The sequence below is a fragment of the Vibrio maerlii genome, from assembly GCF_003415655.1.
Lineage (GTDB): Bacteria > Pseudomonadota > Gammaproteobacteria > Enterobacterales > Vibrionaceae > Vibrio > Vibrio maerlii.
In genome coordinates, this window is record NZ_QRHC01000002.1 from 1 (window position 1) to 461,373 (window position 461,373).

The 461,373-nt window shown below is 44.3% G+C and carries 430 protein-coding genes, 1 tRNA gene, 3 pseudogenes and 1 riboswitch (1 of these 435 only partly in view); of the genes and pseudogenes, 169 read left to right on the plus strand and 265 right to left on the minus strand.

What is annotated here, in order from left to right:
• The 7 genes from DPF91_RS00890 to DPF91_RS00915 form a co-directional block, all read right to left on the minus strand.
• On the minus strand, positions 1 to 713 hold a 713-nt coding region (locus DPF91_RS00890), incomplete at its 3' end, for an efflux RND transporter permease subunit (protein ID WP_164683976.1).
• Between the two features lies 1 nt (position 714).
• Positions 715 to 1,944 (minus strand): efflux RND transporter periplasmic adaptor subunit, encoded by a 1,230-nt coding sequence (locus tag DPF91_RS00895; protein WP_117232562.1) that lies wholly within the window; start codon positions 1,942 to 1,944, stop codon positions 715 to 717.
• A 31-nt stretch (positions 1,945 to 1,975) separates the two neighbouring features.
• Complete coding sequence (locus tag DPF91_RS00900; protein WP_117232563.1) at positions 1,976 to 3,400, minus strand: TolC family protein; 1,425 nt, start codon at positions 3,398 to 3,400, stop codon at positions 1,976 to 1,978.
• 181 nt (positions 3,401 to 3,581) lie between these two features.
• Positions 3,582 to 3,920, minus strand: coding sequence for a hypothetical protein (locus DPF91_RS22195; protein ID WP_241033730.1), 339 nt, complete (start codon positions 3,918 to 3,920; stop codon positions 3,582 to 3,584).
• A gap of 135 nt (positions 3,921 to 4,055) precedes the next feature.
• Positions 4,056 to 4,217: a hypothetical protein gene (locus DPF91_RS22200; protein ID WP_241033731.1), complete on the minus strand. Its 162-nt coding sequence runs from the start codon at positions 4,215 to 4,217 to the stop codon at positions 4,056 to 4,058.
• Positions 4,218 to 4,428: 211 nt separating this feature from the next.
• Positions 4,429 to 4,842 (minus strand): nuclear transport factor 2 family protein, encoded by a 414-nt coding sequence (locus DPF91_RS00910; protein ID WP_117232564.1) that lies wholly within the window; start codon positions 4,840 to 4,842, stop codon positions 4,429 to 4,431.
• 222 nt (positions 4,843 to 5,064) lie between these two features.
• Complete coding sequence (locus DPF91_RS00915) at positions 5,065 to 5,739, minus strand: fructose-6-phosphate aldolase (protein ID WP_117232565.1); 675 nt, start codon at positions 5,737 to 5,739, stop codon at positions 5,065 to 5,067.
• Between the two features lie 240 nt (positions 5,740 to 5,979).
• Between DPF91_RS00915 and DPF91_RS00920 the strand changes: the two genes are divergently transcribed.
• The 3 genes from DPF91_RS00920 (at position 5,980) to DPF91_RS00930 (ending at position 11,394) form a co-directional block, all read left to right on the plus strand.
• The gene (locus DPF91_RS00920; RefSeq protein ID WP_117232566.1) at positions 5,980 to 6,885 is read left to right on the plus strand and encodes a glycyl-radical enzyme activating protein; all 906 of its coding nucleotides are present in this window, start codon (positions 5,980 to 5,982) and stop codon (positions 6,883 to 6,885) included.
• Between the two features lie 2 nt (positions 6,886 to 6,887).
• Complete coding sequence (locus DPF91_RS00925) at positions 6,888 to 9,311, plus strand: formate C-acetyltransferase/glycerol dehydratase family glycyl radical enzyme (protein ID WP_117232567.1); 2,424 nt, start codon at positions 6,888 to 6,890, stop codon at positions 9,309 to 9,311.
• Positions 9,312 to 9,471: 160 nt separating this feature from the next.
• Positions 9,472 to 11,394 (plus strand): methyl-accepting chemotaxis protein, encoded by a 1,923-nt coding sequence (locus DPF91_RS00930; protein WP_117232568.1) that lies wholly within the window; start codon positions 9,472 to 9,474, stop codon positions 11,392 to 11,394.
• An 83-nt stretch (positions 11,395 to 11,477) separates the two neighbouring features.
• Here the strand turns inward: DPF91_RS00930 and DPF91_RS00935 are convergent, their stop codons facing one another.
• Positions 11,478 to 14,069, minus strand: a complete 2,592-nt coding sequence (locus DPF91_RS00935; protein ID WP_117232569.1) for a glycoside hydrolase family 3 protein — start codon at positions 14,067 to 14,069, stop codon at positions 11,478 to 11,480.
• Positions 14,070 to 14,366: 297 nt separating this feature from the next.
• Here DPF91_RS00935 and DPF91_RS00940 point away from each other — a divergent pair, with 297 nt between their 5' ends.
• Positions 14,367 to 15,545, plus strand: a complete 1,179-nt coding sequence (locus DPF91_RS00940; RefSeq protein ID WP_117232570.1) for a MerR family transcriptional regulator — start codon at positions 14,367 to 14,369, stop codon at positions 15,543 to 15,545.
• Positions 15,546 to 15,585: 40 nt separating this feature from the next.
• Here DPF91_RS00940 and DPF91_RS00945 read toward each other — a convergent pair whose 3' ends face one another.
• On the minus strand, positions 15,586 to 16,677 hold the full coding sequence (locus DPF91_RS00945; RefSeq protein WP_117232571.1) for an acyltransferase family protein: 1,092 nt from the start codon (positions 16,675 to 16,677) through the stop codon (positions 15,586 to 15,588).
• 106 nt (positions 16,678 to 16,783) lie between these two features.
• Here DPF91_RS00945 and DPF91_RS00950 point away from each other — a divergent pair, with 106 nt between their 5' ends.
• Positions 16,784 to 18,748, plus strand: a complete 1,965-nt coding sequence (locus DPF91_RS00950; RefSeq protein WP_241033732.1) for an MFS transporter — start codon at positions 16,784 to 16,786, stop codon at positions 18,746 to 18,748.
• 116 nt (positions 18,749 to 18,864) lie between these two features.
• A complete protein-coding gene (locus DPF91_RS00955) occupies positions 18,865 to 19,605 on the plus strand; it encodes a DeoR/GlpR family DNA-binding transcription regulator (RefSeq protein WP_117232572.1) in 741 nt (246 codons plus the stop codon).
• Between the two features lie 99 nt (positions 19,606 to 19,704).
• Here the strand turns inward: DPF91_RS00955 and DPF91_RS00960 are convergent, their stop codons facing one another.
• The 8 genes from DPF91_RS00960 to DPF91_RS00995 form a co-directional block, all read right to left on the minus strand.
• Complete coding sequence (locus DPF91_RS00960; RefSeq protein ID WP_117232573.1) at positions 19,705 to 20,358, minus strand: LuxR C-terminal-related transcriptional regulator; 654 nt, start codon at positions 20,356 to 20,358, stop codon at positions 19,705 to 19,707.
• Positions 20,359 to 20,649: 291 nt separating this feature from the next.
• Positions 20,650 to 21,345 carry a LuxR C-terminal-related transcriptional regulator gene (locus tag DPF91_RS00965; RefSeq protein WP_164683978.1) on the minus strand — a complete coding sequence of 232 codons (696 nt, stop codon included), beginning with the start codon at positions 21,343 to 21,345 and terminating at the stop codon, positions 20,650 to 20,652.
• Positions 21,346 to 21,568: 223 nt separating this feature from the next.
• Positions 21,569 to 21,769 (minus strand): restriction endonuclease subunit S, encoded by a 201-nt coding sequence (locus DPF91_RS00970; protein ID WP_117232574.1) that lies wholly within the window; start codon positions 21,767 to 21,769, stop codon positions 21,569 to 21,571.
• A gap of 80 nt (positions 21,770 to 21,849) precedes the next feature.
• Positions 21,850 to 23,766: a methyl-accepting chemotaxis protein gene (locus tag DPF91_RS00975; protein ID WP_117232575.1), complete on the minus strand. Its 1,917-nt coding sequence runs from the start codon at positions 23,764 to 23,766 to the stop codon at positions 21,850 to 21,852.
• Positions 23,767 to 24,169: 403 nt separating this feature from the next.
• Entirely contained in the window at positions 24,170 to 24,919 is a 750-nt protein-coding gene (pstB, locus tag DPF91_RS00980) for a phosphate ABC transporter ATP-binding protein PstB (protein ID WP_117232576.1), read from the minus strand.
• Positions 24,920 to 24,987: 68 nt separating this feature from the next.
• Positions 24,988 to 25,851, minus strand: coding sequence for a phosphate ABC transporter permease PstA (pstA, locus tag DPF91_RS00985; RefSeq protein ID WP_117233172.1), 864 nt, complete (start codon positions 25,849 to 25,851; stop codon positions 24,988 to 24,990).
• Between the two features lie 33 nt (positions 25,852 to 25,884).
• Positions 25,885 to 26,814 (minus strand): phosphate ABC transporter permease subunit PstC, encoded by a 930-nt coding sequence (pstC, locus tag DPF91_RS00990; RefSeq protein WP_117232577.1) that lies wholly within the window; start codon positions 26,812 to 26,814, stop codon positions 25,885 to 25,887.
• A 106-nt stretch (positions 26,815 to 26,920) separates the two neighbouring features.
• Positions 26,921 to 27,742, minus strand: a complete 822-nt coding sequence (locus DPF91_RS00995) for a phosphate ABC transporter substrate-binding protein (RefSeq protein ID WP_117232578.1) — start codon at positions 27,740 to 27,742, stop codon at positions 26,921 to 26,923.
• A gap of 352 nt (positions 27,743 to 28,094) precedes the next feature.
• Here DPF91_RS00995 and DPF91_RS01000 point away from each other — a divergent pair, with 352 nt between their 5' ends.
• Positions 28,095 to 29,738 (plus strand): methyl-accepting chemotaxis protein, encoded by a 1,644-nt coding sequence (locus DPF91_RS01000; protein WP_117233173.1) that lies wholly within the window; start codon positions 28,095 to 28,097, stop codon positions 29,736 to 29,738.
• 493 nt (positions 29,739 to 30,231) lie between these two features.
• Here the strand turns inward: DPF91_RS01000 and DPF91_RS01010 are convergent, their stop codons facing one another.
• On the minus strand, positions 30,232 to 31,566 hold the full coding sequence (locus tag DPF91_RS01010) for a DEAD/DEAH box helicase (protein WP_117232579.1): 1,335 nt from the start codon (positions 31,564 to 31,566) through the stop codon (positions 30,232 to 30,234).
• Positions 31,567 to 31,826: 260 nt separating this feature from the next.
• On the opposite strand from DPF91_RS01010, the gene DPF91_RS01015 reads away from it, so the two are divergent.
• Entirely contained in the window at positions 31,827 to 32,096 is a 270-nt protein-coding gene (locus tag DPF91_RS01015) for an Lpp/OprI family alanine-zipper lipoprotein (RefSeq protein WP_117232580.1), read from the plus strand.
• A 127-nt stretch (positions 32,097 to 32,223) separates the two neighbouring features.
• Here DPF91_RS01015 and DPF91_RS01020 read toward each other — a convergent pair whose 3' ends face one another.
• The 5 genes from DPF91_RS01020 to DPF91_RS01040 form a co-directional block, all read right to left on the minus strand.
• Positions 32,224 to 33,564: an HlyD family type I secretion periplasmic adaptor subunit gene (locus DPF91_RS01020; RefSeq protein ID WP_117232581.1), complete on the minus strand. Its 1,341-nt coding sequence runs from the start codon at positions 33,562 to 33,564 to the stop codon at positions 32,224 to 32,226.
• Positions 33,557 to 35,257, minus strand: coding sequence for a type I secretion system permease/ATPase (locus tag DPF91_RS01025; protein WP_117232582.1), 1,701 nt, complete (start codon positions 35,255 to 35,257; stop codon positions 33,557 to 33,559). The genes DPF91_RS01020 and DPF91_RS01025 overlap by 8 nt, the downstream gene beginning before the upstream one ends.
• A 59-nt stretch (positions 35,258 to 35,316) precedes the next feature.
• Positions 35,317 to 35,850, minus strand: a complete 534-nt coding sequence (locus tag DPF91_RS01030; RefSeq protein ID WP_117232583.1) for a calcium-binding protein — start codon at positions 35,848 to 35,850, stop codon at positions 35,317 to 35,319.
• A 332-nt stretch (positions 35,851 to 36,182) separates the two neighbouring features.
• Positions 36,183 to 36,758 carry an RNA polymerase sigma factor SigZ gene (gene sigZ / locus DPF91_RS01035; protein WP_117232584.1) on the minus strand — a complete coding sequence of 192 codons (576 nt, stop codon included), beginning with the start codon at positions 36,756 to 36,758 and terminating at the stop codon, positions 36,183 to 36,185.
• Positions 36,742 to 37,038, minus strand: coding sequence for an ArsR/SmtB family transcription factor (locus DPF91_RS01040; RefSeq protein ID WP_117232585.1), 297 nt, complete (start codon positions 37,036 to 37,038; stop codon positions 36,742 to 36,744). The genes sigZ and DPF91_RS01040 overlap by 17 nt, the downstream gene beginning before the upstream one ends.
• A 201-nt stretch (positions 37,039 to 37,239) precedes the next feature.
• Here DPF91_RS01040 and DPF91_RS01045 point away from each other — a divergent pair, with 201 nt between their 5' ends.
• Positions 37,240 to 37,818 carry a hypothetical protein gene (locus DPF91_RS01045; RefSeq protein WP_117232586.1) on the plus strand — a complete coding sequence of 193 codons (579 nt, stop codon included), beginning with the start codon at positions 37,240 to 37,242 and terminating at the stop codon, positions 37,816 to 37,818.
• Positions 37,819 to 37,902: 84 nt separating this feature from the next.
• On the opposite strand, the gene DPF91_RS01050 is transcribed toward DPF91_RS01045, so the two are convergent.
• On the minus strand, positions 37,903 to 38,793 hold the full coding sequence (locus DPF91_RS01050) for a LysR family transcriptional regulator (protein WP_117232587.1): 891 nt from the start codon (positions 38,791 to 38,793) through the stop codon (positions 37,903 to 37,905).
• A 239-nt stretch (positions 38,794 to 39,032) separates the two neighbouring features.
• Here DPF91_RS01050 and DPF91_RS01055 point away from each other — a divergent pair, with 239 nt between their 5' ends.
• The 3 genes from DPF91_RS01055 to DPF91_RS01065 all read left to right on the plus strand — a co-directional run bounded on the left by DPF91_RS01055 (position 39,033) and on the right by DPF91_RS01065 (position 42,459).
• Entirely contained in the window at positions 39,033 to 39,218 is a 186-nt protein-coding gene (locus DPF91_RS01055; RefSeq protein ID WP_117232588.1) for a hypothetical protein, read from the plus strand.
• A gap of 171 nt (positions 39,219 to 39,389) precedes the next feature.
• Entirely contained in the window at positions 39,390 to 40,418 is a 1,029-nt protein-coding gene (locus tag DPF91_RS01060) for a radical SAM protein (RefSeq protein WP_206355526.1), read from the plus strand.
• A gap of 307 nt (positions 40,419 to 40,725) precedes the next feature.
• Positions 40,726 to 42,459 carry an SgrR family transcriptional regulator gene (locus tag DPF91_RS01065; RefSeq protein ID WP_117232589.1) on the plus strand — a complete coding sequence of 578 codons (1,734 nt, stop codon included), beginning with the start codon at positions 40,726 to 40,728 and terminating at the stop codon, positions 42,457 to 42,459.
• A gap of 92 nt (positions 42,460 to 42,551) precedes the next feature.
• On the opposite strand, the gene DPF91_RS01070 is transcribed toward DPF91_RS01065, so the two are convergent.
• The 3 genes from DPF91_RS01070 to DPF91_RS01080 form a co-directional block, all read right to left on the minus strand.
• Positions 42,552 to 43,154, minus strand: a complete 603-nt coding sequence (locus tag DPF91_RS01070; RefSeq protein WP_117232590.1) for a YitT family protein — start codon at positions 43,152 to 43,154, stop codon at positions 42,552 to 42,554.
• A 179-nt stretch (positions 43,155 to 43,333) separates the two neighbouring features.
• Positions 43,334 to 44,125: a MipA/OmpV family protein gene (locus tag DPF91_RS01075; RefSeq protein WP_117232591.1), complete on the minus strand. Its 792-nt coding sequence runs from the start codon at positions 44,123 to 44,125 to the stop codon at positions 43,334 to 43,336.
• Between the two features lie 200 nt (positions 44,126 to 44,325).
• Positions 44,326 to 45,510 (minus strand): MFS transporter, encoded by a 1,185-nt coding sequence (locus DPF91_RS01080; protein WP_117232592.1) that lies wholly within the window; start codon positions 45,508 to 45,510, stop codon positions 44,326 to 44,328.
• 227 nt (positions 45,511 to 45,737) lie between these two features.
• On the opposite strand from DPF91_RS01080, the gene DPF91_RS01085 reads away from it, so the two are divergent.
• Positions 45,738 to 46,619 (plus strand): LysR family transcriptional regulator, encoded by an 882-nt coding sequence (locus tag DPF91_RS01085; RefSeq protein WP_117232593.1) that lies wholly within the window; start codon positions 45,738 to 45,740, stop codon positions 46,617 to 46,619.
• A 32-nt stretch (positions 46,620 to 46,651) separates the two neighbouring features.
• Here DPF91_RS01085 and DPF91_RS01090 read toward each other — a convergent pair whose 3' ends face one another.
• Together DPF91_RS01090 and DPF91_RS01095 are read right to left on the minus strand one after the other, a co-directional pair.
• Entirely contained in the window at positions 46,652 to 47,545 is an 894-nt protein-coding gene (locus DPF91_RS01090) for a cation diffusion facilitator family transporter (protein ID WP_117232594.1), read from the minus strand.
• A 181-nt stretch (positions 47,546 to 47,726) separates the two neighbouring features.
• Positions 47,727 to 48,605, minus strand: coding sequence for a LysR family transcriptional regulator (locus DPF91_RS01095; RefSeq protein ID WP_117232595.1), 879 nt, complete (start codon positions 48,603 to 48,605; stop codon positions 47,727 to 47,729).
• A 137-nt stretch (positions 48,606 to 48,742) separates the two neighbouring features.
• Here DPF91_RS01095 and DPF91_RS01100 point away from each other — a divergent pair, with 137 nt between their 5' ends.
• The 4 genes from DPF91_RS01100 (at position 48,743) to DPF91_RS01115 (ending at position 52,197) form a co-directional block, all read left to right on the plus strand.
• On the plus strand, positions 48,743 to 49,372 hold the full coding sequence (locus DPF91_RS01100; RefSeq protein ID WP_117232596.1) for a DUF1349 domain-containing protein: 630 nt from the start codon (positions 48,743 to 48,745) through the stop codon (positions 49,370 to 49,372).
• 82 nt (positions 49,373 to 49,454) lie between these two features.
• Positions 49,455 to 49,793: a HopJ type III effector protein gene (locus DPF91_RS01105; protein ID WP_117232597.1), complete on the plus strand. Its 339-nt coding sequence runs from the start codon at positions 49,455 to 49,457 to the stop codon at positions 49,791 to 49,793.
• Between the two features lie 204 nt (positions 49,794 to 49,997).
• Positions 49,998 to 50,489, plus strand: coding sequence for a VOC family protein (locus DPF91_RS01110; RefSeq protein ID WP_117232598.1), 492 nt, complete (start codon positions 49,998 to 50,000; stop codon positions 50,487 to 50,489).
• A gap of 319 nt (positions 50,490 to 50,808) precedes the next feature.
• The gene (locus tag DPF91_RS01115; protein ID WP_117232599.1) at positions 50,809 to 52,197 is read left to right on the plus strand and encodes an SLC13 family permease; all 1,389 of its coding nucleotides are present in this window, start codon (positions 50,809 to 50,811) and stop codon (positions 52,195 to 52,197) included.
• Positions 52,198 to 52,280: 83 nt separating this feature from the next.
• On the opposite strand, the gene DPF91_RS01120 is transcribed toward DPF91_RS01115, so the two are convergent.
• From DPF91_RS01120 to DPF91_RS01135, 4 genes are all read right to left on the minus strand, one after another.
• Positions 52,281 to 52,742 carry a hypothetical protein gene (locus tag DPF91_RS01120; RefSeq protein WP_117232600.1) on the minus strand — a complete coding sequence of 154 codons (462 nt, stop codon included), beginning with the start codon at positions 52,740 to 52,742 and terminating at the stop codon, positions 52,281 to 52,283.
• Between the two features lie 160 nt (positions 52,743 to 52,902).
• Positions 52,903 to 54,093, minus strand: a complete 1,191-nt coding sequence (locus tag DPF91_RS01125) for an MFS transporter (protein WP_241033733.1) — start codon at positions 54,091 to 54,093, stop codon at positions 52,903 to 52,905.
• 102 nt (positions 54,094 to 54,195) lie between these two features.
• Positions 54,196 to 56,010, minus strand: coding sequence for an ABC transporter ATP-binding protein/permease (locus DPF91_RS01130; protein WP_117232602.1), 1,815 nt, complete (start codon positions 56,008 to 56,010; stop codon positions 54,196 to 54,198).
• Positions 56,011 to 56,045: 35 nt separating this feature from the next.
• Complete coding sequence (locus tag DPF91_RS01135) at positions 56,046 to 56,318, minus strand: hypothetical protein (protein ID WP_117232603.1); 273 nt, start codon at positions 56,316 to 56,318, stop codon at positions 56,046 to 56,048.
• 239 nt (positions 56,319 to 56,557) lie between these two features.
• Here DPF91_RS01135 and DPF91_RS01140 point away from each other — a divergent pair, with 239 nt between their 5' ends.
• From DPF91_RS01140 to DPF91_RS01150, 3 genes are all read left to right on the plus strand, one after another.
• The gene (locus DPF91_RS01140) at positions 56,558 to 57,541 is read left to right on the plus strand and encodes an ABC transporter substrate-binding protein (protein ID WP_117232604.1); all 984 of its coding nucleotides are present in this window, start codon (positions 56,558 to 56,560) and stop codon (positions 57,539 to 57,541) included.
• A gap of 91 nt (positions 57,542 to 57,632) precedes the next feature.
• The gene (locus DPF91_RS01145) at positions 57,633 to 58,532 is read left to right on the plus strand and encodes an ABC transporter permease (RefSeq protein WP_117232605.1); all 900 of its coding nucleotides are present in this window, start codon (positions 57,633 to 57,635) and stop codon (positions 58,530 to 58,532) included.
• The gene (locus tag DPF91_RS01150; RefSeq protein ID WP_117232606.1) at positions 58,525 to 59,721 is read left to right on the plus strand and encodes a quaternary amine ABC transporter ATP-binding protein; all 1,197 of its coding nucleotides are present in this window, start codon (positions 58,525 to 58,527) and stop codon (positions 59,719 to 59,721) included. Before DPF91_RS01145 ends, DPF91_RS01150 begins: the two co-directional genes overlap by 8 nt.
• A gap of 396 nt (positions 59,722 to 60,117) precedes the next feature.
• Here the strand turns inward: DPF91_RS01150 and DPF91_RS01155 are convergent, their stop codons facing one another.
• Entirely contained in the window at positions 60,118 to 61,008 is an 891-nt protein-coding gene (locus tag DPF91_RS01155) for a LysR family transcriptional regulator (RefSeq protein WP_117232607.1), read from the minus strand.
• A 326-nt stretch (positions 61,009 to 61,334) separates the two neighbouring features.
• On the opposite strand from DPF91_RS01155, the gene DPF91_RS01160 reads away from it, so the two are divergent.
• The gene (locus tag DPF91_RS01160) at positions 61,335 to 63,248 is read left to right on the plus strand and encodes an amidohydrolase (protein WP_117232608.1); all 1,914 of its coding nucleotides are present in this window, start codon (positions 61,335 to 61,337) and stop codon (positions 63,246 to 63,248) included.
• A gap of 214 nt (positions 63,249 to 63,462) precedes the next feature.
• A complete protein-coding gene (locus DPF91_RS01165; protein WP_117232609.1) occupies positions 63,463 to 63,954 on the plus strand; it encodes a hypothetical protein in 492 nt (163 codons plus the stop codon).
• 177 nt (positions 63,955 to 64,131) lie between these two features.
• On the opposite strand, the gene phnE is transcribed toward DPF91_RS01165, so the two are convergent.
• Genes phnE through DPF91_RS01180 form a run of 3 tightly spaced genes read right to left on the minus strand, consistent with a single transcriptional unit; the run spans position 64,132 to position 66,540 of the window.
• Positions 64,132 to 64,935 carry a phosphonate ABC transporter, permease protein PhnE gene (gene phnE, locus DPF91_RS01170; protein WP_117232610.1) on the minus strand — a complete coding sequence of 268 codons (804 nt, stop codon included), beginning with the start codon at positions 64,933 to 64,935 and terminating at the stop codon, positions 64,132 to 64,134.
• Positions 64,895 to 65,695: a phosphonate ABC transporter ATP-binding protein gene (gene phnC, locus DPF91_RS01175; RefSeq protein WP_117232611.1), complete on the minus strand. Its 801-nt coding sequence runs from the start codon at positions 65,693 to 65,695 to the stop codon at positions 64,895 to 64,897. Before phnC ends, phnE begins: the two co-directional genes overlap by 41 nt.
• Positions 65,696 to 65,703: 8 nt before the next feature.
• Positions 65,704 to 66,540: a phosphate/phosphite/phosphonate ABC transporter substrate-binding protein gene (locus DPF91_RS01180; protein ID WP_117232612.1), complete on the minus strand. Its 837-nt coding sequence runs from the start codon at positions 66,538 to 66,540 to the stop codon at positions 65,704 to 65,706.
• 753 nt (positions 66,541 to 67,293) lie between these two features.
• Between DPF91_RS01180 and DPF91_RS01185 the strand changes: the two genes are divergently transcribed.
• Both DPF91_RS01185 and DPF91_RS01190 read left to right on the plus strand, forming a co-directional pair.
• Entirely contained in the window at positions 67,294 to 68,352 is a 1,059-nt protein-coding gene (locus DPF91_RS01185) for an efflux RND transporter periplasmic adaptor subunit (RefSeq protein WP_164683981.1), read from the plus strand.
• Positions 68,353 to 68,362: 10 nt separating this feature from the next.
• The gene (locus DPF91_RS01190; RefSeq protein WP_117232614.1) at positions 68,363 to 71,464 is read left to right on the plus strand and encodes an efflux RND transporter permease subunit; all 3,102 of its coding nucleotides are present in this window, start codon (positions 68,363 to 68,365) and stop codon (positions 71,462 to 71,464) included.
• A 41-nt stretch (positions 71,465 to 71,505) separates the two neighbouring features.
• On the opposite strand, the gene DPF91_RS01195 is transcribed toward DPF91_RS01190, so the two are convergent.
• The 8 genes from DPF91_RS01195 to DPF91_RS01230 all read right to left on the minus strand — a co-directional run bounded on the left by DPF91_RS01195 (position 71,506) and on the right by DPF91_RS01230 (position 77,099).
• The gene (locus DPF91_RS01195) at positions 71,506 to 71,925 is read right to left on the minus strand and encodes a GNAT family N-acetyltransferase (RefSeq protein WP_117232615.1); all 420 of its coding nucleotides are present in this window, start codon (positions 71,923 to 71,925) and stop codon (positions 71,506 to 71,508) included.
• A 114-nt stretch (positions 71,926 to 72,039) separates the two neighbouring features.
• On the minus strand, positions 72,040 to 72,255 hold the full coding sequence (locus DPF91_RS01200) for a hypothetical protein (RefSeq protein WP_117232616.1): 216 nt from the start codon (positions 72,253 to 72,255) through the stop codon (positions 72,040 to 72,042).
• Between the two features lie 62 nt (positions 72,256 to 72,317).
• A complete protein-coding gene (locus tag DPF91_RS01205) occupies positions 72,318 to 73,046 on the minus strand; it encodes a glutathione S-transferase family protein (RefSeq protein WP_117233175.1) in 729 nt (242 codons plus the stop codon).
• 217 nt (positions 73,047 to 73,263) lie between these two features.
• On the minus strand, positions 73,264 to 74,103 hold the full coding sequence (locus DPF91_RS01210; RefSeq protein WP_117232617.1) for a class III extradiol dioxygenase family protein: 840 nt from the start codon (positions 74,101 to 74,103) through the stop codon (positions 73,264 to 73,266).
• Between the two features lie 2 nt (positions 74,104 to 74,105).
• Positions 74,106 to 74,456 carry a protocatechuate 4,5-dioxygenase subunit alpha gene (locus DPF91_RS01215; protein WP_117232618.1) on the minus strand — a complete coding sequence of 117 codons (351 nt, stop codon included), beginning with the start codon at positions 74,454 to 74,456 and terminating at the stop codon, positions 74,106 to 74,108.
• Positions 74,457 to 75,335, minus strand: a complete 879-nt coding sequence (locus DPF91_RS01220; protein WP_117232619.1) for an amidohydrolase family protein — start codon at positions 75,333 to 75,335, stop codon at positions 74,457 to 74,459.
• A 26-nt stretch (positions 75,336 to 75,361) separates the two neighbouring features.
• Complete coding sequence (locus DPF91_RS01225) at positions 75,362 to 76,429, minus strand: 4-oxalomesaconate tautomerase (protein ID WP_117232620.1); 1,068 nt, start codon at positions 76,427 to 76,429, stop codon at positions 75,362 to 75,364.
• Positions 76,422 to 77,099 (minus strand): 4-carboxy-4-hydroxy-2-oxoadipate aldolase/oxaloacetate decarboxylase, encoded by a 678-nt coding sequence (locus DPF91_RS01230; RefSeq protein WP_117232621.1) that lies wholly within the window; start codon positions 77,097 to 77,099, stop codon positions 76,422 to 76,424. The genes DPF91_RS01225 and DPF91_RS01230 overlap by 8 nt, the downstream gene beginning before the upstream one ends.
• Positions 77,100 to 77,453: 354 nt before the next feature.
• Between DPF91_RS01230 and DPF91_RS01235 the strand changes: the two genes are divergently transcribed.
• Both DPF91_RS01235 and aroQ read left to right on the plus strand, forming a co-directional pair.
• The gene (locus DPF91_RS01235) at positions 77,454 to 78,293 is read left to right on the plus strand and encodes a shikimate dehydrogenase family protein (protein ID WP_117232622.1); all 840 of its coding nucleotides are present in this window, start codon (positions 77,454 to 77,456) and stop codon (positions 78,291 to 78,293) included.
• A 14-nt stretch (positions 78,294 to 78,307) separates the two neighbouring features.
• Positions 78,308 to 78,751 (plus strand): type II 3-dehydroquinate dehydratase, encoded by a 444-nt coding sequence (gene aroQ / locus DPF91_RS01240; RefSeq protein WP_117232623.1) that lies wholly within the window; start codon positions 78,308 to 78,310, stop codon positions 78,749 to 78,751.
• Positions 78,752 to 78,809: 58 nt separating this feature from the next.
• Here the strand turns inward: aroQ and DPF91_RS01245 are convergent, their stop codons facing one another.
• From DPF91_RS01245 to pobA, 6 genes are all read right to left on the minus strand, one after another.
• On the minus strand, positions 78,810 to 79,709 hold the full coding sequence (locus tag DPF91_RS01245) for an MBL fold metallo-hydrolase (protein ID WP_117232624.1): 900 nt from the start codon (positions 79,707 to 79,709) through the stop codon (positions 78,810 to 78,812).
• Between the two features lie 159 nt (positions 79,710 to 79,868).
• Positions 79,869 to 80,276, minus strand: coding sequence for a bacteriohemerythrin (locus DPF91_RS01250; RefSeq protein ID WP_117232625.1), 408 nt, complete (start codon positions 80,274 to 80,276; stop codon positions 79,869 to 79,871).
• Positions 80,277 to 80,288: 12 nt separating this feature from the next.
• On the minus strand, positions 80,289 to 81,575 hold the full coding sequence (locus DPF91_RS01255) for a TRAP transporter large permease (protein ID WP_117232626.1): 1,287 nt from the start codon (positions 81,573 to 81,575) through the stop codon (positions 80,289 to 80,291).
• Positions 81,572 to 82,171: a TRAP transporter small permease gene (locus DPF91_RS01260; protein ID WP_241033734.1), complete on the minus strand. Its 600-nt coding sequence runs from the start codon at positions 82,169 to 82,171 to the stop codon at positions 81,572 to 81,574. The genes DPF91_RS01255 and DPF91_RS01260 overlap by 4 nt, the downstream gene beginning before the upstream one ends.
• Positions 82,159 to 83,190: a TRAP transporter substrate-binding protein gene (locus DPF91_RS01265; protein WP_117232627.1), complete on the minus strand. Its 1,032-nt coding sequence runs from the start codon at positions 83,188 to 83,190 to the stop codon at positions 82,159 to 82,161. Before DPF91_RS01265 ends, DPF91_RS01260 begins: the two co-directional genes overlap by 13 nt.
• A gap of 336 nt (positions 83,191 to 83,526) precedes the next feature.
• Positions 83,527 to 84,738, minus strand: coding sequence for a 4-hydroxybenzoate 3-monooxygenase (gene pobA / locus DPF91_RS01270; RefSeq protein ID WP_117232628.1), 1,212 nt, complete (start codon positions 84,736 to 84,738; stop codon positions 83,527 to 83,529).
• Between the two features lie 115 nt (positions 84,739 to 84,853).
• Here pobA and DPF91_RS01275 point away from each other — a divergent pair, with 115 nt between their 5' ends.
• Entirely contained in the window at positions 84,854 to 85,762 is a 909-nt protein-coding gene (locus DPF91_RS01275) for a helix-turn-helix domain-containing protein (RefSeq protein WP_241033735.1), read from the plus strand.
• A gap of 354 nt (positions 85,763 to 86,116) precedes the next feature.
• Here the strand turns inward: DPF91_RS01275 and DPF91_RS01285 are convergent, their stop codons facing one another.
• From DPF91_RS01285 to DPF91_RS01310, 6 genes are all read right to left on the minus strand, one after another.
• Positions 86,117 to 87,940 carry a bifunctional sugar phosphate isomerase/epimerase/4-hydroxyphenylpyruvate dioxygenase family protein gene (locus DPF91_RS01285; protein ID WP_117232629.1) on the minus strand — a complete coding sequence of 608 codons (1,824 nt, stop codon included), beginning with the start codon at positions 87,938 to 87,940 and terminating at the stop codon, positions 86,117 to 86,119.
• Between the two features lie 10 nt (positions 87,941 to 87,950).
• Positions 87,951 to 89,021, minus strand: coding sequence for a Gfo/Idh/MocA family protein (locus DPF91_RS01290; protein WP_117232630.1), 1,071 nt, complete (start codon positions 89,019 to 89,021; stop codon positions 87,951 to 87,953).
• A gap of 45 nt (positions 89,022 to 89,066) precedes the next feature.
• On the minus strand, positions 89,067 to 89,993 hold the full coding sequence (locus DPF91_RS01295) for an AEC family transporter (protein WP_117232631.1): 927 nt from the start codon (positions 89,991 to 89,993) through the stop codon (positions 89,067 to 89,069).
• 9 nt (positions 89,994 to 90,002) lie between these two features.
• The gene (locus DPF91_RS01300; RefSeq protein WP_117232632.1) at positions 90,003 to 91,268 is read right to left on the minus strand and encodes a TRAP transporter large permease; all 1,266 of its coding nucleotides are present in this window, start codon (positions 91,266 to 91,268) and stop codon (positions 90,003 to 90,005) included.
• Between the two features lie 9 nt (positions 91,269 to 91,277).
• Positions 91,278 to 91,778: a TRAP transporter small permease gene (locus DPF91_RS01305; RefSeq protein ID WP_117232633.1), complete on the minus strand. Its 501-nt coding sequence runs from the start codon at positions 91,776 to 91,778 to the stop codon at positions 91,278 to 91,280.
• 75 nt (positions 91,779 to 91,853) lie between these two features.
• Positions 91,854 to 92,858 carry a TRAP transporter substrate-binding protein gene (locus tag DPF91_RS01310; RefSeq protein WP_117232634.1) on the minus strand — a complete coding sequence of 335 codons (1,005 nt, stop codon included), beginning with the start codon at positions 92,856 to 92,858 and terminating at the stop codon, positions 91,854 to 91,856.
• A gap of 422 nt (positions 92,859 to 93,280) precedes the next feature.
• Between DPF91_RS01310 and DPF91_RS01315 the strand changes: the two genes are divergently transcribed.
• From DPF91_RS01315 to DPF91_RS01330, 4 genes are all read left to right on the plus strand, one after another.
• Positions 93,281 to 94,498 (plus strand): LysR family transcriptional regulator, encoded by a 1,218-nt coding sequence (locus DPF91_RS01315; RefSeq protein WP_117232635.1) that lies wholly within the window; start codon positions 93,281 to 93,283, stop codon positions 94,496 to 94,498.
• Positions 94,499 to 94,616: 118 nt separating this feature from the next.
• Complete coding sequence (locus DPF91_RS01320; RefSeq protein ID WP_241033736.1) at positions 94,617 to 95,543, plus strand: DUF1932 domain-containing protein; 927 nt, start codon at positions 94,617 to 94,619, stop codon at positions 95,541 to 95,543.
• Between the two features lie 32 nt (positions 95,544 to 95,575).
• Positions 95,576 to 96,529 (plus strand): Gfo/Idh/MocA family oxidoreductase, encoded by a 954-nt coding sequence (locus DPF91_RS01325; protein WP_117232637.1) that lies wholly within the window; start codon positions 95,576 to 95,578, stop codon positions 96,527 to 96,529.
• 4 nt (positions 96,530 to 96,533) lie between these two features.
• Positions 96,534 to 97,544 carry an aldo/keto reductase gene (locus DPF91_RS01330; protein WP_241033737.1) on the plus strand — a complete coding sequence of 337 codons (1,011 nt, stop codon included), beginning with the start codon at positions 96,534 to 96,536 and terminating at the stop codon, positions 97,542 to 97,544.
• A gap of 71 nt (positions 97,545 to 97,615) precedes the next feature.
• Here DPF91_RS01330 and DPF91_RS01335 read toward each other — a convergent pair whose 3' ends face one another.
• The 5 genes from DPF91_RS01335 to DPF91_RS01355 all read right to left on the minus strand — a co-directional run bounded on the left by DPF91_RS01335 (position 97,616) and on the right by DPF91_RS01355 (position 102,490).
• Entirely contained in the window at positions 97,616 to 98,680 is a 1,065-nt protein-coding gene (locus DPF91_RS01335) for a hypothetical protein (protein WP_117232638.1), read from the minus strand.
• Positions 98,681 to 98,712: 32 nt separating this feature from the next.
• Positions 98,713 to 98,795: riboswitch (cyclic di-GMP riboswitch) on the minus strand.
• A 193-nt stretch (positions 98,796 to 98,988) separates the two neighbouring features.
• Positions 98,989 to 100,479, minus strand: a complete 1,491-nt coding sequence (locus DPF91_RS01340; RefSeq protein WP_117232639.1) for a tripartite tricarboxylate transporter permease — start codon at positions 100,477 to 100,479, stop codon at positions 98,989 to 98,991.
• A gap of 8 nt (positions 100,480 to 100,487) precedes the next feature.
• Positions 100,488 to 100,934 carry a tripartite tricarboxylate transporter TctB family protein gene (locus DPF91_RS01345; RefSeq protein ID WP_117232640.1) on the minus strand — a complete coding sequence of 149 codons (447 nt, stop codon included), beginning with the start codon at positions 100,932 to 100,934 and terminating at the stop codon, positions 100,488 to 100,490.
• Between the two features lie 77 nt (positions 100,935 to 101,011).
• Entirely contained in the window at positions 101,012 to 101,938 is a 927-nt protein-coding gene (locus DPF91_RS01350) for a tripartite tricarboxylate transporter substrate binding protein (RefSeq protein ID WP_117232641.1), read from the minus strand.
• 78 nt (positions 101,939 to 102,016) lie between these two features.
• Positions 102,017 to 102,490 carry a hypothetical protein gene (locus DPF91_RS01355; RefSeq protein ID WP_117232642.1) on the minus strand — a complete coding sequence of 158 codons (474 nt, stop codon included), beginning with the start codon at positions 102,488 to 102,490 and terminating at the stop codon, positions 102,017 to 102,019.
• Positions 102,491 to 103,223: 733 nt separating this feature from the next.
• Here DPF91_RS01355 and DPF91_RS01365 point away from each other — a divergent pair.
• Positions 103,224 to 104,378, plus strand: coding sequence for an amino acid permease (locus DPF91_RS01365; RefSeq protein ID WP_117232644.1), 1,155 nt, complete (start codon positions 103,224 to 103,226; stop codon positions 104,376 to 104,378).
• 213 nt (positions 104,379 to 104,591) lie between these two features.
• Positions 104,592 to 106,535, plus strand: a complete 1,944-nt coding sequence (locus DPF91_RS01370; RefSeq protein ID WP_117232645.1) for a methyl-accepting chemotaxis protein — start codon at positions 104,592 to 104,594, stop codon at positions 106,533 to 106,535.
• A 38-nt stretch (positions 106,536 to 106,573) separates the two neighbouring features.
• Here the strand turns inward: DPF91_RS01370 and DPF91_RS01375 are convergent, their stop codons facing one another.
• On the minus strand, positions 106,574 to 106,795 hold the full coding sequence (locus DPF91_RS01375) for a VF530 family protein (protein ID WP_117232646.1): 222 nt from the start codon (positions 106,793 to 106,795) through the stop codon (positions 106,574 to 106,576).
• Positions 106,796 to 106,927: 132 nt separating this feature from the next.
• On the opposite strand from DPF91_RS01375, the gene DPF91_RS01380 reads away from it, so the two are divergent.
• On the plus strand, positions 106,928 to 108,391 hold the full coding sequence (locus tag DPF91_RS01380) for a NarK family nitrate/nitrite MFS transporter (RefSeq protein WP_117232647.1): 1,464 nt from the start codon (positions 106,928 to 106,930) through the stop codon (positions 108,389 to 108,391).
• Here DPF91_RS01380 and DPF91_RS01385 read toward each other — a convergent pair.
• Positions 108,388 to 108,792, minus strand: a complete 405-nt coding sequence (locus DPF91_RS01385) for a TrmO family methyltransferase domain-containing protein (RefSeq protein ID WP_117232648.1) — start codon at positions 108,790 to 108,792, stop codon at positions 108,388 to 108,390. The two genes, DPF91_RS01380 and DPF91_RS01385, sit on opposite strands and share 4 nt — an antisense overlap.
• Before the next feature lie 249 nt (positions 108,793 to 109,041).
• Between DPF91_RS01385 and DPF91_RS01390 the strand changes: the two genes are divergently transcribed.
• Both DPF91_RS01390 and DPF91_RS01395 read left to right on the plus strand, forming a co-directional pair.
• On the plus strand, positions 109,042 to 109,449 hold the full coding sequence (locus DPF91_RS01390; RefSeq protein WP_117232649.1) for a GFA family protein: 408 nt from the start codon (positions 109,042 to 109,044) through the stop codon (positions 109,447 to 109,449).
• A gap of 152 nt (positions 109,450 to 109,601) precedes the next feature.
• On the plus strand, positions 109,602 to 109,805 hold the full coding sequence (locus DPF91_RS01395; protein ID WP_117232650.1) for a pyrophosphatase: 204 nt from the start codon (positions 109,602 to 109,604) through the stop codon (positions 109,803 to 109,805).
• A gap of 249 nt (positions 109,806 to 110,054) precedes the next feature.
• Here DPF91_RS01395 and DPF91_RS01400 read toward each other — a convergent pair whose 3' ends face one another.
• The 4 genes from DPF91_RS01400 to DPF91_RS01410 form a co-directional block, all read right to left on the minus strand.
• Positions 110,055 to 110,651 carry a glutathione S-transferase family protein gene (locus DPF91_RS01400; protein ID WP_117232651.1) on the minus strand — a complete coding sequence of 199 codons (597 nt, stop codon included), beginning with the start codon at positions 110,649 to 110,651 and terminating at the stop codon, positions 110,055 to 110,057.
• A 222-nt stretch (positions 110,652 to 110,873) separates the two neighbouring features.
• Positions 110,874 to 111,281: a V10 pilin gene (locus DPF91_RS01405; RefSeq protein WP_338116854.1), complete on the minus strand. Its 408-nt coding sequence runs from the start codon at positions 111,279 to 111,281 to the stop codon at positions 110,874 to 110,876.
• Between the two features lie 66 nt (positions 111,282 to 111,347).
• Positions 111,348 to 111,407 (minus strand): prepilin-type N-terminal cleavage/methylation domain-containing protein, encoded by a 60-nt coding sequence (locus DPF91_RS22355; protein ID WP_338116857.1) that lies wholly within the window; start codon positions 111,405 to 111,407, stop codon positions 111,348 to 111,350.
• A gap of 128 nt (positions 111,408 to 111,535) precedes the next feature.
• Complete coding sequence (locus DPF91_RS01410) at positions 111,536 to 111,994, minus strand: HPP family protein (RefSeq protein ID WP_117232652.1); 459 nt, start codon at positions 111,992 to 111,994, stop codon at positions 111,536 to 111,538.
• A gap of 132 nt (positions 111,995 to 112,126) precedes the next feature.
• On the opposite strand from DPF91_RS01410, the gene DPF91_RS01415 reads away from it, so the two are divergent.
• Positions 112,127 to 112,675 carry a TetR/AcrR family transcriptional regulator gene (locus DPF91_RS01415; protein WP_117232653.1) on the plus strand — a complete coding sequence of 183 codons (549 nt, stop codon included), beginning with the start codon at positions 112,127 to 112,129 and terminating at the stop codon, positions 112,673 to 112,675.
• A gap of 78 nt (positions 112,676 to 112,753) precedes the next feature.
• Positions 112,754 to 113,344: a TetR/AcrR family transcriptional regulator gene (locus DPF91_RS01420; protein WP_117232654.1), complete on the plus strand. Its 591-nt coding sequence runs from the start codon at positions 112,754 to 112,756 to the stop codon at positions 113,342 to 113,344.
• Here the strand turns inward: DPF91_RS01420 and DPF91_RS01425 are convergent.
• The gene (locus DPF91_RS01425; RefSeq protein WP_117233179.1) at positions 113,327 to 114,241 is read right to left on the minus strand and encodes a LysR family transcriptional regulator; all 915 of its coding nucleotides are present in this window, start codon (positions 114,239 to 114,241) and stop codon (positions 113,327 to 113,329) included. The genes DPF91_RS01420 and DPF91_RS01425 overlap by 18 nt on opposite strands.
• Before the next feature lie 128 nt (positions 114,242 to 114,369).
• On the opposite strand from DPF91_RS01425, the gene DPF91_RS01430 reads away from it, so the two are divergent.
• The 6 genes from DPF91_RS01430 (at position 114,370) to DPF91_RS01455 (ending at position 119,685) form a co-directional block, all read left to right on the plus strand.
• Positions 114,370 to 115,368 carry an NADP-dependent oxidoreductase gene (locus DPF91_RS01430; protein ID WP_117232655.1) on the plus strand — a complete coding sequence of 333 codons (999 nt, stop codon included), beginning with the start codon at positions 114,370 to 114,372 and terminating at the stop codon, positions 115,366 to 115,368.
• Positions 115,369 to 115,512: 144 nt separating this feature from the next.
• Complete coding sequence (locus tag DPF91_RS01435) at positions 115,513 to 116,661, plus strand: iron-containing alcohol dehydrogenase (RefSeq protein WP_117232656.1); 1,149 nt, start codon at positions 115,513 to 115,515, stop codon at positions 116,659 to 116,661.
• A 277-nt stretch (positions 116,662 to 116,938) separates the two neighbouring features.
• Complete coding sequence (locus tag DPF91_RS01440; protein ID WP_117232657.1) at positions 116,939 to 117,364, plus strand: hypothetical protein; 426 nt, start codon at positions 116,939 to 116,941, stop codon at positions 117,362 to 117,364.
• Between the two features lie 143 nt (positions 117,365 to 117,507).
• Positions 117,508 to 118,374 carry a patatin-like phospholipase family protein gene (locus DPF91_RS01445; RefSeq protein WP_117232658.1) on the plus strand — a complete coding sequence of 289 codons (867 nt, stop codon included), beginning with the start codon at positions 117,508 to 117,510 and terminating at the stop codon, positions 118,372 to 118,374.
• A 146-nt stretch (positions 118,375 to 118,520) separates the two neighbouring features.
• Positions 118,521 to 119,063 carry a TetR/AcrR family transcriptional regulator gene (locus DPF91_RS01450; RefSeq protein WP_117232659.1) on the plus strand — a complete coding sequence of 181 codons (543 nt, stop codon included), beginning with the start codon at positions 118,521 to 118,523 and terminating at the stop codon, positions 119,061 to 119,063.
• A gap of 115 nt (positions 119,064 to 119,178) precedes the next feature.
• Entirely contained in the window at positions 119,179 to 119,685 is a 507-nt protein-coding gene (locus DPF91_RS01455) for a GNAT family N-acetyltransferase (RefSeq protein ID WP_117232660.1), read from the plus strand.
• Positions 119,686 to 119,839: 154 nt separating this feature from the next.
• Here DPF91_RS01455 and DPF91_RS01460 read toward each other — a convergent pair whose 3' ends face one another.
• From DPF91_RS01460 to DPF91_RS01480, 5 genes are all read right to left on the minus strand, one after another.
• Positions 119,840 to 120,982, minus strand: a complete 1,143-nt coding sequence (locus DPF91_RS01460; RefSeq protein WP_117232661.1) for a glycerate kinase — start codon at positions 120,980 to 120,982, stop codon at positions 119,840 to 119,842.
• A gap of 13 nt (positions 120,983 to 120,995) precedes the next feature.
• Positions 120,996 to 121,622, minus strand: coding sequence for a fructose PTS transporter subunit IIA (locus DPF91_RS01465; protein WP_117232662.1), 627 nt, complete (start codon positions 121,620 to 121,622; stop codon positions 120,996 to 120,998).
• Between the two features lie 12 nt (positions 121,623 to 121,634).
• Positions 121,635 to 123,332, minus strand: coding sequence for an alpha-amylase family glycosyl hydrolase (locus DPF91_RS01470; protein WP_117232663.1), 1,698 nt, complete (start codon positions 123,330 to 123,332; stop codon positions 121,635 to 121,637).
• Between the two features lie 23 nt (positions 123,333 to 123,355).
• Positions 123,356 to 125,974 (minus strand): glycoside hydrolase family 38 N-terminal domain-containing protein, encoded by a 2,619-nt coding sequence (locus DPF91_RS01475; RefSeq protein WP_117232664.1) that lies wholly within the window; start codon positions 125,972 to 125,974, stop codon positions 123,356 to 123,358.
• 75 nt (positions 125,975 to 126,049) lie between these two features.
• The gene (locus DPF91_RS01480; protein ID WP_117232665.1) at positions 126,050 to 127,453 is read right to left on the minus strand and encodes a PTS fructose transporter subunit IIC; all 1,404 of its coding nucleotides are present in this window, start codon (positions 127,451 to 127,453) and stop codon (positions 126,050 to 126,052) included.
• Positions 127,454 to 127,632: 179 nt separating this feature from the next.
• On the opposite strand from DPF91_RS01480, the gene DPF91_RS01485 reads away from it, so the two are divergent.
• The 4 genes from DPF91_RS01485 (at position 127,633) to DPF91_RS01500 (ending at position 131,599) form a co-directional block, all read left to right on the plus strand.
• Entirely contained in the window at positions 127,633 to 128,280 is a 648-nt protein-coding gene (locus tag DPF91_RS01485) for a MurR/RpiR family transcriptional regulator (protein ID WP_117232666.1), read from the plus strand.
• An 85-nt stretch (positions 128,281 to 128,365) separates the two neighbouring features.
• Positions 128,366 to 129,922, plus strand: coding sequence for a nitric oxide reductase transcriptional regulator NorR (gene norR, locus DPF91_RS01490; protein WP_117232667.1), 1,557 nt, complete (start codon positions 128,366 to 128,368; stop codon positions 129,920 to 129,922).
• A gap of 222 nt (positions 129,923 to 130,144) precedes the next feature.
• The gene (locus DPF91_RS01495; protein ID WP_420855570.1) at positions 130,145 to 130,564 is read left to right on the plus strand and encodes a magnesium transporter; all 420 of its coding nucleotides are present in this window, start codon (positions 130,145 to 130,147) and stop codon (positions 130,562 to 130,564) included.
• Positions 130,565 to 130,567: 3 nt separating this feature from the next.
• A complete protein-coding gene (locus DPF91_RS01500; RefSeq protein WP_117232668.1) occupies positions 130,568 to 131,599 on the plus strand; it encodes an HlyD family secretion protein in 1,032 nt (343 codons plus the stop codon).
• 66 nt (positions 131,600 to 131,665) lie between these two features.
• Here the strand turns inward: DPF91_RS01500 and DPF91_RS01505 are convergent, their stop codons facing one another.
• From DPF91_RS01505 to DPF91_RS01525, 5 genes are all read right to left on the minus strand, one after another.
• Positions 131,666 to 132,499 carry a MurR/RpiR family transcriptional regulator gene (locus tag DPF91_RS01505; protein WP_117232669.1) on the minus strand — a complete coding sequence of 278 codons (834 nt, stop codon included), beginning with the start codon at positions 132,497 to 132,499 and terminating at the stop codon, positions 131,666 to 131,668.
• Positions 132,500 to 132,619: 120 nt separating this feature from the next.
• A complete protein-coding gene (locus tag DPF91_RS01510; protein ID WP_117232670.1) occupies positions 132,620 to 133,516 on the minus strand; it encodes a dihydrodipicolinate synthase family protein in 897 nt (298 codons plus the stop codon).
• Positions 133,517 to 133,540: 24 nt separating this feature from the next.
• On the minus strand, positions 133,541 to 134,824 hold the full coding sequence (siaM, locus tag DPF91_RS01515) for a sialic acid TRAP transporter large permease SiaM (protein WP_117232671.1): 1,284 nt from the start codon (positions 134,822 to 134,824) through the stop codon (positions 133,541 to 133,543).
• An 8-nt stretch (positions 134,825 to 134,832) separates the two neighbouring features.
• Positions 134,833 to 135,342 (minus strand): TRAP transporter small permease, encoded by a 510-nt coding sequence (locus DPF91_RS01520; protein WP_164683983.1) that lies wholly within the window; start codon positions 135,340 to 135,342, stop codon positions 134,833 to 134,835.
• A gap of 66 nt (positions 135,343 to 135,408) precedes the next feature.
• Complete coding sequence (locus DPF91_RS01525) at positions 135,409 to 136,374, minus strand: sialic acid TRAP transporter substrate-binding protein SiaP (RefSeq protein WP_117232673.1); 966 nt, start codon at positions 136,372 to 136,374, stop codon at positions 135,409 to 135,411.
• 249 nt (positions 136,375 to 136,623) lie between these two features.
• Between DPF91_RS01525 and DPF91_RS01530 the strand changes: the two are divergent.
• The 4 genes and pseudogenes from DPF91_RS01530 (at position 136,624) to DPF91_RS01545 (ending at position 140,267) form a co-directional block, all read left to right on the plus strand.
• Positions 136,624 to 137,333 (plus strand): annotated as a pseudogene (locus tag DPF91_RS01530) (putative N-acetylmannosamine-6-phosphate 2-epimerase).
• A complete protein-coding gene (locus DPF91_RS01535) occupies positions 137,321 to 138,184 on the plus strand; it encodes an N-acetylmannosamine kinase (protein ID WP_117232675.1) in 864 nt (287 codons plus the stop codon). The pseudogene DPF91_RS01530 and the gene DPF91_RS01535 overlap by 13 nt, the downstream one beginning before the upstream one ends.
• Positions 138,185 to 138,187: 3 nt before the next feature.
• Entirely contained in the window at positions 138,188 to 139,318 is a 1,131-nt protein-coding gene (gene nagA, locus DPF91_RS01540; RefSeq protein ID WP_117232676.1) for an N-acetylglucosamine-6-phosphate deacetylase, read from the plus strand.
• Positions 139,319 to 139,430: 112 nt separating this feature from the next.
• The gene (locus DPF91_RS01545; protein ID WP_117232677.1) at positions 139,431 to 140,267 is read left to right on the plus strand and encodes a LysR family transcriptional regulator; all 837 of its coding nucleotides are present in this window, start codon (positions 139,431 to 139,433) and stop codon (positions 140,265 to 140,267) included.
• A gap of 24 nt (positions 140,268 to 140,291) precedes the next feature.
• Here the strand turns inward: DPF91_RS01545 and DPF91_RS01550 are convergent, their stop codons facing one another.
• Positions 140,292 to 140,975, minus strand: coding sequence for a hypothetical protein (locus DPF91_RS01550; protein WP_117232678.1), 684 nt, complete (start codon positions 140,973 to 140,975; stop codon positions 140,292 to 140,294).
• Between the two features lie 267 nt (positions 140,976 to 141,242).
• Here DPF91_RS01550 and DPF91_RS01555 point away from each other — a divergent pair, with 267 nt between their 5' ends.
• The 8 genes from DPF91_RS01555 to DPF91_RS01595 all read left to right on the plus strand — a co-directional run bounded on the left by DPF91_RS01555 (position 141,243) and on the right by DPF91_RS01595 (position 147,239).
• Positions 141,243 to 142,064, plus strand: coding sequence for a helix-turn-helix domain-containing protein (locus tag DPF91_RS01555; protein ID WP_117232679.1), 822 nt, complete (start codon positions 141,243 to 141,245; stop codon positions 142,062 to 142,064).
• A gap of 89 nt (positions 142,065 to 142,153) precedes the next feature.
• The gene (locus tag DPF91_RS01560; RefSeq protein WP_117232680.1) at positions 142,154 to 142,735 is read left to right on the plus strand and encodes a GNAT family N-acetyltransferase; all 582 of its coding nucleotides are present in this window, start codon (positions 142,154 to 142,156) and stop codon (positions 142,733 to 142,735) included.
• 91 nt (positions 142,736 to 142,826) lie between these two features.
• Positions 142,827 to 143,177 carry a DUF3147 family protein gene (locus DPF91_RS01565; protein WP_117232681.1) on the plus strand — a complete coding sequence of 117 codons (351 nt, stop codon included), beginning with the start codon at positions 142,827 to 142,829 and terminating at the stop codon, positions 143,175 to 143,177.
• A gap of 132 nt (positions 143,178 to 143,309) precedes the next feature.
• Complete coding sequence (locus DPF91_RS01570) at positions 143,310 to 144,032, plus strand: DUF1007 family protein (protein WP_117232682.1); 723 nt, start codon at positions 143,310 to 143,312, stop codon at positions 144,030 to 144,032.
• A gap of 67 nt (positions 144,033 to 144,099) precedes the next feature.
• On the plus strand, positions 144,100 to 145,146 hold the full coding sequence (locus tag DPF91_RS01575) for a nickel/cobalt transporter (RefSeq protein ID WP_117232683.1): 1,047 nt from the start codon (positions 144,100 to 144,102) through the stop codon (positions 145,144 to 145,146).
• 163 nt (positions 145,147 to 145,309) lie between these two features.
• Positions 145,310 to 145,942, plus strand: a complete 633-nt coding sequence (locus DPF91_RS01580; RefSeq protein ID WP_117232684.1) for an SDR family NAD(P)-dependent oxidoreductase — start codon at positions 145,310 to 145,312, stop codon at positions 145,940 to 145,942.
• A gap of 454 nt (positions 145,943 to 146,396) precedes the next feature.
• A complete protein-coding gene (locus tag DPF91_RS01590) occupies positions 146,397 to 146,783 on the plus strand; it encodes a VOC family protein (protein WP_117232685.1) in 387 nt (128 codons plus the stop codon).
• Between the two features lie 60 nt (positions 146,784 to 146,843).
• The gene (locus DPF91_RS01595) at positions 146,844 to 147,239 is read left to right on the plus strand and encodes a helix-turn-helix transcriptional regulator (RefSeq protein ID WP_117232686.1); all 396 of its coding nucleotides are present in this window, start codon (positions 146,844 to 146,846) and stop codon (positions 147,237 to 147,239) included.
• Here DPF91_RS01595 and DPF91_RS01600 read toward each other — a convergent pair whose 3' ends face one another.
• Both DPF91_RS01600 and DPF91_RS01605 read right to left on the minus strand, forming a co-directional pair.
• Positions 147,240 to 148,139, minus strand: coding sequence for a patatin-like phospholipase family protein (locus DPF91_RS01600; RefSeq protein WP_206355527.1), 900 nt, complete (start codon positions 148,137 to 148,139; stop codon positions 147,240 to 147,242).
• Between the two features lie 3 nt (positions 148,140 to 148,142).
• Positions 148,143 to 149,087, minus strand: coding sequence for an SDR family oxidoreductase (locus DPF91_RS01605; protein ID WP_117232687.1), 945 nt, complete (start codon positions 149,085 to 149,087; stop codon positions 148,143 to 148,145).
• 179 nt (positions 149,088 to 149,266) lie between these two features.
• Between DPF91_RS01605 and DPF91_RS01610 the strand changes: the two genes are divergently transcribed.
• Both DPF91_RS01610 and DPF91_RS01615 read left to right on the plus strand, forming a co-directional pair.
• The gene (locus DPF91_RS01610) at positions 149,267 to 150,157 is read left to right on the plus strand and encodes an AraC family transcriptional regulator (protein ID WP_117232688.1); all 891 of its coding nucleotides are present in this window, start codon (positions 149,267 to 149,269) and stop codon (positions 150,155 to 150,157) included.
• 170 nt (positions 150,158 to 150,327) lie between these two features.
• Complete coding sequence (locus DPF91_RS01615; protein WP_117232689.1) at positions 150,328 to 150,993, plus strand: fibrobacter succinogenes major paralogous domain-containing protein; 666 nt, start codon at positions 150,328 to 150,330, stop codon at positions 150,991 to 150,993.
• 16 nt (positions 150,994 to 151,009) lie between these two features.
• Here the strand turns inward: DPF91_RS01615 and DPF91_RS01620 are convergent, their stop codons facing one another.
• A complete protein-coding gene (locus DPF91_RS01620) occupies positions 151,010 to 151,972 on the minus strand; it encodes a LysR family transcriptional regulator (RefSeq protein ID WP_241033738.1) in 963 nt (320 codons plus the stop codon).
• A gap of 147 nt (positions 151,973 to 152,119) precedes the next feature.
• On the opposite strand from DPF91_RS01620, the gene DPF91_RS01625 reads away from it, so the two are divergent.
• Together DPF91_RS01625 and DPF91_RS22205 are read left to right on the plus strand one after the other, a co-directional pair.
• Positions 152,120 to 153,127, plus strand: coding sequence for a DUF1214 domain-containing protein (locus DPF91_RS01625; RefSeq protein ID WP_117232690.1), 1,008 nt, complete (start codon positions 152,120 to 152,122; stop codon positions 153,125 to 153,127).
• A gap of 102 nt (positions 153,128 to 153,229) precedes the next feature.
• Positions 153,230 to 153,510 (plus strand): annotated as a pseudogene (locus tag DPF91_RS22205) (GNAT family N-acetyltransferase); the annotation flags it as partial.
• 23 nt (positions 153,511 to 153,533) lie between these two features.
• On the opposite strand, the gene DPF91_RS01635 reads toward DPF91_RS22205, so the two are convergent.
• The gene (locus tag DPF91_RS01635) at positions 153,534 to 154,424 is read right to left on the minus strand and encodes a LysR family transcriptional regulator (RefSeq protein WP_164683985.1); all 891 of its coding nucleotides are present in this window, start codon (positions 154,422 to 154,424) and stop codon (positions 153,534 to 153,536) included.
• Positions 154,425 to 154,528: 104 nt separating this feature from the next.
• Between DPF91_RS01635 and DPF91_RS01640 the strand changes: the two genes are divergently transcribed.
• Entirely contained in the window at positions 154,529 to 155,830 is a 1,302-nt protein-coding gene (locus DPF91_RS01640; RefSeq protein WP_117233182.1) for a serine hydrolase domain-containing protein, read from the plus strand.
• A gap of 165 nt (positions 155,831 to 155,995) precedes the next feature.
• Positions 155,996 to 156,460: a copper-resistant cuproprotein CopI gene (gene copI, locus DPF91_RS01645; RefSeq protein WP_117233183.1), complete on the plus strand. Its 465-nt coding sequence runs from the start codon at positions 155,996 to 155,998 to the stop codon at positions 156,458 to 156,460.
• A 64-nt stretch (positions 156,461 to 156,524) separates the two neighbouring features.
• On the opposite strand, the gene DPF91_RS01650 is transcribed toward copI, so the two are convergent.
• The 5 genes from DPF91_RS01650 to DPF91_RS01670 form a co-directional block, all read right to left on the minus strand.
• Positions 156,525 to 156,992, minus strand: a complete 468-nt coding sequence (locus DPF91_RS01650) for an ASCH domain-containing protein (RefSeq protein ID WP_117232692.1) — start codon at positions 156,990 to 156,992, stop codon at positions 156,525 to 156,527.
• A 151-nt stretch (positions 156,993 to 157,143) separates the two neighbouring features.
• A complete protein-coding gene (locus DPF91_RS01655) occupies positions 157,144 to 158,754 on the minus strand; it encodes a BCCT family transporter (RefSeq protein ID WP_117232693.1) in 1,611 nt (536 codons plus the stop codon).
• Positions 158,755 to 158,987: 233 nt separating this feature from the next.
• On the minus strand, positions 158,988 to 159,869 hold the full coding sequence (locus tag DPF91_RS01660) for a LysR family transcriptional regulator (RefSeq protein WP_117232694.1): 882 nt from the start codon (positions 159,867 to 159,869) through the stop codon (positions 158,988 to 158,990).
• Between the two features lie 211 nt (positions 159,870 to 160,080).
• Positions 160,081 to 160,467 (minus strand): SMU1112c/YaeR family gloxylase I-like metalloprotein, encoded by a 387-nt coding sequence (gene gloA2, locus DPF91_RS01665; RefSeq protein ID WP_117232695.1) that lies wholly within the window; start codon positions 160,465 to 160,467, stop codon positions 160,081 to 160,083.
• A 130-nt stretch (positions 160,468 to 160,597) separates the two neighbouring features.
• The gene (locus DPF91_RS01670) at positions 160,598 to 162,034 is read right to left on the minus strand and encodes a PTS transporter subunit EIIC (RefSeq protein ID WP_117232696.1); all 1,437 of its coding nucleotides are present in this window, start codon (positions 162,032 to 162,034) and stop codon (positions 160,598 to 160,600) included.
• A gap of 259 nt (positions 162,035 to 162,293) precedes the next feature.
• Between DPF91_RS01670 and DPF91_RS01675 the strand changes: the two genes are divergently transcribed.
• The gene (locus DPF91_RS01675) at positions 162,294 to 163,493 is read left to right on the plus strand and encodes an enolase C-terminal domain-like protein (protein WP_117232697.1); all 1,200 of its coding nucleotides are present in this window, start codon (positions 162,294 to 162,296) and stop codon (positions 163,491 to 163,493) included.
• 39 nt (positions 163,494 to 163,532) lie between these two features.
• On the opposite strand, the gene DPF91_RS01680 is transcribed toward DPF91_RS01675, so the two are convergent.
• A complete protein-coding gene (locus DPF91_RS01680) occupies positions 163,533 to 164,246 on the minus strand; it encodes a GntR family transcriptional regulator (RefSeq protein WP_117232698.1) in 714 nt (237 codons plus the stop codon).
• A gap of 226 nt (positions 164,247 to 164,472) precedes the next feature.
• Here DPF91_RS01680 and DPF91_RS01685 point away from each other — a divergent pair, with 226 nt between their 5' ends.
• Complete coding sequence (locus DPF91_RS01685) at positions 164,473 to 165,045, plus strand: DUF4136 domain-containing protein (RefSeq protein ID WP_164683987.1); 573 nt, start codon at positions 164,473 to 164,475, stop codon at positions 165,043 to 165,045.
• A 28-nt stretch (positions 165,046 to 165,073) separates the two neighbouring features.
• On the opposite strand, the gene DPF91_RS01690 is transcribed toward DPF91_RS01685, so the two are convergent.
• Complete coding sequence (locus DPF91_RS01690; protein ID WP_117232700.1) at positions 165,074 to 166,018, minus strand: helix-turn-helix domain-containing protein; 945 nt, start codon at positions 166,016 to 166,018, stop codon at positions 165,074 to 165,076.
• 133 nt (positions 166,019 to 166,151) lie between these two features.
• Between DPF91_RS01690 and DPF91_RS01695 the strand changes: the two genes are divergently transcribed.
• Positions 166,152 to 167,105: a LysR family transcriptional regulator gene (locus tag DPF91_RS01695; protein ID WP_117232701.1), complete on the plus strand. Its 954-nt coding sequence runs from the start codon at positions 166,152 to 166,154 to the stop codon at positions 167,103 to 167,105.
• Positions 167,106 to 167,107: 2 nt separating this feature from the next.
• Here the strand turns inward: DPF91_RS01695 and DPF91_RS01700 are convergent, their stop codons facing one another.
• Positions 167,108 to 168,298: an OmpP1/FadL family transporter gene (locus tag DPF91_RS01700; protein WP_117232702.1), complete on the minus strand. Its 1,191-nt coding sequence runs from the start codon at positions 168,296 to 168,298 to the stop codon at positions 167,108 to 167,110.
• A 353-nt stretch (positions 168,299 to 168,651) separates the two neighbouring features.
• A complete protein-coding gene (locus DPF91_RS01705; RefSeq protein WP_117232703.1) occupies positions 168,652 to 170,133 on the minus strand; it encodes a DUF1254 domain-containing protein in 1,482 nt (493 codons plus the stop codon).
• A gap of 395 nt (positions 170,134 to 170,528) precedes the next feature.
• Here DPF91_RS01705 and DPF91_RS01710 point away from each other — a divergent pair, with 395 nt between their 5' ends.
• Positions 170,529 to 171,548: a hypothetical protein gene (locus tag DPF91_RS01710; RefSeq protein ID WP_117232704.1), complete on the plus strand. Its 1,020-nt coding sequence runs from the start codon at positions 170,529 to 170,531 to the stop codon at positions 171,546 to 171,548.
• 83 nt (positions 171,549 to 171,631) lie between these two features.
• On the opposite strand, the gene DPF91_RS01715 is transcribed toward DPF91_RS01710, so the two are convergent.
• A complete protein-coding gene (locus DPF91_RS01715) occupies positions 171,632 to 172,657 on the minus strand; it encodes a zinc-binding alcohol dehydrogenase family protein (protein WP_117232705.1) in 1,026 nt (341 codons plus the stop codon).
• A gap of 189 nt (positions 172,658 to 172,846) precedes the next feature.
• Here DPF91_RS01715 and DPF91_RS01720 point away from each other — a divergent pair, with 189 nt between their 5' ends.
• The 3 genes from DPF91_RS01720 to DPF91_RS01730 all read left to right on the plus strand — a co-directional run bounded on the left by DPF91_RS01720 (position 172,847) and on the right by DPF91_RS01730 (position 175,072).
• A complete protein-coding gene (locus DPF91_RS01720) occupies positions 172,847 to 173,470 on the plus strand; it encodes an esterase/lipase family protein (protein ID WP_117232706.1) in 624 nt (207 codons plus the stop codon).
• A gap of 227 nt (positions 173,471 to 173,697) precedes the next feature.
• The gene (locus DPF91_RS01725) at positions 173,698 to 174,348 is read left to right on the plus strand and encodes a hypothetical protein (protein ID WP_117232707.1); all 651 of its coding nucleotides are present in this window, start codon (positions 173,698 to 173,700) and stop codon (positions 174,346 to 174,348) included.
• Positions 174,349 to 174,490: 142 nt separating this feature from the next.
• Positions 174,491 to 175,072, plus strand: a complete 582-nt coding sequence (locus DPF91_RS01730; protein ID WP_117232708.1) for a lysozyme inhibitor LprI family protein — start codon at positions 174,491 to 174,493, stop codon at positions 175,070 to 175,072.
• An 82-nt stretch (positions 175,073 to 175,154) separates the two neighbouring features.
• Here DPF91_RS01730 and DPF91_RS01735 read toward each other — a convergent pair whose 3' ends face one another.
• Positions 175,155 to 176,339, minus strand: coding sequence for a YadA C-terminal domain-containing protein (locus DPF91_RS01735; RefSeq protein WP_117232709.1), 1,185 nt, complete (start codon positions 176,337 to 176,339; stop codon positions 175,155 to 175,157).
• Positions 176,340 to 176,931: 592 nt separating this feature from the next.
• On the opposite strand from DPF91_RS01735, the gene DPF91_RS01740 reads away from it, so the two are divergent.
• From DPF91_RS01740 to DPF91_RS01750, 3 genes are all read left to right on the plus strand, one after another.
• Complete coding sequence (locus DPF91_RS01740; protein WP_117232710.1) at positions 176,932 to 177,789, plus strand: hypothetical protein; 858 nt, start codon at positions 176,932 to 176,934, stop codon at positions 177,787 to 177,789.
• A gap of 87 nt (positions 177,790 to 177,876) precedes the next feature.
• Complete coding sequence (locus DPF91_RS01745) at positions 177,877 to 178,797, plus strand: LysR family transcriptional regulator (RefSeq protein ID WP_117232711.1); 921 nt, start codon at positions 177,877 to 177,879, stop codon at positions 178,795 to 178,797.
• Complete coding sequence (locus DPF91_RS01750; protein WP_117232712.1) at positions 178,794 to 179,552, plus strand: BUD32 family EKC/KEOPS complex subunit; 759 nt, start codon at positions 178,794 to 178,796, stop codon at positions 179,550 to 179,552. The genes DPF91_RS01745 and DPF91_RS01750 overlap by 4 nt, the downstream gene beginning before the upstream one ends.
• Here DPF91_RS01750 and DPF91_RS01755 read toward each other — a convergent pair.
• From DPF91_RS01755 to DPF91_RS01785, 7 genes are all read right to left on the minus strand, one after another.
• Positions 179,549 to 180,340: a LysR family transcriptional regulator gene (locus DPF91_RS01755; protein ID WP_117232713.1), complete on the minus strand. Its 792-nt coding sequence runs from the start codon at positions 180,338 to 180,340 to the stop codon at positions 179,549 to 179,551. The two genes, DPF91_RS01750 and DPF91_RS01755, sit on opposite strands and share 4 nt — an antisense overlap.
• Positions 180,341 to 180,472: 132 nt before the next feature.
• Complete coding sequence (locus DPF91_RS01760; RefSeq protein WP_117232714.1) at positions 180,473 to 181,558, minus strand: DUF1254 domain-containing protein; 1,086 nt, start codon at positions 181,556 to 181,558, stop codon at positions 180,473 to 180,475.
• Positions 181,559 to 181,775: 217 nt separating this feature from the next.
• Positions 181,776 to 183,470: an alkaline phosphatase family protein gene (locus DPF91_RS01765; RefSeq protein ID WP_117232715.1), complete on the minus strand. Its 1,695-nt coding sequence runs from the start codon at positions 183,468 to 183,470 to the stop codon at positions 181,776 to 181,778.
• An 88-nt stretch (positions 183,471 to 183,558) separates the two neighbouring features.
• A complete protein-coding gene (locus DPF91_RS01770; protein WP_117232716.1) occupies positions 183,559 to 184,617 on the minus strand; it encodes a DUF1254 domain-containing protein in 1,059 nt (352 codons plus the stop codon).
• A 43-nt stretch (positions 184,618 to 184,660) separates the two neighbouring features.
• Positions 184,661 to 185,461, minus strand: coding sequence for a hypothetical protein (locus tag DPF91_RS01775; protein WP_164684032.1), 801 nt, complete (start codon positions 185,459 to 185,461; stop codon positions 184,661 to 184,663).
• Between the two features lie 141 nt (positions 185,462 to 185,602).
• Positions 185,603 to 186,748 (minus strand): DUF1214 domain-containing protein, encoded by a 1,146-nt coding sequence (locus tag DPF91_RS01780; RefSeq protein ID WP_117232717.1) that lies wholly within the window; start codon positions 186,746 to 186,748, stop codon positions 185,603 to 185,605.
• Between the two features lie 156 nt (positions 186,749 to 186,904).
• Entirely contained in the window at positions 186,905 to 187,732 is an 828-nt protein-coding gene (locus DPF91_RS01785; protein ID WP_117232718.1) for a LysR family transcriptional regulator, read from the minus strand.
• Between the two features lie 160 nt (positions 187,733 to 187,892).
• Between DPF91_RS01785 and DPF91_RS01790 the strand changes: the two genes are divergently transcribed.
• Positions 187,893 to 188,702, plus strand: a complete 810-nt coding sequence (locus DPF91_RS01790) for a fumarylacetoacetate hydrolase family protein (protein WP_117232719.1) — start codon at positions 187,893 to 187,895, stop codon at positions 188,700 to 188,702.
• 46 nt (positions 188,703 to 188,748) lie between these two features.
• Here the strand turns inward: DPF91_RS01790 and DPF91_RS01795 are convergent, their stop codons facing one another.
• Entirely contained in the window at positions 188,749 to 189,513 is a 765-nt protein-coding gene (locus DPF91_RS01795) for a hydratase (protein ID WP_117232720.1), read from the minus strand.
• Between the two features lie 247 nt (positions 189,514 to 189,760).
• Between DPF91_RS01795 and DPF91_RS01800 the strand changes: the two genes are divergently transcribed.
• Entirely contained in the window at positions 189,761 to 190,030 is a 270-nt protein-coding gene (locus DPF91_RS01800; protein ID WP_117232721.1) for a hypothetical protein, read from the plus strand.
• A gap of 487 nt (positions 190,031 to 190,517) precedes the next feature.
• On the opposite strand, the gene DPF91_RS01805 is transcribed toward DPF91_RS01800, so the two are convergent.
• The 12 genes from DPF91_RS01805 to DPF91_RS01860 form a co-directional block, all read right to left on the minus strand.
• Entirely contained in the window at positions 190,518 to 192,011 is a 1,494-nt protein-coding gene (locus DPF91_RS01805) for a sodium:solute symporter family protein (protein ID WP_117232722.1), read from the minus strand.
• A 210-nt stretch (positions 192,012 to 192,221) separates the two neighbouring features.
• Positions 192,222 to 193,187, minus strand: coding sequence for a LysR family transcriptional regulator (locus tag DPF91_RS01810; RefSeq protein WP_117232723.1), 966 nt, complete (start codon positions 193,185 to 193,187; stop codon positions 192,222 to 192,224).
• Positions 193,188 to 193,348: 161 nt separating this feature from the next.
• Positions 193,349 to 194,479: an anaerobic sulfatase maturase gene (locus DPF91_RS01815; RefSeq protein WP_117232724.1), complete on the minus strand. Its 1,131-nt coding sequence runs from the start codon at positions 194,477 to 194,479 to the stop codon at positions 193,349 to 193,351.
• A 67-nt stretch (positions 194,480 to 194,546) separates the two neighbouring features.
• Positions 194,547 to 196,316: an arylsulfatase gene (locus DPF91_RS01820; RefSeq protein WP_117232725.1), complete on the minus strand. Its 1,770-nt coding sequence runs from the start codon at positions 196,314 to 196,316 to the stop codon at positions 194,547 to 194,549.
• Between the two features lie 262 nt (positions 196,317 to 196,578).
• Positions 196,579 to 197,499, minus strand: a complete 921-nt coding sequence (locus DPF91_RS01825) for a beta-keto acid cleavage family enzyme (RefSeq protein ID WP_206355528.1) — start codon at positions 197,497 to 197,499, stop codon at positions 196,579 to 196,581.
• 92 nt (positions 197,500 to 197,591) lie between these two features.
• Positions 197,592 to 198,776: an acetyl-CoA C-acetyltransferase gene (locus DPF91_RS01830; RefSeq protein ID WP_117232727.1), complete on the minus strand. Its 1,185-nt coding sequence runs from the start codon at positions 198,774 to 198,776 to the stop codon at positions 197,592 to 197,594.
• A gap of 200 nt (positions 198,777 to 198,976) precedes the next feature.
• On the minus strand, positions 198,977 to 199,936 hold the full coding sequence (locus DPF91_RS01835; protein ID WP_117232728.1) for a cyclase family protein: 960 nt from the start codon (positions 199,934 to 199,936) through the stop codon (positions 198,977 to 198,979).
• Between the two features lie 97 nt (positions 199,937 to 200,033).
• Positions 200,034 to 200,993, minus strand: coding sequence for a 3-hydroxyacyl-CoA dehydrogenase family protein (locus tag DPF91_RS01840; protein WP_206355529.1), 960 nt, complete (start codon positions 200,991 to 200,993; stop codon positions 200,034 to 200,036).
• Between the two features lie 9 nt (positions 200,994 to 201,002).
• Complete coding sequence (locus tag DPF91_RS01845; protein WP_117232730.1) at positions 201,003 to 201,818, minus strand: SDR family NAD(P)-dependent oxidoreductase; 816 nt, start codon at positions 201,816 to 201,818, stop codon at positions 201,003 to 201,005.
• Positions 201,819 to 201,876: 58 nt separating this feature from the next.
• Positions 201,877 to 202,233 (minus strand): cupin domain-containing protein, encoded by a 357-nt coding sequence (locus tag DPF91_RS01850; protein WP_117232731.1) that lies wholly within the window; start codon positions 202,231 to 202,233, stop codon positions 201,877 to 201,879.
• Between the two features lie 2 nt (positions 202,234 to 202,235).
• Positions 202,236 to 202,898 carry a 3-oxoacid CoA-transferase subunit B gene (locus DPF91_RS01855; protein WP_117232732.1) on the minus strand — a complete coding sequence of 221 codons (663 nt, stop codon included), beginning with the start codon at positions 202,896 to 202,898 and terminating at the stop codon, positions 202,236 to 202,238.
• 5 nt (positions 202,899 to 202,903) lie between these two features.
• Positions 202,904 to 203,554, minus strand: a complete 651-nt coding sequence (locus DPF91_RS01860) for a CoA transferase subunit A (protein ID WP_117232733.1) — start codon at positions 203,552 to 203,554, stop codon at positions 202,904 to 202,906.
• 460 nt (positions 203,555 to 204,014) lie between these two features.
• On the opposite strand from DPF91_RS01860, the gene DPF91_RS01865 reads away from it, so the two are divergent.
• Both DPF91_RS01865 and DPF91_RS01870 read left to right on the plus strand, forming a co-directional pair.
• Positions 204,015 to 204,296: a hypothetical protein gene (locus DPF91_RS01865; RefSeq protein WP_117232734.1), complete on the plus strand. Its 282-nt coding sequence runs from the start codon at positions 204,015 to 204,017 to the stop codon at positions 204,294 to 204,296.
• A gap of 16 nt (positions 204,297 to 204,312) precedes the next feature.
• On the plus strand, positions 204,313 to 204,627 hold the full coding sequence (locus tag DPF91_RS01870) for a hypothetical protein (RefSeq protein WP_117233185.1): 315 nt from the start codon (positions 204,313 to 204,315) through the stop codon (positions 204,625 to 204,627).
• Positions 204,628 to 204,706: 79 nt separating this feature from the next.
• On the opposite strand, the gene DPF91_RS01875 is transcribed toward DPF91_RS01870, so the two are convergent.
• From DPF91_RS01875 to DPF91_RS01885, 3 genes are all read right to left on the minus strand, one after another.
• Positions 204,707 to 204,946, minus strand: coding sequence for an HP1242/YdcH family protein (locus DPF91_RS01875; RefSeq protein ID WP_117232735.1), 240 nt, complete (start codon positions 204,944 to 204,946; stop codon positions 204,707 to 204,709).
• 235 nt (positions 204,947 to 205,181) lie between these two features.
• Positions 205,182 to 205,382: a hypothetical protein gene (locus DPF91_RS22210; protein ID WP_117232736.1), complete on the minus strand. Its 201-nt coding sequence runs from the start codon at positions 205,380 to 205,382 to the stop codon at positions 205,182 to 205,184.
• 243 nt (positions 205,383 to 205,625) lie between these two features.
• A complete protein-coding gene (locus DPF91_RS01885) occupies positions 205,626 to 205,886 on the minus strand; it encodes a DUF2999 family protein (RefSeq protein WP_117232737.1) in 261 nt (86 codons plus the stop codon).
• Between the two features lie 215 nt (positions 205,887 to 206,101).
• Here DPF91_RS01885 and DPF91_RS22310 point away from each other — a divergent pair, with 215 nt between their 5' ends.
• The 3 genes from DPF91_RS22310 (at position 206,102) to DPF91_RS01900 (ending at position 208,037) form a co-directional block, all read left to right on the plus strand.
• A complete protein-coding gene (locus tag DPF91_RS22310; protein ID WP_117232738.1) occupies positions 206,102 to 206,620 on the plus strand; it encodes a type II secretion system protein in 519 nt (172 codons plus the stop codon).
• Between the two features lie 101 nt (positions 206,621 to 206,721).
• The gene (locus tag DPF91_RS01895) at positions 206,722 to 207,522 is read left to right on the plus strand and encodes an HAD-IIB family hydrolase (RefSeq protein ID WP_164683989.1); all 801 of its coding nucleotides are present in this window, start codon (positions 206,722 to 206,724) and stop codon (positions 207,520 to 207,522) included.
• Between the two features lie 83 nt (positions 207,523 to 207,605).
• A complete protein-coding gene (locus tag DPF91_RS01900) occupies positions 207,606 to 208,037 on the plus strand; it encodes a tetratricopeptide repeat protein (RefSeq protein ID WP_117232740.1) in 432 nt (143 codons plus the stop codon).
• 25 nt (positions 208,038 to 208,062) lie between these two features.
• Here the strand turns inward: DPF91_RS01900 and DPF91_RS01905 are convergent, their stop codons facing one another.
• The 3 genes from DPF91_RS01905 to ahpF form a co-directional block, all read right to left on the minus strand.
• Complete coding sequence (locus DPF91_RS01905) at positions 208,063 to 208,260, minus strand: hypothetical protein (RefSeq protein WP_117232741.1); 198 nt, start codon at positions 208,258 to 208,260, stop codon at positions 208,063 to 208,065.
• Between the two features lie 98 nt (positions 208,261 to 208,358).
• Positions 208,359 to 209,768, minus strand: a complete 1,410-nt coding sequence (locus DPF91_RS01910; RefSeq protein ID WP_117232742.1) for an aminotransferase-like domain-containing protein — start codon at positions 209,766 to 209,768, stop codon at positions 208,359 to 208,361.
• Positions 209,769 to 209,907: 139 nt separating this feature from the next.
• Complete coding sequence (gene ahpF / locus DPF91_RS01915; protein ID WP_117232743.1) at positions 209,908 to 211,500, minus strand: alkyl hydroperoxide reductase subunit F; 1,593 nt, start codon at positions 211,498 to 211,500, stop codon at positions 209,908 to 209,910.
• Between the two features lie 252 nt (positions 211,501 to 211,752).
• Here ahpF and DPF91_RS01920 point away from each other — a divergent pair, with 252 nt between their 5' ends.
• Complete coding sequence (locus DPF91_RS01920) at positions 211,753 to 213,015, plus strand: metal-dependent hydrolase family protein (protein ID WP_117233186.1); 1,263 nt, start codon at positions 211,753 to 211,755, stop codon at positions 213,013 to 213,015.
• A 92-nt stretch (positions 213,016 to 213,107) separates the two neighbouring features.
• Here the strand turns inward: DPF91_RS01920 and DPF91_RS01925 are convergent, their stop codons facing one another.
• Both DPF91_RS01925 and ahpC (DPF91_RS01930) read right to left on the minus strand, forming a co-directional pair.
• Positions 213,108 to 214,118, minus strand: a complete 1,011-nt coding sequence (locus tag DPF91_RS01925; RefSeq protein ID WP_117232744.1) for a S66 family peptidase — start codon at positions 214,116 to 214,118, stop codon at positions 213,108 to 213,110.
• A 222-nt stretch (positions 214,119 to 214,340) separates the two neighbouring features.
• The gene (ahpC, locus tag DPF91_RS01930) at positions 214,341 to 214,898 is read right to left on the minus strand and encodes an alkyl hydroperoxide reductase subunit C (protein ID WP_117232745.1); all 558 of its coding nucleotides are present in this window, start codon (positions 214,896 to 214,898) and stop codon (positions 214,341 to 214,343) included.
• 299 nt (positions 214,899 to 215,197) lie between these two features.
• Between ahpC (DPF91_RS01930) and katG the strand changes: the two genes are divergently transcribed.
• Entirely contained in the window at positions 215,198 to 217,384 is a 2,187-nt protein-coding gene (katG, locus tag DPF91_RS01935; RefSeq protein WP_117232746.1) for a catalase/peroxidase HPI, read from the plus strand.
• 57 nt (positions 217,385 to 217,441) lie between these two features.
• Here the strand turns inward: katG and DPF91_RS01940 are convergent, their stop codons facing one another.
• The 3 genes from DPF91_RS01940 to ahpC (DPF91_RS01950) form a co-directional block, all read right to left on the minus strand.
• Complete coding sequence (locus tag DPF91_RS01940; RefSeq protein ID WP_117232747.1) at positions 217,442 to 218,842, minus strand: sensor histidine kinase; 1,401 nt, start codon at positions 218,840 to 218,842, stop codon at positions 217,442 to 217,444.
• Position 218,843: 1 nt separating this feature from the next.
• On the minus strand, positions 218,844 to 219,527 hold the full coding sequence (locus DPF91_RS01945; RefSeq protein WP_164683991.1) for a response regulator transcription factor: 684 nt from the start codon (positions 219,525 to 219,527) through the stop codon (positions 218,844 to 218,846).
• Positions 219,528 to 219,726: 199 nt separating this feature from the next.
• Positions 219,727 to 220,284: an alkyl hydroperoxide reductase subunit C gene (ahpC, locus tag DPF91_RS01950; RefSeq protein WP_117232749.1), complete on the minus strand. Its 558-nt coding sequence runs from the start codon at positions 220,282 to 220,284 to the stop codon at positions 219,727 to 219,729.
• A 226-nt stretch (positions 220,285 to 220,510) separates the two neighbouring features.
• Between ahpC (DPF91_RS01950) and DPF91_RS01955 the strand changes: the two genes are divergently transcribed.
• Both DPF91_RS01955 and DPF91_RS01960 read left to right on the plus strand, forming a co-directional pair.
• Positions 220,511 to 220,759, plus strand: coding sequence for a hypothetical protein (locus DPF91_RS01955; RefSeq protein WP_117232750.1), 249 nt, complete (start codon positions 220,511 to 220,513; stop codon positions 220,757 to 220,759).
• A gap of 257 nt (positions 220,760 to 221,016) precedes the next feature.
• Positions 221,017 to 223,320 carry a patatin-like phospholipase family protein gene (locus tag DPF91_RS01960; protein WP_117232751.1) on the plus strand — a complete coding sequence of 768 codons (2,304 nt, stop codon included), beginning with the start codon at positions 221,017 to 221,019 and terminating at the stop codon, positions 223,318 to 223,320.
• A gap of 94 nt (positions 223,321 to 223,414) precedes the next feature.
• Here the strand turns inward: DPF91_RS01960 and DPF91_RS01965 are convergent, their stop codons facing one another.
• Complete coding sequence (locus DPF91_RS01965; protein ID WP_117232752.1) at positions 223,415 to 224,260, minus strand: enoyl-CoA hydratase/isomerase family protein; 846 nt, start codon at positions 224,258 to 224,260, stop codon at positions 223,415 to 223,417.
• A gap of 496 nt (positions 224,261 to 224,756) precedes the next feature.
• Positions 224,757 to 225,632, minus strand: coding sequence for a radical SAM protein (locus DPF91_RS01975; protein ID WP_117232753.1), 876 nt, complete (start codon positions 225,630 to 225,632; stop codon positions 224,757 to 224,759).
• Between the two features lie 337 nt (positions 225,633 to 225,969).
• Here DPF91_RS01975 and DPF91_RS01980 point away from each other — a divergent pair, with 337 nt between their 5' ends.
• The 3 genes from DPF91_RS01980 (at position 225,970) to DPF91_RS01990 (ending at position 229,300) form a co-directional block, all read left to right on the plus strand.
• Positions 225,970 to 226,956 carry a zinc-dependent alcohol dehydrogenase family protein gene (locus tag DPF91_RS01980; protein ID WP_117232754.1) on the plus strand — a complete coding sequence of 329 codons (987 nt, stop codon included), beginning with the start codon at positions 225,970 to 225,972 and terminating at the stop codon, positions 226,954 to 226,956.
• Between the two features lie 88 nt (positions 226,957 to 227,044).
• On the plus strand, positions 227,045 to 228,394 hold the full coding sequence (locus DPF91_RS01985) for an MATE family efflux transporter (protein WP_117232755.1): 1,350 nt from the start codon (positions 227,045 to 227,047) through the stop codon (positions 228,392 to 228,394).
• A gap of 12 nt (positions 228,395 to 228,406) precedes the next feature.
• A complete protein-coding gene (locus DPF91_RS01990) occupies positions 228,407 to 229,300 on the plus strand; it encodes a LysR family transcriptional regulator (RefSeq protein WP_117232756.1) in 894 nt (297 codons plus the stop codon).
• 6 nt (positions 229,301 to 229,306) lie between these two features.
• Here DPF91_RS01990 and DPF91_RS01995 read toward each other — a convergent pair whose 3' ends face one another.
• The gene (locus DPF91_RS01995; RefSeq protein ID WP_206355530.1) at positions 229,307 to 229,483 is read right to left on the minus strand and encodes a hypothetical protein; all 177 of its coding nucleotides are present in this window, start codon (positions 229,481 to 229,483) and stop codon (positions 229,307 to 229,309) included.
• Between the two features lie 200 nt (positions 229,484 to 229,683).
• Here DPF91_RS01995 and DPF91_RS02000 point away from each other — a divergent pair, with 200 nt between their 5' ends.
• Complete coding sequence (locus DPF91_RS02000; protein ID WP_117233187.1) at positions 229,684 to 231,231, plus strand: arylsulfatase; 1,548 nt, start codon at positions 229,684 to 229,686, stop codon at positions 231,229 to 231,231.
• Between the two features lie 14 nt (positions 231,232 to 231,245).
• Here DPF91_RS02000 and DPF91_RS02005 read toward each other — a convergent pair whose 3' ends face one another.
• The 11 genes from DPF91_RS02005 to DPF91_RS02050 form a co-directional block, all read right to left on the minus strand.
• Complete coding sequence (locus DPF91_RS02005) at positions 231,246 to 232,163, minus strand: LysR family transcriptional regulator (protein ID WP_117232757.1); 918 nt, start codon at positions 232,161 to 232,163, stop codon at positions 231,246 to 231,248.
• Between the two features lie 151 nt (positions 232,164 to 232,314).
• Positions 232,315 to 233,190 (minus strand): patatin-like phospholipase family protein, encoded by an 876-nt coding sequence (locus DPF91_RS02010; RefSeq protein ID WP_117232758.1) that lies wholly within the window; start codon positions 233,188 to 233,190, stop codon positions 232,315 to 232,317.
• A gap of 184 nt (positions 233,191 to 233,374) precedes the next feature.
• On the minus strand, positions 233,375 to 234,298 hold the full coding sequence (locus tag DPF91_RS02015) for a DUF726 domain-containing protein (protein ID WP_117232759.1): 924 nt from the start codon (positions 234,296 to 234,298) through the stop codon (positions 233,375 to 233,377).
• Positions 234,298 to 235,551 (minus strand): DEAD/DEAH box helicase, encoded by a 1,254-nt coding sequence (locus tag DPF91_RS02020; protein ID WP_117232760.1) that lies wholly within the window; start codon positions 235,549 to 235,551, stop codon positions 234,298 to 234,300. The genes DPF91_RS02015 and DPF91_RS02020 overlap by 1 nt, the downstream gene beginning before the upstream one ends.
• Before the next feature lie 147 nt (positions 235,552 to 235,698).
• Positions 235,699 to 237,003, minus strand: coding sequence for a TRAP transporter large permease (locus tag DPF91_RS02025; protein ID WP_117232761.1), 1,305 nt, complete (start codon positions 237,001 to 237,003; stop codon positions 235,699 to 235,701).
• A gap of 3 nt (positions 237,004 to 237,006) precedes the next feature.
• The gene (locus DPF91_RS02030; protein WP_117232762.1) at positions 237,007 to 237,504 is read right to left on the minus strand and encodes a TRAP transporter small permease; all 498 of its coding nucleotides are present in this window, start codon (positions 237,502 to 237,504) and stop codon (positions 237,007 to 237,009) included.
• 71 nt (positions 237,505 to 237,575) lie between these two features.
• Positions 237,576 to 238,535, minus strand: coding sequence for a TRAP transporter substrate-binding protein (locus DPF91_RS02035; RefSeq protein WP_117232763.1), 960 nt, complete (start codon positions 238,533 to 238,535; stop codon positions 237,576 to 237,578).
• Positions 238,536 to 239,070: 535 nt separating this feature from the next.
• Positions 239,071 to 239,628, minus strand: a complete 558-nt coding sequence (gene ahpC / locus DPF91_RS02040) for an alkyl hydroperoxide reductase subunit C (RefSeq protein ID WP_117232764.1) — start codon at positions 239,626 to 239,628, stop codon at positions 239,071 to 239,073.
• A gap of 270 nt (positions 239,629 to 239,898) precedes the next feature.
• Positions 239,899 to 240,042: a hypothetical protein gene (locus DPF91_RS21990; protein WP_164683993.1), complete on the minus strand. Its 144-nt coding sequence runs from the start codon at positions 240,040 to 240,042 to the stop codon at positions 239,899 to 239,901.
• Between the two features lie 482 nt (positions 240,043 to 240,524).
• Positions 240,525 to 240,740 carry a hypothetical protein gene (locus DPF91_RS02045; RefSeq protein ID WP_117232765.1) on the minus strand — a complete coding sequence of 72 codons (216 nt, stop codon included), beginning with the start codon at positions 240,738 to 240,740 and terminating at the stop codon, positions 240,525 to 240,527.
• Positions 240,741 to 240,912: 172 nt separating this feature from the next.
• The gene (locus DPF91_RS02050) at positions 240,913 to 241,872 is read right to left on the minus strand and encodes an NAD(P)H-dependent oxidoreductase (protein ID WP_117232766.1); all 960 of its coding nucleotides are present in this window, start codon (positions 241,870 to 241,872) and stop codon (positions 240,913 to 240,915) included.
• Between the two features lie 148 nt (positions 241,873 to 242,020).
• Here DPF91_RS02050 and DPF91_RS02055 point away from each other — a divergent pair, with 148 nt between their 5' ends.
• The gene (locus DPF91_RS02055; protein WP_117232767.1) at positions 242,021 to 242,926 is read left to right on the plus strand and encodes a LysR family transcriptional regulator; all 906 of its coding nucleotides are present in this window, start codon (positions 242,021 to 242,023) and stop codon (positions 242,924 to 242,926) included.
• A gap of 121 nt (positions 242,927 to 243,047) precedes the next feature.
• On the plus strand, positions 243,048 to 243,587 hold the full coding sequence (locus DPF91_RS02060; RefSeq protein ID WP_117232768.1) for a peroxiredoxin family protein: 540 nt from the start codon (positions 243,048 to 243,050) through the stop codon (positions 243,585 to 243,587).
• Between the two features lie 75 nt (positions 243,588 to 243,662).
• On the opposite strand, the gene dkgB is transcribed toward DPF91_RS02060, so the two are convergent.
• Together dkgB and DPF91_RS02070 are read right to left on the minus strand one after the other, a co-directional pair.
• A complete protein-coding gene (dkgB, locus tag DPF91_RS02065) occupies positions 243,663 to 244,460 on the minus strand; it encodes a 2,5-didehydrogluconate reductase DkgB (RefSeq protein ID WP_117232769.1) in 798 nt (265 codons plus the stop codon).
• Between the two features lie 235 nt (positions 244,461 to 244,695).
• Positions 244,696 to 245,043: a helix-turn-helix domain-containing protein gene (locus DPF91_RS02070; protein WP_117232770.1), complete on the minus strand. Its 348-nt coding sequence runs from the start codon at positions 245,041 to 245,043 to the stop codon at positions 244,696 to 244,698.
• Between the two features lie 560 nt (positions 245,044 to 245,603).
• Between DPF91_RS02070 and DPF91_RS02075 the strand changes: the two genes are divergently transcribed.
• On the plus strand, positions 245,604 to 246,161 hold the full coding sequence (locus tag DPF91_RS02075; protein WP_117232771.1) for a sugar O-acetyltransferase: 558 nt from the start codon (positions 245,604 to 245,606) through the stop codon (positions 246,159 to 246,161).
• Between the two features lie 544 nt (positions 246,162 to 246,705).
• On the plus strand, positions 246,706 to 248,322 hold the full coding sequence (locus DPF91_RS02080) for a methyl-accepting chemotaxis protein (RefSeq protein WP_241033740.1): 1,617 nt from the start codon (positions 246,706 to 246,708) through the stop codon (positions 248,320 to 248,322).
• Positions 248,323 to 248,535: 213 nt separating this feature from the next.
• Here DPF91_RS02080 and DPF91_RS22380 read toward each other — a convergent pair.
• From DPF91_RS22380 to DPF91_RS02110, 5 genes and pseudogenes are all read right to left on the minus strand, one after another.
• Positions 248,536 to 249,728: pseudogene (locus DPF91_RS22380) on the minus strand (ISL3 family transposase).
• A gap of 128 nt (positions 249,729 to 249,856) precedes the next feature.
• Positions 249,857 to 250,705, minus strand: a complete 849-nt coding sequence (locus tag DPF91_RS02095; protein ID WP_117232773.1) for a GGDEF domain-containing protein — start codon at positions 250,703 to 250,705, stop codon at positions 249,857 to 249,859.
• A 166-nt stretch (positions 250,706 to 250,871) separates the two neighbouring features.
• On the minus strand, positions 250,872 to 251,816 hold the full coding sequence (locus tag DPF91_RS02100) for an alpha/beta hydrolase (protein ID WP_117232774.1): 945 nt from the start codon (positions 251,814 to 251,816) through the stop codon (positions 250,872 to 250,874).
• A gap of 54 nt (positions 251,817 to 251,870) precedes the next feature.
• The gene (locus DPF91_RS02105; protein WP_117232775.1) at positions 251,871 to 252,212 is read right to left on the minus strand and encodes a hypothetical protein; all 342 of its coding nucleotides are present in this window, start codon (positions 252,210 to 252,212) and stop codon (positions 251,871 to 251,873) included.
• Positions 252,213 to 252,356: 144 nt separating this feature from the next.
• Positions 252,357 to 253,442, minus strand: coding sequence for a glycerol dehydrogenase (locus DPF91_RS02110; protein WP_117232776.1), 1,086 nt, complete (start codon positions 253,440 to 253,442; stop codon positions 252,357 to 252,359).
• A gap of 288 nt (positions 253,443 to 253,730) precedes the next feature.
• Here DPF91_RS02110 and dhaK (DPF91_RS02115) point away from each other — a divergent pair, with 288 nt between their 5' ends.
• From dhaK (DPF91_RS02115) to ptsP (DPF91_RS02125), 3 genes are read left to right on the plus strand one after another with little or no spacing between them, the layout of a single operon-like run.
• Entirely contained in the window at positions 253,731 to 254,795 is a 1,065-nt protein-coding gene (gene dhaK / locus DPF91_RS02115) for a dihydroxyacetone kinase subunit DhaK (RefSeq protein ID WP_117232777.1), read from the plus strand.
• Position 254,796: 1 nt separating this feature from the next.
• Complete coding sequence (gene dhaL / locus DPF91_RS02120) at positions 254,797 to 255,435, plus strand: dihydroxyacetone kinase subunit DhaL (protein ID WP_117232778.1); 639 nt, start codon at positions 254,797 to 254,799, stop codon at positions 255,433 to 255,435.
• Between the two features lie 3 nt (positions 255,436 to 255,438).
• Entirely contained in the window at positions 255,439 to 257,829 is a 2,391-nt protein-coding gene (ptsP, locus tag DPF91_RS02125; protein WP_117232779.1) for a phosphoenolpyruvate--protein phosphotransferase, read from the plus strand.
• Between the two features lie 259 nt (positions 257,830 to 258,088).
• Here ptsP (DPF91_RS02125) and DPF91_RS21995 read toward each other — a convergent pair whose 3' ends face one another.
• The gene (locus tag DPF91_RS21995; protein ID WP_164683995.1) at positions 258,089 to 258,235 is read right to left on the minus strand and encodes a hypothetical protein; all 147 of its coding nucleotides are present in this window, start codon (positions 258,233 to 258,235) and stop codon (positions 258,089 to 258,091) included.
• Positions 258,236 to 258,592: 357 nt separating this feature from the next.
• On the opposite strand from DPF91_RS21995, the gene DPF91_RS02130 reads away from it, so the two are divergent.
• Positions 258,593 to 259,270, plus strand: coding sequence for an SDR family oxidoreductase (locus tag DPF91_RS02130; protein ID WP_117232780.1), 678 nt, complete (start codon positions 258,593 to 258,595; stop codon positions 259,268 to 259,270).
• Between the two features lie 126 nt (positions 259,271 to 259,396).
• Here the strand turns inward: DPF91_RS02130 and fdhF are convergent, their stop codons facing one another.
• The 4 genes from fdhF to DPF91_RS02155 all read right to left on the minus strand — a co-directional run bounded on the left by fdhF (position 259,397) and on the right by DPF91_RS02155 (position 267,795).
• The gene (gene fdhF, locus DPF91_RS02135; RefSeq protein WP_117232781.1) at positions 259,397 to 263,599 is read right to left on the minus strand and encodes a formate dehydrogenase subunit alpha; all 4,203 of its coding nucleotides are present in this window, start codon (positions 263,597 to 263,599) and stop codon (positions 259,397 to 259,399) included.
• Between the two features lie 282 nt (positions 263,600 to 263,881).
• Positions 263,882 to 265,900, minus strand: coding sequence for an alpha-glucosidase (locus DPF91_RS02145; protein WP_117232783.1), 2,019 nt, complete (start codon positions 265,898 to 265,900; stop codon positions 263,882 to 263,884).
• 254 nt (positions 265,901 to 266,154) lie between these two features.
• Positions 266,155 to 267,204, minus strand: a complete 1,050-nt coding sequence (locus tag DPF91_RS02150) for a TRAP transporter substrate-binding protein (protein ID WP_117232784.1) — start codon at positions 267,202 to 267,204, stop codon at positions 266,155 to 266,157.
• Positions 267,205 to 267,285: 81 nt separating this feature from the next.
• Entirely contained in the window at positions 267,286 to 267,795 is a 510-nt protein-coding gene (locus DPF91_RS02155; protein ID WP_117232785.1) for a YgjV family protein, read from the minus strand.
• A gap of 214 nt (positions 267,796 to 268,009) precedes the next feature.
• Between DPF91_RS02155 and DPF91_RS02160 the strand changes: the two genes are divergently transcribed.
• The gene (locus tag DPF91_RS02160; protein WP_117232786.1) at positions 268,010 to 268,891 is read left to right on the plus strand and encodes a LysR family transcriptional regulator; all 882 of its coding nucleotides are present in this window, start codon (positions 268,010 to 268,012) and stop codon (positions 268,889 to 268,891) included.
• 55 nt (positions 268,892 to 268,946) lie between these two features.
• On the opposite strand, the gene DPF91_RS02165 is transcribed toward DPF91_RS02160, so the two are convergent.
• The 9 genes from DPF91_RS02165 to yihU form a co-directional block, all read right to left on the minus strand.
• Complete coding sequence (locus DPF91_RS02165; protein ID WP_117232787.1) at positions 268,947 to 269,213, minus strand: PTS sugar transporter subunit IIB; 267 nt, start codon at positions 269,211 to 269,213, stop codon at positions 268,947 to 268,949.
• Between the two features lie 77 nt (positions 269,214 to 269,290).
• Positions 269,291 to 270,337, minus strand: a complete 1,047-nt coding sequence (locus DPF91_RS02170) for a TRAP transporter substrate-binding protein (protein WP_117232788.1) — start codon at positions 270,335 to 270,337, stop codon at positions 269,291 to 269,293.
• Between the two features lie 100 nt (positions 270,338 to 270,437).
• Positions 270,438 to 271,727 (minus strand): TRAP transporter large permease, encoded by a 1,290-nt coding sequence (locus tag DPF91_RS02175; RefSeq protein WP_117232789.1) that lies wholly within the window; start codon positions 271,725 to 271,727, stop codon positions 270,438 to 270,440.
• Between the two features lie 12 nt (positions 271,728 to 271,739).
• Positions 271,740 to 272,360 carry a TRAP transporter small permease gene (locus tag DPF91_RS02180; protein WP_117232790.1) on the minus strand — a complete coding sequence of 207 codons (621 nt, stop codon included), beginning with the start codon at positions 272,358 to 272,360 and terminating at the stop codon, positions 271,740 to 271,742.
• Between the two features lie 166 nt (positions 272,361 to 272,526).
• A complete protein-coding gene (locus DPF91_RS02185; protein ID WP_117232791.1) occupies positions 272,527 to 273,387 on the minus strand; it encodes a class II fructose-bisphosphate aldolase in 861 nt (286 codons plus the stop codon).
• A 381-nt stretch (positions 273,388 to 273,768) separates the two neighbouring features.
• Entirely contained in the window at positions 273,769 to 274,980 is a 1,212-nt protein-coding gene (locus DPF91_RS02190; RefSeq protein ID WP_117232792.1) for a low temperature requirement protein A, read from the minus strand.
• A 187-nt stretch (positions 274,981 to 275,167) separates the two neighbouring features.
• A complete protein-coding gene (locus tag DPF91_RS02195) occupies positions 275,168 to 276,418 on the minus strand; it encodes an AGE family epimerase/isomerase (RefSeq protein ID WP_117232793.1) in 1,251 nt (416 codons plus the stop codon).
• 150 nt (positions 276,419 to 276,568) lie between these two features.
• Positions 276,569 to 277,630: an aldose epimerase family protein gene (locus DPF91_RS02200; protein ID WP_117232794.1), complete on the minus strand. Its 1,062-nt coding sequence runs from the start codon at positions 277,628 to 277,630 to the stop codon at positions 276,569 to 276,571.
• Between the two features lie 75 nt (positions 277,631 to 277,705).
• The gene (gene yihU, locus DPF91_RS02205) at positions 277,706 to 278,599 is read right to left on the minus strand and encodes a sulfolactaldehyde 3-reductase (protein WP_117232795.1); all 894 of its coding nucleotides are present in this window, start codon (positions 278,597 to 278,599) and stop codon (positions 277,706 to 277,708) included.
• A gap of 264 nt (positions 278,600 to 278,863) precedes the next feature.
• On the opposite strand from yihU, the gene DPF91_RS02210 reads away from it, so the two are divergent.
• Both DPF91_RS02210 and DPF91_RS02215 read left to right on the plus strand, forming a co-directional pair.
• Entirely contained in the window at positions 278,864 to 279,757 is an 894-nt protein-coding gene (locus DPF91_RS02210) for a PfkB family carbohydrate kinase (protein ID WP_117232796.1), read from the plus strand.
• A gap of 18 nt (positions 279,758 to 279,775) precedes the next feature.
• A complete protein-coding gene (locus DPF91_RS02215) occupies positions 279,776 to 280,534 on the plus strand; it encodes a DeoR/GlpR family DNA-binding transcription regulator (RefSeq protein WP_117232797.1) in 759 nt (252 codons plus the stop codon).
• Positions 280,535 to 280,734: 200 nt separating this feature from the next.
• On the opposite strand, the gene hpfH is transcribed toward DPF91_RS02215, so the two are convergent.
• Together hpfH and hpfG are read right to left on the minus strand one after the other, a co-directional pair.
• The gene (gene hpfH, locus DPF91_RS02220) at positions 280,735 to 281,691 is read right to left on the minus strand and encodes a (2S)-3-sulfopropanediol dehydratase activating enzyme (protein ID WP_117232798.1); all 957 of its coding nucleotides are present in this window, start codon (positions 281,689 to 281,691) and stop codon (positions 280,735 to 280,737) included.
• Positions 281,692 to 281,800: 109 nt separating this feature from the next.
• Entirely contained in the window at positions 281,801 to 284,332 is a 2,532-nt protein-coding gene (gene hpfG, locus DPF91_RS02225) for a (2S)-3-sulfopropanediol dehydratase (protein ID WP_117232799.1), read from the minus strand.
• Between the two features lie 281 nt (positions 284,333 to 284,613).
• Between hpfG and DPF91_RS02230 the strand changes: the two genes are divergently transcribed.
• Positions 284,614 to 285,354: a sulfite exporter TauE/SafE family protein gene (locus DPF91_RS02230; protein WP_117232800.1), complete on the plus strand. Its 741-nt coding sequence runs from the start codon at positions 284,614 to 284,616 to the stop codon at positions 285,352 to 285,354.
• Positions 285,355 to 285,537: 183 nt separating this feature from the next.
• On the opposite strand, the gene DPF91_RS02235 is transcribed toward DPF91_RS02230, so the two are convergent.
• The 5 genes from DPF91_RS02235 to DPF91_RS02255 form a co-directional block, all read right to left on the minus strand.
• On the minus strand, positions 285,538 to 286,047 hold the full coding sequence (locus DPF91_RS02235) for a sigma-70 family RNA polymerase sigma factor (RefSeq protein WP_117232801.1): 510 nt from the start codon (positions 286,045 to 286,047) through the stop codon (positions 285,538 to 285,540).
• Between the two features lie 82 nt (positions 286,048 to 286,129).
• A complete protein-coding gene (locus DPF91_RS02240) occupies positions 286,130 to 286,378 on the minus strand; it encodes a thioredoxin family protein (protein WP_117232802.1) in 249 nt (82 codons plus the stop codon).
• A gap of 49 nt (positions 286,379 to 286,427) precedes the next feature.
• Positions 286,428 to 287,414 carry a permease gene (locus tag DPF91_RS02245; protein ID WP_117232803.1) on the minus strand — a complete coding sequence of 329 codons (987 nt, stop codon included), beginning with the start codon at positions 287,412 to 287,414 and terminating at the stop codon, positions 286,428 to 286,430.
• Between the two features lie 211 nt (positions 287,415 to 287,625).
• Positions 287,626 to 287,994 (minus strand): winged helix-turn-helix transcriptional regulator, encoded by a 369-nt coding sequence (locus DPF91_RS02250; RefSeq protein WP_117232804.1) that lies wholly within the window; start codon positions 287,992 to 287,994, stop codon positions 287,626 to 287,628.
• A 90-nt stretch (positions 287,995 to 288,084) separates the two neighbouring features.
• A complete protein-coding gene (locus DPF91_RS02255) occupies positions 288,085 to 288,669 on the minus strand; it encodes an NAD(P)H-dependent oxidoreductase (protein ID WP_117233188.1) in 585 nt (194 codons plus the stop codon).
• Between the two features lie 399 nt (positions 288,670 to 289,068).
• Between DPF91_RS02255 and DPF91_RS02260 the strand changes: the two genes are divergently transcribed.
• The 4 genes from DPF91_RS02260 (at position 289,069) to DPF91_RS02275 (ending at position 291,799) form a co-directional block, all read left to right on the plus strand.
• Complete coding sequence (locus DPF91_RS02260) at positions 289,069 to 289,536, plus strand: hypothetical protein (RefSeq protein ID WP_206355538.1); 468 nt, start codon at positions 289,069 to 289,071, stop codon at positions 289,534 to 289,536.
• 282 nt (positions 289,537 to 289,818) lie between these two features.
• Positions 289,819 to 290,088 carry a PTS sugar transporter subunit IIB gene (locus tag DPF91_RS02265; protein ID WP_117232805.1) on the plus strand — a complete coding sequence of 90 codons (270 nt, stop codon included), beginning with the start codon at positions 289,819 to 289,821 and terminating at the stop codon, positions 290,086 to 290,088.
• A gap of 11 nt (positions 290,089 to 290,099) precedes the next feature.
• Positions 290,100 to 291,356 (plus strand): PTS ascorbate transporter subunit IIC, encoded by a 1,257-nt coding sequence (locus DPF91_RS02270; RefSeq protein ID WP_117232806.1) that lies wholly within the window; start codon positions 290,100 to 290,102, stop codon positions 291,354 to 291,356.
• The gene (locus DPF91_RS02275; protein ID WP_164683997.1) at positions 291,353 to 291,799 is read left to right on the plus strand and encodes a PTS sugar transporter subunit IIA; all 447 of its coding nucleotides are present in this window, start codon (positions 291,353 to 291,355) and stop codon (positions 291,797 to 291,799) included. Before DPF91_RS02270 ends, DPF91_RS02275 begins: the two co-directional genes overlap by 4 nt.
• Positions 291,800 to 291,914: 115 nt before the next feature.
• On the opposite strand, the gene DPF91_RS02280 is transcribed toward DPF91_RS02275, so the two are convergent.
• Together DPF91_RS02280 and DPF91_RS02285 are read right to left on the minus strand one after the other, a co-directional pair.
• Positions 291,915 to 292,679 carry a phytanoyl-CoA dioxygenase family protein gene (locus tag DPF91_RS02280; RefSeq protein WP_117232808.1) on the minus strand — a complete coding sequence of 255 codons (765 nt, stop codon included), beginning with the start codon at positions 292,677 to 292,679 and terminating at the stop codon, positions 291,915 to 291,917.
• 330 nt (positions 292,680 to 293,009) lie between these two features.
• Positions 293,010 to 293,672, minus strand: a complete 663-nt coding sequence (locus tag DPF91_RS02285; protein ID WP_206355531.1) for an HAD-IA family hydrolase — start codon at positions 293,670 to 293,672, stop codon at positions 293,010 to 293,012.
• 295 nt (positions 293,673 to 293,967) lie between these two features.
• Between DPF91_RS02285 and DPF91_RS02290 the strand changes: the two genes are divergently transcribed.
• Complete coding sequence (locus DPF91_RS02290) at positions 293,968 to 294,834, plus strand: AraC family transcriptional regulator (RefSeq protein WP_117232809.1); 867 nt, start codon at positions 293,968 to 293,970, stop codon at positions 294,832 to 294,834.
• Positions 294,835 to 294,874: 40 nt separating this feature from the next.
• On the opposite strand, the gene DPF91_RS02295 is transcribed toward DPF91_RS02290, so the two are convergent.
• The 7 genes from DPF91_RS02295 to DPF91_RS02325 form a co-directional block, all read right to left on the minus strand.
• Positions 294,875 to 295,210, minus strand: a complete 336-nt coding sequence (locus DPF91_RS02295) for a PTS fructose transporter subunit IIB (protein ID WP_117232810.1) — start codon at positions 295,208 to 295,210, stop codon at positions 294,875 to 294,877.
• A gap of 136 nt (positions 295,211 to 295,346) precedes the next feature.
• A complete protein-coding gene (locus DPF91_RS02300; protein WP_117232811.1) occupies positions 295,347 to 296,024 on the minus strand; it encodes a transaldolase family protein in 678 nt (225 codons plus the stop codon).
• A gap of 56 nt (positions 296,025 to 296,080) precedes the next feature.
• The gene (locus tag DPF91_RS02305; RefSeq protein ID WP_117232812.1) at positions 296,081 to 296,938 is read right to left on the minus strand and encodes an SDR family oxidoreductase; all 858 of its coding nucleotides are present in this window, start codon (positions 296,936 to 296,938) and stop codon (positions 296,081 to 296,083) included.
• A 5-nt stretch (positions 296,939 to 296,943) separates the two neighbouring features.
• A complete protein-coding gene (locus DPF91_RS02310; RefSeq protein WP_117232813.1) occupies positions 296,944 to 297,828 on the minus strand; it encodes a [formate-C-acetyltransferase]-activating enzyme in 885 nt (294 codons plus the stop codon).
• On the minus strand, positions 297,794 to 300,094 hold the full coding sequence (locus tag DPF91_RS02315) for a formate C-acetyltransferase (RefSeq protein WP_117232814.1): 2,301 nt from the start codon (positions 300,092 to 300,094) through the stop codon (positions 297,794 to 297,796). Before DPF91_RS02315 ends, DPF91_RS02310 begins: the two co-directional genes overlap by 35 nt.
• A 162-nt stretch (positions 300,095 to 300,256) precedes the next feature.
• Positions 300,257 to 300,580 carry a PTS fructose-like transporter subunit IIB gene (locus tag DPF91_RS02320; RefSeq protein ID WP_117232815.1) on the minus strand — a complete coding sequence of 108 codons (324 nt, stop codon included), beginning with the start codon at positions 300,578 to 300,580 and terminating at the stop codon, positions 300,257 to 300,259.
• 135 nt (positions 300,581 to 300,715) lie between these two features.
• Complete coding sequence (locus tag DPF91_RS02325) at positions 300,716 to 301,789, minus strand: PTS fructose transporter subunit EIIC (RefSeq protein WP_117232816.1); 1,074 nt, start codon at positions 301,787 to 301,789, stop codon at positions 300,716 to 300,718.
• Between the two features lie 463 nt (positions 301,790 to 302,252).
• Between DPF91_RS02325 and ptsP (DPF91_RS02330) the strand changes: the two genes are divergently transcribed.
• The 3 genes from ptsP (DPF91_RS02330) to DPF91_RS02340 all read left to right on the plus strand — a co-directional run bounded on the left by ptsP (DPF91_RS02330) (position 302,253) and on the right by DPF91_RS02340 (position 306,399).
• Positions 302,253 to 304,763, plus strand: coding sequence for a phosphoenolpyruvate--protein phosphotransferase (ptsP, locus tag DPF91_RS02330; protein ID WP_117232817.1), 2,511 nt, complete (start codon positions 302,253 to 302,255; stop codon positions 304,761 to 304,763).
• A gap of 116 nt (positions 304,764 to 304,879) precedes the next feature.
• Positions 304,880 to 305,920, plus strand: coding sequence for an oxidoreductase (locus DPF91_RS02335; protein WP_117232818.1), 1,041 nt, complete (start codon positions 304,880 to 304,882; stop codon positions 305,918 to 305,920).
• Positions 305,921 to 305,922: 2 nt separating this feature from the next.
• On the plus strand, positions 305,923 to 306,399 hold the full coding sequence (locus DPF91_RS02340; protein ID WP_117232819.1) for a heme-degrading domain-containing protein: 477 nt from the start codon (positions 305,923 to 305,925) through the stop codon (positions 306,397 to 306,399).
• Between the two features lie 3 nt (positions 306,400 to 306,402).
• Here DPF91_RS02340 and DPF91_RS02345 read toward each other — a convergent pair whose 3' ends face one another.
• From DPF91_RS02345 to DPF91_RS02360, 4 genes are all read right to left on the minus strand, one after another.
• Positions 306,403 to 307,107 (minus strand): SDR family oxidoreductase, encoded by a 705-nt coding sequence (locus DPF91_RS02345; RefSeq protein ID WP_117232820.1) that lies wholly within the window; start codon positions 307,105 to 307,107, stop codon positions 306,403 to 306,405.
• Positions 307,107 to 308,651, minus strand: coding sequence for a cryptochrome/photolyase family protein (locus DPF91_RS02350; protein ID WP_117232821.1), 1,545 nt, complete (start codon positions 308,649 to 308,651; stop codon positions 307,107 to 307,109). Before DPF91_RS02350 ends, DPF91_RS02345 begins: the two co-directional genes overlap by 1 nt.
• A gap of 36 nt (positions 308,652 to 308,687) precedes the next feature.
• A complete protein-coding gene (locus DPF91_RS02355; protein ID WP_117232822.1) occupies positions 308,688 to 310,004 on the minus strand; it encodes a DASH family cryptochrome in 1,317 nt (438 codons plus the stop codon).
• Between the two features lie 105 nt (positions 310,005 to 310,109).
• Complete coding sequence (locus DPF91_RS02360) at positions 310,110 to 310,949, minus strand: histidinol-phosphatase (protein WP_117232823.1); 840 nt, start codon at positions 310,947 to 310,949, stop codon at positions 310,110 to 310,112.
• A gap of 180 nt (positions 310,950 to 311,129) precedes the next feature.
• Here DPF91_RS02360 and DPF91_RS02365 point away from each other — a divergent pair, with 180 nt between their 5' ends.
• From DPF91_RS02365 to DPF91_RS02375, 3 genes are all read left to right on the plus strand, one after another.
• Entirely contained in the window at positions 311,130 to 311,744 is a 615-nt protein-coding gene (locus DPF91_RS02365) for a hypothetical protein (protein ID WP_117232824.1), read from the plus strand.
• A 165-nt stretch (positions 311,745 to 311,909) separates the two neighbouring features.
• Positions 311,910 to 312,293, plus strand: coding sequence for a thiol-disulfide oxidoreductase DCC family protein (locus tag DPF91_RS02370; protein WP_117232825.1), 384 nt, complete (start codon positions 311,910 to 311,912; stop codon positions 312,291 to 312,293).
• A 29-nt stretch (positions 312,294 to 312,322) separates the two neighbouring features.
• Positions 312,323 to 313,015, plus strand: a complete 693-nt coding sequence (locus tag DPF91_RS02375) for a flavin reductase family protein (RefSeq protein WP_117232826.1) — start codon at positions 312,323 to 312,325, stop codon at positions 313,013 to 313,015.
• A 10-nt stretch (positions 313,016 to 313,025) separates the two neighbouring features.
• On the opposite strand, the gene DPF91_RS02380 is transcribed toward DPF91_RS02375, so the two are convergent.
• From DPF91_RS02380 to DPF91_RS02440, 12 genes are all read right to left on the minus strand, one after another.
• Complete coding sequence (locus DPF91_RS02380) at positions 313,026 to 313,277, minus strand: DUF6482 family protein (protein ID WP_117232827.1); 252 nt, start codon at positions 313,275 to 313,277, stop codon at positions 313,026 to 313,028.
• 506 nt (positions 313,278 to 313,783) lie between these two features.
• The gene (locus DPF91_RS02390; protein WP_117232829.1) at positions 313,784 to 314,719 is read right to left on the minus strand and encodes a LysR family transcriptional regulator; all 936 of its coding nucleotides are present in this window, start codon (positions 314,717 to 314,719) and stop codon (positions 313,784 to 313,786) included.
• A 102-nt stretch (positions 314,720 to 314,821) separates the two neighbouring features.
• Entirely contained in the window at positions 314,822 to 315,310 is a 489-nt protein-coding gene (locus tag DPF91_RS02395) for a winged helix-turn-helix domain-containing protein (RefSeq protein ID WP_117232830.1), read from the minus strand.
• A gap of 5 nt (positions 315,311 to 315,315) precedes the next feature.
• Positions 315,316 to 318,411, minus strand: a complete 3,096-nt coding sequence (locus DPF91_RS02400) for an efflux RND transporter permease subunit (RefSeq protein WP_117232831.1) — start codon at positions 318,409 to 318,411, stop codon at positions 315,316 to 315,318.
• A complete protein-coding gene (locus DPF91_RS02405; RefSeq protein ID WP_117232832.1) occupies positions 318,411 to 319,709 on the minus strand; it encodes an efflux RND transporter periplasmic adaptor subunit in 1,299 nt (432 codons plus the stop codon). The genes DPF91_RS02400 and DPF91_RS02405 overlap by 1 nt, the downstream gene beginning before the upstream one ends.
• 201 nt (positions 319,710 to 319,910) lie before the next feature.
• Complete coding sequence (locus DPF91_RS02410; protein ID WP_117232833.1) at positions 319,911 to 320,360, minus strand: hypothetical protein; 450 nt, start codon at positions 320,358 to 320,360, stop codon at positions 319,911 to 319,913.
• Complete coding sequence (locus DPF91_RS02415) at positions 320,353 to 321,000, minus strand: winged helix-turn-helix domain-containing protein (protein ID WP_117232834.1); 648 nt, start codon at positions 320,998 to 321,000, stop codon at positions 320,353 to 320,355. Before DPF91_RS02415 ends, DPF91_RS02410 begins: the two co-directional genes overlap by 8 nt.
• Positions 321,001 to 321,174: 174 nt before the next feature.
• On the minus strand, positions 321,175 to 321,777 hold the full coding sequence (locus DPF91_RS02420) for a DUF2913 family protein (protein WP_277392887.1): 603 nt from the start codon (positions 321,775 to 321,777) through the stop codon (positions 321,175 to 321,177).
• Positions 321,778 to 321,788: 11 nt separating this feature from the next.
• Positions 321,789 to 321,872: transfer RNA gene (locus DPF91_RS02425), tRNA-Leu, on the minus strand.
• A gap of 283 nt (positions 321,873 to 322,155) precedes the next feature.
• Positions 322,156 to 323,382 (minus strand): dipeptidase, encoded by a 1,227-nt coding sequence (locus DPF91_RS02430; RefSeq protein WP_117232836.1) that lies wholly within the window; start codon positions 323,380 to 323,382, stop codon positions 322,156 to 322,158.
• A 102-nt stretch (positions 323,383 to 323,484) separates the two neighbouring features.
• Positions 323,485 to 324,417: a helix-turn-helix transcriptional regulator gene (locus DPF91_RS02435; RefSeq protein WP_117232837.1), complete on the minus strand. Its 933-nt coding sequence runs from the start codon at positions 324,415 to 324,417 to the stop codon at positions 323,485 to 323,487.
• A 114-nt stretch (positions 324,418 to 324,531) separates the two neighbouring features.
• A complete protein-coding gene (locus DPF91_RS02440; protein WP_117232838.1) occupies positions 324,532 to 325,755 on the minus strand; it encodes a dipeptidase in 1,224 nt (407 codons plus the stop codon).
• 308 nt (positions 325,756 to 326,063) lie between these two features.
• Here DPF91_RS02440 and DPF91_RS02445 point away from each other — a divergent pair, with 308 nt between their 5' ends.
• Positions 326,064 to 327,398, plus strand: a complete 1,335-nt coding sequence (locus tag DPF91_RS02445; protein WP_117232839.1) for an ABC1 kinase family protein — start codon at positions 326,064 to 326,066, stop codon at positions 327,396 to 327,398.
• On the opposite strand, the gene DPF91_RS02450 is transcribed toward DPF91_RS02445, so the two are convergent.
• A complete protein-coding gene (locus DPF91_RS02450; protein ID WP_117232840.1) occupies positions 327,395 to 328,114 on the minus strand; it encodes a class I SAM-dependent methyltransferase in 720 nt (239 codons plus the stop codon). The two genes, DPF91_RS02445 and DPF91_RS02450, sit on opposite strands and share 4 nt — an antisense overlap.
• 305 nt (positions 328,115 to 328,419) lie before the next feature.
• Between DPF91_RS02450 and DPF91_RS02455 the strand changes: the two genes are divergently transcribed.
• Both DPF91_RS02455 and DPF91_RS02460 read left to right on the plus strand, forming a co-directional pair.
• Entirely contained in the window at positions 328,420 to 328,941 is a 522-nt protein-coding gene (locus DPF91_RS02455) for an NADPH-dependent FMN reductase (protein WP_117232841.1), read from the plus strand.
• A 19-nt stretch (positions 328,942 to 328,960) separates the two neighbouring features.
• Entirely contained in the window at positions 328,961 to 329,764 is an 804-nt protein-coding gene (locus DPF91_RS02460; RefSeq protein ID WP_117232842.1) for an arylamine N-acetyltransferase family protein, read from the plus strand.
• A 34-nt stretch (positions 329,765 to 329,798) separates the two neighbouring features.
• On the opposite strand, the gene DPF91_RS02465 is transcribed toward DPF91_RS02460, so the two are convergent.
• Positions 329,799 to 330,854 (minus strand): hypothetical protein, encoded by a 1,056-nt coding sequence (locus tag DPF91_RS02465; RefSeq protein WP_117232843.1) that lies wholly within the window; start codon positions 330,852 to 330,854, stop codon positions 329,799 to 329,801.
• A 204-nt stretch (positions 330,855 to 331,058) separates the two neighbouring features.
• On the opposite strand from DPF91_RS02465, the gene DPF91_RS02470 reads away from it, so the two are divergent.
• Complete coding sequence (locus tag DPF91_RS02470) at positions 331,059 to 332,072, plus strand: metal-dependent hydrolase (RefSeq protein WP_117232844.1); 1,014 nt, start codon at positions 331,059 to 331,061, stop codon at positions 332,070 to 332,072.
• 58 nt (positions 332,073 to 332,130) lie between these two features.
• On the opposite strand, the gene DPF91_RS02475 is transcribed toward DPF91_RS02470, so the two are convergent.
• Both DPF91_RS02475 and DPF91_RS02480 read right to left on the minus strand, forming a co-directional pair.
• Entirely contained in the window at positions 332,131 to 332,850 is a 720-nt protein-coding gene (locus DPF91_RS02475) for an SDR family oxidoreductase (RefSeq protein ID WP_117232845.1), read from the minus strand.
• 153 nt (positions 332,851 to 333,003) lie between these two features.
• A complete protein-coding gene (locus tag DPF91_RS02480; protein WP_117232846.1) occupies positions 333,004 to 334,023 on the minus strand; it encodes a helix-turn-helix domain-containing protein in 1,020 nt (339 codons plus the stop codon).
• A 235-nt stretch (positions 334,024 to 334,258) separates the two neighbouring features.
• Here DPF91_RS02480 and DPF91_RS02485 point away from each other — a divergent pair, with 235 nt between their 5' ends.
• From DPF91_RS02485 to DPF91_RS02495, 3 genes are all read left to right on the plus strand, one after another.
• Positions 334,259 to 335,383 carry an AI-2E family transporter gene (locus tag DPF91_RS02485; RefSeq protein WP_117232847.1) on the plus strand — a complete coding sequence of 375 codons (1,125 nt, stop codon included), beginning with the start codon at positions 334,259 to 334,261 and terminating at the stop codon, positions 335,381 to 335,383.
• 79 nt (positions 335,384 to 335,462) lie between these two features.
• Entirely contained in the window at positions 335,463 to 336,524 is a 1,062-nt protein-coding gene (locus tag DPF91_RS02490; RefSeq protein ID WP_117232848.1) for an HlyD family secretion protein, read from the plus strand.
• Between the two features lie 10 nt (positions 336,525 to 336,534).
• The gene (locus tag DPF91_RS02495) at positions 336,535 to 337,548 is read left to right on the plus strand and encodes a DUF2955 domain-containing protein (protein ID WP_117232849.1); all 1,014 of its coding nucleotides are present in this window, start codon (positions 336,535 to 336,537) and stop codon (positions 337,546 to 337,548) included.
• 29 nt (positions 337,549 to 337,577) lie between these two features.
• On the opposite strand, the gene DPF91_RS02500 is transcribed toward DPF91_RS02495, so the two are convergent.
• On the minus strand, positions 337,578 to 337,973 hold the full coding sequence (locus DPF91_RS02500; RefSeq protein WP_164684003.1) for a hypothetical protein: 396 nt from the start codon (positions 337,971 to 337,973) through the stop codon (positions 337,578 to 337,580).
• Positions 337,974 to 338,280: 307 nt separating this feature from the next.
• On the opposite strand from DPF91_RS02500, the gene DPF91_RS02505 reads away from it, so the two are divergent.
• Complete coding sequence (locus DPF91_RS02505) at positions 338,281 to 339,237, plus strand: DUF2860 domain-containing protein (RefSeq protein WP_117232850.1); 957 nt, start codon at positions 338,281 to 338,283, stop codon at positions 339,235 to 339,237.
• Positions 339,238 to 339,314: 77 nt separating this feature from the next.
• Here the strand turns inward: DPF91_RS02505 and DPF91_RS02510 are convergent, their stop codons facing one another.
• Entirely contained in the window at positions 339,315 to 340,301 is a 987-nt protein-coding gene (locus DPF91_RS02510; RefSeq protein WP_117232851.1) for an MBL fold metallo-hydrolase, read from the minus strand.
• 220 nt (positions 340,302 to 340,521) lie between these two features.
• On the opposite strand from DPF91_RS02510, the gene DPF91_RS02515 reads away from it, so the two are divergent.
• Complete coding sequence (locus DPF91_RS02515) at positions 340,522 to 341,040, plus strand: GNAT family N-acetyltransferase (protein WP_117232852.1); 519 nt, start codon at positions 340,522 to 340,524, stop codon at positions 341,038 to 341,040.
• 87 nt (positions 341,041 to 341,127) lie between these two features.
• Here the strand turns inward: DPF91_RS02515 and DPF91_RS02520 are convergent, their stop codons facing one another.
• The 7 genes from DPF91_RS02520 to DPF91_RS02550 form a co-directional block, all read right to left on the minus strand.
• Positions 341,128 to 341,874 carry a phosphatase gene (locus DPF91_RS02520; protein ID WP_117232853.1) on the minus strand — a complete coding sequence of 249 codons (747 nt, stop codon included), beginning with the start codon at positions 341,872 to 341,874 and terminating at the stop codon, positions 341,128 to 341,130.
• 101 nt (positions 341,875 to 341,975) lie between these two features.
• Positions 341,976 to 342,968 carry an alpha/beta hydrolase gene (locus tag DPF91_RS02525; protein ID WP_117232854.1) on the minus strand — a complete coding sequence of 331 codons (993 nt, stop codon included), beginning with the start codon at positions 342,966 to 342,968 and terminating at the stop codon, positions 341,976 to 341,978.
• Positions 342,969 to 343,236: 268 nt separating this feature from the next.
• Positions 343,237 to 344,058, minus strand: a complete 822-nt coding sequence (locus DPF91_RS02530) for a hypothetical protein (RefSeq protein WP_117232855.1) — start codon at positions 344,056 to 344,058, stop codon at positions 343,237 to 343,239.
• Between the two features lie 54 nt (positions 344,059 to 344,112).
• On the minus strand, positions 344,113 to 345,261 hold the full coding sequence (locus DPF91_RS02535) for a zinc-binding dehydrogenase (protein ID WP_206355532.1): 1,149 nt from the start codon (positions 345,259 to 345,261) through the stop codon (positions 344,113 to 344,115).
• 12 nt (positions 345,262 to 345,273) lie between these two features.
• Entirely contained in the window at positions 345,274 to 346,575 is a 1,302-nt protein-coding gene (locus tag DPF91_RS02540; protein ID WP_117232856.1) for an MFS transporter, read from the minus strand.
• A 75-nt stretch (positions 346,576 to 346,650) separates the two neighbouring features.
• Positions 346,651 to 348,273, minus strand: coding sequence for a dihydroxyacetone kinase subunit DhaK (locus DPF91_RS02545; protein ID WP_117232857.1), 1,623 nt, complete (start codon positions 348,271 to 348,273; stop codon positions 346,651 to 346,653).
• Between the two features lie 86 nt (positions 348,274 to 348,359).
• Positions 348,360 to 349,442 carry a glycerol dehydrogenase gene (locus DPF91_RS02550; RefSeq protein WP_117232858.1) on the minus strand — a complete coding sequence of 361 codons (1,083 nt, stop codon included), beginning with the start codon at positions 349,440 to 349,442 and terminating at the stop codon, positions 348,360 to 348,362.
• A 313-nt stretch (positions 349,443 to 349,755) separates the two neighbouring features.
• Here DPF91_RS02550 and dhaK (DPF91_RS02555) point away from each other — a divergent pair, with 313 nt between their 5' ends.
• Together dhaK (DPF91_RS02555) and dhaL (DPF91_RS02560) are read left to right on the plus strand one after the other, a co-directional pair.
• Positions 349,756 to 350,814 (plus strand): dihydroxyacetone kinase subunit DhaK, encoded by a 1,059-nt coding sequence (dhaK, locus tag DPF91_RS02555; protein WP_117232859.1) that lies wholly within the window; start codon positions 349,756 to 349,758, stop codon positions 350,812 to 350,814.
• A 22-nt stretch (positions 350,815 to 350,836) separates the two neighbouring features.
• Entirely contained in the window at positions 350,837 to 351,472 is a 636-nt protein-coding gene (dhaL, locus tag DPF91_RS02560; protein WP_117232860.1) for a dihydroxyacetone kinase subunit DhaL, read from the plus strand.
• A gap of 75 nt (positions 351,473 to 351,547) precedes the next feature.
• Here the strand turns inward: dhaL (DPF91_RS02560) and dhaR are convergent, their stop codons facing one another.
• Positions 351,548 to 353,476 (minus strand): dihydroxyacetone kinase operon transcriptional regulator DhaR, encoded by a 1,929-nt coding sequence (dhaR, locus tag DPF91_RS02565; protein ID WP_117232861.1) that lies wholly within the window; start codon positions 353,474 to 353,476, stop codon positions 351,548 to 351,550.
• Positions 353,477 to 353,567: 91 nt separating this feature from the next.
• Positions 353,568 to 354,464: a DMT family transporter gene (locus tag DPF91_RS02570; RefSeq protein ID WP_117232862.1), complete on the minus strand. Its 897-nt coding sequence runs from the start codon at positions 354,462 to 354,464 to the stop codon at positions 353,568 to 353,570.
• A 595-nt stretch (positions 354,465 to 355,059) separates the two neighbouring features.
• Between DPF91_RS02570 and DPF91_RS02575 the strand changes: the two genes are divergently transcribed.
• A complete protein-coding gene (locus tag DPF91_RS02575; protein ID WP_117232863.1) occupies positions 355,060 to 356,622 on the plus strand; it encodes a BCCT family transporter in 1,563 nt (520 codons plus the stop codon).
• A 469-nt stretch (positions 356,623 to 357,091) separates the two neighbouring features.
• Positions 357,092 to 358,414 carry a patatin-like phospholipase family protein gene (locus DPF91_RS02585; protein ID WP_164684005.1) on the plus strand — a complete coding sequence of 441 codons (1,323 nt, stop codon included), beginning with the start codon at positions 357,092 to 357,094 and terminating at the stop codon, positions 358,412 to 358,414.
• A 7-nt stretch (positions 358,415 to 358,421) separates the two neighbouring features.
• Here the strand turns inward: DPF91_RS02585 and DPF91_RS02590 are convergent, their stop codons facing one another.
• The 6 genes from DPF91_RS02590 to DPF91_RS02610 all read right to left on the minus strand — a co-directional run bounded on the left by DPF91_RS02590 (position 358,422) and on the right by DPF91_RS02610 (position 363,258).
• Complete coding sequence (locus DPF91_RS02590) at positions 358,422 to 358,877, minus strand: methyltransferase family protein (RefSeq protein ID WP_117232865.1); 456 nt, start codon at positions 358,875 to 358,877, stop codon at positions 358,422 to 358,424.
• A gap of 35 nt (positions 358,878 to 358,912) precedes the next feature.
• Positions 358,913 to 359,575 (minus strand): DUF3047 domain-containing protein, encoded by a 663-nt coding sequence (locus DPF91_RS02595; protein ID WP_117232866.1) that lies wholly within the window; start codon positions 359,573 to 359,575, stop codon positions 358,913 to 358,915.
• Between the two features lie 252 nt (positions 359,576 to 359,827).
• Positions 359,828 to 361,339: an NAD(P)H-hydrate dehydratase gene (locus DPF91_RS02600; protein WP_117232867.1), complete on the minus strand. Its 1,512-nt coding sequence runs from the start codon at positions 361,337 to 361,339 to the stop codon at positions 359,828 to 359,830.
• Positions 361,340 to 361,502: 163 nt separating this feature from the next.
• The gene (locus tag DPF91_RS02605; RefSeq protein WP_117232868.1) at positions 361,503 to 362,345 is read right to left on the minus strand and encodes a winged helix-turn-helix domain-containing protein; all 843 of its coding nucleotides are present in this window, start codon (positions 362,343 to 362,345) and stop codon (positions 361,503 to 361,505) included.
• A gap of 155 nt (positions 362,346 to 362,500) precedes the next feature.
• Positions 362,501 to 362,650: a hypothetical protein gene (locus DPF91_RS22000; RefSeq protein ID WP_164684007.1), complete on the minus strand. Its 150-nt coding sequence runs from the start codon at positions 362,648 to 362,650 to the stop codon at positions 362,501 to 362,503.
• Between the two features lie 14 nt (positions 362,651 to 362,664).
• Positions 362,665 to 363,258 carry a LysE family translocator gene (locus DPF91_RS02610; protein ID WP_117232869.1) on the minus strand — a complete coding sequence of 198 codons (594 nt, stop codon included), beginning with the start codon at positions 363,256 to 363,258 and terminating at the stop codon, positions 362,665 to 362,667.
• Positions 363,259 to 363,372: 114 nt separating this feature from the next.
• Between DPF91_RS02610 and DPF91_RS02615 the strand changes: the two genes are divergently transcribed.
• Positions 363,373 to 363,855: an Lrp/AsnC family transcriptional regulator gene (locus tag DPF91_RS02615; protein ID WP_117232870.1), complete on the plus strand. Its 483-nt coding sequence runs from the start codon at positions 363,373 to 363,375 to the stop codon at positions 363,853 to 363,855.
• A gap of 66 nt (positions 363,856 to 363,921) precedes the next feature.
• On the opposite strand, the gene secF is transcribed toward DPF91_RS02615, so the two are convergent.
• The 11 genes from secF to DPF91_RS02670 form a co-directional block, all read right to left on the minus strand.
• The gene (secF, locus tag DPF91_RS02620; RefSeq protein ID WP_117232871.1) at positions 363,922 to 364,824 is read right to left on the minus strand and encodes a protein translocase subunit SecF; all 903 of its coding nucleotides are present in this window, start codon (positions 364,822 to 364,824) and stop codon (positions 363,922 to 363,924) included.
• Positions 364,825 to 364,826: 2 nt separating this feature from the next.
• Positions 364,827 to 366,656: a protein translocase subunit SecD gene (gene secD, locus DPF91_RS02625; RefSeq protein ID WP_117232872.1), complete on the minus strand. Its 1,830-nt coding sequence runs from the start codon at positions 366,654 to 366,656 to the stop codon at positions 364,827 to 364,829.
• Between the two features lie 162 nt (positions 366,657 to 366,818).
• Positions 366,819 to 367,268 (minus strand): hypothetical protein, encoded by a 450-nt coding sequence (locus DPF91_RS02630; protein WP_117232873.1) that lies wholly within the window; start codon positions 367,266 to 367,268, stop codon positions 366,819 to 366,821.
• A gap of 134 nt (positions 367,269 to 367,402) precedes the next feature.
• Positions 367,403 to 367,909, minus strand: a complete 507-nt coding sequence (locus DPF91_RS02635; RefSeq protein ID WP_117232874.1) for a protein disulfide oxidoreductase — start codon at positions 367,907 to 367,909, stop codon at positions 367,403 to 367,405.
• Complete coding sequence (locus DPF91_RS02640) at positions 367,906 to 370,014, minus strand: protein-disulfide reductase DsbD family protein (RefSeq protein ID WP_117232875.1); 2,109 nt, start codon at positions 370,012 to 370,014, stop codon at positions 367,906 to 367,908. The genes DPF91_RS02635 and DPF91_RS02640 overlap by 4 nt, the downstream gene beginning before the upstream one ends.
• Positions 370,015 to 370,077: 63 nt before the next feature.
• Positions 370,078 to 370,434 carry a hypothetical protein gene (locus DPF91_RS02645; protein WP_117232876.1) on the minus strand — a complete coding sequence of 119 codons (357 nt, stop codon included), beginning with the start codon at positions 370,432 to 370,434 and terminating at the stop codon, positions 370,078 to 370,080.
• An 18-nt stretch (positions 370,435 to 370,452) separates the two neighbouring features.
• The gene (locus tag DPF91_RS02650) at positions 370,453 to 371,709 is read right to left on the minus strand and encodes a peptidoglycan DD-metalloendopeptidase family protein (protein ID WP_117232877.1); all 1,257 of its coding nucleotides are present in this window, start codon (positions 371,707 to 371,709) and stop codon (positions 370,453 to 370,455) included.
• 162 nt (positions 371,710 to 371,871) lie between these two features.
• Positions 371,872 to 372,390 (minus strand): phosphoribosyltransferase, encoded by a 519-nt coding sequence (locus tag DPF91_RS02655; RefSeq protein WP_117232878.1) that lies wholly within the window; start codon positions 372,388 to 372,390, stop codon positions 371,872 to 371,874.
• Positions 372,391 to 372,537: 147 nt separating this feature from the next.
• Positions 372,538 to 373,989, minus strand: coding sequence for an NAD-dependent succinate-semialdehyde dehydrogenase (locus DPF91_RS02660; protein ID WP_117232879.1), 1,452 nt, complete (start codon positions 373,987 to 373,989; stop codon positions 372,538 to 372,540).
• A gap of 320 nt (positions 373,990 to 374,309) precedes the next feature.
• Complete coding sequence (locus DPF91_RS02665) at positions 374,310 to 374,966, minus strand: GntR family transcriptional regulator (protein ID WP_117232880.1); 657 nt, start codon at positions 374,964 to 374,966, stop codon at positions 374,310 to 374,312.
• A gap of 186 nt (positions 374,967 to 375,152) precedes the next feature.
• On the minus strand, positions 375,153 to 375,782 hold the full coding sequence (locus DPF91_RS02670; protein ID WP_117232881.1) for a HupE/UreJ family protein: 630 nt from the start codon (positions 375,780 to 375,782) through the stop codon (positions 375,153 to 375,155).
• Positions 375,783 to 376,000: 218 nt separating this feature from the next.
• On the opposite strand from DPF91_RS02670, the gene larC reads away from it, so the two are divergent.
• From larC to larB, 3 genes are read left to right on the plus strand one after another with little or no spacing between them, the layout of a single operon-like run.
• Positions 376,001 to 377,239 carry a nickel pincer cofactor biosynthesis protein LarC gene (gene larC / locus DPF91_RS02675; RefSeq protein ID WP_117232882.1) on the plus strand — a complete coding sequence of 413 codons (1,239 nt, stop codon included), beginning with the start codon at positions 376,001 to 376,003 and terminating at the stop codon, positions 377,237 to 377,239.
• Positions 377,220 to 378,047: an ATP-dependent sacrificial sulfur transferase LarE gene (gene larE, locus DPF91_RS02680; RefSeq protein ID WP_117232883.1), complete on the plus strand. Its 828-nt coding sequence runs from the start codon at positions 377,220 to 377,222 to the stop codon at positions 378,045 to 378,047. The genes larC and larE overlap by 20 nt, the downstream gene beginning before the upstream one ends.
• Complete coding sequence (gene larB / locus DPF91_RS02685) at positions 378,029 to 378,685, plus strand: nickel pincer cofactor biosynthesis protein LarB (RefSeq protein WP_117232884.1); 657 nt, start codon at positions 378,029 to 378,031, stop codon at positions 378,683 to 378,685. Before larE ends, larB begins: the two co-directional genes overlap by 19 nt.
• Before the next feature lie 40 nt (positions 378,686 to 378,725).
• On the opposite strand, the gene DPF91_RS02690 is transcribed toward larB, so the two are convergent.
• The 4 genes from DPF91_RS02690 to DPF91_RS02705 form a co-directional block, all read right to left on the minus strand.
• Complete coding sequence (locus tag DPF91_RS02690; protein ID WP_117232885.1) at positions 378,726 to 380,021, minus strand: nickel pincer cofactor-dependent isomerase, group 22; 1,296 nt, start codon at positions 380,019 to 380,021, stop codon at positions 378,726 to 378,728.
• 72 nt (positions 380,022 to 380,093) lie between these two features.
• Positions 380,094 to 381,086, minus strand: coding sequence for a TRAP transporter substrate-binding protein (locus DPF91_RS02695; protein WP_117232886.1), 993 nt, complete (start codon positions 381,084 to 381,086; stop codon positions 380,094 to 380,096).
• A gap of 244 nt (positions 381,087 to 381,330) precedes the next feature.
• Entirely contained in the window at positions 381,331 to 382,617 is a 1,287-nt protein-coding gene (locus tag DPF91_RS02700) for a TRAP transporter large permease (protein WP_117232887.1), read from the minus strand.
• 1 nt (position 382,618) lies between these two features.
• Entirely contained in the window at positions 382,619 to 383,098 is a 480-nt protein-coding gene (locus DPF91_RS02705; protein WP_117232888.1) for a TRAP transporter small permease, read from the minus strand.
• Positions 383,099 to 383,312: 214 nt separating this feature from the next.
• Here DPF91_RS02705 and DPF91_RS02710 point away from each other — a divergent pair, with 214 nt between their 5' ends.
• The 11 genes from DPF91_RS02710 to DPF91_RS02760 all read left to right on the plus strand — a co-directional run bounded on the left by DPF91_RS02710 (position 383,313) and on the right by DPF91_RS02760 (position 396,452).
• Entirely contained in the window at positions 383,313 to 384,326 is a 1,014-nt protein-coding gene (locus DPF91_RS02710) for a C-terminal binding protein (RefSeq protein ID WP_117232889.1), read from the plus strand.
• Between the two features lie 2 nt (positions 384,327 to 384,328).
• Positions 384,329 to 384,982: a bifunctional 4-hydroxy-2-oxoglutarate aldolase/2-dehydro-3-deoxy-phosphogluconate aldolase gene (locus DPF91_RS02715; RefSeq protein ID WP_117232890.1), complete on the plus strand. Its 654-nt coding sequence runs from the start codon at positions 384,329 to 384,331 to the stop codon at positions 384,980 to 384,982.
• A 2-nt stretch (positions 384,983 to 384,984) separates the two neighbouring features.
• The gene (locus DPF91_RS02720; protein ID WP_117232891.1) at positions 384,985 to 385,671 is read left to right on the plus strand and encodes an RraA family protein; all 687 of its coding nucleotides are present in this window, start codon (positions 384,985 to 384,987) and stop codon (positions 385,669 to 385,671) included.
• A 51-nt stretch (positions 385,672 to 385,722) separates the two neighbouring features.
• Positions 385,723 to 386,703, plus strand: coding sequence for a 2-dehydro-3-deoxygalactonokinase (locus DPF91_RS02725; protein WP_164684009.1), 981 nt, complete (start codon positions 385,723 to 385,725; stop codon positions 386,701 to 386,703).
• A gap of 79 nt (positions 386,704 to 386,782) precedes the next feature.
• On the plus strand, positions 386,783 to 387,775 hold the full coding sequence (locus DPF91_RS02730; RefSeq protein WP_117232893.1) for a zinc-binding dehydrogenase: 993 nt from the start codon (positions 386,783 to 386,785) through the stop codon (positions 387,773 to 387,775).
• Positions 387,776 to 387,784: 9 nt separating this feature from the next.
• Positions 387,785 to 388,651, plus strand: coding sequence for a DMT family transporter (locus DPF91_RS02735; RefSeq protein ID WP_117232894.1), 867 nt, complete (start codon positions 387,785 to 387,787; stop codon positions 388,649 to 388,651).
• A gap of 329 nt (positions 388,652 to 388,980) precedes the next feature.
• Positions 388,981 to 389,799 carry an NAD-dependent epimerase/dehydratase family protein gene (locus DPF91_RS02740; protein ID WP_117232895.1) on the plus strand — a complete coding sequence of 273 codons (819 nt, stop codon included), beginning with the start codon at positions 388,981 to 388,983 and terminating at the stop codon, positions 389,797 to 389,799.
• Between the two features lie 83 nt (positions 389,800 to 389,882).
• Positions 389,883 to 391,313: a sugar porter family MFS transporter gene (locus DPF91_RS02745; protein WP_117232896.1), complete on the plus strand. Its 1,431-nt coding sequence runs from the start codon at positions 389,883 to 389,885 to the stop codon at positions 391,311 to 391,313.
• A 64-nt stretch (positions 391,314 to 391,377) separates the two neighbouring features.
• On the plus strand, positions 391,378 to 392,550 hold the full coding sequence (locus DPF91_RS02750) for a lactonase family protein (RefSeq protein ID WP_117232897.1): 1,173 nt from the start codon (positions 391,378 to 391,380) through the stop codon (positions 392,548 to 392,550).
• Between the two features lie 445 nt (positions 392,551 to 392,995).
• Positions 392,996 to 394,774 (plus strand): sodium:solute symporter family protein, encoded by a 1,779-nt coding sequence (locus tag DPF91_RS02755; protein ID WP_117232898.1) that lies wholly within the window; start codon positions 392,996 to 392,998, stop codon positions 394,772 to 394,774.
• Positions 394,775 to 394,838: 64 nt separating this feature from the next.
• Positions 394,839 to 396,452, plus strand: a complete 1,614-nt coding sequence (locus DPF91_RS02760; protein WP_117232899.1) for a polysaccharide lyase 6 family protein — start codon at positions 394,839 to 394,841, stop codon at positions 396,450 to 396,452.
• 116 nt (positions 396,453 to 396,568) lie between these two features.
• Here the strand turns inward: DPF91_RS02760 and DPF91_RS02765 are convergent, their stop codons facing one another.
• From DPF91_RS02765 to DPF91_RS02775, 3 genes are all read right to left on the minus strand, one after another.
• Positions 396,569 to 396,814, minus strand: coding sequence for a hypothetical protein (locus DPF91_RS02765; RefSeq protein WP_117232900.1), 246 nt, complete (start codon positions 396,812 to 396,814; stop codon positions 396,569 to 396,571).
• 182 nt (positions 396,815 to 396,996) lie between these two features.
• Entirely contained in the window at positions 396,997 to 397,266 is a 270-nt protein-coding gene (locus tag DPF91_RS02770; protein WP_117232901.1) for a DUF5062 family protein, read from the minus strand.
• Positions 397,267 to 397,461: 195 nt separating this feature from the next.
• Positions 397,462 to 397,881: a PACE efflux transporter gene (locus DPF91_RS02775; RefSeq protein ID WP_117232902.1), complete on the minus strand. Its 420-nt coding sequence runs from the start codon at positions 397,879 to 397,881 to the stop codon at positions 397,462 to 397,464.
• A gap of 84 nt (positions 397,882 to 397,965) precedes the next feature.
• Here DPF91_RS02775 and DPF91_RS02780 point away from each other — a divergent pair, with 84 nt between their 5' ends.
• Positions 397,966 to 398,850 (plus strand): LysR family transcriptional regulator, encoded by an 885-nt coding sequence (locus DPF91_RS02780; RefSeq protein ID WP_164684011.1) that lies wholly within the window; start codon positions 397,966 to 397,968, stop codon positions 398,848 to 398,850.
• Positions 398,851 to 398,986: 136 nt separating this feature from the next.
• Here DPF91_RS02780 and DPF91_RS02785 read toward each other — a convergent pair whose 3' ends face one another.
• A complete protein-coding gene (locus tag DPF91_RS02785; protein ID WP_117232903.1) occupies positions 398,987 to 400,009 on the minus strand; it encodes a LacI family DNA-binding transcriptional regulator in 1,023 nt (340 codons plus the stop codon).
• Between the two features lie 308 nt (positions 400,010 to 400,317).
• Between DPF91_RS02785 and DPF91_RS02790 the strand changes: the two genes are divergently transcribed.
• From DPF91_RS02790 to DPF91_RS02810, 5 genes are all read left to right on the plus strand, one after another.
• Positions 400,318 to 400,626, plus strand: a complete 309-nt coding sequence (locus tag DPF91_RS02790; RefSeq protein WP_102332275.1) for a PTS sugar transporter subunit IIB — start codon at positions 400,318 to 400,320, stop codon at positions 400,624 to 400,626.
• 13 nt (positions 400,627 to 400,639) lie between these two features.
• Positions 400,640 to 401,962, plus strand: coding sequence for a PTS sugar transporter subunit IIC (locus DPF91_RS02795; protein ID WP_117232904.1), 1,323 nt, complete (start codon positions 400,640 to 400,642; stop codon positions 401,960 to 401,962).
• Positions 401,963 to 402,027: 65 nt separating this feature from the next.
• Entirely contained in the window at positions 402,028 to 402,333 is a 306-nt protein-coding gene (locus DPF91_RS02800) for a PTS lactose/cellobiose transporter subunit IIA (RefSeq protein ID WP_102332273.1), read from the plus strand.
• Positions 402,334 to 402,359: 26 nt separating this feature from the next.
• A complete protein-coding gene (locus DPF91_RS02805; protein WP_117232905.1) occupies positions 402,360 to 403,763 on the plus strand; it encodes a glycoside hydrolase family 1 protein in 1,404 nt (467 codons plus the stop codon).
• A gap of 57 nt (positions 403,764 to 403,820) precedes the next feature.
• A complete protein-coding gene (locus tag DPF91_RS02810; RefSeq protein WP_117232906.1) occupies positions 403,821 to 405,242 on the plus strand; it encodes a glycoside hydrolase family 1 protein in 1,422 nt (473 codons plus the stop codon).
• A gap of 171 nt (positions 405,243 to 405,413) precedes the next feature.
• Here the strand turns inward: DPF91_RS02810 and DPF91_RS02815 are convergent, their stop codons facing one another.
• Positions 405,414 to 406,334 (minus strand): alpha/beta fold hydrolase, encoded by a 921-nt coding sequence (locus tag DPF91_RS02815; protein ID WP_206355533.1) that lies wholly within the window; start codon positions 406,332 to 406,334, stop codon positions 405,414 to 405,416.
• A 207-nt stretch (positions 406,335 to 406,541) separates the two neighbouring features.
• Entirely contained in the window at positions 406,542 to 407,489 is a 948-nt protein-coding gene (locus tag DPF91_RS02820; RefSeq protein WP_117232907.1) for a glutathione S-transferase family protein, read from the minus strand.
• Between the two features lie 227 nt (positions 407,490 to 407,716).
• Between DPF91_RS02820 and DPF91_RS02825 the strand changes: the two genes are divergently transcribed.
• From DPF91_RS02825 to DPF91_RS02845, 5 genes are all read left to right on the plus strand, one after another.
• A complete protein-coding gene (locus DPF91_RS02825) occupies positions 407,717 to 408,346 on the plus strand; it encodes a nitroreductase family protein (RefSeq protein ID WP_117232908.1) in 630 nt (209 codons plus the stop codon).
• Positions 408,347 to 408,426: 80 nt separating this feature from the next.
• Positions 408,427 to 409,467, plus strand: coding sequence for a DUF2860 family protein (locus DPF91_RS02830; protein ID WP_164684014.1), 1,041 nt, complete (start codon positions 408,427 to 408,429; stop codon positions 409,465 to 409,467).
• Between the two features lie 133 nt (positions 409,468 to 409,600).
• Positions 409,601 to 410,503 carry a LysR family transcriptional regulator gene (locus DPF91_RS02835; protein WP_117232910.1) on the plus strand — a complete coding sequence of 301 codons (903 nt, stop codon included), beginning with the start codon at positions 409,601 to 409,603 and terminating at the stop codon, positions 410,501 to 410,503.
• Positions 410,493 to 411,401, plus strand: coding sequence for a LysR family transcriptional regulator (locus DPF91_RS02840; RefSeq protein WP_117232911.1), 909 nt, complete (start codon positions 410,493 to 410,495; stop codon positions 411,399 to 411,401). The genes DPF91_RS02835 and DPF91_RS02840 overlap by 11 nt, the downstream gene beginning before the upstream one ends.
• A gap of 168 nt (positions 411,402 to 411,569) precedes the next feature.
• Positions 411,570 to 412,421 (plus strand): pirin family protein, encoded by an 852-nt coding sequence (locus tag DPF91_RS02845; RefSeq protein ID WP_117232912.1) that lies wholly within the window; start codon positions 411,570 to 411,572, stop codon positions 412,419 to 412,421.
• A gap of 75 nt (positions 412,422 to 412,496) precedes the next feature.
• On the opposite strand, the gene DPF91_RS02850 is transcribed toward DPF91_RS02845, so the two are convergent.
• The 3 genes from DPF91_RS02850 to DPF91_RS02860 form a co-directional block, all read right to left on the minus strand.
• Positions 412,497 to 413,102 carry a vWA domain-containing protein gene (locus DPF91_RS02850; protein ID WP_123766747.1) on the minus strand — a complete coding sequence of 202 codons (606 nt, stop codon included), beginning with the start codon at positions 413,100 to 413,102 and terminating at the stop codon, positions 412,497 to 412,499.
• A gap of 516 nt (positions 413,103 to 413,618) precedes the next feature.
• Complete coding sequence (locus DPF91_RS02855) at positions 413,619 to 414,764, minus strand: anaerobic sulfatase maturase (RefSeq protein ID WP_117232914.1); 1,146 nt, start codon at positions 414,762 to 414,764, stop codon at positions 413,619 to 413,621.
• Positions 414,765 to 414,866: 102 nt separating this feature from the next.
• Entirely contained in the window at positions 414,867 to 416,417 is a 1,551-nt protein-coding gene (locus DPF91_RS02860; protein WP_117232915.1) for a sulfatase-like hydrolase/transferase, read from the minus strand.
• 142 nt (positions 416,418 to 416,559) lie between these two features.
• On the opposite strand from DPF91_RS02860, the gene DPF91_RS02865 reads away from it, so the two are divergent.
• The 4 genes from DPF91_RS02865 to DPF91_RS02880 all read left to right on the plus strand — a co-directional run bounded on the left by DPF91_RS02865 (position 416,560) and on the right by DPF91_RS02880 (position 421,140).
• Positions 416,560 to 417,456: a LysR family transcriptional regulator gene (locus tag DPF91_RS02865; RefSeq protein ID WP_117232916.1), complete on the plus strand. Its 897-nt coding sequence runs from the start codon at positions 416,560 to 416,562 to the stop codon at positions 417,454 to 417,456.
• Positions 417,457 to 417,580: 124 nt separating this feature from the next.
• Entirely contained in the window at positions 417,581 to 418,957 is a 1,377-nt protein-coding gene (locus DPF91_RS02870) for a DUF1254 domain-containing protein (protein ID WP_164684037.1), read from the plus strand.
• A 21-nt stretch (positions 418,958 to 418,978) separates the two neighbouring features.
• Positions 418,979 to 419,743, plus strand: a complete 765-nt coding sequence (locus DPF91_RS02875) for a hypothetical protein (RefSeq protein ID WP_117232918.1) — start codon at positions 418,979 to 418,981, stop codon at positions 419,741 to 419,743.
• 20 nt (positions 419,744 to 419,763) lie between these two features.
• Positions 419,764 to 421,140: a DUF1254 domain-containing protein gene (locus DPF91_RS02880; RefSeq protein WP_117232919.1), complete on the plus strand. Its 1,377-nt coding sequence runs from the start codon at positions 419,764 to 419,766 to the stop codon at positions 421,138 to 421,140.
• A gap of 678 nt (positions 421,141 to 421,818) precedes the next feature.
• Here the strand turns inward: DPF91_RS02880 and DPF91_RS02890 are convergent.
• The 4 genes from DPF91_RS02890 to DPF91_RS02905 form a co-directional block, all read right to left on the minus strand.
• Positions 421,819 to 422,919, minus strand: a complete 1,101-nt coding sequence (locus tag DPF91_RS02890; protein ID WP_117232920.1) for an ABC transporter ATP-binding protein — start codon at positions 422,917 to 422,919, stop codon at positions 421,819 to 421,821.
• A gap of 47 nt (positions 422,920 to 422,966) precedes the next feature.
• On the minus strand, positions 422,967 to 423,815 hold the full coding sequence (locus DPF91_RS02895; protein ID WP_241033744.1) for a carbohydrate ABC transporter permease: 849 nt from the start codon (positions 423,813 to 423,815) through the stop codon (positions 422,967 to 422,969).
• Positions 423,815 to 424,783, minus strand: a complete 969-nt coding sequence (locus DPF91_RS02900) for a carbohydrate ABC transporter permease (protein WP_117232922.1) — start codon at positions 424,781 to 424,783, stop codon at positions 423,815 to 423,817. Before DPF91_RS02900 ends, DPF91_RS02895 begins: the two co-directional genes overlap by 1 nt.
• Positions 424,784 to 424,853: 70 nt before the next feature.
• Positions 424,854 to 426,128, minus strand: a complete 1,275-nt coding sequence (locus tag DPF91_RS02905; RefSeq protein WP_117232923.1) for an ABC transporter substrate-binding protein — start codon at positions 426,126 to 426,128, stop codon at positions 424,854 to 424,856.
• Between the two features lie 123 nt (positions 426,129 to 426,251).
• Here DPF91_RS02905 and DPF91_RS02910 point away from each other — a divergent pair, with 123 nt between their 5' ends.
• The 4 genes from DPF91_RS02910 (at position 426,252) to DPF91_RS02925 (ending at position 430,622) form a co-directional block, all read left to right on the plus strand.
• Positions 426,252 to 427,169, plus strand: coding sequence for a LysR family transcriptional regulator (locus tag DPF91_RS02910; protein ID WP_117232924.1), 918 nt, complete (start codon positions 426,252 to 426,254; stop codon positions 427,167 to 427,169).
• A gap of 194 nt (positions 427,170 to 427,363) precedes the next feature.
• The gene (locus DPF91_RS02915; protein ID WP_117232925.1) at positions 427,364 to 428,983 is read left to right on the plus strand and encodes a glycoside hydrolase family 13 protein; all 1,620 of its coding nucleotides are present in this window, start codon (positions 427,364 to 427,366) and stop codon (positions 428,981 to 428,983) included.
• A gap of 518 nt (positions 428,984 to 429,501) precedes the next feature.
• Positions 429,502 to 430,233, plus strand: a complete 732-nt coding sequence (locus DPF91_RS02920; protein WP_117232926.1) for a class I SAM-dependent methyltransferase — start codon at positions 429,502 to 429,504, stop codon at positions 430,231 to 430,233.
• A gap of 191 nt (positions 430,234 to 430,424) precedes the next feature.
• Positions 430,425 to 430,622 (plus strand): hypothetical protein, encoded by a 198-nt coding sequence (locus DPF91_RS02925; RefSeq protein WP_241033745.1) that lies wholly within the window; start codon positions 430,425 to 430,427, stop codon positions 430,620 to 430,622.
• 55 nt (positions 430,623 to 430,677) lie between these two features.
• On the opposite strand, the gene DPF91_RS02930 is transcribed toward DPF91_RS02925, so the two are convergent.
• The 3 genes from DPF91_RS02930 to DPF91_RS02940 form a co-directional block, all read right to left on the minus strand.
• Positions 430,678 to 431,379: a DUF1028 domain-containing protein gene (locus DPF91_RS02930; protein ID WP_117232927.1), complete on the minus strand. Its 702-nt coding sequence runs from the start codon at positions 431,377 to 431,379 to the stop codon at positions 430,678 to 430,680.
• A 20-nt stretch (positions 431,380 to 431,399) separates the two neighbouring features.
• Positions 431,400 to 432,791 carry a YfcC family protein gene (locus DPF91_RS02935; protein ID WP_117232928.1) on the minus strand — a complete coding sequence of 464 codons (1,392 nt, stop codon included), beginning with the start codon at positions 432,789 to 432,791 and terminating at the stop codon, positions 431,400 to 431,402.
• A gap of 126 nt (positions 432,792 to 432,917) precedes the next feature.
• The gene (locus DPF91_RS02940) at positions 432,918 to 434,171 is read right to left on the minus strand and encodes a M20 family metallo-hydrolase (RefSeq protein WP_117232929.1); all 1,254 of its coding nucleotides are present in this window, start codon (positions 434,169 to 434,171) and stop codon (positions 432,918 to 432,920) included.
• Positions 434,172 to 434,407: 236 nt separating this feature from the next.
• Between DPF91_RS02940 and DPF91_RS02945 the strand changes: the two genes are divergently transcribed.
• Complete coding sequence (locus DPF91_RS02945; protein WP_117232930.1) at positions 434,408 to 435,154, plus strand: FadR/GntR family transcriptional regulator; 747 nt, start codon at positions 434,408 to 434,410, stop codon at positions 435,152 to 435,154.
• Between the two features lie 152 nt (positions 435,155 to 435,306).
• On the opposite strand, the gene DPF91_RS02950 is transcribed toward DPF91_RS02945, so the two are convergent.
• Positions 435,307 to 436,224 carry a helix-turn-helix domain-containing protein gene (locus DPF91_RS02950; protein ID WP_117232931.1) on the minus strand — a complete coding sequence of 306 codons (918 nt, stop codon included), beginning with the start codon at positions 436,222 to 436,224 and terminating at the stop codon, positions 435,307 to 435,309.
• A gap of 291 nt (positions 436,225 to 436,515) precedes the next feature.
• On the opposite strand from DPF91_RS02950, the gene DPF91_RS02955 reads away from it, so the two are divergent.
• A complete protein-coding gene (locus DPF91_RS02955; RefSeq protein WP_117232932.1) occupies positions 436,516 to 437,406 on the plus strand; it encodes an oxidoreductase in 891 nt (296 codons plus the stop codon).
• A gap of 44 nt (positions 437,407 to 437,450) precedes the next feature.
• On the plus strand, positions 437,451 to 437,816 hold the full coding sequence (locus tag DPF91_RS02960; protein ID WP_117232933.1) for a hypothetical protein: 366 nt from the start codon (positions 437,451 to 437,453) through the stop codon (positions 437,814 to 437,816).
• Between the two features lie 554 nt (positions 437,817 to 438,370).
• Here DPF91_RS02960 and DPF91_RS02965 read toward each other — a convergent pair.
• Positions 438,371 to 438,898, minus strand: a complete 528-nt coding sequence (locus DPF91_RS02965; RefSeq protein ID WP_117232934.1) for a ricin-type beta-trefoil lectin domain protein — start codon at positions 438,896 to 438,898, stop codon at positions 438,371 to 438,373.
• 979 nt (positions 438,899 to 439,877) lie between these two features.
• Here DPF91_RS02965 and DPF91_RS02970 point away from each other — a divergent pair.
• The 3 genes from DPF91_RS02970 to DPF91_RS22005 all read left to right on the plus strand — a co-directional run bounded on the left by DPF91_RS02970 (position 439,878) and on the right by DPF91_RS22005 (position 441,505).
• Positions 439,878 to 440,483, plus strand: coding sequence for an HAD family hydrolase (locus tag DPF91_RS02970; protein WP_117232935.1), 606 nt, complete (start codon positions 439,878 to 439,880; stop codon positions 440,481 to 440,483).
• 14 nt (positions 440,484 to 440,497) lie between these two features.
• Positions 440,498 to 441,169: a ribulose-phosphate 3-epimerase gene (gene rpe / locus DPF91_RS02975; RefSeq protein ID WP_117232936.1), complete on the plus strand. Its 672-nt coding sequence runs from the start codon at positions 440,498 to 440,500 to the stop codon at positions 441,167 to 441,169.
• A 198-nt stretch (positions 441,170 to 441,367) separates the two neighbouring features.
• A complete protein-coding gene (locus DPF91_RS22005; protein ID WP_164684016.1) occupies positions 441,368 to 441,505 on the plus strand; it encodes a hypothetical protein in 138 nt (45 codons plus the stop codon).
• A gap of 100 nt (positions 441,506 to 441,605) precedes the next feature.
• Here DPF91_RS22005 and DPF91_RS02980 read toward each other — a convergent pair whose 3' ends face one another.
• The 12 genes from DPF91_RS02980 to yiaK form a co-directional block, all read right to left on the minus strand.
• The gene (locus tag DPF91_RS02980) at positions 441,606 to 442,805 is read right to left on the minus strand and encodes an MFS transporter (protein ID WP_117232937.1); all 1,200 of its coding nucleotides are present in this window, start codon (positions 442,803 to 442,805) and stop codon (positions 441,606 to 441,608) included.
• Positions 442,806 to 442,893: 88 nt separating this feature from the next.
• A complete protein-coding gene (locus tag DPF91_RS02985; protein WP_117232938.1) occupies positions 442,894 to 443,763 on the minus strand; it encodes an L-ribulose-5-phosphate 3-epimerase in 870 nt (289 codons plus the stop codon).
• Positions 443,764 to 443,772: 9 nt separating this feature from the next.
• Positions 443,773 to 444,531 carry an IclR family transcriptional regulator gene (locus tag DPF91_RS02990; protein ID WP_117232939.1) on the minus strand — a complete coding sequence of 253 codons (759 nt, stop codon included), beginning with the start codon at positions 444,529 to 444,531 and terminating at the stop codon, positions 443,773 to 443,775.
• A gap of 7 nt (positions 444,532 to 444,538) precedes the next feature.
• Positions 444,539 to 445,183, minus strand: a complete 645-nt coding sequence (locus DPF91_RS02995) for a 3-keto-L-gulonate-6-phosphate decarboxylase UlaD (protein ID WP_117232940.1) — start codon at positions 445,181 to 445,183, stop codon at positions 444,539 to 444,541.
• A complete protein-coding gene (locus DPF91_RS03000) occupies positions 445,176 to 446,669 on the minus strand; it encodes an FGGY-family carbohydrate kinase (protein WP_117232941.1) in 1,494 nt (497 codons plus the stop codon). The genes DPF91_RS02995 and DPF91_RS03000 overlap by 8 nt, the downstream gene beginning before the upstream one ends.
• Positions 446,669 to 447,157, minus strand: a complete 489-nt coding sequence (locus DPF91_RS03005) for a NanQ anomerase/TabA/YiaL family protein (protein WP_117232942.1) — start codon at positions 447,155 to 447,157, stop codon at positions 446,669 to 446,671. Before DPF91_RS03005 ends, DPF91_RS03000 begins: the two co-directional genes overlap by 1 nt.
• 24 nt (positions 447,158 to 447,181) lie before the next feature.
• Positions 447,182 to 447,997 carry a Cof-type HAD-IIB family hydrolase gene (locus DPF91_RS03010; protein ID WP_117232943.1) on the minus strand — a complete coding sequence of 272 codons (816 nt, stop codon included), beginning with the start codon at positions 447,995 to 447,997 and terminating at the stop codon, positions 447,182 to 447,184.
• An 11-nt stretch (positions 447,998 to 448,008) separates the two neighbouring features.
• Complete coding sequence (locus DPF91_RS03015; RefSeq protein ID WP_117232944.1) at positions 448,009 to 448,701, minus strand: L-ribulose-5-phosphate 4-epimerase; 693 nt, start codon at positions 448,699 to 448,701, stop codon at positions 448,009 to 448,011.
• 81 nt (positions 448,702 to 448,782) lie between these two features.
• A complete protein-coding gene (locus tag DPF91_RS03020; RefSeq protein ID WP_117232945.1) occupies positions 448,783 to 449,757 on the minus strand; it encodes a TRAP transporter substrate-binding protein in 975 nt (324 codons plus the stop codon).
• 20 nt (positions 449,758 to 449,777) lie between these two features.
• A complete protein-coding gene (locus DPF91_RS03025) occupies positions 449,778 to 451,058 on the minus strand; it encodes a TRAP transporter large permease subunit (protein ID WP_117232946.1) in 1,281 nt (426 codons plus the stop codon).
• Complete coding sequence (locus DPF91_RS03030; RefSeq protein WP_117232947.1) at positions 451,058 to 451,546, minus strand: TRAP transporter small permease; 489 nt, start codon at positions 451,544 to 451,546, stop codon at positions 451,058 to 451,060. Before DPF91_RS03030 ends, DPF91_RS03025 begins: the two co-directional genes overlap by 1 nt.
• Positions 451,547 to 451,570: 24 nt before the next feature.
• The gene (yiaK, locus tag DPF91_RS03035; protein ID WP_117232948.1) at positions 451,571 to 452,572 is read right to left on the minus strand and encodes a 3-dehydro-L-gulonate 2-dehydrogenase; all 1,002 of its coding nucleotides are present in this window, start codon (positions 452,570 to 452,572) and stop codon (positions 451,571 to 451,573) included.
• 473 nt (positions 452,573 to 453,045) lie between these two features.
• Here yiaK and DPF91_RS03040 point away from each other — a divergent pair, with 473 nt between their 5' ends.
• Positions 453,046 to 453,792, plus strand: coding sequence for an IS5 family transposase (locus DPF91_RS03040; protein WP_277392888.1), 747 nt, complete (start codon positions 453,046 to 453,048; stop codon positions 453,790 to 453,792).
• 237 nt (positions 453,793 to 454,029) lie between these two features.
• On the opposite strand, the gene glmS is transcribed toward DPF91_RS03040, so the two are convergent.
• The 3 genes from glmS to DPF91_RS03055 form a co-directional block, all read right to left on the minus strand.
• Positions 454,030 to 455,862 carry a glutamine--fructose-6-phosphate transaminase (isomerizing) gene (gene glmS, locus DPF91_RS03045; protein ID WP_117232949.1) on the minus strand — a complete coding sequence of 611 codons (1,833 nt, stop codon included), beginning with the start codon at positions 455,860 to 455,862 and terminating at the stop codon, positions 454,030 to 454,032.
• A gap of 92 nt (positions 455,863 to 455,954) precedes the next feature.
• Positions 455,955 to 456,719 carry a DeoR/GlpR family DNA-binding transcription regulator gene (locus tag DPF91_RS03050; protein WP_117232950.1) on the minus strand — a complete coding sequence of 255 codons (765 nt, stop codon included), beginning with the start codon at positions 456,717 to 456,719 and terminating at the stop codon, positions 455,955 to 455,957.
• A 136-nt stretch (positions 456,720 to 456,855) separates the two neighbouring features.
• The gene (locus DPF91_RS03055; protein WP_117232951.1) at positions 456,856 to 457,332 is read right to left on the minus strand and encodes an Lrp/AsnC family transcriptional regulator; all 477 of its coding nucleotides are present in this window, start codon (positions 457,330 to 457,332) and stop codon (positions 456,856 to 456,858) included.
• A 400-nt stretch (positions 457,333 to 457,732) separates the two neighbouring features.
• Between DPF91_RS03055 and DPF91_RS22010 the strand changes: the two genes are divergently transcribed.
• On the plus strand, positions 457,733 to 457,903 hold the full coding sequence (locus DPF91_RS22010; protein ID WP_164684018.1) for a hypothetical protein: 171 nt from the start codon (positions 457,733 to 457,735) through the stop codon (positions 457,901 to 457,903).
• 546 nt (positions 457,904 to 458,449) lie between these two features.
• On the opposite strand, the gene putP is transcribed toward DPF91_RS22010, so the two are convergent.
• The 3 genes from putP to putA form a co-directional block, all read right to left on the minus strand.
• A complete protein-coding gene (gene putP, locus DPF91_RS03065; RefSeq protein ID WP_117233196.1) occupies positions 458,450 to 459,940 on the minus strand; it encodes a sodium/proline symporter PutP in 1,491 nt (496 codons plus the stop codon).
• Between the two features lie 89 nt (positions 459,941 to 460,029).
• Positions 460,030 to 460,743, minus strand: coding sequence for a 1-pyrroline-5-carboxylate dehydrogenase (locus DPF91_RS03070; protein WP_241033746.1), 714 nt, complete (start codon positions 460,741 to 460,743; stop codon positions 460,030 to 460,032).
• A 12-nt stretch (positions 460,744 to 460,755) separates the two neighbouring features.
• On the minus strand, positions 460,756 to 461,373 hold the end of the coding sequence (gene putA / locus DPF91_RS03075) for a bifunctional proline dehydrogenase/L-glutamate gamma-semialdehyde dehydrogenase PutA (RefSeq protein ID WP_117232953.1). 2,490 nt of this gene lie beyond the right edge of the window; only the last 618 of its 3,108 coding nucleotides appear in the window; its start codon lies off the right edge, out of view; it ends in the stop codon at positions 460,756 to 460,758.

Consider the following 461,373-nt stretch of genomic DNA (forward strand, 5'->3'; position numbering starts at 1 on the left):
AAAAAAMAAACCGTTTTATCGTCATTACGCAGACTGGTTGAGATACTGGTTGAAGATTCAGCATTAATGGCGTCCGACACGTCCGTGAGAGTTAAACCGTAAGCTTGCAGCATCGACTCATTCACTTCGACGGACATCATAGGGTCTATCTTAGCTTTGATTTCGAGATCGCGAATGGCGCTTTGACTTAATAGATCCGATTTCAGATCTTCAGCTAAGTCCTGCAACGTGCCACGATCCGCATCGCCATAAAGCTGAATCCACAGAGCGTGATCTTGCATGCGAGCTTTGTCGATGACCGGATTATCTGCATCCGCAGGCCAGTTGTTGATCGCATCGACTTTGGTTTTCACATCATCTAGCAGAACATCAAGATCGTAGTTGCTCTCTTTCTCAATCGAAACGTGGCTGCCCGTAGAGTCTGAGGTTGAAGTGATGTGTTTAATTCCAGAAACCGTTTCTAACGCCTCTTCGATTTTAATCGCAATGCCTTCTTCGGCTTGAATCGGGTCACCACTGTCGTAGGTAACAGACACAGTGACAATATCTGGTTCTAAGCTCGGAAACGCTTCTTTGCGTAGGCTGTTGATTGAGAATAGGCCAACCAAAATCACGCCGATCATCAATAGGTTCGCCGCCACTGAGTTTTGTGCGAACCACGCGATGATGCCTTTGTTGTAGCTCGCGTTGTTAGTGGTATCTTGAGTGCTCATATCAGCCCTCCTCAGATTGGGTGTTGGTGCTGTTTACTGCAATAGCCTTTGAGGGTTCCGATGTTTTTGCATCCACCTTCATCCCAACTTTGAAGTTGCTCAGTGGACGCATCACTACCTGGGTGCTGCCCGCTTCTTCTGTCGGCTCGACATAGATGTAACCCTGGCGCTCAAAGACTTTCGCTGCCGAGGTTTTTGCAAGCAAACCTTGTGCATCCACCATCCAGATTTCTCCCTGCTGAGAGAGTGCCGATGATGGTAGCTGCCAAAGGTTGTCGACTTCTGTGCCTTCGATGGTTGCTTGGATAAAAGTACCCGGGAAAAGCGGCTCTGCTTGTTCTAATGGGTTATCCACTACCAATACAATCGAGCGTTGACGTGTATCTTGCGCCACAAATTGGTAGCTGCGCTCAATCTCAGCATCCCACTGGTGGGCCCCAGTGCTATCTGTAATGGTTGCTGTCCATTCCACGCTTTTGGATTGCTTTGGTAGGTTTGACCATTGTGAATCTGAAAGCGGGATCTCGATTTCGATGCGATCAATGCTGTAAAGCGTCGCCAAATTCGAACCTGCATTTAGGTAGCTACCTGGCTGAATATCTCGACTAACCACCACACCATCAAAGGGTGCGCGAATTTCGGTTTTTTCTAGATCATTTTGTGCTTTTTCTAGGGCTTTTTGTGCATTTTCAAGCTTAGCTTTTGCACTAGCGAGTTGTGGCTCACGGAGTACTAGCGGAGAGTTTGGTTCACCGGATAAACCAGAGCGCTGCCATTCTGAGCGTGCCTGTTCGCCTTGGCGCTGCTCTTCTAAAAGCTCTTGCTTTGCCGTAGCAAGATCGTAAGCTGCGGAAGCGACAGCTTGTTCATAACTCGTTGCATCTAGCTTTGCTAAAAGCTCGCCTTGCTTAACAGTTTTACCCGCCTCAAAGGCATCGGATAGCCATTCCACACGACCACTCACTTCTGCCGCATACGCTAACTCAAAACGAGGTTTGGTTTCTCCATAACCAACGACTTGAGCTTGGTAGCTGCCTGCTTGAGTATTTTGAACTTCGACCTGAGGCAGTACTTGTTCTACCTGTTGGCCAGCTTCGGCTGGTGCGCCTTTCTTGACTTGATTCGCTTGCGCAATCTGGCTGCCATTAAAAGCAATAACTGCAAAGATTGAACCTGCTGCTGCAGCAGTAATAGCGAAGGTTATGGCGTTCTTTTTAAGAGATTTATTCATGGTTCTGATTTCCTAAATTGGTGACTTCGCTTTACTGTTGAGCAATCGCTTGGTTTTCTGATGTTGAGTTATCACTAACGCCTAGACCTAGCGCAAGGCCTAAATCAATTCGGTTGAGCAGTCGTTGGTAAGTGGTATTGGCAAGCTGCGCCTCAACATCGTAGGCTTGCTGTTGAACCGTTAGCAAATCGAAGATATCTACTAAGCCTTGACGGTACTTTTCTTCGTAGCTGTTTACACTGCGGGTTGCACTGCTCAGAGAGTCATTTAAATGTTGCTGCTGGTTTGCAAGTGAGCTTTCCTGACCAATGGCATTCTCAACTTCGTTAACAGCATTAAGCAGTGTTTCTTGGTATGCCCAGTAGCTTTGCTCTGTGGTCAGTTCGGCTATTTCTGCATTGGCTTTTAACTCACCACCTTGAAATAGCGGCGCTGAAATTAAGCCTAACGCACTCCACAGCGGATTGGTAAAAAGCGCTTCACTTGGGGTTTCTGCCATGTCCTGAAGGCTTGCTGACAAACTAAAAGATGGCAACATCGCCTTGTAAGCAGCATCGGTTCTTAAACTTTCAGCTTCGATGTTATAAAAGGCTTGTTGTAAGTCTGGGCGACCTGACAGGTCTTGCACCGACATCGAATCTAATGGATTGAGTACTTGTGGAAAGCTTTGAGCGACCGAAATGTTCGATGAATCTGCACTCCATTCACCGGTCAGTAACAACAGCGTTCGTTTGCTCTGTTCAAGGTTTTCTTGATATTGAGCCACTGTCGCTCGCGTTGAAGCGGTGCTTGTTTTCGCGTTGTCTAGCTCTTCAAGCGTACCAAGGCCGACTTGGTAACGCTCTAATACCAAGGTTTGGTTGTTCTCTAGAATAGCTAAGCGACGCTGCTCAATCTCGAGCAGTTGTTGATTGACACTTATCTCCAACCAACCACGCATAATGTTTGCGGCTAAAAGGTCTTTTGCGTTTTGTAGACTCGCTTGGGTTGCAGCAACGTCTTTTTGAGAGGCCGCTGTGGTATCTGACAATCGCTGCCACAAATCCAGCTCCCAACTCACCGTCACATCTGCGGTGTAGCTATCATCGCTGTCTTCCGCGTATTGACCTGATAGACCTGCATTGACGGTTGGAAGCTGGTCAGCAAAGCTAATCCCTTCCTGCGCATAAGCAATTTTCAGAGCCAGAATGCTCTGTTGCAGACTCGGGCTGTTTTCAAATGCTGAGTTCAGGTACTGATCAAGCTCTGGAATATTAACCAGATCGGTGATTTGGTTTGATTGTTGCGCGCTAACCTCAAGATCATGTGCTTCTGATTGCTGATATTTTTCAATCAAGAGATCAATCGATTGTGTCTGGCTGTTAGTGGCTTGAGTGGCAAAATCTGTTTCGCTCATCGATGTACAACCTAGAAGGCCAGTCATCATCAAAGCGATCAGTGAATATCGAAATGTCATTGGTGCTATCTCCCACAAACTTGTGAGTCGAAACTAAGTTGCGGGTAAGATAGGTTAAGCGGGGTTAAGAACGGGTTAACGTCACACTTTTATGACAAGAGCACGTGTAAACAAAGATTAGCTGCAATAAAAAACGTCAGTGAAAACACTGACGTTTGAACGCTTTTATAGCGAGTAAAAGTTACATATCAAAGCTGAGACCAAGCGAAAGTCCAATTAAGTCCTCACCCGCTTTGATCTCACCGAAATATTTGTCATAAGTGAAGCCAACAGCAATGGAGAAATCGTCTTCCATTAACGTTGTATCATTGTCTTCAACTACCCCTTCAGCCGCGATATAAATTGGGAAAGGAAGGAGATCTGGCATGTTGTAGCGATAACGAAGTAATACCCATTCTCCCCATTCACCGTTAGTAATAGTATTTTGGTGTTCTGGGTCTATTACACGTGCATCTATTTCGTACTCTTCTTTTACATACTGACCCTTAAATTTGGCAGTGAACCAATGTTTTTCATTCAAACGATAGCGTACACCTGCTTCACCTGTTCGAGAATTACGAAGGTCTGAAGTTCCAAGGCCATATTTGGCAAAAATATCCCAATCTTCTAGTTCGTAAATATATTTAATATGAATACCATATTCGAGGCTGTTCTCCTAGTGGTAGAAACCAGGTAAGTCGCTATAGGGTGTATCGTAATAGTAGGTGGACTCCCCCACATAAGTCCCCTCTAATGCTTCTACTGACACTTCAAACTTATGCGCATGAGCATTCATCGAAAGCAGACCTAAGCCTAAAGCCCAACAATATTTGTTCATTAATTATACCTTCCAAAAGACGTATACTTTAAATATGTCAGAACTCTTACGATTAGCAAGATTTTGAAACAATTTTCTTTTTAAATATTATAAGCTTGTTAACGCAACCTACCAATTATCTAGCATCTACACCAAAAAAGACCAGTACATATAAAAAAGCAATAGTTCGTTAAGTATTTTCAGTGAAAGTGACTGATTTAAAAATGGTCAATTACACTGCTTCTGTTACTTCAGCTCTTGCCGGTACATGCGTCTTGAGTAGAGTGAACTCTTGGCACGTTGTACCTTGATGGTAGGTCATTTGCCAGAGGTCATCGGTAAGCGTCCAGATTGAGGAGCGCTTGGAGTAATTACTGACTTTTTTGGAATAAGAGACCCAAACGGTTTTGTAGAGCACAAGATAGACTAAAGGCTGAAGCTCGAACACTTCAAATTCTTGTGCATGGATATAACCTGGGGAAGGCTTTTCAGCCTTCATCATTGCGATGGTGGAATCAAAGTCGTAACTCTTACCCGATACGCCAATCTCACGAAAGTTCGGGTGGATGAGGCGAGCGACTTCCTCCATGTTTTGTCGCACTTCATATTTATGCAGTGCTAACTCAAGCTCAATCAAAATATCCATCTGCTCCAATGCTTCCTGCTTGTAAAACTACCTAGGTGACAAGACATCATCCTGTTTCATAAGCATTGTGACACAGTTTTATATGGAATGCTGTCAACAAAACCATCATACGGAAACTTTTTGGTTACATTAACCTAACAAACAAGAACAAAAGAGCCCTCATTACAACGATGAGGGCTCGGTTAGCGTATTTTAGGACGAGACAATTTAATAGCTTTTAGTTTAGCTTTCAAATGAAAGCTTATCACCAAACGCTGCTTTCCAATCCGCATCGAACTGAGCAACCGCTGGTGCAACCGCTGGGTGAGCAAACATCGCTGCTGCAACGTCGGTTGGTAGCGTGATTGCCTCAATACCCAACTTCATCACTTCCATCGCTTGTTGGGTGTTTTTAAAGCTCGCGGCAAGGATTTTTGCTGGGAGTTGGTTTTGATCCAATAGCAACTGAAGATCAGCGACTACTTCGACACCGTTACCGTTCATTGCATCGATGCGGTTTACGTAAGGTGCTAAATAGTCTGCGCCACATAACGCAGCCAAGAAACCTTGTTGCGCAGAGTAGATAGCGGTAGCCAAAACCTGAATGCCTTCCGCTTTCATTCGCTTAATGGCAGCAAGACCGGTTTCCGTCGCTGGCACTTTTACCACCATATCGTATGGCAATTCATTGATTTGACGCGCTTCTTCTAGCATGCCTTCTACTGTTGAACTCACGACTTGAGCGTGAAAACGTGGAGTGCCGCCCAGTGCTTCTTGCATGCCCTTAAGTGTTTCATTTAAACCCTGCTTCGATTTCGCAAGAATACTTGGGTTAGTCGTAACACCTTTAAGTGGAAGGCATTGGTTAAAGCGTTTCGTCTCTGCTACGTCTGCTGTGTCTAGATATAGTTCAATCATCTTGTTTCTCTCTTCTTTCCACACCACTCATGATGTGACATCTCAATTAGATTCTGTGAAGTACGTTAGGTTGAGCTCACTATAGATCTGACTACCTGCCCACCTCTTGATTTAGATCAATTGAAATTTCATTTGAAAGCAACATAATTTCAATTAACGAAAGCAAGTGTGGTTTTTAAATGAAAGTTTAAAGATCTGGTTTAAGACAGCACTTACTTAACAAAAGAACAGGTAAGCGATATGTATTTCAACATTCAACGATTCTCAACCCATGATGGCGACGGTATTCGCTCTATCCTCTTTCTTAAGGGATGTAGCCTTGCGTGTCCTTGGTGCCAGAACCCAGAGAGTCGCAGTGAAAAACATTCTCTTCTGTTTGATGAGCGCAGCTGCCTTGAAGACTGCCAGCTGTGTAGTGATGCCTGCGAAGGTATTGAGCGTGAACTTGCGAGCAATAAGATCATCGTCAACCGTAAAGCCATCTCTGAAGATCAAATCATTGCACTACGAGATGTATGCCCGACTCAGGCACTGAGCGTGGTTGGGGAAGAAGCCCAAGTCGACACTTTGTTCGACACCTTAATGAAAGACAAACCTTTCTACGATCAGAGCCAGGGCGGCGTAACCTTCTCTGGTGGTGAGCCACTAATGCAGCCGCAACTGGTTGCCGATATTGCTGAAAAGCTGCAACAAAACGAGGTTTCAACGGCGATTGAAAGCTGTATGCATGTGCCATGGAAGAATATCGAGAAAGCAGCGCCATACATTGATTGCTGGTTAACAGACTTAAAGCACACCGATGACGAGAAGTTCCTAGATTGGGCGAAAGGCTCACTCAAACGCATCAAAGAAAACTTCCGCAAACTTGCCCCTATTGCTAAACGCATCGTGATTCGCGTACCCGTGGTGCCAGGCTTCAACGACACCGACGAAGAACTGCAAAAGATTATCGACTTTGCCGCTTCACTTGAAAGCTGCAAAGAGCTTCACTTACTGCCTTATCACACACTAGGCATCAACAAATATCGTTTACTTGATATGCCATACCTATGTTCAGACAAACCATTGAATAAGCCTGAACTACTCGAACGCGCGCAACAATACGCAAGTGAACATACCGAACTCAACGTGACTGTACGAGGTTAATCATGGATTTAAATTTCCTACCTGAGCGTATTAAAGCGCACAAAAACGAACTAGTTAATATTATTACTCCACCTATCTGTACTGAGCGTGCACAGGCATACACCAAGGCTTACCAAGCAAACGAAGATAAGCCTGTAATCATCCAACGCGCTTTAGCATTAAAAGAGCACCTTGAGACTCGTACCATCTGGATTAAAAACGATGAGCTAATCGTAGGTAACCAGGCAAGTAAACTTCGCGCTGCGCCTATCTTTCCTGAGTACACAGTGCGTTGGATCGAAGCTGAGATTGATGATCTAGCTGACCGCCCAGGCGCTGGCTTTGGCGTAACTGCGGAAGACAAAGAGAATATCCACCAGCTAACGCCATACTGGCGTGGTAAAACCGTTCAAGATCGCTGCTACGGTCTATTCACCGATGAACAAACGGAGATCCTAGCGACAACCATCATCAAAGCAGAAGGCAACATGACCTCGGGTGATGCTCACCTTGCCGTCGATAACGAAAAGATCCTTTCTCTTGGCATGAATGGTCTGATTGAAGAAGTTCGTGAGTTCCGTGTAAACAATGATGTGTCAACGTTTGAAGGTCTGAAGAAAGAGCAGTTCTACAAAGCGACTGAAATCGTTCTACTTTCTATTCAACAGCATATGGCAAGCTACGCTACCCTTGCAGCTGAAATGGCATTAACGGAAACCCGCGAAGAGCGTAAAGCAGAGCTAGAAGCAATTGCTGAGAACTGTCGCCACGTGGCTTACCATGCGCCAAAGAACTTCTGGCAAGCGCTTCAACTGAGTTACTTTGTTCAACTGATGTTGCAAATTGAATCAAACGGTCACTCGGTTTCGTTTGGTCGTATGGATCAGTTCTTAAACGAATACTACGTTGCAGATATTGAGAACGGAAAACTAAAGAAAGGCTTTGCGCTTGAGCTACTACAAAGCTGCTGGTTAAAACTGTTAGAGGTGAACAAGATCCGCTCTGGCGCGCACTCTAAAGCATCGGCAGGTTCTCCACTGTACCAAAACGTCTGTATTGGTGGTCAAAAGCTGAATGAACATGGCGAGCCAGAAGATGCAGTAAACCCACTATCTTGGGCGATCCTAGAATCTTGTGGTCAGCTACGTTCTACTCAGCCAAACCTGAGTGTGCGTTACCATGAAGGTCTGAACCAAGAGTTCTTAATGGGCTGTATCGACGTGATTAAATGCGGCTTCGGTATGCCAGCATTTAACAACGATGAGATCGTTATCCCTGAATTCATCAAACTTGGTGTCGAAAAAGAAGACGCGTATAACTACGCATCCATCGGTTGTATCGAGACTGCTGTTCCGGGCAAATGGGGCTACCGCTGTACTGGTATGAGCTTCATCAACTTCGCTCGTATCCTGCTTGCTGCATTAAATAAAGGTGAAGATGCGACATCAGGCAAGACATTCCTACCACACGAAAAGTCGCTCGCAGAAGGCAACTTCAACAACTTTGATGAAGTGATGGAATCTTGGGCAGACCAAGTACGCTTCTACACACGTAAGTCTATCGAAATCGATACGGTAGTCGATAGTGTACTAGAGCAACAAGCGCACGATATCTTCTGTTCTTCACTTGTAGACAGCTGTCTTGAGCGCGGCAAAACCGTCAAAGAAGGTGGTGCAAAGTACGATTGGGTTTCTGGCCTACAAGTGGGTATTGCCAATTTGGGTAACAGCCTTGCAGCGATTAAGCACATGGTTTTCGACGATGCTCAAATCTCTCAACCAGAGCTGGCCAAAGCACTGGCTGAGAACTTTGAATCTTCAGAACAAGAGCAGCTTCGCCAACGTATTCTAAACTTTGCACCTAAGTTTGGTAACGATGATGACTCTGTCGATTCACTACTAGCAGAAGCGTACCAAGTGTACATCGAAGAGCTAGATAACTTTGTGAATACGCGTCATGGCCGCGGTCCAATCGGTGGAGGTTACTATGCGGGTACTTCTTCTATCTCAGCAAACGTACCATTTGGCGCCTCAACCATGGCAACACCAGACGGTCGTAAGGCAACGACACCGCTGGCAGAAGGGGCGAGCCCATCCTCTGGCTCTGACCGCCTTGGTCCAACAGCGGTGTACAACTCTGTCGGTAAGATTCAGGCGAACAAGATCTTGGGGGGCGTTCTACTCAACCAGAAACTCAGCCCAGCAGCCGTGGCATCTGAGGGTGATATGCTTAAGCTATCTATGCTGATTCGCACCTTCTTTAACCACCATAAAGGTTGGCACGTACAGTACAACATCGTCTCTCGCGACACGCTACTGGCCGCAAAAGAGAATCCTGAGCAATACCGTGACCTAGTGGTTCGTGTTGCGGGCTACTCAGCGTTCTTTACGGCGCTATCTCCAGATGCACAGGACGACATCATTGCACGTACCGAGCATGATCTGTAACTCTGTTTAGACTGCTTTAATCAAGAATGTTGTATATGCCGGCGAATGAAAGTTCGTCGGCATTTTTATTCGGACTTAACGAAAACAGCCAAACTTCCGAATTAACAAATAGCTAGGAATAACATAAGCACTCATTATATGTTTTATAAGATGACGGTAAATGGCCATATCTCTAGCATTACCTGAATCTCTAGTTCCTGACTCCTACTTCATGAAATTCAGTACCAAAATCCTGGCTACATCAAGCCTGTTATTTTTTGTCACAGTAACCAGTGTCGGCGCCCTACAACAATCGACCATTCACGACAGTATTACTCATCAAGTAAACTCCAGCATACATGAGCTATTAAAGTCGGTAACCACCACTATCGCGTCTGAGTTTAATGCCAAACTTGCCCTTGTTGAATCCGTTTCCGACTCGATCAACATCAATGCTGAGCAGCAAGATTTTGTTAATGAAGTCATCGCCTCCCCTACGTTAAAAGAGGGTTTCCAAGCCATTGGGGTAGGTTATGAGCGCGATGGTACTTTACTAACAAACAATGGTTGGGTACCCGATTCAAGCTACGATGCCAGACTGCGCCCTTGGTATACCAAATCTAAAAAAGAGAATCAGACCGTCATCACTAAGCCGTATGTTGACTCCTCAACGGGTGCAGTGATCATCTCTATCTCATCCCCACTACACAGTGCATCAAGGGACTTTATTGGCAGTGCCGTATTCGATATTTCATTGCAGCCGTTAAGTGACTTCGTCAACAAGGTGACTATCTTCGAAGCAGGCTATCTTTTCGTTGTGACTAACGATGGCACCATCATTGCGCACCCAAAAGAAGAGTTAAATGGCACCACAGTTACCGACCATATTCCCAATGCAAAAGTCATTGAAGGGCGACAAGAAATATTTTTTGGTGAACATACATACATAATCGATTTAGCACCCGTCCCTGGACGTGACTGGTTTGTAGGAACGGTGGTAGACACTACATTGGCCTATGCCGCAGCAGATAAAGCCAAGGCACAGCTAATCTGGTTAAGCTTAATTGGTCTAATCGTCGGTATGGGGTGTTTCTTATTGATCATCCGCCACCTGTTCAAGCCAGTGGTTGAGATGGAAAAAACTCTGTTTGATATCGTCAACGGCAATGGTGACCTAACTCAACGCTTGAGCACTGACAGTGATGAGGAGTTTGCTGTATTAGCACGCGGCTTCAATCAATTTGTTTCTAATCTTCAATCCCAGATCAGCCAATCTAAACAGATTACCGAGCAGGTCAGCGAGCAAGTACATAAAACCGCTATTGAAGCGAAAGAATCAAACTCGGCAGCACTCAAACAAATGGAGCAGGTTGAGCTGGTTGTAGCGGCAATGAGCCAAATGGATAGTGCTTCGCAAGAGGTTGCGAGCAATGCAGAAAACGCCGCCAGTTTGACACAGACAGCTAATGAGATCAGCGAAACGAGCTCAACCGTTGTTTTGAGCACCAATCAGCATATTGCTCGAGTATCAAACAATATTAAAACGACAGTTTCTGAGGTTGAGGAGCTGAAAACGGCCACCGATAACATCGGCCATATTGTTGAGGTGATCAACAGTATCGCTGACCAAACTAACCTACTTGCTCTCAATGCCGCGATTGAAGCGGCGCGAGCAGGCAGTGCTGGCAAAGGCTTTGCTGTCGTTGCTGATGAGGTGCGAACGCTTGCTAAACGCACGCAATCAGCAACCACAGAGATCCACACCATGATTGAGCGTTTGAAGCTAAGCGCCAACTCGTTGGCAAACTCAATGTCACAGAGTAAACATAACGTGGATACGGCAGTTCAAAGCTCAGTAGAAGCGAACCAGTCAATCTTAAAAACTCAAGAGAAGATTGCTCAGCTATCAGAGCTGAGTGCACAAATCGCGGCGGCGGCGGAAGAGCAAAGTTCGGTAACCAAAGAGATCAATACCAATACTCTGCAGATCAATGATTTAAGTAAGCAGGTTGCCGATATCGCTAACAATACAAGCTTAGGTGTGAGTGAGCAGGTGAAACAAGTGAAAAGACAGCAAGAGCTGCTCGAACACTTCATCGTGTAAATCAATAGTCTAAAAAGAATCCACAAAAAACAAAGAGCAGGTCCTGTCGCTACCTGCTCTTTTCATTTCACTATCGTTGTATATTAGTCCGCTTTAACATCCCAACAAATATTGGCTAGCACAAACCTAGCCTCACCCTCAGTGAGTAGCATGAACGGCGTATCTAGATAACGTAAATCAACGCCCTGTTCAGTGAACTGGCTAAATGAAATCGTTATCTTGGTGAACTCATCCGACACTTTAAACTGCTCCGTCACATCGATGAAGGCAACGTCTTCAGGCACTTCGTTCTTGGTCCATTTCTGCAATGCAACCAGCACAGGCTTAGTTGGTGCTTCCACTACTTTCACCTCAAAGCTCAGCACACCCGTTTGATAAGCCGATAGGTCTTCTACACTGCCGTCACCGGTTTGGATATACAGCGCCCCAAAGTCTCCTTTGAAGAAACCTTCGACCGCATCTTGTTGCTGCTGATAGTTGTATGGCTTGGTATCTACACCCGCTAATGACATCGGGTTGTTACGCGACACATCTGATCCAATCCAATGGATTCGATCCGCCACTTTCAGCTGGTAGTCGCCAATCGTAGAGCGTACACCATAAATATGAGTGGCTTCCGTTGCACTTCCAGACTCACTGACTCCATCTGAATCAAGCTCAATGTTATCTAAATCTGCGCTCTGTTTGTTATCGCTGTAATTGAGGCCATAGCCATAGTCAAACAACGGTGCATGCTCGCCATTAGGATCTTGCTCGTTATCGGCAAACTGGTAATTTGGAATATGTGCTGGAATACGGCTGACTGTCGCACTGCGTTTCTTATTCGGCCAGCTGTATGAAAGCGTGCCCTGGAAGTCATAATTGACCTCACCATCTGCATTTTGCAATAGCACATCTGTAATGCCTTTGCCTTCACTTCCTGGTAGGAATGCGGCAATAAACGCATCTGACTTAGCGACTTCTTCATTAACGTACAGAGGTCGGCCGCTAAAGAAGATGCTGATCACCTTCACACCTTTCTCATGCAGGGTCTTGATGCGATTCACATCAGCACGGTAACTGCGTTTTAGTGAACCAAACTCCAGAGATTGCCACGCTTTGATGTCACCCATCATCTCCGCATAAGGGTCTTCACCAAACACCACAACAGCTACATCACCCGCATTTAGCTCGCCCTCTAGATTCGGGTCATACTGAACGTTTTCAGATCCAAGCTCTTCGGTTAGCGCCATGCGAACGGTTGTTGCACCCGGGAAATCATCAAGGGTATTTTCATCCCCTTGCCATGTTAGGTTCCAGCCTCCCGACTGCTTTTGGAGGTCATCGGCAGCGCTACCGGTTAGAATCACTTTTTGGTTTCGGCTTAGAGGCAGAGTTTCATCTTTGTTTTTCAATAGAACCAAAGATTTACGAACCGCTTCTCTCGCCAATTCTCGGTGCGAAGCTGCTCCCAGCTCATCTTGCTGACCAGCAAAACGGCGCTTGGTTGGCTGTGGTTTGTTCCATAGGCCAGCACGCATCTTCACGCGAAGGATACGAGTCACTGCATCATCGATACGCGACATCTCAATTTCACCACTCTTCACACCTTCAAGGGCATTATGGTAAACCTCTACCCAGTGCTCACGAACAGGAACCATGAGTACGTCATTACCCGCATTAATTGAGTAGTTGGCATTGTAGTCGGTACATTTGTTCACTTCTGAATGACCATGCCAATCAGTAACAATCAGGCCATCAAAGCCCATCTTGCCTTTCAGTACGTCGGTAAGCAGGTATTTACTACCATGGATCTTAAAGTTGTATTCTTCGCCCTCAGCTAGTATCTGACCGCTTTTCTTATCAAAGTCATAGTTCGCTTCGTTTTCCCAGCTATTGAAAGATGACATGACCACCTGAGCCCCCGCCTGTAGGCCACTGAAGTAACCCATTGCGTGAATGTTACGCATGAGCTCTTCACTGTAACCATTCACACCACGGTCGATACCGGTGCGAGTACCACCATCACCTACCCAGTGTTTTACATTCGAAATAACGTGCTCATCGCCTTTAAGTTGTTCTGCACTACCTTGCAGTCCATCCACCATTTGCGCTGCATAAGCAAAGGTGATTTCTGGATCTTCTGAATAGCCTTCGTAGACACGACCCCAACGCAAGTCACGAGGTGTCGCTACGGTTGGTGCAAACGTCCAATCTAGACCGGTCGCGACGATTTCGCGCGCGGTAACCTGACCGATACGGTGAATAAGTTCAGGGTCGCGAGCACAGCCAAGGCCAATATTGTGTGGGAAGACGGTTGCACCAAACACATTGTTGTGACCGTGCACGGCATCTGTCGCCCACATGAAAGGGATACGGAATGGACGGTCAGCAAACACCGCCTCGGTTGCTAACCAAAACTCATCCGCTTTATCTGCCCAATCTTGTGCCGATGCATGTTTATCTTCATTGGGCCACGCTCCACCACCATTAAGAATCGAACCGAGTTTGTATTTCGTGACCTCTTCTGGTGTCACATCACGCAGGTTTGGTTGAATCATCTGGCCGATTTTCTCTTCCAGAGTCATTTGGTTAAGGATGGATTGAACCTCAGCTTCTATTTTTTCATCTTTTTTAATCGCTGAATCAATCTTTGGCCAATCTGCAAAATAGGGTGTTTCAAATTGCTTAGTCATTCGGTGTGCACCTTTTATCACGCTATTGTTTTTATGGGTTTAGAGTCTATCGCTCTCATTATAAGGCGATACTACCACGCGCTTTTTTGAATAAGATTAGCAGTTTTTAATAGTTAGCAGGTTGGCACAGAATTAATAGGGATTTGAAATTAGGTTTCATAAATCCAATTTTTACCCTTTAAAAACAAAAATATAGAATGAAACTTTATTAAAGTAGGACGAGAGCAATAATTTACTTATTGACCTGTCTATTACTTTACAGTTTATTGTCGGTATCTAATTTGATAAGGCATCACTATGGCGGCTACCTATAAGATCTCTGAACTTGCCGAGCAAGTCGGTTTATCTCGTACAGCTCTACTTTATTACGAGAAACTGAACCTCATTACCGGAACTCGATTCGCCAACGGCTATCGAACCTACAGTGATAAAGATGTTCAGCGCGTGCGACTTTTACAACAACTGCAATCAGCGGGACTCACACTTAAAGAGTGTAAAGCCTGCCTAGAAGCTGAGATCGACCGGGAACTGCTTAGCCAGCGCCTTAAGTCATTAGATGAAGAGATTGAACAGAAGCAACGAGCGAGAAATTTGCTCGCCGCAATGCTAGGTGAAGGCGATAGCAAGGCTTGGCACGAAAGTGCAAGTCAAGTCGCTCCCGATGCCCATATCGAGTGGCTCGTTAAACAAGGCTTCGAAGAAAAAGAAGCATTAAGACTGAAATGGTTATCAAAAGATATGAATCAACACGACGCTTATATGTCCGACTTTATGCAGGTATTTGAAACGCTCGACCGTTGGGGACCGGGTAGTTCAGAAGAAACGCTCAATGCCTTAAAAGCAGTACCCTCTCACCCTCATCAAATCCTTGAGATTGGCTGCGGAAAAGGCTTAGCAACGACTGTGCTCGCAAGCAACACAGATGCTCACATTACTGTGGTGGATAATGAACAAAGTGCGCTAGACCGACTCGAACAGCGCTTCGGAGAACTCGAGTTAGCAGACCGCTTAACGTCTGTCGCGGCAAGCATGACCGAGTTGCCTTTTACGGATGAGAAGTTTGATCTTGCGTGGGCAGAAGGCTCAGCTTACATCATGGGCGTCACCAACGCGCTAAAAGAGTGGCGCCAGGTGATCTCAACAGACGGGTACTTGATGCTGAGTGATTTGGTTTGGCTCACCGATAAACCATCAGACAAGGTGAAGGTTTTCTTCGCCAGTGAGTACCCAGATATGCAAACGGTCAACACTCGCCGGGAACAGATTGGACAAGCCAAATACCAGTTGATTGCAGACTTCACTCTCACAACAGAAGCCTGGAAGAACTATTACCAACCACTCAAAGTGAGAGCACTGGAACTTCTACAAGAAAAACCCCAATCTCAGGCGATAAAAGACATCATTACGGAAGTCGAGCTTTACGAACAGCACCTCGGGGAGTTTGGCTATCAGATGTTTGTTATGCAAAAGTTTTGAGTGTAACAATCACAGTTACGTTTAAGACCTGTAGTGGATTTCAGTAACCAGTGATATATCTGGTTCGGTTACTACCTCTCATAATCCACTTGAAACATTTTGTTATGACTATGGAACATGAGAGAACAAGTATAACCATACTAATAAAAACCAATATGCTTTTAACTTGCAACTTATCATTTACCATATAGCCATATCGATTACCAACAGAATATAAAACTAGCACCACCCAAGGATGGATTAAGTATATAGAGAAACTATACTTTGACAGAGATGAAACTATTTTGCTTTCAAATGGTAACTTTTCAAATAAATAAAAAACAATTGCTATTAAAAACAGCTTCTGTAAAAATTGAAGATCAGCACCCTCATACTTGAAAAATGGTTTTGTATAATTTCCAACATCTCCAAAATATACTTGTAATGATAGTAATGCAAAAGAAATGGTAGCTATCAAAATTAATCTTTCACCAATATATTTCAACACTTGCTCTCTATACATAGATAATAATATTCCGTAAAGATAAAAAGGCGTATAAAATATATATGAATGCAAAGGATTGGTTACAGATACAGGACGATGACAGAAAGTAGCAAGAAAAGAAAACGCTATTAGAATAACAACTTGGTTGCGTAATGACATATGAATATACCTCATATGTAAAGGGGCACTTAGAAAAAGTATAACAGCGAAGGGAATGTACCAATAGGCCGTCATCATTCTGCCACTAATGTAGTACTTAATTATTGTGGTTAACGCGTTGTCATTAGGTGAGAAAATGTTACCGTCACGATATGCTTCATTAGGGTCCTTCATTAGATCCATTGGTGTAAAATATCCCATCTTAAAAAGCCACAACAATAAAATTGCTAGTGATGCCAAGAAAAAATATGGAATCACAATAGATATCAATTTCTTTGAAAGAAAAACATGATAATTAAAACTCTTATAGAAAACATGATAAAACATAAATCCAGATATAAAAACATAGAGTGAAGAAGTACCTATTAACGTGTTTTTTATATAGAGTGTAATCCAGTCGTTATCAATGAGTCCGAAGTTAAATAGGTGACAAGATACTATTGCAATCATTGCAACACCTCTTAAGTTATCAATAGATTTTAGATACATTAAATTACCTCTGTAATTACATTAATAAGACCATATATACCTTTATCTGAAGTAGTCATTAACTGAAATAAGCATGGTTAGGATAGGCAACTGAACTAAGACTTTCATGAACTTATCTATAAAACTTCGTATTGACCAAGACCAATGTTATGCAAAAGTTAAGAAAATAGGTTATAAAGGAAAGCCGTTAGGAAAACTCTCACTCATCCGCTTTAGCCAAGGACTGGCGCTTATGAATGTAACGGCAACACTCAGACCACTGACTCTACTTTTTATAAGCTCGTTTCTACTCATGAGTAGCCACGGTTTAAGTGGTCTGTTGCTGCCAGTAAAGCTGTCTGCTGACAATGTTAGCGTTCAATCGATCGGTTTTGTTCTATCCATGTATTCTGTCGGCTTCTTGCTCGGCGCAATTATCGGTAAGAAAGTACTGCGGCAGATTGGCTTGGTTCGTACCTTTGCCATGTGTGGTAGCTTGGGGGCAACCGCTATCTTGGTCATGGGCACACACACGGATATTGTGTTGTGGTCATTGATGCGAGCCGTGATGGGATTTTGCATAGCCTGTGCGACCGCAACCCTCGATACTTGGTTCAACAGCGTTTCAACGGAAACCAACCGCGGTAAAATCTTGGCGTTCAACCAAGTGGTGATCCTCAGTGCTATTACGCTTGGACAATTCGGACTCGCACTCGCGCCGCCGACCGAAACCACATTGTTTGTGATTTGTGGCGTGCTATTCAGTATTTCCGTAACTCCGGTCGTTTTCGTCTCTTCTTATGAGCCGAAGATTGAACAAACCGGCTCTATCTCGCTAAAAGATATCTATATCTTATCTCCGCTTGGCGTCGTGACCTGTTTTATCTGTGGCATTCTTTATTCGACCATTGCCAATATGTTGCCCGTCTATTCTGAAAGTGTTGGGATTACTGGCTTTCAGCTCTCTCTATTCATGGGTGCGGCCACAGCCGGCGGTATTTTGCTCCAACTGCCCATGGGCTACTTATCGGATAGATTTGAGCGCCGGAAGGTGATTCTCGCCAGCTGCTTTGTTCTGGCTATCGTCAGCTTCTCATTGCCAGTGAGCATTGAGTACCAGTGGGAGTTCGCGCCTTATATCCTAGTTGCGCTCACCATGGGGTTTATTGCCTGTTTATACCCACTGAGCATCTCAGAAACGTTCGATAGAGCGCAAAAAGCACAGCTAGTCCCGGTTCTATCTGGCCTACTCTGCATCTACGCCTTTGGTTCCATTATTGGTCCTTATTCAGCGTCGATCTTAATGCAAAGGACCGACAGTGATTCCTTGTTCATCTTTATGATTGTCGTTGAGCTGATATTGGTGATGTTTACCATCCACCGCATGGCAATGCGTAAACCTATTCCTGTCGAAGAACAAGAAGAGTTCATCGTTCAGGCTCCCGCCTCTATCTATAGTGAACTGGATCCACGAACCGAATATCAAGAGCACTCGCTCTATGTTGAAGAGACGGTAGAAAAAGTCGAAGAGCTGGCGAAACAGCACCCGAATAATGCGATCAGCTTTATTCGCAGCTTGGCAAGTAACAATCCAGAATGGATCGCATCCATAGCCGAGCGCGCAAGCCAGATCGACAGTATCGATACCGTTACCCTATTCCGGGCATTAACGGTAACGAATTCTGATCTTGCCATTTCGATCGCCAAACGTATCTCCGAAACGGAAGGTGATCAGATTGATGAACTGGTGAGCTGGCTGATTGAGAAAGAGCCAGAAAACGCGATGACCATCCTCGCGGCGATCTCCGACTCTCTCGACGACCCGGCTAAGACCGTCATTGAACCTCTTGCAGAACACAACCCAGAGAAACTGGTTGAACTAGGGCAAGAACTTGCGAGCTCTGCCGTTGCGAGCAACCAGGCTCAGCGACTTGCCGATAGGGACGATGATGAAGTGACGGAAAACATGGAGGAGTTCATCTTAGCGGTCGCTGAGAGTGCACCAGAGCATGTTGCTGAGGTCGCAGAAGTGGTTGAGGAGTCACTGCAACAAAGTCATGAAGAGCTTAAACCAACTCAAGATGTCACATAACGGTTTATTCACGTTCGTAGGGCCTTTACTTTTGAACGGTTTTTACTTTCGTATGGATTTCAAATGAAAGCCAAAACCACTAGAATACTTACCATCAGAAGATTCGAGGTAAGCGCGTGAACTCAAGACAGAACGAAATAGTCCAACTGGTTAATCAACATAAACGCATTCAGGTCACTGAGCTGTCTGACATCATTGGGGTATCTGGAGTGACGATTCGTCAGGATCTCAACTTCCTTGAAACCGAAGGCTACCTTAAGCGTGTTCATGGCGCAGCTATCGCATTAGAAAGCGACAATATTGATTCTCGCTTAGAAGTTCGTTTTGACATCAAGCAATCATTGGCAAGTAAGGCCGCAGATCTCGTCGCACCAAACGAAACGGTGCTCATTGAAGGTGGCAGTGCCAATGCGTTGCTGGCTCGCACATTAGCCGAGCGTGGAGACGTCACCATTATCACACCGTCTGCATACATCGCCCACCTACTCCGAAGCTCGTCGGCTAATATCATTCTTTTAGGTGGTGTCTATCAGCACCAAGGTGAAAGCCTTGTTGGGCCACTCACTAAGCTATGCATTGAGAATATCCATTTTAGCACCGCATTTATCGGTATTGATGGCTACCATCAGGATACTGGATTCACGAGCCGCGATATGATGCGAGCTGAGATCGCCGAAACCATCTTGAACAAAAAAAGACGTAACATCGTACTGACCGATTCAAGTAAATTTGGTCAAATTTATCCATCAAGTATTGGGCAACCTCGAGCTATTTCTATGGTGTTAACCGATGAGTCTGCTCCCAATGAAGATATCGCTCACCTTAAATCTATGGGTATTGAGGTGATCGTTAATTAGACACTCGTCTTTTATCGTAAAAAGCGTAAGAAATGGATGTTTCATATATCACTCCTTACGCTTTAAAAAGTATTAAATAAGAACTAAATAAACTTAACTTCACGCTAAGTATTTTCTCGCCCAAGCCGTTGCTTGCATCCTATTTTTTACTTCAATCTTCTTAAAAATATTATATAAGTGTGACTTTATTGTGTGCTCACTAATAAATAAACTGTCCGCTATTTCAATATTAGAACCACCCGTTTTTAAGGATTGAAGTATTTCTAATTCTCGTCGAGTTAATTCAGCGTTGATCTCAACATCGTCATTTTCTTTTGGTACTTTGTCTTCGTAATAGCTGATTAAAGCATTAATTAGTCCACGTGGAAGCCAATTTTCACCTTTAGAAATCGCAAGTAAACCGTCACAAACATGATCAATACTGTCTTTAGAATCAAAGATACCTCTTAAAGCAGGCCATTGAACCACCTCTTCTACACTCATGTCTTTCATGACATTGAGAAGAACAGTAGTACAGACAGCATCAGCCTCCTTAAGACACTCAGCAAACTCATCAAGTTGATGGCAGCTCGAGAAGTCGATGATCAGCATTGATGGGGAAGTAAACGCCAGCTGCTTGTTCACAACTAGGTCTGGGTCGATGATAGAGATGTTTAAGCCTGTTTTCGACTCCAACATCTCTCTAAAATTTTCACTTTGTAAGTTATGTTTCGTAATTAGCTTTATGTTATTTAAGACAACCTGACTTTCCATAATTAATATCTCATTTATCCCTAATCGAAAAAATATAAGGTTAGAAAAAAGATTAAAACAGCAAGGTAATAAACTAACCTAAGAGTTTATAGACTACCCAAATGGTATTAATTATTTCAATAGATGATATTTAATAACGAATAGGAATACGTTATATGTTTCAGAAGTGAGAAAATTAGACATGTATTATCACCCACTATTAGTGAGGTATAAACATTAGATATAGTTAATGTAGTGCTTGGTAATATTAGTATAACCAAGCAAATAAAACCAGAGGTTGTAAGCTATTTGTTAATTATATTTTGGCGGGATCGGCGCATTAAGATGGTCTTTCGCCCACAATAACGCTTGTACGCGATTTTTTGCTTTGATCTTTTTGAAAATGTTATGGAGATGTGTTTTTACGGTATTCTCACTCACGGTCAGTGCTGAAGCGATTTGACAGTTAGATGCACCATCAGAGAGCAAGGAAATGATTTGATACTCTCGCTTGGTGAGTTTGGCATTAGTGGGCGAGCAGACCGGTTTAGTTTGCTGCCTCAGAGCAAGAATGTAGTCTTGAGCCACCTTTCTGCTTAGCCACATCTCCCCAGCAATGATCTTTTCGATGCCGCATTTCAATACAGTAATATCGTCTGAAGCGTAGAAAACCCCGACTAATGAACGCCAGATCCAGAGTTCTGCATAGGTTACTTTCGGATCGCAGTTAAGCAAGATCTCATCCACGTCAAAGTAATGCAGCGCTTTAAAGTCGCTGTAGGCATCTAGCCATTGTTCATCAAACACACCAACATCCACCAGCAGATATTGGATCTCCTCTTCATCAAATACCGGGTTATGACTTTCGAACATCGCAGGAGTGACAATAAGAACCTGTATTCCCAAAGCTGATTGCAATACATCACGCAAAAGTGAAGATTGCATACTATCCTCTGTGATAAGAATAACGTGTGTGTCTTGGTCGCCTATTGCCTGTTCGCTAGCCATGTTCATCGTGAACCTTGTATTGTCTGAGACTGTTTATAATTTAGTCTAGATTTGTTGACTAACGACGAAAAGTCAAGTATGAAAAGATTTAGCACTTTCCACTAAACAATTGATATACAATACTTTTTTAATATTCTTCACTATTCATAAACTAAAGAACTAGAATACAAAAAAGCGAAGCCATTTAAGCTTCGCTTTTGTCGTAATTCATGCTTTTTCAAACTTAATGAATTGGCTTGTCGTTCTTTTTATTGAACTGACCGAAGTGAGCTTCCAATACTTCTGGAGTCAATTTGCCTTCAGCTTCTAGTTTTTTGAACTCAGCAACGATTGCTTTCTGCTCTTCAATTGAAGGAAGTGCTACTTCAGGCTCATCTGCCGTCTCAGCAACCATTGCTTCCAGTTCTTTCTCAAAATCACTCATGTTACTTACCTAAAAATAGTGAAACTAGTGCAAGTTTACTCATTAATCCCATTGAGTGCTAGCGCTTGTGCCTACCGCGCTTAAAGCTTAAAGCTACCAACCATGGTATCCAGTCGAGAAGAGAGCGCTTTCAGCTCCTGACTTGCATCCGCTAATTGCTCAGCAGTGCCTGTCGTCACCTCGTTGATCGAGTTGATCTCTTCAATGTTCTGGTTGATGGTATGCACAACCGTGGATTGCTCTTCTGTCGCTGTCGCTACCTGAGTATTACGGTCAGTGATATCTAAGATTCGGTCTGAGATACCGCCTAACACCTCTACCGCTTCATCAGAGGCCGTTACCCCTTCGAAGGTCACTTCTTTACCCACATTCATTGCATTAACCGCATCTTGTGCATCGCTTTGAAGCTGGTTGATCATGCGTTGGATTTCTTCCGTTGAGTCTGCTGTACGGCTTGCTAGGTTTCGAACCTCATCAGCAACAACTGCAAAACCACGACCTTGTTCACCCGCGCGCGCTGCTTCAATCGCCGCATTAAGGGCCAGTAGGTTCGTTTGCTCAGAGATATCACGAATAACACCTAGGATAGAGCCAATATCTTGAGTGGTTGAGGCGAGCTGCTCAATCACTTGTCCTGTAGTTTCGATATCTTGTGCAAGACGGCTAATCGCATCTTTCGCTTTGTTGACAACCTTGCGACCTACCTCGGTATTTTCAGAAGCATAGTTCGCTGTCTCTGCGGCTGTCGCTGCATTTGACGCGATTTCTGCAATCGTCATACCCATTTGGTTTATTGCCGTCACAACCTGAACCGTTTGGTCTCGCTGCTCTTGGCTGTTGTCGTGAGTTAGGTGTGCCTTCTGAGATACGTTCTCTGCCGCGACTTGAAGAGCTTGGCTAGTTGAACACACTTCGATCATAGATTGGTGAATCTTTTCAATAAAGCCATTAAAGCCATTGGATAATTGAGCAATTTCATCATTGCCCTTCACTTCAATGCGTTGTGAGAGGTCACCATCACCTGTGCCTAAGTCGCCGAAGCGCTTCGCCAATGCGTTAATTGGGTTGGTAATGCTGTTTGCTAATAGGATACCAAGTGCAATGAATATAATCGCCACAACAACGGTCGTGATCAACATCTTCTGAGCTGTCGCATCAAGCTCGGCGAATACTTCAGAAGTCGGTACCACACCGACAACAAACCAGTCCATTGATGAAACGTAAAGACTCGCAATGAAGTGACCTTGACCTTCATGTTCAACCTCAATCAGGTTAAAGCCTGATTTATTAAGCAGTTGGTTGGTCTCTGTACCGTAGATACGCTGGAGCGTTTGTTGGCTCTTGGTTGAATCTGGGTGGATTTGAATCTCACCCTTACTGTTTGTTAGCAACACAAAGCCAGAGTTCTCAATCTTAAAGCTTTTCAATAGGCGAACCATGTCACCCATCGACTTCGATAAGCCTGCCATCGCATAGCCAGAGGGCTGTTGGTAGTTAGCAAACATTTTCACATCGCCATTGGCTTCTTGGAACATGCTCACTTGCATCTCTTGGCCTGACGCGGTAAAGCCAAAGAACCAGCTGTCTTGAGAGTGGTTAAGCTGGCGCAGGAAGCCATTTTGGTTCCAATAATACGCAGACTGCTTATTCGCGACCGACGCATCATTTAGACTGTACTGGTTACGTACGTTATTCAGCTGCTTGATGAGCTTAGCCTCAACTTGAGGATCGCGATCCGTTGTGCGAATAGCATCAATAATGTATTCGTTTGAAGCGATTTGCTCTGCCGCAGAAAGCATTTGTGATACTTCTCGGTCGATCTCGCCATTGATTCGCTCAAGAAGCCCTGGCAACTCAATATCGATTAGACGGTGACTTAATACGTCTCTTGATTGTTTTTGTGCCATCACACCAACGATGATGGTAGATGCGAGGACCGCAAAGGTGATTCCTGCAACGACTTTTTGTTTGATACTCATGTAACGTAAGCTGAACATCAGATTGCCCCTAAATTGGCATTAGAAAATTACTACGTTATATCGACTCTGCGTACGGTAGCTTTAGATAAATTTCACCAATAATTGCGTTATTTTTTGTAGGTTGATTATTCCCAACTCACGACACCGTTTGCGTCGTTGCAGACCCAATGAAACGGCTTAACTAACAGCCATAAAAAAGCCCCTCATAAAGAGGGGCAAGGTTTCCATCGCTTATTATTATAGTGATTTTGCCAGTAAATTCTTTAAGTCGTTATAGCAACTTAGACAAAGTCATATACTCAAAATAATTGGAGTAGCAGCTAGGCGACAAGACAATTCGACCCTATGAGCATAGTCCGCTATGTGATTAGGGCGGATTGGCGCAGTCAACGACGCTGCAGCTTCAAGAATGAAGAGTATATTAGCCGAAGTCGCCGTTCACGTAGCCCTTTGTACGATCGTCTTTCGGGTCACTGAAAATAACCTGTGTGTCATCGTGCTCAACAAGCTCACCCATTAGGAAGAAAGCGGTACGGTCAGAAATACGACGCGCTTGCTGCATTGAGTGAGTTACGATAACGATGGTGTAGTTCTTTTTCAGATCTTCCATCAGTTCTTCAATTTTATGTGTCGCAATCGGGTCAAGTGCAGACGTTGGCTCATCCATAAGGATCACATCTGGTTCCATTGCAATCGTACGCGCAATACACAAACGCTGCTGCTGACCACCAGATAGACCAAATGCATGTGACTTAAGACGGTCTTTTACTTCATCCCAAAGAGCAGCACCGCGTAGTGAACGCTCAACGACTTCATCTAGTTGCTTCTTATCTTTGATACCTTGAGCACGCAGACCGTAAGCCACGTTCTCATAAATACTCATTGGGAATGGGTTTGGCTTTTGGAACACCATACCCACTCGGATACGCAGATCAGCGACGTCAATGTTGCCATAGATATCGGTACCATCCATATCCAGCTTACCCGTGATTTTAACGCCTTCAATTAGGTCGTTCATGCGGTTAAGGCAACGAAGTAGCGTGGATTTACCACAGCCAGACGGGCCAATAAGAGCCGTTACTTGCTTTGTTGGGATAGGTAGATTGATTGTCTTAAGTGCTTGGTTGTCGCCGTAGAACAGGTCTAGGTTTTCAATATCAAATTTGTTCATATTCTTAATCTCTAAATTCTTAAATTCGTGTCTAATGCTAATTAACTTTGTTTATCAGAAAACATTTATTAGTAAGTTGCTGTGTTGAAGCGACGTGCAATCAACTTAGTTACCATGTTGATTAGCAGTACGACAACGATAAGCACTGTTGCTGTACCATAAGCTTGGTTCCACTCATCAATAGTGAACAGCTCAGTAGTCAGCTTATAAAGGTGAACGGTTAGTGTACGACCCGAGTCGAATAGCGACTCTGGAATACGTGCCACCATACCTGCTGTTAAGAAAACAGGCGCAGATTCACCGATTACACGACCAATACTTAGAATGACCGAAGTTAAGATACCTGGGATTGCACTTGGTAAGATCAAACGCCAGATAGTATAGATTTTTGAAGCGCCAAGGCCATATGAGCCTTCACGGTATGTTTGTGGTACTGCCATTAACGCTTCTTCCGTTGTACGGATGATAACAGGCAGAATCAGAATACTTAGTGTTAGAGCACCTGAAAGAACAGAGAAACCAAGACCAAGAATCGATACAAAGAAGGTCATACCAAATAGACCAAAGATGATCGATGGGATACCGGCTAATGACTCTGTACAGAAACGAATCACTTTAACCAGCTTACTGCCGACTTTCGCATATTCTGTTAAGTAAATAGCAGTCATGATTCCTAATGGTGCCGCAACCGCAATTGAAGCGATAACCATATAGATAGTTGCAATAATCATCGGGAAGATACCGCGTTCTTCACCAGTACGAGTGTAGTTGTCAGTAATAAAGTTCCAGTCTACGTATTGCAGACCATTCGATAGGATGTACCATATAATCCAGAACAGGAAGCCTACCGTCACCGCTGCCGCAGCCCATACAAAGGCATTTAAAATGTTATCTTTGTTCTGGCGAGCTTGCTTTAGTTTTGCGTGATCCAATGCTTTTACGTTTTGCATAATGTTACCTTTCGCTTACTTCGCTTTTTCGCGGTTTAGGTATAGAAGAGCAGCATTCAGAATCATGATGAATACTAGAAGTACAACACCTGTTGCATACAGAGCGTTTGCGTGAACACCACTTGCGTATGACATTTCAATCGCAATGTTGGCAGTCAGCGTACGTGCTGAATCTAGAATGCCTTCAGGCATTGCTGGTGCGTTACCCATTACCATGATGATTGCCATTGTCTCACCCAATGCACGACCAATGCCTAGGATGACACCTGTCATAATGCCCGAACGGGCAGCTGGAACGAGCAATTTAAAGATGGTAAAGATCTTGGATGCACCCAGTGCTAGCGAACCTTCTTTATAAGTGCGTGGTACTGCGCGGATTGACGTTTCTGATACCGTGATTACTGTTGGAAGAATCATGATACCCAAAACAATAATACCCGCCAGAATGGTGTTACCCGCTGGAACTTGGAAGACGTTTTGGATCATTGGTACGATAATGACTAGGCCAAAGAAGCCATACACTACCGATGGAATGCCTGCCAATAGTTCAACGGCAGGACGGATAATATCAGCCAGACGCTTTGGTGCGATTTCGGCGATAAAGATGGCAGTTAATACACCAACTGGTACACCAACAACAACAGCCCCAAGTGTCGACACCATAGAAGCAACAATCATAGTCGCTACACCATAAAGTGCCGGTGGAAGCCAGTGTGTACCCGTTACAATTCCAACTACACCTGCTTCTCGGAAGGCTGGAATACTTTCTGCAACAATAAAGTAAGCGATAATTGCTAGTGATACGATACCAATAATGGCACTCGTTAAGAATAAGCCGTGGAAGATACGCTCTCTCCAGTCTACGCGCTTCTTAGTGCGTAGTGCTGGCTTATTAGCTTGAGTAGCTTCAGAGTTCATAAGCTTTTCACTATTTGCGATGGTCATAATATAAAATCTCAGACTCTCGTGCTGATATAAGCACCGGGAGTTGAAAGAAAAGGCTCAGCCCAAAAGGAGGCTGAGCAAGTTTTAAATCTTTGTTGAGCTAGGATTAGTTTACTGTGATGTAACCTTTCTTCGCTGCAATACCTTGAGCTTCTTCACCAACCATCCAATCTAGGAATTGTTGAGTTTCAGCTGTTGGTGCGCCGTCTTTGTAAAGAACAAGGAAAGGACGAGCTACTTTGAATGAACCGTTCTTAACATTGTCTACTGTTGCTGCAGCACCGTCGATTTCTAGAGCTTGAACAGTGTTATCTACTGTACCTAGAGAGATAAAGCCAATTGCATAAGGGTTGTTAGCTACAGATACTTTTAGAGCACCGTTACCGTTTGCTACTTGAGCACGTGGAGAGATAGCAGATACTTTCTTGCCAGATACTTCCATCTTAAGTGACATGATGTCTTCGAATGCGCCACGAGTACCAGATGCTGTATCACGAGTGATTGCTACGATAGGCTTGCTTTCACCACCAACTTCAGACCAGTTAGTGATTTCACCTTTGTAGATACCTGTTACTTGCTCAGAAGTCAGTGCTTTTACTGAGTTCTCTGGGTTAACAACGATTGCAATACCGTCACGAGCAATAACTAGCTCTTTCAGGTCTGAAGATTTCTCATCTTCGTTAAGGTCACGAGAAGTAATACCTAGGTCAGCACTTCCATCTTTTGCTGCTCTGATACCTGCAGATGAACCCGGAGCTTGAATCTCGATGAATACTGGTTCACCTTTGTTCATGTAAGTTTCCGCAAAAACTTCAACCAGTGGAGATGCACTGTTAGAGCCAACTACAGAGATAGTTTCTTTAGCTGTCGCTGTACCAGCTGTTAGTGCGCTTAGTAGTGCAACTGCACCGATAACTGTCTTTTTCATTACAATTTCCTTTGAATGGCTTTATTGCCGTTGTGTTTCTCTTGAACGGTGCCTACTTTAGAACTCAAATATGACAGTTGTGTTTCACTAAGTTGAAGCCTCTATGACAGCCAGAGATTTAATAAATTTGTCACATTTCGACAAGCTATGATTACCAACACATCGCAGTCACAAATTAAATCTTTAATTAACAACCACTTTTACTTATATCAACTATAAGCACTAGCATTTCGGATAATGCTGGCAAGACTGTTGTATATATTTAGTGAATGTATAAAATGCTCGGATTATGACAAATGATAAAGATTATCAACTCGTAATTGGCAACCTAAAAGAGGCCCCTCCAATCGCTATGACGCAGTTCCTGAACAATCTCTCTATTCGTACCCAAGTCCTGATCCCAGTGCTTGTCTCGGTCGTGCTGATATCTATTAGTACATTCACAGTCAATGGTCGTCTCACTACCGCATTCGAAGATGTTTACTCGACCACAGAAGATGTCATTGTTTACAAAGACGATTTAAACAGCTTGATCAATGACATGTATGCGATGCGCATTAAGTCTATTTACAGTTTGTTTAAAGCGGATGACCTCAAAGATTTCATTTCTGTATTGAACACCAGAATGAATGACTCTAAGCGCGCGTTTGACTCATTAAGTGAAGCGGAAGGCCTGTCAGCGGAGACCAATAATGCACTAAAGGCGATGCAGCAATATGTAGGCTTTGCTCAAGGCACAATGGCCCCGTTACTCGAACAAAAGCACAGTGGTAGTGGCACCGATGCTGACTTTGAACGCCGTTACAACTCAGCAATGACTCAATTCCGTCAAGTCGGTAACGATATGAGCGTGGCGCTTCAAGCCCTGTCTAAGAAGCTCAACACTTTAGCGCATCAGAATATAGACTCTAACGCTGAGGCTCATGACCAAACCCAAAATATGGGTGTGGTTGTCATCATTGTGTGTCTTGGTGCTGCCATTGTTGTCAGCTGGCTACTAGCAGGGGTTATAGTGACGCCAATTCGAGAGATTCAGCAAACCATGCAGAAGGTTGCAACGGGCGATTTAAGTGTGCGTTGCAAAGTTGCAGGTTCGAATGAACTTGCAGAACTGGCTCACGATGTAAATGAATCGAATGATAAGCTTTCAGAAACCACCGCTCACCTGGTTCGCATCAGTACAGATGTGGCGTCTGCTTCAACTGAGCTAGCAGCGGTGATGACTCAAGCAACGGTCAACTCTGATCAAGAGAAGCAAGAGGTAGAGCAAGTCGCCTCTGCAATTAATCAGCTAGAGAGCACAGCAAGTCACGTTAATGAAAACGCCGTTAACGCCGATGAAACGGCTCAAAAAGCGAATAACCTCGCCGCTCAGAGCATTCAAATCTTTGCTCAAAGCAATCAAGCAACCACACAAATGGAAAGCCAATTAAACGAAGCGGCAACAGTAGTTAACTCGCTACAACTGCAATCTGAGCAGATCGGTAAGGTCATTGAGGTTATCCAAGGCATCTCTGAGCAGACTAACCTTCTTGCTTTAAACGCCGCGATTGAAGCTGCACGTGCTGGTGAAACTGGCCGAGGCTTTGCAGTAGTCGCCGATGAAGTGCGTATGCTGGCAGCTCGCACCCAAGAGTCGACAAAAGAGATTCAACAGATCATTGAAGAGCTACAAGCACAATCAAGCAAAGCGAATAACGCCATGCATGACAGCTTAAATACTCTGGAGACAAATCGCGAGCTGGCAGAGAAAGTCAACGGTGCGCTTATGGAGATCGAATCAGCGATGGGTAGCATGGCCACCATCAACGCTCAGGTTTCATCAGCCGCGGAAGAACAGAGCCAAGTTACCGCTGATATCAACCGTAACGTGGTTAACATCCACGAGCTAGTGAACCAAAATGTGGTGGGTATTAGCCAATCTACAGAAGCAGCGCGTGAGTTATCTCAGCTAGCAGAATCACAACGTTCACAGTTGGATTACTTTAAAATCTAAAGAAACATAGCGACAAGCAACGCAAAAGCCCCTTGAACATCTCTGTTCAAGGGGCTTTTTTATACATTCACGCATTTTAGGACGAGACATCAACAACATAAATATTGAAAGAGAGATTTCCTATTTCGTTCCTCAGTGTAGAGAATAACGTTGTTAAGTTTCAGATATTATTGAAATTAAACTATGCTTGGTGAGCGAACTGTCGGAATCTCACTTTCTGAATGTTATTAGGGTCTGTTGACCTTTCGAGCTGGTTTTTGCAGCAGTTTGTGGGAAATTTCCACAAGGCAGAGGCTTTGATGTGTAGCTAGCCTACATGAGAAGCCGATAACACAGTGGAAATGAAGCACAAACGCTGCCCGAAGGGTTCGGCTAAAATCGTTTTATGCTTTGTTAAGGGGTATTTACTTAGAATGACTAGGCTACACACCCCTTGCCGCGCCTAAAACGATTTTATCTCGAACAAAATTTAACCACGAAAGGTCAACAGACCCTAGTCCTCAGACTCAGGTTTCATAGGCTTCTTTTTCTTTGGAATAAATACCGAATCACCCACAGCCACATTCTGATGGAAGCTCTTATCACGCTTAACGGGTTTCTTCTGAGTCTTCTTCGCTTGTGGCTTCGCCTTCGCTTTAGAAGGGCCGCCTTTCTTAAAGGCAGGCTTACGAGGTTTTAATCCTTTGAACTTGCCTTTGAGGCCTTCAAATACTGAGAAATCTAAGTCTTGCTGCAGGTAGAGCTCAACACGCTTAAAGCTGTCCCAGTCTTTTGGACCAACCAGAGAAATTGCATCACCCTTGTTACCCGCACGACCCGTTCGACCTACACGGTGAACATATTCTTCCGTGTGTTTAGGCATATCGAAGTTGATTACGTGGGTTACATTGGCGATATCCAGGCCACGAGAAGCAACATCAGTTGTCACAAGGATTTTGAATACTGCACGCTCGAACTGACTCATTATTGTGTTGCGTTGAGTCTGATTTAGGTTACCGCTTAGAGCGACAGCTTTCAGTTTCTGCTCGTTCAGTTTTTCGGTTAGACGATCGGTATCAGCGCGGGTTGCGGTGAAGATGATAACTTGCTTGTATTCCGCTTCTTCAAGCGCACGCTCTAGGATCGCTTCCTTGTGGTCGAGGTGATCACATAGGTAGAACTTCTGAGTGATGTCTTTATGTTCTTCATTCGATACGCCGATTGAGATGCGTTTTGGTGCTTCAAGCATCTCCATTGCAATGTCATTGACTTCTGCATGATCAAGAGTTGCCGAGAACATCAAAGTCTGACGACGACGATGTTTCGCTGCTTTGTGAATACGACGAAGCTCAGGAGCAAAACCAAGATCCAACATGCGGTCAGCTTCATCAAGGATCAGTGTCTCTAGACCATCAAGGTAAAGTGAACGATGTTCAAGGTGATCGGCTAGGCGACCAGGAGTTGCAACAATAAAGCGTGGAGACTTACGTAGCGCTTTCACTTGGTCGTTGAAGTTTTCACCACCTAGAATCAAAGTCGCATCGTAAGACAAACCACCGAGCATAGACTTAAGCTCGCCATAAACTTGCTTTGCAAGCTCACGAGTTGGCGCAAGAATAAGGCCGCGAGGATCATTCTTAGAGAACGCTTTGGTCTTTAATGATTTGTGTAGCATAGGCAAAACAAATGCAAGCGTCTTACCTGAACCCGTTTTGGAGGATGCAAGTAGGTCTTTACCAGCAATGGCTACTGGTATTGCTTGTTTCTGAATATCTGTCGCTTTGGTGAAGTTGTAGTGTTTCAGTGTCTTCAACAAGCGGTTGTCTAAGCCTAAATCTTTAAAGTGCAAAAGTTGTCTCCAAGTTGGAAAAAAATAACGCGATATAATAACGCGAATCGATACTTGAGTGTTAGTTTTGCCGCATAAATTAAATGTAAAATATTTGTATACAAAAGGTTGACTAATTCTCTCAAAGTATCAACAATGCAATTGTTTTGTGATTTTCCTGAAAACTTTTGTTTTCATTATCATTTTTGATGCTAAACTCAAAAAAGCAAGAAGAATAAAAGAATCTCTTGCTACTACACTAAGGATAACAAGGAGTTATTATGAATAAGATGTTGATCGCAGCGGCTGCTAGCTCAGTTCTTCTACTAGCTGGTTGTGCTTCAGGTCCAGACGAAGAAACAACAGCGGCTCTAAATGATCTAACAACAAAAGTTGATCAGCTAAGCGCGGATGTGGCTGCACTACAAAACTCATCTAACGATGCAGCAATGGCTTCTAAAGATGCTAAAGCAGCAGCAATGGCTGCACAAGAAGAAGCAGCACGTGCAAATGAGCGTATTGATAACATCGCTCAATCTTACACAAAGTAAAAAGCAGTTTACTACTTAGTAAATGATTCTTAGAGAAAAGCTTTCGCATCTGCGAAAGCTTTTTTATTGGATGAAATAAAATATGGTTAGCAAAGCGGGTGACTATCTGTATTAGTTCTAACTCTCACTACTCTTCTCTAAACGCACGCTCAAAACTGTCGGTTATAGGCTTGAGTAAATAATCCATTGGCGTTCTTGGTTCAGATAGAATTAACACCTCAGCATTCATACCTGGCGTTACCGTATAGCTCGCGAGTGCTTCAGGCTCGAGTTCAATCCTAGTTAAATAATATTGTTGATCGTCTTGCGTGGTTAATTTATCGGCAGAGATAGTTAATACTTTTCCCTCCATGGGCTCCACCGTCCGACTATTTAGCGCTGTTAATCGTACTCTTGCACTTTGCCCAGTGGCCACGAGATCAACATCTTTCGGGTCAACCCTACTCTCAACGATCAGCTCTTCATTATCCGGAACAATCTCTAAAATAACCTGCCCAGACTGAATAACACCGTGTTCAGAAAAAACCTGCATGTTGACGATTTTTCCAGAGATAGGTGCGACGATATTGGTTCGCTCATAGACATCCTTCGCAGCTTGGTATTCTTCGTGAATGAGCACAAGCTCTTTTTGTGTCTCTCGCAGCTCTTCTACTATCACCTTCAACCGTTCTAACTCGAGTTCCTTGAGTTGGGCGATCGCATCACTTCCCTGCTGTTCGACGGTTAATGCTTGGCGTTCGAGTTGGCTAATCTCACTGCGAACCTCGGCTGCGACACGTTGCAGCGACAATAAGGCAGACTTTCCAGAAAAGCCTTTTTTGAACAGGGCTTTATTACTCTTTATCTCGTCGTTGATGAAATAAAGACGCTCTTTCTCAATATTTATCGTCTTGCGCACGTTGACCAACTCAACTTCGGAGCCTTCGATCAACTGAGTCAATATGGCTTTTTGGCTGGCAAAATAGGCTTGTCTAGCCGCAAAGACCTTCTGCTGTATCTGCTCTGCGGCAAGCAAGGTATCTGACTCGGTAAACATCTCCAAATCAGTATGCCAACGAATCGACTCTTGTTGTTCTAGCTCCGATGTTAGACGACTCTCCTTAGATCTCGCATGAATGTACTGACCTCGCAGGGATTGGAGCTGAGCGAGTGGTTGGCTATCAGAGAGACGAGCAATCAAGTCCCCCTGCTGAACACTGTCACCTTCTCTCACTAATATCTTTTCAACAATGCCACCCTCGAGATGCTGTACCGCTTGCCTTTGAGTGCCTACAACGACTTCACCATACGCAATCGCAGCGCTTTCGAGTTTCGCAGTAACACTCCAAATACCAAATCCACCGACAAAAAGGGTGAACGCAAACAAACCTCCAATAACATAACGCGAAACACGTAAAGGAGAGCTCGGTTCAAACCTGTCGATGGTCTCTTTAGAGAGCAACTCAGGGTCGATAATTTCTCTAGCCATTTTCCACCTTCGGTATGTCTGTCGATTGGTTTTGCATCATCGCCGATAGCACTTGTTCTCTTCCACCGTAAAGGTGCAATTGCCCCTTTCTCAGAGAGAGTAGTCTATCTACGTTTCTTAATGCGCCTGCGCTGTGCGCAATCACTACAACAGTGACACCTTTTTCTTTTAAGTGTTGAATAAGTTGCTGGAACGCAACTTCACCTTCTCCATCCAAATTGGCGTTCGCTTCATCAAACACCACCAAACTAGGGTCGCCATAGATAGCGCGAGCCATAGCAACTCGTTGGCGCTCGCCACCTGATAAACCTGCTCCATTTTCCCCCACCACGAAGTCGTAGCCCTTTGGCTTCTTGAGTATCATTTCATGACAGCCCGTTAGCTGAGCAGCCTCAATCACCTTATCTGGTTGCTCGACTTTCAAGCGGGCGATGTTTTCTCGAATGGAAACGGCGAATAACTCTGTATCTTGAGACATGTAGCCACAATAACGTCCCAAATCTTCTTTTGCCCAGTGCGCGACGTTCATTCCGTCTAGCTCAACCTTCCCAGCTGTCGGATGTAAGTTGCCCAGTAAGAGTTTTACGAGGGTTGATTTACCAGTGCCAGAAGGGCCAATGATGCCTATCGCTTTACCTGCTGGTATATCAAAGCTTAAGTTTGACAGCGTAGGCGCATTCATCATTGGATGGCGATAGGTCAGATTAGACACTCGAATGTTACCCTTTGGGCGAGGCAGCGGCATGTCGATCTCTTGGGAGATCTCAAGCTGACTCAACTCATTCAAGCGTTGATAAGCACGCCAGGCGGAACTCGCTGATGACCAAGTACCAATTGCTTGTTCAACCGGAGAAAGTGCCCTTGCCATTAATATTGAACTGGCAATCATCACACCCGCAGTAATCTCATGCTGAATAACCAGCCAAGCACCGACGCCAATCAGAGCCACCTGTAATCCAGAACGAAAAAACTTGGAGCAGTTGGAGATAATCAAAGATCGGCTTCCTGAACGATGCTCGATGTCATTCATATCAGAGGTTGCGTTATACCAACGCTCCAAGAACTCGTTCATCATTCCCATACCAAGAATCGAATCAGAATTCACAGCGGCATTTTCAGCATTTTGAGAGACGAAAATCGTGCGCGTATCGACTTCTGCCAGCGTCTTTCTGCTGACCATCTCGTTGAGCACTGCCAAAGAGAACAACACTACCGTCCCGACGACGGCAAGATGACCGAGCATTGGGTGCATTAAATACACCACCAAAATAAACATGGGTGTCCAAGGGGCATCAAGTATCGGGTAAATGCCATTACCACCGAGAAAAGAACGCACGACCTGAAAGTCATGCAGTATCTGTTTTGTATGGTTCTTACCCGTGCGCATCTTATATTTGATCGCTTGGCGGAGCATATCGGGAGCAAACTGGGCTGAGAACCAATGACCCATCGATTTGCTGATCATCGCGCGAGCGATATCAATCAAGGTCATCGTTAACAATGCGAACACTACAATAGCGGTGAGCAGCCACAAGGTGTCGACCGAGTATGAGGTGATGACTCGGCTATATACCTGCAGCATATAGATAGGAATCGCGAGGATCAGTAGATTGATGAGGAAACTGAATACAATCAATATCGACGTGAGATTGATGGCTCTTTTTTTTGCGAGTGCAAAGGGCGACTTCTTCAAAACAACATCCTAATTGAGAAGAATGGGTACCGATTCAATCCAGTACCCATGTTAAAGCGTTAAATATTGAACAGAGTATCGACTCCCAGTTCAGCAACATCATCACTCGTGATACCTTTAAGCTTCACGGTGTAGTTGCCATATTCGATAATTAAGTTGCCGCTAAAATCATAAGAGAGCGCAGCATCTGCACTGTCAAAGGCATCCGCATCGAATTCCAAGTTATCAACACCAATCTCAAAGTCCGTCACTGTGGTGTAACCATCTCCCCCTTTGATGAAGATGGTATCTTCCCCGCTCCCGGTAGATACCTTATTCGTCCCACTGCCGTTTATCACAAAGGTGTCGTTACCGGTGCCTCCTGAAAGTGAACTATTGCCTGAGTTCGTGAATAGAAAGTCATCACCACTGCCACCGCGCAACACATCATTGCCAGTACCAGCGATAAGAATGTCATCACCTGCCCCGCCAATGAGAATATCGTTGCCTTCGCCACCGTGGATGAAATCATTACCACCGTAGCCCACAACTTTGTCATCGCCTTTCTCGGCGAAGATCACGTTTACATCTGCTGTTCCGTACGTAGTCTGCATATTTTCCTCAACGCTCTGAATATCTGTTTTTATGACATCAAGCCAACCTACAAAGCTCGACAACGAAATTATAGAAACGGGTGATTTCAGCAGAGTTTGAATAAAGAGCCATTCAGGGATTTAGAGAAGTACCAGCACATGTAGTGTGGTTTATAGAAAAAAGGGCGTAACTCAGACAACATGCCTGTTGAGCAGAAGGGCAATGTATTGGTAAATAGAAGGTTTAGTTGTCAAAAATAGAAAAGCGACAAACTAAGTAAATCGTATTAGTTTGTCGCTTTAATTCGGGGAGTTTCACTGTTCTTGGTGAAATTTTGCGGTTCCTACAAGAGCTAGCAGCTGTTGCATTGACCTGGCTTTTGCTCACAATCAATCACACTACCGTGATTATCCAAAGTCAGGTCACAACATTGGCTAAACAAGCCTTTCAGTTGCTGACGACTCTTTTGAACTCGTGATTTCAGCGTCGAGTAGCTGATGTTTTGTGCCTCAGCGATACTCTTTTGGCTCTCGCCTTTTAAGTCGATCGACATAAGCAGCTCAGAAGACTCCTTTGGCAGAGCGCGAATAAATGGCTCAATACATTGAGACATTTCTTGTTCTATTGAAACGTCATCGTCTTGTTCAAACCAAAGCTCATCAGCACTGATATTTTTGTCTCTGTCGATACGCGCGCGCTTACGGTAGAAATCGATAATGGTTCGGTTCGCAAGCTGGAACAGCCAAGCCTTCACACTCGATGCGTCGTTCACTGACTGCAGGTTTTGATAGGTCTTTATCAGCACCTCTTGAAGCAGATCCTCCACATCATCGACGTTACTGACTTTTGAACGTAAGAATGCCCCTAAAGCATTCTCATACTCCTGCCAAACCTGCTCAAGATTTAGTGGCTCAGTTGCACTGTTCATCGGCACAACACTCATCTTGCAAGAATCCAATGACATCATCTAAGCACTGATATTCTGCTACGCAGTAAAGCGTTCGACCTTCTCTTCTTTGTGTGAGTAAGCCTGCGGAAGACAAACTAGAGATATGATGTGATAACGTTGAACCTGGTATATCTAAATGTTGCTGAATACCACCAACCGCGATACCCTGACGACCAGCTTTTACAATCTGCTTGTAAATCGACAACCTAGTTGGGTGTCCAAGCTCTTTAAGTGCTTTTGCGACGCTTTCTAAATCCATCGTTTGACCCTCATTAAATACATTTCGATAATAGTCGAAATAAATAACAATTTCAAGCTAACGATATTCGTATTCGCTTAGGCAAAATAGAGCTTGGAACAACCACACGAAAACAGTAGTTCTATCAATAACAAACTTGATATAAATTGGAAAAATCTATATTTTACCGTCCACTGTTTACGTACATTAATTAGGTCTTATATGAAAAAGCTAATCACCCTGACAGCTATCGCAGCATCAATGTCATTTGCAGCTATCGTAAATGCGGCACCCGTTGAATTTCAAAAGATTCCTGAGATCATGGCGAAGTTTGAAGACGCTGAGCTATTCAGAAAGAAAACGCCAACTCTTGGTCGTCTGCCTGCGGAAGCGGAACTCGGTAAAGCATTCCCTACGTACGTATCTGATGGTAAAGGCGGTTACTCACTAGAGACTGAGAACACCATGACTAACGACGTGGTTATCGCAAGCATGCCAAAACCAATCGTGGGCGAAATCTACAACCAGTGGCTTGTTCCTCAAGATGTTTGGGTAAACACTTACGGCGAGCTTCCAACCTCTACAGAGTTCAAACCGTTCAAGCGCATCAAAACGATCAAAGCGATCAAGATCGATGAAGATATGCTTGAACTAATGGGTAGCGAAAACGGCAAATCTGCAATCATCAAAGTAAGCTGGGATGAGAATGGTATGAAGGTATACAAGGATGGTTACTTAGCGGATTACGAATACGGTATCGCACCTCAAGAAATGAAAGAAAACTACGAACTAGCGAAATAACCGCTCGTCAACAAGCTCGACTCTAATAACAAAGCGACCGTCACGTATGTGGGTCGCTTTTTCGTTTTACTAGGGTCTGTTAACCTAATCACTAAACTTGGATTTGATAAAGTCTACAAAAGTGCGCAGTCGCTTAGGTTGATACTTGTCTCTATGATATATCGCGGAAAATGGTACGGAAGGAATGTGCCAATCTGGCATCAATGTTACTAGTTGCCCTCGCTCCACTAGCTCGCTGCAGTACATCAACGGTACGCGAATGATTCCATTACCCATCGCGGCACCCTGAACCAATGCCCGGCCGTTCTTACACACAAATTGACCTTCTACATTCACATCTTGAACTCTACCCGTTGCTCGCTGTTGATAGCTCCACTTTTTAACCGACCCAGTCAAAGTGCGGTGCTTAGCTAATTCCTTGGGATGCAGTGGCTCTCCAAACTTGGTGAGATAATCCGAGCTTGCTAAAGTCACCATCTCAATGTCCATCAGATGCTTAGCAATAAATCCGGAATCGTCCAATGTCCCCATTCGTAATGCCACGTCAAACTCATCTTCTATCAGATCAATACGATGGCTGGAGAAATCCAGATAGACCTGAATATCAGAATGTTGCTGCATAAACTCATGAACATACATCGCAATGAGCTCCTCCCCAAGGTAGCCACCCACACAGTTGACTCGAATAACACCTTTGACCGATTCCGGATCATCTAAGGCGGCAATCAAGGCTTGATCAATACTATTTAGGGCAGTCTCGCATTGGCTAAAAAACTGCTCACCTGCTGGCGTCAATCTTAGCGTGCGTGTGGTACGGATAAGTAAAGTCACCCCCATTTGTGACTCTAAATTACTAATTTGCTTGGATACGTGCGAACGTGAAACCGAAAGGGCTTCCGCCGCCTTAGTAAAATTACCCAGCTGAGCGATCAACACAAAGGAGCGAATATCAGCAAGATTGATAGAGTTCAACATGACGTGTTACCCGTGTGGTATGAATATAAAGCAGAATCAATATCTTAAACTAATCTCTTACTTTGTTCTCGATCTGTCGAAAATAATTCAATGTGTGACCAGACACGTCCCAAACATTAGACCCTAGAAATTGGATAGTTTAAATCGGTTAAAAACATAGCAACATTGATCCAGATCATTTTAAACAATCTATTAACAAATTAAGGTTGAATTGTTATGTCAATGTAAGGAGATAAGGCATGGAACTAAAAAGAGATCCAAAGTGCTATACCGATGTATGTATCGATGGCAAGTGGTTCCATTATGATCACTGCAGCACACATGCTTATATGCTCAGAGGTGGAGCGTCTGTCGAAATGAAACTCGAAAGAGTCCCTATCACCGAATCAGAGCTTATCGACTTACTCTCTGACGCGAGAACATAATCGTTTGAGGCTGGTTAATCATAATCAGCCTCTTTGCTATTGCTCTTATTTGCTTATCTGAGCTGACATTATCAAATCTCGTTTTATAATCATTCAATTTTTATCCCGTATATCCTTTCATACACTTCCCCTACAATCTGCCACATTAATGATCATCCCTAGGAGCTCAATGTGGAACTGTTCAACTTCGATCAAGGTCCAATTCGTCCACCATCCGAAGCCGATAGCTTGCTAATCCGTACAACGGAAGGCTGCCCGTGGAATAAATGTACCTTTTGTACCTTGTTCAAGGGCATGGAATTTTCGATTCGCCCGGTAGAAGAGATTAAGCAAGATATCTGGAACGCTCGTCGATTTTACAAAGACCGCGTGTTCGAAACCTGCTTTCTTCAAGACGGTGATTCATTTGCGATGGAAACCGAAGATCTCCTTGATGTGCTCACGACTCTAAAGGAGGCCTTCCCAGAGCTAAAACGCATCAGCTCATACGGCCGTGCACAAACCATGCGCAAAAAGAGTGCGGAAGAGATGAAAGCCATCTGCGATGCTGGGTTGAACATGCTTTATTGTGGTATGGAATCTGGGTCTGTCGATGTATTGAAGCGTGTTAAGAAAGGCATTACACCAAACTACATCGTTTCATCTGCCAAGCATGCAAAAAAAGCAGGCATGGAAATCATGGTGTTCATTATCCTAGGTTTAGGAGGCAAAGAGTTGTCACATCTACATGTGGCGGAAACAGCCAAGATCCTCAACGAAATCAACCCAGACGAAATCCGTTTACTGTCATTAGCCGTCAAACCTAATACAGAGCTAATGACATCCGTTGAGCAGGGTAAGTTCACCATGCTTTCTGAATTAGAGATGGTAGAAGAGCAGCGTCAACTTCTCGCACTACTCGACAACATCGACAGCAAATACGGCAACTTCCATGGGATCAACCTGCTCATGGAGATCAACGGTAAACTGCCAGAGGACAAGGATAAATTTCTTGGGATAATGGATAACTTCATTGCGCTACCACGTTTAGAGCAAATGAACTTTATACTGGGTCGTCGACGCAACTACTATCGCCAACTGAGTGACCTACAGCCTTCATTTATGTACGATTTGATAAAGCAAGATATCGATAAGATCCAGCGTGCCGATCCCAATGCATTTGAGTCGATCTTCCATAGCTTCCGCCAGCAAATGATCTAATCGAACGAATCAAAGAAAAAGGAAAAGCAGAACTAGCCAATACATGGGGGTGCACTTCAGGAGCATAGTTCTGCTTAAGAATTGTTAAACACTGCTTACGTGATGGGCTTATTGTTATTGATAATAGGAATAGAAAACACAGTTAACCTTACGCTTTGTTGTTCCACTTTTACGCCCTAATGGCCCCAATATCTCAAGATATCGTTAGAAACAACACAAATGAGGAACAATAATTCTCAATTCATTTCTCGTTTTAGTCCATACAGATGCCATATAATTTAGGTTACGTTCAAACACTGCCATTGTTATGTCTGACTTAAACCTATACCGCTACTACTCTCGTTTAGAAACCCTTGGGGTTGGACAAGAGATAAAAACGACACTCCAAGAAGTTTCAGAGAAACTCTTTACCAGTACTCGCCATGCTCGCAGTTTATTGGGTCAGATGCAGAATGAGCAATGGCTTACTTGGTCGCCTAAAGCAGGACGAAACAACCGCTCGACTCTACTCCTTCATTTTAGTGTTGATACGCTTACTGAGCGTCTCGCAGCAGAACGTATCAACCAAGGTAAGTATGAGAAAGCATTAGAAATACTTGGCAACGACCAAACGAAATTTGGTCGCTTATTGAAGAGCACCTCCGGAGCATCAATGCGCGAGGGGCGTTTAAATATCCAGCTTACCTACAAGCGTCCATTTGAGCGCATCGTGCCTCACCAACGTCACCGAAGCAGTGAGCGCTTCTTTCTACGCCAAGTCTTTAGTTGCTTAATCAGCAGTGATGCTCAAGGTAGGTTACACCCCGATCTCGCACACCACTGGCGCTATAATCCTGAAACTCTTGAGTGGACGTTTTACCTTCGTCCTAACCTCACCTTTCACAATGGATCGAGTATCGACAGTGGCACGATCTCCGCACTGTTCAACAAACTAAAGAGTCACAAGAACTACCAAGCTGAGTTGGCACATCTTGAATCGGTCACTGCGCCTAACCCGTTGAAGGTCATCTTCAAATTGAATAAAGCCGATATGGGCTTTGGCGGCCTACTGAGCGGGGTGAAATATGGTGTTCAACCTGTCTCTCAAGTAAATAATGCCCAAACAACCGATGTGATTGGTAGTGGTTGCTTTGAGGTCATCGAACACACCGAAAAGCGCATGGTGCTACAAGCATTTGATCAATACTATGGGTGCCGAGTGTTGGCCGACAATGTAACGGTTTGGATTGTCTCTGAAGACGAACCTGAGTCCAAATCAAGTATCACATCTAATGGTGTGATCTGTGGGCATTACATCTCCATGCCACGTTCTGCCAATAACCATTCAGGCCAACAAACTCGAACCGAAGATGGGAGCTTATTTGCACTCTACAACGCGAATGCCAAACAGCCACTTAATGAAGCGCAAAGGCGATATTTCACAACCTTGATTCAGCCAGAGCTTTTATTAGACGCACTTGACCAACAGAACGCACTATTTGGTATTGTGCCGGCAAGCAATATCTTTCCTCAGTGGCAACCTGTGCTGCGCACTTACGCGCAACCTGTTAGTTTCTCGCAAACGGTGACGATTGCAGGTTATGACTATACGGCACTTAAGCGCTGTGCTGATGCCATCAAACAGTGTATTTCTTCACTTAAGGTTGAGGTTGAAATTCACCTCTACTCATTCAGAGAACTGATCAATAAGGCGCAAAAAGGTGAGCTAGAAGAGACACTTATCGTCACCAACATCAATCTGGATGATAACCGTCAGGCGTCGGCTTTCAATAACTTCTACAACAACCCGGTATTGCATCATTGCTTAGGTAAACATCGTCAGAAGTGGTTGCTAGAACAGTTAGAAGAATTGCGAGGGCAAGAAGCACTTGGGGACTACCTAGATAAACTAGAGCCTGTGATTAGCCCTCTCGTCAATGAATACTGGATTACCCCAATGTTCCACCATATGCAGACATTACGATTTCACGGGGTGTTAGAGGATGTGGCGTTAACCAACTGGGGATGGCCCGATATTAAGTCGGTGTGGCTGGCGGATTAATATCTAGAAACAACCCACTTTGTCTCTACTCAATCTGGTCTCTACAGAATGAGTAGTAAAGTGGGCTATTTCGCTATCTAAGTCGTTGTAAATTAACTCGCTGTCGCCTGATAACGACCTGGTTTGTGGTTCATTGCCAAGATCAGATTGGTCACCACGGCGCCAAGAATGGACAGGCCAATGATGATTGGGTCAACAATAAACAGAGACATGATCACAATTGAGCAGTCTAAGCCCATCTGCACTTTGCCCGCTCGAATTCCATAACGCTCTTGTAGGAACAGCGCCAAGATGTTGAAGCCGCCCAAACTCATTTTGTGACGGAAGATCACCAACATACCGGTTCCAATCAAACCACTACCAATCAAGGCAGCATAAAGCGGGTCGATATACGCGATTTCAATAGCATGATGGAGGTAGTCGGCGGCAAAAGAGACCAAGCTCACTGCGACAAAGGTATTCAGTGTGAAACGCCATCCCATTCGAGTGGCAGAAAGGAGGTAAAAAGGCAGGTTAATTGCGAAGAAGACCTGACCGAAACTAAAGTCGCTCACTTTAGTAATAAAAATAGCCAGTCCTGCCGTACCACCCGTTAACAGTCCAACCTTGTTAAAGAAGATGATACCTAGCGAAACCATTGCACACCCAATTAACAGGGCAAGCAGGTTCTCCCTAAAGCTATGTTCGTTATCCATGTTTGCATCCCTTGCAACTTAGCGAAAATAAATCACACTCATCTTGAGCGTATAAACGTGCATAGGATGTCGATAATTCACAATATTGTCGATAAATGGCCGCAAACTGAAGTTTTCACGACTGTCAAAAATGCTTTACATGCCCTTCTACCGAACTCGTATGTGTAAACCCTTAAGAGCTAAAAATGGTAGTTGAGCAGGACAGTCGTCGACCACTGGTTCGAGTCATCGATGATTGGAGAATCATCCGCAGAATCCCCCCAAGTAAAAAAGTTGAGAGTGTGGGTTATATTCAGTTGCTTAGTAATTGGAACATAGAGATGGTAGCCAAGCTTGTAATTGACTTCACTAGAGCCAGAAAACTGAGGGCGGTCGATAGTCTCTTCACTTTCTCTCACACCAAAATAGTAGTCGGTGAAGTCTTCGCTTAAGTATCCGATTCCGGCATACGGCATGATCTCAAAGGCAGAGAAAACTAATGGATAGCGATAAACAATGTCACCGACTAGGCCTTTATAACCACCAGAGATATCATGTTGGATGTCTGTAGAGAGTGTCCCGTTTGCGATTTTTATATCGAGGTTCAATCCGATGTCGTAGCTTAAATCACGATCACTCATTCCCTCGAGAGAAGTCGCAGTATCTTCATCATAACGTATCGCTGTAGAAGCAATAAAAACGGCCATGTTAAAGGTATCGTCATTGGTGCCAAGAAAACGATAATTGATCCCTTGGAAGTCAGCGTTAAAGTCTTCTCCACGATAACCAAAGTTGGGAAGAAGGAGTGTATCGTGGTCTTGTCCCACATACCAATCGCTGCCGTGATAGACACCTAGGCTAGCCACCCAACGGTTTTCATGAGTGTAGACATTTCCGTTTCGAACATACTGCTTATCCGCCAATACGGGCTGACTGATTGCCGCAGTTGCGACCGACAATGTAGTTATCGCAAAGCTTAGTGCCTTCTGCATAGACGACCTCTTCCTTGAATGTTGTTTTTCTTCGCTTGGAGTCAGCTACTCTTTTGAAAATATAGAACAAAGCTCAGCAGTTGGCAGTCATGAAATTGTATAATTATGTGATTTATCAAAGAAAATGAAAAAACCTCCTATGGTCATTGACCAAAAGAGGCTTTCATCTTAATTCGTCAAGCTATGCGTAAGTAGAAAGGCTATGCGTAGCTTTCTGCGACTTTTGCACTGCGTTTGTCTAGGTTTCCGCTCAAGTAAGTTAACGCTAGCGCACCAACTACAATCACTGCGCCTATCCAAGGCGTGTTCATCACTCCTGCTTCAGCAACGATATGTCCTCCGCCCCAAGAGCCAAGTGCAATACCCACGTTAAATGCTGCGATGTTCAAGCCTGAAGCCACATCAACGGCATCTGGCGCGTATTTCTCAGCAAGTTTAACTACGTAAACTTGAAGACCAGGTACGTTACCGAAAGCAAATGCCCCCCAAACCAGAATCGTTAGTACTGCTGCAATTGGATTGTATGCTGTGAAGTTAAAGCTCACTAGTACTGCTGCAAGACCAAGGAAAATCACTTTCAGCGCCTTCACCGGGCCCATTTTATCGGCCATCTTACCGCCCCAGATGTTACCGAAAGCAACAGACACACCGTATACCAACATGATTAGGCCAATCGCACTTTCACCAAAGCCAGTCACCTCTTGAAGGATCGGTGCAAGATAGGTAAACGCGACAAACGTGCCACCGTAACCCAACGCTGTAATTGCATAAACCAGTAATAAACGAGGCTGAGTTAAAACCTTTAGCTGAGCCGACAACTTAGTTGCCGGTGGTTGTTTCAGGTTACTTGGCACAAGCAGTGCGCTACCAATGAGAGCGATCAAGCCTAGTACAGAAACCGTTAGGAACGTTGCTTGCCAGCCGAAGTGTTGACCAATGTAGGTACCCAATGGAACACCGGTTACCAGTGCCACAGTCAAGCCCGTAAACATGATCGCGATTGCGCTTGCCGCTTTCTCTTTTGCAACTAGACCCGTTGCTATCGTCGAGCCAATGGAAAAGAACACACCGTGTGCTAGACCCGTTAAGATACGCGCCGTCACAAGGCTTGCGTAACCTGGTGCTTGCCAAGCTAAGAGGTTACCTGCAACAAACAGGGCCATTACTGACAACAACACATGCTTGCGCTTCCAGTTACCGGTTAATGCTGTCAATACCGGTGCGCCAATCGCAACACCTAATGCGTAAAGACTTACCAATAAGCCAGCTGATGGCAGTGATACACCCAGGTCGGTCGCCATGGTTGGTAATAGTCCTACGATAACGAATTCTGTGGTTCCGATGGCAAAGGCACTTAATGTCAGCGCCAATAGTGCTAAAGGCATAATTTACTCTCTTTGTTCTTGATAAACCGATCGCTCATATGAGCAATCGGCTCGTTCTGAATATGGGGTCGTTGGCTCTTCGATGCTTAACAATAAGAAATCGTGAACCCCGTCCTGTTTTGTTGGCGCTATTATTAAGAGAAATTGAGTTGCAAAAAACAGTGCAAATAACAAATGACTTTTGTATATTTTGCAAAAATACTATTTTAAGAACTGGGAAGAGTGATATGCGAACACGCTCGGATGATCTGCAGATTCTATTGGCGGTTGTCGACACTGGTGGCTTTTCTTCAGCTGCACAGGCGCTAGATATCCAAGTCGCGAAGGTATCGCGTGCGGTAGCAAAAATCGAGAATCAACTTGGTATATCACTGCTCAACAGGACGACTCGCCGTGTGAGCGTAACAGAAGAAGGACGCGCGTTTATCGATGCTATCCGCCACGGCATCAACCTTATTGAACAAGCAGAAGAAGAGATTGCAGCGAGGGGCGAAAAGCCAAAGGGCAAACTGAGAGTGGATGCGGCAAGCCCTTTTGTCTTGCATCAATTAGTACCGTTAGTGAAGGACTTTAAGCAGCACTATCCAGAAATCGACCTTGAGCTGACTTCTAATGAGGGCTTTGTTGACCTCTTAGAGAAACGTACCGATGTCGCGATTCGTATCGGCCAATTGACCGATTCAACCTTGCATGCAAAGCCGCTTGGTAAAAGCTTACTGTATTTGGTGGCATCGCCAGACTACCTAGCCCTGCGCGGTATTCCAAAATCAGGACAAGACCTCATCAGTCATCAATTGATCGGCTTTACAGGCCCTAAAGTACTGAATGAATGGCCTCTACCTGGTGTTGGGCAGATTACGCCAGCGACCGTTTCTAGTAATGGTGAAACCGTCAGGCAGCTTGCCTTGATGGGAAATGGGATTGCGTGCCTGTCTGGCTTTATGGTCAAAGAAGATATTGCACAAGGGAAACTGATCCCGTTGTTTGAAGATGAGAAACTGACTAACACAGGTCGAGAGCAGGTAAACGCGGTTTATTATCGTTCGTCGAACGTTTCAAAACGAATATCAGCCTTCATCGACTTTATTCAATCAAGGCTGACATTGTAGATAGATCCGTTAAATTAGGTATTGAGCTTGTGTTACGCCGCTACGTTCAAATGCAGCTGCAATCGACTTGCGTGCTTAGATAGGCGCTTCTTTAAGGTATTACGGATGCGCTCTAGCTCAACCACTGAAACGCTCGATTGCTTTACACGCATATCCACATCAACTCGGAGCTCCTGACCAACTTTAGTTAATGCGGCTAATGACAGCTCTGGTGTAGATTCACCGTCTACAATCGCAATCTCTTTGCCCACTGAGCGACATAGCTCACCACTCGGACGCATCATTAATAGTTCGCGCATTGCATCACGCAACATATCAAACGGTACCTTGATGAAGTAAAAAGACATCGCAACCATCATCATTGGGTCTGCATATACCGCGTATTCCGCCCATGGAGAATAAGTCAAAGCAAGCGCAGCTAAGAAACCTAAGGTTACGGCAACACTCAGTAGTGTATCCATTTGCCATTGTTTCGCTTCTGCGTCAATGAGACCAGACTCAACCTGGCGGCCTTTCTTAGCGATATACCACCAGCCGAAACCACAACCAAGAACGTTCACAATACCAAAGATAGTCGCAATAGATGCATCAACCTCGCGGCCACCAGAGAAGAGCGCCTGGACCGCTGAAAACAATGAATAGCCCACGATCACTAAGATCACACTCGCCTTGATCGCAATTACAATCGGTTCGATCATCGATTTACCAAACGGAAAACGAGATTTTTGCGGACGGCTGATGTAGTAAGCTGCGCTTAGTGACAATAAAGTTAACAGTAGGCTAACTAGGGAGTAAACACCGTCAAATACGATTACAAGAGAACCAACCAGCAATCCTAAAACCAGTCCACCCACCGCAAAGCCTGATGCTAAAAGGGCTGAAAAGATAAGGATTTGTTTTTGATTGTTGGTTTTCCTGTCACACATGATGTTTTCCTAGTCGAGAATACATCACCTATGTTGGCTAACTTAACAACAACTCACAAATGAAACTTGGTGAATGTTTGATGACAAGAAGTGGAAGTTCTAACTATATACAATTAAAACAATAAGTTATATGCAACTCATAGTGTCAAAAATAATGACACTGACTGACAAATTTATAAATCTAAAAATCAAACAGGTAATCACTCAGTTTGTCGGCTAACCAACTCATTGCTGGGTGCTCACTCATACCTGTGGCGGTAAACATACAAAAATCTTCTTGAATCAATCCGTAAGTATGCTTAATCACCGACAGCTTTTGCTCTCTAAGTAGTTGGCGTATAAGCGGTTCTGGTAGTACTCCCCAAGTCCCCTCGTCTAAAATTGACGCCAACATATAGTCGAAGCTCGAAAAGCCAATGTGACTCAATGAGAAGGGTTCGAGCTCTGGGTTATCTTTCTCGTTGAGGTAAACCATCAAGGCCTGCATGTGCGCGCGAAGCTCTTCATCCGATACTCGACGCATCTTACTCAATGGATGGTCGGTACCACACACAGACATTAAACGTATTTTCCCTAATGGATTGAAAGTGATCTGCGGATAATCAATTCGTTCATAATCAACACCAAACGCAAAGTCTACCTGACCCGTTTCAACCAAGTTAGCTAGGTCACCACTTGATGCAAGGACGGTGTTAAACGCAGTAGAGGGAAATTGATTATTTAGATTATGAGCCAGCTCATGCCACAGTTCATCAGGCAAAGAGTCATCGCGAGCAATCCAGACTTCGGCATTAAACTCGCCCGATACATTCGCACAGGTTTGGCGGATACGTTGCGCCGTCACCAACATGTGCTCACAATCTTTGAAGATCGCCTTCCCAGCCTCGGATAGCACTAATTGATTGCCTGTTCTAACAAAAAGCTCAACGGTCAAGTCTTGCTCAAGCGCTTTTATCGCCATGCTCAACTTGGTCCGTTTGTAATCTAACTGTCTCGCCGCCTCTGAGACCGAGCCATGTTGTACTGCGGCACAAAAGGCCTCTAGTTGGGAAAGGTTCATTGCCGTGGTTTACTCCCTATTACCTGCTCAGGTTTAATTTGTGTAGGGTCTGTTGACCTAACTATGATCGCTATCAAGTGAATAAAACACAAGCCTGCAGTAACATGCAGTAATAACAATATCGATGGAACTCCTACATGGTTGATTTTACAAGAGGTTCTTGGATTAACGAACCTAAAACACATCAAGTAACCTCTAAGTCGGTTACGATCACGACAGAACCAGAGACCGATTTCTGGCAGCGCTCTTATTACGGCTTCAGAAACGACAATGCACCTGCCCTGCAAATCGAATCTGGGGAAAACTTCACGTTTACTACTCGCGTAGATTTCGATTACCAAGCGCAGTTTGACCAATGTGGTTTGATTATCTATCTCGATAACGACAATTGGTTCAAAGCGTCCATCGAGTATGAGAATGAGGAATTCTCTCGCCTAGGCAGCGTGGTAACGAATTTAGGATACTCTGATTGGGCAACCACAGATATCGCACTACCAAACCACATTTGGTACCGCTTGAGCCGTCGTGGCCCTGACTTCTTGATTGAATCCTCAATCGATGGCACGACCTTTAAACAGATGCGTATTTTCCACCTTCACAAGCTTGGTGAAACAACCACTGAGATGGGCAAAGCGAACCCGCCACTACCAGCGAGTAATAACGTAAAGTTTGGTGTCTATGCATGTAGCCCACTGAAGTCTTCGTTCACAGCAACGTTCAGTGAAATGTCACTGGTGCCTTGCCAATGGCTAGCGCATCCGGTGTAAATTTAAGAAACAACTTTAAAGGGTTACTTCATTAGCCAGATGATAAAGTACCGTTTTTGAAAAATAACCAAGGAAGAATTATATGGATCAATTTCTAGAACGACTCAAGACAACACCGAATGAGGTGATGTTTGAGCAAACCATGCAAGTCATTGACGAGCATTTTGACTTTCACCCTGTCAGCTTCAAAAATGGCGAGACCGAGAACCAAGCAGGTCAAAACAATGGCTCATGTAAGATCTTTGCGTTTGCTCAGATTCAAGGGTTAGACGAATCATCGACACTGGCGTGTTTTGGTCAGTTCTATCGCGACGACGTTCTAAAGAACCCTAATGGTGATGACCATGCCAATATCCGCAACTTTATCGAGCACGGGTGGGCAGGTATTCACTTTGATGGTACGGCGCTGACAACAAAGTAATCCTTCAAACAGGTTCATGCCTATTCACCAATACCAAGTACTCCATGAATTAGTGTGGAGTACTTTGATAGTCTCTCATTGATAACAATAATTTATTATCTTTATAATTATTGATAATTTCACGATTCAAAACTTCATACCTATACTTCTCCATATCGAAACGACACACGAAACAAATAATCAAATCAGTTTTTGGAGAAAGTTATGAAAATGAATCACGTTGGTATCATGGTTGGCGACATGGACAAAGCAGTAGAGTTCTACACTAAAGCGCTAGGTCTTCGCATTGTAATGAACAACACTAAAGTCATCGAAGAGCGCGAATCTGCTATCGGTCGTATGTGTATCGCAGTATTTGGCGAAGGCTTCAAAGGCTTCAACATCGCTCACCTAGTGACCACTGATGGTATCGGTATTGAGCTATTTGAAATGGTAGATCGTGAAGAGCGTCATAACGTTGATTTCTCTCGCCTAGGTATCTTCCACTTCTGCCTACAGCTGCCAAAAGAGCAGTTTGAATCAGCAATCAAACGTGTAGAAGAATTTGGCGGTAAAGTACGTATGGATATTCACCGTTACCACCCAGAAGATGATTCTAAGCAAGCACAAATGGTTTACCTAGAAGACCCGTTTGGCAACCTATTTGAGTTCTACTCTCACTCTTACGAAGACACTTACGCTTCTGACTACGAGTAAGACTCTCAATCATTAAATATGAATGATTTCAGTGCCCACTAGATATTTGATCTGGTGGGCATTTTTCGTATCAATTCCTAAAAAGTTCCCCTCTCTTCCTTGACAGGTTTTTGCGTCGAACTCATCGCACTTGACTGATTTAAAACTCATTATTTCATTGTAAAAATGCTGCCTATTTCATACTCAATTATCGACTTCATTTCACTCTCTTGAAGCGGCTTACAATTTCGCAACACAAAATATTTTTATAAATAACAGTATGAGATCATATGCATTGCTCAATCAATAACGATAAACGGACAATACAAGGAAAATTACAATGCATAAGAATGATACTGTCCCGCTACCCTCCAACACTCGGGAGTGGTTTTTTAACCGCAACAGCCTAATCATTTTGGCGGATATTGCCTTATTCGCCATCCTCTATTTCACCTTACCGTTCGAACCTCAAGTAGTGCTCGGGCTCAGCATACTGATATTTATTGCCATACTCTGGCTAACGGAAGCATTACACGTGACCGTAACTGCTATTTTGGTTCCAATCATGGCGGTGCTTTTCGGTATTTTTAATACTCAGACAGCGCTCAATAATTTCTCCAATTCCATCATATTCTTATTCTTAGGTGGCTTTGCCCTTGCAGCAGCCATGCACAGGCAAGGGTTAGATAAGGTGATTGCTGACAAGGTATTGATCCTTGCCAAAGGAAAAATGAGCGTCGCGGTATTCATGCTCTTTGGTGTTACCGCAGCACTCTCCATGTGGATCAGTAACACCGCAACCGCAGCTATGATGCTACCCCTAGTTTTGGGTGTATTAAGTAAGGTCAATTCGGAAAGCGGACATAAAACTTATGTGTTTGTTTTGCTTGGGATTGCATACAGTGCAAGTATCGGTGGAATAGCAACTATTGTCGGCAGCCCACCCAATGCTATTGCAGCTGCAGAAGTAGGTTTGAGCTTTAGTGAGTGGATGTTCTACGGTGTGCCTACAGCAGTAATTTTATTACCCGTTGCTGTCACGGTGCTCTATTTTGTCACCAAACCAGATCTAGCCGGTAGCTTTGAGCTGAATTACGAACCCGTTAACTGGGATAAAGGGAAAGTCGTAACCCTTGGGATCTTTGCAGCAACGGTTTGTCTTTGGATCTTCAGTAAACCAATTAATGCCATGATTGGTGGCTATGCTAAGTTCGATACCATCGTCGCGTTGGGTGCTATCGTTGCGGTTAACTTCGCGCGAGTAGTTCACTGGAAAGATATAGAAAAGACCGCTGACTGGGGTGTTTTGATCCTATTTGGTGGCGGTATTTGCTTAAGTAATGTCCTAAAAGCGACAGGTACCAGTGTGTTCTTAGCTAACGGACTGAGCGAGCTTATCTCTCACCTAGGTGTGTTCTTCATCATTGCCGTGATTGCGGTATTCGTGGTGTTCTTAACTGAATTTGCCAGTAATACAGCAAGCGCAGCACTACTCATCCCGGTATTTGCAACCGTGGCAGAGGCATTTGGTATGTCACCGGTGATTCTATCGGTATTGATTGCCGTTGCAGCGTCATGTGCCTTCATGTTGCCGGTAGCGACACCTCCGAATGCCATTGTATTTGGCTCTGGTCATATCAAACAAAATGAGATGATGCGTGTTGGTATCCTACTCAATATTGCTTGTATCGTTGCTCTTACCTTCATTGCAATGACCTTCTGGACGTAGGAACGGCTCAAGGTAGATTAAGCATACACAACGAAAAAAGGACGAGCATAGAACTCGTCCTTTCTTTTATCTTATTATTTTTATTACGCTTTTTGTTCTTTGCCTTCTAATGCGAAGTAGATTCTTGAAACTATCGCTTCTGCAATCAAGATAGCAAAGACAACAGCGAAGAAGGCAACGACACCATGCCATGGACCAGTAAAGCTCACCTTGTCACCAAACATCAGGTTGATCGCTTCTAGCATAAGGAATTTAGAGCCTACCAAGATAACGTAAGTCGATAGACCACGATAAATCTTAGGAGCTAGACCTTCTTTTGCTTTGAAATAATTGGCAATTTTATGCTCCAAGCCAATAGAGAACTTAAGCAGTAACTGAAGAAGAATTGCGGCTGCAAAAGAGATAGTGAACGACTCAATGTTGACATACTCCCAATACTCATCGAAAAAGTTGAGTACCACCAAGTCAACTAATACTGCCAGAGAATAGCCAACGAATAGACGCTGTGGAGTGTTAAAACCGTATACTTTATTTTCTTTGCTCATTGCTTAGCCCTAAATCAGTTCTTGTTGAGTACGAGATAGAGTTTAGGGAATCTTTTGCAATCAAACTTGCCATTTCATGCCACACTCACACGTTTGTGAGGCTGTAAATATAAAATAGGGTATAGCAATCTAATTGCTATACCCTTGTTTGTGTTATCGATTACTCACCAGCCATGATTTGACGGTGGCTTTTCACACTTGCGAACAACATGTAGATGCTTGTTGCTAACAAGAAAATAAACAAGTAACCCATCAAGCCTTGTTGTGACTGCATGAACCAGTCCGCAATTACAGGGCCAGATACAGAACCGATACTGTAGCTAAACAACATAATTTGGGTCGCAGATACGATGTATTTACCGTCTAAACCTTCACAGCCTAAGCTGATTGCGATTGGGTAAAGCGCAAAGGTAGCCATCCCCAAAATAAACAGGTTAAGCGCTAACACTACCGAACCGTCAAACAACACGGTCATTGCAATTGCACCGCCGCCAACGAAACAAAACAGAGCCATCAATAAGGTGCGACCAAAGATCTTAGACAATGCCGGAACAATAAATTGAACTGCCATACCACCTAAGATAATTAACGCCATCAAACCACCGATGTATTCGTTACTTAGATCACGTTGGCGAAGCTCTAGCGGCATCAAACCGTAAATGGCACCCAGAGTTAATCCGGAGATAATGCAACCTATAATCGCAGCATGGCTCAGCTTCATGATTTGACGCAGAGACAAAGACTCCGAATGTGCCGCTTCCGGTTGTTGCGAGCGACCAAACACCAGCACCAAAATCGACAATGCAAGCATTGAGAAAATCGCAATGAATGGCGCTTCACCTTTCACACCAATCGTACCAATACCTAATTGACCAATCGCATTGCCACCGTAGAGTGCAATCATATATAAGCCAACACGTTTGGCACGGCCCGATGCTTCACCATCAAGAAGCCATGACTCAACCGTAACGAAAATGCCCGCAACAATCATACCGGCAAGAAAACGAGCGGCTAGCCAAATCATCGCGCTGCCCGACATCGGCAATACTGCAACACTAGCGATAAACGCCACTAGACAACCAATGAAGGCATTGCGGTGACCAATTTTCGCCACAATCGGCTCTACCATTAGTGAACCAGCCAACAAGCCAACATAAAACACACTTGCCAACCAACTCGCCAATGAGCTATCGAGACCATAATGAGGAAGCATTAATGGAATCAAACTCATGGTATATCCCGAAGCCACTGCGTACAGAGAAAGCGCAACGACAGGCACGACTATCTGAGATTTCGAGTTAGTTGGCAGCTGTGCTTTTGATTGAAGTTCAGCTTGTGGAAGAGTTTGCAATGAAGGAGCCCCCGAGTAATTGAACATTGATTTCGGGGGCGAATATGAGGCTTACGCGTCAGGTTTTAAAACGAAAAATTTTTATCGTGTGGATTAATATTCTCACGATTCCAAATGTTTAAACTGTAGGTCGACCAATCGCTTATAAAGCTTACTGCTTAGCAGCAAGGAAGTGTGGTTTCCAACATCAACTACGCGGCCATTTTCTAACACAGCAATTTGGTCGGCATGCTGAATGGTAGAGAGTCGGTGTGCAATTATGATTGTGGTTCTACCCTGCATTAACTCGTCTAGCGCTTGTTGAACGTGATGCTCACTTTCACTATCAAGGGCACTGGTTGCTTCATCCAGCAATAGAATTTGCGGGTCCTTTAAAATGGCACGGGCAATGGCAATACGCTGACGTTGACCACCAGATAGCCTCACACCGCGTTCACCCAAAAAGCTCTGGTAACCCTCTGGCAACTGAGTAATAAATTCATGAGCATGGGCTTTTTTCGCCGCTTCAATCACCTGTTCATCGGTGGCGTCAGGATTACCGTAACGAATATTATGAAAGACATCATGGCTGAACAATGCAGGTTGTTGCGGCACTAACGCCATTTGCTGCCGTAGGTGTTGTGGTTCAAATTCACGGATGTCGACACCACCCAAGGTAACCGAGCCTGACTGTGGGTCGTAAAAACGCTGGAGCAGCTCAAACAGCGTCGTCTTACCCGCACCTGAAGGACCAACGAGTGCCAACACCTTACCTTCGTGCGCGGTTAAGTTGAGTTGGCTGATCGCAGATTGGCCGGGTCTTGATGGGTAATGGAAATCGACATCGTGAAATGACACTTCCGCTGCCAAGTTGCTCGTTGATGTGGTTTGCAGTGGTGAGGTAATCTCGCTTTCCACTTGCAGTATCTCGATTAAGCGTTCTGTCGCACCCGCTGCTCTTTGTAATTCACCCAACACCTCAGAAATTGTCGCAAGCGAGGACGCTACCATAATGGCGTAGAAGACAAACGCCCCGAGGTCACCTGCAGACATATTGCCGTTTATCACATCGCTGCCACCAACCCAAAGCATCCCTGATATCGCACAGAACACGATGGCGATAACACCAGCAATCAATATCGCTCGCTGTTTGACGCGCTGACGACCTATTTCATACGCCTTTTCTACCTCTTCAGAGAAAGAAACACGCTCTTGATGCTCATAGCTGTAACTTTGGACCGTTTTAATATGTTCAATCGCCTCACCGGCATAACTACCGACATCGGACATCGAATCTTGGCTTTTTCGAGACAAGGCCCTTACCCGACGACCGTAGACCAAGATAGGCACCAGGATAAAAGGCACCGAGGCCAATACAATCAGGGTGAGTTTAATATTGGTGGCAAACAGCATGATAATGGCACCAATACACATCAGTGCACTTCGCATCGCCATGGAAAATGACGAACCAATAATGCTTTGAAGCAGGGTGGTGTCGGTCGTGATACGCGACATAATGTCACCGCTACCATTGGTCTCAAAGTAGCTAGGATGGAGCGTAATGACGTGATTAAACACCGAGAGTCGAATATCTGCGCTGACACGCTCTCCTACCGAAGAAACCAAATAAAAGCGAAAGAAGGTACCTATCGAAATCAAGATAGTAATCAAGACGATAAAACGGATTGCTTCACCGAGCTGTTGCAAAGATGCCTGAGCAAAACCCTGATCAATAAGAATTCGAACGCCATGGCCGACAGTCAGGGTTAACGACGCGGTAAATATCAGCGCCACCAGTGCAGCGATGACCTTAGCCTTATATGGCTTAATGAACTGCAATAGCTCGAGCAATATACTTAAGTTGTTGCTCTTCTTGTTTGTGTCTGGATTGGAACTTATCGACGACGAGTGAGATGGGTGTTGCTCAGCAGATTGCATGGTACGACCTAATGGATTTGATGAGGGCGAGAGTTCTATACCTGGACGTCGAGTAACGTCCCTATCATTTCATTACTACGCTGCACAATATTCACACCAGCTCGGTTATAAGACTGAGCTTGGTTCATCGCAATAACAGTATCAATTTGATTCGGTTTTGCTTCGGCAGGTTTTTCAGGGAGAGAATCAAGAGATTGAGTTTGTAACGGATCTGAGCTCAGTGATTGAACATCCTCTGATGCTTTCTCCATCTGCTGATAAGACTGCTGAATAATCTGCATACCTGAATGAATTCCAGAAATAGACACCCTGCTCTCCTAGTCAATTTAATCTCTCTATTGAGGTTAAACCTAAAATACTGATTTATCTATAGTTAGATTGGCTTTTATCCAACATCCGCATATTTCTTCAAGGTTCTACTTTTATCAGCTATTGCTCTCAGGTTTTCTATATAAAAATAACGTTTACGGCTAATAATTTGATTAATAAAGAAACATTTTATATCCTGACTAATGTCAATGATGACGAAAACTTAAAGGAATAAATGATGAAATGGAAATGTGCAGCCCTTGCACTTCTTGCCAGCGCATCGGCAAACGCTGATGAATGCGGCACCGTCACTATCGCAGATATGAACTGGAACTCTGCTAGTGTCATCGCCAATATCGACCGCTTTATCCTCGAACATGGCTTCAACTGTGACGCCGAACTTATCCCTGGCGATACCATGCCAACCGCCACTTCAATGATCGAAAAAGGACAACCCGATATCGCACCTGAGTTATGGACCAACTCGGTTAAAGAAGCGATAGAAAAAGGTGTCGAAGAAGGCCGACTTGCGTACGCAGGTGAAGCGCTTCTTGAAGGTGGCGAAGAAGGCTTCTGGGTGCCTGAATATCTTGTTAAACAATACCCTGAACTCAAAACAATCGAAGGGGTTAAAAAGCACGCCAAGCTATTCAAACATCCAGAAGATCCAAGCTTATCGGCATTTTACGGTTGCCCTGCGGGTTGGGGCTGTCAGATTTCTGGAGGTAATTTATTTACTGCACTTGGCTTGAAGGATGCAGGTTTTGAGCTTGTTGACTCAGGTTCTGGTGCCGGTCTATCAGGTTCTATCGCTAAAGCTTACGAACGAGAAGAAGGTTGGTTCGGTTATTACTGGGCGCCAACCGCTATCTTGGGCAAGTACAAAATGGTGAAAGTAGATTTTGGCAGTGGTGTTGACCCAGAAGAATTTTTGAACTGTACCACTCAAATTGACTGTGCAGAACCAAAGCCGACTATGTTCCCTAAATCACCGGTTAGCACCGTGGTTGCAACCTCGTTCTCATCAAAACATCCTGCGGTCATGGAATATCTATCTAAGCGTGGATTCATGAATGGTGACATGAACACCCTACTCGCTTGGATGGAAGATGAGCAAGCTAACTCAGAAGAGGCGATGTACCACTTCTTAGAGAGCCATCCTGAAATCTGGAAAACATGGGTTCCTGCTGACGCAGCAGAGAAAATAGCAGCAGAGCTTTAAGCACTGACGCTAAAATCTAACTCATGACGTTAACCTAAAAAGAGTATTCCCTAATGTATTAGGGATACTCTTTTGATGTAAGGAAACAAATATGGCTGACAATAGCTGGTTAACGACCTTTCCTGAAATGGACAGGTCGAGTCTTCGAGCAATCAGGAAAACACTCGACGGCGCTTACAAAGACTTCTCTCGCGAATATGGTGATTTTATTGAAACCTTATTCGACCCTCTCCTCTCGTTTCTAATCTGGTTTGAAAAACTGCTTCTCGCTACCCCTTGGTGGATTGTTCTCATCGTCTGTACCGGATTAGTCTTTCTCGCAAGTCGCTCGATTAAACTCGTCGTTGGGTGTGTGATCTCCCTTCTACTCATTGGGTACTTTGGCATGTGGGAAGACACGATGCGAACCCTAAGTATCATCACGGTTTGTACCCTTCTTGCTATCATACTCGGGATCCCAATTGGCATCGCAATGGCTCGTTCGGATCGAGTCCAGTCTGTCGTCACACCTTTACTTGATGTGATGCAAACCATGCCTGCATTTGTCTACTTGATACCGGTAGTGATGCTGCTCGGCATTGGTAAAGTACCAGGCCTAATTGCCGTAGTAATCTACGCCATTCCACCTGTGATACGTTTGACCAACTTAGGTATTCGTCTCGTTGATAAAGAGGTGATGGAGGCTGCTACCGCATTTGGAGCGAGTCGCTGGCAACGCCTAAAGGGAGTTCAATTACCCCTTGCTATGCCGACCATCATGGCTGGCATCAATCAGACCATTATGATGGCACTTTCCATGGTAGTGATTGCGTCGATGATTGGGGTTAAAGGCCTTGGTCAGCCGGTGCTCAAATCGATTACCAATCAATACTTTACTCTGGGCCTACTGAATGGTTTTGCGATTGTTGCAATGGCGATTTTGATCGACCGAGCGACTCAAGCGTATGCAAAACGAGCCAACGCTCACCTGGGAGAACATAAGTATGACTAAGCCACTTATTACTATCTCAAACCTCTACAAGGTCTTTGGCCCTAAACCAAAGACTATCTTACCTATGATTGAGAATGGCGCATCGAAAGGAGAGATCTTAGCCAAGACAGGACATACTGTTGGCTTGAAAGACATCAACCTTGAGATCAATAAGGGTGAGATCTTCGTCATCATGGGGCTCTCTGGCTCCGGTAAATCGACACTGATCCGTCACTTTAACCGCCTTATTGAACCGACCCACGGCAACATTCAGGTCGGTGATTCTGATGTGATGACGCTCGATGCAAAGCAACTTGAAGACTTCCGTCGTCATAAGATGTCGATGGTATTTCAACGCTTTGGTCTACTACCCCATCGCAAGGTGTTAGACAACGTCGCATATGGGCTTGAGGTTCAAGGCATTGCCAAGGACGAACGCTCAGAAAGAGCGACAGAGTGGATTGAAACCGTTGGGCTAAATGGTTATGAAGAGCAATATCCGGCCCAACTGTCGGGTGGTCAGCAGCAACGTGTGGGTCTTGCGCGAGCATTGTGTACCAACGCTGAAGTGCTACTCATGGATGAAGCCTTCTCAGCACTCGATCCTTTGATTCGTAGTGAGATGCAAGATCAATTGATAGAGCTTCAAGAGAAGCTTCACAAGACGATCGTCTTCATTACGCACGATCTGGACGAAGCACTGCGCCTTGGTGATCGAATTGCGATCTTGAAAGATGGTGAACTGGTGCAACAAGGTACGCCAGATGAAATCTTGCTTCACCCTGCGACCGACTACGTTGAGGCCTTCGTTAAAGACGTAAACCGTGCTCGTGCATTAACTGTTGAGACTGTGATGCAGAAACCCTCACTACGCATTACTGCGACAACCATTGCTGGCGCGCTGGCTCAAATGCGAAATCGAAACGAGGAGTATGGATACCACGTCACCAAAGACGGCTTCCAGGGTGTGATCACGGAAGAGGGGCTCGAGGCTTTTGCCGCTAACGAGCACTCCTCTGACGATATCGAACCATGTATTTACGAAGATGTACCTACCATCTCACCCGATGTCGCTATTGAACAGGTTCTAACCGAGACGATCTCATCAGATTACTCATTACCAGTGATTGATGATAACGGTGAGCTCCAAGGCACCTTAGAAAGAGAAAAAGTAGCGGATATCTTGTCTGAGAAGCCAATGGCAAGCTAAGTCATTTCAAATCGGTTTCACTACATTTCAAATCAGTTTCAAAACTAAAGACATGGCCACGATATAGACAATATCGTGGCCTTTTTTACATTCCATGGGCGCTGTGGATAGGGGTAAATTGGAGCAATAGTTGTGAAAATATGATCGGTGATAGAATCAACAAGCCAATCAGCAACAAAAATCGTAGCGTCATTTTGTTCATAAGCCTCTCCTCACATTACGGATCCAGTACTAAGTAAAAACTACCAGACTACTGAATAAAAATGAAAACAGGTTTGAGGGGTAAAACCAAACAAATGATGGACTATTCCCATCGTAGTGAAGTTTTGTGAATGCCACAGCTCGATTAAATGAGTGGCTGCTTTCCTTATACTACTTTCTGTATTCTTCCGGGTATCAACTCATATTATCTCTAGCGTATGCTCTGAGTGTCGCATGAAGCCCTAGCAGCTCAGGCGCATGCTTCATTGCGGTGGGGAAATAAAAAGAGAGTCCAACCTTTAGGCTAGCGGATATCTCCGCCGGTCTTAACTCGACTAGCTTTCCAGACTCAACAAAGGTTTCAGCAAGATCTCGACTGACAAATGCCCATCCATCATGCATCAACAAGCTGAGCAATACATCGTTATTGCTCACTACATGTTGCTCTGTTGAAATAGAAAATACATCCGGCAGGCTATGGAGATGGTTCTCACTCACATATTGTTTGGTTAGTTGAAGATCACCAGCGGTTAGATTCTCAATGCTCGTGAGTGGGTGGCTTGGATTACAAAACACCGCTAACTGGTCCGTACCAAGGTGCATAAACTCGTAGGTGCTCTCAGGGTTGCTATCGAGGCGATTTTGCATGATGGCTAGTGAGTTCTTGTTGGTCGACACCTCATTTAATGCTTCTTGACGATTGCGGTGCAACCAATGAACTCGTATGTGAGGGAATTCTTTAGCAAGGTAGTGTTCAATATGTAGGATCAGCGCATTCGGCACCAAGATATCATGATAGATATTAAAATGAGTGTACTCTGTCCTGTAACTATTCATCATACGGACATTGAGTTGCTCGCTGTTTCGTACCAAAAGCTTAGCCTGGCGATACATAGCTTCCCCCTCCTCAGAAGCTACGGCCTTTTTACCTTGTATAACAAAAAGAGTCACTGCGTAGCTATCCTCTAAGGCTTTCACTTGTTCACGTACCGTCGTTCTGTCTTTACCCAGCTTCTTGGCCGCTTGGCTGTAACTGCCCTCTTCGACGGTAGCGCAAAAGGACGCTAGGTGTTCATAGGAAAACATATCAGCTCCGTTAATCGTTTAGGTGATCCCCCCCTGCTGTAGGAATCTTCGCTCTATCGCTTCTTTTTAAGAGAGGAAACTCTGTTCAACCTATCTTCAATATACTCATTTCGTGCACTACCGGCTAGTTAATGATGGATTTAACCCATCATATCTAACTTATTATGATAGAAAAGCACTGATATTTTAAGCCTAATTTCTGGGGCATCTCATGGATAGCGATAAACTCACCGGTGACATTTGGTGTTGTCATCTCAGTGGAAAAGGAGTGTCTCAATAAAGTCATTGCTAAATTCACAGCAGTCCAACCGGGCGAAGGGTCATGTATGAAAAGCACATTTAAACCATCACTATTAGCAGCCACGGTAGCAATCGTTACAGGCTGTAGCCATGCGACGAAAGAGCCTAGCCAAAGTCTATTCAGCACTGAGTTAGAAGCTTCGATCGCTGTCACTGTTTATGTGGCTAAAGATCTGATCACGATGTCCGATGAAATTGAAGACGCCAATGCGGTAGCCGTTCAAGACGGCAAGATCCTAGCGATTGGTGATAAGAGTGAATTGGTCGCTGAGTACGAGAATCTACCGAACTTCACCCTAGAAATGAGCTTTGCAAATAAAGTGATCACCCCTGGATTAATTGAACCTCACGCTCACATCTGGCTATTTGCGCTGGTTTCCAATACCCACTTCATCACTCCGGCGGACTGGGAGCTTCCGTGGGGAAGTGTTAAGGGTGTTCAGGGGCAGGATGCGTATATCGCTCGCCTAAAAGAGTTGGATGCCAGCCTACCTGAGGGCGAACCATTGGTTACTTGGGGCTGGCATAGTCTGTTTCATGGTGAGATGAACCGAGAAATCCTAGACAGTGTCAGTACCGAACGCCCAATCATCGTTTGGCAGCGCTCAGTACATGAGCTCATCTTCAACAGCCATGCGATTGAAAGCTTTAATATCACCAAGGAATCATGGGAGAACGATGAGGTCGCTGGCAATTACACCGATTGGGAACAAGGTCGGGCGTGGGAGAAAGGGCTCTATATCGCCATTCCACACCTGTTCTCGCTAGTGGCAACTCCAGAGAAGTTTGCTGAAGGCATTACTCGTTCACACCAATACTTACAAGCTGGAGGGATCACCACTACGGTTGACCCAGGCATGCTACTGCCAGAAGACTTAGCAACAGCCATGATTGATATCTTGGACAATTCTGAGCCCATGCTAGATTACCTGATGATAGTAGCAGGGAACACCTTCTATGATCACAATGGTAACGATGCTCAAGTGGCATTTGAGTCGGCTGAGCAGGTAATCAACAACCCAAGATTTAACACAGAACACACTCGCTTCTTGCCGAATCAAGTCAAGCTTTATACCGATGGTGCCGCCTTTGGTCAGTTAATGCAGCTCAAAGATGCCTACACCACTGGTCACGAGGGAGAATGGATCCAGTATCCACAAGATCTAGAAGACAATATGCGCCCATTTTGGCACAACGATTACACCATGCACATCCACTCAAATGGTGACTACGGATTAGAGGTTGGTGTCGATATTGTTGAGAAGATGATGGCAGAGAAACATCGTGACGATCACCGAACGACCTTCCATCATCTATTGATCACCGATCCAACCGATATCCAACGCGCAGAAAAAAATGGCATGCTGTTCTCATCCAACCCATTCTATCTTCACGTACTAGGTGAAGCCTATGGTGAAGTGGGCGTAGGTAAGGAGCGTGCAGATGTAATGGCAAGAGGACGCTCATTCATTGATGCGGGTGCAAGGCTATCTTTCCACTCTGATGCTCCAATGGCTCCAGGGCGTCCATTAACGCTCGCATGGAGTGCAGTGAACCGAACAGGTCTGAGTGGTGGCGTGTTAGGTGCTGAAGAGCGTCTTACCATCCAAGAAGCGATGCGTGCTATCACCATTGACGCTGCATTTCAAAACCGCTTAGAGAGTGAAGTCGGCAGTATTGATATTGGAAAACGCGCTAACTTCACCATCATGAATCAACACCCTTATGAGGTGGAGCCAATGGCCATCAAGGACATTGAAATCCACGGCACAGTGTTTAATGGCAACGTCATCGAATCCAGCAACAAGGCACGCGGACTCGTTATGGGGGGGCAGAACCAGTGGACACTGACTAAGCTTTCTTACTACGATGCACGTCATGGTACTGGCGATATCTGTGACACCAGCCACGAGCTGCTAAGGGTGTTGAATCAGCAATAGCACCGCCGGTAAGTAACCATCAAAAGCCCCGTAAACTTTTATACGATTTCAAACCTCAGAATCGTGGAAGTGCTGCGGGGCATTGGCTTATAGGTACTGCTTCACAGTCATGAGTACCACACTACCTGAGATTTACACTCCTTTACGGCTCTTTACGCTTCTTTGAACTTGAGCTGTCACAATATAACTAGAACGATTAACCTCTAGGTATCTAATGATTAAATCTAACCGACTTCGCAACGGTATTTTGACCGCAGTTATCTGTAGCCTAACTGCGCCATTGGCGGTGGCAAAGTCTCATCAATCTCATAAAGCATCTAAGAAGGTCGTGGTTGTAAAACCTATCTACCGCCCTATTTATAAAACGCCTGTCCACCGTTCTTACCATCGCCATAAAGTGCCTAAATATGCTAGCTATATTATTCTAGCCGGTGTCTCCTATGCGATTATTGACAATATGTACTACAAACGTAGTGGCGATACCTATGTGTATGTAGAACAACCACCTGTGACCGCTACGACAGAAGTCATCACAAGTACGACTGTCGAGGTGGCATCACGCCAGGTCGGTACTGTCGTTGACGCACTTCCTTTAGACACAGTACCAGTCTCCATCCAAGGCGCGACGTTTTATGTAAAACAGAGTGAATGGTATGCACCAATCGCAGGGACCAACAAATTTGTTATTGTTGAGGCTCAGCTATAACGGCTTTTGTCCAAAGGTATGCGGGCATGATCACCGCTAGCGGGTTTGTGCCCCATTGCTACTTAGAATAAAAACTCAACCAGCAGCGGGAGAGATTATTCAGTGTGATAAGATCAATAAAAGGCTGCCAGTTCACAATTGGCAGCCTTTTTCATTTGCTAAGTATCTAGGTTTAAATTACATAATCTTGCGACGAATCATGCCAGAAACACGTTCTACACCGATAACCACAATCAGTATGGCCAAGATAACAGTTAGAGCTTGGTCATAACGGAACAAGTTCATTGACGCTGAAAGTTCAACACCAATCCCCCCTGCGCCGACTAGACCTAATACCACGGCACTTCGCACTGCTTTCTCTACCGAGAACAAGCTAGTAGCAACAAACGAAGGTAAACATTCTGGAATGACTGCACCCATAACGACGCTGCTGCGCTTGGCACCGATCGCATTTAGCGCTCGGCTTGGTCCTGGGTCGATTTCTTCGATACGTTCTGCAAAGAAGCGCGCACAGAAACCAATGGTATCCATCACAATCGCTAAGATACCCGCCAGTGGCCCTAGACCTACGGCAATCACGAACACTAACGCCCACACTAGATCAGGAATGGTGCGGAAGGTAGAAACCACGTTCACAGCAATCATTCGCACTATTGGGTGAGGGGTGGTGTTACGCGCGCACAGCAAAGCCATTGGTAAACTGAAGATGACACCGAATACCACACCGACGATAGCCATTTGGAAGGTTTCTAGCATTGCCTTAGCAATGACATCAACACGACTAAAGTTCGGTGGAAAGGCATCACCTAAGAAGATCCCAAGGTTAGACACCCCGTTTGTGAGTCGACCTGTGGTGATATTGGCAGAGGCAAAACCATTCACAAAAAAAGCAATCAGTACCAGAGCTATCACCCAAGTAAAGATTGAGGGTGCCTCAAATCTAGGCGGGAGAGAATTGAGTTTGGCTGATTGACTGTTCATTTGTACTCGTCACTACTTGAGGTTTAATTTGGTATAACTGTTCAATATCTTGATCTGAAATGTCTTTTGCAGCGGAATCGAAAGTCAGTTGACCCGAATTGAGACCAACAAAGCGTTCGCCAAACTCACGCGCAAATTCGATCTGGTGCAAAACACAAATCACAGACATATTGCGTTCTTTGATCACAGACCAAAGCAGTTCCATGACTTCATGACCGGCTTTAGGGTCAAGACTGGCGACCGGCTCATCGGCAAAAACGACTTCCGCATCTTGCATCAGCATTCGCGCAATGGCGACACGCTGTTGTTGGCCACCTGATAAGGTATCGGTACGACGACCTGCTAGGTGAGCAAGCCCCACGCGATCCAGTGCATCCAGTGCACGGTGGCGATCGACTTTTGAAGCCGTTAGGCTATTACAAGACCAGTAGCCTTTTTTACCCATCATGCCAAACAGCACGTTTTGCAACACACTCAGATTGCCAACCATATTGAACTTCTGGAAAACACAGCCAATACGCTGTCTTAGTGCTCGAAGCTCTCTGTTCGGTGCGCTTGTTAAGTCGGTACCATCTAGAATGATTTTGCCAGAGGTAATAGGTTCGATACCGGTTAAGCATTTCATTAGGGTAGACTTACCACACCCGTTATGACCTAAAATGATGACGCCTTCACCGGGCTCAACATTGAAGCTGAGCCCGTTAAGTGCTTGCGTACCATCGCTGTAGGTTTTCTTTAAATCAACGACGTCAAGACGCATGTCACACCTTAAAGTAGAGAGTAAGATTCACGAACGATGTTGTAGACTTCGTCGTTAACCGTAATCATTTCTGCGCCTACGTATTTCTTACGTTTACCTGGTGCTAGGATAGCTTGTAGCAAGCCGTCAGCGTCATCCATGAACTTTTCTTGAATGAAGTCAGCACACTGTTGAGAAATATGAGGGCCAGCGATGAACGGGTCGCCAGGCATTGTCTCGCTCTCTGCTACGATTTTGTATTTGCCTTCGCCTTGTTGCTCTACAAATGGGGCAAAGTCACGGATTCCAGTACCGACAGCGTCAACTTCACCAGAAGCAAGCGCTTGCATGCGAGCACCGTCTAGTAGGCTGATTTGAACATCACGGTCTAGATCAATACCTTCGTTATGCAGCATGTACATTGGCATAATATGACCGGTTGTTGAACCGTGGTCCTTCATTGCAATGTGCTTACCTTTGAGGTCTTCAATTGAGTTGATGTCGCTATCCGTTGGTGCAATAAATACCGAGTAGTATTCTGGGCGAACAACGGCGCTGATTGGCTTGATATCTTCAACATGTTCTGTCATCAGAACATACTCAGACGGGCCAGCAAGAACAATATCCACTTGGTTGAAGCGAAGTGCATTGATAGCTGTTGTGCGGTTACCCACTGGGAAAAACTCGACGTTCACATCAAGGCGCGACTCGACTTCTTCAACGAACTGGTTATAAGTCAGCTGTAGCTCTTCTGTCCCCTCTATACCGGTATCGGCAAAACGTAGTGTGTCTGGACAAGCTGCGATGGCTGATGTTGCAGAGATAGCCGCAGTCAAGGCTGCGAGTTTGATCATTGTGGTTTTCATTACTTTACTTCCTTACTAAGACGAAAAATAAAGTAAACTGGCTTTGTTACAGAAAAAATGAAATCCATTACATTGTGGTTAACTGAACAAAATAGTTGTAACTGGTTATTACTTTGTTCATTGGGGAGTATTTGACCTGCCTTAATAACCTGCAAGTCAAGAACACGGCTTAACGCATACTTGAATAACCAGACTCGGTTTATCCGGAGCTGTAAATTTAGGGCTTTAAATATACGTATTTTTAGCCAATTTTTGGCAGAAGGGAAATCGTCGTAACTATACAACTATAGTTAAAGAGCCAATCTATGCCGGTCTTGATCGGCCGAAAAATAGGTTCTTAGCAGGTTAGCGGGAACTGAAAACAAAAACGCTAATTGGTGGTAAGGTTACATCACCAAACACAACCTCTCACAGATTACCGTTTTCATGCCGAATAATACTGTCAACGTATTTTAGGACGAGACACCCTATCGTCATTGTGGGAAGGCTTTCAGATCGTAAAGTCTCATAAAACTTACTCATTAATATCTATCACTCTAATTCCTGACTCAATTGCACTCTGCCCGCGCGTTAGTGCCTCTAAGTCTATCCACAATACTCAGTAGCGAACGCAACGAACCCAAAAATAAAGGTATAGAAGTGTAAAGATTGTTGCCGTCCCTTCATAAATCTTGGATAAAATAATATTAAATTATAAATAAAAATCTCTAACACAGAGATTTGTCAGGTTAACAACCATGGATGGGAACCCAAATGAAACTCGCTCTAGTTACAGGTCTACTGATCGCTGGCCTTATCACATCTCCTATCAATAAAGTAAATGCGACACAACTACCAGTATCTTCTCGTGCTCTGCCTGTTGAGCTTAGTGCAGTGCAATCTTTGCCGTGGGGAGAAAGCTTGGTCGCATTAGGTACTGTCTTTGCTCGTCATCAGGTTGCTCTCGTCAGTCAAGTGGAAGGTGTGATCACCGGATTACCGATTCACGATACACAAACTGTGAATCAAGGACAGTTGTTGGTACAACTCGACGATCGTCAACCCAAGGCGCTCCTTGCTCAAGCAGATGCACAGCTGAATGAAGATAAGCGTTTACTGAAAGAGATGGTGAGACTTCATGAGCGCAACTCTCTTCCTGAATCAAGCCTGTTAACCCAACAAGCCAAAGTTCAAATTAGCCAGGCGCAACGGGACTCTGCTGCGGTAACACTCACTGACTATCAAATTGCCGCACCCTTTGATGGTGTAACGGGCTTAAACACGCTAACTGAAGGACAATATGTTCAACGAGGTGAATTGTTAATCACATTGACGGATGTTGAAAGGCTCTATGTTGACTTCAATTTACCAAGCCATTATTTGTCACAGTTAAACACCAAGCAAAAACTCGAATTACGCTTTAATGCCCTTCCTGACATGGTATTTAATAGCGAGATTAGCAGTATTGATCCACAAATCGATCAGCAAAGCCGTAATATTAAAGTACGAGCAGAATTGTTTAATCCAGAAGGGCTACTGCGGCCCGGACTTCTCGCCCAAATTAATGTCTCACTCGAGCAAGAGCTCGCGAACATAGTTCCAACCAGTGCGGTCTTTTACCGTGGTGCAAATGCATATTTGTATGTTGTTGATGAAGAAGGGGTTGCTCGTCAGACGGAAGTAAAGCTAGGCAATACCGACGGTGCGCTAACCCAAGTACTCACTGGCGTACTGCCTGGTGCTCATGTGGTGAGTGCGGGTGTCGGCAAGATCAGCCATGGTAGCTTAGTCAAAGATGTAAACCGTGTAGCTCAAATCAAGCCAGAAGCTTAAGGAGATAGTCATGTTTCTCTCTGATCTATCGATTAAACGTCCGGTTGTCGCTTGTGTGGTTAACCTTCTTCTCATCGTATTCGGTGTGTTGGCTTTTAATAACATTCCTTTGCGTGAATACCCTGATGTCGCGGCCCCTATTGTGTCAGTTAGAGCCAACTATGCTGGTGCCTCTGCCGATATCATGGAGTCACGAGTGATTAAGGTGATTGAAGACCAACTCTCGGGTATCGATGGGGTACGCAGCATTGAAGGAAATGCTTCAGAAGGCCGAGCAAATATTAAAGTTGAGTTTGAGGCTAGCCGTGATATTGAAGCCGCTGCGAATGATGTACGAGATTCGGTGGCAAGAGCACAAAGGCAGCTCCCTGCGAGCATGGACCCGCCGACCGTAACCAAAAGTGACTCTGATGGTGACGGAGTTATTAGCTTTGCTGTCTCGTCTGATTCTCTATCGTCTGTTGAGCTATCGGATTATATTGAGAGGCAGTTTGTTCAGCCTCTAAGTCTACTTGATGGAGTCAGTTCAATTGAACTGCGAGGTGACCAAACGTATGCCTTACTGGTTCATCTCGATCCAATCGCCATGGCAAGTCGAAACGTTACTGTCGCTGACATCGAATCCGCACTTCGCAGTGAAAACTTAGAAGCACCAGCTGGTAATCTATATGATCCAGCCCGAAGCTATACGCTGCGATTGGAGCGCAGCTACCTCACAGCTGAGGATTATCAAAGGCTTATCGTCCGCCGCAATCATGATGGTTCGATCCTCTACCTTTCCGATATCGCTAATGTCACCACTGGGGCAAAAAATGATCTGCGTACCTTACGCGTAGATGGCCGCTCGATGGTCATGATGGAATTTCTTAAACAGTCTCAAGCCAATACCTTGGATGTGGTGAATGGTATCAAAGCAGAAATTGAACGTCTGACCCCTTTTCTTCCCGCAGGCATGACAATTCAGCCTCTATCCGACAGCTCGGTGTTTATCGATAGCGCAATTAGCGAGGTTTACACAACGCTAGCAGTAACCTCTGCTCTGGTCATCTTAGTCATTTATACGTTTCTCGGCAGCGCTAGGGCAACCTTAATCCCTGCCGTTAGCGTGCCCATCTCGTTGATAGCGACTTTTGCAGTGCTTGCTCTGTTTGGTTACTCCATCAATTTAATCACTCTACTTGCTTTAGTCCTCGCAGTTGGGCTGTTGGTGGATGATGCGATTGTCGTACTAGAGAATATCGTACGCCGAGTCGATATGGGTGAACCGCCAATGCTTGCGGCTTATCGGGGTACTAAAGAAGTTGGCATGGCGGTGATCTCTACCACAGCGGTGTTGGTCGCTGTCTTTGTGCCAATCACCTTGCTAACCGGTACGGTTGGCCTTTTATTTCGTGAGTACGCCATCACCCTTGCTGGTGCGGTCATTATTTCTAGTATCGTAGCACTGACTATGGGGCCAGTGCTCGGCAGTCGTTTATTGTCAGTAAACGTGAAACCAGGAAAGCTGCACGACTTTACCGAGTCTCTGTTTAAACGTTTGGAGCAAAGCTATCGTGGTTTAATAACCCGACTACTCAAACACAGCTGGGTTGCCGCGTTATTGGTTGTTGTCAGCATGGGTTTCATCGCGGTTGTGTATCAAACACTGCCACAGTCTTTTGTCGCTCGTGAAGACAAAGGGCGCCTAATGGTAATGCTACGCGCAACCGAGGGGACTGGGTTTGATGCCATGCAGCCTTATGTAAGTGAGATTGAAGATAGAATGGCCCCGCTTATGGCACATGAAGGCCCTATCGAAACGATGGCTATTCGTGCTCCAGGCCGACGGGGTGAGCACGAAATCATGCTCATCATCGACTTAGTTGATTGGAGCGAGCGTGAAGAGAGTGTGTTTGAAGTGGGGAACATGATTCGTCGGCAGTTGGCGCCTATGGTCGATCTGCGGATCTCTCCAGTTGTGCCCACCAGTTTTGGCAGTCGTGCCCGCTCTCCTGTGCAATTAGTTATCGGTGGAGGCAGCTACGATCAGGTAAAAGAGTGGACAGAGAAAGTCATTGGCATCGCAAGCGAGAACCCTAATTTGCTTGATTTAGATAGTGATTATAATGAGACTACGCCACGATTACGCACTCAAATCAATCAGGCCTATGCACATGAACTAGGCATTCCTGTCTCTGAGATTGCCAACACATTAGAGACGGTGTTAGCAGGCAAAAACATCACCACCTATATCGAAAATGGCGAAGAGTATGATGTTCATGTTCGTGCACCACGTGATGCGTTTAACAGCATTACTGACTTAGCTATGATTCAAGTGCGTTCACAAAACACAGGGGAGTTAGTGCGCCTAGATAAGCTGGTTGAGGTTATCATCGAAGGGCAACCAAGTTCACTAAGACACTACAACCGCCGCAAAGCTATTACTATTTCAGCTGATTTAGCCGATGGTTACTCTTTGAGTCAAGCTCTGAGCTATTTAGAAGATGTGGTTCAAGAGCATCTGCCAAGCCAGGCAACGGTCGATTATAAAGGTGAGTCTCTCGAGTTTAAGCGTTCAAGTAGCTCTATGGGACTGATTTTTATTCTGGCTCTAATGGTGGTCTATCTTGTGCTTGCCGCTCAATTTGAAAGCTTTATTCATCCTTTCGTGATCATACTTACTGTTCCTTTAGCCCTAACTGGAGCCCTTGGTGGCATGATAATGTTTGACCTTGTTATTGATGTCTATTCGCAGATCGCCATCATCATGTTAATCGGTCTGGCGAGTAAAAACGGTATTTTGATCGTCGAGTTCATCAACCAATTGCGTGATAAAGGCTTAGGTTTCGAACAAGCGATTGTTGATGGTGCGAGTCAGCGATTACGCCCTATTCTGATGACAGCCATCACAACACTTGCGGGATCGATTCCATTAATGTTGGCAAATGGCGCTGGCTGGGAGTCACGCCATGCTATTGGTGTGGTGATCTTCTCCGGGGTATTAGTCGCTACGATGATGACACTCGTCATCATTCCTGGGCTCTACCATCTATTGGCGAAACACACTGGCTCACCTGCAGAGCAAGCTGAGAAGTTAGCGAAGCTTGAGATGGCTTACCCTGAAACAAAGTAGCGGCTATGACACAGTTTTTGAGGTCACCAAGCGATTAAGCGTTAGATCGCTTTCTGTAAAAAGTACTTATCAATGCCTTTAGTAGGGAAGTTAGTATACTTCCCTACCTCGGTAAACCCATGCTTGATATAGAAATCACGAGCTTGGAATGAATAGGTATCTAAGAACATGTCCGTTACTTGTCGAGATTTAGCTTCTACTTCGATTCGCTTGATTAAGGTACTGCCTAGGCCGCTTTTGCGTTGGCTTTCATCAATCCAAAGGTGCTCAACAAACACGCATGTTGCATAGAAATACGCGTTCATTCCGCCCAGTAGCTCACCTGATTCATCCTTCGCCAACAGTGCAACTTGTAGATGCTGTTCTTTACTAGGCAAAAATTGTTGGTTGTAAGCGCGAATCCCACCTTGAATACGATCGTAAATCGCCTTCTCTGGTTGCTCGATGAGTTCTAATTTCATTCTAACCTCATGACAAAAAGCTATTTAAGCTAAGTTTGGAAATGAGAAAGTCTAACAAAAACCGCCAGCTAAAAACTGACGGTTTGCTTCCAAATTCATCAACGAATTATGAAGTTAAGGGATAATTTCACCAATGGAGTAGAGTACCAACTCCTCAGGGTTCGAGCCTTCACCCAGAGATTGAATGTCCTCCCTTTCCTCTTTTAATTCTTGGATGACCTTCAGCGCCACATCTTGGTCAACATCGATGATTGTCTTCATTTCAGAGGCTGATACGCCATAAATAGTCTTGATCAGTAGCTCTTTAACTTTCTCTTTGTCTGTAGCCATAAAATCTTACTCCATGTACTCATTCTTTTTGTAATCAATAAATCTTATAGCTTAATTAAAGGCTAACCGCAGCAAGATTGCGCAGCCTTTCCTTTGTTTGCAGTAGAGCATGAACTTGCTGGCTCACACTTCTCTTGGTTTCCCTGCGCTAGGTCACCTAGGTAAGTATTTTTAAGGTAGAAGCCGCTGAAGCGCTCTACAAAGTCTTCAGGAACCGTCTTTGCAGCAAGACCAGAATCAATGATAGCTTGCTGCCATTTCTGAACTTTAGGGAAGCCATCTAGCATGTCAAAACCCGATTCTTGTTTTATCACTGCCGAGCGGTGAAGCAGCGGTAACCAAGCAATATCAACATTTGAAATGGAATCGCTTTTGAAGAATAGAGTGTCTCCCAACTGCTTTTCTGCTTTTGCAAACGACTTTTGCAAGTTGGCTAAACGTGTTTCAAACGTCTCTTTATCCTTTGAAGACATAGTGCCGCATTGAGGCATGTAATGTTTGCTCGCTTGGTAAGACCATGCACGGTCCAACGCTTTTTGCTCAGGGCTCACGTATTCAATTGGAGCGTATTTGTCATCCAAATACTCGACAATAGCATCTGATTCAAATAGCACGGTTTTATCTTCTGTCACCATTACTGGTACCTGACCATTGGGTGAGATATCCAAGAACCATTGTGGTTTATTGCTTAGCTCAATGTACTCAATTTCAAATGGGATTTCTTTAGTCACTAGAGCCCCCATTACACGTTGTACAAATGGGCAGTTTTTAAAGCTAATCAATTTAATCATTTTCGACTCCGTTGGTGTTTCAAACCTTGGCGACTGCTTCGCAACAAGGTCAATATTCTTCATTTACACCTATAAGACGATGGACTGATTCAATGGACGATATTTATTTTCAATATTTTCGAATTAAATTTATTTGTTCATTTTTTCAATAAGTTAAAAACAGAAACCCCACAACAATTGTCGTGGGGTTCCGTATTAACCTTATTAATTTATCGTTCTAACGATTTTCGATAAGCATAGTTCCAGCTCCGGTGTTGGAGATTGGTGCGTGGTAGCTGCTCTTGAGAACGTTGAGCTCACCTGTCAGTGCACCGCGCATACCAAGCCACATAATGAACTCAGCACCTTGTGCACCGCCCTGCTCGACCAGGTCATAGATAGAAAGCTTGGTTAATGTCTCAGGGTCAGAGATGAGTTTCTCCATGCAGTACAGGTCGAACTCTTTATTAATAAACCCTGCTCGCTCACCATCCAATTGGTGAGACAAACCACCGGTACCTAAAATCACAACGTTCAGGTCTTTATCGTAACTTTCAATGGCATCGCCAATGGCTTTGCCTAGGTCGAAGCAACGCTTTGGTGATGGCATAGGATGCTGCTCTACGTTGATACACACCGGGATCACCTTCATATGACCGTAGCTAAAGTTTGGCCACATAAGCTGCATCGGAACCGTTAAGCCGTGGTCAACCTTCATCTCCTGACAGATGGTGATATCAAATTCATTTTCCACTAACTGGTTACAGATGTGCCACGATAGTTCTGGATCACCTTGTATCTTAGGAATTGTGGGAATACCCCACCCTTCATCAGCATTCTTGTACGAGGGAGCGGCACCAATCGCAAAGGTGGGTTTCTTGTCGAGGAAGAACTCTAAGCCATGGTCGTTATAGAACACAACGGCGACATCTGGCTTTACTTCATCCAACCAATGATGAATGGGAGGGTAAGCATCAAACAGTGGCTTCCAATAGTCTGTTTGCTGAAGGTTATTCTCAATCGCTTTTCCGATTGAAGGAATGTGTGAAGTGGTGATCCCGCCAACAATCTTTGCCATAACTATTTCCCTGCCTCTACCAACATTTGTTTGAATTCTTCTACTGTCATACCTGTTTGCATCGCACCGATGTCTTGCATATTAAGACCTAACATACCGACAAACTTCGCTAGATAATAAATACTGCCACCCTGCTCAATTAGGCCCAGCACATCACGTTCACGAATCGCTGTTTTCTGCGCTTCTGTAAGGCCGAATTTGTCGCAATAAGCCATTTCATCAGCTGAAAACTCATCTCGACCCGCTTTCTCATTGAGCGTGTGACACATCTTGTTGAGTCCATAGCCCTTGCGCGCCATAGTGCCGTCAAACATGGTTGTACCTGGGATCGGTTTATTATTTAAGTAAGACATTTACACACTCTCCGGCCAATAAAGTTTCATAGGATTAGTAACAAGTAGCGCCTGCTGCAGCTCTGGGGTCGCTGCAATTTTTGGAATCACATCCACCAAGTGACCATCATCTGGCGTGTGAGATTTCATATTTGGATGTGGCCAATCGGTGCCCCATAGCACGCGCTCGGGAAATAGCTCCACCAGCGTCTTCGCAAATGGCACCACATCTGAGTAATCAGGCGGAGTTTGAGTTAAACGCTCTGGGCAGCTCACTTTGCACCAAATGTCTGGGTTGCGCTCCATTAGCGAGATGAACTTGCCAAATTCTTGGCTATCAACCCCTTTAGTCACATCTGGGCGCCCCATATGATCGATAACCACGGTCATGTTGAGCTCTTCTAGAAATGGAGTGACGTCATCGAGATCTTGAGCTTCGAAATAAACCACAACATGCCAGCCTAATGGGCGAATCTTTTCAGCAATCGCTTTTAACTTTTTAACCGGAACGGTATCAACTAAGCGCTTAACGAAATTAAAACGAACACCGCGAACACCGGCTTTATCCATCAATTGAAGTTCTTCATCGGTCACGGTTTCATCCACAAAAGCAATGCCTCGGGCAAGCTCACCGGCCGTTTCTAATGCATCTACCAGCGCTCGGTTATCCGTGCTATGGCACGATGCTTGAACAATGACGTTACGACTAAAGCCAAGGTAATCACGCAGTGCGAATAGCTGCTCTTTTGATGCATCACATGGCGTGTACTTACGAGCTGGCGAGTAAGGAAACTTCGCCGCTGGGCCAAACACGTGACAATGGCTGTCTACTGCACCTTCAGGCACAACAAACGTTGGTTTACTCGGATTAGGGTGAAAGGGTAGGTAATCAGCGTCCATTCTTCTTCCTTGTTATTTTTATCAGGCTATCGTCCAAACACTTCCCCATCAAACAGCTTGCGCGCTGTTCGAAGGATAGCTGCGGACTTCACTTTATTCTCTTCAACATCTAACACCACACTCATCTTGCCAATCGGGTGTTCAACATCGATTTGTATTTTTTGTTGTAGATCTACGCTCGCAAGTTCACTAGCGGGCGCATTCGGTAGAATACATGCACTCGCGACACTCACCGCACCGAGTACACCAATAGAGGCATGGCAACGATGAGGGATAAAGGTTCGAGTAGAGATACCACCGCCGTATTGCGGCTCACTGACCAATGACATCTTCGGGACGGACAGTTCCGACACATCACCGAGATCCATCAATGGTCCCGCTTGCAAGCGAATCGACTCTAGACGCTGTTTCAGCTCTATATTTGCATCAAGTTGCTCGCGAGATTCGTCACCCGTCAGTTCAAAGTCTTGGGCTCTCAGAACAACGACAGGCATACCATTATCAATCAATGTCACTTCAACGCCATCGATCACATCTTTTTCATTCCCCGTTGGAAGCAATGCCCCACATGTGGAACCGGCGGTATCTTCAAAGCAAACGGCAATTGGGGCTGCAGTATTCGGTACACCGTCTATCTGACAGTTTCCTCGATAATCAACTTCACCATTGGGGGTTTGCACGGTCACGGTTGCGACTTGTTGCGTGTTCTCCATAAAGATTCGCACTGAGGTTTCCCCCTCTTGTGCTTTAACCAATCCACGCTCTATCGCGAAAGGTGCAACGCCAGCTAAAATGTTGCCACAGTTTTGCTTACTACTCACGAGAGCTTGGTCAACAAATACTTGTTGAAATAAGTAGTCGACATCGACGCCTTCACGTTTTGAAGATTCGACAATCGCAACCTTAGACGTCAGTGGATCTGCGCCACCAATACCATCTATTTGTCGAGCATCGGGTGTGCCCATGATAGACAGCAAAAACGCTTCTCTTTGCTGCTCATCAGAAGGCAAATCTTGGCGAAGGAAATAGGCCCCTTTTGAAGTGCCTGAACGCATCCACATGCATTTCGCACTTAGCGGCTTAGTACTAGACATACTTCAAACCTTTCTCAGCAAGACGTTCACGCATTTGGTAGATGTCGAGACCCAGCTCTCCATTCGCTAGGCGAACACGTTTGGCTTCTTCGCGTTCTATGCGAGCCAGTGATTCATGAAGAACTTCTTCTGCTTCTTCGCGACGAACCACCACCACCCCATCTTCATCTGCTACCATGATGTCACCAGGGTAAATCAACGCACCCGCACAGTTCATTGGTACGTTGACAGAACCTAACGTTTCTTTAATCGTGCCTTCACTAAATACGGCTTTAGACCACACTGGGAAATTCATCTCACGCAGGTCACGAGTATCACGGACACCACCTTCGATAATTAACCCCACCACACCTCGAGCTTGAGCGGATGTAGCAAGTAGGTCACCGAAATATCCATGATTTGATGGAGAGGTTGGCGCAAAAACTAAGAAATCCCCTTCTTTGGCTTGTTCAATTGCAACGTGCATCATCCAGTTATCACCCGCAGCCCCTGAAATGGTTAGCGCTGAGCCCGCCACTGCATCACCCTGAAAGATTGGACGCATGTAGTGCGCTAACAACCCTTTGCGACCTTGCGCTTCATGGATAGTTGCGACACCGCATTGGCGTAAGCCTTCGACCAATTCCTTGTCTGCACGTTTGATGTTCTGAACGACTACGTTGTTTTCCATTAGGATTCCCTTCTTCAGCTTTTAAGCGACTAAACACGCCATGACCCATTATTCAAACAACGTTGGTTGCTTTCTGTCAGCTCGAGACCTCTGACGGTCGCTTTGAGCTATCATTTATCGTTGTTCTTGGTAGATGCAACTACTCTACGACTATGCGCATCAACGCGATATTTCAATTATTTCTCACGGTATAAGTTTTTGAGATAGGCAACGCAATAACACCTCACAAGCTGAGTGGCGCAAGCCCCGAATATTCTAGATTCTTCAAAAATTGAATGGGTGTTAAAAAAAAACAATTATCGTCAGAAAAAAGCATTTGGTAGCGTGAGAACAAATAACGATAAGGAATGAACCATGATTCAATGCCGACTAATAGGACAGAACATCCAACGTTCTCAATCTCCAGCTTTCCATAACGAACTCGCCGCCAAGCTATCCATCGAACTCAACTACGAGCTTGATGAGTTCAACACGAACTGCACAAAGACTTTGACTCAACATGCTTATCAATTATTTGAAGATGAAATAGATTCGGCCAACGTCACCTACCCATATAAAGAGCAGATACTGAACGTCGCGGATAAAGTTGATCATTCTGCTGAAAGAGTGGGTGCGGCAAACACCTTAGTAAAAGAACATGGAAAAATCGTCGCTTACAACACCGACTACAGTGGCTTTATAACGGCATTCAAACAATTCGGCCAATCAAGCCCTGGGAACGTGGTGTTGCTCGGTTGTGGTGGCGTTGGAAAGGCAATCTGTTTCTCGCTTGCCGATCTTCAAGCGACACATATCGCAATATATGACCGAGATCTAACTAAAATGAATAGCTTGGCAACACGTCTTGCTGAAGCAGGCATTGATGTCATATGTTTGAAGGATTCTGAATTAGAACAATATGTTAACAAAGCTGACGGTGTATTGAATTGCACGCCTGTAGGGCACTATCAAACACCCGGCTGCCCAATCAATCCAAAATGGCTAAAGGCACAAAAGTGGGTCTTCGATGCCGTCTATATCCCACATGAAACAGAATTTATCTTGGCCGCTCAAAATCAATCGATTGATTGTTTGAGTGGTTTCGAGCTCTTTTTCCATCAAGCGAACGACGCCTTTACTCTATTTACTGGTATCAAGGCTTCAAGTGCTGAACTCAACAACTTTAAACAAATACAGCTTGCTAAATTACGTTAAGGACAACAGAAACAATGAAAAAGCTCTTAATACTCAACGGACCAAACCTAAACCTACTCGGCACGCGCGAGCCGCAACAATATGGCTACGAGACTCTACAAGATGTTGAAGATAACTGTCGCCGCGTTGCTGCAGAATACGGTTATGACGTGGAGTGTTTTCAAAGCAACACTGAGGGCAGCTTGATTGATGCCATTCACGAAGCGGGCCGCTCATTCAATCAAGGAGAATGTGCCGGTGTCGTATTTAACCCAGGAGCATACACACACACGTCTATTGCTCTCCACGATGCAATCAAAGGCGTTGAAGTGCCGGTCATCGAGGTTCATATTTCTAATGTTCATGCGCGTGAATCTTTCCGTCACCACTCTTACATCTCTCCAGTGGCAGCAGGAACCATAATTGGAATGGGTACTAAAGGCTATAAACTGGCGATTGATTTCTTACTCGAAAAATAACGTCACTCAAAGTGAATAGTTAAAAGGGGCACAACGCCCCTTTTCTGTGTTCGTGCTCTTAGAATCTATCCAAGTCATTGCCGAGAATGACTTCTCCCGGATAGTTAGCCTGTACCTCCCCGAGTACGCTGTCGATAGGTGCTGAATAATGCAAGATGTGACTCAACACCAATTTCTTCGGTTTCGCTTTACTCGCAATATCCGCCAGTTCAGAGGTTAATGTGTGACTGGTCGAGTGGTAGTTCTGCCAGAACTCAGGAAGCTTAGATAGCCCCTGCTCGCTAATCACCTCATGAACTAACACATCTGCCCCCTTGGCGATATCCACCATACGCTCTGAGTAAGCGGTGTCGCCACTAATGACCACCACTTTGTCCTCTGTCGTTACGCGATAAGCAAATGCTGGTCGAATATCGCCATGAGGAACGCGGAAAGCTTCAATTTTTACCTTATCATTCTCGTAGGCTACCGTATCTTCCACGTACTCCTTGACGTTCACTTGGTAGAAGGTTGGGTTCTTAACTGGCTGTTTTCCTGAAGTACGCAATCGAATATCTACTGACACCATATCGTAGTACCCGTTGATGAACTTCTCGGTTCCCACAGGTCCATATAGTGACAGCTTCTCATCGCGTCGCCACCAATACGTGGCCGCGAGCTCAGAAGCATCTAGGATATGATCGCTGTGCAAATGGGTAATAAACACATGTTTTATGTTGGTTGGATAAAGAGCGTCTAACTGATATTTCTCTGCGGCTTCTATCGCGCGTTGTACCATACCGCCACCAGCATCAAAGATGTATGCCTCGCCATCAACAATGACCGCGGTTGAAGGCCCACTTCTATCGGGGTCTGGCACCGGAGTTCCAGTTCCTAGTAGCAAGACTTCAGTTTCAGCAAGTGCGGACGTTGAAACGAGAAGCGCCAATACTGCGCTTTTCATCATTGATTTTATCATTGGTATTTCCTTATTTTCTGATAAGAACCTATCGCCTCTTTGGGCTTTTATTTTGTGGTTCGAGCGTTTTGTTAGGCTTAAATTTCAGATAAAAGAAACCCAGCCTTTGCCACACGGAGCAAAAGCTAGGGTGAAAGAAAATATATAAAAAGGATTGGGTTAGCTGGCTTGCTTTTGTTCGAGGATAAAGTCTCGATACTTCATATCTTCTTGCAAGATATGCTCTCTTAACCAGCGTTGTAGGTAGCTATTCACCGCATCCCCAACAACAAATGGGCTCTGAGGAAAACGGGCATACATCTTCCGTATCGTCGTTAGCCATTCAACAAACTCCTCATGTTGAGCGAGATGCGCTTCAACACCAGGAAAGTCGAACTTACGCATGTGTTCTTCTTCTTTTGAGAAGTGCTCTTCGGTATAGCGCGCCAACTGGTGAAGAATATTATTGATGTAGCCGTGAGTCATGCTCGCGTTGCTCAAATCATTGATCAATTCAAACAATCCAATGTGGTCATCATCAATGCCTTGATCACCAACGCTGAGGTCATCAGTCCATAAAGCAGTCATGGTGTGATACTCCTATAGTAATCCGACAGCCAAAGCTGGGAATGAAATGATCAATGCAAGGCGAACGATATCTGACATGACAAACGGCATTACCCCTTTGAAGATCTCCTTGATTGGAATATCCGGTGCGACCGATTTAATGACAAACACGTTCATTCCCACCGGAGGGGTAATCAAGCCAAGCTCTACGGTAATGACCGCAACAATACCGAACCAGATTGGGTCGAAACCCGCAGCCTCAATCAATGGGTACACCACTGGCACTGTCAGCAGTAGCATCGCCATGCTGTCCATCACACAACCAAGCAATACAAATAGCAGCAATACACAGAACAAGATCATGTATGGCGACATTTGTAGACTGTCGACAATCTCTACCAAGGTGAATGAGATACGTGATACCGATAGGAAGTAGCCGAAGATCTCAGCACCAATGATCATGAAAAAGATCATTGCCGTCATGAACAACGTCTCTTCTACCGCTTCTTTAAGCCCTTGGAATCGCATTCCACGATAAATAGCAATAAAGAAGGTACCCGCTGCACCGACGGACGCGGCTTCTGTCGGAGTAAACAGACCAGTATAGATACCACCGATGATCAAAGCGAAAACGGCGGTGAAAGGCAGTAAACCTTTCAAACCCATCAGCTTCTCTTTCCACGTTGTCTTCTCACCTGGTTGTGCGACATCTGGAAATAGCGTGACCACAACCGCAATAGTCAGGCAGTAGAGCCCCAATCCAAGCAGACCCGGAACAATGCCCGCGATGAACATGTCACCTACCGATTGTTCGGTGATCAACGCATACAAAAGCAGTGCAATTGAAGGTGGGATCATGATCCCTAGGGTGCCACCAGCAGCCAGTGTTCCTGACGCTAACGACTTTTTATAACCGTTCTTTTCCATTTCAGGCAGAGCAACACGTGACATACTCGCCGCTGTCGCCATCGAAGATCCGGAAATTGCCGAGAAGATGCCACATGAGGTCACGCCAGCTAAAGCCATGCCACCGCGCCAACTACCAAACATCTTTCTAGCGCCATCAAACAGCTCTTGAGACATACGTGCTTTTGAAGCAAATACACCCATTAAGATGAACATTGGGATAGGGCTAAAGCTGTAGTTTGATAACGTTTCAAACGGACCGCCTTCTAGAATGGCCACCGCAGGCTCAAACGCCACTATAGTTGCAAAGCCGACAAAACCGGTCGCGGCCATGGCAAGCGCGATTGGCATACGCAGGCCAATCATCACCAACATACTCACGATACAGATGAGACCAATTACTGATTCACTCATGATGCTCGCTCCTGTCCGTTGTTCAGTACTAGGTTGATAGCCGTTAACAGTGCTGCAATTGCCAATACTGAGGTTGCAAAAGCACTCAAACCGTAAAGGTAAGATAATGGGATAAACAGATCTTGTGTGGTCTCGCCAGATTCATTCGCATATTCAATCGCATGGTAGAAGCGATAGCTCATGCCTGAACCAATCAGGGTAAAGCCAAGCATATAAAAGGCTTCCACCAGATTCTTAACACGATTGCTCCACTTCTCGGTAAAGAGGTCAACGATCACTTGTGAACGTCCCACCGCGTGTGGCAATGAGAACAGAACCACCGTTAGTAAGCCGTACTTGGTCAGCTCAATACCACCAATAAAAGTGAAGTCGACCGCTCCTTCTGTCATACCAAATACCGCTCTTGAGATGACGTCGACTAGAGTAATGAACATCATGCTGACTAGCACAGTACCCGCAATGTAGTGCATCGCTAAAGTCAGCTTACCAAAGGCTTGGGTAATAAATTCAACAGCGTTAGCCAAACCACCAGAGGTATTATAAGTGCCGTCCCCCGAAGGGGTCGGCATAGTTGGTTGTGTTTTTAGATTGGACATGATTCAGATAACTCCAATGCACGAGAGTAGACAGTTTTAGCTGGTAAGCGCTTCTTCTCTAGCTTATTGAGGTAATCTTCTGTTGCTTTAGTCAGTACTGGTTTCCATTCTGGGTTTTCAATACCACCTTCAACGGTGTAAACCTCATGTCCCAGTTCTTCTGCTTGCTTACGACCTTTCACATCAATTGCGTCATATACTTTTGCTGCGGTATTTGCCCAATCAGCGCCTGAGTTTTTATCAATCACTTGTTGTAGGTCTTTCGGCATTCTTCGGTAAACGTCCTTGTTCATCGTTACCACGAATGCCAATGTGTACAGGCCACCAACTTCAGTATGGTGAGGAGTAAGCTCATTCAAGCGAAATGAAACCTGTCCTTCCCAAGGGAGTGTCACACCGTCAATCACACCACGTTGTACTGATTGGTACGAGTTTGGTGCTGGCATGCCGACTGGCTTAGAACCCAGACCTTCAAGAAGCTCAGCAACAACAGGGGTTGGGCGACGAATACGCAGGCCTTCTAAATCTTCAGGGGTCTTCACCAGCTTGTCTTTGGTATGGATATGACCCTGACCGTGGGTAAATAGGAACAGTGGATGGGTCTTGTTGTATTCTTTATTTATCAAGCCTTCATCGTACAAGCTTTGGATTACGCACGAACCATTAACTGCACTCTTAGCCACGCCAGGTAGCTCAACAATTTGCGTCAATGGGAAACGATTCGCTGTGTAGCCTTGCACGGTAGCCGTAACATCAGCGATACGGTTCGCAACAGCATCGTATTGTGCAGGTGGCTTAGCTAAAGTTGAAGATGGGTAGATGTCGACTTTGATTCGACCATTAGAGTCTTTCTCAACATTGTCTGCCCATACTTGGAAAATATCTTTATGAACACCTGAGACCGCAGGCCAGAAGTGAGAAAATCTAAGCGTGTATTCCGCATCTGCAGCAACCGCTGGGGCATGTAGACCGATAGCAGTACAAAGCGCTAGTGTCGCTTTCATTATGTTCTTCTTCATTGATACATCCTTTTATTCACGTTCTCAGTTATCGGCAATCGGTTTATAATTATTTGCCGTTTCTTATGTGTATTTATCAAGCAGTAAAACATTAGCAACTTGTTGAGAATTTAAACAATTCATATTAAAGCTCGGGTATTCAGTTTTGATATAACTCAACAACTTAAAATGAGAAAACTTAAACTAAGCACCTGATAAAAAAGTGAAAAAACAAACTCATTGCACTAAAGAATTAAAAAACAAAAGCACCGAACCTAGAGTCCAGTCACAAATTGTGCCTTACTCTAAACTCGGTGCTTGTGCTTGATTTTCAAACACTCATTGAGCGTGTTTTTATTATTTTAATTCTTCATAATCGAGGCCAACATATTGGTCTGCGATAATCTTTTGGCCATGAGGTTGAGTTAAGAAATAATCCAACTCAGAACCCATTAATTTTTCGAAAATGCCACCTTCTTGGCTGGCCAGCTCTGACTCCCCGAATTCATGCAGCATATTAGTCATCCACCAAGAGAATCGCTCACCATGCCACACGCGACGTAAACACACCTCAGAGTACTGAGCAATACAGGCCAAATCACCTTCCTTGTACACTCTTGTGAGCACTTTATATAAGGTCGAAACATCAGAGGCCGCTAGGTTGAGACCTTTCGCTCCTGTAGGTGGCACAATGTGCGCGGCATCGCCGACTAAGAATAAACGCCCAAACTGCATTGGCTCACAAACAAATGAGCGCAATGGCACAATGCTCTTTTCAATGCTTGGGCCTGTCACTAGTTGCTCGCTTGCCTCTTTTGGCAAGCGCTGTTTGAGTTCATCCCAAAAACGCTCGTCTGCCCAATCCTCTACTTTTTCAGTCAGTGGCACTTGTAGGTAGTAACGTGAACGAGTTTCTGAACGCTGACTTGCCAATGCAAAGCCGCGCTCGTTCTTACAGTAAATCAGCTCATCACTGACTGGTGGCGTATCACTCAGTAGGCCAAGCCAACCAAAAGGATACACTCGCTCGTATTCATTTCGGATAGAGCTAGGGATAGTTTGACGTGAGATACCATGGAAACCATCGCACCCGGCAATAAAGTCGCAGCTCAGCTGATACTCTTTGCCTTGATGGGTAAAACAGATGGTTGGTGACGAAGACTCCACATCCTCAATGCTATTAACTGGAGAATCATAGTAAGTTTGCTGACCGCTCTCTTCACGTGCTTCCATAAGGTCACGCGTAATTTCAGTTTGTCCATAACAGGTTACAACCTTACCACCCGTCAATGACTGCATATCAATTCGATATTGCTGATCTTGGTCACTAATAACAAAACCGCTATGTACGTGACCTTCTTCTGTCATACGCCCTGCACATCCTGCTTCCTCAACAAGATCGACGAACCCTTGCTCTAAAATCCCAGCACGAATACGCGATAAAACATGATCACCAGAAGAGCGTTCAATAATAATATTTTCGATGCCTTGCTTGGCAAGCAGTTGACCAAGAAGCAAGCCTGATGGACCTGCACCGATGATTGCAACTTGAGTGGTTAGCCTTTCCATAATTTTGATCCCTGTATGATTTACTGACCTTACTATCCTCTATGATTGAGGTTGGATTTCCCATTCACTAATCCGCAACATTCTTGTACTTTTTCGTCATCAGGGAGAAAATGACGTGTCGATTCAAATGCAATCCATCCCAAGGTTCAGCCTTTATGGTGAAGACAAAGATCAAACAGATTCTGAGTTTATTCATATAGAATCGATCGCAACACGCAGTGAGTACAGTGCATGGGTCATCAAACCTCATCGGCATGGGAAATTGCTGCAAATTGTATTTATTGAGCAAGGCCATGCTGAGATAGAATTAGATAACCAACAGATATCAGTAGAACGACCATCTGCGATTATCGTCCCTCCTAATGCGGTTCACGGCTTCCAGTTTACCCCTTCCACTCGTGGCTATGTGCTGACTATCGCAGAGCCTATTGTGAATCAGGCAACCCAATCTCGTGCCTCCGATTATTTACAAACACTCACCTTAAAGCCGCAGGTTGTCACCTTTGCGCAAGACTCTAGTTTTCTGCCGACATTAAGCCGACTGTTGGATGAAATGATGGAGGAGTTCGAGCATTACTGGGAAGGACGTCATCACATGATTGAGTGGGTGACGAAGATGATTTTAATGACGCTGTATCGTGAGATCGATCAGCAACAGTTATTGGATGATAAGTCTAATGAGCACAGCAAGTTCAATGAGTTCTGCCAATCAATTGAAGTCCATTTTCGCCAACACTGGAGTGTAGAACAGTACGCCGATTCACTGGGAGTCTCTGTTTCAACGTTGAACCGCTTATGTAAACAACATCGCGATACCAGTGCGAAAAAGTTTATCCATGAGCGCATGTTTACTGAAGCTAAGCGACGGTTGCTCTATACCCAAGCGAATGTCGACCAAATCGCCTTTCAACTCGGCTTTGAAGACCCGGCTTACTTCTCTCGTTTCTTCAAGCGCAAAGCAGACATCAGTCCCAAACAATATCGCCAAACGAACCCATTCAATACCGAATACCGCACTCAATGAGACTAGGGTCTGTTGACCTTTCGAGGTTAAATTTTGTTCGAGATAAAATCGTTTTAGGCACGGCAAGAGGTGTGTAGCCTAGTCACTCTAAGTAAATACCTCTTAACAAAGCATAAAACGATTTTAGCCGAACCCTTCGGGCAGCGTTTGTGCTTCATTTCTACTGCGTTATCGGCTTCTCATGTAGGCTAGCTACACATCAAAGCCTCTGCCTTGTAGAAATTTCCCACAAACTGCTGCAAAAACCAGCTCGAAAGGTCAACAGACCCTAGATACAAGGTATGTCGACCTAAAATACGCTGACACAAAAAAACACCTGCCAACTGACAGGTGTTTTATTAGAGATTTCTTCGATCAGTCTTGGTAAGACTGAGAAGCTAATCGAATGAAAGCATTCGTTTCGCCGTACTTCTTGTAGTCTCCGACTCGTTGAACAACCTCGAAGAATAAACCATTCACTTCTTTGGTGTAGAAATGGAAGAAGCTACCCGTATCATCCTCTGTGTATAGGATGTTGTCTTGCTTCAGCTTGTCGATAAGTTCATCGGAGAGATCATACTGAGCCTGAATATCTAGATAATAGTTATTCGGGATCTTGAGTTGATAAATCGGCGATAAGTTCTCAGCTGCAAGGAAGATGTCTTTACACTCAATCGCGATCTGATTGATGCTCGCCCCGTTTGAATCATTCAAGAAACGCTGCGCAGAAGTACGCTTAGCACTGGTACTGTTGAGCGCGATCTTGATCTTTTCATTTGGGCTCTTGATCGTACGGCTGGTAATCAAACCATTGATATCAGGAAGATCAAAACTCTCTTCAGGTACAAAGCCAAAGATAGATTTGTAGAAGAACATATTCGATAACAAGGTCTCTGGAGAGACGACTTGGCCAATGTGATCGACTCGAACAAAGTTGTCATTAACTGCCGTTTTATCAGCAACTTGCTCAAAGTCGACATCGTAAAACTTGTTAGCTTGGTTCTCATCCAATAAATGAATCATCAACTGACTAGAGCTCTTCAAGGTTGGAATATCCAACTCATTCTCTTGTCGAGCTTGGAAGATAGCAGGGCTGTTATAGCGCTTTGCCAGCTCGACCAAACGATCGGAATCTTTGGTCAACACACCAAGCGCACACACCGACTCACCGTGCCCTTCAAGGTAGGCTTGAGCGTTGCTGTTCTTTTCGTAGTTGAAGACAAAGTTCACATCACCCACTTGATAAAGATCGACATTCTTACTCTTATGGCAATGGGTTTTGTAAAAGCCAAGAGACTCAATGACATCTGTGAAAGGGTTGTTGTCGCGCTCATTAACCGCAAACTCGATAAAGCTCAAATCGGAGACGCTTGGCGCTTCAAACAAGTTATTGGTTTGGTCTTCTAGCCACTTCAAAGAACGTACACCATCAACAGCTTTTTCTCGCGGAGAAGAAGCTCTGAACTCATCATTAAACACCTCGTGAGAGAGATAGTCGTCATAGCCTTTGTCTTTAAGCGTCTTAACAAAGTCAATCACAGGGAAGTCTCCCTGGCCAGGGAAACAGCGGTAGTGGCGGCTGTATTGTAGGATATCCATCTGCATCTTCGGTGCATCAGCTACTTGCACTAAGGCAATTTTATCAACCGGAATATCGTTACGCAGCGTATCCAGCGTGTTACCGCGAGCGAACATGTGGAAGGTATCAAGTACGACACCCAAATTTGGGTGATCAACCATCTTCACCAGATTCCATGCATCATCGTAATCGGCAATATGACGACCCCAAGCAAGCGCTTCGTAACCCAGTTCCATATCCTCGCGCTTGGCAAGCTCAGCTAGGGCATGCAAATCTTCAGCACAGCGGTCAAGGTTATTGGTCGACAGTGGATTCACGTTGCTGCACATCATCATGCGCTTTGTACCCAACTGGTGCGCAAGATCCATCTTGCGCTCCATCATTTTGTATTTTTTCTGACGCAGTCCATCGGGCATGCCCTCCATGTCACGGAAAGGCTGAAGAACGAGAATCTCTAACCCCATGCTATCGGCGATACGCTTTACATCGGCGGCAGAACCACGGTATTGAGTCAAATCATTCTCGAAAATCTCGATAGCATGAAAACCCGCCTTCGCTGCGGCGTGCATCTTCTGTTCAAGTGTTCCGGATAGACAAACTGTTGCGATTGAATACTTCATCCCTAACTCCTTAATTAACTAATGCAGTCACGTCTTGAACAGGCACATACTGCTCAGATTCTGTCGCTTTGATGATTGCGTCGATCACCAACAAGTTTTGTAAGCCGTCATAAATGCTCACCTTTGGTTGAGTCTCTTCACCACGAATTAATGCACAGAAGTGCTCAAGTTGACGTTTTAACGGGTCTTCACGAGTCACAGGCTCTTGGCGCTCTTCCATCGCGTTCCACCAAGATGGTGTCACTCCTTGTTTGAACGACTTAACCTGCATGGTTGGAATCGACAATGAACCATTCGTACCTGCAACGTGATAGCAGTCTTCGGTTTCATAAGTTGCGTAGGATTTGTTTTCTTGAGAGGTTTGCTCCCAACTACGTGGGCTTGCAGAAGCATCGGACAACATGAAGGAACCCATAGTCCCATTGGCAAAACGCAGCGACATCACCGTGGTATCTTCCACTTCAAAACCTCGAGTCACATTGGAGTTCATCGCTTGAACACCAACAATGTCACCCACTAAATGACGCAGGTTACCGATCTCATGGATCATATTGATGAAGATTGGGCCCCCACCTTTCACCTTGCGCCACTCACCTTCATCAAAGTAGTAATCAGGCTTATAAAATGCGGCGCTACCCATGATGGATACCGTCTTACCTAACTCTCCACTGTCGATAATAGACTTGGCTGTTTCTAGCAATGGGCTGTATGCACGATGATGACCCACCAGCATTTTGGCCTCTTCACGATTCGCGTGTTTTAACAGTTCAATAGCATCGTCGATGGAATCCGTCACAGGCTTTTCGACAATCGCTGGAACACTAGCATTGATACATTCATGCGCTTGGATTGCGTGCAGTTTGTTTGGTGTCGCAAGGATCACACCATCAGGTTTATCTTGAGCAAACAGCTCTTCCAAACTTGCGTACACTTTTACACCATACTCATCTGCAATCTCTTGCGCCGTAGGGAAAGGGTCTACGATTGAAGCTAACTGAGTTTGAGCATTTTCTGCAATCAGCTTAATGTGAGTTTTACCAATCAAGCCCGCTCCAGCGACAGCAATTCTAACTTGTTCCATGTTCTGACCTTACTTTTGTTCGCACACTTTTGCGCATGCTTATATTTATGATGTTGTTAGTGAGATGATGACTGACAAGGTAATGCCCGACGCCATCGTCGTTAAAATTAGGGTGTTGAGACAAAATCGTTGTTGTTGGTAGATCCCACCTAAAATGGGGTATATCGAAAGCATGGGAGATGCAGAGAAGATCAATAAAACGTACTTTAGCTCCCCTTCAACTGGTAGCAACATCAGCAGCCCCAGCGTCACTAAAGGGAAGAGAATCAACTTCATTGACGACACAAAAGCCATTCTTCGATATTGTTCAAATTTAAGTGATTGACCAAGCGATCCACCTATTGCAAATAACGCCAATGCAACGGAAGTTTTCGCAAAAATGGATACCCCTTCAGTCATAAATCTTGGTAATGCGATGCCGGTTATGTTCAGAGATAAGGCAAAGACAATCGCCAAGATAATTGGATTGCGACCTATTCGTCCTGCTACTTTCAATAACTGATCTTTGAGTGTTGATGCCCTGCCTTGAGAAAACTCCAGAAGCACTAAACTCAGCGGTATGAAAACGATGTTCTCCACCAACACGCACATTAAAAACGCTTCGATGTACTGTCCGTCATAAAGAGACAAGACCACGGGAAAACCAATGAATGCACTGTTTGGCATCCCACTACCTAGCCCATTGATAAAGCTTTCCGTCCAGGTTGACTTCATCACTATTCGACTAAACGTAATCGCTAGTAGCTTCACGCTGAGCCCAGCCAATGCGTAAACAACAACGAAGTTCGCGTTAATAATCTGACTAAGCTCAATGCTCGCTAAGCTCGAAATGATGACCGCAGGTAGCGATACATAGAGGACGAACTTGCTGACATCAGCGACGAAGTGCTGGCTAAATAAGCCAATTTTGGTCGTAAAAATCCCTGCCACTACAATGAAAATGAGTGGCAGTAATACGTCTAGTACAAACATTGTTCTGCTCTAATACCCGAATAGGTTCGGCAAGAAGAGCACGCTTTGCGGCACGAATGTAATAAAGAACAACACCACAACTTCGAGCAAAAACAGTGGAATCACTTGTTTAGATATCGCCGCAATCCCGACATTCGATATGGTATTGGCAACAAACAAGCAGATACCCATTGGCGGAGTAATCAAACCAATCATTAGGTTGAAGATAACCACAATGCCAAAGTGAACAGGGTCGATACCAAAACTCATTGCAATCGGATGGAAGATCGGGATGAGGATCAACATTGCTGCAATACCCTCAAGGAACAAACCCACCGCTAGAAGGATCAAGTTCACCATAATAAGGAACATGATTGGGTCTGAGATTGTGCTCAACACCTGCTGACTGATGTATTGAGGTACACGCGAGAAGGTTAATAGCCAGTTTGCTACCGAGACCACCGCAATCAAGATCAATACAATCGATGAGTCACGCATTGAACGCATGAAGACTTCAGGTAGATCTTTAATCGAGATCGTTCTGTAGAAGAACATACCGACCGACAGCGCATAGAACGCAGCGAACGCAGCGGCCTCTGTTGGCGTCACAATACCCATCAGGATAGAGCCCAAGATGAAGATTGGCATGGTCAGAGGAACAAATGCTTTCACTAGCGCTTTGCGACGGCTCGTGCGTTCTGTGGTGCTTACGATCTTATGCTTTGTTGCGTAGAAGAATACAAAAATAGACAACGCAATCGCAGATAAAACTCCAGGAACAATACCTGCTAAGAAGAGCGCTGGTACCGAAACGCCGCTAGCAATTAGGGCATAGATGATGACTGGGATACTTGGCGGAATCATCGGGCCAATCACAGAGGAGGCAGCGGTGAGCGCTGAAGAAAACTCTTTGTTATAGCCTTGCTTTTCCATTTGTGGAATGAAGACGCGGCCCAGCGCTGAGGTATCAGCAACTGCTGAACCAGAAATACCGGCAAACATCACCGAAGACCAGATGTTTACTTGTGCTAAACCGCCACGGAAATGACCCACTAGAGCATTAGCGAAATCGATAATACGGTTGGTAATGCCACTCTTGTTCATTAGCTCACCAGCTAAAACAAACAAAGGAACGGCTAGGATAGAGTATGAATCTAATCCACTAAAAATACGTTGAGCAACAAGGCTGATAGAAATTGGTGTGCTCGTTACGTAAAACGACATTGCCAAGATAATGGCGAAGACTAGCGGGACACCGAATACCAGCATCCCACCCATTAAAGCTAAAGATGGCATAGTAAATCCTTATACGTCGCTCTGAGAAAGTGTTGAAGCTGGGGTAACTTGGCGTCTTGCGAATTTCACGTGACTTGCGAGTCGCAATGTCGCGGCTACGAACAAACAGATACCGCCAACGATAAGGGCAGATTGAAAGTAAGACATACTTAAACCAATCCCTGGGGATTCAATGCCACCACGTTTAGCAACAAACAAGTACGCTGAATAAGTCATAATGACTGAGCAGACAAGGACAGAAATGTCGACAAGCACTTCCAAAGCTTTTTGGAAGACGTTGGATTTGATTGAATCAAGAACCGCAAATTTGATGTGCAATCCTTCTAGATAACAAAGAGAAGTACCAAACATCACACCGTAGATCATCGAATACTTACACAGCTCTTCGCCCCATAAGATTGATGTATTAAAGAAGTAGCGTGAGATGGTCGTCACTAGCATTACAGCAAACAACACGAAGAGTGATGAACCTGCACAGAACGCTAATAGTTTTTTATATTGTTCCATCATGATTCCCTTTCTCCTTGGGAAAAGAACCGCAACACCGAAAGCCCTGAGTATCTTCGATGCTGCGGAAAGTGGATTTTACTTAGTCGCTGCGTCTACAGCTTGAAGTGCGCCATCGATCCATTTCGAATCTACAGTGCCTTCCAACCACTTAATCACTGCTGGTTGTGTTTGATCGCGGAATGCTTTTTGTTGATCAGGCGTCAATGAAGTGATCTTCATACCTTTTTTCGCCAGAATTTCTAGACCATCCGCTGAGTTCACTTGCTGAACAGCACGGCCAACCGTACCCGCCACATGTGCTGCGCGGTCAATAATTGCACGGTCATCCGAAGACAGTCCTTGGTAGAAATCGTCATTCATCAATAAGAAATCTGTGCCATAAACGTGGCCATCGAGTGTGATGTACTCTTGAAGCTCATAGAACTTGTTCGCACTGATTACACTCACTGGGTTTTCTTGACCATCAATAACACCGGTAGTCAGAGCAGCTGGTACTTCCGGGAAAGCAATTGGCGTAGGCTCAGCTTCTAGTGACTTCAATAGCTCAACGTATAATGGTGTTGTCATCACACGAATCTTCAATCCTTTTAGATCCGCTGGCGTTTTGATTTCGCGTTTTGAGTTGGTGAAGTGACGGAAACCAGTCTCACCGTAAGCCAAGTTACGCAAACCAGTTTGTTTTAAACACTGCTCACTGAGCTGCTGTCCAAACTCGCCATCGAGGACTTCCCAAGCCACCGGAGCTGATGGGAAAAGGTATGGTATTTCAAGTACATTGGCTTCTTTACATAGCTTTGAGTATGCGCCAGAAACCATAGTCATGGTCAGCATGCCCTCTTGTGCCGATTGCAGTAGCTCCGTTTCACCACCAAGCTGACCTGATGGATAGATATTCACTGCTATGCGGCCGCCAGATTCTGCTTCTACGATGTTTTTAAACACCTGCGTTGCAGCACCCTTCTTCGAGATCGTCCAATCTTGTGAATCTACGTGACCGATAGTGATATCGATGTCTGCAGCTAATGCGCTTGTTGAGCAAGCAATTGATAGGGCTAGTGATAGTTTTGTTATAGTTTTCATTATGCTGAACCTCCTGTTTCATTGCCGATAAAGCTATCACCAAGAATTAACAATTGAAAATTCACTTACTGAAAGTATTATTCAAAAATTAGATAACACATGAAAACAAATACGCCTGACGATATAATTTATTAACATAAAAACAACAACTTGCATTGATAAATAATTAATAACTACCATCAATAAATTATTCACACCGAAAATACACTGCTCTTACAAAATTAGAGAAATAAATCACACTTTAGAAACAATATATTGTTCTACCCTTCATAGAATATCGGATTTTCGATACTAATAGATGAAACAACAAGGGCTAGAAGAATTTAGAACCACATAATAAATAGAGTCCGAACTCTAAACTTCCATTTTTTTCGAACTATGCCTGCTATATCGATTTATTCAGCCGTTCTCAGGAAATCAGTATGTTTAATATTCCCAACCTACGTCATTTAAGAGCCATTTCTGAAGTTGTTCATACCGGTAGCATTAGTAAGGCATCCGATACTGTTTTCTTATCTCAACCTGCTATTACACAGGCGATTTCTAAATTAGAGAAGTCAATGAATAGCGAATTATTTGAAAGAACAAGCGATGGCATGACGCCAACGGAGCAAGGAACAGCCTTTGCTTTTCGTATTGATCGCGCGTTAGAAAGTATTAGTCAGGGGATTGCTGATGCAATTAAGATTGCGACCAAACAAAGAAAGAACAGTGTCCAACGTTATCTATTTAATATCACAACAACACAATTAAAGGCCTTGGTGGCGGTGGCAAATGGACAGAGTTTTACTGAGGCCAGTCGGATACTCGAGGTGTCGCAATCTTCGGTTTACCGCGCTTCAAAAGACCTTGAAGACACCCTTGGTTTCACTCTATTCGAAAAGACCAGTAACGGTATCGCCCTCAGCAAAGCTGGAGCGGCATTAGACAAGGCAAGCAAGCTTGCTTTTGTTGAAATAAAACAAGGACTTGATGAAGTAAACTTACTCAGCAACCGTCACAGCAGTGTGATTACCGTTGGCTGCTTACCTTTAGCTCGTACCTGTTTATTACCAAGCACTATCAACGAGTTTTCTGAAGCTTACCCAGATTGCCAAATTCACGTCATTGATGGACCATATAAAGATCTTCTCAACCACTTAAAGTACGGTGAGATCGATATTCTTATTGGTGCACTTCGCTTCCCTGTCCCTAGTACAGACATCCGTCAAGAAACCTTATTTGAGTCGAAAAACATCGTCCTTTCACGTGCTGATCATCCTCTGGCTAAGAAAGCCGAAGTGAACCTAAAAGATCTGCAAGAGTCGAGCTGGGTTGTCTCTTCAGCAACCACGCCAGCACGTAAAATGTTCGAAGATATCTTCACTGAACAAGGATTAGATATACCGAATCGTTTGGTCGAGGCTAGCTCCCAAATGCTGGTCAAGGAACTGCTTCTCGGTAGCGACCGTTTAACCCTACTTTCTCAACATCAAATCAGACGAGATCTAGAAGAAGGCCACCTAAAAGAAATATCTTTTGATGGAAAGGACCAATCTCGCCCTATTGGGTTAACTGTTCGTAAGAATTGGTTTGCAACTTCTGTGCAGTCCCACTTCTTACAATTATTAAGAACTAACGGCGTTAAAATGACAGTGTAAATTGTCACTCGATTTTCAAAATTGAATACCCTTACACTTAAACTAATTATCGCCATATACCCTTAAGTGTTACTGTTCCAGCATAACCAAATACAACAAATGACAATAAAGGGTGGTTATGATGAGAATAAGCCGTGTTGCTTTCCTTGGCTATGGGGAGGTAGCAAAGACATTTGTTTCATCTTGGGGCGCAAAGGCACCACAAATTATCAGCGCGTTCGATATTAAAACTAACGATATATCAACGCGCCAAGAGAAGTTGCTGGAGTATATAGAACAAGGTGTTCAGGGAACATTTAGAGCTGAAGAAGCGATTCATAGTGCGCAGGTGGTCTTCTCTTTAGTCACTGCTGATCAAGCTGAAGCGGCATTGAAGGACGTACGTTCAGCGCTCGAACCAAAGCAAGTAGTGCTTGATTTCAACTCGTGCTCTCCACAAACCAAGAAGAAACTTGCAGACATAGTAACCGCTCAAGGTGCTGATTACGTCGATGTCGCGATCATGGCTCCCGTGCTTTCAACACAACCTAATATCCCCGTACTGCTCTCGGGGGAACGAGCACTTGATGCTAGCGAGCTACTCACCTCACTTGGGTTTAAAACCGAAGTCATCTCCAACCAAGTGGGCGATGCATCAAGTATCAAGATGTTGCGCTCAGTGATGGTAAAAGGGTTAGAGGCGTTGACCACCGAATGTTTGTTAGCGGCTAGAAAGTCTGGTGTAGAAGAGCACGTACTTAAATCACTAAACAAAACTTACCCTGGGCTAGCACTGCATGACTTAAGCCGTTACCACATGGAGCGTATGCTCAATCACGGTGAACGTCGAAATGCGGAGCTTCAAGAAGTGGCCGCCACCTTAAACGAGTTAAATATCAATCACTCTATGGTAAATGGTGCAATGACTTGGCATCAATCACTGGGCGCTTTACCTATTAATACCGATGAGCAAGCACTAGCTGAGCTCTCAGACCAAATAATTAAGCTTCTGCCGACTGACTATAAATCATCGACAGAGACCAATAACGAACAGTTAAAACTCTAACGATTAAACGCTTGAAGACAAAAGGAATGATTATGAAAGTGTGTGTAGTTGGCGCAACCGGCGCATTTGGACAAAAACACCTCGACGCTATCCGCAATATCGACGATGTGACAGTGACAGCGATGGTCGCACCTGAGCAAGATAAGCTTGATCAGCTGATCACCGACTATAATCAATCTGCTCAAGGTTACACATCACTGACAGAAGCACTTAAGTCTGACGACATTGATGCCGTAATCCTAGCAACGCCGACACAAATGCACGCCTCTCAAGCAATCGAATGTATGGAAGCGGGCAAGCACGTCTTGGTTGAGATCCCAATGGCCGATAACGTCGAAGACAGCTACAAAGTGGTTGAGACACAGAAGAAAACCGGCGTTGTTGCAATGGCAGGTCACACTCGACGCTTTAACCCAAGCCATCAATGGATACACAATAAAATTGCCGCAGGTGAGCTCAACATCCAACAAATGGATGTGCAAACCTATTTCTTCCGTCGAACAAACACCAATGCCAAAGGCGAACCACGCACATGGACGGATCACCTTTTATGGCACCACGCTTGCCACACCGTTGACCTATTTCAATACCAAACAGGTGAGAAAGCATCGAAGATTCAAGCACTGCGAGGGCCTATTCATCCTGAGCTCAACATCGCAATGGACATGAGCATCGGTATGAAAACACCATCGGGTGCACTGTGTACCTTATCTCTATCGTTCAACAATGATGGACCATTTGGTACCTTCTTCCGTTACATCTGTGATGAAGGCACTTACATTGCTCGCTACGATGACCTGTATGACGGGAAAGAAAACCCTATCTCTCTTGAAGGCGTTGCTGTTTCAAACAATGGTATTGAACTGATCGACCGAGAGTTCTTCGACGCTATCCGTACAGGTCGAGAGCCAAACTCAAGCGTAGCAAGCTGTCTACCAGCGATGGAGACACTGCATGAGCTTGAGCAACTATTAGAGCAGGATTAACACTATGGCGATGATTCAATTAGGTGAGCACTCACTTGCTCCAGTGGCATTAGGTTGTATGAACGTTTCCCACGCTTATGGCACGCCACCAAGCGAGAAACACAGTATCGAGCTTCTCAATCGAGCGCTTGACCTTGGCTACAATATGCTTGATACCGCAGCCCTTTATGGTTTTGGTGCGAACGAAGCCTTGCTATCTAAAGCCGTGGGTCATCGCCGAAATGAATTTTTCCTTGCCAGCAAATGCGGCATGGCGAAAGGCCCTGATGGTAAACGTGCGATCGATGGTCGACCTGAAACCCTGCGCCAAACCTGTGAAGATGCCTTGAAACGACTCAATACGGATGTGATCGACCTTTACTATCTACATCGCTGGGACAAGTCAGTGCCGATTGAAGAGAGTATTGGCGAACTGTCTCGTTTAGTGGAACAAGGTAAGATCCGTCACATTGGCCTATCTGAGGTATCAGCTAACACCATTGAGAAAGCACACGCGGTACATCCTATTGCCGCAGTGCAATCCGAGTACTCGCTATGGTCACGCAATGCCGAGATTGCGGTGATTGATAAGTGTAAAGAGATCGGCTCGGTATTTGTTTCTTTCAGCCCTGTAGGCCGAGGCATCTTAAGTGGTGAGCTGCGAAGCAACCAGTTTGAAGCCGGTGATATTCGCAATGCGATGCCACGATTCAATGAAGATAACTTTATGACCAACCTATCCGCTATTGATAAGTTTCAATCACTACTACCACTATTTGCTGAAGAAAATGCATCACTACCAAGCCCTACCCTAGCCCAGTTTGCATTGGCATGGACACGAGCAAAAGCACCACATTCCATTTCGTTACCGGGTACAACTAACCTGCAGCATTTGGAAGATAACTGGAATGCTCAACACTACTCAGTGTCGAAGCCATTACTGGAGATGATTGAGCGTGAAGTTCCTCAATCATGTATCAAAGGTGGTCGCTATAACGAGCCAACGCAAGCAGAGGTTGATACCGAAGAGTTTTAATCAAGTCCACTTAAGCCAATAAAAAACCCCAAGCGTTTGCTTGGGGTCTTAGTTTATAAAACTAAAGTGTATTAGTTCAGGTCAAGGCGAATGGCCATTGCTGGAGAAGCATTCTTATCTTTTGAGTAATACGCAGATTCGGTTGTACTCGCTTCACTTGTGTCTTTGGCAATCGCTGAACCATAAACCCAATACGTCTTATCTAGCATTGCATCACGAACAATGCCAAACGGGCGATCACCTAAACCTCTTAGCGTCCCATTATCATCTTCGTGGAATTGAATCCAATCTAACAGCTCGCCGTTTTCATCTGAAGCTTTAATATCTGAACGCTTCTTAAAGCTTCCCAAGACTTTAGCTTCGCTTACTGTCATATGTGCTTGTCGTTGGTTTTTACATGCGTCGTTACAAGAGCTATCGTTTTCTCTTTTCATAGTCCAGTACACTGGAATACGCTCGCCATCAGCAAAGTAATAGCTTTCTTTATTAAAATTAATATGCTCCTTCGCTTCAATGTAACCAACGATTACATTGTCCAAAATGTCGGTTGGTACGGCCTTAAATAAATGCTTACCATTTCCTTTAATGAAACCTGGTACATCTAACTTAGCTGATAGGTCTACTTTGTTTGAAGGCTTTGCAGGAACATAACGGCCATTAATGTTTACATACACAACAGGTACATCATATTTGTTACCATTAGAGTCTATAAATTTCTCATTGAAGATCGCTGCATGACCTACTGATGCATCTTTTGCATGTTTGTAAGTCTCATTCGATAGCTCGAATGGGAGTTCGAAAGACTCAGCTAGCTCACGTCCACCAGTAGCACGTACATTTACGGATAACTCTTGAGACTCTATTGAACCCACACCGTAACCAAGTTGAGGAATCAGGTCATCAAAATAGGAAGATTCACCTGTAAACTGAAGAGTTTTATTGTACTTTTTAGTCTTGTTCCCAACTTCGTATCGAGTCTTAATATGCATGATCACATTAACATCACCAGCCGGTGTTGTATCCATGTGACGGATTGAGCCATTTACATCTGATGCGTATGTTTCGATTGTTGCAGCTGAAGCAGTACCAAAAGTCGTAGCCAATAACGTTGCGATTAATGTAGTTTTGATTTTCATTATATAAATAACCTAAGCCAGATTTAGTCTTACCCAGCAATGCAGCCCACACAGTCCGTAGATGTGTGCTGTCACTTTGCGTCCCAACCTCACGATTGGTTTGCCCTTAGGATCATTTAATTCGAAAGTATTACATCATAAGTGTGACATTGGTTCCACTCAGATAGAACTTAAGTGCCAATAAAAACATCATTCACAACATCCTATTAACTGTTTTTACAATTGCGATCACATTCCGTACATTGCCTCAAATAAAAAATCCCACTAACAACATCGTTATTAGTGGGATTCAGTTTTGGTAAGTTTAGCTAAGCCTTCGCTTGCATCTGCTTTTTCTTTTTCATCTTCATTGTTGAGTAAACAGAGAAGATAGCCAGTAGAACAAATGCCAATGCGATTGGGCGCTCGTAGAGGAATGACCATGAGTTGTCATACATTAACAAGGCTTTACGCAGGTTAGTCTCTGCCATTGGGCCAAGAATGATGGCGAGTAGTATGGGTGAAGATGGAATTTCCAGCTTACCAAGCACAAAGCCCAGCAGACCAAAGCTGATCGCAATACCCACATCAAACATTGAGTTGTTGATCGCGTAAGCACCAACCACCGATAAGAAGATAATGATTGGGATCATCAGCATCTTAGGCACTTCGATAATTCGACAGAAGAAGCGGATACCCACTAAACCAACGATAAGCATCACGATGTTTGCCACCAGCATAGAGCTGAACACGCCGTATACAACGTCTGGGTTCTGAGCAAATAGCAGTGGGCCTGGAGTCAAGCCTTGGACAATCAGTGCACCAAGTAGTACCGCTGCAACCGCATCACCAGGAACACCCAGAGTTAGCAGTGGAACCAACGAACCACCGGTTACGCCGTTGTTACCCGCCTCTGCTGCGGCCAAACCACGAACAGAACCTTTACCAAATTCGTCCGGATCTTTTGCCACGCGTTTCGCTTCATTGTAACAAACAAATGCAGATATATCGGCACCCGCACCTGGTACGGAACCAATAGACGTGCCTAATGCACCACTTTTGATTGCCGTTGGCATCATGTCTTTCAGATCTTGTTTACTTAGCAGCTTGTGATCAAACTTACCCACTTCCGCCTTCTTCTCTTTCAGGATCTTTTCGATCTGGTTCAGAGCTTCAGACAGTGCAAACAGGCCTATTAGGACAGGGATAACATTGATACCACTGTAGAGATCCATCACGCCGAAGGTAAATCGAGGCACGCTGCTGATAGGGTCTAAACCGACAGTCGAAACCAACAAGCCAATGGTACCTGCTAATAGACCTTTAAGGATATTCTGCGAAGAAACGCTCGCAATGATGGTTAAACCAAATAGTGCCAAAGCAAAGTACTCTGGTGCATTAAAACGTAGTGCGAAATTAGCTAGCAGTGGTGCAATCGCGATGAGAACAATGGTACTGATTAGACCGCCAGTAAAAGACGCAACCGCCGAGATACTCAAAGCTCTCGCGGCTTGCCCTTTGGCCGCTAAGGTGTGACCATCCAAAACGGTTGCTGCCGATGCCGGTGTACCCGGTGTTTTAAGTAGTATTGCGGCAATAGAGCCACCGTAAATACCACCGATGTAAACACCAATAAGCATAACAAGTGCGGCAGTGGGTTCCATACCAAAAGTAAATGGTAGCAATATTGCGACACCCATTGTTGCCGTTAATCCTGGTAATGCACCAAGAACAATACCACCCACAACACCAAAGATTAGGACAGGAAATACCGCAGGGCTAAACGCGGTCAATAAGCCATTGATTAAATGCTCAAACATATCCCCTCCTAGTAAAAGACGCCTTGTGGTAGGGCAATATAGAACACCTCACCAAACAAGTAATTAACGCCAAGTACAAACGCAGTGGCAACAATGTAATACAAAGGTTTTTTCACTTTGAAGAACACTAAGTAGGCAAAGAAAGCCAACAAGCTTGCGAACAGGTACCCAATAATTTGAATCACAACGGCGTAGGAAACAATGAAAGCAATACCAAAGAGTGCCATTTTGCTAAAAATCGCTTTTTGCTCTTCATTCACACCAGACTTCATCTTGTGCTGAATAATCAATGCAATACAAAGAATAATCTGAGCGATAGCGATAACGGTTGGAAAGAATTTGGCATCTACACTGGCATCTTGAAAGCGAGGTTCTGCAAATTGACCAATGAAGAAAAGAACACATGCACTAAGCACGATAATGAGAGATGGGAAGACAATATTTCTATTGATCATAATGCTCACCCTATAAAGACTTCTAAGGGATGGAGCCTCCCAAACGAGAGGCTCCTAAAACACTAAGCTCTATAAACCTAGTTAATTAGTGTACCAAGTGCTTTGGTATCTTCAGCAACAAACGATGTGAACTCTTCAGCATTCATTGGGTGGATAGTCATCGCACCTTTTTCCATGAACTCTTTGAATTCAACTGTTGCCATTGCTTCGTCAAACGCTTTACCTAGAGTTTCAATCACTTCGTCTGGCGTGTTCTTAGGAGCGCCAATACCACGCCATGTACCTGTTACAACGTCAACACCTTGCTCTTTTAGAGTCGGTACGTCTGGGATGTAAGAGATACGCTCATTAGACATAACACCTAGCGCTTTTAGCTGACCTGAACGAAGCTGAGCAATCGCTTCACCCGGAGTTACCATAGTAACGTCTGTGTGTTTACCAAGTACCGCAGGGATAGCTTCTGAAGCACCGTTGTATGGAATCGCGTTTAGCTTGATACCTTGGTCTTTTTCTAATGCCATTAGGTAGAAGTTTGGCGCAGCTGTTGATGCAAACTTCACCACACCATCACCTTTCTTCGCTTCTGCGATTAGGTCGTTAATTGTGTTGTATGGGCTGTCAGCTGAAACCAAAACTACCGCTGGGTCTAGGTTAACCATACGAATCAGTTTAAAGTCACTTGCGTCGTGCTGCATCAGACCCATTTGAGGAAGTGATGCAATCTCACGAGTCACGACTGTAAGAGTGTAACCATCTGCACGTTGCTGTGCGCCAAAGCTCATACCTACTGCACCTGCACCACCAGTACGGTTCATTACCGCGATGTTTTGGCCAAGAATGTCTTTCGCTGAATTTGCCAGTGTACGACCAACAGCATCAGTACCGCCACCAGCACCGAAAGGCACGACTAGGCGAATATTCTTAGATGGGTAATCAGCAGCAACTGCGGTTGCGGATACCATAATGCCTGCAGCGACAAGTAGAGACTTTAGTAATTTATTCATAATTTCGACCTTTTCTTTATCTAATTACTTATAATTTTCAATGTGTTAATCCATCATTCAAATAGTTAAATGACTGAGTTAATCACGGTAGCTATGCGTAGGGTTTTGTATCTTTTGGTTTTGATATTCGCTCATACACAGTTGTTCGATTGCCACTGCAATCCAACCTGCGATAAGCATGTCATACCACTGCTCCACACCGCTGCAAGCCACCACTACGTCGCCGTAGACAAATGAGCCAAAGAAAAGTAGATCGTCTTTTCGCAGTGAAGAGGTATGTAGGGTTTGTTGATTAAGGTTTGCAGCGCCATTGCGCCAGGCTTGTTGCGCCTTCTTGCGTGCAAACTGATCAAAAGGAGCAGTCCATTCTTCTGGAGTGCCTAACGAAGACTCACACAAAATAGCTTCTTCAAATGAAGATTCCCACGGTTTGATTGTTGGGTCCATCACCACTATGTGCAGTTCTTTACGATTGGTTCGCTCAAACAGTCGTTCAATAGACGGTTTAACCAACTCAATAGCATCAAATGCTATTTCAGAATGAGATTTCATTCTCTTGTCCTTGTTCTAAAGTTTTCCTGACAAAAGAAATGATATTGTATGATTTATGATTGATGAATAATGAAACGAAATAAATGATATCTGGATCACTCAGCTCAATAACAAATAATGACCCAGATCCCTTTATTTAAGTGGTTTATAAAAATTCTAGTGATAGTCATCACACTGATATTCGCAAGCAATAACCATAAAGTACATTAACATTTAATCAACAAGCATAATTCATACAAATATCACCTATATAGGGCATAGCGCCAATATGGAGAACGGTTATGGAGATTAGCTCAAACGCTCTCGACATGTTGTTGAACAGAAATTAATCATGTGACCCCGCACGACTTGCTTTTCCAGTCAGCTTCTCGTTAGTATCAAAGCTCCTCTCGATGTTCCAGAGGAAGGCAGCGCAAGGAGCACTGCTTGATCATCTATGGATTGTCTCAACACGTTGGACAAAATCATGAACTTCAAAATCACATCTGGCCCGATTATTGAGCCAACTGAGGGTTCACCTCACCACATACTCGCTGAAAACGTCAACCCTGCTATCCAAACACCTCCAGCGATCTACGCTACCCAAACAAACGCTTCGTTTGCGTATCTCACACGCACATCCTGCTTAAAAGCACACTATTCGTATTATTTTTGATTGTTAGCCATCGCGCTAGGCCTGCGCACATCTGGACTTTGTCGTTCAAACCTTTACATCAAAAATAAGTACGAAATTATGAATTCTAAACTTTTAGGGAGTTCCCTAATTATCTCCGGCACGGCTTTAGGTGCTGGTATGCTCGCGATCCCAATGGTACTGGCTCAATTTGGCCTACTCTACGGGACACTTCTAATGATCTTCATCTGTGTAGGTACAGCCTATGCAGCTCTTCTTCTGCTTGAAGCGACGATTAAAACCGGCGGCGGCTTAGGCCTGAACTCGGTAGCTCGCAAGACTCTAGGGAAATGGGGGCAACTCAGTACCAACGCTCTGGTATACGCCTTACTCATCTGTCTGCTAATGGCATACATTCTTGGAGCGGGTGATCTCGTTACCCAACTCTGTAACTACTTTGGTATCTCACTGAGTTCTGTAGAAAGCCAAATTAGCTTTACCTTGATTGCTGGACTCGCCATTGTGTGTGGAACAAATGTCATCGATAAACTTAATCGTGTGTTGTTCCTAGTGATGATCTTGAGCCTACTCGCGACATTAACCTTCTTGTTCCCAGATATGAACTTCACTCGTTTATCCGACGACCTAAGCCATGATCATTTGGGATTGATTAAAACCAGCGCCGTACTCTTTACCAGCTTTGGTTCTATGGTGGTGATCCCTTCTTTGGCTTCCTACAACCATGAAGCGACAGACAAACAACTGCGTAATATGGTGATTCTAGGCTCGGTGATCCCTCTTGTTTGTTACCTTGCATGGCTTTATGCGGTGGTGGGTAATATCGAATCTGAACATCTTCGCTCATTAAACGGTGTTAGTGGTTTAATTGCGGCATTTCAGAACAAATCAAGCTGGATAGCGACACTTTTGTCACTGTTCACAGGTCTAGCGCTACTGACCTCGTTTTTTGGTGTGGCGATGGCTTTGTACAACCAGAACCGCGACATGTTCAATCAGAATAAGTGGGTGACCTATGTGATTACCTTCATTATTCCGTTGATTGGTGCAGTGGTTGCTGCGGATAAGTTCCTTGCTGTACTGGGCTACGCAGGCATCATTTTGGTGTTCCTGGCAGTATTTATCCCACTACTCATGGTACATAGCTTACGCAACGCAAAAGTAGAAGAATCGCGCTATCAAGCGGAAGGTGGAAACATTCTACTTGTTTTAAGCTGGGCGTTTGGTGGTTTCCTACTGGTCTCTCAACTTATCTAAGTAGGCTAGGATAGTTTCAGCGCTTTTCGACTGTGAAAAGCGCTGAAATCTCTAAGGCAGTTTTTCTTTAAAAATCATCGAACCCCTTCTAAATAACAGTAAAACTGTCGCAGAAACCTCATTTTCATAATCAACTTCCAAATAGAGAACCATTTAAGGCATACTGATAGTAATAACAAAGTACTAACTATAAACGTATTAATAAGGATGTTTATGCGTCAGTTATCAATAGCTTTAAGGATAAAGCTAGGTTTTGCCGTTTGTTTGCTATTTTTCATCATCTCCGGTTTGGTCAGCTATCAAGGGATCCAAACTCTATCTAACGGCTTTAATCAATACACGAACCTCAGCCAAGAAAGCACCACATCTGGCGATATTAATGCCCGTTTTCTTGAAATGCGACTCGCATCAGAGCAATACCTATCTACGCTTGATACTCGCTATGACCTAGCCTATCAGCAAAGTTCTAAACAACTGCGTCAAAGCCTGGATTCACTGCTTAGCCAAACATCACATGTCGACGATACATTACAGACTGTGAAGCAAAGTGTGATTGCATTTGAAAGTGCATACCAAGTGATGAAGCAAAACCAAGAGCAAGTGGATCAACTCATCAACGTTGAAATGTCAGATCGCGCAGAGAGCGCCCAGTCTGCCGCACAGAGTTTAATATACGAGTCATACAACTACGATGATGCGAATGCTAGCCTCTATGCCGGCATGTTAATGGAGAACTTCCTGCTAGCAAAAGTTGCAGTTCTCAACTATTCGATGTCTCAAGACCCGAGTTTTGTCGAAGTTGGCAACGACCTATTTGAATACTCGCTACCTGGTATTGAAGGGGATATTGCTTCATTAGAGTCTTCTGACCACCAAGCAGAGCTCATCGCTAAGTTTACCACCGAGCGTCAAGCTTACGCTGAAGGCTTTGCGCTTATCCAGCAACAACTCACGGATAACGCTCTTTATTCTCAGAACCTTCAACAACTCGGTAATCAACTGGCTGACGCAGTGAGTCAAACACAGGCGATTCTATCCCTAGAAAAGCAAGAGTTGACTCCGCAATTACAGCAAAGTGAGAGTCGCTCGGTTCAAATCATCGTAGCCCTTGCTGTGATTACACTGGTGATCGGAACCCTGAGCGCCCTATTTGTGACACGCTCTATCACCAAGGGGATCGCTCAAGTTAAAAAAATCACTGACGAACTTTCTCAGGGTAATCTCGATATAAAGATGAGTGACACAGCAAATGATAAGAATGAGATTGGACAACTGCTCGCCAATATGAACATTACAATTGAATCGTTGCAAGACATTGTCAGCAAGGTTAATCAATCTAGTGTCCGTATCGGTGAGATGTCAGAGTCACTTGATCTGGTCACCACCACCAGTTCAAATAATGCTACTGAGCTTGGTACTCAAATGGCTGATATCAGCCAATCTGTTGTTGAGCTGACCACCAGCACCAGCGAGATCGCGTCCAGCGCCAAACACGCTTCAAGCATTGCACAACAAGCTGCCTCTAACGTTGAAATGGGTTTGAAGGAAGTGGACCAGACGTTGTTTGATATCGACTCGGCTGAAAATCGCATGCAAACCAGTAGTGATAAAGTCGACAGCCTTTACAAAGAAACCATCAACATCGGTGCTATTTTAGAAGTGATTCAAGGTGTGACCGAGCAAACCAACCTTCTCGCCCTTAATGCGGCGATTGAGGCAGCTCGTGCGGGCGAACATGGTCGAGGCTTTGCGGTTGTTGCAGATGAAGTTAGAACCCTTGCTCAACGCACACAAGACTCGGCAAGCCAAATCAATGATTTGATCACATCACTGCAAAGTGGAGCAAATGAAGCTCTGTCGTCGATTCGTAACAGCCACGAGACTGTGACTCAAGCATCTAAGCAAGCTAAACAAGCCTCGCAGAACCTGCATGTGATCAACCAACATATTCAAGAACTGAGTGCAGCGAACAGTCAAATAGCGACATTTGCTGATCAACAAGATCATTTAACCAAGTCTCTGGAAGAGAATGCCCAACAGGCCAACAGCATTACCGAGAGCAATACAGATTCGGTTCAACATATCTCAAATGCAGCACACGATCTTATCGAGGTGGCACATAACCTAGAACATCAAGTTAACCGCTTCAAATACTAGGGTCTGTTTACTAGAAAACAAGCATGAAACGTCTACCGTTATTCGCAGAAAGTGCGGATGTAAAGTTCTTCGACTTTATCGCGAGCCCACTGAGTGCGACGTAAGAACTTAAGCGAAGACTTAATTGAAGGGTTGTTGTAGAAACAGTTAATCTGAATCTCTGCATCTAGCCCTTCCCAGCCATAGTGCTCTTGAAGCTGAATCAGCATCTTCTCTAAAGTGATGCCATGGAGTGGATTGTTGGGCTGCTCTTGACTCATCAGTCTTGCCTTTGTCGCAATAAATGGGTGGCAAGTGTAGCAGAGCATGGATCATCTCTACAGTTCAATCGCACTTTACCCTACAATCTGCATTATGCTCACTGATTCAACAGACCCCAAATATTGCGACACATGGACAGTTTTAAGCTCTTATCCTTCAATGGAAAAATGAAAACCCTCCACTTGAGCTGGATGGCCTTTTTCATCACTTTTTTGGTGTGGTTTAACCTCGCGCCACTTCTGCCGATGATTAAAGCGTCGCTGCAATTGAGTGACCAACAGGTTAAAGCCTTGCTTGTACTCAATGTGGCATTAACTATCCCAGCACGTGTCATTATTGGCGCTCTCACCGATAAGCTCGGCCCAAGGCGCGTATACTCCTCATTACTACTTCTCTGTTCCATTCCATGCTTTGTTTTTGCACTTGCCACCAGCTTTGAAATAGCAGCAATCGCACGCTTCTTACTCGGCTTTATTGGTGCTGGATTCGTAATTGGTATACGCCTTATCTCGGAATGGTTCAGCTATCGTCAACTTGGAACGGCGGCTGGCATCTATGGTGGCTGGGGTAACTTTGGTTCGGCCGCGGCTGCGTTTACACTTCCTACTATCGCACTTTGGTTTGGTGGAGAAGAAGGTTGGCGTTGGGCGATAGGCTTCACTGGACTATTGAGTGTCATCTTCGCCTGGATCTTCTTCTGCTCAATATCAGATACACCAAAAGGTGAATCCTACTACACGCCCAAAAAGGCCTCTGCAATTGAGATAACCTCCAAAAGAGATTTCGTATTACTCGTTGTTTGTAAGCTGCCAATGTATGTCGCCCTCGGTTTGCTCACTTGGCAACTTGGTGAGAGCCGGATCAACTTGTTCAGTGCTTCGATCAGTCTCATCGTTTACCTGCTACTTACCGGGCTCTACCTGTGGCAAATCTATGAGTGCTATAAGGTAAACAAAGCGGTCTTTGACAAGCCTGTTGAACAAGAAAGCCGATACGAGTTCAAACAAGTAGCGATCCTGAACGTTCTTTACTTCGCTACTTTTGGCTCCGAGCTTGCTGTCGTTTCTATCCTACCGTTGTTCTTTATTGAGACTTTTGAATTGTCCCCCGTTTTCGCGGGCATGGTCGCATCGTCTTACGCCTTTATGAACCTAATGTCGCGCCCTGCTGGAGGGTGGCTATCCGATCATATAGGTCGCAAACCGATATTGATTGTATTGAGTTTTGGTCTTGCTTTGGGTTACTTGGCAATGGCTTATATTGAGTCAAGTTGGCCGTTGCCTCTTGCGATCATCGTTACCATGCTTTGCTCGTTCTTTGTCCAAGCTGGAGAGGGGGCAGTATTTGCAACCGTCCCACTCATTCAGCGAAGATTAACAGGACAAATCTCTGGCATGATTGGCGCTTACGGTAATGTCGGGGCGGTTATCTATCTAACTGCCCTAACGCTCCTAGACTATCAACAATTCTTCATGTTTGTTGCTGCGACTTCTGTTGTCAGTTTTGCTATCAGCTTTATGTTTAAAGAGCCCACTGGGCACATCATCGAAATCAACGCCGATGGAAGCAAACGAAAGATCGATGTCGCGAGTTAATCGATTTGGTTTGGTCGCTCAAAGTAAATGGCGGGCTTAATATCAATCAAGGCGGTTTGGTTAAGGCAATCCAACCCACGCACAGCAATGTTCATCTCTCCAATGGACTCAATCTTCACGACGGCAGCCCCAATTGGATTAGGCCGGTGTGGAGTTCTTAGAGCAAACGATCCTTTTCGTTGCTCCTCTCCGTACACTTCAACTTTCCGATTTGCTTCACCTAACCAGTACATCACTAGAATGTAGTCCCCTTTGCACAATCCATTTAGCCCTTCCAGGTACGCTTCATCAATCTCAATGGAGCACTCAGGACCATCTACAGGATCTATGTTGTTGGGACACTCTTTGATGGATTGATATGGCGTTGATATTTGACCAATAAACGTTAATTCAACCGACATTTTATTTCTCCTATTGAACGTTTCTCTTTGATTGAAGGGGATAGATCACTTTTCATTACTAAGTTATTCGTCAGATCACTCCACTCCACTCCACTCCACTCCACTCTAAAATCATACCAATAAGTATGATTTAAAAAAGCAAAAAGATCAAAAAATAATACCTACAAGTATGATTATGTGTTTTGGATAAAAGTTAAACCTTGCCTAAGATTGAGTGAGTCAAGGAGATCAGGCAGACAAGGAGTGTTGATGGGTATTAAGTGGGTTGGAGAAACAGAAATAAAAGAAAAGCACACGGCGAGTTGTCATTGCGGAGCGGTAGAGTTAGAGCTAACTCTACCCAACGGAATTGAAAACCCGAGGCGTTGCAATTGCTCCATATGCCGCAGAAAAGGGGCAATCATGGCATCGGTGAACCTTGATGGAATCAAGATACTGAAAGGAAAAGAGGCATTAAAGCTATATCAATTTAATACCCAAACTGCGAAGCATTTCTTCTGTTCAAATTGCGGTATTTATACCCATCATCAAAGACGCTCAAACCCAAACGAGTATGGCTTTAATGTTGCGTGCCTAGAGGGGGTCGACCCTTTCTTACTCGGTGATATTGAGGAGAATGATGGAGTCAACCATCCAGCTGATGTCGTAGGAAAATAAAGTTTGATCAAAAATGTAGTTCGATCAATAGATGGTGCACATCACAGTCTTGCTTTCATACAAATCTGACATTGATGAATGCCGAAAGCTATCGATATAAACGTCAATATATTGTACTATTCCATCCGTATTTATACTTATTAGGATTTTCTATGTTAATTCACGAATTTTCGAATAAGGACGTTACCGCTGAGAATGTAATTTTAGCTCAAGCAATACTAGCAGGGACTGCTCAAGGTGATAAAAGTAAAGCACAGCGCTTTATGATTTTTGTAAATGAGATTCCCGATGCACCGACTGTGCAAAGTCTGATTCCACGCTTTAGTCAATTTATGAAGCGCTTTAAAGCCAGTTGACATTCAGGGTACATTACACAGGGATGTGTAATTAAGATCACCAAATCCCCCCTCCCTAAACACTACCTACTTTTAAACTCTATCTGACTCTATACTCGCTCTATATCTAGCCATTGTTGCCCGAGAACATTAGAGTTTGTTCAATTTTAAAACGTTTCTGAACAAAGCCATTTTAAGTGGTTGTCCTAAATGGCTTCTATCAGATTAGAAAAAGTATCTTGAAACCTTAAATACTTGTTACTCGCGTGGTTAAGACATACCTACATAACCATCTAGTGACGAAATATTGTCTATCCAATGTTGAATATTTGGGTAATCTGTAAGATCAAAGCCACCTTCATCTGCCACATGGGTATACGCATACAAAGCAATGTCAGCGATCGTCATTTGCTCACAAACCAAATATGCCGTCTTTGACAATTGTTGTTCCATTATACCTAATGCTTTGTTACCACCATCTTGTAAGGAGTTAAATTCCTCTACTCTATGCTCAGGCATACCCAGATATTTTTGAATAAAACGAGCTACAGCGATGTATGGCTCATGTGAGTATTGTTCAAAGAAGAGCCACTCATAAACCTTAGCTCTTAAATAATTATCTTGAGGCAAGAGTTCGCTATTTTCAGCAAAGAACCCCAAAATAGCATTCGATTCACACAACACCCTGTTGTCATCCAATACAACGGTTGGAATCTTTCCATTAGGGTTAATTAACAGAAATTCAGAGGTTTGAGTCTCACCTTCTAAGATATTAACGTGTTTCCACTGATGCTCAATATCTAAGAGTGAGAGTAGCAATTTAACTTTTAAGCAGTTTCCCGACTGCAAATCTCCATATACAATCATGCTATGCTATCTCCATGCATTATTTATTTGAAGCGTATAACGCTAATTGAATGGCCAACAGCCATCTTTATCTCTCATATAGTGCCGATTTTCACTTACCGGCTCAATGACAAACCTATATAGACAGCGGGCCGCGAGGATTAAGATAAATAAAAATCGTTAGAGTTTAATTGGTTCTCCTCTAAATCAATCAGACTCTAACGCTTGGAAAATTCGGTTCTTTTAACAACCAGAGGTTTCGGATATCACTTCAATCTGAGCTGACTCTTCCATTGCTGCAGTATACTTCACGTAACATTTGGTACTCTCAATGGCAGAGTTAAAATCAGAACCTGAGTAATTACCCAGCACTTTGGATTGAGTGGCAATCCAGTAATCAGGTGTCGAGACTGTTCCATGGTTGTGCGCTGCCCAAACCCACTCTTTTGATAAGTCATGATAGCCTTCATTCAATTCCATAAACTGAACTAAACCACTGGTATCCGTTGTTGGATAACCATATTGCAAGTTACCATGCTCACCACCACCCAGTTCAACGCTATATAACGGTTCATTCTCTTTGCTCTCGACCGCTGCTTTAGAGTAGGCCATTGATGCCGCATCAGCGACTGCTGCTTTTAATCCTTCCATTGAAGCGGCCTTAGCATCACTCTGAAGGTTCAAAAACCTCGGCGCTGCCACTGCACTTAAAAGCCCTCAAATAACAATAACCACAACCAATTCTATTAAAGTAAAACCCTTCTGCTTCGCTCTCATCTTCACTCTTCTTACCTCATAATTGAAGAGTGAACCTTAATCACGCTTTGTCACCATAATGTCATGCAAATACCACTAAGTGGCTGTTTCAGAAAAGACTGACAGACTCTCACTGCAGTGAAGGGTAACTATGCTGCAGACCTCTGCACCTTATCCTGCATGAGATGAAATACCTTACCCACCAATACGATAGTGACCGCACCTAACAACACGGGTGTGATCAAGAACCCCCAGCTTTGACCAGATAACATAATCAACATTGGGTTCGCCCCGGCTGGCGGATGTGTCGTTTTGCTCATCAACATAGCGGTGACTCCCAAGCCAGTAGCAACAGCCAGAGTCATCGCATTGACACCTATATACTGAGTAAATATCACACCAATTAGAGCCGTGATTAGATGCCCAAATACAACGTTCTTCGGTTGAGCAAGTGGGCTATTTGGTAAACCAAACACCAACACAGTCGTTGCACCAAATGGCGCCATAATTAACGCAACTTGCGTCATCGACGCTTCCAAATGCGATAACACACCAATGGCTAAAGCCGCCCCTAAGCCAGCAAAGCTGGACACCATAATGTTATTCATTTTCTTACCTATTCAATCTCAGTTTTAAAACAATACAAAGTAGACAAATCTGTCTACCAAATAAAATAGACAACTCGGTCTACTCTTGTCAAACTGTTTCTATTCATTCAATAACAAGAAATGAGGCGTGAAGTGAGCAAGAAGCGTCAACTACTAGTAGATACAGCGTTAGATCTCTTTTATCACCAAGGAGTTAACAACATCGGTATCAATGAGATTCTTAAGGTCTCTGGTGTCGCCAAGCGAACCCTTTATAGCCACTTTGAAAGCAAAGATGCTCTGCTTCTTGCTGCGTTAGAGCAACGCCACAACAATTTCATCGACTGGCTAGCCAAAGAGCTAAAAGGCGCTGACTCCCAGCAGCAAGTGATTGATCAGGTATTTGGCGGTTTAGAGAAATGGTTTACCAATCAAGCTGAGCAGCTAGGTCGATTCAGGGGGTGCTTCTTCATCAATACGTCAGCAGAGTTCAGTGATATCGAAAGTGATGTCGTGAAGTATTGTCGCTTCCACAAAGCAGAGGTCAAAGCCCTTATTAGCCGACACTTACTGAGCAAAAACCATAACCTACTGGACGCCATCTGCATCATGAAAGAGGGTGCAATTACTACCGCATACATGACAGGACAAGGCGTTGAAGTCAGTAGAAAGAGCGCAGAGATATTGAAGTCAATTCAATAAGAGCCATGATTACAACTTGCGTGACAGGGTACTAAAATCATACTATATCGTATGATTTGGTGTTTAAGGTGTTAGTAAATGGGAAAGATGGAGCAAAATAGAGAGAAAAAACGCCAAGCGATTATTGGTTCGGCGAAGTCTCTGTTTCTTGAGCAAGGCTACACAGCCACCAGCATGGATAATGTTGCGGCAGCAGCCAAAATGACCAAACAGACCCTATATCGTTATTACGAATCTAAAGAAGTTCTATTTTCCGCCACCCTGAAGCAAATGGGGATTGATGGTCAGGCAGATTTTACTAAACACCTGCAAAACGAAGATAGTGGACTAGCATTGCTCAACTTCTCTACCGACTTCCTACGCTTTCATCTCTCTGAAGAACACCTTGCTACCTACCGACTTTTAGTCTCCGAAAGTCAACAAGCACCTGAAATAGTGCAAAAATTTTTCCAGCAAGGTGAGCATGAAATCAATGCCTCACTGGAGCAGTTTCTCACCCAAAGGTTAAACATATCAGCAGCCGTAGTCCCAAGCGCACTATCCATATTGATGGGGATGCTTTTAGCACCAAGACATGGCGTACTTTTAGGTTTAACAACAATGACAGACAAGGAAATTACTCTACACGCGAGCAATGCCACTCAAGTGTTCTTAAAGAGCTTCACTTAAACCACGCACACGGGCTGTAATGAAATCGACTGCTGCCTTTACCTTTGGCGACGAGTACGCATGCTTTTGGTAAAGCATGTAAATTCCAAGGTGCTGATTTTGGGTCACGCCTATCGGTTGTTCAAACTTCAACTCCACAAGCTCGCCTTTAGCAAGTGCGTCGAGTAAAAACCAGTGTGGCATCATCAAGATTCCTTCACCTTTTATCGCTTTCTCCATCAACCACTTACTATTATTGGTTGTTAATACACTCGACGCCGTGACTTCTTGCCATTCTCCATTCACTTCACTCAGCCAGGGTATTTGTCCAAATGGGGCTTTAAAGCAAAGTCCGCGGTGAGATGGAAGATCGATGGTGGATTGAGGTTTACCAAATCGTTCGAAATAGAGTGGAGAAGCTACAGGAATAAACCGATTATCCATTAACTGTATGGCTACAACGCGTTCGTCAGGGGCAAACCCTCCCCTAATCGCAATATCTACATCGTCTCGATCTAGCTTAGAAAGTTGGTCACTAAATACCACGTCCAATAACACTTCTGGATAGCGTTTAGAAAACTCGTCCAGTATCCGGGTCAAGATTCTTTCGCCAAAATCCACCGTTGAACTGATTTTTAGTGTCCCTGTCGGTAAGGTTTGATAATCCTTCACCGCCTGATCGTATTGATCTAGCTGCTCTATCAACTTAGACACTTGTGCGTAGTATTGAGCCCCCACCTCAGTAAGGGAAACGGTACGAGTCGTACGTTTGAGTAATTGGGCACTTAGTGAAGCTTCTAAGTCCGCAATTCGCCTTGATATAGATGAAGCTGGGACTGAAAACTTCTTTGCCGCTGAAGAGAAGTTGCCCGCTTCGGCGGTTGCAGTGAAATAACGAATTGCGCGTAATTGATCCATCAAAGCCTTAATTATTGTCTTTTTAGCAAAAGAGATTCCTATTTTAGCCTGTATATCTATCAATAAACATGGTTAATACTGATTAACGTTAAATTTTAGATAACAACAATACTTAACAAGGAATAGTCATGAGCCAATACACAGAAATCTTGCTTACTCAACGCCCCGACGGCAACCCTATCGGCCCTCATATGTTTGAGGTCAAACACAAGCCTGTCCCTACCATTGGCCCTGGCCAAATCCTAATTAAACAAACACACATGTCGCTCGATCCCGCTATGCTAGGTTGGATGATGCCAGACACCAACAGCTACATCCCACGAGTTGAACTCGGTGAAGTGATGCGCTCAAGCGGGTTTGGTCAAGTGGTTGAGTCAAACCATCCCGACTTTGCTAAGGGCGATAACGTAATGGGCATGATGGGGTGGACTGAATATCTTGTTTCGACAGGTCAAGGTATCAACAAAGTACAAGCAGGTGTGACCGCAGAAATGGCACTTGCTGTCTTTGCTCTACCAGGCCTGACGGCAACCCAAGGTCTATTCAATATTGGTAAACCTAAAGTGGGTGAAACCATTGTCGTAACAGGTGCGGCAGGCTCTGTCGGCTCTATCGTTGGGCAGCTTGCCAAAGCCGATGGTTTACGAGTTATTGGTGTGGTTGGTAGTGAAGAAAAAGCCGATTGGATCGTTAGCGAGCTTGGTTTCGACGGTGCCATCAATTACAAAACCGATGATTTGGAATCTAAACTTGAAGAATTAACACCTGATGGCGTAGACCTGTTCTTCGAGAATACGGGCGGTCCAATCCAGCACCATATCTTTCATCGTATGAACACACACGGACGCATTATTGTCTGTGGAATGATTGCTGACTACACCGCCGAAGAACCAGCACCTGGCCCTAACTGGATCAACCTAATTAAGAAGCGCATCACGGTTCAAGGTTTTGCGATGCCTGACCATTTCGGTGATGTTCCTAATCTACTGGCGAAGCTGACTCCATACGTAATGCAAGGCAAGGTGAAGTATCGAACGCATACCTTACAGGGCCTAGAAAGTGCGATGACCGGTCTAAATTTATTCTTCACTGGTGAGAACAAAGGTAAATTGCTAGTCGAACTCTAAGTCAATTGAAGATGTGAAATTTTACATACTTAAAGCTCTTTTATGGGAAATTTCACTTATCTAATCTTGATATTTTTACTTTCACAACCAATGAATACTATACATAAAAAACATAATAACCATACACACTACACGGAGTGAACAATGGAATTTTCATACGTAAACCCGACACAAATTTTCTTTGGCAAAGGCCAAATTGCTGCTATCAAAAACGCTGTAGATGCGTCTCAGAAAGTTCTCGTAATTTATGGCGGTGGTTCTATCAAGAAGAACGGCGTGTACGACCAAGTAAGCGAAGCACTTGAAGGCAGAGATTGGGTAGAATTCTCTGGCGTTGAGCCAAACCCAACCAAAGAAACGCTAGACAAAGCAATCGCAATTGTTAAAGAACAAAACATCGATTTCATCCTAGCGGTTGGTGGCGGTTCTGTTATCGATGGCTCTAAATACGTAGCAGCTGCTGCTCACTACGACGGTGACGGTTGGGATATCCTGATTGGTAAGCACAAACCAGAGTCAGCGACTCCAATCGGCGCGATTTTAACCCTTCCTGCAACCGGCTCTGAGTCTAACCAAGGTGCAGTAATTACACGTGCTGAAACTCAAGACAAATTGGCATTCCTATCTCCAACGGTACAACCTAAATTTGCAGTTCTTGACCCTGACGTAATGAAAACTCTACCAGAGCGTCAGCTGATCAACGGTATCGTTGATGCATGGGTTCATACTTGTGAGCAGTACCTAACGCTACCGCACGGTGCAATGGTTCAAGATGGCTACGCAGAAGCACTGCTTCGCACTCTAAAAACCTTGGGGGAGAACTACGACAGCCGTGACAGCGATGAGTGGCGTGCAAACCTAATGTGGTCGGCAAACCAAGCGCTTAACGGTCTTATTGGTAGTGGCGTTCCTCAAGACTGGGCAACGCACATGATTGGTCATGAGTTAACTGCGCTATGGCACGTTGACCACGCGCGGTCTCTTGCGATAGTTCAGCCATCACTGCTACGCAACCAACTTGAACATAAGCGTGCGAAGCTAGAGCAGATGGGAGCTAATGTGTTTGCTCTTGAGGTTGGTGCCGATCTGGCTGAACGCACGATTGATGCAATCGAAGCGTACTATAACGGTCTAGGTGTTGTAACCAAGTTGACTGAGCACGGAGACGACAAGCAAGGCGCTATCGATTCAGTAATCAAGCAGCTAGAATCTCATGGTATGGTCGCTCTGACAGAGAACCAAACCGTGACTCCTGAGCGAGTGCGTGAAATTCTTGAAGAAGCCGTAGCTTAATCAAGCTTAAAATCTAACATAAAGAACGCCACCGCTTTCTGCTGTGGCGTTTTTTTATGCTTTGCTGTTTTTCTATATTTTGCTTTAGTGACAATTCGTTGTGAAATATCCCGCCCCGCATCCAAAAACGTGGGAATGGGTGTGAAAGTATTAGATAACTATCACTTAAGGCTAGAATTCAAACGAATAGTAATGATTATGCAATTACTGTAATACAAACGGATTCAATTTCGTTATAATCGCACGGAAGACTATAAAAATAAGCTATACAGTAATAATGACAAAACCGTTCAGTAAAGGCATCGCGACAGCACAAACCATTGTTAACTTGGTTATGCTGTTATTTATATGGCTAAATGCTACCTCTCCCGAAGCCGGCGTTATTGCATACCTTCTCTTTGCACTAGTGCAATATGGCATCATCATCTTCTATGATAGCAATATCATGCTTTCGAGCTTACTTGATATACTGTTCTCTGGAGTATCGCTGCTCATTCCTTACACCATTCGTATATTTATTGGCGAAGAATTTATTCCCAAGGATACGATATTTACCTCAGAAGTCGTGGCTCAGCATCCACTATTTACCGGCGACCACATGATCGTCTTTGGTCTCGGTTTCTATTTTGTGACGCGTTTTTTAGGTGTCGGTATGGGGTTATGCTTAAGCCAAGCTGAAAAACACAAACAGCTATATACATAGCTGATAATGTGAAGAACTCGAAAACCGTCCAGAAGAAAGTGAAAGGGCGGTTTTTCTTTTTACACACACTTGAAATAGTGCCCTCACTCAGTGGGGAGCAAAATGGTATGATTCTTCATTACACACATAAAGGAATATGAAGAATGGCAAAAACAATCTCGCTTGTTCTTGGCAGTGGTGGAGCAAGAGGCCTCGTTCACATCGGCATCCTACGTTGGCTGCTTGAAAACGATTACCAGATCGAATCTATCTCTGGTTGTTCAATTGGTTCGTTGATTGGCGGAATCTACGCAGCAGGTAAGCTGGATGAGTTTGAAGAGTGGATCACCAGTATTGACCAAAAAGACATGGCAAAGATGCTCGACTTTTCTTGGCAGTCTAGCGGCATGTTCAAGGGCGATAAAATCATTGAAACCTTGCGTGAGCTCATCGGCGATGTTGCGATAGAAGATTTGCCCATTCGTTATACCGCCGTGGCGGCCAATGTCGCTGAGGAAAAAGAAGTTTGGATTCAGTCTGGTTCTTTGTTTGATGCTATCCGTGCTTCTATTTCCCTACCGCTATTCTTTACTCCACACGTCATCAATGGTGAAGAGCTAATCGATGGTGGTGTGTTAAACCCCGTACCTATTGCCCCGACATTCAGCGACAACACAGATTTAACCTTAGCAGTAAACTTAGGTGGTGAGCCTGAAGTTGTCCCTGAAAAACCAATACCGCTCGCCCCTGTTGAAAGCAAAATCCACCACAAGGTGACTCGCTTTATCGATGAGCTCGGCAATAGCGTAAAAGAGAAAATGAGCTTCAACTTTGGTGCCTATGACATTGCCAACCAAGCCTTCGATGCCATGCAATCGACCATTGCTCGCCAAAAACTCGCGGCTTATCCAGCAGACATCACGCTAGAGATCCCTCGCAACGCCTGTGGAACACTGGAGTTTGAGCGTTCAAAAGAGATGATTGATCGTGGCTATAAGTTGGCTAAAGCTAAACTGAGCCAACTTCAGTAATGGTCTATGAACAAATGAGTACGGTTGAAGAACTTTGGCTTCATTTAAAAATCCTCAGCTAACACAACAAAAGATCTTGACGGATCTTTTATCTTCGCTTAATTTACAGACCGTCTGGTCGGTACCTAGTTGAATGAAGCATTAATATGAGTAAAAAACTAAAAATAATTGAAGCGGCTGCTCAGTTGTTTTCTGACATTGGCTTTGAAAAAACCCCGGTATCTCTAATATGTGAAACAGCAGAGGTTTCAAAGGGTGCGGTATTTCATCACTTTAAGAATAAGGATGAGATTCTACGAGCCGTTTTTATTCATATAACAAGCATCATAGAGGAAGCCGATAGAAAAGATGACCATGTTGAGCTACAAAGCGATCAGCTCGAAGCCATGGTCAACACCATCTTTGAAGGGATGACAGCCGCCGAGCATCGTAAGATGTATCAATTCAACTTCAATGTGATGGTGCATCCGGTGACTAGATCCATTGTGGCAGATTTGATTGAAGAACGATACCAAGGATTACAGGCTTCTACCGAAGACGTATTCCGTTCACTGAATCATCCAAACCCAGAGATAGTGACAAAAATGTTCATCGCAGAAGTAGACGGTATTGCAATGAATTACTTACTGAATGACGACTTCCCAATCGATGAGATCAAACAAGAATTCATCAAAAAATACAATAAGTAACTACTTAAATAACACTTGAATCACGCTTAGTTTATTGCGTGATTTTTTTGCACCAAACACCAAACCAACCAGTCGGTTTTATTTGACTTAAGTTGAGATAGAGATAGGTATTACAATGACGACACCATATGAAATTCAATACGAAGCATTCGCCAAAGCTGGTGGGCTTTACGACGAAAGACATGCAAAACTTTATGCAGATTTCACAAACAACCTTATTGCAGACGGCAGCTACTCAATCGTTTTTGAGGGCGTTGCTCACGCTTGCTATACACCTATTACCATCGACGAAGCACCGCATCTAAAGTGCTATGTATTGGCACCACTAGCCGTACTTCCAGAGTTTCAAAGAAAAGGCTACGCAACTAGGCTTATGGAACAAGCCGAAAGTGAACTAGATGCTGACGTCATTTTCGTCATGGGAGAACCATTCCATTACGGTAAGCGCTACAACACACCACATAATGTGTTGCCTCCAGTAAAGACACAGGCACCACTAGAATGTTGGTTTGCTAGAGAACTCACTCCGGGTGCACTAGAGGGTATAGGTAAATCAACATCGACTGTCACGGGCCCATATGCTGAACCCGTGATGTGGGGTCACCCTAGCGAACAGGTTTAATGAAAACGATAAATCAGCGAGAAGCTTCTTGAATAGGATTTAATCGTAAAGGTCACAGACCATAATTGTAAACATATGATAAAAATGGGATTTACAATGTAAATCCCATTTCTTAGTTATGACCTAATCAACTGGCGCTAACGATTAGCCTTTATTACTTGGTTAATTGCATCCCAAGTTTGAGGTTAGCTGCAATATTTCGAGCAACACGCTCTACATTGGCTGATGCCTCATCTAGCACCTGAGGGAGAGCTTGGGGAGAGCGAACACTGGCAAAAAGGCTATCGATATGCGGGTAAAGGTCATCAACCTCTTTGCCAAGCGAGCCTGCTAAGCCGATGACTGGAATACCCAAACGCTTGGCACGGCGAGCGATGCCAAAAGGTGTTTTACCTTGCAGGGTTTGGTTGTCCATCTGCCCTTCCCCGGTAATCACTAAGTCGGCACCTTGTAACAGAGTGTCGGCTTCCAATGTATCGAGTACCATTTCGATTCCAGGCTTAATTTGCACATCAAATATGAGCGATAAACCTAGTGGTGTACCACCTGCTGCGCCAAAGCCCATGCTATTCGAATGATCGATACCCAAGTGTAACGAGCCTAATTGAGCAAACTTACGTAGCGCTGAATCAAGTTCTGCGACAAGCTCCGCATTTGCCCCTTTTTGTGGGCCAAACACGGCGCTAGCACCGTGAGCACCAATCAAAGGGTTGGATACATCACAAGCGACAACAAACTCTGTACTCTTGCAGCGTGGGTCAATTGCCGTTAAATCGATGGAAGCTAGCCCATTAAGCGCCAAACCGCCTCGTTTTAGCCCGGCTCCATTGTGGTCGAGTAGCTTAGCACCCAGAGCTTGAGCAATCCCTACACCGCCGTCATTGGTCGCGCTCCCCCCTAAGCCAAGTAAGATCTTCTCTACACCGCAATCCAACGCCGCCTTGATGACCTCGCCAGTGCCAAAGGTTGATGTGGTTGCTGGGTTACGTTCATGACTCGAAAGTAAATCCAAACCAGAGGCAGCGGCTACTTCGATTAGAGCCGTCTTGCCTCCATCGAGCAACGCCCAATGAGCCGTAACCTCTCGACCCAACGGATCTGACACGAGCGTTTGCTGCATTTCACCTTGTAAGCCCTGCATCAACACCTCGACCGTTCCCTCGCCGCCATCGGCAAGGGGAAGATGGACATATTCTGACTCGGGGAAGATTTTGCGAAAGCCGCGCTCAATACATTCACATACTTGCTTGGCTGACAGGGATTCTTTAAACGAATCCGGAGCAATAACGACTTTCATTATGTTTCATCACCTAAAGCAACAAGAACAGGAATGCGGCAATCAAAATACCTGCGCCGAGTACTGCTGGGTAAGCGACTTGGCTGATGTCTTTTGCCATTTCTAGCTCGACTACTGCATCTTCAGCATTATCATCTACATCATCTGTTACTGTATCGTCCGCACCTGTATCGTCCGCACCTGTATCGTCCGCACCAAAAAGTGCCATAACTTGCTGTTGTGTATTCGCTGCTAATAGTTGGTCACGGAAATCATCATCCACTAAAGAAGAGGTTAAGGTGGTCAACACCTCCATATGCGTAGATCCTGCTTCTGCTGGTGGAATCGCCAGTAAGAAAATCATTTTAACTGGCTCATCACCGTCTAAGCCTTTCCACATCAGTTCATTCTTAACAAACGCGCAAGCGAATACTGGTTCTGTTACTGCCGCAGACTTTCCGTGTGGTACGGCAAGATACTCACCCAAGCATGTAGGGCCTTCTTCTTCACGCAGCATAACCGCATCAAGAAATTGTTGCTTGTTAGTCAGCTTGCCTTCTTGATCAATTTTATCTGTTAGAGCATGAATCGCAGCAAAGCGATCCTCATACACGGCATCCAGTACAATCAGGTTTTCAGAGGTAAGGTTGGATAGTTTCATTGTTCGCTTTCCTTATTTTTGTTGTTTTAGCCAAACAAATTGGTATGGGTTAAGAGTAAACTCAGCCTCGATATTCGTTTGTGACACAAGATCGAAGCCTGATGCTGCTAGAGACACAGATTGCGGTTTGTTCGTCATATTAACCACAAAGCGTATTGCTTCGTCTCCTTCACCACGCTCTAAGCCAAATAGATGTTGACCAAGTTCCAGCACTGATTGCTTCGCACTTGGCGAGAAGCTTGGTTGCGCCTTACGTAGAGTCAGTAGCTTAACCAGTTGTGAGTAAACGCCTTGGCGAAGTGAGCCCTGTTCTGCGAGTTCAGCTTCTAATGTTTCTAGTTCAAACTTCTCGCGGTTGATACGGCGGTTAATGCCCGAATCCACCATGCCTTGAACGTCATTTTCACTGCCTAAGAAGCTGTGATAGTAAACCGCTGGTACACCGATGAACGAGAGCAAAATAGATTGCGCAGCCAAAAACTTAGCCACTTTGGTGTCTACCGCATCTTCTGGCTCCGTTAGCGCACTCAGATAATTGATATTCAATTCATAAGGCGACTGAGTACCATCGCCGTTATTTTTATAGTTAACCCGGCCACCTTTGCGCTCAACTTGTTGGCACATCATAATGCGATCATCGTCTGTCAGGATGCCTTCCGTTGGTCTTACGCCAATACCGTCATGGCTGGCAAGGAAGTTAAAGTAAGTCGTTTTACTACCCGCATCGAGAGAGGCCATCGCCTCTTTCGTTAAACCTTTTGCCCAATCAGTCAGCACACTGCTGTCTTGGCCCATGAAGGCATGCAGAGTCAGTGGTGGCAGCGGGAATTGGTACACCATGTGCGCCTCATCACCGTCGCCAAAGTAAGAGATATTCTCCTTATGCGGCACGTTCGTTTCTGTAATCAGTAATGAACCCGGCATTACTTCATCCAGAACGATGCGCCATAGCTTAATGATTTCGTGCGCTTCTGGCAGGTGAATACAGCTCGTGTTCAGTACCTTCCAGATGAATCCAATTGCATCTAAGCGAATCGAACGACCACCATTTGCTGCATACATCAGCAGGATATCGATACTTTCTAGAAGAATCTTAGGGCTCTTGAAGTTGATATCGATTTGGTCTTCAGAGAAAGTCGTCCACACATGAGCGGTCTCACCCGAAGCCTTAGTAAAAGGAGTCAGGAGCGGCAACGCTCGGGGGCGCGTTACACTCGAGTAATCAAGGCTTGGGTCAGACTCAACAAAATAATCTTGATACGCTTCATCGCCTGCTAGGTAACCTTGGAACCAATCACTGCTCTTGGATATGTGGTTAATTACGCAGTCGTACATTAGGTCAAAGTTTTCAGCTAAGTGATTTAGCTCAGCCCAGTCACCTAAGTTAGGCTCAACCTTGCGGTAATCCACTACACTAAAGCCATCATCAGAGGTGTAAGGGAACATCGGCAAGATATGGATATTGCTGATCGCACCCTTTAGATACTTATCTGCGAAGGTTTTCATAGTGGAAAGCGTTGGCTCACCCTCACGACGAATACTATCGCCGTAAGTAATGAGGTAGGCTGTGCTTTCATCAACCCAGCTTTGATAATTCGGCGATTTGCCGCGCCATTTATCCATCAACGCTAGGACATCGTTAGTAATCTGTGTTGCTTGTTCTTCGCCGTACAGCTTGGCAACTTTATTATAAATCTTGTCGTTCATCATATGGCCTTACTTAAACACTCGCTTTAAACACTGAAGCGCACACGCACATCAATTGAGTTATTTGGCTTCACCGTCCACTCTTGCTCTAGCGACTCTTCGCGATAGTTCACACGCTCAACCTGAGCGAAATGCGAGAGAGCTTGGTGATCGAGAGCAACGTCCGATTCAGTTGGGTTATACAAACGAATAACCACAGCGTCTTGTTGATAGAAAGAGTGTCCCACGCTAGATAGAACAAGTTCTTGGTTCAGTTCAAACAGGCTGAAACTCTTCTTCGCGTCACGACGTTCAAAGCGAACTTGGAAACGCTCTAGGCGATTTTCAAAGCTATTGAGTGACTGTTTTTGATAGCTAAATGGGGCATCCAAGTAATCAGTTTCAAGCTTGCGGATAACTTGGTGGTCAGCGCTATCAGTCAGTGCAATAGAGAACGCAAAGCTCATTGATTTCTGCAATTGAGCATCTGGCGTGTAGACCACTGTGTTGTTGATTCCAGAAGCGCGACCCGGACGCCATAGCAGATCATCTTTGCCTAAGCGGCCTGTAGATTTGAACAGCGTTAATGCAATCGAATCGCTGTTATCGCTTTTCAGTACCTGGAATTCTTTAATACCGCGGCCGTTAATCACCAAGGCTTTATTGTCTTGCTCAATCGCTACCGCACCGTCTGTGGTCTCGATATCAATAGGACATTCACGGTACTTCTCACGCCAGCCTTCAACATTTGGGGCAACCTCACGAGTCATCAAAGCAAATGGCTGGGTACTGATCGATTGATGAGTCTTAACATCCGAGTTAATCAATACACGAACACGGTGGTCATCCACTTGGTTCACGGTATGAATTTCAACACTCAGCTGCTCATCGCCTTCTTTTAACGTCAACGTGATATCAAAGCTTGCTTGCGCATCATTCACACCCGATTGGCGAGACGCGAGATCCTGAGGAACGGATAAACTTGCGTGAAGCGTCATGCTCTGCTGCATGTCACCCACCTGCGTTGATAGCCAGGTTAAATCGCTCGCGTAGATTGGTATATCACCTTCTAATGGTGAGAAGTCATAGGAATCACCATCATCCGCTTGCTCTTCGAACTTAATGAGAGACTCAATCACGCGACCAGTCGCTTTGTGCTCAAGGCTTAGTAGACCATCAACCAACGAAACCGCCAGTTGGTCGTTCTCAATGCGAGTCATTTGTGAAGCCTTAACTTCTGAGACAGCTGCTTCTACCACTTGGAAGACTTGGTAACCCATCGCTGGTAGGGCTTCAACATCGACGTTCATCTCGAAGCGATAGTACGGAGGTACTGGGACTTCTTTTTCACCATCTTTGGTTACTTCAATAACCTTGCCACCATCAAGCTCATCGCGCTTGGTGATCTCACAACGTAGTTGACGCTCACCATCCGACAGTGCTATCGAGCGAGACTTTGAAAAAGCCACAACTTGCGCTTTGCCTGTAAATTGCGTTGGACGCCCATTGAAGATCATCACCTCAGAGTCATCACATGCGTTGCTCGCAATCTCTTTCACAACCAAGTTATAGAGACCATGACAGATCTCTTCTGCTTGCTTTAGGCGGTGCATGATGTCGGCATTCGTCGCGTCGCTATTACAGCCACCCATGCTGTCGTGTGCATGACATTCAAGGATCTTTTTCCAAGCCATATCGACCAGTTCAGTATGAACGGTAATGTCTTGTGCTTTGGCAATCGCAATCACCACTTCTAACTTTTTCAATAAGAACTGTTCGATTTCAAAGTTCAATTTCTTAATATCGTAACGTACCGAACCAATGGTCTTGTGGATACGTGTATAGCGCGGCGCTTTAAACTCACCTTGATAGGTTTCAAAGTCATCGTTGTTACGACGTAGGAAATCGACAAAGTTTTCCATGGAAGAGATAGAGTACACATCACCCGATGGAGAACGTTTGGTTGCCACGGATAACGTTTCTGGGAGCGCAGGGTCAATGTTAACTTGATCACCGCCCGATGGGATCAGAACTTCATCTAAGCCAGACAGAGATTTAATCTTCTCGATCATTGGAAAGATCTTCTTATCTAAATGCTCATCAGCAGGGATAATGTTCTTCGCTGCGCCGTAACCATGCACGAGGTTGTAAGCGTAGATGGAATCACCACCTTCTGATCGCCACATGAAGTGAGATTTTTCAACTTGATCGTCGTAATCAATTCCACGCCAGAACACGATATTGTCGATGCCCGAACCTTGGAACAGAGTTGGCATTTGAGCATTGTGACCAAAGGTATCCGGTAGGTAACCTACCTTCATGCTATGACCAAGTTCTTCAGCGATGTGCATGCCATACTTTAGGTTGCGAATGATAGACTCACCAGCAACATTATAGGTGTCCGTTTGTGTATACCAAGGGCCAATGAACAGCTTCTTTTCAGCCACGAGCTTCGCCAAACGATCACGCATAGGTGGCAGTACTTTTAGGTAGTCTTCAACAATCGCAGACTGACCATCAAGGTGGTAGCAGCTGTAGTTCGGTTGGTTTTCTAACGCCTCAATCACTTTGGTGAAGTTGTACGTCGCCAATACATCACTGTCTTGCTGTGTAAAATACCACTCACGATCCCAGTGGGTGTGGGGAATGACATGTACTTTAGCCATGGGATAAATCTCTATTCAAATCTGGGAAGATGAGCCCCTGTCTTTAACAGAGGCTTTGGTTTCTATATCAATTGGTTAAGCGTTTGAGTTTTGTGGTTTAGTACACAGCAATAGCGCGACTGCGATGAACATTGAACCGACAAACACTGAAATGGTGTAGCTGATTGGGTCTGACGATAGGAACCAACCCCAAACTGCTGGTAGCGGTAGGTCTTGCCATACATTGAGAACAACAGCCAACTGCGTACCGATGATTGAGCCAAGGATCATGATTGGAATCATCTTAGGGTTCTTAAGGATGAATGGAATCGCACCCTCTGAAATACCAATCATGCCAAGCATCAGAGACGTTTTACCGATGGTCTGCTCTTCTGATGTGAAGACGCGTTTGCGGAACTTGCCATCAAGCATGGCAGCTAAACCAACCCCGATAGGTGGAATAACGATACCTAGCTCACGAGCAATCAAATCAAAGCCTTCGCCCATGCCGTTCAGACCAAGAGCTACCGAGCCGGCCGCTTTGTTGATTGGACCGCCAAGGTCGAATGCGGTACCTGCTGCGATTACCATTGAGTAAACACCACGACCTGCATCACCCGCTTGAGTAAATAGGTCAATCATCGCTAGGTTCAATGCGCCAAAGAATGGGTTAATCGCATATTCCATGGTTAACACCATCACGACACCGGTGACCGCAGGCACAAGCAGCATGGTTTTCAGCGTTGTGAGCTCGGTCTTCACCTTGATCACGTCATTCAGGTAACGAACGAGGTAACCCACTAGGAAACCAATCGCGATAGCACCAAAGAAGCCTGATGGCGCCCACCCTTCTAAGTCAAAAAAGCGTTTGTAGGGTTCATCGGTCATCAAACCACCGATAAACGCCGGAATCAGCGCGGGTTTACCTGCAATAGAATACGCTAAGTAGCCTGCAAAAATTGGGTACATAAACTTGATGGTCATGAAACCAAGCTTATCGAGAGTTTGGATTGGCGTACCTGAGATATCGATGAACTCACCGGTGATTTTTGCCACCGCCATGAGTAGGCCACCCAATACCACAACCGGAAGCATGAAGCTGATACCCGTCATGATGTGACCGATTGCAGTTTGGTACGCAGAACGCTTCTTTTCAGCAACCTCTACGCCACCTTCAGACTTCTCTTTACCACGTAGGAATACAGTCGGTAGTAACTCATCAACACGTTTGATCAGCTCTTGAGTACGAACTTTAAGCGGGTTCGCGTTATCGAAGCGTTCCATGTCCATGATTGGCACATCCACAGCCAATACAACGCCATCTGCCGTCGCAATGTCTTGCGCCGTCAGCTTGTTCTTTACACCATCACTGCCTTGGGTTTCAACCTTAACTTCATAGCCTTGCTTTTCAGCCCAAGCTTGAATTTTCTTTGCAGCCATAAATGTGTGGGCAATGCCTGTAGGGCAAGCGGTCACTGCCACTATTTTCTTTTTGCTCATGGTGATTCACCGTTATTGTTATCTGTTGAGGCCAGTATATGGAGCGGTATTGAATCGCGGTACCGTTTCCTGGTACAACTCATGTATGACGATACTTTTGTGATACCCATCAAGGTATTTCCGTCCTTTTTCCCGCCTAATAACCTTGTCTAAAATTACCCCTACATTAAGTGTAAGTGATGAATACCTTTAAAGGCATAGAGCGCGCGATTTACGAATTTTTGATCAGCCATGCACACGAGCTTGATGATATTTCGGCGAAGACAGTAGCAAATAAGGCATTCACCACCACGACGTCGGTGAATCGTGTATGCAAAAAAATGGGGTACGCCAGTTACACTGAATTACGCTTTAAACTGGCAGAAGATTTAAACAAACAATCAACCACCCGTAATGTAGAATCAGAGCAGTTAGATAGCATTCAATCCGTCGCCCGATCTCTTTATCAATCGACAGTGGTTTATCTCTACTCGCAAGGCGCATCAATTGTCAGTGTCTCTTACCTGTCACGCTTTCTATCCCTGGCAAACATCCCACACTTAGTGATTACCGATATTCACCAGTTAGCCAGAGTGGAATCCGGTACCGTTATGCTGATTAGTAAATCAGGAGAGACACAAGCTGTGGTAGAAATGGCGCACAACGCTAAAAGAAAAGGATTAAAGGTACTCGCCATTAGCCACACGTCATCCACGCTGGCAAGCATTGCCCATACCAACTTAGAACTAGCGGAGCAAGTAGACGGTATTTCCCCTTATAGCCGTGAGTCGCAAATTCATATCTTGGAACTGGTCGATAGCATCGGCAAACAACTGCTTAAGCCCTAAAGTTCTTATCACTAAGATAAACTCACTTTCGCCTCACACGGCTATATCTTATCATTGAGATATCAACATCAATGATGAGATTCATATGGGACGTTACAGCAACCACTGGCTTCAAGTCGCTCTCGATATTACCTCTGGTATTTCAGAACAAGATAGGTTTGATCGCCTGTTGGCTACGATTCGCAACATTCTTCAAAGCGATGCTTCCGCAATATTGGTTTATCGAGATCAGAACTTCATCCCTCTCGCGATCAACGGCCTGAGCCATGACGTGTTAGGGAGACGCTTTGCCATTGCCCAACACCCTCGCTTCGAAGCCATCGCACGAGCTGGTGATATTGTTCGCTTCCCTGCCAACAGTGATCTGGCTGATCCCTATGACAGCTTGATCCCCAATCATGATGGCAACCTTGAAGTACATGCCTGTATCGGGTTACCCCTGATGCATGATGAACGCTTGATTGGTGCCATCACCATTGATGCTTTTGATCCTAACCAGTTTGATCATTTTGACGATGATAACCTGCGTTTTATCTCGGCGCTTGCTTCCAACAGCCTCTATACGGCGCTGCTAATGGAGAAGCTAGAAAAGAGCACTGACCTAGCCCCTTCAGGCTCTCGCAGCACTAAAGCGAGTTCTAGCAAACAAGAAATCATCGGCAGTTCCAGCAGTATTACTGCGCTCAAATCTCATATTCAAGCTGTAGCGGCAACGGATCTTTCGGTACTGATCATGGGTGAAACCGGCGTGGGTAAAGAGTTGGTCGCGCATGGTATTTACAGCCACTCTGAACGGAGTGATGATGCGTTTGTGTACCTTAACTGCGCTGCGTTGCCTGAATCTGTCGCCGAAAGTGAATTGTTTGGTCATATCAAGGGCGCATTTACGGGGGCTATCAGTAATCGTAAGGGCAAGTTCGAGCTCGCAAACAAGGGGACATTGTTTCTCGATGAGATTGGTGAGTTGTCTCTAGCATTGCAAGCCAAGCTGCTCCGAGCTCTTCAGTATGGTGATATTCAACGTGTCGGTGATGACAGAAACATCAAAGTTGATGTGCGCATTATTGCGGCGACAAACCGCGTGTTACATGAAGAAGTCAAAGCCGGGCGCTTCAGAGCCGATCTCTACCATCGCCTAAGTGTATTCCCGATCTTTGTGCCGCCTTTACGCGAGCGCGAGAAAGACATCATTCTGCTTGCAGGTTTCTTTGCCGAGCGCTGTCAGCATAAGCTTAATGTCTCAAGCATCCGTGTTGATCAATCTATTCATCACTTACTGCTTACTCATCAATGGGAGGGGAATGTTCGTGAGCTAGAGCATGCGATCAATCGCGCCGCTGTTATTGCTAAAGCAGAAAGCAGCGAGTCTCATCTGGTACTACAACAGCATCACTTTCAGTTTGCTCAAGTGTTGGAAACCAAAGATACCTCAAACACAGTAAGCACAACAAGTAATCCTGACGATCTCACCGATGGTTTCGAGCACCTTTCTCTTAACGACGCTCTAGAGCAATTTAAACGACTGTTTGTGAGCAAAGCACTCAAGCAAAATGACGACAAACTCACCCCGACTGCTAAGCAACTTGGAGTCTACCCAGCCAATCTGCATAGATTGCTTAAGAGGTTGGAATTAGATGACTAACTCTGTTTCTTTGATCTTGTTCAAGTTGGGGGACGTCTGTGCCCCAAACCTAGGAATTTCGCTTATTCCATATAAATGCTCAAGTCACAGTAATGTATTGGCATCTCAACAATCAAGGTTGCTAATACTATGCCTCATACCATTCAAACGATGGATAAAACGCAAACCCAAGGAGCGGGAGACAAGATCAAAAACGTTGTCCTTTCTATCGTTAAATTCATCATGAAAGCGATAACGATCATCGCTACCCTCGTGGGAAGCTCAGTCCTACTCTCAAAGCTCGGTACCATCCATGGCAAAGAGTTACCCGCAGAGTACTTTGCTAACGGCTACCCAACGATCTTGAAGCTACTGGATTCTGAAATCTTTATGGGTTTCATCTTCTTTGTCACGCTAGCCATCATCGTATATACGCTCTACCTACTTTGGACACTGCATGAAATAGCGGTTCATAAGGCTGCGAAGATGTCGAGTGCTCATACTCAGATCGTCTTTGCCCTATCTCTGTGTGGCTTGTTTATTGATAAAACATGGTGGGTATTAGCCATCATTATCGCCTTTGCTCGTTGGGATGTATTAGCCGATGCGCTTTCAAACATTATTCGTAATGGTCGTGCAACCTTTAAAACTCATCAGGAGTAAGTCATGAAAGAGATAATGCTGCCATATATCCTGATTTGTTGGATTCTAGTCAAAACCGGTATCGTCAAATGGACGCTGCGCAACGCCGTTTGCATTGTAGGTATCGGTGTTGGCATTGCTGTGATGTTGTTCACCGCGCATCGGTTCTGGTCTCCTGCTGACTTAACAGACAGTACAACGGTTAAAGCACCTCATGCCGTCTTGAGCCCATTAATCGGCCAAGAAGTCGATCAAGTTTATGTTGATCACAACCAGCGTGTGAAAAAAGGCGACCTCATTTACACCCTGCGCTCGGAAGATACCGAGTCACAAATGGCTGGACTAGAAGCACAGAAGAAAGCCGCAGAAGCCGAAATTTTGGCACTGACGCATCAGATTAGAAATGATCAGAAAACCCTAGAGAGATTAACTAAGCTGGGTGACTTCTCTCAAGAATCTCAACGCGATGACATCCGTACACGCATTGAAACTAACGATGCTAAAATTGCTGCAGCCAATGCACAGATTCTGAGTATCGAAGCGCAAATTGCTACAGCCGCGTGGCAAAACGAGCGCCGTGAGGTTCGGGCTCCTTTTGATGGACAACTCTCTATCACCAACATCGTTGACGGCACTCGTGTCGGTAACATGCACCTTTACAACACCAACAAGAAGTTTGTTGAGATGCGCATAGCCGACCAAACTTATCGTGGTATCGAAGTCGGTCAGTTTGCAGAGTTTTATGTCAATGCATACCCAGGTGAGATCTTCCGTGGCCGCGTGCACAGCGTAACGACCGGTACGGGTGAAGCGCGAGTTTCGGTCATGAATGGTTCACAGCGTGTTCGCCAACACGTTGGCAATAACATGAACAACCACGGTCGTACTATCGTCATCGAGTTTGAAGAACCACAAGGCTACAACATCCCAATTGGTGCAACGGGTTCAGGTTGGGTTTCAGCCAACAAGCCTCACCCTATGCTTGGCTTTATGGATATCATCGGTGCCGCGACGGTTCGCCTTAAAGCATACAAGGCGTATCTATCAGCGCTTTAACCACTATACAAACAGAAAGCTCACCACTTGGTGAGCTTTCTTATATTCGCACGACATAATCGCCGCTTATTTCATTAGTGGCAATACCACTTCTGCGGTTTCCATGACCGACTCTGTATATTCAGGGTAAGCATCAAGAAGAGTATTAACCAGAACATCAACCAACAATAATGCGCCAACTTTAGATGCAAACGCCCCACCAGTTAATGGACCCTCTGGTCTTGCTGCTACAAGCAACTCATCAGAAATGGATGAAAGTGGGCTTTGGCTAATATTAGTCAACGAAACAACAGGAACCCCACGCTTATGAGCTTGGTTTGCTGCGTGAAGCACTTCTTTGGTTGAACCAGAGCTAGACACAGAGAACCACAAATCTCCCGCACCACTACGACCAGCACTCATCGCCGCTAAATGGGTATCTTCATACATGATTGCTTTCTTACCAATACGAACTAAACGATACGCAAGATAACGCCCCACAATGCTAGATGCACCAACGCCAACACATCCAATGAACTGAGCGTTATGCAACAGTTCACAAATCCGTTTTAGTGCCTTACGGTCTATCAGTTTTGCTGAGTCTTGCAGACTTTCAATCGCACTTTGCGCGGAGATATCGCAAATATCCCCCTCAAACTCAACTGAGCTTTTCGGCGCAGACTGGCTCAGCTCTACCGCTAGTGCCATACGAAAGTCAGAATAGCCTTTGAAACCCATATCGCGACACAAACGAACCACCGTTGCTTCACTGGTTTGTGTATTGCGAGCTAAGTCAGTGATGGTTTGAAACTGAACATCGTGAGCGTTTTCCAATACATAGTCAGCAACCACTCTTAGTTTCTTGCTCAATGGCTCAATATTCGAGCGTAATCGAATTAATAAATTTTTTGATGAACTCACTAGAGCCTCATATCAATTAGTTAGCTGAAGTAAAAGTATCAAAGACCTTCAAATATTTCACTAAATCCAAAATATTTCGCATGAAAGTCTTTGATTTTATCAAACCATCGCTAGCTACAATTAAACAGACATAAAGCTTGCATCTCGCATCTTAGCGACAACATCAGCCTTTTGATTCGCCGTTAAAGCACGAATAGGTTGTCGAGGATCACCTACATCGATCCCATGTAGTTGCATCGCAACCTTACCGGCAGCAACACCGCCGTACTCAACAAGAACACGGATGATAGCAATAACTTTGTCCATCAGTGCCGCCACTTCAGAATGATTACCCTGATTGAATGCTTCGATGATCTTCAGATACAAAGGTGCAGCGTAGTTATAAGTACTGCCTACCGCACCTACCGCGCCCACAGCAAGACCTGCTGGCAAAAACTCATCAACACCGAACGGGATATCGAATTTACCACCAGAAACGCGCACGCATCGTTGATATTCATACAGATCAGCGTTGTTGAATTTTGCACCTGATAAGTTAGGAATACGCTGCTCACCCTTAATCAAGAACTGTTCAAGATCTAAATTTACCCCTGACATTCCAGAGTGATAGTAGTAGAAGCCTTTTGATGGTGCTGCGGCTGCCACCTGTGCACAGTACTCAACTAAGTCATCCACACTCCCTGGCTTGAAGAAGCATGGCCCTATCGCTGAAGTCGCAAGAATATCCAAAGTTTCTGCGTGTTCAGTAAGGTTTAAAGTATCAACAATACTCAGAGCACCAGTGTGCAAAATAAGGTCTAACTTCCCGTCTGCTGCTTTGACCCAGCGCTCTGCTATTGCCTTGCGTTCTTCAACAGAACAATGAATACCCTCTCCTGTTGTACCACAGACATAAGCACCCTTAACGCCTTGCTCTATTAGCAACTCGGCAATCTGATCAATAGCGGAAAAGTTCACCTTATTATTTGCATCAAACGGTGTGTGCGGAGCTGCAATTAATCCTGTTAATTTTTTCATTTCAAATACCTTTTTATTATCTTTTTACTGCCCATATCCTAGGAATAACTCTGGAAGGAACAGGGTGAATTGTGGGAATACAGCAACCAGTGCGAGTACAACAAACAGAGGTACTAACAGAGGAATCACGCCTCGAGTCAATACATGGAATGGAATGTCACCAACTCGTGATACAACATACAAAGCCATACCCATAGGTGGCGTTAAGATACCGATCATAAGATTGAGAATGGCCATAACACCAAAGTGAACAGGGTCAATCCCTACCGCCGCTGCTACTGGAACCAAGAAAGGAACCAACAAAAGCAGCAATGCAAGCGACTCAATGAATGTACCTAGGAATAGAAGTAGTAAGTTGATTAGCAACAGCAACACCAATGGATTTTCACTGATCGTTAAGAAGTAATCAGCAAGCATCTGTGGCAGTTGTTCTCGAGCAACGATCCAGCCGAAGACTGTTACACCCATTACCATCAATGCAACAACCGCTGTTGTGTTTACCGTCTCTTTTAAGATTTCAACAAAGCCACTTAGAGTAAGTTGTTTATATACAACCGTACCTAAAAACAAAGCGTAGAGAGATGACACGACTGCAGCTTCAGTCGGAGTGAACTTACCTGAAAAAATACCGCCAATAATGATGACCGGAGTAAGGAGTGATAAGAATGCTTCTTTGAACGACGTAAACTGTTCCTTGCGAGTCGCGCGAGGCAAGGTCATGTAACCGCGCTTTTTACAGATGAAATAACTCATTGTCATCAGTGCAACACAGCACAACAAACCAGGGACAGCGCCAGCCAAAAATAAAGCGCCGATGGATGTATTGGACACGACACCATAAATGACCAAAGGAACTGAAGGGGGAACTAAAGGACCTATGATACAAGAGGCAGCAGTCAAACCACCGGCAAAATCATCGTGATACTTTGCATCACGCATAGATTTGATTTCTAACTGCCCAAGACCACCAGCATCAGCTAGAGCAGACCCAGACATTCCAGAAAACAGTAGGCTAGCCATAATATTTACGTGGCCAAGGCTGCCCGTAATATGGCCCACCATTGATTTAGCAAAATTAAATATTCTTTCAGTAATGCCAGCACTGTTCATCAAGTGACCGGTCAAAACAAAAAACGGAACCGCTAGAAGCGTAAAATTATCAATACCGCCTAGCATTTGCTGAGCAGCAAAGTTAATACCTGTACTGTTGGTTATGAGTAAGAACACCAACGCTACAAAAATAAGTGAAAAGCCAACAGGCATACCTGCAAACAGCAGTCCTAGCCAGCCAAAAATTGAACCTGCCATGGTAATCCCTACCTCTGAACCATTTGAGAGTCCGATGCGCTTGCATCGTTAGAGCCATTAAAGAGTTGCTTTGATATTCCAAACATTTTTTCGAGCTGGCGGAACACCATGAAAACGCCACCAATAGGTAGGCTATAGTTCATCCAACTACTGGAAACACCGAGGGTAATCAACTCAAAGAAAGCCGTTCTTTGAACATGTTGGTAGCCGAGGTAAATAATGGCAAAGATTGAAAATAACACCGCGAGTTCCAGAGATAGAACCAGGCACAATCGTACCTTTTCGGGTAATTTATCCGAGAAAAAAGTGATATTTACATGGGTATTTCGTTTGATAGCAATCGCACAGCCAATTAGCGACATGTACATAAACAAAACTCGTGCGAGTTCTTCACTCCATAACGAAGGGTCATTGAGTAGCCAACGTGTACCTATCTGCCAAGTCAAGACGACCAACAACGCAGCCATTAGCGGGACCGTTAGAATCTCTTCTAGATTATCTATGATTTTTTTAAACATCTTGAGCTCCAGGACTGGCCTAATCAGGCCAGTCCAAAGTTAGAAATAGACTTATATGTCTACTCTCTACATCGCCGATAGCTTCTTAACTACAGGCTCACCAATCTTGTCTTCAAACTCTGCGTATAGCGGCTGCATTGCGTCACGGAATGGTGCGAGATCTGGGTAAGTCACATTAACACCCTCTTTTTCAAAGAAAGAGACCAGCTCTGCTTCTTGTTTCTTAACCGATGCAGTGTGCGCCTCACCCGCTTTAGCTACCGCTTTAGAGACAATATCTTGTTCTTCTTTAGAGAGCTTCTGCCAAGTCGTTTCGGAGATGATGACCATTTGATCGTTGACAATATGATTCGTCATCGCCAAATTGCCTTGGACCTCATAGAACTTCATAGTTTTAATGGTAGGAAGTGGGTTTTCTTGACCGTCAACGGCGTTGGTTTGTAGAGCAAGGTAAACCTCAGAGAAAGCCATAGGGGTTGGAGCAGCACCTGATAGCTTCGCGTAGTTTAGATTCGGTTTTGCGTTTGGTACTCGAAGCTTAAGACCTTTGAAGTCTTCAATGTTATTTAGAGGGCGGTTAGAAGTTGTTTCTCGCGTACCATTATACCAAGTGTCCAATGCTCGCCAATTAAAATTAGTCAGCATCTCTTCACGGATACCTTGGCCAAATTCTGAATCGAACATGCGGCGTAAGTGTTCAAAATCACGAGCAACATAAGGTAGGGTGACCGCTTCTGCTCTTGGGATCCACAATCCCATACGGCCAAATTCAGCGTAGGTAATATCAAGGTCTCCCAAGCTCAACTGTTGCAGCATCGCACGGTCATCACCCAGTTGTGCACTTGGATACAGTGCAAGCTTAAGCTCACCTTTACTCATCTCATCAATGGTATCCGCAAGTAGTTTTGCTGATGTGTATTCCACAGAGCCTACAGATGCTTGCATGCCCATTTTTAAGGTTGTTTCAGCGTTCACAGAGACTGCACATCCAAGAGTCAGCATAGCGATAGTAAGTTTATTGATGGCGTTCATATTATTCCCTTTCTATTCGATTTTTATCTTGTTTCACTGATTTAAAAAAAACTTTTATTTTGTTTGAAAAAAATCTTCGTTATGGATTATTATTGCGGTGAAGATTATTTTCAAACCTACTTTTAACAAAATGTGATCGCGGACAAAAATTCGCCAACATTATCAATTGGCATACTGATTAGACGAATTGTGGTGGTCTTGGACTGACTACCATTCCGCAGTTCAACGCTTGATTTATGGGGTCCAAACGTGAAAACAAAAAATTTAAGTATCAGTGAGTTAAAGGCATCTTTATCAGGGCAAACTGTTGTATCAATTCAACCTGTTGTAGGCAGCCCTTTAGAAAAAACCGAGTTTATCGTCGCAATGGCTATGGCTGCCGAGCAAGCCGGAGCTAAGGCGCTGCGTATCGAGGGTGCAGACAATGTTTCTGCTGTTTCTGCCGCAGTAAGTGTACCAATTATCGGTATCGTGAAACGTGACTTAACGGGCAGTCCGGTACGCATCACCCCTTACGCGAGTGACGTTGATGCACTTGCTAATGCAGGAGCAACCATCATCGCTTTCGATGCCACCGATAGAGAAAGGCCTGAAACCAGGGAACGCATCGCTCAAACGATTAAGAACTCAGGTTGTTACGCAATGGCAGATAGTTCTTGTTTTGAAGATGGCCTTTGGGCACATGAGCAAGGTGTAGAGATCATAGGGTCTACCCTATCCGGTTATGTGGGGGGAGATGAACCTACTGAACCAGATTTGGAACTTGTTAAACAGTTTTCACAAGCTGGCTTCTTTACAATGGCAGAAGGACGCTATAACACCCCTGAGTTAGCTGCCGAAGCAATAAAAGCAGGAGCAACAGCAGTAACCGTTGGTTCTGCCATTACGCGTTTGGAAATCGTGACAGGCTGGTTTAACTCAGCAACACAAGCTGTAGAGGTAGGAAATGCGCATACTAGCCATTGATATCGGAGGGACAAAGATAGCTATCGGGCTCGTAGATAATGGTTCGCTGCTAGAACGAGTACAAATAGCTACGCCTTGTGTTCAAAGCGCTGAACAGTTTGCTCAAGTTCTCTTAGAATACACGAAAGATTGGATGTCGGGAGTTGAGGCTATTGGTGTATCAACAACTGGCCTAGTCAGTAAAGAAGGTATCTCTGCAATAAATCCAGATACTCTCTCTTTTCCAACCCCTTTCCCGCTTGCCCAAGCACTTGAAGCCGCAACTGACAAGCCGGTAAAAATGCTCAATGATGCTCAAGCTGCCGCTTGGTATGAGTTCGTACAACTGGACGAACCTAGGGCTAATATGGCATTCATTACGGTTTCTACCGGTGTGGGTGGAGGAATCATCATAGATGGAAAACTGCACCAAGGCTCTTCAGGACTCGCAGGACATATAGGACATACATCAATTAATCCTAATGGCCCCATATGTGGATGTGGTCAAACAGGGTGTGTTGAGGCTATTGCTTCTGGCACTGCTATCCAAAAGCTGAGCTCCGAGACGATGATCCCGCAGTTAAGTAATATTGAATTATTCGAACAAGCCAACATCAACTCAGAAGCGGAAAGAATCATCAACCGCAGTGCCATTGCTATTGCAACTCTGTGCTGCAATCTGAGAGCAACGCTTGACTTGGATACGGTTGTTCTAGGTGGTGGTATTGGTTTAGCAAAAGGCTATCTCCGAAGAGTAAATCAAGCGATTCAATCAAAGCCGCGACCTTTTAGAGTGAATGTGGTCGCCGCCAAGGGCGACTATGACGCTTGCTTACTTGGTGCAGCGCATCAGTTCGAGGAATAAAGAATGACATTCAAAGCTATTTCAGCGAGTCGAATCTTTGATGGACAAGATTATCACGTCAATGCAGCCTTGGTTTGGAAAGATGACACTATTCACTCGATCGTCCCCATTAGCGATTTGGGAGCCAACATTGAAGTCGAGCACTTCTCAGACGCGTTGATCTGCCCAGGCTTTATAGATCTTCAAGTTAATGGTGGTGGCGGTGTCATGTTCAATAACGACATAACACCTAGTGGCATTAGTACAATTTGCTCAGCTCATCGAAAGCATGGTACTGCTCATTTGTTGCCTACTTTGATCAGCTCCACACCAGCAAATATACAGCAAGCATTAAACGCTACAGAGCATGGTCTTCAAGATAAAGAGCCTGGTTTACTTGGGATCCATTTGGAAGGCCCTTGGCTCAACAAAAATAAAAAAGGGGCGCATGACTCTAATCTATTCTATGCACCTACAATCAAGGAGTTAGAGTTATTTCATTGGCCATCTCAGGCTCCGATATTAGTTACCGCAGCCGTGGAGAAGCTAGAGATAGAAACGCTACAATGGCTTCTAGAAAAGAGCGTCACCATCTCTTGTGGTCATAGTAATGCAACGTCTGCACAACTATACGATAAGCTGAGTTATATCAATGGATTCACTCATTTATTTAATGCCATGTCACCGCTAGAGGGTCGTGAACCAGGAGTCGTTGGAGCAGCGCTGAATTCCGACAGTGCTTGGTGCTCAATCATCACCGACGGTATACATGTGCATCCGCAAAACGTTCTATTGAGTTACAAGTCTAAACCTAAAGGAAAATTGATAATCGTTACTGACGCAATGGCAACAGTTGGCAGTGAGCAGCTGAGTTTTGAGCTCGATGGAGAAGAAATCAGCGTTAAAGATAATAAACTGGTTAACAGCAATGGTAGCCTCGCTGGCGCTCATATCGGTATGGATGACTCTATAGCCAACGTAATTAGTTGGGGCATTCCTGAAAATGAAGCGCTAAGAATGGCTTCTACTTATCCAGCTGAAGCGATTAAGCAGATGAATCTTGGAAAGCTCCACACAGGTTATCGAGCATCCGCCACGATATTAAACAGTAACTACAAGACTCAAAGTGTCTTGGTCGATGGCATCTTGTATTAATCCCTCAAATACAAAGCTCGATACATTTTCTATCGGGCTATCTCTTCCTTCTAATGGTCATTAAACCGTTAATCATGCTATGTTTCTAATAGTCTGAACATAGGGAAGAAATATGAGAGATCTTAACGCATTACAAGTTTTCCTCACACTAATGCAAACCCATTCAACCCAACGAGCGGCGTTGAAATTGGGGCGCTCTCAATCCTATGTTTCAAAAGTCTTGGCTCAGCTTCGAGAGGATCTGGATGACCCCTTGTTTGTTCGAAGTGTCGAGGGGCTTTCCCCGACCTCGTATGCCCTCAGTATCGAACCCAAGCTCAGAGATGCGTTTGATCAAGTGAACCTTGCACTGAATCCAGAAGAGTTCGACCCTAAGCAAGTCGATAAAGTCACCCTGCACATCGTAGAACCCTATCTGATTGCTATTGGCAAACAGATCATTGAAACTCTGAGGCAAGAAACCGACGCCATTATTGAAATGCGTATTTGGAGTAAGCTCAGTGAAAACTTAATAGAGAATGAAGAAGTTGATCTTGGCCTGCATATTCTCACAGACCGCTCTCAAGTGTTTTATCAGAGAAAATTACATAACGGTTCTGGATTCTTAGATGGGAATAGAAATGGGGAATATGTGAAGTTTCTGATTTCCGGAGTAAACGACTACACCAATCATTTTCAAGTTTTAGACGATACGATCGAGCCAACTCTATATGTAGATAACTATGCTTTGATGAATCAGCTCATGGAAACTTGCTACACCTTAAGATATGCCCCTCACCACGAAGACTCTCAAGCTACAGAGCTTAATCTGGAAGTCGCTATGGTCTTGAAGTCATCAAGAAGAAACTCTCCAAAAATGAAATGGCTACAATCTGTCATTGAACCCATCGTTAACGACTTAGTTGGAAAATGGAATGCCGAGAACAAAGGAAAAGTACACTTAGGGTAACAAAAGTACTTTCCCTCAATGAATCTATTGAAATTCGTAGGTGTAAGACGCACCTACGCTGTTGTTCTCACCAAAATCATCCTCAGCAAGAATGCCAAAAAAGTTAAACGACTGCGCATCAGAGATCTTGTAGCTTGCACCAGCACCACCCCAATAGCCAGAGTAGTCATCAGAACCCATCGAGCCACCAGCAAACGTCATCATTGACCATTTGTCAGTGAGTGGTTTAAGAGCAAAAGCACCCACATAACCACCATGAGTTGAAGTTGGCATCATGATGTAATCATTACTCACAGAGCTATCATCAAATACCGCTATTTCACCATCATTGTAGCTATACCCAGCCATCGGGAAGATCTGCCATCCCATAGGTTCAATACCAAAGTAACTCAGTGGAACAAACGTACCAATACTGTAGTTATTGCGATAAGCATCATTATCAAAATCGGTGCGGCTGAAGTTAAAATTCACAATACCCATTGGTAGAAGCCATGAACCACCCACGCGCCACTCATCAGCATCAGCGCTGATACGAGCATTGATCATTCTTGCTTCATCTAAGCCAATCGAGCCAGAAAATTTTACTTCATCGTTGTACGCAATCCCTGCTTTGGTAACAATTTTGGTTGGATCCTCGTGGTGCTTTTCCTCAGCAACAAGTGTTGAAGACGCCAAAAGAGACAGAATAAGCACAGATAGTTTGCGCATGTTTTACCTTATAAGTTGCATTAATTTGAGTAAATACTCTCGGAGCCTGGTAGGTTAGCGAAAAACGCCCTAACTATTTGGAATAACAATTATTCCAAATAGGGTTTTGATTATTAAGAGAACAATTACTGCAAATAACAAAGCGATACGCACTTCAGGTAATGTGGAAACGACATAAGTTCCGATCGCTTAACTTTCAATAACTTCTCTCCATCCGCAATAGATATTGCTACTATTCTAGGTAATGGAAACAGCGAGTAAAGAAGCATGATTGCCTGGAAACAATCCTTACCAGGGTACGAATGGTTAGTCCACCAAGTTTGGTATTTAGAGGTGACGGAAGGAGAAGTCATTGAGCCCAAGCCACATCTTATTCCAAATCCAAGAGCACACCTTTTATTTACACCACCTAAGCAAACCTACAGCTACAACAACGGCAGCGAGGTTTTAAAGGGCAAAGGAAATCACCTGCTCACAGCCAACGAAAACCTGCTGCTACTTGAAGATGAAGCGCCGCTAAAGCGCATTGGTATCACCTTTCGTCCTGAGGCCCTAAGCCTTTTAACCTCTCAATACCAACCTAATCGATGTGGCTGGTACTCATGGTTAGATGAGATGTTTAGTGAAAACTTTCAAGCACAGCTTTGGAAAGATATAAACTCAGAAGTGCTAATCACAACTTTACAGAATCACTTCACGCAATTAGGTATTGAGCCAGCACCAGACAGAGTTTTTAAAAACGTTCAGCAAGCCGTTTCTCTGATGGACCAATCACCTCAAGAACTGCCGGAAATTGATTTCATCGCAAAGCAGTGTGCCTGTTCACGAAGAACCCTAGAGCGCAACTTCAAACAAGTTATAGGACTCAGCCTCAAAAAATACCAACAAATGCTGCGACTCGAGCAAGTCATACTGTCTCTGTATGCACAGCAACACGACATCGATTGGGCAGCGTTCTCTCACCAATTTGGCTTTAGCGATCAATCTCATCTCATTCGAACACTCAAGCAGTTGCTCAAAAAGACGCCTGCGGGTTACTTAAAGCATAGAGACCTGACTATTGATATCTATGGGGATTTTGAGCCCTAACCCTGTGATTATTCAAATTGTCGCAAATATTCAATTCTTCCCTAGATAGCTCAAGTAAGATTGCCCACAATTAACGAGGTAAACAAACAATGTCATACACAAAACTAAAACAAGGCAAAGCAATCCCATTTGGCGAAGACCTGACTATCGCCCTTATTCAGCCAAACGATTTACAAAACATCATTGAGATGTTCGATGATAACCGAGTAAACACCTACCTATTCTTTGCTCCAGCAGATGAGAGTTTATACCAAGGTTTCTTAAGCCCAATCATTGAAAACACCCAGCAAGCCATCAAAGATGGCGAGTGGCCTGATAACCCAACGTTTGTTATCCGTGACCTACACGGCAAATACATGGGAATGACAGCCGTGACTCAAGTGATGTTCCTTCGGGGTAATTATGAAGTCGGATACCAGCTACCAGTATGTGCATGGGGTAAAGGTATCGCGACACGTTCATGCCAGATGATGATGGATATCGGTTTTAACGAACTTGGCGCTCATAAGATTAGTGCAGATTGTTACGCGGGGAATGTCGGTTCTCATAAGACACTTGAGAAATGTGGTTTTAGCCAAGAAGGACGTCAAAAAGACTACTTCAAGATGGATCATGGCTTTGATGATAAGCTTTATTACGGCATGACTAAGGTTCAATTTTTAGCACTTTAACCGACGTATTCATCGCTAAAAGTGACGACAAATCCATGACATAACAAGACTTTATTCAACTAGACTAATAATGTTTAGATAGGAGGTGGTTATGTTATGGGTAGCAATTAAATACTTAACTACGGCTGCTATCGTGGTTCTGATATCAGAAGTTGCTAAGCGAAGTGACAAGCTTGGAGCTCTGGTAGCCGCATTACCGACGGTCACCATCCTTGCTTTGATTTGGATGTATATCGACGGCCAAGGAAGTAAAAAGCTCTCCAATCATGCTTTTTTCACGTTCTGGTATGTGCTCCCTACACTCCCTATGTTTCTCGCGTTTCCTTTTCTATTAAGTAAGTACTCTTTTTGGCTTACTCTTGGGATCTGCTGCATCATTTCAATAGTGTGTTTCGGCGTGGTCAGCCTAATCACCAAACATTTCGGGATTCATTTGATTTAAGCATCGCCATGCCAACCATTACTTTTCCTAACAATAAACCTCTACCCTGCATATTTTAGGTCTTGAGTTAGCTACACCTCGCAGCTTACTTAATGTTATATTTTAACATTAAGTAAAAAACCGAATCCTAGCATGACTCTACTATCGCCGAACCCCTTTCGACTACTTAGTCACTTCACACGACCGCTACGCAATACTCTTGCCACTCACCTATTTCGTGATATCGCATTGAGTGTGCCCATTGTAATTCTCTCGCTGAGTTTTGCATATAAAAGTCATGCCCACCCTCACTCTTGGATAGATATCAAAACCGAAATAGAGGGAGAAAACGGATTAATAACAGGTTTCGATATGGAGTGGAGCTTCGATGCGATGACCTCTGCTTATATGCTTGATGGTGAAAACATAACACAAGAAAACGAAGAAGCGGTTTTTCAAGGCCTTGCTGCATCCGTTATTGAGAACATGCTTTATGAGCACTACTTCACTTATTTTTATGACGGTGAAGAGCCTATTCGATACAAAGTGGTTGAAGATGCTAAGTTTACTCGTGATCGCGCAAAACTTGTTCTGAGCTTTCACCTACCATTATCTAAACCCAAGCCAATAACCCGAGACTCCTTACGATTACTCATTTTCGACCCGAGTTATTACGTCGATATGGCTTGGCAATCTAAGACTGATGTCGTTCTCTCAACAGAACTCGCTAAACAGTGCGGTTTAAAACTTATTGAACCAAACCCAACGCCAGAGCAAATGAGTTATGCCATGTCTTTACCTGCAGATGCTGACCCAGACAATACGCTAGGTCAGCTATTTACTCAGTCGATAGACATCCACTGTGCCGCTTTGTAATGTTCAGTTTCAAATATCTCGCACCACCATTACTACGTACAAACCAAATTGGACATAAGTACAAAACATGAAAAACGCTCAGCTTAACACTCACCATTACTTAATCATGCTTTGTGCCTTGCTATTGATTGGCCTGGGACTTTATCAGTTGTGGTTAATGTGGCCTTCACTAGTTCTAACAAGCATTCAATGGCAGAGAGAGGTCAACTCTGAACTCGCCGACTTACTTTACGAGACAACCGAAAACCCATGGGTTGCCGGTAGTTACCTGATTGGTTTTAGTTTTGTCTACGGCATGCTTCATTCTCTTGGCCCTGGACACGGAAAAGTCATCGTATCCACCTATCTCGCCACTCACCCAGCAAAAGCAAAAGCGAGTTTAGTTCTGACCATTGTTTCAGCCTTAGCCCAAGCGCTCGTGGCTATTACTCTGGTGAGCGTTCTAATATGGGGATTCAGTGCATCAATGCGTGTTGTCAATGAGAAAGCAAACTCATTTGTCATGTTAAGCTTTGCCCTTGTTGCGGTGATGGGTGCATGGATTTGTTGGAAAGCACTCAAGCAAATTTTTCAATCAATGCGCCAAGAAAAGCTCAAGGTGAAAAACCTTACCCCAATTTCTGCCCAATCCTCACTATCTGCGCCTGCGATAACGTTCCAATCAGCAGCAATTGGGAGTATTAAGCATACTCATCATTCACATGCAGATTGTGGTTGTGGGCATAAACACGTCGCAGATGCAGATGCAATCAACCAAGCCAATTCACTAAAAGAATACGCCGGCTTAATTATGTCTATCGGATTGAGACCGTGCACGGGTGCTGTCATGGTCTTACTTTTTGCAAATGTGGTTGGCATTTATTGGATGGGCGTTCTTAGTGCGTTAGCAATGGCAGTAGGCACCGCATTAACAACATCCATCATCGCGATGATGACGTTAACGGGTAAACATCTAGTGAAACGATATTTAGCCATGGGAAATAAAAAGAGTTCAGCTTCATTAAAGATAGCTGGACAATACTTACAACTGTTTGGGGGAGTTTTACTTCTCATTCTCGGCGCTCTTTTAATGCAAGGGCAAGATGCGGGCATGTCACCTGTTTTCTCCCTTTAGGCTTGACTAAAGCCCTAAAATTGAGGGCATTTACCTTTTCTTACAAATAATCCTCACATTCAAGGTAATGATATTCATTATCATTGAGTTAGTTGATCTAACGTAAGATTTCTTTGTTCAAGCACTTTTAACCTCATGAGGTAAATCTATCTTAGAGGTTAATATGCAAAAAATCGTAATTTGGGGTGCTGCAAGTGGATTAGGTGCAGCTATGGTCGAATACTTCCATGCTCAATGCTATGAGGTTATCGCGGTCGCGCGAAACCCAAGTAAGAACCCCAAAATCGAGGAGTACAAACTCGCATCTTTCAGTTGCGATGCCACAGACAAAGCCCAAGTTGAGCAAGTGGTGTCTCAATTGCCTGAAGGTGCTATATCAATATCAACAATGGGAAGTTTTAGAGCCGATGTTCCTGTTGACTATATTGGTCACCGTCATCTCATCGATGCATTAGAGATAAATGGCCTAAATCGATTCTTGTTAGTGACATCGCTTGGTTGTGGCGATACATGGAAGTACTTATCCGAAGCTGCACGCAAGGGGTTTGGAGCAGCGGTACGAGAAAAATCTTTGGCTGAAGCTTGGTTGACGTCTAGCTCGCTGGACTACACGATCCTTCGCCCTGGTGGCTTAAAAAATGGTAACGTCAGCCACAGCGGTCAATTATCACAACACGAGGAAGTTCATGGCGTCATCGCTCGCTCAGAAGTGGCTCGTTTGGCCGAATCCCTCATTCAAAGCAAAGAGAGTATTGGTCAGATTTATGCGTGTGTGGATCCCAAGCTGAATTCGTAAACATAGTTATTTTGTCGCCTATAGTTCTAAGGCTCTTACATTTTTGTAAACTAGAGGTCTGATACTTAGGGTCTGTTGACCTTTCGAGCTGGTTTTTGCAGCAGTTTGTGGGAAATTTCTACAAGGCAGAGGCTTTGATGTGTAGCTAGCCTACATGAGAAGCCGATAACGCAGTAGAAATGAAGCACAAACGCTGCCCGAAGGGTTCGGCTAAAATCGTTTTATGCTTTGTTAAGGGGTATTTACTTAGAGTGACTAGGCTACACACCCCTTGCCGCGCCTAAAACGATTTTATCTCGAACAAAATTTAACCTCGAAAGGTCAACAGACCCTAGTATCAGGCTTTTTATTCTCACACATTCCTCGATCTATACTTACTCAAGCAATCTAGAATAAGTTATTTGCTGGGTATTGCTTATGATGTGTTTACGTTAAACGACAAGGGCAACGAACAATGAGAATCACAATTACCAGCGTACCTGTAAACGACCAAGACAAGGCATTAGACTTTTATACCAATGTATTAGGGTTCATTAAAAAGAAAGAAGTACCACTTGGCGAACATAAATGGCTGACGGTTGTTTCACCCCAAGAGCAAGCCGGAGTTGAACTGCTTTTGGAGCCAATGGCTTTTGCACCAGCCAAGCAGTATCAAAATGCCCTAAAGGAAGCGGGAATACCTTGGACAACCTTTGAAGTGGATGACGTTCAGAGCGAATACGAACGACTAATCCAGCTTGGAGTTAAGTTCTCTATTACGCCACGTGAAGCGGGCAATGTTATGATTGCGGTACTGGACGATTCGTGCGGCAACTACATTCAGATAATGCAATTACTGTAAGTACTGGAGTAAAAGGGAGGGCTTAGCTGCTTGTTGAGCACCTAACCAAGAAGTCTAACTATGCCTAAGAAAACCTTCTATGAACAGGAACTGGAACGCTTATACGGTGATGCATCAAAGCCAAATAAGCACCTCACCCTTGTTCGGCAATCTAAAGCATTCATGGAACAATATTACGCAGAACAGCTCGAACTCAACGACCTAGCGAAAGCCGCTTTTATGTCTCGCTTTCACTATGTAAGGATGTTTAAGCAACTCTATGGTTTAACACCAAGAAACTACCTAAGAGACCTACGTATCTCAAACGCTAAAACGCTTCTAAAAGCAGGTAAATCAATTACTGACACCTGCTTTGAGGTAGGCTATGAAAGCGTCACAACTTTCTCAACCACATTTAAGAAATCGACGGGATATTCTCCACGAGAGTTTCAAGAGCAATATATCGACAAGAAATAGTTAACTCGCGTTGCCATCTAAAACCAACGCTTTTATCTGTGGCATCATTTCTTTTGCCGCAAGGTATCCAGCTTCAATCGCCTGTGCTTTCTCATCAAATGCCCCACTACTGCTCGGCTCAAATTTCGGAGCAATCACAACATCTGCGCTGTTTAATTCATCCTGAGACAAACGACAACTTTGCATTCGAAACGCCGCGAGCGTGATCTTGCTAGCAGATATTTCTGGTGTAGTTTGGTTGTGACAATAAATATCAACAGCGATGACCTTTTCAGCCCCTAGCTCTCTTGCGGTGTACACCGGAACAACGCTAAAAACACCACCATCAACCAATATATCGCCCTGATTCTGCACTGGCACAAATGCCCCAGGAATTGTGGACGAAGTTTGAACTGCATGACCAGGGTTACCTGAACGAATCATAACGGTCTCTTGAGTGGTTAGGTTTGTTGCTGTCACTGCTACAGGAGTCGGCATAGCGGCAAGATCATCGTACTCGACTTGAGAGTTAATCCAATCCGACAGCCTTTTACCATTAACTAACCCTTTTGAAGAGACAACAAAGTCAGCGATGTCTGACACACCAACCTCTCCAATGGCCACTTCCATCTTTGTTAAACTCATTCCTGACGCATATAACGTTGCGGCAATTGAACCAGCCGATGTTCCACTGACGACATCAGGCTTGATTCCCTCTTCTTCTAGCGCTTTCAATACTCCCAGGTGCATAAATCCACGAACACCACCGCCACCGAAAGCGACCCCTAGTTCATGCGTGCCACGTTTTAGTGTCGTGGTCGCGTTGAGGTCTTCATAAACATTTGGAGAAGAACAAGCCATTAAGCCCGCTGCGACAATCGAAGCCATCAAGCTTTTTAATATCAATTTTTGTGCACTCATAGCTTACAACCCCCACTCTAGCGAGGTTTTTTCTAGTGATAGATCCCATAGTTGAGAGGCCATTTCTTTATCAAGGGCAACATCATCAAGTTTGTTTTCACCGACAGGGCCCACAGTATTGGCACGTTTCGTTGGACCATAAAGCTTCATAGTTGGTAAGCCTTGCTCTGTCGCACACATCACCTCCGGCCAGGCCCCTCTTTCTGCAGATTGAGCAATAATACGAGACATGATTGACCACATAATCTTATTGAACGTGCTTGCGGTATCCATCAATAAATTGGTGCGAGAAGCGCCAGGATGACAAACATGGACCTCAACTTGTTTACCCGTTGCTTCAATGCGTCGTTGTAATTCATAGCCAAACATTACCTGAGCGAGTTTACTTTGCGCGTAAGAGTCCCAAGCCGTGTATTTGTGATCAAAATTGAGGTCTTCAAACTTAATACGTTTTTGTCCCATCTTGTAAGCGTTGCTGCCAACCATGACGATTCGACCCTTAGACGCTTCGATGCGATCAAACAACAAACCGGTTAGCAAAAAATGACCGAAGTGATTCACTCCTAACTGACTCTCAAAGCCGTCAACAGTCATATCTTGTCTCGGGACCTGTGCAATCGCGCCATTACAGATCAAGGCATCAATCGAGTCGGTGGTTTCTAGCAACTCCTCAGCTGCCCTACGAACCGATGCCATGACGCCAAGATCAATTTGAATGAAGCTCACATCAACGTCTTGCCCTAGTGATTGCTTCAAAACCGCGATAGCAGCCTCAGACTTGTTTGGGTTTCGGTTCATCATCACCACTTTTGCACCTTTTGATAGCAGGATGCGAGAGGCCTCAAGGCCAGCACCGCTGTTCGCTCCAGTAATGACATAGGTCTTGCCCTTGAGCGAACCAATACGCTCTGGAGTCCAGCCTTTTTTGCCAAGTCGTTGAGTTTTCATAATGTGAACCTCGCTAATCTCATTGAACTAATGAATAGCGGTGTAAATTTATTTGCATGCCGCTGTTCGTGGGAGTATCGTTAAGTGGATTTAACTATATATCTCACAAGGCAAGACAAATAGGCGAATTAATCTCTAAAACATGCCTATTTGTATCAAACCTATCATTAAGGAAGAGAATGAAGCAGAAAATCAAACAGCTAGTCGAAAGCCGGATCACTGAAGACGGCATGATCGAATCTGGAATAAAAGGGGTGAGTTTATTTAGAGTGACCCACTCTATCCCTTGTGCACCTGCAGTTTATGAACCAACCGTAGTCGTGATATTGAGTGGTAAGAAAGAAGCTATTCTCGATGGCAATCATTACGTCTACGACAACAGCCAGTACATGTGCTGCACTGTTTCTCTACCCGTTGAGGCGGGGACGCCAGAAGCTTCCCCTGAAGACCCTTTGTTGGGCGTTTATATCTCATTAGATACGAAGGTGATGACAGAATTAGCGATAGAGATGGAAAGCACAACCGGCGCAATCAAGCTGCCGAAAAGTAGCTCTCAACCACCAGGGATGTCGCTGGCTAATTGGGACGATGCCTTCTCAGACGCATTACTAAGATTACTTCAACTCGGTGAAGACACTGCCGATATCGCGATCTTAGGTGAAAGCCGCCTACGCGAGCTCTACTACGCTGTACTGAAAGGTGATGCTGGTATCTCGGCAAGAAGAGCGTTTGGTATCGGTAACGAAATCGCCAAGTCGATTGAATACCTCTCGCTTAATCTGAGTAAGAATGTCACCATCGATGATCTCGCGTCTTTAGTCGGTATGAGCCGAGCGGTTTTCCACCGCAAGTTCAAGCAGGCAACCCAAATGTCCCCTATCCAATTTATGAAATCGATGCGCCTCAACAAAGCTGCAATGAAGATAGCGGCTGGGATGACCGTTAACGAAGCAGCAATGGCCGTTGGGTATGTCAGTTCTTCTCAATTCAGCCGTGAGTTTAAGCGCATGTATGGTCAATCACCCAAACAATGGGGTCAATCAAAGGACCTAATCGAGAGTATTGCCTAATAAGCGCGAGCTACGATGCTCTAGCTTAAAAGTACACATACGATACAAATAGGCAGTTTTTAGAGAGCATTCCGCCTAGTTTAGATACAGAGTGATAGATATAGTAACCTTACAAAGTCAACGAAGGGTTACTTGTCGTGAAAAAGTTCATCTTATCTATAGGAGTCAGTATGGCTATTGCTGCTACAACCTCAGCAAATGACATCAACGAAGCGCTACATCAGTTAAAAGACACGGTGCAGGATGTGGAAGGCAACATCTATCGAACAATCACGATCGGTGATCAAGTTTGGCTTGCAGAAGGATTAAGAAGCACCCAATTCCAAGATGGCACAAATGTGAGATCAGGTGCCATTCCCAAAGATGATGAAGCGAACCTGTTAAAATATGGCCGACTCTATAACTGGCATGACGTCGCCGATGAAAGAAACCTGTGCCCAGAAGGTTGGCGTGTTGCAACCGATGAAGATTGGAAAGTGCTTGAACGAACCATTGGTATGTCTGAAGAAGAGCTTCATCAAGAGGGTTGGCGTGGTGGCGAACATGACCTAGGCTTGCAACTCAAAGAAGCACAAGCGGATGGCCCGTTTAAAAAAGTAGATCAATCGCTCGTCAACAAACACAACTTCTTCGCCAGACCTGCAGGCGTAAAATGGAACGGTTGGTATATCACAGAAGGTGCCTACACCGAGTTTTGGACAGCTAGCAGCGCTTCCAAAAACAAAGGCATTATCCGAACACTGGCTTACTCTTGGTGGAATGCACACAAAGGTGAAATTCGCCGCGCCACTAGCTCAAAAGACTACATGTTCACGGTTCGATGCGTGAAGATATAACTATCTCAAAGAGCATTTACTTTTCGCTACTCCCAATAATTTTGCCCGACAAGTCCTTGATGATGCCCGCCAGCCATTGGTGGGCTTCACTGTTCTCATTTCGAACATGATAAAGCAAGTAGATTGGCAGTCGATACTGCTTGGCCTCTTGCAATGAATAGACTTGAACAAATTCTTCACCAAACCCCGGCAAAGCCTCTAAACCATTCGAACCGAATAAAACACTGTCACTCTCTTTGAGTATCTTAAGTAATGAACCGGCTTGCGCAGTTCGCAAGCTTGGCTTTTGGTGCTGATGAACTAGATCTTGTAGCACTGCGTTGATTGGCATGCGTATCGATTGATGCGCCTCATCTTCCACCAGGTTACCGACCACCGGATATTCCAATACCTGATGGAGTTCCGGAGCGTTAAGGGATAGCAGAGGGTGTCCTGCCCTGACATAGAGGACTGGATAAATATCACCGATATAAGAAGAGCAATACTTCGGAGACTTTAGGTCTTCATAATGAAACGCAAAGTCGATCTGATTATTATCCAGTAATTGAAGAGTATTGCTCTTAATCGTCTCTTCAATCAACCCTACTTGTGGTGCTTGCTCTTGGAGCCTCATGAACAGTTGGGGAATTAGTACTGCCCCAATAAAAGGGGAAACCGAGATTCGAAATGTGTCATCACATGTACTCTCATCAAAAGCACTTCTATTGAGAATACCGGAGAGAAGTGGCAACACCCCGTCCAACTCCTTTTGTAATTGTAACGCTGTGTGCGTTGGAACCAACCCTTTAGCCGTGCGAGTAAACAAAGGATCGTCAAACAGCTCTCTCAGCTTCTTGAGCGAGCGGCTAATAGCGGATTGAGAAACGAACATCTTCTCGGCAACACGAGATACATGCCGCTCCTTAAGCAGTAAATCCAATATGACAAGCAGATTAAGATCGACTCTCGCCAATGATACGTTCGGTTTCTTTGTGCTCACAATTATTCTCTACAGTCATAATTAGTCTTGATTATTAGTTATTAGACGCAAAATGCAAACCTTCATATGATGTGCACACAGGTTGAGCAAAGGAGTGCTGGCTGGTTAAGGATCAATTATTAACTCATTACTTAAATAGGTTTATGTATGAAAGCTTTAATCCCAACACTTCTTCTATCGACGCTAACCATTACCGGTGCACAAGCCGCTATTGCGATTGATGGCAAGGATTATGACTCTACCATTCCAGTCACAATGGAAAATTTTGATGAAGTAGAGGCTGCGGTTAATTTCAATAAGTGGGCAAGCAAGGGCATTAACAACAGCTTGGTACACCTCACTGATTACTACCCTGCAGGCCCTGCTCCAACTATTCGAGCGAACCGAGATACCCTTTATACCGTTGGTTTATACGATAACTCCAAGGGTATCCATATCGAGCAACCAGACAACGACATTTTCCAGTCTGCATTGGTGCTCGATGAAAATGGCTTCGCATTAGATTACGTGTGGACTCCCGGTGGTATTGATGTAAAACCACACGATGGGTTTGTATTGATCATCTTCCGAATCGGTTTAGAAGAAGGCATTGAGAAGGCTCGTGAAGCGCAGAAGACACTGTCAGTCACAAACTTTGGCTCGAATGAGTACATCACCCCAAAATATGACAAAGCGGGACGTGACGCACTTTGGACAAAACTCAATAAGCAGGCGATTGGTTCTGGTATTTTCTTGGAGTACGCATTTAATGAAGAGACGATTGACCCATTAACTCGTTCTCTATCAAACGCAGCGGGCTGGGGCGGGATGGCATTTAGCGTCAATAACTACCAAATGTCAACCAACATTGAAGGCACTCAGTGCATGCAGACCACCTTTGAAGATCCACGTGTTGATGAGTTTTGGTCTTTCACTTTGTATGATGCAGAAGGTTGGTTATTGCCTGTGGGCGACAACGTAATTAACAGTCGAGATGCGGTTCCTAACGAGGATGGGACATTCACCCTTAGTATCAACTGCGGCGATGATGCCATCAACAACATTACAACGGATGGTGTGGATGAGTGGTCAGTCACCTGGAGAACCTACGGCTCAAGTTATAAGGTGAAGTCAGGTCAATGGAACCCAATCCTGGATCTGGAAGCGGTAAACTAATCTAACTGTTCATTCAACGAATAGACACAAACAGCTCTCAACACGAGCTGTTTTGTGTTTTATCATTTGGGTCTGTTGACCTTAATCAACCCAATGCTAACGCTTCCACCAGCGTTGGTTGCTCTAAGAAACAATGAAGTCATTGGTGGATTGGCATAGTCTCGTTTTAAAGAGCCGCTTAATAGCTCGGAGTAATCTGGATTAATGCTTTATATGTTTCACCTGACTGGCGCGGGCAGAGTATCGCGAGCTAGCTCAACCGAGGTGTTATCCAGGTGTCAGAAACCCTTCTAGATCATCTCTATGTTTATACGAATGTAATCCTGCTATACAAGTCTCTAGGTTGGTCGGTGGTTGATGTGGAGAGTGAACCAAACCATTGAGTAACGAGTATCTCGCTCAGCTCTCAATCACTAAGATAGTTTTTTGCAACCTCAGTAACGGTAGTAATAATTTCAGACTCGGTTGGAGAGGCTTCTGAGGATAAGTTGTAAAATAGAATGCAATCTTGGCGCACTATACCTGGTGCTTCTATTACCTCTATCTCTCGTATGTCACCACTGTCGATATGAGGTTGCATTTCTTCGCGAGCAGACACCGTCCAGCCTCTAACTTTTAGTTTCTCAATCAATAACCTCTTACACGACACAACCTCAAAATCACAGCTGATTCTAGTGTGCCTCAGCTCGTTAGAAAGCTCGTTCTCTGGGATGAGCTGCAATTCTATGCCGAGTTCAGCAATCGATACTGGTTTCTCGGCGAGTACAGAGGTGGCAGATGAAAATAAATGAAGTGAATAAGCCCCTAAATTAATGCTTCCAACTCCAGAGTTAGGATGCAAAATTCCATGACCTGGCATAATAGCCAAGAAAGCACTGCCGCTTTCGACATCCTGCAGGCTCTGTTCTCGATCTCTTTGTAGCCAATTAATGATGATGCTGCTGTACCGCTGCTTTACCACTTGATCGATAGCGGTTAGCAGCTGAACGGGCGTTGAGGTGTCATGGTAAAGAGTGATTCGATCAAGCTCTCCCTTGTAGGCGGAAAAAGCGATGTTCTCAAACTCTAAAGACTGCCGAGCAAGCAAACGTGCCCTTGGGTAGAGCTGATGAGCAACGTCTGTCGGTATTGCCTTTTTTCCTTGAATCGTAAACAGCTCAACACCCATTAAATCTTCGAGTGCATTTATTCGCTCTCGGATGGTTGATCGTGCCTTTCCAAGTTCAGAGCTTGCTGCACTAAAGCTTTGCAATTCAAACACTTTTGCAAAGCAAGTGACTTGTTCAATAGAAATCATAATCTTCCTTTGTACGCTTAGGACGTACATTTTGGATTTATATGTTAGAAATTATCACGTTATTCTCAGCGCGTATACCAAGTATCACTTTGGAGATTTCAAGCATGAAGACACAAATCATCACCGCGGTTGTTGCAAGCGCATTATCGGCGACAGCCTTTGCAGACATTAAACCTATGTCTACTGTACCTGCCAAACCAGCAGAACAGGTAACCCTGAGTAACTGGTTAGAACATCCAAACAACCACTGGTCATTTCAGAATATGGGCATTCATCCATCCGTTATGGTGCCTCGTGACGGCGCAATTAGTGAAATCCCGCAAAAACTTTCACCGGAAGTGGTGAATACTAAATTTGCCTATGGCGATGCGGAATATACCTTCAGACAAGCGATGATTAACGACTTTACTGATGGCTTTATTGTGATTAAAGATGGAAAAGTTTTGCATGAAGAGTACTTTGGCGACTTTACACATAAAGACAAACACTTGTGGGCATCTAGTACTAAATCTCTGGTTGGACAGGCGCTTGGCTTACTTGTTGAGCAAGGAAAAGTCGATGTTAATGAGAAAGTGAGCACATATATTGAAGAGCTCAAAGGGACTCACTTTGGTAATCAAACGCTGCGTACAGTACTGAATATGACGTCAGCGCTCAATTACAGTGAAGACTACGTTGATATGTCTCCGGGAGAGGTGCATTTTGAGTATTTCCGCCGTCTAGGCTTTATGCCCGCTTACGATTTGATGGCAATTGACCCAACCCAAGATGACACCCCAAGAGGTCTACTTGGATTCGCGGGAATGTTTGAGCAGGCAGAAGGGCTAGACGTTAACTCTACCTTTGAATATCACAGCCCAAATGTAGATGTCATTGGCTGGGTTATCGCGAGAGTGTCTGGGCAACCTTTGAATGAATTCATCGCGGATAATATTTGGAACAAGCTTGGTGCCGAGCATGGGGCTATGTTTAGTACCGATATTGCTTACAACCCAATCGCCACCGGTGGTTATAGCACTACACTGCGTGATTTTGCGAGAGTTGGCCTTGCGATGGTGAACAACGGCGAATACAACGGTGAGCAAGTCTTTTCGGAGCAATGGGTTAAAGATTCGTTTAACGTAGATGACCATGATCGCACCATGATGATGAACAGCGTTTACAAGGCGGAAGACGGGGCTGTGTATGACCCGCATCTAGAAGGGTATAAGAATTTCTTGTGGGTACATAACTCCGAGAAAAATATTGCGACTTATCGTGGTGTGTTTGGGCAGTTCCTCTACATCAACCAAGATAGAAACGTTGTGATTGCGACATTCTCTTCTGCCGACAGCGCGTCTAATGCTGCAAGAGAAACATCAAAAATCAGAGTTCAAGCCTTTGAGTCATTAGCTGAAACTTTGTAGTCATTAAGCAACAAGCTAACTGCTAAAAGAATCGCTTTGTCCTTAATTAGGATAAAGCGATTTTATGTTATCCAGCACAACAACAAACGATGCCGTTTTGGTTTTATGGCTTGTTAACGTTAATCAGTAATAACCGTGGATATATTTGAATTCTTGCTTGAGCGCATGAAGCATGAAGGGATGGACCACAGCTCGATGAACCACGAGAGCATGGACCACAGCAAGATGGATCATTCGATGATGGATATGGAAGGTATGTCCGCAGTTGGTATGCCAGCAATGGGTGCTAAGCCAGACAAAGTAGTACACGTGCTTTTAAAGGATGATATGACCATCACGTTTAAAAAAGAGGTAAAGATTGAGCCGAACGATGTGGTTCAGTTCGTTGTTATGAACCTTGGCAAGCAAGAGCATGAAGTCGCGATTGGCTCTGCTCAGGAACAGTTAGAGCACCGAGAGATGATGAAGAAAATGAGCAATCACGACCATGATATGGGGAACGCTGTCACCGTTCAACCAGGTAAAGCGAAGCAGTTGTTGTGGCACTTCCATGGTGATAACGCGGTAGAGTTTGCGTGTAACATCCCAGATCATGCAGAAGCGGGCATGGTTAAGAAGATTAATCTGTAAACTATGTGAAAAATGAGGTAGCCCCGGCTACCTCTATAATTACTCAGGTAGACATTTTTGCTATTCAAGCACGATATACCACCCTAAATCGCTCTAAAGTCAGCAACATTTCTTCACTCGGTTCAATACCAAGCTCTTGGCATTCATTAGCAAAAAACTGCCAGTGGGCATTTCGCCACCACTCTAACGATTTATCCCCTTCCCCTTCAGCAGCTGCAAAATCAGCAGTCACTTGATTATAGGCACATTGGTTCACAGAGGTGAGTTCGATAATACAAACCGGTTCACCATCCCATTTCGTCACAACTTGAAGGTGCCCGACTGTTGGCCTTAACTCACCCTCATGACTGTACCAGTAATCTAGGCTGCATGATGCGGTTTTTTCACCGCGAAGAATCAAGTCTGCACAAATATTAGCGTTCTCTTCATCCGCACAAAAATAGTCCGAGCTGAACGAAGTGTATTGTAAACGCTTTTCTTCCGTAAGCGATTCAAGGTATTGATTTAAATATTGTTGGCTTCTTACGTCCATGTGTATTCCCAATTGGTATTCCTTTTTCATAACAGGAAACAATATACAGAAACGACGGCGGGTTCATACACTTTTCCTACTTGTGCATACAAAAAGGCCCCAGTGTAGTTAACTACACTGGGGCGCTTATTCAACTTAAATCAAAGAAGAATTAACCTTCCTTGGTTGCACTCGCAGCAGCTTGTGGTTGATCTACTTCTGTTAGTAGACCTTTTATCAAGCTCACACAGCCGAGTACTAGAATCACTGTGAATGGCAGTGCAGCAATAATCGTAATTGATTGCAGCGCTTGAATCGATTCAGTACCACCAATCCAAAGCATAACCATCGCGATAGCACCTGAAATAAGTGCCCAGATAACCTTCTGCTTCACTGGTACTTCAAGCTTACCGCCAGCTACCATGCCATCGATAACAATCGAACCTGAATCTAGCGTCGTTACGAAGAATACAACGATCAGAACAACCGCAATAATCGACAAAATATCACCAAACGGGAACGCCTCTAGCATGTAGAACAGGCTTAGAGATACGTCAGCAATACCTTGATCAAGACCAAGCTTACCCACTTTGTCCATTACTTGTTGAATCGCAACACCACCAAATACTGACATCCAAGCCGTTGTCACCATAGTTGGAATAATCAATACACACATTAAGAATTCACGAACAGTACGGCCTTTCGAGATACGCGCAACAAACATACCGAAGAAAGGCGCATACGCTACCCACCAAGCCCAGTAGAATACAGTCCAACCGTGAAGCCATGTTGTATCTTCACGACCAGCCGTTTGGCTTAGTGGAATAAGGTTCTTCACATAACCCGTCACCGCAGTGGCAACTGAGTCTAGTACCGTTGTGAAATTAAGAACGGCAATCAGAGCAAGGAACACAAAAGCAATAACCATATTAAGGTTACTTAGGAACTTAACACCACCGTCCATACCGCGAAGTACAGAGATAATCGCTAAGCCCATGATCAGCACAATGATCCCTTGCTGTAAGTAAAGACCGTTATCAAAGCCAAATACGTGGCTGATACCACTTGCCGCTTGAGAGCCACCTAAACCAAGTGATGTTGCCAGACCAAATAGCGTTACCAGAACCGTCATTACATCGATGAAGTCACCGACTTTGCCCCAAACACGATCACCAAGCAGTGGGTAGAAAACTGAACGCATCGAGAGCGGCAGGCCTTTGTTATACACAAAGTAAGCAAGACAGAGTGCTGCCATACCATAGATAGCCCAAGCGTGCAGACCCCAGTGGAACACTGTTGCACCTAGTGCTAATTCACGACCTTCTGCAGTAAATGGCTCTGCGCCTAGAGGTGTACCGAACCAGTTAGTGAAGAACGCGGTTGGCTCTGCCACACCCCAGAAGATAAGACCGATGCCCATACCTGCAGCAAATAGCATCGCAATCCATGAAGCCATGGAATAATCTGCCGTCGCATCTTCACCGCCCAAACGGATTTTACCTAGAGGAGAAAGTGCCAGACCAGCAGCAAGAATAAGGAATAAGTTGCCTCCCCACATAAATAGGAAGTCGAAATTCGCGAGCACCGAGCCTTTGACTGAATCAATTGCAGCCTTGGCATTTTCGGGTGCCATCATCAACAGTGTGACGATAAATAAGATAGAAAGACCTGCGGACGCAGTAAAGACGGTATTGTGGACATCCATGCCCCATTTATTGATGTTATCTTGACCAACTTGATAATCGGTAGATTCGATACTGTATTTGTTTGATTTAAAACTCATAAACTATGATGTTTAAATATCCAACTCAATGAATATAAAAGACCAACTCCATATGTTATTTACGACTGATTGGCACGCTGCAACCTATTGGAGTTCATGGGTTTTCCATCCATTCAAACTAATAGCCGAGCCTCTTTGCTCAATCCCGAAGCGCGAATCATATCACAAAATGAGCTATAAATGGGCGCTTGCTCTCAAAAAACAATCAAACTGGAGAACTCACAGCCAATTTACTAAGCAGTTTCAAAACAAGATCTCAGCCATTTATGAACAGGATCAGCACTTCGGTTTTGATGCCAATATAAGCTGATAGATGGCTTGGTGTAGTGGAATGGTAATGGATAAACCTTTATTTCATTTTCATTGAAACAGCAACTTAGTAACGATTTAGGGAGCGTCGCTAGCCAACTAGAATGGTGAATAGAATCGGCAAAATCCTGAATAGTATTGAGTTTTCTTGCAACCTTTCGTTGTTCAAAGTAAGGGCTGTGGGAAAGGGCTAATAAATTCCTTTTATGGCCATCCCTCGCTAGCATAATATGCTTACTTTTTAGAAACTCATTGAGTGTTAGATCGCCCGTAAACTGGTCATTCCCCTGACTGCACACAACACACAGTTCATCTTCCCAGATAGGCTTACTGTTTAAATTCGAATGTGCTCCAGTGATATCAAGGATAAGATCGATACGTTTCTCGCGAATTTCACTCGCCATCTCCCCCTTGGCATTCACAACCTCAATAACACAGTCGGGTGCCATGGATTGAATCTTTTTCATCACTGCGGGCAAGAGAAACACACTAGCGATGTTCATCGAAGCTATACGAAAAGTGTAATCACACTCTTGCGGCGAAAAATCGGAAGTTTCCGGCAAAGTACTTAAAATGGAGTCATACGCTGCTTTATAACGATAGTAGATATCATTGGCGATGGGTGTAGGTTCCATTTTGTGAGAACGTCGTTCAAACAACAAATCGTTGTATTCAGCACGTAAATTCTTGAGGTGAGCGCTCAAGCTTGGTTGGGAGACGTCTAAACGTTCTGCAGCTCGAGTTAAGCTCTTCTCTTCATAAATGGCTATAAAATAATACACCAGATTCAAGTTGAACTTCTTCATGCTTCACAATGACTTAAACGTAATAATAAAAGCCAAAAATACGCATTACGATTTGCTGAATTGTTAGCACTATGACAGAAGAGCGTCAATTTACCCACCGTGATGACATCGAGCCTGATATAAGAAAATCCTATGTCTTCAATCGAAAAGAGGCATCACTTTGTTCATTCTGCTTAAAGTGATGGCTCTACTTCAATTGTTTTTCAGGCTGCTACTTTTCGTACAGCTCTAATGGCAGACCGTCAGGATCTTTAAAGAAAGTGTATGGCTTGCCTGTATACTCGTCGATTCGAATCGGCTCAACTTCCACTCCACAAGATTCTAAGTAGTCGACATATTCTTCGACCGACTCAACAATAAATGCCAAGTGTCTCAGCCCCCTAGCCTCCGGTGTCGTTGGTCTTTCTGGCGGCTCCGGAAACGAAAACAGCTCAATCTGGTTACCATTCGGCAGCTCCAGGTCCAACTTATAGGACTGTCTCATCGCACGATAATTTTCGGCCAAAACCTTCAAGCCTAAGATCTCGGTGTAAAACGCTTTAGATACCTGGTAATCCGAACAAATAACTGCGACGTGGTGAATGCCTTCCAATTGCATGCTTTGCCTTTCCTCTATGAAATCAAGTTTCTCTTTTGGGCAATTTTACATACAAAAACGAGCTTGTGCCTAACCATCTTTGTGGTTGAAAGGTTCAAGCTCGTTTTAAGCTAAGGTCTAGTAATTCGGTTTACTTGTTATCTACACGAACAAACATCGTTGTCAGAGCAAATGACAGAGCAAACACACCGACTACACCAACAACCGCTTGGATGAAGTTCTGAGTACCACTCGCCAGGTAAGCAGGAAGACTGAATACAGACGATAGAATGTAGCTTGTTAGGTGAGTATCAATCGTCACTGAGATTGCGCCTACGATACCTGCCGCTAAGCTCGCCATGAACAGTGCTTTTGTGTACTTAGTGAGAACACCGAATAATGCAGGCTCTGTGATACCTAGAATCGCTGTGATACCAGAACCAACCGTTACTGAAGATTGCTCTTTAGAAACCGTTTTACGTTGCTTGTACCATACCGCCATGGTCGCGCCAGCAATCGCTAGGTTACCTAGACACATGATAGGCATCAGTAGGTCTTTGCCGTACAGTGCGAAGTTGTTCAAGCTGATTGGCGTCATACTGTGGTGAATACCAAATACAATCGTAATAGGACGAGTTAGACCAAATACAAAGCCCGTTAGTGTTGGAGAGATCTCGAGCAGTGAGCTTACTACCCAACCCGCGCCGTTACTTAGCCACATGCCTGCTGGCGCAACAAACGACAGAACAACCGTCGATGTTACCGTGAACGCTAATAGCGGTGTAAATACAGGCTTAGCTGAAGTTGGAACCAAGCGGTCAACCATAGGTGTGATCTTAGATAGCACCCATACAGCAAGAATTGCAGGTACAATCGCACCGCCGTAGCCAAGGAGTTCGATTGGCACCACGCCGAACACGCTTAACTCAGGGTTCGCACCCACTTCTTTAAGCTGAGCTGCTTTTTCAAGTAGCTTCGGTGACAACATTGCAGACGCGACAGCCAGAGCGATGTACTCATTTACCTTGAACACTTTCGCAGCCGAAAACGAAACCAGCATAGGAAGGAAAAAGAACACAGCAACAGAGATCGATCTAAAGAAAAAGACTGTGTCTGAACTTTCAGAGATAACATTGGTTGCGATTAAGCCCGAAAGTAGACCCATCAACATACCCGCACCAGCAATCGCAGGCACTACAGGACCGAAAATACCTGCTACGATGCGCATCGCGTTTTGAAATAACTTGCCTTTTTCAGCTTCAATTTCAGTATCGTCAGCGGTGCTTTGTGCTGCACCAGACAATGCGTTGTACCATTTCTCAACATCAACACCGATAACGACTTGAGTTTGGCCTTGTGCCAGAACTACGCCCTTCACACCTTTCACTTTTTCCAGCGCATCTTTGTCCGCTAGGTCTTCATTCGCCAGTTTGAAACGCAAGCGAGTCATACAGTGAGTGATATTGACGATATTTTCATTACCGCCAAGTGCCTGAACTAATTGATCTAATTGTTCGTCCATACCACTTTTTCTTTTTGATGATGCAGCGTGTAAAAGGACATCATTATTCTTTTCGGTTAATTCCATGAGAGCACCTTTAAGCTTCGTTATTTGTTGAGCACATCATATCGGGCAGTGATATTAATCCAATCACAAAAAAAGCGACTTTTGTCACACAAAATATCCCAAACTGTCAATTTTAAGTAAATTTCGGCGATTGGTTTGTTTTTCATTTAAAAAACCAACTTAAAGCGAACCAGTTATTTTTTGTTGAATTTTACCCCTTGAAAAGCCGTTCTTTTCGAGGTTATATAAAAATAAATCAACCCGTTTTGAGTTTAAAATCATGACTACAAATATCATTTCGAATATTGAATGTATTATTACAAAACCAGATAGACATAATCTGATCACCGTTATTGTTGAGACCGAATCGGGTATTACTGGTTATGGTTGTGCCACATTCCAACAGCGTCCAATCGCAGTCAAAACCATGGTCGATGAGTACATTAAACCATTGGTCATTGGTCGTGATGCCAACAACATTGAAGACCTGTGGCAGATGATGATGGTCAACGCATACTGGCGTAATGGCCCCGTCATCAACAACGCAATTTCTGGTGTCGATATGGCGCTGTGGGATATCAAAGCGAAGAAAGCGGGTATGCCTTTACACCAACTGTTTGGTGGTAAATCTCGCGACGCGATTGCCTGTTATACCCATGCCACCAGCGACACAATGGAAGGCTTGTATGAGCAAGTAGAACAGTTCATGGAGCAGGGTTACAAGCATATTCGCTGCCAGCTTGGTTTTTATGGTGGTGTGCCAGAGAACCTTCATGCAACAGAAAATCCAACTCAGGGTTCATACTACGACCAAGACCAATATATCGAGAACACGGTTAACATGTTTAAAGACCTTCGTGAGAAATATGGTAACCAATTCCATATTCTTCATGATGTGCATGAGCGCTTATTCCCAAACCAAGCGATTCGCTTTGCTAAAGAAGTCGAAAAATATTCGCCATACTTTATTGAAGATATTCTTCCACCGAGCCAAACAGAATGGCTTGATAATATTCGTAATCAAACCTCGGTTTCACTCGCATTAGGGGAATTATTTAATAATCCTGAGGAGTGGAAGCAGGTCATTATTAACCGTCGTATCGACTTTATCCGCTGCCACGTATCGCAGATCGGTGGTATTACACCGGCGTTGAAGCTAGGTCATTTATGTGAAAGTTTCGGTGTCCGTATTGCTTGGCACTGCCCGCCTGATATGACTCCGATTGGCGCGGCAGTAAATACTCACTTAAATGTTCACCTGCACAATGCTGCTATCCAAGAACACGTCCATTACAAAGAGAATACTCGTAAGGTATTCCCAAATGCAGCCGAGCCGAAAAACGGTTACCTGTATGCGTCAGAAGAGATTGGTATTGGCGTAGAAATGGATCGTGCAGCAGCGCTAGATTTCCCAGTTGAATATCGTCCGCATGAATGGACTCAAAGCCGCTTGCCGGATGGCTCTATCCACACACCATAGAACAGTAACCACTTACTTTTCATACAAAAACGACCGCTTTTAGCGGTCGTTTTGATCTCGATACTGCAAACTTTCACTGTTGAATTTAGTGTGATAAGTACACTGGTAATTGATGTCCAAGATGTCACTGACCACAAAGACCTCACCACTTTTTAGAAAGCCTCGGTTGGTGATATTCATCGCCGAACTTGAACGCTTGCAACCCAAGAAGTTAGCGTCTTCAGCAGAAAGGCTTACCGCTTGATAAGTTGTTAGGTAGCTATCGATCTCTAACCCCAGCGACAGCGCATACTTTTGAAGAGAGCTCTCCACATTCTCATTCGTCATTTTTGGGAATAAAGAAAACGGTAATCGCGCTTCTTCTATCTGGGTGATTTTATCCTGAACTAAACGTAGACGTTTAATGTTCCAGATATACTCATCTTCATTGATAGAAAATACTTGCATTTCATGAGTAGTAGGCAATCTTTTATTAATCTTTATCTTCTTATATGAAATTTCACCAAACTTATTCTCGGTAATTGAGTTATAAATAAGCGGTGACTCCATAATTGACGTGTTAACAAAGTAACCAGAGCCGACTTTCGACTTTACCATTCCAATTGCTTCTAATTTCGCCATCGCTTTTCGAACAGAAAATCTCGACAAATCATATTTTTCCGCTAACTCTCGTTCAGAGGGCAATTTATGATCAATCACATTCTGGCAAATTTTACTCACGATATCTTGAACTAGTATTTCGTATTTTTTCATAAGAAGTCGAAGCCATAGGAAGGATATATAACCATAATTCTACGTCATCCACATTATGACCACCAGATAAAGTCCAGCAAAGATAGAAGCAATTTGAGCCGAACACGACACAGAACGTTAAGAGATTAAAAAACCGACACTTTTAAGGGGTTTTAACCTCGAAATGTCATCAAACTGCTACACTCAACGTGTATCTCTCTATTCATCAGGCGAAAAGGAACATTCATTGAAGAAAAGTAAGCTAATCATTGCCTTAACCCTCAGTACTCTCATTGGCTGTACCCAACAAGCCACTCTTCCGTCTGTACAATACGCCGTTGCTCAAAGTGGTGATGTGCAATTCTTGAAACAAGGTTTAAAGCATTACGCCTTTGCACCAAAAACAGGTACCGCATTTACCCGAGATTCGCAACTTGGTGAGCAGGCTAGTCAGGTCTTTTCACAACATATTGAGGACGTGCTGACGGAAAAAGGCTATGTGAGAGTCGATAACCCCGCATCAGCACAGTTTATAGTGGCGTTTGGTTTGGCTTCCAGTGATGCACTTGATGACGAGCAAATCTTTCAACGAACTCAACTCGATACCGGTGTCACTCAGTTTCCGATCGACGGTGAATTAACCAGAGATAAGGGCACTTTTGCCGTCGCCTTTTACACCCCAAAAAATGCGCTACCATTTTGGAGAGCTCTAGCACAGGCCGCTACTGATGGTGATGCGTCGAACACAGAATGGCAAGAACGCACCAAACAAATTGTCGGCTCGGTTTTCAATCAGGTTCCCTACAATAAAAACTGGTAGTTGGCACCTCTACACCATCGGGATTCAACTAGCGAATAAACAGCTGCTTCGGCGTTTGACCATGCAAATTCTTGATAAATCGACTGAAGTGACCCACAGACGAGAAGTGAAGCTCTGCCGCAACATCTGTAATGCTAAACCCCTGACGAACAAGCTCTCTCGCTCTGGATGTAAGAATGCTCGCTCTTGCTTGCACAAATGAAGATGATTCATTCTTTAAACGACGCTGAATCGTTCTTGATGGAATAGAAGTCATGGAAGAAGCAACTTGCAGCGTGACATCGAAATCGGCAACAAGCGATGTCATCACAACTTCTAGCGAGCGAGTGAAACTGCGCATCTCGACCATTTCCACTCGGTCTTGCACAACCAAGCCATCATCAAGTTCAATACCTGTTTCATTTTGAGAGAAACGTAAAGAGATATTACCTTGGTACATTTCCCATAGTGCACAATGAGCCGCCTCACAGCTTTCGGCTTTGAAATGGCAAACCACATTGCTGTTAGCCATCATCTTTGAACCTAATAACTCTAGAGCCAATACAACAAAATAGACTTCACTTAGAGGGTATTTTTGACCAAACGAGTGAATCACATCGAAGACAAACCTTGGCTTGGTAAACAAAGTTTTCATCCCTAATTTGAAGCCAGAGATATAAGGCTTGGAGCTCTCAATCGCCTCGAAAATCATAGCGTCAATGGATCTCGCATGATGCGCAGATGTTTTAGAAATTTTAGGTAAGATATGTTTTTGCGAAGAACGTTTGATTGCTCCTAAAAGCTCAACGTAGCCATAACATTCATGAGCAATGCTCAAGAGTCTTTCTAGGCTTAAGAACGAAACATATTTGTCTTCTTCATTCGCCGGCGTAGGACAAAAAGCCTCTTGATAGAGCTTGAGTTTTTCTTCACGAGTTCCCTGTAGTTCGTTTACCAATCCTTCGACATAAAACAGATGAATCATCGGAATCATTTTGTTTATCTCATTGAGATGATAATGGTTTTAACTTGTCCGCTCTGTTCAGCGGATGTATAAAATTTACCCTTGTATTAGCATGCATTCCAATGTATTTATTAAATGACTGATATAACTTTGGTGCATGCTCATGGTGACATTGGAACAACAGCTCTCGCGATTGGATCTCAACCTACTGGTTTCGTTAAGTGTTTTACTCAAAGAAAAAAATGTCACGCGAGCCGCGCAGACACTGTATCTCTCGCAACCCGCTATGAGCCGTACATTAGGTAGGCTCAGAGACCTTTTTGATGACCCACTGTTCTATCGTGAGTCCAATGGCCTGGTTCCAACACAAAAGGCATTAGAGCTGCAGCAGCCGCTAGAAGAGTTGCTACGTAGCATGCAGAGCTTAGTGGCCAAATCTGCTTTCACACCCGATAAATGTGACCAAACTTTTGTGTTGTCTACACCACCATTGATGAGCACATTTCTTTGTATCCCACTTGCTATGGAGCTTAACAAACAGGCTCCACTCGCGAGTTTGGTTGAGTTTCCCGTTGCCAAAGAACCGGTACAGCAATTGGCTTCGCGCGATGTAGATTTCTCCATACATATAGAAGAGCCAGCCAATAGTATTGAATTCCCAAGCCAAAAGTTAGGCTCAACCTACCCTGTCTTTTATGTGGCACACAACCACCCACTTACCAAGGCAAAGAAGGTGAAGCTAGAGGATTGCTTCAAATATCGCTTTGTAGATATGAGTCTGGATATTCGCTCATCCTTCGGCCTTAGCAACCCAGTGGATATCCTACTGGCGAAAAAAGGTATCGAGCGAGATATCGTATTTAAGAGTGGGCAGCTCATGACCTTAGTCGAAGTCATGCAACAAACTGACGCCATCATGGTTTCGACTCATAGGCTTACCAAGCTCGATGGCATGGAAGAAAAGCTGGTGCCTGTCTATGCTATCGATGACGACCCAAATTTTATTGTGGATATTTATCTGATCGAACACAAAAGAACAGCGACTAGCGCGGCCCATAATTGGTTTAAACAACTTATCATTTCAACGATTCAAGATAAGATATTTAGCGATACTTAACGTTAGTAAGTATAAGAGGCACCGATGAAGTGAACGGCACCAGTGAAATGACCATCTAACTCCAATGATGGTCTTAGAATGCCACCTTTAGCAGTTTGCTCGATATCCATCTCACCAAAATCAGAATATTGGTAATACACATCAAGACGACTGTCTTCGAACTGCTTACTTACACCTATGGAATAGCGGTGCTGTTCTCCAACTGGCAAATCCGGGCTCTGGTTCGCAGGATCATCGAGCGGTGATGTTTCATAGGAATAGCCCGCTTTCACACTCCAACTAGAAGTAAGCTGATATTCAGCACCACCCGCGAACTTCCAGACATCATCCCATTCCCGATCAATAGTGTATGGGAATGGGCCGCCACTTCCTCCAGAGATATCAATACGCGTCTCTTCCATTGAGGACCAATGATGCTGTTGAACAGAAGCCAACAGAGCCAATTTATCGGTCAGCTGATATGAAGCACTTAGGTCAGAAATCGCAGCCGCAGGTAGCTCTGTACTATAGTTACGCTGGTTTTCTCCAGCATACAAATCAGATTCGAACTCATGGTTCAACTCAGAGCGATAAGATAGTCCTAATCGCAATTTTTCGGTTGCTTGGTACATCACACCCAAGTTGTAGCCAAACGCCCAATCTGTTGCGGTATCTAATTCTAAAACTGAGGTGTTGCCCTGTAGAAACGCATAGTTGATTTGAGCGCCTGCAGCGACAGACCACTGGTCATTAATCTTGTAGCTCAAGCTTGGATTAAACTGGTAGGTAAGCAAGGCGACATCGGTCAGTTGAGAGGCACCATCCCAGTCAGAACCATAATCCAGCGTTGCCCCACCTGGTGAGCTGAACGCAAGCCCGAGCTTAAGGTCTTCATTAAGCTGTTCAACATGAAAAAAACTCACAACTGGCAAAGTCGAATTGGTATTCGTGTTGTGGTTCCCTGCTTCATCATAATAATCAATGTCGAGGTTGAGCAAGGTTCCGCTAATGGTCGTCAATTCACTATCCATGTGCGACATAACGGCGGGGTTTGTCCAAATGGCCGCCGAAGAATCGGTATAGACCCCATCACCTGCGCCTGCTGTACCAAGGTTTGCGTATGCTGCTTCCTGCAAAAAAAATCCACTCGCGTGCGCACTGGAAGCGAGTCCCAAAGTTGCTAACACCGCCAAAGTAGAGCTTTGCTTTAACATGTCATTACCTAACTGATTATCAAATATGCAGCTAGGTTAGAGGGTTGAAGTTATTAGTTCCAATCACTATTTTCAATAATAGATATGCATATAGCACATAACGCTAGTTCGTTGGAGGGCAGGTATTATCCCCCATAGAAATATCATCTATCCTAGGATATAGGGTGCTGTAAACAAAACAGCAAACAAGAATAATAAAGTCTTCATTTATGTTCTTCAGTTTCTAGACCAGTTGGAACCATCATTTTAGACTTAGCTAAAACAATTACTTACCACATCACGCCACGAAATGAGCGCCCGGGTATCAACAAAGAAGCGACGCAAATTGCGTCGCTTTCATCTCTTATTAATCGTTATTGCTGCTTCAAATCACTTGGTCGCCAAGATTTATCAAACCAGGCTTCTGTCGGGCCATACGCTCGGAAGATCACGTTATACCCTTTACCTGGCATAGTCTGAACCCAGTTGCCCTCCCAGTCTTTTGGTGGTTCTGGCGCGAAGTGAATTGTCACCGAACCATCATCATTTTTACGCACCGCATCGCTTAGACCATCCACTCCTGCTGATTTTTGGTCCGTTTCAAGCATCGAACGCGTTTGGTTGTCGTAGACCATGAACGACCAGAAGTTTGCTACTGGAACATCTTTCGGTAGTGTCACTGTGTAGTGCTCACCGCCATCAAGTAGTTTGTTCGAATCATCGCGTGTTGCTAGTAGATATGCTGAACCTTTACCGACCGTATTTGTCACCATGTCAGGGGTAATTCCCGTCGCCATAAAGTGGAACGTCGCACGTTCGTCAACAGACGTTACGCCATTTTCATCCAGAAACTCATGCCCAGAGATAAGGGGTGTAAACCAGTGACGATCGTCGTAAACCGTCATGCTTTCTTCCGGGTAGAAATAAGTTGAACGGGCTTCTGCAGTGGCGATTTTTGATGCTTCTGCAAGCACCGCTTTCATACGCTCATCAGGAGCGAACGGCTTACCTTTTTCAATACCGAGATCTTTCGCTAGTGCGATCCACTCTTTATCCCAAATTTCTGTTGGCTCATATTGAATGAGCGCATTGATCTCATCATAAAACTTCTCGTTCATAGCATGAACCGTGTTGTACTGTAGGTCTGTTAAGTTAAGAAACTCTGTTTGCTCTTTTTCTCCGTAAGGGTATAACTTCATTGAATTTTTAAGTTTGGCTATGTTGCTTTCAACATCTGCTTTCTGGCCTACAATACGCAGCAACAACCAATGTTGGTAGCCCTCTGTTTCAATTGGGATATAGCCAGCAGGCACCTCACCCTCGTATGAACTGTGGTAGATAAAGTACTTACCACCTTTACCTTGGTCTTCTGGATGCGTCACACCCACTTTCCCTGCAAACTCAAAGGCCGCATTGTCCAGTAGGCCAAGAACTGGGGTTCCAACCTCCAGGACCACTGGGCCATTCTTAACATCTACTTCACTAGTCACATACGGCGTAGTGGTATTGGGCGTTAACCAAATGCTACGAGCGTTTAGCATTCCCTCTGAAATACCAATAGTTTGGTTTGGTTTCATGCCAACACTCTCGTGTCCCGCGAACATACCTTGCATCGAAGCAACTTGAATACCCGATAAGAACACCCTTACTGCATTCGCCGTATCAACAAAGTCTCGGGCTTTTAGATGAGTATCTAGCGTTGGTGCACCGGAAATGTAGTTCATTTCCCCCAAATAAACAGACTCAACCTTTTCGGGTGTAATAATATCTTCTGGTACATTGGCACTGTATTGAGGAGCCGCAAATGATGCGGTTGATACTGATGAAATCAATGCTGCTAACAATAATTTAGACATGTTGATACCTTATTTAAGCGAACTAGGAACGCGTCCTCATCTCCATCATCAGACACTCCACCAAGTCAGAGTGCTCTTGCTACGCGTTATCTACAACCCACTATAGACACCGAAAATCATCCCCACCAATCATAAGTATTCATACCTATTATGCGCTGAAAGCATATCAACATTGGCATCTAAACATGCATCAAACACATATCAGGTATAGGAATAGTTCATTTTTAGTCATACTCCTTTTGCGTTAGTTTAGATAGCAACCAACCACGAGGTGGTAAAGCTTCCGAAGCTTACTAGTCTTAAAGAAGATTAGACTTATCTATTGGCTACTTATTAAAACGCTCAACATAAACTGCAAAACGGACTTAGCTAGACAATTATCGAAAGAGGTTGAAATGAAAACTGTAAAACTGACTACACTTGCTCTAGTTATTGGCTTGCTAACGACAGGCACTGCTTTCGCTGCTGATCAAACGAATACAATTGAAGTTACACAAGAAAACTTTAGCCATGCAGAAACTGCGCGTAACTATCGTAACTGGAGCAGCAAAGGCGCTAACCAACAGTTTGTAAAAATGCAGGGTCTGCCTCCTCGTGGAAAAGCGGCGCCAACCGTGCAAATGAATGACGACACACTCTATGGTGTGGCGATTGTTGAGCGCAACAAAGAGGGCAAGGTCGAGTTCTCCATTCCACAAACCAATAACTACATGGCGGTACAGGTCATAACTGAACGTGGGCACGGCCAGCACTATGTGGTGGAAGATGGTCACTACAACTTACCGGTAGAATCTGACTATGCGTTTCTTATCTACCGTTCAGGCACTGAAAAAGGCATCGAGAACGCGGTCGAACAACTAAACCGTGTGAATGCGGATGATTTTAACTTTGCTTATAACTACCAAGTTCAGCCATACAACTATGAAGAGGTTGAGGCTTGGGTTAAGAAATACACCCAAGAAGTGAATAGCATGGAGAAGTTCACTTACACCTTCCCACGTACCAAAGATAAGGTGACCGACTTACACCAGTGGAACTTGGAAAATGCCGCAGGTTGGGGTGGCGCAAGCCCTGAAGCATTCGTTGGTAATGAATATGCAAATAGCCCTAAGATGAAAGCGAATGTTTGTTACACCACCACCTTTGATGACCCTGAGAATAAGTTCTTCACCTCAATCACCGCCTATGATGGCGATAAATACTTGATGGAAGGTGTTCGTAATATCAGCTCAAATACGTGGGAGAAGAACTCTGATGGAACCATCACCGTATCGTTCAACTGTGGTGATGATGCAAAGAACAATATCGACACGAAGGGCAACGACTACACGTTTACTTCTCGTCACTACGGTGTGAACCCTAAAGTGATGGAAGCCGCCGACGACCCTATTATTTCAGCGGTTCAAGCTCAATAGAGTCAGTCAATAAATAGAAAAACCTCCAACTCCCTGCTTCTTTATTAGTTAAAAGCATTTTAAAGTTGGAGGTTTTCTTTTAGCTAAAATTTGATCGCCACTTTACCAATCGATGCTCCGCTTTCTATTAGCCGATGCGCTTCTTTAAACGTCTCGACATCAAAACCTTCCAGTGTTTTAGTAAGGGTACTTTGGATACGACCCGCATCCACCAAGTTCGCAACTTGGAACAAAATATCTTGTTGTTTCTGAATATCATGCGTACCAAACAATGAACGGGTAAACATCAACTCCCAAATAAAGCCTACCGATTTTCCTTGTAGTGCAGAGAGATCAATCCCACCTTCAAATTCTACAATGGAACTAATCATCCCTTGAGGCGCAATCAACTCAACCATCGATTCCCAGTGACCTTTGGTATCGGCCACATTGAAGATGTAATCCACATGCTCGATTCCTTGCTCTCTAACCGAGTTGACGAGATCTCTGTGATTGACCACATGATCGGCCCCCATGTCTTTCACCCACTCGATGGTCTCTGGACGAGAGGCAGTGCCTATCACAGTCAAATTGGTCAACTGCTTGGCAAGCTGAATCGTTATTGAGCCTACCCCACCAGCCCCGCCAATCACCAATAGGCTTTTCTTTTCATCCGGTTGAATGCGAAGGCGATCAAACAACGCCTCCCAAGCTGTCAGTGCTCCCAGTGGTAAAACTGCGGCTTCTGCATCAGACAAACTCAGTGGCGCATTAGAAACGATTCGATAGTCCACAGTTTGATACTCGGCATTGGAGCCCGCACGGGTGATGTCTCCTGCGTAATAAACTCGATCACCCACTGAAAAACCGTCAACGTCATCGCCAAGGCCAACCACCTCACCCACGGCATCAAATCCAATAACCTTGGGTTCATCATGCGGTTTTTCTGCTGCGGTTCTCACTCGTAATTTCGCATCTGCAGGGTTAATAGAGTTCGCCGCCACCTTTACCAATAAGTCTTTACTCCCTGGTTTAGGTAATGACGTCTCAAATTGAATCAGACTGTTTGGTTCTTCAATAGGCAATGAATGTGTAAATCCAATGGCTTGCATCGTCGAAGGTAGTGACATGAGGTGCTCTCCGTATCCCAAAGTGGTAAGTGGTGCGCATTAAGCTTAGTTCACAATCGGCAACCCTCACTCAAAAACATTGTTATGAATTTGACCGTCGCTCAAGCAATCAATGGTTTGCGGCGTTTTTGCTTGAGAGTAAAAAGGCAAAAACTTACACTGAAAAGAAACTGGTGAGTTAGGTGATAAATGAAGAAAGAAAACAAACACATAGTTCTTATTCACGGTCTATATATGCCAGCATTAATTATGCAATATCTTGATAAGCACTTTCGAAAGCGTGGCTTCAAAACCCACAAGTTCGGCTATAACTCTCTTCGTTTTCCCTCCGCCGCTAAGCTATTAAATCGATTCGTAAATAGTCGCTTTGATGAACATGATCAGGTTTATTTTTTCGGCCATTCACTCGGTGGGCTGCTCATACGCCACTATTTTCAGACCTATCAACCCCAATTTTCCGACACTTGCATCATCACGGCAGGCACACCACATAACGGCGCGACTATCGCAAAATTCTTCTCAAGTAATGGTCTAGGTTTCATCTTTGGGTCGAGCGAAAACATCCTCAATAATGGCTTAGGTGATTATGATATCGACGTCCCAATCGGTGTGATCACCGGTACTTACGATGCGGGTGTTGGACGAGTTATGCTTGGAAAAAATCAAGGTGATGGTACCGTGACCATTGAAGATGCCAATCTAAAAGGTGCCACGGATACGTGTTCTCTTAACCTTAATCACACTGCGTTGGTGTATTCTAAAGAAGTGGTAGAGCTCTCGGCTCGCTTTATTGAGAAAAAATCATTTAATTAAACCTTATCCGAGACCCGACACTTTTCCACCATACTGAAATGTTCTGTAAGCATATCAGTCATCCACTCTTTTCATTATTTTAATCCCAGACAGTTGAGTATTGTACCTAGACCAACTTGTAGTTTTGTTGGTCATCGGTAGCAAGAAGAAGAGATAGGAAATCACAATGGGCATGAATGCTCTAATCATTCTGCTTAATTGTGTTTATCTATCATTTTGGGCTTTAAATGAAAATCACCAACACCATCTCATCTGGCATTATCATTCTCGCGGTTCTCGGCTTTGCAAACCTTGCTAAGGCTGAAGAAAAAAACGCCTTTGATCCAACAAATATCGAAACTAAGATCAGCGCCAACTACGACTTCAGCCAAGAACAATTTGGTACTCGAATTGAGGTTGCAACGTCTGCAACCAACAAGCTCTTTGGTAGCTATGCCGAAGATGGCTCGTGGTCTGCCGGTGGCGGTTATCTAACTGACTACGGCATTATCGATGTTTATATGTCAGGAGACGATGTCAGTACAGGCTACAACATTGGTACTTATGTCCCTCTCAGCAGTTTTGGTGTTGATACGGGAAAGTGGATGCTGTTCCCGATGGCAGGTCTCAACTACACCCAATATGATGATTCATTAGATATGGAGGACTCATACGGTGGTTATGGTGGCCTATTCGCGCTTCGTCCAATTAACGACAAGCTCACCTTCATCAGCTACGGTGGTGGTATGTATGGCACCAACCATGAATCTTTGTTTGTCGGCGCAGGTGTCGGTTATGTATTAAATGATAGCTTTAATCTGGCAACGCTAGTCAAATACGAAGACACCACAACAGGTGATGAAACGAATGTGCTACTGAACGCGACTTATAAGTTTTAAGCTGGGTGCTAAGGCAAGAGAAAATAAGGTTGTCCTTGCCAGTAGAGTCTCGAAGCAATAAAGGTTCAAATTGTGATTCAGGCTGGTTCTATCAGCTATTATCAACAGACCTCCCCTTCACAGACATTAGGCACGATCACTAATGAAATACCATCAATTTTTCATTCTCGCTGGAGCTTTTGTATCTTCATATACCTCGGCATCAAGCTCTCCTTCGTTTGATTGTAGCCAAACAGATCTCAACTCAACTGAGCATATGATCTGCAAGGATAAAAGGCTCAGTACTTTAGATAACCAACTATCGGATGTATACAGACAAGCACGGAAGATAAGCAACCAATCAAATACTTCAAAGTTATTGAAAGCCGAGCAGATTGGTTGGATAAAAGGTCGAGGTGAGTGCTGGAAAGGAGCATCACAATCAGCATGCATCGAGCAATCTTACCTATATAGAATTGCCGAGCTTCAAGCTCGCTATGATTTAGTCGCTAGCTTTGATGAGGAACAATTCACGTGTGAAGATGATGATGCAAATCTTATATCGGTGATTCGCTACCAAACTCAACCCGCTACCTTGATCGCAAAATATAACGATCAAACGTCATTTATGTACAAAACCGACGATACCTATCAAGGCCGTAACGAATCTATTCGCTATGTCTCTGAAAATGAAATTATGGTCCGTTGGGGATATAAAAGTGAAAAAGTGTTTTGTGAGAAGTAAGTCTCGATGGAAATTCGTGAAGAAAGACTGTCAATAAAAATACTAAATGACGCATCCTTGCGCCAGTTAACCCTACTTTCGATTAGTTTCCGAAGCGGTAATGTGCACCAACACCTGCTGAGAAGTCCGATGATGCATGTGATGTGCTTGTCGCGTAATTCATTGTGCCCGAGACAGACCAAGAATCATTCACTTGGTAAGCACCACCAAGTGCAATTGCTTCAGTTGAACCAGCAAAACCAACACCTACACCAACAGCGTATTCACCGGCATTTGCTAGCACAGGGCGAGCATTGGTAATAGCGTGCGATGATGCCATTACCTGATCCATACGGTCGTCAAGTTCAAGCATTTTTTGTCCTTGCTTGTATAGGTCTTGTTCTAGAGAATCAATGCGCCCATCTAGGCGGTCAATGTCTTGAGTGTAAGTCTCGCGAGCTTGCTCTACTGGCTCTCGGAGTACTGGTGCAGCTTCCTCTACCGTTTCACGCGCTGCATCCAGGCGCTCGTTAACATCAGCAATAGAGCCCTCAGCAGAGTCGATGCGGTCTTTGTTGTCGTATACTTTGTCGTAAATATTGCGGATGTGATCCTCAGTGTCTGGAATGATACCACCATCAAAATCAGTGTCCGGTCGTGTAGAATGGCCAATCAGCTCCCCGTCAACATTGCCTACAACCCAATCGTTATTACCAACGCCATCAATTGTAACCATACCATCATCGTTGCGGCGGATTTGACCTACAGTGTTGTGGTCTAGGTCTTTCAAGTTGCCATCAGTGTCTACATAGAATGTACCGCCTGAGCCGCCATTTATATTAAGAGCAGTGCCGTGTTGAGTTTCCACGATGTCTAGGCGATTGCCATTGTTGACTGTAACAACTGTATGGTTATCTGTAAGACCACCCTCAACAGTGCCGTGTGACGGTACAGTTGGCATCTCAATCTCTGGAGAGCGGTCAGGTGTCCACTCTTTTGATAGGTTGCCGTCATTATCAACGCCAACCACACCAACCACCTGGCCATCAGTGCCGCGTACAAGGTATCGATCAGAGCCTAGTTTATCGGCATTGATAGAGCCTACAGTTTCGCCAGAGCGATCGTGTGCATCTTCTGGAGAGAAAATAATATCGCCAGTGCCTAGGTCAACATAGCCAAAATCTGAGCCATTGATTACGATGTTACCGTTAGCATCAACTGTCGCATCTGTTGCCACTGCACTAAATGATACCGCTGCAATTGCCACTGCTAAAATTGTCTTTTTCATTACGTTACTATTCTTTACTCGTTTCAATTTAAAAATGAGAGAACACACTCTCGGTAAAATTTATTTAATGGTTTTAAACGGTGATTGAATTAGAAAATTACTTTTCAAACCAATTAATAGACTGGGTTAAACCAGCGCTCCCGTTCAGTGGCGCTAATATAAACCTGAAGAGTAAAGGCAAGTAGCGGGCAAGGGTTATGCTCTACATAAACAGCAGTTATGTAGAATAGGGGCAATTAATTAAATCCAATAAAATCATACAATTAATATCAGCAGATATATTCCACCCTATGCTAACAATTAGCTAAGATATTTAATCAATATCCAGAAATGGATAATTAATACATAGTTCAAATGGAATTAGAGCTATTCCATTTAAACTTAATCAGTCACAAACCAACATTAAATAATGAGCAAGTGACTGATAAATAAGGGTTACCGTTTTATTTTTAACCCTTTGATATCTCACTAAGTCGAAATACGACTTTTCACAACCCGAGTAAAGGTGTTAATCCAAGTCGAATTGTTATTGATAATCAGCACCACAACGAAATTCGACTCAAACCAATGAATTGGTGATTAAGGATATAACATGACTAACTACAAACACTCTCTTATCGCGCTAGGTGTTATTTCAGCACTCGCTCTATCTCATACAGCGACAGCAGCAGAAAATGATGTGCACGATGCCGACCCTCGTAACACAGCTTGGCGTGGGGGTATTGCTTCTGACGACAATGGTGAGATCAAACTGGTTGCGGGAGGTGGATTCAACAACCTGTACGGTGGAGAAGGTGTTGATACGCAGACCATCATGATTGGTGAATACTTTACACAATCAGAAGACTTCCGTTTTCGCTTAGCGAACTTCGACTCTCGCTTTGGTGGTGTCTATATCGATACTTACCTGACAGATACCACTGACATGTACACAGCGGGCTACATGCTTCCTCTAACCGCAACCAATGGAAAGACGATGTTTTTCCCGTCGGTTAACTACTCATATGTGGATTTTGACACCGACCAAATCGCTCAAAATATTCGAGGAACAGAAGTACCGAACTCAATGAGCGGTTACTCAACAGGCTCGGGGAACACTGCACTGAACAGTGCTTTAATGGGCATCAACAGCGGTTCAGTAAAAGATGTGCTTGGCGGGGATGATGCCCACATGGCTTCGGTTAACTTATACGGCCTTCAACCATGGAACGATACGTTCTACACCGTATTTCAAGCCTTTGGTGGTTCAAGCTATGGTGGCGTAGAGATGGAAATGGTGGATTTGATGCTCTTACAAGGTACACGAACTGAAGTTGGTGGCGCGATTTTCAACATCTATCTAGAAGCGAAATACACCAACATCAAAGTCAACGACATTAACCTTCCAAACAAAGATTACTTAAGAGGTGAAGAGACTAAAGTTTCGATCGGTTTCGACTGGCGTTTCTAACCAAACTCATCCAAATGACACCAGAATGGACTCTGGTCTCATAACGCTTATTCCAATCTTACACTCTCCTTCTCCTAAAATAAGACCATGATGATTGATAATATTGACCTCAAGGCAATGAGAATGCTCATTGACCTCAATGAAACGCGCAACACTTATGTGACAGCGGAACGACTGGACCTATCACAGTCGGCAGTCGCTCGCATGCTGAGTAAATGTCGCACCACTCTCAACGACCCTATTTTTGTTCGCACATCTAGGAAGCTTCAACCAACCAGTTTTGCGGAACACTTATTGTCGCGTCTACCTCACATCATTGATGAGATTGATGATGCGGTTAGCGTTAACCAGAAATTCGACCCAGCTCAACTGAGAGGCAAGATTCAGATCTGTATTAACCGTCCTATTCAATCTCGATTTGGTGCCGACCTATTTACTCGATTATCCACAGCAGCACCTAATGCGACTTGGTATTTGAAGAGTTGGGAGTCGACGGCTGTCGAACAGATCTTAGATGGACGAGTGTTGATGGGGGTCAATTACTACAGTGATCATTTCCCAAAATCGATTACTCAGAAATTAGTCGCGAAAGACCAATTTGTGATGCTGGCTTCTGAGAATCACCCTCTGGCTCAGCTAGACAACATTTCTCATGAAGCTGCAATAGAGTATGGATTTACCTCATTAACGTTGCCAGGCTGGGATGAAAAAAACACGCACCTCAACCGGGTCTTCAGCAGCTCCGATCGATCCCCTCAAATTCGCTTGCAAACAGACAGTTTGAACTTGGCCATGCAAGTCGCGCGAAGCAGTAACATGTTATTGCCAGCCTCTTCAAAGATGAATACGGGTTACACAGGGCTGGTGCCATTAAGAATTGACTTTACTGATACACCGATTCCGAGTGCTAACGTGGTGAGCAGTGTGGCTCATAAGAATGCTAATAAGCCCATTGTTAATTGGCTCAACGAACTGTTAGCAGACTTAGTCAAAGATAAAAACCTATGAATGTTTCGAGCAAACTGGGATCTGTATACTCGGCGAGACTTGGTGATAAGAAAGTCTGGGTTAAAAGATGTGGTGAAGATAAAAGAACACGCCTCAACCAAACCATCCAGTGGGTATCTAACAAGTTTGTTTTTTTAAAGCACTGGCAATTAAGTTCTGCTTTATGCCCAGTAACACGCTTTAAACATGAGCTTAAACACCATCAGTACTTTCAGTCGCTAGGCTTACCTGTACCAAAAATTCTCTATCATACTGAGCACTACTTTATCACCGAAGACAAAGGCGTGAGGATAGATAAATGTAACCAAGCACCCAACTCGACTCAACTGGCGCTTGCGTTTGACGCTTTAACTCAATTTCACCAAGCGGGTGTGGTACATGGAAGACCTAACATGAGAGATATCGTGTACCACCCATCATCAGGGATTCACCTATTAGACCTCGAAGAAGCAAAAGTGAGTAAGTGCCCTAAATTGGTGGCTCGTGATGTATTTCTTTTTCTACTCGACTCATACCGTCTGTTCGGCGTATCTCAGTCAACGAGAATGCGTCTACTCTTACGTTGGCTGCACGCGACTGGTAAGCACTCAGCAAAATACCTAAATTTCATATTGGGGCTGCTAAGGCTAGGGCTTTGGATTCCATTAGCCGTGCTAAAATTTCGCGACAATCGACTGTCTAGTCAAATCCTGCTGACTTTTCGACTTCTCAAAAAAACCAAAGCGCACTATCTCAAAAAACAGAAACATGCCTAATCTTGATTAAGGATTGGGGTGACGAGTTCACACAGCCATTGTACTTTTGGAGAATAACGGAGTGATGATTTCATGATCAACGCAATATCCAAACTCAGATCTGGCGACATTTCATCCGTCATTTTCTTATATTCCAACGTATAGAAGTCATCCATTAATTGCGCCATCAACTGATAGTTATCAACGTATAACCTTGGCTCAATCGTTGGATCTAGCTGGTGAAATAGGTGCTTCTCTTCATTGATTCCAGACACCACAAACTTTACATATTGTCCACCTTCTACATTACCAGTGAATGCACCAGAACCTCGATGAAGACGTTTCTGATAGAAGCTTTGAGGCTTGTCATTCAAGACATGGACGCCTAAATCAACCTCTTCTAACAAGATCAATTTTTCGCTGTTTGCCGTCCATGTTCTTAGGTCAATCGCAGCATCCGTCTCACGTTGAAGCGCCTTAATGATGGCCTTTCCTTTTGTGACCAAATAAGGTTCCGCAATGTGCAGTGTAACTTTGTCAAGCTCTCGAGGACTGAAGCTATCCGGCTCAAAAGCAAGTATAAGCTGATCAAATGCAACACTAAGCTTGGGTTCCAACGCAATGGCATAAGACGTTGGTGTCAAACCATCCGCACTGCGTAGAAACAACGGATCACTCAACTCTGCTCTTAATTTAGAGAGTATTTTGGACACATAAGATTGGGAGCGGCCTAGACTCATTGCCGCTCGACTGGTCGATTTGGTTCTCATCAAGGCAAGAAAAACTCGTACTGCATTCAGGTCATTCATTTTTAAATCTCGTTAATCAGTAGTAGAAGAGTCGGTGGCAAATGTTAGGGAGCTTTCCAAATTTACACAGGACTAATCTGATGGTTATAAAAAAACGAGCTCGATGAGCTCGTTCTAAGAATTAAGAGCGTCCTATTTAGCGACAGGCAAAGAAGAAGTGACTTCTTTCTGGAAATCCAGAATTGAATCTAGACTCACTGGAAGGTAGTTACGGAACAGCGCGTTCCAGTTCTCAGATGTCTCAATATTATTGATTGCGTCAGCACCACAGTTGAAGCTCACTGTGTATGAACCATCTTCGTTTTGAGTCGCATCGGTAGAGTTCATTCGGAATGTGTCAGTGACGACCCAGCCATTCGCGTCATAAGCGGTCAGGGACCAAAATGCCGAGCGATCATATTGAAGTTCAGGCGCGTCAAATGTCATTGTGGAGCACTTTGCCGCTCTAGAATCTTCATCACCAGGCATAACAACAAAGTAGAATGCATCTTGTGCTGGGAGCCCTGCCCAACCAGCCGTATTTGCCATGTGGTAATGTGGGTATTCGATATCGGCTAGATCAGTGATAAACCCTTTATGGATGACCACCTCAGCAGGGGCACGACGAATAATGTCCGTTCTTAGTTCGTTGAAGCTTTCTAAATCATATTGGACTGGTGATACATAGCTCGTCTTAGCCGAATTGGTCACCTTCACTTTATCTTGTCTTACGTTCATTTCTGCCATGCCAGCGTCATCAAATGACTTAGGCTGGGTACGCATAAACAGGTAAACATGATTGCCTTTTGTCAGCTGATCAGCATCAATAGTCATGACTTCACCAGGGTAAGCAACACCCAGCGTCACGTGGTTTTCATCAAAGACCTGCACTGACTGGTACAGTTCGCCATCAGGCATGCTGATTGTCACACCTTCAGACGCATCGAATACACCGTAAGAGTAAATAGCATCGAAGTTTGAACGAATGATGGTTTGGTTATTTAGGTCGATACCGGTACGCTCGTGACGGAACTCATTACCGCCATACAACGCAATTTCTTCTGCAAAGTATTTTGCCGTTTCAGCTTGAATAAGGTTATCTAATGTCACTTCAACACCGCCTTTAGCAATGAAAGACATGTTGCTAGGCAGAGCGATACCATTTTGTCCTACACCGCCATCAGCGATAGCACCAAAAGACGTTGCAGCGATGGCTAGAGATAGCATTGTTTTTTTCATAGTTGTTCCTCGTTGGGCTACCTCCTTGTAGCCGGGATAATTGACTAATTGTTCTGTGGTAAATATAACGAGTACGTATGAGCGAAAGTAGATTGAGGGGACTATGCTGCTTATAAGCGGTGTTTATGTAATAACGGGAGACGATTTCCGCATTGACATACAAAGTGAATAGAGCAGTAATTAACACTAATTAACCACTGCTCTGCTCGTACGTGGGCTATTCAACAGGTTCTAATAGAACCTGGCCTGTGGACCCTGATGGTGGGGCAATACCTAAGATTGCAGATAGGGTTGGTGCGATATCATAAGGCGCCACTTCCTGATAAATCTTGCGACCTTCAATTCCGTTCCCAGCAAAAATTACTGGCACATGAGTATCGTATCGCCATGGCGAGCCATGAACGGAAGCAACGGAGAGGCTATCAAATTCATTGATGTATACGCCTGGGTTAAACACTAAATAGAGATCTCCAGAGCGAGATGGGTAGTAGTTGTTTTCAACAAGCGCCGCTATTCGCGTATTAGGTAGACGACCGGTTTCAATCGCGTTCGCTGTAAAGGCGAATTTAATGCCTTCGATTTTATTCAGCTCTTGAGATAGAAACTGTTGCACCTCTGATAAATCCAGCTTGTGCTGCTTTATTACCTTGTGATCGAGATAAAAGTTCGGGTTTTCGAATGCTTCAAACAATTCCTCTCCAACTCCAAAGTGCAATTTCGCTTTATCAAAGATGCCACTTTTTTCAAGCGTATTGGCACCGAAGTAATGCCCTTCGGTAAGACCATGATTAGTAATGTAGTTCGGACTATCCGGCGCACCATGATCTGCAGACAATACAATCAAGGTGTTTTCCAGACCAACATGACTGTCGACATAACTAAACAGGTCTGCGAAAGCACGATCCAAACGCAGCAAGGTATCTTCAGCCTCAAGACTAGAAGGACCATTCGCGTGAATCACGTAGTCGGTTGCAGAGAAACTCACAGAGAGATAATCCGTAAACTCACCTTTACCAAGTTGCTCTTTATTAATTAGGGACTTAGCAAAATCCGCTACAATATCGTCCGCGGCAGGGCTCAAGCTCAGCATGGTCGTAAAATAGGGGAAACTTGCCGGCCCAAAAGGATACGGAAAGCTGCGTTGGAAAGTCGCAATCTCTGTTTTGAAACTCACGTCACCCTCTTGAGCAAACAAATACTCCTCACGCGGTTTCAGCAGTTCCCAACGTTGATTGCTGTACTGCTGAATAAAGTCCTGCTTGTTCCAATCGGTTACCCAATCAGGATAACTATCGTAATAGTAATCACTCGTCACGAAGCCGCCCGTACTCTTGGAGAACCAGAAGGCCTTTCCAAGCTCACCAGCCAGTGGCACAGCGCCGCGATCTTTGAATGATACGGCGAAGGAACGAGACTGACCGTTAGAGGCTTTGACCAATTCATCACCAAAAGTCGACGATTTAATGTTCACCGGAGAGCGACCGCTACTCACTGCTACCGCTTGCGTGTCGTCGATTTCTACTGCAGCTTGAGTTTCAATATCAGCGGAAAGCTCGCTACGTTCAACATCTTCAATATTGTAAACCTTGCGATCCATTTGTCGGTCGAACCAAACATTCCCCACCATGCCATTAACAGAAGGTGGCGCTCCGGTAGCAAGCGCTGCGTGCCCGACAATGGTTTCCGTGTTGGCGTGTTGATAGTGGGCATTGGCATAATGGAGCCCTTGGTCGAGTAAGTAGTTAAATCCACCTTCTCCCATATTATCTCGATACCGTTCGGGTAAATCGCCACGCAATGCATCGACGGTGATCTGTAAAATGAGTTTAGGCTGAGTGGATTCATTGGCTAATAAAACAGGCGCGACACTGAACGCAGCAAGCCCAAGCGCCAAAGGGCGTAATATTGGCATAGAAAGAGTCCTATAGAGATAAAATATGCTAAAGAAACAAAGAAGCAGGGAGCCATGACGACTCCCTGCTTAACTAAAGCTGATTCAATTATTTAACTGGCGTAATAGGTGTCGCCATCACTTGCTTCAGATAAGTCAGTGTTTCCAACTCATCAATGGGCACGTACATACGGAATTGGGCAATCCAATCTTCTTGTACCGTCATCACGTTCTTCATATTGGCGTCAATGGCTTCGCAAGCGCCATCTTGGCTAAAGTTGAACGTCCACGTACCATCTTTGTTCTGTTCCATCAGATGGTTGTTCAATGCAAAATTATCTTGTGCGATCCAACCTAGGTTGTCGTAGGTGGTTACAGAGAAAAAGCCTGCTCTGTCATAATCAAGCGGTGGGGTGTCGATGGTCACTGTAGAGCACCCGTCTAAACCTTGGCCTGTCATGAAGCCAGGTGAATAGATCGCATGCTGAGTCGGTAAACCCGCCCATCCTGCGGCACCGGCTAACAAGTGCGCGCGTTTGTTCACGTCATCCCAAGTCTTACCGAACCAAGTCGTTGGCGCATGGTTTGCCAGCTCTGAGACTTGAGGAATCAAACCGTTGCGAACCGATTCCAGTTGCTGCTGGTTATATTTTTTGCCTACAAACTCATTGGCAGAATTGGCGTTAATCACAACAGAATCTTGCAGCTGGTTCATTTCTGCCTGACCTTGAGCGTCAAACGTGCGCTGCCCTGTTCGAACCAACATGTACACATGCTCACCAATCGACAGGTCATCAGGATTAAGCGTGATGCTTTCGCCCGCATAGATAACCGCTGGATTTAAGTGGTTCAAGTCGATAAATAATGCCGACATATAAAGATCAGTTTCAGGCAGCGTGATGGTTGCCCCTTTTGATACATCAATGACCGCAATCGAATATGCTGCATCTTGGTTCATGCGAATGATATCTTGAGTATCCACATTTGCCATCGTGCGTTGGTGGCTCAGATGATTCACTGGAACCGCATTTTCTTTCAAGTTTTTCTCGAAATACATGCTTGATTCAGCAACGATGAAGTTGTCTTCTGTTACGGCAATCTCGCTAGCGATTGCTGTTGATGATACCGATAGCGCTGCAATAGCAACCGATAGAAGTGTTTTGTTCATAATGACTCCCTCTAAACTATTTCCATGTAGCTATTCACTGTTATTAGAATTGGTAGTTGAATTCAATGCGATGGTCGCCATCGTCAAAGTCAACGTCTTCATCCCAGTTCGCAAAGTAACGAACATTCAGACGTGGGTTGATTTGATATGACACGGCAAATTCGTGGGTCATGATTGAATCATCACCTGCAAAGCCATTGTCTTTATAAACATCTGATCCGCTGATGGTGCCCATGTACATTGGGTTGTAGTTCAGCCAGATTTTGTCTGTGATTTCGACTTTCGCGTACATACCCGCCACGTAGAAAGTGCCATGCATGTCGAATCTATCACGCAACTGAGCTTCACCTTCACGAGATGGGTCTGCTAATGGGTCGCCAGCGGCTAAACCAAGCCCAGCTAGTGGGTACAAGTTCACAGGGCCAAACTTAGGTAGCGCTTGAATAAAGCTATAAGACGCAGAACCTTGGTTCTTATCAAAGTTGTAGTTCAAATCAACCTGAGCGCCTCGTCCATTGGTTAGATCAACCGTGAAGTTACGAAAGCGCACCGAGTCTATTGAATCGTCGACACTGCCGAACTTAGCTTTATCGTTATCACGGAAGCCAATCGCATCACCTGCGATCCCTTTAACTTCTAAAACGTTCATCCCCATTGTGGTGTCTGAACCGGTATCGTAGGTTTGACCAAACTTTAAGTTCAGTCCTTTGTCGCTATAACCTGCACCAGCCTGAGTGTAAACAGCCAGCGGATCACTCATGTCTTGCACAGAATCGTCAGCAAAAGTAGCGGCTGAAACGCAAGCTAGAGATGCACTTACCCCTACCGCAATCACACGCGGCATCATGTATTTTTGTTTAGTTTTCATGGGATTTTCCTAAATCGAGCACGGACTTCAGTCAGCTCAAGATAAATTTGGTTTTTGAAGGATCATCCATGAGTACCTTCATCGTAGTCATTCGTTTGCTTTGGTTATCAGAGCGGATTAGATATCTAACGGCTGAATCTCTGGCATGTTTGCTTCCCAATCTTGCACATCAGCTACATCAGGTAGATAAACTCGAAGTGTGAAGCCCCAATTATCAGCAGGTGTCGCGGCATAGTTAACATTGTTCGCATCTGCATATGCACCACATTCTTCACCACCAAATACAACGGTGAATGTTCCGTCATCATTGGTTGTTAAGCCTTGGTTCGTAGATACGATATTGTTCTCGTTAGTCATTAGGAACTTATCTTCACCGTACACAGTGATAGAGTAATAGCCTCGTGAATCCACTGATTTAGGTGCACGGTATGTAGCGGTATAACATTGATCACCTTTAGCACCATTCAAAGCGTACACAGGGTACATAGCGGTATCATGCGGAGATAAGCCCCACGCACCCGCATTAGCGTATGTTAAGCCTTCCCAGTTAGTTACATCAGAGATGTTCCACTCGATGTGCTTGTCTTGAGCAACAGATAAGTGGTTGTTGTAGCCTTCCATTAGAGCACTTCGAACTTTCAGCATTCGCTCCATATCTGGCCCTTCAAAGCCTTCACCAGAACCACCACCACTGATTACGATTTGGTCTTGCAAACCACGAATTCGCTCCATATCTGCTTCAGTACCATCTGTTGCCATACGGACACCAATCGCTAAGAAGCGAGAGTCAAATTGCTCAGGTGTGAAGTGATATGTACCTGGTTCAGTGATGTACACAGGGATTGTATGATTCGAGGTTTGAAGGTGTAGAGACTGGAACTTATCACCATTCGCTGGAATCGTTACGCTGAAAGGCTCAGATGCATCAATACCGCCAATAGAGTACAAGTGATCGAGAGCTGGGGTTACCACCCATGTATCACCAACTTGGTTTAATACACGGAAGTGGTGCATGTTGTTCCAACCTGCTTGGAAGTTGTTAACGAAGTTATTAATGAAAAAGCGAGCTTCTTGGTGAACAAATTCTTGAGCGGTCATGCCATGATCTTCAGGATTAACAGCCCAAGCCGAAGAATCAATAGCACTCATGAGTTTAATAGACTCAGCGGAGTAGAATTCAGGATTAGCTTCGTAAGCAGGCGCAGATGCAACAGCACCGAAAGAAGTAGCAGCGACTAAAGCAGCAATCATTGTTTTTTTCATTACAGTTTCCTCATTAGATTTTTTATTCTGACCAACGTCGGTGTGTAATTAATCTAATGAGAAATGAGCAACAGAAGTAGTATCGCTCGATAATGCTCTACATAAACACTATTTATGTAGAGCGGAGGCAGGTTTACATCAGAGGTTAAGCAGACGTTAACTTAAGTACTTACGAAGAAACTCTCGAGTTCTCATATGTTGCTTATTTGATTGGTATTTCTTGTGATAGACCAAATCAAGCTGGATAGGAGCAATTTCAAAAGGAATTTCAATGACCTTTAACCCAAGCAGCTCTATCAGCGGATTGGATTTGTCCGTCGCGCATATGGCGTTAGAACCATGAACACACAGCAGCATCGAGCTTGGGCTTGTCACCTGCTTTACAATTTTTCTAGGTAAAGCGTGCCCAACGATTTTTTCAACACCAGAGGTTTGTTGCTCCCAGTAGGTGAGCGTGATGTGTTCTAGTTGGCTAAACTGCTCCATGGTTATGCTATCCCCGATAGTCGGGTGATCTTGTCGACAAACATACACTAAATCTGCACTTTGAAGGTGCTCATAGATAAACGCTTGCTGCTTCTCTTGCTTAAAACGTGATTCGATGGCCATATCGATTTTATCGAAACGTAAATGATCGAGAACCACATTCTCAGACAACGGGTTTTCTATTAGCTGTATGTCCTCTAATACGGGAAGCTGAATAACGATGTGCTCCGGGGCATAGACCTTAAACTGACGAGGTTTATCAAGAGCCAGCTCCAATTGATGTTCTATTTCTTTGAAATGAGTGGCCAATGCATGAGCATCCGATGTGGGCTCCAGGCGACGACCATGACGAACAAACAGCGGCTTATCGAGGTTTGATTCAAGTCTTTTTATTGATGCGGACATCGCTGGCTGAGTCACACCCAACATATCCGCCGCCTGAGTAATACTGTTGAGTTCATAAACTCGAAGAAATGGGACAATTAAGTTCAAATCCATATTGGTTGCTTCACCTTTTCTTAGTGGCTGCCTTCACAATAGAAAACTTTTCATTAGAAATATATAACAATCATTACCTTATAATAGGTGTTGTGATCCAGTTAGCGAGGCCAGCCGTAACTTCTATACTCATGTAATAGGACTCAACAGGAAGCATACAATGAAGTGGCTACTCGCTCCCCTTTTACTATTGATTTCATTTCACACACTGGCGGCAACTGAGCAGTTTGTTCGTTACGAGATGGATGGAAATACTCGCTATGGAAAGCTTGTAGATAACAAAATCTACCCTCTTGATGGCGACTTATTCTCTAACTTTAAAGTCACCGCAAACTCCATCGATATCGATCGCGTAAAACTGCTCATCCCTGTTCAACCTGAAAAGGTCTTTGCTGTGGGCATGAACTTTGCCAGCCACATGTCTTCACCTTCCAACCAACCACCGCCGTTGTTCCTCAAGCTCCCGAGTTCATTACTGGTATCAGGGGAAGACATAGTCCCACCAGCCGATGCGAAAAACGTGCACTTCGAGGGGGAGCTGGTCATCGTGATTGGTAAAGAAGCGAGAGATATCCCACTAGGTAAATCTAAAGAGTTTATCTTTGGTGTCACGGTGGGGAATGATTTAACAGAGAGAAGTTGGCAAGGGCGCGATTTACAATGGCTGCGAGCAAAGGCCAGTGATGGATTCTCACCAATTGCAGCAAGCATTACGCGCGGCGTGAATTACGAACGAGCGCTACTCACCACCCGAGTTAATGGTAAGGTCGTTCAACAAGAGAACACGCAATTTATGATTCACAGCGTCGACAAAGTCGTGAGTTATCTAAGCCACTACTTCACGCTCAAACCGGGAGACCTCATCTTTATGGGCACACCAGGGCGAACCTTTGCGCTCAAAAACAACGATGTGGTCAGCGTCAGTATTGAAGGTGTTGGCACTGTCGAAAATACCTTTACCCTCAGATAGCTACAGCTAAAAAAGCAGGAGGGTTTCGCCTCCTGCTCTCATTCACTTATTTCTTTTCGCGGAACGTCACTTGGTACTCACCAAGATTTTCATATTTGATTGTGGTTGGTTTATCGAACTCAACCTCAACAATGCCACAGTAAGACCCCGTAATGATCGCCTCACCTTTACGAAAAGTTGTACCACGACGCACCATGGTGTTGATTAACCAGTAGATAGGTGTTTGAGGCAACGAGTTCGGGTGCACACCTGAAAACTCTTGATTGCTACCTTCTTGGTCAACATTAATCTTGATGTTACCCGCTGCAAACGCTGCTTCACGTTCGATCTCTGGGCCGATAAACATGCCTTGATTCACTAGGCAATCTGCAAGTTTTTCGTAAAACTCAGCACCGCTATCGTCGGCAAAACGTGATTGCATCAGCTCCAACGCCATATGGCACGAACCGATCGCTTGGTTAATTTGCTCTTCACTGTAACCACTTGGGTTTGCAGGGAGATCTTCACCTAGGACAAAAGCAATTTCAGGCTCAATACGCACCACACCGTTATCAGCGAACAGTGCACACTCTTCACCAGATTGAACAGTGGCATCAAAGATCGGCGCTACAACGAATTTATCATCTGCTAAAGGTAGTAAGCATTTCCAACCACCAACTTTATCGCTGTGAATATCGATCATTGAAGATTGAATGCCTAGCGCGTCTTCAAGATTGGTTGGACGTTGAGTTTCCTCAAGGCGAGAAGCCTTAGTACCCGCTACACGGCGGTTTAGCAGCTCTGTTGCTGCTTGATTGAATTTATTTGTCATATTATATCACTTATGTGGTTTTCTTCATGATATAGTGATTTTGAAGTAGAGAACAGTATTGATATCACAAACCGTGGCGTTCGTTGCTAACAACGCACCGTAACATAACCAAGATCAATAGCTTGTGAATAAAATAAACATTACCCGTATATAAATTATGGTTTTGTGGTGTAGATCGTTGTTGCATTTGATTTACAACTTTATTCTTAATGACAGTTCCATCAGAAAGAGTATTTAAGGACAATACATGTACCCGACAGTTACACTCAATTTTGCTACTAAGGTGCAGCCTGTGTCTTGTGCCTTACTACACGAAGAACTTAACTGGATGGTTCAGCAGTCGTTGAAGAAGCTAGGACAAAAGATTGATGTGAACATTGAATACGATCTTTCCGCAGACAACGAGTACCAACAAACACGCATCATTTTGTCCGAAAGCGAACACGAACTGCAGATCACTGAACAAGACACCAAAGCCGATCTAACCAATCAAATTATCGCACTCATTGTTCGTTAGCTCTCACAAATCATTACTTTTTTCTTTTCTTCAATATCGTGGTGTAAGTGAAGCATCCGCCTGCCGCGAATAGCATGACTACCATCCAAATTGCAGTACCAAAGCTCATTGTTCGTTTCTCATTAATTCATAATGAGAATAAGTGTGTCCAATAACGAGTGTCAGATCAAATCTTTAATGTTCGTTACCATATATACAAAAAGCCAACCGCATTGATTGCGATTGGCTAATGAAAGTGGAATGTTTATTGACTAACTACTTCTTCTCATCTGAAGAGTTACAATGTTGAGCATAGCGGACTGCAAACATGTAAAAGACAACACCGAAGGCTATAATTCCGCCCATCCAAAGTTGTGTGTATGAATCTAATCCCATTACTCTGTTTCCTCTTCATTATTACTAATCATTTTTGCGATAAGAGAGAACACCACGACAATCCCCATAATTGTTCCAAAAGCAGTTAGGAACAGTTCTGCTGCTAGGTTCATTATGCGTTTCCTTCTTTTAGTTTAATTTGCGCTTGCTGTGCAACCTTTTGGTCTTTCTGTTCTTTGAACAGAGCTGGACGTGAATGTTTGGCTAATCCATTACCGACTACAGTGGTAACGAGAGCCACAATCGCAACGATATGAGCATTCTCGAGTGCGGCCAGGCCAAGTGTGTGTTTGATATCTGTGAAAGACCACATCAAGTTAACCACCCAAGAACACATCACTACCGTTTGCGCGACCATCAAGTTGCGCTTCCAGAATAGACCGGCAACGATGATGAAGAAGAATGGTACCAACCATGCGAACAACCATGTAATTGCCAAAATAACATTAGGTTGTAGAAAGAACGTCATTGCTGCTGCAATTACACCGATAATAATGATTACTCGTCGAATCAAGCTTTGCTCTTGCTTCGGTGATAAGCCACCTTCTACGTTCGCTCCGATAATATCTTTAGCGAAGATAGTTGCTGGAGCCAGTGCTGACATTGCGAAAGTCGACAGTAGTGCACCTAGGAAGCCTGCTTGTAGTAGTACTACTAGCCATGGTGGAAGTAATTCAACAATCAGAGTTGCACCCGCGAGTTTTGGACCTAGCTCAGCAAACTCAGGAATCGTTGCTGCCGCGAGACCAACCAATACAGGGAATACACCAAATAGACCATTAATTGGAGCTGCAATCCATAGAGAACGCTTGATGACTTTCTCGTTCTTCGCCGACATTGCTGCTTGCATGCCTTGTTGGTTCACAGATTGAGAGAACACAACCGAGAAAATAGCGGCAAGAGAGAATCCAATCAGAAGATCAGGCGTTGCTAGGATTGAAAGTTTAAATTCTTGACCATTATCGACGTAGTACTGCGTCACGCCTTCCCAACCATTTGGCAGAACAAACGCTAAGTAGATACCCGCGATGATGATAGACCCGTACATTACTACTGCGTTAACTAGGTTAACCCACATTGTTTGCTTGATACCGCCCATGGTTACATATGCTGTACCAATAACCGCACCCAACACAGCAGACCAACCAAGTGACCAGCCAGACATTGCAGATATACCTATTCCCAGAGTTTGCGTCTCTAGCGTTACCAGACCAAATACCACCATTGCACCAACGCAAGCTGTGTAAGTGCGAAGCTGTTTATTGTAAAGCTTACCGATCAACTCAGGAATCGTTGCACAACCTATTCGGCGAATCCAACGACCCGTACCTAAACAGATCACACAGATAAGAATGGTATGAGCAAAACAGAACCACAATGCGACAGCTCCAAGAACGAATGACATTTCCATCAAGCCGTAAACGTGTGCAGAGCCTAAGTAAGTGATTGCCAATGTAACAGAGAACATTGCAATACCAGCGTCACGGCCACCGAGTGCCATATCGGTCACTTCGTTGGTTTGTTTTTCTTTCCATTTTAAATACCAACCGATACCACCAATAACAATGGCGTTATATATCAGCACCATGAGTAATATATTGCTCATATTAACCTCGAATTCTAAATGTAGGGTTGGTCTAATTAATCAACGGCCGTAGTTTAATTTCGACTTATTATTAAAAGTTGAGGGCATAATACGTGGTTATAGAAAATAAAAATAAGAGCTTGCTCACTCTAAATTTATAATTAAGTTGCATACAAAAAAACAAATTTCCCACTGATGGGAAACATTAAAAAAATGTTTCCCACGGTATGTCTAATCGAATACTTTCACTTTTTCTCTATGTTTTGATAACAAGTACTCTTTGAACGCGCTCACTGTACTCGTCATGAAACGTTGTGGAGGGTAATAAAGATTAAGAAACCAATCATCAGTTTGATAATCGGTGAGCAGCTCCAATAACTCTCCACTTCGAATGTATTTTTTAACGAGAAATTCTGGTAAGTAAGCAATGCCTGCGCCGTTGAGTGCCCCAGTTGTGATCATTTTGGCATCTGACAATTCAATGGTTTTGTTTACCGTAATAATTCTCCCTTCGTTACCTTGTTTAAACACCCAGTGGTTCTTACCACTAAGCGATTTTGAGTACAAACAGCGTAATTCGGTTAGATCTTCAGGCACTAAAGGCTCGGCATTACGACGAATAAAATCAGGAGATGCGACAACCACAAACCGTTCAGACAACAAGCTGCGACGCACAAGATTTAGGTCTTCCTCTTTTGAAATCGCCGAACCTGCAATCGCAGAGATGATAAAGTCGTTATCTTTGTGCTGCTCCAACCCTCGAGGCGATATTGTCATCTGAATGTTAACCATTGGATTATCAGCAACAAACTCTGAAACCAGAGGCAAAATAACGTTTTCAGCGTAAACAGGGCTGCTACAAATTCGCACTGTACCGCGTTTTTCTTGAGTGAATTGGGTCAGCTCATTCTTTAGAACATGAATCTTAGAGTTAATTTTCTTGAAGTGCTGATAAAGGTGCTCACCAGCTTCAGTTATGCGATTACTTTTGTCATTTCGACGATATAGAGTGACGCTTAGTTCACTCTCCAGATCGGCTAGCCAACGTGAGCCAGTGGACGTTGAGATATCCATGATCTCTGAAGCCTTCGTCATAGAACCGGCTTCAACTAACACAGTAAAAAACATCATCTGAGCCACAAGTTGAGGATCAACGGGCTCATGAGATGCAGGGAGGATATTAGTGAGTTCACTCATGGGTAAGCCTTATCATTATATTTCTTTGCGAGCAATCTACTCACAAAGTACTAAAATGACAAAAACACAGGCACATTGTGTGATCTAACTAATACATAAATAAACAACATTAATTATCGTTCAATATGATTGATCTACATCATAGAGTAATTTTATATATATTATACGAAAGATAATTTTGTTAGAGGTAAGAACTGTTTATATTGGGTTGGAGGAAGTCTTCTTCTTAAACACTCAGACATTGCAAGAAAATAAGGGGCACTATATCGGAAAAATTGTTTATATCCGTCACATAATTGATTTTTATCACCAATATCTCGATGCCTTGGACATCCACCCTGGCACACTCCCCGAACACAACAACTCATACAGTCATCATGGGAAGTAACAGAGTTTGTAGCAAATTTTCGATGAGGCTCACTCTCCATCATGGAAACAAAATCAGAATCCCCAATTCGCCCTAATCGATACTCTGGTTCAACAAAGTGATCGCAAGAGTAGACCTCTCCACCACGCTCAACCGCAAGTTGATGGCCACATTGCTTGGCATGTACACAAAACGTTTCAAAGTTAGTATGTACTCGAGTGAAAGTCGCATCAAACAGCTGTACAGTCACCTGCCCCACCCCATCTTTCAACCATGATTGGAACGTTTCGATGAGAAAACGTCCCCAAGCATTCGCATCAATATGATTCAGTGTATCGGGCAGATACTGGATCGATTTAACCCCTTTTGAAAGCAGAAACTCATAGGTTTGCCTCGCAAGATGCACGTTGTCATTGTGCACAACAGATAACACGTTAAAGCGCACCTCTAGTTCCATCAGATAACGTAAGCCACGCATCACATTGTCAAATGAAGGTTTACCCGAGAAATATAGGCGTTGCTGGTCATGGTTTTGCTTATCACCATCAATACTAATTCCTACAAGGAAGTCATGCTGTTTGAGAAACTCAGCCCAGCGCCGATTGAGCAGTGTACCATTGGTTTGCATCGCGTTTGTGATGTGCATCCCCGGTCGAGCGTATTTATGCTGAAGCTCGATCGCTTTTTGATAAAACTCTAAGCCTGCAAGCATCGGCTCTCCACCCTGCCATACAAACTGTACTTCACGGCAGCCCATAGGTTGCTGAGTAATGTATTGGCGAATCACTTCCTCCAAAACAGACTCCGACATAACCTTGTCGTCATCCAACGACTTGCATTGATAAAAGCAGTACCCACACTTTAGGTTACAACTATCACCGACTGGTTTGATAATGACGTGAAATGGGTATTGGCTAGTTTTCATGGTGATTTCTCTAGTAAGTAGGGAGCAAGCTCCCTACTGTTAGGCTTGTCTTCAGCTAAATGAAAGATTAGTTGTAGTGTCTATCTGTATCAGGGTTAGCATTAAACGGTTGGTCAATATCCTGACGAATCGACCAAGTTTGGCGACGATACATCTCAGGGTATGCCCAATCTTTCTCAACTAAGCCTACATCTGCAACGTAGTTATCCCAAATTGTCATCATCTCTTTGACCAGTTCAGGCTTTAACTCGGTAATATCGGTTTGCTCGGCAGGGTCATTCGCTAGGTCGAACAGCTTCCAACCTTTACCATCACGTTTCTGATACTTCGCCGCCATAAAGCGAAGCTTGTGATTTTTGTACACGACTGACTTAAAGCCATTCAGCTCTAGGATCACGGGCTCGTCCGCTGTACGGTGCTGAGCAACGTCACCCTCTAAGAATGGTGCCGCAGACTTGCCGTTAAACTCATACAGATCGTGACCATTAAATCTGGTTGGTTTCACTGCACCTGCCCAGTCAAGAATTGTAGGGGTGATATCGGTGACATGCATGTTGCCGGATTGGGTGAAACCTTCACGCTTATCAATCCCTTTACCTGCAATGATCATTGGTACGCGAATGCCGCCCTGACCAGAGGTGGTTTTGTAGTAGGCAAATGGTGTTGAAGATGCCTCAGCAAAGCCAGCACCCATAGAAACAAACGACGACGGTTTACCAATATTGTCGTAAGAGTTATCAAATTGCTCCATGAACGGCGCGGTGTTACCGGTGTAGTTGGTCGATGGTTTTGGACCTGAACCGTTATCGTGAGTGTAAATGAAGATGGTGTTCTCGTACTCACCAATATCTTTTAGGTGCTGAACAAGGCGACCAACGTTGTGGTCCATATTGGCAATCATCGCCGCATAAACAGACATGATTTTCGCTGCTCGTTTTTGTTCTTCTTCTGACAGTTGATCCCACGGTTTGTAATCACCGTTGTTACGTACATCAGCAGTATCTTGTGACACTAAACCCAGCTCTTTCACACGTGCAAGTCGTGTTTGACGAATCTTGTCGTAACCCTGTTCATACATACTTGGGTCAAACTTATCTAGCCACTCATCTGGGGCATGCAACGGATCATGTGGGGACGTAAATGCCGCATAAGCGAAGATAGGCTGTTCGGGCTTCTCTTCACCAATATATTCGATCAGTTTGTCTACATAGTAATCTGAAGAGTAAAAATCACGAGGTAACTCATTCACACGTTCACCGTTTTCACGATAAAAGAAAAAAGGAGCTTCAAAAGGGTTCATGGGTAGTTGATCACCAAAGTGAGAAATACCACCGCCAGTAAACTCAAACGAGTGCTCAAAACCACGCGCCTTAGCTGACTGAGGATAATTTGATCCAAGATGCCATTTACCCGCCATCATCGTCTTATAACCTTCTGATTTTAAAACTTCAGCGACAGTAATTACGCTATTATTCAATGCCCCCTCATAACCTTTGATACCTACTTGGTTTGAGGACATAAGCGGAGGCATGTTACCCAGTCCAGCTTTATGGTTGTCCACACCTGTCAGTAGCATGGAACGGGTTGGTGCCGACATTGGGTTGGTGTAGTAGTCCGTCATTTTCACCCCATCTTCTGCTAACGCACAGATGTTTGGCGTTGGAATTTCACCACCGTAACAAGAGAGGTCAGAGAAGCCCATGTCATCGGTCATGATCAAAACAACATTGGGTTGAGCTGAATCGGTATTGTCGCTGGATGCCGCTTGGCTATCGAGGCTTGGAAGCGTAGCTACCCCTGCTGTAGCGACAGCGAGCGCGGTTTTTTGTAGTTTCATTGTTTCACCTGGATTTAATTTTATTAGTAAGGCAAAACTGATCTTATTGAACTATTTCGTTATTTAACTTGAGCAAGTTCAGACTATTTAGGCTAATAATTCCCGTAAAAAGAAATCTATTTCCCAACAAAAATAACAATTAAATTAATAATATATCCCATATCTCAAAAAATAAAAAAGGGGCTCTGTAATAGAGCCCCAAGCAAGGTAAGTATGTCGTGTTTGCCTAATTATTATCTAATGTCAGGTTTAGGTCGCTTTATTATTCGTAGCTCTTCCATGACGGGAAGTTCGCTTTGTTCAACTTCAGGATTTGACGCGCTTCATCCGGCGTTGCAATCTCAAGATCATTCAGCTCTAGCATCTTCTTAGTACGCTCTACAAACTCAACGTTTGATTTCGCTAGCTGGCCACGGCGGAATAGCACGTTATCTTCCATACCAACACGAAGGTGACCGCCTAACGCGATTACTGCGTTAATCATTGGTAGGTGGTTACGACCAATACCTAGTGCACCCCAAGTAAAGTTTTCACCCCAGAAGCGACGAACTTCTTCTAGCATTTGTAGAAGGATATGTACTTCTGCTGGTGAGCCACCCGCAGCACCAAGCACAAACTGGAAGTGAGGCGCTGTGAATGGGTTTGCAATTTCTGGCGTACCTTCTTCACGCTTCGCATTCGCTTTGTTGATTTGGTCACGATAGAACTTCACGTTGTGGATCATACCAATATCGAAGATTTCGATTTCTGGCATCACGTTGTGCTTTGGCATTTCAACAAGAAGCTTGCTAAGGAAGCGAGGGCTGTTTTCAAAGATAACCGAATGCATCCAGTTCATTGTACCTGCATCGCACGTAGCGATTTCTGGGTGAAGCTCTTGGAATGGCAGCATACGAATTTCATCCGTTGCATTCAGGTCGCCAGACGTCGTTAGGTTAAGTACGATGTCACACTCAGCATCACGTACATAGCCAACAACTTCACGGAATTTTGCAATGTCCATTGATGAGTTTGTCTCGTCATCACGAACATGGATATGAGCGATAGAAGCACCAGCTGCGTGACAAGCGATGATTTCATCAGCTTGTTCACGAGGCGTTAGTGGCACAAATTCAGATTGTTCTTTTTTAGGGAAAGCACCAGTACAAGCAACAGTTAGGATACGTTTATTAGCTAGAGACATAATAGGACCTCTTATTTTTTAAAATTATTTGGGAATTTTCCCGATATTTGTTTATGTCCCGCACATCATCATGCGGGGTTTATTAATTCGATTTACGCGTTTTCATTTTCAACGACTAGAGCAACGCCTTGACCGCCGCCAATACACAGTGTTGCTAGGCCGTAGCGCTCATTACGCTTGGTTAGCTCATGCACAAGAGTCACGAGAATTCGAGCACCACTTGCACCGATTGGGTGACCTATCGCAATCGCGCCACCGTTAACGTTAGTGATTGCTGGGTCTAAATCTAAGCCTTTCACAACCGATAGCGCTTGAGAGGCAAAAGCTTCATTCGCTTCAACTAGATTTAGGTCGCGAACTTCAAGACCTGCTTTTTTCAACGCTTTTTCTGAAGCGGGTACGGGTGCATAACCCATGACTTCAGGATCAACACCTGCTGCACCTTGAGAGCGAATCGTCACCATCGGTGTCAGACCCAGCTCTTCTGCTTTACCTTTGCTCATCAGAACAAGTGCTGCTGCGCCATCATTCAAGCCCGATGCGTTTGCTGCCGTTACGGTGCCGTCTTTCTTAAATGCTGGGCGAGGTTTGCTGATAGTTTCCAGCGTCGCGCCAAAGCGTGGGAACTCATCGGTATCAACAACGGTGTCACCACGGCGGCCCGAAATTGTGTGTGGCGCAATTTCGTCTTTAAACTTGCCAGTAGTAATCGCGGCTTCTGCACGGTTTTGTGATTGAACAGCGTAAGCGTCTTGCTCTGCACGAGAGATATCGTATTTTTCAGCTAAATTCTCAGCTGTGATGCCCATATGGAAGCCGCCAAATGCATCAACCAAACCATCATTAAGCATGGTGTCAGTCAGCTGTGAGTGACCCATTTTCACACCAGTACGGTGAGAACCTAGGATGTGCGCAGCGTTAGACATTGATTCTGCGCCACCAGCAACAACGATTTCAGCCTCACCGGTTTGAATCTGTAGTACCGCATCCATGACTGCCTTGAGGCCCGAGCCACAAACCATAGACACGACGTTCGCTGTTGCTTCATCTGGGATACCTGCAAATTTGGCAACCTGGCGAGCAGGGTTTTGACCAAGCCCTGCAGAGAGCACGTTACCAAAAATAAGGTTATCCACTTGCTCCGGTTTTACTTTCGCCGCTTCTAATGCTGCTTTAACAGCTGTCACGCCAAGATCAATCGGAGAGATATTGGTAAAAGCACCTAGGTAGGCACCAATCGCTGTGCGTTTTGCACTGACAATTACTACGTCTTTCATGGGAATCCTTTTGTTTCTCGTTAAGAGTTCATACTCTTTTGTTCTATTCTTCCGATGCATTCGCATCATGATGTTTTACTGGCTACAAATGCCATGGCTATTGAATCTTTTTTAGAGTCTATAGCGATGAAATCTAAGTGATTTAAAGAAAGCTGGGGCACTGCCCCAGCTTGGAGCTAATCAGAAATTAAGTGCAGTGATTAGTGATCACCGTATGGGTATAGACGGTCAGGTACATTGTTCACCTTGTCTGCATCAATCACAGCCATTAGACGAGTCATAGAGCCATCACCACAGTAAAGGTTTAGTGGAGCACCTACGATGTCGAAGCGCTGACCAGCAACTTTCGCGATTTGGCCACCGACGTTTTCCCAACCTACTTTACCGTTACCTAGAAGTAGCTTGTGGCAAGGTTCCCAGACACCGTTACATAAGCCTTTTTCTTCCACTAGACCATAAAGGTCGTTGTATGCCGCTTCACCATGGATCTCTTTGTATAGTTCACGGTCAAAGTGTGCGTACTCTTCGATACCAAACTTCTCGATGTACTCTTCTTTCAGTGGCAGACCTGAGTAACCTTCTAGGTTCATGGATAACTTCCCTGCACATTTCTCACCGATAGAAGTGTGTAGTGGGTGGTCAAGTGCTTGTTGGTCTACACCGAGTGCTTTGATGTCGTGTTTCATGCACCAGTGGCCAACAGATGCGCCCACGCCTGTTGCATAGTGGTAGTACTGCTTAGTGTCATCCCATAGGCTTGACATACCTGTATAGATGATAACGATCATGTCTTTTAGATCTTCAACCTCTAGCCCATCAATCTTAGCCACGGCCTCATCCATGTGCTCAGCTTTGATCAGTGTCCACTGTGGCAAGTGAGACAGGTCAAGACATACCGCTTTACCGCAGTAAGATTCCAGCTCCATTTCATGAGTGTAACGAGCACGGCGACCGTCGAACTCAGTTTCAATAACATGACGAGGTGAATCTGCGTGAGTACCACAGTGCATTGGCATTTTGAAGAATTGAGTCAAAACACCAGATTTCGCTAGACCGTGCGCACGCGTAATCTCAGGTTGTGGGAAGTAAGGCCACTGTGGAGACTGAGAGCCGATTGGGTGAGATAGGTCGATTAATTTTTTACCTTCAAAGATAGACATTGTTCTTTTCCTTTTATTCTTTGGGTCGGCTTGCACTTACGAACGAAATCGAGAGGTGTTCTGGCAAGCCCTGAGGTTTGTTCTTTTATGCCAAGCGTTATGCTTCTTCTAACTGCTCGCGGCGATACTTCGTTTGGTCGATGAGATACTTGAACAAGTTGTTCTTCGACTCTGTTGCTTGCTCGGGGGTCCAGTTTTGGAAACCTTCACCAGTTGCAAAACCGCTCTTACCTTGCTCAACCAACTCTTGCAGTTTCTTGCTTGGCTCTACACCTGAGTAAAGGTGCTCAAACATGTATTTGTGAATGTTTAGGCTCAGCTCTGTCGATACCATGTCTGCATTTTCAAACGGAGCAAGTTGTGGAACGCGGAAACCAAATGAGTTCTTAATGCAATCATCGATAGTTTTCGGGTCTGCGATGCCTTCATCTAGCATGTAGAATGCTTCACGCCACAATGCATGTTGCAGACGGTTCGCTAAGAAACCCGGTACGTCTTTCATACATTTAGCAGGGGCTTTGCCACAATCTTCTAGTAGGTCAAACGCAACCTGGAATATCGCGTCGTCGGTATCTTCGGTACGAATCACTTCTACAAGAGGGATCAGTACCGCAGGGTTCCAGAAGTGCATGCCGATAACGCGATCTTTCTTCTCGACAACTTCAGCGATTTCAGTGATAGATTTCACAGAGGTACCTGATGCGAAGATACAGTCTGGGCGTGCATACTTCTCCATTTCTTGGAATGTCGCGTGTTTAATGTCCATCACCTCCGGCACAGATTCAAAGATAAGGTCTGCATTCTCGTATGCTTCAATCGCGTCAGCCGTAATGTTGATGCGGTCAAGAATCTCAGACTTCTTACTTTCTTCGAGCAAGCCTTCTTGAATAAACATATCCAGTTGGCCACTCATGTCTTCTACAGCAGAACATTTAGCCACGTTACGGGTTTTAATTGTTACGTTACGTCCGCCTGCCGCGAAAATTTGCGCAATACCTACGCCCATCATTCCTGAGCCGCCAGCGATAGTGATGTTTTTAATGTCTTGGTGCTTCATAGTCATTCCTTAGCCTGCTGTGCAGCCGCCATCTACATAGATGATTTGGCCGTTGATGAAGTTAGATGCAGGTGCAGATAGGAATAGAACCAGACCAATCATGTCGCTTGTTTCTGCTACTCGTCCCATCGGTAAACGCGCTAGGAATGGCGCTATACGCTTTGGATCTTCACAGATTTCTTGCGTTAGCGGCGACTTAACCAACGTCGGTGCAATTGCATTGACGTTAATCGTGAAGCCTTCCTTCGCGCCTTTTAGCGACCATTCAGTAGAAAGCTGTTTAGTGAGGCTATCTACCGCAGCTTTTGATGCTGAGTAAGCTGTGTAGCCATCAGGGTGACCACAAAAGCCGCGAACTGAAGAAGTGTTCACAATCTTGCCGTGGCCTTGTTTCATGAAGTATTGACCGAAGATTTGGCAAGGAACCAAAGTACCTGTCACGTTAACATTCATTACTTGGTTGAACTTGTCTGTCGGCATCTCTTCAGCGGGAGCGCGGAAAGCCATACCTGCATTGTTCACTAAAATATCAATACGACCAAAGCGTGTATCGATTTCATCGACTAGCTCTTGCACCTTTTGTGGGTCAGTCACATCAGAGGTAATCGCATGACACTCGCCACCGATTTCACGTACTGATGCAACCGTCTCTTCTAAAGTTTGCATGTTGCGAGCTGTTACCACGACCTTAGCGCCATGTAGAGCAAACGCTTGAGCGTAAGCCGCACCTAGTGTTCCGTTACCACCGGTAATTACAGCTACCTTGTCTTTTAGGTCGAAAATGTTTTGAGCAAAGTCATTGCTCCATGTTGAGGTCATCGCCATAGCGTAATCCTTAAAATTTCACGTATTTTTTATTCTTTGATTCAATCAGATAGGGTGATTAACTAGTTGATACAGTTACTAATACTGTCGATGTCTGATTTGTTTTGTTAACAACCTTACGGCCTTCATTTGGCAGGATGGCAATCGAGTCTCCCGCTGTCAGTGTGTACTCTTGTGCGTTGGCATCAATCACTGTGATTTCACCGCTTACGACGAAGTAAGTTTTCTCAAACTCAGCGCCAAACGTGCCCTCTTCGTACTGCATTTCTGCACCACCATTTGGTAAGAAATGAGAAAGGCCTTGCCAAAATTTCGTAACCCCACTCTCTTCAGTGCCTTGTAGCTTCAGCGCGACCATGCCGTGGTGAGCAGGTGGGTTATACGGGTTAACATCGGTCAGATTAATTTGTTTCATTGTTATGCTCCGAACGTGATTACGTTTTCTGGAATGATTAATTCTGTAGCTGTCTTTTGAATGACTTCTTCAATGCTGCTGTGCGGCGCCACTTCTTTGAGCATCAGCCCCTCTGGTACCACTTCAATCACCGCGAGTTCGGTAATGATTAAGTTCACTTGGCCTTTTGCCGTCAGCGGTAGAGTACATTTGTTAAGAATCTTGCTTTCACCATGCTTGTTGCAGTGTTCCATCATGATGATCACGCGTTTAGCGCCACTCACCAAGTCCATTGCGCCGCCCATGCCCGCAACAAGTTTTTTAGGAATCATGTAGTTAGCAAGGTTGCCGTAGCGGTCAACTTCCATCGCGCCAAGGACAGTCGCATCAACATGACCACCTCGAATCAATGAGAAAGACAAACTTGAGTCAAAGTAAGCTGCACCCTCAATCGCTGTTTTTGGTGAGCCTCCTGCATCGGTCAGTTCCCAATCTTCATCACCGTCTGCTGGCGAACCTGCAATGCCGACCATTCCGTTTTCTGACTGAAAGACAACGTGTTTATCTGGGTCAACAAAACCTGCAACTAGGGTTGGCATACCGATACCAAGGTTCACTAGGTCCCCTTTATTTAGCTCTTGAGCAACACGCTGTGCGACAAGATTCCTCATCTGCTTCTTATCCATGTCAACTACTCCACGATGTAATCAATCAATACAGAAGGGGTGGTAAAGGCATCTACTGGGTACACGCCTGCATCAACCACTTCATCCGGCTCAACCAACACCATTTCGGCAGCTGTTGCCATTACAGGGTTAAAGTTCTTAGTGGTCTTGTTGTAGAAGGTGTTGCCGAACACATCACAAGTCGACGCTTTAAGCAGAGACACATCGGCTTTACGTGGAAGCTCAAGCAAGAACTCTTCGTCGTTAATTTCAATCACGCGTTTGCCTTCTTGAACCAACGTGCCCACTCCGGTTTTGGTCAGTACACCACCAAGGCCGGCACCTGCAGCGCGAATCTGCTCAACCAGTGTGCCTTGTGGAACCAGTTCAACCTCCATCTCACCGCTGTTCATCTTGTCACCAGCAGCACGATTCAAACCAATATGTGAAGCCACCAGCTTGCTCACTTGACCCGATTCAATCAGCTTGCCAACACCTTTGCCCGGTAGACCAGCATCGTTACAGATGATTGTTAGGTTTTTCACGCCGCTTTCAACGATGGCATCAATAACCTTTTCTGGTGAACCAATTGTCATAAAACCACCTACCATCAAGGTCATGCCGTCTTCGATTTTGGCGACTGCTTGCTGAGGTGATAGGACTGTTTTCAGTAACATTGTCTTATCTCACTTTCGTCTCTATGGACGACTTTCGTTTCGTTGAGGGCAAGATTACGCCGATGGATGTTGCATCAGAATGGCACTGACGAAAGGAAACGTTGCACTCATGCAAAGTAAATTAGTAGTGAGATCAATTTTTCGAAGGTTTTGTGAAGGAAATCTTAAAAATGGATAGCTTTATTGCATCGATGCAACGATGAGTTGAATAAACGGGAAATTAAGAGAAATAAAAAACTAAACCGTGACTCAAGTCACTTGAATAGTTTATCGGTGAATTTCAGCACCAAGAAATAAGCACCGCTAATGACTCAGTGTTTAGTTATTAATAATTAGCGATAATTAACAAAGGTGACAACAACTCGGAAAATCCGAAGGGATTTTCAATTATAAGCTGCTTTTTAGTAATTAGTTAGCAAGTTAATTTGAATAGGAAATCACACAACAATAATTAAAAAGTATGAATAAGAAGAACGTTCCTTACCTCTACGCTGCACTCTGGGCCTTGCTATTAAGTGTCTATGGAGGCGCTCGATTTGCTAATGCTGAGACTCAGCCTTGCATCGATGCATTTCAGCATGAATACCATGAGCAAGTAGCCGTTACGCTCGCAGAATTCGACGAAACCTCTCCTGATCACTACACCGTTGACAATGTACTGTTCCAAGGTAACGACGGCAGCTACCACAGAAAAGATGGTATGACTTGCGTTATCACTAACGGTCACGCGGAACTGGACTAAGATAAGGATGGCACTTGTGGCACTATCGAAAGAATTCAATAAAGTAAATTCTATCCTGACTTCCTTGATCGATATCGTGAAGGTTCATGGGGTCGAACTGAATAACGAATCACTTTACTACATTAGTAAGAAGTTTAAGGAAAAAGTGAACCCTTGTAGTCGTAAAGTTCATTATTACCTGACTTTATACAGTGATGCTGGTGACATGTTGATCACGAAAATCGTACACGGCAGTCATTCGCTCGATGTTGGTTTTAAAGATGTTTACGGTAATAGTTTTGGTAATGCTTCTATTACTCATGAAGGCGAAATTAAGAACTATCGTATTTAATTCCACTTTTACTTAAATTCGCAAAAAGGGAGCCTTGTACGGCTCCCTTTCTATTTTAACTTGTCTATTTGTTATCTAACTAAGCAGTTTGTATACGCTGGAATAAGCTGTCTTTTAGCACTGAACGATCATGCTTAAGCTGATGCATCGCTTCATCGTCTATCGGTGAGTTGCTGAGCTCTAGATTACGGATCTCTTCATCAAGCTCGTTGTAAGTTTTAGTGTCTTTTGCAAACGCCTCATCCGCTTGTATCAGTTGATTGATTGTTTCTTCTTGTTGAGGAAACTCGTTTAGTAGAGAGTGATTTTCGCCTAACATAATTCTTACCTTCCTGTTTTTGTGAACGCCGGAATGAGTTAATGGTGTATTACATAATGCTAACCCATTGAACATTCTACCGTTTCGTTGGGTTAAATTTAGCGCTCAGCTTCACAAACCTCAATGCAGTAAAACAACAAATGACTTTTTAGATTTCGTTAATAATTCAACGAAAAAAAAAGGCTTTCATTAAGAAAGCCTTTGGGGGAGTTATCTTTACAGTGTAAATAACTAATCAGCCAACCACAGAAATAGACTGCGCGTTAGACTGTCGATCAAACTCTACCAGTACTTGAGTGTCCTTATTTTCGAAAACCACATCATCAAAATCAGTTCTTGCTATCTTGAATCCGTTCTGTACGAAAATGTTGGTCACCTTGGTACGGTTTTTTGTTTCCATAGCTGAGTAAAACAACGTATTTAATTTTCTTTCCATAGTAATTAAGCCCTAACGTTATTAGTGTTTTGATCTGTTTATATATTAGGCGATATGCCGTGTTATTTTTGTCAAACTTTAATGAATTTTTGGCTACTTTGTCATCACCCAGTCAGGTTAGAAAAGCCAACAATATAAAATTTAACAATGTATCACTGAGTTAAAGGATACGCATACAGTTACACAAAAAAGGCAGATATGTTCGAACAACATATCGGCCTTAATAAACATAGCTCAACTAACTTATTGTTGCTGTTGCTGCATTTTTTCTTTTGCTTCTTCTACTTTAGAAAAATCTAAGCCTAGCTCTTCAACCGCTTCTTTGATGAGAGCCGGGTTTTGCATTACTTGCCCCATTAGAGCTTGCAGTTTGTCTTGTGGAAGACCAAGTTGGCTAATCGTCGCCATCGCTGCTAGTGGGTTTTGTGTCAACGCTTGAAACACCTCTTTGATTTGTTCGTCGCTGATGTTGTTCTCTTTTAGAAGGGCAATAATTGGGTTCATTACATTACCTTTATTGGGCGTTTGGCCCGTTCAATGTGAAACATGTGATGAAGTCTATCACTTCAATGTTTTTGGACAACTGAAAGTGATCGCCACTTAAAAAACTCAACTTATCTTTCCTTACATTTCATCCATTGATTGCGATCAACTAAACACACAAACTAACCGTCTCGAAATCCGATAATTCCTGCCCTATTAAATAGAATCAGAACAATATGAAACCAAAAGGATTTACACTCATAGAGTTAATCGTCGTCACCATAGTGCTTGGCATCTTAGCCATCACTGCACTGCCGCGATTTATGAATTTCACAGATAATGCGCGTATTTCATCACTGGAATCTTTAAGAGGAATGGCAAGGGAAGTGATGAATAATGTGGAAGCAATACAAAACATCGAGAGCAGAGTTATCTATAAAGATGACGGGCAAACGCCGGAGTTTGTTCGATATACAGATAGTATGGATTTCTTGCTAACTGAAGTGAGTGGCAACTACCGCTTAGAGGTGGGGGAGATCTGTCGCGCTATTGGTTTAATCGATGAAAGGTTAGGCCAAGCAAATGGTGACAAGGATAGAGACTCTCGTGATGGACGATATAAATGCAAGTATCAAAACAGTGACAACCTTTATATCATCGACCTACAAAATAAAGATTATTGCTTAGAGTTTAAGAAGTCCAATACTGGCACCATCTACAATGATGCGAGTGCTCAAAATAAATGTGGGCAATAATCTCCTACAGCTGACTCTTAATTGTCATTACTCTATGCCTCAAAATGTATACTTGAGGCATGTTTACTTCCTCATTCCGCTCGCTTGCAACTGGACGCACCATGACAGCTACAAAACAACTACTCGCTTCAGACTACGATAAAACCTTTTTCTATAAAGCTAACCCACAAGCACTGCCAGAAAACCTGGCAGCGGTAGAACAATGGCAGAAAGCAGGGAACCTGTTTGCGATCAGTACGGGTCGAGACGCTGCGAGCATGCTCTATGAACAAACGCACAAGGGTGTCCAATTTGATTACCTTGTTGCTTTGAATGGTTCATTCATCATTGATGGCAACAAAGAGGTGATATTCAAGCAAGCTCTCCCTCACTCAATTGCCCAATCACTCGTCTCGGATATTCGTGAAGAATTTAATGACGAGCTTATTGTTTCAAACGGCTTCAATGGGTGTAACTTCACCAATCGACAGCTAAGCCAAAGTGACCCTGCTGCTGCTGAGATTTTCCACAGAAACTCGCAAATCTATACCCGTACTATCGAGCAAGCGCTGGAGCATGAAGTGTATCTCGTTGGCTGCTTAGCAGAGGATCAAGACAAGGCACAGGCAATCAGAACACGCATTCTTGAAAAACACGAAGACGATGTCGAGGTGTTCATTAACCTCAACTACATTAACATCGTGCCGAAAGGTATTTCCAAGGCAAGTGGTATCGAGTTCATCATGAAACACGCTCAATTAGAGCATACGCAAGTCTCAGTCATTGGCGATGACTTCAATGACATTCCTATGATTCAAGCCTTCCGCGGGTTTGCTGTACCTAACGCGACACCTGCTCTCGTTGAGTATGCCGAAGGCACCGTCGAAACAGTGGCTGAGTTGATTCATAGCCTCAGCAAGTAAGCCTCCCCCGTTAGTCCCTGATTCTTATTCTCACGTAAGATCTTGCGCTAATCTTAATAAGAGCGAATCAGGGAGCACCAGCAATGAACACTTTCAAACACATTACTTTATCTGTGCTGCTGGCTTCGGTCCCCAGTCTAGCGGCTCAGAGATCAGCGACAGAATGGTATCAACAAGGCATTGAAGCCAAATATCGCATCAAAGACGCTGTTGCTATTGAGAGCTTTGAACAGGCTGCAAACCTTGGACACACTGAATCTCAATACGAGCTTGCTATGTTGCTGCTCAACCAAGAACTCATTCAAGGTAAAAGTCATGACGAGAGTATCTCGTGGCTCACTCAAGCGGCAAAGAATAATCACTCAAAGGCGCAATATGAGCTCGCAATGTTCTACATGGACGAATACGAAAATCCAAATTCCGAACAACTCGTCAATAAGTGGATGACTGAAGCGGCGAGCAATAACCACCAAGACGCAGTTGCTTGGGTGGCTAAAACTAAACCCTCCAACTAGTGTTCATAGCTCAAAGCACGTTTCATCAATCTTTCTTTTGCGCATAACGCAACGCAAAGATACACAGACCCATCATGACAAACGGGATAGCTGCTGCGACGTATTCTGTCCAGATAAAACCCATAAACGCTTTGGTTAGGATGACGTGACCAATGACTAACAGCAGTGCGCACACGATGGCGACTACAATCAACTTAATTTCATTATTCTTTTGCTTGTCCATTCGCTTCCTCCAATGAGTTAATAACGTCATTAAATCATGGAGAGAACAAACTGTTAGCGTACAGTTTTACCTATAACCATCCGAACAGTTACCCCACCTTAAGAACGATGCTCTGATAGTGCTTTTCCTAACTGTGTTAATGCAGACTGTCTTTGCTCTGTCATTGAATAGGAGAAGTTGAGTCGAATCCCTTTGATTGCAGAGTGCGATTGATGTGCAACAAACAGCTCATTCGTTGCTATCGGCCATTGAGCCTCTTTCATCTTATCTTTGATAGCATGTATATCCACACTTTCAGGGAGATAGAGCCACACAAAGTAACCCCCTTGTGGTTGGCTCAGTTCAACATCGTCAGGCAGAACATTGAGCATCCAGTTTCGAAACTCTTCATAACGGCTAACAAACTCTCGGCGTAATTTTCTCAGATGATTATCGTAGCTCTCGTAAGTCAGGTAATGCGCAACACCGGCTTGAATTGGCGCACTGGTCGAGAGTGTTGAAAGCAGCTGGCTTTTCTGAACTTGTTCATTAAATCTTTGATTAACTAGCCAACCGACGCGATAGCCTGGGCATAAGCTCTTTGAGAATGAGCTACAGAGCAAGACTCGATCTTCGCGATCAAACGCTTTAAGAGGCTTTTGTGGCTGCTCATCGTCGTATTGCAGTTCACCGTACACATCGTCTTCCACAATGAAAAAGTCATGCTGGTTCGCAAGCTCAACAATCGCCCGCTTCTTTTCATCGCTCAAACTTAACCCTGTTGGGTTCTGAAATGAAGACATTAACCAGCACGCTTTAATGTCATGAGAGTCAAGTCGCTCCTTAAGGCGTTCAATACTTAAACCACCACCCTTTTCGATTGGTACTTCAATAGGAATGAGACCCAGCTTTTCAACCGCTTGCAGAGCACCATAAAACACGGGAGATTCAATAATCACCTTGTCTCCAGGGTTTGTGACGGCTTGCAAACTCAAGTTCAGTGCCTCCATAGCACCAGAGGTGATCACGATATCTTGAGAACTGATGTGGAGTCCTCTTTTGGCATAACGCTGAGCGATGAGTCGACGCAGTGTCGGATTTCCTGGAGGCAAGTGTGGCTCGCTTTGGGAGGTCACCATTTTACGGGTTGCGTTAGCTAAGCTTTTCGCCAAATCTGCCATCGGAAACAAATCAGGATCAGGGAAAGCCGAACTGAATGGTTGTGCTGATTCAGAACTGCTAGTTTTAAGAAACTGGAATAGTTGATCATCAAAAAGAGCGCGCTGCTCTGCTTTTTGTTGGTGACTTTTATCTACAAGATGAAGGTTCGCTACGTAATAACCGGATTGCGGCTTTGCAGTGATCCAGCCTTGTGCTTCTAGCAGCTGATAGGCTTGAAGGATCGTACTATTGCTTGCTTCAAAGCTCTTGCAGCTCACACGGATTGAAGGGATTTTCTCGCCGACTCTCCATACTCCTTGCTCTATTTGGCTAATTATCTGTTGTGCAATTTGCTGATAACGAGTCATCACGTATCCCATCTAGTCTGATGGATACAACATATACCATTGAAATGGTTAATCAACCCAGCGATGAAACCACAACGAAAAAGCCACTCTCTTCATATTCGAAGAGAGTTGCTTTAATCTTTATAACCCGTGGTGCTTATTACGCCATTTCTGCAACGGCTTCAGGAGCTGGGTTACGGATTAGGTAATCAAAGGCACCTAAGCTTGCTTTCGCGCCTTCACCCATCGCAATGATGATTTGCTTGTAAGGAACCGTTGTTACGTCACCCGCTGCGAACACACCGTTCATTGATGTTGCACCGTGCGCATCGATTTCAATCTCACCGCGTGGTGATAGCTCAACCTTGGTGCCTTTCAGCCATTCGCTGTTTGGCATTAGACCGATTTGAACAAAGATACCTGCTAATTCAATTTGCTTTAGCTCATCGGTGTTACGGTCTTTGTACTCTAGACCTGTCACACGGTTACCATCGCCAAGCACTTGTGTTGTTTGTGCCATTTTGATGATCTCGATGTTTGGTGTTGCGTTGGCTTTGTCGATAAGCACTTGGTCAGCGCGAAGCGTGTCAGCAAACTCTAGAACCGTTACGTGCTCTACAATACCTGCAAGGTCGATTGCTGCCTCGATACCTGAGTTACCACCACCGATTACAGCCGTTTTCTTGCCTTTGAACAGTGGGCCATCACAGTGTGGGCAGTACGCTACACCTTTGTTGCGGTACTCTTGCTCGCCTGGGACGTTCATTTCACGCCAGCGTGCACCGGTACTTGTGATAACCGTGCGAGCTTTTAGTACTGCGCCGCTCTCTAGCTCAACGTGGATGTAACCATCTTCCGTCTCTTCTGCATCGATAATGTTGGCAGCGCGTTGCTCTGTCATCACCTCGACACCATACTCTTTTACGTGCTCTTCTAGGCTTGCCACCAGCTTAGGTCCCGTTGTCGCTTTCACTGAGATGAAGTTCTCAATCGCCATCGTATCCATTACCTGACCACCAAATCGGTCTGCAACCACACCAGTGCGAATACCTTTACGAGCTGCGTAAATTGCTGCTGAAGAACCTGCAGGGCCACCACCAACAACCAGAACATCAAATGGTGCTTGCTCGTTTAGGCTTGCCGCTTTCTTCTCTGCAGCGCCTGAGTCCACCTTGTTTAGGATTTCAGCCAGAGACATACGACCTTGGCCGAATAGCTCACCATTAATGAATACGCTTGGTACCGCCATGATGTCGCGAGACTTCACTTCGTCTTGGAACGCTGCGCCATCAATCATGGTTGTTTTGATTAGCGGGTTGATTGCCGACATCATGTTGAATGCCTGAACCACCTCTGGACAGTTCTGACACGATAGTGAGATAAAGATTTCAACGTTTAGCTCACTGTCTAGTTCTTTGATTTGCTCGATTACGTCCGCTTCAAGCTTGATTGGGTGACCACCGCTATGAAGCAGAGCCAACACTAGAGATGTAAACTCGTGACCCATTGGCAGACCAGCAAAGCCGATTGCAGTGCCTTTTTCTTGATTCACTACCTGCATGATTGGCTTACGCGCACTTGCATTGTCATCACGCGTCACCTCAATTTTTCCTGTTAGAGACGCGATGTCATTGGCTAGAGCTTCAAGCTTTGTTGCTGTCTCACTGCTATCAAGACTCAGTACAAGCTGTACATTTGTTTTTAGGTTTTCTAGGTATGCTTTAAGCTGCTGCTTCATTGCTTGGTCTAACATAATCGAGCCTTCCGAATTTCTTTAAAATCTGTTTTGTGATGCGCTTTCCTGCGCTGTTGAGGTTATATTGCCTCGATACCGTAAATTGGTAAATTCGAACGTTTCTATCGTTTTAGTAGGCAAAACCTATCATTAAATATTTAGTGCTCCTCTTGTTTAAAATGTCACCAAATGGCAATTCTTCATCATGCTCAATCCCTATTATGACGCCATCAGCTGAGTGAGCTGACGACCAAATTAGAGGCATAAATGATGAAAAAGCTAATTGTTAACGCGAATGTTTTTAACGGCACTGACGACAAACTGATCAAGGATGTATCTGTACTGGTTGAAGATAACCTAATCACGAAAATTGGTGATATAGCCCCATCAACGGCAGACGAAATTATCGATGCGCAAGGTGGTACGGTGATGCCAGGTCTGATTGATGCTCACGTACATATCACCCTATCAGCGGGTTTTAACGTCTTGGACGCAATGACTCGTGAAGAGATGGCAATTCGCTCAGCTAAGATTTCTCAAGAGATGTTGATGCGCGGCTTTACCACTTGTCGTGATGTAGGCGGTAACACATTAGGTCTGAAAAATGCTATCGACAGCGGCTATGCGACAGGCCCACGAATCTTGCCATCACAAGCAGCGATTTCTCAAACATGTGGTCACTCTGACTACCGTCAAAACCAAGCGCAAGAGCGTCTAGCAAACGGTCATGAAGACTCACCTCTAATGAAATCTGGAACGTTTAAAGTGGCAGATGGTCGTGCAGAAGTGATGAAAGCGGTGCGTGAGCAGTTATTTAAAGGCGCTTCTCAAATTAAGATTATGGCCGGTGGAGGTGCTTCATCAACCTTCGACCCACTAGACACACTGCAATTTACTCTTGATGAGATGAAGGCAGCGGTTGAAGCCGCTGAGGATTACGGTACTTACGTCGCAGCGCACATTCATACTATTCCTGCAATGAAACGCGCAGCAGAAGCGGGGGTGAAATGTTTTGAGCACGCAACCATTATGGATGACGAAGTCGCGCAGATCATCAAAGAGAAAGATATTTGGGTGGTTCCTTCTTACTTCACGTCTTCATTGATTGCAGAGCGCAAGATCCCACTACCAAACGAAGAGACGTACAAAAAGACCGAGCGTGTGGGTAAAGCGATGTTTAAATCGGCTGAGCTTATTAAGAAGTACGGCATTGAGAATCTAGCCTACGGCACAGACTGTGTAGGCACAGCCAATGTTCATGAAACTCAAATGCAAGAGCTAGGTGCGATTGAGCAAACATTCGATACTATCACTGCACTTCGCATGGCAACGTCAAACTGTGGTCGTCTATTTGAAATGTCGACATACCAGCACCCTTACCAAGCAGGTAAGCTAGGTCAAATCGTTGAAGGTGCATACGCTGACCTACTGATCATCGATGGTAACCCGCTAGACGGCGTGGATTGTGTAATGAGTGATGAAGCGAAGAAAGTCATCATGAAAGACGGTGTGGTGTACAAAAATACGCTGTAAACCAAACTGCATTAGTACAACTAAACAATGAAATCAGGCCAGTGCTCGTTAAACAAGCACTGGCCTTTTTGTTTATTTTTACTGTCTTGCTTTTATTTTTTCTCGTCATCAAGCCATTGATGAGTGAGTTTAAGTGTTTCTTTATCGAAGTCTAACTCTGCCTGAACACCGATTGGCGTTACTAACATTGGATGTGTATGACAGCTGTCAAAGCCATATAAAATAGGCACCTCTTTTCCGTTGATCACTTCAACAAGGACATCCAAAGGTGAACGGCCGGTTCCTTTATCATCAAACAGCTCATGCTTTCCGAGGATGATAGCGCTGATTCTATCAAACACACCACACGCGAATAGGTGAGCAAATGATCGCTCTACCGATTCAATCCCTTTTAAAGAATCTTCAATCAGCAAGATATCGCCCTGCTCAATCTCTGGCATGTAGGGACTGCCCCAGATACCAGCTATGGTATTGAGGTTGCCCCCTATGATTCGACCGGTATAACACCCGCTGCCAATAAACTGCCATTGATTGTCATAGACTGGTTTAGCCTCGCTTTGCGTTTCCCAATCATGCTTAACATCGGTCCACACCGCTGGCATCGAGTAACTGTACGACTGTTGAGGTTTGCTGAGGAGATCAATAAAGGAGCGATAAGTCTCATCAACCAAAGGTGGGAACTCACCAAATGAAGCGACTAAAGCAGGGCCATAGAACGTGATAATTCCTGTTTGCTGATAGATACCAAGTAACAAAGCGGTTACGTCTGAGTAGCCAATGATGATTTTAGGGTCTCGCTTGAACGCCTGATAATCGATGTACGGCAATAGTGCGTTGCTATTGCTGCCGCCAATCGTAGACATAATGCACCGAACGCTTGGATCGCGAATCAATTGATTGAGCTCTTCGGCTCTTGCCTGAATGGAGCCCGAACGATAGCTGTCTGACTTTCCGGTTAGCGAACCATCGACGAGTTCAAACCCTTTTGACTCAAGGAACGTTTTCGCTCGTGCAAAGCGTTTAGGCGCAAACACCGTCGCTGGAGAGGATGGCGAGAAGAAGCCAATTTTGTCCCCTGCTTTCAATAACTTTGGAAAAATCATGCCGAATACTCCTTAGATCGATACCGCATAGTCCTGACAACATGACGGTTATAACAAAGCAGTTGCATAAATGCTATTTTTTATAAAAATCAATACGATATAAAAGAACCAACACGTAAAAAAGCCACAATGCAAGCATTGTGGCCTTCGATATAGGGTGCACACCCCGAGCCTTAGGAGGGGGCTGGGGCATGCTGAACGAACTGATTAGTTGTCGCTAAATTAGATCTTACCAACTAGGTCTAAAGAAGGCGCTAGAGTCTCTTCGCCTTCTTTCCATTTCGCAGGGCAAACTTCACCTGGGTTAGCCGCTACATACTGAGCTGCTTTCACTTTGCGCATTAGGTCTTCAGCGTCACGGCCGATGCCTTCAGCTGTAATTTCCATCGCTTGAATAACGCCCTCTGGGTCCACTAGGAACGTTGCACGATCTGCTAGGCCTTGACCTTCACGCATTACACCGAAGTTGTTTGTGATTGTGCCTGTTTGGTCACCAACCATATAGTAGTTGATCTTGCCGATTGTATCAGAGCTGTCGTGCCACGCTTTGTGAGTAAAGTGAGTATCTGTTGATACTGAATACACTTCTACGCCACGCTCTTGAAGTTCTGCGTAATGGTCCGCTAGATCACCAAGCTCTGTTGGACATACGAAAGTAAAGTCTGCTGGGTAAAAGAAGAAAACCGCCCACTTACCTTTTACGTCTTGCTCTGTGATTTCTACAAAGTCACCGTTTTTGAATGCTGTTGCGCTAAATGGTTTGATTTCAGTGTTGATCATGATTTTACTCTCTTGATATCTCTAATTTATTTTTTGTTAACGCTGTCCTGCGTCGATGGAGATATATTGAATCGAGAGCTCAAGGATTTGAAATCGAACTTCCCTATTACACTAATAGAAAACTCCTATCGATAGCATTATCCTCATAAAAACATGAACTTACACAACAAAACCACATAATAAACATGGTTTCTAAACTATTTCTAAACCACTCTTTGCTGAGTTAATGCTAAGTTAAATCTATAGCTTTAAATTTAATCTTATATTAACAAAATCTCATTCGCAGTTAGGAGGCGAATATGCACGGTGATCAATCTAATACAGGCGGAAAGTGCCCTGTTATGCACGGTGGTAATACAACACTGGGTGGGAAAGCAACAAAAAATGTCGACTGGTGGCCAAACCAATTGAACCTTAAAATTCTTCATCAAAATGATACCAAGTCCAACCCTCTTGGTGATGATTTTAACTACGCTGAAGCCTTTAAAGCCGTTGACCTAAAGGCGCTTAAAGCAGATTTAGAAGCATTAATGACGGATTCTCAAGATTGGTGGCCTGCGGACTACGGTCACTACGGTCCATTTATGATTCGTATGGCATGGCACGCAGCTGGTACTTACCGTACTTCTGATGGTCGCGGGGGCGGTAACACAGGTAACCAACGTTTTGCGCCTCTAAACAGCTGGCCAGATAACGGCAACCTAGACAAAGCGCGTCGCCTGCTTTGGCCGGTGAAAAAGAAATACGGTAACAGCGTTTCTTGGGCTGACCTATTCATTTTAGCGGGTAACGTAGCAATTGAATCGATGGGTCTACCAACGTTTGGTTTTGCCGGTGGTCGTGCTGATATTTGGGAACCAGAAGAAGACATCTACTGGGGCGCAGAAAGCGAGTGGCTAGGTGACGAGCGTTACTCTGGCGAGCGTGATCTTGAAAAACCTCTAGCAGCGGTACAAATGGGCCTTATCTATGTAAACCCAGAAGGTCCTAACGGCAACCCAAGCATCCTAGCTTCTGGTCGTGATATTCGCGACACCTTTGCTCGCATGGGTATGAATGATGAAGAAACCGTTGCACTGGTTGCGGGCGGTCACACCTTTGGTAAAACACACGGCGCAGGCTCTGAAGAAGAGATGGGCCCAGAGCCAGAAGCAGCACCACTAGAAGAGATGGGCTTTGGCTGGAAGAACAGCTTTGGCACAGGTAAAGGTGATGACACAACGACCTCGGGTATCGAAGGCGCCTGGACTCCAAACCCTATTCAGTGGGACAACGGCTACTTCGATATGCTGTTTGGCTACGACTGGGATCTCGTGAAGAGCCCTGCAGGTGCATGGCAGTGGGAGCCTGTTGGTGTTGATGAAAACCACATGGCACCAAAGGCACATGATGCTGACACGAAAGTGAAAACTATCATGACAACGGCTGATATGGCGATGCGTATGGACCCAATCTATGGCCCTATTTCAAAGCGCTTCCATGAAAACCCAGCTGAATTTGCTGATGCATTCGCTCGCGCATGGTTCAAACTGACTCACCGTGATATGGGCCCTAAAGCTCGCTACGTTGGTGAAGAAGTACCGGCAGAAGATCTAATCTGGCAAGATCCACTACCAAAAGCGGAATTTGCGCCACTTTCTGACGCTGATACTGCTGACCTTAAACAAGCGATCCTAGCTTCTGGCCTAACGGTTTCAGAACTGGTTTACACTGCATGGTCTAGCGCATCTACATTCCGTGGCTCCGACTTCCGTGGCGGTGCAAACGGTGCTCGTATTCAGCTTGCTCCACAACAAGGCTGGGAAGCGAACCAACCTGAGCAACTAACAAAAGTACTGGCTAAGTTTGAAGAGATTAAAGCAAGCTTTAACATCTCAATGGCTGACCTAATCGTACTTGCAGGTAACGTTGCAATAGAAAAAGCCGCTCAAGATGGAGGCTTTGATGTTGAAGTCCCATTCACTGCAGGTCGTGTTGACGCAACTGACGCTGAAACTGACGCTGAATCATTCGCGGTACTAGAACCAGAAGCAGACGGCTTCCGTAACTTTGCTAAGAAACTGTTTACGGTTCCTGCTGAAGAAATGCTGCTAGATAAAGCGCAACTTCTAGGGCTAACAGCGCCAGAAATGACTGTGCTAGTTGGTGGCCTTCGCGTACTAGGTGCAAACCACGGTAACACCGCACACGGTGTGTTCACTGATAAAGTGGGTGTACTGAGCAATGACTTCTTCACAAACCTAGTGGATATGTCTACTGAGTGGAAGCCAGTTTGCCCGAACAAGAGCGCTTACCTTGGTACTGACCGTGCAACAGGTGAGAAGAAGTGGACAGCAACCCGTGTTGACCTAGTATTTGGTTCTAACTCTCAACTGCGTGCGCTTGCTGAGGTGTATGCCTGTGATGATGCAAAAGAGAAGTTCGTTGCAGACTTCATCGCGGCATGGAACAAGGTAATGAACGCAGATCGCTTTGATCTTAAGTAATCCATCCACTTAAACGATAACCAAAGGGCAGCGTGTAAAACACTCTGCCCTTTTGCTTTAGTTTCCAACCGGCAATCGCACCGTGAATTCACTTCCAGATAAACCATCGGAGCTGACACTTATTTCACCACCTTGCATCTCCAGTAGGCCTTTAGTGATACTCAACCCTAAGCCAGAGTTCCCTTCATCGCCACTACGCGAACTTTCAGCACGATAGAAGCGGTCAAAAATATAAGGGAGCTGGTCGGCTTCAATACCACAACCCGTATCAGTCACTTTGATCTCGCAATACGCTTCATTCGCGGTTGCAGTTAACGAAATTAAGCCCTGCTTAGGCGTGTGTCTAATGGCGTTGTCGACAAGGTTACCAAGCACCTGAAGCATTCTGTTTCGGTCTAGATCAAGTGTTGGCAATGGTTCGACAAGGTCTAGATCTAGCGAGATCACTTTTGCATGGCAGCGCGGTTCAAATCGATGATGAACACTGGTCATGAGTTCAGAAATAGACACTTGAGTGATATCCAACTTAAGAGTTTTGGTATCGGTTTTGGCAAGCAGGTTCATGTCTTTCACCAAACGTTCAATTAAGCCAAGCTCCGAAGCAATTAACGATAGGCGTTTTTCGTCGAGCTCTATGGCTCCATGCTGCGCCATCTCAATGTAGCCTGAAATAACCTGGATAGGTGTGTTCAAATCGTGCGTAATATCTGCGGTAAGCTGGCGTTTTTTCTGATCGGCCTTGGCAATATTGGAGCTCATCGAGTTGAATCCACTGGCGAGTTCACCGAGCTCGTTACTCGCCTTTACTTTAACTTTTTGCTTCAGCCTTCCCTTCGCCATCGATGATATTGCCTGATGAATTTGCTCTAATGGCTTCAATAGCCATCGAGAAAGTATCACTCCTAACAATAAAGACGTAATCACACCGACAAAAATCGCAAACATCAAAATGTTATGGATGTTGTCTAGGAAAACACGGTTTCTCGAATTAATGCTTAATCCCGTCGCTTCTGGCGGGATGATTCGCGCAATCAGCTTACCATCTAAATATATCGGTTCAGATTGGTCGAAATAAGCAGGAGGAATAAATTCTCCCTTCTTGAAGCGAAGGTAAGATATAAGCGCGATGTTCTCAGCCGTTACAATGCCGTGTCGTTTAGGCCTTGGATCCTCTTTGGGGTCTGAATACAGCGGATGCTTATTCACTGTCGTAGAGTTTGGTTTTTTAAAGTGAGGTGGATGCAACTCTTTAAAGTACGCTTCAAACCCCTCCCAGCTTTGCTCTGCTTTATACCAAGCGATGACTTCCTGCTGCATCTCGCGAGTTTGATACTCTAACGTCAGCTCATTCAGTCGATGCTCTGAGGTGAGTACCACCCAAGCATAAGTGACCCCAGCAGTAATTAAGCTTACTAGTAGGTAAGTCGCGGTTAGTTGGTGTCTTAACTGAAAGCGCATATCATGACACCTTTAATCGATAACCCACACCAAACACAGACTCTATCTCTACCTGTCCTTGTGAGATTGGAGCAAGTTTGTTTCTCAAGTTACGAATATGAATCTTCATCGTTGATTCAGCGCCACTAAAACCTTGCTCGATCAAATTACAGGAAATCTCGGCCTTGGGAACAGCATGACTTCTAGACTTCACTAACATCGTGAGCAGCGCATGTTCCGCCTTAGTCACATCAATAACCTGATTGGACAAGTAGAACTCTTTGGTGTGCGTATTCACAATAAGCGGCCCATATTCGAACTTGTTGCTCACTGAGAAGTCTTTATGGCTGCGCTTGAGCACTGCCTTAACTCGAACCAAAAGCTCCATCATGCGAAATGGTTTCACAATGTAGTCATCTGCACCCATTTCAAAGCCCGCGACGATGTCTTCTTCTTGCTGTTTGGCAGAGATAACAATGACAGGCGTTTCATTCGTTTCTCGCAGCTTCTGAATGAACTTATAGCCGTCCATTAAAGGCATCATGATATCAAGCAAGATGAGGTTCGGCTGAAATTGTTTAAGCTTCTGTATCGCTTCTAAACCATTTGAAGCACACTCGACTTCAAAACCTTGAGTGGTCAGAAAGTCGACTAAAAGCTGCTGGACACTAAGTTTGTCATCTACGATCAGGATCTTCGTCTGCATGGTTTTCTTTATTCTCAGTTTCAATGACATTTCTGGCCATGACCAGGTTGAGTAATCATTTAATTTATCGATAGTTTGTCTATCGAATCTTGATTTTGCGTAAGCAAAACCAAAAAAGCCACTTCATACATGAAGTGGCAAAACGATAAAGCAGTATTGGTTGAAGCCAGTAAGGGGGCTGGCTTCTAGTCAGGAATGATTAAATCTTACCTACTAGGTCTAGAGATGGTGCTAGTGTCTCTTCACCTTCTTTCCATTTCGCTGGGCAAACTTCACCTGGGTTAGCCGCTACGTATTGAGCTGCCTTCACTTTACGCATAAGGTCTTCAGCATCACGGCCAATGCCTTCTGCTGTGATTTCCATCGCTTGAATCACACCTTCTGGGTCCACTAGGAACGTAGCACGGTCTGCAAGACCTTGGCCTTCACGCATCACACCGAAGTTGTTCGTGATTGTGCCCGTTTGGTCACCTACCATGTAGTAGTTGATTTTGCCGATTGTGTCAGAGCTGTCGTGCCATGCTTTGTGCGTGAAATGTGTGTCAGTTGAAACAGAGTAAACCTCAACACCGCGCTCTTGTAGTTCTGCGTAGTGGTCTGCTAGGTCACCTAATTCTGTTGGGCATACGAAAGTAAAATCTGCTGGGTAGAAGAAAAATACCGCCCACTTACCTTTCACATCTTGCTCCGTGATTTCTACGAAATCGCCGTTTTTAAATGCTGTTGCGCTGAATGGTTTGATTTGTGTGTTGATCATGATTTTACTCTCTCAATTTGCTTATTCGATTGCGCTCTCCCGCGCTGTTGAGGTTATATTGCCCCGAACCGTTGAATAGGTGAAATCGAACGTATCTATTAGTTTGGTAGGTAAAACCTATTAGATGTCGATGAGCTTGCAGCCACACCCGTACGCGCTATGATCAAAGTAGTACTAACGAAAGTTGGTACCTTTTCATTCCTTTCGCTGCGTTTAAGGAGGGGTTATGAACATCGTAGAGGTAAAAGAAAGAGTCGCTGGCCATGATTTTCTCAGCGCTCACATTATCCATGATATCAACACCACTGGCTGGCATATTCATTTGGTCGACAGCTCAGGAAATGAGTTCCCGATTACCGATGACCTCAATATGGCCATCACTTACGGCACATTAGCCGAAGCACAAAGTGTTGTCAGAAAGCTTGATGATATGCCAGTGCAAGTCGACAGACTCTATCGCCAATATGCGATTTAGAAACAAGTAAAAAGAAAAAGAGCCACATTTCTACCAATGTGGCTCTCTTATACTATTTGATTCATCTCTTATACTATTTCATTCATTAGCAGCACATTGCTAAGCCCCTGTATTGTTAAATATCTATTGAAAGTGTTTATCAAACTTAACGCTACCTCTTACCCTGCGACTTTCGATAGACTACATCAATGTAACCTATCGCCCCTTGCCTTTTGATCTATGGCTATCGCCACTTAGACCACCTTTGAGATACTAACATGCCTAATAAACTGCTTTCTCAACTCACTGTTTTACTGCTTGGACTCTTGCTTTCAAGCTGGACTTTCGCCCAAGATTCATCGCAAGACAAAAGACCGACCATCGCTGTTGTTCTTGCCGGTGGCGGTGCCAAAGGCGCTGCTCATGTCGGAGTCCTAAAAGCCTTAGAAGAGATGCAGATACCCGTTGATATCATTACGGGCGCGAGTATGGGGGCCTACTTTGGCGGACTCTATTCCACCGGCATGAGCGCAGATGAACTTGAGGGCTTCATATACAGCGTTGATTGGAACTCAGGCTACATCGACCGAGTCAGCCGCAGCCAAAGACGGATTCGGAACAAAGAAATAGAAGACAGGTATCAAATTCGCACTGATTTTGGGCTGTCCTCAACGGGTATCACGGTGCCTAGTGGCGTGGTTCAAGGGCAAAACATGCTCGCTATTTTGCGTGAATCGACTGGAAATGTTGGACGCGTGAACTCATTCGATGACTTTCCTATTCGTTATCGAGCTATGGCAACAGATATTGTTACTCTTGAACAAGTCATCATTGAGGATGGCTATCTGGTTGATGCCATGATGGCAAGTATGTCCGTGCCCGGAGTCCTGCCTCCTTACGAACTGCAGGATCGTTTATTGGTTGACGGTGGTGTCACCAACAACATGCCTGTCGATCTAGCAAAAGAGATGGGAGCAGATGTAGTTATCGCTATCGATATCAGCACCGATTATCAAACCAAAGAACAGTTAACCGACCTATTTACTGTTGCAAACCAATTATCTAACTACATCGTGCGTCGTACGACCCAAGAGCAAGCGGCGCTGTTAACCGAGCAAGACATCTACATCCGTCCAGATGTCGGCAGCATGGAAACAACCGAGTTTGATAAAATGGGAGATGCTTATGACAAGGGCTATCAAGCTGCAATCCAACTCAAGGAGCAATTGCAGCATTTGTCGTTGAACGGATCTGATTACCAAATCTACATCGATAAAAAACAGCAAGCACAAAGCCTCCTACATTACGGTGATCAGCTTACCGTCAATGCAGTCACTATCGACAATAATACTCATTATGATGACAAAACCTTGTCAGAAATGATCACCCTTGAGCCAAACCAAGTTCACAATACTCAGAAGCTAGAAAAGCAAGTAGAAGAACTGTACGCCTTAGATCGCTTTGAACGTGTCTCTTATAAACACCAAAAGATGGGGGGCAATGATGCCACCGTTGTTGAGTTTAGCGTCGACGAAAAATCCTGGGGACCGAATTACCTCGACTTTCGATTTTTCCTCGAAGATGATTTTACAACGGATAGTCAGTATGCCATTGGCTTAACGGCGAACTTTACAGGCTTAACGGATACCGGTGGAGAGTTGAGGACAAGCTATGAGCTTGGTACTGATAAGTTTGCGAAAGTTGCATGGTACTCCCCTATATCCTCGAACCAAAAAGTGTTTTACGAAACATCCATAAGTTACGAAGATCGTAAGCGAACGATACCGTTAACTGGTTTCGAAGATATTGGGCTCGATGCAAGTGAGTTTTCGGTGCCCGCTGATTACCAAAGCACCGTCGTTGAGTTAGGTCTAGGGTACCAACGTGAGCTGTGGACAGAGTTCAAACTTGGTTTTCGTTTTACCGATGGCTACAACGATATTGAATATGACAACACGATAAAACCCTTTACCTTCCAAAGATATGCTGGTTTTGCAGGCTACAAACTAGACACGCTAGATCACTATAGTTTCCCAACAAAAGGGCACTATATCGATGCCGAATACAGAGTTTCATACGATACAGGGGAGCATGAGCCCAACAGTATCGTTGACGACACCTTTGACGATGATACGAGTTATGAAATCGACTTCAGCGCAAAAACAGCCCACTCATATGACAAGCACACGCTAGTCGGAAACCTCGACCTTGAGTTGTTCATCAATGACAACGCTTTTTTCCCTGTTGAACCAAAAGAGCTTGGTGGGTTCTTGAACCTTTCTGGTGTGCCGAGGAATAGCCTACTCGGACAGAATAAGTTCTTCACTAGTATGGTCTATCGCTACCGTTGGTTTGACAATGATTTCGGCTTATTCTCGTCCCCATTTTATGTTGGGGGCTCACTGGAATATGGTGGTGTTTGGTCCGATCCAGACATTGACCCTTCTGATATCCCGATGTTTGTCGCGGGTTCCGTATTCGCAGGGGTCGACTCTCCAATAGGCCCAATGATGTTCAGCTATGGGAGAACGGAGCAAGGATACGATTCATTCTACCTAGTAATAGGAACGAGCTTCAGATAGTAAAACCAGACGTCAAAAAACGAAGAGTTATTTCCTAGGTTCAACCAACAAAAAAGCTCCTGATTTCAGGAGCTTTTCACATTCAAATAATGAATTAATTGATATCTTGAACCTTCATCACTAGGTCTTCCCAGTTACGCTGGTTTTCCATATCGTGCTCTAGGCCTTGGTCATCAGCAATCTGGAAGCGCTTGACTGCTGCTGTTTTGCTTGTTGCTTGATATAGCCAATAAGCTTCAGCTTTCAGTGCTTCATCAATCGGCTTATCTATCGATTCGTAAACCATTTGCTTACAAACGTTGATGGATTCTGCAGGGAACTTAGAGATACGCTGCGCGAGAGCATCGACATAAGGACCAATCTCATCAGGCTCTAGAGCCTTGTTGATTGTGCCATAAGCTTCAGCTTCATCTGCATCAAAATCACGAGCACTCAGTACGATTTCTAGTGCACGACCCAAACCAACCTGGCGAGCCATGCGTGATGCACCACCACCACACGGTAAGATACCCATTCCAACTTCCATCTGCATAAACTTGAACTTACCACGGGCAGCGAATCGCATATCTAACGCCAATGCAAGCTCATGGCCGCCTCCACGTGCAAAACCTTCGAGCTTAGCAATCGTTGCCTGAGGTACTTTACTGATTCGTTCACATACAGACTGTAGGTCTAGCAGTTGTGCTTCTTCGCGAGAAACAGCCTCGGTAGACATGTCTTTTAATAGCTCAGTATCATAATGACAAACCCAAACCTCAGGGTTTGCTGATTGGAAGACAACCACTTTAGTTTCACGGTCGCGCTCTAGTCTCATTGCCAGGCTATTTAAGTCTGCGAGCATTTCTTGTCCTTGAACATTTACCGTTCCAAAATCAAACGTAACCGTAAGGATTCCGTCTTGCTGAACGGTTGTAAATGTCTGAAAACCTGCGTATTTCATAATAAACTCTCCGTAAATATCATTGAAATGAGTCGTGTAGACTGTGTTAACGCAGAACACACTATCGCTTTAACTTTCCCTTAACAATCAGTGATATTTACAAACAGTATTAATGAAAAATAAATTGTTTATTTTGAAATGTGTACTAGGGCGTGTTGACCTTTCGAGCTGATTTTTGCAGCAGTTTGTGGGTTCTTTATACAAGGCAGAGGCTACGACGTGTAGCTAGCCTACACGAGAAGCCGATAACGCAGTAGAAAGGACTCACAAACGCTGCCCGAAGGGTTCGGCTAAAAGCGTTTTACTCTTTGTTGAGAGGACTTTGCTTAGAATGACTAGGCTGCAAACCTCTCGCCGCGATTAAAACCCTTTTATCTCGAACAAAATTTAACCGCGAAAGATCAACACGCCCTAGGGTCTGTGACCTAGGTCATGCAAGTTGCCTTTGTCCAAGAAGATTAAAACAAAAGCAACTTACCGTAATGATTAAGCTTAGCTACCAGGCGTAAGTTTCGATAACGTTCTTTTTCGCCATTGGGTTGTGAGCAATATGCTTATTGATATTATCTAGAAATGGCTTGCGTGCCTCTGGCCAAATACCGCGCATCGTCGCGATGTTGTTGCCATGATCTCCCCAGTAGAAACATGGAAAATCATCCATATTTTCAAGAAGATATTTTTCTTCCTCAAGGATTTGCAGTGGCGTAGGCAGAATAAACTCACCCGCATTCACTTCACGCTCCAATTGGCTACCAGGCTGGATAGCAAGTGCCATTGGCGCAATCGCATCCGGTCGCATGATATTCAGCAAGCTGGTTGTATTCTCTGCGTGTTCTCGTGAGCGCTCTTTGCCGCCTAATCCAAAAATGAAAGAGGCCAATACTTGTATGTTCGCTTCTCTTGCCATTTCCATACCTTGAATCGCATGCTCACGCGTCATCCCTTTTTTAATTCGCTCAAGCACGATAGGGTCGCCCGATTCCAATCCTGAGTATGCTGTGGTCAAGCCAGCATCTCGAAGCTCTTTTAACTCCGCAATACTTTTACGACGAAAATCATTAAAGCCAGAGTAGAGAGCCAGATGCTTTAACTCTGGGAAAGTCACTTTAATTTGGTCAAGAATCGCCAATAACTTTTCTGTGCGCATCGCCATCACGTTACCGTCAATCAAGAAGATGGATTCAACCTTAGGATAGATAGCACGCGCTTCCGCGATATCTTTAAAGATGTCTTCAAGTTCTCGCACCTTAAAGCGCTTGTCATCAAACATGGTGCAGAACGTACACTGGTTGTTGCTGCAGCCCAATGTGGTTTGAATCAGAACACTCTCTGCTTCCATCCAAGGACGGTAAATTTTACCTTCGTAGTGCATTATAAGCTCCTCAGCTCAGTGTTGAATTTCGAGCCGCAGAGTCTAACGATGTGTCCTGTGGTTGATAATATCGATTAATCTGAAGTCAGTGTTAAACATATCTAAATAATGCGGTTAATTTAGTCCACTTTACCTTCAATTTAGGAAATAAACTTCCCTAACTGAGAATCAAACAACGAAAGTCGATTTAGAAAGTTTGAATAATAGAAGCCCGTTATTATAAAGAAAATCTTAAAACTGATTCAGCCTTTACCCCCATTATCAAACTCAAAATCTTGCCTATACTGAAGCCATACAAATCGCAACACATCACAAGACAATACAGAGGTTAACTCCTATGAAAGCTACAGTTATTCGCAAGTTCGGTGGTACAGAAGTATTTGAATCAGCAGAGATTACAAAGCCAGAAGTAAAAGCTGGTCACGTGCTTGTTAAGGTAGCGGCATCAAGTGTCAACACAATCGATATGATGCTCCGTGAAATGGGTGAAGCCCTGCCATTCCATCCTCAACTACCGGGGGTTCTTGGTATGGACTTCGCGGGTACCGTTGAGGCTGTAGGCGAAAGTGTAACCGAATATGCCATCGGTGATGAAGTATATGGTTGTGCGGGTGGCCTAGGTGATCTGCAAGGTTCACTTGCGGAATACATGACTGCGGATGCTGATCTGATTGCGCACAAACCAAAGAATATCTCAATGCGTGAAGCAGCTGCACTCCCTCTGGTTGGTATCACTGCTTATGAAGGCCTAGTGCGTGCTGGTGTAAAAGCGGGTCAAAAAGTATTGGTACACGGTGGTGCGGGCGGTGTAGGTCATGTTGCTCTGCAAGTAGCAAAACACTTTGGTGCCGAGGTATACGCGACGGGTACGGCAGGCGAGAAAGTTGACCTAATTAGCGAGCTAGGTGCAACCGCGATTGATTACACTTCTGAGTCTGTCGCTGATTACGTGGAAAAATACACGTCTGGTGTTGGTTTTGATGTGGTATTTGACTCGGTGGGTGGTGCAAACCTTAACAACTCTATCGAGGCAACAAAACTTAACGGCCAAATCGCTACAACGCTTTCGATGCATGAACAAGACCTGACCATGGTACACATGAAAGGCCAATCACTTCACGTGGTATTCATGCTGTTACCAATGATTTACAACGTCGGTCGCGCAGAACACGGTAAGATCTTAAAAGCGTTAGCGGAGATCGTTGAAGTCGGTGGTCTAAAGCCGGTTCTAGATAACCAAGAGTTCAGCTTAGAGCAAGCTGGAGATGCACACGCTCGACTTGCGAGCGGTCAAGCGATTGGCAAGGTAGTGGTGAACATCTAACTCCTCCTAAGTTGGTGTTTTGAGGCCTACCCAGTAGGCCTCTTTCGATTTCCATCCCTGTATCTCACATCTAAGGTAACCGCCTGTCATGTCATGCATATCACCCACCCTAAAGCTTGTCATCGAAAGAACACTACCGCTGACCGTCGGTATGTTTGCTATTATGTTGGTGCAGCTTGTGGACTCGATTTTTATCGGCATGTTAGGGATAGATGAGCTTGCGGTACACGGTATTACCTTGCCATTTCAAACCGCATTAATTGGAGTACAAGTGGGAATCGGTGTTGCTGCAACATCGTTAATTTCACGAGCTTGTGGTGCTGGAGAAAGCGACAAGTCCAAAGCGCTTGCAACCATCACTGCATTGGTCGGTACCGGTATTGTGGCTTTGATTTGCTTGGGCTTATGGCTTTCAAGAAGCTCTATTCTCACCACCTTTGTCACCAGTGACGTCACGCTCGATCACTTTCAAACATTGCAAACGATTTTCAATGTTTATTGGCCGGTTTGGTTGTTAAGTGCAACTTCGGTTGCGGCGCTGTATCTATTGAGCTGTGTTTATCGTGCCAATGAAGATACCAAGACAACGGGTAACATGTTTTTGCTCGCCAGTATCATCAACTTGATTCTCGACCCACTACTCATCTTTACCTTTGACTTAGGCATTATTGGCGCCGCTATCGCCTCAACAATGGGTTATCTAACTTGTGTCATCTACATGGTGATCAAAGCGAAAAAACTAGCTTGGTTTGGTTCGCTTGCAAAGTGCTTTAAGACCTGGAGTTACCTAGTAGAACTCGCTCGAATGAGCGCGAATACCATCATTAATCAGCTCCTGCCTTCGGTCAGTGCATTTATCTGTATGGTGTTAGTCTCACGCATCAGTACCGACTCCATTGCTTTTTGGAGCTTACTATCACGTATGGAGAGCTTTTTATTGGTGTTCACTCTCGCACTGACGATGTCGGTTCCACCAATGATTGGTCGCTACCTAGGTCAGAAACAGCACTCAAAGATCAATGCACTATTGATCACCACCGCTAAATTTTTATTGATTTTCCATACAGCAATGGCATTGGTGTTGGCAGGCAGTGCCAAGCTGATCATTCCACTTATCAGCTCAGAAGCTCAAATCCAAGATTGGTTTGCAGTCGCACTGTGGGTGATTCCATTTAGTTACGCACCGCTAGGGCTATGTATGCTGGTCGTTTCAGTATTTAATGCGCTCGGAGCACCGCGCCAAGCGTTGCTCGTTTCTATGGTTCGATTGATAGCGCTGTATGTTCCTGCTATTTGGATCGGTGCCTCAACGGGCAATATCTTACACGTTGTTTATGCTGCCACCATTGCGAACACACTGGCTGGCGTATATGCTTGGCACAGGCTCAAAATCCATACCAATCGCACGGCTGCGATAACAAAACTCGTTGAAGCATAAGGATATTTATCAGTGAATATAGAGCACCTCCGTCTATTTGTCCGAGTGGCTTCGACGCACAATATTAGCCAAGCGGGTAAAGAGCTTGGCTTATCTGCACCTGTGGCAAGCATGCACATCAGCAAGCTAGAAGAGAGCATGGGGGCGCGGCTTATTCACCGAACGACGCGCAAGGTCTCTCTCACCGAAGAGGGCGAAGCCTTACTACCTTATGCAGAAGAAATCATTCACAGTGTTGATGCGGCAAAATCATCTGTTGGTTCAGGTAAAGCCTGTCCAAAGGGGACATTGCGTATTAGCGCACCAGCCTCTTTTGGTCGCATGCACTTAATGCCTGCGCTCAAGGGGTTTCTCGCTCAGTACCCAGATTTGTCCATCGATATTCGCCTAACAGACTCAATGGTAGATTTAATTGAAGGTGGATTCGATGTGGCGATTCGTAACGCCGAACTGAAAGACTCAACTCTGATTGCTAAGAAACTAGCAACGGATAAACGCATCATGTGCGCCTCTCCAGAATACATTGAAAAATATGGTGAGCCTAAATCTCCATCCGACCTTAAGAATCACCTATGCATCAACCAAACAGGCTTGGATTCTTGGACATATACGACCCCTTACGGCACTCAAAATGTCAAAGTGAAGGGTAAGATTAAAGTCGATCATGGTGAGGCTGTGAGAGATGCCGCTGTTGATGGCCTGGGCATAGCGATGTGTGCCACGTGGATTGCCTACCAGCACCTTAAGGAAGGGACACTGGTGACCATTTTGGATAACTATCCATTGGTTGATGAAGCGGCTATTTGGGCGGTATATCCGAGTTCTCGTCTACTTGCCCCCAAAGTTCGTGCGTTTATCGATTACTTCTCTGACTACTATGGCAACCCACCCTACTGGGATAAATGACTACTGTTAATCATCCAGCGGCCACTCATGTTCAGATACTAGCTCATGTTCAATTAAACGGGAGCGAAGCTGATTGATGGTCGATTTGAGTTCATCACGGATCAATCGGATCGCCGGAGAGATTAACTGACGACTCGGCAATACCAACCACATTTCGGTCAGTGGTATCTGACAATCAACCAATATCCTCTCTAATCGGCCCGCGAGTAAATCTTCTCCAACATCAATAGCAAAAGTGAAGGATTGAGACGCAATGAACCAAAATATTGGTTATATAAATGGTAGCTAGTTAACTTATATTCATACCCTGTAGTCCTCGAAGTTTCGAACACTTTGTTACTGTGAGTCGGTAAAGATTTAGAGTGAAACGAGAGGACAGTTCATTGAACAATATAACTAAAACAACACTGGCTTTAGCAACATTAAGCGTTGCTCAAGGTGTTGCAGCAGCAGACCAACCAAACATTCTTGCTATTTGGGCGGATGACCTAGGTTTCTACAACACTAGCGCATACAACCGTGGCATGATGGGTTACGAAACACCAAACATTGATCGAATTGCACACGATGGCGCAATCTTCACAGACATGTACGCACAGCAATCTTGTACTGCTGGCCGTGCTGCATTCATTACAGGCCAACACCCTTTCCGTACGGGTCTATTGACTATCGGTATGCCTGGCTCTCAGCACGGTATTCCTGATTGGGCCCCAACAATCGGTGACACACTGAAGCAAGAAGGTTACGCGACCGCTCAGTTTGGTAAGAACCACCTAGGTGACCAAGATAAGCACCTTCCAACTAACCACGGTTTTGACGAATTCTTCGGCAACCTTTACCACCTAAATGCGGAAGAAGAGCCAGAAACATACTTCTACCCGAAAGACCCAGAGTTCCGTAAGCAATACGGCCCTCGTGGTGTTATCAAAGCAACAGCTGACGGCAAAATTGAAGATACGGGTCCACTAACACGTTCTCGTATGGAAACAATCGACGAAGACTTTACTGAAGCGGCAGTGACGTTCATGGAGAAATCTGTGAAAGAAGATAAGCCTTTCTTCGTATGGTACAACTCAACGCGTATGCACGTATGGACTCGTCTGAACGACCACTACGATGGCATCACAGGCCAAGGTATCTACGCCGACGGTATGCGTCAACTTGATGATAACATCGGTGTTCTACTGGATACGATCGATCGTCTAGAAGTCGCAGACAACACCATCGTTATCCTATCTACGGACAACGGTGCAGAGAAATTCACATGGCCTGACGGCGGTACTTCTCCATTCCACGGCGAGAAAGGCACTACTTATGAAGGTGGTATGCGCGTTCCACAAATCGTGAAATGGCCTGGCGTTATCGAACCTGGTTCAGCAGTTAACGCAATCATGTCTCAAGAAGACTGGCTACCAACACTGGCAGCGGCTGCAGGTAACGACGACATCGTTGAAGAGCTAAAAGAAGGTACGACGCTTAACAACAAAGAGTGGCGTGTTCACCTAGATGGCTCTAACTTCAAACCTTACTTTGAAGGCAAAGAAGAAAAAGGTCCTCGTGAAACCATCATGTACTTCTCTGCAAATGGTGAGCTAAACGCCGTTCGTTGGAACGATTGGAAAGCAAGCTTTGCAATGATGGAAGGTGACATGCAATCAGCCGTTCGCCAAGCTCCAGCATGGGCTTCAATTACGAACCTACGTATGGACCCGTTTGAAACCGCAGCGAAAGAATCTGGCATGTACACTCGCTGGATGATCGACAACATGTGGCTATTTGTTCCAATGTCTCAAGAAGTGGGTAAATTCCTATCGACACTTGATGGCTACCCAATGCAACAAGGCTCTGGCTTCAGCGCGGCAACCATCAACTACAACACGCTGAAAATGCAGAAGATAATGCAAAAAATGCAGCAGCAAGGCGCTCAGTAAAATGAGAACCTAGCCTACGAATTAAAGCCCCACTGGGGCTTTTTTTCTGACACTTTAATAATCTTGTTTCTAAACCACTGATGCGCGGAATCGGTATTTCGGCTCTTATGCCAAAGCAAATAACTTCTTCCTAAGTTAGATTCAAACGGCAGTGGCGCAAATCGAAAGTTATTCGCAGCATTCACGGTTTCTAATACCGACATCGGGGTGATGCAGATCATATCTGTGCCATGCACCATATTCAGCATCTCTAATGCCCCTGGGGCTTTTCGAGCAACCTTACGTTTATGAGCGTAAGTCGATGCGATGCCCAGAGGGGAATCATCACTGTTCCACATACTGTGTAGAACATGATTTTCCGCCAAAAACTCATCCAAAGAAATCTTGTCTTTTAGGCGTGGGTGGCTTTGGTCAAACGCTACCACCATTGGCTCTTCGGTCAACTCAGCACATTCAATAGCAGGGTTAATCGTTGGCGAATGGGAGATACACAGGTCATAACGATGCTGTCGTAAATCCATCACGATATCGCCGGTATACAGAGGGTCGATATTAATCCCGAGATGAGGCGTTTCATGATACAGAGAATCCGAGACTTGCTTCATAACCGAATACACCGCCCCACTGATACACGCGACATTAAATGAACGCTCAAGCTTTGATGGGTCGAACTTTTTCTTTTCTGGAAACGTCGATTCAAACGAGTCATAAGCCAGCTTGATTTGCGGATAGATATCGTTGCAGAAACTGCTTGGACGATACCCCTCCTTAGTCTTGATAAACAGCGGGTCATTATATGTTTCCTTGAGTCGACGCAATGCTTTACTGACCGCAGGCTGAGAAACACCAAATCGCTTAGCGGTGTTCGAAATCGATAGTTCGTCCATCATCACGATGAAATAAGGAATTAAACTAAAATCTGTATTCTTCATACTCTACTCTTCGCCAGTTACTTGGGCATGCACAACTCAATCTACAGGCATGAGCGAAAGTCATCATCAATGCAGACACTTACAACCTGTAGTTAATGTGGCGATAGAGTACATAACTTTTAGTTAAAAAAAATACCGGTTCGGCTCTCATTTACCCATAGCAAGCTGAACACTCTTCCGGGGTGAAACTATCCGTCCCTTGTCGATTAGCAACGTGTTGGTTACCGGCTTCTAGCCCCATCAAATAACCGATGTCGAGCAACGAACGATTTCGCGTGAGGCGCTTAACCGGGAAGTCTTCTGGTGGCGCGATCACTCGAATCTTAGCGTCACTTGGTGGGAAACGGATAAACTCCAACGCTTCGTTATACCGAGTCGCACGTGTCTTTAATGTTTCCGCGACTTTCGGGTTATCAGATAAAAGACGCTTCATGATCCAATGGCTTGATGACTCTGGCATGTTGTAGCTCAATGGGTGAGACAAGATCACTGTGATATCGCGAGCCCCACGGCGATACGCTTCTTTCACTGGAATAGAATCCGCTACCGCGCCATCAGTGTAGCAGCCGCCCGAAAAACAAGGTGTTTGCTTGTACGCGACAGGCAGTGCTGTGGTTGCCTCCATCACATCTGGCATGTTGTCTGGCGTTACTCGAAAGTAATTCGCCAACCCAGATTCAATATCCGTGGTCGCTGCGTAGAACGGGATATTATTGAAGAGAGTTTTGGAATCTAGCGGAAAGGCCTGCAGCGAAGTATCGCTCAGCCATCTTACGTCAGTAAGGTTACCACCTTTAGCAAAGCGACCTAGATTATAGAACTCCTTCGATACACCGAGCTGAGTAATGATCTGGTAACTGCGCTTCTTCTGTTTGGACAAGTAGCCAAGCAAGTTTGAAGCACCAGCGGACACACCAATCGCAAAATCAAAGGGTTGGTGTTCTTGTTCAATAAAGGCGTCCATGACTCCTGCGGCGAAGATACCTCGCATTGCTCCACCTTCAACCACTAACGCTGTACTACTCATTTCTGCTACTCGTTTACTTAAAACCTTCCTCTATAATAATGAGTGCGAACAATAGGTGATATTCGATTATTTTTATTACTTTGATAGGTGATACCTAACAACACTTACCAAAAAACAAATATCAAAAAACAAATACCAAACAACCGCCAAAAGGCGGTTGCTGTAGGGGATGTTTGTTCAGACCTTATTTACGTAAGTGCAGCAGCTTTAACTTGTCTTCATCAAGCATAGCAAGCTCAGACTTAAGAAAGTTTCCTAACTCTTGTTGCTTAAACTTAGTATGACCAGAAGCATACTCAGTGACATCAAGGTTCAGTGTGTGCTCATGCTCGTCCATAACCGGAGTCAGCCCGGCAGGCTCATGGTTCCATAGAGTGCCTGCTTTGTAGACGCTCCTAAGCACGTAATCTTTGGTCGACATACAGTTGATCAATTTAAGATCTGAATGCTTTTCGAGCAACTCTTCCCATTGCTCATCTTCACTGGATACCGCTCCTGCAAATACATACGCTACTGACACTAAATTTGGTGTTGTTAGTTCATTGAGGGTATGTCGAACAATACGCCCACCGAGAGAGTGCCCCATAAGAATACAGTTCTCGAACTCTTTATGCTGCTCTAGGTAGCTTGATAATGCGAGCGCAACGTGGCGGGTTTCGTTGAACGAAGTTTTCCAATGTCCCATCACTTTGTCGACCAGATAAGCACCGGCTGTCGCGATCATGCCTAATAAGTTGCTACGCGCCATCAGCATAGCGGCAAAGCCTATTTTTCCGTGCCCTGTCGGGATAATTGGAACAACACCCTTATCAAAGATCATATCTTTGAGGTTGCCCGCCTTCCACTTGACCTGAATAACTTGATTGTCGGGATAGAGGTTATCAACGACTTCAAGCCAATCTTGCGCCGACTCTTCTTTTTCGCTCATGAATCCATTGATGACGAATACGGCAGGTAAACTGCCTTCTCGTACCTTTATCAGCTCACAAGATGGTGTGCTTCGTGGTGTTAAATCATCAGCAGTCAGTTCGCTGAGTGAATCTTTTAAGCTCTTAACTAGGGCATTCACATCAAACCCTGGGATGACGGCTTTAAACTTATTCAGCATTACTTATCACCCCTATTCGTTCTTTTACTCTTACCTTGAAACTGCTTGATACTCTTCTTATTCTGAGTACGACGATTTGCCTTTTTGTCACGTGGAGCGCGTTTACTCTCGCCCGTTGAAGGTTTGTCAGTCACTGGAAAACCCTCTAGTTCATTGACCGGAAGCTCTCGCTCAGTCAATGTGCGAATCGCGTTAAGAGCATCCATCTCGGCATGACATACCAAAGATAACGCAATACCCTGCTTGCCTGCCCGAGCGGTACGACCAACACGATGAACATACGTTTCCGCATACGCTGGTAGTTCATAGTTCACCACTACTGGCAATTGTTTTATATCAATACCTCGGGCCAGCAGATCGGTCGCAATCAACACATTGATCTTGCCAGATTTGAAATCCTCTAAGGTCTGTTCACGCTCATCCTGGGATTTATTGCCATGCAGTGCTGCCGTTGCCACGCCTACTTTGGTCAGCTTTTTAGTGAGCTTATCTGCATTGTCTTTCGCTCCAATGAACACTAAAGCTTGCTTCCATTGATATTGCTCGATCAGAGCAATTAGAGCATTAGGCTTACTACCTTTGTTCACTAAATATAGAGTTTCTGCGACCTTTTGGTTCACACTGTTTTCTTGATGAGCAGTAATCTGCTGTGGATTGTTTAGCAGCAATTGAGCTTTTTCTTTTAGCTCTTGTGAGAACGTTGCAGAGAACATCGCGGTTTGACGCGATTTAGAGGTTTGCTCAGCTATGGTTCGAACATCGTTCCAGAATCCCATATCCAACAATCGATCCGCTTCATCCAACACCAAATGCTGAACCTTGGAAAGATTCACAACACCTTCATTAACCAAATCCAACAAACGCCCCGCCGTAGCAACCACAACCTCTGGTTGGTTCAACAGTTGTTGTTTCTGATCCTCTTTATCGATACCACCACATAAACTTAAAACGTTTAACGCCAAAGCCGATGCGACATCAGATAATGCATTCGTGACTTGCATAGCCAGCTCGCGTGTTGGTACCAACACCAAGGCTCGGAGACTCGATTCATCAGCTTGTTGAGTTTTTAACAATTGCAGGATAGGTAATCCGTAGGCCAACGTCTTACCACTGCCTGTATTTGCCATCGCAATCACATCATCGTTCTTCAGCAGCGCAGGTATCGCTAATGTTTGGATATCCGTTGGCTTAGTAACGTTTTTAGGGAGGGCTTGAATCAACTCAGCGCGTAATGAAAGAGAACGAAAAGACATGATGGATAAACCTTACAAAGTGAACAAAGCCAGATCTGCTAATGCAAATCTGGCTTGAAACATAAGGTGGTATTAGAGCAGGTGTCTAACGATGGTTCAACAAAGTTTCGATCTCTAGAACAATCACTTCAGAGTATTTGTTTGGTATTAGTTGATCAATCCAAATGCCCTTGGCAGTGCCAAACTGATTTCTGGAATGAACGTAATGGCCAACAAGGTCACAATCAATACTGCACAGAACGGCAAGATGGACTTAATCACACTCTCTATTTTTGCCCCACTAACGCTACAACCCACGAACAAAGCCGTACCAACTGGAGGCGTGGCGATGCCGATGCATAGATTGAAGATTATCATCATGGCAAAGTGGATTGGGTGCATCCCTAATTGGGTCGCAATCGGCATAAAGATCGGTGTAAATATCAATACCGCAGGCGTTAAGTCCATAAACATGCCGACGATTAGCAAGATCACATTCATCAAAATAAAGATAATGATTGGATTATCCGAAATCGACAGCATCCATTCACTTATCATGCTTGGCAGACCAGTAAATGCCATTGCCCAAGACATGATGGTAGAGGCGCCAATCAAGAACAACATAATGCCGGTAATTTCAGCCGTTTCGACACAAATGGTTTTCAACGTTGGAATGTTCAAATTACGATACGAAAGGGCAAGGAAAAACGCGTACAGCACCGCGATACACGCGCCTTCCGTTGCAGTAAACACACCACCAATGATGCCGCCGATAACCACTATCACAAGACCAAGGCTAGGGATAGCACGCCAAGTCGTGGTCAGCGCTTCTTTTACCGATATCTTGCGAGTTTCCGCTCGATAACCGCGTTTCTTTGCAATGAAATAAGCCACCACCATACAACTCAATCCCATCAAAATACCGGGTACGTAACCTGCGATGAACAGGGCAGCAATCGATGTTCCCCCGCTCACCACAGAGAAAACAATCAAAGAGTTACTAGGAGGAATCAAAAGACCTGATGGACAAGACGCAACATTCACTGCCGTTGAAAAAGAGCGATCATAGCCCTCTTTCTCAAGCTCTGGTTCCAAGGTTTTCCCTACTGCCGCCGCCGCTGCAACAGCGGAACCGGATACCGATCCAAACAGCATATTCGCAATAACGTTCACGTGGGAAAGTGAGCCAGGCATGCTACCAACTAAGAGTTTTGCAAAGTCGACTAAACGCGTCGCAATTCCCCCTCGGTTCATGATGTTTCCGGCAAGAATAAAGAAAGGTATCGCCAATAAGCTAAAACTGTCGATACCGGTGATTATCTTTTGCCCTGCCGTCATAAAAGCAACATTGGTCGGCAAAATGGTGCACATAATCACAAGAGAAGACATCGCTATTGCGATCGCGATAGGGATACTCAGCGCGATCATCAACATAAAGAGGCATAACAGCCAAAAACCAATTGAAATATCCATTGCCTACCCTCTCTCTGCAGTTTCTTCGATGGTGAATAGTTCAAGTGTGTTCAAAACGATGTAGATAGACATGAGTACACCCGAGATTGGCAAAATAAAGTAGACGTATGCCATTGGGATTTGCAATGCAGGAGAGAATTGCATCATGGTACGACTAATCAGTTGCAAGCCACCTTTAATCATCGCAAGATTGATGAAAACCAATGCCACTAAGTTAATGAACAAATAGCCATACTTACGGTATTTTTTATTGATCGAACCGATGAAAAGAGTGATGGCTAAATGGCCATTTTTTCCGAACAAATAACTCGCTCCAAACAGACCAAACCAGATCATGGTATAGCGAGCTAACTCATCGGTAAAAGAACTTGGGTCGTTTAAAACATATCGGCTGAAAACTTGCCACGTTACCGTAATCACAAGCGTGACGATAGCGACACCGCAGAAGCAAAGAACACCCTTGTCTATCAGGTGTTTTACGTTATGAATAGTTCTGTACATAAGAGCAACTTCCTTTAAGCCCAAATGAGCTTTCCTTCCGAGGAAGGAAAGCTGTTACTGCTGGTTTATCATTACAGAGCTTCAATTGCTTCGATGTAGTAATTAAGGACAGGATCTTGTTTTGCAGTAGTGATCATAGGCTTCACTTTCTCGACAAACTGCTCCTTCTCAACGTCGACAAATGTCACGCCTAGATCTTTCGCCACTTCCATATTACGGGTGTCGATTTCAGCCCAAATTTTGATCTCTTCTTCCATTGATTCCAAAGCCGCTTCTTTGACAATTTTCTTCTCGTCTTCATTCAAGCTGCCCCAAGTCGTTTCAGAGATCATGATCAAGTCAGGCGTAATCATGTGTTGGTCCATAGAGTAGAACTTCGCTACTTCTGAGTGCTTCATTTCAACCAGACTCGAGATGTTATTCTCTGCGGCGTCAATCACGCCTTGTTGAAGCGCGGTATACACCTCCGTGAACGGTACTGGAGTCGCTCTCGCACCAAGTAGTCGAATCATTTCCATCATGGTTGGAGACTCTGGGACTCGAACTTTCAGACCCGCTAGGTCTTCTGGGGTTTTGATTGGTTTAGAGCTGTAAAAACTGCGTGAGCCAGAGTCATAGAATGTCAAACCAACGAAGCCTTTACCTTGACTTGATTGCAGCATTTTTTCCGCTGCGTCACTGCGGATAAACTCATGCATATGGTCTGCACTGCGGAATAGGAATGGAATTGAAATCGCTTTGTAGGTTGGTTCAAAAGATTCAGCAAGCGAGCCATTGATCTTCGCCATATCAATAGCACCAGTAACCACTTGCTCAGCCTGATCACGCTCAGAACCTAGCATACCATTCGGGAAAATCTTAACGCTCATCTCGCCGTTGGATTTTTCCTTAACCTTTTCAGCAAATATCGTCATACCAGCGTGAGCGGCACTTTCAACATTCATCGCATGGCCAAGAGTGAGTGTTCTTGCATTTGCACCAAAAGCAAGTAGTACAGAGGCAGCAGTAAGGGTAAGTAGAGTCTTCTTCATGTTCTTCTCCAGAATCATTGTTATCGAGGGTTGTGATACTTTTAATTACCAGAGCTCGTGTCGAAGACGTTCAGATCAAATGAGTTTTCAACCAGCCCTGGTTTCCGTGTACTCATTCTCTTCAGTTATTCTTATCACCAGTAACTAGTAATACAATATCTCAAATATCCTCTTGTGCTGTACGGCACAAAAACTCGTTGTATAGAGCTGTTAAATGTGACGTGTCGCATATTGGAGCAAATTGAGAACGTCACCCAATGGTCACAAACCAGTCAAAATAATGATAAAAATAGCCATAATGGAGAAAAAACGCGCTAGAAAAATAATTTCAATGTCTAAGTGTTAAGAATTATAAATCAAAAAGTGCAAGTATCATCAGGAGTTCGTTGCCTATACCCCTTGAGGAAAAAGGATTACTTGTATGATTTAAATGGCGACATTCACTGCGATTGAAATATTAAAAAGCCACAGTGCATAACACTGTGGCTCTCAAAAATTGTAGCAAGATTCTATCTAGTGAATCGCTAACTCTCGTTTAGATTTTACCAACTAGGTCTAAAGAAGGTGCTAGTGTTTCTTCGCCTTCTTTCCATTTAGCTGGGCAAACTTCACCTGGGTTAGCCGCTACGTATTGAGCTGCTTTCACTTTACGCATTAGATCTTCAGCATCACGGCCGATGCCTTCTGCTGTGATTTCCATCGCTTGAATCACGCCTTCTGGGTCCACTAGGAATGTAGCACGGTCTGCAAGGCCTTGGCCTTCACGCATTACACCAAAGTTGTTTGTGATTGTGCCCGTTTGGTCACCTACCATGTAGTAGTTGATTTTACCGATTGTGTCCGAGCTGTCGTGCCATGCTTTGTGAGTGAAATGCGTATCCGTTGATACTGAGTACACCTCTACGCCACGGCTTTGAAGCTCTTCGTAATGGTCTGCAAGGTCACCAAGTTCAGTTGGACAAACGAAAGTAAAATCTGCTGGGTAAAAGAAGAAGACTGCCCACTTACCTTTCACGTCTTGCTCTGTGATTTCTACAAAGTCGCCGTTTTTAAATGCTGTTGCGTTGAATGGTTTGATTTCTGTGTTGATCATGATTTTACTCTCTCAATATTGTGTGCCCATCACTCTGATAAGCACTTAGTTCGATGCGCTATCCCGCGCTGTTGAGGTAATAATGCGTGATCAAGTTTGATAGTTGAAATCGTACATTCCTATCACTTTAGTAGGCAAAATCTATCAAAAAAAGTGCCCCCTGAATTAGGAGGCACTTAACGGTATGGAAAGATGTAGGATAAAGGTAAATTTAAATACAACTATAAGAAGGTTAAAAAAAGTTCTAGTTATAATTAATTTATTTGCTGATTAATTATCATTACTTATATCAGCTAGTAGCATGGGTTCGGCAACTGTCATACCTGTGTAGACAGTAATCATAGCTAGCAGTGCAAACATGGTGTATTTAGCAGCAATGATAGACAATCCTATAATATTGATCACGTTATTCATAATTTAGCACCCTTTTAGTTATTTCTTTAGTACGCCACTATATTAACACGTCGAGGTTATTTTCTTATATAAACAAAGGATCGTACCGATCATATAAAAACAATTAATTAGTACAATAGAGACTTCACTTGATTTACATCATCAGTGCATCATTTTTATCATGCTTAACCTCTCAAAAATATCTAACAAAAGTCATTAAATACAGCATCATATGGTTAGCTACAATATAGTAATAACAATAGATACATTTCTTGAATATCTAATAAAAATGGAATTAATTAAGTTACAAAGATAATATTAACGATGATATAATCACTAGTTCACCTTCAATAAAGATCACAGAAATATTTTGCTTTGATATTTCAGTTCGATATTTCGTTATAAACTTTCAACACGGTTCAACAAATATCAACACCGAAAGTAATAATCTTTCGGTGTTGAATATTATGTTCAGCTATGAAATTAAGATTAAGATGGAAAAACTAAGTAGAATATTGCGTTGTGGTGAACTCTACACCGTTGTATTGTTTAGATAATTTGGTTTTGGCTTTCTTGCGTTTGCGCCGTTTTACAGGGTGAGGTTGAGGAGTGCTATCTTCAATAGCCTTGGCGTGCTCTTTGGCTGAGCGTAAGAATTTTTCAGACTTCATAGCCTGTTTTCGGAGAGCATTGATTCGCTCTAGACGGTCTTTCAGCATAAATCACCTCCCGGTTCCCAATGCTAATTGACACTTTAATTATAGCACTTTCATTGGGTTAAGGAGTGATCTCGACTCACAATCAAATATCAAGAATGCTCGCTGATAAAAAATCACTAAAAAGCGCCTAACAATAAGGCGCTGTAATTATCATTCAAATCGAGTTGGTCGCTTAGTTCATTGGAACAACTTTATAGTCATAAATCGTCACAGAGCCGTGCTCGTCAATAGATACCTGCCACGTCTCGTTTACATTAAGCTCGATAGACTCGCCTTTCATCATAGAGTCTTCATAAGTGTCTGCTTTTAAAAGAATACGTAGCTCAAGTTGGTAGCCCTTATCTGAAGATTTCAGCTCAAACTGCTCTACATCGTGAATGCAGTTGGGTTTGAACGTTGATCGTGCTACTGCATACCAGTCTTTGAATCCTGCATGACCTTTAAACTCCCCTTCTGGCATTGTCATCACAACGTCTTCAGAGAGCGACTCTAGGAAGAAAGCATCGCTCTCTGGCAGTACATCAAACTGTGCGAACCACAGAGAAACGAACTTTCGCAGGCGACTTTCGTCTGATTCGGTCACCTTATGGATCTCTTTTATCAAACGTACAGAGTGATCTTTAGCACGCGCTTGTACATCTTCTAGCTCATTGTATACATTCGGAATGTACACCATACGATGCGTGTACACGGGTTTGTGGTAATTCATTCCCGCTAGGTAAGCAGTCTGCTGAAGTGGGAAAACAAACTGTTCGATCGTAAAGTGGTTGTAACCTAATGGGTCATAAGACTCTTCTGGACCACCAACCGTGAACGAAAGGAAGAAGTCTTTGCCCTTTAGCTTGTCACCTTCTGGGCCGTAGGCGAAATTAAAGCTCATTACGTCATCAATCCACTTTTTCATCAAAGCTGGAACTGAATACCAGTAAAATGGGAACTGAAGCACGATAACGTCTGCATCGATAAGTGCAGCTTGCTCAGCTTCAACATCAATATTGTAGTCTGGGTACAGTGTGTCTAAACGACGAACAGACACATTCTCTAACTGCGACTGCAATGTATCGATGATTACAGTGTTAGTGAATGACTCTTCTAAGTTTGGGTGACCAGAAATAACAACAGTCTTGCTCATAATAAAATCTCTACATTGCGTCTGAGTTGATGAGCACATAATAAGCGCGAGTAGATTTAAGTTTTAGAGGCTAAATATCTAAATAACTATTAGGAAAAAGCTAACAATAGACTACAATCACTCAAGATCAGAACGACGAGCGAAGAAGATGAAAGGCGCGACCTACAACCAATTGACCATGTTCCATGCGATTGTTCGTGAAGGCTCTATCTCCGGTGCGGCACGACACCTAGAAGTCGCCCCACCTTCTGTTAGCCAGGCGTTGAAAACACTCGAAACCCAACTTGGCCTACCTTTATTTACACGCACAACAAGGCGAGTGGAACTCACCGAAGCAGGCCAACTTCTATTTGATAAGACCGTAGATGCTATCAGTGACCTAACTTCCGCCGTCGAAAGCGTTGCGGATCTCAGTCGAACCCCTTCAGGACGCGTTTCAATCACGGTTCCACGTTTTGTCTATCAATACTTAATAAGCCCGATCTACGCAGAATTTTGTACCCTCTACCCTGAAATCCAGTTAGAGATATCGATCTCTGATGGTACGGTCGATATTCTACGCGATGGGCTCGATCTTGGTATTCGCTTTGGTGACAAGGTCGAAGAAGGGATGATAGCAAAACGTCTCACTCCCGAGCTTAAGGAAGCGCTGTTTGCATCCCCTGCTTATATTGAGAAGTTTGGAAACCCAACAGAGATAAGTCAGTTGAGCCAACATAAATTGATTCAATACCGTTTTGTTACCTCTAACCAGATCGCCCAATTGCCCATGGTGGATAACGGACATATCGTCAATACAGACATCCCAACAGCAATGGTCGTAAATGATACCGACATCATGATCGATGCTGCGAAAAAAGGGTTAGGCATAGGTCGCTTGGTAACACCTATGGTTCAAGCCGAACTCGATTCAGGAAAGTTAGTGCCCATTCTAGAGAAACACTGGCACTCCGTTGCAGGCCTTTATCTGTACTTCCATAAAAATTCACAGAAGGCACGCCGAGTTAGGGTGCTGATCGACTTCCTTTACGAGAAGGTTCTCGAACAACGCTAATGTAGTTGCTTATGGTTTTTGGCTTAGCAGGTTACTAAAAGTTAACTACTTGTAAGCCGGTAACTAAGGGTCTACATTGAATCTTGCATTTCAAACAGAGACTTAAGATTTAGGAGTTATGATGGGTACTTCAATCAAGCTAAAAGCAGGCGATAAATTTCCTCACCTAACTGCAACAAAATTGGACGGCTCAAGTGTCACTCTTGGTGAGCCACAAGGAGAAGCGACTTGGCAAGCGGTGTTCGTATATCGCGGTAAGCACTGTCCACTCTGTACGCGTTACCTGAACGAGCTAGAAACCTATAAACAAGCTTTTGCTGATGCAGGGGTCGATATCCTAGCGGTGTCGGGTGATTCGAAAGCACAACTTGAGGCACACCTAGAGCAATTGGAAATAAGCTTCCCTATTGCTTACGGTCTTACTGAAGAGCAAATGAAAACGCTGGGTGTTTACATTTCATTACCACGTTCAGAAAAAGAGACGGACCACAACTTTGCAGAGCCGGGGCTGTTTGTTGTCAACGAAGAGGGCAACCTTCACGTAGTAGACCTATCAAACAACCCATTTGTACGCCCTGAGCTTGGGGCTCTAACTCGTGGCTTGGCATGGATCCGCGATCCAAACAACCACTACCCTATCCGCGGTACTTTAGACTACTAAATATCTCAGATGACAAACATAAAATAGCGATGGCTTTCTTGCCATCGCTACTTGCTCATTTTTGTTCCTCAGCGATTAATCCCACTCAGGCGCTAAGCTTTCAGAGTTTGCTTCACGGCTATTGCAGTCAAGAGCATCAATTCGCGTCATTTCCTCTTGTGTCAGAATCAATTCTGCAGCTTTAAGATTACTCTCCAAGTTTTCACGCTTGGTTGATGATGGAATGATCGCAAAACCTTTCTGTAGCGCCCATGCAAGCGTCACTTGTGCAGCCGTTGCACCACGCTCATTTGCAATGGCGATGATCGTTTCATCCTTCAAAACCTTACCGTAGGCTAGCGTCATATAAGACGTCAGCTGTACACCTTGCTCTTGCATAAACTGAGCGAGTTTACGGTTCTGCAAATATGGGCTTAACTCAACCTGGTTCGTTGCAATATGCTCCATACCAATCGCATCACCCGCTTCTTTTAGCAGCGCAATCGTAAAGTTAGACACTCCAATTTCTTTAGTCAGACCGAGCTCTTTTGCTTTTAGCAGTTCAGGCATGTATTCCGCGATGTCTGTACCCGGACCTGGCCAGTGAACCAGAGTCAGATCGACGTAGTCCATATCAAGCTTTTCTAGGCTCTCTTTAAGACTTGGAATAAGGTCATTTTTGTTAAGCTTATCAACCCAAACCTTAGTCGTAACGTAAAGCTCTTCGCGAGCAATACCACTTTCTCGAATCGCTTGACCCACTTCAGCTTCGTTGCCATAAATCTGCGCAGTATCAATCGCACGATAGCCGACTTCTAACGCATTCTTCACGGAGTCGATGACGACCTGCTCTTTTAAACGAAACGTACCGACACCAAACGCTGGAACTGTCATATTTGTCTACTCCCGACATCATTATTATTAAGATCTATTGACCTAGGTACCAACAGGCTAAACCTTACACCTCTCGTTGACTAGAAATCGATATCACAAAAAAACAGATCGGGATGAAACTAACACTAATTGCATTAAGAAGGCTTTCCTCTAACATTGATATTCAAAGGGTAAGCAGAGAAAACAACGCCTAGCATCAAATTATCACTTATCTCAAGAGTATTGAATGACCTGCCTAACTCACTGTATGTGCATATTCCACAATGACTTTATTGCCTTCGATATAGGCTCGTTGGATCTCACCATCAATGGTCATCGAACTTTTTAAGTAAACCACCTTTGGTGCTGTTTCACTGCCAGCCATTAGAGATGGGATGAACTGCTTCGGCTCTACCTGCATCAACTGACAAAACTGACTAACAAACCCCATAGACAAGGGTGTCATCCCTCTAAGAATTGAGGAGAAATCGAGCTGAGAAAGGCCAAGGCGTTTTGCCACCTCCATCTGCGTTAGGCGCATTTTAGCTTTCTGTGACATCCACATTTGATATAACGCTTGTGTGTCTTGAGGTGTAAATTCCATACTTAAAACCCTGTCAATGTATTGGTGAACTATTGCTACAGTGCAATTTTCCGGTTTAACGAAAACACCATGTCAAAGAACAGTGAACTTTATTTTAGAGTTTGGTTTTTACGCACAAATGAGTCATTCACTTCGCTTCACTTACCTCTGCCGATCTACTCGTTCTTCTAACAATTCGCCTCCGAATAGCTTCAGACCTGCTCGACCATCCTTATTAAAGGTTAAAGTACATACAGAATGACTCACTACTAATTAACGGGATGGTATATTTATTAGGAAGGGGATAACTACTGAGGTATAGAGATGCGCTTAAACAAAAGGCAATGTAAACTCAAACAATACGCTCGCTCTAATGGGCAGTATGAGCTTGGTAGCACCAACACTATTAGGCTCCAACTCACACAATTAACTACGCAATGATATTCCTGCAGTGCAATTCTTAAATGACAAGAAGTCACTTCTCTTCATATCACCGTTCGGTTAACTTTCTTCTGGTGAGATAAACTTATAGTGGGCTAGTACTCCCTTCTAGCTCATCAAATATAGAAGATGGAATGACAATGACTGAATTTGAAAAGATGATGGCGGGCGAAGACTTTGATGGTGGCGACCAGTACATCAATGATACTCGAGACCAAGCGTCGCAACTATTGCAAACACTGAATCAGACCATCGATGGCTCACAACGCAGTGAGTTGTTGCATCAGTTAATGGGAGAGATGCCCGCGAATAGTATAATTCGCTCCCCATTTCACTGTGAATTTGGCAAGACAATCTTTATCGGGGAAAGCACTTTCATCAACATGAATGTCACCATGCTTGATGGAGCAAAGATCAGCATTGGAAATAATATCCTAATCGGCCCTAACACTCAGTTCTACACAGCAAGCCATTCCCTTGATTACCGCAGCCGCCGTCGCTGGGAAACCTCCTGCAAACCCATCACGGTTGAAGATGATGTTTGGATTGGTGGCAATGTAGTGATTAACCAAGGTGTCACAATAGGCGCTCGGTCTGTCATTGCGTCAAACTCGGTCGTAAACTCTGACATACCACCTGATAGTCTATACGGCGGTACACCTGCCAAGCTGATTCGTCATATCCATGAAAATGAGTAAGCAAACTAGCAAAAGCAACCAAGGGGCTTATAACAGCAAAGGGGGCTTAAGCAAGCCCCTTTCTGATCCATACCCGGTGTTTAATAACTGACTAAATCGTTGTTTTCATAATGCTTATAGCCGTTTCTTCCTTGCTCTTTAACCTGATAGAGCGCGCTAGGTAATCAGAGGACCGAATGTTCTCTTGCAGGTGTTTCGTGACAGAGACTAGCACTTCAAAGGCACATCGATCTTTCCTTGGTGACTTTTTGTAATGTGATTAAGTAGTTCAATTACTTTCACTTATAATCAAGAACCGTTCAAAACCTCATCAAATAATAAGAAAAATTTACAAATAATCATTTATATTTAGCAAGCACCTACCAAACTAAATACACATCAAATAAATAACTTATTAATATACCTCCAATCTAACAATAATAATAATCTATCGGTTGTGTATTAATTAACTTGACCAACTATAACCAGGCTATTCTATGTTATAAGACCGCATGATACGATTGTAATTTAAATAACGGATTATGAAAATTCAAAGGAACCACCAGTGGGATTAAAAAACATATCGATCAAGTTAAAATTACAGTTAATAGTATTATTAACTGGAGTGTTAATCATACTTATGAGTGTACTTAGCCTTCTATTACAAAAGGAACAACAGCTATCCGAACGCCGCAATAAACTGGAAGATCAAATAGAGACTGCCGTTTCTCTAGTTGAGTATTATCGAAATCGTAGCGACCTCTCATCACTGCAAGCCCAGCAAATGGCCAAGCAAGCACTATCTTCTCTTCGTTATGAAGACAACAATTATTTCTGGATAACAGACACAGCAAATAACTTAGTCATGCACCCCCTTAGACCAAGTTCTATTGGGAATGATATGACTAATATTCAAGATGGTGCGGGTCAGTATCATTGGCGCGAGATGTCTAGAATAGCCACAACCACTGGTCGTGGTGGCCTTGATTATTTATGGATAGCTCCTAATGGTGAAGAACACGATAAGATCTCTTATGTAAGCTACATAGCTCAATGGGATTGGATCATTGGTTCTGGACTATTTGTTTCCGATCTCGATGACGCCTTTACTGATCAAGTTATCCTTCAAGCGAGCTTGGCTCTTTTCATTTTGTTAATCATGTTTGTCGCCAATATGATTATCGGAAACAGTATCATTAAGCCGATTGATAAGCTGCTTGTTAGGCTTCAAGACATGTCAAACGGAGACCTAACAAACGAAATTAAACTTAACCGTCGCGACGAAGTGGGCCAGCTATCCCAGAGTTTATCCAAATTACAATCAACAATGTTAAAGACTCTGACGCTATCAACTGATACCGCGCTCAAAGCCAGTACCCTATCTCAAAGTATCGCTTCTACTAGTGAGGAGAATGCTTCAAGTATTGCTTCACAAAACTATCAACTTGAGCAGATATCGACAGCCATGACTGAGATGTCGAGCACCATTCAAGAAGTGGGGAGCAACGCCGAGCATACTTCTAAATATACAAACGACGTCGCTCGACTTTCTAAAGACTGCAGCGATAGCATGAACTCAACGTTAGAAGAAGTTACCACCATTTCGAATTCAATAAATGAAACATCCCAATTGATGAACCAGTTAAAACAAGGGGTCGACAATATTGGAGCGGTGGTTCAGGTTATCAACGAAGTCTCAGAACAAACGAGTCTTTTGGCGCTAAACGCTGCCATTGAAGCTGCCCGAGCAGGTGAACAAGGTCGAGGGTTTGCCGTGGTTTCCGACGAGGTACGCAATCTTGCAAGTCGAACGCAAGCCTCAACAGATGAAGTCCAAAAAACAATTAATACATTGTACTCTCAGGCAGATAAGGTAGTGGCGGTGATGGAAGCCAACAATGTAAATATAAACTCCACAGTTGTCGTTGCCAATGAAACGAAAGAAGCTCTCAATAATATGGAAGGAGCTCTCGATCAAACCAATAACATGGTCGCACAAATTGCCGCTGCGGCAGAACAACAAGGCAGCGTCGCGAACGATATGAGTGAAAACGTTTCAACTATACACCTCTCAACTGGAGAAATAAGCCAAGCTACTGAGCACTTGGCAATTCAAATTCAAGAAATGGTGATATTAGCAGAGGAACTCCAACAACAGCTTAATTACTTCAAGTTGAGCTAGAGACTAAAACAGATGCGAGTAGCGAGAATCACTATTCGCATCAACCTTCATTTATAAAACACCACCCCATAAAATTAAAAAATGTTACTCAGCTCACATTAATTCGATCATCAAAATGACAGTAGAGCACCCCATAAACTCCACATTTATTCGGGGCAATGATCATGAGCAAAGATGTGAAGCTCACAATATTACGCGGTGCTCAAAGTAGGTTCATTGCGGCTTTCCGGGGAAAGCCGCTATTATCTTCATAAAGAAGTATTCCGTATCTCGGTATCCATAGCCCATTCTTTTGATTAGCTTAATCTTGTTATTGATCCCTTCCAAAGTACATGTATTTAGATGATATGTAGCTGACGCCACTATCCCATGAAGATAGGGTTTCAGTTTTCTAGCAAAGTCTATGAGCGGTTTGATCCCACTTTCATGGACCTGTTGCCACCACACCTCCCAGAGTTCATTAGTCTGTTTCTCTGAGCTGCAATACCAGAGCTCTTTGAGTTGAGCACCTAGCAAATGGGTCACCATTAAGTCACGATTGACCGCAAGTATCTCATCCAGATAACTCTGTTGCTTAGTGTTTAAGTTCTCTTGATTTTTCAGTAGCACCCAACGGGAGCGTTTGATCCAACGCCGAGCATTTTTGTCATCTTTCAGTTGATTCGCTTGATCAACTCGGACCCTATCCATCACTTCTCGACCAAACTTAGCGACGACATGAAAGAGGTCATACACGATACGTGCATTAGGACAATGAGCTTGGACTTCTAGGTCAAAAGCTGTGTTCATATCCATTGCCACAACTTCGATATTTTGAGCGTATTCTCCAAGATTTTCAAAGAAGGGACGTATGTCCTTTCGTGCTCTACCTAGACCAATCCAGAGCACTTGGTGCGTTTGTGCATCTGCGATAACTGTGGCATAACGATGCCCCTTGATATGGCAAATTCGTCCTTGACGAGTTGACGCAACTGACTCCATGGAACGTCAGGCACCACACGCTTTAAGCGTTGCTTATCCACCTCTTTAATGGTGTGCCAGTGCACACCAGTAAGCTCAGAAATATGCTTGAAGGGTAAAAGTGGTAGTAGTTTTTCAATGTACTCAATCAGTCGGTTAGTGAGGCGAGAGTATGGCTTAACCCAAGAGATAGCTTCAGTTTTAATGCCACAGCTAAAGCATTTGATACGTCGAGTCTGGACGAGTAACTCGACAAGTGTGCCAAGGATCATCGCTTCTTTAAGCGTTCGCCACTGAGTATCGTGGATAGACTCAGAGGCTCTACCGCAAGGGCAGAATGCAATTGAGTCAGGAACTAGGGTGATAGATATTAATGAGTCAGTTTTATGAGACTTTACGATCTGAAAGCCTTCCCAGAATGACGATAGGAAAGTATTATTCGGCATGAAAACGGTAGTCTGTGAAAGGTTGTGTTTGGCGATGTAACCTTACCACTAACTACCGTTTTTGTTTTCAGTTCCCGCTTACCTGCGAAGAACCTTGAATAAGCCCCTTTCTGATCCATACCCGGTGTTTAACAACTGACTAAATCGTTATTTTGATAATGCTTGTAACCGTTTCTTCCTTGCTCTTTTACCTGATAGAGCGCCCTGTCAGCTTCACGAAAAATTCGGCTAAAGGTGTCGATTGAGTATAAAGAAGTTGCTGCGCCAATGCTCAATCGAATAGGAATAGATTTGATTGACAGCGATTGAGTTGCGCTACTTTGAATACGCTCCATAATCTTAATGGCTTCGCTTTCTGAAGTATTTGGGCAGGTAATCACAAACTCGTCGCCTCCCCAACGCGCTAGGTAATCAGAGGACCGAATGTTCTCTTGTAGGTGTTTCTTCACAGAGATTAACACTTCATCCCCAAGTTGGTGCCCATGGGAGTCATTAAAATGCTTAAAGTGATCGACATCAACAATAAGTATCGATGTGTTGCGTTTCTTTTTCTCACCCTTCTCAAGCTCTGTTTGAGTGATTCGCTCGATAGCAAACTTGTTGTAAGCGTTGGTATGAGCATCTCGATTCAACAACTGCTTTTGTCTGCTCAATCTCAACTGAACCCCAATGGCTATCAAAACGATTCCAGCTAAAGCAAGTACATCTCCCAGCAAGAAATCTATGATTTCATGATCATTCAACCAAGGTTGAAACTCTTGCACTTCCTCCATACATTCGAAGACCTTATTCCCCAACAGCAGCAAAAATCCGCCTCTAACTACTGGAACAAATGTCTCGTATCCGACGAAAAATACAAACATAACGACAATAAGCGTTACATACTCAAAGATAAAGCTAGAAAAATCAGCTATATGAAAGAGACAAAAGAACGAGGTAGCAAAGATACCTAACAAGATGGCGACAAATTTATCCATGGGAGGCAATAGAGAATCAATTAAATCGTGACTAAAAATACTAAATCAATAAAAGATATTAATCTATACAAATCACAATGACGAGAATATAAGGTTTATTAACTCAATCACCCGAGCAATATGTGCGAGTACTCACGACTTATTGTCGATTTATCACAATTCAACATCATCTATTTAACCCTTTTAGATAATCCACAATCACATCCGTCAGCTTTTGATTTGAACTTGGTGACAATATATCGCCAGCAAGCAGATGCTGAACATAGTCCTTTGAATGCTCAAAAGGAGTGATTTGATTGTTGGGATTGGTCATTCGATTTGCGTGATAAAGGATTAACTCGGTATCGACAACCCTGTCCTTTGGCGAATAGAGAGTTAATACCGGTACTTCAACATGATCTAGCAATCGCCGCGTGGTTTCTACCGTGCCCATCATGGTCACCAGAGCACGCGAATGATAGGTTTCTGTCCAGTATTTAGCGTGCAGATCATTGCGAGGTTTAAAGCCTCGATACTTTCCAACAACCGAACGTGCAAGTTGTTCACCCCAAGGAAGCAACAGCATTTCACTGTTTGTGTCCTTGGGACCAAAATTTGGTGAGACTAAAATAATGGCCGCAAGACTCTCACTACACCATGGCTGACTTCCTAGCCAAACCGCTAATGTGCCACCTGTCGAGGTTCCGATGAGCACCACTTGCTCACCGAGTTGCTTGGCAAGCTGACAGGCTTCAGCCGCATCACTCAACCAATCTTCGACATTAGGTTCACCCATTGCGTCACTGTCCCTGCCATGGCCGGATAATCGCGTCTCTATCAAGTTAGCACCCAGTCGATTCGCTACCCACTCAGGGACGGGAGCGAGTTCTTGGCGAGAAGATGAGAAACCATGCAAATACACCACGGAATAAGGCGTTTTTTCTACTGAATCATCCTGCATCAGGATTCGCTTTTCGGTTCCATCAATGATACCTAGCGACGCAACTTCACTCGACAAAAATGCTTGAGGAGATGTTGCTTGAGGCTTTATATGATGCTCAACCTGTACCCTTGGCCCAAAAGCGAATACCCCAGACAAGACGATACAAATTAACGCGATGGACTTATACACTATTTATTCCCTTTGCTTTTCAGTGTCAGCGGCAAATTCCTAAATTTATCGCTATCAGAAGCTACTGAATGAATCCGGCTGCGCTTTATCTTGATCCCAACCAGAGAGCTCAATATTAATGAGTGATTTACGTTGTTCGTTACATATCGAAGCGATATTGATAATGGGTAGTTGGCTACGAAATTGCGCGGTAAGGATTAATTTCTTATTCTCACTAAGACCTTGACGGATAAACGTTACGATTGACTGAGTATCAACGTCATGAGCATCTTCCATCACCAGAATGTCGGAGTCGCCTTTGCATTGTTCTAGCAACCAAGAGGCCGCAACTTTTTCGAAACTGGTCAGCACGATAACATCTTTGGATTCAATTAGCGTTTTCAGTTCTGCTTGCATAACTCATCCTTCCTTAAACACAGCACCAATATAACAGCGAATAAGCTATCACGTTGGTTGTGCCTAAACGACCAATGAAAAAATGGGCCGCCGAGAAACTCGACAGCCCATTTGAGATCTAAATTTTAGATATTGTGCTCGAGATTAAAGAGAGCCTAGCTCGTTCGCCGTCAGCATTGCAGAAAGCACTAGCTCAGGTGTAACCACAAATGGCATGTTGTGGATAGTTTCACCCTCTGCACATGATGCTTCCGCTACTTCTAGTAGCTTGTCACGATTGATTTCCGATACACCCATCTCTTTCAGGTTCGTTGGTAGACCCACAGAGCGACAGAAAGTGATCACTTCGTTGATCTCTTCCATTGGAGCGTTTTCAAGTACTAACTGAGTAAGAGTACCGAATGCTACCTTCTCACCGTGGTATAGGTGGTGACACTCTTCTAGCTTAGTTAGACCATTGTGAATCGCGTGAGCCGCAGCAAGACCTGAAGATTCAAAACCGATACCACTTAGGTAAGTGTTTGCTTCAATGATGTTTTCTACTGCAGTAGACGATAGGTTTTGGTCACAAGCAATCTTCGCTTTTAGGCCATCTGCGATCAGCGTTTCGTAACACAGCTTCGCTAGAGCCTGAGCTGAACGTGTTGGTGCACCGCCCGCCATCGTCGCTTTACCAGAAGCAGCATTTGCACGCGCTTCAAAGTAAGTAGATAGAGCATCACCCATACCCGCAACTAATAGACGCGTTGGCGCACCCGCGATGATTTGCGTATCCATGATCACCATGTTCGGGTTGCTCGGGTACAGCAGGTACTCGCTGAATTCACCTTCTTCAGTGTAGATTACTGATAGCGCACTGGTTGGTGCGTCAGTAGATGCGATAGTCGGTACAACAACCACAGGCAGTTTTGAGTAGAACGCCATTGCTTTCGCTGTATCCAGTGTTTTACCACCACCGATACCCACGATCACTTCTGCACCAAATGCGTTCGCTTTTTCAATTAGACGCTCAATTTCAGGACGGCTACATTCGCCACCGAACTGCTCTAGAGATAGTTCTACATCCGCTTGGTCACAGCTTGTTTGTACTTGAGCGCCAACCAGCTCAGCTACAAAACCGTCTGCAATTGCTAAAACCTTAGTACCAAGTGGTTTCACGTATTCACCGATGCTGCCTAGCACATTTGCGCCTTGTACATATTTGCTTGGTGAAATGATGATCTTATCCATGTAGGGCCTCTTAAAATTTGTAAGTTATTGGTTTTTATATGGGTCTTACGACCTCTTTGTATCTGTATGTGGGCATTTCGCCCTTAGGAACACCTTCATATAACCAGTAAAATAAAATCCACACAGTGAGCAAGGACACATTTGTGTAAACGTATACATGGATAATTTATCAAATTTGAGCCATGTCACTTTTCTGTCGATTTTTGTCATATATCTTACAAATAGAAGCCCAGTATCAGGAAGCATAACCTGAACCCTACTTAAACTTTCGAATAAGAAGTACTAATAATGAAAAAACTAATCAATCGCGTAGAAGACGTTGTGTCTGAACAAGTCGAAGGTCTTGTTCTCGCTCACCCAGAGCTAAAACTAAACACGGATCCATACTTCATCTATCACGACAAGAATCAAGGCAAAGTATCCTTGGTATCAGGTGGTGGTTCTGGTCACGAGCCTCTGCACGCAGGTTTCATTGGTGAAGGCATGCTAACCGCCGCTTGCCCTGGCGCAGTATTCACGTCTCCAACGCCAGATCAAATGATCGAATGTGGTAAAGCTATTCCAAACGAGGAAGGCGTGCTTTACTTCATCAAAAACTACACTGGTGACGTACTGAACTTCGAAATGGCAGTAGAAATGCTGCACATGGAAGGCATCAAGGTTGGTTCTGTACTGATCGATGACGACGTGGCAGTAAAGGATTCAGCGTACACAGCAGGCCGTCGTGGTGTAGCAGCTACGGTATTGATCGAAAAGATCGTTGGCGCAGCAGCACAAGCAGGCAAAGACATTGATTACTGTGAACAACTGGCAGCAAAACTGAATAACCGCTCTCGCTCATTTGGTGTTGCTCTTTCTGCATGTGTGGTTCCGGCAAACGGCAAGCCATCTTTCACGCTAGAAGATAATGAAATGGAGTTTGGCGTAGGTATCCACGGTGAAGCGGGCATTGAGCGCCGCGAATACAAAGATGTCGACACTACCACTTCTCAGATGCTTGAAGAATTAATGGGCTCTCAGCCTTACACTCGTACTATCCGCACTTGGGATCGTGAAGCTGGCGATTGGGTAGAAAACGAAGTCACTACCGAAGAATTCAATACTGGTGATGACCTAATCGTATTGGTTAACGGCCTAGGTGGCACACCAGAGTCTGAGCTATACGGCGCTTACCGTAAGGTTCACAAAGAGATCACAGAAGCTGGCTTCAACATCGCAGCCTCACTGGTCGGTGATTACTGTACATCACTGAACATGGAAGGCTTCTCTATCACTCTTCTAAAAGCGGACAAAGAAACACTAGACCTTTGGAACGCACCAGTAAATACACCTGCTCTACGTTGGGGTTGCTAATATGTCTGAGATTAACAAACAACACATCCTTACTTGGCTAAACAACTGTGGTGACGTGTACGCACAAAACCGCGATATGCTGACGGAACTAGACGCTGCGATTGGCGATGCTGACCACGGCCTAAACATGGATCGCGGCTTTGCAGACGTAGTATCTAAGCTGCCAACGGTTGAAGACAAAGACATCGGTACTATTTTCAAAACCGTTGGCATGTCGCTACTAAGCAAAGTAGGCGGTGCTTCAGGCCCACTTTACGGCACATTCTTTATCCGTGCAGCAAGCAAAGCAAACGGCAAAGAAGCACTGACACTGGCTGAGTTCACCGACGCGCTACAAGCGGGTGTGGATGGTGTAGTAAGCCGTGGTAAAGCAAACCCAGCAGACAAGACAATGTGTGACGTTTGGTGGGACGTGATTGCAACGTCAAAAGATTGCCTAGAGCAAGGTTCGACGGTATCTAACTCGCTAAGCGCAATGGCGATTTCTGCAGAACAAGCTGTTGAGAAAACGGTACCTATGATCGCGAAGAAAGGTCGTGCAAGTTACCTAGGCGAGCGCAGCGTTGGTCACGCAGACCCAGGTGCAACCTCCACCAAGCTTATGATTCAAGAGCTTAGCAACGTGGTGTGTGAGGCGTAATCTATGGTTGGTATTGTCGTTGTATCCCATAGCGAAATGCTTGCTAATGGGGTCGTTGAACTGGCTAACCAAATGACTCAAGGCCGCTGCAGCATTGCAGCGGCTGGCGGTATTGATGATCCAGAAAATCCAATCGGCACCGATACGATTCGTATCATGATGGCGATTGAAGAGGTCTACGATGACTCCGGTGTATTGGTGCTGATGGACATGGGTTCTGCCCTGCTCAGTACCGAAACCGCACTTGAACTGCTAGACCCAGATATGCTCGACAACATTGCGCTTATCTCAGCACCGATTGTTGAAGGTACTATGGCTGCAAGTGTTGCAGCGTCGGCTGACTTACCGCTTTCAGCGGTAATTGAAGAAGCACGTGGTTGTCTGGCAGCAAAGCAAGAACACCTGGGTGATGTTCAAGAAACAGCATCTACTTCAGAAGTTGAGTCAGCACTAAGTGCTGAAGCTTTGAGCTTCTCATGGCTTGTGAAAAATCCACATGGCCTGCACGCTCGTCCTGCTGCCTCTATCGTTGGCGCGCTTGCCGGTTTTGAGTCTCAAATTCAACTAGAACGAAATGCCGATAAAGCGAATGCGAAAAGCCTAAATTCGATTGCTAAGTTGGCAGTGAAATGTGATGAATCGATCACCTTCTATGTCGAAGGGAGTGATGCTGCTCAAGCACTACAAGCGATTGAAAAATTGGCGCATTCCCACTTTGGTGAGTCGGTTGATGCTCCGATAGTCAGCAAAGAAACCGAGCTGCCTCAGACTCACGTCGCCATTGTGGATGGCGCAATCTGTGGTATCCCTGTTTGTGATGGTATTGGCATTGGCGAAGTGATGTTCTTCGATAATCTGATGCCAGAGATCCCGCAGCGTACATTCACCACTGTTGAACAAGAAAAGCAAATTCTCAAAACCGCTATCGACAACACATGTTCTGCATTAGCTGGTCAAAAAATCGAAGCGGAGAAGACGCTAGGTAAAGAACACGCCGAAATCTTCCAAGCTCATCAACTCATGCTTTCTGATCCTGATTTAATCCTTGTATTGGAACAGCGCGTTGAAGATGGTTCTACTGCAGAGATTGCGCTTAAAGATGGATTGACTGCATTGGCGGATGAATACCGTCGATCTGACAGTGAATACATGCGTGAACGTGAAGCTGATGTGTGGGATGTATTGCGCCAAACACTGCTCAGCTTCGATGGTATCTCAGAAAAAACCATCAACTTTGCAGATAACACAGTCGTTGTCGCGCATGATCTATCACCCTCTCAAACTGCTCAGTTAGACCCAACCAAAGTTGTCGGTATCTGTTTAGAATCTGGCGGGAAAACCTCTCACAGTGCCATCATTGCTCGTGCAATGGGTATCCCGGCAATCGTGAAGGCGCAAGGCATTCTGAGCAATGTTAGCGAGCAGCAAACCGTGGTGGTTGATGGTGGTCGTGGCCAATGTTGGTTAGATGCTCAAGCACCGCAAGCACAAGCTCTGGTTTCTGAGCGCGAGGCGTGGCTAGAAAAGCTAAACGCACAGAAAGCGGCAGCCCACCAGTCAGCGACAACACAATCGGGCCAAACCATTGATGTATTGGCAAACATTGGTGGCCTTGCTGATGTGAAAGGCGCACTTGAATCTGGCGCGGAAGGTGTCGGGCTATTACGCACCGAGTTCGTGTTCCAAGCAAGTGATGCTTTGCCAACGGAAGATGAACAGTTTGAGATCTATCGTGATATTGCAGCGGCAATGCAGGATAAACCTCTAACCATTCGTAGCCTAGATGTCGGTGGTGACAAGCCACTTCCAACCTATCCAATGGCTGTGGAAGAAAACCCATTCTTAGGTCTACGTGGTGTACGTCTATGCTTAAGCGATCACGCGTTGTTTAAACCACAGATCAAAGCAATTCTTCGTGCTCATCAGGTTCAACCAAACATTCAACTAATGATCCCAATGATCGCAACCGTTGAAGAGTTGGTCGAATCTAAGCGTCTCATTGCTGAGTGCAGACAAGAGTTAGGGTTAGAGGAAAGTAAACTGCGCGTTGGCATCATGATTGAGGTGCCAGCAGCGGTGCTCAATGCAGAAGCCTTAGCACAAGAAGCGGATTTCTTTAGTATTGGTACCAATGACTTAACGCAATACGTGATGGCGGCTGATCGTGGTAATACAGCAGTCTCTGAACTTGTGGATTACAATCAACCAGCAGTGCTAGCAGCAATCAAAGCAACGTGTGATGCGGCGAAGAAATATGACATTCCTGTGAGCATGTGTGGTGAGATGGCGGGTGATACCAAGGTTACTCAAACACTGATCGACATAGGTGTACATAAGCTGAGTGCGAGTGGTTCACTATTGCCTGCATTAAAAGCAACGATTCGCGAGCTCTAGTTATCTAGTTAAGTTAGAACGTAAGATCAAAGCCGTAGCTATTTAGCTGCGGTTTTTTGTTTGTGCGTTACATAGGGGTGTACCTAGGTGACGAGCAAACGTCATCAAGTATAGGTTTGTTTAAATAGGAGTTCTTACTAGGTAGGAATTTTAACTGCCCTTCCGTGTGAGGTTTCACTGAGGGCCGCTGATCGCGGAGAATCTACTGTTCGGATTCAAGCCACGAGAATTAAAATGTATTAAGTATCGGTTAAGAGTATTAAACCCAAGCTAAGCTGAGTAGCAAAACTGGTACTGCAACAACCGCTGTCATTTTAACTAGAGAAAGAATTTCACGTGCTAGTGCAACAGTTTTCTTCTCAACTAGAGGTTGAACTTGGTCGTTTGTCATTGTGATTGCATTCATCAATCTGTTCCTTTCTTTCAGTTTTATGGGGATATTCGTGAAACTAGTCACAATATTACCCCCACCCATCCGTAAGTCAACAACAGAATGTCATTTAAATGACAATAATAGACAAAAGTGGTATGCCGTCAATTTACATCATCTCTGTGCTACACATGTTCAACGCCACAAAAATGAGAAAAATTGCTTTCTTGCAATATTTCTTACCAATAAATCATACAAATGCCTAATAAAGCTTCATTTTCATTCAGAGCGTTCTGTTACAAAATTTATGCGTAGCTTGACCCACGAATCATGCCTACCCTTGTATAATTTCAATCGTTTAGTCATCAGCGAAATTGAAACGGTAGGATGTGTATGAAAAAGGTATTAGTCACAGGTGCCACTAGCGGCATCGGTTTTGAGCTGACCAAGCTACTTTGCGAAAAAGGATACCAAGTTGTTGCGACAGGACGAAACAAGCAAAAGCTTCTAGAGCTTGAGCAACTAACAGGTTGCACAACTCTCGCAGCCGATCTCAGCCAAGCTAGTGAAGTGATGGAGATGTTCAGCTCTGCACTCGAAGCGGCAGGTCACATCGACGTACTGATTAATAACGCAGGAATGAACACTCGCAAGTGTCCGATTGATGAGCTCACTTTAGAAGAAATAGACCAACAATACGCGGTAAACCTACGCGCCCCTATGCTATTGAGCCATGAAGCATTGAAGGTAATGAAGCCTAAAAAAGCAGGTCAAATCGTAAATGTCGTCAGCACTGTGGCGAAACGAGCCAGCGAGACAATGAGTGTATATACCGCAATGAAACAAGGATTTGCTGGTTTCAGCGCTGTCTTGATGAAAGAGGCTCAACCACACGGTATTAAGGTAACGTCTTTGTTTCCTGGCGGTGCAGATACCAACTTCCGTGAAGCTGACCGACCTGAGTATATGCATCCTAAAAGTGTTGCGACGGCCATTGCTCAACTTCTTGAGTTACCTGAGGATCTCATCATGCATGAGATGACCTTCAGGCCACCAGTTGAAGTTGAGTAATACCTTTTAGCATCTTAAGCAATTTGCTACTCAGTTAATACAATACTCAAAACAAAGCCAACGATAATGAACGTTGGCTTTGTTGTTTAGGTGTGCAATGAAACCGAGCGAAGGTAAGCACTCGCTTTAATGCTGAGCTTCTTCTTCACTGACTTCTACCCGTACGGCTGCGACCTTAAACTCCGGGATTTTGGCATGAGGATCAGTCGCCGTCGTGGTGAGTTTGTTGACTGGCGATTCCACAAAGTGGAATGGTATAAACACCACACCTTGCTGAATTCGTTTCGTCACAAATGCCGCGATATCGATCTCCCCTCTTCGTGTGGATACCTTTATTTGTTGACCATTACAAATATCCAATGCTTCGGCATCCGCAACGCTGATCATCGCTCGCGGCCCAGCTAGGTTATTCAAACCCTGAGTTTTCCGAGTCATGGTGCCTGTGTGGAATTGCTCTAGCACTCGCCCGGTAGTAAGTACTAATGGATATTCCTCATCGGGTAACTCAGCAGCATATCTAAATGGAATCGCCTCCATCTGCCCTCGCCCACGAGTAAACTGAGTGCGGTGCATAATACGCGTCCCTTCAGGGTTATTCTTGTTGCTTGGCCATTGAATGCCTTCAGGGGTAATGTTCTCCCAACGTAAACCACCGTATTGGGGGGTAACGCGAGCAATTTCATTGGTGATGTCCGATACCTCTCGATAGTGCCAATCACTGCCCATCGCATTCGCTAAATATTGAATGATTCGCCAATCCTCTTTCGCCTCACCCGGTGGTTTAACCACTGGATTCACTCGCTGAACGCGGCGTTCAGTATTAGTGAAGTGCCCAGATTTCTCTGCAAATGAACAAGACGGGAGAACAACATCGGCATACTGCGCCGTCTCCGTTAAAAAGATATCCTGCACCACCAAGAAATCGAGTGCTTCCAATCCCTCAATAACATGAGCTTGATTTGGGTCGCTCAACACAGGATTTTCGCCCATCACATACAAACCACGAACCTCACGTTTGCAGGCTGCATCGATGATTTCTGTCAGAGTGAGTCCAGCCTCTGCTGAGAGATTATTGGTATCCCACTCAATGGCAAACTTTTGACGAATGAGTGGGTTATAGACTTTCTGATAGCCCGGATAGTTGTTCGGTAGCGCGCCCATATCACAAGCCCCTTGAACATTGGACTGACCTCGGAGCGGGTTGATCCCTCCCCCCTCAATACCGATGTTGCCACATAGCATCTGTAGGTTAGCAATAGAGCGGACATTATCATGGCCTGTGGTGTGCTGAGTAATACCCATCGAGTAATACACCGCTGTGCGTTTGGCCGTACCGATCAAGCGAGACATGGCAAACACATCTTCGGCTTTGACGCCCGTTACCAGCTCAACCTTATCAAGCGCGTAGTTTGGCGACATCACCTCTTGCAGCAAGGTATCAAAGCCATCAACGCGCTCATCGATATAATCTTGGTCAAACCAACCGTTTTTAATGATTTGTTGCATCACACCATTAAGTAACATCACATCCGTTCCCGGTCGATGCGCCAAGTACAACTCAGCATGGTCAGCGATATCAACGCGTTTCGGGTCAGCGACAATTAACCGAGCACCATGGTGGCGAACCGCTTGTTTGATATGAGATCCAATAATTGGGTGTGCAGCAGTCGTGTCAGACCCTATGATGAAGATAACATCGGAGTGTTTAATACTCGGAATATCATTAGTCATTGCACCACTACCCAATGACGCTTCGAGTCCTGTTACCGTAGAGGCGTGACACAAGCGAGCACAGTGATCGACGTTGTTCGTACCAAGCTCACGGCGAATAAACTTCTGGAAGGCGTAGTTGTCTTCATTGGTGGTTTTTGCAGACGAGAAACCGGCTAAGGCATTCCCACCAAAGCTCGACTTGATGGACGATATCTTATCTGCCACCAGCTGAATGGCCTCTTCCCACGTCGCTGGCTGCAACCAACCATCTTTGCGAATCAGAGGCGTCGTTAAACGCTCTTCGCTGTGAATAAAATCGAAACCAAATCGTCCTTTCACGCAAAGCATGCCCTCATTGACTGGCGAGTTGGCCCCTTTGACGTGTTGGATTCGATTGCTCTGCTCATCCACCATCATGGTGAGCTTACAACCGACGCCACAGTAGGTGCAGATGGTGTCGATCTCTTTCAGCGCCTCTACTCTACCCTGAGCCTTATCTCGCGAATCCGTCAACGCCCCTGTTGGGCATACTTGAATACACGCACCGCATTGAACACAGTTCGAGTCACCCATCTTGGTCCCATCTAAACCAAAATTAGGTCTCAATTCTGGTCTGGAGGCTGGCTTGCCATCCTTGTTGGACATGAAACTCAAGATGCCGTGTACCGCCTGATCTCGGCATGCATAAACACACTGACCACAGCTCACACAGCGGTTGGCATCAAATGTGATGAACTGAGAGCTGTCATCAATGGTGAACTTCTGACGCTTCTGTATTGAATGATAGTTAGACCAATATTCAGGCTCTTTCATTTCGACTGGTTCAGCCACATCAAAGCCTTGAACTGCTCCATACTCGGTCGCATAGTCACGCAGGTCGCAGTTAGTATTGGCCTGACAGCCACACTCCAAACAGCGAGCAGCTTCCGCTATGGCATCAGCATTGGTAAAGCCGGTTTCGACCTCAGAAAAGCTCTGTGCTCTTTGCTCTGTGGTCAGCTCGGGCATAATCTGGCGAGCAACTTTCGTGATATGCGAGAAATATTGGCTATCGACTTGCTTCAAGCGTCTCTCTTTTTGAGCATTAAAAGGCGTTTGAGGTATAGAATCCATACTGCCTTCAAAAAACCTATCAATCGCTTGCGCCACCTTTCGTCCATCAGAGACCGCCTCAATTGCCGTCGCTGGGCCACGACGAAAATCACCAATACTAAAGATGTTGCCTTGCCCAGTGTGCAGGGTACTTTCGTCTACTTCAGAGGTATTCCATCGCGTTAGTGGCAGCTCGATTGAGTCGTCTTCTAAGAAACTTAAATCTGGCTTTTGCGATACTGCCGCGATGACCGTGTCATATTCCTCAATAAAGAACTCCCCGGTCGCAGTTGGCCTACGGCGTCCTGATGAATCAGGCTCACCTAACACCATTTTTTCCAAGCGAACAGCAGATACTCGTCCATTGTCGTCAGATATATTCTCCACAGGATTGGTTAAGAAATGAAACTTCACACCCTCATGTTCGGCTTCTTCGATCTCATAATCCTCGGCAGGCATTTCATTGCGTGTGCGTCGGTAAATAATCGTCGTGTCCGCACCATCACGCACCGCCGTTCGCGCACAATCAATCGCGGTATTACCACCACCAATCACTGCCACTTTTTGCCCAGTGGTAAATCGTTGCTCGGTGACATAGTCCTTAAGATAATCCACGCCCAAGTAGCAGCCACCTAGTTCACTGCCCTGATATTTCATGTCGACGGCGAGCGATGCACCCACAGCTAAACAAACCGCATCATAGTCGTGGCTGAGGCTAGTCAGTGAAAAGTCTGAGCCCAAACGTTTGTCACACTCGACTTGCATACCTGTACGACACATCAGCTCAATTTCTTTATCTAGGATGTCTTTTGGCAAGCGATACTCAGGTATGCCATAACGTAGCCACCCGCCTGCTTTCGGCATCGACTCAAACACCATCACCTCATAGCCTTCAAGAGATAAATAGTACCCTGCGGTAAGTCCGCCTGGGCCGCTACCTATGACGGCTATTCGCTTGTCTTTACTCGTTTTTTTAGGCGGTTGGTAGCTTTCATGCGCAGCTAAATCGGCATCAGCTGCGTGGCGCTTGAGCTGACGGATCGCTATGGGCTCATCGACCAAGCTTCGACGACATTCTGACTCACAAAACGCAGGGCAAACTCGGCCAATAGAGAGTGGCATAGGTAGTGTTTGCTTAATGATTTCAACCGCTTTCTGATGGTTATTTTGTGAGATATGGTAGAGGTAAGATTGAATATCGACACCGGCAGGACATGCGGTTTTACATGGTGCTTCGCAGTCAGCATAATGGTCGCTGAGAATACGGTTGAGCGCCTGTTCTCGATGCTCACTTAGTCGGTCGGACTGAGTAATGACATCGAGCCCTTGGCTAACTTCAAGCTCACAGGCACGCTGCATCTGCCCATCTCGATGCTCAACGACACATAAATCACAGGGGACCTTATCGTTAGATTTGTTCAAACCGCACAGCGATGGGATCTCGACACCACACACCTTTGCGGCCTCAAGCAGCGTCAATCCTGGTTCAACAACTCGATACTTACCATCAATGGTAATTAACATGACGCGCCTCCTAGTGTTGTAATCCGATGCGACGGCGAAAATGTTCAGTTTGTTCGATACACGTCGCACTTAACCTTAAATTATATGTGGATATTGCATTTCGTTCTGGTACACAACGCTAAATTTATAAATAAGAGCGAGATTCCCTATCTCGCTCGTGAGCTCGCTGTAGGGAATGACAAAGTTGATGCAGAAAAAAAACGAAAGGCCCAAAACCTTATAGGTCTTGGGCCTTCATGTTTGCTAATTGAAACTATTAGCTTTTATTCTGTAGAACGATGATTAGAAGTTCTTAATCGCTTCTAGCAACTCTACGTTTTCTGCTTTTCTGCGGTAGAACACCGGTGGTTGACCGACTGGAGCGTCGACTTTCGCCCAGCCACCAGTGAAGATTTCGCCTGTCCAAACATGAACCCACTCATCATCTGGTAGGTACAGTTCTTTCACTTCCTCACCTTGGTTATAAACTGGTGCGACTAACAGGTCACGGCCAAATAGGTATTGATACTTGATCTCGTAAGATTCTGCATCTTGCTCATAGTGCATGAACAGCGGACGCTGAACCGGCATACCCTTCGTTGCATTTTCTTCAACGGCTGCCTTGATGTATGGCTTAAGGTGCTTGTAGATCTTCGTCATACGAGCAAGGTGAGCCATTGTTTCTGCATCCGTGTCGAACTGGTGGTTGTCGCCAGGGCGGTTACCTTCGTGGCTACGCATGATTGGGGTGAATGCCGCCATCTCTGCCCAGCGTTGGAACAACTCTTTTGAACGTGTATTACCGTGAAGCGTTGTGTAGCCGCCGATGTCACTGTGGCTGATACCGTTACCCATCAAACCTGCTGATAACGCTGCTGGAATGACCGACGCTAGACCATCATCCTTCTCCCAGATTACCGATTGGTCACCGGCCCAAAGTGCATGACAGTATCCTTGCATACCTGTTGCGCCAGCTCGCATGAAGAATAAGATGTCATTTGTCTTACCTGCTTCCGCAATCGCTTCGTGTTGAACTTTCGCCCAGCGGTAAGGCCATTTGTTGTGTTCGATCTCCGCGCTCACACCATTGTGCAGTGAACAGTCGGTTGGTAAGTACTCACCAAAGTCACCCATCCAACCATCAAGACCGAAGTCGATCATGTTCGACTTGATTACACCTTTGTACCATTCGCATGCTTCAGGATTTGTGAAATCAACGACGCCACAGTAAAACTCACCGAAGTCGACAACATATTTTGAACCATCTTCTTTTGTAGCTAGGTAACCTTTTTCAAGAGCTTCGTTGTATAAAGGGAAGTCTTCTAGTACGTATGGGTTAATGTAACCTAGGAAGCGAACACCCTCTTCTTTCAGTTCATGGATCTTAGTATCTAGACCAGGGTATAGGTCCGAGTTCCACTGCCAATCCCACTGTAGACGCTTACCAAATGATGTCATCTTGATGCCTTGCCAGTCCTGACACCACGCACCCGCTACTTCAACGCCCGCTTCTTTTGCAGCGGTTACCTTATCGATAGTAATTTCAGTACCACCTTGGATACCCAGAATCACGCCGTTGTATACCCACTCTGGTAGCGCTGGTTGACGACCAAATACGTCACTAATGTTAGTCATCAGCTCAGGGAAAGATTCTTCCGCGTCTAGCAATAGGTACTCAGGAATATTCCAACACTGCAGCTCGTGGTACTCCGCGTGAGTAAAGTCGAAATCGGCGTAAGCCGTTGTTTCTAAATGGCAGAAGTATTTCTTGTCAGATACGAACGTTGGTTGTGGGTAGTTAGTGGTGTAGTAGTCACCACCCGCTTTATCTTTTACGTCTGCTTGCCATGTTGTGTAAGTGTTTTTGTTACGACCAACACCTGGTTCAGAGCTCCATAGCGGGAAGTTTTTGCCACGTAGGTTTAGGTAGGTTAGCTGCTCACCACAACCAAATACGCGCTCTTCTTCTGTTGCTGCAACGCGCATCCAGAAGCGATTAAATTTCTTATCGACAGCTTCAAACTCAGCCTTCAAACGACCTTCTTGTGTCTCAGAAACCAGCATGTTAATCACTGGTTCACCGTCGAATTTGAACAATACAGATAGATTTTCACGACAATTCGCTTCAACCTTTTCAAGGTCGAACTTACGTAGTGGAAGACGCTCAGTGACGTAGTCTGTGATATCGAAGTTACCACGATACATGTCGTAGTTTGCTTCACCCACACCGACAAATAGGCTTGGGTTAGTTTCAGAATGTTGGAAAACAACGCGGTTTTTATGCGTAATGGTTAGATTACCGTCGTTAATTTGGAATTCCATGGGGTCTCTCCACGTTAAAACTGGGGGATATACCAATCACATTAATTATCTGCTCATTCTTGCCTGTTAAAACCGCTGATAACTGCGTTAAAGATTTTGTAGGTAGAGTAACTAGCTAGCTGCAATCTTTGCCTTGTTCTAAGCGGTTTTTCCTACGCAATTTTCTGAGCATCCAATTAATTCGACTGGTATTTTAAAAATTAGGGCTAAAAAAAGCGCACAAACGTGCGCTTTAAAATGATTAAGTGCGACGATTATTTAAATTGAATGTCGTAGTTTGCTTGGATAGCTGCTTCACACGTTTTGATTTCGTTCTCGAAACGTTCCATCCACTTCTTACCTTCAGCACCAGAAGTCGCTAGGAAAGACTCTTTAACTGGAGCCGCAGCAGTTTGGAATGCTTGCTTCTCTGCAGCCGTTGGGTTGTATACCGTACCGCCTGCTTTCTTGAACTCTTCGTATGCTGTGAACTCTTTATGTTTCGGGTAAGCACGTAGGTATTGGTTTTGCGCTGCAACACCATCGATAACGACTTGTTTTAGCTCGTCTGGGAATGACTTAAATTTGTTGTCGTTGAACACCCAAGCACCACCCATGTAACCGTGACCGTCAAGGATCATGTAGTCTAGGCTTTCGTGGAACTTGTTCATGATGATGTCTACGATACCGTTCTTAGTACCATCAACCATGCCTGTAGATAGCGCTGTATATACTTCAGGCCATGCGATTGGCGTAGGTGCGCCACCTAGTTCTTTCACTAGCTCTTGCTGAGTTTTCGCTGGTACTGTACGAAGTTTTAGACCTTTCACGTCTTCAGGGCTCTTAACCTGCTTCTTCGTAGTTGCGATGTTACGCCAGCCACCAGAGTTAGATACCATCATCAAACGGATGTTAGGTGCTTTTGCTGCTAGTTCTTTACGAACGTCACCGATGAACTGCTCGTTGTCGTATACACACTCAGCAACACGGTCGCTTGGTAGCATGTATGGCATATCAAATGCACCGATTGGCTGCCAGAAGTTACCTAGCTCAGGGATTGTGGTTTGGAAGTAATCAAACATGCCCGCTTGAACACCCGCCATACACTCTTTTGCGTTACCACAAAGCTGGCCAGAAGGGTAAATATCAACTTGGATTTGGCCGTTTGAACGAGATTCTACGTAGTTTTTAAACACAAGTAGTGACTGATGGTTATAGCCATCTGTAGAAGTTACATGCGGTACAGTCAGCTTGTAATCAGCAGCGTTAGCAGCGCCAGCAGCAAATAGAGAAGCAGCAGCTAAACCTAATAGTGTTTTTTTCATGATAAGTCCTTTCAATGTTATTGGTGTGACCCGATTGAATATGTTTTCAATTAATTAGATCACATTTTCTGTAATTAATTATTATTGAGCTTGTATTTGAAGCTTTCGCTCTCTTTTAATTCTGAATATTGTGATGCAAAGCATGGTTGCATTAAACGTGTCATTTAATATTCCACCATACGAACCCACAATATACGCATTAATCATCCAGATTAGGGTACAGATGAGAAACGCTATTCTCATTCGCAGACCTTCAGCACAAAACAGAGCGTAACAACTCACTAGTGATGCAGCTGCTGGCAGCAAATCAGTTGGGCTTGTATAAACGTAAGCACTGAGTGCAACTTGCAATAGAACAAAGAACCAGAAGACCTTTATTCCTTTAAATTTCAACGAAATAAATGCTCGAAAAGAGTTAACAAACAGGTTTAAACCAGCAACAAGTGCTCCGAGCAATGTGTAATGTAGAGAGAAGGTTAAGCATGATAAGCAAATCAGAGCTTTCATGCGGTTATCATTCACCGTAGAAGCAGCCAAAATATTAAAACCAAAAGCGACAAATCCTAATGCTTGAATAAATGTGTCGCTCATCAATATTTCGCTCTCTCTATTAATATAATTCTTGCATTTTAAAAAAGGGCCCTGCGAACTATTCCGATTTATTAATAGAGATAAACACAGGGCAAATAATATTAAAAAACACTTTAACGTTTAGGACTTCTACCCCCTAAACACAAAACAAACTATAAATTAATTTTTTCATTATATATAATGAAACAAATTCATTTTTTGATTCCAAACCGGAATGGATATAGATTTACTTCGCACTTTTTGTCAGCTGGCTGAAGATCAAAATTATCGAGTCGCCTCAGAGCACTTGTTTATCACTCAATCAGCCCTAACAAAGAAGATAAAACGCCTTGAAGAACAGATAGATGTCACACTTTTTGAACGTGGCAGGCACGGTGCCGAACTGACGCCAATGGGTAAGATTTTGTTGCCTGAAGCCAAGCGAATGCTCAAGAGTTTTCAATCTTTCCAAACGCTTTCCAGCTATGTGGCAGAGGGCACATCTGGACACCTAAATATTGGCTTTGGTATTTCTTCCTTTTATGAAGCCCCCGCATATATCGCTCAATTCAAGCAAGATCATCCGAATGTTCATGTCAGCTTAAACGACTTTCCGTCACATAAGATGATTGAAGGATTGATGCTAGGAAACATTCAAGTTGGTTTCGATAGACTACCAGCAGAGGCACCACTGAAAACGTTTCCACTATTTAGTGATCAGTTGGCAATAGCGATTCATAAACAGGAAATGACCGATGAAAACGACCTATGGGCTTCGCTAAGTCATCACGATTACCTTGGGTTAAGTCCAAACAAAAACCCAACCATGCTTAAACATATTAGCGCTTACTTATGGGAAGCAAAGCAACAGCTTACTGCGGTAGAAGAAGCCGATGACATCATGACTCTACTAGCATTGGTATCCGCGCGCTTGGGCTACACTATTATTCCAGCCAGTGTGGCACGCATTAGCCAGCCAGAGATCCGTTTCATTCCTTTAACGGGTGATCATGCGAGTTGGGAAGTCGGTTTGGTTTGGAACTCTGAACGTATCGACCCAATCTGTACAAAGTTCATTGAACATGTTGAAGCGACAAGCAAAACTGAGCACAAATAAAAGGTCTAGCACTACGCTAGACCTTTGAATTTAAACTATATATTTTGCTTCTTGCTTAAGTGACAGCTTGTGCTCTTAACTCATCAGCGAGTGTATGCACATCAAAGAACACTACCTGAACATGATTTTCTGGTAGGTGGATAAAACCCAGAGCGCCTTGTCGTTTTAAGACTTTTTCATCTACTGCACCCGTGTCTTTTACCTGGATACGAAGGCGCGTTGCACAGTTATCAATGGTGCCTTCGACGATATTCTCGATACCACCTAAACCAGCAAGGATTTTACGCGCCTTCGCTTTTAGGTCGCCTTTGTCATTAATCATACCTTTCTCCTAAATAAAAAGTGCCAGCGTATTGGCCAGCACTTTCAGTCGTTACCAATTATTTAGCTAACCAGTAATTACATAGTCAGCTTGTATGAAGCTTCGATTTCTGCTTCACACGTTTTGATTTGAGTTTGGAAACGCTCTAGCCACTCTTTACCTTCTGCATCGGCATTTGCAGCCCAGTTGTCGATAACTGGCTTAGTCGCTGCCTTGAATGCTTCTTTTTCAGCTGGTGTTGGGTTATAGATCGTACCGTTCGCTTGCTTAAATGTTTCGTAAGACGCGTACTCGTTGTGTTTAGGATACGAGTTAAGGTACTGCTGCTGCGCTTCGATTGCATCAAGAACCACACGCTTAAGCTCTGGAGAAAGTGAGTTGTACTTCATGTCAGACATCACCCAAGCACCGCCCATATATGCGTGACCATCTAGTGTTAGGTAGTCTAAGCTCTCATGGAAACGACTTTGAATGATATCAACGATACCGTTCTTAGTACCTTCAGCAACACCAGTAGAAAGCGCGGTGTATACCTCAGGCCATGCGATTGGTGTTGGAGAACCGTCAAGCTCTTTCACTAGGTCTTGCTGAACCTTAGCTGGAACCGTACGAATCTTCATACCCTTCACATCTTCAGGAGTCTTGATCGCCTTGTTCGTTGTTGCGAAGTTACGCCAACCGCCCGAGTTCGCTACCATCATTAGACGTGTGTTTGGTGCCTTCTTGATTACGTTCTTACGAACATCAGACATAAACTCGTCGTTACCGTATACACACTCAGCTACACGGTCGTTTGGTAGAAGGTATGGTAGGTCGAATGATTCTGCAGGTTTCCAGTAGTAAGCGATTTCAGAAACTGTTGTTGGGAAATAATCAAACATACCTGCTTGAACCCCAGCAATACACTCTTTACCTGAGCCACAAAGCTGGCCCGAACCGTAGATGTTTACTTTAAGTTCACCGTTAGAACGAGTCTCTAGGTGGTTCTTAAATACAAGCAGAGACTGGTGGTTGTAACTGTCTGGTGAAGTCAGATGAACCACGTTGAACTCTGTTGCAGCCGTTGCTGCAGCACTTGCAAGTAGAGCGGTAGAAGTCGCTAGTGTTAGAAGTGTTTTTTTCATTATTTTAAATCCTTGTAGGATATAGCTTTGATTTTAATAACGGCACCTTGGCTTTGTTGCCGGGCTCTTTGTCCCTTGAGTGTGCCGTTATTTGTATTGCTTACATGATGCCGAACGCTTGAGGCAGACCAATCACCAATTGTGGGAAGCACGAGATGATGAAGATAAGTGCCATTTCAACAATCAAGAATGGGATAATCTTCTTAGAGATTTCTGATACTGGTACTTTCGATACGCCTGATGCGACGAACAGTACAAGTCCCATTGGTGGTGTTGCTAGACCGATTGATAGGTTTGCACACATAACCACACCGAAGTGAACAGGGTCGATACCCGCTGCTGTCATGATTGGCGCGAAGATTGGTGCGAAGATAAGAATCGCTGGGCCCGCATCTAGGAACATACCGATTAGGAATAGCAATACGTTGATGATTGCAAACAGTAAGTATGGGTTATCTGTGATGCCGTTCATGAAGTCAGCAACCATCGTCGATACACCAGACAAGCTGATTAGCGATGCGAAGCCACTTGCCGCCGCAACAATGATTAGGATAGATGCTGCATTCACTGCTACTTTCGCAAATAGTGCGTAAGTTGCTTTAACGTTTGTCGCCTTAATGATGTATAGCGATACAACAATTGCGTACGCTACCGCTACTGCCGCTGCTTCAGTCGGAGTGAAGATACCACCGTAGATACCACCTAGGATAATAACTGGCGTTAGTAGAGGAACAATCGCAAGTTTGAATGCCTGGCGACGCTCCATTGCTGGCGCACGTTCCATAGGTTTTACATCAGGGTACTTGTTGATCTGAATACGGTTCATGATCATCAGGCCAAGACAGAAAATGATGCCTGGTGTTACACCCGCTAGGAACATTGCCGCTACTGACGTGTTCATTACGAACGCGTAGATAAGCATGATGCCTGATGGTGGGATGATGTTACCAAGTACCGTCGCCGCTGCTGTAAGCGCCGCTGAGTAGCCCGTGTCATATTTGTACTTTTTCATTTCAGGGATAAGCATGCCACCGATCGCTGAAGTTGCCGCTACCGCTGAACCTGTTAGAGCACCAAAAATAGTTGCTGCAAGGATAACTACGTGACCAAGACCACCGCGTAGATGCTGAACCATAGTCTGAGCAAAAGCGATAATACGTGGTGTGATACCACCCGCTGTCATGCACTCACCCGCCAGCATGAAGAATGGTAGTGCAAGTAGTAGGAAGCTATCTAGACCAGAGTAAAGGCGCTGATAAAGCATGTTCGCAAACAGCATTTGGTCATTTTGGAATAACGTAATGATTGGCGATAGACCGAGTGTAAACAGTACAGGTACACCGACAATCAGAAGAATTAAGAAATATAGAATAAAAATTGGAGAAACCATTACAACACCCTCTTAAGCCGCAGTCTTAGATTCAACCAACGGAGATTCTTCTTGCTCTTCCGTTGATTCAACTGCTTGTTGGCCGCCTTCATATAGACCAGTCGTTTTTGCGGTTTGAGATACGTCTTCAAAATCGCCCAGAATGCCGCGAATTGATGCGATAGCCTTTTGTACTGCGTACACGATAGTCACAGCCATCATCACTGGTGGGATGATGTAAACGAAGTACATTGGGATAGGAAGACTGTCCGCCATTACCGAACCTGTGTTGAAGAAGTTCCAACCGAACTTGATCCAAACTAGGAACACTAGAATTGCTGCAATGTGTGCAACAAGTGCAAACGCTGCATAGAGACGTGGCGCTTTCTTCTCTAAGATCTCAGTCAAAAACGTCATCGCGATGTTTTTGTCTGTGAGGTAAACGAAAGGTAGGCAAAGGTACGTCATGTAGATCATTAGGAATCGTGAAGATTCGTCAGTCCAACTTAGAGGCACATTAAACACATAACGGAAAAGAACTTGAGCGACAACAATTACTGTCATGACTAGCAATAAAATACCCGCTACATGCCGTAAAAGTCTTGAGACTGGAGTCGTCACTGTATTCAATGCTTTTTCAATTGCTCGTAGCATAGAATCACCTAAGAATTGTAATTATAAATTATGGAAACAACACATTGTTCACTGGAAGTGCATTGATAACTTAGATAGTTATTCTGTTCCGTGACTATTTTCACAACCAGAAACAATGTGTCATTTTTTGTAGGGTTAATGTCACATTACGGACATTTCTGTTGAATTATGCCTTGCCGTTTGAACCGAATAGACGGATTTTGTGTTGTACAACTTCCATCATTGATGCGATACCTGTGTTCATTACATCAGCAAGAATGAAGTCGTTACGGTTCTCATCCCAGTGTGCTTGAACACCAGAGATAAAGCCTTGGCGAAGCTCTGTATCAACGTTGATTTTCGCAACACCACGCTTAACTGCTTCAACAACTTGGTCATCTGGCACACCAGAACCACCGTGAAGAACGATTGGTTTTTTCACTGCTTCTTTGATTTCAGTCAAACGGTCAAACTTAAGCTCTGGTGTTGTTTTGTAGACACCGTGAGCAGTACCGATAGAAACCGCTAGGTAGTCAACGCCAGTGCGCTCAGAGAAATCTAGAGCTTCTTCAACTGTTGTGATCATTGCATCTTTCTCATCAACCGTGATGTCATCTTCAGTGCCACCGATCTTACCGATTTCACCTTCAGAGCCTAGGCCAAGAGCAGCTGCAACATCGACTACTGCTTTAGTGATGCGGATGTTGTCTTCGAAAGGAAGTGCAGAGCCATCAAACATTAGCGATTGGAAATCACATGTCGCAGCTTCCATGCATTGCTCGAACTTACGGCTGTGGTCAAGGTGGACACAAACAGGGATTGTAATTTCGTGATGCTCGATTAGAGAGTCGATTGCGTTACGTAGTGGCTTCATGCCCATTTCGTTAATCGCTTTTTGGCCAATCTGAATCATGATTGGAGATTGCTCAGCTTGACCAGCTAGTAGTACTGCTTTGATTGTTTCTAGGTTGTGTGCAGTGAAAGCGCCGATCGCGTAACCGTTGTTCCACGCTTCTTGAATCATTGTTTTACCAGATACGTAAGGCATTATTTTGTTCCTTTATAAATTTGTGTCTTTTACGACTTTCGTTTCGTTGAGGTCAAAGTTACCAATCAAAGGTGTCTATTTCTGTTAAACAGCTAACACTTTATTACAAGAATAGACACAAACGGACAATTTTGAGTACTGGACCACAAGTTTTGACAGGAAAGTCTGTTGATTTTGACAATCGAATGGACATTTATGGACGAAAAGATAGGAAACAATGTTGAGAAGCAATGCGGGAGCTCTTCAATTTACGCGTTCTTGGGCTCGATATGGTTTTCTAGAGACACAAGAAAGCCCAATAAACCTTATTAGGGTCTGTTGACCTTAAGAATAACTAACAGGTTTATTGGGCTATTTATTATTGAGACAAATTGATGGGAACTAGTCCTCCCCTTGCTCTGCTTCTTTAGTCAGCGTCTTAAAGGCGGTTCTTACCGGAATGAAAATCTGAGAAAACAGCGCAAGCCCCCAAACTGTGTTGCCCACAAACGAAGGAACAAATGACACAATGGCGAGCGTAACGAAACACAACGCAATACCAATGTAGCGTACTTTCGCTGTGCCAAAGCGATGTGCGGTACGCAATTCAATCACTTCCTGAATCTTCAACAAGCAATAGAGGTAGGTCGCTAAGCCAAGACAACCAAGGACGGAATACTTGAATGGGAACTGATCCATGAATCCAACCTTAACTTCTGCCGATAAGGCGACACTGATTGTCACAGAAGAAAGCATCAACACTAGGTGTGCGATGGTCCATTTTACGAGCGTTCTCGGTTTGGTATCACGTGGCTTACCATTACCGACAAAATCAAAATAGATCCAGCACAGCAGGAAGATAGACAGACCACCGAATGCGTAGTTAACGAATACGTCACCGACGACATTGTCAATCCCCTTCTCTGCTAAGGTAATGACCAGTTTAAAGAAACCTTCCCCAGCAACAATCAATAGCAAAAGGGCAAAACGTTCCGCCATGTGACCGAAGCGTGGTAGGAAACGGTCGCTGTAAAGGACACCGATTTTCGGAGCCACATAAAGCCCCGCCAAAACCAACATGCCGACACCAAACGCTAAATAATTATAGGGAGCTGGCAGGAAGGCACTGATAAGGAATATCACAGCCCCTAATGTAAAGTTTCGAGCCATACGACTCGGCAAACAGACCTCCACTTGCTCAAGTGTTTTCGCTCGGTAATAGAGTAACGCCATGATCCCTCGGTTAATGGCGTAACCAATAGCGAAGTATGCCCAACCAGCCCCATCTATGTGCACGATAGAGGAAGACATGATCATGATAGTGACGATCTGCGCCGCCATAATGTAACGGTGTTGTATGTCTGTACTGACGTAAATCGAGTTGAAAAGACTCAGATCGAACCAAGCAAACCAAATCACGGTAAAGAGTGCAGCAAACACTAGGAACCCAGTAACACCTAGGTGATCACTCAAAAAATTACCGAGAACGAAAATTGAAACAACATGGGCTAAATCATAGAAGAGTTCTATCCAGTGGACATGATCACTGCTGGTATCTGCATCTAAGTGATGCTTTGGCTTTCGCCACAGAGCGTGTTTTTTTGATAAGTCCATTTGATGACATCCTTACGCACTTACGGTATTCGAGTTAATGAGTTTCATTATGGAAAACAACGTAATTTATTCAAGCGATAACGTGTTGTCAGTTAATTACTTTTTGGTAGGACAGTAAGATCAAAAAAGGTGATAGCCGAAGCCATCACCTTTCAATACGTCAATTCAATTTACTAAAGCGTCGAGATTACTTTAGGTTCTCATCCAAGCGACCTGCTGCTAGCGCTGGAGCTAGACCAGGAGTCAACGGTAGACGAGGAATCACTAGACAGTGCATTAGGTGGTAGATGTCTTGCTTACCATCCCATACCTTACTTGTGCCCGCTTGGTTATTTGCATCAAGCTCTTGCCACCAAGAACAACCTTCGTAATCGATTAGGTAAGTGCGGCAGTAATCCCACCATGTACGGTACCAATCTTCGTACTTCTTCTCGCCTGTAACAGCGTATAGCGCGTAAGCTGTACCGATTGCTTCAACTGGAGCCCAACGGATACGCTCACGAACAACAGGTTGACCTTCCCAGTCTACTGAGTAAACAAAGCCAGGTGCACCGTCTACAGCCCATGCATCACGTACTGTTGCATCGAATAGACCGATTGCATCTTCTAGTAGCCATGCTGGTGCTTCTTCACCGATTTCTAGTAGAGTTGCACGTAGGTGACAGATTAGACGACCCCACTCGATCCAGTGACCAGGTGTACCGCCGTATGCACGGAAGTGACTTGCTGGTGTCTCTTTGTTGTAGTCTGGAAGTGGTTTCCAATCAGAATCGAAGTGCTCGTTTACACGGTAGTTCAGACCTTTTGCTGTTTTGTTGATCATGAACTCAGTGATGTTTAATGCGCGGTCTAGCCACTTCTTATCTTTTGTTACATCGTAAACGATCAGGAATGCTTCAACGGAGTGCATTGCCATGTTACCGCCACGGTAGTCTTCTGTTTCCGTCCAAGCACGGTCCCAAGACTCGTAACACATTTGACGATCTTCAACCCAGAAGCGGTTTTCGTAAACATTAATTGCTTCATCAAGAAGCGCTTGAGCACGAGGGTGACCCGTTGTAACAGCACTTGCTGCGCCAAGTAGAACGAACGCATGTTGGTAGCCTTGTTTAGACTCATCCATGATGCCTTCGCCTTCGTTATCGATCGTTGCGAACCAACCACCGTGTTCTTTATCTTTTAGTGGACCTTCAAGAGCCTTAATACCGTGCTCTACAAGGTCGTATGCACCTGGGCGACCCATATGTGCTGCTAGTGCGTAGCAGTGAAGCATACGAGCTGTGATCCAAAGGCGAGTACCCATTTCTTCACGAACGTTACCGTTATTACCAATCCAGCCGAAGCCATTTGGAACAACAGAGTTGCGACCAAATTCAAAAATGCGGTCTGTTTCTGTGTCCAGCCAAGAGGTATGGGATTTGGTATTAATCCATTTCATAGGGTGTTTCCTCGTTATTATATTTTGTTGTCACTGTATTTTTGTGTTGAATCTAAAGTACCAGTCAGTGACGTTTAATTCTGTTAGTTAGTTATCACTTTTGGACAAAAACAGACAAAAAGTGACATGCAAATGTAATTTTTTCTTTGACTATTTCACGCCAAAGCGATGAATAGTCTTCTCTTCAAACACCTCACCCGGATTCAGACGAGTTGATGGGAAATGCGCTTGGTTCGGGCTGTCAGGGAAGTGTTGAGTCTCTAAACACATGCCCGCGCAAGATTCGTATTTAAAGCCATTTCGACCGAACCAAGGTTTGTTCGACAACTTAAAACCGTTGTAGAACTGGACTCCTGGTTGAGTGGTGAGTACCGTCATAAAACGGCCACTGTTTGGCTCGTAAAGCTCAGCAGCGTAAGCGTATTCACCTTCGGTCTTAGAGCCATCAATGATCAGGTTATGGTCAATCCCTCGGTCTGGCATTAAATCCATATTCTGACCAATCACTTTTGTTTCAGTGAAGTCCAGACCAGAATCTTTAACTGAGCGAATCTCACCCGTTGGGATTGATCTATCGGTAACCGGGGTATAGAAATTTGAATAGAGCTTCAATTCATGACCATCAATAGAGCCGGAATCATGGCCTGCCAAATTATAGTAACTGTGATTGACCAAGTTGATCACGGTTGGCTTGTCGGTTGTCGCTTTGAAGTTGTAATGAACCTGATTCATTTCATCTAGGCCGATGGTATGAGTCACATTCAAATTGCCGCCATAGCCCGACTCACCATCTGGAGAAACTCGGCTCAGGTGTAGATAAATTGCTTCCTTTTGCTCTTCAACGGCAAAATTCCAAACATGCTTATCAAAGCCTTTGCTACCACCGTGCAAATGTTGCTTTGTCGGTGGCTCATTAGTTTCTAGCTGAAAGGCTTCGCCATCCAGCTCATAGCGACCATCTTTAATTCGGTTTGCATAACGGCCTGCAATGGCACCAAAGAACGGGTGGCCATTTAGGTATTTTTCTAGGCTTTCATACCCCAGAACAAGATCGGCTTTATTACCGTCACGGTCTGGTGTTTCAATAGAGGTGACAATACAGCCATAGTTGGTCACTTGTATCCTCATACCTTGACTGTTTTCTAATGTGAACAGCTTCACTGGTATGGATTGACCTTCGACTTCACCCCAATTTTCGACACTAATTTTCACGCTAATCTCTCCAAGAAGAACAGGTGTCTCAAATAAAAAAAGGGTGAGCTAATGCCCACCCCGTCTCAATTTTTATTATTTTACTTTTGGTTCTAGGCCAGAGGTTACGCGTAGTTGCTCAAGTACTGATGTCCAGTCTTGGCGACCACGGCCTGCTGCACGAGTGATGCTGTAAAGCTCACGAGATGCAGCGCCACATGGCATTGGAACGTTAACTTGGTTTGCTAGGTCTAATGCAATACCTAGATCTTTGTGTGCTAGGTCAACCATGAACACTGGAGATAGGTCGCCAGCCAATACTTTGTTTGGCCATGTTGTAGTGAAGTGACCTTTACCTGCAGGCGTGCCGCTCATCACTTTCATTGCTGTTTCCCACTCAAGGCCGATTGCTTCAGAAAGCGTTGCCGCTTCTGCAGATAGTGCGTTCAGTGCGATACTCATGTAGTTGTTGATCACTTTAACGCGGATACCTTTACCTGCACCGCCACAATCTACTGTTTCGTTACCCATGCAATCGAATAGCGGCTGTGCACGTTCGATTTGCTCTTTAGTACCGCCCGCCATGATTAGAAGCTCACCACGAACCGCATGCTCAGATGTACGACCAACCGGTGCTTCCATCATTGAAAGATTTGCTTCTGCAGCTTCTTTAATGAGTGCATCCGTCTCTAGAGGGTGGATAGTAGACATATCAATAAGCAGTGACTCTTTGCTTAATGTAGAAGCGATACCGTTTTCACCGAAGATTGCGTTCTTAACTAGCGCGCCGTTTGGCAGCATTGTAATTACGAATTCTGAGTCTAGAGCTGCATCAGCAGCTGAAGAAGCTTGTGATGCGCCATCAGCGACTAGTGCCTGAATTGCAGCTTCGTTGATATCGAATACTTTTACTGAGTGGCCGCCCTTCAGAAGAGTACGAACCATAGGAGTGCCCATTTGACCTAGACCGATGAAACCAATAGATGACATGTGAATTCCTTGAAATATGTTTTGTTCTGTTTGATGACATGATTGTCGATTTGCAATCAATATAAACATTTCGAACCACCACTTCCGCCACACGTGTCACATTTTGTTGTTTTATGTCCATTTTGGTTGTTTTGTGATTATTATCCCAGACCACAACCTCCATATAGGTATACTGAAAGCACTTTAATCGCCCTCTATACAAACGAAATGTCTATATAGATGGTCAAAACAACATATATAACGAGAAACAAGAAGAGAAACCTTATGTCTATAGCGTGCCTAGGTATTACCGTACTAGATAGAATTCAACGAGTGGCAAGCCTACCAACAACGGGTGGTAAGTTTGTGGCAAAAGATTACTTTGAAGTGGGCGGTGGTCCTGCGGCGACAGCTGCTGTAGCCGTTGCTCGATTGGGCCACGATGTCGATTTTATTGGCCGTGTAGGCTGTGATGGTGTTGCAGATACTATGCTAACTGAATTAGCTGGCTACGGAGTTGGCGTAGAGAGCTGTGTGAAAATTCAGAATGCGTCTTCTTCTTTCTCTGCAATCCTTGTCGATGACGAGGGTGAGCGTATGATTATTAACTACCAAGACCCATCATTAAGCCGTGATCCAAAAACACTAGAGTCTGTTGATTTTTCAAAATATAATACAATTTTAACAGACGTACGCTGGATCGAAGGTGCCAAATACGCACTAGAACAAGCAAAAATCAACAACATCCCTTCCGTACTCGATGCGGATCTTACACCAGAGCCTATCGATGAGCTTGTGCAACTTGCTGATCATGTAGCGTTTTCAGAGCCTGGATTAGAGAAATTCACTGGTGAAACAGATCCAATAAAAGGGCTCAAAATCGCTCAAGAACGTACAGAAGGTAAAGTTTATGTTACAGTCGGTTCAAAGGGTTGTTATTGGTTAGAGAACGGTGAACTAAAACACCAATCAGGCCTAAAAGTAGACGTTGTCGATACGACAGGTGCTGGTGATGTATTCCACGGAGCATTCGCAGTCGCGGTTGCAGAGAAGATGGAAACGCGCCAAGCAGTACAATTCTCGAACACAGTAGCGGCACTAAAGTGTACTAAGCGCGGTGGTCGTGAAGGTATTCCAAGCCGTAATGACGTAAACGTTACATTGAGTAAAGCAGACTAATTCTTAAAAAGGGATACCGTGACGAATCCAAGACAAGATAAATTAATTAAGCTCGTCATTGATAAAGGTTACTACACCGTTGAAGAGCTTGCCGAAAAGCTAGATGTCTCAACACAAACTATCCGTCGTGATATTAAAAAATTGAGTGAGCAGCGATTGCTTGTTCGTCACCACGGTGGAGCAAGCTCTCCGGCAACAAAGACCAACCTAGATTACGAAGTTCGTAAGGTGTCAGAAACTGACCAAAAACGAGCAATAGGTAAAGCGATAGCTGAGCTTATCCCAGATAACTCAACCATCTTTATTACTATTGGTACAACGGCTGAGGTGATTGCCAGCGAGCTACTTGAGAAAAACAACCTGCAAATCATTACTAACAGCCTTCGTGTTGCGAATGTTTTGCACGGTAACAAGAGCTTCGATGTGCTTATCCCAAGCGGTAAGGTAAAAGCATTCAATGGCGGTATTGTCGGAACAGAGGCGTTAGATTTCATCTCTAACTTCCGTTTTGACTACCTGATTACCAGTGCAGCCTCGCTCGATGTTGATGGCACACTGCTTGAGTATGATCTCAACGAGACTATGATTACTCAAACGGTTATGAAGTCAGCTCGCCATGTGATCGTTGGTTTGGACTCAACCAAACTGATTCCAAAGGGCTCCATTGAGCTGGGTAACATCACTGATGCGACTTACTTATTCACTGACAAGCCTCTAAACGCTAACTTAGAAGCGATTACGGAAAAAGGTGAAACCCAAGTCGTTGTGTGTGAATAAACTATGCTCCAGCTGATTTATTAGCTAAGCTTCAGATAAACAAAAGGCCTCAAACTTATAATAAGTTTGAGGCGTTTTTAATGTTAATCGGGTAAGCAGCCTTCGGTATAGATGACCACAATCAATCTCGAGGTAAATCTACCGCGGTCATAGTTTGAAAAGCTAACGTGTCATTTTTTTGACCAAGTAGCTTCTTGATCTCAAGCCGCTTCTTGCTCTTTAGTACCCACTGAGCAGCAGATACCTCTGTCATTAAAGTACTCAGCGATTTTGCTGACGCGATTCTGGAACGTTTGACGATCAAACTCTAAGTCTTTCATCTTGTATGGTAAGCCCAGAGATTGGTATTTTTCTTCCCCTAGACGCATGAAGCTCAACAATTGAAGAACCTTAACTTGGCCACCCATCTCATGTTGAATGAAATCAGCCGTCGCCCCAATATTGTCAAAGTCATCGTTGATGTTTGGAATAACCGGAATACGCAAAATCAACTCTTTACCTGTTTTCGATAGTTGCTTTAGGTTGTTGAGAATCTTGCGATTATCGACTCCTGTATGCTTCTTGTGGTCATTGCTATCCATCAATTTAATGTCAGAGATAAACAAGTCTGTATAAGGCAATACCTTCTCAATTCTGTTCCAGTTGGCGTAGAAGCTCGACTCTAGACAGGTATGGATCCCCTGTTCCTGACAAGCCTTGAACAACTCCAACACAAAACCACTTTGCAGCAATGGTTCCCCCCCTGAAACCGTCACACCACCACCAGAGCGGTCGTAAAAGCCTTTGTCTTTCATGATGAGTTTCATGCACTCATCGACGGTCATCTCTTCTCCCCATTGCTTGATGGCTTCAGATGGACACTCTTCGACACACTCCAAACACCCTGTGCATTGGTGACTGTCTATCTCTTTCAGCATGGAGTCGGAATAGATCAGCATTTTGTTGTCTGGGCAGATATCCCGACATGACCCACAGTGTTCTGTCGAAATGCATTTGTTGTTGTAAACACCCACTTCAATTCGGCGTTTAAAGCTCTCTGGGTTACCACACCAGTCACATCGTAATGGGCAGCCCTTCAAGAATATCTCGGTGCGTATACCTGGGCCGTCATGCAAGGTAAACCGCTGTATATTAAGTACTGTTGCTTGATCTGACACTTTATACCTCTATCAGTCTTCGCTTTTTCACTTAGGTATAGAAACGCGAAAACCCAAGCCGTCAGTTTCTGATGAAATGAATGGCTTGGGTATCGATTCGGTTTACTCGTTAGAATCGTAGCTCGGTACGTTGAATCAAGTCATCTTGTAACGGCTTACCCAACTCCACAAAGTAGGCACTGTATCCCGCCACACGAACAAGCATATCCTTGTACAATTCTGGGTTCTTTTGCGCTGCCTTCATCTTCTCTGAGCTCATGATGTTGAATTGAACATGCATGCCCTGCTTGTTGATGTACTCATCAACAAAACTTACAAGGATGTCACGCCCCTCAACACCTGATACGGCATCTTCTGGGAAGCGTAAGTTCAGCAACGTACCGTTGGTTGCCAAGCTGTGGTCAACCTTAGTAACCGAATTGATCACGGCTGTCGGACCTTTGATATCATGCGAACCACCCGCGGTATGAACCGGCCCCATGTTGTCTGAGATTGGTTCTCCGTTTTTACGGCCATCCAACGATGCGTTGGTGTAAAGACCCATACCCACGTTGGCATTTACAGTGTAAACACCTGGGCTAAACTTACCGCCACGAGGGTTTTGGCGACCTTGAACATGGCGGCAGTAACACTCAAACATAAAGCAGAATAACTCGTCCGCTTCATCAATATCATTGCCGTAATGTGGAATTTTCGAGCTGTTCACCAGTGCATAAAGCTTCTGGTGACCATCCCAATTATCTTTCACAGCATCCAGCAATTGCTTGCCAGTGTATTTCTTCGTATCAAAAACCAGCTTTTTGATACTTGCTAATGAATCCGCACAGGTTGCAATACCCGCAGCTTGCGGCGCAGTGCCATTGTATTTGGCACCGCCGTAAGTCATGTCCTTACCAGACTCAATACAGCCCTCAAAGAACGCCGAGATGTACGGTGTCGGCTTGATCATACGGTGCATCTTGTCGGTAATGTTCAAACAGCTACACAGTTGATCACACCAATAAGCAAATTGCTTATCCACGCTCTCCAAAACTTCTTCAAATGATTGGTAAGTCTCAAGGCTACCAGTATCAGGACCAAGTTGCATACCAGCATTTGGGCCAGAAAGAATACGACCGCCGTTGATCACCATCTCCATCATCTTCGCTGTATTCACATAGCCCGCATCTAACCAGCCGTGCTCCTTACCTGGAATGGTTGGCTCCACACAGCCTACTACCGCATAGTTACGCGCTTCTTCTACCGTAACGCCTTTACTCTGCATCGCTTTGATTGCTGGACCATCATTAAACAGTTTCGGGTGACCGTAGCCAGCACGAACACACTCAATAGTTTTGATTTTTAGCTCGTGAGGTGTGTTCTCATGCATGCGCAAACATACCCACGGGTTCATCATACGAGTATGTGCCGAAGCTTCGAGCATCAACATTGTCAGGTCATTGGTTGCGTCGTTACCGTTTTCATCGACACCACCAATGGTTAGACTTTCGCCACCAAAACCACGACCATTACGCACTTTTACTGTGCCCTTGTCTTTCAGCTTAGTTGGGTTATTCATCTTCACATAAAGCACTTCTAGTACTTCAAGAACGAACTCTTTTGTAACCGCGTTTTCTTTCACGTCCTTGTCGTAGAACGGGTACATCCATTGGTCCATACGACCATAAGAGATAGAGTGACCGTTACCTTCGATTTGTGTCATCGTCACAGCGAAGTTGAATAGCTGAGCAGCCTGCCAGAACGTTTGCGGCGTACCACCTGCAATTTGGTAGCAGTTCGCTGCAATCGCTTGAAGCTCTTGCTTGCGTGTTTCATCTTGCTCTTCAAACGCCATATCTTCAGCTAATAGCGCGTAACGAGTAATGTATTTCTTCGCCGCTTCTAGAGAGATGATGGTCGCCTTGTAATAATCACGCTTCTCTCCAAAGTCAGGATCTTGCTTCGATAGATTAGCAAAAGCGGTTTTCGCTTGTTCTAGAACACCGTCGTAACCCAAGGTCATCAACTTGTTGAAGTCCATAGCAAAATGACCAATACCCGCAAAGTGATAGTTGTTGGTTTGGAACACCTTCTCACCCATGTGAGAGCCTTTTTTCTGGTCTTCATCTAGATGTGCTGTGATGAACTCATTGGTGGTCTTGCCTTTCCAGTACTCACACAACTCAAGAATTTCGGCACGGTCTTCATCATTACGAATGTAGAACTGGTCGTTTGCACGCTCTTCAAATGGTGAGTTAAGAATCTCATCAATAATCCAATCAACAGAGAACTCTGGGTAAATAGGTGACGCTTTGGCAGGCGCAGCGATCTCACCAAGAATTAAATCTTCATCATAGATATGCAGGGTGCTGTTCAGCAGGATATTTTCAAAAGCCAGTGCACATTGCAGGATGCGCGGCACGGCTTCATTTTGTTGGTATGCCTGAGTCACCAAGCGAAGACGCTCTACGTCAACATCGTAAGGGCGATCGAGAAAAGTTTGGCGTAGGCGATTTACACGCGGGAACGGAGACCAATCTTCATGTCCGACTTCGTAACCCAACCCATAGACCTTATCAAACGCTTCTACACCTCTTGCATCTGTATGCTGGGTTGCATTTAACTCAAACAAATTCTCTTTTTCTGCCTGGAAGTTATCCATCAGCTACCTCTTAAAAATTTAATACGAATAATCAAAATGCTGATGTTCACTTGTAAAAATAGACATGAGCATTTTGACCGGTCTTATTCGGGCTTCCATCGTTACGACATAAGACTTTTTGACAGGATTCATTATACGAAAGGGGTAGAAATCATCTGCGATGATCATCACAAAGCGAAACCAAATTGACAAAAAACAACAAAATGTGACACATGTGGCGGTAATTAAAATCCAGAAGTCTATAGTGACCCTACATTTTCCAACATCATTCAACAGGACTTATGGACACCACGATAATTCTTATTTCGCTGATCATAGCCTTGGCGGGCTTTACTCAGGGTCTAACTGGGTTTGGCTCTGCACTCGTATCAGTACCTCTACTTTCACTCATTGTTGGTGCCCAAACCGCAGTTCCTATTGCAGGGGTGTTTGGTTGGTTGGTAACACTTCCTATCGTATGGAAGATGCGTGATTCCATTCAGACGAAGACAGGTTTGATTCTGTTCGCAGGTGCAGTTCCAGCATCTTTTGTTGGCGCTAAGTTACTGGCGACCATGCCATCACAATACATTCTGCTAACCATGGGTATCGTGTTAGTGCTCTCAAGCATCCACTCGATGTTCTCTACACAGCCTCTTTTCAAGAAGACATCAATGCCGATCACACTGGGCGCGGGTTTCACGTCAGGTGTACTGGGAGCAAGCGTGGGTGAGTCAGGTCCACCGGTAATCGCTTACACATCAATGCAGCCTTGGACAGCAGACCAAACAAAAGCAACGCTATCGTTCTTCTTTATGCTGCAAATGATCGGTGCAAACGTAAGTTTCTGGAATGAAGGTTTGTTGACTGAAGAAGTCATCTCACACGTTATCTCTGCTCTACCAGCGTTCGCAGTCGGCCTAGCAGGCGGTATGATTGGCTACCACTTCCTACAGAAATACAAGATCGATTACCACAAACTGGTACACGGCTTCCTGTTAGTGATTGGTTGTATGTTGGTGTTCAAGAATATTGGTATTTAATAGCAAAGCTCTTAAAGAATAAGCTTCTAAAGCATCCCCAACTAAAAAAAGGAAAGGCTCGTATGGCGTCACCTCAAAGGAGACTGCACCATACGAGCCTTTTTACGATGTTTACGATTAAAACCTCGAGCAATAGAGATCAGCTCTAAAGCAATAAAGCAATAAAGCAATAAAGCTAAACCTTCATGAACGAAACGACTTAAAGCAACAGACACCGGTTTGATCTTGAGTGACTTTGCATTCACTGACCAAAATGGTCTTCAACTCTATACGAGCACGACGCAAACGTGCTTTAACGGCTGGTAAGCTGAGCTGGTGTTTCTCAGCATAGTCTTTTTGCGTCATACCATTTAAGTCGCACTGCTCTATCACATCACGTTCTTGATCCGTGAGTTTCACTAATACCTTGGGAAGGCAGCGCTGAAGCTGAACCATGGCAGGAGAAATTTCTGTTGGCGTGCCAAACTCTTTCATGTCTACCGATTGAATTTTCCGTCTTAGTTGATCGACTAGATGGTTTCTGGTCATCTTAAACAACCACGATTTGCCATCCTGCAATGTACAAAAACGCTCACTATTCCCCATAGCTTTCAGAAACACTTCTTGCATGATGTCTTCCGTTTCATGGGGGTTCTGAGTTTGCTTTAACAGCCAACCATAGAGGCTAGGTTCAGCATGATTCCATGCATCCATCAGACATTTCATTCTTGAATCTCGACTCTCCGTCGCGCGTGTTCATTAAAGGTACTGCACGCGCGATACCCTTTCCTTGCCTCTACGCTACAACATCTTCTTTGAGTAAATCGCGAACCAGATCAACAGATGGTACCGAACCGTAGTGTTTTAGCTCTCCATTAATTGCGATGCCTGGCGTACTCATGATGCTAGCTTTCATGATCGCTTCTAAGCTTGTGACTTTCTCAATACGAACTTGTTGCCCTAGCTCTTGTGCAACCTCGGCAATACGCTCGGCGGTGACTACGCAGTTTTTACACCCTGAACCATAAACTTGAATGTTTTTCATATCAGACTCCTGTGAGCATTAGCTCTATTGTAATTTGGGCCTATTGACCCTAGTAGAAAAAGTTAAATAACCAACCTGTGATGGAAATCGCCACCAACAAGTAACCGGCTATCGCTCCGAGCAGTCGGTACTGCATGACTTGTTTAAGCATCATGAACTCTGGCAAGCTCACGGCGACCGCTCCCATGCAGAACGCCAATGTGGTTCCTAGTGGCATGCCTTTATCTATCAAGGACGCCATGATTGGCACTATCCCCGTTGCGTTGGTGTAAATCGGAATAGCACTTAGCGTGGCGAGTGGTACGGTCCACCACTGCCCGTGTGCGAGGTTTTGTTCGAACCAGTCTGCTGGCACAAATCCATGAATAAATGCACCAATACCCACACCGACAAAGACCCAAATCCAAATACGCTTGAAGATAGTGCTGGTCTCGTTTACTGCAAACTCATGACGCTGTTTAAAGGTCATTGGTTTCGATTCAATCTCCGTACTAGGCAACTCATCTAACGCGTTAGCTTTTTGATAGGCTTCAGCAAGAAATGGTTGTAGCCAGCGATGCGCTCTAAAAGCATCAAGAACAAAGCCAGCCAATACACCCAGCAACAGGCCAATAACGATGTACATGATGGTGAACTTCAACCCAAGCACACTGCCAAGCATGATGACCACCACCTCATTAATGAGAGGCGATGTAATAAGAAATGAAATCGTCACACCAATCGGAATACGCGCTGAAACAAACCCCATAAACAATGGAATCGAGCTGCACGAGCAAAAAGGTGTGATTGCGCCAAACATTGAACCGAGGAAGTAGCCAACACCGCGATGCTTGCCTTGAAGATACTGGCGGACTTTGTCCACACTCAAACTGGCTCTCAGTGCCGATATGACATATATCAACACAACTAATAAGACTAAGATCTTACTTGTGTCTTCGATAAAGAAATGAACACCTTTCGCCAATGAAGTACTGGCTTCCAAGCCTAAGATGGATTGAGTCAGCCAATCGGTAAAATGGGTAAAAACGTCCAACATAGTGGCACCCTCTAAACTATTTACCCCTAACACGTTTGGGGTCGGAAAAGGATGCACACTTTCTTGGATTATTTTTAGTTACGACTAGGGTCTAAACACTCGTTGTAAAAACCAGTTAAAAAAACGCCCGAAGCGAATAACTTCGGGCGTTTTGCTTGTGTGTTGGAAGGCAATGTAGAAGAACAAATTCCAGTAAATAAAATGGATCTGACTACTTTTTGATTTGAATATCGTAGGTTTCAGACCATATGCGCAGATCATCAAGGATCTTTAGGGCAGTTTTACCGAACTCGGTTAACTCGTAACTCACTGCAATCGGGCGGTCACTGATGACTTTACGAATGATCATACCTTCGCTTTCAAGCTCTTTGAGGCGTTGATCAATCATCTTCTTGCTTGCACCGCCTAGCATGCGCGCCAAGTCGTTAAAGCGAACCGGACCATCTTTCAAATGATAAATCAATGAGCCTTTCCACTTACCACCAATCAAACGCATGCCCTTTTCAATCGCGCACGGTTCTTTACACACGTTCGCTACCGACTTACGGCCCTTGGTATCAATACTGATTTTGCTTTCCATCGATGTCTCCGGACTTATGCAGTAAAGCGATGTAGAGGTTCATCCACATCGCTTGAATTAAAGGCAGTATATCACTGAGTGGATCAGCAATTAAAAGTTCTCGTTAATGTGCGCTTCAAAACGTTTGAAGTCATTCTCGATATCAGCGTTTTTCATTACGTCGTAGCAAGCGAATGTTGGCATTGCAGACATACCAAAGAAACGGAAGTTTGCATGCATGTGGAACATTAGGTCATCGACACTCTTACCTTGGAATAGGTATTCGTTTTCATCGTTCAATGATTCTTCTGGCGCATTAAACGTTAGAGACAGCATGTATTTAGAGTTGGTACGAGTACCGCCTGTACCATAGTTTTTCTTTGGCTCTTCTGCAGTACGGCCATCAAACGCACACAGCGCACCACCCATACCAGCAGTAAATACGTCATCCATGTACTTTTTAAATGACCAAGGCACGCTCATCCAGTTGATTGGAGATTGGATAATAACGCGGTCAGCCCACTCGAAATGTGCAAGTTGTTCTTCAGCGACAATCTCATCTTGCATCGTCACAACACGAACCTCGTGGCCTTTAGCTTCTAGAATGGTTTGTGCTTTGTCTACAAGACTCGCGTTCAGCTTACCAGGAGAGTATGGAGAAACTTCGTGTGCGTTGATGATCAGTACATTGCTCATTTTAATTACCTTAAACTGCTTGTTCATGATAACGGCAAAGCTCTTTTCTCTGTGAATGAACTCATTCGCCGTGTTGATGTGGTTTATTATGGTAACCTGAAGAATAAGTGCAATTAGTATACTTTTAGTAACCACCCTAATTTTATCATAAGCCTCTGATCAGTAATGGTAAAAAAACTGTTCTTTTTTCTAGCATGGATTATTTTTGCTTTTTGAACGCACTTTATAACGACTCACCTTGGGTAATGACGAACCTAACACTCTTGATATAAATCATCTATACCGTATAAATGACAAGGTTTTTACTTAATAGGTAATGCAATATTTTTTGCTTGCCGTATATAATTGCATAAAGAAGAAGTGTTAATGCTCAAGGCTGTACTGATGCAAATTAAGAAAATGGACGCACCAAAGGATATGCAAATAGGTGCGAGATTCGAAACAAAGAAACATGGATATGTCACCGTCATTGAGTATTACAATACCCATACCGTTATTGTTGCCTTTGAAGAAACGGGAAATATTCGCTCAATCACTGCAGCAAAACTTCGTAGTGGTCAATTAACCGATCGTTCTGTCCCACCAAAATCTCCATTAGTTGGAAAACAAGTCGAATCTGTAAAACATGGACTATTAACTATCGTTCAGGTTGAATCAGAAAATATCGTTGTGTTAGAGAATGAAGCTGGTGAAGAAGTCCGCATGTTACTTCCTGCGGTGCAAAAACTTAAAGAACGTGAGGAAAGTAATATTAATGATGAAGCTCCAGAGATGCCGACTTCATTAAGTGCTTTGACTAAAAGAAATAAAAAGACCAAAGACGTTAATAGCCTTCTCAAAAAAATGCTCACCGATTACGGGAAATAACTCTTTTCTTTTATATAAAACACCCACCATAGATCGACTTCACAGTTTTATTCCTTACATCATCACCCTCGAATAAAATGCCATTCTTTATCCTTAACCCATAAGGGTTAAAAATGATAATTACTATTTAAACTCGACCCATAACGAGATCTAGGTCACAAGGTCATTTTGGTTTTGTGACTCAGATCCATTCCATTCAGTGTGGATTTAGATAATATCCTCATTAACAAATAAGCAGAAACGAAACAGTTTCAAAGATAAAACCCTACTGAGATATATATTATGAAAAAGATTATGGTTGTATGTGGTAATGGCCTTGGTACTTCACTAATGATGGAGATGGCTGTTAAAGAAGTTGCAAACAAAATTGGTCTAGATGCAGAGGTTGATCACGAAGATCTTTCATCAGCAACATCAAGCACAGCTGATATCTGGGTAGCGGCGACAGACGTTGCAAACCAACTTGCAGACGCAGGCAAAGAAAACATTGTTAGCCTGGCTAATATTTTTGACAAAGCTTCTATCGAAGAACAATTAAAAAACTTCATGTAAGGAAGTGAGTCATGGCTAATTTCTTTGAGTTCATGCTTGGCTTATTAAAAGAGCCAGCAATCATGGTCGGACTAATAGCATTCATTGGTCTAATCGCACAAAAAGCAGATATTTCAACCATTCTTAAGGGCACAATTAAAACCGTAATGGGTTTCCTAATTTTAGGTTTTGGTGCTGGTGCATTGGTTGGTGCTTTAAATCACTTTTCAACCGTATTTACAGAAGCGTTTGGTGTAAGTGGTGTTATTCCAAATAACGAAGCAATTGTTGCTCTCGCACAAGAAGCATTCGGTTATGAAATGGCACTAATTATGTTCTTTGCATTCGTAGTGAATATTTTATTAGCTCGCTTTACACCGCTAAAATATATTTTCCTTACTGGTCACCACACCATGTTCATGTCGATGCTTGTTGCTGTAATTCTGTCTACAGCGGGTATCAAAGGCTATGTGTTAGTGGCTATGGGCTCGGTGATCGTTGGTTCTCTAATGGTGATTATGCCAGCCCTTGCTCAAAAATACACCGAGAAAGTTATGGGCACCGACCAACTTGCTATGGGTCACTTCTCAACCTTCTCATACCTAGTATCTGGTTATATCGGTAGCAAGTTTGGTGACACATCAAAAACAACTGAAGACATCAATGTACCTAAGAGCCTGATGTTCCTTCGTGATACCCCAGTGGCTGTTGCCACTACAATGGCTATCTTCTTCATGTTCGCTTCTATCTTTGCGGGTGGCGAGTTTGTAGAAACCGTATCAGGTGGTCAAAACTGGGTTGTGTTTACCTTTATGCAGTCTCTAACTTTCGCAGGTGGTGTTTACATCGTACTGCAAGGTGTGAAGATGCTTATCGCTGAAATCGTTCCAGCATTTAAAGGGATCTCTGACAAACTGGTACCAGGTGCGAAACCAGCACTCGACTGTCCAATGGTATTCCCAGTAGCACCAAACGCAGTTCTTATCGGTTTCCTATCATCATTCGCAGCAGGTCTTGTGGCGATGGGTATCCAAGGTATGTTTGACTGGACAATCATTGTAGCGGGCGTTGTTCCTCACTTCTTCGTAGGTGGAGCAGCAGGCGTATATGGTAATGCGACTGGTGGTTTGCGTGGTGCTGTATTGGGTTCTTTCACTCAAGGCTTATGTATCTCGTTCCTACCGATGCTACTACTTCCAGTTCTTGGTGGCTTAGGTCTAGAAGCAACAACATTTGCTGACTTTGACTTCGGTGTTGTTGGTCTAATTCTTGGTTGGATTGTGTCATGAGTATTTTGAATCTAATTGGCGATAACATTGTTATCTCTAACGCGGAAAACCTAACGGTAAACGAAGCACTAGACATCACATGTTCTAAGCTAATCGAAGCAGGTAAAGTTGAAAGCAGTTACCTAGAGGCAATTAAGCAAAAGCATCAAGAGATCGGCGCTTACTATGTATTAGCCCCAAAGATTGCAATGCCACATGCTCGCCCTGAAGACGGTGTAAACGAAGCTTGTCTGCAAATCACGGTGTTCAAAAATGGCGTAGATTTGGAATCAGAAGACAACGGCGATGTTTACTTCTCGGTAACGCTCGCAGCGATGGATTCAGACAGCCACATTCAAACCATTATGGCGCTATCTGAACTGTTCCAAAACGATGAAGATATTGAAGCAATTATCGCTGCCGAATCAAATGAAGCGATTTCTGAGATTCTGAGTAAATATTAAGTTCGTTTGAAGCTCCTCCCCCATCTAATGCCACTGCAATCGCAGTGGCATTTTCTATTAAAACAGTTCAATTTTGGAGCTTGCTCGGCAAAGCAAGTTTGCACTTTATTAGACGCTAGACCTCCAACAACCACTTTTGCGCAGGGGTTAGACGACTCGAGGTTTCTTGGGTTAGCCATTTCTTCTGATCTTGCTGTGCGTCATCAGCGCGGTCAATGTACAAGCCGTGAAGTACGCGTCTTCTCGTACCTAGATGATTAATCATTCCGCCGTGCCAGGTGTGCGCATTGAATATCATCACGCTCCCTGCAGGGCATTCTAAATACACTTCATTTGGGTGCGTTGCTTCAGGGTCATCTAGGACATCTTCAGGCAGTTCAGGACGCAGGTGCGTACCAGGTATAATCCTTGGTGCACCATTTTCTTTGCACAGATCATCGATAGCCCAAATGGTATTGACTAAATGCACTTTCGGATAATCTGGACGCGGCTTCTTCCAGTCCGCATGCAAAGGTTGATGGCCACCGCCAGGATGCGCTTCTCGGGCATTTAAGCTAGAGATCTTAAACGCTCCACCAAAGATATGTTTGCATGCAGCTAAAACCGTTGGGTGCGCCCACACCTTTTCCCAAACTGTGCCTTTATTGATTAAGTTGGCCACGCGAGTCACCGTCTCTTCTTGATGATGCTCAATGGCGAGCTGATCGCCTTCGCGCTCCACCAGCATATCCACAGTGCGACGCATTTCTGCCAACCAATCTTGATCGACGACGTTGTGAATGATGGTAAAACCGTGAGTTTCTAGCTCGTCGATCATTTGTGGAGTGAGAGGAAGGTTTGCACCCAGTGCATCTAAATGGCGTTCTTCGATCGTGTCCATTCTCGTATCCTTTTTTCAGCGACTTTATGATTTTTATGTTGATTGAGGTTTAGGTTCTGACGACCTATTTCATCATTAAATCTACGCGAAGAGGTGGGAGCTTTGAGCAGGGAAAATGTTAGATTAACTGGATATTTGTTGACTAAATATCAAACTGTGATCATTCGCATAAAACATGACCAACGAGTTAAAATAGGATTTATCAGCGATAAATCAATGCCTTAATCCAATTACATCAAGCTATTTGTATTTAGGGTAGCTTGAGCGGTAAGGATAAATAAAAGAAAAACTAGAGCAGATGGAGCTAATAGCTCCACCACTCTAAGTTATTTACACATTCAGAGAGAAGCCTAGTTCAGGCTCAGAAGCGACAATCACATCGGCTGGTGATGAAACATAATAATCCGCCTCAGGAAGCTCTTCTTTGGTGGCATGACTCAACACAGCCACAACCGTTGAGTTCGCTTGCTTAGCAGATATCACCCCAGCTTTTGCATCTTCAAAACAAACACAATCCGCAGCATCTAAACCAAGTTCACTTGCACCAGTTAAAAATGGTTCTGGATGTGGCTTACCGTTTTGCAGCTTTTCTGGTGTGATCAACACTTTAGGGAAAGGCAATCCCGCTGCTTTTATTCTTGCTGTTGCGACTGGCAGAGTTCCTGATGTCACGATTGCCCAAGGCACATCAAGCTCATTCAAGCTCTGCAGTAAGTTCACCGCACCATTCAAAGCAACCGTGCCTTCTGTATCTGTGGCTTCAAAGTCTTCCAACCACTTAAACTCTTTTTCAATCTGCCCTGCGCTTGCATTGCCGAGTAGCTCCGTAATTGAGTCTACCGCTGGTCGACCATGAATTCTTGATAGAACATATTCCGGCTCTAAACCCTTTTCAATTGCCCATTTAGACCAAGCCCTAGTAACGGCAGGGATAGAATCGACCAAGGTACCGTCTAAATCGAACAACAACCCTTTAAATGGTATCGATGACATCTGTGTATTCCTTAAAAGCTAATAATTTCAAAAAATACCAACAATATACAGGATCAACTACAGGATAAATGTTAGAAAACTAGAGAATCCCACACTTTGCTTTTAGATGTGATCACTAACCAAAAACAGCCTCATTACCCCTGATAATTTACATCCCATCTATTACCAAAAAGTTAAAGAAATCTAGATATATAACTTACTCCACAAAAATGCCCATAGAAGTCAGGTATGTTTCGTAATCACCGGTTTCGGTTACTAGAATAGTGACAACACCGACACCGAGTAAGCTAAACAAATGTTAGATAAAACTTACCTTCTTGAAGCACTTAATTACTACAAAGATGAATCCACCTTACTCGGTAATGTGTATTACGCTGGCATGCTACCCAAACCGCCAGAGCTCGCTTACCAAGTGCACTTCCCTCGTATCGAAATGGTGCTCGTTGGGGAGATAGAAATGGAGCTCGGCAGCCAAACTGGCAATGAGCAAAAGCGTGTATTTAAACAGGGTGACATTATTTATTTACCCGCTGAGAGTTGGAACCAACCAACGTGGGAAAAGCCTGTTGTCACCATGACCGTGATGGCCGGTAAACAGAGCTTTGGTTTAAGTCTATTGAGCTGGGACGGTAAATGTTATGACTCAGCGATCAAAGAGACGGTACTGCGACGAGGTCCACGTGTTGGGACTCATATCCTCAATGCGCTAGAAGAACTCACCAAACAAATTGAATCTCAATCAACGACTAAACTTCTGATCAGCTCGCTGTTTAGCCACATCATTGATCTCATAGAACAGCCTTTAGAAACCCCTTCCAAAAGTCATGCTCTGTTTGAATCGGTACGAGATTACTTGGAACAACATTATCAAGAGCCTCTGACGCGAGAGTCCGTTGCGGCACACTTTTATGTTTCGCCCAACTATCTATCGCAGTTATTCCAAAAAGAGGGACAGATTAAATTCAATGAGTACCTCAACCATATTCGACTAGAGCGCGCTAAGTTCTTATTGATTGAATACGATATGAAGGTAAAAGAGGTGGCTCACCGCTGTGGCTTTAAAGACAGCAACTACTTTTGTCGAGTATTTAGAGCTCAAACAGAGCGCTCACCATCTGAGTATCGAGCGCAATATCTGAGTATGCAAATTGTAGAAAGCTAACAGTAGAAAGCTCAAGTTGCAGAAAACTAACTGTAAAATACTAAAGGATAATTTCTGAACCGCGAGGTGCTTTGCGGATCTTGTCGATCACTGTCATCACCTCTTGAGAGTGACGTAAAAAGTGAGAGATAGTACAGCGCACCACTCTTGTATTATCGAAGCGCTCTGCCGCTTCAATGTTAATATCTGAAATGATAACCGCGACATCTGCCGCTGCAATTTGCTCTTCGCTCAGCTGATTCTCACTGCCGAGAGCGCCTTGGGTTTCCACGGTGACCTTGTGCCCCGATTTCTTGCCCAACTTTTCAAGTGCTTCCGCAGCCATGTAAGTATGCGCTACGCCGCTGATACAAGCGGTCACTCCAACAATTTCCATATGTCTCTATAATGCTAAATGACTAACTTTAATAAGCTAATATACCTCATTAAAGTCAGTCATAATTTAAGATCAATCAGGTTTTATATAATCACCTGCACTTTATTGGAACCTTACTTATTCCAAATAGAGCATTTTACAACACGTCTAAAACATTGGTTCCTTCACCGTAAACACCCTCCCAATCAGAGACAAAGCCAGCTACACCTGAATCTGTTAACGGATGAACAAGCAGCAAATCAAACACATCTGGTGCAATCGTTACTGATTGAATACCCGCAAGCGCTAATTGATGCACTTGTTGTACATTCTTGAACGATGCGCCCAACACCTTAGCGTTTAGGTTGTAGTTCTCAATAATCTGTGCCATTTCAGCCGCAACCGCCACACCATCACCACAAATGTTGTCTAGGCGATTCACGTAAGGTGCAAGGAACTCAGCGCCAGCCATTGCTGCCATTAACGCCTGCTGTGGCGTGAGGATAGCAGTAGCGGTAATACGAATACCTTCAGCGTGAATCAGCTTCATTGCCTTAATACCCTGCGGCGTGACGGGCACCTTAATGATGATTTCAGGGTCAATCGCACGCAGCGCTTGAGCTTCTTTGAGCATGGTCTCAGCATCTTTACCCATTACTTGCGCGTGCAGCATTCGATCTGTACCAATCACTTCACGAATGTCCAAAAGGATTTCCTTCATCGGGCGGTTTTCTTTCGCAATGATTGATGGGTTAGTTGTTACCCCTTCTAATGGGTAGAGGTCGACTGCTTTTTGGATTGCAGCAATGTTGGCAGTATCTAGCATTAAAATCATGGTTTACTCCTAATTTGGGCATTAGGTTGAAGCCAAGCCCCAACCTTGATAATTCATTAAACAAAGTGAAATTCTTTCAGGCACTTAGTGATGGCATCTTTACTTTCAGTAAACACCACACCTTGGTCAGCTAGCTTACTGGTATCAAGACGTACATCGCGAGTCTTAGGTGCGTCATTTGCATTTAGCAGTTCAGGTAGACGCTCTTTTTGGCCTAGCTCAGAAAGGATGTGTTCAGCAATGTCGTAGCGACTCGCAGGGTTGTGCGCGCCAGTGTGGTATGTGCCATATGGGATAGTGAAGATCTTAGGGAACTGCTCGATCAACTCATGCACATAAGTCAGACCACGGAATTCATTGCGACGTTCTTGCATCACTTCACCGTTGGTTAATGCCTGCAGCGTATTCCAAACCACGTTTGGATTAATGGTGGTATAACGCTCCGGTAAGCCAAATAACCAAGTGAAGCGCAAGATCCACATTTCATCGAGAATCGACTTAAGCTCTCTCTCTGCTTCAAGCTTGTTCTGGCCATAAACCGTATCGGGCACAGGCGTATCGAGTTCTGAGTAAGGACCCGCCTCTTCGTTGCCATTAAACACTTGCTCGGTAGAGATAAATACCAGCTTAGAGCCATTCGCCTTACACGCATTCGCCACGTTGATCGCACCTTGCACATTCACTTTGTGCGCAACATCTGGGTGCTTGTTACAGAAATCCGTTACCGCAATCGCTGCCGCATGAATTACATAGTCTGGCTTGAACTCGGCAAAAGTTGTATCCACAGCGGATTTGTCGGTGATATCCAGCTGCTGAACATCCAAACCTGCAATCTCGAACTCATTTTGGTAACGATTGATAAAGCGTGTACCGAAGAAGCCTTTTGCGCCGGTGATCAATATTTTCTTTTTCATGGTGATTAGCCTCCAATGGCCACTTGGTAGCCATGAGCCGCAACGTGACTGCGGATGGCCTCTACTTCTGATTTAGTGGGTACGGCAACATCTTTCAGCAGATATTCCATACCCAATGTTTGGTATTTATTTGCGCCATATTGATGAAATGGCAGCAGGTGAATCTCTTTAATGTCAAACGGACGCAAGAAATTGAGCACCCTGTCGATATTGATAAGGTCGAGCGTAAAACCTGGGATCAGTGGCAAACGAGGGATCACATGCGTACCCTGCTCTACCAATCCTTTGAAGTTCTGTAAGACCTTTTCTAGTTTTAATCCAATGACTTGCTTGGCTTTAATTGGGTCCATCATTTTGAAATCAAACAGGACCTCATCGCACAGCGCGCCTATTTTCATTAACTGGGTAGTACTGCCATGACCAGAGGTCTCAATGGCCGTGCGATAGCCCAGCGCTTTCAATCGGCTTAGAAGCTCAATAGCAAACCTTGGTTGGCTTAGAACCTCGCCACCAGACAAGGTGATGCCACCGTTTGAGGTATCAAAGAACACATCATCTTTGGCGATTTGCGCGAGCACCTCGTCCATCGTCATATCCTGACCGATTTGCTCCCACGCCCCACTTGGGCATTCATCGACATCCATTTCACACTCTTCGCACTCTAAGCAAAGCGAGCTTCTGCGCATGAAAGTGGTTTTATGAGAGCGAGATTCAGGATTGGCACACCAAGGGCAACTCAATGGGCAGCCCTTGAAAAACACCACCGTACGAATCCCTGAGCCATCGTGCAGCGAGTAACGCTGAATATTGAATATTCTTGCGCTACTCACATTCTCCACAGGCTCGACCATTGGCTCACAGCTCATGGGCAGTTCTTCGAATGATGTCATCTTGAATTTCTTTCGATAATTCAACGAAGAAGGCGCTGTACCCCGCCACTCGAACCACCAGCCCTGAGTAGTCTTCTGGCTTCTCTTGTGCCTTTTTAAGGGTTTCAGCGTTCAACACATTGAACTGAATGTGTTGTAACTTCAGCTTCATGAATGCGCGAATGAAGTCAGACAACTTACTCAAGCCTTGCTGTCCTTCCAGCGTTGCTGGCGTGAACTTCACGTTAAGCAGGCTACCGTTAGACAGTAAGTAATTATCCAGCTTGCTCACCGATTTAAGTACTGCCGTTGGACCGAGTTGGTCTTTGCCAAGCATTGGCGATAAACCACCGTCAGCAAGCTGTTCGCCAGACAAACGACCATCCGCCGTTGCACCTACCACCGCACCCAATGGAACGTGCGCAGATACCGTGTAAGAACCTGGCGTAAACTGCCCACCACGAGGGTTATCGTATTGCTCGACTTCTTTACAGAACAAGCGCAGTAATTCAGAGCCCAATGCATCAACTTCATCGATATCATTACCGTATTTCTCGTACTTGTTCATCAGACGAGCACGGATCTTCTCACCGTTTGGCACATCGAAGTTATTATCTAGCGTTGCGATAAATTCATTGAACGTGCAGCGTTTTTCTTCAAACACGTAGCGTTTTAGCGCATGAAGTGAATCAGACAGGTTGGCGATACCAATACCTTGCACGCCAGAGAAATTGTAACGACCACCACCGTAGGTAATGTCTTTGCCATTGTCGATACAGTCACTAATGAATGAAGACAGTAGCGGCACCGGTGCCCAATCACGGTGGCCAACATCGCAGATATTTGAGCCTTCAACCATCAACTTCACGTAATGCTTAATGTCTTCACGGATCTCAGATACTAGGCCTTCAAAGTTCACATCTGGATTGTCGGCGTTGCGCTGCATCGCCAGTTCCATCACCTTGAGCAGGTTGAACATGGCAATGTCGTGTAGGCCATAGGTTTTGCCAGGGATAGAGAGCTCGACACAGCCTACCACTGAGTAGTCGCGTGCATCTTCAAGTGACACCCCACGGTTCAAGAAGGCTGGCACTACCACTTCATCGTTAAAGATCTGCGGAATACCCGTGCCGAGGCGAATGGTTTCGGCGGTCTTCATCAAGAAGCCACGGTCCATAAATTCATTCACACGCACACCAAGGTTTGGCTGTGGAAGCTGAACACTCTGATAAGCGTCCAAGCATAGTGTCGACAGCGTGTTTACTGAGCTGCGACCTACTTCATCTAAGCCGCCCAGTAAGATGGTGTAGCCCGTTGGGAAACCCGCAAAGAACTTGGCACTGCTTGATGAACGCAGTAGCACGATGTCATTGGTCTTGATCCATAGGCTTTCTAGCAGCTCACGAAGGAAGGCTGGAGATTCACCTTGAGCAATCGACTGCTCATAGAAAGGCAGCATGTACTTATCGAAACGACCTAAAGATAGAGAGCTCGCATTCGACTCATATTGGAGAATGATGTTCATGTACCAGAACAGCTGACACGCCTCGTAGAAGCCGTTTGGTTTCTCGGTCGCCACTTTTCTTGAGATTGTCGCAATGGTTTCTAGTTCTTGCTTGCGCTGAGGATCTGTCGCTTCCAGTGCCATTTTCTCGGCTAAATCTGCATAGCGATGGATGTGACGAATAGACGCTTCAAGCAAGATCACTACAGAAGCGAAAAACTCGTTGTCTGGCTTGCTTAGGCTCAGACCTTGCAACTCATCAACCAGAGCGCCTAAGCCTTTATGCAATAGGCGATCGAAGTCGATAATGATGTGGCCTTGACCTTTGTCGGTTTGGTTAACGCTGAAGATCTTCTGACCAACGGCATCTTTTACTTCGGCAGGAATCTGCGCGTTGATGAAGTCTTTCATCGAGCGCTCAGACCAGTATGACAATAGCTGATCGCGATAAACTGCTTTGTCTTCTTCTGAGATAAAGAACTTGTCTTGCGGACGCGATTCGAAGATATCCAGCTCTTTCTCAATCCAGTATGGATCCATCTCTGGAGAGGCGATTCCTGCACGAGGTGTAATGGTTCGGTTACCCGCAATCAGTTCGTCTTCACGAATTGAGATTGCAACGTTATCCATAACATGAGCCGTTGCCTTAGCACGACGAATGAGGGTGTGTTCACCTTCGGTTTGCTTGTGGCTTTCTGTGTAGAGCAAAGCACGTTCAAGTGAGATTTCACGTTGTGCAGCAAACAAGGCGGATTTTAATCTTTCTATTCGTGGGGTACTCATGTATTAACTCCTGAGAATACCGATGGTTGAGCATTTCATTGTTTAAGTTATATAGCTAAGCCGCCCGATGCTTCAGGAAATCAGAGAGAGTCTTAGCTATATAATTTAAGGAAGGGGAACGAGGGAATGGGACCTCCCTCGCTACTGGTTAAGAGAAAGTGATTATGCCGCCACTGTCTCTAGGTGTTTCTCAATTTTGTCCATCACGGCTGCTGCACGTTTTACTGCGTCACTCACACCAATGCGCACAATAGTTTTGCCTTCAAAGCGCTCAGAGTTTTTGATGTCGATATCTTTAGTCAGGATTACGATGTCTGCTGCTGCGATAGCCGCTGCGCTTAGTTCGTTCTCGATACCGATTGAACCTTGCGTTTCCACAGTACATTCCCAACCTTTCGCTTTTGCTGCTGATTCGATTGCTTCTGCTGCCATGTATGTGTGTGCTACGCCAGATGGACATGCTGTTACTGCTACGATAGAAGTCATAATTTGTTTCCTCAATTTGGATAATTGTTTGAATTTATTGTTTTGATTTGAGGGGTGAGTGCTGTACTCACCCAGCTCTTTTGTCTTTTTGTATTCTTGTATTTTTCGTCTTTCATTCATTTCACAAAAGTGAAATTAGCCGATCTCAATGTCTAGATCTAAATCGTCAGATTCTTCTTTCTTATCTTCGATAACTGGGCGACGAGCCTTTAGGAAATTGACTAAGAATGCCGTCACTAGAGAGCCTACAAGCAGTGCGATGATGAAGCCAAAGCGACCTTCAACCACAGGTAGTACGATTAGACCACCCCACGCTGCGTAGCTTTGTACACCAAGTACTGCCGCTGTTACTGAACCTGCCGCTGTACCAATCATGATTGATGGAATAACACGTAATGGGTCTGCCGCTGCGAAAGGAATCGCGCCCTCAGTGATACCCATGGTGCCCATTAGAATTGATGCACGACCAGCCTCTTGTTCGCTGTTGTCGTAGAGTTTTTTGTTGATGAATGTCGCTAGACCCATACCGATTGACGGAACGGCTACCGCAACAGAAGAGATACCCGCAACGTTGTAGATGCCTTCACCCACACAAAGAATTACGAATGCATAAGCTACCTTGTTAACAGGGCCACCCATGTCGAATGCGATCATCATACCCATGATGACAGCCAGCAATACAATACTCTCGTTTTGCATGCCTTTTAGGAATTCAGTTAGACCAGCAGTAGCCGCACCGATTGGCTCACCAATACCCCAAACAATTGCACCTGCGGTAATAAAGGTACCGATAATTGGGATAACAAAGATTGGCATTACTGAGCGAGCAAATGATGGCACCTTAATTTTCTTAAGATAGAACACCACAATACCGCCAAGAAGACCGGCAAAGATTGCTCCAAAGAAGCCTGTGTTGTACATGTTTGCGCCGATAAACGCTGCAATTGCTGAAGGAGCAAGCGCTGAACGATCAGCGATAGAGTAACCAATGTATGCTGCTAGAATTGGGACCATCAATTGGAAGCCAGCTACACCGATGAAGAATAGGTCGTGTAGCCACGTACCTTCTTCAGGCACAGCACCTTCACCGTATAGCATGACCGACATGGCAAGTAAGATACCACCAGCAACAACAAACGGAATCATATGCGATACACCTGTCATGAGGTGCTGACGCGTGTCCTTTAAGATTGAGATTAAGTCTTTCATAGACCTCTCCTTGGATATGTAGGTTGTAATTATTAATACTGTTTCACGTAAGAGATAAAAATCGAAGCCAGCTGTGCTTTGGTAACTACTATAGTGAGTTAAAGTACTATTCAGTTAGAGGACAAAAGTTCTTTTTACTGGATATTTGTTAGGTTAAAAGCAAAACTTGATCTAACTCTCGAAAAGTATCAAAGTTCAACAAAATAGAATTAAAACATTATAAATCAAAAACATAAGCACAATAACATTTTAATAATCCATATGAGTTATTGAGCGAAATCACAAAGTAAGCTTCAATTTTGACCGTCATCACACAAAAGTTTAAATCTAACAAAAATCCAGTATTTCGAAGTTTTGTCCAATGGTTAGCGGTTTGGGATTTGTTATTGTGAATACATAACGAGAGGCACTACTGGTATCGTATTCAAAAACGTAGTGCTCATATGAATAAGGAACGCGTGAAATGAAATCTTTCTCTTTCTCTTGTGAACTGCCAAATGGTGTTCACGCTCGCCCAGCGAGTCATGTTGAAGCAGTATGTAATAAATTTGATTCAGACATTACCTGGCAGAACCAAAGAACAGGCATGAGTGGTAACGCCAAAAGCGTTCTATCCCTTATCGGCACAGATACATTACTTGGCGATGAGTGCCTAGTTTCAATTGAAGGTGTCGATGAAGAAACTGCGCTAGAGCAGCTAAAACAGTTTATTAGCAATGAGTTTCCACACTGTGATGAACCACTAGCGACAGCGCAAGAAGAGGAAGATCAAAGCCTGGCTCCCCTTCCTCGTAACTTCTCTAACCTCAATGTGGCACATATCCGTGGCCGCAGCGTAAGTGATGGTTTCGGTCAAGGCACACTAATGGCGATGGGGGCCGTTAACTTTGACTCACTAGGCGACTTACCAACAGCAAAAGCACTGGCTGAAGAACAAAAGCAGTTAGCTGAAGGCATTGAAGCGGTTAAAAAGCTGCTTAACATTAATTTAGCTACCGCAGAACATACTGAAGGCGAAGTGATTAAAGCACACCTTTCTATCGCTCGCGATAACGAGTTTCAACAAACTCTGGATGCAAATCTTGTAGAGGGTCGCAGTAGTGCAGATGCCATCATTGCAACGGCGAAACATTTTGGTGAGCTAATGAAGAACTCATCAAGTGCCTACATGCGTGAGCGTGAGCTGGACATCCGTGATGTGTGCTACCAGCTTCTACAAAGCATTTATGGCAACGAGCGCTTTGGTAGCCAAAACTCTTTGACTGAACCAACGGTTTGTCTTGCAGATGACCTGACACCAAGCCAATTCCTAGAGCTAGATAAGGCACTTCTGAAAGGTTTGATTCTTTCTCACGGTGGCAGCACATCGCATACGGTTATCCTAGCTCGCTCTTTCGCGATCCCAACGATTGTGGGTGTGGAAGGCTCTAAGCTCAGTGAACATCTAGAAAAACAAGTGGTGGTTGATGGAGCGTTAGGCGCTGTGATCACAGAGATCACTGAGCCAGTAGAACGCTACTACGCACAAGAAAGCAAAGTGAAGCAAATCGTAGCGGAGCGCCAAGCCCAATTCCGAGATGTGGCTGCGCAAACCGAGGATGGCAAAGTATTGGAAGTAGCAGCCAACATTGCTCATTCGGTGGAAGCCAAACAAGCATTTGCTAATGGCGCAGAAGCGGTGGGCCTATTCCGCACTGAGATGCTCTACATGGATCGCACATCAGCACCAGACGAAGACGAGCTGTACAATATTTTCTGTCAGGCATGCGAAGCGGCAAACGGTAAATCCATCATCGTTCGCACTATCGACATCGGTGGTGACAAGCCAGTGGATTACCTCAATATTCCTGCTGAAAACAACCCATTCCTTGGTTACCGAGCAGTTCGTATCTACCCTGAGTTTATCGAGATGTTTAAAACTCAGCTGCGTGCCATCCTACGTGCATCTGCACACGGCAACCTGAAGATCATGATCCCAATGATTTCATCACTAGAAGAGATCCTTTGGGTGAAAGACGTGCTAGCAGAGGTCCGCCAAGAACTGCGCAAAGATGGCCTACCGTTTGCTGAGAAAGTGCCACTAGGCATCATGCTAGAGGTACCATCGGTTGCGTTCATCATTGACCAATGCTGTGAAGAGATTGACTTCTTCTCTATCGGTTCAAACGACCTGACTCAGTATCTGATGGCGGTTGACCGCGACAACGCGAAAGTCGCATCCAGCTACAACAGCTTAAACCCAGCCTTCCTGCGTACACTCGACCACGTGGTGCGTGAAGTGCACCGTCACGGTAAGTGGATTGGCTTGTGTGGTGAACTTGGTGCGAAAGGCTCTGTTCTTCCACTACTGGTTGGTCTTGGTTTAGATGAAATCAGCATGAGCTCACCAAGTATCGCAGCAACCAAAGAGCGCATTGCGAAACTCGATAGTCGTGAATGCCGCCAGCTACTGAACAAAGCGATGCAGTGCCGCACTATTCAAGAAGTTGAGCATGTACTCGCGCAGTTCCGCATGACTCAAACCGAAGCACCTATGGTGGCAGAGGATTGCATTAGCCTTGACCGCAACCTACGCAGTAAAGAAGAAGTAATCAAGACACTGGCTGACAACTTATACCTAACCGGTCGCTGTCGATACCCGAACAAACTCGCTGATGACCTTTGGGCTCGTGAGGACGTGTTCTCAACTGGTCTAGGGTTTGGGTTTGCCATTCCTCACACCAAGAGTGAACACATTGAACAATCTGCAATCAGTGTTTGTCGACTTGCGAAGCCAATTCAATGGGGCGATGAGGAAGCACAGTTCATCATCATGCTCACACTGAACAAACATGCAGCGGGTGATCAACACATGAAGATCTTCTCGAAACTGGCTCGCAAGATCATGCATGCTGACTTCCGAGAGCAACTGATGAGCTCCAAAGACGCATGCCAAGTTGAGGCGCTTCTTAAGCAGGAATTAGAACTAAATTAAATCTATGACCGCCGTACCATTCAAATGTACAGATGATTGGTGCGGCTGGTATCAACTCCCACGTTTTTGGCAGTATTGACCTCTCCGGCAATGCTGCCTTTTTTTAAAGGTATATTATGCAACCGATAAAAACTGCTATTGTTGGGTTTGGTATTTCTGGCCAGTGCTTCCAAGCCCCTATTCTTGAGGATTGCCAAGAGATCGACCTTTGCGCCGTTGTCTCTAGCAATGCTGAAAAAGTCCACGCTCAACTGCCTAGCGTTGAGGTCTACCCCACTATCGAGAACATGCTGGAAAACCCAAGCATTGAACTCATCATCATCGCAACCCCCAACGATCTACACGTTCCACAGGCAAAGCTAGCACTGCTTGCTGATAAGCATGTAGTTATCGAAAAGCCCTTCTCTATTGATGTAAAAGAAGGCGAAGCGCTGATTGAAGTGGCAAAACAGGTTGGCAAAAAGCTGTCGGTCTATCAAAGCCGCCGCTTCGATGGTGACTTCAAAACCATTACCAAGCTCATCAATGAAGACGAGCTAATCAACATTCACACCTTTTACTCAACCTATAACCGCTACAAACCCGAGGTAAAGGTTCGCTGGCGTGAACAAGATGTTCCTGGGTCTGGCATCGTTTATGACTTAGGTGCGCACCTCATTGATCAAGCTCTGTGTTTGTTTGGCTTGCCCGAAAGAGTCACTGCTCAACTCAAGGCTCAGCGCCCTGGCGCTGAAGCCATCGACCACTTTCACATTGTGCTCCACTACCCGAACTGCGATGCGATCTTGCACAGTAACTGTTTAAGTGTCACGGAAGGTCCAAGGTTCCAGATATTCACTCACAACGCCGCCTTCATCAAATATGGTATGGATACGCAAGAAGACTTCCTACGTGAAAAACAGGGTCCTAAAACTCCTAATTGGGGAGAAGACAAGCCAGAGAACTACGCGGTATTCACCGACCATCAAGGCGAAGAGTCGATCATAGAAACTGAGAAAGGAGGTTATGAGGCCTTCTATCAGCAAGTTGCCAATGCAATCAGAAAAGACAAGGAAGTACCAGTGACTGCCGAGCAAGCTCTTGATGTGATTCGAGTGATAGAAGCCTCTTATGAGAGCTCTAAACAACAACGCACTATCGATCTACAAGGAGCCTAGACATGATTACCGACCTGAATGAACTACTCGCACAAGAGCATGAGTTGCAGTTTGAACAATTCAGTACTGACATTGCTTGGCAACTGGGTTGCATCATCAAGCAAAAAGCCGAAGCCAAAGGGGCAGAGGTTGCTATCGACATCACCCTCAATGGCCATTGCTTATTTAGTTACGCAATGGCGAATACCACGGTCGATAACCAAGAATGGATTGCTAGAAAGCGTAATGTCGTCACCCGATATCAACATAGCTCTTGGTATATGGGGCAATACTTCAAGGCGAAAGGCAAAACCATCGAACAAGCTTCCTTTGTCGACCCTAAGCAATATGCCCCCTTTGGTGGCAGCTTTCCGCTGATCATAAAAAGCGTTGGCGTCGTTGGCACTATCTCTGTTTCAGGCCTACCACAGTATGAAGACCACGTATTGGTGGTGGAGAGTATTCAGGCGATGTTGTTAGCTATCAACGAGAGGCACTAATTATCACCAACTCAACTCCTCACCGTTGTAAGCGAAAAACTTTCCGCTATTTTCTGGTGAGGAGTTCTCGATGATATCCAATAAGTCATTGGCAACTCTTTGAGAGGTGAACAATTTGCCTTCTGGAACCCTTGCTTGGAAAGGTTTTGATAAATGGGTATCGGTGGTGCCTGGGTGAAGCGCCAGCACCACTCCATTTTTTACGCTTCTCTGCCACTCAATGGATAAGGTCTTAAGCGCCATATTAAGCGCGGCTTTCGAGGCCCGATAGCTATACCAACCTCCCAACCGGTTATCTGAAATACTCCCTACTTTAGCGGAGATAGTCGCGAGCTTAGGGGATGCACTGAGTTTTAGCTTCGGCGTGAAATGCTTTGCAAGTAGCAAGGTGGGCAGCGTGTTGGTCATGATATTTTGTTGAAAGAAATCACTGGATATCGCACTGACATTTTTCTCGGGGCCATGCTGTTCGTTGTGGAGCAAACCAATACAATTAACAATCCAATCAACCTTGGGTATCCGTTGAGATAAAGCCTCCATTTCTAACTCTTGAGTCACATCGACTTGATACCAGACTACATTATGCACCTCCTCAGGTTGAGCGAGTCGAAAGGTGGCATGAATGGTTGCCTCGGGATATCTGTTCAGGCATTCGTCTACGATGGCCCGACCAATACCACCATTGCCACCTAATATCAGGATATTCATTACAAGTTCTCCAAGTTAGCCATGTAGTGCTCAGCGGTATCGAGAATCTCTTGTCTCTGTTCGTCTGCCATATTGTCCCAAGAACGATAAATCATTCCGATTCTAGGGTTGCGAGTAAGCCGCCCTTGATGCTTATCCATAAAGCGCCAATAAAGGCTGTTTAACGGACAAGAGCCTTCACCTATTTTGGACTTTTGATCGTAATGGCACCCTTTGCAATAATCGCTCATCTTATTAATGTAAGCACCACTTGCCGCATACGGTTTGGTGCCTACAATTCCCCCATCAGCAAACAACGCCATACCTCGGGTATTTGGCATTTCTACCCACTCAATGGCATCGACATAGATGCCCAAATACCAGCTATCTATTTGTGCAGGCTCTATTTCTGTCAATAAGCAGAAATTACCGGTGACCATTAATCGCTGAATGTGGTGGGCGTAGGCATAATCCAAAGATTGGTCGATTGCATGCTTGATGCAAGACATCTTGGTTTCACCATTCCAGAAAAAGTCAGGAAGTTTATTGACTGCACGCAGCTCGTTTTTGGTTGCGTAAGCCGGCATATTCGCCCAGTAAACGCCGCGAATGTATTCTCGCCAACCCAGTATCTGGCGAACAAAGCCTTCTACTTGAGAGATGTCTATTTCGTTATTGGATTGATAGCAAGTTAGGGCAGTATGGATAACCTCAATTGGGTTCAACAACTTGGCATTGAGAGAGAAAGATATTCGACTGTGGTAAAGGCTCCATTGTGCTTGATGCTTTTCGGTCATCGCATCCTGAAATCGCCCAAATAAAGGAAGACACACTTGGCAGAAATGCGCTAACAGTGAGAGGCTTTGCGACCGATTTACTGGCCAAATGAGTTCAGACTCTACTCGCCCTATTGTCTTTATGTTGTGCCGAGTTAATCGCTCGAGAATATCTGCCGTGGGAGTGCTAAATAACAAAGGTTGAGGAAGTTGTTCAATATCTGCAGCTTTGAGTTTATTACGGTTGTTGGCGTCATAGTTCCACTTCCCACCAGCAGGTTTGCCGTCTTCCATCAAGATGTTAAATCGCTTACGCATTCTTCGATAGAAGTGCTCCATCATGACGTGCTTGCCCTGTGGAAATTGCTCAACAATTTCTTCGAACGGCAGTAGAAAATGCTCTGTGTCGACGATGTTGTTCACAACATTAGGGAGTTGAAATTGGTTAAGTTGGGTCAGTAATCGGTACTCATCAGGTCGCTGAAACTCGAGCTTACTGGCACCTACCTCTTGAATATAGTGCTTAAGAAGTTGGTGCAGATCTTCGAAGGCAGCTGTGTCGTCCAAACTTAGGTGAACAACCTGATGCCCCTCAGCTTGTAGCTCGTAGGCAAACTGCTCCATGGCCGAAAAGAAAGCACAGACCTTTTGCACATGATGTTGGACATACTCACTCTCTTGCTTCATCTCGGCAATAAGGTACAACACGCTTTCATCACACTCATTAAACCAAGAATGTTGGGCATTGAGCTGATCTCCAAGGATCAAACGAAGAGTGTCAAATTTCATTTATCTTTCTCTGACTTATTCATCGCTATTCCCTTACTACTTCGATAGTGGCCAATCGACCATATCAACCGCATCGACTTGGGTTATCTTATTGTTCCCACCCCACTCTTCAATAAAGTCACCAAACGGATCGTATATTTCAGTCTGCTTTTGCAAATCAAAGCGCCGAGAGCCTCTGGGATCGGCACCTACCCCTCCTAAATACTGCCAGTTTCCCCAGTTAGAACCGACATCGTAATCAATCAATTGGCTTTCAAAATAGGCAGCACCATAGCGCCAATCAATGCCTAGCTCATGTATCAAGCAACTGGCCACAAGCTGTCGACCTCGATTGGACATATAACCGGTTTCATTAAGTTGATTCATGCAAGCATTCACTATCGGAAATGGCGTCTGCCCCGATTGCCAAGACTTAAAGCGTTGGGAGTAGAACGTGGTCAGAGGGGCTTGCCCAGTGATACCAGAGAAGAAAAACAATTTTTTGTCATGACATCGCGCATACCAATAGAAGTACTCTCGCCACAGCAACTCAAAGTAAATCCAGTAAGTAGAATCATTCGCGCCGTTCTGCTCCTCATACGCTTTTAGCATGGTGTAAAGGCATCGAACTGATACACAACCATGAGCAAGCCAAGGGGAAAACTTAGTGGAGTAATCCATGCCAGAAAGGCCATTTCGAGTTTGTTTATAAGTACTCGCATGTTTTTGAGTCAAGTAGTCTGAGCAATGCTTCAAACCTGCTTGTTCTCCCCCTTTAAAGTCTGTTCTCGCATCCCTAACCTGAATATCTTGGGAATCGAATGGAGTGAATTGCAACGGCGGCGGGAGTGAGTTCAAATCGCCACTTGGCGCCTCAATCGTTCTCTTTTCAACTTTATTGCGAAAACGCGTGAAGGTTGCGGGCAAACTTTCTAGCTCAAAAGGCAACTGCTCTGCCTCAAACAGCGCGTGATTATTGACGTGTTCGATGACGACTTCAGGGTGCTGATCTTGGATAATATCCAGAACACGCCTTTCATCTGAGCCAGCAATCTGAGAACAAAATATGTGCGAAATTTGGCAGTTTTCAATACTCAGCCTAAGCGCTTCAAGAGGATTCTGGTCAACGATAACAAGTTCCTGATTCAGTCCCTTTAGCGAGATGGAAAGGTTGAACAACGACTCATCAAGGAACTGCTTTTTTGCAGCGCCGAAACTGTTCTGTTGGGAGTAATGCTTCAGAAAAGGCGAGATTGGGGGGTAGCAATACAAACAGAGTAAAACATCTACACTCTGAGCTGCTTTCTTTAGAGCTGGGTTGTCCTTAATCCGCAGGTCGTTAGTAAACCAATAAAGTCCAATCTTCTTTTTCACGCTTTATCCTCACCTATACCATCACTTCAGAGTAATACGTGATGGCATAGTTTAAGATCAAGTTTTTCAATAAATTAGACTAAAAGCGGTCATCAAACAGATGTACTAAAGCTCTACATCTTGCCATTGGCCATCTAGCAGAACTCGATGGTGTGTATAGCCAACGTCTAACAATATTTCACGACACTTATCATGATGAACAGCCAAGTGATGTGGCGCGTGAGCATCGGCATTGATCTGCACCGGTATGTTTCTCTTCAGCGCTTCTTTCAGTATCCAAGGCGATGGGTAGACATCATCGGTTGCGCCGCGGAGCATCCCGCCATAGTTCACCTCAAGGATCACACCCGACTTCGCTACCGTATCGAGAGTTGATATTGCAATCTCTTGATACCACTGAGCCTGCTCATCGAAAAAATTGAGTGCCTTGTTGTGCTTTTTAACCAAATCATAGTGGGCCAGAATATCAAAGCCCCCTGACTCACAAAGCTGAGCCACACGCTGGTAATACACCTCAATCATTTCTTGAGCATTGCCTTGATACACCTCATTGAGCAAGGTCATAAACTCATCGTGAGGGCCATCAACACTGAGCATTGGATACTGCTCATTGGGTGCAGCTAATGTATGCACCGAACCGATACAATAATCCAAGCCTAGCTTTTGCCATTTTTCATCACTAGGCTTGGTAAGCTCATGAATATAATCAATTTCTAAACCCATATAGACTTGTATATCAGAGTCATCTTTCACCGCCATAATATCTTTCAGGTAAGACTCCAAGTTCTCTTGCAGCATGCAAAAGTCATTTTCAAATGGAAGCGGTGCATGTGAACTAAAGCCAACAGATTGAAAGCCTTTTTCTTTCGCACTGGCGATCATATCTTGGGGAGAGCCTTTACCATCACAATAATGGCAATGCATGTGGTAGTTGGTGAGTAGCATGATTAATCCCTTCGCACTTCGAACGTGCACTACAGCTGATTTTATTTATCTCTTCGCAGATTAACAAAAAACCTATACCCGATTATGACACCAAACCACAAATTAGATTTAAAGTCTGAAATACTCTATCCCACCTGCTAAATTCAATAGATAACATCACTTTTGGATAGGTTAGTCTTGATGTGTGTCTACAGATCGAATACTCACCCACAGCTATTTTCAACAATAATTGGTATTGCCGTCACATCGCTCATCATGATGACTAGCGCCTGCTCCACCAATTCTTCCATCTCTAGTGAAGCGGCAATGCAAAGCGACCCGATTAAACGCTACACATCTATTGAGTCAATGCAGCAAGAAGTACCAGGGTTCACCAATGCTTTTGAAACTCTTGAGGTTGATATTGGCCATTGGTTTGAAGAGCAGTTTGGCCAGGTGCTAGAGAAACCATTCTCGTCTGCTTATTCAATCGATGTTTTGCATAGCGACAAAGGTAATGCGTTCGATCTTAACCAAGATGGGCTCCCTGAGCTGATGCTAAGTAGCCACCTATTTTGCGGAACAGGTGGGTGCACCACAGACATCTACACGTTTAATCAAGAGACAGAAGCCTTTGAAGTGATTGGAAATGTCTCGACCAGGAACCTAGAGCCGACAGGACAAACCATCAATGATTGGCTGGCCCTTAAGGCAACGTGGAAGAACGGTATGTGCTCCAGAACCGAGTTTGAGTATGTTTACCAAAATGGAGAGTATGTTATCTCGCAACAAAACGACGTCGAGTTGTGTAACTAGGCTCAGTTAGTACCGACCGGAACTCCTGTTTATTAGTCCGAGAGTATTGCAGATGCCAACAGTGACCGCACCTTCCTAATGAAACGGGTCGATAATTTAATTTTAATTGACCAATTTGAGTCATCCTTTCGTACTTAAATAATGTCGAAATGAAGATCTAAATATATGGCTAAGTTAACTTTATTTTACGATGGAACCTGTCCACTTTGTGTGGGTGAGATGCGTTCATTACACCGATACGACAATACCAATCAGATAAGAACAGTGGACATTCATAGCGAAGAGTTTGCCGAATTTCCACAGATTGACCCAAAGCAGGCCAACCTCATCCTTCATGCAATTGATAGCGAGGGAACGTTATATTTGGGGCTAGACGCGGCCCATCAAGCTTGGGGAAAGTTGGGACGAGGTTGGTTATATGCACCTCTTCGTTGGAAAATAATCCGCCCATTGGCGGATAAAATCTATCTCTACTTTGCTCGAAACCGGTACCGAATCTCTTACTTGCTAACAGGTACATCACGATGTGAGAGCTGCAGAATCGATTAATTTCAATTGCCAACCGGAGGGCTCGCGCTATGGATTACACAGAAGAAATCATTGCATCGATGGACTCACGCCGTCGCGCTCGCTTCATTAATAGTCTTTCTGGATTTAAGAGCGCGAATCTCATCGGCACATTGGACAAAGAAGGCAATGAAAATTTGTCTATTGTGAGTTCAGTATTTCACCTCGGTGCCAACCCAGCGCTGATGGGCTTCATTATCCGGCCAGCCAGCGTCGAACGTCACACGTTAGATAATATTCTCGAAACCAAAGCCTATTCAATCAACTCTGTGTGTACTGATTTCATCGCTTCAGCACATCAGACATCTGCTCGATACTCGAAATGTGTTTCTGAATTTGAAGCTGTTGGACTCACACCTTTTTACAAGGGTAAGAAAGGGCCATTTGTTTTAGAAAGCTCGATCAAAATATGGTTAGAGCTTGTTAGTCATCAGACACTTGAAGTGAACAGCACAGAATTAATCATTGGTGAGATCAAACTCGTCATGGTTAATGAGGGGGCAGTAATGCCTGATGGCTTCATTGATATTGAGGCATTGGATGTCGCTACGGTGTCCGGATTAGATTCCTATCACATGACGCAGAGGATTGGCCGTCTTAACTATGCAAAACCAGGGCACAGGCTTTTCCCTTTGACCAGAGAAGGAGAGCCTTCCTCTTGGAAGGCGATAGGATTAAAGAACGAACAAGGAGAGGTGGAGTAATCCAACCTCTTTAGTACCATTTTAGGTCGATGGTCATACTGTTTTGCCCCATCGACTGGCTGCCACACATCTCGTCGTAAGCACTGTTATGCTGCAAAAGAGCCGTGTCTATCGACATACCCTCGCAATAGTCCCTGATTTGCTTCAAGCTGTGGAATTTTATCGGTTTATTCTGGTTGTCTAGCAGTGCTTGTTTCCTGTCGCCTTGCACTTCAAACGCTAAATAAATATCCCCTTCGAGTGACTCAACTAATAGATTCATCTTGGCAACCTCATATCGTGTCCATGAAGACTATTACGCTTAGATGGACAGAATGATCAGGTGACATACTCTGTTACTTTTCTCCCCTGCCACAAACTGATCACCACAACTATATTAACGAATAACCGTCTTATACGTGCCACTTGAAATCTGTGAGGAGGAGCCATGAGCCATTGCCCATCATGTCGAACAGAATTAGTTTCTAGGAATAACGTACCCGTGTGCCCACGAAATGAGATAGGAGAATGCCACTTTGATGGCTACTCTGAACATGAAGGCCATACCGACCATGAAGCCGGGGTTTTCTGTGAAGAGCACCACTCCAAATTGGTTAGCACGGTAGATTATTAAACGGTTTAGGTTGGTCAAAATCTGTTGTTACACCGGTTTTTATATTTAAAGGCCAAATCTAGGCGACTTCGTGATAAAGCGTCCTCAAGACACATTTTCATTGCGATTGCCGGCTTGGCCTTCATTAATCTGTATCGAGTTGTAACTTATAGGTTCTATTTAAGCGCTTCGGGGCCCAATACCCCCTTATCCACCAGCTGAGACAGCAGTTGCTTAGTTTGCTCTCTAAAATAGTCTCTTAATAAGCGAACGGTTGGTGTAATGGATTGGCGACTTGGGCATACCAACCAGAGCTCCGTCGATTGCGGCTGATAATCTTGCATGATACTGACAACATTACCCTGCAAAAGATCTTGTGACATATCCAGACTCGATTTCATTGCGAGCCCAAGCCCAGACACACACCATCGACGGACCAGGTCACCATCGTTTGATGCTCGATTTCCCTTGAGCTTAACCTTGTACTTTTCATCATTTTTGGTAAACGTCCATTCATCCTGCAAGATGTCATGAAGCTGATAGAAGAGACCATTGTGCTCTGCCAACTCGTCGGGGTGTTTTGGCTCTCCGTGCTCAGCAAGATAAGTTTCACTCGCGCAGAGTAGCCTAGGCACATCACAGATCTTAAAACCGTACATATTGGCCTCTGTTGGTGACCCATAGCGCAGAGCCATATCAACGGAGTCTCGATAAAAATCAATATTGCTATCGCTAATGCTGCTACGCAAACTCACGTTAGGGTAATCTTGAAGAAAAGCATCCAACCATGGGGTGATAATGTTGCGGCCTAGATCCGATGACAACGCAATACGCACTTCACCATCGATAATCCCCTGTTCTTCTTGAACGTTTTGTTTCGCTTGATTGAGCATTAACATCGCTTGCTCACATTGTGGTAAGTAACGTTCACCGGCAGGAGAAAGGCGCAATTGCCTAGTGGTTCGCACAAACAACTCAACCCCTAGCGCCGCCTCTACTCGTTTCACCGCCGCACTTGCCGTGGCCGTTCGCATATCTAAATTAGTCGCTGCTGCAGTAATACTTCGAAACTCTGCCACTTTTAGAATCACTTCTAGATCTTGCAATAACACGCTATCAACTCAAATTTGAAAATCATACTGAAACTTTAATAGATAATTTGAAGGTTAGATAGCAATTAACTTGTTAAAACCTCCCCCGCCAATATTTAACAACTAGAATAAAAACAACCACACAAAGCCTAGAACCAGCGAGCCTGCCACTCCTGCCGCGATAACAGCAAGGTTTGCCTTCACCTCTTCAACAAGGAGGGATGAACGATAACTTCTATCAATCGGTGCCGATTCCTCAGTCACACTGGATTCAGTGCGAACTTCTGCAAGACTATTGATATGCCTCACGTCTCCTGTGAACTCATAACCAACACCGCGCACAGTAGAAATAATTTCTCCGCTGCGGTCCTCTAGGCCGCGGCGACAGCTTGAGATAGAGTGCAGCAAACTGCCGTTTTCTACCATCATGCCACGCTTGTGCCAGACCTCATCCATGAGCTCTTGCTTGCTGAGTACTTTACCTCGGTGTTTCATCATGTAGTTGAGCAACAAAATCTCGTTCATTCCAACCGAGTGGCGAATATTGCTACTCAAGCTTTGGATAAAACCACTCTGGTTATCCACTACGTAGGTTCCGTTAATCAGCAACATAACGATTAACCCTCAGTCACGAGTTCAGGTTTCTCGTCGCCCTTGTTTTGCCGATTACGCTGAGCTCGCTCTTTTAGCGATGCAAACCCAACGTAAGCCATTGGCACAACGAATAACGAGAAGAAAGTACCGACCGTCAAACCACCTACCAGCACAAGACCAATATTGATGCGACCTAGCGAGCCGGGGCCCTCTGCCAATGCCAGTGGCAATGAACCAATGATCATTGTAAGAGACGTCATTAGGATTGGGCGTAGACGAGATTTCGCACTCATCAATGCCGCATCCATCGCACTATGACCTTCTTTCTGCTTTAGGTTGGCAAACTCAACAATCAAGATGCCGTGTTTCGTTACCAAGCCAACCAGAGTCAATAGACCGATCTTCGAGTACAGGTTCAAGCTATGTCCAAACACGCTCAAGGTCAGTACTGCACCGACCAAACACAGGGGTACGGTGATTAGGATGATCAGTGGGTCCACAAAGCTCTCAAACTGCGCAGCAAGAATCAGGAAGATAAACACCAACGCCAAGCCAAACAGCAATTGCATGCCCGCTTCGGATTCATTCAGTTCCTTGATTACGCCGTTGTATTCATAACTTTGACCGGCTTTTAACAGCTTAGGTAGCTCAGCATCAACAAAGGCTTGAACATCGCTCGCGCTGTAACCAGGCATTAGGTCTGCGGTAATCTCCGCAGCATCTTTACCACCGTAAGTCTTGATATTTGATTCTGCCGTTACTGACTTAATAGAAACAAACTGAGACAGCGGCAGTCTTTGACCTGATTCTGAGCTCACATAAAGCTTATCCAGAACCTTAAAGTCACCCAGTGCCTGACGGTTCACTTGTACCTGAATTGGGTAAGTAAAGCCGTCGTCCGCTTGTAGATCCGCCGCTTTAACCGAACCTAAGAAGGTAGAGATAGCGCTGGTCACGTTGCTGTAGCTCACACCTGAAAGCACAATCGCATTTCGGTCAATCGACATATCAAAGCGAATCTGATCACGGTGTGTTGAGTGGTCAATATTGGTCACACCCTCATAGTCTTCCAGCAACTTAACAACTTGTTCAGCCGTATCTGAAAGCGCCTTTAGATCACGGTTAACCGTCGTTACTTCAAGCACTAGGTTCGTTGCCACATCCAAGTTATCTGCAGAGCGCACTGAGAACGAAGTCGTGTAGGCAGAGATACTCTTGCTCGCTTTTTCCATCATCTCATTAATGACTTCATCTGCGCTCTTATCACGCTCTTCCCAAGATTTTAATAGCACGTGGTTAGTTGGTGCACTTTCGATGTAAGCTAGGTTTGCTTCTATGGCATCATCACCTTTAATCACTGCGTTCACTTGGTCTGCGTTCTCTAAGTCATAAAGACGACCTGCACCTGCTGGACCGTGCGACGTCACCTCGATAAAGCCAGTATCTTCAGTTGGAAGTAAAACTTTCGGCATATACCAAGCAGCAACAGCAGAGATAGCGATCAAGGCAGCGGTACCACCGATAACTACGCCCGGACGTTTAAACCAAGCATTGAGGTAAACCATGTACTTGTCTGTCATCGCATCCAGCTTAGCTTCTACCCACTGGAACCATTTAGGTGAGGTCGATACAGACTTAAGCATGTAAGCACTCATCATTGGTGACAGGGTTAACGCCACAAAACCAGAGATAATGACCGATGCTGCAAGGGTGTAAGCGAACTGTCTGAATAGGTCAGCAGTTAGACCAGACATTAGACCGATTGGCAGGTAAACCACTGCCAGTGTCAATGTCATCGCGATAACTGGGAAGACGATCTCTTTACAGCTTTTTAGTGCCGCTTCAAATGGCGATTTACCTTCTTCAATGTGGCGGTAACAGTTCTCAACAACCACGATTGCATCATCAACCACCAAACCAATTGCTAGGATGATCGCCAGAATCGTCAGTACGTTGATACTAAATCCAAGCATTGCCATCACGGCAAACACACCGATAACACACACCGGGATAGTAATCAGAGGAATCGCGGCTACACGCAGCGAGCCCAAGAACAACACCACAATCGCGGCAACAAGCACGATAGCCTCAAGCAAGGTCATAAAGCCTTGGTCGATCGCTTCTTCGATAAAGTCAGCCTGGTTGTAGACCATCTTCATCTCGATATCGTCTGGCACCTGCATCTCTTCCATGGCTGCCTTAACACGGCTTGCCACGGTGACTGGGTTCTCTGTTTTGAGCGGTAGTACCTGAAGAGACATCGCCATGTTGCCATCAACATGCAACATACTTGGCTCTAGGCTTTCTTCACCCATTTTGATATCAGCAATATCGCTCACACGAATGATCTTGCCATTATCAACGCGCAAAACGAGGTCACGTACGTCTTCAATGGTGGTGACTTGGTTTACTGGGTTAATCGAGAAATCACGCACTTCACCCTTGATGGTACCGGCAGTAAACGTCGCATTGTAAGTACTCAGCGTACCCACAACATCAGATGCACTGACATTCAAAGCCGCCATACGCTCAGGCTGGAGCCAAACTCGAATCGCTTTGCTTGAACCACCATACGGGCCCCAAACTCCGCCGACACCTTGCACATTCTTGAACTGTGGAGAAAGCTGCTGGTTGATGAAATCAAACATCTCCTGCTTATCCATCGAGCCCTTATTCACAAAGGTGATGATGTTACTCGGCATAGACGTTTCTGAAGAATCATCCGTCACCGTTGGCTTGTCTGTCATCGCCGGCGGAAAATCTGAGATACCATCTACTTTGCTACGAAGGTTATTCATCAGACTGGCGTAGTCAACATCGCTAATGCCATCCTCAAACTGAATCTTCAAAGAACAGCTGCCTTCTTGACAGTCGGTGGTCATAGTCTTGATTTTGTCTAAGCCTGTTACCGCAGTAATAAGCTCTTCCGCCACGTTCTGTGACATAAACTCAGCACTGGCACCGGTAATTGATGCACTGACCGTCGCAGACGCAGTTTGGCGTTCCGGAAAGTATTGAATCGCCAGCTTCTGATAGGACACAAGCCCTATCAGAACTATCGCAATACTCAGCACAGAGGCGAGTACTGGGTGTTTAATACATATTTCAGGTAGCTTCATCAGTTAACCTCCGCAGTGGTATCCACTTGTGGATCTACACTCTGTTCGGCTTCCTTGCTTGTCTCTGGAACTTCGGTTTCTTGTTGTTCAGGTTGAACAGGGCCAACGAACTCTTCTTCAGGCTGGGCTGGAAGGGTGCGCGCTGGCAGCGTCACTGGAGAATCAACGCGCTTTGCTGGCTCTGCTTGTGTTGTTGACTCCGCTTGTTCTGTTGCAACTGCCTCAACAGGCGTTGAGTTGGTTTCCGATTTAGTTGCTTGAATAGAGACCAGTGAGTCTTCATTTAGATTTTGGCGGCCTGTAACAACCACGGTTTCACCAACCTCTAGACCAGTGTCGATAGCAACGTAGCCATCGTTGGTGTTCGTACCGAGCTCAACAGGGCGCTTAATCGCCTTATCATTCTCTACAACCCAAACGAAGCGCTCATCACCATTGGTCTCGATAGCGGACTGAGAAACGATGACATCATCGGACTCATCACCCACACTTTGGCTTACTTTGGCAAACATGCCCGGTACAAGACGGTTATCTTGGTTGTTAAAGTGCGCGTGAATTTCAACACGACCCGATTGCTCATCGACAAGTGGTGCAATGTAATCAACGTGGCCCATGAACTCCGTATCGCCATACGCATCCACTTTCAAAGCGACTGGCTGACCAATTTTTGCCTTACCCACTTCTGATTGAGAAATCGAGTAATGCACTTCTACTGGGTCTAATTTGATAAGACTCACTAGCACCGTTGCTGCTTCAACACGACTGCCTAGCGAGTGGGTAAAGTTGGTTAGCTGACCATCAAATGGCGCTACCATTTGGTAGTTTTGAAGACCAATTTTCTTCTGTTTGAAATCGGCTTTAGCCAGTTTTGCTTGCTGCCTTAATTCTTCAACATCTTGCTCAGACATCGAATCTGGTTGTTTCTTTAGTAGCGCAAGAACACGGTCTAATTTTGACTCTGCAAGCGCTAAAGAACTCTTCGCTTTGTCGAGTTCGGCTTTCGCTTGGGAGTCATCTAACTGAGCGATTAAATCTCCTTTTTTAACCACATCACCATCTTTAAAATTAAGCAGCTTTAGCTTCTCGCCAGCACTGAATGTGAGTGCTGCAGAATCCGTTGCCTTGAGTTTTCCCACCTCATCGATCGTTAAGCTAGAGACTCGTTGCTGAGTCGTTTCTACCGTCACTGGTATTGTTGTTTTCGTCTCTGCATGTGCATTTCCTGACGCTGCTAAAATGCCTAATGACAAAGCAGATAGTGACAAAATAGAAAGGGACAAAGTCTTAGTTTTCTTCATTTCGGCGACTCTATGTAATGAAAGTTGCCAAAGTTATACCGAAGAAATTTTCGCCAAAGTTAGGGGTTTGTCAGCGCGATAATAATTCATCATTAACAAACCTTAAAAAATATCAAAACAATGATTTAAAAGGATTTTTAGATCTAAAAAGCCCTCTTAAACACTTCTGTCCAAGAGGGCTTTTTTATGAGGTTAATTACATTAATCTGATTTCTTAGTGAACAAATAAGAGTACTTTGGTGCGACGATCACCATTTGCTGCTCAGAAACAGGGATGATTTTCAGCTCTTCCATTGAATGCATGCCACGTTGTGAAAACATCATCTCCAGCAAGGAAGCATCCTCTGGTGTTGGCAGAACTTGCTCAGAAGATTCAGGGATTAAAGAAAGGCCATGGCGATTAAATTGATAGTGTCCTGCGGAATTAAAGCCGAAGCCTTGCTTGGTCAAAAAGTACATGTCGAACAAACCAGAGCGCTTCAAATTGATAGAAGAATTGAGTTCGACAAGATTCATTTTTTTGTCTGCTTTGACGAGCAATTTGGTATCGCTTTGCATCTCATGTGAAACCGTTGGTGAGCTCAACGACGCCGCCAAAACTCCAACAATCAAACCAGAAGCAACACAGGCAAATAGTATTTTTTTATTCACAGTTCACCTCCAATTGTGATGGCACATAGCTCACCGACTCACCATTATTCGCAACAAGAATCACCTGATCACCCGTGCTAAAACTGCGGACATTATTCAACACAATCGGCTTATCGGGATTGTCCGTTGGCACGACACAACCTATGTATCTTTCCTCGCTAAAATCCGCAGACACCCATGGTGAACTGAGCGATGTGTAAGCAAAGAAAGCCAACAATGCACTTGCGGTAAAAGCGCCAAGATAGGCAAGGTTATTACGTTTCGTTGCGAGAGGGTTTGGGTAGTTAATCGCTTGCTTTGAAGCCTGCTTATCAGCACGTTCATCAAACTCTTCCACACGACCATTGAACTGGTAACCGACACCACGGATGGTGGTGATGATTTCCCCGCCGCGGTCATTTAAAGCTTTGCGAACCGTTGATACCGTATTAAGTAGGCTGCTTTCTTCAACCACCACACCTTTACTGAACCATACTTCTTCAAGTAGTTGAGTTTTAGATAGTGGCTCTTTTGGGTGGTTAATCATCATTTGTAAGAACGCCACTTCATTACCACCGAGTGAGACTTTCACTCCGCTGTCACGCTCTTCCAAGATCCCTGTCAACGCATTAAAAATGTACTTATCATTAATCAACAGCATAGATAATCGTCTGTTTTATAGGTTATTAACTTAACTTTATCTTAATTTTCACATAATGAAAAAGCCCAGTTTCGCCTTATGTTCTATAACAGAACGAGCTTATATAAAAATGGGCTTCTATATGATTACAATCGATTAGATTCGTTCACTCTTTAGCGAGGAACGACAGACATTTTATTGCGCTGACAGTGAGAAGCGGATGAAGTTCTCATCCTGATAATCAATCTGGATATCAAAGCGATGAAACTTAGCGATAACACCAAGCAATATCGAACGCTCATAGTCAGATAAACGGGCAAGGAAGCTCACCTGAGAGGTTAACCTACCGTTTTGCGAAAAGTGTGCGTTGAGGTCTTCAGAAAGCGCACATAAGAAAGGCTTGCCCGGCTTGTGGTTCAAATCAACTTTTTGAGGTGTAGACAGCATCAAAGTGGTGCCAAACTCAGTCTCAATCGCTTTCACCATCAAGAAAAACTCTTCGAGGTGGGTTGGTGGCACATCGCTGAAGTAATTGATCGCCTCAAGAAATAAAAGTTCAAGGTCAACCTGGCTTTTAGAAGCTGTCGCCAATAGCGATTTGATCTTCTTTTTGATGATCTTGTGGCGAGGATTCGTCGATTGCTTTTTTAGATAAGCGGATAGCAGTGACTTCTTTTCCGCCAATGAAAGAGGCTTAGATCTATCGAGTTTCTTAAATTCGAGATATAGCAAAGCACTCAAGGCTAAATCCCTAAGGCTTAATTGAATTTTTTCGTCGTTAGATAGAAGTAATTTCAAAATATAGATAATGGTGCCGAGAGAGGGACTCGAACCCTCACACCTAAGGCACTAGCACCTCATGCTAGCGTGTCTACCAATTTCACCATCTCGGCACATTCAACAATTCATGGAATGTCTCAATAATTGTCGCAAATCTTGTTTGGATAATAACCGCAACACAATTTACATAACAATTTATTAATAGATGGTGAGCATAACTAAGTTTACGTTTACTGTATAGCTTCTCGGTACTTCATACAGATCATTCGGTCATAAAAGCAGCAGTTGTTCCATTCTACCTACAAGCGTCGCCCAAAAACAACAAAACCCGCAAGCAAGTAAGGCCCCGGGCTTTGATTATTATTGGCTAGCTTCAGCTATCAGTAGTGCTTAAACTTACTTCCAAGTCTGAGCATAAACACGCATTAGGTTTTTACCGTAGATTTTCTCTAAGTCTGAGTCACTGTAGCCCATCTTACGCAGTTCATCGGTTAACGCAGCGATGTGTTTCGCCAGCTCTGCACAGCCTGTTGCGCCCTTGTCGAATGCATTGAGCATGTAACCATTATCTGCGTAAGAGTCTTTATACTTCGATGCAAAGGCGACCACTTGTTCAACCGTCTGCATGTCATCGGTTGCGATACCGACATGGTCCACACCCAGTACTTTCACTGCGCCATCTACCATCATTGCTGCGTCTTTTGGCGTGATGTCTGACTTCCATTGGCCATCCATCATCCACTCGGTGAAAGTAACCGAAACCACACCACCACGCTCAGCGATACGTTGTGCATCTTCATCAGACACGAGGCGGTAACAAGCAGCCAGACGGTGGTCTTCATCGCCTTCTTTTAAGCCCAATTTTTCCATACGCTCAGCTGTTTGTTTAAGGGTCTCGTTGTTCTCACAGCCATAAGTCGATGCCAATGGTGAGTGAGATACAATCACCGGAACATTAGGATGTTTCTGATCCATATAATCTAGGGTCGAGTTAATCAATAAGCTTGAGTTATGGGAAAAGTCGACGGTGATCCCGTGCTCCACCATTTCGTCGATCACTTCTTTACCGAACTGAGTGATACCAGAGTCTTGCCCGTTAAGCATCGCAATCACGCCTGAGCCCGTCAGCTCTTTGCCATTATAAACGAGCTGCATTGAACGGATGCCTTGCTGATGGAGAGTCTTAACGCGGCTTGCATCGCCTTCTAGCATCATAGTGCTCTGATTGTTCCACATAACTGCATAAGCCCCCTCATCGTGTGCACGCTGGAAATCCTCAACATTACGAACTCGAATGATTGGTGTGGTTGCAACATCAATGCCCTTCTCGTATTTATTAAGAGCGGTCATGTACAAGTCCCAGGTCGACTCTGATGGTGTTCCGATAGTAATACTCGAACCGGTTACTCCACGGCTATGAGCAAGATCGATGTAATTGCCAAGCATACGCTCCGACGTCCAACCAAATTCCGCAGGTGAAGCAAAGAAATCTAAGACAATGTTCTCTTGAGCAAACTGCTTAGCCTCTGTGGTTGCTTTGTCGTGCCAGTCTTTAGTTTCAATCGATGCTTGTGCGCCAAACGTTGCTGCTGCGATTAGTGTTGCGATAAGTAGTTTTTTCATTTTCGTCACCTCAATTCATGTCTCGAGGTAAAATATATCGATAATGAAAACTAAAAATGTGCAATTTACGACATTGATGTCGATTGGCGGCTATATATTATGTTACTCAGAACGCATGCCTTTTAGCCATTGATAAGGGGTAATGTTTTCGGACTTTTTAAATGCTCGGATGAACTGAGAGGTATCGGCATAGCCCAAGTGCTCTGAAACATCAGAGATAGAAGCGTCACGCTGAATCATCACCCGTTTAGCAAAGGCTACATTGAGTGACTCTTTGATTTTGCGAAAGGTCATCCCCTCGCTTTTTAGATGGCGTTGAATGGTTCGCTCGCTGACCCCTACAATTTCACCGAACTGCTCGATGGTGAGGTTTTCTCTACCAATGTAACCCTCTAGAGCACTCAATACTTGCTGTGAGTATGAGAGCTCTTCTTTTTTATAACGCTGATTAAAGGTTTCAAACTCAAGTGTTGTTCGGTAAAAAACGGCGGTTTGATTCTGACCTAAAAACTGCGGCGTGCGACTATTCGCCTGCAACTTATTCAGCTCAGCTGCTTGTGGAAACTTAAGGTGATATTGAATTGGCTCATCTAAGTTCGGTTGGTTTGCCTTTAAATAAAAATGAGTGACAGCCAGTAGATAGAGCTCTGCAAGAAACAAGGATTCATCTTCGATAGGAATAGCCAGTTCGATAGATACTTTGTCTGTCGTTGTATTTACCGAGATAGAGCGCACGGGTATTTGCTCCACAAGAACTGAAAGTGATTTCGCTTCACCATCAATATGTGAATGAACATATTCAGCGAATTTTAGGGCTGAGTTTTGAATTAACTTGATGAACTCGAGTGCAGGAAGTGTATCTCGAGATTCTTCCAAAAGATTGAGAAGAGAGCGAAAATTGGTCCACTTAACAGGGCTCGTATCAAGATAAATGGGAACCTGAGCGCGATTGATCAACGGCCAAGCGTCGACGACTTGATTCTGAAGGGTTTCAATCAAAATGATGGCTGCGTGCTTGTTTATCAGGGTTATCAACTCAAAAGCTCCAAACTCTCTTTAAATAGAGTTTATTACTGACAATGGACAAACGCTCACAAACTTGCATTTGTGAGCGTTGAATTTTGATGGTTGTAACGTCTGAACTAAGCATTACCAAGTCTGAGCGTAAACACGCATTAGGTTGCCACCAAACAGTTTTTCTAGGTCGTCATTGGAATAGCCCATCTCCCACAAACTATCCACTACGCCGGCAATATGTTTTGAAAGCTCTGCGCACCCTGTTGACCCTTTGTTGAAAGCGGCGACCATGTAGCCGTTATCAGCGTACTTATCCGGGTTCGCAATAGTGAATGGCACCACTTTAGCTGTAGTCATCATATCATCAGTAGCAATTCCGACATGGTCGACGCCAACAACTTTTACCGCGCCATCAATCATTTCAGCAAACTGTTTTGGAGTGATATCTTCTGGCCATATACCATCCATCATCCACTCAGTAGCCGTTACTGAAATCACACCTCCCATGTCTGCAACTGTCTTCGCCTGCTCATCAGAGATTAGTCGGTAGCAGGCGGCTAATCGGAAGTTTGGATCATCTTTACTGAGATTTTGCTTAGCCATACGCTGCTGAGTTTCAGTTAACGTTTCATGAGGCTCGCAACCGTAGGTCGATGCTATAGGTGAATGGGAGTAAATCACTGGTACACCTTTGTGATTGGCTTGCATGTAATCGGTAATACCTTGAGTTGTATAGTGCGACGTATGAGACAAATCGACTGTGATACCGTTTTTCACTAACTCATCTAACACTTTCTTACCAAAATCCGTCAAGCCACTTGTGTCGCCATTGATCATTGAGATCACGCCCGATCCTGTCAGCTCCGTTTCGTTGTAAGTCAGCTGCATGCTTTTCACACCAAGTTCAGCTAAAACAGCAACATTCGCGACATCACCTTCCAATGGCATCGTCGTTTGGCTGTTCCACATCACCGCATACTCACCATTTTCATGTGCGAGCTTAAAATCCTCGACGCTGTCTATATAACGGATCGGGGCTTTCGCAGCTGTAGTTGCAGCCTTCCATTTTGCATGTTCAGATTTGAAGGCAAGAAGATTTGGTGTGTGAGGTGCACCAAGGGTAATAGATGCTCCGGTTACACCACGATCATGAGCAAGGTTAATATATTGAGCAACCTCAGAATCTTTATCCCAACCAGTGCCAAAAGGAGACGCGTAGAAATCCAACACAATATTATCTTTTACATATTGCTTGGCTTCCGGTGAAGCATCCTCATACCAGTCCTTGGTTTCCACTGATGCAATAACGCTGCTTGAGGCAGACGCAATTGCCATTGCGAGTAATAATTTTCGCATATTATTCCCTTCTCCAACTTTACGACGCTGTTGACTCAACAAAGCCTAAAAATTAGCAAACCATCAATGATTTCAAATAAGTATAGGAAAACATAAAAGAGACATAGGAAAACTTACTCACTATTTCAGAATTAACTCTCGACGCCACTTCCCTCCTGATGGAAACGGTCTTCACAACAAGGTGGCATAATTGAACAACCAATACTTACTGCATCGACACAAACTGAGCCAAACAAGACTATTCAATCGGATTGCACTGTTAGATACTGAAACTCGTACACATGAACATAACAACGGAGAGGAATTTCATGTCTACTAAAGAGCGCAGCATCCCAACCAGTCGTATCTCAAGATTCGGTAAATTAGCCTCCCTAACCGCGCGCGTGGCAGGCAACCTGGTGACAGAAGGGACAAAGCAAGTCATCCAAGGTAAGCGCCCGAGTAAAAAAGACCTGCTACTGACCCCACAAAACATCAAGCGCCTCACTGACCAGCTTTCTCATTTGCGTGGCGCGGCGATGAAATTGGGACAAATGTTATCGATGGATGCAGGCGATCTACTTGAGCCAGAACTGGCTGAGATTCTGTCCAAGCTAAGATCGGATGCAACACCTCTTCCCTCCAAGCAGCTCAACGCGGTGATGGAAGAGGCATTAGGGTTGGATTGGAAAACCCATTTTACAGCCTTTAACTTCAAACCCATTGCTAGCGCTTCCATCGGGCAAGTACACCAAGCTTATGATGATGCTGGGGATAAGGTTGCGGTCAAAGTTCAATATCCCGGGATCAAGAAAAGCATCGACAGTGATGTCGACAACGTAGGTACTCTGCTAAAAGTTGTGGGGCTCATTCCCGATTCCGTCGATTACCAAGGGCTACTTGAAGAAGCGAAAAAGCAGCTTCATGACGAAGCAGACTATCAACGAGAGGCAGAGTTTTGTATTCGCTATCGAGATGCCCTCAAAGACTCTCCGCACTTTGTCGTTCCCAATATCTATCCAGATATTTCGTCACAGTCTGTTTTAGCGATGAGTTTTGTCAACGGAAAGTCAATTGAGACCATTGGACACCTTACGCAAAGCGTTCGGGACAATGCGATGCACAGACTATTAGAGCTTCTGTTTCGCGAGCTGTTTGAACTCAAAATGGTACAAACCGATCCGAATTTCGCTAACTACTTGTTTATAGAGCAAACAAACCAAATTGGCCTACTCGATTTCGGTGCTACACGTGAATATGGTGATCGCTTTAGTCGCGGATATCAGCTCGCCTTTTCATCCGTCTTACACAACAATGAAGGTGGTCTAAATCAAGCATTGGAACAGATTGGTTTCTTTAGCGAAGATATCGTCCCGTCACAGAGACAATCTATCCTCAATCTTGTCACACTGGCGTGCGAACCCATGATGGTCGATGAGGAATACGATTTTGGTGAGAGTGGTCTCGCACAAAAACTAAGAGAAGCAGGCACCGTGCTTAGCATGGAGCAGGACTACTGGCACACTCCACCCGCTGATGCCATCTTCTTGCATCGTAAGATTGCAGGCATGTATCTACTAGCGGCAAGACTAGGAGCAAGAGTAAACATTCATAGGCTAGTTAAGCCTTATCTTCTTGCTCCAGAAGAACGAGTCGCGAGTTAACCGATCTTCATACACTTAACAAAGAGGAAGTTAGGGTTCTTGGAAAGATAGTCGTAGCGTTCAGGGTCCATCATCTTAACTTCTTCAGACACTTTGCCTTCAGATAGCTGGGTGATCGCAAGTCCATTTTCTGTCAGTGCATTGGTAATCTCGGTCAATGAACGGCGATAAAACGTTACCTCAACAGGCTCCCCAACTGTGTTCCACTCTTCTTGGACCAGCTCACGTTCAAAGTAGTTACCTGACTTCGTACACTCAAAGTCAGCAAATGGGTGATGAGTTGAAAATACAAAGCTGCCACCGGTGTGTAGCACTCGATAGACATCGCTGAACAGTGGATTCAGGTCTTCAATGTAATGCAGCATTAGCGGCGAGATGACTAAGTCCATACTGTCATCACCCTCATTCGGCAAACCAGTCGATAGGTCTTGCGCGTAACTCACTACTTGTCCTCTATCGACTTGCTCAGCTAATTTTTCGGTTAGCAAGCCCACCATATCTTGTGACGCATCAACACAAGTTACCTTCTCTGCACCTTGCTGCAACAAATAATCCGCATAGATGCCAGAACCACAACCAAGGTCGAGAACAGACAAGCCATCCACTTCAGGTAGCATCGATTGTAGTGTCGGACGCTCTAGATACGCATTGTAAACATTGTCTTGTACAGCGCGGTCATATTGCTTTGCGAAAGTAGAATACATTTTAGATTTCATAGTGGCAGCGTCCGGTAAGTTAGTGAGGGCTGTAGTGTAACTATGATGAATAACTGAGAGAAGATAGGCTAAGTTAGCTGTATGTCAATTATGCCTATATTGGAATTTTACACTGTAAATTTTTTCGCTCGCTATATGACTGACTCACTGTATTTTCTGGTTAATACAAAAAAATTAAATTAATGGTTGACCTAAACCTAAGTTGAGGTCTGAGACTATCCCCAAAAGAAAGCAACTATACAGACAAGCAACTCAGTGCAAAAACATCATGGGTGCTGACCAATCTATTTTCTAAGGGGATAACAATGAAAGTTCTGGCATTTGGCGCAAGTAACAGTAAAAACTCAATCAATCAAAAGCTGGCTCACTACGCAGCACGTCAAGTAAAAGACGGTGAGGTTTTACTACTCGATATTAACGATTTCGAGATGCCAATCTACAGCGAAGACAGAGAAAAAGAGTCCGGAGTGCATGAACTGGCACACAAGTTTTACAATGAGATAGGTGATGCCGATGTGATTGTAGTTTCGTTTGCCGAATACAATGGTACGTATACCTCAGCCTACAAGAATTTATTCGACTGGGCGTCCCGAGTCGATATGAAGGTGTTCCAAAATAAACCTGTTTTGATGCTCTCAACATCACCTGGCGAAAATGGCGCGCAGACGGTACTTGATGCAGCCAAAACTGCAGCGCCCTATTTTGCAGCCAATGTCATTGGTGCTATTTCACTACCGAGCTTCTACGACAACTTTGATGGTGAGAACAGTATTGTGACTCATAGCGAGTTCAACCAAAGTTTAACTGACGCCCTGTCAGCAATTTAAGTTAATGAGGCTACCAGACATGAACACACAAATGTTGAAGGCTTATTTAGACAAAATTGGCTTTTGCGATGAGATGCAGCCTCAACTAGAAACGCTAACTGCACTTCACAACAAGCAACACCAGACCATTCCATTTGAGAATCTCGACATTGTGAATGGCCAAAAAATCGAACTCTCCGAAGAGGCGATATTCGACAAACTCATTAATCAACAACGTGGTGGCTACTGCTTTGAAGTGAATGGGCTACTCAATCAAGCACTCAAAGCAACAGGCTTTGACGTCACACAAAGACTTGGGCGAGTTCACCTGTCGGCAACGCCATCAGGCCGTGGGCATCTGGTTAATATCGTGAGATTAGATAATCAAGACTGGCTTGTCGATGCAGGCTTTGGTGCCAACACACCAAGGCGCCCAATTCCCTTAGTATTTAATGAAGAACTAAGAACCGACACCCAAGCCTTTAGGTTTATCCAAGATGCAAACTTCGGCGCAATGTTACAAGCGCTGGTCGAGGATAGTTGGACAAGTTTATATAGCTTAGATATGGGTCATGTTTGTGATGGGGATATTGAGTACGGCAATCACTTTGCGTCCACTGGAGACACATCCTTGTTTACCAGCAACATCGTTGCCGTATCACGCACCGAATATGGCCCAAATATATTGTTCAACAATCGTCTAAAGTTAGCCACCAAGGATGGTAATACGGAGTTAGAGTTAACGACTGAAAACGAGTTTACTCAAGTCCTTAATACGCATTTCGGTATTATTCATAACGTACCTTTCCACCACTTTCAGAGAATTTTAAACAACCTCGATTAAAGCAAAGGTCGAGCATAACGCTCGACCTTCTGTTTTATTTGCTAGAGAAACAAGGCATCACATCTTGTTCGAAATAAGGTTGCTGATTCACCCAAAACATATAGTCCACTTTGAGGAAGTCTTTAGCGAAAGAGTGCAGCATCGGAACAATATTATTTCGTTTGTTTTGCACCTCTGTGTTGCCCGTCTCACCAATGTAATTACCGTCTTGAATCGCAATGCCAAGTGGGACGCTATATTCAGATTCATGCATCATGGCAAGAGCATGATTGAGTTGACCACGACGCTTTACCATTAGATCCGGCGCGCCCATACCGACACCGATCTCTTGTCCGTATTCATACAGACTTTTTAGGTAGCCTTTATCTTCCCATGGCAACCATTCACCATTAACGAAGTTTGCATACTGCATAGTTGTGGACTGAGGAAACGCGTGCTTCAACGCCAGCATATTACTCTTCAAGCCTGCGAGGTATTTCTCCTCAGTAAAGCTAGGATCTTTTGCATGCGATATCCCTATCGCTGATTCTTGAAGGTTAATTCCCTCTATCTTTCCATCAAACTCCGCACCAAGTGCTTCTAATAATAGGGAAAACCGTTCTCGGACTTCTGGGTTCCAACGCTTCGCAACCCAACCTTGTGCGACACCATCATCGGTATATTGATTAACAGCTCCACCATCAAATTCAGGGCTGAAGAGATAACTTGGTACACCCTTGTTTTCGCTATAGAAGGTTGCGTCTTGGAGTTGAACAAATAGCTTCTTTCCATGTGACTTCAAGTATTCGTAATCTTCTCGAATGATACTGAAATCATACTCACCACGTTGAGGTTCGAGCTTCTCCCATGGGTACATGATCTGCGCTCCGACGAAACGCTCATGACTGAGCAACGGGTGATCATGAATCGCTTGACGATCAATAGCAAAGTAGACAAAATGCTGAATGTTATCAGAGCCTACCGGACATGTTGCCGACATGTGATTTTTGTACTCGTTTTTATATCGGTCTACGGGATTATCCCATTTTGCATAGCTTGCCGTACTAATTAACGCTGTGGTCAGTAAGGCGATGTTGAGCAAAGGTTTCATTGACTTAAATCTGTTTCTTATCCGTAAAACATAATGCCAATTATGCAATAAGCCGTTAATTCATCATATGCAATGCCGTTGTTTTAACTAAACTTTTACATCAACACGTTTATAACGGACTGAGTGATAGGGGTTACGGCTGTTTGACACGAGCCCAAGCTCGTTTTAACGTCAGTGCATTCAACATCGCAAACATGGAAAGAAATGGATTCAATTACTCAAGCAGCACTCGGAGCTACGGTGGCCGGTGCGATTGCAGGAAAAAGGTGTAATGCTAAGGTGCTTTTAGCTGGTGCTGCGCTAGGTACCTTACCCGATTTAGACGTCGTTCTCGATTATGGTGATGCTGTACAAAATACCATCAAGCATCGTGGTTTCAGCCACTCTTTACTGGTGCTTCCTCCCTTCGCACTCTTGATCTCCTGGCTGTATAATCGATTTAGACCAGATGAGTTTTGGAGCTTGTCCCGAGTCTTTGCCCTCACTCTCTTGGTGCTTGTTACCCATGTTCTGCTAGATGCTATGACAACCTATGGCACCCAACTACTTTGGCCGCTTGAGGGGTATTATTCTGTCGGCAACATTTTCATCATCGACCCGCTTTATACCTTACCTTTGCTGCTTGCGTTGATAGCTGCGATGTTTGTGAAGCAAAGGGGTGGAAAATGGTGCCAATACGCATTGGTGATCTCTACACTCTATCTTGGCTGGGGTTATACATCACAACAAATCATCGAGAAGCGAGTCACAGAGAATCTGACTGCACAAAACCTGCCAAGCCAACAAGTGCTGATCACGCCGACACCATTCAATACCTTTTTATGGCGTGTCACTGTGCTAGACGATGGTCAATATTGGGATGGATTGGCATCAATACTCGATAGCGATCCAACGATCGACTTCGAATCGTACCCTCTTGGTGCTTGGCCTCTAGAAGATGAAACAAAAGAACTTGTCGGTTTAAGAGCGTTTTCTCATAACTATTTAAGTTATCGAGAAGAGAATGATGCTCTCATTGTCTCTGACTTAAGACTCGGTTTGCCCAATCAACTGGCGTTTGAATTTATCTTTGCTGAAAAACAAACCAACGGAGAATGGGCACTACTTGAGCCAACACAGCGTTATCCAAGCAAACGTAGCCTTGCCCACTTAAGTATCCTATGGCAGAGACTAAAGGGTGATCAGTCGATAAGTTCGAATCTACAAGCGAACAACTAAAAAAGAAGCCTCGCAAATGCGAGGCTTCGTTTATTTAATCAAGGCAATCACTCGATGATTATGGCTGTTGGCGAGTCGCAGCAACAACGATTTCACGAATACAAACGCCTTGTGGCTGCTGGTAAGCAAACTCAACCGTACGGGCGATATCGTCAGCAACAAGTACGCCTTCCATGCTCTCTTTCCAATCTTCGTAACCCGCTTTAATCTGATCTGAAGTTGTGTGAGATAGCAGCTCAGTCTCAACCGCACCTGGTGCAATAGTTGTTACACGAACGTTTGAGTCTGCAACTTCTTCACGAACATTTTCAGAGATTGCATGTACCGCGAACTTAGTACCACAGTATGCTGCGTGGTTAGGGAATGTCTTGCGACCAGCGATAGAGCTGATGTTGATGATCGTACCTGATTTACGCGCTTTCATCGGTGCAAGTACTGCTTGCATGCCGTTCATTAGGCCAATCACGTTCACATCGAACATTGTTTTCCACTCGGCAGCATCTTGGTCAGCTAGCTCGCTCAGTAGCATCATACCTGCGTTATTTACGATGCAATCTGCTTCACCGTATACCGCTTCTGCTTTTGCGATTGCTGCTTCAAATGAGGCTTTGTCTGTTACGTCTACTTTCTCACATAGAGTGTTTGGTAGATCCAGAGCTTCAAGGCGCTCGATACGACGAGCAAGAAGAAGCAGTGGGTGACCAGCAGCACTCATACGACGAGCGATAGCTTCACCAATACCAGAGCTTGCACCTGTAATTACAACTAACTTTTTCATTTTCTAATCTCCAAATCTTTAATAAGAGGCAACAGACTTGCTCATTGAGTGTCGTTCGTTGCGATGGAGGTATATTAAGAGAACTCGATTAGTTGATATATAGTCATTTAATTGAATTACTGTTTCCATATGGAAACAATAATATTAAATAGTTTAATAATAAACCGACTCAACATTGAGGACAGAGCGCTGATAGCGTAGTGGGCTTAGTCCACTCACACGTTTAAATGCGCGGGAAAACTGTGATAAGTCAGAGAATGAAAGCTGTGTTGCAATGTGTGTCAACGGTAAACCTTCAGTCATCATTTCGACTGCACAAGTGAACATCAAACTGTCTTTTAGCGCTCTAAAGGTTGTCCCCTCTTCTTTCAGTTTACGTTGAAGCGTGCGTGAAGACGTTTTAAGTAAAATAGAAGCTTGGTCAATGCTTAGCTCCGTATCCCGCATATAGGGATACAATCCAGTAAAGACTTTATCGGTAAAGCTTGAGTGCCAATCTTGCTCTTGTAGTGGTTTCTTTAGAATTTGAGGTGGCAATCGTAGCTCTGTGCCTAACACCTCATCTTCAACATAAATTTCGATTCTATCTTGCTCCACAAAGTACATGCACGACTCTGAGATCATCGCTTTATGTTTTTCTATGTCCCGACACTGAACTCGGATTTTTGATGGTTGCCAAGTTGAATTAGACAGCGCTTTTATGAGTTCAACAACATAGTTGATCGTGTAGATTTCAGACCAAATAAACTCAGAGGTATTCTCATGTTTCCTTCTACACCAATACCAACTTTTTCCATGAGCCCTCTCAAGTCCAACATCAACATTTGTAGAATCATTGAGATAGATAGTTTTGGTGTGGAACAACGCCTCACCAACCGTCTTACAGTCTCTAAACTCTCCAAGAAGCCGTTGGATAGAGTTGCGCTGCAATGCGCCAAGCATCAATTTGCGATACTGCTCTGTACTTAATCTTTCGGCTAATAGAGAGAAGAGCTTTTTAACAGGCTCATGGGGAATAAACTGCTCATCAAGCTCCATCAACCTCGGAGGAAGCCCGGCATCAGAGATGACAGTATGGTGATCAAAGCCGAGTTCTTTATAACCAGCAACTAACAACTGCGCGTAGCCACACCTAATGAGTGGAACAATGGATTTATCAACTTTAATTTGCATGGAGAATATCTTCTAATCCAAGCAAAGTGAGTCAATGGCGTGAAATGACAAACCGATAAATTCTAAGCACCTATAATCTTCTAACTTATTCAATGAAAGTTAACCTTAACATTTTGAATTTAATATAAATGTAGTCTACTTTTTCTTTACCACCCAAGGTTAAATTTTTAACTATCTGTCGTAATCCCAAGATGTCGGCAATGAACAAAACATCCGATTCATGCAGGAACCCAGAATGAAAAATAACGAAGAATTAGAAACCATCATTTCTAAAGCATTTACTAAGTCTTTAATCCGATTTTCAACGTTAGCATTTATCATCTTGGTATGTAGCTGGGCATTTTTACCCTTCTTACCCATCCTACTCTGGGCGCTTGTGCTGGCAATAGCACTGTACCCTGTTCGACTCTTTATCGAGAAGAAGACGAGCTGGACGGCGGCAAGAAGCTCTACCATCATCGCTCTATTTGGCGTATTGATACTTGGCATCCCTACAGCATTAATCGGTAATGCGTTTGCCACTAATGTATTGCTGGCATTTGATGCATACGAAGCAGGAACACTTGTCGTTCCAGCGCCAACAGAGAGTGTTAGAGATTGGCCAATAATAGGTGCGAATCTATATGAAGTTTGGCAAGAAGCTGCAACAGACTTCGCTAGTTTTGTTCAGCAGCGTCAACCACAAATCAAAGGGTTGCTCAATTGGTTTGTTGAGACAGCCAGCGGAGCTGCAAAAAGCGTATTCCTTCTGATTGGTGCCATTATCATCGCAGGGATAATGTTAGCTTGGGCTCAACCAGCAACGCTTTCAATAAAGAAAATTTTCATTAGCTTCTCAGATGAAAAGCGTGGTGAAGAACTACATAAACTAACAACAGCTACGATTCGACAAGTAGCCATTGGCATCATTGGTATCGCTTTTCTCACGGCGATGGTCTTTGGCCTCACAGTGAACTTTGCCTCAGTACCTGCTGCCCCATTGTTGACCATTGTGGCTCTGGTTTTTGCAATATGTCAGATTCCGGTCACTTTGGTGGCAATTGTCGCTTCGGTATTACTCTGGTCAGGTAATGACACATCAACCTTACATAACACTATCTTTACCATCTTGATGATTGCAGCAAGTTTAACGGATAACTTCTTAAAGCCACTGGTACTCGGTCGAGGACTGGCCGTGCCAATGCCTATCGTCCTAATTGGCGCAATAGGCGGCATGATGTCCGGGGGCATATTAGGCATGTTTATTGGTGCTGCATTCTTAGCTGCAGGCTATCAAGTATTCATGGCTTGGGTTGCATCAGAAAATGACGATATCGTCGAAGCGGCTACGAGTGAGTCAAAGCAACATATTGAAGAATAATTAAAAACCTGAGTGGTCAATATCATTTTGACCACTCACCCCTCCTTTCAGTTTAACTTTCAATACAGTGAGCATCCAAATGGATAGGTTTGTAAAAATCACTTCTTGTTTAGCTGTCGCCATGTTTATCTGGTACGTGGCTGCAGACAGGTCAACCCCGTTTACCTCCAATGCTCGCGTCAAAGCAGTCGTCACACCTGTCATTCCAAAGGTAAGTGGTACGTTAATTGATGTGCAAGCCGTCAACACCCAAGCGGTTCCTGCTGGCTCATTATTAGCTCAAATTGACCCTCGGCCTTTTGAGCTTGTTCTAGAGCGAAGAAAAGCCGAACTAGAACTTGCAACACAAGATGTTGGCGCATCTTCTTCTGAAGTAGAGCGGGCTCAAGCACAGCTTGTTCGAGCACAAGCCAACTTAGAAAGCGTGAAAATTCAGACCGCTCGCTGGCTGGAACTGGAGCGAAAAGGGTTAATCCCAAGAGCTAAAGCGGATGAGGCGAGAGCACAACTATCAGATGCACAAGGTGCCGTTGACGTAGCTCAAGCCGAATACAACAGCGCCACGAAACGTCTGGGTAGCAGCGGTTCGGATAATCCAAAAGTTCGTACCGCTTTAGTCAACTTAGCAGAGGCAGAACTAGATCTCACTTACACCGAATTAAGATCACCTTCTGATGGCGGTGTCGTTAATCTATCGGTTGCTGTTGGCGCGTACGCTCAAGCGGGGCAATCAATAATGACGTTTATTGATGGCCGTGATATCTGGATTGAAGCTTATATGACTGAAAATAACGTCGGGCAAATTGATCCCGGCGATCGAGTCAGCGTTGTGCTTGATACACATCCAGGTAGAGTTTTTGATGGACAAGTTGAAAGCATCGTTTCAGCAGCGTTTCACGACAACCTTGGTACAGATGGATTACCCAACCCAACCGCAAATACCAACTGGTTGAGAGAGCCCCAACGTTTCCCAATTAGAATAACCCTAGACAACTACCGCTCAGCCAACTCTGATGACGACGTAAAACTCTTTTTAAATGGTCAAGCCGATGTCGTGATCTATACCAGTGACAACCCCCTGATGAACGCCCTCGGTTTGGTTTATATCAGAGTAATGTCTCTGTTCAGTTACCTTTATTAAGCCGTTTACTATGCTATTGTCAGATCCTACATTGAGATATGGGCTGCGTGTAACAGTGACGCCTTGGTTAGTTTTTGTCGCGGGATTACTGATTGATTGGAAGCTCTCTTTTGTTGGCGCGGTCTTTACAAGCCTATTCATCCTCAGTCCTAAGCCAGTACCCATTAGCTATGCTGTCAAACTCATCATTGTCTCTTATGTCTACATGATAGGGGCATGGTTCTTATTTGTAGCGCTACGTCACTATCCGAGTGCAACGCTGCCCGCGGTCGTCGTTGCGGTATGCCTCTCGTACAAACTGTTGGTTACAACCAAAGATATTCTTACTGTTGTCATGGCACTTTTGGGCGCGTTGTTAATACCACTTCAAATGAAAACAGACCCCAATATTGCTTGGGAACTCGCCATTTGGCTACCTCACAACTTACTTATAGCTTGGGTGGTGAGCAGTGTCGTGTTTTACCTACTACCAGCAGATAACAGTACAGACTCAACTCAACCACCAGCCGACCAATTTGATGAATCGCGTCGGTGGTTGAGGCTTTGCGTCGCCTTCTTGCCCTTTGTGGCCTATGCATTTATCACCGATAATGTCAGTGCGTTTACGCTAACGTATCTGGCTGTCCAAATCACTCAGTTTGCCGCGAGCTCAAACAACAGCCCTTCTATGATCAAAGGTGCGATGATTGGCAATATCACGGGCGGTCTCATGGCAGTAATCGTATACGAAATAGCGGTGATTGCTCCGTTCTTACCACTTGTAACCCTAACATTATTAGTGGGCTTTGCTGTTCTCGCACAGCAGCTATTAAAGGGAAACTCTCTAGCTCCAACTGCAATAACAGCCTTCACCGTTGTTTGCGGTGTGTCACTGGGCCCACTAATGAATGAAGCGGAGAGTAAGATCTTTGTCAGGTTGACTCAAATTGCATTTTCTATGGGGTACGTTTTTGTCGCAATGGTCATCATTGATAAGTTCATTCCGGAAAAGACCATAGTCGCAGCCCCACAAGAACAGCAATAAGTTCACGAGTACACTTAGCGCATAGAGGGTTACTCTATAAATTCTATGGCTAATGCTTCTCCTGTCCCCTTGTGAAAGCCAGTTTCGCCTCCACCTTTAAAACCCCAACTTCCTTCAATGACCGAACGAACAACAATGGCATCAGCACCTAATTCTGCGGCTTTGTTTTGCAGTTTGAGTACGATACTCGAGCTGCTTTTATCGTGGAAAATCGTCTGACCGGTTGTAACGGTTATCAAGCCCAACTCTTTGTAAGGACTTTCTTGAGGTTCCGAGTACAAAACATCAACATGAGAGTCTGAATCGTACTCAACAACAGATGTTTTGGCGCACCCCACAAGCATTGCTATAAAAATAACAGACAGTGATACCTTGCAGCTTGAGAAAATGGATCTTGGTTGGTGATTTACAGTTAGATTATTCATGCCTACCTCTTTAGCAATAACTTTGATTGTCTTTGAAACTCCATTTTCCAAAGCTAACAATAACAGCTAAAAAAAGGTGAAGTAGGTCATTACGTGACAATTAATAGATAGAGCTAACTCTGGGAACAGACTATCTACTTTTGAAAAATCACTCTTTAACTCATAACGATAGAAATTATTGATTAGCCACTTTAAAAACAGCGTGTGATTATCCGCGACCACTGAACTTCTCAGCCGAACAAGCAACCACCCAATGAGTTCTTAGCTAACTTCAGCACTCATATCACTGTTCACAAGGTTAATAAGCATGAATGCGCGCTTTTCTCTTTTGGCTCTATCTCTAATGACACTGCCAGCAATGGCACAACTATCTGATAATACAGGTATCAGCGGCGAGCTCTCACTGAGCACAGGCTTTGTATCTGGACGCTCTAACTTCAACACTAATGGTGACGAGACAATTACAAACACGTTTGATAAAGCATCAAGCGATAGTGGTGCAATCCTTCTTCCACTCGGAAACGTTGCTTACACATTCGGTGCTAACCTTGATAAACAAATTTATGCAGGTACTTCACGTGAGGATATCGCCGTCGGTAACCTTGCGCTTGAGCTTGGTTACAAGCAAGAGCTAGATTCGGGCATGGTTGTAGATCTATCTATCCTGCCAACTATCATGGCTGGTGAGACTTGGGAAAACCCCTACCAAGTTAATGTCGTTCGCAAAACGACAGACGAATCTGGCAATGCGTTCCGCGTTAAACTAAGCAACATCATAGGCTCTAACTTCGATCTGGATATGGCTTACGCAACCAAAGAAATCGATAACGAGAAAACTGGAATTAACGCTCTAGAGCGTGATAGCGAAACGCTCTACATGAAGAGCGGTTACATGTTTACTATCAACTCAACGTCATTCATCAAGCCATCGCTTACTTATGTGAAAACTGAAGCCGATGGTAAAGCAAACTCGTTTGATGGTATCACCGGTGAGATCTCTTATTTTAAGATTCTAGATCGTCATCAAATTGCGCTAACGGCAAGCTACACAGATCGATCTTTTGATGCAACGAATCCTATCTACAATCGAACTCGTAACGAAGAAGAAGTTAGTTTGTTCGCGGCTTACGAATACAGAGAGTTTATGGATTGGCAGGATTGGTCACTGGTGTCTTTTGCAGGTTACGGTAAAACAGACTCCAACATCGATTTCTACGATGAAGACCAGTTTATCTTTACCGTGGGTATGAACTACCAGTTCTAATGAATACAAAAACGGACTCCCTATTCGATATAGTGGAGTCCGTTTTGTTAGCTGTCTCTCTGGTTTTCTATGCCAACTTAAAAGCTCATCTTCTCGCCTTGAGTAGGGTAGATGAAGTTAATGCCCTTGTCGTTAATCTCTTCTAGCTGAGCTTTAATCACTTCTTTCGGATCTTCGCCTTTCTTCAAGCTGTATTTGATATGGCTAACTACAACGTTCAAACCTTCAAGGCTACCTTCACCGCTTAGCTCTTCTAGCTTGCTTAGCTCTTTCATCAACCAGTTTGGCGTTAGATGACCGAATAGGGATTTATCTGGCGTGCTGTTGGTGAACGAGACTTCGATGATTATACCCTTCAGTTTGTCTTGCTTCACATATGGTGCGAGGTTTTCCCAAACGTTATTCATGGCAGAAGCTTTCTCTACCAAATCTGGACCTGTATCACCAAAGTAGACAAATACTTCTCCTGCTGGGTTCTTCATTAAGAAGGCTGTAGAACGACCACCTGAGTGACGCAAAGGTAGCGCCATTACTTCCATCTTAGTGTCAGAAACAGGAGTCCACTGCTCAGGCATCAGGTTTACATACTGATATTTATTGAGCTTGTATCCTTTACCATCGTTACCAAAATTAGGCCATGCTGACCAGTTGAAGTAGTTATCCATCAACGCCTTATTCGTCGACTCTAAACCGTAAATCGGCTTATTGGAATCGTCTGGAGATGAGATGATCATGCCTGCTACATGGTCTAGGTGTGCGTGACTGATAAAGTAGCCCTTAATTTTCTCACGCAGCATATAGCCCACCTTGGTATAAGGTGAGTCTTCAGGGACTTCGATACCATTAAAGGTACCCTTCTCTTCTGCGACGATGAGGCCATTAACCACCGAACCCGCATCGAGTAATACATAGTTGCTATCTGCCTCACTCTTTAACATAAACGAAGTTAGGTTTCCGTCTTGGATGCCACCCTTACTGCCTAACGTGATGGCCTCAAAACTTGATGCCCAAACACTACTTGATAATGCTGCTGAGATAACGAGGGCAAGACTCTTTTTCCACATACGCTTCATACTCCAAAATGCCTAACAGATAAATTTTACAGGATAAGGTGTCATTATCACTCAGCAACTCAACCCCACGCAATCGATTAACTTGGCAAGCAGAACATTGATCAAAGCAATAAAAGCCAAATACCAATCCTGCCGATGAATCATAGATGATAATTAGACCAGCATGTGTTACTTGTATAGAAAACAGCGACTTCAAAGGAAAGATGTAGAAATGAGCAGCAAAGATAGGGCTATCGGAGAAACCAAGATCAGACATATCGAACAATCCGATGCCGATGATATTTTCGAAATCTACAGTTACCAATCGGTGATGGTCAATACCTCGCAACTGCCGTACGTCAATTCAGACAAGGTCGCGAGTCTATTTGCTGGTGATGACCAATACACCTTAGTAGCAGAGATCGACACCAAGGTTGTTGGTCACATCACTCTATTTTTGACTACGAAAGTCAGAGACCGCCACTGCGCAGGGTTAGCCATTGCGATTCATCCTGAGGCTCAAGGCAAGGGCATTGGTAAGATGCTGATGTTAGAGGCTATCGACCAAGCTGATAATTGGCTGAATCTGGTTCGTCTTGAGCTAGAAGTTCAAGCGGACAACGAGGGCGCGAAGGCTTTATATGAAGCCGTCGGTTTTGAAGTTGAGGGGATTAAGCGCTTAAGCACCTTTAAAGCCGGTCGCTATCATGACCTCTACCTCATGTCGCGTATCAACCCAGCTTATCTATAATCGGGCAATAGAAACAAGAAGCCGCCATTTCATAAGACTTCCTCACGAGACTGGCGACTTCATTTTTATTGGTTGCTGCCTAAAGAATTAGTAAAGCTCAGCAAATTCTTCGATACGATCTCTACCTCGCTTCAATAGAAAGTTAAGGAAACGAGATGTCGAAGTCGAAATGATCTGATCTTCTGCCACTCCGTGTTTTTCAAATAGCCCTTGAGACAGATTTAAACACGCAATGTCATTGCAGAAATGGGCATCCGATCCCGTTGTAAAGCTCACACCGACCTCTTTACCGATTTCAACAATCTGTGAGCAGCGCTCTTCACTTCCCTTGCGGCTCTTACCTGTCAGTGACGTATTATTGATTTCAATAGCAACGTGATGTTCCTTGGCACACTCCATCACGGCTCGAATATCAAATGGAAAGTTTGGATTCCCGAGATGACCCAAGACATCAGCTTTACCACTCTTAATAATATTGATTAGCGCTTGAGTGTGTACTTCTGGTGTTGAAGGCGGGAACACTGGCTCATGAAAGCTGGCGATAATCCAGTCCAGATGCGGATAGGTCGTTACATGGAGATCAAGCTCACCATCCGTATTCATAATGTTTGCTTCTACGCCACGCAAAATACCTACATCATGCAAGAATCTCGGCAGTACCTTTTGGTTATTGAAGAACCAATAGTGCGGTGCTCCTGGCATTTCCGGAGCATGGTCGGTGGTACACAGCAGCTTAAGACCTTTCTCTTTGGCCGCTTGAGCATTCTCGATAATCGTACTGTAGGCATGACCACTCGCAAGCGTATGGGTATGGCTATCGACGACAAATTTCATAGCAACTTCCTATTTTGACAAGGGTATAGGCTCTACCTTAGTCGATATAAAAAAGCGAGTGAATCAGAATTTCACTCGCTTCTGTTAATTTATTGAAAAGGCTATTTTAATCGATAGTGGTTGGTCATCGGAATGCCATAGTCATCCAACGCTTCTCGCCCTCGAATCTGTTCTCTATCAATACTGGCGAGCACTTGAGTGATATCTTTGAGAATATCCTCGTGATATCGGTGAGAGCTATGCACCGAGACTTGTTCACCTACTCTATCTTTGTAACCTTTAATACCCTCTTTATTCGCGTATTGCTTAGCGTCGATGACGACCACATTATCGACTAGATTACAGTAATCGTTCGCGCCATGACGTCCAAGGCGATTAGCTCCAAATCGTTTCGCACTTGATGCTTTCAAGGCTCTATCATGCTTGGTGTAATAGACGTGAACACGGCGAGAAAACTGGGCGATGTACTTACCTTTACCATCTCTCTCAATGTCTTTAGAGGCAATATCTGGAGCCAACAAAACGGTTTCATCAAACAACATTCGTCCAGTTGGGCAACCCAGATGATCTGACAAGTACTCCAACCCTTTACGCAACATGTAGTTCCCCATAGAGTGCGCAATACAGAAGGTGGAAGAGAAACAATCCTGCTCGTTCTTTGTGATGAAATCGTTCATTTCAATCAAGAAACGAGTAAAAGCACTGACGGAATCTCGCACCTCTTCTCTATCAGACAAATAGTGACTGGTGCGACCGGAGGACGGCCATGAGAAACCAATCAGAATAGGTGAAGAGCCGTTTAGCTTGGAGAAAGCCGCATCTAAGTCAACAAGCTCATCAATACTGGCTTGATAATCATTGTTATAGCCATGCAAGTAAATACCCACTTGAGGTGTATTTTCTCCCGCAGCTCTGCGTCGATTGAGCTCTGCAAGCAACGCAACTTCAAATCCCTTTTTGCCGCTCGAATCAAACTTATCCTTCCCTCTTTCCTCATTGTTATAAGCATAGAGATAATCAAATTTGTGGTTGAGCTGCTCTTCATCGCCATACTCGCCCTTAACGATTCGTCTATTCGTAACCATAAACAACATTGCGCGCTCCTTTTCATGAGTTTCCAACTGACTTCAATGTCTTATGGATAACTCTATAAAAACGCACGCTAAAGCATTGTTGCAGAAACACTAATCACGACAGATATCACTAAAAATCAGGATAAAGTATGAGTTTTATTGCAAGTGAAAATAATAGAAAAAGCCTACGAACGGGGGCGTCGTAGGCTTAAAGGTTAAGAGTGATCAATTACCTGAACTTTTAGTCGGAGCAGACAGGTGATTGAGCTTTGGGGCCACAAGTCATTGTTTATAGGTTGATGTAGTCCAAAGTGTAGAAAGGCACTGCGATCATTAATAATGACCAAACCACCAAAATCACGTGAAGTATGTCATTCTCAGAGAACCAGATTTTCTTCTGTCTCCAAAGTAAATCACCGATACCTGACTTCCACCATTTATCCATGAAGTAGTAAGAGGCATAAATCAGGGCCCAAGAGATCATCAGTAGCAGATCGTAGGTAGCGCCAGTTTTGATAAAGGTTACCGTGTTAATGCCGATGAAAGCGATAAAACTCGGTAGTGATGCTACGCACATGAATTCAAAAGTGATGACCGATTTAGTTGCAGTAAACGCACCCCACAACACGAGGATCGTGTAAGCAACACTCAATATAGCTGCATACCAAATGAATATATCAAACCAAACAGACTCTGGTGGTATTGAAGAGTATGCAATTGCGACCGTCATTGCGTTCATGCTCACTTGTTGGAAGATCACGTAAACGACCTCCCACCAAGTGGTCCATGAACACTCATCACGATACTTGGCTTTCAACTCATAACCGAATGCTTGGTAACTGGTGCCAGCGATAATCGCTCCGACACCCCATAAAATCATCGAAATACCCCACCAAAAGCGAGACATTTGACCATCTTGCATCACCAAGAACTGAACACCCACTAGTGTTACGATCAAACCTAGTAAATACACCCAGAATGTCGATGACGGCTGGCTAATATCCAGCTCTTTGCCTAAGAAGTTAACACGAACAAGCGGCTGTTCTTCACCCCAATTTTCCTTGGTCAAGCTTGGGTGCTTGATCTCATGGACTTTCTCAAAAATAGACATCTTGATTTCCTTTTCTAAGGAGGCCGAGACTCTCAGAGCCTCGACCAAATTAAATTAGTCTTCGTGCTCTGGAATAAGTACCAGCTTGCCAACATGTTTGCGGCTCACCAGTTCTTTTTGAGCTTCAACGATGTCTGAAAGAGGGAAGGTTTTCGCAAGAGCAGGTTTAATTTCACCCTTCTCGATAGCTTCCACTAGGCTTGGGAATACTGGCTCGTCCCAACCCGTACAACCAACAAGCGTCAGGTCTCTCAGGTACATAGTGCGAAAATCTAGCTCAACAAGTGGACCTGCGATTGCACCAGAAGAGGCGTAACGACCACCACGCTTAAGCATTTTTAGGTTGTTAACGAAGTTATCACCCGCCACGTTATCAATGATGATATCGACAGACATTTCTCCTAAAACGCCTAGCGCGTTCCTACCATAGTCGATCACTTCATCTGCACCATAGGAACGAACACGTTCGATCTTATCTTCGCCCTCTGCCGCAGCGATAACATAAGCGCCACGACGTTTTGCAAGCTGAACAACCGCAGAGCCAACGCCACCTGAAGCACCGGCGACGTAAACGCGGTCACCCGCTTTCACGCCAGAGCGCTGAACCATGTTCTCCGAAGTAGCGTAAGCACATGGGATCGTACCCAGCTCAGCGTCACTCCAATCACACTCAACTGGGAAAACTTCCGTTGCTGCGATCTTCACATATTGAGCGAACGCACCATCAAAATCCGATGCCATCCAGATGTTCTCACGCGACTCAAAGCCTTCGTGACGAATACAAGCACGAACAAGAACACGCTTACCGACAAGGTGTTGATCTGCTTCATCTTTTGCTTCAACCACTAGACCAGCACAATCCGTACCTTGAATGAACGGGAATGGTGTCTCGTTATTCCAACCACCATCTTTTTCTTCCGCTGCGTCCGTAATTTCGTTGTCATCAGTAGACAGCGTATTGGTGCTTTGCGTTACTTTTTGAGAATACCAACCAAGGCGGGTATTAATTTCCGTATTGTTTACACCTGCTGCCAACACTTTGATTAGCACTTCACCTTCGCAGATAACTGGCATTGGAACGTCTTGGTATTCCAGCATTTCGTAGCCACCGTTACCCATAGTCACGACCGCTTTCATTGTTTTGTCGCCTTCTTTTACGTCAAAACGCTTCTTATCTTTATTAATATGTAATTTAACTTTCATTTTTCTCTTCACTTATGATGATGGTAATTCAACGTTGTTAACTTGATTTGATGCTTCATCAGATGCATCCGATTTTTTGCTCATGCGATTGAACATAAGCGCTAGAACTGCACCCAGAACACCAAAGCCAGCAGTTACGATAAAGTAAGCACGGTAGCCGCCTTCGTTACCGAATGTGCTCCATAGGTAACTGTTCATTTGAGGGATAAAGATATCTGGTAGATAACCGATTAGGCTTACAACACCAATGGCTGTCCCTGTTAGAGCAGCAGAAATTTTTGCTTGGCCTAGGATCGACCAGTAAGTACCGCGAACGACATAGATGAATACTGCCGTTAGAAGCACTAGACCGCCGATGACCGTTGTGCCTGCAGAGCTAGGGATAATGGCTAGAACACACACTGCAGCCGCAGCTAGGAATGTGCCCGTTGCTACTGTTTGAGCGCGGCCAAATTTGTCTGCACAGTAACCACCCAGGAAACCGCCAATTGGACGCATCCATAGAACGCCAACCATCATAGAGCCCACTGTAACTGCGCTCATCTCAAGGTTGGTTTGTAAGTGGCCACCGAAGTAGTAGTTAGACCAGAAAACAGTGTAGCCACAGAAGATAATAAGGCCGTGAAGCCAAACGTATTTGTTAGTAAGAATCTTAGACACATCAGCTAGACGGAACTTCTCTTCTTCACCTGTTTCTACGTTACGATCTTCAGCTGGTTTAACAAACACCGCCACTAGAACAGCAATGGCTGTCAGAGCAAATGAATACATGTAGATAACTGATTTAAGAGCCGTTTCTTTATCTGCAAACGCTTCACTGTCACCCAATGTCGTTGTGAATAGGAATAGAGCGATACTACCTAGAGCCGCCTCAACCAAACCACGACCACCGTCTAGGAAACCGAAGAAACGACCTTCTTCTTCTGGTGTAGACAGCATCTTGGTGAGCTTCATGTGAGCTGACCAGAATGTGAATACCGCGAAGATACCCCAAATGATAAAGCAGCCAACGACACCACTAAATTGAGGAATCTGTGCAAACCAGAAACCACCTGCAGCCGTACCGAGTAGACTCACAACAAGCAGTGATTTCGCGCTAAATTTGTCACTCAGAACACCACTTGGGAAGTAACCTGCTACGAATACCATACCGAGAATGGAGTAAATATTGTTTAGATCGGTGACACTCATTTGGAAAACTTCAAGAATGGTTTCTTGATACTGCGCTTTTAAATAAACAAGCGGGAAAACGGCACCCGCTGCTAATATTACGAGCGCAAACTGAAAATATCTCGCCAGATTGGATTTGTTCATATTATTACCTTTGTTCACAATGGTTGGCGTCAATAAGAAAGCCTCTTATTGACGCATTTTTATTTATTATTTTTATTAGAATTGACTAAATACGGTTTCGATGGCGAATGCACCTGGATCCTTTGTTCCAGATAGGCTGTCGCTGTTTAGGTAAGATGAGCGGCCCGCTTTCGCATTGGTCATCTCAACGGTCGCTTCTGCTCCTGCTTTCGCCGCTTCAATTGCGGCAACAAAGCCCTGTTGAACCCAAGCCTCTAAAGCAGGGTGAAGCGCATCAATCATCGTGCGATCGCCAGGTTTAGCACCGCCATAAGCCATCATCTGACCAAGACCGGCTTGCAGAGCTTGAGGTAGAGAGCCGTTCAGCTCGTAGTCACGACCAGCAGCAGTAAACATGATTGATAGCAACACACCTGACGAGCCACCCATTACTGAAGTCAGGCAATCAGCAATCGTCGTCATCAGCTTCGCTTTGTCTTGCAGTGGCAGCTGTTTTGCTTCTAACTGAGCCAAAACCTTGCGCGCACCAGCTGCAAAAGTAGAACCGGTATCAGCATCACCAACGATAGAATCAAGGTGGTTTAGCTCTGCTTCGATGTCGATAATCGATTGACATACTTTGCTTAGCACCAAAGCAGTTTCTTCGTCATGAGAAGGCTCGAATGCCTGTTTCGCGATTTGGTTTTCACACTGAGTGATAGGAACTTCGCGGCGAGCAACTGCACCCGGCCATGCACTAGTTTCAACCTCTGCAGTCAACGCGTTGCTGATCTCATCAGTCAATTGAATCGTGGAGATTGAGAAGCCTTTCATATCAATCGCAGTCATCAATGCGCCACTGACGATGAATTTCGACTGCTGACCAAGCTCAGATTCCATCACTTCCTTAGCCACAATGTTCATCTCAATTGGAGATAAGCCACCAAGGTTGTTGAGTAGAATAGCGTTTTCAGATGTCGGCTGTGCTTCTACTAGCTTGCCAACCATAGTTGCCACAAGCTCTTTCGCTTTCGGTAGGTCAATCGTTTCGATGCCTGCTTCACCGTGGATACCAAGACCCAACTCCGCTTTTCCTTGAGCAATACGCTCGTTGCTTTCACCAGGAAGTGAGCAGCTTGTTAGTGCCACACCGATAGAAGCCGTTTTCTCATGCGCATCGATTGCAGCTTGTTTTACATCTTCAAGAGAACCACCGTTCTCAGCCACATAGCCCGCAACCTTCTGAACGAACAAGGTGCCTGCGATACCGCGAGGTTGAGGGTTGCCCGGAATAGAGATGTCGTCACCAACTACAATGAGGTCAACTTTGCGTCCCATCTCTTTGGCTTTTTCGACTGCCAAGCCAAAGTTCAAACGGTCGCCAGTGTAGTTTTTAATGATAACTAAACAGCCGGCATCGCCCGTTACATGTAAGATGGCATTTAAAACCGCATCGACACTTGGTGCAGCGAACAGATCACCACAAACCGCTGCCGTTAACATACCTTTACCAACGAAACCTGCGTGTGCTGGCTCGTGACCAGAGCCGCCACCACAGATCAACGCAACTTTATCTTTGTTCCAATCATTGCGAGCCACGACTTTAATATCGTTATTGAAATCCAACAGAGTAAGGTTCTCGCGCTGCGCCGCATACAGAGTTCCATGAATAGAATCTAAAACAAAAGACTCTTTGTTATTTAAAATAAGATCAGACATTATTATCTCTTTAATATAGGAAGATTAATTTCTATTCTTCACCGCTAATGAGTTGTTTAATTAACAAACCAATTAGCGGCATAATATTATTGGCCTAGCTGATGAGCTGTTAGGATTGCTGAATAAACAGAATCCGCTGTTACCGGGAAAGGCATATTGTGAATCGTTTCGCCTTCTGCTGTTGCGCCCTCGGCAACTTCACGTAGTTTGTCGTGATTCAACTCTTTCACACCCATTTCAAATAGGTTGGTAGGCAGGCCGATGCTGCGGCAGAAGTTAATTACGGTTGTAATCTCTTCCATTGATGCGTTTTCAAGAACAAGCTGAGTTAGTGTGCCGAATGCCACTTTTTCACCGTGGTAAAGGTGGTGACACTCCTCTAGTTTGGTTAAGCCATTGTGGATAGCGTGCGCTGCTGCAAGACCGCTGCTTTCAAAGCCAATGCCACTTAGGTAAGTGTTTGCTTCAATGATGTTTTCTACCGCTTTTGAGCTCACACCATTTTCAACCGCTACCTTGGCTTTCAAGCCATCTTCTAGCAGCGTTTCGTAACATAGTTTTGCTAATGCTTGAGCGGAACGTGTTGGCGCACCACCAGCCATAGTCGCTTTACCCGAAGTCATATTTGCACGAGCTTCAAAGTAAGTGGAAAGCGCATCACCCATGCCTGCGACAAGCAGACGTACTGGCGCCTTCGCGATAACCGCTGTGTCCATCACTACCATGTTAGGGTTTTGAGGGAATAGTAAGTACTCGCTAAATTCGCCCTCTGGCGTGTAGATAACCGCAAGAGCAGAAGTCGGAGCATCTGTTGATGCAATCGTCGGAACCACCACAACAGGCACCTTCGAGTAATAAGCAACTGCTTTGGCTGTATCTAGCGTTTTACCACCACCGATACCGATGATTACGTCATGCTTTTGGGTAGCGGCGATATCGATAATGCGTTCGATTTCTTGACGAGAACACTCACCATTAAACTGATCCATAGCTAATGGCATATCTTCGTTTTGGAAGCTTTGTTTTACTGTGCCACCCACTAGACCTGTTACAAACTCATCAGCAATCGCCAGTGGGTTTTCACCCAACGCTTTTACATAACCGGCGATAGAGCCCAGTACGTTTTCACCTTGAACGTATTTACTTGGGCTAATAATAATCTTATCCATGTTCTTTGACCTTCTCTGTATTTCAACGTTGAAGCAATCCTAAATAAAGAACATCAATAACCTGTAGAATTTAATCTCTATTAATAAGTGAAGTTTGATTACCACATCAATTAACCTCACAAAATTAATACCGTCCATATTAAATTATTAACTCAGTCACATTTATCGACCACAGCCTGATTTTACGTTTCATATTGAAACACCCGTCATTTTCTAACCGTTCCACTTTGAAACGCACAAATAAAATTGCTGAGGTTAAGAGTGCGACTTAATATGGTTCCAGCCCTTTAGTTGCAAGGAATTTAAAAGAATAATGAAGAAGCTTATCAATAACGTTGAAAATGTAGTGCTAGACCAAGTTCAAGGCTTAGTCGCCTCCCGTCAGACGCTCAAACTCAATCAACACCCATGCTATATCTGGCATGAAGAATCCCCTCGCCAAGTTGCATTGGTATCAGGTGGGGCATCGGGACACGAGCCGATGCATACCGGATATGTCGGTGAAGGGATGCTCACCGGAGCCGTTCCTGGAGAGATATTCATTCGAGCGACACCGGATCAAATCTATGAATGCGCTAGTAAAGTAAGCCGAGATGAAGGCGTATTGTTCCTCGTCAAGAATTATGTTGGCGACGGTATGAACTTTAAACTGGCTGTAGAACTCCTTCACGCGGATGGTGTAAAAGTTGGCGCCGTCTTGATCGATGACGACATTGCAGTCAATGACAGCCTCTACACCTCTGGCCGTCGAGGAATGACCGGGACAGTGCTAGTGGAAAAAATCGTAGGTGCAGCAGCAGCAAAAGGATACTCCTTGGAGCAATGCGAAGAACTCGGTCGCAGGGTAAACAACAACTGTCGCTCAATCAGCGTCGCATTGAGCCCTTGTACTGTGCCAGCTGCCGATCAGCCCTCATTTGAACTAGGAAACAACGAAATAGAGTTCGGCATTGGTATTCATGGTGAACCTGGAATCGAGCGAATCGAATTCACCTCTGCGAATGATGTCGTCGACAAAATGTTCGTCGCGCTTAAAGAAAACATTCCCTATAGCAGAACCTTGCCGGTCTGGGATAAGGAAGAAGGGGGATGGGATGATCTCGAATCATCAGTCGATGATTTTGAATCAGAACACGACTATATCGCCATCGTTAATGGACTAGGTGGTACACCGAAATCAGAACTATACGTCGTATACAAGCGCTTGGCAGAAAACTGCGAAAGAGAAAACTTTCGACTTGCACGTAACTTAGTCGGCGAATACTGCACGGCTCTCAATATGGAAGGCATTTCAATCACACTGCTCAAGGCAGACAAAGAGATGATTGACCTCTTTGACGCACCGGTAAATACCGCAGCAATGACTTGGTAACTCTCGATATTGGGACAAAACTATGCAAATCGAAAAACAACAAATCGTGAATTGGCTCTCGCTCTGCGCCAAAGCCTACGATGAAAACAAAGATTTCCTTACTGACTTAGATCGTGACCTAGGCGACTCTGACCATGGTCTGCACATCAATCGTGGTTTTAAGATAGTTTCCGATAACTTGCCAACATTCGAAAAACAGAACATATCAACAATACTCAAAAATACCGGTATGACACTGCTTTACAATGTTGGTGGAGCAAGTGGTCCACTCTACGGAACACTTTTTGTACGAGCGGCAGCAGCAGTCGGTACTAGAGAGCAGCTCTCGTTTGAAGAGCTCATCGAGTCTCTAAAAAGTGGCGTAGATGGTATTGTCGCACGGGGTAAAGCCAATGTCGGCGATAAGACTATGTGTGATGTTTGGTTACCCGTAATTGAACAAATGCGCTCTCAAATAGCTACAGGGGCTCATATCGACTCTTTACTGGAGTGTATGGTTGCAACTGCGGAAAAAGGGGCTGTTTCAACGATTGAAATGCAAGCCTCAAAAGGCAATGCCAGTACGCTAGGCAAACGCAGCATCGGGCATCAAGACCCAGGAGCAACTTCGTCTCTCATCATGATCAAAGCTCTGGCACAGGCAATGAAAGGAAGTTAATCCACTAGCTTCAGGAATATCAAACCCAAGCTAATTATCAGCTTGGGTTTCAATGTTATTTAAGAGAAAAAGTAATTAGTTCGCTTCTAACATCTCTTCAAGTCCGTATTTTTTCACCTTACGCCATAGCGTCGTGCGTCCAATATTTAGCGCCTTAGCCATTTCTTGCATCCGACCATCAAACACCTTCCATGACTGGATAATCGCTTGCTTCTCTAACTCTTCTAGCGTCATAACCGAAGCAGCACTATCCGATTCTTGCTGTGCCTGCAATCTCACTTCATCTGGCAGATCAGCAACCTCAATGTGGTTAGCGCTGCGGTTCAATAAGAAACGCTCTACGATATTTCTTAGCTGAGAGTTATTTCCTGACCAGCGATAATTACACAGTGTATCCATCACATCACTATCAATCTCAATATCAACCTTATGTCTTTGCTCATAAATGTTTACCAACCTATGTACCATATGTTCAATATCTTCTGGCCTTGTTCTCAATGGTGGGATATGGAGCTCATTCGCAGAGAGATCGTAATAAAGCCTGCGCGCAAACGCTCCTTGCGCGACTTCTTCGGCAATATTTGCCGATGTCCCAGTGATCAATTGAAACTTAACCGTGATTAGCCTTTCGCTATCACTGCGGCTGATTAACCCCGTCTTTAGCAATTTAAGTAACGTTGCTTGCAATTCTGCGCCGAGCAACTCAATGTTCTCAATGTACAGAGTGCCATTTTGTGCCAGCTCGAATTTAGATAGTTGACCTTCCCCTTCATCATAACCAAGCACATCTCTCAGCAATTGATAAGGGTTGGTAGAACGACAGTTGAGCGAGATAAATGGCCCATCTCGATACTCACTTTCATTGTGTATAGCCATCGCCAAATCAGACTTACCAACGCCCTCCTCACCCGTGATTAATATCGGTGCTTGAGACTTGATCGCTCGTCGCGCCACTCGCATCACATGCTTCATTTTGCGAGACGTATAGGCAAGATTTTCAAAGGTATACGTTGCTGAACTGGCTGATTGCTGTAGTGCTAACTCATGAAACTTGTCTACCGGGTGGATGAAGAGAAGGTGCGTTCCATCGGACATACAGCGATAGGTCACAATCGCTTCGATAAATCGACCGTCAATCTCAAAGGTGGTTTGCTTCCTGCGCACCATCTCGCCCTGCTTGATACTGCTCACGATGTTTGGTGCAAATCGAATCACATTAAAGATATCTCTATCTAACAAATCATTACTGTGAACGTTAAGCAATTTCTCAGCTTGGCTACTGGTGTACGAGATAAGATTTTCACTGTCCCAAGAGATAATGCCATCGTCCATATACTCCAACGCTGCACTATGCGCCGATTGAAGCCTATTCATGCTTTCTTGTTCACTTTCGATATGAAGCTGCAAGCTCACCTCTCGAGCGCAAGAAGAGGCGATGACGATATTCTCTCGCTTGTACTCTTCGGCGTATCGCACTAGATAAATCGTACCGCGCAACTTGCCGTAAGTATCAATGATTGGCGCTGCTGCCGTTCCAATACCGTGCATATCACGCTTGAAGTGGTCTCCAGCAAACACTTCGCAAGGCATGTTGGTTTCCATTGCGAAGCTCACTGCATTAGTGCCGACTTTGTCTTCCGTTAAAAAACACCCGACTTTAATGCCCAAAGCTTCCATTTTTTCTTCCAACTCACGATGCCCCACATGCGACATGACGCAACCATTGTCATCAGTCACCAGCAACAGCAATTTTTCACTACGAAGCAGATCATGCATGTCTTCCGTTACTCTCACCGCGCAATTAATGATGCGTTCATTCCGCCTTCTTAACGAAGTAAGCGTAAAACCGGATGCAATATGAGGGCGAGTCCACTTGTAGGCACTCATTTGCTTAATGCAACGTTGCCATGACTGGAAAATTGGAGAGTAGGCAAATTCAGGTGAAACCCATTGGTGTTTCTGAAAAAACTCCCAGCGAGTCTTACTGTCTTCAATCGAATGCATTGAGGTAGAGGGGATCATGATTACTAATTTAGTCGTATTCTAGCGCGGTTATTGTTTGGAGTTATTCGTCTTAATCACAGTTATGCCCTTTTTAGGAACAGTTTACTTGCGGTGATACCCTTGTCACAGCAGGCTTTATCGTTGATGTTTTCTTTATGTAAACGACCAGTGAAAGAACGATCAATAATCCACCAAACAGTTTTTGGGTCGCCAACACTTCTCCCAAGATCACGCCACTGAGTATCAACGTCCAAATCGGCTCTAAGATCATAATCAAAGAAGCGGTTTCGACATTCACTTTGGACTGACCGACAGTCTGTAAAATGAAACGAAAAGCGGTAGCTACCAGCGTTGATATAAAGAACCAAAACACAAAAATTTGTGAAAAGGTAACCTGCTCAGCACTTATTCCTAACACCTTTGACCAAACCAACCCAGAAATGCCAATAGCGATCATCTGGACACACATGGCCGCAACAGGCTTTACCGAATTAGTAATCTGCTTATTCAACACAAAATGGATAGAAAATAGAATGGAGGAAAATAGGAAAACAACCTGGCTCTCTTCAAGTTGCCACCCGGAGGTTAAGGTCATCAACATCAAACCAATCACGGCAATCGGTAATGCTAACCAGAATGCTTTGTTTGGTTTCTTTTTAAACATAACCCATGCTGTAAACGGTGAGATAATCATAGCTAAACTAACAATGAAACCACCTTCAGCAAGGGTGTTAGTAATTGAGATAGCGTAGATCCAGACTTGCATAGCCACAGACATCAGCAATCCAATGGCAGCAACCTTAGCTATTTGTACAACACTATGAGTAGAAAGTTCTCGGATACACAAGGGCAGAATCGCTAAGCCTGCGATCAAAAACCGTGTCGCTATAAATAGTTCTCCAGGCATCGACTCAACCACTACTTTTGCCGCCACCCAGCCAATACCAGCCAGCAACGACGTAATTAGCAGTAATGTTTCTCCTCGCATGGTTCTTCCTCAAATAGTCAACGTGACGCTTTGCCACTCTTGTATCTACTTAAGTACCAGTAAACCGTTCTAGCTCCAATCGACACGATTACGTTTCCTATTGAAACGTCAAATCAAAAACCAACGTTCCAAAATGAAACGGAAGTTCCCAATTTTCCCCAAGAAACAGACCTATGTATCACTTTAATTGCTTTGTCTATTTGTTAACCAGCATGTTTGACTGCGAGATCAAGAAAATCACCCTCAAAGACCCACTCATTCTTCATAAATCTATCACCTACACCTAGGATATTGGCAAATCGACCAAGTTTAAGGAAATCCAATGCTGATCGGCTTCGATAACACGACTTAACGCACGATATATCTCTATCTTTTCTTATAGCATAGGCACTAATTGATATTTATTAAGACCTAGATCTCAACCATCGATTATTTAGCGTGAAACTTAACCTCTATAAATGTAGAGCATTAATAATGTGCAATTATTTTTATAATAATAACATTAAGCAATATTAATATCTGCACACTCTAACTCTACCTAAAAACTATATAACATTGCTAACGATTGGTTGCTTAAATGTAACGGACATTATTTATGAGCAACATATTAAGATATAAAATATTTCTCCCCCCTTTGTTATTACTACTTATAGCAGTATTCACAAGTTTTATTAACTTGCCCGCATTCTTAGACGTGACAACTAAGATAAATAACTGGATCTTAAACACTTTCGACTGGTTATTTTCACTTGGCGCTTTCGTCATGGTTGTGACCTGTATATTGGTATTTATCTCGCCATTGGGATCAATGAAGCTTGGCGGATCCGATGCGAAGCCTCTTTTGAGCACATGGCGATGGGGATCCATTACTATCTGTACCACAACAGCAGCAGGTATGTTGTTTTGGGCGACCGCAGAACCTCTTTACCATCTGTATGCGCCACCAGCATCAATGAACCTAGCAGCTGGTAGCCCAGAAGCAGCTGAGTTTGCGCTTTCAACTATGTATATGCATTGGTCATTCACACCATTTGCTATCTATGCCATCCCTGCACTCTCTTTTGCTCTGGCTTATTACAACCTAAGCAGCCGCTTCTCTATCAGTGCGGCACTACAGCCTATTCTTGGAAAGCGTTTTTCAGGAAGTGTTGGTGGAACCGTAGACTCTATCTCCATGTTCGCTTTGGTCGCGGGTATGGCATCATCTTTGGGTACAGGTGCATTAGTTTTATCAAGCGGCATTGCTAAAGTAACCGGTTGGGCAAACAGTGCAACATTACTTGGATTAGTGATTGCTTTGATTGTGGTTTGCTTTGTGGCGTCTTCTGTTTCTGGTTTGCACAAAGGCATTGCTCGACTCTCATCAGTCAATACCTTCATTTTCATCATCATTGCATTAACGGCTTTGTTCTTTGGACCAACGAAAACCATCATCGCCAACGGAGGCAACGCTATTGTGGATTACGCCTCTGAATTTGTGACCCGCAGTTTCTCCCTTCAACTAGCAGAGGGTGATAATTGGGCGAAAAGCTGGACCGTTTTCTACTGGGCTAATTGGTTGGCTTGGGCACCTATTGTTGCTCTGTTTTTGGGAAAAATAGCTCGCGGACACACAGTTAGAGCCTTCTTGTTGGTCAATCTAATTGTCCCAGCGACTTTCTCATTGCTTTGGATGGCTATCTTCTCTGGCATGATCTTGGAGCTCGATCTAAGCAGCAATGGCGCCTATTTCGCAATACTAAATGAAAGTGGCCCTGGTGCGGTAATCTACGGTCTGCTTGAACAGCTACCAGCTCCAATGCTACTGATTTGCTTGTTTATCTTTATTGCTTTCTTGGCGTATGTGACAGCAGCAGATTCAAATACCGAAGCGATTTCATCTCTGTGTATTGAGTCGGATACAGAACAAGAGGAAAAAGCCCAGAAGGTAAAAAGTCATCTCAAAATTTTATGGGGCAGCATCATCGCATTGGTTGCCTGGTTTATGACAGCATTCTCCGGGATCGACGGAATAAAAATGATGTCAAACCTCGGAGGCTTACCTGCGCTATTTGTCGTCATCGCAATGAACGCCTCTTTATTAGTATGGATAGCAAAAAGCTATCAATCTAATTCAAGAACTGTATCGACTTCGAAAGCGACAAACCCTTCCACTTAATAACTCCAATTACTAGGGTCTGTTGACCTTTCGAGCTGGTTTTTGCAGCAGTTTGTGGGAAATTTCTACAAGGCAGAGGCTTTGATGTGTAGCTAGCCTACATGAGAAGCCGATAACGCAGTAGAAATGAAGCACAAACGCTGCCCGAAGGGTTCGGCTAAAATCGTTTTATGCTTTGTTAAGGGGTATTTACTTAGAGTGACTAGGCTACACACCCCTTGCCGCGCCTAAAACGATTTTATCTCGAACAAAATTTAACCTCGAAAGGTCAACAGACCCTAATTAAGACCACAGAAAAGAGCAGAGGCGACCCTCTGCTCTTTTCCGAATATTAGTTACATTGGTTACCATGACGAACAACGCAAAACACCAATAAAATGACCCAATGGCACCAATATTTAATTAGTGATGGTTTCTGTGTGCATATACTGAAATATGGCTAGGTGTTATGACCGTTATAGGTGCTCATATGCGAAGACTTTTTGTGCTTTCTTTCGTCATACTTTTGTCTGGATGTGCAACCTATGGTGATCCAGTTAATGAACCTTTGACAGACAATAAACCAGCGTCCTCGCGCTATTCCTATGCAAGCTCTGTAGAACGATACAATTCTGGGGATGCAATGGTTGTGGTTTCCATTTCTGGTGGCGGCACGCGTGCGTCTGCTTTTTCTTACGGCGTAATGAAAGCGCTAAAAGAGCAACCTCTGGTTAAAAAAGGTCAAACCGTCTCTGTTTTGGAGGAGGTTGATAAGATCAGCTCTGTATCTGGCGGTAGCTTCACCGCTGCCTATTATGGGCTGTATGGAGATAGATTATTTTCGGATTTTGAACAGGACTTTCTCTATGACGATGTGAGTAATTCTCTATTTTGGCGTCTTATGAATCCTGGCCTCTGGTTCTCAACCTCAGGCATTACTCAAGAAGCAGTCGCATATTATGAGCGTGAACTTTTCAAAGGTGCGACGTTCTCTGATATTGACCAAAATAATCGCCCACTGATTGTCATCAATGCTTCAGACCTTGGGGGTGGAGTTCGTTTCTCATTTATTCAAGAGTACTTTGACCTACTCTGTTCCGATATCTCTAGTTACCCAATATCACAAGCGGTTGCCGCATCTTCCTCAGTACCCGTTTTATTCAATCCGATTGTCTTAGAAAACCACCAAGGGTGTCGCAATAACAATATGTTGCAGTTTACCGATCCTGACAAGCTCAATATGGTCACGGCATCGACGGTCAAAGGATTACAAAAGTACTCTGACAAATCTAACAATCAATATATTCATTTAGTCGATGGCGGTATCACCGATAACTTAGGATTGCTTTCTCTTTACGACATGATGGCCATTAGGGGCGGCCAGGTGAGCTTTTTCAATCAAATCAACGCAAGGGTTATGCCCTTCGTCGTGTTTATATCAATCGATGCCTCTACCGATTCAGTCACGAGAATCGGTCAATCCACAAAAGAGCCAAGCATTGCAGATACTCTCAAGCATATGAGCAGTATTCAGATTCATCGCTATAACGACATCACTAAGAACTTAATGAAAGAATCTTTAAACAATAAATCAGCCTATACCCTTTCAGATGGTGAGCCAGTAAAAGCCTATTTCATCGACATCAATCTGCAAAACGTTGAAGACAAAGACTTAAAGTACTATCTCAACAACATCCCCACCGACCTTAACCTGGAAGCAGAACAGGTCGAGTCATTGATCGCAGAGGGGCGGAGTCAAACCCTAAATCACCCTGAATTCAAAAGGTTTATCAATGAAATGGAAGCATGGTAAGCAAACGCTAAATCCAGCGACGCACTCTCGCTTTGTAATGTCTGTATTCTTCACCAAAATGCTGTTCTAGCGCTTGCTCTTCAGGCTTTATCTGAAAGATCGTAATGTAAACGATGAAGCCTGCAACTCCCAACATGCACAACGGGGTTGTTAAATAGACTGCCCATGCCGTTAAGAAGAAAACCAGCCCGAGATACATAGGGTTGCGGGAGAACTTATAGGTTCCTTTAGAGACGAGCGAACTGGTAGCATCAGGGTTTAAAGGATTGATGGTGGTTTTGTGTTTCCAAAACCAATATAGGCTGGTGACATCAATCAAGATACCGATGATCGTCAGCAGAAAAGCGAGACTGGTGGTGAGTATGGCATCTAACTCAATGGGGGAAAATAGGCGTGAACACCACCACATCAACAGGGCAAAACACAACATAACGATGGGAGGCGGAATCTTCTTATCTAACATTTAAACCAAATCTCCCTGACTTACGTGTATCTTGACTATTCAGAGCTAAACGTAATAGAACCGTAGTAGCTCTCGGCGGATGATGAACTGTTATCGGTATCTGTCATTAAGGCTACGACATCAATGTACCGATAGCTTTTTTGATTGGCTTCTTTGCTACCCTTGTCACCAAATACATCGATCATATCTTGGAAAACATTTCTCTTTTCTGCATACCACTCACCAACACCAGAACTACCATCACGCACAGAGAGCATCTTTACCTTTGACCCGGCAAAAGGGTTATCCCATTGCTGACCCATTTCACTTGAACAGGACCAGACATAGTTAATTGCGCGAGCATTCCATGGAACCAAAGTGCCATTTCTTACAAGGTAGATTCGAGCAGCGTAATCATCCCCTTCCTTGGTATCTTCTGGTAAGCATTTGAGCTTGTTGTCTATTTTCCAGCTCCAATTGATATATGGTGTTTTATGAATATCAATTCGTTGCCTGAAGACCAAACCTGAGGCGGCGCCTTCGCTCTGTGCATGGAGAACATCGTCTGAAGATAAAATCTTATAATTGGTTTCACCGGAGAAGATTTTAGCTTCCCATTGATGAAATTCCTCTTCATTAAACTTGGGTAACTCAACGATCATTTCAGAAGAATGTGCAAAGAAACTCGTCAATGCGAGTACAGACCACCAATTTTTCATGTTCGCTCCATCTATTCCATTCTGTTGCGCCCATTATCTATACGCTAACTTCAACACCATCGTGGCAATATCACTCAGAAATACTTGAGGAAAAACACCACTGTTTAGCTTAAACAAAAAAGAGCCCATAGAAATTAGAGCGAGTTAACCCAGTTAATCTTTCAGTTATTTCCTGCTCTCATAGGGCAGAGCTTACTTAGGTTTAGATAGCTACCGAATCTTGTGACCGCTCTCAATAGCCATAACTTATGGCTAGCGCTGATTAATCAATCGGCGAATCGATGGCAGTAAGTCCGATGCCAACATACCAACCTGACCAAATTGCTCTGCATTATCATCAGCAGCGAGACTGTGAATCAAAGTGCCCAGTGTTGCTGCATGCATTGGTGTGTAGCCCTGGCCGAGCAACGAAGTGATCACCCCAGCTAGCACATCGCCCGTGCCGCCAGTCGCCATACCTGCATTTCCCGCATGACAAACAACGGTGTTTTCCCCATCACATACCAAGGTGCCCGCGCCTTTTAATACTGTAATACATTGATACTTAAGACAAAGAGCTTTAGCGGCATGAAAACGATCAGCTTCCACCTCAGAAATAGTACAATCGAGCAACATCGCTGCTTCTCCGGGGTGAGGCGTGATAATGATGTTTCCTGAAGGGCGAGTATTTTCATTACTCTTGGCCAACCAAGATAGGCCATCGGCATCAATCACAATTGGAATCTGCTTGTTGATAGAAACGTGCTCTTCGACTTGTTTATATACGGCTCCTCCCCACGCATCACGCCCCAGGCCCACACCTACGCAGATCGCGGAGCACCAACCTAAACGAGCTGATAATTTTGTTTGGTCTGCCACCATAGCCTCTGGGAGTAATGAACGTATTGGATTAGCGCTCGATGGGTGACAAACTACGGCGCCGAGACCGGCTCCTGAACGAAGCGCTGCTGCTGATGCAAAATAGACGGCTCCGCTCATCCCATCGTCACCACCAACGATAAGCAGCTTTCCATGACTTCCCTTGTGGGAATCAGCGTCTCTGGTTTTAAGGGACTTTAGCCATTTTTCGTTAGTCAATAAGGCAGTCGGTAGGTTTTGCTCGATAAAAACATTATCTACACCAAGCCCTGCAAATAGTATCTCACCAGTACATCTTCGAGCTTGTCCAGTTACAGTACCTAGTTTCATTGCGATAAAGGTAACGGTGATTTCAGCTCTGATGGCACAGCCTAAGATCTTCCCTGTATCGGTATTAAGTCCAGAAGGAGTATCAATAGCGACAACAGGAAGCTCACTCTGGTTAATCAATTCAATCACTTCTTGAGCATTAGGTCTGACACTACCAGTTATCCCGGTCCCCAGAATGCCATCAACAATGAGTTCGATATTTTCATTCAAGCTCTCTTTCGGGCTCTCAATGATTCCACCCGCATCCAAATAAAGCTGTTTGGCACGATTCGCGTCACCGCTAAGCTGATGATGATCACCAAATTGCCACAAACTCACCGTGTAGCCAGATTGCATCGCTAAGCGAGCTATCACATAACCATCACCACCATTGTTGCCCTTTCCCGTAACAACCAGTATGTGACGGCAGTGAGAGTAACGTTGATCAATAACATCAAACACCGCTTGGCCTGCTCGCTGCATTAACTCAAACATCTCGATATTGAGAGCATTAACCGCCTCTCTTTCACGTTCTCGCACAGTCGAGGATAGATAGAGTTGTTCAGGAAGCGATTGACTTGTGGTCGTTGGTAGCATGGTTAAGCCTCAGTAAATAAGTGGCTTTTTCATGTTAGCAAAGCGAGGGAAGAATAATGTAGCTTAAGCCGCAAAGTTGAAGCTGTATTGATTTGATTGCAAAAACGAGAGAAATAAAAAAGAGGAGCCAAATGGCCCCTCTCTTCTACATGTTGACTGACACTTACAGCTTGGGCTGACAGGCTTCCGCCATATCTTGCGCGGTTTTAGCAATAATCACTCGAGTGTAGTTTTCATCAGACCATTCCAATGAATGAATGTAATGAAGTACAAGTCGATGTGTACGCTCGCCAGTGATGATGACTTCAACTAGCTCTTTATCTTGCGAGTTTTGCTGCTTGTATTCCTGCACACACTTTTCAAGTACAGGGTACCAGTTCGTTAGGTTCGGCTGATAACTCGGCTTCTTAACGGGTGTCCCACCATAAATCGCCACCAGATCAAAATCTGACTTTGCCGGTTTTGCAAACAAAAGAACGTACAGAGGGAGAATGATTGCCACAAAGACCATTGCACGGGTCATATACTGACTAAACGCAGGTGATAGCTTATTTACCTTATTCACTTCAGATGCGACTTCAGCCTCAACGGCCGGTTGTGCATTGACTCTAGAAGGCTGCTCTACGGAAACGGGCGTTGCTTCAACAAGCGGTTTTACAGGTAATGGTGGCGTTCGCTCAATCTCACAAACCAGAACGTAACCCCGCTTAGGTACGGTTTTAACGAACATCGGGGATTTTATCGAGTCATTCAACACTCGACGTAAGTTAGAGATCGCCTGAGTAAGACTAGAGTCATCGACTTCAAAGCCCCTTTCCTTCCACACAAACTCGTAAAACTCATTACGTGAGACGGTTCTATTCGGGTTTTCACACAAGAGTAGAAGAATTCGGCTCTCATTCGCACCGATATGAGTGACCTCTCCTTCCTCATTCAATAGGGTATTGGCCACCGGGTTGAAATCCAGCTGACCAGCAAGATGAAATTTTAGTTCGGTGCTACTCATACTTACTCTAATTAAGAATGAACCCTAAAATATTGGGAACAATAGTAAAATTCTTATCGACTAACCCACCATAATCCAATGGGTAGGTAACTTTAAATCAATTTACACAAATTTGCAGTACAGAAAATTACATCACCTGCATAGTAAATGAAGAATTAGATATGAAGATCTGGGCTATGTATTTTTAGGTTATATTTATTAAAGACAAGCGCTGTCAGCAAAAATAACTGCAACAACTCTGAGCCAGTGTCAGGCGTGCCTCGACTCGTTTTATCACTATGCAGAGCACCATGTTTACTCCACATAGATTGCAATTTCCTTACTGAATAAGCATAAAAGTCGCAACAGCGGCTAAGATGCAACCAAGGCTGCGATTGATCCACCTCAAGTACTTATCTGACTTGATAACATAATTAAGAGTGCCTCCAAAATACGCCCAGATACACATTCCCACCGCGCCAATAATGATGAATGACGTAAAAACAAACGTCACCTCCATTGTAGATGCTCTCTCATGGGGTAGAAACTGTGTCAGTACAGTGAGTACTCCGACCCAGACTTTAGGGTTAAGAAGTTGAATAAATACGCCAGACAAAAAGCCTTGGTGATCTTTCTTAGGCGACGCTTTTCCATTTGATGAGATAAGCCCCCACGCTAGATAAAACAGATAAGATATTCCTGCAAACTTGAGCGTTAAATACACGCTAGGATACATAAGGAGAATGTTACTTAGCCCTAGAAGACTTCCAGCCATTATAACTGTTACGCCAAATGAGCTTCCTGCAATGAAAGGCAGTGTCGATCTAAAGCCATACCGACTTGATAAGCCCAGCAGAGCAATGTTACCTGCACCCGGAGCGATTGATATTGAGCAAGAAAATAATAAAAAAGCCATTACTAATTGTGAACTCATATGCGCCTCTTAAAGAAAAGTTGAGAACCCTAATCTTAAAGAAAGCGCTAGAAATAAGATTGCCATTAACACTATCATTAGGGACCATTTGAGCAGAAAAATTCAGATTTAGTCATGATTGAGAAAGAAATCCCCACACCAGAGCTTGATGAGATTGATATGTCTATATTGCGCATTATTCAGAAGGAGGGGCGAATCAGTAACAGTAAGCTCGCAGAAAGAGTCAATCTGAGTGAGACACCTTGTTGGCGTCGTTGGAAAAAACTGGAAGAATCTGGCTATATTGATAATTACACGGCAGTTTTAAACCGCAAAAAACTGAACTTACCCGTATCCGGGTTTACTCATGTCACACTAAGTAACCATGATGAAGTAAGCACGAGTCCATTCGAAAAATTTGTAGAGTCAGTAGATTGGATCACCATGTGCCACTGCATTGTGGGTAATGCCGATTACATCGTACTTATTATCGCCAAAGACCTTGAGCAATTATATGAGCGCCTTAACGAGCTGAGAAAAGTGGCGGGTGTAACGGCGCTTCAATCGAATATATCTATCCATGAACTCAAAAATACCGCTCAACTTCCTATTGATTAACAGGAATTGCCAAGTATTGAAGGGCAAGTAATACCATCACTTGCCCTTGTCATTAATCCTCTGCTGTTAAGGTGCCGAATCGATCTCTACGGGCAAATAATGCTTCGGTTCTAACTTGAGCCATTCTGGCAAAATGGTCCCAATCGAGATTGATGACCACGTACCACTCAACACACCAATGAACATCGCTGTCGAGAACCCTTGTAGTGCGCCACCACCAAGAATCCACAATGCTCCCACAGTGATCAGCGTAGTGCCCGATGTCACCATAGTGCGAGAGAAAGTAGTGATGATTGACTGGTCGTTAATCTTGCTCGTATCCCAGTCTTGTTTAGAGATAAGCAGCTCACGAATACGGTCAGCAATGATGATTGAGTCATTCAGTGAGTAACCAAGGATTGCCAGAATCGCAGCAAATACGGTGAGGTTGAACTCCATTTGCGTGAAAGCAAAGAAGCCAAGAACCAACAACACATCATGACCCAGTGCGAACAACGAACCGCTCGCCAAGCGCCATTCAAAGCGGAAACACAAGTACGCAAGAATCGCTAGTACGGTGATAAGCAGCGCCAAGCCACCTTGTTCAAACAGCTCCTGACCCACTTGTGCGCCAACGATGCTGTTGCTGATCACCTCTACTTTTGAAGAGATTGGCGACAGGATTTCTGCCACTTGTGGCGCCGCTACCTCACCCTCTGGTGCTAAGTAACGAATCACCCAGCGACCTTCTTCTCCCGATTGAGTAATAGAAGCTGAATCACCTAATTCTGGTCTTAGGGTATTCAGCAATTGGTTTTGATTTAGCTGTGGGTCAACCTTAACTTCCGTGACCATACCGCCAGTGAAATCCAAACCCAGATTTAGGCCATTCATTGCAAGGCTGATGGACGACACCACCATAAGCAGAATCGAAACGAAGGTCGTGAAGTAACGAATCTTACGAATATTTTGTTTTAGCATTTCAATCATGATTACACCCTTACATCACGGCGGCCATCGCGGCCCCAAACTAGATTGATCATTGCTCGCGAGGCAAACACGCCCGTGAACATACTGGTTAGCAGGCCAAGACCCAGTGTCAAAGCAAAGCCTTGGATTGGACCATTACCTATGGTGTAAAGGATCACGGCTGTGATCATGGTGGTGATGTTGGCATCAAGAATGGTGGAAAAAGCACTGTCAAACCCCGTATCAATGGCTTGTGCGAAACTGCGACCTTCGCGCATTTTGTCTTTGATACGCTCAAAAATAATAACGTTAGTATCCACTGCCATACCGACAGTTAGCACTAAACCTGCGATACCAGGAAGGGTTAATACTGCGCCTGGAATTAGTGCAATAAGACCTAACAGACACAACATGTTTGCACACAATGCAATGTTCGCAACCCAACCTAAACGGCGGTACCAGCACGCCATAAACATAAGAGTTAAGCCCATACCAAGTGCAAGGGCAGCAAAGCCATTTGCGATGTTTTCTGCACCTAGTGATGCGCCTATAGTGCGCTCTTCAACAATGGTAACGGGCGCAGTGAGTGAACCTGCACGCAACAGTAAGGCCAGCTCTTGTGCATCGGCCATACTTCCAGCCCCCGTAATACGGAACTGGCTACCCAACTTAGCTTGGATGGTCGCGACGCTAATCACGCGCTCATCAAGCTGAGTCTCGCCACGTTGATTCGTGGTGTACTCACGATATACCGTCGCCATTGGTTTGCCGATGTGAGCACCAGAGAAGTCACTCATCTTCTTACCACCAGCTTGATCTAGTGAGATATTCACCTCAGACATACCCATCTCCCCGACACCAGCTCGAGCATTGACAATGTGCTCACCCGTAAGCACTGGGCGTTTAGCTAGAACCACATTGCGACCATCACTATCAGGAAGCACCAAGCTTTGAAGGCTGCGAGCTTGGTCGCTGTCTTTTACTTCATAGAAAGCAAGGCTTGCGGTTGCACCAATCACGTTTTTAGCTTGTGCTGGGTCTTGAACACCAGGAAGCTCAATACGAATATGGTCTTTGCCTTGGCGCTGAACCATGGCTTCAGTAATGCCTAGTTCTTCAATTCGGCCACGCATGATTTTCAGGTTTTGCTGGATAGTCGTGGTCTGAAATTCTTGAATATTTTGTTCACTAGGTTGAAGCTCAAAGCCATTATCAACTCTCGTGATTTGCCAACCCGTATAGTTTTGTTGAGCAAATTTCTGAGCAGCTTGAACGCCTTGCAAGTTTTGACTGGTCACAACAATTTGATTATTGGCTTTAGTTCGAACCTGGACGCCTCGGATACGTTTCTCACGCAAGTTTGCTTTGAGCTCATCAACCAATGCATTGCGCTGCTCTTCAAACGCTTTATCAACGTCCACATGCAGCAGGAATTGCACTCCACCACGTAGATCTAGGCCTAACTTGATAGGCCTAAACCCCAAATCACCAAGCCAACCCGGAGCAACAGAAACGTATGAGAAGGTGATCGTATCTTCTTCACCTAATTGTTGATTAAGCAGTTCACGAGCGTGACTTTGGTCATTCTCGTTGTCAAAAACGATGATCGCCTTGTCACTCTCTTCGGTGATCTTGGCCGCGGAGATACCATCACTTTTTAACTGACGGTCAAGTTCCAGCGCTGATTGTTTGGCAGCACTGTTTGCCGAATAAGAAATTTGAATTGAGGGCTGCTCGCCAAACCAAGTTGGGATAGCGCTTAGAGTTAAGATAATTATTGTTGTGATCAGCACAACGTATTTCCACGCCGAGTACTTATTCAGCACACGACGATTTGCGGTGTTTTTCTTCATATACCGTGTATCCCTTCGAAGATACCAATCACATCAACTACCTAGTTAATCCGATTGGTATGAAGCGAAGTCTTAAAATAGAATATTTGGATAACAGAATGCACACGCCACCTAGGGCGAGTTATCCATTGTTCACGTCAACTGACGTGAATTTGAGAGGTATTACGAAGCGTACTGACCGTTTAACGCCACATACATAGCATTCGAGTCTTTCCATCCCGATAAACGGTGATTGGGAGAGTAATGATAGAAGGTCGACTGATTGTGCAGCCAACGAATATCACTCAGGCTATAGGCATAGCCAATGTTGGTATAGAAAGGATTAAAGCTCTGACTATCAAACGTCTCACCTTCGTCATCCACTGTCTTACGCAGATTAGAAGACCAGCGATGCGAGCTGAATATCCCAACCGCGTCTTGAGTAACACGGCTTTGTGAGATAGGGACTTGTGAAGAACTCTCAGAGTTTGATTCCGAGTCACTGAGATTTACAGTGTAAAGGGCATCAATATCAATTGGGGTTGTTGACGAATGGGCAGCCGAAACCTGCACTGGCGACAACGCCATTGCAAGAAGTAACATCCACACATTTCTAATCACTAGCCAAGACATTCAGCAATACCCAATCAAAAAGACCGCCTTAATATCACGAACTGCGATACTAAGGCGGCCTAAAATTATACTAGATTTGCTCAAACGCAAATGATTCTGAGCAATCTTTTATAAATATTCACACTTCTTGAGTTCTACTTCGCTAGCCATACTCTCGCAAGTAAACCCGGAGGTGTTGTTATACCCGTCGTAGCAGAGTGAATTTCTCCATTTCGGACAATCACGACCGTTGGCGTCACGCTGACACCCCATTGCCGTGAGATGCGTCCAGTAGGATCATTCAAGTTTTCGAACTGATAGTCATGCGCCTGTAAAAAGCGTGACACTCTTTCATCACTCCCTGACGATATAGGGATCCCAACAACAGAGTAGTGTTCGCTATCACTCATCCAATTGACTGTGGGAGTGACAAACTTACATGCTGGACACCAAGTAGCCCAAAAGTAAACCAGTACGGGCTTTTCCTTACTCATGGTAATAACGTCCACCACTTGACCTGACGTCGTAAAGCCCTGTACTTCAGGTAGCTCGACCTGAGGCATATCTTGAGAGCGCCATACATCCATAGCGAAAGAGAGTACTGTGATCAGAGCAAGGGTAAACAGAATCTCGCGGATACGACGTTTCCATTTGCTGCTCATAATTGCACTCTCCCACTCGCCAAACCAATAGCTTGCATTACCGACTCTTCCGTTAAGATCACCGGTAACGGGATGCCATTGGGTGCTGCTGGTCCATAAACCATATTGAACGGCACACCAAAACGACCATTATCACGTAAATAAGAGGTCACACTTTCACTTGGCGTTGTCCAATCACCCAGCATAGGAACAACGTCAGATTGAGCAAGCGTGCTGTAGACAGGATCTTGCAATATCACACCTATCTTGTTGGCTTTACAGGTAATGCACCAATCAGCAGTAACGTTAACAAACACCGTTTTACCCTCATAGACATGTTGCTCTATTGATTGAACGGATAGCCTTTCCCAATCAGGATCGTCAGGTAACGGGGTCGCCCAGCGGTCTGCTGTCATGCTACCAACAATCATCCCCAAGGATGCCAATATAATCACACTACCGCCAAACAGCGCTGCCGGCTTCTCTCCATAGACTCTCAATACGCGCACCACCACCCACGCAAATGCAAGAATACCGATGACGTACACCCAAAAGATAGGCAAATGGTTAGACAACAGCGTTAGTAGCCATAGGCTGGTCAGCAACATCATTGCGCCAAATGCCAGCTTGATGCTACTCATCCATTTGCCCGGCTTTGGTAGCGCTAAAGCCATTGCAGGGAAGAGTGCAACCAAAATCCACGGCAAAGCCATCCCCAGCGCCAAGGCTGTAAATATAGCGAACATGGTCATACTATTGGTGGCAAGAGCAAAGGCCACAGCGGTACCCAAGAAAGGTGCCGAGCACGGGGTTGCCAATAGTGTGGCAAACATACCTTGGGTAAAGTGGCCTCGATAAGAGTTATCCCCTTGGCTTCCTAACCATGTCGTGGTTTTCGAGCTAAGGCGAATCTCAAACAGACCCAACATATTGGCACCGAACAGGGCAGTCACCAAAACCATTAATCCGATAAACCAGCCGCTCTGGAACTGAATGCCCCAACCAATGGCGCTACCCGAAAGCTTGAGAATCAACAAGAAGATAGCAAGCAGCCAGAACGAGAATAAAATACCACTTGCAGACGCTAGGAACTGCAACCGAATCTGTTTTTTCTCCAAGCCATGTGCCCCAACCACACTACTGAGCTTCATGCCCAAAACAGGCAGAACACAAGGCATTACGTTTAGGAGTAAGCCTCCAATCAGAGCGAGTAAAAACATCTCGGCAATGGAATAGGAAGCGCTATGTGTAGAAACGGAGCCGCTTGTAATGGTCGCAGACTGCTCTGCAATAAAGTTCTCATCTTGGACTGTGATATTCAGCGCCTCACCGCTAAGCTGAGGCGAGCCTAACCAACTCGTCACATCATAAGTAGCAACCAAGCGGTCGTTATCAATAACCAAGTTTTGCTGAACAAACACTGAATCAACCACCGTTTCACTCTCTCCATCAAGTAAAATAGTCGGTTGCTGCCAACCCAATTGCTTATCCATAACAACTTGCAGCTTGCTTTGCCCAACATCCCAGCGAGCTTCAACACCGCCAATCAATGGCGATGATTGCGGCACTTGGCTGATACCCTGAGCATAGACGTGCATAGCGTCTTGGTTGACCTGGAGTTCATTTGGAATGAAAGAGAGTTCAAATGGATAGTCGGTCAACACACAAATGGTTGTGCATGATGACAGTGTTAGATTTGCATTGAGAATGACAGGTTGTGACAGTTCCTCGATGTATAACGTCATCGGGAAGATCACTCGCTGTTTATAACCGAGCGTTTCAACACCTAGCACGTCAAAACGGGTTGGGTAAGGCCAATGCCAGTCGATGTTTTGGATGTTACTTGAGTTATCCCAAGCAATAGTTGGAGCAACCCCACCTTCTCCCGGACTTCGCCAGTAAGTTTTCCAGTCTCCAGAAAGCATCACCTCTAGATAACCAGTGACGGTTTGATGTTGCGGATCGACCTGGCCAGTAAGAACGAACTGAGTTTTAACGGGTGGGTGATCCAGATTTTGTAGCCACCCAGAGCTCACCACCGAGGCCTGAGCTACAGCAGAGAAAAATCCGAATAGCAGCAGGCCAAGAAGCCAGAGTGAGCGCTGCGTAGTGTGTCTGTTTTGCATGTATGTACCTATAAAAAATAACAACGTAATAATGTGCTGGCATCTCGCCAGTTCATTGCGCGTTTATTCTCTAAAAACACATAAAGTGAGATGTACCCTTCGCCGTTTAGCGATTGGTTCTGTGAAAAGGTAGTACGGATTAGGCGTTGATAAAAGCCAAGTCACCAACACCAAAGCAAAGATAAATAGAAATATCGCTTGAGAATCAACTTGATGTTGATGTGCGCTCAAAAGTTTCTCAGAAAGATCGCACTGCTCTGATTCTGCAGTGGATTGAGTTGTAAATGCATAATCTTGATGAGCTTGATTAGGACATGAGGTGACAAAGCCAACATTTTTCGCCAGACACACAACCACCACCCACAAAACGAGGATAAGTGACCATTTGAATAAAGTATCTCTACGATGAGGAGTATGCATGCTTCTTTTCGTTTGTCGTTAACTTCTATCAGGCAAAGTTTGATCGGTGACTTTGGCTATTATCAGTGAATCAAATGCCGAAACCCTAGCATTAAATGCAGCGCGATCTTCCTTAGAAATCGAACTAGCTAAAGGGAGATCCGCTTTCATTGGGTCAACCGCACGATTGCGCACGAGTACCTCAAAGTGAAGATGGGGACCAGTGATTCGGCCTGTCGCACCAGATAACGCAATCTTTTGCCCTCTCGTTACATACTGTCCCTTTTTAACTAGGAATCTAGATAGGTGCAAATAGCGCGTGGTATATACACTATTGTGCTCAATGACTAAGTACTTTCCTGCATAAGGATGATTCCTTACCCCTACAACACGCCCATCACCGGTTGAATAGATAGGCGCACCAACAGGTGTAGCAAAGTCGGTTCCGTTATGCGGAGTAACTCGTCCCGTCACCGGGTGTTTACGCCTAGGGTTAAACGAAGAGGTAATGCGGCGATATTTACTATCGACTGGGTAGCGGTTAAATGCTCGCATCAAACTGTTACCATCACGGTCATAAAAACGCCCATCCTCAGCTAAAAACGCTGAAACCTCACGACCGCGCAAGTTAAAGGTAATGGCTTGAACTTCACTGTTGCCCGTCGCATGGTCATTCAAATATTGGTGGCTAATCAAAACATTGAATGAATCTCCCGCACGTAGTGAGCGAACAAAATCTATCTTATCTCTCAACACCTCAGTGATATTGCCGATCTGATTCGGAGACAAACCTAGTTTATACGCCGACATCGAAAAACTGCCGTTGATCGTGCCGCTATAGAGTTGTTCACGCCATTCACCGGCTTGCTCTTCAAACTCATAAACGAACTGGCCTTGCTCATCAAGAGTATAGACGGCTCTTTCCACAAGGCTGATATGGTAGGTCACTTGGATCAATGAACGATTGGTGCCATCAAGAACCAGTTCTAGATGATCACCTGGCTTAATAGTATCAAGCTGTAGATGGTTGAGATCCGCTTCAAGCAGTTGCTGTAATTGATTATATGAAAGATCCCAAGCAGAAAAGATGTTGCTCAGCGTGTCGCCGACTTTAACGATGTAATGCACACGTATAGGTGAAGGCTCACGCTCAGGCTCTTGAGCGGGCGTGATGACAATATCGATGTCATCTAGGTTACTTAATGTTGGCGCTTGTTCCTGGAAGGCTGGGAGAAAGAATGCAGTCGCAAACGCAAGAGTCGCCACAGAAAGGGCAATAGCTCTGAAATGCTTCATTGTAGAGAAAAAACAAAGGGAATTATCGAGTTGTTATAACATAACAATAACTCCCTTACGAGCAGGACGTTAAAACAGCATACGCCCCACCACACCTAACGAAATAAACCATTGAAAATAATGGATTTTTATTCTGTAAGTTTCTGTGACATTAAGGTCTATTTATTTTACCAGCTTAGAAACGTAAGGAATGTTTCGCGACTTGTCCTGCCAAGGCAAACCATAGCCCACAAGTAGATCATCATTATCCATTTCATAAGCAAAGTACTGAGGTACGGGAATATCGACTCGGCCAGGCTTCACAAACAAGGTCGCAATAGAAAGTGACTTCACTTTGTAGTTATCTGCTATATGCGCGACCAACCTTTTCATTGTGCCGCCAGACTCGATAGCGTCATCAATCATAATCACGTTTTGGCCGTCTAAAGAAATGTTCTCATGGAAAACAATTTCAGATTGGTTATTACTGTCTCCAGGCGTGTGTGGGCAAGAGATGTAATCCATCTTGATATCGAAATTTAGCTTGCGAACTAGGTCTGCAGTGAACAAAATTCCGCCAGGTACAACAGTAATCACCACGGCATCCTCAAAAGAAATATTCAACTTGTCTGCAACAATTTCGACGCCTTGCTGAATCTGCGCTTCACTCAGTACCAAGTCACCAACGTTTGATTTATCCATATTTGTTCTCATTCATTCTTATTTTTCAATCACCACAATATATTTGAGTTCATGGCGATTCTCAAAATAAACGGCAAAAAGCTTTAAACCAGTTCACCAAATGCGAGAGTTTGTGCAAAAAAAAACTAGCAATATCAATTCTATTCGTTAACTCAACCCACCCATCAACACATACTTGGTTTCTAGGTAATCATCTAAGCCTATTTGTGAGCCTTCACGCCCGAGCCCTGATTCCTTCACCCCGCCAAAAGGTGCAGTTGCGGTTGAGATAATGCCCTCATTCACACCCACCATGCCAGACTCAAGAGCAGCACTGACTCGCCAAGCTCGCGATAAGGATTGAGTATAGAAATAAGATGCCAAACCAAACTCGGTATTGTTGGCGCGCGCAATCACCTCTTCTTCCGTTTCGAACTTAAATAATGGAGCAACTGGACCAAACGTCTCTTCTTTCGAGATAATCATGTCGTCGGTCATATCTGACAACACAATAGGGGCTACCAAACGCTCACCGTCTTGCGGAACAACACCCTGTCGTAAATGAGCACCTTTCCCAAGAGCGTCTTGCACGTGATTCTGAACCTTGTTAACGGCTGCTTCATTAATCAGTGGGCCAATTTTCACACCCTCTTCAAAGCCATTACCAGCCCGTAAGGCCCCTACCTTATTGGTGAACTTCTCAAGGAACTCACCATACACCTTAGCTTGAACATAAATTCGGTTCGCACAGACACATGTTTGACCCGCATTGCGGTATTTGGCTGCTATCGCTCCCTCTACTGCGGCATCAATATCTGCATCCTCAAACACGATGAAGGGTGCATTTCCACCCAACTCAAGGGACAGTTTTTTGATGTTACTCGCCGATTGCTGCATCAATAACTTGCCGACCTTGGTTGAACCGGTAAAGGATAGTTTTTTCACGACTGGGCTCTTAGTAAGCAACTCGCCAATCATCACCGCATCACCAGTAACGACTTGGAAAAGACCTTTTGGCAACCCTGCTCTATCAGCGAGCTCAGCTAGGGCGAGTGCCGTGAAAGGGGTATCTGGTGCTGGTTTTAGGATCACAGAGCAACCTGCAGCAAATGCTGGTGCACATTTACGAGCTATCATCGCCGCTGGAAAATTCCAAGGAGTGATTGCTGCAACCACTCCAATTGGTTCTTTAGTTGTGAGAACCTGAGCGCCATTTTTATGAGATGGGATAATGGTACCATTTGCGCGACGCGCCTCTTCAGCAAACCACTCCACATAGCTCGCCGCATACAAGACTTCGCCTTTGGCTTCTGCTAATGGTTTACCCTGTTCCGCTGTAATGATGCTCGCTAGGTCATCAGCATGGGCGACCATCAAATGATGCCAACGACGAAGAACATTGGCACGAGTTTCTGCCGTTTGTTGCTTCCAAGCTTTGAATTGGACTTGAGCTTCATCGATTGCTTGCAAGACTTGGCTTTTCTCCGCGTTGGGTACTGAGCCGATAACGCGACTGTCGAAAGGGTTAAGTACCTCGGTCAATTGCCCGCTCTCATTGTCTACCCAACCTCCAAATAGGAAGTTGCTTTGCTTAAACAAATCTTGATCTTGAAGCTTCATAACGACTATTCCATTCGCGTTTAAATGTAAATATAAGGACCATAATAGGATTAAAGGTAGTTCATATCATTGAACTACCTTTAGAAAGTCAGTGGTTATCAATCAAATTAAGCAGATAGTGCTTTCACCATCGCTTTACCCACACCGTGCGCACTTGCTGGATTTTGGCCTTTGATCAATTCTCCGATTGGGAAAATGATGTTTTGCGCGACATCATCATCAGAATGAAGGCACAGATTTACTTCTTTTATTCGGTGTAAATTAAAACAAAAAACCTCTTACGGCTGTAAGAGGTTTTCTATCGAATAATTAACTATAAATTAAGCAGTTAGGACACAAGCATCGATGATTGCTTTAATGTCTAGTACATGCTTGCGCAGCATAGTCTGAGCTTCAACAATTTCGCCAGAGCTTAACAATTGATAGATACGACGGTGATCTTCCAAAATCTCTCCATACGCTTCTTCACTTGTCGTCAGATGACTGCGAATTGCGCCGATATGGAACTGAACAAGTTGGTAACTCTTCTGTAGAAGCGAGTTGCCACAATACTTAAAGAAGGATTCATGAAACTCACCATCTAGCAATAGAAACGCTTTGAAATCTCTATTCTTAAACTTATGTTCCATCTTAACGATGCTGATTTCTAAGCTTTCTAAAAAAGCTTGTGAATCATTTTTCATCGACTCTTCAAGAGCGATTGGCTCTAGATAACCACGGAAATTACACAGCTCGATAATAGATTGTTCATCTGGTTGAAAAACAAAACTTCCTTTCTGTGGAATAATGTCAATCAACCCTTCTTGTTTAAGGATAAACAACGCCTCACGAACAGGAGTTTTACTAACACCGAAGGTTTCGGATAGAGATGCTTCCGAAAGAGGTTGGCCTAACTTCAACTCACCACTCACGATTGAGTAGCGCAAGTTCTCTGCCACATTTTCTGTCAAACTTTTAGGGCGAGTGATTGCTTTCAATCTCGTTACCTCAATATTTAAATTCAGCTCATGCCAGTCTACCCGAATATCATGCTATACACAGCAACTAATACCAAGTGGCTAGGCCTACAAATACATTAAAACCGCAATACATAATAGTATGCTATCTGATACATCACTAATCAAATCAATACATTAAACAGTATATTCACGAAATGAATTGGATCACAAACCTAGCACTAACGCTAAAGCCACATAAAATCCACCAGAAATGATACATACTTGTGGCTTCATTGAAACATGCGCAATCTTACTTCCCAGAGCTAGCCCGCCAACATAAAGGCCAACACTAGAAAGAATAAAACCCATTGTGTAGTGACCAAAATTAGCAATCGTTGCTGTTGCGCCTTCAATAATATGAACATATCCGTGAAATGCAGTCATGATGGCCAATCCACAAACCACCCACTTGTTAATCGAACGACCTAACCCACCACAAATTGTCAACGCACCCACTAATACAACTGATAATGAGATCATCATTTCAAACATCGGCACTTTGAATCCCGCAATGGCGAGCGCTGAACCAAGTCCTAAACTAACGGTGAGTGCTACTAACACTAGCCATTTGTTTGCACTTTCTTTCGTGAAAAAGAGGCTGCACACCAAACCTAGTCCAAACATGACAGCTAAGTGATCAATCCCTGTGAATGGATGAACAAACCCAGAAATAAATCCAACCTCGGTATGACCAGGATGTGCAAACGCTAACGTAGGGCACATCAGAAGAGCCAGAGCACCTATCTTTTTCATAAAACGAACCTTGTTATTAATTAAATCATTAGAAATGAACATATTTGTTCTTTAATTTTCAACTAACATATCAGATATCAACAATAAATATACCCAAGATTTTTTGCGTTTGAAGATACCGATCACATTAAACAAGTCTTATTAATAGCAATGAAAGATAGATATAGATTCATATTTCCAAAGAAATTAAAGTATCTAACATATCAGAAAAACAATAAGTAACTAAGATACGAACCCCACACCGAAAACCGGAGACAAACATGCACATTCATCTAGACCTCGTTGGAGGTATCGCTGGGGATATGTTTACCGCAGCAATGCTCCATGCAACCCCGGAACTTCGAACCCCACTCTTCGAAGCTCTAGAGGTGGTACGCAAGCAAACCCAAGTAAAATTCTGGTTGGAGGATGCATTGGACAAAGGGTTGAGTGGCCAACGCTTTTTCGTAGAAGAAGAAGCACAACCTGAACACCATCACCATCACCATCACCATCACCATCACCATCACCATCACCATGGTGAACATAGAAGTTGGAAAACAATCAAAAATTTGCTCATCGATCTGCCTATCGAATCGGGTGTAAGAAAAAATGCGATTGGCATTTTCGAATTGCTCGCGCACGCTGAAGCTCAAATTCATGGTAAGTCTGTCGATGATGTTCACTTTCATGAAGTTGGGGCGTGGGATTGCATCATCGACATATTGTCTGCGAGCTGGTTGATCGAGCATTCAAAAGCCACATCATGGTCATGCTCCAATATCCCTTGGGGTGGCGGCACAGTGCACTGCGCTCATGGGGAAATTCCGGTTCCCGCGCCAGCTACGTTACTGCTCTTAAAAGGCTTCAACGTGTTTGATGATGGGATCAAAGGTGAAAGAGTAACGCCAACCGGCGCCGCAATTTTAGCGTGGTTGCGCCCATCTCAGAAAGTTGCACAAGGAAGCGTCACAAATATTGGATACGGGTTCGGTAACCGAAAACTCAAGGACCGAGCAAATTTACTGCGTGCAACATTCCTAGCAACAGAAGAAACAAACACTCAGCAAGACCAAGAAATTAGTGTAATTCAGTTCGACATCGACGATATGACCGGTGAGTTACTTGCTATCGCTCGAGAAAAAATCCGAGAACAACACGGCGTTAATGAGATTACAGAGGCGATTGCGCATGGAAAGAAAAACCGTCACATCAGCACCTTCACAGTATTAACCTCACCTTGTCATCAAGACGAAATCATCGAGTTCATCTTTAATCATACTTCCACAATCGGTGTTCGCTATTGGCGTTGTATGCGCAAGGTTTTACCGCGCCTGCATCATAGCACTCAGAGCAACCATCAAGACTTCGATATTAAAACGGTAACTCGTCCAGACGGCTCTGTAACAAGCAAGTTAGAGTCAGATCATTTAACGAACCCAACCATGAACTACAAAGCTCAGACAAGCCTTAAATCACATATAGAAGCGAAAGCAGCCGATGAACAAACTCAATCATAAACTTACGCGCCTAGAAAAAACGCTACAGGCTCTAAATAAGGTCACCGTCGCAGTGAGTGGTGGTGTAGATAGTATGACTTTGGCTTTTATTGCCAATAAAGTCTTAGGAGACAATGCAAAGATCGTTCACTCCATTTCACCGGCAGTACCTCCTCAAGATACGCAACGTATACGAGACTTTGCTGCACAATATCAATGGCAGGTAGAGTTTGTTTCCAGTGGTGAAATTGATACTCCAAACTATCAAAGCAACCCGGTTAATCGTTGTTATTACTGCAAGACGTGCCTTTACAGCACACTCAAAGGGCTTTCGTTTGGGCAGGTTGTCTCGGGAACTAACCTCGATGACTTAGATGATTACCGTCCAGGATTAATTGCAGCAAAAGAACATAATGTTATCCATCCTTTCGTAGAAGCCGAAATTGATAAACAAGAAATTCGCCAATTAGCGATGCAGTTTGGCTTGCCAAGCATCTCCACGTTACCGGCTTCACCATGTCTTGCAAGCCGCATTGAAACCGGCATACGCGTAGATAGCAGCAACTTAGGTTTAGTGAACGCCGTCGAACAGCATCTTCGCTCCAAGATAATCAGCTCAACGCTCAGATGCCGGATCAAGAAACAGCAAATTGGTATTGAGATCGATGAAGCCACTTTCAACAAGCTATCTCCCCAAGACATCGAAGAGCTCAAAGCTGAGGTAACTCATATCACCGACAGCTTCAGCTCGGACGTTCCTATCCAGTTCATGCCTTATCAAAGAGGTAGTGCATTTGTGGGAGATAAGAAATGTCAGACATCATTATAGATTTTGATCGAAAACAACGCTGTGGTGTTGAAGAAGCCATTCTTTGTGAGCGCAAAAGCGTAGAACAGATCGAGAAAATCATTGAACTTGGATTAGCGAAACAAGTTCGCTTCTTGTTTACCCGCCTAAATAAAGAAAAGTGGGCTCAGTTAAAACCGTCGTACCACCAACAACTCTCCTATTGCGCATTATCGAATACCGCTGTGCTCGGAGCGCTTGAGAATCTTCAAGCACAATCACCAATGGTGGCGATAGTTTCTGGAGGTTCTTCTGACACCGGAGTCTGTCATGAAGTGCTTACAACACTAAACTATCATGGCTATGCTGCTCGTTTGTTTGAAGATGTCGGTGTATCGGCACTTTGGCGTTTAAACAATGCACTCGAAGAGATCAACAAGGCTAAGATCATTATCGCTGTAGCAGGGATGGAAGCCGCATTGCCCACCGTTCTTTCAGGAATGACACATCGCCCTATTATCGCGGTGCCAACTTCGGTTGGATACGGAGTCTCTGAAGGGGGACAATTGGCGCTCAACGCTTGTCTAGGAAGCTGTGCTGCTGGACTCACCACGGTTAACATTGATAACGGCTTTGGGGCTGCGTGCGCTGCTATCAAACTACTAAAAAGCTTCGCCTAACAACAGATGAGAGGCTGCCAGAACTGGCAGCCTAATTTGACTATTTACTCCAGGGTAATAATTTCCCTTCACTGTCAAAGCAAAACACCTCACTATCTTGTACACATTCGGCTTTTTCTAGATTTTCCACCACTGGTTTCAATGCCTCAGACACATATATATTGTCGAGATCTAGGGTATTTTTAATCCAGACTATCTTCGCATTATTGATATCGTGTATAGGCGCAGTCTTTAACGCAAATACAATGGCTTCTCGATCATTTCCCATCACCATAGGTATCTTCGCCGTTGCCAATGTACCGGCTGTTGCCGCATTGGTATACATAGCACCAAAATCGAGATTTTGGACCAGTTGTCTCGTCGTAATGTCAGCCATTCCAATACCTACACCATTACCATGAGTCGCCTCAGTAAGAGAAAGAACAACTGTGCTCGAAATATTAGGTCCAGTAAAACCTCCTACTCCAGAACCAGGCCGCCCAGTCACATTCGGATCCATCCCTTCACCACTGATGTTCTTACCTATCTCTTGAATAATCAGAACATCAATATCTGGGATCTGTATCGTCGCAATATTACGCTTAGCTCGCTCTAAGTATTTTGGCTCTAAATTTAGAATATCCTTTTGCTCGACGACCTCGATATCCATCAACTCATCGTATGCATTCTCTACCAGACCAATCGCAAACGGAACTTTGATCTTCTCCAGTAAGCGCTCTCCGGCCTCGGGGATCACTCGATGGAAGTTATGGAAACCATATCGATGCAGCGAAGATGCTCCAACATGATTACCCAAACCGATACACAGCATCTTGAGGATGCCGCTTTCAACTTGCCCTTTGAAATCTGCGTGCGGTTTGATCTTATTACATAAGATCATGCCATCAGCTTCAATCGCTACTTTATCTAAATAAAGAGGAACACCGTCTGACATTTCAGCTACTTGAACCACTTCCATTGAAGAAACAATCGGAACCTGCATCGACTGTTCAGTGACACCGTAGGTCTCGAGAATTTTTACCTGACCTTCAGCATTAGCAGAGCCATGACTCCCCATAGAGGGAACAATGAAAGGATGAGCACCGTGAGATCTTAGAAAGGAAATCGTTTGTTGAAGGACAGGAATAAGGCCGGATATTCCGCGACTGCCAACGGTAATCGCTAATGATTGACCAGACAAGCATTCAGGATTGGGGAACTTTGTTAGCTCCTGTTTAATACGTTGTGGTATGTCATCGAGCTTTTTTCGTTCGAAGTGCTGCTTCACCTTTGTCATTTTTGGCAATTCACACTCAAAGCCACCATCCAATGTGAATTTGATCTCTTTATCAAACATGTCTTATCTCCCCCTGAAAACAACTAGAGAGGGCAAAGCCCTCCCTAGAAAATTAGAAACTTTTAAGTACTGTTAGTTAGCAGCAACTTGCTTGATAGTGCTCATCCACTCGTCGTAAACGTCAGCACCTAACTTTTCTTTGTACTCTGCACGAACAGGCTCTGTCGCGTCGATGAAAAGTTGCAATTGTTCAGGGCTTAACTCATTCACTTTAGTGCCAATTTTCTTGAACTCTTCAATTTGTTGACCCTCTTCAGCAGCAACAAGCTCCTGTTGGTAAACCTCTGCATCGCGCATTGATTCTTTGATCAGTTGCTGATCATCCGCTGAAAGGCTATGCCAGAACTCTAGGTTCATTACTGGGATGTAGAAAGTAACAACGTGGCCAGTCAGGCTCACATAATCTTGTACTTCATAGAAACGCTGTGCATAGATATGGGCGATTGGGTTTTCTTGACCATCAATAACACCCTGCTGTAAACCAGAATACACTTCACCAAAGTTCATTGGTGTTGCTGAAGCATTAAGAGAGTTGAATGTCTTCACGTGAGCAGGCACTTTCATTGTGCGAATCTTCAGACCTTTCAGATCTTCTGGAGTTTCAACTGGGCGGCTATTGTTTGTCACGTGACGAACACCGTTTTCCATCCAACCAATACCTTGAAGGTTCATGTTGTTTAACTTACTCAACATTTTGTCACCCGCTGGACTATGCACTGTATCCAGAGCAGCTTGCTTACTTGGGTAGATAAAAGGTAGCTCAACAACATCGAAAGATGGATCCCAAGAAGAGTAGAAAGATGAAGGAGATACTGCCATTTGCAGCATACCTGATTGCACGCCTTCAATCATTTCACGGTCTGGACCCATTTGTGAGTTCGCAAAGATTTGAACCTCGAATTTACCATCCGACTTTTGTTCAATATCCGTTTTGAACTTCTCAAGAGCACGGTGAAGGTGATAGTTCTCATTCGCGCCATGACCGATTCTAATTGTCGTAGCAGCCATTACTGAAGTAGATAGCGCCAGCATAGATACTGCAGTAGCCATAATTAGTTTTTTCATAATGCCCTCTTATTAAATGTGTAGGGTGGTACATCGTTAGTGTTAGTTGTCGAAGCGACTGTTCTTATGGTTATCTCTTTTTGTGATATCTAACATATCACACTCTAGATCTTAATTATTGATCAACATATCCAATGTTGCTGTGAGTACGGTCACGAAATATATCAATAAGATCTAAGATAAAAATAAAAAAGCCTTAGTTCTCACTAAGGCTAAATATACTAAATAGGTATTGATATAAGTATTAGTCAATTAATTCTGTTAAGAATAAAGATAAGCTTGGGATAAATGTTACTGCTAATAATAAAACCAACATAGAACATAAGAAAGGAATCAAAGCTTTTGATATTTTCTCTATACTAACATTTGATACTTGGCTCGCGACGAATATATTTACTCCCAATGGTGGTGTACAGAAACCAATAGCAAGGTTAACTGTCAAAATTACACCGAATACAATGGGATCGACACCCAGTTGTTTCACTACCGGTAGCAGTATCGGAGTTAGAATAATAATTGCTGAAATAGTCTCCATAAACATACCAATAATCAATAGCATAGCATTAATAAGTAGTAGGAGAACAATTGGATTATCCGACAGACCAACGAGTGTACTTGCCACCACTGATGGAATCTGTTCGAACGTCACTAAACGGCCAAATGCAGCTGCGAACACAACAAGAACCAAGATCGTTGCTGATGTTAACGTAGAGCGAGCAAATATTTGTGGTAAATCAGAGAAAGAGATTTCCTTATAAATAAATAGTCCACAGATAATTGCATAAACAACTGCTACTGCCCCTGCCTCAGTCGGTGTAAATACACCGCCATAAATACCGCCTAAGATAATACCTGGGACAATAAGAGCCCAAATAGACTCTTTAAATTGAGCACCTACTCCAGCCCATGAGAACGGTGTAGGTTCAACATCCATAATTGGTTGGTTTCGCACAACAATGCGGCTCATTGCCATAAAAGTGATACCAAAGAGAACACCAGGAATGATACCCGCTAGGAATAATTTGCCGATTGAGACCTCTGCTGATACACCGTAGATAATAAACGGAATACTAGGTGGAATCATTACACCAATCATGCCCGCAGATGCAGTTAATGCTGAAGAGAAATCCTTTTTGTAGCCCTGTTGTGTCATCGAAGGAATGATATTCGAGCCAATTGCTGCAACGGTAGCTGGTGCGGAGCCCGAAATTGCAGCGAAAAACATCGAAGCAATTACGTTAACGTAGCAAAGGGAGGCTCTGATATGACCCACCAAAGAGTAAGCAAAACCAATAATTCGTTTAGATAAGCCACCTTTTTGCATTAAGTCGCCCGCTAAAATGAAAAGTGGTACCGCAATTAGAGGGAATGAATCTGCACCTGTCACGATAGAGCGGGCCATCAGACTTAACGGAGGTGTGCCATCAACAAAGCTCATTACAAATAAAGAGCTCATACCCAGACTCATTGCAATCGGCATCCCTAATATAAGCAAAATACCTAGCGCACAAAATAATATAATTCCAGACATTTTATACCTCTACCGGTGAAGACACATTTGTTTTATTTACGACATAGAATTGAATAATTCTAAATACCGATAATAGCGATCCAACTGGAGCGGATGCATACATGATTGCTATTGGAAGATTAAGCACAACTGATTTTTGTGATAACACATAAGGGAGTGTGATTAGCTTATAAGACTGATAGGTCATTGTTAATAAGAAAATAACAATAGCGATGTCTATAACCACTTCTAAAATTCTCTTTGCATTATCCGGTAATAGATCTTGGAAAAATGTCACCTTCACATGCTTTCGTTCTTTAAATGCGTAAGCAATTCCTATCCATATAAACCAGATGAATGTCCATAGAGTTAACTCCTCAGACCAAGACAATGCATTTTGAAATACATATCTCATCACTACTTGGATTGTAATTAGTATTACAATTGCTGCTAAGAGCACTGCCCCCAAGGCTGCTTCTAAGTTTTCGTTTATCCATTTCATTGTACTACACTCGTCAACTTTCAAATAGAACTGATATGTCAGATATCATAGACGCCAATTTTGATTAAAAATACCCCACATATTACATAAAGATAGGAAATATTGGGTTTCTAGGGCTCGATCACAGTTTCAGAACAAAGAAATTTAGATCAAAAAAATCAACTGATATGTTAGATCTCACATATCAAGTATTACAACCATGAGGTAATGGAAAATGACAGATGAAACCAAGTTCAAAGTCTATGTATCCGACTACGACTACCCAGACCTAGATATTGAGCGCAGTGTTTTAGAACCCATTGGCGCAGAAGTTATTGGCTTGAAGTGCAAGACGGGTATTGGTTTAGGAGAACTGGCGAAAGATGCTGACGCTATCCTGCAACAGTACGCGAAGATCCCTAGAACGACTATCGAGCAACTTGATCACTGCAAGATCATTTGTCGTTACGGAATCGGTGTAGATATTCTCGATGTTGAGGCTTGTTACGACCATGGAATCAAGGTCTCCAACGTACCGGATTACTGTATCGATGAAGTTGCGGACCACTCGATTTCACTTGGCCTGACTCTTTTCCGTCGCATCCCGGCATACAACAAGTTTACTCACGAGGGTAACTGGCATTGGGACATGGATGGCTTGGTTCCTAAGCGCTTCCGCTCATCAACTTGGGGCTTAATTGGTTTCGGTCGCATTGCACAAAATATTGCGAAAAAGATGACAGCTTTAGGTTTCAAGGTTGTGTCATTTGATCCTTACGTATCTGCGTCTTACATGAACACTTTTGATGTAGAAAAAGTTGAGTTAGAGACACTTATTACGACATCAGACGTTGTGAACGTGATGTGCCCACACACTCCAGAAACCGATCGACTAATCAATGAAGATCGTCTTCGTCAAATGAAACCAAACGCCGTTCTAGTCAATGGTGCTCGCGGTAAAGTTGTTGATAACAATGCACTTTATAAAGCACTTGTTGAGGGTTGGATCGCATCAGCTGGCTTAGATGATCCAGAAGAAGAGCCTGCGAAACTCGATAACTGGAATCCAAACGACAACCCTATCTTTGGTTTGGACAACTGCATCGTTACCCCGCACGTTGCATACGTATCTCAAGAAGCATTCCAAGAGTGCCGTCGTATCGCAGCTGAGAATGCTAAAGCAGTGCTACTTGGTGGCGAGCCGCTTGATCCTGTAGCTCGTGTCAAAACGCCAATCTCGGAACAGTAATCATGAGAAACGAAACTATTTCGGCAATCGAAGAGCATAAGGTGTTTGCCATTGTTCGTGGCTTATCACCAGAGAATGTTCGTCCCACGATGAACGCACTTGTTGAGGGTGGTATCCGACTAGTGGAGGTCACCTTTGACCGGAAAAACGGTGAAGAAAATACGCTAGCGGCTCTCGATATCTTAGCGACCGACTTTTCTGAACAACTGATATATGGCGCTGGTACCGTGACAACAACTGAACAGGTCGAAAAAGTAAAAGCTCTGGGTGGTCAGTTCATTGTATCTCCGGACTTTAACCCTGAAGTTATCAAGAAAACCAGAGAGCTAGAGATGGTGTCCTTGCCAGGTGTAATGACACCAACAGAAGCCGTACAAGCCGACGCGGCCGGCGCTGACTTCATCAAACTCTTTCCGGGGGGTTTGTTGGGCCCAGGCTATTTGGCCGCGCTAAGTGCACCACTTTCAGACCTTAAATTTATCGCTGTTGGCGGTGTAAACGCTGACAACATCCCTGAGTTTGCAAACGCAGGGGCTGTAGGATTCGGCATCGGCTCCAACTTAGTAAACAACTCAATCATCGAAAATAGAGATTTCGACAAGATCTACCAAAGTGCTTGTGACTACAAGCAAGCAATTGAATCAATTAGGAAATAATCATGGAATACGCAAAAAAAATCATTAACCCACGTCCAAACGTAAACGAAGAACTTATTGCTAAATGTGCAGAAATGACAGACACACTAAGTGTTAGTGCTGTATTCAGTGACGCATTCAAGCGCGATGGTGTAATGGATCATGAAATCAAATTCCGCTCGAGCAACAAGCCTTTCATCGGTCAAGCTTTAACAGTGAAGCTTAAGCCAGGTGACATTGTTGACTGTCTACCAATCTTTGACATCGCAAAACCAGGTGATGTTGTTGTAATCGACGCGAACGGTACACCAAATACTTCTATCTGGGGTGGTTTGATGTCTGGTCTAGCACGTGCTGCAGGTGTTGTTGGTGCTGTTGTCGATGGCTCAGTACGTGACACTGACGAATCAAAAGTACTTGGCTTCCCAATCGCTTCTCGTTCTGTTTCTCCACGTGCAGCACACTCTGCAGAGACGGGCCGCACCGAGCCAATCGAGATCAACGTACCTGTTGTTTGTGGTGGCCAAATTGTAAAACCAGGTGACCTTGTTGTTGCAGATGAACTGGGTGTGACAGTTGTTCCTTACGAGTTTGTGGAAGAAGTGTACCCAGCCGCAAAACAACTGGCTGAGAACGAGAAAAAAGTTCGTGAAGAGATCCTAAACGGTGCAACAGTTGAGCAACTGCTTGCGAAGTTTGGCCGCATCTAACCTACCTATTAGGGCTCACTTTAGTGTGAGCCTTTTCTGAGGATTATTCCATTGATCATTACAATAGATACAGGCACTACTAATACTCGTGTAGCGCTTTTTGATGGCAAGCAACGCATTGATCAGGTTAAGGCGAATATCGGTGTTCGTAATACCAGTATCGATGGCAACAACCAACAGCTAGTTAGCACTATCGCCCTCGCAATTAAAGAACTCAAGAGTAACCACTCACTACAAGATTCGGATATTCAAGCGATTCTAGCTGCTGGTATGATCACGTCTAATCTAGGGTTGCACGAGGTTCCACACCTCGTTGCACCTGTTTCATTAGATAGCTTTGCGAGCAATATCAAATCGATCGTGATTCCGTCTATTTCAACACTTCCAATTCACTTCATACCAGGTGTAAAAAACCTAGATACTAATAACTTAGAGTCGGTTACTGGGCTAGATATTATGCGCGGTGAAGAAGTGGAAGCCTTAGCAATCGCTGACCTTTTTGAGATCAAGCAAGACGCCATCATTGCTCTACCAGGATCTCATTCGAAGTTTGTTTCGATCGATTCCCAACAAGCTATTCAAGGTTGCTGTACTACATTGGCTGGCGAGCTCAATGCCATCATTACACATCATACAATTTTGACCAGTTCACTAGAGAATCGTTTCTCTGAGTCACTTTGTAATGATGCGTTACTTGAGGGTTACCAAGCCGCCGAAAAATATGGGCTTGGCCATGCGTTGTTCTTAATTCGACTGCAAGAGCAATTTGAAGGCAAAACTCATGAGAAACTCGCAAGTTTCCTCGTTGGTGTCATTCTGCACTCCGATATCAAAGCGTTAAGCTCAGCTCCACAACTTGGCTTTACGGCGGGTATACCCGTCTACATCGGAGGCTCCGGATTACTTTGCACGGCAACGGCCGAGCTTCTCAAATATCAATTCCCTGATAACCCTGTTTATCAGTGTAATGATACTCAAGATCTTTCTGCTATTGGGTCAATCTATGTGGCTAAAAGAGCCAATATTATTTAGTCATTCCGGTTTATGACTAATCAGGAGCTTTCTTTCGTCACTGTAGGAGAGCTCTTTTTTTATTTTTGGATATTACATTATGAAAGCAATTACTTACTGTGCAAACTCCGATCAGTTCCAGCTTCAAGACTTATCAGTTCCTCAGCCGAGGAACAATCAAGTATTGGTTAAAGTTCTTGCTTGCGGTCTAAACCCAGTCGATACAAAAATCGTTTACTGGCAGAGCCTTGTCAAAGATATGGGAACTGACTTCGTCGTAGGCTTGGATGTCGTGGGCGAGATTATTGAAGTTCCAACCAATGAAACGTCTTGGCAGGTTGGCGACAAGGTTTTGTTTCATGGGAACATGTTCGACAAACATGGAGGGCTTGCTGAATACTGCTTACAAGACAGCAGAACCCTGACTGCAATGCCCAATATACCTGACGAATTTGCCGCATCTACTCCTTGCGCAGGTTGGACGGCTTGGCGCGCACTCGTTGATAAGCTTCGTATTCATGAGCGAGATTCATTACTCATTACAGGCGGTTCAGGGGGGGTTGGTAGCTTCGCAATCCAAATAGCAAAGCACTACGGTGTAGAAACCATCATCGTCACATGTTCAGCAAAAAACATAGATTACGTCAAACAACTCGGCGCAACTCACGTCATCAATTATCAAACACAAGATGTGCTCGAAGAAGTTAATAGAATAACGCTCAACAAGGGAGTAGATGTGGCTTTGGATTGTGTTGGGGGTAAATCAGAGCTTCTGTGTGCAAATGCTCTGCAGTTTGATGGAGAAATGGTAGAGCTTGTTGAGACGGCTGATCTCACGTTGTATACCAGTGCAAAAGCCAGAGGAATTACTGTTCACCAACTTAGCCTTGGTGCAGGATACGCCCATGGTGACCTTGGCCGTCGATCCATTCTAAATGCTGGTTTGTCGTTCAACAAACTGCTAAACCAGCGCTGTATACAACCACCTCAAATTAGAGTGATTCCGCTACAAGAAGCCTCTGAGGCATTAATTAAGCTCAGGGACAAGCGGACCGTTGGTAAAGTGATTGTGACATTCAATGAGCATAGTTAGGTAACGAAGATGAATGCGTCGAGAAAAGGAGAGATATTACTGCTAACCGCAACTCTATTTGCCGCAATAGGTTGGGTCACCTCTAAGTATGTATTGATTGAAATGCCGAGCAATTTGTTTATCGCAGGGCGGTTCTTCATCGCCAGCTCGTTATTGCTGCCTTTTTGTTTCAAAGAATTACTGAAAATTCCAATGATAGTACTTGGCAATCTGATTGCGATAGGACTATTACTCGCGGCTTCCATACATGTTTGGGTTTACGCGGTAAGCATTACAAACAGCTTAGCAGAAGGCGCATTCATCATGAGCCTAGCGATGATCATTGCCCCATTAACCCGCTGGATCATATTGAGAAAACGTCCAAACATCGCATTTTGGTTATCACTACCGATGGCAGTTGCTGGGATGATGTTCCTAACCCTCACAAAGGGGTGGAATGTAGATGAGAGCTTGGGGTACTTTTTCCTCTCTTCGAGCCTTCTTTCTATCCACTTTGTTCTAAACAAGAAGACGAGCGCTGAAGTATCTCCGCTACCATCTATATGTATTCAAATGCTGGTTGTCGGTGCTACAGGCGGTATATTGTATGTGATCGAGGGTATGCCACATATTCAGGTTTCAAACGCCACATGGGTTTACTTCGCCATCGCAACTTTGTTAGCCACTGCCTTAAGGTATCTCACTCAAACCGTTGGACAACACAAAACCAATATAGAAACCGCCTCCTTAATCATGATCCTTGAACCTATATGGACGCTTATTATGAGTATGACGTTGTTTGGTGAACCGCTTACCTTGTTTAAAACGTTAGGTTCAGGGTTAATTATTCTTTCCCTGTACTCATACATCACGATTTCTTCCAAGCAAAACTATTGACCAAATATTTCAGCTTGGGTCTTCTGTCTGATCCTAAACTGTTCAGACAGGTTTTATCACTTCCTTTTGCACTTCATAAAATCCCACCAATTTACGAAAAGCCAGAAAAGACATCTGATATATCAGCCTAGTTAGCCTTCTCGCACCAGCCCAAAAATGTGCATCAGATCAACATTAACCCATTTAAGTATTATAAAAATCAATTTAAGATCTCTTTTTTATAAATTAAACCCGTAGATATAAAACAATTTGAGTTTTATCCCGTTAATTAAAATCAACACTGATATATTAGACCTTAGATATCAAAACAATCTCACAAGGAAACTGGCATGAAGAAAATCGTAGTTACTGGTGCAACCGGTCATTTAGGAAAGAAGGTATATGACTACTTGAGCGCTAGAGATGATCTGGATGTTTGGGGATTAGACATCCGCCCGAGTGATGATGAAAAAATTATTGTTGGCGACATCACTCAATATGAAGATCGTTGGGCAAGTGTATTTGAGGGCTGCTATGGCGTCATTCACCTAGCTGCTGACCGCGACAACCAATGTGGTTGGGAATCGGCTATCCCAAATAATATCGATGCTTCTTACAACGTATTCCATGCAGCCTCAAAGCATAACGTAAAACGCTTTGTATTTGCGAGTTCCAACTGGGTTGTTGGCGGCTATCGCTTCGTCAATGCCAACTTAACTCCAGATATTACCCCAAATCCAGTCAATCCATATGGAGTAACCAAGCTAGTCGGTGAGCGGACTGGCCAGTACTTTGCGGATCATCATGGTATGGACGTTGTTAGTGCTCGTATCGGTTGGACTCAATGGACCCACGATAATCAGCCAGGTTCACACATGGAAATGGGCCGATGGGGACAGTTGATGTGGTTAAGTGACCGAGATTACTTACATGGCATGGAGCAATCACTATTTGCCGATATCAATGGCCATGTCGTAGTGAACCTCATGTCGAACAATAAGGGCATGAAGTGGTGTCTTGAAAGCTCGAAGAAAGCTATTGGTTATGAGCCACAAGACGGCTCTCCTGCGGACCTGCCACTCGAGGTCCGCATCAAAGAAATTTTTGCTTGGATGGGCCAACGCTGCATCCCGGCATTAAGTAAATGGATTAACAATCCAAGTTTCTAAATTCCTTCCTTAAAAGTTGCACAGACAACTGTTGGTTAGGGAAATCTAAAGTCAAAAAAACACGTGATCATTAGGAAAATGATATGAACAAAGCACATAGTAATGGATACCTATGGTTTATCTGTCTCGTTTCTGCCCTAGGTGGATTCTTTTTCGGATTTGACCTCATTGTTATCTCAGGCACCATCTCCCTCGTAAAAGCACAATTTGGTTTCTTGCCTTGGCAAGAAGGCTTCTTTGTAAGTAGTGCAGTCGTCGGCTGTATTGCTGGTACTGCACTGGCAGGTAAGCTCAGTGACCGATACGGCCGTAAAAAGAACCTGTTCTTAGCCGCATTAGTTCTGTTTATCTCAGCAATGGGTTGTACATTTGCAACCGACGCAAATACGCTGATTTTCTTCCGTCTAATCGGTGGGTTCGGTGTTGGTATCGCAACGCTTATTTCACCACTGTATATTTCAGAGATCTCACCTACCAATGTTCGTGGTCGAATGATCACTCTATTCCAGTTTGCTATTACCGTGGGCATCATGATTTCTTTGTTCTCTAATGCAGGGATTCAAAGTTACTCGAATTCTCTGATTGCGAGCGGAAATACTGAAGGTTTGATTGGTTGGTTATTTGGCTCAGAAGCATGGCGCGGTATGTTCCTAGCGGAAGGTATTCCTGGCATCGTTTTCGTGTTGATGTGTCTTGTGATTCCAGAGTCACCACGTTGGTTGATTGCCAACAACCGTGAGAAAGAAGCACGCGTAATCATCGAGAAAGTAGCAGGTAAATCGGAAGCAAATTCTCTTGTTCAAGATCTGAAAAACGTAATCTCAGAAGAGACTGGTAAATTTGCCGACCTCTTCAAAGGTGGAAACAAAAAAGCACTTAAGATTGCTGTTGCGCTCTCTTTCTTCTCTGAAATGAGTGGTATTACTGTAGTCTTCTTCTACGGTCCCACTATCCTAGAGAAAGCAGGCTTGTCTCTTGGTGATTCACTCGGTGGTTTTGCGATTATCGGTATCGTAAACGTCATCTTTACTGTTATCGCTTTATGGTTGATGGATATTGCTGGCCGTAAAAAGTTACTTCTTACCGGTACAATTGGTGTGATCATCGCTCACTCTTTGATTGGTATGCTGTTCTTAAATGGTCAAGACTCAGGCATGCTGTTGGTGTTCCTAATGTGTGCTTTCGTAGCGTTCTTCGCTTTCTCTATGGGTCCAATCAAGTTTGTTGTTATGAACGAAATTTTCCCAACCAAAGTTCGCGGACGTGCGGTAGCGATTGCAACCATCATGGTTTGGGTATGTCAGGCTTTCTTGAACCAGTTCTTCCCAATGCTTCGTGAAATCATTCCAGTGGGTGCGATCTTCTTGTTCTTCGCAGCAATCTTGATTCCTCAAATAATCTTCACCTTAAAAGTGATGCCAGAAACTAAAGGCATGTCACTCGAAGAGATTGAGCTGCAATGGAAAGCTCAAGATGAAGAAACTGAGCGTAAGCTTCAATCTGAAAAAGCATAAGTATAATAACTAACACACATCCAAGCTTCAGCTTGGATGTGTTATTTTAAGGAATAGCGTAAACATGAGTAAACAAGCTTCCGTATCCAATGCTCGCTTTATGTATACAGCAAGTTATACATACCCCCACTTTGCCCCAGGTGCATCGAAACAAAGTTCCGCTAAAGGGATTTCAGTCTACAAGATTGAAACTGATGGTTCATTAGAGCTCATACAAATCATCGAAACCCCTAACCCATCATTTATCACTTTAAACAAAGACAACACCATGCTTTACACTGTAAATGAGCTTGGTGTAGATGATAAAAAATTGGAAGGCATGGTAAGTGCTTTCAACATCAACCAACAAAGCGGTGAGCTCTCTTTTGTTAACTCTCAACCTACCCACGGCAATTGGCCATGCCATTGCGAGGTCGACGCAAGTGGTCGCTTCTTGATGAGTGCAAACTATGGCAGTGCTAATTTTGTGACTCATCCAATCAATGAAGATGGCAGCTTAGGTGAATGTGTTTATCAACACACAAACAAAGCGAATGGCTCTGGTGCTGAAGCAAACCGCCAATCAGCATCACACCCGCATATGATTACCAACAGCCCTTCAGGTAAGTATGTACTTGGCGTCGACTTAGGTATTGACCAAATTCTGTGTTGGACCATGGGAGAAAATGGCAGCTTGGACTCGGCTCCAGTTCCTATTGCCAACATAGCCTCAGGTAACGGCCCAAGACACCTAGTTTTCCACCCGTCCGAGAAAGCAGTTTATGTACTCAACGAGCTCTCTTCTTCTATTGATGTGTTCCGCTTTTATAGTGAAAGAGGAAGCATGATATGGACGCAATCTATCTCAATGTTGCCAACAGATAGTGACTATGTTCGCCCAGACTTCGACCCAACAAATCCTGGTAAAGTGATGCCCGGTGGTAATACTGGTGGCGAAATCTGTATCGACTCTAAAGGCAACTACCTTTACGCTAGCAACCGTGGAATGAATTCAGTCGCGCAATTCAAAGTGTCCCCTGAAACCTTCAAACTGACCGCATTAGACTGGGCACCAACGCAAGGCGATTGCCCGCGAGGCATGGCTATTGAGCCTGACGATTGTCACCTGTGTATCGGAAACCAAAACTCAGATCGAATCACACGGTTCACGATCGATCGTCAAACCGGGTTACTCAATACGAAGCCGACCTTTATCGATACACCAACACCTGTTGATTTTGCATTTATTGGTTACTAACAAATCGTCCGATTTCGCTGATAAGCTATTCAATGAATACTAAAAGTCATTGTTCATCTACAGGTAATGTTGTGATGACAGTGACTTTTAGTCAACATTAATTTGTATTACTTAACTAAGAGAAGGATGTTTAGAGTTAACCAATAAGTACAAACCCTCAACAATCTAAATTCTTGCTTATCTCCCCTCTCTCAATCTCAATAAATTGACCAGGATAATGAGCCGCAGTTATAGCATTAATCCTTATTATACAAAGGAATGATTACCCTTACCTTACCCAAACCATCGGTAAATATGTCAGTTTTGTTACCTATCTCACTTGTATGATTTATAACCCATTCCACTTCTGATTCATCGTCACAATTTTGAGTTATTGTACTACAAATAAGCATGTTCAATAGTTAGTATCCAATCGACTAAAAAATGACTAACAAAAGGTCTTACGATGGAACTTAATACCCTTATTGTAGGCATCTACTTCTTGTTCTTAATGGCAATTGGTTGGATGTTTAGAACATTTACAAGCACTACCAGCGACTACTTCCGCGGAGGCGGTAGCATGTTGTGGTGGATGGTTGGTGCAACCGCGTTTATGACTCAATTCAGTGCATGGACATTTACTGGTGCGGCAGGTAAAGCGTATGCAGATGGCTTCGCAGTAGCGGTCATCTTCCTTGCGAACGCGTTCGGTTATCTAATGAATTACCTATACTTCGCACCAAAATTCCGTCAACTACGTGTGGTTACGGTAATCGAAGCAATTCGTATGCGTTTTGGTAAGTTCAACGAGCAAGTGTTTACTTGGTCTGGCATGCCAAACAGCGTGATCTCAGCAGGTATCTGGCTGAATGGTCTCGCAATCATTGCATCGGGTATTTTCGGCTTCGACATGACGACGACGATTGTTGTGACGGGTCTGGTTGTACTTGTCATGTCAGTGACGGGTGGCTCATGGGCGGTAATCGCTTCTGACTTTATGCAGATGGTGATCATCATGGCAGTAACAGTGACTTGTGCTGTGGTTGCTATCGTTCAGGGTGGTGGTGTTACTGAAATCATCAACAACTTCCCAGTAGAAGAAGGTGCGTCCTTCGTATCCGGTAACAACCTAAACTACCTAAGCATCTTTGGTATTTGGGCATTCTTTATCTTCTTCAAACAATTCAGCATTACCAACAACATGTTGAACTCTTACCGCTATCTTGCAGCAAAAGACTCAAAGAACGCGAAGAAAGCTGCGCTACTTGCATGTATCCTGATGACCATGGGCCCACTGATTTGGTTCATGCCTTCTTGGTTCATTGCAGGTCAAGGTGTTGATCTAGCAGCACAATACCCAGACGCAGGTTCTAAAGCGGGTGACTTCGCATACCTATACTTCGTTCAAGAGTACATGCCAGCGGGTATGGTAGGTCTATTAATTGCCGCGATGTTCGCAGCAACAATGTCTTCAATGGATTCGGGACTAAACCGTAATTCAGGTATCTTCGTTAAAAACTTCTACGAGCCAATCCTGCGCCCTCATGCAACGGAAAAAGAGCTTGTAGTGGTATCTAAACTGACTTCAACCTTCTTTGGTGTTGCCATCATCTTGGTTGCTCTATTCATCAACTCACTAAAAGGCTTAAGTCTTTTCGACACCATGATGTATGTGGGTGCACTGATCGGCTTCCCTATGACGATTCCAGCGTTCTGTGGCTTCTTCATTAAGAAGACTCCGGACTGGGCTGGCTGGGGCACACTGGTTGTTGGTGGTGTTGTATCTTACTTCGTTGGCTTTGTCATCACAGCAGAAATGGTACAGAACTGGTTCAACCTGGAGCCATTAACAGGTCGTGAATGGTCTGACTTGAAAGTGGCTATCGGCCTAATCGGTCACCTTATCTTCACTGCAGGTTTCTTCTTACTATCAACGCTGTTCTACAAGCCACTTTCGGAAGAGCGCCAGAAGAACGTAGACAAGTTCTTCGAGAACCTCAGCACGCCACTAGTTGCGGAATCAACTGAACAGAAGAAGTTAGATAACAAACAGCGCCGTATGCTGGGTTCACTCATTGCAGTTGCGGGTGTTGGTGTTATGACCATGTTCGTCCTACCAAACCCAATGTGGGGACGTCTCATCTTTGTGTTCTGTGGTGTGATTGTTCTAGCGGTTGGTCTGCTACTAGTGAAAGCCGTTGACGACAAAGTTGAACAAGCTTCTGAAGTCGCAACTGAAAACTAACCTTCTACCTTATCAAGCGGCCGTTATGCGGCCGCTTTCTGTTCCCAAACATAAGATCAAATCAATGAATAAAACACTAATCAGTGGCGTTATCGCTGCCTCTATTTCTGCCCTAACCCTAGTGGGTTGCAATTCCTTACCAAGCCAAACAACCGAGGCAGCTGATCCTGCAATTGTTGAAACAGCAGTCAATGAGATTACTAGAGATTACCTATTAGCAACGAACCGCCTGAATGCTGTTGATGGAAGCTCGATTGAAGTTCAATCCGCAGATGCCGTAGAGTCCCTCAAACAACAAATAGAGAACGCAACAGACGGTTCAACCATTATCATTCCTGCTGGTAAATACGCCGATCTTGATGTCGTGACCATCAAAGCGAACAACATCACCATCAAGGCAGAACAACCTGGGAGCGTTTGGCTAACAGGCTTGGTTCAACTTCGCCTTGAGGGCAACAACATCACAATCGATAGCCTTGTATTCACTGAAGGTGGTCCTGCGGAACGCTTTGGTGGTGTGCGAATGATGGGTAACGACAACACGCTACAAAACTCTACCTTCTACTACTTCAACCACGCTTACGAATACCAACCAGACGAGCGTCGATCAGAGTATCCGAAGTACTTGTGGGTCTCTCTGTGGGGTAAAGATGGCAAGGTGCTCAACAACCGTTTTGAAGGCAAGCAAAAGCGCGGTACGCTGATTGGTGTTCAAAAAGATGACACTCCAGATAATCACCTCATCGACAACAACATTTTCTTGGACCAAAAACCAAACCAGTTCAATGAGTTCGATATCAAAGAAGCGATCCGCTACAACGGCAACAGCTGGGAAGCGATTCGAATTGGTGATTCAAAATCTTCACAATGGGAATCTAACTCTAAGTTCACTAACAATCTGATGATCGACATGGATGGTGAACGTGAGCTTATCTCCATTAAATCAGGCGGCAATGAGATTTCAGGCAACACCATCTTCGAAAGTGCCTCACTGATCTCCCTTCGTCACGGCAAAGCGAACACCGTGAAAGACAACGTGATTTTGGGTAATGAAAAACTGCTCACTGGCGGTATGCGTATTTACGATGAAGACCATATAATCGAGAACAACTACATTACTGGCACACGTGGACGTGATGGTGAGATTGAAGGCAATGCAGATCTGCGCGGCGGTATCGTAATCAACACCGGTATCATCGATGTTGCCAACAATGAGAAGCTAGACCAAGCGGTAAAAGGCAAGGAGCTCAACAAACAGTGGACGCCAAAGAACATCACAGTGCGTAATAACACGCTGGTTGATACTGAGTGGGGCATTGTCTATGGCAACCAAACACACCGTGTAAGCCTGTTCAACAACAGCGAAGTGGAGAACATTTTCGCAGGTGTGGATATTCACTTTGATAGCAACATCGTTGCCAACCAACAAGATCAGTTTGTTAGCGTGCGTGCGACAGAAGAGCTGCCGTTGGTAAATCCAACCTACAACAACGAAGTGTATGTAGGCACAGTCACTCAAGCTGAGCAAATTACGTCTTACGCAGTAGAGCTGCCACAGAGTGAAGAAGTAAATGGCTTTACTCAATACCAAGGTGTGGGGGCTGATGTAAATTCACTTTCGGTTGTGACAGCAGAAACAGCGGGCCCCGATTATCTCCTAACAAACGCTAGCAAGTAGTCGTCTTAGCGAGTTTGAATGTCAAAAGGCAGCGTCGATAGTTTGTATTAGTTCAGATAGTTCAACGCTGCCTTTTTGATCGGTGATAATTATCTATAACCGACTCTACCTATTCATTACTCTTTAGGCAGGTGACCCGTCTTCTTCGCCAGTTTCTGCATTGCCTCAGCAAAGGTTGTTGTTCCACCTTTCGCTTTAACCTGCACTACCTTATACCCCATTTTTTCCAGCGCTTGGCGCTCTTCCAAAACTGCAGCATCGTCTTGTTGACTACCCGGTACCGGCTGATGAATGTAGCACCCCTCTAGTTGACCATCTTCAACCAGTTGGTGGTGCTTCAGTGTGTTGATATCAAAATTCATAAGTTCTTTTGCCTAAATGGGGGTTGTCTGTGGAGGTCACATCTATTTGATAGTTTGTACCTTAAGGCATTTTAGCTATAAAAAGCCAATGTAAAATCCGACATTCATTGACTGTTACCCAGTACAGTTTGCACCCGCATAAAACAAAAAAGGCGAACCAACCGATTCGCCTTACTGATTCTTTAAGATTTAGACTTTAAAGGGTCATTGTCTGGCAACGCATTGTTAACCCAAACAGCCAACCTATGCTTGATGCTTGCACCGTCTAGTTTGCTTTCAGGAAGTGGCGTGATCTGCTTTGCATCGACCAGAAATAAGTAAATTGCTTTAACTCTTAGGGGCTGTGGTGATTGAGGGAGGTCAAAGCCTTGCATCTTTGCCAACTGCCCTCCGATCTCAAGAGCCTTCTTAATCAGTTTGTCTTCATTGTGAAGCTTGGAATTTTTTGACATCGAGAACGTCCTCTTTTTCACTCTGGTTAAGAATACATTAAGTGTCACCAGCAGCGCGTTATTGAGCTCTCATATTAATAAAATTATACAAATCCAAGTAGTCACCTAAAGTCAATTGCTATCAAAAGGCATTGAAATGATAAAGAAGAACTCGAGTAGCTAACATTATCGATTCGAGTTCTTCTTAAGGAAAAGCTAGTTAGGGAGTCGAGTGAACACACGCTGACGAATAACATCGTATGCCCAGTTGAACACAATGGCATACACAACAAAAAATACCACTAAGCCGATATCCATAATCAGTACTGTCCAAAAGTCCATCTGCAGCGCCCACATTAATACTGGGAGTGTTAGGACTAACATTCCCAACTCAAAGCCCAAACCATGAGCTACTCGAACCGCTAATGTTCTATTTATTCGGTCAGCGCCGAACAACTTGTCGTAGATAAAGTTGTAGGCGTAATTCCATCCCATCGCTATCAGAGACATAAACAAGGCAAGCCCTGCCATCTTCGATGCATCATTGCCGGTAATTAAGGTCGCCAGTGTTGTCATTAAAACTAACGCAACCAATTCGAACAGAATCGAATGCAGGATTCTCTCTTTGTGTGACATATCAATCTCAGTATTAATCAACTTGCGAACAATAGTATCTGTAATTAAGATTGAATAAAGATACTAACCATCATCAATACTGATATGTATAACGTCGACCAACTACGCATGTTTGTTGAAGCAGCTGAACTTGGTTCCTTCTCAGCATGTGCAAGAAAACTGGGTAAGGTCCAATCTGCGGTCAGCCAGGGCATCAATAACTTAGAGATTGATTTTAATGTTCAGCTTTTTGACCGTTCTACGCGCAAGCCAACACTGACACCTGAAGGCAGGCAATTGCTTAAACAAGCAAGAGCGATCATTTTGCAGATGGAAGATTTTGAATCGTCTGTCAAATCGATTGAGCAAGGCGATGAAGAGCGAGTTCGATTGGTGTTGGATGACGCTATTTTTGTCGACAAGCTTGGTAAGATCTTCGCAGATTTTTCAGAATGTTTTCCAGCGACCGAACTGGATGTTCTAGCAGTCGCGACGACCGATGTGATCGATCGTCTAACCAGCGGCAAGGCAGATATTGGTTTGATGCTCACAGACATGAACTTCCACAAAGATGTCAGCCCATGCTTTATCGGTAACCTACCATTCAAAGCGGTAACCCATCCACAACACCCATTAGCCAGACTGGACAGCGTTGATATTTCAGATGCAATTCAGTACCAGCAGTTATTACTCAAGGGCGAAAACGAACACACTCTGCCACAGTTTCCAATTGTTGCAGCGAAAGTATGGTGGTCAAACAGCTTCCAGGTGATGTGTAACATGCTCAAATCAGCCCCCATTGGATGGGCGTATGTACCACTTCATCTCGTAGAAAATGACCTAAACAACCACTCACTTGTCGCACTTAACATTGTGATTGACCATAAAGCCTGGAGCCCACCAGTCGATATCGTTACCTTAAAAAGTAAGAGTAAGGGGCGAGCACTGCGTTGGTTAGAGCAACATCTAAAACAGCTATTGGATGATTAAAATAGAGATACCAATAAGGCAGCGTCAATAGCTCAATGCTGCCTTTTTACTTCGATATTCTTAAACACACTTATGTCTGAGACACGCTTTAATAAGGGGTGTCTCCCCCATATCCGGTAGGCAATACAGTATTACCCTAAAAGCTCAACCACGACTTATTTGCATGGAATGGGGTAACTGAATTTCGACTGATTAAATTTCCATTTAAGATCTTCGGTTCATATGGAACAGCTTCATCACGTAGCTTAAGCGCTAACTTAACAGCACTCTCTGCCATGAGTTCAATCGGTAAGTCTATGGTTGTTAATTCTGGGGTTGAAAACTCACCAAAAGGATCATTATCTATACCAATAACTGATACTTGACTTGGAACGTGAACCCCTTCTTCTGACAAAGCTTTGATCGCTCCCAAAGCCATATTATCGTTAAATGCGAGAATCGCCGTAAACTTCACATTTAACTTCAAGAGGTTGGTACACAGATCATATCCACTTCTTATATGGTAATCACCGGATAACACTAAAGATGGATTATAAGGCAATCTAGATGATTCTAAAGCTCGCTTATAACCTTCGATACGAGCTTTTCCTGTTGGATTGTCTATTGGACCAGTTATGCATGCGATGCTCTTATGACCGCATGAAATCAAATGTTCCATTGCGGTCACGATAAGACTCGATTGATCAATGGATACTGAATGGTAATTCCCTGCCATAGAGGCACGGTTTAACACAACAAAAGGCACGGACAATTGTGATTCTAACGTTTGTATATGCTCATCAGATAGGGTTCGGCTATAAAGTAAAATAGCATCACATTGCCCTTCTAGTTGTCTAATTACTTCATATTCATGTTTGGGGTTATTCTTACCATCGATTACTGTTAGTGTTTTGCCTTCTGATTGAAGTTGAATTGAGATTTGCTGTAAAAGCACACCCCACCTAGTACTGTCATAGTTAGACAGTACCAATGCCACTGTATCAGTTTTATTTGTCGCTAAAGCTTGAGCGGTCCGGTTTGGACGGTAACCCAACTGTTCCATCGCGGCGAAGACACTATCTTTTGTCGATTGTTTAACCTGACCTGTGCCGTTGATCACACGCGAGACTGTTGCTTTGGAGACTCCAGCAAGTTTGCTGACATCAACAATGGTACTCATTCTATTCCTTTCATCACTTACCCACGTTACGTTTGGATATTATTATAAGTTATTGTTTATATGGACCAATTATCGAAAAATAAAGTTTTCCTACCGTCTACTAAAACATAGTAACCCCTAAATTCGAACCCGATTTCTTACCTAATGTGATACCCGTCATCAATTGTAGCATTGAGTAACGATATTTTATGACATTTCTCACACAAGTGTAACCGGTTTCTGTAAACGGTTTCTGAAACCGGTTACATTTTTCTCGTACTCTACAACGCTTACAAGATTAAGTGATAAATAAGAAAAGGAACTAAATCATGATCAACATTTTATTGTGCTGTGCTGCTGGTATGTCTACTAGCATGGTCGTAAACAAAATGAAGCAATCTGCGGCAGCGAAAGGAATTGAAGCGCATATTGAAGCTGTGGGATTAGATGAATTCGAGTCGAACCTTCCAAACTTCGATTGCGTTTTACTAGGTCCACAAATTAAATACAAACTTAATGATTTCAAAGAGATTGCTGATGCTGCTAACAAACCAATTTCTGTAATGAATCAAATGGATTACGGCATGATGAAAGGCGAAAAAATCCTTAACGATGCAATCACAATGCTAAATCAATAAGAGGGATATCACGATGAAAGCATTATTCGATTTTCTAGAAAACACCTTAACACCGATAGCAGGCCGACTGGCAACTCAAAAGCACGTGTGTGCAATTCGTGACGGCTTCATTGGCGCAATGCCCTTCATGATCGTGGGTTCTTTCTTGCTTGTGTTTGCTTTTCCTCCTTTTTCGGAAGATACCGCGTTTGCCTTAGGTCAATGGTGGATTTCAATGTCATCCACCTATTTTGATGAAATCATGACCCCTTTTAATATGAGTATGGGGATTATGTCATGTTATATCTCTGCTTGTATCGCGTATAACCTAGCAAATAGCTACAAGTTAGATGCTCTACCAACGGCAATGCTTTCATTGATGTCATTTCTTTTGATAGCAGCACCGATGAAAGATGGTGCTCTGTCTGCAACGTACCTTGGTGGCACTGGTATCTTTACTGCAATCATTGTTGCGATCTTTGTTACTGAACTGACTCGTTTCTTAAAAGTTCATAATATTGGCATTAAAATGCCGGAGCAGGTGCCTGATAAAATTCGTCAGTCATTTAACCTGCTGATCCCAACAATGATCGTGATAGTTACGATTTATCCACTAAACCTTCTAATTCAAAACAATTTCGATATGCTACTTCCAGGTGCAATTATGGCTCTATTCCAGCCATTGGTATCAGCATCTGACACATTGCCAGCAATTTTACTTGCTGTACTTGTTGCACACACTCTATGGTTTGCTGGTATTCATGGCTCGGCAATTGTTTCTGGCATCATGGCACCTTTCTGGCTTTACAACCTAGGCGTAAACCAAGAAGCACTTGCTGCTGGAATGGAGCTGCCTCAAGTGTTTATTGAACCATTTTGGTCTTTCTTCATTGTATTAGGTGGCTCTGGTGCGACGTTCTCATTAGTTCTACTTTACCTGAGAAGTAAATCTGCCCACCTTAAAACAATCGGTCGTCTTGGTGTAGTGCCAGCAATGTTCAACATCAATGAACCTGTAATCTTTGGTTCGCCAATCGTAATGAACCCTATCATGTTCATCCCATTTGTCGGCGCTCCAATGATCAACGCAATCATCGCTTACTTCGCGACAAGCATGGACTGGATCGGAAAAGTTGTGTCACTGGTTCCTTGGACAGCACCAGCACCAATCGGTGCGGCATGGGGTGCTGGATGGCAACTAAACAATGCAGTATTAGTGTTCATTCTAATTGGTGTAAACCTGGTTGTTTACTACCCATTCTTCAAAATTTACGAAAAACAGTTGCTTGCAGAAGAGCAGCCTCAAGACACAGATTCTACTCAAGATAACAAATCTGGTGAGCAGAGCTTCGCGTAACATTCATCCAATTCAATAGAGTGGGTAATCCCGCTCTATTCATCAAAATTACTGAGGATACCCACATGGAACTAGAATCAACCGTAATGGAATTGATCATCAATGCTGGCGAGTCAAAAAGCCTAGCAATGCAAGCGCTACAGAATGCAAAGAAAGGTGAATGGGCGGAAGTTGACTCATTGCTAACACAATCGACTGAAGCATCAAAGCGTGCTCATAAGGTTCAAACAGAGCTCATCGGAATGGATGAAGGTGAAGGGAAAGTACCCGTAAACCTAATTATGGTCCATGCGCAAGACCACATTATGACAGCGATGCTCGCTCGTGAGTTGATTGAAGAACTGATCAATCTACACCGTAAGATTCAATAAACAACTAATAAAAAAAAGAGATAAACATGAAACCTAAGAATCTAACTCCTTTTCCTACCGATTTCTTTTGGGGTGCGTCAACCTCAGCTTACCAAGTTGAAGGCGCTTGGAACGAAGATGGCAAAGGCCCATCTGTTATAGATATGGCTCCAGTTGTTGAAGGTACAACAGATTTTAAAGTTACTAGTGACCACTACCACCACTACAAAGAAGATGTAGCACTTTTTGCAGAGCTAGGCTTGAAAGCATATCGTTTCTCTGTTGCTTGGACGCGTATCTTCCCTAATGGTGACGGAGAAATTAACCAGAAAGGCGTTGAATTTTACAGCAACTTAATCGACGAACTGCTCAAACACAATATTGAACCAATCCTAACGATTTATCATTTTGACTTACCATACGCTTTACAACAAAAAGGCGGATGGTCAAATCGTGACACTGTTGATGCGTTTGCACTGTACTCTAAAACACTATTCGAGCTATACGGCGACCGTGTTAAGTACTGGCTAACAATTAACGAACAGAACATGATGATCTTACACGGCGATGCCATTGGTACTAAGAGTGTTAGCGGCGAAAATCCGGTGAAAGATCTCTACCAACAAAACCACCACATGTTGCTGGCACAAGCGAAAGCGATGGTACTTTGTCACGATATGCTTCCGGAAGCTAAAATTGGCCCTGCGCCAAATATCTCAACGATTTACCCTGCGTCTTCAAAACCAGAGGATGTTCTTGCTGCGAACACGTTCTCAGCTATTCGTAACTGGTTATACCTTGATATGGCTGTCTACGGTCGCTACAACCCAACAGCGATGCGATTCTTAAAAGAGCGTGATGCAACACCTGAGATTGCAGAAGGTGATATGGATATTATGGCTCAAGCTAAGCCTGATTTTATCGCCTTTAACTACTACAACTCACAAACTGTTGCTGAAAGTACTGGTGATGAGAGCGACATCAATTCAACTGGCGACCAGCAAATCACGATTGGTGAAGTCGGTGCTTACCGTGGTACCGAGAACCCGAACCTAGTTAAAAACGAGTTTGGATGGGAGATTGACCCGGTTGGTTTCCGTACCACAATGCGTGAAATTTACGAACGTTATGCTCTACCTCTTATTGTGACTGAGAATGGTCTAGGTGCCTTTGATACTGTTGAGGCTGACGGTTCAATTGATGATAGCTACCGTATCGAATATCTACAGCAACACATTGACCAGGTTCAGCTTGCTATCACTGATGGTGTTGAGGTCTTCGGTTACAGCCCTTGGTCTGCAATTGACCTAGTCAGCACTCACCAAGGCTGTGCTAAGCGTTATGGTTTTATTCATGTTGACCGCGAAGAGTTTGACCTAAAAGAGATGAAACGCTCTAAAAAGGCAAGCTTCCATTGGTACAACGCCCTTATCTCCAAACACACTGCATAACCAATCCGAATGCTTGGGGTCTACGCTCCAAGCATTCAATTAAACCAGGAAAAGATTATGAAATTCTCCAACAGTTTTCTGTTTGGCGCAGCCACTGCCGCTTATCAAATAGAAGGCGCAATCGATAAAGATGGTAAGGGTCCAAGTAACTGGGATGAATTCGTTAAAATCCCAGGCAAAACCTTTGAAAACACAACGGGCGAATTAGCTGTAGATCACTACCATCGTTATAAAGAAGACATTAGACTCATGGCAGAAATGGGGCTAGAGTCATACCGTTTTTCTATCGCTTGGCCACGTATCATCCCTAACGGCACTGGTGAAGTGAACCAGAAGGGTATCGATTTCTACAATAGTATTATCGATGAATGCTTAAGCTACGGAATTGTACCATTTGTAACTCTGTACCACTGGGATTTACCATTGGAACTAGAGAAACAAGGTGGATGGACGAATAAAGCAACCATTGATGCATTTGTTCATTACGCCAAAGTGTGTTTTGAAGCATTTGGGGACCGTGTTAAACACTTCATAACCTTCAATGAAACGGTTGTATTCTGCGGTCACGGCTACCTTGCTGGTGCCCATCCGCCAGGTATTAAGGATGAGCCTAAGCTCTACTTTCAAGCCACTCATAATGTATTTTCAGCTCATGCGAAAGCAGTACTCGCATACAAAGAGCTAAAACAATATGGTGATATCGGCTTAAGCCACGTATTCTCTCCTGCATTTTCAGTTGACGATAACGTAGAAAACAAATGGGCAGAGCGTCATGCCAACCAATTTGGCATCAACTGGTATTATGATCCGATTCTAAAAGGTAACTATCCTGACTACGTACTTAAGATCCTTGAAGATCGCGGTTGGATGCCTGAAATACTTGAGGAAGAAAGACTCGCATTAACCCAAGCAGCTCCACTCAACGACTTTATTGGTTTGAACTACTATCAACCCGTACGAGTAGAAAGAATTCTTGGCCAAGCAGAACACGTTGAGCATTCACGAGAAAATGCCACAGGTGCTCCTGGCAACCCAAGCTTTGATGGTGAATACCGCAGCGTATCAATGAAAGACAAGCGTTACACCAAGTGGGGCTGGGAAATTTCACCAGAAGGCTTTGTTGATGGGCTAAGGCTTCTAAAAGACTATTACGGTGATGTGACTATGTACATCACCGAAAATGGTCTAGGCGATGAAGATCCTATTATTGAAGGTGAAGTTTGTGATATTCCTCGAATCAACTTCATTAATGACCACCTAGTCGCGGTGAAAAAAGCAATCGATGAAGGTGTGAACATCCAAGGCTATTATGCATGGTCAGCAATTGACTTACTTAGCTGGCTGAATGGCTATAAAAAACAATATGGCTTCATCTATGTAGACCACCAACACAACCTAGACAGAAAGAAAAAAGCTTCTTTCCATTGGTATAAAAGCATTATAGAGAGTCGAGGTGAAACACTAAACTATCCGACCTAGCAACAAGCGAGCTGTTGTCCTTGATATCAGTAGCTCGCTAAAAACAACTGATAGAACTGCGTGGAGTAACCCATATTCATCACATCAAATTAGTGCCCTAGCATAAGTACTAAACTAGGGTCTGGCATTAAGGTAAAACGGATAGCCAAGCTATCCGTTCAGTTCACTGTACTATTTAGATTCAACGTCCTTTAGGAAGCTATCCAGAACCTTGTTGAACTGCTCTGGACGCTCCCAGAACATAGCGTGCTTACCAAAGAAAGAAGCCGATGCGTTTGGTGTGTTCTTCTCGATCCACTTCTCAGCCACTGGCTTCCACTCATCACGAATCACCCATGCCATTGGCTTTTCAGCATCAAAGCTTTGTGCCTCTGCCGTGTAGTCTAGGTAGAAACCCGTCGCGTTAAGGGTTGCGCCTGCTGAAGCTGACGTTTGGTGTGCCATGTCTTTCCAGAATTTCACGGCTTCTTGGTTTTCTGTGTCTTCAAGCATCCAAGGAACAAAGTTGTCGATTAGCGTATTTTTGTCTTCTAGGATGGTGGTAGTAGACCAGTTCGAGCGACCATCTGAATCATCACGTAGGTACCATGTAAAGTCTGCGTAGCTTTCACTTGCGATTTTTGGCGATGCATCAATCAGCATTAGGCCGTTAAGGTTATCGTCACCGAATTGATTCACGTAAGACAAAGTCTCTGCCACGCCATAAGACCAACCTACCAGTGTTACATCTTTTAACTCAAGCTTATCCATAAATGCTGCAAGGTCGCGGCCGTGCTGCATATAGGTGTTACCTTCCATTGTCTTGGTTGAAAGGCCTTGGCTGCGCGGTGAATAAGCGATTGCGGTGTACTCATCAGAACCTTCAAAATGTGCTAGCTGCTTTTCGAATGCATTTGCAGACATTAGCCAACCAGGCGTGAAAACAATCGTTTTTTCACCATGGCCTGCTGTTTCGTAGTGCATAGTCAGTTCAGGGCTAATCTGTACGTATTCAGCATGCGCGGCTGCACCGGTAAGGGCCATTGCGCTAACGAGTAGTGTTTTACCTAGAGTTGAGATTGTTTTTTTTGAAAGTTGAATTGTCGATTTCATGATAGAACCTTAAATAATTAACGAATTTAAATGTGCTTTTTAATAACGGCTTGCCGTTGGAACAGGTGTATTAAACCTCAACTCAACCTTCATGATTAGAGGGTCAAAATCGAAAATACTTTCCTAAATATGGAAAGATAAAACGAATAGCCAAGATCAAAAAAGCCCCAGCTTCTAGAAGACTAAAAGCTGGGGCTAAAATTGCTTTTACGCGAGTTTTTCACGGCCATGTGGACTAAGCAGATCGAGGTCAGGGCCTGCTGGCACTATTTGACTTGGATTAATCATGGTGTGGCTAAAGTAATAGTGCCGCTTTATATGAAAGAAATCGGTCACTTCTGCAATTCCATCATGTTGATATAAATCCTTCAGGTAATTTTGTAGATTCTTATAGTCAGAAATACGCTTCTTATTACATTTAAAGTGACCAACGTAGACAGCATCAAAACGAATAAGAGTAACGAACAAGCGCCAATCCGCCTCGGTGAGTGTTTGTCCCAATAAATAGCGATTGAATCCTAAATGCTCATCAAGCTTATCTAAGGCAGCAAAGAGATTATCAAATGCTTCTTCATACGCTTGCTGTGAAGTCGCAATGCCACAACGGTATACCCCATTGTTGATATTCGGGTAGATAAACTCGTTCCATGAATCAATTTGAGCACGTAAATCAATAGGATAAAAGTCATCTAGGTTTCCCGTTAAGTGATTGAACTCGCTGTTAAACATACGAATAATTTCTGAAGATTCATTGCTGACAATGGTTTGTGTTTGCTTATCCCAAAGCACGGGTACGGTAACTCGACCGGTATAGTCTGGTTTAGCGTGAGTATATAACTGGTGTAAAAAGTGATAGCCCAAAAGAGGTTCTGGCTTACACATTGTCCAACCATTAGACAGCATATCTGGATTCACAACGGTGATAGAAATATGCTTATCAAGCCCTTTTAGCTTTAAAAAAATCAGCGTTCTATGTGCCCATGGACACGCATAAGAGACATAAAGGTGGTAGCGACCTGACTCGGCAGGGTACATGGCATGGTCTTTATTCTCTATCCAATGACGAAAGCCAGCATCTTCTCTAACAAATCGTCCACCATTTGATTTTGTGTCGTAGCCAATATCAAACCACTTCCCTTGAATAAGTTTTCCCATTTCATTTTCTCCTAATCATGTTTTGTTGGCGCTATTAAAAAACAAAGAGAGGACATTGATTAGAGGGGCTTTTCAGAAATGATTTTTCTAAAAATGGAAAGGTATACTTTCCTATTTTTGGAAAAGTGATTTGAATATTCACTATCTAATCAGCAAACGATTTTGACCATAAACTGCTCCCCGAAATGCCAACGGCCTAGAGCCAAATTCACTTTTAGGAGAAAACTATGTTCTTTAAACGTAAATCGACAACGCTTGATGTGATTGATGCCCGCCGCTCGATTAATAATTTCGATTCGAGCAAAACGATTGACCAATTAACGATCAACAAGCTGATTGAATATGCGACAAAAGCACCTACGGCTTTTAATGTTCAGAACTGGCATTTTGTCGCGGTTCATTCGGCTGACCAAAAAGCCAAGCTTAAAGGTGCGGCTTATGGTCAGCAGAAGGTTGAAGATGCCGCCGTGACTTTTATCGTATCTGGCCTTCTTGAGCCTCAAAACCTAATCAGCCGCGCACTTGAGGCTTCAGAGGAAGAAAGTGTGCTGCCTAAAGAGATGGTGGAAGGCTGGATTGGTGCGGTAACCAACATGTATGGCGACAATCCCACTCTTCAACGTGATGAGGCGATTCGCTCTGCATCACTAGGTGGCATGACGCTGATGCTAGCCGCGCAAGAGATGGGCATGGTGTCGTGTCCAATGATCGGTTTCGACCCAGAAGCGGTGAAAAATGAGTTTAACCTTCCACAAACCGCTGTACCAGCGATGCTGATTCCGGTTGGTTTTGAGGGCGAAGAAAACTGGCCTCAAAAACCACGCCTACAAATTAAAGACGTACTCACGATCGTTTAATGCCTTTGTAAAACAGCACTGTTTAAGAAGGCACTAAGTTGTGCCTTTCTTTTTCATGATTTCTTTAAATGGACAACAAAATGAAAAAATCTTTCTTAGAAAAAGCGATCGTTGTGGCGTGTTTGAGCATTCCTTCTGTCTCTCCTGCTGCCAGCTTTCATGAGCTACCAAAAGAGTCCGGTTTCGACGGTTTCTTACTTATTGGAGCAACGAGTACCCAGTTTTCAAGCAATAGTGTCGCGGGAAATTCACTGACTCACGTTGAGCATAACTCGACCAATGGCTTAAACGATTCCCCGTCCTCCGAGAATGGCATGTCAGGCGTATTCACCGGAGAGTTGAACTACACCTTCGCCGGTGAAGGGATACAGCTTTACCTTGGTAATGAGTTGGAAGATGTATTGCGTTATGACTTAACCACTCAGTTTGGCGTGAGAAAAAGTCTACCAGGGAATGGGATTGCCAGCATCGCATTCCTTACTTCAGGAGTACTTCCTACTCATGTTTACGAAGACCCGTTCAATGTCGAGCAAACTAATGAGGCTGATCGCGATATGAACGGCGTGAAGCTTGGGTGGGACAATATGTTCGATAAAGGCATTAGTGTGGAAATGTCATTCAAAGATATTGATGTGGTTGAAGAAAACTCAGGCCAATCTCTTGTTGATAAAGGGATATTAACAAAGAGCGAGCAGCATTTGCTCGACCGTACCGGCACGACAACCACAATGCGCGTGAGTTACCTGCACTCGTTCTCCTCGAGTCATCATATTGAACCTACGGTGATCGCAGAGCGAGCAGATAAAGATGGTGAAGCCATTGCACATGATCGCTTCGGTATGTCTTTGTCTTACTTCTATCTAAATGGTCGCTTTAGCCTCGTGAGTCAGATGGCCTACAGCTACAGTGAGTATGACCAAATCAACCCCGTTTGGAACCATGATGAAGTTGAAGATAATAACAGTATCGCAGCATCAATGGTGCTCTCTTATGCTCGTCCATTTAACTGGCAGGATACGTCGTTTGTGACTTCTTTTGCTTACGGTAACGGCAATTCAAACATCGACTTTTATGACTCAGATATTGCAACGGCATCTATTGGGATGCTTTACCAGTTCTAATTTGGCCCTAACATAATGAAGTTATGGATTTTTTAGCTTAGCTTTCCAAACAAAATAACCTGCAACATTCTTTTCATTATTAGGAAGGCTAGACTAATATTCAGTTTATTACCTTCATTTTTGGGAGAGTACTTTGGATCTCAATAGCCTCAAAGTGTTTACGGAAGTCGTGACTCAAGGCAGTTTCTCTGGCGCATCGAAAACCCTTGGAATGCCGGTTTCCACCGTCAGTAGAAAAGTCAGTGAGTTTGAGGAGTCTTTAGGATCGAAACTGATGGAGCGCTCGACCAGAAACCTAAGGCTTACTGAAGCAGGTGAAACCTTGCATCAATACGCGCTGCGTTCCGTGGAAGAAATGGAAGCTGGGGTGATGGCGCTTGAAGAAAAGCAAGATCAGGTGGAAGGCATTCTACGTATCGCATTACCTCCTAACTTCGAGATTGGTTGGGAGGGATTAAAGAGCTTTATGAGAAAATACCCAAAGGTGAAATTGCAAACCCTTGGTATTTCAAGAGAAGTTGACCTCATCGCCGACCATATCGATGTTGCTGTTCAGTACCAAGCAAGCGAAAATCCTTCGGTTATCAGTCGTAAAATCACGACCGTGACCCCTATTCTTGTCGCTTCCCAAAACTACGTAAATCTCCATGGGCAGCCTCAAACGCCTTCTGAACTTGGCCAATTTCACTGCCTCGTTCGTGAAGATCCTGGGTTCGAGTCCTATTGGACCCTAGACGGTGAAAAAATCAAAATCTCCCCCTACCTAAGCTCGAATGAATTCAGTGTGTTAAGGGATCTTGTTAAACACGATTTCGGAATAGCGCAGCTTCCGCCGCTGTTTCGCCAAAGTGAAATTGACAGTGGTGAGTTTGTCGAAATCCTCCCGCAATGCGCTTCACCCACCGTTGATATCCACTTGGTGTATGCAAGCCGAAAACATCTATCTAGAGTAACGCGCACCTTCATTGATTACGCATTTCAATTCACCAAAGACGAACAAGCTGAATACTGGAACAGTGACCAAGATGACGATTGATTATAACGCGGCAAAAATATACGTGAGTGTGGTTGAGCTAGGCTCATTTTCTGGTGCAGCGAAAGCGCTCAATATTCCTGTGTCTACCGTCAGTCGAAAGGTCAGCGAATTGGAAGCAGGGTTGGAGCTTAGGCTGCTAGAGCGATCGACAAGAAGCCTACGACTCACTGATTCCGGTGAAACTTTTTACGAGTTTGCCCAGCGCAGCATAGAGGAAGCGGAGGCAGGTTTGCTCGCCGTGATGAATCAACAGCAAGAGCTTAAGGGTAAACTCCGGATCTCTCTTCCCATTAACTTTGAGCCATGGTGGCCGGTGCTTGAGAGTTTTCAAGATAAATACCCTTTGGTTGATTTAGAGGTGACCTGTCAGCCAAACAATGTAGACTTTGTGAATGATGGGATTGATGTCGCGCTTGTACTGCTGCCTGTGACTAACCCCAACTACATTGTACGAGAGATCTGCCTTTCAACTCGTGTGATCGTCGCCTCCCCGCACTATCTAGAGCAGCACGGTAAACCAAACTCCCCGGAAGAACTTGCCTCTCACTCTTGTATATCGGTTGGCACTGCGAACCAAGATGTATCATGGATGTTTGATGGTAAGGCCTATCCGATAACACCGATTTTGAAGAGTAACGATTTCCGCCTGATGAAGTATTTTGCACTTCAAGGAAAAGGGATTGCCAATATTCCTCCTGCGGTTTGCGCTCGAGAGCTTGAGGCTGGCGATTTAGTCGAGCTATTTGAGGTAGACGATGGGCAAGACATCACTTTTAAGCTTGTTTACCCGAGAAAGAAACTGCTGCCGAGTATTACTCGGGTTTACATCGATCACTGCATTGACTGGATTAACGCCCACGAAAATGGCGCATGGCTAAAAACCGTAGGAATGGGGTAGGTTCAACAAAATAATCCCTCCTACCTCTGATCAGATTGACTTTTCCAATGATGGAAAAGTCATTTGCTTTTTACCCCTCTAATCAAATTTTAATCAATTCTTATAATCTCCTCACCGCAACAAAACACGGCTCCGAAGCCGGGACTTTTGACCGAAGAGGAAAAGAATATGACCACCGTAAGACAAGTAATTAAAACCCTAAATGCTCAGCCAACCTCTGATGGTGACGGCGTTAAAATCAAACGTATTTCAGGGTTTAACATCAAACAATTTTCCCCATTCCTGATGATTGATGAGCTTCGCTCTGATGACAGTCAGGATTACATTGGTGGTTTTCCATCACACCCGCACCGAGGCATTGAGACGTTCTCTTACATGATTAAAGGGCACTTCCAACATAAAGATAGCCTTGGTAATTCTGGTCAGTTAAGAAGTGGTGGTGCTCAGTGGATGGCATCAGGGCGCGGCATTATTCATAGCGAAATGCCAATGATGGATGAAGGGCAGCTCCATGGCTTTCAAATCTGGATTAATCAACATTCAACGGACAAATATGAGCCTGCGCAGTATGCCGATTTTCAGCCAGAGATGATCCCACAACTCTCTTCGCCAGAGTTAGGCACAGTAAGAGTGCTGGCGGGAGACAGCGTTATCAATGACATTCTTGTTGAAAGTGCATTAGAGAAATCGGGCACCCCAATTAATTTTATCGATTGGCGAGCTCAGGTAAACCAAACATTGCAAACTGCGCTTAACCAAGACTTTAATGCGATGATTTATGTGTACAAAGGTTCGCTCTCTGTCGGGGATCTGGCGTTATCGGAAGGGCAGTTAGGTTTCTTATCAAAAGGAGAGGTAGTCAACCTAATGGCAAATGGGGACTCAGGTGCTCTGATCCTAGCTGGTAAACCCATTGATGAGCCTGTTGTTCACTACGGTCCGTTTGTGATGAATTCCATGGATGAAATTAACCAAGCAATCAACGATTACAACCAAGGTTTGTTTGAGACCTACAAGTAATCCTTATTGTTTCACCATAAGCCAGCCCGCGAGCTGGCTTTTAAATTTCAGAGCCTTGTTGCTCCAATTATTTACTCATATTGTTTGCACATCAAATTGTGGCGGAGACAACAACCGCACGGTGTCTCCCGGGTTTGCGCAGGCGACTAGTGCAATGCTTTGTTTTACCCAATCGAGTATCTCCTTGAGTTGCTCACCACTTGCATGGCACGTGGGGATACAGGAGTACTCATCTAGTCCATCTTCCTTATCACCAACGTTAATAATAACTGGAATAATAGAACGATCTTCACTCCACGCCTTCAATCGAGCGGCGGTATCTTCCCATACATCGCTAGCTTGGCCATCAGTGATGACTACACACCATGGCCGTCGGCAAGTGTGCCCTTTTTGCTTACTCTCTGCTACTGCGGTTCTGAGCATGTTAATCGCAACATCAAGCCCCTGACCTAGCGCCCTGTGCTCACTGCTGGCAGAAAACAATGGAAATATGGTTTGATTGATAGGCTTCAAAGGGCTATGAACCGTCACGTACTCACGACTCTCCAGTAACGCGACCTCTACTTGTTCGGCCAATGTATTTGTGTCTCTTACAGATAATAAGAAGGACTCTATGGCTTGATTGACTTCACTGATAATTTTGCCTCTTGAAGAATCAGTCAGCGTCACAAGTATACTCATCGGTAGTCGAGTCATATCAGATTGATGATTGCGCTGGGTTACCTGTTCAAAGGCAGTGTAGAGAAAAGACAAAATTTGAATAACTCCATTTATTCGGCTTTACGAAACTGGCCAAAAACGAACTCTTATGAATTCAACCACTTTCAAAATAAAACGTAAGTAAGTTCCCACTTCACCCGACATTACACTGTATAGAAAATATAGGTCAAACGCTCATCAACAAAGTGTGAAGAACACAGATTCTAGCTGGCAAGAGGCCCCAACAGTGACACACTATGATAGCTATAGGACAATGAGTTTCTAATCCGAAAAGGGGTACAAACGCGCTAGTGGTGATCACGCCAACACATCAATGGACAAGGCTGTTTTACATGTCCTACTAAATTTGCACCTAGCGGATTACCTAGTTAGAACAAAGCCTCTACCTCTAACCTGTAAGCCAAAATCAGCCTTCCACTAGATAACATAACTACAGTAGCGCCATTGCCCCTATAGGTTCTCAACGAAAAAACTCACTTAAAACAACTGATAAAACTTCGCGGAATAACCCCTATTCATCGCATCCACCATCTTAAGTAATCTTGGCAGTGCGTAGGTAAAGAACATTCGATAGCCATCACATAGTTGACTGACACCTTGTTGTTGCTCTTCAAAGTTCATTCGATATTTAGGACAACCACCGTTACACAAAGGCAAAAAGTCACAACTAAGGCAGGTTTGGCTGAGCCTATCGCGTTTGTTCTCAGCAAATGTTCTTTGCTGCCCGCCCGCCACCAGCTCTTGCAAACTGTTGTCTAATGCATTGCCCAACTGATAATCATCATAATGGTAGTGATCACAGCTATAGGTTTGCCCGTCCTTTTCTAGCATAAGCTGCTGACCGCATACCTCGCTGTGGTGGCACATCTGACTTGGGTGACCCATCAGCATCATTAAGCAGTTTTCAAAGAACTGAACATGAACCTTGCCAATGTCTTCCTGACACCACTGATCAAACACATCGCACAGAAACCGTCCCCATTGCTCGCCATTTAGCGACCAATCGTAGTCAGAACGTCGATCAAGCTCATGGTCAATACAGGGTTGGAATTGCAGATATGTGCTGCCGGTGTCTTTCAAAAACTGATAGATCTTTGCCCCATGATGGTAGGTACGATTATTTATTACTGTAAGAGTGTTGAATTCGACCTCGTGCTCTTTGAGCAGATTGATTCCACGCACTGTTTTCTCAAAGCTAGAATGACCAGACTTGTCGATTCGACTGATGTCGTTAAGTAAATTCGGCCCATCAATACTGACCCCAACCATCACATTGTGGGTTTTAAACAGCTGTGCCCACTGATGATTGATCAGGGTGCCATTCGTTTGAAAGGTGTTGGCGATACTCTTATTACCAGCCCAATGTTGTTGCTGCTGAAAAGCGTGTAGGTAGAAGTCACGACCACGAAGCAGAGGTTCTCCACCATGCCAGATAAAATCCACCGCTTTCGCATGCTTCGGCTGGGATTGAATATGATTTTTGATGCTCTTATCGAGGGTACGGAAATCCATTGGTGAGCCACAGCCCGTGTCACCAGCTAGGTAATAACAATAGCTACAATCTAGATTGCAGGTTGAACCAACAGGTTTGAGAGTTAAGCTGAATGGGAGTGTTTGTGTCATCACTATTCTCTGCGTGTTTGTTATCGGTAATTCATACAATCCCTGTGTTTTTTAAAGCCAATAATCACGCTACTCAAGGAGCAGCGTGATTACTCTCACTCGTTATTCAATGGTGTCATTTCCCATACCTACACCGGTACCTTTCTGAATTGGTGGGTATTCTTTGAGTGACTTCTGATACTCACCGATCGCACTATAGAAGTATGGGAGTACCCAAGACTTCTGCTTCATCCAGTGGTACCAGCCATGGGTATCTGGGGAGCGTTCATACGGGTCGGCTTTAATGTTAACCAACACACCAAATGGCCACGCTTTTGCAGGCTCGGTCCATGTGGTCTTGGTTTTCAGGTGCACCTTCCATTCGTTGACACGCACCGCGTTTAAGTCACCCTCGTTGTAGAAGAAAAATTCATTTCGTGTACTTTCCCCTCCATTTGCAAGCATGTCCATCTGGTTGTAACCATCGATGTGGGCGACGCGTTTTTTACCATCAACCATCTTTCCAGCAAGCAGTTGCTCTTTAATGTTGGGCTCCCCTGCCGCAGCCATTAGTGTTGGCAGCCAATCTTCTGCCGACATCATACCGTCAACATAAGTCCCCTGAGGAAGCTTCTCAGGCCAACTCACCAACATAGGAACTCGGAAACCACCATCCCATGTAGTGCCCTTTTGGCCACGGAATGAAGCCGCACCAGCATCAGGCCAGTGATCAAGATTAACCCCGTTGTCAGAGGTGAACATGATAATGGTATTGTCGAGCTCACCCTTCTCTTCAAGCTTATCGAGTAAAACGCCGATCTGCTGATCCACCTCCATCACCGCATCATAGTAAGTCGACGTATTGCTCGCGCCAGAATACTCTTCACCAACATGAGTAATGGTGTGCATGCGTGATGGGTTAAACCACATAAAGTAAGGCTGGTCGTCATTCTTTTTCTCATGCCCATCCAGCCAGTCCGTTGCAAACTCAAGGAACTCTTGGTCAATCTTCTTCATGCGCTCTTTGCCTAGCGCACCCTTATCTGTGATCTTTTGTTTACCCACTTCACCAAAGCGTGGGTCGATTGTGCTGTCATGCGTATCAGTTGCCACTGAGTGAATCACGTTGCGCGGAATACCGATAAAATTAGGATCTTTAGGAAATTCTGGCTGCTCAGGCATCTCCATCACGTTAAGGTGATATAAGAAGCCGTAATACTCTTCAAAACCGTTTACCGTAGGTAAATGTGAGTTGTTATCGCCTAAATGGGATTTGCCTACATGAACAGTCGCATAACCTTTTTGTTTCAGTAGCTCGGCGAGAGTCGGGATTTCTTGGCGCATACCGAGTTTAGAACCCGGCTGGCCAACCGAAGTTAAACCCGTTCTATATGGATACTGGCCTGTAATGAAGGCTGCTCGGCCGGCAGTAGAGCTTGATTGAGCATAGTAATCACTGACCATCACTCCAGATTCAGCGATGCGATCAATATTCGGCGTTCTCACAGCCCCTAAGCCACGGTGATAGGCGGATAGGTCCATTGGTGCGACATCATCGAGCATGATGGTGACAATATTCGGAGCCTTCGCCAATGCAGTTGGAGCACTCATTGTTGCGGCAGTGGCAATAGAGATTGCTACCGCTGTTTTTGCAAATTTGTTAAGACGTTTCATAATATCTCTCCAGTAAAGGACACAGAGATACTAAGTGAATTAGGCATTTGTTAGGCATATAGCGTTTATTAATATTTTTAATAAATTAGCTATAGGTTTGATTTATACTTGAATTCTACTCATCAGAATTAGAAACCCTCATATGACAAAAGATCTCAACCTACTTAGGCTCTTGATTGTACTCAATGAAGAGAAACAGACGATTGCTGCAGCGAGAAGGTTAAACGTCAGCCAACCAACGATCAGTGTGATGCTGAGGAAATTACGCGATCAGTTTAACGACCCTTTGTTTGTTCGTGATAAAAACCAGTTAGAACCGACTCTTCGATGCCAGCAAATATTACAGGGTTTGGCTGGGTTACTTGATGGCCTTGACGCACTTTATGTTGATGAGAAATCTTGGGATATAAGTAAACTCTCTGGTGAAATCACGCTGGTTTTTACTCCACCTTTGATGTCTACGATTGCTGCGCCTCTAGTTAGTCAGCTGTCTAAAGCAGCACCAAATATCACGGTTGATTGCTATCACTGGGGCTTCGATGCCCTGCGTGATATAGAACTCAAGCGCAAGTGTTGGGGTTTTAGTGCAAATACGATGGAAACCAATAAGAACATTCTACAAAAAGAGGTTGGCAACGATGAGTTTGTTCTTGTCATGCGTAAATCCCATCCCCTAAATCAAGGAGCCGGGCTCGGTGAAGTCCTTCAATTCCCATTGTGCGTGAATCTTGTTTATGGTGACTCAAGCAGCTCCAGCAGTGAGCAAATATTTCGCTCTCTAGGTGTGGAGAAAAAGGTCAGCGTTAGAACCAGTGATGTCATGGTGATGCTCAACTTGGTTGAGAGCAGCGACTATTTGGGCATTATCTCCAAATACCTAGTCAAAAATTTAGATGAACGGTTCAGTTACATCCCCATCCCATCAGAGCTACCGGCGGAGGCTAATCTTCGCCCACTGTCTCTATTCACTCATCAGAGAAATCGACATGATCCACTCACTAAGTGGCTCCATCATCAGGCTCAATCTCTACTGACCTAACTCTACAGGCGCAGTAGGATATTAAAAATCATAATAGAGACTATACGTTCTTATCGATTTGGGGTTTGCTTTCTCCCTGCTTAAATGAGTAACCAATTAAATTAGTTACTCTAGAAGGCAAATGATGAAAAAGTCGATATTAGCTCTATCGATATTCTCTGTTATGAGTACACCTATTTTAGCAAACGAGGCCGTTTCTGCTGAAGAGGAGTTAGCTTATAGCTTGGGGATACAAGCACTTATCTATGGTGCAGGTCCGCTTACTGTCGCGGCGGTAAGAGAAACGTCTACCTCGGTTGACGCGCCCATGAATAATGCGATGGCTCCCATTAACCAAATGGGAAAAACTCGTGTGCTGTCAGGCCCTCAAGATCGCATTGTCCCTACCGTCAATAACGATACTCTCTATTCTCAAGCTCACTATGATTTAGACCAATCAGGTCCAATAGTGCTAGAGGTCCCACCGACAAACGAACGCTATTACATCGTTCAGTTGCTCGATGCCTACTCAGACTCCATTGAAGATCTCTACCAAGGCAACACTGGAAAACAGGGAGCAAAAGTCCTACTGGTCAAAGAAGGCTGGAATGGCACAGTTCCAGAGGGCATTGATAAAGTCGTTGAATCCAGAACAGACAATGTTTGGCTTATCCACCGAACAGGCGTTTCTGGCGATAAAGACCTACCTGAGGCCCTACAAGTTCATGATCGGTTTATTAGCTATCCAGTCGCTGAGTTAGGTAAAGATCACCCTCCAGTCGAGTTAAAAGCTGCTACTTCCCGCATTCCTCCGATGGCAAAGCCACAGGGACTGGAGTGGTTTGCTCTCATTGACCGTGAACTACGCAAGAACCCAATCAAAGAAGATGCCGTCATCGTGGATCAATTTGACTACATCGGTATTGGAGGAGAATCGCCATTCTCGGCTCAAGACCTCTCGCAAGAACAGCAACGTGGTCTACGTCGGGCATTAAAATCGGCGAATCAAATTATCCACTACGCAGGCCGCGATGTTGGCACCACCAATAATGGCTGGTCAATGATGTTTGAAGGCGGCCGCTACGGTACCGATTTCTTAAGCCGAGCCAGTATCAACCTACGAGCTGCGGGTCTCAATGTGCCTGAGCGTGCGCTTTATCCTAATCGCTATACCGATGCGAATGGCGAACAACTTTCTGGTCAACATAGCTACAAAATGGTCATGCCAGCCGATGCACCAGCAGACGCATTTTGGTCTTTAACCATGTATGACGCCAAAAATTTGTTCATGGTAGAAAACGAGATAGACCGTTACTCCATCTCAACCAACCGCAAAGATGAGTTGAAGTATGCCAACGACGGTTCTCTACCCATCTGTATTGGCTATGAGCGTCCAATCGATGAAAGCTGCAACTGGCTACCCGCGCCCAAAGATGACTTCTACCTGCATATACGCCTTTATGAGCCAACTCAAGCTGTCCTCAATAACAGCTATTCAATGCCACAAGTGATCAAGCAGTAAACGTCAAGTAAGAGATAAACCATGAAAAAAAGACTATTTTGGCTGCTTCCTGCCATCAGTGTACCTGTTGCCCTAGCGGGCGATGATGTTCAAGACATGTCTGACCCGCTATCGGTTTATACCCAAGTGGGTGGAGGTATCACAGATAAAGGCCTGAACCTAAAAGTCGGCCAAACGTATGATACCGGTGTTGAAGGTCTCGCCGGAATGAACATTATTGAGGTCAAAGGCGTTTTGGGGGAAGTCGTCGGATTTAATAGCGATGAATCCCTGAGAGATGACAGTATCGACTCGATTCGCTTCCGTAACTTCCGAGCAGACCTCACAACAGGCAAAGGCTCCCAAATTGATATCTCCTATAACGCAGAACAAGAAACAGGGTCAGCGTCATACAGTTTGATTCGAGCATTACCTTCGCTGGGCCCAGTGAGTCTTTATCCCCTAGCTGGAGCGGGCGTCGCTTATGCCAACAATACGCTTAAAGATGGAACTAAAATGGGGGGATACACCTTCCCTGGCACCTTCGTTGTTGTGGGAACATACGCCAAATTAGCACTCACTGATGATATCTGGCTCAACTACAACCCAATGTACAAATCGACTCTTTCTGGTGACGACAATTACACCGAATACGGGATGGAAGGTGATGATAGCGTTTTGACTCATGAGTTTGCGCTTTCGTATCAAATCAACCCTAGGTTTAACGTCCGTTACTTTGCGAATTGGACTGAAAACACCGACTTTTCCAATGGTGATCATCGCATCGAATTCAACTATCAACTGTAGCAGCATTGAGGAGATAAATAATGAACAAACCTAAACAAAACAAACTTGCCGCACTGATGCTTGCTAGCAGCCTTATGTGTGGATTCAATACATTTGCCAATGCAGAAGAGAGCGTGCGACTGGATATCGCTACGAAGGCCTTTGAAAAACAAGACAAGGAGAAGCTTGCCCAACTTGCATACGAGTACGCATTCTCCATCGATGAAGCCTACAAGTATTTTTATGAGACAGTTGTAAAAACAGGTTACCCACTTAATCAGTTTCAAAACATCCGTATTCTCGCAGACCATACTTACACAGCACACCCAACCATAAACAATGACACACTGCATATTATGGGCTGGATGGATGTTGCGGCAGAGCCGGTGATCATTAGCATCCCAGATCATGATGACGGTCGATACTGGCTATTTCACACCATGAACATGCAGCACTTTACTGACTCTGCGTTCGGCTCCCCACAACGTGGGACTGAAGGGGGTATGTTCATGTACGCACTAGAAGGTTGGGAGGGTGAAGTTCCAGAAAGCGTCGATGAAGTGATCTATGTGGAGCACCCACTTGTGAAGATGATGGGCCGCGTCATGGATATTGGTGGTGAAGACTCCAAAATCGCACAAAAACTACAAGACCAATGGAACGTGCGCACGCTTTCAGAATTCTTAGGTCAAAAAGGCCCTGAACCAAAGGCAAGACAATACCCAGACCCTGAAAAAAGTAACTGGGTGCAAAGAACCAACTATGTGCTTTCGGAGGGAACAATGAGAGAGCACGATCAAGAACTACTCGAACTATTTGCCCTATTAGGCTTAGGTCAATCTAACCCTGATAGCTATCTCAGCGCCGACAAGTCAATGATTGAAATAGGAAAGGAAAGAGGCCTTAACCGCATTCACAACTCGGGGTTTGATGATTCTAGAGATGTGTTAGGTACACGTGATGAAATGATCCAAGTACCAAGCTATCAACACGCTTACGGCACATTTATGGGTCAGTGGGGACTGCCAGCCGAGCATACAATGTATTCGGGTGACTTAGTCGATTCGGATGGCGAACCGTTGGATGGCAGCAAATATGACTACACAGTGACGTTCGATGCACCACCCATTGAGGGCGAAGGTTTTTGGTCATACACCGCCTACAGTGGTAAGACTCGTTTAATGGAAGAGAACAGCATTAATCGACACTCTAGGGGCGATCGCACGCTAGTACCAAACGAGGATGGTACTTACACTATCTACATGAGCTCTGACACCGAAGGCCAAGAGGATAATCCTAATTTCTTACCGATCCCCGATCACTCTTGGTACGCCATTCTGAGGATGTATGCACCTTCAGATGAGTTAAAGAATGATCAGTGGCAGCCAACACGATTTAAAAAGATCGCGAAGAAATAACCGCTTAGCCTCAACGCAAGTGGTTAACACTGAGGAAAAGATGAACTAGCTTCATCAACAAAAAGGCAGCGAGATCACACCTTCGCTGCCTTTTGACTTTGATGCTTGTATTCTAAGTATGAAGCTAGACTCCGCTCCTACAAAAGGTGTCGGTAGGTGTTAAGAACGGCATTACCTTAAAGGTGTGGTCTGATTGGATTGGTCAAATCCTTATCTATCCATTCAGTATTGCCTCAGGTACATTGGTCGCCATTTTGGGCAGTGGTTATTTCTTGCTGTTAATGATGAGAAGTCGGTTTAACTAGCTAAGAAATGGGATTTTGCTCTGCTGATTCTCATCAATCAGGGCAGATTTCATCATGAGTGTTTAGGTTCTGAAAAAGATAGAATTGTGTAGGGTCTGTTGATCTTTCGAGGTTAAATTTTGTTCGAGATAAAATCGTTTTAGGCGCGGCAAGGGGTGTGTAGCCTAGTCACTCTAAGTAAATACCCCTTAACAAAGCATAAAACGATTTTAGCCGAACCCTTCGGGCAGCGTTTGTGCTTCATTTCTACTGCGTTATCGGCTTCTCATGTAGGCTAGCTACACATCAAAGCCTCTGCCTTGTAGAAATTTCCCACAAACTGCTGCAAAAACCAGCTCGAAAGGTCAACAGACCCTAGCAACGTTCCGTGTATTTACTGCTTGGTCGGAACTTGCAAACGTTGGTAGGCAACCTCTTTCTCGTCAAACAAGTAGCAACACAATGGGTCTATCGTCAGCGATATCTTATCTCCCGCACGAGTTAAATCTCGTTCACCCTTTCTTACGACCCAAGGTTCTTTGTCGCCAGTATCTACATAAAGGTAAGTCTCATTACCCATTTGCTCGACAAATAACACCTCATTACTGTTTTCTGACGCAGAAAACTCTAAATGCTCAGGGCGCACGCCTAACAGCACCTGTTTCCCAAGATCTTCTCGTGGAACCGAAATCGGTAATGTAAGTCGTGTATTGTTTGACATACAGACGGTCACATCAGAGCTAGTGACATCATCGATAGTCACAGGTGTGGTGTTCATCTTTGGAGAGCCAATAAACTGAGCCACAAACAAATTGCTAGGATGATCGTACAGCTCAAGCGGTGTACCAACCTGCTCCATATTACCCGCGTTTAGCACAACGATGCGATCAGCCAGAGTCATCGCTTCAACCTGATCATGAGTGACATAAACAATGGTCGATTTAAGACGCTTATGTAGGTTTGCAATCTCCATACGCATCTGCACCCGCAAGCTTGCGTCCAGGTTAGACAAGGGCTCATCAAACAAAAACAGTTTAGGCTCCCGAGCAATCGAGCGACCAATTGCCACGCGCTGACGCTGACCACCAGAAAGATCTTTAGGCTTACGTTCCAATAAAGGCTCCAATTGAAGGATTTTTGCCGCATTATCGACGCGTTGATCAATTTCTTCTTGAGGAAGAGCAGCCAACTCTAACGCAAATGCCATATTCTTACGAACGTTCATATGGGGGTAGAGTGCATAAGATTGGAACACCATACCAATACCGCGCTCTGATGGTGAATCGTCATTCACCACATTAGAGTCGATCATCATCTGACCATCAGTGATATCTTCAAGGCCAGCAATCATGCGTAGTAAAGTCGATTTTCCGCAACCGGATGGACCAACAATCACAATGAACTCACCACTGTTCACGTCTAGATCGAGATTTGGGATAATAGTGGCATTGTCGTTATAACGTTTGCAAATGCCCTTTAAGCTAAGTTGAGACATAATAAATTCCTTAATTCTTACTAATTCAATACTGCTATTGAGGGCGATTAGCCTTTCACTGCACCGGCCGTTAAACCGCTAACAATGCGTTTTTGGAAGATGAGTACCAGAGCAATAATCGGTAACGTCACGATGACGGAACCCGCCATGATGCTTCCCCACGGCAATTCAAACTGAGACGTTCCCTGCATCATGCCAATCGCCACTGGAACTGTGCGATTCTCTGGTGAGATGGTGAACGTAATTGCAAACATGAATTCATTCCATGCACCAACAAACGCCAGTAAACCGGTGGTGACCAACGCAGGAGCCATGATAGGAGCAAAGACCTTAGTGATGATGACCCAAGTGCTTGCACCATCGACAATGGCTGCTTCCTCTAACTCTTTTGGCATGTTTTTCATGAACGTTGTCAGTACCCAAATGGTGAAAGGCAGAGAAAATGTCATGTAAGAAATCACAAGCGAAAATAGTGAATCATATAGACCAAGGAAGCGAATCAACTCAAACATCCCCGTCAATACGGCGACTTGTGGGAACATTGATACACAAAGAATAGTCAGCAAAATCCCCTGCTTCCCTTTAAAACGAATACGCGCCAAAGCAAAAGATGCGACGATAGCCACTAACAGGCATCCTCCAACGGTTAGTCCAGCTACAATTGATGAGTTGAGCAAACTCTTCGCGACGCCATTATCAAGCAGCGCACTTGCGTAGTTTTGCCACTCAAACGAAGTCGGTAGAAACGACACCTGAAACAAGTCGTTCCCCGTTTTTAGCGAGGTAATGATCGCGTTGTAAAACGGATAGACACAAAATACCGTGACAATAGTGGATGCAACATACAGCATCACTTGATGAGCGTTATATTGCTGTTTACGTGTAAGTTTCATCATTAATCCTCGAGTTTGTGCATACGGCTTGCGTATAAGAATGAAACCGCAATACCTGCTACTAACATGAATACCAATACCGATGCGGCAGAGCCGGCTCCCATTTCTTGATAGGAGATGATTTGGTCGCGCGCATAGCCTGAAATCGATATCGTCGCTTCACTGTTGGAGGTCAATACATAGATAAGGTCAAACACTCGTAGTGCATCCATGATGCGGAAGATAAGTGCCACAACCATCGCGGGCATAATTAACGGGAGTGTGATTCGCCAGAATCTCTGCCAAGCGGTGGCACCGTCAACACGGGCAGCCTCATAGAGATCTGCAGGTACCGTTTGCAATGCTGCGAGTAACATCAGCGCCATGAAAGGAATGGTCTTCCATACATCGGCAAATACCACTGCCCACATAGAAAGATCAGGCTCTGCAATCCAAGCCAATTTTTCATCGATTAAGCCCAAAAAGGTCAACACATGGTTAATCACACCGTATTGATCATGGAACATCCAGCCCCACATTTTTGCCGTTACAATGGTAGGAATCGCCCATGGAACCAAAATGGCTGCACGAATCAGGCCTTGCCCTTTGAACTTCTGATTCATCAATAAAGCAAATAGCAAACCAAGTACAAGTTCGAAGGACACGGACCAGAAAGTGAACCAAAGCGTGTTACCGACCGCTTGCCACCAAAGAGCATCAGCTAATACGCCGTATGCCTCACCTTCAAACATGGTGAAATAGTTTTCAAAACCTACAAAGCTGTAATCATCTGGAGCATCAAGTGCAGCGTCCGTAAAGCTATAGAAGAATGTACGAATAAGTGGCCAACCAGCAACACCAAATAGAAGAATCAATGCAGGTGCGACAAGGAAGTAAGCCGAACGTGCTCGTTTTTCTTGAAGACTAAACTTCTTTTTATCGCCGACCTTGGAAGGTTTCTTAGCGGAAGAAGTGTGAATTGTTGTATCCATAAATCAATAACCCTTGAGAAGATTGATACAACCTGCTGAGCGTATCAGCAGGTTGAGCGAAGAGCGTGGATTACTTCCACTTCTTACCTTTCACACGTTTCAGGCGTTTTTCTAACGAAGCAACCGCTTCTTCACCTGTTGATTTACCAGTAAGAACATCAAATGACGCGTTGTAGAACGCTTTGGATACCTTCGCGTATTGACGCTTTGTTGGAGCGGCAGGACGAGCAACCGCCGCAGCAAAGATGTCTTTGTATTCAGACATGTGTGGTGCGATCTCTAGGATTTCAGGATCATCGTACAGTGACATCAACGTTGGGCTATCCCCACCATGTTTGAACTGCATCTTTTGCGCTTCTGGGCTAGTGATAATATCAAGCAATTGCACTGCTGCTTCTGGACTCTTCGTATAACCATTCACCGTCCACTGCCAACCACCAAGCGTTGCAGCACCGCTGCCACCTTCAGTTCCTGACGGAAGAGGCATAATGCCAACCTTGCCTTTCACCGGGCTTTGATCGCCTTGGCCTAAAACGTAAGCGTATGGCCAGTTACGCATGAACAAGGCATCACCATTTTGGAATACCGCGCGAGCTTCTTCTTCCATGTAACCCAGTACACCTTTAGGAGAGATGTTGCCGACCATAGAAGCTGCCATGTCTAACGCTTCAGCTGCTTGTGGGTTATTGATTGAAATGGTGCCATCGTTTTCAACAACACTACCGCCGCCGTATGAATTCACCCACTCTAGGGCGTCACAAGTTAACCCTTCATAGGCCTTACCTTGGAATACGAACCCCCAAAAATCTTTTTGACCATCTTCTCGTTCTTTCGCTTGAATCAGTTCAGCCGTAGCTTTGAGCTCTTGCCAAGATTGAGGTGGTGTTTGGTTGTGCTTCTCAAGTAAGTCCTTTCGGTAATACAACAAGCCAGCATCAAGCATAGAAGGTAAAGCCACTAATTTGCCATCGACAACGTTGTTATCCCAAGCCCCTTTAAAAAACTCACCTTGGCGAGACTCAAAATGAGGAGTGAGATCCAATAAGTGCCTTGCAAAAAGACCAGGCCATACCGTATCAATACGGAATACATCCACTACATCAGCACTCTTTGCCGCAAATGACTGCTGATAGATGCCAAGCTTTTCATCAGAGGCAGGCGGTAACTCTACAAACTGAAGTTTATGACCAGTTTCAGATTCAAAGCGTTCTTGAACATACTCACAATATGCTTTCTTATGATTAAACGAGTAATCACACTCCCATTTAATCGTATCAGCCTGAGCGTTTACAGATGCCGCAGATGCTAACGCAGCCATGGCTAGCAAAATCTTATTCTTTTTCATTGGGTCACCTAAAGGTTGGGTACAAAGGATGAAAATAAGATAGCGCTCAAAGTATCAATTTAGAAATACATTCTAAATCGCGTTATTATAGAAAAAATCTATAACTAAACCCTAGGTGTGATCATGCACAAATTTATGGAACAGTTTCTAGAAATCGCGTCTTGTTTATCTGTGACTGTCGCGGCAAAAAAGCTCTGTGTAAGCCAACCAACCCTTACCCACAATATGAAAAAGTACGAGCAACAATTGGGTACAACCCTTTTTGAACGAACTGCTCGGGGAATACGCCTGACTGAATCGGGTGAGATTGTTTTTGAAAAAGCGAGGGCTATGCGACATATTCAAGAAAGCATGCTCTCAAGCCTAGATAACCTCACCCTTCATCAACAAAAAGAGATCCGCGTAGGTACTGGAGATGCTTGGTGGGCACTATTTATGAAAGATGTTATTCAGCAATATGCCGACAATTTCCCTCAAGCAAATATTAATGTTGATGTGGGAAATCAAGTGTACTTGATGGATAAATTACTATCAGACGAAATAGATTTGTTCATCGGTCACGAGTTAAAAGGATTAACTCGTTCCGGACAAGTGAGCTTTTTTCCAATGTTCTCTCAAGCAGACTACATCTACGTAAATCAAACTCACCCCCTAATCGGCACGGTGGTCAACAATGAGGCACTCGCTCGCTTCCCTATCATCAATATCGGCCACCCAAACAAAAAGCTTACATACCTGCTTAACGACCTTTCAACATTAAATAGCTTAGAGAGTAGTTTTACCTACAGCGCATCTACCGTGCACTACACTAATTCCTTAATGGTCGTCATTGACCGCCTGCTTGAAAGCGATGCTCTTTTCACGTACCCAATGGCAATGAAAGGCTTTTTTGCCGAGCTCGGCATTGTTCCGCTTACCTTAGAAAAACCCATTGAAGCATCCACCATTGGACTCTATGTGATAAAAGAAAAAGCACAAAGTGAACACCTTCAGTCTGTGATTATGAAAATTACAGAGGCAGCTCAACAACGTATCCAATGACCAAGTGTGAAGCGATTCACAGATTCTAACCATGCGCGAATTAGTGAAAACCTCACAAAAATGCTAGCAAGCGCATGGTTTTACCCATCCCATAGATTTTTTCTATTACATGGGTGATTTATATCTATTATCTAATTTCATACTCATTCCTTATAGTCGATGTGAATCGACCGAATTTAAAGAGAGTGATGATTATGGAATTAAAACAATGGTGGCATGATGCGGTTGTATACCAAATCTATCCAAGAAGCTTCTGTGACTCCAATGGCGATGGTATTGGTGATATTCCAGGGATCATTACCAAGCTGGATTACCTAACAGAACTTGGCGTCAATGTAATCTGGCTTTCCCCTGTTTATCAGTCCCCGATGGATGATAACGGTTACGACATTTCTAACTACCAAGCCATCGCTCCAGAGTTCGGCACGATGGACGATATGGACACGTTGATTGCAGAGGCGAAGCGTAGGGACATCCGTATCGTGATGGACTTGGTAGTTAACCACACTTCTGATGAACACCAGTGGTTCATCGAAGCATGTAAATCGAAAGACAACCCATACCGAGATTATTATATCTGGCGTGATGAAATCACCGACCATCAGTCTACTTTTGGTGGTAGCGCTTGGGAATTTCATGAACCAACCAACCAGTTCTACTTCCATGAGTTTGCTAAAAAGCAGCCGGATCTCAATTGGGATAATCCAAAGGTTCATGAAGAAGTCTTCGACATGATGAACTGGTGGATCGAAAAAGGAATTGGAGGCTTTCGCCTCGATGTAATTGACCTAATTGGCAAGGATGTTGATCGAAAAATCAGCGTGAATGGCCCGACGCTTCATGAGCGTCTGCATAAAATGAATAAAGCCACATTTGGTAAAACTGACCTTGTGACTGTTGGGGAAACCTGGGGGGCAACGCCTGAGCTGGCGAAATTCTATTCCAATCCAAACAGAGAAGAGCTGTCGATGGTGTTTCAATTTGAACACATCACGCAAACATGGCAAGACGGTGATAAGTGGGTACCTTGTGCTCTAGATCTGAAAGGCCTAAAAGAAGTGCTGATCAAGTGGCAAACAGAACTTGCAAGAGAAGGCTGGAATTCGTTGTTTTGGAATAACCACGACCTACCACGTGCAGTTTCTAAGTTTGGTAATGATAAAGAATACCGTGTTGAATCAGCCAAAATGCTTGCTACGACGCTGCATTTCTTAAAAGGCACGCCTTATATTTATCAAGGAGAAGAAATAGGCATGACCAACGTCCGTTTCGACAACATTGACCAATACAAAGACATCGAAACACTCAACTTTTACAAAGAAAAGATCGCTTCTGGAATGTCTCATGACGAGATGATGCTAGCGATATATGAAAATGGTCGTGACAACGCTCGAACACCGATGCATTGGAGTGATCTGGAGAATGCAGGGTTCACGGCAGGTAAACCTTGGATCGAGCTAAATAGTAACTATCCAACCATTAATGTTGAAAAAGCGCTAGAGGACGATAACTCTGTGTTCCATCACTACAAAAAGTTGGTGAAGTTCCGTAAAACTTTACCTGTTATTACCGATGGTTCATTTAAACCATTAGCCGCAGAGCATGAACATGTGTTTGCTTACATCAGAGAAAACGCCCAAGACCAAGTTCTCGTGGTTTCAAACTTTAGTGATCAGCCACAATCGATTGAACTCAGTTCAGATCTCATAGGGAAACATGTAGAGAGCCTAATTAGCAACTACCCTAAGGTTATGAAGTTAGAGAATATTTTGACTCTGAAGCCTTACGAGTCATTTGCGGTGAGGTTGATCTAATCCTTGTGCACGCAAACACACTATGTAAAGCAAGGCTATCAGGCCTTGCTTTTACAATCTAACAACTAGATTAAATTGATACTTGCAGTACTACAGAGTGGTTTGGCGACAGAATCGCTTGGTGGTCACAAACACCATTACACTCGTGGTTCATGTTCAATTATATCTCTCACCTTCCAAACTCACTACTGGACAAAAGCAAGTTAAATAAGCCTATCTGGTCTCATGCTCGCCATCAATTTAAAAGGACTCATTGAGCCGATTTAATCGTGGAGTAATCTCCAAAAGTCAGAGTGATCCCAATATTTATTTCGATGCAAAATCCGAATATCGAACACGCAAACAGCACTACTTGATACACAATAAAAAGACGATCCCTTATTGCTGTCATTTTGAGTCTCAAATTAAAAATTGCATTAATTTTGAAGCAATAAATAACTTTAGTTGCTGAAATAAATAGAAATATTTAATGGTATAAAGTTTGCGTCGATTTCAGATTTACTAACTGAGAAAACACTATGACCGGAGTAGTACGTAAACTTACCCCCGAACAAACAGTATCGTTTGATATCGAGTATATAGACGATGAGATGTTTGCTGTCTTAGTAAAACAACTCAACATGCTTTACCCCACCCATCACCCGTTCCACTTACTCGATGTTGGCGGCGGTAATGGCATGTACGCTGACAAGATTCTGTCACACTATCCCAATTGCTATGTCACTTTGGTTGAGCCAGAACAGTCCCTCATCGAGAAAAACCACCCTCACCCAAGAAAGCAGTTAGTGTGTTCTAGCTTTCAAGACACTATTTTCGCTGAAAAATTCGATGTCATTCAGTTTAATTGGGTTCTTCACCATTTTGTTAGTGACAGCTACGAACAATCGGTAATGCTGCAAAAGAAAGCTCTAGAACGCTCATTTCAAAATCTATCTGAAAACGGAATCGTGGTGGTGTTCGAGAACTTTTATGAGGGGCAATTTGTTCACAACTTACCGAGCGCTTTGATCTATCAATCGACTTCATCAAAATCGCTGGCTCAGATAGCCAGAAAAATGGGGGCAAATACCGCCGGTGTTGGGGTCTGTTTTAATAGCAGAAGCCAATGGCACAACATGATGCTTGACGCAGGGTTTGTCGCAGTTCTTCACGTACCATTCTATGAATTTGGGAATTTAAGCAAGCTTAAGAAGCAGTTGTTACATATAAAGCAACAGGATGTTGGTCTGCTCATTGGTAAGAAATGCTGAACATACTTAATTGGACCAAAAGCATTTTCAAATATTGCAGCTGCTTGAACACTAATGTGCATGACTTGCACATTAAACAATTGGATGACTACTGCGATGCTTTCTGAAACGTTATTGGGGCAAAAGTTTCCATTTGCTAGTACTGGACTGCTTGAAGCCAATAACCTAGTTTCAAAGGAACAACAGCACCAATGTTACCCACTGTTCTACGTCAAGGGCCCTGCATTTTGGCAAGCCAGAGCACAGTGAATAAAGGGGAAAGCTTAGATTCGCGATTGCCGACTCTGACTTACAACAAAGGTGACAACCTATCTAAAACTTCAATTGCGGAACTCACTAAGGTTATCGGTAAGAAAAAGTGGGATGAGCTTGCGAAGTTGTACCTATAAATAGGTGGAGAACGGACTGGTTAACGCCAGTCCGTTTTTCTATTAAGGGAGGTTTTTAGCAGTTTGGTAGGTTATCCAAAAACGCTTGAAAGCTCGCTTCTCGGACCCTTGCCAATACCTTTGTGAGATCTTCAATCAAGCTATCGTCTGACCAATCAACACGAATATCAATTGGAGCACGAGTGTTACTCTCAACCCTTAACGACGCTGAGTAAGTGCCACGTTTGTCCCCACCAGCCTTAAGCGCCTGACTTAGCGCATCGATAAGAATCTCTGGCAAGGTGTCTTCATACCCCACTCGATACTCAGGCATGTTGCCTCGATAGACCGAATTTGGGTTAAGCGTCGTAGCCTCGACAAAGCTTTGAATGAACGCTTCCAAAACCAAATCACTCTCAAGCATATTCCCTGCAACCGCAATACTCGGATAGGCGATTGAGCCAACATGAGGGATGTTCTCTTTGCCATGAATAAACGCTGTATTGCCAAGTCGATCCATTACCATGCATTGACGCTGCTCGTATCCAGCATCGCTCTGCTTTAAATGCTCGACAGCTTCTGCTGCGTCCATACCGTTAACTAGACTACGTTTTGCGCTCTCTGCGTACCAAGGATTAGTAAACAATCCTTGCGTTGCACAAGCACCAATACCCCGCCAACTATGGTTGACGTAACCTCCTACGGCTACGCCTCCCGTTGCTGATATCGATGCTGACAAACCCGTTTTCGGATTAACATGAATAAGTGAAATCGTCATACAATCTCGTTTCTAACGCCTTAGTAACCGACCATTTGGCCAATAAATAACGCAACCCAACATAGTGCGTAAACAAACACCATGAAAGGCATAATCGCTTTTAGCCATTGCTCGTAAGAAACACGGCCAAGCGCTAACATTGCTAATGTGCCACCAGAAGTTGGAACAATCAGGTTTGTTAGTCCATCACCCACTTGGAAAGCGGTGATCATCAGCTGACGGCTCATGCCAACTAAATCGGCAACTGGGACAAGAATTGGCATCGTCACCATTGCTTGACCAGAACCAGACGGAACAAACAGGTTAATCACACCTTGTACGACACTGGCCACAATTGCTGAAATCGCAATTGGCATATCTTGTATTAGCGAGCTTAATGCACTCACAATAGTGTCAATGATTTGAGCTTGATCTAGGACTATTTGAATCGACGCTGCAACACCAATAACTAATGCGCCAGCTGTCACACCTGAAGCGCCTTCCATCATCTGCTTCACAATACCATTTGCGCCCAAACCGTTAACGGCACCAATCACAATCGCCATCAGCAAAAATAGGCCAGCGATTTCATTAATGTACCAACCATTAGCAAACACGCCGTAAAGCATCACACCTAGACCCGCTAGAAAAACACCCAAGGTCAGCTTGTCTGTTTTCTCTAGGCGGTAGTCTGATAAATCTTTGCTCAACCCTTCTGCTGATTCAGGCTCTTTGAAATCCATTTTGGCTACACGTGAACAAATGTAGTACGAAAGCAGTGCCAAAGAAGCGATAACCATAACAACACGTAGCCACGCACCAGAGAAGGTAGGCAGTTCAGCAATACCTTGAGCAACACCTACGGTATAAGGGTTGATTGGTGACAACGCAAAACCAATACCGATGCCACCTACGGCCATCACGGTTCCGACAAGGCTTGAATAACCGACAGCAGCCGAGATAAGTACCGCAACAGGAACAAGCGCAATGTTATTTTCAAAGCCTACTGCGACACCAAAGAAACCGTAGATAAACGTGCCAATAGTAATGATCAGGTTACGGTTCTTCACACCGGCTTTATTAACCGCTACGCCAATCGCATTTTCTAACGCGCCAGTGCGTTGCAAAATATGGAACAAACCACCAGCGATGAAAACAATGAATAAATAGGGAGCTGCGCTAATCAGACCTTTTGGGATTGCTACAAAAATATCAAAGAAGTGTACAGGTGGAACATCGCTCAAATAGGAAAATGAATCTGCAACTACCGTCGTTCGGCCATCCACAACTACACGTTCGAACTCCCCTGCCGGTACGATAAACGTCAGCAGGTAAGTGGCGACCAAGATCATAAAGATCAGCACCATGGGATCGGGCATGTTTTTATACCATGCCTTTTTTTCGGTAGTTTCCATTTTCTTTGTCATGTCCATAACAAGATATCTCCTTAGTATAGGGATGAACGTACTCTGATTGCAGCGTTCATTGTTGCAAGCTAAAACGGGAGCACAGTGGCTCACGCAGGTAGAGCGCTGACGCACTCCCCTGCATTGATAGTGTTATTGTTGTTTTGCTTTAATGAGTAGACAGAAATGGTTCAGCACTTCGACGGCTGCCACTAAGTCTTGTTGAAGAATTGCTTCGTCTGGGTGGTGGCTGATGCCATCAGTACAGCGCATAAACAGCATGGCAATGTCAGTCAGTTTGCTGACCGCTAGGCCATCGTGTCCGGCGCCGCTATAAAGATGTTTAGGTGTGATGCCTGAACGGCTAACCGCTTCACTCAAAACAGAAGAAAGCGAATCAGCACAAGTCACCGCTGATTGCTCATAAGTTTGTTCATGACGATAAGCTAGATTGTATTGAGCCATTAAGCTGTTGATGCTCTCTAGCATTTCTTGTCGTGCCTTGATGCGCGAACCGTCATTTGGCGAGCGTAGCTCAATGGTAATATCAGTCTGCTGCGAGATAACATTCACACCGTTCGGATAGTTGGCAATTTTTCCTACCACACCGACCAGATCTTCCTCACGTTTACACAACTGATCAAACATATAAATCACTTGAGCCGCACCTACTAGAGCATCTTGGCGCATGTCCATAGGAACTGTGCCTGCATGGCTAGCTTTACCAATGATAGATAAAGTATGACGCTCAATGCCTGTCATTGCGGTTACCACGCCAACCGGCAAGTTCGCTTGCTCTAGCTGTGGCCCCTGCTCAATATGCAGTTCAACGAACCCTAGTACGTCTTGTTTGTTGTACGCATCTTGGCTGATCAAATCTGGGTTACAACCAAAAGCAACCAGCGCCTCTCGCATCGTTACGCCGTCAGCATCTTGTGCGTCGAGCATGCTTGGATCAAACGTGCCAGAGACTGCTTTTGAACCTAACAAGGTAGATTGAAAACGTGTGCCTTCTTCGTCGCTAAAGGCAATCACATCGATATGGAAAGGAAATTCGATCTGGTTTTGATGGAAGTAGTGAATCAACGCGACAGGAAGCACCGCACCCAAGATACCATCGTATTTACCACCGTTTGGCACTGTGTCTTGGTGTGAACCAAACAGAAGCGTTTGCGCATTGGGGTTAGCACTCGGATAACGACCAATTAAGTTCGCAGCGTTATCAAGGCGTACTTCCATTCCCGATAACACCATCCACTCGCGCAGCTTTTCGTTTGCTAAAGCATGTTCATGCGTTGCACATAAACGTGTGACGCCTTCGATATCTGGTTGCTTGGTTTGGCTACATTGAGCTATCGACTCAAGCCATTCCCATGCAAGGCTCGCCGTTTCTACAAATTTATCCATCGTTAAATCGTTCTATTTCTGACCGTGTTCATTTTAATTTATCATGATAAATACAAAATTAAACTTATTTATCATGATAAATTGACATTTTTGTGAGTATTATTCGATCAATAATCGGATAGTTTCATAACGAATTTGCTTGGGGAAGGAACGCCTTTTTGAGCAGAAAACAGATGACATTCGACGAAATTCCGTCAAAATTCAATGAGTACGGATAATGGTGAGGCAGTAGGTACGTGGCAAGCAGAGCAAAAGGAAGAAGAACACAGCAATTAGCAGAATCCATTAAGAGCTGGATTGTTGATCAAGCATTACAGCCAGGAGATCGTCTGCCTAATGAGTTAGAAGTGATGGAAACCTTCGATGCCTCAAAAAGCACCGTGCGTGAAAGTATGCGTATTCTGGAAGCGCAAGGCATACTGACGACTAAGACTGGCCCGAAAGGGGGCGTATTTGTCAGTGAAATGAGCGAGAGTAAAGCGCAGTCACTATTAAGCAACTATCTGTTATTTAAAGACATTTCAATTTCAGATTTGTATCAGATGCGCTTATCTCTTGAGCCAGAGATCGCGGCATCATTGGCCGGAACATTAAGTGAAGAGCAGCTTAAAGCGCTACACCAACAAATCGATAAATATCAAAACCCACCAGAAGATGTCTACCAAGAGCGAGAACATCATATCGCTTCGCTTGAATTTCATAACCTACTGGCAGGTTACTCTCAAAACGAGCTGCTCAAGTTTGTGGTTCGATTTACCGCTCAGATGCTGACCGAGCTAACCATTTATCGCAAACTCTATGAACCGGGTAACCACAAGCTATGGCATACCGGCGTTCAAAGTCAGCGCGATCTAGTGGAAGCGTTACGCTCAGGGGATGCAGTGAAAGCAAAACACATCATGCAGAAACATATGTTTACCGCTCATCAGTTAATGATTAAGCAAGAAACCGAAATCGCCAACCGATTTATCGCTGAAAATTAGTCTATTGATAAGACTCCTTAAAGCTCTACCGATTCGAACACTCAGGTTACCTGTTTGTCTCGAGTTAAATGCCCTTTGTTAACCCACTTCAGCTAACAAAGTTTTGGACATAGCTTTGTTAGAGTAGATCGGTCAGAACTGGATAAAAGCTTTCAATGACGAGTATGCTCTGTTCGATATTCTGAAGGTGTCATCCCTACTTTGTTTTTGAATAATCTCGAAAAATACTGCGGGTATTCAAAACCTAGGCGGTAGGCAATAGTCGCTACTGAATCCTTACTAGAGAGTAAGCGATCTTTCGACTTATCAATTAGCGCATAATGAATCCAGTCCTTAGTTGTCTTACCTGTTTCAGCTTTCAGGGCATCACTTAGGTATCGACTGGTCATATTCATACCCTGAGCAAGCTCTTCTACATCAGGGATTGCGGCTGACTCTTGAGTGACAGTTTCTAAGCGAGCCTCTAAAAGCGTTGAAAAGCGATCGTATACGGAGGTGTCAGCCTCTTTACGCATCATAAATTGGCGGTGGTAATAGCGATTGGCATACATCAATAATGTACCGATTTGAGACAAAATGAGGTCTTTACTAAAGGCATCTAGATTATTGTTATTTTCTGCCTCAAGCGCATCAAACATCGCGGCCATATGTTGCTCTTCCTTTGGTGAAAGGTGTAGAGCTTCGTTAACCGAATAATTAAAAAATTGATATTGCTTAAGCTCATCGTGCAGCTTGTGACCTCGAATGTAATCGGGGTGAAAGCAGATTGTGCGAGCTACGGAGTCAATTGCGATACCGCTGGCGGTCAGTTCTTGACCAGGAGCAATAAAAAGCATCGTTCCATTTGAACAATCATATTTGGTACGACCGTACATGACCTCACCTGAAGTGATGTGTTTGAATGATATCGCGTAAAAACTGGTGGTGAGTGAAATCATGTCACCACTGAGCAATTGATTGTCATCACTGTTTGGATTTAGTTTCATTACATCAACTAAAGGGCGCTCTGGTGGACGAGTACCTAGGACGGCATTGAGTTCTTTAATGGTGTCAAAATGGAATTTTTTCATCGCTTAACCTTGCAGAGTGACCTTTAGCTGCATAGACCTCATTCTTAAGCACATTATGGTGTAATTGAACTGAAAAATCAGTGCACGAATTGTCGCCATGTGTATACAAAACTTCAAATCGGCTCCATTCGTTATTTCGTATACAACTCTTGCAGTTTTGTGCACTGCTACTTTTGACCATACCTCCTAAAATTCCTCTATCGATTGCGAAGCGGTCAAATTCAATTGCATCGGCTCTATGTTTTGTTTCGAAACTGTTAATTCATCATAAAGTTTGAGGAGTGAAGATTCATGTCAAGAAAACCTTGGAGTGCTGACGACATACCCAATCAAAAAGGCAGGGTCTCTGTCGTTACAGGGGCGACCAGCGGTATAGGCAAGGAAACGGCAAGAGTGCTGGCACAAAAACAATCGACTGTGATACTTGCTGTTAGAAACGTATCAAAAGGCGAGAAGGTTGCAGAGGAAATTCGAGCAGATTATTCAGATGCAGATATTTTGGTTATGCCGTTGGATCTTTCCAGTCTTAGTTCAATTCAAGCGTTCAGTTCGCTGTTTTTGGCTAAGTTCAACAGACTTGATTTGCTGATCAACAACGCAGGAGTAGCGTGCCCTTATGCCAAGACTGGTGATGGATTTGAAATACTGATGGGTACGAATCATTTAGGTCACTTTGCATTGGTCGGTCATTTGATCCAGACGCTCAAGAAAACACCAGACTCCCGAGTGGTGGTTGTTTCCGCTGGAGCTCATAAGTCCTCGAAAATCGATTTGGATGATCTGAATTGGGAGAAACGAAAGTACAGCAACTTTACAGCGTACGCAGATAGCAAATTGGCGAATCTCTACTTTGCTTATGAGTTGAAAAGACGGCTTGAATCAGAAGGTGGTAACCCTACGGTTACAGCCGCTCATCCTGGATGGACGACATCAGAACTTCAGCGGGGCTTTGTGAGATTTTTAAATATATTTTTCGGTCAGAGCAAAGATATGGGAGCATTACCAACGCTGAGAGCCGCAACAGACGAAAGTGTATCTTCAGGTGATTTTTTCGGCCCGAAAGATTTTTTTGAATTGCACGGCGCACCTATTAAGGTCGAATCAAGCAAGCGGTCACATGATGCCGACGCTGCGCGAAAGCTTTGGACGCTATCTGAAGCATTAACAGGCATCAAATATTAAACGATGATATATGAGTGTTGTGCTACGCACATTTAAGGGTATTTATGGACAATAAAGTCGTTTTACAGCTGGTGGGTTTTATCATTTTATTACTAGGGGGGATACTCAGCTATAACCCTGAGCTAGTGAGTAATAAACCCATCCCTGAGGATACCTTCCAAGCTGTTGAACGAAGAGTTCGGTGGGGGTTTCTAATGGGGGTAGGTATGCTGCTCATCTTTCATCATCAAATTACCCCATACTTATTTACTGCGGCTGCACTCGGCATGACATTGACCTTGGGAGCTTTGGTTGCACGCGTAATGGGGATTTTCCTTGATGGCTCCGCAGCACGGCATTGGATGTGGGTTCTTGTTGAGCTCGTAATGGTTATTGGTTTCGGAATTTGGTACGCAAAGCAACATACATAACAAGCTGAGAAGTATGCTTGCCAGCGAATGTCTATAACAATGCAGACGATCATTTCAGGTTAGTAATTCCGTTGTTGTAAGAAAATGGAAGTTTCTTAGCAACGCCCCTCAGCCTTCAATCATGAGCAAAAGTACTGTGATTCCAGTGGCAGGGTCTTCCTTTGAGTAATTGCGTTAACACCGAATGGGGCAAACCTTTGCTAGCGATGAACGCCCCTGAGAAGTCTCTGGACAAAAACGTGTTTAGGTTGTCACTTTTTCAAATGTTTTTCGGATTAGCGGAAGTATGGAAGAAGTAGAGTTACGCTCAGCTCAACGGCTAGTTTACAAAAAATGGATAGTGGTGCCGCCACGCTCCATGACTTGGTTAATTTGTCCGTTGCTGCTTATAGTTATGTTTGCTTTGCGAGATACCCAAATTTTCCTACCGATGATCGCTTTGTGCCCACAGCGGCCGCTTGACCGCTGCTTTGAAACTTCCATTTTGGGAAATTATCGAAATGGTGAATAGCCCCTTAACTTGTAAGGAGCCACATTTGATACACAGGTCTAGATCAATCGGCAGTTCTATTGGACCACGTCTGAACAGATGCCAAGTCATCAGAACAAGCCTCTAAAGTCATAGCTTTCATTTGATTTTCGTCACTTCTCCCCGTGCGCGTTTCTCCTGTTAACGTCAGACAAATTTCAGGGGCAGCTGCTGGCGCGATTGTACCTTCACCATCAAATACCCAACTCTGTGCTTCTGAGCCATCGCAAGTCGTTAACTCAGGTGATGAGCCTGTTTCGGTCGACGAGGCTTGCATACAAACATTGAACTCTGGCATATACAAGATGCCTTCTTCGAATCTAGCTGGATCAAATGCCTGATCAACTAAAATTTCACCTAACGGGCTATAACATGTATGTGCTTGTATACCATCTGCGGGGTTGGCATCCGCGCCTTTACCTTTCGCAATATCCAGACAATACCCATTTTGGGTGTTATCAAGCAAATCAGTAACATACACTTCAACGTTATCCGCCATAGCTGTGCTCGAAAGCAACACTGTTAGACCAATAAATTTTGCAACTTTGTACATTAGAATTCCCCCCGTATGATATTTAATCGAATAATAGGTAAAACGATGAGGCAGCACCTTAGGTTATAACTACTCTTTTGGTGTACAAAGCATCTCCAGAAGTTAGATAAATACGCAATGCGAAGTGTGTATGCGTTTAATTTTCCATTCATCAGCTTTTGGACAATAGCAGCAGTGATTAACATACCCGAGAACCAGATTCTTGCGCAAACCACTCTAGCAACATAACGCTAAGTGAGAACTGCGTGCTTCCTATCCCATATAATGAGTACGTTTCCTATCACAGAAAGTGTGAACTAGCGCAAAACCGCAAGTCTGTTCATGCTCTCTCTTGAACTTTTTGACTACTTTTAGTCTCAGAAATAGTTAGTGCTTAAATATTGTAGACCGTTTTGACAACAGCAGCTTTAGAAATGCTGGAGTGTTTGTAATCACAGTAAAAAGTGCGCAAGCCCTAGACGCTCAGTTTTCGACAAATCTCCATTTGAAAGCCTTGCTGAAGTACTTAGTGAAACGACTAGTTTTCTATCGGTAAAGACGTGTTTAAGGTTTTGGTGGACTAACGGCCAAACAATTAATGGGGCAAATACGCACTATAGCAAATAACAAAAAGGCAGCGAGATCGAATCTTCACTGCCTTTTTAAGTTTTATACATCAATTCTCAGTATGAGGCTTGATTGCTCTGCTACAAAAGATGTCGGAAGACAATAGAGTTTGATCGTAAATGCCGCGTTTTCAATTAGTCCAAACAGAAATTATCGCTAAAGTTTGATCATTTATTCTTCAGCTTCTCTGATAAAAAACGCAATATGTGACAATAAAGATTGATCAAAAAAGTACGACGAGCTAGCTAGTTGATTTCTAGACGACAGAATCACGTCATCACACTTTACTGATAACAATGGGAGCAATCGTACTCTTTGGGCCTTGTTACCTGTACAATTTGTACATTAGACGTGACTAAGAAATACGATAAATATGCTAGAGCCCAATTTAGATAAATACCAAGCAATTATCTTCGATTTAGACGGAACCTTGGTTAACTCGATGGTTGCTCATGCCGCAGCTTGGGAGCAAACCTGTAATAAATTCAATATCCCTTACGATAAAGAGTGGCTTGATGAGCTGGGAGGAATGCCCTCTCGCAAAGTGACGCTTGAGATAGTCAAACGCTATAACCTGACCATAGACCCGCTAAACATCACCAAAGACAAAATTGCTAACTTTGAAGCGATCGAAAATAAAGGTGAGCAGATCCCTGAAATATGCAACCTATTAAAAGAGTATCTGCCCTCAAAAAGCATTGGCATTGGTACCGGAGCTCAGTATCGACACGCCAAAGAGATCCTAGATACCACTGATATCCAAAACCATATCGAGGTCTTAGTCACTTCTGACGATGTTGAGAACCACAAGCCATACCCAGACACCTTTTTAAAAGTTGCCGAAAAGCTAAATATCGATGCAAAAAACTGTGTAGTTTTTGAAGACACGACAATAGGTAGGCAAGCGGCTAACAGAGCTGGGATGGACTGCTACCTCGTCAAACAAGGCAAAATTATCAACTTCTACCCTGCTAACTAAAATAGAGAATAATAATGAAAGATTTCCTTATCGCTCCCTCAATCCTGTCTGCTGATCTTGCTCGACTTGGTGAAGATGTGGCTGATGTTATCGCTGCTGGTGCCGATGTCATTCATTTTGACGTAATGGATAACCACTATGTGCCAAACCTGACTTTTGGCGCACCTATTTGCAAAGCTTTGAGAGATTATGGCATTACTGCTCCAATTGACGTGCATCTAATGGCAAAACCGGTTGATCAACTGGTATCAGATTTTGCCGATGCCGGAGCTAGCATGATTACATTTCATGTCGAGGCTTCAGAGCATATTGACCGAACACTACAACTAATCAAAGAAAAGGGATGTAAAGCGGGTGTCGTACTTAACCCTGCTACACCTCTTAACTACCTCGACCATATCATGGATAAGCTAGACCTTATTCTTGTGATGTCAGTCAATCCAGGCTTTGGCGGACAGTCTTTCATCCCTGCAACCTTAGATAAACTGCGTTCAATTCGAGAGTTAATCGATGCTTCAGGTCGCGAGATTCGCCTAGAGGTCGATGGCGGTGTAAAAATCAATAACATTAAAGAGATCGCTGAAGCCGGTGCGGATATGTTTGTTGCCGGCTCGGCTATTTTCGACAGTGAAGATTACCAAGCAACTATTAATGCGATGCGTGCAGAGTTAGCAAAAATAGGCTAGAACTGCCTTTAACCCATTAGCAAAGGCTCAGCATTTAGTTTTAGTGCTGAGCCTTTTCTTATCCTGTAACAAGCTGATATTTAACAAATTACGTATCAAAGAAAGAAAATTGCGTAATAAAACTACAGATTTCATTGACAGACATCACACTTAGGCGCAAAATTAGCCACATATCACACACTAAGATGAGAAATAGATATGAACGCTACAGTAATGACGGATAAAAACAACGAAACTCTAGTTAAACCTTCTCTTCTAGACGAGATGCAATTCTTCGCTAAGCTGACTCTTGCAATGTCTGCAATTGTAATACTAGTTGCCTCTGCTTGGTTCTAATCATATAGATTAAAGCTACTAGAAAGTGTGTAGAGAGGTGGTTTTACGCCTCTTATACATACATCCACTCAGTAATTTACCTTTCAAACTTACCATCGATTTACCCTGCTCGAACCGCACTTAAATAGTACAAACCTATCATCACTAAGTACGCGATACCCGGCACAATATAACTCCCCTGTAATGATATCGAGTCAATCAAACTGGCTTGAATAAATGGTAAACCCGCACCACCAATTGAGCACATAATCAGAATAGCAGCACCTTGTGCACTCTGTTTACCAGCAGCATGCAAAGCTTGTGCATAGATAATCGGATAGAGCGTTGAATTACATAATCCAACCAACAGTAGTAAATATCCAATTCGATGATCGATAAATAATGTTGCTAATGCACTCACTACAACAGCCACAAGGCAAGCGAAGATAAACAATTGGTGATGACTGGCTCGATGACCATATTTTGCAAACAATAGCCTGCCAGCAAACATAAACACCCAATACCATGCAATCAGCTGGGTCGCATTCACTAGGCCTAAATTGCCATAGCCATCCTCAGCTAGGTAAGTGATAGTAAAAGTACCAAAACTCACCTCAACGCCGATATAGAGCAACAGTACTAAAGCGAACCGCATGAACTGGCGATTCGCTAAGATAAATACAAACCCTTGCCAAAAGCCACTGTGCTGTTTCACTGTAATATCTGGCAGATCGATCCAATGAAAAAAGATCAACAGTCCGGCAAAACAGAGCGCAATACATAGAAAGAGAATTGAAACATTCTCTGCAGTCTCTGTGATGTCAAAAAGATGAGCAAGCAGGATCACAGAGGTTAAAGCCAGAGGAGCTATTACCGTACCAACCGAGTTAGATGCCGTTGCCACAGCTTGACGGCCAACACTTTTGTCTGCACTTGAAAGTAGCGAAACATAAGGTGAGCTAACCACCTGTATTGCTGAGACGCCTGAAGCCATGAGCAATATGCCAAGAAGAGTAGTAAAAAGCACTTGCTCTCTAACTAAATAAGCCATTGCTAAGCAACCAAATAGACACCAATAAAGGCAATACCTCAATGTGGTTTTATAACCTAGCTTAGCCATAATAAATGACGCAGGTAACGAGACCGTTATCCGGGTAATAAAAAAGGCCATTGGGAAGAGCATCGCCATTTTATAATCAAGCTCAAAGACCTCCTTGTAGTGAGGAATCAATGAGTTGCTACAAACGGTAATCAAACCCCAGATAAAAAATATCAGCGAAAGCAGCAGCAATGGCGTGTCATGCAGTAAACGCATTTTCATAAGCAGTTCTCTAACCTACTAAAAGATAATAAAAAAGCAGAAGTTTCCTTCTGCTTTTCCAATAGAATCAATGCTGTTTATCTAGCCATTAAAGTTCAAAGCCTGACTCATTAGCAATACGTTTGAGTGTTGCTTTTGCCTGCTTAATATCTTCTAGCCAGTTGTCATTCTGAGCCCACATCTCAATCACCAACGGAGAGCTGTAATCAATCTCTGCAAGTGTCTTGAAGATCGCTGGGAAGTCTACCTGGCCTTCGCCAATAACAAGGTCACGGAACTGCCCCTTACACGTTTCAGACACACGCAGCGTATCTTTTAAGTGAACCTGTACTAGGTGATCACGGCTCAGCTTAAGTTCAGTACAAACATCGTAGTTCCAGCCTGAGATGTTGCCGACATCTGGGTAAGCCATAAAGTATGGTGATGGGATCTCTCGCTTAAGCACTTCAAACTTACTTAGCGAGTTCAGGTAAGGCGTATCCATGATCTCAACACCGAGCATAATCCCTGCGCGCTCCGCCATCTTGGTTGCTTCTTTCATGCCATCAATAAATCGTACATGAGTTTCTGCTGTTTGCGGTTCGTAGTAAACATCGTAACCCGCCATCTGAATACAGCGGATACCCAATTTATAAGCAAGAGAAATTGCCTTTTCCATGATGACAAATGATTCATTACGAGTTGCTTCATCCATAGAGCCAAATGGAAACTTACGGTGCGCACTTAAACACATCGACTGGAATGGCATTGCATGCTTTTCACATAGGCGACGAAGCTCGTAGATCTCTTCATCGGACCAATCTAAGCGAGCGCGGCGTTCATCGGTTTCATCCACCGAGATCTCAACAAAATCAAAGCCTGCTTCTTTTGCATAAATGAAGCGCTCTTCCCAGCTTAAAGCCGCTGGCATTGCTTTTTCGTAGATACCTAATCTGAATTTGTTATTTGAATCAAACATCTTTATTCCTTAAAAGAGTTGTTGTTCGATATTCTCAGTAACTGTTTGAATTTTCTTTGCTAACTCTTCGTAGCCTAGTGCTTTCATTTTTGGTGTTAGCGAAGAGACACTTACTGCATATACCGGAGATTTATTCTTATCGAAAATAGGGACAGACACACATGAAATACCCGCTTCGTTCTCTTCATCATCTAGGGCGTAACCACGCTCTTTGATCTGGTCAAGAACCTTGAAAAAGTCGCCTTTATCCAAGATGGTATTTTCAGTTAATGGCTTCATCGTGCTTGCATTGCGTTGCCAATACGCTTCACGTACAGCCTCGGAGCTAAACGCGAGGTAGCACTTACCAGCCGCCGAGCAATACATTGGCGAATGCAAACCAACATAAGTTCGGGTTCTAAACGATGCATCTGCTGGCTCAAATTTATCTTTGAAGATAATGTTGTCAGCATCAAAAGAGAGAAAGTTTACGGTCTCTTTTACATCAAGCAGCAGTCCTTCAAGGTGAGGCTTAACCGCACCTGTTACATCGGAATTTATTGCTGCATGGCCAAGGTGAACGAGCTTCATCGTCAATCGATACTCTTTACCTGAAAGCATTTGAGCAACGTAACCTGACGCTTCAAACGTCGATAAAATGCGATGAATTGATGACTTATTAAACCCCGTCCCCTCTGAAATTTTTTGCAGTGAAACACCATTTGGGAAATCCCCTAGAAATTCCAATACAGTTAAGGCTTTAGACAACGATTTAATTTGTTCACTCATATAAGTACTACCAGTGTTTTCCTATTTCTTTGTGGAAGTTATCCGCGATCTCACATCCATTTTCACCAGCCAAAGCTCGGCCAGCGATAAAAGATTTTGCAGTAAGGTGCTTAAACAAATGCAGATCCTCTGGAACAATACCACCAGTTATAGATAGTTCAATTCCAAGTTCAGATAATTTTTGCATTTTGGTTAAGTCTTCTTCGGTCCAACTCACACCAGCAAGCTCAGCATCACGTGAACGGTGATAAATAGCTTGTGTTATGCCCATCTCAACCCAAGCTTTCGCATCTTCTAAAGTCCAATGGCCATAGAGCTCAATTTGAACTTCACCAGCAAACTCATCGGTTACTTTCTTGGCCGAACGAATAGTCTCAATATGCGCTGCTGCACTCACGGTTACCCAATCGGCCCCAGCCTCCATTGCAAGGCGAGTCAAGATAGCGCTTGCATCGGTGATCTTCATATCACAGACGATGGTGTGGTTCGGATACTTCTCACGCACAACACGTACACTGTCCACCCCATGGGCAAAAGCCAAAATAGTCCCGACTTCAATCACATCCAATTTGTCTGCAACTTTTTCCACTGATGCTAATGCTGTCTCAATATCAGTCGCATCAAGTGCCATTTGTAGTAATGGTCTAGACATCCGTTTGTTCCTCAAATTGTTTGAATAGTTCTACCAGTCGCTGGTAGTTTTTAAATTTGTTCTGATAGCGCTGGTAATTATCTTTGTTTGGGTAAATTCGTTTACTATCAGTCACTAGTGTTTCACTACACTCTTTTAGTGAAGCGAATTCACCGGCACCTACCATGGCTACCATTGCCGCACCCAAAGAACCAGTTTCATCAATACTTGAGACTTCAACCGTCAATCCAGTTAGGTCCGCAAGCATCTGCATCCACACTGAGCTTGATGAAGGACCGCCAGTTACTTTAAGCAGATCCGCCTTAGGGAAGCGCTGACGCATCCGTTCCAAATGAACGTTATGGCAAAATAGAATGCCTTCCCAGATCGCTTGAATGGTGTGGCCCTTAGTGTGATGAGACTGTAAACCATAAAAGCCTGATTTAAGCCCAAGGCCAGCATTTGAGCCATATAGGAATGGGACAAAATAGACACTACTGCTTGCAGGCTCTAGTGCTTCAACTAAGGCTTGGTTTTCAGCATGATTGAGTTCACCGTCTTCACCAAGGTAGTCGGCAAACCACTCATAGTTTCCTGCTGAGGTTGGGCTCGCTTCATGAATGATATATTCACCATCAACAGCATAGTGACCATAAACAAAGTTATGTGATGCTTCAGTTACCTGCTTGGAGATACCTGACGTAACCGACCAAGTACCCATGACATAGTTCAATGTTTCTTCTGAAGAGTTAATTCCCGAGCAGACTGCGGTTGAAACCACATCAAAAAGACCACCAAATACCGGAGTGCCCTCACTTAAGCCTGTTTCTGCTGCTACCTGTGCGGTAACTTTGCCTGCTTGCTGCTGCGGTGTCACAACAGGAGGCAGTGCGTTCCAGATCTCTTCAATACCAAAGGTCTCAAGCAGAGATTTATCATATTGCGCAGTAATGGAGTTGAAGAAGTTACTCTCCGAAATATTGGTTAACTCTGCCGCGACTTCACCAGTTAAACGATAGCGGAGGTAGTCATGAGACATCAGTACCGCGCCAATTTGGTTATAGCGATTAAGGTCATTCTCTTTAATCCAGCGGATAATAGAGACTGGGTGACCAGTCCAAAGCGTTTGCAAAGTGGTTGGGTAGACCTCTTGCGCCTTGCCTTCTGCTAACCACTGTTTGACAATTGGCAATGCTCGTGAGTCTGAAGACATAATGCCATAGCCAAGGTTGTGTCCTTTCTTATCAAGTAGGTAAACGCCCTTACCCTGAGCTGAGATGCTGAGCCCTTTGATCGCTGCTGAATCAACCTTAGTGGTGTCAATTAACTGTTTAATCACCGCCACAGCATTAGCCCAAAGTGCGTCTAAATCTCGCTCAACCCACCCTTGTTTGTCATTAATGACACTTGCTGATACGCGAGCTAACCCCTGCTGTTCACCCTTTGCGTTGAACAGTGCGGCTTTCATAAACGTACCGCCCGAATCGATACCAATGTAGTAATTCATTATTTTGCTTCCAGTAAATCGTTATGAATCTTCACCACCAGCTTCCTTACTGGTTCACAGTTACCATCTTCAATATTAGTGATGTGAACGATATTCGGGGTGAATAGATAGAACTGATTAGGTGTCGCTTTAATAAAGTTAAGCTCAATCCCTTCTTTCTCATAAAACTGTAAGTCACGCTGCTCTAGGTATGGTTCTGCATTGGTGTGCTCACCACTATCAAACGACCAAGCCATCGTTTCTGAACCATCCAAAACAATTTGCAGATCTGAATGATACTTATGAACCTCTGGCTGAAAGTTCTCTAGTGGCTCTTTTTGATACTCTAAAACCACAAACCACGCCTTATCTGATTCAAAGCCCGGCAGTGCATGGCGACCCAATGCCAGAGATTGAGTGTCTAAACTATTTAGGTATTCAAGGACATTTTGCACAACAACAGGGTATGACTTGGTCATTAGTGTTGGCTGAGTATTTCCGACTAACATATAGATTCTCTTTTTAACGAACTTCTACAGCAACAATTCACGCAGTAAATTAGCTAGACTCGTTTCATCATCATTTGATTTTTCTGTCACTAGGTTGGCATTGTTCTTGACCGTTTCATCAGCATTTTGCATTGCAATACCAAGTCCTGCTGCGCTAAGCATTGAGATATCATTGTGGTTATCTCCTACTGCAATACACTCCTCTAGCGAGATGCCTAGAGATTGAACATAAGTACTAAGTGCATTACCTTTCGTATTACCAGCAGCTGAGAAGTCAACACGGTCCACCCAAGAACGTTCACCGTTAAAGTTCTGTTTTACAAAGGGAAGATTGGCAAAGGTGTCAATATCGCCACCTTCAACAACAAACTTCCAAACGAATTCTGTTTTCTGCGCCTCGTGATGGAAGTCATCCACTTTTTGGATATTTGGGCGCTTCTCTACCGGGAAGGTTTGCGACCACTCTAATAGCGCTTCCATATAAGCGATTGGGCGCTTTCTTGAGTAGAGCATCGCATCACGAACATACATCACCATTTTCAGATCATGTGCTTCCGAGATAGAGATAAATTCAGCGGCATTTTGTTTTGAGATTGAGCTTTCACTGACTACAGAGCCCGATGCATAATCAAAAACATAAGTGCCATTACAGCAAATTATTGGCGTCGTTAGCCCCAGCATGTCGTAATAAGGCTTTGCCGCGACATGGTGACGACCTGTCACAATCACAACATGACTTTGCTCGGCAATTTCCTGAATGGTTTTAACCAAAACTGGGCTAATAGTATGTGCTGAGTTTAATACTGTTCCATCAAGGTCTAACGCCAATAATTTATGCATAACTATTACTCTTATTTCTGACCGTAGTATGAGTTAGCACCATGTTTGCGATTGTAGTGCTTATCAAGAAGTTCCGGTTGGATTGCAATTTCAGGGTTAATCGCACGTGTCGCTGTTGCCATTGCTGCAATCTCTTCCATTACTACAGCATTGTGTACCGCATCAGAGCCATCTTCGCCCCAAGTGAATGGTGCATGACCTGAAATAATTGCACCTGGCATAGCCACAGGATCAATATCGCGCTGGTTAAACTCTTCAATGATCACTAGGCCAGTATTCTTTTCATAATCAGACTGAATCTCTTCAGTTGTTAGCTGACGTGTACATGGCACATCACCATAGAAATAATCCGCATGAGTGGTACCAAGAGCTGGAATATCTTTACCGGCTTGCGCCCAAATGGTCGCATTGCGTGAATGGGTGTGGACAATACCGCCAATGCTAGGAAATGCTTTGTAGAGTTCGATGTGAGTAGCAGTATCACTTGATGGGTTTAGCTCACCTTCAACACGATTACCTTCAAGGTCAACAATCACAATGTCATCAGCGGTCATTACATCGTATTCAACGCCCGATGGTTTAATCGCAATAACACCGCGCTCACGGTCAATCTCTGATACGTTTCCCCAAGTGAAAGTCACCAGACCATACTTTGGAAGCTGTAAGTTTGCTTTTAATACTTTTTGTTTTAGTTTTTGATACATAGGAGTCTGCCGATGTTATTCTTATTGGGTAGGAGTTGAGCTATGAGGGTTACCTATCGACTAGGCAACCCTCTGTCGAGGTTACTTAGCTGCTAGCTTGATCTTGTTGATCATAGTGTCGCCATTCTTCTCAATGTATGCGCTCCATACTGGCTGAATCGCTTCTTGGAATGCCTTACCATCTACATCACGGTTAACTTGCATGCCGTTGCTTTCAAGCTGAGAAATCATCTGGTCTTCTTTCTCAATGCTTAACTTACGTTGCATCGCGACTGCCTCAGCAGCAACTTCTTCTATGATCTTCTGCTCGTCATCACTTAACTTGTTGAACTTACGTAGGTTCATCGTTAGTACAAGTGGTGAGTATGCGTGCTGAGTTAGGCTTAGGTACTTCTGAACTTCATCAAACTTGAACGATAGCGTTACAGAAATTGGGTGGTCTTGAGAGTCAACAACGCCTGTTTCAAGTGCTGTGTATAGCTCAGATACTGGTAGCTGCTGTGGGTTAGCACCAAGCTCATTAAACATGTCGTTTAGCGCTTTTGAGCCATTTACACGCATCTGTAGGCCTTTAACATCAGACGGAACACGAATTGGCTTCTCGTTGTTAGTCATGTTGCGGTAACCATTCTCTGGGAACCCAAGACCTTTTAGACCAAACTTTTCAAACTTTTTCAGAACCTCTTGGCCTGGCTCACCATCAAGGACTTTGTATGCGGTTGCACGGTCAGGGAACATGAACGGCAGCGTGAATGCCGCAGACTCAGGCATCATACCGTTGTAGTTATTTAGACCAACCATTGCAAAGTCAACGATGCCAGCACGAGAACCATCAATCATCTGCTTATCACTGCCTAGCTGGCCTTGAGGGTAAATATTGATTTTAATTTCACCGTTTGAACGAGCTTCAACTTCTTTTTTGAAGAACTCAGATAGATCTTGTTGAAGGTCTGACTCTGGCGCCGCGTGAGCAAGCTTAAGGGTTGTTTCAGCAAAAGCATTTGTGCTTAGAGCGATAGTTGAAGCAAGTAGAGTTAGTTTTAGTAGGGATTTCATTATTATATTCTCCGTCGAGGTTAGCCAATGACAAATGACATTGGCACAGTGATAATGCTTGGGAAGATGACAAACAGTGCAAGTAAAGCCATGTATGCGCCAATGAATGGCAGTACACCTTTCACAGCCGTAGACATTGGAACTTTTGCGACGCCACACACTACGTTCAGAACTGTGCCCACAGGTGGGGTAATTAGACCGATTGAACAGTTTATTACGAACAGTAGACCGAAGTATGTAGGGTCAATGCCTGCCATCTTGATAACTGGCATTAGTAGTGGTACAAGAATTAGAATTGTTGGGCTTAAGTCCATAACCATGCCAACACACAGCACTAGCAGCATAATCACTGCCATTAGTAGACGTGGGCTATCAACCAGTGGACCTAACATTTCTGCAAGTTGTTGAGGAAGCTGTGCGACTGTGATTAGCCAAGCTGCAACCATTGCACAACCTACCAAGAACATAACCATTGCTGTCGAACGACCAGCGTTGATTACAATTTCGTAGAACTTCTTAATCGTTAGCTCGCGGTAAACAAACGTTGAGATAAAGATTGCGTATGCTGCAGCAACAACCGCTGCTTCTGTTGGAGTAAAGATACCGAAGCGAATACCAACAATGATGATGACAGGTAATAGTAGCGCCCAAACACCTTCTTTAAGCGCTGCACGTTTCTCTGCTTTACTCGCTTTTGGTGATGTATCTAGGTTCTCTTTGCGAACCGTCATGCGCCACACAAACATCAATGTCATACCCATTAATAGGCCAGGTACGATACCACCAAGGAATAGGTTTTTAATTGAGATGCCGCCAGCAACACCAACTAGGATTAGTGGAATTGATGGTGGGATAACTGGCGCGATGATGCCACCTGACGCTAGCAAACCCATTGATGGTGCTTCGGGGTATTTTGCTGCTTTCATCATTGGGTACAGGATACTAACCAGTGCTGCTGCATCCGCTACCGCTGAGCCAGATAAACCAGCAAGCAGTACCGAAGTCATGATAGCTACATAGCCTAGACCACCCTGGCGGTGACCAACATAGGTTGTTGCTAGGCGAACAATACGCTGAGACAAGCCACCCGACGCCATCACTTCACCAGCAATCAGGAAGAATGGAATGGCAAGCAGTGTAAAGCTATCTACACCATTAATTAAAGACTGCGCAAGGATGTCTGCACTAAAGAAGTCCATCTGAACCATTAGCGCCATTGAAGACAATAGCAGTGCAAATGCAACAGGAAGACCAAGTAAGATTGAGACAATCAATACCGATAAGAAAATCACTAACGTCATTATTCGTTGTCCTCTTCTAGGTCATCTAACTGCCAATCAGGTTTGAAGATTCGCATAAAGGCAATCACCCCCATCAATACACCTGAAACGACACCAGCTAGATAAAATAATGCGGAAGGAAGCCCTGTAAGCTGAGAAATATCTGACCAGTTAGACATCATTTGGCGATATGAACCGACATACAACATACCAACAGAGACCAGAACTACGACCCAGCAAATGCGTCTAAGTACAGGAACAGCTTTCGGGAATAATCTTTCAGAAAACTCCGAGACTGCAAGGTGTTCGCCACGGCGCAGCACAACGGCTGCACCGAGCATGACAATCCATACCAGACCAAGGCGAGATAATTCTACAGAGGGACGAAGTCCAGAAGAAAAGCCATAACGTAGTACCACGTTGGTAAACACGAGAACGATCATACAGGTCAAAATAACCGCCATAATCACATCAATGCTTTTCCAAATACTCTTCAATACACTTTGCATAAAAGCTTACCCACCTTTGACTAATTACAGAGACGTAATTTGTTCCCAGATACCGTCATTAATTTCGATACCGCCCGCGGCTTCATGTTTATCAATGAAGTTTTGGATTTCAGAACCCGCAATCATTACTGAACCTGACTCAGCTGGCTCAGAAGCAAGTACATAGTCACGAATACGCTTCATCTCTTTCGCGTATTGGCCTTCATCCATTGTTTTGCTCAAGTCAATAGCGATTAGAAATTGAGAAACACCAAACTCACCGCCCATGTCTTCAGTAAGCGCAGGAACTGAATTACCGCCAGTAATTGCTGTCAGCATCATGTCTAGAACGATTGCCATTGAAGAGCCTTTCCAAAAGCCCATAGGTAGTAGACGTTTGTTTTCCCATAAAACGTGTGGGTCTTTGGTTAGCTCACCGTTGTCATCAAAACCACCCACAACAGGAAGCTCTTTGTCTGCTAACACAAAATTTTGTAGCTGACCGTAGGAGAACTGGCTCATGGAGCAGTCCACAACCACAGGTGGCTCGCCTGCAATTGCCATAATTAGCGGGTTTGAACCAACACGGTGATCTTTACCACCCCAGGCAGGCATAACTGCAATTGAGTTAGTCGAAGCAATACCAGCAAAACCTTGACGCGCCATTTTTAGTACATAAGCACCGCCACGCATCCAATGGTTCGAATTACGCATACCCACCATGCCGATACCGTAATCACGCGCTAGCTCCATTGCACGTTCAGCACAGATAAGGCCATTTAGAACACCTGGGCCAAAGTTACAATCCCACTGCTCAAGTGCACCCATGCGGTTAACACATTCTGGCTCAGAGTTAAGTTTGATTTGACCTTTATCGACTTGTTCGATGAAAACAGGGAAGCGGTTAATGCCGTGTGAATAAGTACCTTCATTCGCCATTTCTACAAAGCCAGCAGCAAGCTTGGTTGCCATTTCAGGTTTCATATCACGTGCTAGTAGGATGCGCTCGTATTCTTGTTGTAGTTTTTCAGTTGATACTAAAGGCATGTCTTTCTCCAAAAATTATAAATTTCGTAATGCGGAATTAATAATTATCCAAATTCCATTTTTAGTCACTAGGTTCCACTGAGATTTTTGACATCATACAAAAAAAACACTTAAACCATTGAATTTAAAGAAGTTAAACATAGAAGAACAAATTGTGACCACATACTCAATTTTGTTACAATTTAGAAAGAAATAAGCTCGCTATTTGACTAACTTCACAGATATCAAGCTAGAAAAGCTATATGAGCGCTCATACATTCCGCAATACGGAATCTAGTGGCTGGTTTATGCCCACAAAATGGAAGAGCATCGATTGTGAGTACAAAAGTCTTATGTAGAAAGTAAGCGAAGTCCGAAAATTAGAAGAAGGGCGTGTTGATCTTTCGAGAGTGTTTTTTGAACAGCATGGTAAAGGGTTATAATTTGCTTCGCCAAAAGTAAAACCATAACCAATACCATGCTAAGAACAATACTTGGCTGATATTCGATGGAAACTACTACTTCAAGTTATGAAAAATACAGGTAGATTTTACGATAAAACTGAACATCGAATGACATTTGAAGGAATACTTTATCGAATGAGGACGGGCATTCCTTGGCGAGATCTACCGTCTGAATTCGGAGAGTGGAGTACCGTTTACAGACGATTTAACTTTTGGTCAAAGAAAGGGGTTTTAGATAATCTTTTCAAAAACTTATCCTGCATGGCTGATTTTAATTGGGTCTTTCTTGATGGGTCGATAGTTCGAGCACGTCAGCATAGCACAGGTGCAGCTACTAAAAGCTCAGTACAAATAGGGAAAAGTCGTGGGGGCAACTCAACCAAAATTCACTTAGCTGTGGATAGTGGTGGCCTGCCGATTTGCTTTGATTTATCAGAAGGACAACGCCACGATATAGTGCATACCGAAAGTTTAGTTGAGCAACTCGATGAAGTTAACATCATCGTTTGTGATAAAGGATATGACAGCGAACCTTTCCGTTCTTTTGTTAAGGAGCGTGGTGGAGAAACGGTAATTGCTAAACGCAATTACCGACAAGATATAGACAAAGGCAGTATGGATTGGTGTCTATATAAGTATCGTCACTTGGTCGAAAATGCCTTTGCAAGAATTAAGCATTATCGTTCTATTTCAAGTAGATATAACAAGCTAGAAAGGAATTATGCCAGCATGTTATCGCTGGCGTTCACGTTAATGTGGCTACCGTTGTATTTTTGAATGCAAAATGTACAGCAAAGATCAACACGTCCTAATAACGAAAAGTAAGCCGGTTTAAAGAACACGATTTTCCATATAGTACTTACGTTAAACACCGAATGGGGCAAAAACTCGCTAGAGCAAACAGTAAAAAGGCAGCGATATCAAATCTTCGCTGCCTTTTTAAGTTTTATACATCAATTCTCAGTATGAGGCTTGATTGCTCTGCTACAAAAGAACCAACATTTACATTGTAAATTACTCTACTGTAACAGCTTTCGCTAGGTTACGAGGTTGGTCGACATCAGTACCTTTGATTAGTGCTACGTGGTAAGACAGTAACTGCATAGGCACTGTGTAGAAGATTGGCGCCGTTACTTCATTTACGTGAGGCATCTTGATGATCTTCATGTTCTCATCGCTTTCGAAACCGGCATCTTTATCTGCGAATACGTATAGCAGACCACCACGAGCACGTACTTCTTCAACGTTTGATTTCAGCTTCTCTAGCAGGTCATTACTTGGTGCGATAACGACTACTGGCATATCTGCATCAATAAGCGCTAGAGGACCGTGCTTAAGCTCACCCGCTGCGTATGCTTCTGCGTGGATGTAAGAAATCTCTTTCAGTTTTAGAGACGCTTCCATCGCGATTGGGTAGTACTCACCGCGGCCTAAGAACAGCGTGTGATGCTTGTCTGCAAAATCTGGAGCTAGCGCTTCGATCTCTTTGTCGAATGCCAGCGCTTGTTCAATCGCCGTTGGCAGTTCGTGCAGTGCTTTCACAATTTCAGTTTCGCGAGCTTCATCAACTCGGCCTTGCAGACGACCGATAGACACGACCATCATTAGCATTGCTGCAAGCTGAGTCGTGAATGCTTTAGTGGAAGCGACACCGATCTCTGTACCTGCACGAGTCATAAATGCAAAATCAGACTCACGAACTAGTGAAGAACCAGCAACGTTACAGATAGTCATTGCTGCCATGTAGCCTTTCTCTTTTGCTAGGCGAAGTGCAGCTAACGTATCGGCCGTTTCACCAGATTGAGAAAGTGTCACTAATAGGCTGTTTGGACGAGTTACGAACTTGCGGTAACGGAATTCGGATGCGATTTCTACGTCACAGCTTACGCCAGCGATAGATTCAAACCAGTAACGAGCCGCCATACCAGAGTTGTAAGACGTACCACATGCAATGATTTGCACGTGCTCAACCTTGCTTAAGATCTCTTCTGCTTTAACACCAATCGCGTTAGTGATTACAGAGGTATCAGAGATACGACCTTCCATTGTGTTGATCAACGCCGTTGGTTGCTCAAAGATCTCTTTTTGCATGAAGTGACGGTATTTACCTTTGTCACCCGCATCGTGCTCTGCGTTCGACTCTACGATTTCACGCTCGACAGAGTTACCTTGAACATCAAATACAGTAACTTCGCGACGAGTAATCTCTGCTACATCACCTTCTTCTAGGTACATGAAGCGGCGAGTAACGCTCAGGAGAGCAAGTTGGTCTGAAGCCAGGAAGTTTTCACCGACACCGAAGCCGATTACGATTGGGCTACCAGAGCGAGCAACAACAATACGAGATGGGTCTTTGCGATCAACAGCTACTGTGCCGTATGCACCGTCTAGTTGTTTAGCCGTTTTTTGCAGCGCTTCTAAAAGTGTTTCTGAGGTACGACGCTCCCACTCAACAAGGTGCGCAATCACTTCTGTATCAGTTTGTGATTCGAATACGTAACCACGACCTTGTAGCATTTCACGCAGCTCTTCGTGGTTCTCGATAATACCGTTGTGTACTACCGCAATATCGCCAGACATGTGTGGGTGAGCGTTGATTTCTGATGGCTCACCGTGTGTCGCCCAACGCGTGTGCGCAATACCTGTTCCGCCAATGACATTAGCTTCTTCTACTGCGTCAGCAAGCTCCTGAACTTTACCAAGGCGACGAACGCGTGTTAGGTTTGATTCAGCATCTACAACCGCTACACCCGCTGAGTCGTAACCACGGTACTCAAGGCGACGTAGGCCTTCTACCAAAATTTCTGCTACATCGCGTTGTGCTACCGCACCTACAATTCCACACATATGTTTATCTCCAGAGTTTCCATATCAACGACTGTAATATCAGCAGCAAGCAAAGGTGATATGGAGGTTTAAATTTAAAATTTTGATTTTATTTATGAAGCACGAATAACTCGCACTCCCTTAGATTCAATAGATTCTGCTTGTTCATCTGTTAGCAGATTATCCGTTACCAACACATCAATCGTGTCCCAAGCGAGCTCCAGATTAGGGATTCGACGACCAACCTTGTCAGATTCAATCATCACAATGACTTCGCGAGAAACTTCCGCCATCACCTTGCTCAAACCCACCAGCTCATTGAAAGTGGTTGTACCGCGTTCTAAATCAACGCCATCAGCACCAATAAATAGCTGATCGAAGTCGTAAGATCTTAGGACAGATTCGGCGACTTGCCCCTGAAAAGATTCAGAATGAGCATCCCAAGTACCGCCTGTCATCAGCAAGGTTGGCTCGCTCTCTAATGCATTTAGAGCGTTGGCCACATTTAGCGAGTTAGTCATCACAATCAAGCCACGTTTGTCATTTAGCTGGTCGATTAACGCAGCTGTGGTACTGCCACTATCAATCACAATACGATTGTGTTCTCTAATTAATGAAGCGGCTGCTTTTGCGAGTGACAACTTTCGATTCGAAACTTTTTTATCTAATTCATCCTCAACCACATCTTTTGGCAACGCAATAGCGCCACCGTAGCGACGAAGTAGAAGACCACTTTTTTCTAGTATGGCTAAGTCTTTTCTTATTGTTACCTCAGACGTTTCAAACTGTTCAGAAAGTTTTTCAACACTTACCTCGCCTTGTTCATCAACAAGTTTTGCGATGGTGTTACGCCTAAGCTGTGTGTTTCGTTTTGACATGTCATTCATACTAGCAAGTTTCGAATCGAAAGCAATTAAATCACAACGAAACTTTTATGTCTAATATTTATCATGAGGCATGCGTAAAAAAGGAGAGCGATGCTCTCCTACTACGTTTAATGTGGTTTTGGTGAGATTAAGAAAGGTCTAGAACCTCTGGGTTTAAGCCGAAGCTTTTCTTGTGTTCTTCGATAACCACCTCGCTACGAGTTTGAATTACTCCTGGCAAAGTGCCCAGTTTAGTCGACATGAAGTGTTGATAGGCACGCATATTCTTTACTCGAACCTTGATCATGGTATCGAAATCACCTGATAAGGAATAGCACTCTTCTATTTCAGGCATCAGGTCGACTGCTTTTGCAAACTTATCAAAAATGGAAAAGCTCGATTGATCTAAACGAATATGGATAAAGACCTGAACATCTAACCCCAGTTTCTCCGGACAGATCTCTGCATGATACCCAAGAATGTATTTCTCTTTTTCTAGGCGCTTTACACGATCAGAACATGGCGATGTCGTCAAATTGACCATTTTAGCCAACTCAACCATGGATACCCTGCCTTTAGCATTCAGTATCCTCAAGATTTCCAAGTCCGTTTTGTCCAATACCATCTATCCTAAGTCCCTATATTTAAAAGCATTATCGTTAGTGTAATGGAAACGATAACAACCACAAATGATTAACATCTAATTATTTAGTTAACATTCAAATGAGCCAAATTTGAAAGAAATTAAGATGTAACAACTCATCTCTCTTATGCCGTCACCAATAGGGCTTAAACAAAATAGAACATCACACCGCTAACATCAAAGCAACATAAAGTATTGCTAAACCCTTTTAATATTCTAATTAAACTACAAATTAAAGCCCCTTTTATAAAAACAACATACCAACCGTTAACAAAATGTTTTAACTTTGCACCATTAAACAAAGAAGATGAGCTAAATAAGAAAGTAAAGTTAACCGTGTATTTACATAATAGAAAACAAGAGTGGAATGGAGATCACGATAATGATGACACAAGTAATTGCATACAAACCTTTTGGTATCGGTGAATGGACACACGCAAGAGTTTCTAAAGACGTAGCTCAAGCCCTAGTAAAAGAATACTCTTCTTACGGTTGGCCAACTATGCTAGATAACGAAATCGTTGAAGCGTCATCGGAAAAAAAAGCTGCATAAGCCAGATATAAAACAAAAACGGCCTTTATCTATAGAAGATAAAGGCCGTTTTTGTTTTCTAAGAGAAAATATACCTACTGAGAATTAAGCTAAATGCGTCTGTCGCTTAAGAACCAATTGTGATAATTGCTCATCTTTTGAGTGTTGATTGCATACTCGGCAGTAAAACTGCGGTTCCATCTTGTAATAGTGCTCACCATTGGCAAACAAAGACATAAATTGAGTGAAACTTTGTAGTTTAGTAAAAACGGAATTCCCTACTTCTTGTGTCATGCAACGCTTCATAACAGCTTTGTGTGCTGTCACTCTCTTACAAGCTTTGCAATATGTGTCCGGCATCTCTTGCTCCTAATCATCATCCTTAATTCGTTAAGGTAGACGTATTCTCTGCAAATAAGTTCCTTGGTTAAAATACGATCAGTCAAAAATGTGGCACAAGTACAATAATTGACTCTATCAATAACCATTTTTGAGAACTGATCACATCAAAAAAGCCCCAGACATACGGAATATATGGGGCTTTTGTACTGTTAATTAGCGAATGACTTAGTCAAACTCTGTTAGGTTTTTCTTAAACACTTGGTGTTGAGCGAGCACAGACTCTTCCGGTTCACCTGTCATCTTACTCACGACAACAATTGCTAAAGTTGAGAAGATCATTCCAGGAACGATCTCGTAGACATCAAACCAACCACCGGTTAGCTGTTTCCACACAACGATCGTTACACCACCAACAATAATGCCTGCAAGTGCACCGTTGCGGTTCATCTTATCCCAATAAAGGCTCAGTACAACTGCAGGACCAAATGCAGCACCAAAGCCAGCCCATGCGTAAGATACCAAGCCAAGTACAGAGCTGTCTGGTGTCATTGCTAAAAATAGAGCAACCAGTGAAATCAGGATTACAGCGACACGGCCGACCTTAACCACTTCTTCAGGTGATGCATCTTTCTTGAAAACTTGCTTATAGAAGTCTTCTGCAAGTGCAGATGATGACACCAATAATTGTGAGTCAGCGGTACTCATGATTGCAGCCAGAATTGCCGCCAACAAAATGCCCGCAATCACAGGGTGGAACATTGCGTTAACCAGTAGCATGAAGATCTTCTCACCATCAGCAACTTCACCCAGAGAGCCATTCGTCACGTAAACAAGACCAACCAGGCCAACGAGCATTGCACCAGCCATAGAGATACCCGACCAAACCACAGCGATTCGACGCGCCGTGTCCAGATCTTTGTTGCTACGAGAAGCCTTAAAACGCGCTAGGATATGTGGTTGACCGAAGTAACCTAGGCCCCATGCAGCAAGCGAAATAATAGCGATGGCACTCAGAGGCTCACCCTTGGTGTCATTCCACAGAGTCAGAAGCTCTGGATTAATAGCCGCAAGATCTGAACTCAACTGACCAAGACCACCCTGCATTGCCGCAATTGGAACAATCAGCAGCGCAGCCGCCATTAATAGACCTTGAACCAAGTCAGTCCAAGATACCGCAAGGAAACCACCAAACAACGTGTATGACACCACGCAAACCGTACCGATAATTACTGCTGTGGTGTAATCAAGACCAAACACCGTCTCGAACAACTTACCACCAGCAACCAAACCTGAGCTCGTATAGAAAAGGAAGAATAAAAGAATAAAGAACGCAGAGATGGTTTGAATCATCTTAGAGTTATCACTGAATCGACGTGATAAAAACTCAGGGAGGGTCAGAGAGTCGGTTGTTATACTGTAGGTTCTTAGACGCTTAGCGTTAATGAGCCAGTTAGCCCAAGTACCCACCAGCAGACCACCAGCTAGCCAAAATGCTTCAATACCAGCAGCGTAAGCATAACCAGGTAGACCAAGTAGCAACCAGCCACTCATATCCGATGCACCAGCAGATAGCGCTGATGGCCAAGGCCCTAGTGAACGACCACCCAAAAAGTAGTCTGATGAACTTGATGTGCGCTTATACGCAATAACACCAATCGCGAGCATCATAATAAGATACGCGATAAAAGTTGTAGTAATAGCAAAGCTATTCTCAATCATTGAGTACTCCTCATATTTTTTATTTCCGTATATAAACAGAGAGCAGGCTCCCCCGCTCTCTGTTTCGGTTCTTGGGTTAGTAAACCCTAGCCGTGAGAGTCGCTACCTAGCTCCAAGAGCGTGGCATTACCTCCTACGGCGGTGATATTAATGGTGCGAGTACGTTCACTAATAAAACGCAAACACAACCTTGGATCGTGAGACGTCGGTAAACGCTCAAGATCCGTTTCTGCCGTCAGCGTAGCAATGGCACTCTCGCGCTCTGCTAGTTGACGATTAATCTCTTGTAATGTGGCTGATGACACTACACAGCCAACGCTGCGAACATCACGAGCGCACAAAGTGCTGTACTGTTCAAAATCGGTAAATTGCAGCAAATGCTTAGGTAAAATAGCTCCAAGCAATGCCTCAATCGCATCACCAAACGCCACATCCTCAATACACACCACCACACTATTACCTGCGATCAGTGCACATGTCAGTTGTGCCATCAATGCCTGACGACTTGCTAAGCTTCTTCCCCCAGCAACTAAAGCACAAACACCACGACCTACTGTGTACAGCTCATTAGTTTCACCTGTAGGGCCGACCAGTTGATGGACCTTGCCAAGATATTTCTCTGCATGATTTATATGGAACTGCACCACAGGAACTAAAGTAGCGTGCTCCTTAACCAGAGCATTCACCACCTGCTGCATCACAGCAGCACGCGTTTCAAATGCCTCTAAAGACCAGGTTTGCCAGGCATTCTGCGCATCAAAGAAAAGCGTGGTTGATTGGCCATTCATTACGTCACTCATCACACTCTCCTTTTATTGATATGACACTTGAGCAAAACGGAACAGGTAGTGTGGACCACCCGCTTTGGGTCCAGTACCCGATAGGCCTTGACCACCAAATGGCTGCACACCAACCACTGCGCCTACCTGATCACGGTTGATGTAGCAATTACCCACTCGTGCGTGCTTTTCAATCCAACGGTATGTGGTTTCGTTGCGGCTATGAACACCCATTGTCAAACCAAAACCAGTTCGATTGATTCGCTCGACCACCTCAGCCAACTCACTCGCTTTAAAGCGCACGATATGCAAAATCGGGCCAAAGTGTTCTTGCTTCAGTACATTAATATCTTCAATTTCAAATGCAGATGGAGGAACGAAGTCTCCAAACTCACACTCTTGTGGCAGATTCAACTGAGCCACAGTTTTACCTTTCTTCGCCATATCATCGATATGCGCCAACAGTTTTTGTTTCGCCGTTGGATCAATCACTGGACCAACATCGGTTGAATGCAAGTAAGGCAGACCAACGCTCAGTTCATTCATTGCACCTTGGATAAGCGCTGTGATTCGATCGGCAATGTCTTCTTGTACAAATAAAACACGTAATGCAGAACAGCGTTGACCCGCTGATGCAAATGCAGAACGAAT

Bases quoted from the DNA above. Each gene is read 5' to 3' on its own strand.
- DPF91_RS00895 (WP_117232562.1), bottom strand. From the start codon at position 1,944: ATGAATAAATCTCTTAAAAAGAACGCCATAACCTTCGCTATTACTGCT.
- DPF91_RS00900 (WP_117232563.1), bottom strand. From the start codon at position 3,400: ATGACATTTCGATATTCACTGATCGCTTTGATGATGACTGGCCTTCTA.
- DPF91_RS22200 (WP_241033731.1), bottom strand. From the start codon at position 4,217: ATGAACAAATATTGTTGGGCTTTAGGCTTAGGTCTGCTTTCGATGAAT.
- DPF91_RS00910 (WP_117232564.1), bottom strand. From the start codon at position 4,842: ATGGATATTTTGATTGAGCTTGAGTTAGCACTGCATAAATATGAAGTG.
- DPF91_RS00915 (WP_117232565.1), bottom strand. From the start codon at position 5,739: ATGATTGAACTATATCTAGACACAGCAGACGTAGCAGAGACGAAACGC.
- DPF91_RS00920 (WP_117232566.1), top strand. From the start codon at position 5,980: ATGTATTTCAACATTCAACGATTCTCAACCCATGATGGCGACGGTATT.
- DPF91_RS00925 (WP_117232567.1), top strand. From the start codon at position 6,888: ATGGATTTAAATTTCCTACCTGAGCGTATTAAAGCGCACAAAAACGAA.
- DPF91_RS00930 (WP_117232568.1), top strand. From the start codon at position 9,472: ATGGCCATATCTCTAGCATTACCTGAATCTCTAGTTCCTGACTCCTAC.
- DPF91_RS00935 (WP_117232569.1), bottom strand. From the start codon at position 14,069: ATGACTAAGCAATTTGAAACACCCTATTTTGCAGATTGGCCAAAGATT.
- DPF91_RS00940 (WP_117232570.1), top strand. From the start codon at position 14,367: ATGGCGGCTACCTATAAGATCTCTGAACTTGCCGAGCAAGTCGGTTTA.
- DPF91_RS00945 (WP_117232571.1), bottom strand. From the start codon at position 16,677: ATGTATCTAAAATCTATTGATAACTTAAGAGGTGTTGCAATGATTGCA.
- DPF91_RS00950 (WP_241033732.1), top strand. From the start codon at position 16,784: ATGAACTTATCTATAAAACTTCGTATTGACCAAGACCAATGTTATGCA.
- DPF91_RS00960 (WP_117232573.1), bottom strand. From the start codon at position 20,358: ATGGAAAGTCAGGTTGTCTTAAATAACATAAAGCTAATTACGAAACAT.
- DPF91_RS00965 (WP_164683978.1), bottom strand. From the start codon at position 21,345: ATGGCTAGCGAACAGGCAATAGGCGACCAAGACACACACGTTATTCTT.
- DPF91_RS00970 (WP_117232574.1), bottom strand. From the start codon at position 21,769: ATGAGTGATTTTGAGAAAGAACTGGAAGCAATGGTTGCTGAGACGGCA.
- DPF91_RS00975 (WP_117232575.1), bottom strand. From the start codon at position 23,766: ATGTTCAGCTTACGTTACATGAGTATCAAACAAAAAGTCGTTGCAGGA.
- pstB (WP_117232576.1), bottom strand. From the start codon at position 24,919: ATGAACAAATTTGATATTGAAAACCTAGACCTGTTCTACGGCGACAAC.
- pstC (WP_117232577.1), bottom strand. From the start codon at position 26,814: ATGACCATCGCAAATAGTGAAAAGCTTATGAACTCTGAAGCTACTCAA.
- DPF91_RS00995 (WP_117232578.1), bottom strand. From the start codon at position 27,742: ATGAAAAAGACAGTTATCGGTGCAGTTGCACTACTAAGCGCACTAACA.
- DPF91_RS01000 (WP_117233173.1), top strand. From the start codon at position 28,095: ATGACGCAGTTCCTGAACAATCTCTCTATTCGTACCCAAGTCCTGATC.
- DPF91_RS01015 (WP_117232580.1), top strand. From the start codon at position 31,827: ATGAATAAGATGTTGATCGCAGCGGCTGCTAGCTCAGTTCTTCTACTA.
- DPF91_RS01020 (WP_117232581.1), bottom strand. From the start codon at position 33,564: ATGGCTAGAGAAATTATCGACCCTGAGTTGCTCTCTAAAGAGACCATC.
- DPF91_RS01030 (WP_117232583.1), bottom strand. From the start codon at position 35,850: ATGCAGACTACGTACGGAACAGCAGATGTAAACGTGATCTTCGCCGAG.
- sigZ (WP_117232584.1), bottom strand. From the start codon at position 36,758: ATGAACAGTGCAACTGAGCCACTAAATCTTGAGCAGGTTTGGCAGGAG.
- DPF91_RS01040 (WP_117232585.1), bottom strand. From the start codon at position 37,038: ATGGATTTAGAAAGCGTCGCAAAAGCACTTAAAGAGCTTGGACACCCA.
- DPF91_RS01045 (WP_117232586.1), top strand. From the start codon at position 37,240: ATGAAAAAGCTAATCACCCTGACAGCTATCGCAGCATCAATGTCATTT.
- DPF91_RS01050 (WP_117232587.1), bottom strand. From the start codon at position 38,793: ATGTTGAACTCTATCAATCTTGCTGATATTCGCTCCTTTGTGTTGATC.
- DPF91_RS01055 (WP_117232588.1), top strand. From the start codon at position 39,033: ATGGAACTAAAAAGAGATCCAAAGTGCTATACCGATGTATGTATCGAT.
- DPF91_RS01065 (WP_117232589.1), top strand. From the start codon at position 40,726: ATGTCTGACTTAAACCTATACCGCTACTACTCTCGTTTAGAAACCCTT.
- DPF91_RS01070 (WP_117232590.1), bottom strand. From the start codon at position 43,154: ATGGATAACGAACATAGCTTTAGGGAGAACCTGCTTGCCCTGTTAATT.
- DPF91_RS01075 (WP_117232591.1), bottom strand. From the start codon at position 44,125: ATGCAGAAGGCACTAAGCTTTGCGATAACTACATTGTCGGTCGCAACT.
- DPF91_RS01080 (WP_117232592.1), bottom strand. From the start codon at position 45,510: ATGCCTTTAGCACTATTGGCGCTGACATTAAGTGCCTTTGCCATCGGA.
- DPF91_RS01085 (WP_117232593.1), top strand. From the start codon at position 45,738: ATGCGAACACGCTCGGATGATCTGCAGATTCTATTGGCGGTTGTCGAC.
- DPF91_RS01090 (WP_117232594.1), bottom strand. From the start codon at position 47,545: ATGTGTGACAGGAAAACCAACAATCAAAAACAAATCCTTATCTTTTCA.
- DPF91_RS01095 (WP_117232595.1), bottom strand. From the start codon at position 48,605: ATGAACCTTTCCCAACTAGAGGCCTTTTGTGCCGCAGTACAACATGGC.
- DPF91_RS01100 (WP_117232596.1), top strand. From the start codon at position 48,743: ATGGTTGATTTTACAAGAGGTTCTTGGATTAACGAACCTAAAACACAT.
- DPF91_RS01105 (WP_117232597.1), top strand. From the start codon at position 49,455: ATGGATCAATTTCTAGAACGACTCAAGACAACACCGAATGAGGTGATG.
- DPF91_RS01110 (WP_117232598.1), top strand. From the start codon at position 49,998: ATGAAAATGAATCACGTTGGTATCATGGTTGGCGACATGGACAAAGCA.
- DPF91_RS01115 (WP_117232599.1), top strand. From the start codon at position 50,809: ATGCATAAGAATGATACTGTCCCGCTACCCTCCAACACTCGGGAGTGG.
- DPF91_RS01120 (WP_117232600.1), bottom strand. From the start codon at position 52,742: ATGAGCAAAGAAAATAAAGTATACGGTTTTAACACTCCACAGCGTCTA.
- DPF91_RS01130 (WP_117232602.1), bottom strand. From the start codon at position 56,010: ATGCAATCTGCTGAGCAACACCCATCTCACTCGTCGTCGATAAGTTCC.
- DPF91_RS01140 (WP_117232604.1), top strand. From the start codon at position 56,558: ATGAAATGGAAATGTGCAGCCCTTGCACTTCTTGCCAGCGCATCGGCA.
- DPF91_RS01145 (WP_117232605.1), top strand. From the start codon at position 57,633: ATGGCTGACAATAGCTGGTTAACGACCTTTCCTGAAATGGACAGGTCG.
- DPF91_RS01150 (WP_117232606.1), top strand. From the start codon at position 58,525: ATGACTAAGCCACTTATTACTATCTCAAACCTCTACAAGGTCTTTGGC.
- DPF91_RS01155 (WP_117232607.1), bottom strand. From the start codon at position 61,008: ATGTTTTCCTATGAACACCTAGCGTCCTTTTGCGCTACCGTCGAAGAG.
- DPF91_RS01160 (WP_117232608.1), top strand. From the start codon at position 61,335: ATGAAAAGCACATTTAAACCATCACTATTAGCAGCCACGGTAGCAATC.
- DPF91_RS01165 (WP_117232609.1), top strand. From the start codon at position 63,463: ATGATTAAATCTAACCGACTTCGCAACGGTATTTTGACCGCAGTTATC.
- phnE (WP_117232610.1), bottom strand. From the start codon at position 64,935: ATGAACAGTCAATCAGCCAAACTCAATTCTCTCCCGCCTAGATTTGAG.
- phnC (WP_117232611.1), bottom strand. From the start codon at position 65,695: ATGCGTCTTGACGTCGTTGATTTAAAGAAAACCTACAGCGATGGTACG.
- DPF91_RS01180 (WP_117232612.1), bottom strand. From the start codon at position 66,540: ATGAAAACCACAATGATCAAACTCGCAGCCTTGACTGCGGCTATCTCT.
- DPF91_RS01185 (WP_164683981.1), top strand. From the start codon at position 67,294: ATGAAACTCGCTCTAGTTACAGGTCTACTGATCGCTGGCCTTATCACA.
- DPF91_RS01190 (WP_117232614.1), top strand. From the start codon at position 68,363: ATGTTTCTCTCTGATCTATCGATTAAACGTCCGGTTGTCGCTTGTGTG.
- DPF91_RS01195 (WP_117232615.1), bottom strand. From the start codon at position 71,925: ATGAAATTAGAACTCATCGAGCAACCAGAGAAGGCGATTTACGATCGT.
- DPF91_RS01200 (WP_117232616.1), bottom strand. From the start codon at position 72,255: ATGGCTACAGACAAAGAGAAAGTTAAAGAGCTACTGATCAAGACTATT.
- DPF91_RS01205 (WP_117233175.1), bottom strand. From the start codon at position 73,046: ATGATTAAATTGATTAGCTTTAAAAACTGCCCATTTGTACAACGTGTA.
- DPF91_RS01210 (WP_117232617.1), bottom strand. From the start codon at position 74,103: ATGGCAAAGATTGTTGGCGGGATCACCACTTCACACATTCCTTCAATC.
- DPF91_RS01215 (WP_117232618.1), bottom strand. From the start codon at position 74,456: ATGTCTTACTTAAATAATAAACCGATCCCAGGTACAACCATGTTTGAC.
- DPF91_RS01220 (WP_117232619.1), bottom strand. From the start codon at position 75,335: ATGGACGCTGATTACCTACCCTTTCACCCTAATCCGAGTAAACCAACG.
- DPF91_RS01225 (WP_117232620.1), bottom strand. From the start codon at position 76,429: ATGTCTAGTACTAAGCCGCTAAGTGCGAAATGCATGTGGATGCGTTCA.
- DPF91_RS01230 (WP_117232621.1), bottom strand. From the start codon at position 77,099: ATGGAAAACAACGTAGTCGTTCAGAACATCAAACGTGCAGACAAGGAA.
- DPF91_RS01235 (WP_117232622.1), top strand. From the start codon at position 77,454: ATGATTCAATGCCGACTAATAGGACAGAACATCCAACGTTCTCAATCT.
- aroQ (WP_117232623.1), top strand. From the start codon at position 78,308: ATGAAAAAGCTCTTAATACTCAACGGACCAAACCTAAACCTACTCGGC.
- DPF91_RS01245 (WP_117232624.1), bottom strand. From the start codon at position 79,709: ATGATAAAATCAATGATGAAAAGCGCAGTATTGGCGCTTCTCGTTTCA.
- DPF91_RS01250 (WP_117232625.1), bottom strand. From the start codon at position 80,276: ATGACTGCTTTATGGACTGATGACCTCAGCGTTGGTGATCAAGGCATT.
- DPF91_RS01255 (WP_117232626.1), bottom strand. From the start codon at position 81,575: ATGAGTGAATCAGTAATTGGTCTCATCTGTATCGTGAGTATGTTGGTG.
- DPF91_RS01260 (WP_241033734.1), bottom strand. From the start codon at position 82,171: ATGTCCAATCTAAAAACACAACCAACTATGCCGACCCCTTCGGGGGAC.
- DPF91_RS01265 (WP_117232627.1), bottom strand. From the start codon at position 83,190: ATGAAGAAGAACATAATGAAAGCGACACTAGCGCTTTGTACTGCTATC.
- pobA (WP_117232628.1), bottom strand. From the start codon at position 84,738: ATGGAAAGGCTAACCACTCAAGTTGCAATCATCGGTGCAGGTCCATCA.
- DPF91_RS01285 (WP_117232629.1), bottom strand. From the start codon at position 87,940: ATGAAGTATTCAATCGCAACAGTTTGTCTATCCGGAACACTTGAACAG.
- DPF91_RS01290 (WP_117232630.1), bottom strand. From the start codon at position 89,021: ATGGAACAAGTTAGAATTGCTGTCGCTGGAGCGGGCTTGATTGGTAAA.
- DPF91_RS01295 (WP_117232631.1), bottom strand. From the start codon at position 89,993: ATGTTTGTACTAGACGTATTACTGCCACTCATTTTCATTGTAGTGGCA.
- DPF91_RS01300 (WP_117232632.1), bottom strand. From the start codon at position 91,268: ATGCCATCTTTAGCTTTAATGGGTGGGATGCTGGTATTCGGTGTCCCG.
- DPF91_RS01305 (WP_117232633.1), bottom strand. From the start codon at position 91,778: ATGATGGAACAATATAAAAAACTATTAGCGTTCTGTGCAGGTTCATCA.
- DPF91_RS01310 (WP_117232634.1), bottom strand. From the start codon at position 92,858: ATGAAAACTATAACAAAACTATCACTAGCCCTATCAATTGCTTGCTCA.
- DPF91_RS01315 (WP_117232635.1), top strand. From the start codon at position 93,281: ATGTTTAATATTCCCAACCTACGTCATTTAAGAGCCATTTCTGAAGTT.
- DPF91_RS01320 (WP_241033736.1), top strand. From the start codon at position 94,617: ATGATGAGAATAAGCCGTGTTGCTTTCCTTGGCTATGGGGAGGTAGCA.
- DPF91_RS01325 (WP_117232637.1), top strand. From the start codon at position 95,576: ATGAAAGTGTGTGTAGTTGGCGCAACCGGCGCATTTGGACAAAAACAC.
- DPF91_RS01330 (WP_241033737.1), top strand. From the start codon at position 96,534: ATGGCGATGATTCAATTAGGTGAGCACTCACTTGCTCCAGTGGCATTA.
- DPF91_RS01335 (WP_117232638.1), bottom strand. From the start codon at position 98,680: ATGAAAATCAAAACTACATTAATCGCAACGTTATTGGCTACGACTTTT.
- DPF91_RS01340 (WP_117232639.1), bottom strand. From the start codon at position 100,479: ATGTTTGAGCATTTAATCAATGGCTTATTGACCGCGTTTAGCCCTGCG.
- DPF91_RS01345 (WP_117232640.1), bottom strand. From the start codon at position 100,934: ATGATCAATAGAAATATTGTCTTCCCATCTCTCATTATCGTGCTTAGT.
- DPF91_RS01350 (WP_117232641.1), bottom strand. From the start codon at position 101,938: ATGAATAAATTACTAAAGTCTCTACTTGTCGCTGCAGGCATTATGGTA.
- DPF91_RS01355 (WP_117232642.1), bottom strand. From the start codon at position 102,490: ATGAAATCTCATTCTGAAATAGCATTTGATGCTATTGAGTTGGTTAAA.
- DPF91_RS01365 (WP_117232644.1), top strand. From the start codon at position 103,224: ATGAATTCTAAACTTTTAGGGAGTTCCCTAATTATCTCCGGCACGGCT.
- DPF91_RS01370 (WP_117232645.1), top strand. From the start codon at position 104,592: ATGCGTCAGTTATCAATAGCTTTAAGGATAAAGCTAGGTTTTGCCGTT.
- DPF91_RS01375 (WP_117232646.1), bottom strand. From the start codon at position 106,795: ATGAGTCAAGAGCAGCCCAACAATCCACTCCATGGCATCACTTTAGAG.
- DPF91_RS01380 (WP_117232647.1), top strand. From the start codon at position 106,928: ATGGACAGTTTTAAGCTCTTATCCTTCAATGGAAAAATGAAAACCCTC.
- DPF91_RS01385 (WP_117232648.1), bottom strand. From the start codon at position 108,792: ATGTCGGTTGAATTAACGTTTATTGGTCAAATATCAACGCCATATCAA.
- DPF91_RS01390 (WP_117232649.1), top strand. From the start codon at position 109,042: ATGGGTATTAAGTGGGTTGGAGAAACAGAAATAAAAGAAAAGCACACG.
- DPF91_RS01395 (WP_117232650.1), top strand. From the start codon at position 109,602: ATGTTAATTCACGAATTTTCGAATAAGGACGTTACCGCTGAGAATGTA.
- DPF91_RS01400 (WP_117232651.1), bottom strand. From the start codon at position 110,651: ATGATTGTATATGGAGATTTGCAGTCGGGAAACTGCTTAAAAGTTAAA.
- DPF91_RS01405 (WP_338116854.1), bottom strand. From the start codon at position 111,281: ATGGAAGGATTAAAAGCAGCAGTCGCTGATGCGGCATCAATGGCCTAC.
- DPF91_RS01410 (WP_117232652.1), bottom strand. From the start codon at position 111,994: ATGAATAACATTATGGTGTCCAGCTTTGCTGGCTTAGGGGCGGCTTTA.
- DPF91_RS01420 (WP_117232654.1), top strand. From the start codon at position 112,754: ATGGGAAAGATGGAGCAAAATAGAGAGAAAAAACGCCAAGCGATTATT.
- DPF91_RS01425 (WP_117233179.1), bottom strand. From the start codon at position 114,241: ATGGATCAATTACGCGCAATTCGTTATTTCACTGCAACCGCCGAAGCG.
- DPF91_RS01430 (WP_117232655.1), top strand. From the start codon at position 114,370: ATGAGCCAATACACAGAAATCTTGCTTACTCAACGCCCCGACGGCAAC.
- DPF91_RS01435 (WP_117232656.1), top strand. From the start codon at position 115,513: ATGGAATTTTCATACGTAAACCCGACACAAATTTTCTTTGGCAAAGGC.
- DPF91_RS01440 (WP_117232657.1), top strand. From the start codon at position 116,939: ATGACAAAACCGTTCAGTAAAGGCATCGCGACAGCACAAACCATTGTT.
- DPF91_RS01445 (WP_117232658.1), top strand. From the start codon at position 117,508: ATGGCAAAAACAATCTCGCTTGTTCTTGGCAGTGGTGGAGCAAGAGGC.
- DPF91_RS01450 (WP_117232659.1), top strand. From the start codon at position 118,521: ATGAGTAAAAAACTAAAAATAATTGAAGCGGCTGCTCAGTTGTTTTCT.
- DPF91_RS01455 (WP_117232660.1), top strand. From the start codon at position 119,179: ATGACGACACCATATGAAATTCAATACGAAGCATTCGCCAAAGCTGGT.
- DPF91_RS01460 (WP_117232661.1), bottom strand. From the start codon at position 120,982: ATGAAAGTCGTTATTGCTCCGGATTCGTTTAAAGAATCCCTGTCAGCC.
- DPF91_RS01465 (WP_117232662.1), bottom strand. From the start codon at position 121,622: ATGAAACTATCCAACCTTACCTCTGAAAACCTGATTGTACTGGATGCC.
- DPF91_RS01470 (WP_117232663.1), bottom strand. From the start codon at position 123,332: ATGATGAACGACAAGATTTATAATAAAGTTGCCAAGCTGTACGGCGAA.
- DPF91_RS01475 (WP_117232664.1), bottom strand. From the start codon at position 125,974: ATGGCTAAAGTACATGTCATTCCCCACACCCACTGGGATCGTGAGTGG.
- DPF91_RS01480 (WP_117232665.1), bottom strand. From the start codon at position 127,453: ATGAGCAAAAAGAAAATAGTGGCAGTGACCGCTTGCCCTACAGGCATT.
- DPF91_RS01485 (WP_117232666.1), top strand. From the start codon at position 127,633: ATGAATACCTTTAAAGGCATAGAGCGCGCGATTTACGAATTTTTGATC.
- norR (WP_117232667.1), top strand. From the start codon at position 128,366: ATGGGACGTTACAGCAACCACTGGCTTCAAGTCGCTCTCGATATTACC.
- DPF91_RS01495 (WP_420855570.1), top strand. From the start codon at position 130,145: ATGAAAGCGATAACGATCATCGCTACCCTCGTGGGAAGCTCAGTCCTA.
- DPF91_RS01500 (WP_117232668.1), top strand. From the start codon at position 130,568: ATGAAAGAGATAATGCTGCCATATATCCTGATTTGTTGGATTCTAGTC.
- DPF91_RS01510 (WP_117232670.1), bottom strand. From the start codon at position 133,516: ATGAAAAAATTAACAGGATTAATTGCAGCTCCGCACACACCGTTTGAT.
- siaM (WP_117232671.1), bottom strand. From the start codon at position 134,824: ATGGCAGGTTCAATTTTTGGCTGGCTAGGACTGCTGTTTGCAGGTATG.
- DPF91_RS01520 (WP_164683983.1), bottom strand. From the start codon at position 135,342: ATGTTTAAAAAAATCATAGATAATCTAGAAGAGATTCTAACGGTCCCG.
- DPF91_RS01525 (WP_117232673.1), bottom strand. From the start codon at position 136,374: ATGAACGCCATCAATAAACTTACTATCGCTATGCTGACTCTTGGATGT.
- DPF91_RS01535 (WP_117232675.1), top strand. From the start codon at position 137,321: ATGCGCATACTAGCCATTGATATCGGAGGGACAAAGATAGCTATCGGG.
- nagA (WP_117232676.1), top strand. From the start codon at position 138,188: ATGACATTCAAAGCTATTTCAGCGAGTCGAATCTTTGATGGACAAGAT.
- DPF91_RS01545 (WP_117232677.1), top strand. From the start codon at position 139,431: ATGAGAGATCTTAACGCATTACAAGTTTTCCTCACACTAATGCAAACC.
- DPF91_RS01550 (WP_117232678.1), bottom strand. From the start codon at position 140,975: ATGCGCAAACTATCTGTGCTTATTCTGTCTCTTTTGGCGTCTTCAACA.
- DPF91_RS01555 (WP_117232679.1), top strand. From the start codon at position 141,243: ATGATTGCCTGGAAACAATCCTTACCAGGGTACGAATGGTTAGTCCAC.
- DPF91_RS01560 (WP_117232680.1), top strand. From the start codon at position 142,154: ATGTCATACACAAAACTAAAACAAGGCAAAGCAATCCCATTTGGCGAA.
- DPF91_RS01565 (WP_117232681.1), top strand. From the start codon at position 142,827: ATGTTATGGGTAGCAATTAAATACTTAACTACGGCTGCTATCGTGGTT.
- DPF91_RS01570 (WP_117232682.1), top strand. From the start codon at position 143,310: ATGACTCTACTATCGCCGAACCCCTTTCGACTACTTAGTCACTTCACA.
- DPF91_RS01575 (WP_117232683.1), top strand. From the start codon at position 144,100: ATGAAAAACGCTCAGCTTAACACTCACCATTACTTAATCATGCTTTGT.
- DPF91_RS01580 (WP_117232684.1), top strand. From the start codon at position 145,310: ATGCAAAAAATCGTAATTTGGGGTGCTGCAAGTGGATTAGGTGCAGCT.
- DPF91_RS01590 (WP_117232685.1), top strand. From the start codon at position 146,397: ATGAGAATCACAATTACCAGCGTACCTGTAAACGACCAAGACAAGGCA.
- DPF91_RS01595 (WP_117232686.1), top strand. From the start codon at position 146,844: ATGCCTAAGAAAACCTTCTATGAACAGGAACTGGAACGCTTATACGGT.
- DPF91_RS01600 (WP_206355527.1), bottom strand. From the start codon at position 148,139: ATGAGTGCACAAAAATTGATATTAAAAAGCTTGATGGCTTCGATTGTC.
- DPF91_RS01605 (WP_117232687.1), bottom strand. From the start codon at position 149,087: ATGAAAACTCAACGACTTGGCAAAAAAGGCTGGACTCCAGAGCGTATT.
- DPF91_RS01610 (WP_117232688.1), top strand. From the start codon at position 149,267: ATGAAGCAGAAAATCAAACAGCTAGTCGAAAGCCGGATCACTGAAGAC.
- DPF91_RS01615 (WP_117232689.1), top strand. From the start codon at position 150,328: ATGGCTATTGCTGCTACAACCTCAGCAAATGACATCAACGAAGCGCTA.
- DPF91_RS01625 (WP_117232690.1), top strand. From the start codon at position 152,120: ATGAAAGCTTTAATCCCAACACTTCTTCTATCGACGCTAACCATTACC.
- DPF91_RS01635 (WP_164683985.1), bottom strand. From the start codon at position 154,424: ATGATTTCTATTGAACAAGTCACTTGCTTTGCAAAAGTGTTTGAATTG.
- DPF91_RS01640 (WP_117233182.1), top strand. From the start codon at position 154,529: ATGAAGACACAAATCATCACCGCGGTTGTTGCAAGCGCATTATCGGCG.
- copI (WP_117233183.1), top strand. From the start codon at position 155,996: ATGAAGCATGAAGGGATGGACCACAGCTCGATGAACCACGAGAGCATG.
- DPF91_RS01650 (WP_117232692.1), bottom strand. From the start codon at position 156,992: ATGGACGTAAGAAGCCAACAATATTTAAATCAATACCTTGAATCGCTT.
- DPF91_RS01655 (WP_117232693.1), bottom strand. From the start codon at position 158,754: ATGAGTTTTAAATCAAACAAATACAGTATCGAATCTACCGATTATCAA.
- DPF91_RS01660 (WP_117232694.1), bottom strand. From the start codon at position 159,869: ATGAAGAAGTTCAACTTGAATCTGGTGTATTATTTTATAGCCATTTAT.
- gloA2 (WP_117232695.1), bottom strand. From the start codon at position 160,467: ATGCAATTGGAAGGCATTCACCACGTCGCAGTTATTTGTTCGGATTAC.
- DPF91_RS01670 (WP_117232696.1), bottom strand. From the start codon at position 162,034: ATGGAATTAACCGAAAAGAATAATGATGTCCTTTTACACGCTGCATCA.
- DPF91_RS01675 (WP_117232697.1), top strand. From the start codon at position 162,294: ATGACTACAAATATCATTTCGAATATTGAATGTATTATTACAAAACCA.
- DPF91_RS01680 (WP_117232698.1), bottom strand. From the start codon at position 164,246: ATGAAAAAATACGAAATACTAGTTCAAGATATCGTGAGTAAAATTTGC.
- DPF91_RS01690 (WP_117232700.1), bottom strand. From the start codon at position 166,018: ATGATTCCGATGATTCATCTGTTTTATGTCGAAGGATTGGTAAACGAA.
- DPF91_RS01695 (WP_117232701.1), top strand. From the start codon at position 166,152: ATGGTGACATTGGAACAACAGCTCTCGCGATTGGATCTCAACCTACTG.
- DPF91_RS01700 (WP_117232702.1), bottom strand. From the start codon at position 168,298: ATGTTAAAGCAAAGCTCTACTTTGGCGGTGTTAGCAACTTTGGGACTC.
- DPF91_RS01705 (WP_117232703.1), bottom strand. From the start codon at position 170,133: ATGTCTAAATTATTGTTAGCAGCATTGATTTCATCAGTATCAACCGCA.
- DPF91_RS01710 (WP_117232704.1), top strand. From the start codon at position 170,529: ATGAAAACTGTAAAACTGACTACACTTGCTCTAGTTATTGGCTTGCTA.
- DPF91_RS01715 (WP_117232705.1), bottom strand. From the start codon at position 172,657: ATGTCACTACCTTCGACGATGCAAGCCATTGGATTTACACATTCATTG.
- DPF91_RS01720 (WP_117232706.1), top strand. From the start codon at position 172,847: ATGAAGAAAGAAAACAAACACATAGTTCTTATTCACGGTCTATATATG.
- DPF91_RS01725 (WP_117232707.1), top strand. From the start codon at position 173,698: ATGAAAATCACCAACACCATCTCATCTGGCATTATCATTCTCGCGGTT.
- DPF91_RS01730 (WP_117232708.1), top strand. From the start codon at position 174,491: ATGAAATACCATCAATTTTTCATTCTCGCTGGAGCTTTTGTATCTTCA.
- DPF91_RS01735 (WP_117232709.1), bottom strand. From the start codon at position 176,339: ATGAAAAAGACAATTTTAGCAGTGGCAATTGCAGCGGTATCATTTAGT.
- DPF91_RS01740 (WP_117232710.1), top strand. From the start codon at position 176,932: ATGACTAACTACAAACACTCTCTTATCGCGCTAGGTGTTATTTCAGCA.
- DPF91_RS01745 (WP_117232711.1), top strand. From the start codon at position 177,877: ATGATGATTGATAATATTGACCTCAAGGCAATGAGAATGCTCATTGAC.
- DPF91_RS01750 (WP_117232712.1), top strand. From the start codon at position 178,794: ATGAATGTTTCGAGCAAACTGGGATCTGTATACTCGGCGAGACTTGGT.
- DPF91_RS01755 (WP_117232713.1), bottom strand. From the start codon at position 180,340: ATGAATGACCTGAATGCAGTACGAGTTTTTCTTGCCTTGATGAGAACC.
- DPF91_RS01760 (WP_117232714.1), bottom strand. From the start codon at position 181,558: ATGAAAAAAACAATGCTATCTCTAGCCATCGCTGCAACGTCTTTTGGT.
- DPF91_RS01765 (WP_117232715.1), bottom strand. From the start codon at position 183,470: ATGCCAATATTACGCCCTTTGGCGCTTGGGCTTGCTGCGTTCAGTGTC.
- DPF91_RS01770 (WP_117232716.1), bottom strand. From the start codon at position 184,617: ATGAACAAAACACTTCTATCGGTTGCTATTGCAGCGCTATCGGTATCA.
- DPF91_RS01775 (WP_164684032.1), bottom strand. From the start codon at position 185,461: ATGCCGCGTGTGATTGCGGTAGGGGTAAGTGCATCTCTAGCTTGCGTT.
- DPF91_RS01780 (WP_117232717.1), bottom strand. From the start codon at position 186,748: ATGAAAAAAACAATGATTGCTGCTTTAGTCGCTGCTACTTCTTTCGGT.
- DPF91_RS01785 (WP_117232718.1), bottom strand. From the start codon at position 187,732: ATGGATTTGAACTTAATTGTCCCATTTCTTCGAGTTTATGAACTCAAC.
- DPF91_RS01790 (WP_117232719.1), top strand. From the start codon at position 187,893: ATGAAGTGGCTACTCGCTCCCCTTTTACTATTGATTTCATTTCACACA.
- DPF91_RS01795 (WP_117232720.1), bottom strand. From the start codon at position 189,513: ATGACAAATAAATTCAATCAAGCAGCAACAGAGCTGCTAAACCGCCGT.
- DPF91_RS01800 (WP_117232721.1), top strand. From the start codon at position 189,761: ATGTACCCGACAGTTACACTCAATTTTGCTACTAAGGTGCAGCCTGTG.
- DPF91_RS01805 (WP_117232722.1), bottom strand. From the start codon at position 192,011: ATGAGCAATATATTACTCATGGTGCTGATATATAACGCCATTGTTATT.
- DPF91_RS01810 (WP_117232723.1), bottom strand. From the start codon at position 193,187: ATGAGTGAACTCACTAATATCCTCCCTGCATCTCATGAGCCCGTTGAT.
- DPF91_RS01815 (WP_117232724.1), bottom strand. From the start codon at position 194,479: ATGAAAACTAGCCAATACCCATTTCACGTCATTATCAAACCAGTCGGT.
- DPF91_RS01820 (WP_117232725.1), bottom strand. From the start codon at position 196,316: ATGAAACTACAAAAAACCGCGCTCGCTGTCGCTACAGCAGGGGTAGCT.
- DPF91_RS01825 (WP_206355528.1), bottom strand. From the start codon at position 197,499: ATGTCTCTAGCTAATAAACGTATCCTAACTGTTGCTTGTACTGGTGCT.
- DPF91_RS01830 (WP_117232727.1), bottom strand. From the start codon at position 198,776: ATGAAAGACGTAGTAATTGTCAGTGCAAAACGCACAGCGATTGGTGCC.
- DPF91_RS01835 (WP_117232728.1), bottom strand. From the start codon at position 199,936: ATGTCTATCTTTGAAGGTAAAAAATTAATCGACCTATCTCACCCAATC.
- DPF91_RS01840 (WP_206355529.1), bottom strand. From the start codon at position 200,993: ATGAAGCACCAAGACATTAAAAACATCACTATCGCTGGCGGCTCAGGA.
- DPF91_RS01845 (WP_117232730.1), bottom strand. From the start codon at position 201,818: ATGGCGATGACCTCAACATGGAGCAATGACTTTGCTCAAAACATTTTC.
- DPF91_RS01850 (WP_117232731.1), bottom strand. From the start codon at position 202,233: ATGAAACAAATTAATCTGACCGATGTTAACCCGTATAACCCACCTGCT.
- DPF91_RS01855 (WP_117232732.1), bottom strand. From the start codon at position 202,898: ATGGATAAGAAGCAGATGAGGAATCTTGTCGCACAGCGTGTTGCTCAA.
- DPF91_RS01860 (WP_117232733.1), bottom strand. From the start codon at position 203,554: ATGTTACTGAAAACAGTCCTATCACCTCAGCAAGCAGTCGCCAAAATC.
- DPF91_RS01865 (WP_117232734.1), top strand. From the start codon at position 204,015: ATGAATAAGAAGAACGTTCCTTACCTCTACGCTGCACTCTGGGCCTTG.
- DPF91_RS01875 (WP_117232735.1), bottom strand. From the start codon at position 204,946: ATGTTAGGCGAAAATCACTCTCTACTAAACGAGTTTCCTCAACAAGAA.
- DPF91_RS22210 (WP_117232736.1), bottom strand. From the start codon at position 205,382: ATGGAAAGAAAATTAAATACGTTGTTTTACTCAGCTATGGAAACAAAA.
- DPF91_RS01885 (WP_117232737.1), bottom strand. From the start codon at position 205,886: ATGAACCCAATTATTGCCCTTCTAAAAGAGAACAACATCAGCGACGAA.
- DPF91_RS22310 (WP_117232738.1), top strand. From the start codon at position 206,102: ATGAAACCAAAAGGATTTACACTCATAGAGTTAATCGTCGTCACCATA.
- DPF91_RS01895 (WP_164683989.1), top strand. From the start codon at position 206,722: ATGACAGCTACAAAACAACTACTCGCTTCAGACTACGATAAAACCTTT.
- DPF91_RS01900 (WP_117232740.1), top strand. From the start codon at position 207,606: ATGAACACTTTCAAACACATTACTTTATCTGTGCTGCTGGCTTCGGTC.
- DPF91_RS01905 (WP_117232741.1), bottom strand. From the start codon at position 208,260: ATGGACAAGCAAAAGAATAATGAAATTAAGTTGATTGTAGTCGCCATC.
- DPF91_RS01910 (WP_117232742.1), bottom strand. From the start codon at position 209,768: ATGACTCGTTATCAGCAAATTGCACAACAGATAATTAGCCAAATAGAG.
- ahpF (WP_117232743.1), bottom strand. From the start codon at position 211,500: ATGTTAGACCAAGCAATGAAGCAGCAGCTTAAAGCATACCTAGAAAAC.
- DPF91_RS01920 (WP_117233186.1), top strand. From the start codon at position 211,753: ATGAAAAAGCTAATTGTTAACGCGAATGTTTTTAACGGCACTGACGAC.
- DPF91_RS01925 (WP_117232744.1), bottom strand. From the start codon at position 214,118: ATGATTTTTCCAAAGTTATTGAAAGCAGGGGACAAAATTGGCTTCTTC.
- ahpC (WP_117232745.1), bottom strand. From the start codon at position 214,898: ATGATCAACACTGAAATCAAACCATTTAGCGCAACAGCATTCAAAAAC.
- katG (WP_117232746.1), top strand. From the start codon at position 215,198: ATGCACGGTGATCAATCTAATACAGGCGGAAAGTGCCCTGTTATGCAC.
- DPF91_RS01940 (WP_117232747.1), bottom strand. From the start codon at position 218,842: ATGCGCTTTCAGTTAAGACACCAACTAACCGCGACTTACCTACTAGTA.
- DPF91_RS01945 (WP_164683991.1), bottom strand. From the start codon at position 219,527: ATGCAGACGAAGATCCTGATCGTAGATGACAAACTTAGTGTCCAGCAG.
- ahpC (WP_117232749.1), bottom strand. From the start codon at position 220,284: ATGATCAACACACAAATCAAACCATTCAGCGCAACAGCATTTAAAAAC.
- DPF91_RS01955 (WP_117232750.1), top strand. From the start codon at position 220,511: ATGAACATCGTAGAGGTAAAAGAAAGAGTCGCTGGCCATGATTTTCTC.
- DPF91_RS01960 (WP_117232751.1), top strand. From the start codon at position 221,017: ATGCCTAATAAACTGCTTTCTCAACTCACTGTTTTACTGCTTGGACTC.
- DPF91_RS01965 (WP_117232752.1), bottom strand. From the start codon at position 224,260: ATGAAATACGCAGGTTTTCAGACATTTACAACCGTTCAGCAAGACGGA.
- DPF91_RS01975 (WP_117232753.1), bottom strand. From the start codon at position 225,632: ATGCACTACGAAGGTAAAATTTACCGTCCTTGGATGGAAGCAGAGAGT.
- DPF91_RS01980 (WP_117232754.1), top strand. From the start codon at position 225,970: ATGAAAGCTACAGTTATTCGCAAGTTCGGTGGTACAGAAGTATTTGAA.
- DPF91_RS01985 (WP_117232755.1), top strand. From the start codon at position 227,045: ATGTCATGCATATCACCCACCCTAAAGCTTGTCATCGAAAGAACACTA.
- DPF91_RS02005 (WP_117232757.1), bottom strand. From the start codon at position 232,163: ATGAAGAATACAGATTTTAGTTTAATTCCTTATTTCATCGTGATGATG.
- DPF91_RS02010 (WP_117232758.1), bottom strand. From the start codon at position 233,190: ATGAGTAGTACAGCGTTAGTGGTTGAAGGTGGAGCAATGCGAGGTATC.
- DPF91_RS02015 (WP_117232759.1), bottom strand. From the start codon at position 234,298: ATGCTGAATAAGTTTAAAGCCGTCATCCCAGGGTTTGATGTGAATGCC.
- DPF91_RS02020 (WP_117232760.1), bottom strand. From the start codon at position 235,551: ATGTCTTTTCGTTCTCTTTCATTACGCGCTGAGTTGATTCAAGCCCTC.
- DPF91_RS02025 (WP_117232761.1), bottom strand. From the start codon at position 237,003: ATGGATATTTCAATTGGTTTTTGGCTGTTATGCCTCTTTATGTTGATG.
- DPF91_RS02030 (WP_117232762.1), bottom strand. From the start codon at position 237,504: ATGTACAGAACTATTCATAACGTAAAACACCTGATAGACAAGGGTGTT.
- DPF91_RS02035 (WP_117232763.1), bottom strand. From the start codon at position 238,535: ATGAAGAAGACTCTACTTACCCTTACTGCTGCCTCTGTACTACTTGCT.
- ahpC (WP_117232764.1), bottom strand. From the start codon at position 239,628: ATGATCAACACAGAAATCAAACCATTCAACGCAACAGCATTTAAAAAC.
- DPF91_RS21990 (WP_164683993.1), bottom strand. From the start codon at position 240,042: ATGAATAACGTGATCAATATTATAGGATTGTCTATCATTGCTGCTAAA.
- DPF91_RS02045 (WP_117232765.1), bottom strand. From the start codon at position 240,740: ATGCTGAAAGACCGTCTAGAGCGAATCAATGCTCTCCGAAAACAGGCT.
- DPF91_RS02050 (WP_117232766.1), bottom strand. From the start codon at position 241,872: ATGAGCAAGACTGTTGTTATTTCTGGTCACCCAAACTTAGAAGAGTCA.
- DPF91_RS02055 (WP_117232767.1), top strand. From the start codon at position 242,021: ATGAAAGGCGCGACCTACAACCAATTGACCATGTTCCATGCGATTGTT.
- DPF91_RS02060 (WP_117232768.1), top strand. From the start codon at position 243,048: ATGGGTACTTCAATCAAGCTAAAAGCAGGCGATAAATTTCCTCACCTA.
- dkgB (WP_117232769.1), bottom strand. From the start codon at position 244,460: ATGACAGTTCCAGCGTTTGGTGTCGGTACGTTTCGTTTAAAAGAGCAG.
- DPF91_RS02070 (WP_117232770.1), bottom strand. From the start codon at position 245,043: ATGGAATTTACACCTCAAGACACACAAGCGTTATATCAAATGTGGATG.
- DPF91_RS02075 (WP_117232771.1), top strand. From the start codon at position 245,604: ATGACTGAATTTGAAAAGATGATGGCGGGCGAAGACTTTGATGGTGGC.
- DPF91_RS02095 (WP_117232773.1), bottom strand. From the start codon at position 250,705: ATGGATAAATTTGTCGCCATCTTGTTAGGTATCTTTGCTACCTCGTTC.
- DPF91_RS02105 (WP_117232775.1), bottom strand. From the start codon at position 252,212: ATGCAAGCAGAACTGAAAACGCTAATTGAATCCAAAGATGTTATCGTG.
- DPF91_RS02110 (WP_117232776.1), bottom strand. From the start codon at position 253,442: ATGGATAAGATCATCATTTCACCAAGCAAATATGTACAAGGCGCAAAT.
- dhaK (WP_117232777.1), top strand. From the start codon at position 253,731: ATGAAAAAACTAATCAATCGCGTAGAAGACGTTGTGTCTGAACAAGTC.
- dhaL (WP_117232778.1), top strand. From the start codon at position 254,797: ATGTCTGAGATTAACAAACAACACATCCTTACTTGGCTAAACAACTGT.
- ptsP (WP_117232779.1), top strand. From the start codon at position 255,439: ATGGTTGGTATTGTCGTTGTATCCCATAGCGAAATGCTTGCTAATGGG.
- DPF91_RS21995 (WP_164683995.1), bottom strand. From the start codon at position 258,235: ATGAATGCAATCACAATGACAAACGACCAAGTTCAACCTCTAGTTGAG.
- DPF91_RS02130 (WP_117232780.1), top strand. From the start codon at position 258,593: ATGAAAAAGGTATTAGTCACAGGTGCCACTAGCGGCATCGGTTTTGAG.
- fdhF (WP_117232781.1), bottom strand. From the start codon at position 263,599: ATGTTAATTACCATTGATGGTAAGTATCGAGTTGTTGAACCAGGATTG.
- DPF91_RS02145 (WP_117232783.1), bottom strand. From the start codon at position 265,900: ATGGAATTCCAAATTAACGACGGTAATCTAACCATTACGCATAAAAAC.
- DPF91_RS02150 (WP_117232784.1), bottom strand. From the start codon at position 267,204: ATGAAAAAAACACTATTAGGTTTAGCTGCTGCTTCTCTATTTGCTGCT.
- DPF91_RS02155 (WP_117232785.1), bottom strand. From the start codon at position 267,795: ATGAGCGACACATTTATTCAAGCATTAGGATTTGTCGCTTTTGGTTTT.
- DPF91_RS02160 (WP_117232786.1), top strand. From the start codon at position 268,010: ATGGATATAGATTTACTTCGCACTTTTTGTCAGCTGGCTGAAGATCAA.
- DPF91_RS02165 (WP_117232787.1), bottom strand. From the start codon at position 269,213: ATGATTAATGACAAAGGCGACCTAAAAGCGAAGGCGCGTAAAATCCTT.
- DPF91_RS02170 (WP_117232788.1), bottom strand. From the start codon at position 270,337: ATGAAAAAAACACTTCTAACACTAGCGACTTCTACCGCTCTACTTGCA.
- DPF91_RS02175 (WP_117232789.1), bottom strand. From the start codon at position 271,727: ATGGTTTCTCCAATTTTTATTCTATATTTCTTAATTCTTCTGATTGTC.
- DPF91_RS02180 (WP_117232790.1), bottom strand. From the start codon at position 272,360: ATGCTACGAGCAATTGAAAAAGCATTGAATACAGTGACGACTCCAGTC.
- DPF91_RS02185 (WP_117232791.1), bottom strand. From the start codon at position 273,387: ATGCCTTACGTATCTGGTAAAACAATGATTCAAGAAGCGTGGAACAAC.
- DPF91_RS02190 (WP_117232792.1), bottom strand. From the start codon at position 274,980: ATGGACTTATCAAAAAAACACGCTCTGTGGCGAAAGCCAAAGCATCAC.
- DPF91_RS02195 (WP_117232793.1), bottom strand. From the start codon at position 276,418: ATGAAATGGATTAATACCAAATCCCATACCTCTTGGCTGGACACAGAA.
- yihU (WP_117232795.1), bottom strand. From the start codon at position 278,599: ATGTCATCTATTGGTTTCATCGGTCTAGGTCAAATGGGCACTCCTATG.
- DPF91_RS02210 (WP_117232796.1), top strand. From the start codon at position 278,864: ATGTCTATAGCGTGCCTAGGTATTACCGTACTAGATAGAATTCAACGA.
- hpfG (WP_117232799.1), bottom strand. From the start codon at position 284,332: ATGGATAACTTCCAGGCAGAAAAAGAGAATTTGTTTGAGTTAAATGCA.
- DPF91_RS02230 (WP_117232800.1), top strand. From the start codon at position 284,614: ATGGACACCACGATAATTCTTATTTCGCTGATCATAGCCTTGGCGGGC.
- DPF91_RS02235 (WP_117232801.1), bottom strand. From the start codon at position 286,047: ATGGATGCATGGAATCATGCTGAACCTAGCCTCTATGGTTGGCTGTTA.
- DPF91_RS02240 (WP_117232802.1), bottom strand. From the start codon at position 286,378: ATGAAAAACATTCAAGTTTATGGTTCAGGGTGTAAAAACTGCGTAGTC.
- DPF91_RS02245 (WP_117232803.1), bottom strand. From the start codon at position 287,414: ATGTTGGACGTTTTTACCCATTTTACCGATTGGCTGACTCAATCCATC.
- DPF91_RS02250 (WP_117232804.1), bottom strand. From the start codon at position 287,994: ATGGAAAGCAAAATCAGTATTGATACCAAGGGCCGTAAGTCGGTAGCG.
- DPF91_RS02255 (WP_117233188.1), bottom strand. From the start codon at position 288,669: ATGAGCAATGTACTGATCATCAACGCACACGAAGTTTCTCCATACTCT.
- DPF91_RS02260 (WP_206355538.1), top strand. From the start codon at position 289,069: ATGGACGCACCAAAGGATATGCAAATAGGTGCGAGATTCGAAACAAAG.
- DPF91_RS02265 (WP_117232805.1), top strand. From the start codon at position 289,819: ATGAAAAAGATTATGGTTGTATGTGGTAATGGCCTTGGTACTTCACTA.
- DPF91_RS02270 (WP_117232806.1), top strand. From the start codon at position 290,100: ATGGCTAATTTCTTTGAGTTCATGCTTGGCTTATTAAAAGAGCCAGCA.
- DPF91_RS02275 (WP_164683997.1), top strand. From the start codon at position 291,353: ATGAGTATTTTGAATCTAATTGGCGATAACATTGTTATCTCTAACGCG.
- DPF91_RS02280 (WP_117232808.1), bottom strand. From the start codon at position 292,679: ATGGACACGATCGAAGAACGCCATTTAGATGCACTGGGTGCAAACCTT.
- DPF91_RS02285 (WP_206355531.1), bottom strand. From the start codon at position 293,672: ATGTCATCGATACCATTTAAAGGGTTGTTGTTCGATTTAGACGGTACC.
- DPF91_RS02290 (WP_117232809.1), top strand. From the start codon at position 293,968: ATGTTAGATAAAACTTACCTTCTTGAAGCACTTAATTACTACAAAGAT.
- DPF91_RS02295 (WP_117232810.1), bottom strand. From the start codon at position 295,210: ATGGAAATTGTTGGAGTGACCGCTTGTATCAGCGGCGTAGCGCATACT.
- DPF91_RS02300 (WP_117232811.1), bottom strand. From the start codon at position 296,024: ATGATTTTAATGCTAGATACTGCCAACATTGCTGCAATCCAAAAAGCA.
- DPF91_RS02305 (WP_117232812.1), bottom strand. From the start codon at position 296,938: ATGAAAAAGAAAATATTGATCACCGGCGCAAAAGGCTTCTTCGGTACA.
- DPF91_RS02310 (WP_117232813.1), bottom strand. From the start codon at position 297,828: ATGACATCATTCGAAGAACTGCCCATGAGCTGTGAGCCAATGGTCGAG.
- DPF91_RS02315 (WP_117232814.1), bottom strand. From the start codon at position 300,094: ATGAGTACCCCACGAATAGAAAGATTAAAATCCGCCTTGTTTGCTGCA.
- DPF91_RS02320 (WP_117232815.1), bottom strand. From the start codon at position 300,580: ATGACTTCTATCGTAGCAGTAACAGCATGTCCATCTGGCGTAGCACAC.
- DPF91_RS02325 (WP_117232816.1), bottom strand. From the start codon at position 301,789: ATGAAAGACTTAATCTCAATCTTAAAGGACACGCGTCAGCACCTCATG.
- ptsP (WP_117232817.1), top strand. From the start codon at position 302,253: ATGAAATCTTTCTCTTTCTCTTGTGAACTGCCAAATGGTGTTCACGCT.
- DPF91_RS02335 (WP_117232818.1), top strand. From the start codon at position 304,880: ATGCAACCGATAAAAACTGCTATTGTTGGGTTTGGTATTTCTGGCCAG.
- DPF91_RS02340 (WP_117232819.1), top strand. From the start codon at position 305,923: ATGATTACCGACCTGAATGAACTACTCGCACAAGAGCATGAGTTGCAG.
- DPF91_RS02345 (WP_117232820.1), bottom strand. From the start codon at position 307,107: ATGAATATCCTGATATTAGGTGGCAATGGTGGTATTGGTCGGGCCATC.
- DPF91_RS02350 (WP_117232821.1), bottom strand. From the start codon at position 308,651: ATGAAATTTGACACTCTTCGTTTGATCCTTGGAGATCAGCTCAATGCC.
- DPF91_RS02360 (WP_117232823.1), bottom strand. From the start codon at position 310,949: ATGCTACTCACCAACTACCACATGCATTGCCATTATTGTGATGGTAAA.
- DPF91_RS02365 (WP_117232824.1), top strand. From the start codon at position 311,130: ATGTGTGTCTACAGATCGAATACTCACCCACAGCTATTTTCAACAATA.
- DPF91_RS02370 (WP_117232825.1), top strand. From the start codon at position 311,910: ATGGCTAAGTTAACTTTATTTTACGATGGAACCTGTCCACTTTGTGTG.
- DPF91_RS02375 (WP_117232826.1), top strand. From the start codon at position 312,323: ATGGATTACACAGAAGAAATCATTGCATCGATGGACTCACGCCGTCGC.
- DPF91_RS02380 (WP_117232827.1), bottom strand. From the start codon at position 313,277: ATGAATCTATTAGTTGAGTCACTCGAAGGGGATATTTATTTAGCGTTT.
- DPF91_RS02395 (WP_117232830.1), bottom strand. From the start codon at position 315,310: ATGTTGCTGATTAACGGAACCTACGTAGTGGATAACCAGAGTGGTTTT.
- DPF91_RS02400 (WP_117232831.1), bottom strand. From the start codon at position 318,411: ATGAAGCTACCTGAAATATGTATTAAACACCCAGTACTCGCCTCTGTG.
- DPF91_RS02405 (WP_117232832.1), bottom strand. From the start codon at position 319,709: ATGAAGAAAACTAAGACTTTGTCCCTTTCTATTTTGTCACTATCTGCT.
- DPF91_RS02415 (WP_117232834.1), bottom strand. From the start codon at position 321,000: ATGCTGTTGATTAATGATAAGTACATTTTTAATGCGTTGACAGGGATC.
- DPF91_RS02430 (WP_117232836.1), bottom strand. From the start codon at position 323,382: ATGAAAAAACTACTTATCGCAACACTAATCGCAGCAGCAACGTTTGGC.
- DPF91_RS02440 (WP_117232838.1), bottom strand. From the start codon at position 325,755: ATGCGAAAATTATTACTCGCAATGGCAATTGCGTCTGCCTCAAGCAGC.
- DPF91_RS02445 (WP_117232839.1), top strand. From the start codon at position 326,064: ATGTCTACTAAAGAGCGCAGCATCCCAACCAGTCGTATCTCAAGATTC.
- DPF91_RS02450 (WP_117232840.1), bottom strand. From the start codon at position 328,114: ATGAAATCTAAAATGTATTCTACTTTCGCAAAGCAATATGACCGCGCT.
- DPF91_RS02455 (WP_117232841.1), top strand. From the start codon at position 328,420: ATGAAAGTTCTGGCATTTGGCGCAAGTAACAGTAAAAACTCAATCAAT.
- DPF91_RS02460 (WP_117232842.1), top strand. From the start codon at position 328,961: ATGAACACACAAATGTTGAAGGCTTATTTAGACAAAATTGGCTTTTGC.
- DPF91_RS02465 (WP_117232843.1), bottom strand. From the start codon at position 330,854: ATGAAACCTTTGCTCAACATCGCCTTACTGACCACAGCGTTAATTAGT.
- DPF91_RS02470 (WP_117232844.1), top strand. From the start codon at position 331,059: ATGGATTCAATTACTCAAGCAGCACTCGGAGCTACGGTGGCCGGTGCG.
- DPF91_RS02475 (WP_117232845.1), bottom strand. From the start codon at position 332,850: ATGAAAAAGTTAGTTGTAATTACAGGTGCAAGCTCTGGTATTGGTGAA.
- DPF91_RS02480 (WP_117232846.1), bottom strand. From the start codon at position 334,023: ATGCAAATTAAAGTTGATAAATCCATTGTTCCACTCATTAGGTGTGGC.
- DPF91_RS02485 (WP_117232847.1), top strand. From the start codon at position 334,259: ATGAAAAATAACGAAGAATTAGAAACCATCATTTCTAAAGCATTTACT.
- DPF91_RS02490 (WP_117232848.1), top strand. From the start codon at position 335,463: ATGGATAGGTTTGTAAAAATCACTTCTTGTTTAGCTGTCGCCATGTTT.
- DPF91_RS02495 (WP_117232849.1), top strand. From the start codon at position 336,535: ATGCTATTGTCAGATCCTACATTGAGATATGGGCTGCGTGTAACAGTG.
- DPF91_RS02500 (WP_164684003.1), bottom strand. From the start codon at position 337,973: ATGAATAATCTAACTGTAAATCACCAACCAAGATCCATTTTCTCAAGC.
- DPF91_RS02505 (WP_117232850.1), top strand. From the start codon at position 338,281: ATGAATGCGCGCTTTTCTCTTTTGGCTCTATCTCTAATGACACTGCCA.
- DPF91_RS02510 (WP_117232851.1), bottom strand. From the start codon at position 340,301: ATGTGGAAAAAGAGTCTTGCCCTCGTTATCTCAGCAGCATTATCAAGT.
- DPF91_RS02515 (WP_117232852.1), top strand. From the start codon at position 340,522: ATGAGCAGCAAAGATAGGGCTATCGGAGAAACCAAGATCAGACATATC.
- DPF91_RS02520 (WP_117232853.1), bottom strand. From the start codon at position 341,874: ATGAAATTTGTCGTCGATAGCCATACCCATACGCTTGCGAGTGGTCAT.
- DPF91_RS02525 (WP_117232854.1), bottom strand. From the start codon at position 342,968: ATGTTGTTTATGGTTACGAATAGACGAATCGTTAAGGGCGAGTATGGC.
- DPF91_RS02530 (WP_117232855.1), bottom strand. From the start codon at position 344,058: ATGTCTATTTTTGAGAAAGTCCATGAGATCAAGCACCCAAGCTTGACC.
- DPF91_RS02535 (WP_206355532.1), bottom strand. From the start codon at position 345,261: ATGAAAGTTAAATTACATATTAATAAAGATAAGAAGCGTTTTGACGTA.
- DPF91_RS02540 (WP_117232856.1), bottom strand. From the start codon at position 346,575: ATGAACAAATCCAATCTGGCGAGATATTTTCAGTTTGCGCTCGTAATA.
- DPF91_RS02545 (WP_117232857.1), bottom strand. From the start codon at position 348,273: ATGTCTGATCTTATTTTAAATAACAAAGAGTCTTTTGTTTTAGATTCT.
- DPF91_RS02550 (WP_117232858.1), bottom strand. From the start codon at position 349,442: ATGGATAAGATTATTATTAGCCCAAGTAAATACGTTCAAGGTGAAAAC.
- dhaK (WP_117232859.1), top strand. From the start codon at position 349,756: ATGAAGAAGCTTATCAATAACGTTGAAAATGTAGTGCTAGACCAAGTT.
- dhaL (WP_117232860.1), top strand. From the start codon at position 350,837: ATGCAAATCGAAAAACAACAAATCGTGAATTGGCTCTCGCTCTGCGCC.
- dhaR (WP_117232861.1), bottom strand. From the start codon at position 353,476: ATGCATTCGATTGAAGACAGTAAGACTCGCTGGGAGTTTTTTCAGAAA.
- DPF91_RS02570 (WP_117232862.1), bottom strand. From the start codon at position 354,464: ATGCGAGGAGAAACATTACTGCTAATTACGTCGTTGCTGGCTGGTATT.
- DPF91_RS02575 (WP_117232863.1), top strand. From the start codon at position 355,060: ATGAGCAACATATTAAGATATAAAATATTTCTCCCCCCTTTGTTATTA.
- DPF91_RS02585 (WP_164684005.1), top strand. From the start codon at position 357,092: ATGCGAAGACTTTTTGTGCTTTCTTTCGTCATACTTTTGTCTGGATGT.
- DPF91_RS02590 (WP_117232865.1), bottom strand. From the start codon at position 358,877: ATGTTAGATAAGAAGATTCCGCCTCCCATCGTTATGTTGTGTTTTGCC.
- DPF91_RS02595 (WP_117232866.1), bottom strand. From the start codon at position 359,575: ATGAAAAATTGGTGGTCTGTACTCGCATTGACGAGTTTCTTTGCACAT.
- DPF91_RS02600 (WP_117232867.1), bottom strand. From the start codon at position 361,339: ATGCTACCAACGACCACAAGTCAATCGCTTCCTGAACAACTCTATCTA.
- DPF91_RS02605 (WP_117232868.1), bottom strand. From the start codon at position 362,345: ATGAGTAGCACCGAACTAAAATTTCATCTTGCTGGTCAGCTGGATTTC.
- DPF91_RS22000 (WP_164684007.1), bottom strand. From the start codon at position 362,650: ATGTGGAGTAAACATGGTGCTCTGCATAGTGATAAAACGAGTCGAGGC.
- DPF91_RS02610 (WP_117232869.1), bottom strand. From the start codon at position 363,258: ATGAGTTCACAATTAGTAATGGCTTTTTTATTATTTTCTTGCTCAATA.
- DPF91_RS02615 (WP_117232870.1), top strand. From the start codon at position 363,373: ATGATTGAGAAAGAAATCCCCACACCAGAGCTTGATGAGATTGATATG.
- secF (WP_117232871.1), bottom strand. From the start codon at position 364,824: ATGATTGAAATGCTAAAACAAAATATTCGTAAGATTCGTTACTTCACG.
- secD (WP_117232872.1), bottom strand. From the start codon at position 366,656: ATGAAGAAAAACACCGCAAATCGTCGTGTGCTGAATAAGTACTCGGCG.
- DPF91_RS02630 (WP_117232873.1), bottom strand. From the start codon at position 367,268: ATGTCTTGGCTAGTGATTAGAAATGTGTGGATGTTACTTCTTGCAATG.
- DPF91_RS02635 (WP_117232874.1), bottom strand. From the start codon at position 367,909: ATGAGCAGCAAATGGAAACGTCGTATCCGCGAGATTCTGTTTACCCTT.
- DPF91_RS02640 (WP_117232875.1), bottom strand. From the start codon at position 370,014: ATGCAAAACAGACACACTACGCAGCGCTCACTCTGGCTTCTTGGCCTG.
- DPF91_RS02645 (WP_117232876.1), bottom strand. From the start codon at position 370,434: ATGCATACTCCTCATCGTAGAGATACTTTATTCAAATGGTCACTTATC.
- DPF91_RS02650 (WP_117232877.1), bottom strand. From the start codon at position 371,709: ATGAAGCATTTCAGAGCTATTGCCCTTTCTGTGGCGACTCTTGCGTTT.
- DPF91_RS02655 (WP_117232878.1), bottom strand. From the start codon at position 372,390: ATGGATAAATCAAACGTTGGTGACTTGGTACTGAGTGAAGCGCAGATT.
- DPF91_RS02660 (WP_117232879.1), bottom strand. From the start codon at position 373,989: ATGAAGCTTCAAGATCAAGATTTGTTTAAGCAAAGCAACTTCCTATTT.
- DPF91_RS02670 (WP_117232881.1), bottom strand. From the start codon at position 375,782: ATGTTCATTTCTAATGATTTAATTAATAACAAGGTTCGTTTTATGAAA.
- larC (WP_117232882.1), top strand. From the start codon at position 376,001: ATGCACATTCATCTAGACCTCGTTGGAGGTATCGCTGGGGATATGTTT.
- larE (WP_117232883.1), top strand. From the start codon at position 377,220: ATGAACAAACTCAATCATAAACTTACGCGCCTAGAAAAAACGCTACAG.
- larB (WP_117232884.1), top strand. From the start codon at position 378,029: ATGTCAGACATCATTATAGATTTTGATCGAAAACAACGCTGTGGTGTT.
- DPF91_RS02690 (WP_117232885.1), bottom strand. From the start codon at position 380,021: ATGTTTGATAAAGAGATCAAATTCACATTGGATGGTGGCTTTGAGTGT.
- DPF91_RS02695 (WP_117232886.1), bottom strand. From the start codon at position 381,086: ATGAAAAAACTAATTATGGCTACTGCAGTATCTATGCTGGCGCTATCT.
- DPF91_RS02700 (WP_117232887.1), bottom strand. From the start codon at position 382,617: ATGTCTGGAATTATATTATTTTGTGCGCTAGGTATTTTGCTTATATTA.
- DPF91_RS02705 (WP_117232888.1), bottom strand. From the start codon at position 383,098: ATGAAATGGATAAACGAAAACTTAGAAGCAGCCTTGGGGGCAGTGCTC.
- DPF91_RS02710 (WP_117232889.1), top strand. From the start codon at position 383,313: ATGACAGATGAAACCAAGTTCAAAGTCTATGTATCCGACTACGACTAC.
- DPF91_RS02715 (WP_117232890.1), top strand. From the start codon at position 384,329: ATGAGAAACGAAACTATTTCGGCAATCGAAGAGCATAAGGTGTTTGCC.
- DPF91_RS02720 (WP_117232891.1), top strand. From the start codon at position 384,985: ATGGAATACGCAAAAAAAATCATTAACCCACGTCCAAACGTAAACGAA.
- DPF91_RS02730 (WP_117232893.1), top strand. From the start codon at position 386,783: ATGAAAGCAATTACTTACTGTGCAAACTCCGATCAGTTCCAGCTTCAA.
- DPF91_RS02735 (WP_117232894.1), top strand. From the start codon at position 387,785: ATGAATGCGTCGAGAAAAGGAGAGATATTACTGCTAACCGCAACTCTA.
- DPF91_RS02740 (WP_117232895.1), top strand. From the start codon at position 388,981: ATGAAGAAAATCGTAGTTACTGGTGCAACCGGTCATTTAGGAAAGAAG.
- DPF91_RS02745 (WP_117232896.1), top strand. From the start codon at position 389,883: ATGAACAAAGCACATAGTAATGGATACCTATGGTTTATCTGTCTCGTT.
- DPF91_RS02750 (WP_117232897.1), top strand. From the start codon at position 391,378: ATGAGTAAACAAGCTTCCGTATCCAATGCTCGCTTTATGTATACAGCA.
- DPF91_RS02755 (WP_117232898.1), top strand. From the start codon at position 392,996: ATGGAACTTAATACCCTTATTGTAGGCATCTACTTCTTGTTCTTAATG.
- DPF91_RS02760 (WP_117232899.1), top strand. From the start codon at position 394,839: ATGAATAAAACACTAATCAGTGGCGTTATCGCTGCCTCTATTTCTGCC.
- DPF91_RS02765 (WP_117232900.1), bottom strand. From the start codon at position 396,814: ATGAATTTTGATATCAACACACTGAAGCACCACCAACTGGTTGAAGAT.
- DPF91_RS02770 (WP_117232901.1), bottom strand. From the start codon at position 397,266: ATGTCAAAAAATTCCAAGCTTCACAATGAAGACAAACTGATTAAGAAG.
- DPF91_RS02775 (WP_117232902.1), bottom strand. From the start codon at position 397,881: ATGTCACACAAAGAGAGAATCCTGCATTCGATTCTGTTCGAATTGGTT.
- DPF91_RS02780 (WP_164684011.1), top strand. From the start codon at position 397,966: ATGTATAACGTCGACCAACTACGCATGTTTGTTGAAGCAGCTGAACTT.
- DPF91_RS02785 (WP_117232903.1), bottom strand. From the start codon at position 400,009: ATGAGTACCATTGTTGATGTCAGCAAACTTGCTGGAGTCTCCAAAGCA.
- DPF91_RS02790 (WP_102332275.1), top strand. From the start codon at position 400,318: ATGATCAACATTTTATTGTGCTGTGCTGCTGGTATGTCTACTAGCATG.
- DPF91_RS02795 (WP_117232904.1), top strand. From the start codon at position 400,640: ATGAAAGCATTATTCGATTTTCTAGAAAACACCTTAACACCGATAGCA.
- DPF91_RS02800 (WP_102332273.1), top strand. From the start codon at position 402,028: ATGGAACTAGAATCAACCGTAATGGAATTGATCATCAATGCTGGCGAG.
- DPF91_RS02805 (WP_117232905.1), top strand. From the start codon at position 402,360: ATGAAACCTAAGAATCTAACTCCTTTTCCTACCGATTTCTTTTGGGGT.
- DPF91_RS02810 (WP_117232906.1), top strand. From the start codon at position 403,821: ATGAAATTCTCCAACAGTTTTCTGTTTGGCGCAGCCACTGCCGCTTAT.
- DPF91_RS02815 (WP_206355533.1), bottom strand. From the start codon at position 406,334: ATGAAATCGACAATTCAACTTTCAAAAAAAACAATCTCAACTCTAGGT.
- DPF91_RS02820 (WP_117232907.1), bottom strand. From the start codon at position 407,489: ATGGGAAAACTTATTCAAGGGAAGTGGTTTGATATTGGCTACGACACA.
- DPF91_RS02825 (WP_117232908.1), top strand. From the start codon at position 407,717: ATGTTCTTTAAACGTAAATCGACAACGCTTGATGTGATTGATGCCCGC.
- DPF91_RS02830 (WP_164684014.1), top strand. From the start codon at position 408,427: ATGAAAAAATCTTTCTTAGAAAAAGCGATCGTTGTGGCGTGTTTGAGC.
- DPF91_RS02840 (WP_117232911.1), top strand. From the start codon at position 410,493: ATGACGATTGATTATAACGCGGCAAAAATATACGTGAGTGTGGTTGAG.
- DPF91_RS02845 (WP_117232912.1), top strand. From the start codon at position 411,570: ATGACCACCGTAAGACAAGTAATTAAAACCCTAAATGCTCAGCCAACC.
- DPF91_RS02850 (WP_123766747.1), bottom strand. From the start codon at position 413,102: ATGAGTATACTTGTGACGCTGACTGATTCTTCAAGAGGCAAAATTATC.
- DPF91_RS02855 (WP_117232914.1), bottom strand. From the start codon at position 414,764: ATGACACAAACACTCCCATTCAGCTTAACTCTCAAACCTGTTGGTTCA.
- DPF91_RS02860 (WP_117232915.1), bottom strand. From the start codon at position 416,417: ATGAAACGTCTTAACAAATTTGCAAAAACAGCGGTAGCAATCTCTATT.
- DPF91_RS02865 (WP_117232916.1), top strand. From the start codon at position 416,560: ATGACAAAAGATCTCAACCTACTTAGGCTCTTGATTGTACTCAATGAA.
- DPF91_RS02870 (WP_164684037.1), top strand. From the start codon at position 417,581: ATGAAAAAGTCGATATTAGCTCTATCGATATTCTCTGTTATGAGTACA.
- DPF91_RS02875 (WP_117232918.1), top strand. From the start codon at position 418,979: ATGAAAAAAAGACTATTTTGGCTGCTTCCTGCCATCAGTGTACCTGTT.
- DPF91_RS02880 (WP_117232919.1), top strand. From the start codon at position 419,764: ATGAACAAACCTAAACAAAACAAACTTGCCGCACTGATGCTTGCTAGC.
- DPF91_RS02890 (WP_117232920.1), bottom strand. From the start codon at position 422,919: ATGTCTCAACTTAGCTTAAAGGGCATTTGCAAACGTTATAACGACAAT.
- DPF91_RS02895 (WP_241033744.1), bottom strand. From the start codon at position 423,815: ATGATGAAACTTACACGTAAACAGCAATATAACGCTCATCAAGTGATG.
- DPF91_RS02900 (WP_117232922.1), bottom strand. From the start codon at position 424,783: ATGGATACAACAATTCACACTTCTTCCGCTAAGAAACCTTCCAAGGTC.
- DPF91_RS02905 (WP_117232923.1), bottom strand. From the start codon at position 426,128: ATGAAAAAGAATAAGATTTTGCTAGCCATGGCTGCGTTAGCATCTGCG.
- DPF91_RS02910 (WP_117232924.1), top strand. From the start codon at position 426,252: ATGCACAAATTTATGGAACAGTTTCTAGAAATCGCGTCTTGTTTATCT.
- DPF91_RS02915 (WP_117232925.1), top strand. From the start codon at position 427,364: ATGGAATTAAAACAATGGTGGCATGATGCGGTTGTATACCAAATCTAT.
- DPF91_RS02920 (WP_117232926.1), top strand. From the start codon at position 429,502: ATGACCGGAGTAGTACGTAAACTTACCCCCGAACAAACAGTATCGTTT.
- DPF91_RS02925 (WP_241033745.1), top strand. From the start codon at position 430,425: ATGTTACCCACTGTTCTACGTCAAGGGCCCTGCATTTTGGCAAGCCAG.
- DPF91_RS02930 (WP_117232927.1), bottom strand. From the start codon at position 431,379: ATGACGATTTCACTTATTCATGTTAATCCGAAAACGGGTTTGTCAGCA.
- DPF91_RS02935 (WP_117232928.1), bottom strand. From the start codon at position 432,791: ATGGACATGACAAAGAAAATGGAAACTACCGAAAAAAAGGCATGGTAT.
- DPF91_RS02940 (WP_117232929.1), bottom strand. From the start codon at position 434,171: ATGGATAAATTTGTAGAAACGGCGAGCCTTGCATGGGAATGGCTTGAG.
- DPF91_RS02950 (WP_117232931.1), bottom strand. From the start codon at position 436,224: ATGAAAAAATTCCATTTTGACACCATTAAAGAACTCAATGCCGTCCTA.
- DPF91_RS02955 (WP_117232932.1), top strand. From the start codon at position 436,516: ATGTCAAGAAAACCTTGGAGTGCTGACGACATACCCAATCAAAAAGGC.
- DPF91_RS02960 (WP_117232933.1), top strand. From the start codon at position 437,451: ATGGACAATAAAGTCGTTTTACAGCTGGTGGGTTTTATCATTTTATTA.
- DPF91_RS02965 (WP_117232934.1), bottom strand. From the start codon at position 438,898: ATGTACAAAGTTGCAAAATTTATTGGTCTAACAGTGTTGCTTTCGAGC.
- DPF91_RS02970 (WP_117232935.1), top strand. From the start codon at position 439,878: ATGCTAGAGCCCAATTTAGATAAATACCAAGCAATTATCTTCGATTTA.
- rpe (WP_117232936.1), top strand. From the start codon at position 440,498: ATGAAAGATTTCCTTATCGCTCCCTCAATCCTGTCTGCTGATCTTGCT.
- DPF91_RS22005 (WP_164684016.1), top strand. From the start codon at position 441,368: ATGAACGCTACAGTAATGACGGATAAAAACAACGAAACTCTAGTTAAA.
- DPF91_RS02980 (WP_117232937.1), bottom strand. From the start codon at position 442,805: ATGAAAATGCGTTTACTGCATGACACGCCATTGCTGCTGCTTTCGCTG.
- DPF91_RS02985 (WP_117232938.1), bottom strand. From the start codon at position 443,763: ATGTTTGATTCAAATAACAAATTCAGATTAGGTATCTACGAAAAAGCA.
- DPF91_RS02990 (WP_117232939.1), bottom strand. From the start codon at position 444,531: ATGAGTGAACAAATTAAATCGTTGTCTAAAGCCTTAACTGTATTGGAA.
- DPF91_RS02995 (WP_117232940.1), bottom strand. From the start codon at position 445,183: ATGTCTAGACCATTACTACAAATGGCACTTGATGCGACTGATATTGAG.
- DPF91_RS03000 (WP_117232941.1), bottom strand. From the start codon at position 446,669: ATGAATTACTACATTGGTATCGATTCGGGCGGTACGTTTATGAAAGCC.
- DPF91_RS03005 (WP_117232942.1), bottom strand. From the start codon at position 447,157: ATGTTAGTCGGAAATACTCAGCCAACACTAATGACCAAGTCATACCCT.
- DPF91_RS03010 (WP_117232943.1), bottom strand. From the start codon at position 447,997: ATGCATAAATTATTGGCGTTAGACCTTGATGGAACAGTATTAAACTCA.
- DPF91_RS03015 (WP_117232944.1), bottom strand. From the start codon at position 448,701: ATGTATCAAAAACTAAAACAAAAAGTATTAAAAGCAAACTTACAGCTT.
- DPF91_RS03020 (WP_117232945.1), bottom strand. From the start codon at position 449,757: ATGAAATCCCTACTAAAACTAACTCTACTTGCTTCAACTATCGCTCTA.
- DPF91_RS03025 (WP_117232946.1), bottom strand. From the start codon at position 451,058: ATGACGTTAGTGATTTTCTTATCGGTATTGATTGTCTCAATCTTACTT.
- DPF91_RS03030 (WP_117232947.1), bottom strand. From the start codon at position 451,546: ATGCAAAGTGTATTGAAGAGTATTTGGAAAAGCATTGATGTGATTATG.
- yiaK (WP_117232948.1), bottom strand. From the start codon at position 452,572: ATGCCTTTAGTATCAACTGAAAAACTACAACAAGAATACGAGCGCATC.
- glmS (WP_117232949.1), bottom strand. From the start codon at position 455,862: ATGTGTGGAATTGTAGGTGCGGTAGCACAACGCGATGTAGCAGAAATT.
- DPF91_RS03050 (WP_117232950.1), bottom strand. From the start codon at position 456,719: ATGTCAAAACGAAACACACAGCTTAGGCGTAACACCATCGCAAAACTT.
- DPF91_RS03055 (WP_117232951.1), bottom strand. From the start codon at position 457,332: ATGGTATTGGACAAAACGGACTTGGAAATCTTGAGGATACTGAATGCT.
- DPF91_RS22010 (WP_164684018.1), top strand. From the start codon at position 457,733: ATGATGACACAAGTAATTGCATACAAACCTTTTGGTATCGGTGAATGG.
- DPF91_RS03070 (WP_241033746.1), bottom strand. From the start codon at position 460,743: ATGAGTGACGTAATGAATGGCCAATCAACCACGCTTTTCTTTGATGCG.